The following is a 457,443-nucleotide window of genomic DNA, read 5'->3' as shown; positions in this document are numbered from 1 at the left end:
CAAGACCGAAGATCAAAGGAGGTCACATGAGAATCGCCGTCGCCACCCAGGACCGCCAGCGCGTCGACGCCCATTTCGCCAGCGCCAAGACCTTCATGTTCTACGATGTGGGGCCCGAGGGGCACAGCTTCCTGGAAGCGGTGCAGTTCGACAATGTCTCCGCCGAGGACGGCAATCACAAGGAGGACGGCGAGGACCGCCTGGCCGCCAAGATTTCCGCTCTGAAGGGCGCCGCCCTGCTGTTCTGCCGCGCCATCGGCGGCCCGGCGGCGGCCCGCGTGGTCCGCGTCAACGTCCATCCCATCAAGCTGCCCAATGACGAACCCATCGCCGATGTGATCGAGCGGGTCCGCGTCATGCTCAAGGGCAATCCGCCGCCCTGGCTGCGAAAGGCCATGCGCGACGGCGAGGCCGGAGACGAGCGCTTCGTCGACGACGAAGATTAACCAATAGGAGTCCCGTCATGACCGCCACCGCCACCCAGGACGCCTTCATCAAGAGCCTTTGCATGTTCATCCGCGCCCAGGACCAGTCCGGCGCCTGGGAGTCCATGTCCGACGAAGAGGTTCTTGCCCCCTATATCCTCACCAAGGAACAGCGCCGCGAAATCCCGCTGTTCGGCGATCCCGATCCCGACATCCTGTGGCGGGTGGAGCAGTACTTCAACGCCATCGCCATGGCCATCGAGAACAAGACCGGCCGCGCCATCGCCCCGATCATGAAGATCCACCACGAAGGCTGGGGCCGCATGATCCTGACCGCCGGAAAGCTGGTGGCGGTCAATTCCTATATGCGCGAGTTGCACCGCTTCGGCTTCGACTCCGTCGAGGCCATGAGCGCCAAGGCCCAGAAGATCATCGATGAGGGCATCGCCACCATCGAGAAATACCCCGACGTCGCCGCCGCCTAACCCAAACCCGAGAGAGGGAGAGTTCCATGTCGTTTCGCCAATTCACCACCCGCGACGGGTCTGCCTGGATTCCCAAATACCTGACCAAGATCAGCGCCGAGCTGTGCATCGGCTGTGGCCGCTGCTTCAAGGTCTGCACCCACTCCGTCATGAAGCTGATGGGCGTCAGCGAGGAAGGCGAGTACATCGATCCGGAGGAGGATGACGACGGCGATATCGAAAAGACCGTCATGTCCATCGCCAACGAGGGCAACTGCATCGGCTGTGGCGCCTGTTTCGCCGTCTGCGGCACCAAGGCCCAGACCCACGAGCCGGTCCCGGCGTAAACGAGAGTGTCATCCCGAGCCCTGGCGAGGGATCTCCTCCTGGACCATCGGTTCCGATTCGGACAGAGCGCTCCAGGATGAGGTCCCTCCTCCCGAAGGTCGTCGGGATGACAACTTCCTACCCCAGAAGGACAAAAGCCATGGCCAAGGAGATCTATGCGCGTTTGATGTCCGGCCACGGTGGAGGCGATCCTTTCGACCGCCACCTGTTCGCCTGCGCCATCGCCCTGGTCCTATCGACGTCGGGCGAAAGCCTGACCTCGGGACTTGGCCTTTCCGAGGAAAGTCTGGCGGCGCTGGTGGGACGCAGCTTCCCCCATGCGCCGGGCCTGCTATCCGGTCTGTCGCTTTATGGCCATGGTGACGAACCCCTGACCATCGAGGAGCCCGATCTGCGGGCCTTGCTGTTGGAACACCGGACGCGCGGCCTGATCGAGGAGGAATGGCTGGCCCATGTGGTGGCGCGCCGCTGCCTGGGGGCCAATCATCTGTGGCAGGATCTGGGCCTGACCAGCCGCGCCGACCTGTCGGGTCTGATGCGCCGCCACTTCCTCGGCCTGGCGGAACTCAACAGCCACGACATGAAGTGGAAGAAGTTCTTCTACCGCGAACTGTGCCAGCGCGAGGGCGTCATGATCTGCAAGTCGCCCAATTGCGAGGTCTGCACCGACTACGCCCATTGCTTCGGCGCCGAGGACGGCGTGTCCCTGCTTGTCGCAAAACCGACATTGTCGGATTCCGCTCCGGCAACTTTCTAGTTTTTTCAAAGCACTAGCACTTGGCACCCTTCTTGCTGATCTCTCATCAGGACATTGGATCCGGCAAGGAGGATAAAGTCATGATGAACCTGACCGACAAGGCCATCGACGTCATCCGCGAGGTCTGCAACGGCGAGTACCAGGGTCTTCGGATCATGGTCAACAAGGGCTGTTCCGGCTTTTCCTACAATATGGGTCTGGAAGAGAACGCCGCCGAGGATGATCAGGTCCTGGAGTTCTCCGACGTCAAGGTCTTCATCGATCCCGGTTCGGCTCTTTGGCTGACGGGCGCCACCATGGATTACGTGGATAATTCCTCCATGGGCTCGGGCTTCGTGTTCGACAATCCCAATCAGCCCCCCGCGCCCACCACCAGCGGCGGCGGCTGTTCCTGCTCCATGAAGTCCTGCGGCTAGGAGACCGGACATGCCCGCCCCGGTGGTCATGCCCCCTCTCGTCGTCATGAACGACACCACGTTGCGGGACGGCGAGCAGACCGCCGGAGTCGCCTTCCGTCTCGACGAGAAGCTCGACATCGCCCGGGCGCTCGATATCGCCGGGGTGCCGGAGATCGAGGTGGGTATTCCCGCCATGGGGCCTGAGGAACAGGCCGCCATCCGCAAGGTGGCCTCCCTCGGCCTCAAGGCCCGGCTGATCTCCTGGTGCCGCATGATGGACGAGGATCTGGAGGCCGCAGCCCTGTGCGACGTCTCCACAATCAATCTGTCCATCCCGGTCTCCGACCTGCAGCTTGCCGCCAAGATGGGCCGCGACCGCGCCTGGGCCCTGGATCATATCCGCGTCATGGTGGCAAAGGCCTGCGCCATGGGCTTCGAGGTCCTGGTGGGCGGCGAAGACAGTTCGCGCGCCGATCCGGCCTTCCTGGCCGAAGTGGTACGGGCCTGCGAGGCGACAGGCGCCCAGCGTTTCCGTTTCGCCGACACGCTGGGGATCATGGACCCCTTCGCCGTGCATGACGCCTTTAAGGCCCTGCGCGCCGCCACAAGCATGGAACTGGAAATCCACGCCCATGACGACCTGGGGCTGGCCACCGCCAATTCCCTGGCCGCCGTCCGGGGCGGCGCAACCCATGTCAGCACCACGGTCAACGGACTGGGCGAGCGGGCCGGAAACGCCCCGCTGGAAGAGGTCGTCGTCGCGCTGGGCCATCTCTACGGCCGCGAGACCGGTATCGACAAGCGCCAGTTGGGCCGGGTGTCCAAGCTGGTGGCCGAGGCCTCGGGCCGCCCGGTGCCGGTGGATAAGAGCATCGTGGGCGAGAACATCTTCACCCATGAATCCGGCATCCATGTCAGCGGCCTGCTGCGCGATCCGCGCACCTATCAGGCGCTGGACCCCGCCGAATTGGGCCGGGGCCACCGCCTGGTGCTGGGCAAGCATTCGGGCCTCACCTCGGTGCTGCATGCCTGCCGCGAAATCGGCCTGGAAGTGGATGCCCCGGTCGCCCGCGCCATGCTGGCCCAGGTGCGCCGCCACGCCTCAGCCACCAAGACCATTCCTACCGCCGATGACCTGCGTCGTTTCGCGGGAACCGCCACCGCCATCACCGGAGTCCCGTCATGATCCTCGATACCCTCGCCACCCTGTCCGCCGCCGAGCAGTTCTTCGAGACCCTTGGCGTTCACTTCGAACAATCCGTGCTCAATGTCAGCCGGCTGCACATCCTCAAGCGCTTCCGCGAAGTGCTGCGCAGCACCAATATCGAGGGCCTGGCCGAATACGAGGTGGAAGCGGTGTGTCGCGCCGCCCTGATCGAAGCCTATGAGGATTTCGCCGAGGGCCGCGGCACCAAGACCTTCAAGGTCTTCAAGGACGCCCATCCGGGCTTCGTGGGCTTAAGCGAAATCCGCCCCATGGCGGCCCGCTAGGCTTCGTCCGCCGACGGGACCTTCATGTCATCCTGAGCGAAGCGAAGGATCTCCGTCTGCTCCGACGATGCCAATTCTGAAACGTCGAGCTAGGATGAGATCCCTCGCATTCGCTCGGGATGACACCTCTGACCTGATCGAATACGCTTCCCCCCAAAACGGAGACCGGGCCGCCGCTTGCGCGACGGCCCGATCAGACCGGTACTCCCCGGGGGGGATGGGGGGGAAGAGGAGCACCGGAAAACCCAGAGGACGGGCTTCTAGCACAATTCTGAAAAGCTGCGCCAGAAAATCAGATACAGCATACCGGAATGGCAGCTATGTCCCTCTATACAAGTCGGATATTCACACCTCGTTGCCTGTAAATCTTCCGTTCATGAGCAGACCACCTTCGCCCGCCGTCACGCTCACGCTGTCTCCATCCTTGACCAAACCTTCGAGAATCAGCCCGGCCAGGGGATTTTGCAGGGCACGCTGAATCACCCGCTTCAGGGGGCGGGCGCCATAGGCGGGGTCGTAGCCCTTCTCCGCCAGCCATTCCATGGCGCCCCCGTCCAGGGAGAGTTCGATCTTGCGATCGGCCAGCAAGGCCCTGAGGCGCTTGAGCTGGATATCGACGATCCCGGCCATATCGCCACGTCCCAAACGGTGGAACAGCAAAATCTCGTCCAGACGATTGAGGAATTCGGGGCGGAAGGAGGCGCGCACCACCTCCATGACCTCGGCGCGGACTTCGCCTGAATCGTGTCCCTCCTCCTGATTGGCCAGAATCTCCGAGCCCAGATTGGAGGTCAGCACGATCAAGGTGTTGCGGAAATCCACGGTACGGCCCTGGCCATCGGTCAGGCGGCCGTCGTCGAGAACCTGGAGCAGAACGTTGAAGACATCCGGGTGGGCCTTTTCCACCTCGTCGAACAGAATCACCTGATAGGGGCGGCGCCGCACCGCCTCGGTTAACGCACCGCCTTCCTCATAGCCCACATAGCCCGGCGGCGCGCCGATCAGGCGAGCCACCGAGTGCTTTTCCATATACTCGCTCATATCCATGCGGACCATGGCGGTCTCGTCATCGAACATGAACTCGGCCAGGGCCTTGGTCAGCTCGGTCTTGCCCACCCCGGTGGGACCGAGGAACAGGAAAGAGCCGATGGGCCGGTTGGGGTCTTGCAGCCCGGCGCGGGCCCGGCGCACCGCATTGGAGACCGCCACCAGAGCCTCGGACTGCCCCACCACGCGGGTCTTGAGCCGAGATTCCATGCCCAGCAGCTTGTCGCGCTCGCCCTGGAGCATTTTTTCCACCGGAATGCCGGTCCAGCGCGACACCACCGAGGCGATATGCTCCTCTGTCACCGATTCGGTGAGCATGCGTTGGCCCGTGCCGTCGCCGCCTTCGATGCGCTTTTCCAGTTCGGGAATGACGCCGAATTTCAGTTCACCGGCCCGGCCCCAATTGGCGGCGCGCTCGGCATTGGCCAATTCGATGCGGGCCTCTTCCAGCTGTTCCTTGACCTTGGTGGAATCGGCCAGCTGGCTCTTTTCGGCGCGCCAGCGCTCGGACATGTCAAAGGATTCCCGCTCGAGCTGGGTCAGTTCCACTTCGATCTTGCCCAGCCGGTCCCTCGACCCGGCATCGCTTTCCTTCTTGAGTGCTTCCCGCTCGATCTTCAGTTGGACGATGCGGCGGTCCAACTCGTCCAGGGCCTCGGGCTTGGAATCGATCTGCATGCGCAACCGGGACGCCGCCTCATCCACCAGATCGATGGCCTTGTCGGGCAGGAAGCGGTCGGTGATGTAGCGGTTGGACAGGGTCGCCGCCGAGACTAGGGCGCCGTCGGCGATGCGCACACCGTGGTGCAGCTCGTACTTCTCCTTCAGGCCGCGCAGGATGGAAACGGTGTCCTCCACCCCCGGTTCGGTGACGAAGACCGGCTGGAAGCGCCGCGCCAGGGCGGCGTCCTTTTCCACATGCTTGCGGTATTCGTTGAGCGTGGTGGCGCCGATGCAGTGCAATTCGCCCCGCGCCAAAGCGGGCTTTAAGAGGTTGGAGGCATCCATGGAGCCCTCGGCGGCCCCGGCCCCGATCAGGGTGTGCATCTCGTCGATGAACAAGACGACTTCGCCATTGGCCGCCGTCACTTCGGTCAGCACCGCCTTCAGGCGTTCCTCGAACTCGCCTCGGAACTTGGCGCCCGCCACCAGGGCGCCGAGATCCAAGACCATCAGGCGCTTGTTCTTCAGGGTCTCGGGCACGTCGCCATTGATGATGCGGCTGGCCAATCCTTCCACGATGGCGGTCTTGCCCACGCCGGGCTCGCCGATCAGGACGGGATTGTTCTTGGTGCGGCGCGAAAGCACCTGGATGGTGCGACGAATCTCTTCGTCGCGGCCGATGACCGGGTCAAGCTTGCCGTCGCGGGCCGCCTGGGTCAGGTCGCGGGCGTATTTCTTCAAGGCGTCGTAGCTGTCCTCGGCGGAAGCTGAATTGGCCTTGCGGCCCTTGCGCACATCCTCGATGGCCGCGTTGAGCCCCTGGGGCGTCACGCCCGCCTCCGCCAAAGCCTTGGCCGAGGGCGTGCCGGTGGCCAGGGTCAGCGCCAGCAAAAGGCGCTCTGCGGTGACAAAGGAATCCCCGGCTTTGTCGGCCAGTTGCACCGCCTGATCCAGCAAGCGGGCCAGTTCGGGGCTGAGATGGACGCCGCCGGCGCCGGGGCCTTCCACCTTTGGAAGCTTGTCGAGCAGGGTCTCGACCGCCTTGAGCGCCCGGATAGGATCGCCACCGGCGGCACGGATCAGATTGGCGGCCAGACCTTCCTTATCGGCCAGAAGTACCTGGGCCAGATGCTCGGGCGTCAGACGCTGATGTCCGCTGCGCAGAGCCAGGGTCTGGGCGTTTTGAATGAATCCTTTGCAGCGTTCCGTAAATTTCTCGAAATCCATCTTTGCCCTCATCCTTTGAGCGGCGGCCCGGTCATCCCTTAACAGGCAACGACCTCGGCGGTCCATTTGCTTCGATTGATATGGAGCGATTCAGCAAGGCCGCAAGCCGGATTCAGGAAAAGTCATATGGAAAATATGGTTGAAGCGCCAAACCATCCGACCCACAGTTCTAAAGGCTGTTTTTGATTGGCAAAAAGAAGAAAAAAGACAACCACAGACAAAGTCTGTATAGTTTTCAAATCGCTCACTCTGCAAACAAATTCACCTCATTATGGTAGCTGCCTAGTTTTTCAGCGCAATACATGTTTTTGAGTATTTAATGCCAAGGTATATATTTAACAATTAGACAGAAGCTCACATTTGCGATTGGGATGACCCTTCCACCCGAATGGGGAATGAGCCGTATGGGAGAATTTAAGGCGTGTTGCGGATGCAATGCATGGATCTCTCCCCGGCGAGACCCCATGCGCGAGGTCTTAGGCCACCGCTGCCCGTTTCCCACCCTGGCCACCAAGATCGCGGTGAACAAGGGCCGCCATCTCTATCACCAGGGAGATCTGGTGGAGGGAGCCTATAGCCTGGCCACCGGCCTTGTGGCGCTGGAACGGGTGGATGAGAACGGCGAACTGGTGATCCTCAAGATCCTCCATCGCGGCGCCTTTTTTCCCTGCGCCGATCTTCTGGGCAGCGGTACCCACGAAAGCGCCGGGCGCGCCCTTACCGATGTCACGGGCTGTTTCGTGCCCGCCGAACGCCTCAATGCCGCCCTGCATGAAGACCCCTCCATGGGACTGGCCCTGCTCAAGCTCAGCTCGGCGGAAATCCGCGAGAACGAGGACGCCATCTTCCGACTGTGCAGCACAGATCTGCCCGACCGGGTGCTGTCCACCCTCAACAGCCTGGCCAATGAATCCGGGGAGCGGGCCTCCAATGGCGATTTGTCGCTGACCCTGCCCATTTCCTGGCGCGATCTCGCCGCCATGGTGGGAACCGGGCCGGAGGTCATCTCCCGCCTGCTGCGCCGTTTGGCTGGGTCCGGCCGTCTTTCCTTCCGCGGCCGCCACGTCACCCTTCACGCTGCCAATTCCCGCCAGGGCACGCCCCCGTCCTATTCCTGAGAGCAATGTTCTCGGACAGGACGTGGTAATGGGATATTGCAATCACATTCATGCTTGGTTAGTTTATTTTACCAAGCCGCCACACAAGGTCGTGTAATCACACCAAGGCGGCATTTCGCATGATGGAGCCCCCCATGCGCCCGACTCGGCTTGCGTTACCATGAGCATCGAATTCGACACCCGCTTCGGCCAGGAATTGTGCGAGGTCTTCTCGGCCGAGCTTGGCCTGGTCTGCAGCTTCATGGGCGAAGAGGGCCGCATTGTCGCCTCTGGCATGCCCGAGCGCATCGGCACCACCCACGCCATCGCCGCGCGTATCATGCGGGGCGAGATGGATGAATACGGGGTCACCAAGGAAGAGGCCGCCAAATCTTCGGGCATGCGTGAAGGCGTCAATATGGGCGTCGATTTCGAAGGCCAGCGGCTGATCAATTTCGGTATCGCCGGTCCCTTGGAGACGGTGCGTCCCCTGGCCCGCATCGTGCGCTTTTGCGTCACCTCCCTGCTGCGCATCCGCCAGGAAGAGACCCATATCGTCGCCGCCTTTGCCCGCGAAACCGGCGGGCTTGGCAAGCAGATGATCGAGATTGCCGAGGATATCGACGAGGTCGCCACCAAGGTCGCCGACCAGCATACCTTGCTGACCGAGCTTCAGCACGGCATCCGCGAGTTGTCGCAGGCCAATGAGCGCATCGCCGCCGCCATGGAGGAAACCCTGGCGGGCGCCACTGCCGCCTCGTCCGAGGCCGAGACCTCGCAGCAGCGGGTGCGAAGCTCGCTCGGCGATATCGACGAGATGGCGCGCATGGTCACCGACGGGCGCGGCCTGCTGCTCGACCTGCAAAACGCCATGGGCAATGTGGTGGGCGTGGCCCAGGGAATCGGCCATATCGCGCGCCAGACCAATCTGCTGGCCTTGAACGCCACCATCGAGGCCGCCCGCGCCGGCGAACACGGCAAGGGCTTCGCCGTGGTGGCGGGCGAGGTCAAGGAACTGTCGCGCCGCGCCGGTTCGGCCAGCCTCGAGATCCGCCAGACCCTGGAAGGCCTGACCGGCACCGCGGGAAAGCTGGTGGAACAAGGCGACCACAGCGCCACCAAGGCCAGCGGCCTCACCGCCGAGACCGGCGCCATCGCTGATGCCATGGATCATATCCGCGCCTCCCTTTCGGAAATGGTCGGGCGGGTGACCAATGTGGCGGGCGATGCCACATCCATCCATGACCGCTCGTCGGATCTGTCCACCGAGATCGATCAGGCGGCGTCCGGCCTGGTGGAGTTCAGGACCCGCCTGGACGCAGCCCGTCTCCGCCTTCAGGAACTGCTCAGCGCGGGCGAGCGGCTGGTGGTGCTGACCGCCGAAGCCGGAATTGAGACGCCGGAAACTCCCTTCGTCGCCCTGGCGCGCGAGAAGGCCCGCGAAATCGGCTTCCTGTTCGAGGGGGAGCTGGCCAAGGGCGCCCTGTCAGCCGAAGACCTGTTCGACGAGTCCTATCTGCCCATGGCCGGAACCAATCCGCCCCAGTTCACCGCCCGCTTCACGGCCATGACCGACCGGGTGCTGCCCGCCATCCAGGAGGCGGCGAAATCGGCGAATGAACGTGTCGTGTTCTGTGCCGCCGTGGACCGCAACGGCTATCTGCCCACCCACAACTCCGAATTCTCCAAACCGCAAGGCAGCGATCCGGCCTGGAACGCCGCCCATTGCCGCAACCGCCGCAAATTCGACGACGAGGTGGGTCTGAAGGCGGCGCGCAACACCAATCCCTTCGTGGTGCAAAGCTATCGCCGCGACATGGGGGGCGGCCGCAAGGCCCTGATGCTCGACGTTTCCGCGCCGATCATGGTGAACGGGCGCCACTGGGGGGCATTGCGGCTGGGCTATGTGTAGTGCAATGCGGGCGAGACGCCCGCAAAAGACCGCTAATCCGATTCGTGCTTGTGGTGGTGACCGGAATCTTCCACCTCGGCGACACGCAAGATGTTGGTGGTTCCCGAATGGCCAAAGGGAACACCGGCGGTGATCACCACCCGGTCCCCCACCCGCGCGAAACCTTCGCCCTGGGCGAAGTGAACCGCCTTGGTCACCATTTCGGTAAAGCTGCGCACATCCTTGGCCATGATGGAATGGGCCCCCCAGACCAGGGCCATCTGCCGGGCCACCTCGATATCGGCCGTCACGGAAAGGATGGGCTGTTCGGGCCGCTCGCGGGCGGCGCGCAGCGTGGTGGAGCCCGATGAGGTATAGGTGACGATGGCCGCCGCCCCCAGGGTATGAGCCACCTGACGGGCCGCCGCGCTGATGGCGTCGCGGGTGGTGTGTTCGGGATCGAGGCGCGATGCGTCGGTAATCAGCAGGTAGTTCTTGTCGTGCTCCACCTGCTGGATGATGCGGTCCATCATGGTGACCGCCTCCATAGGATACTCGCCCGAGGCGGTCTCGGCCGACAGCATGACGGCGTCGGAACCGTCATAGACCGCGGTGGCCACGTCCGAAGCCTCGGCACGGGTCGGAGACGGCGAGTGAACCATGGAATCCAGCATCTGGGTGGCGACCACCACCGGCTTGCCCGCCCGGCGACAGGCCTTGATGATGCGCTTTTGCAAGATCGGCACGGTTTCGGGCGGGCATTCCACGCCCAGATCGCCGCGCGCCACCATCACCGCGTCGGACCATTCGATGATGGACGCCAGATGTTCGATGGCCGAGGGCTTTTCCAGCTTGGACAGGATGCGTACCCGCGAGCCCACATAGGCGGCGATCAGCTTCCTGGCTTCTTGCACATCCGATGGCCGCTGCACGAAGGACAGCGCGATCCAGTCGGCGCCCATCTCCACGGCGAATTCCAGATCCCGGCGGTCCTTCTCGGTGAGCGGTGAGATGGGCAGCATCACATTGGGGACGTTGACCCCCTTGTGGTTGGAAATCTCGCCGCCGACCACGACGCGGGTCTCGGCGAAATCAGGGCCGCAGGATTCCACGGCCAGACGCAGCTTGCCGTCATCGATGAGCAATTCGCTGCCGGGCTTTAGGGCCGCGAAGACTTCGGGATGATGGAGCGGCGCACGCAAGGCCGTTCCCAGGGCGTCATCCATGTCCAGGCGGAAGACGGCTCCGGCTTCCAGCCGGGCGCGGCCATCCACAAAATCACCAACGCGGAGCTTTGGCCCCTGCAGATCGGCAAGAATGGCGATGGGCCGCTTCACCTTCTTTTCCAGCTCGCGGATGGTGAAGATGCGGGTCTTGTGATCGTCGTGGCTGCCGTGACTGAAATTCAGCCGAAAGACGTCGGCACCGGCCAGGAACAGATTCTCGATGGCTTCGGGCGTGGAAGACGCCGGACCGAGAGTGGCGATGATCTTCGCTTTGCGTGCGCGTCGCATGTGATAACCCCTTGGTACTTCCCGGCCTCAAGCATAGCAGAGGAGCCACGGGCGGCAACCTCGCCCATGGTTCAAAGTCGTGACGGATTGCCGTAATTACAATTGCTGGCTGGAATAGCGCTCCAGAACGAATTCCAGATGGGTGCGCATGGCCGCCTCGGCCTTCACGGGGTCCTTGGCCTTGATCGCCTCGAAGACTGCCCGGTGTTGGCTCAAAATGACCTGATCATCCTGGCGCGAGGGAAACAGCTCGTAGCGGTGATAATCGACCATCTGGTGAAGAATGCCGCGAATCACCGCCATGATATGAAGATAGATTCCCGATCCCGCCGCCTTGGCGATGGCCAGATGAAAGCAAACATCGTTCTCGCTCTTATGCGCGCCACCGGCCATATCGGCCTCGGTGGCGTCCAGAATGCGGGCCAGTTCGGCCAGATCGGCATCACTGCGGTTGCGCGCCGCGCGCCCCACCGCCCAGGTTTCCAGATTGGCCCGGATCTCCGCCAGATCGTGCAGATTGTCGCGGCTGACGCGGACCAGTTCCAAGATGCCGGGATCCATGGCCGCCGAACTGGCGATCACCCGCGTTCCGCCGCCCTGAACGGCGTCGAGCAGACCCTGGGTCTTCAAAGATTGCAGCGCCGCCCGTATGGAAACGCGGCTGACCCCCATATCCTCGGCCAATTGCCGCTCGCCCGGCAGGCGATGGCCCGGCCCCCATTCCCCCGACGCGATGCGGGCGAGAATCCGGTCGGTGACCTGATCGGATATGCGTGTACCGTTTCCCGACTTGGGCTTGGAGTTCATGATCCACGCCCCCCATTTCTTTGATATGCTCCTGATGGTGCGCCCAGCATAAGACGGCGTCAAGCCGTGGTGGCGCAGTTTTCGGACTTCGCTTTCCGGCAATTCGGTACTACAATACCGACAAAATAAGAAGTGATAAGCCTGGTTGAATCATACGAAGTGGGAGGAACTTCATGAATTGGAAGCATACGGCCGGGGCTGCCCTGGCGGTGATGACCGGTGTTTGCGCGGCGACCGCGGCCATGGCCGCCGACCCCATCAAGATCGGCATGTTCTTGTCGGTCACCGGACAGATGTCGCCCATGGGCGACCCCCAGAAGCGCACCTTCGACTACATGATCGAGAAGATCAACGCCCAGGGCGGCGTCCTGGGCCGCAAGGTGGAAGCCATCATCTATGACGACGGGTCCGAGCCGGAAAAGGCAGCCACCTTCGTCAAGCGCCTGATCGACAACGACAAGGTCGACATCATCATCGGCGGGTCGGGTACGCCCACCTCCATGGCGGTCCTCGGCCTGATCGAACGCGCCGAGATCCCCTATCTATCGCTGGGCGGCGGCACCGCCATCGGCGACCCGGTGCGCAAGTGGACCTTCAAGTTCCCGCAGTCGGACCGTCTGGCCGCCGAGAAGGTGCTGGTCGATTTGAAGAAGCGCGGCCTGACCAAGATCGCCCTTCTGTCCGAGAATGTCGGCTTCGGCAAGTCCGGCCATGACCAGACCGTCAAGCTGGCCCCCCAGCACGGCATCGAAATCCTGATCGACGAGGTCTACTCGCCCAAGGATCCCGACGTCACGCCGCAGCTGACCAAGATCCGCGGCACGGCGGGCGTGCAGGCCCTGTTCATCTTCGGCACCGGCACCGGCCCGGCCGTGGTGACCAAGAATCTGCGCCAGATGGGCCTGACCCTGCCCACCTACCAGTCCCATGGCGTGGCTTCCAAGGAGTTCCTGCGTCTGGTCGGCACCTCCGCCGACGGCATGCGCCTGCCAGCGGGTGCCCAGGCGGTGGCCGAGCAGTTGCCTGCCAACGACCCCCAGAAGGCCGTGACCATGGCGTTCAAGAAGGAATACGAGGAAAAGAACAAGCCGCTGGAAGCCGGTCCCCTGCCTGGTCACGGACTGGACGCCCTGATGATGGCCGTGGACGCTTTCAAGCGGGCCGGAACCACCGACAAGGCCAAGGTCCGCGACACCATCGAGCAGACCAAGGGCTTCGTCGCCACCACCGGCATCTTCACCTACTCGCCCACCGACCACATGGGCCTGGGACTCGACGCCTTCCATATGGTCGATATCAAGAACGGCGATTGGGTCATCGCCGACTGATCCTTTGATTGAAACAGGCGGGCTGCCTTTTGCTGGCGGCCCGCCACCTTCAGGACAAGACCCATGAATGCAGCCGATGAGATTCTCGGCCCCAGCCTCGGCGCGGGTCGCGGGGAGAACCTTGCCATCATCTGCGGCGAGCAGACCCTGACCTATGACCAGTTGAACCGTTTGGCCTGCCGCTTCGGCAATGCCATGCTGGCCGCGGGCGTCACGCGCCAGCAGCCGGTCCTGCTGCTGCTCGATGATGGGCCGGAACTGGTGGCCGCTTATCTGGGCGCCATGAAGGCTGGATTGGTGGCGGTGGCGCTGAATACCCGCCTGGCGGCCAAGGACCTGTCCCACGCCCTGGGCGACAGCGGCGCGCCGCTGCTGTTGGCCGAAAGCGCCCTGGCCGAACTGGCCGCCGAATCCCTGGCCCAGGCCCATGCCTCGGCCCGCATGGTCACCACCGGGGAGTTCGATGCCTTCCTGGAAGGTGCCTCCGACCAACTGGCCTCGGCGGATATGGCGCCCGAAGACATGGCGCTGTGGATGTACACATCGGGCACCACCGGCCAGCCGAAGGGCGCCGTGCATGTCCATGGCTCGATCCCCCTGGGCGAGCGCCATGTGCGCGAAAATCTCGGCCTCGAACCCGGCGACCGCATCTTTTCCACCTCCAAGCTGTTCTTCGCCTATCCCCTGGGCCATTGCCTGATCGGGGCGTTGCGCTGCGGCGGCACCTTGGTGCTCCATCGCGGCTGGCCCGATGCGGCCGCCGCCGCCGAGGTCATTGCCCGCACGAGCCCCAAGGTGGTTCTCTCTGTCCCTTCGCTTTATCGCATCATGCTGAAGGACGGCGTGGCCTCGTCTACCGCCTTCCGGGGCGTGCGCACCTGGGTCTCGGCGGGCGAGAATCTTCCTGCCGATCTGTGTCGCCGCTGGATGGAGGAAACCGGCGGGCTGATGCTCGAAGGCATCGGCGCCACCGAGGCGCTGTTCCTGTTCATCGCCAGCACACCACAGGCCATGAAGCCCGGCGCCTGCGGCCGTCCGCTGCCCTGGGCCGAGGCGCAATTGCGCACCCCTTCGGGCGAGATCATCACCACCCCCGACACGACCGGGGATCTGTGGGTGCGCATGGACTCCCTGTTCCGCCGGTACCACAACCGCCCCGACGTCACCCAGCGGGTGCTGCGGGACGGCTGGTGGAAGACCGGCGACGTGTTCAGCTTCGATACCGAAGGCTGGTGGAGCCCCCAAGGGCGCTCCGACGACATGATCAAGGTCTCGGGCCAATGGGTCAGCCCGTCGGAGGTGGAAGAAGCCGCCCTGTTGGTTCCTGGCGTGGCCGATGCCGTGGCGGTGGGCATTCCCAACGAGGACGGGCTGGTCCGCCTGGTGCTTTACGCTGTCGCCGAGCCGGGCGAGCACGAGCCCATCTTGGAAACCCGCATCGTCGAGACCCTGCGCTCCAAGCTGGCCATCTACAAATGCCCGCGCAATGTCCGCTTCCTGGAATCCATCCCCCGCACCGCCACCGGCAAGGTGCAGAGGTTCAAGCTGCGCGAGGCGGGCGCCTGAGGCCATACGGGGCTCCCGCCCGGTTTCCTCGGCACGATGGGGCCCTGGTTGGAGGCGATGCCTCCAAACCTCCCTTTGATTTATGAATAGAAATGGGGTCCGGGGCGTTGGCCCCGGATGGGTTCGGGCGATAGCCCGATCTATCGGAGTTGCCACCATGAAAGCCATCCTCTGCGACCAACTCGGCGGCCTGGACGTCATGCGGCTTGCCGAGATCCCCATCCCCTCGCCCGGCCCCGGCGAGGTCCTGATCCGCGTCCATGCCGCTGGCGTCAATCCGGTGGACTGGAAGATCATGGAGGGCGGGCTGGCGCGGCTGTTTCCCTGCAAGTTTCCGCTGATTCCCGGCTGGGACGCCGCCGGTACCGTCGCGGCCCTGGGCGATGGCGTGACCAGCCTGTCGCTGGGCGAGCGAGTCTGGTCGTTCTGCCGCAAGCCCGACATCCAATGGGGCACTTACGCCGAATATGTGGTGATGAGCGCCGATGGCGTCGCCCCCATGCCCGCCAATCTCACCTTTGCCCAGGCCTCGACCTTTCCCCTGGCGGCGCTCACCGCCTGGCAGTCTCTATTGGAGGTGGCGCAATTGCGGGCGGGCCAAAGGGTCTTGATCCATGCCGGAGCAGGCGGCGTGGGGGGCTTTGCCGTCCCCCTCGCCAAATGGGCTGGCGCCACCGTGATCGCCACCGCCAAGGCCGGGAACCATGATTACGTCCGCGACCTCGGCGCCGACCACGTCATCGACTACGCGACCGATGATTTCACCGCCGCCACCCGCGCCCTGGCGCCCGAAGGCGTGGACATGGCCTTCGGCACGGTGGGCGGCGAGGTCCTGGCCCGCTCGTACGAGACCGTGCGTCCTGGCGGCATCCTGGTCTCCATCACCGACAAGACCGACAAGGATCGGGCCGAAGGTCTGGGCATCCGCTGCAAATACGTCTTCGTCAAACCCGATGCCGGGCATCTGCGCCGCCTGTCCGCTCTGACCGAACAGGGCGTCCTGCGGGTGCCGGAAATCGTGGAAATGCCGCTGGCCCGAGCGGCCGAGGCGCTGGCACTGTCTCGCACCGGCCATGTGCGCGGCAAGATCGTGCTGAATGTGGGCTAAACCCTACTCGCCCTTGAAATAGCTGCGGTACTGCATGTCCTCGCCCAGGATATGCTCCAGCAGCCAGGCCTTGAGAAAGGCGGTCATCTCGGTGGTCAGGGCGTCGGGGGTCTCCCCGGCCAGATGGCGGTCGCGGAAGGCGATGACCGAGTCCTTGAGGCGGACGTGATCCTGTTCCTGCTTTTCCAGGCGGGGATAGTTGCGCGATTTCAGCGCCATTTCCTCGGCGGCGAAATGGGTATCGGCATAGGCCAGAAGCTCGTCGAACAGCCAGCCCAATTCGGCGATGTCTTCGCCTCCGTGCCAAGCGTCGTAAAGACGGTTGAGCAAGGAAATGAGCTTTTGATGATCGGCATCCATGCGGGCCGAACCGACACTGAAGGACGGATCCCATTCGATCAGAGACATCGTTTGCGCCCTATTCAAACCATCACGGCCGGCAGCCTCAGTCTTAGGTCAAGTCGCGCTCCGCAGCAAGCCTCAAGGGATAGTGATCTTTACGGGTTGCGAAAAGCCTCGTCGCCCACCATGATCCGCCCCCAAAGCAACCCCGGATGGATCAGTCATGCTAGCCATGCTCGAAGCCCTTTTCCTCGGCATCGTCGAGGGTCTTACCGAATTCCTGCCCATTTCCAGCACCGCCCACCTCATGCTGATCGGCGACATGCTGGGATTCGAGGGACCACCCGGCAAGACTTTCGAGATCGTCGTCCAATTGGGCGCCATTCTGGCGGTCTGCGTGGTGTTCTGGCCCCGACTGTGGGGGGTGGTCACCACCATCACCCAACCGCGCTCCTTCGCCTTCGCCCGCAATGTGATGATCGCCTTTCTGCCCGCGGCGGTCATCGGCGCCACCTTATACAAATATATCAAGCAAATGCTGGAATCGCCGCTGATCGCCGCCATCGCCCTGGTGGTGGGCGGAATCGCCATTCTGATCATCGAACGGCTGATCAATCGGGCCCGCATCCACGATATCGAAGACATGTCGCCCGCCTTGGCCCTGGGCGTCGGCTTCTGCCAGGTTCTGGCCATGGTGCCAGGCGTGTCGCGCGCGGGCGCCACCATCATGGGCTCCATGTTGCTGGGCCTCGACCGCCGGGCCGCCGCCGAATTCTCCTTCTTCCTGGCCATTCCCACCATGTGCGGCGCATCGGCCTATTCCCTTTACAAGAACTGGTCCACCCTGTCCTTCGACGGCGCTGGCCTGATCGCCCTGGGCTTCGTGGCCGCCTTCGTCTCGGCCCTGGTGGTGGTCAAGGGCTTCATCGGCTTTGTCGGCCGCCACGGTTTCGCGCCCTTCGCCTGGTACCGCATCATTTTCGGTTCGACGATGGTGGTGCTGATCCTGATGCGCTGAAGGGATTGCCCCCCATAAGGGGCCTGTCCCAAACGTGAAGAAGGGCCGTCCGACCGTGTGAGGTTGGGCGGCCCTTTTGGTGTCAATCTCACTCACCTTGTTGGGCTATCGCCCAAACCCATCCGGGGTGAGCCCCGCCCCCCTTGATTTCATGAGGCGTCATCCCGGCCGCAGCGCAGCGCAGAGCCGGGATCCCGGGTTGGTGCACCGCACATGGACCTCGGATCAAGTCCGGGGTGACGGCGGCTATTTTCGGGTTTTTGGTGCACAGAGTAGTTCGGGGCCTCCCCGATCGGGCGTGGGCGAAATCTTACAATGCGTTGCCCAAAGAAAAGGGCCGCCGGAAAACCGGCGGCCCAGTGTAGGCCTTTATTATTGCTCTCAGCCTTAGTGGCTGGCGGCGCCTTCGGCACCCAGACCGGTCTCGGACCGGATGGACTGGGCTTCGTAAGCGGCGCGTTCGGCATCGGCCGACGGGCTGTTGTCGAGGATGGAGAACAGCCACGAGAAGAAGAAGGCCGCCGGCACCGAGAACAGGGCCGGATAAGCGAACGGGAACAGGGCTTCCTTGAAGCCGAAGCTCTGCACCCACACGGCCTTGGACAGAACCACCATGATCACCGACATCAAGAGGCCGATCATGCCGCCGAGAACGGCGCCACGGGTGGTCAGGCCGCCCCAGAACATGGACAGGACCAGAACCGGGAAGTTGGCCGAAGCCGCGACCGAGAAGGTGAGCGCCACGATGAACGCCACGTTCTGCTTCTCGAAGACCAGACCCAGCAACACGGCGATGACGCCGAGAGCGATGGAGGCGATCTTGGAGACGGTCACTTCCTTACCTTCAGTGGCCTGGCCGTGCATGATGACGCTGGCATACAGGTCGTGCGAAATCGCCGACGCGCCCGCCAGGGTCAAGCCCGACACCACCGCGAGGATGGTGGCGAAGGCCACGGCCGAGATGAAGCCGAGGAACAGGTCGCCGCCGATGGCATGGGCCAGCCACACCGCGGCCATGTTGTTGCCGCCCTTCAGATCCAGAGAGCCGAGGCCCTTGGTCAGATATTCGGGATTGGTGGCCACCATGGTGATGGCGCCAAAGCCGATGATGAAGGTCAGGATGTAGAAGTAGCCGATGAAACCGGTGGCATAAAACACCGACTTACGGGCTTCCTTGGCATCGGGAACGGTGAAGAAGCGCATGAGGATATGGGGCAGACCGGCGGTGCCGAACATCAGGGCCATACCCAGCGAGATGGCATCCACCGGATTGGTGACCAGGGCGCCCGGCGCCATGATCGCCACCTTCTTGGGATGAACCTCGATGGCCTTGACGAACAGCTTCTCGAACGAGAAACCGAACGAGCTCATCACGCCGAACGCGATGAAGGTCGCGCCACCCAACAGCAGGCAGGCCTTGATGATCTGCACCCAGGTGGTGGCAACCATGCCGCCGAAGGTCACGTAAACCATCATCAGCGCGCCGACGATCATGACGGCGTAGATGTAGTCCATACCGAACAGCAGCTTGATCAGCTGGCCGGCACCGACCATCTGACCGATCAGATAGAAGATCACGACGATCAGCGAGCCGGTGGCCGCGAAAGTGCGGATCGGCGTACGGGCAAGACGATAGCCGCACACGTCGGCGAAGGTGTACTTGCCCAGATTGCGCAGACGCTCGGCGATCAGGAACAGGATGATCGGCCAGCCGACCAGCCAGCCCACCGAGAAGATCAGGCCGTCATAGCCCGAGCCATAGACCAGGGCGGAAATACCCAGGAACGAAGCGGCCGACATATAGTCGCCCGCGATGGCCAGACCATTCTGGAAACCGGTGATGCCACCGCCAGCGGCGTAGAAGTCGGCGGCGGTCTTGGTGCGCCCGGCCGCCCAGTAGGTGATGCCCAGCGTCATGCCCACGAAGATCACGAACATAACGATGGCGTGCCAGTTGGTGGCCTGCTTTTCAGCCCCACCCATATCGGCACCGGCCGCCATGGCGGCGGTGGCGAGAAGCGCCGTGCCGCCGAAGGCGAGCGCGGACGCGATTGCGGTCTTGGTCGTCTTCATCAGCGGGATTCCTCGATGATCTGGCGGTTCAGTTCGTCGAACTCGCCATTGGCGCGGTAGACGTAGATGCCGGTCAGCGCGATGGCCGACAGGATGACGCCCACGCCGATGGGGAAGCCGATGGTGGTCACGCCCGCATCACTCAGCAGGGTGCCCAGCCACGCCTTGTTGAAGGCGATGATCACGATGAAGCCGTAATAGATGATCAGCATGATCACCGACAGCGTCCACGCGAAAGCGTTACGCTTGGCGACCAGCTCCTTGAACTTCGGATTGTTCCGAATGTGTTCGGCGCTCGCGAGATTCGCGGCCGAAGGTGCGTTACCATGTGAGCTCACTTTGACCCTCCACTTTGTCATCGCCGCCCCCCGGAACGGGATCGGCGATAGTTGTTTTCAGCTCCCGGTCTTGTTGCCGGATTCAGCAATTTTAAGCGTGCAGGCGCTTGATGGCACCTATGCGTACGCGTCATACGCCCGCAGCTTGCCTGAGGCGACGATCCTCATTAACATCCGCATCCCCTGGCGTCAACACCAACGAAAAGCACCTGATTTATTCGATAGTTTATTCTAATGAGAAATCAGGTATTCGCTTCGAGCCTTTTCACGCTTTTCTGAAGACAACGCCAAATTCCCTTTCAGTTTCTGTTTAGTTTACAAAAAACGTCACTTGCGGGTCCGCCTGCCGCCACGCGAAGCGCGCCAGCCCACCTAGAGTAAACACCTGATCGTGTTCTCGGAAAGAATTGTGCCTCACATTTAGACTTTTCCACCCAGGCCCGTTCCGAGGCTGAAATAGGTTGAAATTTCCAACTCCGCCACTATCGTACACGCGCCATGAACGACATCGCCGCCCTCGCCAAAATCGACAGCTTTCCCTATCGCCACCGCCTGCGGGAGGTGATGAGCGCGCCTGTGCTCACCGCGCTGGCCTCGGTGACCCTCCACGACGCCGTGCATCGCATGTACGAGTCCAGAGTGTCCTCCATCGTGGGCGTCGATGCCGAGGGACGCACGCTGGGCATTTTCACCGAACGCGACCTGTTGCGCATCCTGTCCACCAATGGTCCGGCGGGTCTGGAACAGACCCTGGACCAGACCATGACCAAGCCGGTGGCCACCGTGCCCGCCGATGCCTATGTCTATGTGGCCCTGGCGCGCATGACGCGCCTGGGACTGCGTCATCTGGTGGTGGTCGATGACGACAAGCGGCCGCTGGGGATGATCACCGGCCGCGCCCTGCTCAAGGTCCGGGCCACCGAGGCACTGGTCCTGGGCGATTCGGCCGAAAGCGCCGGTAATCCCGAAGAGATGAAGGCGGTGATGACCAGTCTGCCCAAGCTGGCCAGGGGCCTGCTGGGCGAGGGGGTGACGGCGCGCAACATCGCCTCGGTCATCGCACTGGTGCTGCGCGACCTGACCGCGCGGGCCGCCGAACTGGCCGAACAATCTCTGATGGACGACGGTTGGGGCCCCGCCCCCGCCCGCTATGCCGTTCTGATCCTGGGCTCGGGAGGGCGCGGTGAAAGCCTGCTGGCCTTCGACCAGGACAACGCCATCGTCCATGACGGCAAGCCCACCGACGATCCCTGGTTCGCCGAATTGGGCAAGCGCCTGAACGAGACCCTGAACAAGGCGGGCATCCCATTTTGCGACGGCAATGTCATGGCGCGCGAGCCCAAATGGCGCAAGAGCCTGGAGGAGTGGCGCGACGAGGTCCATGGCTGGGTCTTCTCGGTCGAGAACCAGACCGTCATGTATTGCGACATCTTCTTCGACTTCCAGCCCGTCTGGGGCGACCGCGCCCTGGCCGAGGAATTGCGCCACATGGCCATGGAAAAGGCGGCCCAGTCGGCCTTCTTCCTGCGCTATCTCGCCCAGAATGTAGCGGGGATGGACGGTTCCATCGGCCTGTTCGGCAATTTCGTCACCAAGCAGGGCCGCCTCAACGCCAAGAAGTTCGGCCTGCTGCCCCTGGTCAGCGCGGCGCGCATGCGCGCCATCCGCGCCCATATCCAGGCCACCGGCACCGACGAGCGCTTTGCCGCCCTCAAGGATGCGGGTGTGCTGCACGAGGACGACCTGCGCGACTTCATCGAAGTGCGTGAAATCGTCCTGCGCGTCATGCTCGAACAGCAATTGGCCGATATCGCCCAGCAGATTCCGGCTTCGGCCAAGATCGATCCCAAGCGCTTCGACAAGCGCACCCGCGCCCGCCTGAAATGGGCCTTCCGCCGCATCAAGACGCTGAAATTCGTCTGCGGCGTGGGCGGATGACACCCCGCGACCTCAAGGGCGCAAGCGCCCTTGAGGGTAAACGAGTCAAGCCCGCCGCGACGGGCCGCCCCTAGCAAGGGCTTTCCGTATTTTTCCCGGACGAAAGTACACCGAGCGAAGCGAAGGACCACGCGTAGCGGGGCAGCGCAGCAACTTTCGTCCGAGCTACAACACCCGCTGACGTTCGTGCAGGATCATGGCGATGTCCAGGGTCTTGACCGCCTGATCCAGGGTGTGGATACCCCGGCCCTCAAGGGCCTCGATCTGGCGCAGCAGCACCGCAGCCGTCACCATGGAATCGCCCAGGGCCGTATGGCGGTCGGTGATCTCGATGCCATAGCGCTCGCAGATATCGTCCAGGGAATGCCCGGCCTCCGGCCCGTCCAGGAAGTTGGACAGGATCATGGTGTCCAGGACGGGGCTGTCGAAGCGGACGCCCATCTCCTTCTCCCGCATGCGAAGGAATTTGAGATCGAAGGCGGCGTTATGGGCCACCAGCACCGCATCGGCCACATAGGAGCGGAATTGGGGCAACACCACGCCCGCCGGAGGCTTGTCGATCACCATCTCGTCGGTGATGCCGTGGTAACGGATGGACTCCGCCGGGATGGAACGACCGGGATTGACGATGCGGTTGAAGCTTTCCCCCGACAGAATCCGGCCGTTGACGATGCGCACGCCCGCGATGGACACGATCTGGTCGCCCTGGGAGGGATGAAGACCGGTGGTCTCCGTGTCGAAGACCACGAAGGTCAGGGATTTCAGCGGCTGCGCCCCCATGGCGCCGGTATCGCGGGATTGCTCCAGCAGAGTCATGTCGTAGAATTCGGGGCGACCGGGCAGGACCTGTCGACCATGCCCGTGCTGCTCGACGCCCTTGCGCATGGGAATGCGCAAGGCTCCGCCGCCATCCCGGCGATCCCGGATCAGCTCGGTCCCGGCATGGTGTTCCAGAACGTCGCGGACGGTCATGCCGCCCAGGGCCACCAGCGACTGGGCCAGCCAGCGATCCAGTTGGGCCTGCTCGACCACCTCGCCCTCCCAGGCGAACTCGACCCAGGCTCCGTGATCATCGACGCCGCCCGACAGATCGAACTGGGTCGCGCCGCTGCGGTCGGCCACCCGCCAGATCAGGGATTCGATGGCCATCACCAGGGAATGGGAATCGCCGTGCAGCCAGACCGGCAGGCCCACCACGGTGGCGCCCATCCCCTCGCCCAGCCTTGACGCCACGAAGGACAGCAGTTCGGTGGAATTGATGTCGGCCATGGGCCACCATCCCGCCAGCATGGCGTGATAGCCCTTGGTCACCCGCTTGATGGCGTCGGAAATCACTGTGCATTCCTGGCGGATGCCGGGGGCATCGCCCGCCGACAGCAGCATGCGCCGCAGCGGCATCTCCACACCCTCGGCCACTTCGCGCAGCAGCGCCTCGCGCCCCGCCAGGGCGGCCAATTGCGGACCGGCGTCCACCAGGGTGACCACATAGCCGGTCACCGTCCCCTCTTCGCTGCGGATCAGCGTCATGCGGCCTTGCAGCAGCATCCGGTCATCGACGGTCCCGGCCAGAAAGGGAAGACCACCCTCCGCCACCCCGCTGCGGTTGCCCAGGATGTCCATCATATGCGTCACCGGCTCGTGGGCGATGGTTTCGAACAGCGAACGCCCCAGACCCAACTCCGCCGTCTCGCGCAGCATGTCGAAGGCCACCTGGTTGTAGAGCACCAGCTGATGGCGCTGGTTGCAGACCACGACGCCTTCGTGCAGGTCGTTGAGAATGGCGGCCAGGCGGTTGGAGTTTTCCTCGGACTTGCGGGTGGCGGAACTCATCCCCTCGGACAGTTCGGCGCGGGCCTTGACCATGCGTGAACAGACCTCGTTCACCGCCTCGGGCAAGGGAGCGATCATGAAATAACGTTCGGGATCGACGCGGTCGCGCCCTCCGGTGCCATAGGCGATGGCGCGCACTTCGGCGGCCATTTTCTTGATGGAACGGACCACCAGGAATTCCACGGCCTTCCAGGATACAGCGAACAGGACGGTGGCGCCGGCCAGTGAAACCATCACCAGGGCGGTCAGCTCCTCTTGACCGACCACACCTCGGGACAGGGAATACCCAGCCGTGATGGTTACGGCCACATCGGCGGCAAACGCCGCCGCGAGCCACGGAAACGGGCCACGCCACTTCACCGCCACGGATATTCCTCCTCCACCGTTCCTTATCTTGGTCTTTTGCAATATGACGCCGTGCCCCGAGGCCCGCGTCAACCCCGGATATGGATTTCCGGGCTGCAAAATCACGATAGGTGGCGGAAAGAGGCTGGAATCAGATCCCGGCTGCGGGATAGCGCGCCGCGATCAAGGCCAGGGCGGCGGCAACCGTATAGCCGGAGTAATAGCTTTGCAGCATCAGACGAGGGTCGATCCCCAGGCTGCGCACCGAAGCTCCCAACTGATCCTTCAGGCGGGTCTCCAGGTCAGCGGCCCACAGGGTATAGCCGCTGTCGAACAGGGGGTACGACATTCTCGTTCTCCATGACCGCCCGCCTTCGAGGATCGAAGGGGGCCATGGAGACCATCATACGAGGGGATGATGGCCGTCCTGGGACGGGTTTATGGCCAAAATAAGAAAGGCGATCAGGGACATTTGGGTAAACGGCGCATCTGCTCCAGTGTGGCCGTGGCCGCCACCCGCGAGGCACAGGACGGTGGCGGGGGCGAGACGGCCGCTGGCGCGGACGGCGCCGCCGGAGGAGCCGCGACCACGGGAGCGGCAGCCACCGGACGCGGCGGCGGCGGGGCGGAGGGCGGAACCACGGGCTTGACCACAGGTTTTGCTATCGGTGCCGACGGGGGGGCCGCCACCGGAGGAGTCGCCACGATCACGGGTGCGGGCGCCGGTACGGACGCGGGCGCCTGCTGCGGCTCGGGCGGAGGAGCGACGGGCGGCACAGCCACCTTGACGGGTGTCTGAGGCTGGGCTGGGGGCTCGGTGGGCGGCAGATTGAGATAGGGGGATGGGCTGGAAATGGGCGGTCCGACCAGCACGCCAAGGACATCACCGACTCCGTCGATGATGTCGCCCAGCAGGTTGCTCTTCAAGGGCTCGGTATGGGCGGCCGGATCCTCGGCCTGGGCCGGAAAAACCGAAATCGCCGTCAGACAGAGCGCAACGCGAAAAATGAACCGCCTCACAGCCACCGCCCTCGTCAGTCCACCAGTTCGATGGCGTAATTCTCAATCACGGTATTGGCCAGCAGGCCCTTGCACATCTGCTCCACCGCGTCCTTGGCCTTGGCGCGGTCGGTCTCGGCCAGATCGAGTTCGATATACTTGCCCTGCCGCACGTCATTGACGCCGCCAAAGCCGAGCGAGCCCAGCGCATGCTGCACCGCCTTGCCCTGGGGATCGAGAACGCCGTTCTTGAGGGTGATATGGACTTTGGCTTTCACGTCGGTCTATCCGTTTCTTGACTGGTTGAAACCTTGAAGGCGGGGCCTCGCGGCCCCTACTGCATGAGCGCGGGGCCCTTCAGGTCGCGAGGGCCGCCTTCGGGCAGAATCCCTAAGCGCCGCGCCACTTCCTGATAGGCCTCCTCCACACCGCCCAGATCGCGGCGGAAGCGGTCCTTGTCCATCTTGTCGCCGGTGCGCAGATCCCACAAGCGGCAGGAATCCGGGCTGATCTCGTCGGCCAGAACGATCTGCATGTCGTCGCCGTTGTAGAGGCGGCCGAACTCGATCTTGAAATCCACCAGCCGGATGCCGACGCCGAGGAACAGGCCGCACAGGAAGTCGTTGATGCGAAGCGCCAGCGACATCATCTCGTCCAGGTCCTGGGTGGTGGCCCAGCCGAAGGCGGTGATGTGTTCCTCGGACACCATGGGATCGTCCAGGGCGTCGGATTTGAAATACCACTCGACGATACAGCGCGGCAGCGGCGTGCCCTCGGACAGGCCGAAACGCTGCGCCAGCGAACCGGCGGCAACATTGCGCACCACCACTTCAAGCGGAATGATCTCGACTTCGCGCACCAGCTGCTCGCGCATGTTCAAGCGGCGGACGAAATGGGTGGGCACCCCGATCTCGCCCAAGCGCAGCATCAGATACTCGGAAATGCGGTTGTTCAGGACCCCCTTGCCGGTAATGGTGCCGCGCTTCTTGTTATTGAAGGCCGAGGCATCATCCTTGAAGTACTGGACCAAGGTGCCGGGCTCGGGTCCTTCGAACAGGACCTTGGCCTTGCCCTCGTAAATCTGTCTGCGTCTTGCCATGGAAAAATCCAAATCAATGGCGCCCGCGCCACATCCCCCATGGAGGCCGGATGGAGGAATGCGCGGACGGCGAAGAGGTGGCGGATAAATCCGTCACCTTAGTTTCGAGCTTGGTATAGCAGGCTCGGTAACGGGAAACAACGAAACGAAGTAGAACCGCGTTCCCCCCACCGTCACCCGCCGACGGAAGAATAGGCCACCTGATCCGGCCGCCCGGCGGCGAAGCGCCACACCCGCCCGGTTTCCGTCTCCGACGGCGCAGCAAGGGCGATCAGCGACGCCGAAACCGTGCCGAAACCGTCGGGCCGGAGAAAACACATGGCGGGGGTTTCCTCGCCATCGGGACCGTTTCCCCCGGTATCGGCCATGAGCGCCGCCCAGTCGGCCCAGTCGCCGCCCTCGGAATGGGCGGGATCGGGCTGCGGCGTCTGGGCTGCGGCGAAGCGATCCAGATAGGCGGCGATACGCGGGCTGGTCCGGTCGTCCAGATCGAGAGCGCTGATCATGTGCAATCCGGGGGCGATGGGAAAGGCCTCGACACGCCGTCCATCGGCCCGGATCCAAAACGCGTCGCGGTTATCGGCCACCACCATGTTGAAGGGGCGATAGGCGTTCCCGTCCAGATCGGCAAGGGCCTGAGCGGCGTCCACGGCATCGGCATGATCCAGGGCTTCGAGTACCAGTTCGCCGCGCGACCGCTTGCCCGGCGCCGGGCCCAGCGTTCCGATGCGGTTGAGAATGGCCGCCATGACGCCGGTATCGTTGACACCCAGCCAGGTCCCCCCCGCCAGCTTGTCCAGCCCGGCCATCACTTCGGGGCGGTCGTCCCACCAACGGCCCGGACCATCCCAGGGCCGGGTGTTCATCTCGTCGCGATTGGCGGCGACGATCAGCGGCCATTGGTGGCCCGGGCGGCGAAGCAGAACAAGAGTGCACATTCGCAAAAATCCGTTTCGAGCGGCCTGTCGGCCCGTTATAACACGACTTGCGTCCACCGCTTTCACCCGGTGGGCGCCAAGCATCGCAAAGGGTACGGAACTCGGCTGATCATGACTGCTTTCGACGATCGCGAAAAAGCCTTCGAGGCCAAATACAGGCTGGACCAGGAACAGGAATTCAAGGCCAGAATCCGCCGCGACAAGCTGTTGGGGCTTTGGGCCGCCGAGCAGATGGGGATTTCCGGCGATGCCGCCAAGACTTATGCCCTGAGTGTGGTCGATGTGGAATTCGACGCCACCGACCGCGATGCCGGACACAAGATCGTCCGTGACTTCATCGCCAGCGGCATCACCCTGGACGAGGCGGCCATCCGCCACCAGATGGCGGTCTTACTGGAAATCGCGCGCGAACAGATCGTCACCGAGATGGGACGCCCGTAGGGTTCAGCCGCCTGCCGGAACCTCGGCCAGATCAAGGTCCTCGACCGGCATCGAGTCGGAATAGAAGCAATAGCCGTTGCGGCCCGAATGCTTGACCCGGTACATGGCCACGTCGGCGGCCTTGCTGACCTCTTCCATGGTATTGCCGTCATCGGGGAAGACCGCGATGCCGATGGATGCTCCCACCTGACAGGCATGGTTCTCATAGGCGATGGGCGTTCCCAGGGCTTCGAGGATTTTGCGCGCCACCTGGGCGGCCTCGCCGGGGCGGCCGATCTCTTCGACCACCACCACGAACTCGTCGCCGCCGACTCGCGACACCGTGTCGGAACTGCGCACGCAATGATCCAGGCGCTGCGCCACTTCCCTAAGGACCGCGTCACCGGCTTCATGGCCCAGCGTGTCGTTGATGGGCTTGAACTTGTCCAGATCCACATAAAGCACGGCCATGCGCCCGCCATGGCGCCGGACGCGGGCCAGGGCATGGCTGATGCGGTCGTTGAGCAGATTGCGGTTGGGCAGGCCGGTCAGGGTGTCGTGATGGGCCAGACGCTTGATCCGCTCCTCATTCTCCTTGCGCTCGGAAATATCGCGCAGGATACCGGTGAACAGGCGGCCCTTGCCGTGGCGCAACTCTGAAACCGAAATCTCCAGGGGGAAGCTGCCGCCATCGGCGCGAAAGCCCAGGCTTTCGACGGACCGGCCCATCAGCTTGGCCGAACCGGCCAAATACTGATTGAACAGTTCCTGGTGCTGCTCGCGGCGCTCTGCTCCCATCAACTGGCCGATATGCTGGCCCACCAGCTTTCCCTTCCCATGGCCGAACATGCGCTCGGCCGCCGGATTGGAGCTTTCGATCACGCCGCGTTCGTCGACAGTGATGATGCCTTCCGCCACCGAAGCCAGCACGCCCTGCAACCGTTCCTCGCGCTCGCGCAGGGCCTCGGCCGACCTGACGAATTTGGAGATGTCGCGGGCTTCGAGCAGAAACGATTCCTCGGGGCCGGGAATGAGGCGGACGCGGATTTCCGCCTCGAACATGGTGCCGTCGCGGCGCATCAGCTTGAGAGGCAGAAACTCTTCCTCGGCCAGCAATTCCCAACCGGCCTCCACCAGGAAGCGGTAGTCGGTTTCCACGAATTCGACAAAGGCGGTGCCCAGCGCGTCAAGCTGGGAACCAAGCCCCAGAACCTTGACGCCCGCCTGATTGATGAAGACCACATTGCCCTGGTGCAAAATACAGACGAGCGCCGACACGAGCTCGAGGAGCTCGTGATCCATGACGGCAGTACCAGCCCCGGCGGCAGTGGCGGACGAGGGCACGTTTCCCCCTAAGACAATAGTCATGCGATGGTCGGTCGAATGACGGGGGATGTCAATATCTGCGGCGAGACCTAATGATTTTAATCAACCTTTAGCGTCGAAACCGAGCCGGGCCGACAATTGGGCCAGCCGGACGAAGGGAGAGTCCCCCCGCTCGAGCGACAAATCCCCGGCACGGCGCACGCCCTCGCGGCCGAAGCGTTCGCGGATCGCTTCTTCCAGCCAGGCCTCGGCCTGGGCATGCCGCGCCGCCGCCAGACGCTCCTCGGCCCCCAGCCAGGCGGCATGGCCGTCCATGGCCGCGACCAAGGCCTCCACCCCTTCGCGCCGTGCCGACGACACCATCAGAACCGGCGTTTCCCAGCCTTCCTGACCGCCACCGCCGCCCAGGCCCAGCGCGCCCAGCACATCGGCGCGGGCGCGCACCGCCGCCGCGCCCATATCCGCCTTGGTCACCACCACCACATGGGGGATCTCGGCGATGCCCGCCTTCATGAACTGCAGCGAATCGCCCGAGCCCGGCTGGACGCAGAACAGAACCGTATCGGCGACCCCCACCACGTCGGTCTCGCTCTGGCCGACCCCCACCGTCTCGATCAGAACCACGTCGTAGAGGGCCCGCATCAGCACCATGGCCGAGACGGTCAGCGCCGCCAGACCGCCCAGACGGTCGCGGGCCGCCATGGAGCGCACAAAGATGCCCTGGTCTTCGGGATCGGTAGTCAGCCGGGTGCGGTCGCCCAGCAAGGCGCCGCCAGAGCGCCGCGACGACGGATCGACGGCGATGCAGCCCACCGTGCGGCCACCGGCGCGCCAAGCGGCGATCAACGCATTCATCAAGGTGGACTTGCCCACACCGGGCGGCCCGGTCATGCCCACCACATGGGCACGGGGTTCGGCATAAGCGCGGTCCAAAAGCGCCACGGTTTCGGGCGCGTCGGGAAAGCGTTCCAGTTCCGCCAGGGCGCGGGCCAGGGCGGATTTGCCGCCCGCCCGGATCTCATCGAGGGTCACGGCCTCTCCTTCGTCTTGGGAGGCCGATTGTGGGCGGCGCGGGTTATGATGGTCAAGCTCCGGCATGGCCATTATAGTGCGGTGCAATGAACATCACGACCCGCTCCATCGCCCTTTCGGTGGCCGCCACCTGCCTCGCCGCCCTGGCTTTCGCCCTGGTCGCCCAGTATGGGTTCGGCCTGCGCCCCTGCAATCTCTGCCTGATTCAGAGGGTGCCCTTCGTCCTGGCCGCCCTCTTGGGACTTGCCGCCCTGAAGGCGGACCCGCCCGCCAGTCTCCTGCTGCGCATCGCAGGCCTCTTGCTGCTGATCAATGGCGGCATCGCAATCTACCATGTGGGGGTGGAACAGCATTGGTGGGCGTCTGCGGTCTGCTCCGGCGCCCAAGGCGGAGACATCGCCGTAGCCGACCTGATGGCCGAGATGAGCCGCCCCGCCGAGGCCCAATGCGATACCCCGGCATGGTCGTTCCACGGCATCACCATGGCCGTCCTCAACGTCCCGTTCTCGGCCCTGTTCGGCCTGGGCGTGCTGTGGGCGGTCAAGCGTTCGGAGGCCTCCTCATGAACAGAAAGAAGACCGGCGGCAATGCCATTCCCGGCGACCTCGACCATGCCGGACTGATCGACCGCTTCTTGCGGGTCAATCAGGCGGGCGAACTGGGCGCGGTGCGCATCTATCAGGGGCAAAGGGCCATTCTTGGCCGCAAGGGCGGTCCCGCCGCGCCCCTGCTCAAGCGCATGGCCGAGCAGGAGCAGGAGCATCTAGACACCTTCAACCGCATGATCTCCGAGCGCCGCACCCGACCGACCATCCTGTCTCCACTGTGGCATCTGGCTGGCTTCGCCTTGGGGGCGGGCACCGCCCTGCTGGGCGAGAAGGCGGCCATGGCCTGCACCGTGGCGGTGGAAGAGACCATCGACGAGCATTACGCCCGTCAGGCCGAGCAACTGGGCGAGGACGAGGCGGCGCTTAAGGACACCATCGTCAAATTCCGCCAGGACGAGTTGGAGCACCGCGATATCGGTCTGGAGCACGGTGCCGAACAGGCCCCGGCCTATCCCCTGCTTTCGGCGGCCATCAAGGGTGGCTGCCGCCTGGCCATCTGGCTGTCCGAGCGGGTTTGACCCAGCCCAACGGCTCGATCCGGGTAATCAGGCAGTTGCGCGACGGCATCTCCGGCAGCATGTCCACCGGCCAGCCCAGGTGATAAAGGGCCAGGGAACGCACCACATTGCCATGGGTCACCACCAGAACGTGACCATCCACAGCCAGGGGCAGAATATCCGCCTCGAAGCAAATCACCGACCGCTCCAGGCAGTCCAGCATGGACTCGCCACCCTCGGGGCGATAGGCCACGTCGTAGGCGACACTCCGGCGGATCGGATCGGCGGCCAGGGTCGCAGAATCGTCGGCGTTGCCCTCGAACACCCCGAAATTGCGCTCGTTCAAACGCTCAAGGCGCCTGCGGTTTCCCACCTCCGAACCCGACGCCGCCAGCAGCAGGTCGCAGGTCTCCACAGCCCGTGACAGGCACGAGGTCAGTACATGGGCAAAGCGCAACCCAAGCAGCGACCGCCCGGCCTCGGCCGCCTGGGCGCGCCCCAAGGGGGTCAGCGGATGATCGCTGAGCCCGGAGAACACCACATCGCGATTACCTTCCGATTGGCCATGGCGAACCAGAAAGACGGTCATGGCACCAATCCCCGCAGCCGCGCCATGCAAAAGGCGTTGACGGCATGGGTATCCTCCATCTCGCCCGTCATCACCATTTCGGCGAAACGTTCAGGTGTCACCATGACGATATCGAAGATGCCCTCGGACAATTGCGGCTCGCCCACGCATGACAATTGGGCCAGGAAGTAATCGAGTCCCGCATTGGATAAAGAGGTATCGCAGAACGAACGGCCCAGATGGCTGGCCGTGGTGACATGACCACCGGTTTCCTCGGCGATTTCACGCAGCACGGTTTCCTCCAGCTCGTCCCCCGCCTCCACCGAGCCGCGGGGAATCTCCAGCAGAAAGCGCCCGATGGCGTGGCGGAACACCCGCAGCAGGACGATACGCCCGTCGAGCAGAGGCAACACGCCCACCCCCCTGGCGCCATTGGCGTAGATCACCCGGTTATGGGTGCCCAGCGATCCGTCGGGAAAGCGCACCGCGTCGCGCAGCACCAGGATATAGGCATCCTCGACCAGCACGCCGATGGATGCCGAGGACGCTGGCAGGCCCTTGGCCCGGTTGCGACGGGCCACCAGTTTGGACGCGGCGGCAATATCGCCCTCGTCCAGCAAAATGGCGATCCCGCCTTCGGAGCGGTCGAACAGCCCCGGCCGGGTCTCCACCAATTCGCGGTAGCGACGGTAGTCGGCCTGCCGCCGGGACCCTTTCACCCCCATCAGTGGCACATCAGCACATGCAGCTGCGCATGGGAAATGACATGGCGGGTAACGCCGCCCAGGATCAACTGGCGCAGGCGCGAATGGGTGTAGGCCCCCATCACCAGCAGATCGGCGCCCACTTGGCGGGTCTGGCGCAGCAATTCCTCGCCCGCATGGGAGGAGGATGCCTGAATGATGGTGGTGGTGGCGCAGATCCCGTTCCAGGCCAGATAGGTCTCCAGATCCCCGGCCGGGGCGGGGCCGCCCGCATGCTCGGCCACGGTCAGGATGGTCACCGCAGAGGCGCCTTGCAGGAAGGGCATGGCGAAGGCCACGGCGCGGGCCGCTTCGGCGCTGCCGTTCCAGGCGATGCAGACATTGGTGCCGGGCAGCGGCGCCGGTTCGGCTGGGCAGAGCAGCAGCGGACGGCCGCAGGCCATCAGCGCCGTGTTCAGCGTGATCATGGCGGCCACCTCGGCTTCGCCGCCGGGATGGTTGAACACGACCATATCCGACACCCGGCCGCGCCAGGTGATCACATCCTCCTCGCGCCCGACCACTTCGACCCATTCCGCCGATACCCCATCCACCGGCGGCGTATCGACCAGCGGCGTCCCGTTGCGGGCCAGGGCGGCATCAAAGGCGGCACGGGCCAGTTTGGCCCGTTGGGCGGCCTGGGTTTCGGCGATGCCGATCATCTCCTCGACCATGGCGCCCGACATTCCCTCGCCCACCAGCGGCACGGCGTTGGTGGGATCGGAGCGCACATGCAGGCCGGTCACATGACTGGAAAAGCGCCCAGCCAGACGCAAGGCGGTATCCAGGGGAATGGCGGCGGACATTTCGGCCTCGACCGGAACCAGAATGGATTTGAAGGCGGACATGACGGCTCTCCTTCCTGCGACGACCAATATTATGCGCCCCATTCCCAGGCTTGGAAATCCGCAGACTTCGGGAGGAGCTATACCTGAAGCGCCGCCCTGCCAGCGGCCAGGGTCACATCCTTGGGTGGCGCGGAATCGATCCGGGTCCAGGCGATAGCGCCCAGATCATAGGACAACTGATGCTCCAGCACCTGGGGCGTGGCGTCCGAGACATTGGCCTTGCGCTCGGCGATACGGGCCTTGGACAGCTCGGCGGGCGCCTCCAGCCACAATCCGTCGAAGCGCGCGCCCGCCGCCTTGGCGACGCGCTCGATGGCGACCCGTTGCTCCGGCTTGGCGAAGACAGCGTCGGCCACCGCCGAATGCCCGTCGGCCAGCAAACCGGCGCAGGTGGCGTAGAGACGCTCATAGGTGCGTTCGGTGACCTCGGGGACATAACCCTCGGGGCCCAGCTTCTGGTCGATGGCGACACCCATCAGATGCTTGCGCAAGGAATCGCTGCGCACCACCGCCGCGCCCGGCACCGCCAGAAAGGGCGCCAGTTCGCGGCCCATGCGCGACTTGCCGCTGCCCGACAGCCCACCCACCGCCAGCAGCCGGGGCGGCGGCGGCGACAGATAGGCCCTGGCGGCGGCCAGATAAGAGCGCGCATCGACCACCAATTTATCGCGCCCCTCCCCGCTCGCCCCATGGGCCATGGTGGCGCAGACATGGGCGCGCACCCCGGCGCGGGCCGAAAGATAAAGCGGCATGGGGGCGATCCCAGCGAAATCGCCGGTGAGATCCAGATAGTGGTTCATCACCCAATTGGCCTGTTGCCGCGCGCCGCGATGGTCCAGATCCATGAGCAGGAAGGCCAGATCATAGATCACATCGATACAGGCGATATCCTCGGAGAACTCGATGGCGTCGAACAGGGTGGGCCGTCCCTGCCACAGACAGATATTGCCCAGATGCAGATCGCCATGGCACTGGCGCACCAGTCCGCCCAAACGCCGCTCCTCCATGCGGGGCGCGAATCGCTCCAGGGCGGCAAAGGAACTGTCCGCCAGATCCTCCACCTCATCCACGGGCAGGATGGCGGACTGGGCCAACATGGACAGGCGGTTGGTGGCGATGGTCCAGTCCAGACCGGCCCGCCCGCCCCGATCGCTTCGCACCGGCGCATTGAGGTGAAAGGCGGCGATGGCCTCGGTCAGCGCGTTGCAGCGCGAACGATCCAGTTCGCCCCGCTGCGCCAATCGGTCGAACAGCCCCTCCTGGTCAAAGCGGCGCATTTCCACCGCCCAGTCCACCACCTCGCCCGGTCCGTCCAGTTCCAGCCCGCCACCCGCCTTTCGGGTCAGGCGGCGCAGGCCGAGATAAAGCTCGGGCGAGGCGCGGCGGTTGATTTCAAGCTCCGCCTCGCAGGCTTTCTGGCGCGCCGCCAGACTGGTGAAATCGAGGAATGGCAGGCAGACCGGCTTCTTCAGCTTGAAGACGCGGTCTGCGGCCAGGAACAGGGTGGAGATATGGGTGTCGATCCGCTCCACCGCCGCCCCGCCATGGCTGCGGGGATCGGCCAGAAAGGCCTCGGCCCCGGTCGCGTCAGAGGCGGGGCAGGGTGACACCCTGCTGCCCCTGATATTTGCCCGACCGGTCGGAATAGGAGGTCTCGCACACGGAATCACCTTTCAGGAAGATGAACTGGCAAGCCCCCTCCCCCGCATAGATCTTGGCGGGCAGCGGCGTGGTGTTGGAGAATTCCAAGGTGACGTGGCCTTCCCATTCGGGCTCCAGCGGCGTCACATTGACGATGATGCCGCAGCGGGCATAGGTGGACTTGCCCAGGCAGATGACCAAAACGTCCCTGGGAATGCGGAAATACTCCACCGTGCGGGCCAGGGCGAAGCTGTTGGGCGGAATGACGCAGACATCGGTCTCGCGATCCACCAGGCTATTGGGCGAGAAGGATTTGGGGTCGACCACCGCCGAATCCACATTGGTGAAGATCTTGAACTCGCGGCTGACGCGGGCGTCGTAGCCATAGGAGGAGACGCCGTAGGAGATGACACCGGCGCGTTGCTGCTTTTCGGTGAAGGGCTCGATCATGCCCTTGGTCTTGGCCATCTCGCGGATCCAGCTGTCGGGCATGACGGACATGAGCGCTATTCCTCTTCAAGTCTCGCTGTCTTGTACTCCAGGGCCGGAAGCGGAGCAAGGCTCGCCCCCCGGCGCGGCTTCCGCCTCCCCTTCGGCGCGGGCGCGCCCCTGGGCCTTACGCCGCGCCAGATTGGCCCGCAAAGCCTCGGCCTGACGCTGCTGGCGCCGGGCGGCCTCGGCATGGCCGCGGGCCGAGAATTTCGGGCAGGAATCATCATTCATGGGTGGCAGTTTTGAGCCCTTGTGAAAAGCGCGTCAAGAGCCCAGGAAAGACGCTTGCGTCGGCATATCGAGTGTGGCATAAAGCGCCCCTCTTCACGGGGTGGCCCGCTGCTCCTTGAAATTGCTGCCGTAGCTCAGTCGGTAGAGCATACCCTTGGTAAGGGTAAGGTCGATGGTTCGATTCCATTCGGCAGCACCATGAAAGGCCTCAGGGACACCTGGGGCCTTTCGCCTTTTCCAGTCTCCGTAAACTCGTTGTAACTTGAAGCGCCCCCGATCTTGGAGTACCCCTATTTTAATTGGGAGGATTCAAGATGACCTGGGAAACAGGCTTCGAGACGAAAGCGGAAATCAAGCGACTGGCAACTCAGGTGGTCACCAGTCTCAGCGCCACGGCCAGCAAGGACGAGATCCTGCGCCTTTGCATCGGCATGGCCCTGGCCAAGGATCTGGTCGATAGCGAGATTCTGAGCCTGCTGGCCGAAGTGGGAGCCCGGCTGGGGCTCACCCTGGTGACGTAGCGACACGTCGCGCGGGAATGCCCCCCGCTTGGCGGCGGCTTGTCCGCCAATAGGGGGCGCCCGGTGTCAGACCAGCGGCGAATGCCCGCTTTCCTCTTGGTCGAAGAGACCCTGCACCAGCTTCATTAGCGACACGATCGCCAGTTCAATCATATACATAGCACCCTCCTAAACGCTGATATTGCGTTGCAGCATATTAGGCTGGGTAATTATATTTCGCCCATGCTAATTGGTATGACCACCCATGAGGGGTGGGAATTCAACCACCCGGAAGCAGGGCAACACCTCCAACGGTGGATAGACGCCGTCGGCTTCCCGGTTGCACAAATCGCTCTGTCCAATTACAGAAGATCGGCGGCCCCGATGGCGGGCGCACCAACATCGAGGGGGCTTGAATGAGCATCAGAGGCGGTATGTCCTGCATGGTGAAATCCGTGGGGCTGGTCGTCGGTCTGGGTGGCGCCCTCTATGCCGTGCAAGCCCTGATGGTCAGCGCCGACGCATCCATCGAAGTCTTTCTGTTCGTCATCGCGGGCGGTGGCGCGCTGATCGCCGTACTGGGCGGTTTGATCTATGGATTGGGCGCCCTACTGGGCGGGGCCAAGACCTCCGCCCCTCCGGCTCCGCTGGCCATGCCGTCGGAGCAGCAGCAGTTGCGGGACTCCCAGGACTATCTCCATGGGCTCGGCCAAGAGGACGACACCGCCGCGAAGTCTTAATGCCGCAGAATCCGCGCCAGGAATTGCTGGGCGCGTTCGGTGGCGGGATGGGCGAAGAAGCTTTCCTTGGGCCCATCCTCGACGATGCGGCCCCGATCCATGAACACCACCCGATCGGCCACGGTGCGGGCAAAGCCCATTTCGTGGGTGACCACCATCATGGTCATGCCTTCGCGGGCCAGCTCCACCATGACGTCGAGGACCTCGCCGATCATCTCGGGGTCCAGCGCCGAGGTGGGTTCATCGAACAGCATGCAGACCGGGTCCATGGCCAAGGCACGCGCAATGGCCACGCGCTGCTGCTGCCCGCCCGACATCTGGGCTGGGAACTTCCCGGCATGGGCGGCCAGCCCCACCCGCTCCAGCAGGGCAAGGCCCTTGGCGCGGGCGGCGTCCTGGCTGCGCCCCAGCACCTTGACCGGAGCCAGGCAAAGATTGTCCAGGATGCTCATATGGGGGAACAGCTCGAAATGCTGAAACACCATGCCCACATGGGCGCGCAGTTTGGGCAGATCGGTGGCGGGATCGTTGATGGAGGTGCCCTTGACCGTGATGCTTCCTTGGGAAAACGGCTCCAGGGCGTTGACGCATTTGATCAAGGTGGACTTGCCCGAGCCCGACGGGCCGCAGACCACCACCACCTCGCCCTTGGCCACGGAGGTGGTGCAATCATCTAGCACCTTTACCGCCCCATACCACTTGGAAACGCCCGAGATCTCGATCATATGCGCTTGCCCTTGACGAGGCGCTTCACCACCTGGGACAGGGAGAAGCAGATGGCAAAATACAGACCGGCGGCGAACAGATACATCTCCACCGGCCGGTTATAGTTCTTGCCCGCGATTTCCGCGGCTTTCAGCAGGTCCTTGGCGCCGATGGCGTAGACCAGGGACGAATCTTGGAACAAGACGATGGTCTGGGTCAGCAGCAAGGGCGTCATGGCCCGGAAAGCCTGGGGCAGGACCACGCTGGTCATGGTCTGGACGCGGTTCAGCCCCAAGGCCTGGGCGGCCCAGGTCTGACCCTTGGGCACGCTGTTGATGCCGGCCCGCATGATCTCGGCATAGAAGGCGGCCTCGAACACCGTGAAGGTGATCAGGGCCGAGGTCTCGGCCCCCATGGGCGCTCCGGTCAGCAGCGGGATGGCCAGGAAGAACCACAAGATCACCAGGACCAACGGAATGGAACGCATGACGTTCACATAGGCCGTCGCCGCGCGCGCCAGCCAGTTTGCCCCCGAAAGCCGCGCCAGGGCCAGCAGCGTACCGAGAACAATGCCGCCGCTCATGGCCACCAGGGTAAGCTTGAGGGAGAACAGCAGCCCCACCTGGATGAAGGGCAGGCTGGCGGCAATGACCGAGAAATCGAGATCGGCGAACATCTCTAGCGCGCCTCCCCCAACAGCCCCGGTATGCGGGTGCGCCGCTCCATCAGGGCCATGCCCCGGTTGGCCAAAAAGGCGCAGAGGAAATACAGCAGCGTCACCGCCGCCAGGGTTTCGATGCCCTGCTCCGACTCTTCTTGCATCTGGCGGGCGACGAAGGTCAGCTCCGCCATGCCGATGGCGAAGGCCACCGAGGAGTTCTTGAACACATTCATGAATTCCGAGGTGAGCGGCGGAATCACCACCCGAAGCGCCACCGGCAGGGTCACATGGCGAAACACCTGGGTCTCGGTCAGGCCTAAGGCCAGGGCGGCCATGCGCTGGCCCCGGGGGCGGCTTTCGATACCGGCGCGCACCTGCTCGGCCACCCGCGACGAGGTGAACAGGCCGAGACACAGAAAGGCGATGACGAATTCCTTGGCGGGCATCTCCTGCTTGACCCACAACGCCCAGGAGGACGGCAGGAGTTCAGGCACCACGAAGAACCAAAGGAACATCTGCACCAGGAGCGGGATATTGCGGAACAGCTCCACATAGGCGGTAGCCAGGCCCGCGACCCGGCGGTCAGGCACGGTCCGCAGCGCGCCCGCCACAACGCCAAGGACCAGAGCCAGAGCCCAGGCGGAGAGCGAGATAGCCAGGGTCCAGACCAGCGCCCAGAGCAGCCAGGACAGATAGGTCTCGGTCCCCGACGGCACCGGCTCGAAATAGATCCCCCAGTTCCAGCGATAGCCTGACGTCTCCTTACGGACGAAGGCCTCGGCGGGAATGTCGGCGGGGGACTTGATCAGGGATTTCAACTGCCCGCTCATGGGGAAGGCCATATTGATGCCGCGCGGCGGAATGGGTGACTGGAACCACTTGGCGTAGATCCGCTCCACCTCGCCCGAGGCCATCATGGCCTTGACGGTGTCGTCCACCAGGGCTTTGAACTGGGGATCGTCGCGCCGCAGCATGATGGCGATGGGCTCGACGCTCAGCACCTCGCCGACGATGGCGTAATCGCCGGGCGCCTTGGAGGTGGCGATCAGCCCGGCCAGCAGATTGTCGTCCATGACAAAGGCCACGGCCCGGTCGGTTTCCAGCAGCAGGAAGGAATCGGCGTGATCCTTGCCGTAGATCTCCTTGAAGGCGACGTTCTGGCCCTTCTTGTGGGCGCGGACCAGTTGCACGCTGGTGGTGCCGGTGGTGATGGCCACCGGCTTGCCCGCCAGTTGCGCGATGCTGGTGATGCCCGAAGACTTCTTCACCGCCATGCGTACCTTGGTGACGAAGGTGGTGGGGGCAAAGGCCACCTGCCGGGCGCGGGCCTCGTTATTGGTGGTCGAGCCGCATTCCAGGTCCACGGTGCCGTTCTGCACCAGCGGAATGCGGTTCTGCGAGGTCACCGGCAGGGTTTCCACCTTCAGCGCGGGCAGCGCCAGACGGGTCTTCACCGCCTCGGCCAGGCGGGTGCAGATATCGATGTGATAGCCGATGGGCTTCTGGCCATCGTCCAGATAGGACAGGGGATAGGAGGATTCGCGGATACCCAGCGTCAGGGTGCCGCTATCGCCCACCTTCTTCAGCGTCCCCGCCAGATCCTCGGCCAGGGCCGGAAGGCTGGCGAAGACCACCAATGCGGCCACCAAAACCCTGGTTATCATGGGAAAAGCTCTCATGGCCCTAAAGTAGCGTTTTCAGTGCCTCACCGCAAATGGGCAGGCCGCCATTTAAGACCGGCAGCCATCCATGCTTTAGCCGGGTCAACCTGAACCCGGCATGAACCGCTGATTCCCAATCCATTCAGGTGCGCACCACCAGGATCATCCATCTTTTGTCTCGGAGACGATGCCATGCCCCTGCTCGTATGCCCCAACTGCAATGTGGGAATGACCAATGTCTTGCGATCCGGAGTCGAGATCGACATTTGCCCCCAATGCCGGGGCGTCTGGCTCGATCGCGGGGAATTGGAGAAGCTGCTTCAGCCTCTGAGGGAAGACGAGACGGCCTACGCGGCCCCTCCCCCAACTGCGGGCTTCGGCTCAAGAGCGGCAGCCTCCAATTGGGGCCATGCCGCCCCGGAGGCCCATCAATGGCCCGCCCGTCACGGCGATCATCACGACAAGCACGGACACGACGGCCATTACGGGCATCAGAAGAAGACCGGCATGCGCGGGCTGCTCGATATCTTCGACTGAGCCGGATCACCGATCCCTGTTTTCTCGCCCCACCATCCCGGCGTATATAGTCGCGGCAAGGGCAACCGGGCAGGTGGGGCGAATGCGGATTTTGGTGTGCGGTGCGCAAGGACGGCTCGGCCGCGCCCTGGGTTGCGCCGAGCTTCCGGAAGGGACCGCTCTGACGGGGCTGGGACGGCAACAGCTCGATATCACCGACCCCGATGCGGTGGAGCGGGCCTTGGACCGGGACTCCTGGTCCCTGGTGATCAACGCCGCCGCCTACACCGCCGTGGACCGGGCCGAATCCGAGAGGGACGCGGCCTTTGCCGTCAACGGCACCGGCCCCGCACATCTGGCGCGGGCCTGCGCCACGCGGGGCGTGCCCTTGATCCATATCTCCACCGATTACGTCTTTGACGGAACCGCCCCCGATCCCTACCCGGAAGACCACCCAATGGCCCCGCTATCGGTCTACGGTGCCAGCAAGGCGGCGGGCGAGGAGGCGGTGCGGAGCCTCAACCCCGATCACGCCATCATGCGGGTCTCCTGGCTCTATGGCGGCCAGGGGGGCGATTTCGTCCGCGCCATCGCAGGCGCCATCCGGGCCGGACGCCATTTGCGCGTGGTCAGCGACCAGACCGGGGCCCTGACCCATGCCGATTGCGTGGCCCAGGCCGCCCTGGCCCTCGGCGCCAAGATGGTGAACGAGGGATTGGAGCGGGGCACCTATCATTTCGCCGCTTCGGGCGCCGCCAACTGGCACGAGATCGCCGCCGTGATCCTGGCCGAGATGGTCCAATTGGGCTACAAAAAGGTCCCGCTGGAGGCGATCACCGCCACGGAATATGGCCTTCCGGCGGTCCGCCCCGCCAATTCACGGCTGGATTGCGGCAAGTTCGACCGGTTGGTCGGGTTGCCAAGACCCCACTGGCAGACCATGCTGGTACCGCAATTGCGGCGGATCTTGAGCGAACAGGGGGAACGGATTTGAAGGGGATCATCCTGGCAGGCGGCGCCGGTACGCGGCTGCACCCGTTGACGCGCGGACTGTCCAAGCAGTTGTTGCCGGTCTACGACAAACCCATGATTTACTACCCGCTGACCACGCTGATGCTGGCGGGGATTTCCGAATTCCTGGTGGTGACCACACCCGACGATCTGGCCGGGTTTCAGCGCGTTCTGGGTGACGGTTCAGCCTGGGGCATCTCCATCCGGTTCGCCGTGCAGCCGCGTCCCGAAGGCATCGCCCAGGCCTTCCTGATCGGTGAGGACTTCATCGGCGGTGAGCCTTGCGCCCTGTGCCTGGGCGACAACATCTTCTTCGGCGGCGGACTGGGCGGCTTGCTGCAACAGGCGGCAAACCTGGACAAGGGCGCCAACATCTTCGTCCATGAAGTGGGTGCGCCCGAGCGCTATGGCGTTCTGGAGATGGATGCGCAAGGACTGCCCCTGTCCATCGTGGAAAAGCCCAAGACTCCCCGTTCCCACTGGGCGGTGACCGGCTTGTACTTCTACGATTCCGATGTGGTCGAGATGGTGCGCGATCTGGCGCCTTCGCCGCGCGGCGAATTGGAGATCACCGACGTCAACAGCCTTTACCTGCGCCGGGGCGACCTGAAAGTGACGCGCCTTGGCCGGGGCTTCGGCTGGTTCGATACCGGCACTCATGATTCCCTGATGGAAGCCTCGGAATTCGTGCGCACCATTCAAAAGCGTCAGGGATTGCAGATCGCCTGTCCCGAGGAAATCGCCTTCCGCCAGGGGCTGATCACCCGTGACCAACTGGCCGCGCTGGCCGCCGCCATGCCGGGCAATGATTACGGCGCCTATCTGGCTCGCCTGGCCAAGGAAGCGCCATGAGCCAGGCCCCCACCGTCCTGGTCACCGGCGGCGCCGGGTTCATCGGCTCGGCCGTGGTGCGCCATCTGATCGGCGAGACGGGCTGGAGCGTGGTCAATCTCGACCGCCTCTCCTATGCCGCCTCGCCCGCCGCCCTATTCGAGGTCAAGGAGTCGCCCCGCCACCGCTTTGTCCATGGCGATATCCGCGACCGCGATCTTGTGTCGTCCCTGCTGGCCGAGCATCGCCCATGCGCGGTGCTCCATCTGGCGGCGGAGACCCATGTGGACCGCTCCATCGACGGCCCCGAGGCCTTCATGGAGCACAATCTGATGGGCAGCTTCCATCTGTTGGAAGCGGTGCGCGCCTATTGGAGCAAGTTGTCCGGAGCCGAGGCCGCCCAATTCCGCTATGTCCAGGTCTCCACCGACGAGGTGTTCGGCAGCCTGGGCCCCGATGACGCGGCTTTCAATCTGGACACCCAGTATCAGCCCCGCTCGCCCTATTCGGCCAGCAAGGCGGGCGGCGACCATCTGGCCCGCGCCTGGGCGCATACCTGGGGCCTGCCGGTGATGGTCACCAACTGCACCAATAATTACGGCCCGTATCAGTTTCCCGAAAAGCTCATCCCCCTGATGATTCTGCGCGGCTTGCGCGGCGAGCCCCTGCCCGTCTACGGCACCGGCGCCAACCGCCGCGACTGGCTGCATGTGGAGGATCACGCCCGGGGTCTGTGCCTGGCCCTGGAGCGGGGGCAGCCGGGCGGCACCTATCTGTTCGGGGGCGGAACCGAGTGTTCCAACCTGGAGGTGGTGGACGCCATCTGCCGCATCCTCGACCGCCTGAAACCGGCGGACAGGCCCCGCCGCGACCTCATCCAGATGGTCGCCGACCGGCCCGGCCACGACTTCCGCTATGCCATGGATGCCAGCTCCACCCTGGACGGATTGGGCTGGTCGCCCGCCATCGGCTTTGACGAGGGCATCGCCCGGACCGTCCAATGGTATCTGGATCATTGCGACTGGTGGGAGCCCATTCTGGCATCACGCTATGACGGATCCCGGCTGGGCCTGGGATAACTGGCGCACGAACTCATTCACAGGATACACGGCCCCACGCCTCTCCGTCATGCCCGGCCTTGTGCCGGGTACCCACGTCCATCCGCCGAACTCATTGCTTCGGATGGCATTCTTGAGGAGCCGCGTGGGTGGCCGGGACAAGCCCGGCTATGACGAGGCGGAATGAATGCTGAATATTACCTCTGTATCAAAGCACTAGCGATGGGGCGCATGCCGATTCTGCGTCGTGGTCAGGCAGACATTGCGCAGGGTCTCGGCCACGAAAGGCAGGCTGTCGGGGGCTGGCGCGCCTCCCTGGTGCCAATGGGCCAGCAGCCAGCCTTCCTGACTGACCAGGAACTGGCTGCCCTCGATCCCGTCCTCATTCAGGCCAAGGGTAATGGCCAGGGCCCGGCGGGCCTCAGGGTCACCTACCATGCAGGCCGAAGGAGACGGAGAATTCCCGCCGATGACGAAGGTCGGAGACGTGCCGCCTTCCGCCACGCCCAAAGCCCCGGCGACAATGATATGAATGGGCTTGCCCCGCTGGCCCGACAGGCTTATCCGGCTGCCATCGGCGCAGGTGGCCATCATGTCGGGAACCATGAAGCCGTGGGTCCAAAACCCGGTCCGCGCCTGTTCGGCGGCGGCGGCGTTGGCATGGAGGAAGTCGATCACCTCCCAGCGTTCCGCCTCCGGCAGTTTGTCGGCAAAGCCCGGCATGACGGATCGTCCATTCACGCCCGTCATGCCCTGGCTCACCCACCAGAACAGGTCGCCATCGGGATGGTCCCACAGATGCTCGGCGGTAAGATCCGCGGGAGGAACCGCCAGCCGGGACGCTTCGGGGCCGTCGCCACGCCCTTCGGCGCCGTGGCAGTTGCGGCAATGGCGGGCATAGACCGCCTCGCCCCGCACCACCGATTGCACGGTGAAGCCCGTGGGAGAAGGCCAAAAGCCGGTGGGCGTGGCCGGCACCAGCAACAGATCCAGGCCGGGCGCGGCGGCCAGGAGAATCAGAGCCGTCGCGATGGCCAGCCACCGCCCCATCGAATGAAGCTTCCAACAGGCCGCAAACAAGACCAAGGCCGCCAAGACCACGACCAGGCCCGAGGCAATCTCCGCCCTCAAGCTCGGCTCCGCCCAGGCGACAAGGCTTGGCTTTAGGGCGAATGGCCAAAGTGGTGGCCAGGTCAGACCAAATTGAACGGATAAGATCACGCCTAAATCGTCTCCATCCCCAAGGCATCACCCACAGCGTGCAGGCGATTGCCAGAAGATCACCTTGACAGTATTATGACCGAGCAATCATCTAAAGATACATTGGACATATATGATGTCGGCCAGCGAGCTTATGAGAACTGTCCGTGATTTTAAATCCGGGATCAGCTCTTGCCTATTGGGAAAGCCACAGATTATGAGCCTGAACTCAAAGGTTACGATGTTCTTCGTGGCCATGGCCGTCAGTCTGGTGGTCATGCTGGTGGCCATCAATCTGTACGCCTTCCGATCCTTCTCCATCGCTTCGGCCACGGATCACATCCGCACCGCAGCCGAGATCGTTCGCGTCCATCTGACCGAATCCATGATCAACGGCGTGATCGACAAGCGGGAAAGCTTTCTCAGCCGCCTGATGGATGTACAGGGACTGACATCGGCCCAGGTGGTTCGCTCGTCCATGGTGGAACAGCAGTTCGGCAAGGGTCTGGGCCGCGAATCCCCCAGCGACGATGTGGAACAGCAGGTTCTGCGCGACGGCAAGCCGGTCTACCGCGTGGAAGAAGGCGCCGACGGAACCATTTTCCGCGGCACCATCCCCTTCATCGCCTCGACGCGCGGCTCGCCCAACTGCATGCAATGTCATCAGGTGCCCGAGGGCGCCGTTCTGGGCGCCGTGACCTTGTCCATGTCCATCGCGGAGCTGAAGTCCAAGGCGCTGCTCACCGTCGCCGGAATCGTCGGCACCGTGGTGCTGTTCAGCGCCGCCACCTTCTTCCTGATCCGGCGCGTCATCCAGCCGGTATCGACCACCGCCTACAATGTGGAACTGGCCGTCCAGCGTGCGCTCCGCGGCGATTTCAAAGGTCAGGTCGTTCAACGCACCGATGACGAGGTCGGCCAGATCGCAGGCGATATGAACCGCCTTCTATCCTTCCTCGACAACGGCCTGAACCGCATCGGCGAAAGCGTCGCGCGTCTGACCAACCGGACGCCCAGCCCCGACGAGAACCTGCTGAACGCCACCATCGATCTGGTGGACAGCCTGTCGCGCGCCGCCCGGTTCAAACAGGCCATCGAGGAGGACGAGACCAAGGCCGAAATCCACGACCGTCTGGCCCGCATGCTCGATTCCGAGTTCAATATCAGGACGTTCTCGCTCTACGAGATCGTGCCCAACAAGAATCAGATGACGCCGCTCTTCGTCGATGGCGAATCGAACGGGTCCTGCCGCTGGTGCGATCCTCAGATTCTGGTGCGCAGCGAGGGCTGCCGGGCGCGACGCACCGGCCATATGGTCGATGGCGTCACCAATCCAGCCATCTGTTACGCTTTCCAGCCGGAAAACGACACCGAGACCTACAAGCATATCTGTCTGCCGGTCATCCAGTCCGGTTTGGTCGGCAATGTCTTGCAACTGGTCACCACCGAAGAGCAGCAGCAGGATCTACTGGACAAGATTCCCTTCGTGAACGTCTATCTGCGCGAGGCCGCCCCCGTCCTGGAGACCAAGCGGCTGATGGAGACCTTGCGGGAATCCTCGCTGAGCGACCCCATGACCGGGCTGAACAACCGCCGCTTCCTGGAGGAATACGTCGATACCCTGGTGGCCAATGTCCACCGGCGCAAATCGGCGTTGACGGTGATGATGCTCGATCTCGACCATTTCAAGATGGTCAACGACACCTATGGCCACGATGCGGGCGATGCGGTGCTGAAGGCCTTGTCCAAGGTCCTGCGCCAGGCGGTCCGCGCCTCCGACATGGTGATCCGCTTCGGCGGCGAGGAGTTCCTCATCGTCCTGGTCGACACCCCCTGCACGGAGGCCGATCAGGTCGCCGAAAAGATCCGCGCCATGGTCGAGGCCCTGACGGTGCAGGCCGGAACGGTCACCATCCGCAAGACCATCTCCATCGGCCTGTCCGATTTCCCCACCGACAGCGACACCTTCTGGCAGGCTGTGAAGTTCGCCGATGTCGCCCTGTATCAGGCCAAGGAAAACGGCCGCAACCGGGTGGTGCGCTTCAACGAGTCCATGTGGGAAAACAAGAAGGAATACTGACGCCGGGACCGCGGCCACCCCTTGGCTGATCCCAGGGGTGGTCCGGGTCAGGCCTTTCGCTTCGCGCCTGCGCCACCGGCGGCGGCCGTCCAGAATTTGCGCAGCATGGCCGCGTCTCCCTGGAACAGATTGCGGTCGCATCGCACCACGCCGGAAACACTGCGCGCCCGATGCCCCCGCGGGCCGCCATCCTCGGTATCGCCCGCATATTGCCAGAAATGCCATCCCTTGCCGCGCCAGGCGCTGGGCAACTGGGGCTGGTCCCGGTAATCGGCCAGCCAGAGGGGGCAATTGGCCAAAATGGAATGCTCGCTGATCCTTCCGCCCAGGCGGTGCTGACCGCGCCCCATGGGTTCGCCGTCGGCCCATTTGGCGTTGGTGTAGATCAGGGGGTGACGGCCTGTGGCCGCCAGGACCGATCGCACGAAATCCTCGGCCTGACGCAGGCGCATGGTGTTGGACGGATTCAACTCGTTGAACTCGAGATCCAGGGCCAACAGCGTCGTGGGCCCGGGCCGCGCCGATTTGAGGAACATGGCCGCCTGTTCCGCCCCCGAATATTCACGCGTCCCGAAATGATAGGCGCCCCACAGCAGACCGGCCGCCTCCGCCTCGACGCGTCGGCTGGAATACAGGGGATCGCGCCAATCGCCGCCTTCGCTGGCCTTGTGAATGACCCCCAGGATATTGCTGCGCTGCCGCGCCGCCCGGAAGTCCCTGACCGTCGTCGAATGGCTGATGTCGATCACCGCATCCAGACGGCCATGGGATCGGGCCGCCCAGGCCTCTCCCGACCGACCGCCCACACCCGCCGCCGTCGCCGCAAGGCCGAACAGTCCGGAGAGTACGGTTCTGCGCGTAAACATTTTGGGGCCGTCCCCTCGCCTCAATGGTCGGATGGAAGGCGATCATAGCATGATCGGGGTCTTGGCGGCAAAAGCGCTGCGGCGTTTCCGGCCCAAATTCCCGCAGAAACCCTCTCGATCTGAGGCGGCCCACTACGCCACGATCTCATAGCGATAGCCAATGCCATAAACGGAGTGAATGACATCGACATCCGGCCAGACCGAGGAAATCTTCTTTCGTATGTTCTTGACGTGACTGTCGATGATGCGGTCCGACACGTCCTGGTCGCCATGATAGGCCAGATCGAGAATCTGCGCGCGGGTGTAGATGCGGCCAGGACTGGAGGCCAGCAGCCGCATCAGCCTGAATTCGGTCGGGGTCAGGGGCAGGCGGTTCCCGTTGATGCAAATGCGCAGACCGGCATCGTCGATCTCCAGCTGGGCCGGTCCCGATGCCGGAACCGGATTCCCCCATTCCATGCGGCGGAACAGGCTGGTGATGCGGGCGACGACCTCCCTGGGGCTGAAGGGCTTGCAGATATAGTCGTCGGCGCCCACTTCGAGACCCAAAAGACGGTCGATCTCCTCGACCCTGGCGGTCACCATGATTACCGGAATGGTGGAAAACCGGCGCAGTTCCCGGCAGACCGCCGTCCCATCCATACCGGGCAGCATGATATCGAGGACCACGAGGTCGGGCGGATCGCGGCGGATTTCGTCCAGCGCGACCCGGCCATCGGCCACATGACTGGGCGAATAGCCCGCATGGCGCAGATATTCCACCAGAACATCGGCGATGGCCGGTTCGTCTTCGACCACCAGGATTTTGCGTTCCTGCGTCATCAAGCGCCCTCCTAGCAAGAAAACCTGACCGCGATCCTCAGTCCGCCCAGCGGCGAGGGCATGGCTTCGATGGTGCCGCCATGGGCCTCGATCAGTGTACGGCTGAGCGCAAGCCCCAGGCCCGATCCGCCGCTTTCGCGGCTGCGTGAGACGTCCACGCGGAAAAAGCGATCGAAAAGATGGGCCATGTTGTCCTCGGAAACCCCGGGTGCCGTATCGTCGAAGTGAAACAGCACGCCCGCCCCCTGCCCGCGATGGCTTATCACCAGCCGCCCGCCGGGATCGGTATAGCGCAGGCTGTTCTCCAACAGATTGGAAAACACCTGCCTAAGGCGCACCGCATCGCCCGAGATCACCAGCCCGCCCGCTGAATCGTCGGGCGCCTCCAGCCCCAGCCCTGCCTCGGCGTAACGGCCGCGAAAGGCATGGATCACCCCGTCCAGAACATCGAGAATGTCGATGGGGTCGGAACGGCATTCCAACTGGCCGATATCGGACCGGGCCAGCAGGAACAGATCCTCCACCAGCCGCGTCATGCCCATCACCTCGTGGTGAAGGACTTCGAGGCGGCGGGCATCGGCGGTGAAGACGCCATCCTGGATGGCTTCGATCTGGGCCCGCAGGACCGAAATGGGCGTGCGCAATTCGTGGGAGGAATCGGCCATCCATTGGCGCAGCGCCCCCTCCATGCGCTCCTTCTCGGCCATGCGCAACCGCTCCTCGGCCAGCTTCTGGGCGGTGACCTCGTCCAGGCGGATCATCTTCTGATTGATGTCCATCTGAAGCCGCTCGCCGGTCATCAAAATCATGCCCAGGGTGATGGTCAGGGGCATGGCCAGCCACCAAAGGGCGGTCGGGGTCTGGATACTGTCCACACCCACCGGACCGATCTGCGTGGGATCGATCATGACGGCCACCGTGCGCTGCAAGAAGAAGACGCTGCTGGCCGCATAAAGGGTTGCGGTAATCCGCATGGCCCGCTGACCTTGCCCGGCCGAGAGGAACAGCTCGATCGAAATGATGGCGCAAATCACCCCGGCCACGCTGGTGTTGAGCGCGACCCGAAAGGCCATGCTTCCCTGAATGGCGATCAGCGCCAAAAGCAAGAGGGCCGCACTGCCCAAAAACATGATCATGACCGGCGACAAAGGAGGGCGTCCGGTGAAGCGGCGGAACCCGTCCCAGACCACGGCGTATCCGACGACCACGATCGAGGGGGCGATGGCGAAAGCCATGCGCGAAACGCTGTCTCCCGGCACGGCGATCAGACCGATGACCAAGGCCCCCAGCAACATGGACACGAACCACTGAACAAGCCCAGGAATGGAGGAGTGCTGGAGCCACAACACGAATCTGGCGGCTGCCGAAGCGGCCGAGACCATAAGGACAGCCACCAGAAGGGTTCGAATATCCAGGTTCATGGGCGTTCCAGATCGACAGGCGCCAGATCGGCACCCGCCAGAGCATTGCAGGATATCAATTGAACTTGGAGAAAATATGGATCGGCCCGAGGCCTGCGCCGGACCGCCTGAGCAGCAGCAGACCGGCCATACCGGCCAGATTGAAGGACAAAAGCGGCAACCAGATGCCCAGGCGGTGCGATACGGCCCAGACGGCGACGGCCAGGCCAAGCACGGCAATCAGGCTCCAAAGGCCCCGGAAATGCTGGGGCCGGGCCATCAGCAATCCGGTCATGGCCACCGTTTGAAGGTGAAGATCGAACCAGAGCAGGGATGAGGGACCGGCCAGCAGCACGCCCGTCATCGCCCCCAAAGCCATGAGCGACAGACCGATCATCCCGGCGACCGGCGTCCAGATCAGAACCGTGAGGGCAAGCCCGCCGAGAGCTGCCACCTTCCAGCCCAGGAGTCGGATAAGCTCGGCCCATTCCCTGGAATCCGGGGTCAAGGCGGCGCCATTCAGCAGCAGCATACGCCGCGAATCGGCCAGCCCCCGAAGGGCGGCGGGCGAACTACCCAAGAGGCCCAGGAAGACCATCTCGGCATCCCTATGGCGGCCCGAAGCCAGCAGCGCGCGGCCCAATCCCTCACCGGCCACTGCTGAGCCGCCATCCCGGGCCAAGGCCTCGGAGAAATGCCGGTAAGCCGCCTCAAAGCGGCCTTGGCGAAGTCCGATCCAACCCAGGCCGGTCAGTGGATCGGCCAAGCCGGGCATGGCCGCCTGGGCGCGGGCGAACAACCCTTCCGCCTCGCCGTAACGGCCCTGGGAATAGACCGCCCAGCCCAAGCCGTCCAAGGCCCAGGGGTGGGCGGGATCCAGGGTCAGCGCGGCGTTGAAACTGCGGACCGACGGCCCCACCTCGCCCCTTTGGAACTGGCCCCAGCCCAGACGGCTCCAATCATCCGCCCCTTCCGGCCCCGAGACCGCCGCGGCAGGCTCTGACACCGCCAGGCTTTCCATCACCTTGTAAAGCGGCCGTACCGACACGGTGATCAGGGCGGCCATCACCAGGAAGGGGATGGTCAAAGGCGCCATGGCCAGCGGGGCATCGCCCAGCGGAATCACGATCGCCTCAAGAATCAGCGCCGCCGCCCAGGCCGACAACACGGTCAGAATCACCGCGCCCAGAGGGTCGGCGAAATACCATTCCACCAGGAAACCGCACAGAGCCCCATTGGCGCCGTACCAGCCGGAATTGAGCAGGCGGACATCGCTTTGCCGCACAAACGGCCAGGCCGTCGCCACCGATGCCCCCAGCAGGGCCATGCCGCAGGCCTCGGGCGAAAAGGGAAGAAAGCCCGCGATGATCAGCAGCCCCGCCCGCCAATCGCGGCACAGCGCCAGTTCCGCCATTCCGGCCAGAACGGCCTTGACCAGCAGCCGGGCGTTAGCGGCGAAAGAGTTCGAGCAGCGGGCGTCCATGGCATTCCTCGAAATCGTGGTAACGGCCGCAATCCCTCCAGATGGCGCTGTCCGGACGGGCAAGGGGAAAGCGGACCCGCCAGAGGGGGAAGAACGCCACTGCATCCTCGTCCCCCACATCCCAACCAGGAACCGGATCCGCCTTGTCCCGCCCCGCTCCCAGATCCAGGCCGCCGAAACCGCTGCCATCGGCCAGGGGAAGCTTGCGGCGCCACTGGATGGAAGGCGGCAGCAATCCTTCGGCAGCCTCGCGCAGCGCCAGCTTCGGCATGGGGGTGCCGTCCTTGATCCCGAACTTGGCGGAAAGGGGCAGGTTGACGGCCGCTTCCGCCACCTCGCGGTCCAGGAAGGGCACCCGCAACTCCAGACCATGGGCCATGGTCATGCGGTCCACCCGCTGCAACTCGGTGCGATGCAGATTGCTGAAGCCGTAATCCATGGCCTGGGGCCAGAACCGGCGCGGCACCCGGGACAGATAGTCGTAGCCTGCGAACAATTCGTCGGCCCCATCGCCGCCCAGCACCACCTTGCAATCCTTGGCCGCCATCTTGGACAGCAGATAAAGGGGAACGGCGTTGCGCACCATGATGGGATTGAAGCTTTCCAGCGCCCCGATCACTTCAGGCAGAGCGGCGCGGATATCATCCGCAGTCGCCCGCAGCACCTTGTGCCGGATGCCCAGATGGGCGGCCATCAGGGCGGCGGGCTCCTCATCGGGAGAACCGGGCAGGACCACGCTGTAAGCGACCATATCGGGCCGCGACCGCGCGGCCAAAGCGGCGACCAGAGAGCTGTCCAGCCCCCCGCTGAGAAACACGCCGCAGGGGCCTTCAGGAGGCAGATGGGAGGCCACGGCCCGCTCCAGCAATGCGCGAAGATTGGGGCGCCGGGACAGTCGGAAACGACCGGGAACCCGATACCACCGCCTCAGCCCATGGCGGGTCAGCAGATGGCCCGGCGGCAGGAAGCGCGGCGTGATGCCCATGGCGGCGAAGGCCTTCATCTCCGAGGCAAAGGCAAAGCCGCCGCCGGTCTCGGCGTAATATAGCGGTTTGATGCCGAAGGGATCACGCACCGCCAGGAATTCGCCGCTCTCCATATCGGTCAGCACGAAGGCGAACATGCCGCGCAATCGGTCAAGACCGCCCAGGCCGTGGCGCTTGAGAAGCGGGAACAGCACCTCGGCATCCGATTGACCGGCAAAGGGGTAATCGGGAAAATCCGCCCGCAGGGCTTGGTGATTGTAGATCTCGCCGTTGAAGGCCAGGACCAGACCATCGGCTCCGATCAGCGGGACGGAATCGCCCATGCGCCCGACGATGGCCAGACGATGCATGCCGATGCGGATGTCCCCGCTTTCGCGGATGCCGCTCTCGTCGGGGCCGCGATGGCCGATGGCGCCGAACAGGCTGGTAAAGGCCGTGGCGTCGCTAAGGCCGATGGTGGCGGCGATACCGCACATTACGACGCCCGCGCCACGGGCTGTTCCCACCCTTCGACGCCGGTATCGCTCTTGAAGCCCAGACGGGTCAGCCGGGCCTGAATGGCCATGCCGGGGGCGTCCAGCGAGAAGCCGACGATGCCGCCGCCCTCGGTGATCAGGGCTCCGCTTCGGCACTGCCACACGACCCGCCCGGCCAGGGTTAGGCAATGGGTGCCCGATTGCTGCCAGGCCTGGGTTTCGGCGTCCCAGTCGCGGCGGTAATGGCTCTTGGCGCCGATCAGGCCGGGCAGCAGCCAGCGCATGGCCCGCAACGGCGGCGGCAATGGCAGCAGGCGGGCGGGCGGAGCATCCGACCATTCGGCCTCGATATCGATCAGCGGGGTCAGCCCCGCCGCCAGGACGAAAGCGTCGAACAGCCGGTCGCGCGCGCCGAACCGCTCGTAAAGCGCCAGCAGATTGTCGGTCTCGGCCAGCAGGATGCGGGCGCCGCTGCCCGCCACCAGACCGAAGGTGTTGGTGGGGCCGAGATCGACTTCCAGCACCAGTTCCGTCCCATCGGCGCAGCCATAGGCCAGCCGCTGCCCGATCTGGTAATGCAGCGAGCGCTTCAGGGCCTCGCTGACATGGGGCACCGCCACCTTCTCGCGCTCGGCGGGGATGCCGTCCAGGACGAAGCGGTGATCGATGCAGATGCCGCTGAGATGGAAAGGCCGGGTAGGGCTGCCCAATGCCATGCCCACCTGGACATGCAGATGGATATGCGGCTGGGGCGAACGCCCGGAATTGCCGCACTGGCCGAGAGGGTGGCCGGGGACGAGCGTCTCTCCCAATGCAACGCTGACACTGCCCTGGCGCAGATGGGCGACCAGGACGTAATTGTCATTGCCGATGGCGATCAAAACGTAATTGCCCCAGCAATTGACCGGGTCTACCTCGCCCGGCGCATTGTCGGCAAGATCGGCGCGAAGAGCCACCACCTGCCCCCAGGCGGGCGAGCGGACGATCTGGCCGAAACAGTAGAAGTCGGCAAGCTGCGCCCCATCGCCGCGATAGGCATGACCATCGACCATGCGGTGGAAGTCGAGCGCGTGACGCCAGGGCCCCTGATGGGTATGGGGGCCGTCGAAGCTTTGATAGACATCCCAACGGCCGAAGAACGGTGCGCGCAGGCCGACGCTATGGGGCGACAGGCCCCGCGCCTCGGCCTGACGGGCCCGCTCCAGGCTGCGTTCGGGCAGGGAGGGCGCCAGCCAGTAGCGGTTCCAGGCCGCGCCATGCTCGGGCCGCAGGGTCAGCATCACCAGCCAGGTGACCACCAGGAACGGCAGGGATAGCGGCGGCAGGGCCATGAAGAACAGGGCGTTGTAAAGCGACAAAGCCGCCACGGTGGCGCATAGGGCGGAAAAACCCGCGACACCGGCGGCGCGCGCGCCGGGCGCCGTGAACAATCCGCCGGTCATGATGGCGGCCATGATGGCGGCGCTGGCCGCCGAACTGCCTGCCAGACTGCCTGCGGGAATGCCCAGGCCCAGCAGGGTGATCTGGGCGATGGCATGGGCCATCACCGCCAGCAGCACCAAGGTGCGCGACGACAGGGCCAGCGCGGCCAGGACGAAGGCGCCCCCTTCCACCGTACGGGTGAGATAAATGCCGCCCAGGGCGCGCAGGAACTCGTAGACGGGCGCGGGCATCCACTCCACGGGAACCAGAACCGGCGGCGGCGCGAAAGGCAGGGCCATGGCCCTGCCGACGGCCAGCAAGCCCGCTCCGACCACGACGAAGGACCCCGACAGCAGCGGCAGATTGGCCCGGCGCAGCCCATCGCCCATCCAGGCCGACACCAGCACGGCGAAGGGCCCCGCGCACAGGCCCAGCGCCATGGCCCGCCAGTCGGGTGCGAAGAAATAGCCCACCAGCAGCCCGGCCAGAATGCCGTTGACCACTTCAAGGCCACCCGCGGCGACCAGGGACAGCCCCAGCCAGCGCCGCCACAGCAAGGTGGAGATCCCAGCCAGCATGCCGAGCAATCCCACCCAGGGCCGCATCATGGTGCAGGCCACCAGCAGCAGATTGGCCGAGGGGCGGGTAAAGAACATGAACGAGCCGTAGCCATAGACCAGATCATGCACGAACTTGAACAGCGGCCGTTCGGCCGGTGCCTGACATTTCACCTCGATCGCGGCCCGGCGCTCGGGGTTATCCCCGCGCGGAACGGTCATGATGGCGCGCCTTGGGATTGGGCGTCGAACTCGTCCTTGAAAATGGCCACATAGACCCGGTCGACCCATCCACCCCGGCGCCAGCTATCATCGCGGGCGCAACCTTCTTCCCGAAATCCCGCGCGCTCGTGAATCCGCCGCGACCCCTGATTGGGAGCCATGAAATCGGAAACGATCTTGCGCAGGCCCAGGCCATGGAAGCCATGCTCCAGCACGCGGCGGATCACCGCCTCGCCCAGCCCTCGCCCCCACAGCTTGCGGTCGCCGATGACGATGAAGAAGCGGGCGGTGCCGCGCGCCGGGTCGTAGTCTTCCAGACCGGTCAGTCCGACAAAGGCCCCATCGCATTCGATGGCCCAGCGGCACCAGGCGGGCCCCAGGACGAAGGCCTGGATTTCCGGCAGGGACAGGGGCCGCTGGCAGCGGTCCTCCAGCCAGATATGGACATCCGGGTCGCTCAGAAAGCCGCAATAGGCGGCCACATCCTCGGGCCGGGGGGCGCGCAGGATGAAGGGCGGCGCCGTCATGGCAGATCGACCGGAGACTGCAGATGGGTGGGCAGCCTGTCGTGCCGGTTCATATCCTCGATGGTTTCGGCCTCGCGGATCACCGAATGCTCGCCGTCGGAATGGATCAGCACCACCGCCGGACGGTATTCGATGAATTGCAGCCACTGGGTGTTGTTGTAGGCGCCCACCGGATTGAAGACCAGGCAATCGCCCACCGACAGCGGCGGCAATTGCACGGTATGGCGCATGACGTCGATATTCATGCACATGGGGCCGTAGAGGACGGTATCGGCGGAATCGCCCGCCTTGGGCTTGGTCAGCTTGACCGGATGGTGGTACCACAACGCCGTCAGCATGGAATTGATGCCAGCGTCGAGGACGGCCGCCGCCCGCCCGTCGGGCAGGCGCTTGGTGCCGACCACGGTGGACGCCAGGGACACGGCGTCATCGACCACGGCGCGGCCGCTTTCGATGAACAAGGTAGGATGGGGACCGACCCGGTCGGCCAGACATTCCTCCAGGGCGGAGCACACGGCGGCGCCGTATTCCTCCACCGCCGGGACCGCCTGTTCGGGCGGCAGATAGATGCCTTGCAGCGCATTGCGGGACGGCAGCCCGCCACCGATATCGATGGCATCGATGACGCATTCGCCATCGGCCTCGACCGTCTTCATGAAGTTGCACATGAGGCGCACCTGCTCGGCATAGGCGCGGGTCTCGAGGATGAAGGTGCCGATATGGCTGTGCAGGCCGGTCAGCCTCAGATGGGCGCTGCGCTTGATGCGGGAGGCGGCGCTGTGGGCCTGTCCCGATTCCAGGTTGAAGCCGAAGCGGCTCCACGGATCGGTATAGCCGGTATTGAAGTTGAGCCGCAGCGTCACCGGCACCACCTCGCCCTTTTCTCGCGCGATGCGCTCGATCAGTTCCAGTTCGTCCAGATGGTCCACATGCAGCCGGGCGCCTTCCGCGATGGCGCGTTCCAGAATGGCGCGGGGCTTGTTGGGGCCGTTGAAGATGATGCGGTTGCCGGGAACGCCAAGCGAGCGCGCCTTCTCGTATTCGAAGGCCGAGACCACTTCGGCCCACGAGCCTTCCTGATGCAAAATGCGGCAGATGGCGCTGGTGTAATTGGTCTTGTAGGACCAGCCGTGCACCACCGGGCGGTAATGCCGCTCGAAAGCGCCCCTGACCCGGCGCACATTCTCGCGCAGGCGGCGCTCCGAGGCGATGAACAGCGGCGAACCGTAGCGCGACATCAGGTATTCCACATCGACGCCGTCGATCTGTTCCCAGCAATTGTCGCGCGCCGCGCGGCGGCCGAATTTGGAATTGTCATGGCGGTGCGGCGTGATATAGGGCGGCTCCCAGCCCCGCCGGCTGCCCGTTTCCTTGGACATCAAGCTTATCCGATCAAGCTACGCGGTTCTTGTTGCAAGGTGCGGCCACCACACCCTCGACCATCATGGCCTGGAACTGCTCCAGCGGGACGATCAGCTCCTCCGCATAGCGGATGAACAAGGTCCCGGGACGCGGCCGGGGCAGGTCGGTGGGACGGTCTCCGGCCATCAGGCGCAGCAGGGCCTGGGGCAGATTGCAACCGACCCCGTGACTGAGATAGATCCAGGCGGGAAAGCGCGGATTGACCTCGATCAGGTACAGCTTTCCGTCATCGCCGCGCAGGGCCTCCACTTCCAGCCCTCCGCGCCATTTGGTGCCTGCCATGATGGTGCGGCCCATGGCTTCCAGCTGGTCGTCATCGATGGAGATGCCAGCCCAGGCCTTGCCCTTATCGGTCAGCGCGCGTTTGCGCATCATCACCGGACCGATCATCTCGCCCGATCCGTCGCCAATGGCGGTGAGATTGATCTCGTAGCCGCCGACGAATTGCTGGACCAGCACGGGATAGCCCCATTGGGCGGCAATGCGGTGAAAGGCGGCCTTGGCGTCTTCCGGGGTTTCGGCCACCACCGCGTCGTAATAGATGCCCTTGACCACCAGGGGATAGGTCCAGCCCTCGTCGCGGCAACGCTCGAAGAACCCGGCATCGGAGACCTTTTGGGTCTCTGGCGTATGAATGCCGAGATCGCGGCAAAGCTCGCCCAGATTGTCCTTGGACCGCGCCCGCAATTGCTCCAAGCCCGGCGCCATCATGCGGATACCCGCCGCGCCCAGGGCGACCGCATTATGGGCGAAGGTGGACAACTCGGCATCCAGGCAGGGAATGACGGCGTCGATGCGCTCGGCCTCGTGGATTTCCATCAGCCGCTCAAGCTGGCCCTCGCTGCCCCCCGAAGGATAGGGGATGAGATAGCCCGCATCGAAGATCCCCGAATGATAAAGGCCGGGATCGAGGACCTCGTAGCCCAGGCCGATCAGGCGGCCTGTAAAGCCTAAGGACTCGCGCAGGCAGCGCGCCACCGCCAGCCCCGGTCCGGGATTGTCGGGCTTGGCATTGACGCCGGTAATGGCGATGGTCCAACGGCGCCAGTCGGAAGAGGTCTTGGTCAGGGGGATCATGTCAGATACCGGGCAAGCTGACGGATGAAGACTTCGACGGCCCCGAGAACAACGTCTTCAGGTACGTCGTACTGACGGGCCAACTCGTCAACGGTGGCATCAATGGAATTGTTGGCCAGCAGCAATTCCACGGTGGCGATACCGGTGTGATTGACGGTGAAGCTCTGGCCCGAGCGGGGATCGAAGGCAAAGCCGTTGGCGCTGATGGCCAGGGCCGGCAGGCGGTCCTTGGCGATCAAATCATTCAATATGTCGCGCAGATCCACGGACATTCTCTTCCCTCGCCGCCATTCTTGGCGTCTGTGATGGCTCCCCCCGACCGGAAACCGGCCGGGGGAAATGTCTTAGGTCAGAACTTGTAACGGAACGTGCCCGTCAAGCCGTAGACGGAGGAATGCTCGCGGAATTCCGTCGTCGTCCCTTCCACGGTGAAGGTGCTGTTGGCGCCGATTCCGACACTGGTTCCCGCCCCGAACGTGGTTCCGAACAGGCTGTTGGCGGCCATGGTGCCAGCGGTGTCGATGGGGGTGGCGCCGGTCTTGTTGGCGTCATATTCCAGACGGACCGAGGCGAAGGGATACAGCCAGCCCCAGGAGGTCAGATAGGTGTAGCCCGCCTTGCTGGTGCTGCGGATCTGGCCGGTGCGCGACTTGGTCTCGTTCACCACATAGCCGGTATTGGTGGTGTACATCCGCACCTTTTCGGCCGAATAGAGATAGCCGATATTGGTGCTGAGCGACCAGGAGCCGAACGTCTTGGCGGCATTCAGATTGGCGCCGGTGAAGTAGCGCAGGCCGGTATAGTCGCCCTTCTGGGAATTCGACTGCTCATGATACAGCACTCGGCTGACGCCGCCCGACATATCCACATAGAAGATGTCATTGATGATATAGGCGGCATAGGGTGCCACGGTGCCGGTCTGCCCGGTGATGTCGATATTGGAATAGCGGATCTTGGTGGCCTCGCGGCCGATACCGGCTGACAGACCCAGGATATACTTGCCGTTGATGGTAACGTCGGCGCCGGTCATGGCCGTCTTGATGGTGCCGTAATAGTCGTTGTTGACCTGATCGCCATCCAGCCAGGTCTGTCCGGCGTTGACCCACAGGCCGATGGTGGCGGGAAGGCTACCCGCCGACATGCCGGTCACAGAGGTGTCGGACTCATCAAGACTGGTCTGAGGTCCGCTGCCGACGTTGCCACCACCCGGACCACCGGGGCCACCAGGAGCACCACCACCGGGACCGCCGGGCATGCCAGCGCCGCCGCCCATGGCGCCGCCCACGGCCTGGGCCACACGGCCACCGATCATGCCGCCGACAAGATTACCCATCATGGGAGGCGGACCCTTGCCACCGCCGACCGGGGGCGGGCCGCCATTACAACCGCCACCCTGGGGCGGAGCGCCAGGAGGAGGAGGCGGACAGGGGGGACCGGCAAAGGCAGGCACGCCCGCTAGGCTCAACGCGACGACGGCAACCGCCAAGCTTCCACGAAACAACCAGCCCATACCGAGATCCCCTGCCCTATTGAATTCAACGCGTCTCAAGTCAAGCTAACTGGACAAAGTTTAAAAATCAATACACAGTCAGGAAATCTATTTGATATCATTGAGATAGAGAGCAAATTTCGTCCACTATCAATGAATTTGCGCTCGGATTGTGTGGGGATTGTGGAGATTGGGGCGATATCCTTACAATTGCGAACCGCTCAGTTGCTATTGGAACAGGTGTCGGCTGCCTGTAAATTGCATGCGCCCTCAAGCCCTCAAATGAGACGCGCATCTCTTTTCCGCCGCACCAAGGCCTGGCTCCTGACGGCGACGCTCGTCTGCCTCGGCGGCTGCGCCGGTGACGCTTTCGTCGCGGTCCCGCACAAGGCCGAGTACCTCGCCCATCAGGCGGGCTGGAGCTATGCAATGGTGGAGGCATCACCCTTCTTGCTGGCCGCGGCCGTTTCGCCCGCCACCGGAAGCGGAGCGGCCCTGACCGTCTATCTTGAGGGCGACGGCCTTGCCTTTCTCGGCCCTCACACCGTCTCCGCCGACCCCACCCCCACGGACCCGCTGACCCTGCGTCTGGCCCTGGCCCATCCCGGCGGGCCGGTCGCCTGGCTGGCCAGGCCGTGTCAGTACGGCATGAAGCCCCCCTGCCACCCTGCCTACTGGACCTCGCACCGTTATGCCCCGGAAGTGGTGGCGGGCGTCGGCGCGGCCATCGACCGGATCAAGGCACGGGTGAAGGCCGAGCGGATTGTCCTGGTCGGCTATTCCGGGGGCGGAGCTCTGGCGGTTCTGGTGGCGGCGGCGCGCAGCGATGTCAGCGCCCTGGTCACCGTGGCCGCCAATCTGGACCTCGCCCTGTGGACCAGACTTCAGGGGCTGACACCTCTGACACCCTCCCTCGATCCCGCGGCCATGGCCGGGCGCGTCGCGCATATCCCGCAGGTCCATCTCACGGGCGGGCGCGACGAGGTGGTTCCCGCCGAGGTGGGCCGCGCCTTCGTCTCGCGCGCCAATGCCCAGGGCCGGGCCCGCCTGCTGCCGGTGGAGAAATTCGGGCATGTGTGCTGCTGGGCCGAGGAATGGCCCAATCTGGCCGCGGCCCAGACCCTTGCCGCCCTGCCGGATTGGCGGCAGGGACGCTAAACCGCCTTAATATCCAGAGTTACTTGGGGAAAGGAAAATTTGACATGAACAAGATCCTGACCGGAATCGCGTTGGCCATCCTCGTTTTGGCGCCGACCGTGACAAAGGCCCAATCCGTGCCCAATCCGTCCGTGGGCGCGGAAGTCGGCACCCAGGCGGGACGCGCCACCAGCGACGCCGTCAGCAAAGCGGCGCAGCAGGCCGTCGAGGATACCCGCAAGGATAAGGCCCGCGCCCAGACCGAAGCCGAGCAGAAGGCTCAGGCTGAAGCCGCGAAAAAGGCGATGGAACCGGCCAAGTAGGGCCGGGACTGTCTTTTTCCGTGAAGCGCGCCGTGGACCGTGACGCCATCCGCCAGGCCTTGAGCCGCCATGACCTGTTCGAGGGTCTGGCGGTCGAGGCGCTGGACGAGGTTGCCGCATTGGGCCACATCGTTACCTTGCGGCCGGGGCAGGTCCTGTTCCGCAAGGGAGATCCCGGCGATTTTCTGTTCTGCGTCCTGGAGGGTCAGATTCAGATCGGGGTCGAGACCGCCACGGGCGACGTCCACCACATGAACCTGCTGCCACCAGGCACCGTGTTCGGCGAAATCGCCCTGCTCGACGACCTGCCCCGCAGCGCCGATGCCTACGCCGTCGAGCGGACCTGCGTCTTCACCATCAACCGGAACGACTTCCACGCCCTTCTCCTGGCCGAGCCCCGGCTGCATCAGCCGATCATCCGCCTGTTGTGCGAGCGGGTCCGCTGGACCAGCGCCATGGTCGAGGCCAAGAGCCATATCGAGATGGAACTGCGCAAACTGACCAGCGCCGTCGAACACAGCCCCAATCTCGTCCTGATCACCGATATCGCCGGTCGGATCGAATATGTGAACCGCAAGTTCACCGCCGTCACCGGCTGGCAGCCCGAAGAGGTGATCGGGAAAACCACCAGCCTGTTCAAATCCGGCCTTACGCCACCGTCTACCTACCAGGATTTGTGGCGGACCATTCTGGACGGCGGAGAATGGCACGGCGAATTCTGCAACCGCCGCAAGGATGGTTCCCTCTACTGGGAAAAATGCTCCATCGCGCCGGTGCGCAGCCCCACGGGGCTTCTCACCCATTTCGTGGCCCTGAAGGAAGACGTCACCGAGACCAAGCGGCTGCAGGAGGAACTCACCCGGCTGGCCAGCCAGGATTCCCTGACGGGTATCGCCAATCGCCGCCATTTCCTGGAGCGCGCCCATACCGAGATCATCCGGGCCGGACGGGCGAAGACCCCTCTGGCCGTGCTGATGCTCGACGTGGACCACTTCAAGAAGATCAACGACGAATACGGTCATGCCGCCGGGGACGCCGCCCTCAAGGCGCTGGCCGACACCTGCCGGTCGACCTTGCGCGAAACCGATCTGTTCGGACGTCTGGGCGGCGAGGAATTCGGCATCCTGTTTCCCGGCGACGATCTCAACGCCGCCACCGAGGCCGCCGAAAGGCTGCGCCTGGCCATCGCCGCCACCAAGATCACCATCGGCGGAGCCACGATCGCCATCACCGCCAGCCTGGGGCTGTCCTTGCTTCAAGACGGGGAAAAGTCCATCGACGCGGCGCTGAGCCGGGCCGATCAGGCCCTCTACGTCGCCAAGCAGGCCGGACGCAACCGGCTGGAAATCTCGGGTTAGCGATTCCCCCCCAGAGCGGCCTTCAGCTTGGTGACCTCGTCGGCGCGCTGGCGCAGGCGCCCGGACAGGGTTTCGATGAGCATCAAGGCGACCTTATCCAGCTTGCCCAAACGGGTGCGGAAATTCTCGCCGCGGATGACCAGCAGGCGAGAGGGCTCCAGAACGCGGGCGGACGCCATGCGCGGCAGCTTGTCGATCACCGCCATCTCGCCGATCAGCTGACCGGGACGAGTGAAGTCGAGAAACATCTCGTTGCCCAGGCCATCGGCCTTGACCACCTGCACCAGTCCCTTTTCCAGCACATAGAAGGTATCATCGGAGGAATCGCTCTCCTTGAAGATGAAGTCGCCGGAATCCAAGGTGAGCCGCGCCGCACCGGAACCATCGTCCACGGCCTCTTCCAAGGGACCGTTAATGATCTGCCGGGCGGCGCCGATCCCCATATTCTTGATGGCCAATGCGGCGGTTTCCAAGGTGACGGCCTTGCCACCCGCCCGGCGGCACAGTTCCACCATGCAGTCGAGGACTTGGGAATAGGCGGCGATATCGCTGGCGGTATCCTCGATGGCGCGCCCCTCGGCGCGGGCCAGCAGGCGGCTTTCGGCGATGCTGGCGACGCGGATGCCCTCTTGGGCGACCACGACGGATTTGGGGCCAAAGCCCAGTCCCTTCAGCCCGCTTTTCCAGCAATAGACCATGACATTGCCCAGCACGCGGGCGATATGCAGAGCCCCCTGCTCGGTCAGGCCGGTATCGGCCGCCATGGAATCCAGGCGCACGCCTTTGACCGAGGAGGTCACCAGAAAGGACGGTCCGCTCTTGGAGGCCATATCGAGAAGGGCGGGCAACAGATTGGGATGGCTGGCACGCCCGCCTTCCCTCACATCCTCCACCAGGGAGCCGGGGCGAAAGCCCGCTTGGCCAGCCGAAATTTCGTAAATCCGAACCGCGCGATCGGCAAAGGGATCGAGGCCGGAATAAACCTGTCCCTGGGCAAAGGGCACCGGCTCGCCGAGTATGCGGTACCGGTCGCGAATCCCTTGTGCAACAGCCACGTCCACCCTCCCTTTTCCAGCCGTCTCACAGCTTGACCCAGAGCGGCGCTCCTGGCAATTTCGTATTTGATTTTTATGGGATTTTTGCGCGCCCTCAGGGCGCCGAAAAGGGGAACCGGGATGAGCGAAGGGCAGACGGTTTTCGACGTCCAGACCTTCGGCGAGGACCACTGGATTTCGGCGGAGCAGCGACCCGGCCAGGACGCAGCCAGGGCTGTCGCCGATCGCCTGTTCGCCGATCCTCAATGCATGGGAATCCGCATCGTCAAGGAGACGAAAAAAGCCGACGGCTCCTGCGACGAAACCGTCGTCCATTGCGAAATCCGTGAATCACCTGAAACCAACCTGGAAATCGTCGTCATCGACGACGCCCATTTGTGCACCGATATCTATGATTTTTATGGTGTCGAGACCCGGATGACCATCAGCCGGCTGTGCCGGCGCTATATCGAGCGGGTCTTCCTCACGCCGACCGAATTCCTGCACAATTACCGGGCGCTGCAAAACGTCAAAGCCTACGGCAATCTTCTGGAAGCCGGGGTCGAGCGCGTGGCTGCGCTTCAGGGCGTGCTTCCCGGTCAATCGGCTTCGGCCCGCCGCGACAAGATCTATGACGTCGTCACCAAGATCACCCAGCGCATCCACAATGTGGGCGAAAGCCGGGGACTGCCCGATCTGGTGGGGGCCAAGCTGGACGACGTGCTGGACGCGGTGGTGGGATTGGCGCCCAAGGGCCGCGAGGAGTACCACGCCCTGGTGGTGCTGTGCCGCGATCTGGTGCAGCACCGGTCCTGGTTGGCCAAGTTCGAGCGCCTGGCCCTCATGTGCGGGACCGAGCCCCGCGACGACGTGCTGGCCATGATCGACGGCGTGGTGGCCGATCTGGTTTATATCCCCTCGGCGCTCCACGATATTCTGGGGTTTCAGCGCAATCTCGGCCAGTTGGTCTGCTCCATCGCCGAACTGTGCGACGGCAGTTTCGACGGTTCGGCCTCGGAGGCCGCGGCCCATCTGGCCGTCTTCCTGCCCCTGCTTGCCGCCGGTCGCATGCCTCAGACCCAGACCGCCCTGCTGGACCGCCTCACCCGCCAGATCTGCAGTTCCCAGCCCCTCGACCGCTATGACCCCACCCGCGAGCGGGATTCCTTCAAGGCGGTGGCGTCGAAACTGCGCCAGGGCGATACGGTCTTAGGGGGGAGCCTGGTGGCCGAGGCCCTGGCCAAGCGCGAAATGGCCCTGTTCGGTCCCGGCGGCATGGCCACTGACAGGCCCGCACCCGCCGCGCCCCCCTCGACACCGCGCCAAATCGCCGCCCATCTGGCCGAACTGGCCGCCCAGGGGGCCGAGGTACGAAGCTTCGCGCCGGGCAGCGTCATCTTCCGCGAGGGCGCCGATCCCGACCATGCCTTCCAGGTGGTCTCGGGCCATGTGGAGATCACCACTGTTCACAGAAAGCAACTGGTCATGCTGGCGCGGCTCAACGAGGACGCCTTCTTCGGCGAACTGGCCCTGTTCAGCCCCATGAAGCGCACCGCCACCGCCACCACCATGGGCGGCTGCCAGTTGCGCATCATTAGCATGAAGGAGATGGAAAAGCGGATCGAATCCCTCGATCCCTTCTGCCGCTTCTGGGTCCAATATCTGGTCAGCCGCATCACCGATCTTTCGGCGCGGGTGGTCAAGAGCAGCGCGGGGGGAAAATCATGACGCAGGCCGCTCCCGAATCGCTGGACAAGCAGCTCGACCATCTGGTGTTCGAGGCGGGCCAGATCATCTTCGAAGAGGGCGACAAGTCCGAAACCGCCTTCATCATACGCTCGGGCTCGGTGCGCATCGTCAAGCGCAACCAGACCGGCGACGTGGTGCTGGTCACCCTGACCGCACCCAAGGCCTTCGGCGAATTGTCGCTGATCGACAACACGCCGCGCAGCGCCGCCGCCATCGCCGCCGAGCGCACCGAACTGATGGTCATCACCGCCGACAAGTTCAAGGCCAAGATCGCCGGGTTGGACCCCTTCATGCGCGACTGGGTGCTGTTCCTCAAACACCGCATCCTGGATCTGTCGGCCCGCGTCGAAGATTGAGGCCAGCCGCCCTATGATGTGACCAGTCATCCCGAACGACCATCGGGAGGAGGGATCTCATCCTGGAGCGCCGTTTCGGAAATCGGCACCGCCCTACCAGACGGAGATCCCTCACTTTCGCTCGGGATGACAAGACGAGTCATTTGATAGGGCGACCGGCTATTTATCCTTCATGGTGACCACGTCGGTGGTCTCGCCGCTCTTCAACCGTTCCAGATGGAAGGCGATGCACGGGTCGTCGCCTTCCAGTGCCTGAAAAGCCGCCAGAGCGTCCCCGCCCTGTCCTTCGGCCATCAGGGCATAAGCGGCCAGATAGCCCTGTCCTGCCGGACTGTTAAGCCATTCATCCGAGACTGGTTCGAACACGGCGATGGGATGGGATTTTCCCTTGAGGGTGAAGCGCCCCAGGGGCCGAAGCCCCGCCATGCCCGAGGCGGCGACGCTGGTCTCCGACACGCAGACCGCCGTGCCGAAATACTTGTTCAGCCCCTCGATACGCGCCCCCGTATTCACCGCATCGCCCACCGCCGAATACTTGAAGCGCTTGCCCGAACCGAAATTGCCGATCAGGGCATTGCCCGTGTGAACGCCGATCCGGGTGATGCCCCAGCCCGTGGCGCGGACATGGTCCAGTTCGCGGAAGCTGCGCGAGAATTCCTCGATGCGCCGGGCGCAGATGATGGCGCGCTCGGCATGATCGGGATGGGCAACCGGGGCGCCGAACAGGCAGAACACCGCGTCGCCGATGAAGTCGACCACGGCGCCGCCCTGCTCCATCAAGATGGAGCAAACGCCGTCGAAATACTGGTTGAGCATGGCGCCCAGCACCGCAGGCTCGGTCTGTTCCGACACCGTGGTGAAGCCCGCCACATCGGTGAACAGGAAGGTCATCTCCCGGCGCTCGCCCCCCAAAGTCAGGCGCGACGGGTCCTTGACCAGTTCGTCGACGATGCTGGGCGACATGTAAAGCCCGAAGGCGTTCTTGATGAACTGCTTTTGCTGGCGTTCCTGACGGCCACCCAGGGTTTCGGCCAGCCACATGGCGCTGGCCAGGGCCAGGCTGGGCATCAGGAGAGGAATGTTGAGCCCGGTCCGGGCGAAGGCGAAGAATCCCCCCACCCAAAGGGCGACCAGAAGCAACCCCGCCAACCCGGCCTTGACGCCGACGCCGAAAGGAAGGCGCGACAGCGCCACGGCGGCCAGGGCGATGACGGCGCAAAGCAACAGCTTCATCCGCACATCCAAAGAGTCGCCGCGCCGCCCGTCGAGCAATTGCGCCAAGGCATGGGCGTGGATATCCACACCCGGCATCAAGCGGTTCGGACCGCTTTCCCCCACATAGAACGGCGTGCGGTGACGGTCGGTCAGGCTGAGATCCGAGCCGATCAGCACGATCTTGCCGCGCAGCCAGTCCTTGGGCATGAGCTTGACCGTATGGGCGGGGAAATGGCGGAACGGCGCCAGTTCCGGCCCGGCCTTACCGCGCCACGCCATGGGCTGGGCAAAATAGGTGCCGCCGGGATTGATCCGGGCGGCCAGGGCCAGGGGAAAACCGGGGATGAAGCCGTCGGGAGACTGGCGCCCGGAGAACATCTCACGGACGGTCTGGTCGTAGGCGTCCTTGTGCAAGGAGGCATAGCCCCGCTGTCCCTGGGGCAGGAACTCGTCCAGATATTCCCGCTGATCCTCGTTGAGCCCCTCATCGGCGCCGATATAACTGGCCACCACCGGCGCCTTCATGCGCGCCAGCACGGCGCGCAGTTCCGCATCCTTGGCCGGTTCGGAAGGCTGGTCGAACAAGACGTCCAGCCCCACCGCGCGGACCCCCGCTCCGTCCAGGTCTTCCAGCAGCCCGGCCAGGAAATGGCGATCCACCGGCGAGCGGTAGGGAAACAGTTGCAGCGTGTCCTCGGTGATGGAGACCACCACGATATCGGGATGCTGGGGCTCGGCCGGAGTGAGACTGGCCACCCGGTAATCGGCGGCCCAGTTTTCCACGATCACCAGAAAGGGCAGATACTCACCCAGCAGAAAGGCGAAGACCACCGATACAAGGGCCACCGCGCCTTGGCCGAACCATCGCCTGATCCGCTCCATGTCAGCGCCCTCCAACCGCCAAGGCCTGGGCCTGGGTCTCACACCCCAGTTCCAGCATCCAGGCGACAAGGGCGGCATCGGTCCCCAAACCGGCGGGAACCGCGTGGATGGTGATGGCCACGGGGGCTTTGCCTAAGATCACCTTATAGGCCTTGCCGTCCTGAAGTTTCAGCGATGGCGGAAGCGCCAGCCGGTCCGAATTGCCCGGCCAGGGGGCCTTGGCCAGCCAGGAGCGATCGGCGGGTGAAATCTCGATCTCCTCGTCGCCGCGTCTCTCCGTCCCCCGCCACAGCACCGTCTCGGCGTCTGAAAGCAGGCAGTGGTTGCCGCCATGGCGGACATCCACCAGCCAGGGCTCTGGCAAGGGCGGCCTTTTCTCTGCATTGCTGCGCACCACACCGGCCGAGGTGGTATCGGCGGCCCTGGCCGCCACCAATCCCTTCAAGGACTTGGCCATATCCGCCCCGCCCGCCTGCACCTCGGCGGCGGGCGCGGCTTCCGAAGGCCCCTTGAGCTTGATGGTCCGCCCGTCGCTGGTCACCAGGACCAGCTTCTGCCCCAGGGCCAGAGATATGGGCTTGCCCCCGTCCAGCACCTGACCGGGAGCCAGATCCAGCCCCTTGGCCTCGACCACATAGACCTCGACGGCAAGGGCGGGAAAGCACCAGCCCACCAGGGCAAGGACCAACAGGATTGCGGATCGCGTCATGGCTTCACTCCGCCGATCAGGGAAAAGCCCGCCCAATGGACGGGATGGGCGGTTCCTTCATTGGCCAAAAGAGCCAGTTGCGCCTGCTGCAAGGCCGTGTCCAGTCCCTCGGCCTTGGCATTGATCTCGAACAAACCGGTCATCAGGCGGGTGGTGGACACCGACGGCACCGGCCAGTGGGACGCCAGGACCGAGCGGGCCCCGGCGTGAAAGAAGACATCGGCCAGACTGGACAGAGCCTCGCCGCCGAACCCACCCCCCGCCGAGGCCGTGTTGCAGGCCGACAGCACCACCAGATCGGCATCCAGGCGAAGCGCTGCGATCTCGCTTGCTTCCAGCAATCCGTCCCCGGCCTTGGTCGCGGCCCCTCCGGCAGGCGGGGCCAGGGCAAGACCCGGCTCGGACTGGCAGCGCAATTCCGCCGGAAGCAATCCGTGAGTGGCGAAGTACAGCACGCGGTAGCGGTCCAGGGACTTGGCCCGGAGCGCGGCTTCGGTCGCCCCGCCACCCACGAGGATGTCGTCCCCCGACGCGTTCAGAACCTTGGCCACCGAGCGCAACTCCACCTCGGTGTCGGGCAGCGGCGCCAGCTGGCCCAACAGCCCGGCGGGCAGCGGTCCATCACTGCGGCAGTGCTGAACCAGGGAAGCCGAGCCTTTGGGACCCATTCCTCCGAAACTGGGATTGCCGATGCCGAGCAGGGGAAGGCTGGCCAAGGACTTGCCCGCATGGCGGCGCATGGTGACCAGGGCGCCCACCGACGGCCATTGGCTGAGCGCGCTGTGCCGCGCCAGCCAATCGGCTCGGCCGGGGTCGTTGGACGATGGCGGCGTCACCACCAGGGCCGCCGCCGGCAGACTGGCCAGGGCTCCGGCGGGAATAACCAGCAGATGGCGCAACGCGCCCAAGGGCGGGGACAGGGGAGCGAACAGCTTGGCGTACAAGGCATGGGCGCGGCCAAGATCATAGCGCCCGACCCGGCCATCCTGAACGGTAATCCCCTTGCGCAGTTCCGAAACTTCGGCGGCCAGGTCTTCCCTGGTGATGTCCAGGCGCTTCGCCTCCACCCGATCGGGCGTCACCATGACCGCCAGACCGAAGTCGTCGCCGAAGGCAAAGGCGATCACCCCTTCGCCCGCCCCCAACGCCGAACGCAGCCGGGCGATGGTCACGGGGGCCGGGCTGGACAGATTGGCGTAATCGGGAAAGGCGCTGCGCAACTGGCCATCCAGTTCGGCCATGCGCGCCACCGCGAACCGGTATTCGTCGGCCAGCCAGGCCTCGCGGTCACCGTTTCGCTGGTCGTCCGGAAGAGCTGCCTCGGAGGCGAGCGATAGGCGGATTTCATCGCGTCGGCGCTGGCTGTCCTGGCGTTCGGCCACCATCTTGGCGATGCGCTCGTCGCCGGAGGCGAATTTCAGCGCCGCATGCGAGACCATGTCCGATTGCTGCCCGGCCTGGACCAATTGCAGCACCGAGAAAACCTGATCAAGAAGGACGTCGCGCTCCTCGCCTCCCTGCTCCGCCAGTTCCAGGGCGGTCACGATGAAGGGTGATGCCGCCTCGAATCCCAGCCGCATCCCTTCTGCGCTATGACGGGCCAGCAACGCGAATTCCTGGCGGAAGGCCTGCATGGCCTGGGTGTAGCGCCCCTGCTCGGCGCGAAAACGGCCCAGGGCGGCCCAGGCCAGCACCGTGGGCATGCCGTCGCCGAACAGACGTTGGCTGAGACCGACCGCCTCGTTCAGCAGGGCCTCGCCCTCGGAATAGCGGCCCTGGCGGCCCAGCACCAGCCCCATGGTGGACAGCGCCTGGACCCGCCAGCCGCCTGGCAGATTATTGCTGTCTCCGGTAATGGACAGGGCCTCGGCGGCCGTCACGGCGGCCGAAGCCACATCGTCGAGCCGCAGCGACATGGAGGCTTCGACCAGCAGGCTCTGGGCCAATTCTCCCCGCGCCAGAAAGGCATCCATCAAAACACCCTTGGCAACCTGGCCGCCTCCTTCAGACGCCATCAGGGTTTGGCGGAGCAGGCTGGCCTGATGGGCCAGGGCGCGGGCCTCGGCGAAGCTGTGGCGGTTGGCGGCGTCCAGCGCCTGATAGCTGATCAGCCGGGGCATATCCAATGGCGTGATGGATTTGCGCACCAAGGGCTCGGCCCGGCGGAACAATTCGGCCGCCTCGACGAAGCGTCCCTGGTTGCTGACCTCAAGGGCCAGATGCATCAGCGTGTCGCCCAGTCCGGGATCGTTGTCGCCGAACACCTTGCGCTGCACATCCAAGGCGCGGCGATAGGCCTGCTCGGCCCCGGCATGATTGCCCATGCCGTTGTTGAGCCGCGCCAGTTCGGTCAGGTCGCGATAGCTGGCCGCCAGACTGGAATCATAAAGACCATCGGGCCGGGCGGCGGCTGGCGCCGAGGCGGCGCCGTCGCTCAAGGGGGCGAGATGGGCCATGGCCGCTTCCAGGGCCGGTTGATTGGCGGGCGTTCCCTCGGCCTGGAGCAGCAGCGGACCGCGCAGGGTGGCAAGCGTTATGGCGGGCCAGCCGCCCTCGCGCGACATGCAGGCCGCCACCATTTGCCCGCGCTCGGGCCGGGCCGGTTGGCAGGCCAGCCGCGATGCGGTATCGGCGGCCACCGGGCTGGCGGCCAGGGCCTGCTCGACACTCTCGGCCCCGGCCCAATCGGCGCGGACCCGCCCCCCGGCCAGGGCGGATGGACCGCAATAGACGTCCATGGGCGGTGGCACCCTGGCATCGGGCGAGATGGCCGCTCTGACTTCCCCCCGGCACTCCTGGCCCAGCAGATCCTTGCCCAGGGGCACGCCCTCGGCCAAGGCGGCGAAGGCGGGCAGAAGAAACGCGGCGATGATGGCCAGCCTGATCCCCACCGCAGAACTTATTGATGTGTCATCCCGACGACCACCGGGAGAAGGGATCTCGTTCTGGCACGAATTTTCAGAACCGGCACCAATGGCCCAGGCGGAGATCCCTCGACGTCGCTCGGGATGACACTGGGGGTCAAAGAGCGCCAGCCTTACCACAGCGCGGGATTCCCGAAGCTGGAGTAGCGCTGGCTCACACCCGGAACGCCCTGGTTGCCGCCGGGAGCCGGGGCCACTTCACGCTGAAGCAGGCCGGGGATGACCTGGGCCACCGAGGTCTTGGCCGGAGGCTCGCGGCGCGGCCCCTCGCGGCCACCGCCACCGGGTGGCGGCGCTCCGGCTGGCGCGCCCTCGGCGGCATTCTGGGGGCCGCCCTCGCCTGCGGGTGGCCCGAAGGCGGATTCGCCGCCATTCTCGCCCGCCGGTCCTTGGGCCGCGGGACCGTTGCCCCCCAGCACATCGCCAACGCCCGGCCCCGAACGCGCTCCGGGGCCCGGGCCGCCCCCTGGCCCCATCCCCATCCCGAATCCTGGCCCCGCAGCGCCTGCGCTTCCCCCCCCAAACGGAGAAGGCGGAGGAGGCGGAGGTAACTGAGAACCACCTCCGGAGGGATTGTGCAGCCTAACCCCAACGGCATTGGCGGTGAGCGTCGCTTGATTGGTGATATTGCTGCCGGTGGCGGTCACGTCGATATAGCCGGTGGTCGACGTGATGGTGGTGGCCCCGCCGCCGCCCAGATTCACGCCCGCGCCCGACAGGGTAATGTTGCCGGTCACCGTACCGCCCACGGAATAGCTGAGCTGATTGGCCGCGGTAATGGTCAGGCTGCCGCCGATATTGATGGTCGCCCCCGACTGGCCGTTGAAATCTCCCCCGGAATTGATGGTCAGCGAATTGGCGCTGCCCGAATTGATATGGGCGTTGTTCATCATGGTGATATTGCCGCCCGCCAAGGTCCGCAGCGTCAACGAGCCGCCTCCCAGCAGATTATTGATCTTGCCGTCATTGATGGAGGCGCCGCCAGCGGTGGGCTCCAGCGGTGAGCCGCCCATATTGGTGGGACCGGCATTGGGTCCGGCCGTGATGTTGAAATCCAGCGGATCAAGTAGCAGGCTGCCCGCACGCCCTAAGGCGGCGGTTCGGATCACGTCGCCCTGAAAGTCGAGAGCCCCCCGGCTGGAGACTTCCACCGCGCCGCCGTCGCCGCCCTGCGGCCCGCCCTTGACGCTGATTGTGCCGTAATTGCGCGTGGTGTTCTCGGACCACACCACCACCTGACCACCATTGCCCTTCTCGGTGGCATCCGCCGCCACCACCGATGAGGCGGCGAGATAGGCCACCTGGGATTTGGGCTCGGCGCCCTCGCCATGCCAGTTGCCGCCCACCAGCACGGTGCCACCACCCGCCGCGCCCGAGGCATCGACACGGGCATTGTCCATCACCGCCACGGTCTCGCCCAGCACCTTGACCGTGCCGCCGGTCTCGCCGCTATTGACGCCCTGGGCCTGGACTTGGCCCGTGACCGAGACGATGCCGGTTGCCCCGCCGTCGAAGACGATCTCGCCATTATGGGCCGAGACGGAATTGGCCTCCACCAGCCCGCCCACATTGATCACCTCGCGCGCCACCGAATCGATGGAGCGCGCCGCGATCAGCACTTGACCTCCGGGAACGCTGATGGCCCCCGTATTGGTGGCCACCGCGCCTATCGCCGCCTCGCCCACCTGATAGCGCAGCAATCCGTCGCCGTTGATGTCGACGTTGAAGGTCTTGGCGGCGCCCAGGGCCACCGTGCCTTGGGGCGCCTCGATGCGGCCCGAATTCTCCACCTGGATTGCGGCCAGGATCACCGTGCCACCGGGCAAGGCGCTGATGATGCCAGCATTGGCCACACTGCTGCCCGACGGAGCGGCGGCGAAGACATAGCGCCCAGCCAGGAAGTCCGCATTGGCGATGGAAGACGTGGTGGCGACGAAAGAGCCCGCCGAAATGCGCCCGCTGCTGCCGATCTGGATGCCGTTGGGATTGACGATGAAGACGATGCCATTGGCCAGCAACTGGCCGTTCAGGCTGGAGATGGTGCTGCCGGTGACCCGGTTGAGGATGGAGGCCTGGGCATTGGGCTGGGTGATGCGCACCACTTCCCCAGCCCCGATGGAAAAGCTGTTCCAGTTGATGACCAGGGTCGCGCTTTGCTGGACGATGATCAGGGTATTGCCGCTTTGGGTGATGGTGGCCTTTCCGCTGACCACGGTGCCGCTCTGGGGCGCGGCCAGAGCGGTCTGGAGGGTAGCGAAGGCCAAGATGGTGCTGGCCAGAAGCAAAGTGCGGCGTGTCATGGTGTTCATGGCTAGAACCGTCCCGACAAAGCAACGATGACGCGGGCGAAATGTCCCCCGGCGGTGCTGTCCGCCCCATAGGCGCGATGGGCCAGTTCCAATGTGCCTTCCAGGCTTTCGTTCAAAGCCGAGCGTAGCCCGCCGCCAAACGAGGCCAGGCCCTGCTGTCCGCCCGTGCTGTGCGTCCAGACCAGCCCGGCGTCGTAGAAGGTGTAGGCCATTAACGACCGCACCATGGGCGCCAGGGGCGAGATGTCGTGGCGCAAGGATACGGTGGTTCCAAAACCGTGATCGCCCAGCAGCGCGCTGGGATCGAAACCATGGCCGAAAGTGGTGCCGCCCAGGGCGAATTCCTCACCCGACAGCAAGGTCCGGTCGGCGTATTGCCCGGAGGCGCCCACATAAAGATCCCAGGCGGGCGCCAGATTCTGCAGACGGCTGATGTCGAAGGTGTATTTGGTGAAGCCGGGATCGGCGCCGCCGCGCGACAACAGTTCAACGTCCTTCTGGCTGCCGCCCAATTGCGGCAATCCCCGCGATATCCCGGCGCCCATGCTGTTCACGCCCGACAGCCAGCCGGAATGCAGCCAGGACAGTTTCGCATCGGCCACCCGCCAGCGGTCGAAGCTGACCGGAGCGCCCGACAGATGGCTGTTGGCCATGCGCGCCGTCAGGCCGCCTTCGGCCATGACGGTATGAGCCCGGCTGCGAATCACGGGATAGGCGATCCTACCGCCGAGATTGGAACTGAAGGTGCGGGCATCCTGCTCGGACAAAGTGAAGCCCGGCCGGGACATGGAATAGTCGAAGGCCAAGGAGGCCAGGAGTCCATCCACGCCCAGGGGCTGGGCATAGCCCAGGCGCACGGCCTTCTTCTTGCGGCCATCGGGCGTGCTTGATACGCCCAATGAGACTCGTTCGCCGAAACCGGAGAGCGAATTGAGCCCAAGATCGGAATTGGCGACCCACGGCCCCTCGTAGCGCGACGAACGGTTATCGATGCTGGCGGTCACGTCCACCGCCGCGACCTTGGCCGTCACCACCAGATCGGCGGCGCCGGTCTCCTCCTTGGAGGGCTTCAGCAAGCCCACGGCCTTCATGCCGGGCAGGTCGTTCAACAGCAGCAGGGCCCGTTCCATGGTGGCATTACGCAAGGGCCGCTCGGCCAGCAGGGGCAAAAGCATTCCCCGGGCACGGGCCTCCTCCGCGCCGCTCAGCCCTTCCACGGAAACCGAGCCGATATGGCCTTCGACCACCTGAATGCGGAAGATGCCGTTCCTGGTCCGCTGAGGCGGGACCACGGTGCGGACCAGCAGATAGCCCTCTTCCCGATAACGGGCCTCGATGGCCTCGGCGATGGCGATAATGTCCGACAGCGACGCCTCGCGCCCGATCAGCGGCGCGGTCAGGGCGGACAGGTCATTCCCGCTGAGGACGGTCGAGCCCTCGATGAGGATCTCGCGCACCTGAAAGCGCAGCAGGTCCACGTCCTGGCCCAATGGCGCGCGTTTGGGCGCCGGAATGGTGATGTCGAAATTCCCCTGGGGGGCAAGCGAGGGCGCAGGCCGCTCGCGCCCGGGCTCCACCGTAGAAGGCAGGCGACTTTGCGCGCTGGCGGCACAGGGCAAGAATGCGCCAAGAAACGCCAGACAAGTGCCCAGAACCTTGATTTCAGACGATCCCCACCAGCTTGCCACTGTCCTCATCGTCCTCAGAATCATCGGGCCAAGCGTCCAAAGTGCCGCATGGGGAAGTATAGCCCTGAAAAATGGACATACGATGGATAACACATTCTCTATGCCTGGGGCATTGGTCGCGAACAACGCCGCCAGAACCGGCCGCGCCAAAGGCGCCGGGAAAGAGACCTAGCTGAAATTTCAGTGGCGAGCCGAAAAACACGAAGCCTCCCCAAGGTCTTGCACCCTGGGAAGGCTTATGTCAGTCGCAAGGACTGTCGAGATGGTAGCGGGAGAGGGACTTGAACCCCCGACCCCAGGATTATGATGCCTGTTGTTTAGCTATGTTTTATGCGGGTTACAGCGTTTTTTCTGGGTGTTTTTCTGGAATCCACTTTACGCTCCGGTTTGTTCTGGGACGCTCCGAAAAGGGCCGCTGCAATATCATCGCCTGCGTTGCGTTTTTCGCCCGTGGCCTGGAACAAGTGGGCGTATGTGTTCAGGGTGGTGGATGGAGTCGAGTGTCCCAACAGGTGCTGTACCTCCACAACAGTCCGCCCGTTCGCTATGTGGATCGAAGCATAAAGGTGCCTGAAGTCATGCCACGAAAACCGGGTGTCCTCGTCCTCGCCGATCAGCTTGGCTTGGACCTGAACCGGGTGGACGAACCGGTGATGGAGATTGGACGCCGATTCGACATTCCCGGCACCATTGGGGAAGACCAGATTCTTACCCCGTTCTGCAAGCGGCTGGGCGAGCTTCCAAGCGCGCATGGTGGCCACCAGAGGCTTGCCCATGTCCATGGTCCGCCAGGACGTCTCGGACTTCGGTGAACCGATCTCGCCCCACTCGTTGGCCCGCTCGACCACCTGAAGCTTGCCAGCGTCCAGATCGACGTTAGCCCAGCGCAGCCCCCGCAGCTCTGACAGCCGCAGACCGGTGAGGATTGCGGTGGACAACATGGCGTGCATCTTGCCGGGGTAGTGTTCAGCGGCTGCTTTCTCAAGTGCTTCGATCTCTGGAATGGTCGGGATCCGCATAGCGGCCCCGTTGGTCGGAGCGTGCCGCTTGCTCTTCTTCTTCCGGCGGGCGGCGGCGCAAACATTCGTGGCGACGAAGCCTTTCTCTTGGGCCAGGGAAATGATGGACCGCAGCGACGTGAACACCTTCCCGGCCATGGCAGGCGATCCGATCCGCTTGCCCCCCTCCCCTTCCCATCCGGCGGTCACGTCATCGCGGAAGTTGGAGACGTCGGCCAGGGTCAGCTTTGACAGCTTGGTGGTGCCGAGCTTCGGGTTGATGTAGATGCGAACGTGCCGTTCATATTGCTCCTGTGTGGAGCGTTCCAGCCCGGCCGCCTCTGCGTCTTTCAGCCAGTTCTCGGCGGCCTTCTCCACAGTGATGGAGTCGCGCTCGGCGACATGGACGCCCCGCTTTTTCTCCACCGTGATTTCGGCCAAGAACGACTCGGCCTCCCGCTTGGACACGAAGGTGGACTTGGTCACCCGCTTGCCGTCAGGCGCTTTGTACTCGACGCACCAAATGGGTTTGCCGCTCTTGCGCAGCACAGGCTTGCCGTCGCGTATGAGCTGATAGACTGATCCGTTTGCCATGGGGGGAACCCTTCCAGAAAAAATCCTGTTATCAGTATTTCTGTAAAAATTCCCGTTGTCAAACAAATCGGATCATCACTCCATAACGCGTTACCATGGGCGCGACTCTCAATAACGCGTTACCGACCCTGGCACGGCAAGAACGGCTGGCAGCCCGGCGGCGTCTGGATCGTACGAACCGTCATCCCCTTCTGATCCAGGACGTGCCAGTTCCCCGGACTCAGCTCTCGGATGGTCCCGGTGGTGTTGCCCCGCTGATCCACCGTATAGACCTGTTGGCCAATCACCCGGATGGATGGCGGCGTATCAGCAGCCAGGGCGCTGGTAGCGGTGGACAGGATCAGCACGGCGATGGTGGGGGTGGTGTTCATGCTGGCCATGCTGCCAGCCGAAGATGGCGGTGGTGTGGCGGCCTTGATCAGGCAATTTCATGGCCGCAGAACCGGCAAACTCTGGCTGCCCTCTTAATCGTTTCGGCGCATTTAGGGCAGGCGATAGTGTCATTGTCTGGCCGTGATGTTGCGATTGCTATATCTGCAGCCGCTTCTTTGCTGGTTCCAGTAAATGCCCAAATTATGGAAACCAGCCACCCCAGGCCGGTCCAGCCTAATGCCAAATTGAGGATAAAGATGGCCCTGCGGGATTGGTGTTTCCTCTGCCATGCCACACCAGTGGGGATGAAGTAGGCGACTAGAACACATGCAGCAGCTATACCCGCAACAATAAGCGCCTTTGTTTCTTGGCTCATTTGAGCACCCCACAACCCCTTGGCTTCATCAGTTTACACAAAGGGCTGGCAGAGCCAAGGGCGGGATCGTAATGGCGGGGGCGTACTAGCCCCGCTTCGCGCGCCGGGGCCTCGGCACAGAATGAAATGGCGGCGCCGTGTGCTCGGACATGTACGCCCGGACCCGGTCCATGGTGGACAAGGAAACATTGGCCCCGCAGGTCAGGCGCTCCCAATACAGCTTGCCGCAGCCAGCCAGGGCGCAGACCTGGGCGGGTTGCAGACCATGGAGCTGGGCATAGCTCCGCACGGCCCGGATCAGGGCTTGCCGGGGGGTATCAGGCGACGGCACGGGCCTCGTCCTCGGTCTGGGTCTGGGTGCGGCGCTGGCGTCGGGCTTCCTGGCGCCGGGCCAGCTCTTCCAACACCAGCTTTTCGACAGGCAGAAGGTCGGGGTCATTAAGATCGACGGTCAGGATCATTTCTTTTCGCTCTCCGTAAGGGACTTCATCCAGTCGGCCGCAGCTCGGCTGGCCTCGGCTTTCGCCTGGAGCGCCTCCACCTCGGCGGCCTGGATTGCGGTAGCGGGATTGACCGCCTTGGCGATATGCCAATTGGCCTGATAGATGGCGTTCAGCAGGTCTTTGACAACACCGTCAAACTCGGTGAAAGCCTTCTCTCGGGCGGCAGTACCCTTGGTCTCTGCCTCCATATAGATGGCACTCATGACCACCCCAATCAGCGCCTCGAACACGGCTACGGAGTGCGTCCAAACCGGATCATCAGCCATGATCGGCCTCGGGATTGCAGAAGACGGCGCGGAGGATGCCCAGGCGCATGGTCTCGATTGCATGGCCCAGGGCCTGTTCCGACTGGCGCACCTGGGCGGCGATGGCGGTCTGATCCTGCCCGGCGACGGATGCGGCGCCCATGGTCAGGGTGTCGGTGACCACGGTGGTCAGCGCCTTCACTACGGCGGCTGTATGGGCATTGATCACGGGCTTTAGTTCTTCGGCTGTCAACATGATGGGGATTCCTTCGAAGAGGGAACCCCCGGCGGTCCCCAAGGAGACTTTGACCGCCGGGAGCTTGCAGACGGGGAGTGAGACCCGTCGTCTGCCGGGGGGACGCGACTCCCCCCGGCCCCATGGGTTAAGCCAGACCGATTTTCTGGATCTGACAGAAGTGGGCAGGACGCAGAACGGCAACGTCCATCCAGCACATGGCGCGCAGCCAGATCTGCCCGGAGGTCCAGGCGCTGGCGCTGGCGTCACCCGCTTCGCGGCTCATCTCCAACACGATGTTCTGCGCGATGCCGCAGACGATGGAATCAAACTTGCCCATCAGGCCCCAGGACGTATTCGGCGTGCCGGTGGCCACCGGGATTTGATTTGTGACCATGCGCGGGATCGATTCCATGTAGGGCGGCGGCACGATGGAGCGGCCCAGGGTGTCCACCAGCCGGTCTTGTGCGGTGGCGATGCCGGGGGAGACCAGCAGCGACAACGAATCGCTCGTCTCGTCCAGGTTCCGCGCCCGGAGCTGGCCCAGGGCGGCGCCAAAGGGATCCCAGCCATAGCCAGTGTCGGTCAGATAGTGATTGGCGCAGTCCTGCGTCAGGATGCCCGGCTGGTTGATGATGCCCAGCGGCTCCCGGCCAATACCAGAACCGGACAGGATGGCGGCATCCATCGCCAGGGCCATGGCCTCGGAGATGGAGTGCATTAAGGCATCGCTGGCGTTGCTGGCGAAGCTGGCCAGTTCGAGCGACATCTTGACGTTCACCGCCAGCGACTTGGCCGAGAGCTGGACGGCGCCGAAAGCGGCGTCGGAATTGGCGATGGTCTGATTCTCACCACGCCAAGCGGGAGTGACGTCCGAGTCCAAGCGGGCCAGGGTCAGGTTACCGGCAGGCATCGGCAGCGTCATCACGCCAGCCTGGAAGCAACGGGCCTTATTGCGGACCAAGTCCACGATCTGGGCCGAGGTCTCCTGCCCGATCAGGAGGCCACCACTGATCCCGGTGCCAGCGGACATTGACTTCGCCTGGGCGGGCAGCCCACGCCAGTCATTGGTGCACATCGCCTTGACGAGGCCAGCCAGTGGGACTTCGTCCGCTTCGCTGCGCTCTGCCAGGGCGGCGAACGGCTGGCCCTTACGCAGGACCGGGATGTTATGGCCATTGGCGTCTTTCAACTGCATATGGCCTTCGGTGCCATACGGCACGGCTTCACGAGATTTCATAGCTTCGTCCTTTTTCAGGGTCTCGATCTGGGCATCCAACACCCTGATCTCGGCGATATGAGAGTCGACGACCTTGCACTCGGCGGCGGTCAGGTCGCGGCCATGGACCTTGTCCATGATGGCCTTGGCCTCATCGAATGCCTTCCAGCGGCGCCGGGTCAGGTCGCGGTGGTTAAGCCTGGGCATCGGTCGACTCCTCGTCCTTGGCCTGGGCCAGCGCCAGATCGGCTTGGAGCTGATCGGCGCGGCGGAGCACAGGGCCGATGATCTCCGAGAGCTGCACCACGTCCCAGCGGACCACGCCGGACAGGTCGGGGGACCGGGCCAGCAGGTGCTGATACGCGCCCTGGGCATCGCGCCAGATCAACAGCATGGGGGCCTTGCCACGCAGCTCATGAGCGGGCGCATGAAGCAGCTCGATCATGACGTTCGGCTGGGTGGAGAGCTGATCGATCACCTTGGTGGCCATGTCCCCGAAGGTGGCGGCAGGGATGCCAGCGGCCGACAGCTCCTTGGCCAACCGCAGGATCAGCACCTGCCGGGCGGTATGGGCGCCGGGCTTGAACTCGGTCAGGGGGCCTTGAGTGCGCCAGCCGCGCAGCGTCGCAGGATTGACGCCTGCGGCCAGCGTGGCGATGGATTCAGGATAAGACTGGGAGAGCATTTTGCGCCTCGTGTTGCTGTATCTGTGGCGATACCAACACAAGGAAACGCCTAGAGTCAAGCAATTGACTCTAGGCGTTTTGATTATGCTAAGTATAGTTTAGGCTTTTACCTACACTGTCAACGTCTATTATTGGCGCATTCCAGCCAAAAATACCGAAACACGTTCGAGTAATTTTTGCTGAACTTCGTTCAGGTCCGAGGTTTCGGTGATGAAGGTCAATGCGTCCATGCGGTACAGCTTCTTACGCCCAATTTGGACGCAGGGGAGCGGCAGCCGCTCGACCGTTTTCGGATGGAGGCCAAGCGCCTTAGCGACTGCCACCTTATCCAGGTAGCCGGGGAGCAATTCAGGGTCATGGGGGAGCGAGCGAGACATTAGCGGGGGCCTTTCAGTGCGTTACGACTGGAAGGGAGCATATCGGATTCGTGTTGCCGCTACAACTGTGGATATATCCTACACAAATACCATTTCCCGTTGTTGGATATATCCTACAAATTTGAATGGCTCTAAACTTGCGTCAGGTTTTCTGGAAACCGTTCTGGAAATGACTTTTCGGAGCGTGGTGGAGCATCCAGAGAAATCCGGGTAAGTTACGGAAATTGCTGGATAATCTGTAAGAATCTATTCTGGTGGTTTCCAGAACGATTTTGCCATGAAAAAACCCCGGCTTTCGTTAGAAAACCGAGGTTTTTCAAGGACTTTCGATGGTAGCGGGAGAGGGACTTGAACCCCCGACCCCAGGATTATGATTCCCGTGCTCTAACCAGCTGAGCTACCCCGCCATCGCGTCGAGAGCGGTTCGTATAATGGTCCGGGCGATTGCTGTCAAGCCTCTCGCACGCGGGAAATCCAGCCTCCGCCCAGGACCCGTTCCCCCTGGTAGAAGACGCAGGCCTGGCCGGGGGCGACGCCTTGTTCCGGGTGGTCGAGAATCACCTCGGCTCGGCCATTGGGCAGACGGCGCAGCAGGGCCGGTGCCGCTGGGCGGGTGGAGCGCACCTTGACGGCGACGCGCAGTTCCGTCTCGTCGCCGCCCAGCCAGTTGACCGCCTCCACAGGAACCACCGGACAGTCCAGGTCCTGGCGTCCGCCCACCACCACCCGGTCGGTTTCGGGTTCCAACGCCACCACATAAAGCGGTGGGCCGCCGCCCAGGCCCAGACCCCGCCGCTGGCCGATCGTGTAGTGGATCAGACCCTCGTGGCGGCCCAGCACCTTGCCAGAACTGTCGACGATCTCGCCCGGCCGTGCGGCTTCGGGGTGCAGGCGGGTGACCAGGGCGGCGTAATCGCCATCGGGCACGAAACAGATGTCCTGGCTATCGCGCTTGGCGGCCACGGGCAGGTGGTGGCGCGCCGCGATGGCCCGCGTCTCCTCCTTGCCCGACATGTCGCCGAGGGGAAAGCGCAGAAAGTCCAGTTGCGCCCGCGTGGTGGCGTACAGGAAATAGCTTTGGTCCCGGCCCGGATCGCGCCCGGCCCACATCTCCGGCCCCTGGGGACCGGAGCGGCGCCGCACGTAATGGCCGGTGGCCAGGGCGTCGGCGCCGAGATCCTTGGCCACGCCCAGAAGATCGCGGAACTTGACCGTGCGGTTGCACTCGATGCAAGGCACCGGCGTCTTCGCCTCCAGATAGGTCTGGGCGAAGCGCTCGACCACGTCACGACGGAAGGTTTCCTCGAAATCCAGCACATAATGGGGAATGCCAAGCGCATCGGCCACGGCGCGGGCGTCATGGATGTCCTTGCCCGCGCAGCAGGTATTGGGGCGGCAGGCGCCGGGTTCGATACCGCTGGTCGCCAGATCGTAAAGCTGAAGCGTGACGCCCACCACGTCGTAGCCCTGTTCCTTCAGCAGGGCGGCGACGGCCGAGGAATCCACGCCACCCGACATGGCGACCACCACGCGGGTGGCCGAAGCGGGCTTATCGATGTCGAGACTGTTCATGCCTTCCCTTGTAGAAGATGGGCGGGGCGCGTTGCAACGAAGCCGTGGTGCCTGTAGAACAGGACCGTCATTTATCCCCTTGTCTGGACCAGTCCCATGGCTGCGAAAAAGAAGTCGGCTTCCTCGCGCAAACTCAATCTCGGCTGTGGCCGCGATATCCGCGAAGGTTGGATCAACCTGGATTCCATGGCCCTGCCCGGCGTCGATGTGGTGGCCGATCTGTCGCTGTGCGCCACCACTCCCCTGCCCTTCGAGGACAGCAGCATCGACGAGTTCCTGCTGTCGCATCTGATCGAGCACATCCCCGATCCCCTTCCCCTGATGCAGGAATTGTGGCGCATCGCCAAGCCCGGCGCCAAGATGCAGATCCGCGTCCCCCACGGCGCCCATGACGACGCCTGGACCAACCCCACCCATGTGAAGCCCTATTTCGCCAGAAGCTTCGGCTATTTCTCCCAGCCCTGGTACTGGCGGGCCGATTACGGCTATCGCGGCGACTGGCAGCCGGAACTGGTCACCTATTCCGTCCCCCGGCGGCGCTTCGCCGGCCAAATGCCCGCCCAGATCCTGGAACAGATCGACGCCCTCAGAAACGTGGTCCAGGAGATGATCGTCGATCTGGTAGCCGTCAAGCCCTTGCGCCAGCCCAAGAAGGACCTGATGCAGGCGGCCAATATCAAGATTGCGCTGATGGAGTAGATGGGCTTGGGCGAGTGCCCAATCAGCCCGGCGGCACCGCCGCATTCAGTGCCCGCAGGGTCTTGGACCTGAATTCCCGGCGATAGAGCACCGCCACCACCACGGTGGTGGCGGCCACCATGGCCCCGGCATGGATGAACCATGTCATCAGGGCCAGGGCGAAGTAATAAGCCCTCAGTCCCCGATTGAAGCTGTGCGCGGCCAGGGCGTTGAGCCGGGCGGCATTCTCGGCATAGACGTCCTTGACCGAGGCCGCCGCATCGGCCAGCGGGGCGGCGCCCAGCAGGACACAGCAGTAATTGAACTGCCGCAGCGACCAGGTGATCTGGAAAAAGGCGTAGACGAAGACCCCGGCCAGCAAGACCACCTTGGTCTCGAACACGCCCTTGGGCGATTCGGCGACCAGGGGCAGGTCCTGGATCACGGCATAGGCCCGCTCTCCCGCGCCCAGCAGGGCCACCAGTCCACCCAGGATCAGGATGGAGGCCGAGGCGAAGAACGACACGCTGCGCATCAGATTGCCCAGCAGGGCACTGTCGGCCACCCGGACCTCCCGGTCGCACATATTGCGCATCCAGGTCAGGCGAAGACGCGCCGTCGCCGCCAGCAGGGTGTGACCATCCGCTGTCAGACGGTCGGCCATGATCGTATATCCGGTCCACAGCACCAGAAAGGCCGCGAAGGCCGCCAGATCGACAGCGGGCAGAAGGGCGAAGGGATTCATGGAGGGAAGTCTGCGCTAATCCCGCTCGTCGATCCAGGCCATCTGAATGGCTTCGAGAATTTTCTCGTTGGACTTGGCAGGATCGTCGGCGAAGCCGGGCAAGGCGCAGACCCAGTGATGCAGGTCGGTGAAGCGCAAATTGACGTTATCGGCGTCAGGATGCGCTTCTTCCAGGGCGATGGCGATGTCGAGGGTATCGGTCCACTTCATCGCCGGCCGTTCCCTACTTCTTGTCGACCATCATGTTGCGGGTGGCGGCAGGCAGGGTGACCACCAGGCCGTCCAACTCCTTGCTCATGATGATCTGACAGCCCAGCCGGGAAGTGGCGGTCAGGCCGAAGGCCAGATCCAGCATGTCTTCCTCGTCCTCGGTGGCGGGCGACAGCTTGTCGTACCATTCCTTGGCCACCACGATATGGCAGGTGGAACAGGCCAGCGAGCCCTCGCAGGCGCCTTCCAACTCGATCTTGGCGTGGTGCGCCACTTCCAGCACCGACAATCCCTCGGGGGCGTCGACTTCCTGGCGGGTTCCATCGGGGGCGATGAACGTCATCTTGGGCATGAACCGGCTTTCCCTATCTAATCGCCGCTAAGGGCGTCATCGAGCTTATCCACCGCCATGCCAGCCAGGGCGGCGCGGATGCCACGGTCCATCCGCCGTTCGGCGAAAGTCTTGGTGGCGGCCTCCAGGCCTTCCGACGCGGCCGTCACGGCGTCGCGGTCGCCGGAGGCGATGGCAGCATCCACACCGGCGATAGCTGCATCGATATCCTGTCGCTCGGTTTCAGACAAGAGGTCAGAATCGGCACCCAAGGCCGCCTGCACCGCCAGCACAGAGCGGCGGGCCTCGACGGCAGTCTCGGCGAACAGGCGCGATTCCATGTCATCCTTGGCGTTGACCAGGGAATCGCGCAGCATATTGGCCATTTCGTCCTCGGTCAGGCCATAGGACGGCTTGACCGCCACTTGCTGCTCCACGCCCGTGGTCGCCTCGCTGGCCGAGACGGTCAGCAACCCGTCGGCATCCACCGTGAAGGTGACGCGGATGCGGGCCGCACCGGCGGCCATATTGGGAATGCCGCGCAGAACGAAACGGGCCAGGGAGCGATTCTGGTCCACCATCTCGCGCTCGCCCTGAAGCACATGGATGGCCATGGCGGTCTGGCCGTCCTGATAGGTGGTGAATTCCTGGGCCATGGCCACGGGGATGGGGGTATTGCGCGGAATGACCTTTTCCACGATGCCGCCCATGGTCTCGATACCCAGCGACAGCGGTGTGACGTCCAGCAGCAGGGTGTCGGACCCGATGGTCAGGGCCTCGGCCTGGAGCGCGGCGCCCACGGCCACCACTTCGTCGGGGTTGATGTCGGCCAGGGGCTCGCGGCCGAACAGTTCGGCCACCTTGCGGCGCACCAGGGGCATGCGGGTCGAGCCGCCCACCAGCACCACGCCCTGAATCTCGGCGACTTCGATGCCCGCATCCTCGATCACCGAGCGGCAGATGGACATGGTCTTGTCCACCCAGGGAGCGGCCAGGGCTTCCAACGCGTCACGGGTCATGGAGTGGCGGGACGGCTTGCCGTCCACCTCGATCATCCAATCGCCGGAGGCGCGCCCCGACAGGCATTCCTTGGCCACGCGGGCGGCGGCCAGGGCCTGCTTGGCCTCGCCCGCCGTGATAGTCTCGGCGCCATGCTCGCCATGGCGTTCGGCCAGGAAGCGCTCGGCGATGGCGTGGTCGATGTCGTCGCCGCCCAGAGCGGCGTCGCCGCCGGTGGACTTGACCTGAAAGACGCCCTTTTCCATGCGCAGGATGGAGATGTCGAAGGTGCCCCCGCCCAGATCATAGACGGCGTAGAGTCCCTCCGCGGCATTGTCCAAGCCATAGGCCAGGGCGGCGGCCGTGGGCTCGTTGACCAGGCGCAGCACTTCCAGACCGGCCAGACGGGCGGCGTCCTTGGTGGCGGTGCGGGCGGCGTCGTCGAAATAGGCGGGAACGGTGACCACGGCGCGGTCAACACTCTTGCCCTGGGCCTCCTCGGCGCGGGCCTTGACGGCGCGCAGAATGTCGGCGGAGACCTCCACCGGGGTGAGCGTCTTTCCCGCCACCTTGAGGCGCACCATGCCGCCATCGGCGGCCACGTCCAGGGTATAGGGCAGCGTCCCGGCCAGGGTCTTCAGATCCTCGGTGCCGCGGCCCATCAGGCGCTTGACCGAACTGACCACATGGTCGGGGGATTCCAGGATCATGCGCCGCGCATCCGAGCCCACGACGATCTCGCCGTCATCGGCGTAATAGACCACAGACGGGATCAGCCCCTTGCCCTCGGCATCGCGCAGGACCTCGGTCTCGCCATCCCTGGCCAGGGCCACCACCGAATTGGTGGTTCCCAGGTCGATGCCGACCGCCAGACCGCGTTCGGATTCGTGAGGCGCCGGGCTCTCGCCGGGTTCATGGAGCTGCAGAAGCATGCTTAGGGCAACCTTAGGGCACGGGTTTTCTTGGCGCGGGCCTCTTCGGCCAGCTTGGCGAGATATTTCAGGCGGATGGTCAGATGCCCCGCCTCTTCCAGATGGTCGGCGTTGATGGCCGCCGAGATGTGGCACTGACAGGCGATCACCTCGGATTCCGCCTGCATGGCCAGCTTGGCGATCTGCTCGGGCGAGGAGGCCTCGGCCAGGGCTTCGCGCTTTTCCATCTGTTCCATCAGCAGTTCACGGTCATTGATGGTGCCGCAGGCAGTGAGGTCCACCGGATGGCCCAGATGGTTCAGCAGATAGGCGGCGCGCTTCAAGGGGTCCTTCAGGGTCTCGTAGGCCTCGTTGAGCGCCGTCGCCTGGGACTGAGACAGCGCCCGCTCCTTGGGCGATTTGGAAGCGAAACGGTCGGGATGCAGCCGCTTCTGGAAGCCGAAATACTGGCGCTGCAAGGCGTCCAGATCCAGATCGAAGGAGGGCGCGATGCCGAGACGCGAGAAGTGGTCGATGGTGCCCGGCCCCTGCACGGCGCCGCACACCGAACAGAACAGGGCGCGCGTCGCCACCGGCCCCTTGCAGGACCAACAGGAAACGATCTGGGGGGCGGCGGGGGCGTTCATCGTCCTCTCCGGTTCCTTTTATGTCTCGGGTGACCTGGGCTCAGACGTGGAAGGATTCGCCGCAGCCGCACCGGCCTTTTTCATTGGGATTCTTGAAGACGAAGCCCGACTGCATCTTGTCCTCGACGAAATCCATCTCGGTTCCCAGGATGAACATGGTCGCCTTGGGATCGATCAGGACGGTGACGCCCTTGTCTTCCAGGATCTCGTCGAACTGGGTCTTCTCGTCGGCATATTCCAGGGTATAGGACATGCCCGAACAGCCCTTGGAGCGCACGCCGATACGGATGCCCACGCTGGGCTTGCCGCGCTTTTCCAGCAGAACCTTGACCCGCTCGGCGGCGGCGTCGGTGATGGTCATGGGTGCAGGTGCCATGGTCTTCCCCTTCTCTCGTCTAACCCAAGCGGCCGATCAGCCGGACTTCTTCTTATAGTCGGCGATGGCGGCCTTGATAGCATCCTCGGCCAGAACCGAACAATGGATCTTGACCGGCGGCAAAGCCAGTTCCTGAGCGATATCGGTGTTCTTGATGCTGGCCGCCTCGTCCAGGGTCTTGCCCTTGACCCATTCGGTCACCAAAGAGCTGGAGGCGATGGCCGAGCCGCAACCAAACGTCTTGAACTTGGCGTCCTCGATGATGCCCTCGGCGCTGACCTTGATCTGCAGCTTCATCACGTCGCCGCAGGCAGGCGCGCCCACCAGACCGGTGCCGACCGCGGAATCGTCCTTGTCCAGAGCGCCCACATTGCGGGGATGCTCGTAGTGGTCGATAACCTTGTCGCTGTAAGCCATAACGTCCTCCAGATATCCGCCCGAGCCTTAGCTCGGAATCATTCTAAGGCATTTCGGTACCGATTTGCCCATCTATTTCCTCAATGCTCGGCCCATTCGATGGACTTGAGATCGACGCCTTCCAGATGCATGTCCCACAGGGGGCTCATGGCGCGCAGATGCTCGACCGCCTCGACGATATGGTCGATGGCGAAGTCGATATCCTCGTCAGTGGTAAAGCGCCCCAATCCGAAGCGGAGCGAGGTATGGGCCATCTCCACGTCGACGCCCAGCGCGCGCAGCACATAGGACGGTTCCAGCGAGGCCGAGGTACAGGCCGAACCCGACGACACCGCCAGATCCTTGACGCCCATCATCAGCCCCTCGCCCTCGACGAAGGCAAACGAGATGTTGAGATTGCCGGGGATGCGATGATCCAGGTCGCCATTGACGTAGATTTCCGGCAGACGCTGCTTCAGGCCTCCCAACAGGCGGTTGCGCAGGCCCATCAGGCGCTCGTTCTCGGCCCCCATTTCGGCCTTGGCGATGGCGCAGGCCTCGCCGAAGCCGACACAGAGCGGGGTGGACAGCGTGCCCGAACGCATGCCGCGCTCCTGACCGCCGCCGGTGATCAGCGGCACCAGACGCACGCGCGGGCGGCGGCGGACGTAAAGGGCGCCGATGCCCTTGGGGCCATAAAGCTTGTGACCCGAAATGCTCATCAGGTCGATATTCATGGCATTGACGTCGAGCGGGATCTTGCCCACCGCTTGGGCACAGTCGGTATGAAAGAAGGCACCCTTCTTGCGGCACAGCGCGCCGATCTCGGCCAGAGGCTGGATCACGCCGATCTCGTTGTTGACCGCCATGACCGAGACGATGACCGTCTGGTCGGTAATAGCCGCCTCCAGCTCCGCCATATCGATCAACCCGTCGGTCTTCACGGGAAGATAGGTCACCGAAAAGCCTTCCTGTTCCAGGTAGCGGCAGGTGTCGAGAACGCATTTGTGCTCGGTCACCACGGTGACGATATGGTTCTTCTTTTCCTTGTAGAAGTGGGCGACGCCCTTGATGGCCAGATTGTTGGACTCGGTGGCGCCCGAGGTGAAGATCACCTCCTTGGCATCGGCGCCGATGATGTCGGCCACCTGTTCGCGGGCCTTTTCCACCGCTTCCTCGGCTTCCCAGCCATAGCGGTGATTGCGCGAATGGGGATTGCCGAACTTTTCGGTGAACCAGGGCAGCATGGCCTCGACCACGCGGGGATCACAAGGCGTCGTCGCCTGATAGTCCAGGTAGACCGGCGCCCCCGGAGCGCGGGGCAGGATGGGGCGGGTCGTCTTGCCGAGAGCTGTCATTTGCGAAGATCCCTTACCTTTTGTCGTTTTTGATCAGACGGCGCGTCAGGCCGCCTCCGAAACCTTCAGTCCCTTGTGCCGGGCCAGACCGGCCCAGGCGGCAAGGAACGCATCCACATCCTCCATCCTCGAGGACCAGCCCAGGCTGACCCGGATGGCCGATCCCTTGATCCGCTCCTCCAGGCCCATGGCCGCCAGCACATGGCTGGGAGCCACCTTGCCCGAGGAGCAGGCCGCACCGGCGCTGACGGCCACTCCGGCCAGATCCAGCGCCATCACCTGGGTCCGTCCCTCCACCCCCGGCAGAACCAGGCAGGAGGTATTGGGCAGGCGGGGCATGCCGCCCCCGATCACCGTCGCGTCAGGAACCAGGCGCAGGGCGTCTTGCTCCAACCGGTCGCGCAGGGCACGTACACCAGATGTGGTGTCGATACCCGCCAAATCATCCCCCGCCAATTGGGCGGCCATTCCAAGCCCGACAATCCCGGCCACGTTCTCGGTCCCGGCCCGGCGACGGCGTTCCTGGCCTCCTCCCAGCAAGATCGGTGCCAGTGTCCGACCGGATTCGGCCAGAATCAAAGCCCCCGCCCCGGCTGGCCCACCCATCTTGTGGCCGGAAATGGTGAGGATATCCGCCCCCAATTCGCTCAAGGAGACGGGAATACGCCCCACAGCCTGGGCGGCATCGCAATGAAGCCATGCGCCATGCGCATGAATGACGCGGGCCGCTTCGGCCACCGGCTGGACGATGCCGGTCTCGTTATTGGCCAGCATAAGGGAGACCACAGCCGGACGCGTACTGGCGCGAAGCAAGGCCTCCAGGGCGCCGAAATCGACGATCCCATCCTTTGTAACGGGGATCCGTTCGGCCTCGGCGGCCGCATCCAGGATGGACGGGTGTTCGATGGCCGAGACCAGGAGACGCGAGCGCCCACATCCCCGGAGGGCCAGGGCATTGGCCTCGGTCCCGCCCGAGGTGAAGACGATCCCGGCGGGATCGGCGCCCACCAGCCCGGCCAATTGCCGCCGCGCCGCCTCGACCCTGGCGCGGGCCGCGCGGCCAAAAGCGTGGACCGAGGACGGATTGCCGGGCTCGGCCAGGGATTCCACCATGGCGGCCGCCACCTCGGGGCGCACGGGGGCGCCGGAATTGTAATCGAGGTAGACGGCCCTGGTCACTTTACCCTTCCTTTCCGTACTGTCTGGCGCGCAGAACCGGCCCTATTGGGCCGCCACGGCGCCGGTCGGCGCAGCGGTTCCATGGAACATGCCCGAACTGCCCAGCAGGCGGCGCTCGCATACATCGGCCAGGGACACCGAGCTGAGATAGAGATAGATCTGGTTGCCCAGCTCTTCCCACAGATCGTGGGTGAGACAGCGGCCCTTGTTGTTGTGACAGCCCGCGGGCGAGCCCGGCGAACAGCGGGTTGTCTGGATCGGCTCGTCCACCGCCAGGATAATGTCGGATATGCGCGTCTGTTGTGGGATTCGCGACAATAGATAGCCGCCACCCGGCCCGCGCACGCTTTTCACCAGCCCGCCCTTTCGAAGCTTGCCGAACAGCTGCTCGAGATAGGACAGCGAAATCTCCTGGCGCTCGGCGATGTCGGCCAAAGCCACCGGGCTTCCCTCGGAATGGCTGGCCAGATCGACCATGGCCATCACGGCATAGCGTCCCTTGGTGCTGAGTTTCACGATATGCTCTCCCGTTCCAAAGTCCGGCCACTTGTCCCGACGGCCGGGTTGCTTACTGCTTCCACATGAATGCCCGGATCAGCCGCATCCGGCTGGGAAAGCCGCGCGCAGGCCTGAGTAGGATGGCCATGCAGCTCGGTCTCCAGTTCCTTGATCCGCTCCATCAAGGTCGATACCTGCGAACGCACGCTGTCGATGGCGCGGGCCACCGGGTCGGGCAGATCCTCCACCGGCAGGCCATAGGCGCAAAAATCGGCGTCCTGGCGCCGCATCACCATGCGGGCGGGAATGCCCACCATGGTCACGCCTGGCGGAACATCGGTCAGCACAACGGCATTGGCGCCGATGCGCGCGCCCTTGCCCACCGTGATGGGGCCCAGAACCTGGGCGCCCGAGCCGACGATCACCCCATCTTCCAAGGTGGGGTGGCGCTTGCCCTTGTGCAGCGATGTGCCGCCCAGGGTCACACCGTGATACAGCGTCACATCGGCCCCGATCACCGCAGTCTCGCCGATCACCACGCCCGTGCCGTGATCGATGAAGAAGCGCGGCCCCAGCTGCGCCGCCGGATGGATCTCGATGCCGGTGAGGATCTTCCCCACATGGGAGATGAAGCGTCCCAGCACCCTCATTCCCCGGTTCCAGCACCAGTTGGACAGGCGGTGAAACATCAGCGCGTGCAGTCCCGGATAGCACAGGACCACTTCCAGCCATGAATGGGCGGCGGGGTCGCGTCGTCGAATGGACGCAATATCTTCTCGAAGGCTCTTGAAAATCATAGCTCGCAATATGCTAAAGTGCGTCGCGACGGCCTTCTACGGCCGCCAGGGGGCCGCCCTTGCGGGCGCTGTCATAGTGAAGGTGAATATAAGATGCCCGACAAGGCCAGTCAAGATTGACCGGCCAAAATCCAATTTGTCGTTGTATTTTCCCCGACACCACCACTCAGGTTTGAGCGGGTGCCGGGCAAGGGAGACTGTACGCAAGCCATGCCTGAAGTGATTTTCAATGGACCCGACGGCCGCCTTGAAGGCCGCTACCATCACGGCAAGTCGCCAAACGCCCCGCTGGCCCTTCTGCTTCATCCCCATCCGCAGCACGGCGGGACCATGAACAACAAGGTGGTCTACGCCCTGTATCATGCCTTCGTGCGGCGCGGCTTTTCCACGCTGCGCTTCAATTTCCGCGGGGTGGGACGCAGCCAGGGCAAGTTCGACAACGGCCAGGGCGAACTGTCCGACGCGGCTTCCGCGCTGGACTGGATGCAGTCTTTCAACGCCAACGCCTCGGCCTGCTGGGTGGGCGGCTTCTCGTTCGGCGCCTGGATCGGCATGCAATTGCTGATGCGCCGCCCCGAGATCGATGGTTTCGTCTCGGTGGCCCCGCCCGCCAATGTCTTCGACTTCTCGTTCCTGGCGCCCTGCCCGTCATCGGGCCTGATCGTCCACGGCACCAACGACGATCTGGTGCCCGAGCCGACCGTGGCCAAGCTGGCGGCCAAGCTGGCCACCCAGCGCAACATCAAGGTCCGCTACGAGACCATCGAAGGCGCCAACCACTTCTTTGGCACCCATCTGGATGCCCTGGACGGCCTGGTGGATTCCTATCTGGGCGAATCCATCGTCGCCCGCGCTCCGGCCCCGCCGCCAGCGCCCGAACCGGAACTGGCCGTCGCCCTCAGTTAAGGAACAGCCCCCGTGAAAGCGGGGGTTTTTCGTTAAACTCAGTTGATGGCGGCGCAGTTGACCTGGGCCAGACGCTTCCACTGGGGGGGCTTGGCGCCCTTGCCCACCGAGGTCATGTCGATGACATGGGCCTGGAAGACGCGGGCCTGATGGGGCCGCACCAGACGGCACATCCCCGCCCCATAGGCCTCCCAGGCGATGGTGGTCTCGTTCTTGACCACCACATAAAGATTGCCGCGGTCGTCGATGGAGGCGTCCAGCACCTTGGGCTGGGCGCGCACTGCGGCCAGGGCGCTGACCTGATCGGCCAGGGCCGGGCCCGCCGCCAGAACCAGGCACAGGGCGGCGAGGATGGAACGCATGGCGGTTCTCCTGTCAGGGAACATGGCGGCGGCCCCCGGTCTGGGGCGAGGACACGCCGGTAGTCTCGGGATAGGTCAGCATCAGCCCGGCCAGGGAGCGCACCGCCAGAAAGGCGAAGGCCTGGGCCTCCAGGGCGTCGCCGTTCCAGCCCACCGCCTCCACCGGCTCCACCGGGGCCGACAGGCCACGGGAAAGGGCGCTCATCATCTCGGGATTGCGCCGCCCGCCCCCGGTCACCAGCCAGCGCTTCACCGGGCGGGGAAAGCTGTAGGCGGCCAGGGCCACCGAAGCGGCGGTAAAAGCGGTCAGCGTCGCCGCCCCATCCTCGGCCGAGCATCCCTTGACCAGTTCCCAGGCCAGGGCGTGAAACTCGTCGCGATCCACAGATTTGGGCGGCTGGCGGTCGAAATAGGTGTGGTGCAGGAAGGCCTCCACCGCGTCGCGCCGCACCCGGCCCGCGGCGGACAGTGCTCCGTCCACATCCACCGGACGGCCGGTATGGGCCATGGCCCAATCATCGAGAAGCGCGTTGCCCGGCCCGGTGTCGAAGGCCAGCAGGGAACCGTCCTCGGAAATCCAGGTCACATTGCCAACACCACCCAGATTGAGGATGGCCAGCGGCCCTTCCAGGCGCGCGGCCAATGCCCGGTGATAGACGGGAACCAGCGGCGCGCCCTGCCCGCCCGCCGCCACATCGGCCGAACGGAAGTCGTTGACGACGGCAATGCCGATCTCAGAGGCCAGCAAGGCGCCGTCGCCGATCTGCCAGGTGCGTCGTTCGGCGGGGGCGTGCAAAATGGTGTGGCCGTGAAAGCCCGCCACCCCCACCTTGGCCGCATCGATCCCGTGTTCGGCCAGAAAGTCGCGGACCACCTGGGCATGGAACAAGGTGAAGTCCCGCTCCACCTGCTCCACCGCCCCCTTCCCCCCTAAGATCTCCATCAGGGCGAGCCTCTGCTCCGCGCTATAGGGAACGGTCGCGGCAGGCCCAAAACTGGCCACAGTCTCGCCATCGGTATCGACCAGGGCGATATCCACGCCATCCAGCGACGTCCCGCTCATCAGCCCCAGCGCCAGCATTGCGTCCCCCCGATTGTGGCATTCACCCATTTGTGATAAACGAGCGGCCTCTTCCCAGCAAGCCGAACGGGCGCCCCATGACCAGTCTCAAGTCCGATTTCCTGCGCATCGTCACCGAGCGCGGCTACATGCACCAGTGTACCGACCTGGAGGCGCTGGACAAGCGCCTGACCGAGGGGTGCCAGGCCGCCTATATCGGCTTCGACTGCACCGCCACCTCCTTGCATGTGGGCGGGCTGATGCAGATCATGCTGCTGCGCTGGTGGCAAAAGACCGGCCACAAGCCCATCGTGCTGATGGGCGGCGGCACCACCCGTATCGGCGACCCCACCGGCAAGGACGAATCGCGCAAGATGCTGACCGACGAGGTCATCGCCACCAACATGGCGGGCATCAAGACGGTGTTCACCAAATACCTGACCTTCGGCGACGGCCAGACGGACGCCCTGATGGTCAACAACGCCGATTGGCTGGACAAGCTGAACTACATCGATTTCCTGCGCGATTACGGCCACCACTTCACCATCAACCGCATGCTGACCTTCGATTCGGTCAAGCTGCGGCTCGAGCGCGAACAGCCGCTGACCTTCCTCGAATTCAACTACATGCTGCTTCAGGGTTACGACTTCGTCGAACTCTACCGCCGCAACAAATGCATCCTGCAAATGGGCGGCTCGGATCAGTGGGGCAATATCATCAACGGCGTTGAACTGGGCCGCCGCGCCGATCAGGCCGAACTGTTCGGCTTGACCAGCCCGCTGCTGACCACCTCATCGGGCGCCAAGATGGGCAAGACCGTCAACGGCGCCGTCTGGCTGAACGACGACATGCTGAGCGCCTGGGAGTTCTGGCAGTACTGGCGCAATACCGAGGATGCCGATGTGGGCCGCTTCCTCAAGCTCTATACCGAACTGCCCTTGGACGAGATCGCCCGGCTGGAAAAGCTGGAAGGCGCCGAGATCAACGAGGCCAAGAAGATCCTGGCCAATGAGGTTACCCGTCTATGCCACGGCGAAGCCGCCGCGATCCAGGCCGCCGAAACGGCCCGCAAGACCTTCGAGGAGGGCATGGCCGCCACCGACCTGCCCACCATCGAAATTCCGGCCGCCGAACTGGCGGCGGGCATCCCCGCCTTCGCCCTCTTCGTGCGCGCCGGTCTGGCCGCCTCCAATGGCGAGGCCCGGCGCCTGTTGAAGGGCGGCGGCGGCAAGGTCAATGATCAGGCGGTGGACGAGGCCCGGCCCGTGGGCTCGGCCGACCTCAAGGACGGCGCCGTCAAGCTCACCGCTGGCAAGAAGCGCCATATTCTGGTGAAGGCGGTCTAAACCGCCACGCCGATCTCGGCCCGCAACATCCCCAACAGTTCCAGTTGGGCGTTGCGGGTCGAAATCCACTGTTCCCCGTTCCAGCCGAAATGATGGGCGCCGCTCTTGGGCGACGAGACCCAAATCTCGCGGTTGGGCGAATGCTTGTTGATGACATACTGGCCGATCCCCGGCAGGGTCAGGGTGAGGATGCCCGCATGCAATTCGGCGTCGGCATCGTCCATGGCATCCTCGACGGCATCTCCGATCCTTTCCAGCAGGGGATCGGCAAGACTGGCAAAACGGCTTTCATCGAGACTCATGGGGCTTCTCCTCCGATCGGGGGAGGGGATGCTAACCCGAATTCGACGCCGGGGTGAAGGACCGCTTGCGCAGCGCCCTGGTTTTGGCTATATACGCGCCTTCGATTTGCGGAGCTTCAGGCTATGAAGGACAACATTCATCCCGACTACCACGAGATCAACGTGGTGATGACGGACGGCACCGAGTACAAGACCCGGTCCACCCTGGGTAAGGCTGGCGACACCCTGCGCCTGGACATCGACCCCAAGTCGCACCCGGCCTGGACCGGCGTGCACCGTATGGTCGATACGGCCGGTCAGCTTGCCAAGTTCAAGAAGCGCTTCGACGGTTTCGGCATCAAGTCCGACAATTCCTAAGTGGGATTGGGGATGCCGGGTTAGTTTCGTCCCTCGGCATCCTCCTGCGCTAAATTATCAGACTGCATGATCGGCCAGCGTTTTCGCTGGCCGAAAGTGTTTGCTGTGGACTTCTTGCCATCCAGCAGGTAGAGCAATTTTTTAATAAGGGGGCTGCCATACTCCCCCTGCCGATTTGTTTTCGAAGCCAAACGGTGATTGGGCGGACATGATCATCGTTCATATCTGATTCCCTTACTGAAGCGTAAAACATACCCTAAACCCAGGCTGGAGGCCGCTCCTAGCTTGGGTTTTTTGTTTCTAGGGACGCTTACGGTAGCGGAAATGATTGGCAATCGTAGGCACAGTTATGGTGCACTACTCCACACCCCGTAGCGACTAAGGAGGTGACATCATGGATCTGGTGAGAGAACAGAGATACCTAGAGGAACAGATGCGAGGCTTAGGTGTCTCTAGGTTATATAGAGCTAACGATAAGGCTAACCAAAGAGGTGATCTATCTAGTACATTACCTATGGTTCAATTAACCAAAGGGTATCTAGTACCATATGCTAAAGCTATCTCTGAGTTCACAAGATATGCTCTTAGTGGGAAGATTGGAAAAAGAAGCTGTTCAGCCGTAGCACTCTCTGAGCTAGAGCCTGAGGTAGCCGCCTTCCTATTCCTTAAGGCTATCTTCAATAAGGTCCCTACCCTGTACCAAGGCAAGCCTTGTACCTTTGTTGGTCTTGCTATTTACGGTGCAGGCTTGATCCACGATGAGTTACGTATTCGGTACTTCCATGCAAACTGGAGGAACCTTGCTCGTAAGATGTGGTCAGACTTTGAGACACGAGAGCTGCCCCGCCATAAACGTAAAGAGCATGTGCAACGTAAGTTCAATGATCTCCAGATTGATTGGAGCCAGTGGGATACAGGAAACTCCCTGGCGCGTTAACAAGCGTGTAGGTACGACCAGCCAACGAAGTGATGAACAAGTCACATATCAATGAAGCCTTGGACTACTTCGGAAGGGCAAGCCTACTATCATCAATCGACACTGCTTCTGTTCAGAAGTGGGTTGATGTCCTAAAAAAGAAGGGTAACGCAAACAGCACGATCAATCGTAAGCTCTCAGCGTTATCTGTTCTACTTAATCACGCCGTTAAGTGCGAGTATCTTCAGAAGGCACCTAGCATCCCTCGACAGAAGGAAGGGCAAGGACGCATTCGCTTCATCACAGACGCTGAGGAAGCATCGCTCCTTACCCTGTTCTCCCGTTGGGGACGTGACGATCTGGTGGCTTACATACAGTTCCTCCTGTACACCGGCTGCCGCCCTGGAGAAGCCTTAGCAATCGAATGGCGTGATGTGGTCAACGGGAAGGTTACCTTCTGGAAGACCAAGACAGACGTACCCAGAACCATACCGCTGACCTCCAAGGCAAAGGATGCCCTGGCCTATGGAGAGAGTGAAGGTTGGGAAAAGCCCTTCAGCGGTATCAATTACAAATCGTTCGTTCTCAGCTGGGGACGCGCCAGGAACCTCCTTGGCTTCGCTGACGACCCACACTTCGTACCGTATGCACTGAGGCACACTTGTGCTTCACGCTTGGTTCAACGTGGTGTAGATCTTCGAAGGGTGAAGGAGTGGATGGGACACGCTAACATCACAATGACGATGCGCTATGCCCACCTAGCTGTTGATGACCTGGCAGTAGCTATGAACGCCCTGGAAGGTAAGCCCAGGGTGGTTGCAATCTCCTCGTGATGTGTGCCAAAAGTGTGCCAAACGGCGGCACACGGTAGTCACACAGTGCCTTAACCTAAAAAATACCCTTGGTATATCAACAGGTTAACAGCACGATTATGATCATCGTTCATTTTGAAGTTTACGTCATGGAAGGCCGGGGGTGGATGCTGCACGCACGCTTCCCGCGGCTGGAGCGTGACGAGGCTGTCCGCGAGGCCAAGGAGTTGGAGACCACCCTTGGCGTGCGCACCAAGGTCCTGCGCGAAACCTACAACACCGATACCAACGTCTTCGACGAGGTCGAGGTCTATCTGTCCGGCCACAACATCCAGGCCAAGAAAAGCGTCGCCAGCGGCGGTGGTGGCGGTGGCGGTGGCGGTGGCGGTGGCGGTGGCGGCAAGGGAAACGGCAAGGACAAGGATTCGGGCAAGGGCGGCGCCAAGAATTCCGGGGCCAAGAAGGCGGCGGCGCCCGCGAGGGCGCGGAGCGGTGGCCCCAGTATCGGCGCGGGGGCGGCGGTTCTGCGGTTGACCGTCATCTTGCTGGTGGCGGCGGGCGTGGGATTGGGGGTCCTGCGTCTGGTCCCGTCGATCATCGTCTTCCTCTATGATTTCGGTTTCCGCATTACCCCCGATGAATACGGCCAGATGCTGATCATCGTCTTCGGCCTGGTCTTCCTGATGACCGCCGTGCCGCTGGGGCTGCGCTTCATGCCGCGCAACGCCAACCTCCAGTTCAGGTCTGCCGCCGCAGCTGGAGCCGCGCCACGGCCACAACCCTCGGAAGCGGTGAAGAAGTCGCTGAACAAGCTGGCCAGGAAGGCCGAGTCCGAGATGATTCCCGAAAGCTGGGGCGACGATCCCGAGCCCGATCCCGAGCCAGAACCTCCCCCGCAGCCCGAAGAGGCTCCGCCGCCCCCCACCCCGGCGGAAGAGCCTTCGGCGGCGGCGGCGGCCGTGGATGCCATTCCCTCGACTCCGGCCTTCGAATCCACCAGGAAGGTGACCGACCGCTTCGTGGACAAATCCATGCAGATCGTGCGTCAGGTGGCGCCCAGCACGGACAAATACACCACATTCGGACTCAACCTGTTCATGGCCGGCGCGGTCCAGTCCATCGCGCGGGCCCAGAAGCTGGATTCCGGCGGACAGCGCAAATTGCTGAAGACCATCATCGAGAAGCTGGGCACGCCGGGCGATCAGGCCGCCGCCTTCTACGACAAGATCCCCGAATATATGGGTGAACAGCGCTATTCCGGCATGTTCGAGGCGGGCAAATCCGCCATGGAATCCTGGGTGGAGGGCGACGAGGGCACGCCCATGATCAAGCTCCAGACCTCGCTGAAGGACTGGAACAAGCCCGCCACGGTCAAGAAGCAGTCCTCGCTCATGACCGTGATGTTCACCGATATGGTGGGCTCCACCGATCTGACCCAGGCGCGCGGCGATCAGGCCGCCCAGGAGATCGTGCGCAAGCACAACGCCATCGTGCGCACCGCTCTCACCCAATTCGCCGGGCGCGAGGTCAAGCATACGGGCGACGGCATCATGGCCTCCTTCGCCTCGGCCGCCAATGCGGTGGAGGCCACGATCCAGATTCAGCGCCAGGTCACCGCCCATAACGAGAAGCAGCCCAATCTGCCGCTGCATCTGCGCATCGGGCTCAATGCGGGCGAGCCCATTCAGGAAGAGGACGACCTGTTCGGCTCCACCGTCCAGTTGGCGGCTCGCGTCTGCGCCGCCACTGATTCGGACCAGACCCTGTGCACCCAGTCGGTGAAGGACCTCTCCGCAGGCGTAGGGGTCTTCCAGGACGGTGGCATGCACGCGCTCAAAGGCTTCCGCGACAAGTTCCAGCTTTGGGAAGTGGTCTGGCGCTAGAGCATCGAGCCTCAAATATGAGGCGCGGTGCTTCTGCGCCCATTGAGGGCGCGGCCAAGCGCGGAGGCGCGCGCCCGGCGAGGGGCAACGAATAAACTGAGAGAGCGTGATGCACATTTTGGGCATCACGCTCTAAACGTCAGCGCCCCGGAATCTCCGGGAACGCATAAAACTCCACCGCCTCCACCCGGCCCTTGACCGCCACCTGATGCCGCGGCGCGTCGGGAAAGCTCAATCCCCCCGCTTGGGCCGCCGCCGCAGACAGGACCAGAAGGCAATCATGGTCCTTGGTCAGGCCTTCCAGCCGGGCGGCGGTGTTGACCGTGTCGCCGATGGCGCTGACGATCTGCGCGCCTGGCGGGCCCATGGTGCCCACGATGGCTTGGCCGTAATGGATGCCGATTCCCATGCGCAGCGGCAGATCCAGCTCCATGGCCAGTTCAGCGTTGAGCTTGTCCAGCCCGGTGACCATCTCGCGGGCGCCCTCCATGGCCGCCGCCACCGCCTTGGCCGGGTCATTGCCCTTCAACCCGTAAAGGGCCATGAGGCCGTCGCCGGTGAAATTGGAATAGTGCCCGCCGGTCGCCGCCAGGGCCCTGGTCATCTGCTGGAAAAACCGGTGCAGGATGAACAGCATGTCATAGGGCATCTTGGCCTCGCCCAGCGTGGTCGAGCCGCGCAGATCGATGAATACCACCACCACATGGCGTTCGCGCCCGTCCAGGCCGCCATGCAGACGCCCATCGGCGGCAACGGCGTCAGACGGCAGCAAAGGCAGAATGGCCAGGTCATGGTCGGGGCGCAGCTGACAGGCCAGACGGACCTCGGGTGGCGCCTCGATGCGCCCCAGGGCGGTCGCTTCAAGAGACTCGGGAACCGGCAGGAACTCGTGTCCGGCACGCACCCGGACCCGGCAGGTGGTGCATCGCCCCTTGCCGCCGCAGGCCGAAGCATGGGCGATGGCGTGATCCTGCAGTGCCTCCAGCACGGTGGAGCCCGGCATCATGCGGATGACGCGCCCGCTGGAATGGGTGAGCTGCGGCCGCTTGCCGCCCCCCAGACGGCGCAGCAACCGGCCCGTGAACGGCGTGATGATCAGAAGAAGATGCAGCCCTACCCCCATGAGGATCAGGCGAAGCGTGTCATAGGGCGTCGTCGGGCCCATATGCGCCTCGGCCAGGACTTTTGCCGTCCAGGCGGGGTCGGCCGCCGAGCGAATGACGGAGGTGCCGCCGGAAATCCAGCCAGCCAGGGAGAGGGTGGGAACGGCCACGGCCAGGGCCAGAAGCCAGGGCTTGGCCCGCTCATAGCCGTCACGGCCCGAATAGCGCAGATGCAGCCCGGAACAGGCATGCCCCCAAACCACCAGGACCAGGATGCCCTGGATTGCCCCTTTCCAGGGACTCACCACCCACTGGCTGAGCAGGACGGATGGGTAGCTGGGATCCAGGCCCAGGACCTCCTCGCCCAGCTTGGTGCCCGAAAGATGCACCACCATCAGAAAAGGGATGGTCAGTCCCAGGGCCAATTGCCACATCTCGGCCCCGCCCATGCGCAATGTGCGGCGCTCATACACGGCCCACAAGGCGTTGGCGTAGTGGGTCAACCCCGCGGTCAGCAGCAGGCCGGAACCGATGGCGCTTTCCCAGGGCTCCATCAGCACCTCGTGACCGGCCATGGCGGCGTCCAGGGACACCAGGACCAGCATGTGGTTGACCAGATGACAGATGACGAAGGCCAGAAGAACCAACGCCCCGGCCAGACGCAGATCGGCGCGAATCCCCAACGCTACCATGCCGCTCAAAACCCCAGATTAGCGCGGGGTCAGTGCAGGACCCGCTGGACCAGCATCTCTTCGAGCCGGGCCACCCTGACATAAAGGCGGAAGGACCGGTCCATCAGACTGCGCAAATGATTGGGCAGAGTCTCGTCGCCGCTGAAGGTTTCGTCCAGACATACTTCCGTCCCTGACAGGCGGCATTCGTCGCGCAGGGCGTCTTCGACCTCGATCTCACCCTCCTGCACGGCGCGCTGAAGCATCAGCCAGGCCATGACCTGGGTCAGGCGCGAGGTCACCCGCATGGCCTCGCAGCTCATGCGCAAACCGATCATGCCGCCCAGGCGGTCGCGTTCACGACGTTCGGAATAGGTAAGGTAATTGCGGGCCTCGACCATCAGGGTCATGGTCTCGTCATAGGTCCTGCGAAAAAAAGCGGGCTGGGACATGCGCTTTTCTCCGAACCGATCTTCGCCTGCCGCGACAATGACGGCACCCAGCGAACCCGGCCCACGCATACTAAGGTGACACTTCCCTGCTCCGACTTCAACCGTTGCCTTGCCGAAATTACTTTCCGTCACACAAGATTCCCACCATATACATATGGTTAACACCCATTATCTCTGTAAATTTATAGGATAAATTTACGTAAAATTTTATATGTGAAGAAGTTCACGGTTATTATTGAAATATGATCATAGGATAATGCCAGTTATTAACTTGATACATGGCTGGTCATCATGCGCTACGTCATCCAAGAGTCATTCGATAAGAGCGAAATCAACCGTTGTTTCGACGCAGACATCTGCCCGATCATCGGCAAGGCCCTCAGAACGCGAAGCGGAAAGTGGTACAGGATCAAGGACGTCGCCTGGTACAGCGACCCCTTCGACCATCATCCCAACATCCGTGTTTTGCTGAAACGCATCCAGTAGAACGCTGGAGCCGAGAGGGCGGCATCCCCGGCCAGCCACGGGGATACCGCCCTTTTTGTTTTACCGGATCACAGCCCCGGCGGCCTGACCTTGGGCCCCGCATTGGCGAAGAACAGCGGCGTTCCGTATTCGGCCTGCCCAAATCCGGCGATCAGTCCTTGCGCCTCGTCGCTCACCAGCCAGTCGGCGAAGCGCTGGGCTCCAGCGGCATTGGCCTTGGCGAAGCGCTCGGGATTGATGCGGATGATCGAAATGAAGTTGAACAGGTCGGGATGGCCCTCCACCAGCAAGGCCAGGGACAGCTTCGCCTTGAGAACCACCCAGGTGGCCCGGTCCATCATCACATAAGCGCCGCGCTCATCGGCATGGCGAAGAGTGGGCCCATTGCCGCTGGAACCCTTTTCGAACACCTCGTACCAGCCGCCCTGGGGCGAGATCCCGGCCTTGTCCCACAGGGCCTTTTCCGCCACATGGGTGCCGGAATTGTCGCCCCTGGTCACGAAACGGGCCTGGGCCCCGGCAATACGCCGCAGCGCCGCCTTGGGGTCGTCCATCCCCTTGATTCCGGCAGGGTCGGCGGCGGGGCCCAGAAGAACGAAGTCGTTATACATGACGTCGCGGCGATCGAGCCCAAAGCCCTCGGCCAGGAACTTCTTTTCCAGGGACAGGGCATGGACCATGACCAGATCGAACTCGCCCCGCTTGGACATCTCCAGGGTGGCGCCCGTCCCCGCCCCGACAAAGCGCACCACAACGCCGGTGCGGGCATGGAAGGCATTGGCCAGGGCGGGCACGATGCCCGCGTCGATGGGGCCGATGGTACTGGCCAGCAGCACCACTTCCGACGGCTCGGCCGCCAGGGCGATGGAGGCGGCACCGACCGTCCCCAGCGCGCCGCCGAGAAAGGCTCTGCGGTTCATGAGCTTATCCCCCGCTACTTGGCATCGCCGAAGAAGAGTTGCTCGCCGCCGATCTTGAACCCGGCGATGGCCGCCTGGCCCTTGGGGCCGGTCAGCCACAGATGCCAGACCTTGGCGTCGTCGGCCTTGACGCCCTTATGCTTTTCGGGATTGACCAGGATCGAGCCGTAGGGATTGAACAGGGCGCGGTCGCCTTCCACCAGGACCTCCAGGGACTGGCGGTTCTTGAAGCTGGCCCAGGTGCCGCGATCGGCCAGGGCGTAGGCGTTCATGCCAGCCGCCGTGTTGAGCGTCGGCCCCATCCCGGCGCCCAGTTCGCGGTACCATCCGCCGCCCGTCTTCACATCCACGCTGGCCTTCTTCCACAGGCGAAGCTCGCTGCGATGGGTGCCGGAATCGTCACCGCGCGACGCGAAGGGCGCGGAGGCAGCGGCGATCTTGGCGAAGGCGGCGGCGGCGTCCTTGCCGCCTTTGATCCCGGCCGGATCAGCGGCCGGCCCCACCAGCACGAAGTCGTTGTACATGACGTCGCGGCGATCGAGCCCAAAGCCCTCGGCCACGAATTTGTCCTCGCCCGCCCGGTCATGGACCAGCAGGGCGTCGGCGTCGCCGCGCTCGCCCAGTTTCAGCGCCTGCCCGGTGCCCACCGCCACCACCCGCACCTCGATGCCGGTCTCGGCCTTGAACAGCGGCAGCAGATGGCCGAACAGCCCCGACTGTTCGGTGGATGTGGTGGACGCCAGCGTAATGAAGCGCTCCTCGGCTCCCACGGGCGAAACAGCCGTCGACACCAAAGCCAAGACGGCAAGCAGCAGACGTTTCATGATAAAAGCCCTCCTCAATACACCAGTTCGCCAGCCAGAAAGGCCCGTGCCTGAGCCGATCGCGGCTCCTTGAAGAATTCCGCCGCCGGGGCATGCTCCACCAGACGGCCTTGGAACAGGAACACCACCTCGTCGGCCAGACGGCGGGCTTGACCCAGATCGTGGGTGGTCATGACGATCTTGGTACCCGAGGCATGGAACTCCCGCACGGCCATCTCCACCGACAGGGCCGCCGCCGGGTCCAGCGACGAGGTGGGCTCGTCCAGGAACAAAATATCGGGCCGGGACGCCCAGGCCCGCGCCAGGGCCAGACGCTGCTGCTCGCCGCCCGACAGGACGCGGGCCGGGCGCAGGGCCAGACTGCCCAGTCCGAAGCGTTCCAGCGCCTCCATGGCCTGGGCGCCGCGCTTGTGCCAGGGCACGCCGCGCAGCGCCAGGACGTAGCGGATATTGGCCAGGGCGGAACGGCGCAGCAGGACCGGACGCTGAAACACCATGGCCTGACGGCGGCGCACCTTTTCGCCCTCCTCCGCGCCCACCCATTTTACCCGGCCAATGCTGGGCTCCAGCAGGCCGTGGCACAGACGCAGCAGCAGGCTCTTGCCCGCGCCGTTGGGGCCGAGGATCACCGTGCGCAGCCCCGCTTCCAGACGCAAGCTGATGCCGTCCAGCAGGCTCCGCTCGCCCACGGCAAAACCGACCCGGTCCAGGTCCAGGGGCAAAATGGTGTCGGGCGCCCTCATCCGGTCCTCCTTCTGGCCCACTGGCCCAGAAGGAACACCACCGCATTGACCGAGGTCACCAGGGCGATAAGGATCAATCCCAGTCCCAGGGCCAGAGGAAGATCGCCCTTGCTGGTTTCCAGGGCGATGGTGGTGGTCATGGTGCGCGTCACCCCCTTGATATTGCCGCCGACGATCATCACCGCCCCCACCTCGGCCGCCGCGCGGCCGAACCCGGCCAGGATGGCCGTGGCCAGGCTGAACCGCCCATCCCACAGCAAGGTGGCCATGCGCCCGCCCCCGGACACGTCCAGGGAGCGCAACTGCTCGCCGTATTCCTCCCACAGATCGGCGACCACCTGACGCGACAGGGCGGCGATGATGGGCAGAACCAGGAGAGTCTGGGCGATCACCATGGCGGTGGGCGTGAACAAAAGCCCGGCCTCGCCCAGCGGTCCCGCCCGCGACAAAAGCAGATAGACGCCCAGTCCGATCACCACTGGCGGCAGGCCCATGAAGGCGTTGAGAATCACCACCAGAGCGCCGCGCCCCGGAAAGCCGACCAGGGCCAGCAAGGCCCCCAGCGGCAGGCCGATCAGACCGGCCAACAGCACCGCCGAGCCCGAGACCAGCACCGACAGCCGCACGATGCCCAGCATCTGCGGATCAAGACGAACCACAAGGTCGAGGGCCAGAGAGAGGGCCTGGGACAGATCGGACATTTCGCGCCTTTCCTGTCCCATTGTGCATTCTTTACACATCGATGTTAAGGAAAGGATGTTTTAGACAAAGGTCGTAAGGGTTCACGCCAAACGGCCTCCGGCGCAAAGCTTGCTTTTCGCCACCGATATCCGCTAAGTCACCGCCATTCCTGGCAGCAAGCGCGGTTATCCTCATGTCTTTGACCCAACCCAAGGTCGGTATCGTCAGCCTCGGCTGTTCCAAGGCTTTGGTGGATTCCGAACGCATCCTGACCAAGCTCCGGGCCGAGGGCTATGACATCTCCGGCTCTTACGACGGTGCCGATGTGGTCATCGTCAATACCTGCGGCTTCCTCGATTCCGCCCGCGCCGAGTCGCTTGAGGCCATCGGCGAGGCCCTGGCCGAGAACGGCAAGGTCATCGTCACCGGCTGCATGGGCGGCGACGAGAAGGCCATTCGCGGCGCCCATCCCTCGGTGCTGGCGGTCAGCGGCCCGCACCAGTATCAGGCGGTGGTCGAGGCGGTGCATGCCGCCATCCCGCCGCTGCACGATCCCAAGCTGTCCCTGGTGCCCCCCGAAGGCCTGCACCTGACGCCGCACCACTACGCCTACCTGAAGATTTCCGAGGGCTGCAACAACAGCTGCTCGTTTTGCATCATCCCCGATATCCGGGGCCCCCTGGTCAGCCGCAGCGCCGCCGACGTGCTGGGCGAGGCCGAGCGTCTGGCCGAATCGGGCGTGCGCGAACTGCTGGTCATTTCCCAAGACACCAGCGCCTATGGCCTGGACCTGCGCCATGCCGAAAGCTCCTGGCGCGGCAGGCCGGTCAGGGCCCATCTCACCGATCTGGCCCGGGCGCTCGGCGAATTGGGCATCTGGATTCGCATGCACTACGTCTATCCCTATCCCCATGTGGACGAGATCATCCCCCTGATGGCCGAGGGCAAGATCCTTCCCTATCTGGACATCCCCTTCCAGCATGCCAGCCCCAATGTGCTCAAGGCCATGCGCCGCCCGGCCAACCAGGAGAAGGTGCTGGGCCGCATCCGTTCGTGGCGCGAGACCTGCCCCGATCTGACATTGCGCTCCACCTTCATCGTCGGCTTCCCCGGCGAGACCGATGATGACTTCGAGTCGCTGCTTGAGTGGATGGACGAGGCCCAGTTGGACCGGGTCGGCTGTTTCAAATACGAAGACGTCAAGGGCGCGCCGTCCAACGCCTTCGCCGATCAGGTGGATGAGGACGTCAAGGAAGAGCGTCACCAGCGCTTCATGGAGGCCGCCCGCCAGATCGCCGATGAACGCGGCGCGGCCAAGGAAGGCACCCGCGTCGAGGTCATCATCGACGAAGTGGACGAGGAAGGCGCCATCGGCCGTTCCAAGGCCGACAGCCCCGAAGTGGACGGTGCCGTCTTCATGAATGGCGAGACCGATCTGGAACCCGGCGATCTGGTGATCGTCGAGGTGGAGGCGGCGGAGGATTACGACCTGTGGGGCGATGTGGTCGAACGCCTGCCTCCGCCCCGCCCGCGCCGCTGATCACCCAGGCCCAAATAATACCTTATTCACTTTGGCGAAGATTTCGCCCCATGCGATAATCGGGGGTTGCCATATAGGGACCCCTGATTTTGCAGCACAGCCCGCGCAGCAGTTTCGCCAATTCGCCCCGCGCCCTGGCGGTTCTCGGGCCCGACGGCATGCTTTGCCATGTGGGCGAGACATTGTGCCGGGCCTTGGGCATGGCGGAGCCCCGGCTGATCGGCACCCGGCCGGGCTGGGTGGACGGCCCCGATTCCTGCCACACCCCCCTTCCCGGCAACCAGATTCTGGTTGAGCTGGCACCCGAGGCCGAGGCCCGCCTGCGCGACAGCTTGCGGGTCAATCTGGAAATGCGGGCCATCATCGAGAACACGTTCGAATTCATCGGCCTCTTGTCCCCCGACGGGCGGCTGCTCGACGCCAACCGCACCGCCTTGTCCTTCATCGGCCTCGAAAGCATCGAGCCGATCCTGGGCGTCCATTTCGCGGAAACGCCCTGGTGGGAACACTCCCCCAAGGAACGCGCCATGCTGAAGGACGGCATCACCCGCGCCTCGGCGGGCGAGTTCGTGCGGTTCGAAACCACCCATATTGATGCCCATGGCGGCATCGCCTATGTGGATTTTTCGGTCAAGCCCGTCCCTGACCGCGACGGCAATATCCAGTTCCTGGTACCCGAGGGCCGTGACATCACCCAGCGCAAGCGGGCCGAAGCCGCCCTGGTCTCCGCCAAGCAGGAGGCCGAGGCCGCCAACCGGGCCAAGTCTCAGTTCCTGGCTACCATGAGCCACGAATTGCGCACCCCGCTCAATGCGGTGATCGGCTTTTCCGAGGCCATCCTGGCCGGGGCCGCGGGCCCCGCCAGCCTGGAACGCTGCGTCGAATACATGGAGCTCATCCACTCGGCGGGCCAGCATCTGCGCGCCCTCATCGAAGACATTCTTGACGTCTCGCGCATCGAGGCCGGGCGCACCGAACTGGACGAGGAAGACTGCGACCCCACCGAACTGGTCCGCGCCGCCGCACGCCTTCTGGAGCACAAATCCGTGGTCAGCGGCGTGGATTTCACGGTGGTGATCGCCCCTGGACTGCCGCGCATGCGCCTGGACCCGCGCCGCATCCGCCAGATCCTGCTCAATCTGGCGGGCAATGCCTTGAAATTCACCCCGACGGGCGGCAAGGTCGGCATCTGTGCCACCCTAGTGCCCGATGGGCTGGCCCTTGTGGTGAGCGACACCGGCATCGGCATCGCGCCGGAGCATCACGCCAAAATCTGGCAGGCCTTCTATCAGGCGGATTCGTCGCTGTCGCGCCGCCATCAGGGCTCCGGCCTGGGGCTGGCCATCGTGCGCCATTTCGTCGAGGCCCATGGCGGAACCGTGTCCCTGGACAGCGCGCCGGGCCAGGGCACCCGCATCACGGTGCTGCTGCCCACCTCGCGCATCATCGCCTGACCGGCTTGGTCACACAGGCATGTACATCCAGCGGCCGAAAGCGTAACCGACGCAGCCGCCCAGCAGAATCAGCATGACGGCCACGCCGATCTTCCAGCGCAGGTCGGACACTTCGGGAATGACGTCCACCGTCTCGGCCAGTTGCTCGTCCCAGTTGGGACCGGGAGCCGGGCCCGGCTCCATGGGAGGAGACTGCCGGATGGGGGGGAGTTCCTCCTCGTCCTCGGCCGCGATCTGCCCCGCTTTGGCGGCATTGGCGACATAGGCCGCATGCGGCTCCAACATATGAGAATCGACGAAATCCGCCAGAAGGCTGTAGGCCTTGGCCGCCGGGCTTTCCGGATCGAGAACCACCAGGGGCAGGTCGCGGGCCGCCGCCTCCACCACCTTCATGTCGCGCGGTACCCGGACGGGAAGCACCCTTCCGCCGAACGACGCGGACACCGAATCAGAGATGCGGTGCATGACGTCGCTGTCCTCGGTCATGGTGAACAGGATGCCCATGGAATCAAGATCGCGGTTGAAGTGGGTGCGCACCCGCTGGATGTTCCACCACGCTTTGTGCAGACCGTCCAGCGCCAGCGGAGCCGGAACCACCGGCAGGATCACCACATCGGCGGCCACCGCCGCGTTGACCGACAAAATGCCGAAGGCGGGCGGACAATCGACCACCACCACATCCACATCGGCGGGCGTGGTTTCCAGAGCGAGTTCCAGCACGTATTGCGGCTCGGGCTTGACGGCGATTTCCACATCGGCCCAGGACAGATCGTCGGACCCCGCCACCAGACGCAGATTGGGGTAGGGCGTGGCGCGCGAGGCATGGGCCACATCCACCTCGCCGCGCAGCAGCTGATAGGCCCCCGTCGCCGCCGGAGAGGTCAAACCGACACTGGTCGAGGCGTTGCTTTGGGCATCCAGGTCGATAAGAACGACCTTGCGCCCCAGTTCGGCCAGACAGACCGCCAGATTGACGCTGGTGGTGGTCTTGCCGATTCCGCCCTTCTGGTTGAACACCACCACGATTTTCGGCTTGGCGCTCACCTTCGATCCTCCAGAAAAATTCACAAGGGACAATACCCGCCCCAGGCGTCCCGCCGCAACCTTGCCCCTGTAATAGGTTGTTGTCGAGGCAAAGGAATGCCCCTATACTCCGCCCCCGTGAGCCAGCCATACTTCGACATAATTCGCTTGATCGAGCGCCTGCACAGACATTTCCTCGATGTCTTGCGCACGGAGTTGCGCCGCCTCAACATCGAAGACATCAATGCCGTCCAGGCCTTGCTTCTCTACAATATCGGAGCTAACGAGGTCGTCATTCGCGACCTCAAGGACCGCGGCTATTATCAGGGCTCCAACGCTTCCTACAACATCAAGGCGCTGACCGAATGCGGTTACTTGATGCAGGAGCGTTCCACCCATGACCGCCGCTCGGTCCGTCTCAAGCTGACCGACAAGGGCCTCAATCTGTGCAATTCCATCCGCAAGCTGCAGGACGACCTGTCCGGCGTGCTGGGCGGTGACGAAAAGACCGCCGCCCAGTTGGACACCACGCTGGAGACCATGCAGCGCCTGGAACGCACCTGGACCGACTTCGTCCATTACGGCCGCATCCGCGGCCTTTAATCTGAAGCCTCTTCGTGCTATCTCCGCCTCCTTGCGTTGTTAAGGAGGCTAGGCCGCCATGATCCCCCGCTATTCCCGCGCTGAGATGACCAAGATCTGGGAGCCGGAAAACCGCTTCCGCATCTGGTTCGAGATCGAGGCCCATGCCTGTGACGCCCTGGCCGAGATCGGGGTGATCCCCAAGGAATCCGCCCGCATCATCTGGGCCAAGGGCGATATTCCCTATACCCCGGCCCGGTCGGCGCGCATCGACGAGATCGAGGCCGAGACCAAGCACGACGTCATCGCCTTCCTCACCGAACTGGCCGAGCATATCGGTCCGGAATCCCGCTTCGTGCATCAGGGCATGACCTCGTCCGACGTGCTCGACACCTGCCTCAATGTGCAGCTGACCCAGGCCGCCGACATTCTGCTGGCCGATCTGGACCGGGTGCTGACCGCTTTGGAAAAGCGGGCCTTCGAGTTGAAGGACATGGTCTGCATGGGACGCTCTCACGGCATTCATGCCGAGCCGGTGACCATGGGCCTGAAATTCGCCACCTTCCATGCCGAGTTCCAGCGCAACCGCCGCCGCCTGAAGTCGGCGCGCGAAGACATCGCCACCTGCGCCATCTCGGGCGCGGTCGGCACTTTCGCCAATATCGATCCGCGCGTCGAGGAGCATGTGGCCGCCAAGCTGGGCCTCAAGCCCGAGCCGGTCTCCACCCAGGTGATCCCGCGCGACCGCCACGCCCAGTTCTTCGCCACGCTGGGCGTCATCGCCAGTTCGGTCGAGCATCTGGCCATGGAGATCCGCCACCTGCAGCGCACCGAAGTCCGCGAGGCCGAGGAATATTTCTCGCCCGGCCAGAAGGGCAGTTCGGCCATGCCCCACAAGCGCAACCCGGTTCTGACCGAGAACCTCACCGGTCTGGCCCGTATCGTGCGCGGCATGGTGATCCCGGCCCTGGAGAACGTGGCGCTGTGGCACGAGCGCGACATCTCCCACTCCTCGGTGGAGCGCATGATCGGCCCCGACGCCACCGTCACCTTGGACTTCGCCCTGAACCGTCTGGCTGGCGTGGTGGAAAAGCTGGTGGTCTATCCCGAGGCCGTCTCCCGGAACCTCAATCAGCTGGGCGGCCTGGTCTTCTCCCAGCGCGTCCTGCTGGCGCTGACCCAGGCGGGAATGAGCCGCGAGGATTCCTACAAGGCGGTGCAGCGCAACGCCATGAAGGTGTGGCTGGAATCGGCCAACTTCCTCGACCTGCTCAAGGCCGACGCGGAAGTGGCTGCCAAGATCCCCGCGCGTACCTTGGAAGAGCTGTTCGATCTCGGCTACCACACCAAGCATGTGGACACCATTTTCAAGCGGGTGTTCGGCCGCGCATGACGCCAGCGGACCATGCCGCCCCGTCACTCCGGGGCGGCATGGCCGGGACGCAAGGCACGCTTGAGATTTTCGCCTCCGTCACCCCCATGGACAGAGTGCGGCCTCTGGGTAATAATCCAGGTAGTATTCAAGGGATTCAAACGGCATCCGCCGCCACCGCTCCACCTCACCCGCTCACCCCTGACGCTCCCGCGTGGGCGATGGGTTGCGTCGTGAGGGAGGGCAGGCTTCGACGGTTAGCCGCTCCCTGCAACTCGTTACGGGTACCTCGCGCATCATGCGTCTTTCCGGCTTCGTGGTTCTGCTTCTGATCGTTCTGGGCAATATCGGCTTCTGGGCGGTGATGAACCGCCCGCAGAACGCCGCCCTGCCTTGGGCTGGCACCCTCAATTCCGTCTCGTTCAGTCCGGGGCGCGCCGATGACGACCCCACCATCGTGCGCAAGCTGCCTTATATGGACGAGTGGCTGCTGCCGACCAGAGCCGAGATGGACGAGGATCTGGCCATGCTGGCTGGCAAGGTTCATCAGGTCCGTACCTATTCCACCCTGGAAGGCCTGGATCAGGTCCCGGAACTGGCCGCCAAATATGGGTTGAAGGCCCTGCCCGGTGCCTGGCTGGACGAACGCCTGGGCCGCAACGAGGTGGAAATCGCCAACATCATCCGCATCGCGCGCGACAATCCCAATGTGGACCGGGTGATCGTCGGCAACGAAAATCTGACCCTGCACCGCCTGTCGCCCGATCAGATGATCCGCTATCTGCGCCGGGTGCGCGCCGCGCTCCCCGACCGGGTCAAGATCAGCACCGCCGAGGCCTGGGCCATCTGGCTGGATTATCCCGAACTGACCCGCGAGGTGGATTTCATCACCATCCACACCCTGCCCTTCTGGGAACCGGGCGGCGTGCGCATCGACGACGCGCTGGACTTCACCAAGCGCATGGTCAGGGACGTGAAGGCCGCCTATCCCGAAAAGCCCATCTTCATCGGTGAAGTTGGCTGGCCGTCGGCGGGGCGCAATTACGGCGTTTCCGAGCCGTCCCTGGTCAATCAGGCCATGTTCTTGCGCAACTTCGTCAACTGGGCCCACGAGGAGAAGCTCGACTACAACATCGTCGAAGCCTTCGACCAGCCGTGGAAAGTGAACCTGGACAACACCGCGTCGGAAAAGCATTGGGGCATCTACACCGTCGAGCGCCAGCCCAAGTTCAGCTGGATCGGCCCGGTTCTGGAATTCGAGGAATGGCCGACCCAGGCCATCACCGCCACCCTGATCGCCCTGCTGCCCGTGGTGTGGTTCCTGGGCAAGTGGAAGACGCTGCGCCTGCCGGGCAAGATCTTCTTCGCCCTGCTGGTGCAGTTCGCCTCCACGCTGCTGATCTGGACCATGTCCACGCCGGTCATCCGCGACGTGTCGCCCGGTACGGGGCTGATGCTGGGACTCATGCTGCCCGCCCAGTTGCTCTTGCTGGTGGTGGTGCTGATCGCGGGTATCGAGGTCACCGAGCTGACCTGGGCCAGCAAGTTCAAGCGGCGTTTCGCGGCACTGCCCCCCGATCAGATCAAGCGCTTCCCCAAGGTCTCCATCCACCTGCCGTGCTATAACGAGCCTCCGGCCATGGTGAAGCTGACCATCGATTCCCTTATGGCGCTGGATTATCCCGATTTCGAGATCATCGTTCTCGACAACAACACCAAGGATCCCAAGGTCTGGGAGCCGGTGAAGGAATATTGCGAGTCCCTGGGCGAACGCGTGAAGTTCTATCACCTCGCCCCCTGGCCGGGCGCCAAGGCGGGCGCGCTGAATTTCGGACTGACCGTCACCGACCCGGACGCCGAGATCATCGGCGTGGTGGATTCCGACTATATCGTGGACAAGAACTGGCTGCGCGGCTTGGTCCCCTATTTCGAGAATCCCAAGGTGGGCCACGTCCAGGCCCCCCAGGATCACCGTGAATGGGAACACGACCTGTTCAAGGAAATGATCAACTGGGAATATGCCGGGTTCTTCGACATCGGCATGGTGTTCCGCAACGAGGCCGACGCCATCATCCAGCACGGCACCATGACCATGGTGCGCAAGAAGACCCTGGAAGACGCCGGACGCTGGGGCGAATGGTGCATCGTCGAGGACGCCGAACTGGGCCTGCGCATGATGAAGGCGGGCTATCAGTCGGTCTATGTCCAGGACCGCCTGGGCCACGGACTGGTCCCTGATTCCTTCATGGCCTACAAGAAGCAGCGCTTCCGCTGGGCCTATGGCGCGGTGCAGATCCTCAAGGCTCACTGGCGCTCGCTGATCCCCTTCAAGGAGACCGGCCTGACCACGGGCCAGAAGTATCACTTCGTGGCGGGCTGGCTGCCCTGGTTCGCCGACGCCTTCTATCTGCTGTTCGCCGCGGCCTCCCTGGCCTGGTCGCTGGGCATGATCGTGGCGCCCCGATATTTCAGCACGCCCCTGCCCTTCTTCACCCTGCCCACCGTGGGCGTGTTCGTGGCGAAGATTTTCCACCACTTCTTCCTCTACACAACGCGGGTGGATTGCGGATTGAAGCGCCGGTCCCTGGCGGCCATCGCCGGAATGGGGTTGACCTATTCCATCGCCTGGGCCATGTGGCAGGGCATCTTCACCAAGTCCACGCCCTTCATGCGCACGCCCAAGATGGCCAACAAGGCGGCCTTCACCCAGGGCTTCCTGATGGCCTCGGAGGAGGCCACCCTGGCCCTGCTCCACTATATCGCAGCCATTGCCGTGCTGATCCCCAGGAACAACTTCACCGATCCGGATGTGCGTATCTGGTCGCTGACCCTGGTGGTTCAGGCCATGCCCTTCCTGGCGGCGCTGGTGGCTTCGCTGATCAGCGTCATGCCGTCGGACGGCCCCGTTCAGCCCGAACACAGCCACAGCAACGCCAAGCCGGAAGCTGCGGAATAGCGCTTTTTCCAGATCCCGATGATCGGTTGCGATCATCGGGATCTGGCATTCCCAAACTCCGCCGTCATACCGACGCTCATTGATCGGAACCGATCAATGAGCCCCTCAATCTGCCTCAGCGCGCCCTCCGGGTCGCTTGGCCTCCGCGCCATAAGGCGCGCGGCCCCTTGGGCCTAACCACGGCTCAATGAGTCAAGCTCATCGAGCCGTGGCATCAGATCAAGGCCCGCACATGTCTGCGGGCCTTTTTCTACTTTGCATCACATTTTGCAACACAGGGTCGCATTTCATTGACTAGCGTTGCAGTGCACCATCGTGATACTTATACGTAGTGTTGCGGACAACAACTAATTTGGGGGGGATCACCATGTTCGGCCACCGTATCGCTACTCTGGGAATCGTCCCCAAAATCATGGCCCTGGCCGTGTCGGGCGTTCTTCTGCTGGGCCTGAGCGTCACCCTGCTTAGCCGGTCGCTGCTGCACGCCAGCGCCGCCGACACCGCGCGCGAGCGGGTCGAGACCAATATGAAAGTGGCCTGGGACGTTCTGAAGTCCAAGGGAACGGTTTTCACCGTGGCCGATGGCAAGATCCTGGCGGGCGACCACGTGCTGAACGGCAATTTCGAGGTGGTGGACAAGGTCAAGGCTCTGGTCGGCGGCTCGGCCACGGTCTTCATGGGCGATACCCGCGTCACCACCAATGTGATCAAGCCCGATGGCAACCGGGCGGTGGGCACCCAATTGGCCAAGACCGCCGCCTATGAGTCGGTCTTCACCCGCAAGGCGCCCTTCCGTGGCGAGGTGGAAATCCTGGGCGAGCCCTATATGACCGCCTACGACCCCATCTTGGACAGCGCGGGCAATGTCATCGGCGTGCTGTATGTGGGAATCAAGAAGGCCGATTTCCTGACCGCCGCCGAACGGACGCTGCAGTTGATGGTGGGGGTTACCGTTGTGGTGGGCGCGCTCACCATCCTGGTCAGCTGGACCATCGCCAAGCGCAACCTGGCTGCGCCGCTCAAGCGCAGCATCTCCGCCATGCGCGATCTGGCCGACGGCAATCTCGAAGTGGAGATTCCCCATACCGAGCGCAAGGACGAGATCGGCGAGATGATTCGGGCGTTGGAAATCTTCAAGGGGAACGGCCAGGCCCGCCACCGTCTCGAAGCGGCCCAGGCCGCCGAGCAGGCGGCCCGCAACCGCCGCCAGGAATCCATCGAGCGCCTGACCGCCGACTTCAACGCCAGCGTCTTCGCGGTGCTGAAGGGCGTCACGGATTCGGCCCATCATCTGCGCGATTCCGCCCAGTCCATGACCTCGGTGGCCGAGGACACGTCGCGCCAGTCCACTGTGGTGGCCGCCGCCGCCGAGCAGGCCTCGGTCAATGTGGAGACCGTGGCCGCCGCAGCCGAGCAACTGGCCGCCTCGGAACACGAGATCGCCCGCCAGGTCGCCAATTCCAGCGAAATCTCGCACCGGGCCTCCGAGGAGGCCGAGCGGGTCAACGACATCGTCTTGTCCCTGTCCGAAGCCACCAGCCGCATCGGTCAGGTGGTGACCCTGATCAACGACATCGCCGCCCAGACCAATCTTCTGGCCTTGAACGCCACCATCGAGGCGGCCAGGGCCGGTGAGGCCGGAAAAGGCTTCGCCGTGGTCGCCAACGAGGTGAAGCATCTGGCCACCCAGACGGCGCGGGCGACGGAAGACATCGTCATCCAGATCAACTCGGTCCAGGCCGTGACCCGCGATGCCGTCAGCGCCATCGGCGGCATCGGCCACACCATTTCCAGCATTTCGGAAAGCGCCGCGGCCATCGCCTCGGCGGTGGAAGAGCAGACCGCCGCCACCGCCGAGATCGCCCGCAATGTCCAGGAAGCCTCAAGCGGAACCCGCGAGGTCACCTCCTCCATCACCCTGGTCAACCAGGGGGCGGCCACCACTGGCAGCGCGGCGCATCAGTTGTTGGGCACCGCCGACGAACTGTCGCAGCAATCCGAGCAACTGGCTTCGGAAGTCTCTGGCTTCCTGGCCGCCATCAAGGCGGCCTGACCATCGCGGAAGAGGCGCCGCCAAAGGCCGTGCGGCGCCCCAGATACACGCAACGCGCTAATATGTTAATTTGCGCGTTTTTTACGGAACCTCCCTGAAGCTTCCGTAAAAGCCGCGTTATACCTTTCGTCAATACCCCTCGCACGCCCCATGTGATAAGTTATCTCCGGTTGTAAATAATGGGAAACGGCAGGGGCACCCAGGCTCGGCGGCATGCGCTTGCCAGGGATCGTCGGCCTGCCCCAATCCTACCGCGCGCTCCGACCGGGGCGCGCCCCGGAGGGGAGTCCTGGGATGCAGAAATCATTGCTGATTCAGCCCGCCAAGTGCACCGGCTGCCGCCAGTGCGAGATGGCGTGTTCGTTCGAGAAGGACAAAAGCTTCAATCCGTCCAAGTCACGCATCCGCGTCTTCGACATCCATTCCGAGGCCCGCTTCGTCCCCTATACCTGCACCCAATGCGCCCAGGCCTGGTGCCTGCAGGCCTGTCCGGTGGACGCCATCAAGATCGACGGCGGCACCAAGGCCAAGGTGGTGAACGACAATATCTGCGTGGGCTGCAAGGTCTGCACCATCGCATGCCCCTTCGGCACCATCAATTACGTGGCCGACAGCGGCAAGGTGGCCAAGTGCGACCTGTGCGGCGGCGATCCCGCCTGCGCCAAGGCCTGCCCCACCGGGGCGATCACCTATGTGGATGCCGAACAGACCGGCTACGACAAGATGCGGCAATGGGCGGTCAAGACCGATACCCAGTCGCACACCCACGCTTGATTGAAGGGGCCACGTCATGAGCTGGACTGGCAAGTTTCTCCGCATCGATCTCACCACGGGCACCGTCAAGACCGAGGACCTGAACCGCGACTGGGCGCGGCAGTATCTGGGGCAACGCGGCTTGGCCACCAAATATTTCGCCGAGGAAGTCGACCCCAAGGTCGATGCCCTGTCGCCCGCCAACAAGATGATCTTCACCACCGGACCGCTGACCGGAACCGCCGCCTCCACCGGTGGACGCTATTCCGTGGTGACCAAGGGGCCGCTGACCAATTGCATCGCCTGTTCCAATTCCGGGGGCTTCTTCGGCAATGAGCTGAAGAATGCCGGGTGGGACATGATCATCGTCGAAGGCAAGTCGCCCAAGCCCGTCTACCTGTCCATCGAGAACGAAACCGTCGAGATCAGGGACGCCGCCGAATACTGGGGCAAGACGGTGTGGGAGACCGAGAATGGCCTGAAGGCCAAGCACCAGGACCCCATGCTGCGCGTCGCCACCATCGGCGCAGCCGGGGAAAAGGGCGCGCTCTACGCCTGCATCGTCAATGATCTGCACCGCGCCGCTGGGCGGTCCGGCGTGGGCGCGGTGATGGGCTCCAAGAATCTCAAGGCCATCGCGGTGCGCGGCACCAGGGGTGTGACGGTCAAGGACCCCGAGCGCTTCATCGCAGCCACCATCGAGCACAAGAAGGTCTTGGCCGATAACGCCGTCACCGGCCAGGGACTGCCCAAATACGGCACCCAGGTTCTGATGAACGTCATCAACGAGATCGGGGCCATGCCGACCCGGAACTTCAAGGAGGTCCAGTTCGAGGGCGCCCACAAGATCTCGGCCGAGGCCATGCACGAGCCGCGCCCCACCGACGGCAAGACCAATCTGGCCACCAACGGCGCCTGTTTCGGCTGCACCATCGCCTGCGGCCGCATCTCGCGCATGGACCCTGGCCACTTCTCCATCGCGTCGCGGCCCCAGTACAAGGAACCTTCGGGCGGCGTGGAATACGAGGCGGCCTGGGCCCTGGGCTCGGATTGCGGCGTCGATGACCTCGAGGCCTGCACCTTCGCCAATTTCATGTGCAACGAGCACGGCATCGATCCCATCTCCTTCGGCTCGACCCTGGCGGCGGCCATGGAACTCTATGAGATGGGCGTCATCACGTCGGCCGAGACCGGCGGCATCGAACTGAAGTTCGGCTCGGCCGAGGCCCTGGTGAAGATGGCGGAACTGACCGGCAAGGGCGAGGGTTTCGGCCTGGAACTGGGCATGGGCTCCAAGCGCTTGACCGCCAAATACGGCCACCCCGAGTTGTCCATGTCGGTCAAGGGCCAGGAATTCCCGGCTTACGACCCGCGCGGCATCCAAGGCATGGGCCTGACCTATGCCACGTCCAACCGGGGCGCCTGTCACCTGCGCTCTTATACCGTGGCCTCGGAAGTTCTGGGGATCCCCTTCAAGAGCGATCCCCTGGCCACCGAGGGCAAGGCCGGTCTGGTCAAGGCCTTCCAGGACGCCACGGCGGCTTTCGACGCCTCGGGGGTGTGCATCTTCACCACCTTCGCCTGGAGCCTGGAGAATCTGGCGCCCCAGCTGGACGCCGCTTGCGAGGGCGAGTGGACGCCCGAATACCTCCTCGAAGTGGGCGAGCGCATCTGGACCCTGGAACGCCAGTTCAATCTGGCGGCAGGCATGACGGCGGCGGACGACACCTTGCCCAAACGCCTCATGAAGGACGCGGCCAAGACCGGCCCGGCCAAGGGGCTGACCTCGGGTCTGGACAAGATGCTGCCCGAATACTACCAGCTGCGCGGCTGGACCACGGACGGCATACCCACCGCCGAGACCTTGAAGCGCCTGCATCTGGCCTGAAGCGAAAAGGGACCGCCCCAAACGGGCGGCCCCTCCTTCATTTCTAAGAGGAACGATCCGGTGCATCACCTCATCGTCGGAGCTGGCCCTGCGGGCGTGACGGCCGCGGAAATCATCCGCGAGCTGGAACCCGAGGCTACCATCACCCTGGTGGGTGACGAGCCCGAGCCCCCCTATTCCCGCATGGCCATTCCCTACATGCTGGTCGGCAAGGTGGGCGAGGACGGCACCTATCTGCGCAAGGGCCCCAATCATTACGACCGCCTCGGCATCACCTTGATGCCCGGCAGGCGCATGACCGGCCTGGACCCGGCCGCCAAGCGCATCGCGCTGGATGGCGGCGAGAGCCTGGCCTATGACCGGCTGCTTCTGGCCCTGGGCGCCCGGCCCATGCGCCCGCCCATTGAAGGCCTCGACCTGCCCGGCGTCCATACCTGCTGGACCCTGGCCGATGCCCGCAAGATCGCCGAGGAGGCCATTCCCGGCTCCCATGTGGTGCTGATGGGCGCGGGCTTCGTCGGCACCATCGTGCTCGAAGCCCTGGCGCTGCGTCAGGTCAGCCTCACCGTGGTGGAGATGGGCGACCGCATGGTGCCGCGCATGATGGACGAGGTGGCGGGCGGCATGCTCAAGCGCTGGTGCGAGGCCAAGGGCGTTCGTGTCCTGACCGGCACCGGCATCCGCCGCATCACCCAGGCCGAGAGCGCCGCCGACACCCGCGATAGCCTAGTGGTCGAACTCTCCGACGGCGCCACCCTGCCTGCCCATCTGGTGGTGGTTTCGGCGGGCGTTCGCTCCAACACCGAAGCGGTGGCCGCCTCGGGCATCGCTTTGGGCAACGGCATTCTGGTGGACGACCACATGCGCACCAGTCTGCCCCACGTCTTTGCCGCTGGCGACGTGGCCCAGGGCCGCGACTTCATGAGCGGTGAGGCCCATGTCCACGCCATCCAGATCACGGCGGCCGCCCATGGCCGCATCGCCGCCTATAACATGACCGGCAATGATCAGGCCTATCACGGCTCGCTCAACATGAATGTGCTGGACACGCTGGGGCTGATCACCTGCTCCTTCGGGTCCTGGCAGGGCAATGGCGGCCATTGCGCCCGTCTGGTGGACGAGGCGGGATTCCGCTATCTCCGCCTGGAATTCGACGGGACCAGTGATGTGGTGATCGGCGCCCAGGCGGTGGGCACCACCGACCATGTGGGCGCGCTGCGCGGCCTGATCCAGTCCAAGCGCCGCCTGGGTCCGGCGGTCAAAGAGCAGATGATGGCCGATCCGACCCGCTTCATGAACGGATTCGTCCAGACGCTGCATCGTTAAGACCGGCGCAAGCCGGTTAGGCCCAAGGGGCCGCGCGCCTTATGGCGCGGAAGGAAAGGGGGAAACGCCATGGCTCGTCGCTACGTCGTCGTCGGAGGCGGTCCGGCCGGAGTGGTCTGCGCCGAAACCCTGCGCCGACAGGATGCGGAAGGCTCCATCACCCTGGTCTGTGCCGAGCCCGGCCCGCCCTATTCCCGCATGGCCATCCCCTATGCCATGTCGGGCAAGATCGATGAATCCGGCACCTGGCTGCGCAAGGATTGGGGGCACTACGAAGCCTTGGGCATCGCCTTGCTGCACGACCGGGTGACCGGGGTTGATTCCGGCGCCCGTCAGGTGCGTCTGGAAAGCGGCGCACCGCTTTCCTATGACGCCCTGTTGATCGCCACCGGCTCGTCACCGGCCCGGCCGCGCGTTCCCGGACTGGATCTGCCGGGGGTTCATTCGTGCTGGACCCTGGAAGATCTGCGGCGCATCGACCCGTTGTTGAAGCCCGGACGCCGGGTTCTGCTGCTGGGCGCGGGCTTCGTGTCTTGCATCATCTTGCAATCCCTGGTGCAGCGCGGCGCCAAGGTGACGGTCAGTTGCGGTTCCTCGGGCCGCATGGTGCGCTCCATGATGGACGAGACGGCGGGCGGCATGATCATGCGCTGGTGCCGGGCCAAGGGCGTCGAGGTTCTGACCGCCGGACGGCCCACCGCCATCGAGCAGCGGGACTCCGGCCTGCTGGTGACGCTGGATTCGGGCAAGAGCGCCGAGGCCGATCTGGTTATCGTCGGCACCGGGGTGAAGACCAATACCGCTTTCCTCGAAGGGAGCGGCATCGCGATCGAAGACGGCATTATCGTCGACCAGTATCTGGGCACCAATGTGCCGGGCATCTGGGCGGCAGGCGACGTGGCCCAGGGCTTCAACTGCTGCACCGGCCTCACCGAAGTGCACGCCATCCAGCCCACGGCGGTCGAGCATGGGCGTGTCGCCGCCATGAATATGAGCGGCCACCCGACGCCTTTCGGCGGGTCGCTGTCCATGAACACGCTGGAGACGCTGGGCCTGATCTCGTGTTCCTTCGGCCAGTGGATGGGGGCGGAGGGCGGAAAACAGGTGCGCATGGTAGACGAGGAGCATTTCCGCTATCTTCGCCTGGAATTCCAGGGCGACCGTCTGGTGGGAGCCAATACGGTGGGCATGACCAACGAGATCGGCATCATCCGCGGCCTAATCCAGACCAAGCTGCGGCTGGGCGAGTGGCTGGAGCGCCTCACGCAAGATCCGTCGCGCCTTGCCGAGGCCTATGTGGCCTGTGCGCAGGGAGTCTAGGGTTTGGCCAAGGTGACGCTGAAACTGTTCGCCCTACTGGGCCGTCATCTGCCGCCCGGTTCCGTGGCCAATGCCACCGAGGTGGACATGGCCGAGGAGAGTGATATCGGCGCCCTGATCGCCCACTTTGGCCTGTCGGACAAGGATTGCCATCTGGTGCTGCTCAACGGCGCGTTCGTGCCCCCCGATGCCCGCACCTCCACCCGCCTGTCCCCCGGCGATACGGTCAGCATCTGGCCGCCCATCGGCGGCGGATGAGCATTCGGGCCGAACGCATCTCCTCCATGGGTCTGGAGGAGTTCAGACGCCATATTCCCCTGGCCTTGCGCGGGTTCGACTATCGCTGGATCGACGGGCATTGCCTGGAGGTCGGCGCCATCACCATCACGGTGGAGGAACTGCCGCCGCTCTCCCTCTCGCGCCTGCTGAGCCTGCCCCGTCTGCGCATCGCCTTCACCTTCGGCGAAGGCGACGGCGCGGCGTTTCTGGCCCATTGGGACCGGGCCTTTCAGCGGGGCGGCGGATAAGCCCGGCCCGTCAGGGCCATGGAATCAGGGCAGAACGGCCTGAGGCAACCCTCTCACCGCCTGATCGCGGGCCATCAGCACGAAGGCCCGCATCAAACGCCGGGCAGAGCGGCCGTCGCCCGCGCCCATGGCCCGGACCGCCTCGTCCTGCCCCCGTTCGCCGAAACCGGGCCATTGGTCGGCGGAGGCGCCCAGCATCCGCCAATAGGGCAGCAGGCGGCAGCGGATGGCCCGGCCCGTCTCAGCCAGAAGGCGATTGCCGCATTGGTCGAACAGAACCGTGAAAAGGTCTTGTTCCCCTCCGGTGCCAGCGGGCGCGGCCACATTGCGCCGCCAGTCATGATCGACCCAGATCTTGCGCAGGCTATCCGGACGCGATGCGCTGAGCCCGGCACAGGCGGCGGCGATTTCCGCCAGGGCTTCGAAGAGTTCCAGCATCATGGCGCGTTCAAGCCGCACCACATTGCCTCCACGGTTCTTCTCGAAAATGGCCAGGCCCATGGCGCCCAGATGGCGAAAGGCCTCCCGCACCGGGGTGCGCGAACAGCCCAGCCGTGTCGCGATCTTCACTTCGCACAGCTTCTCGCCGGGACGCAGCCGCCCGGCCACGATGTCGTCGATCAATTGCTGCCGGACCCATTCCGCCGCGGATAATTCCGTCGGATCCTTGGGTCTGCGCGCCCGATTCGTCCCAGTCGTGCTCAATCCGGCCCTCACGCAAAACACGCATTACGCGCCTTAGTCAGCGGCAATAATCAACGCAGCGGATGCGTAAGGACAGATTGCATTCTGAGATTGTATACATCAAGGACTTTACGCGCTAAATACGCAGCAATGCCGAAGACACGGGGGCTTTGGACGGACGCCCCTGGATCAGGGGGATGCGGATTGCGCCACCAGGGCGCGCAGGCTCTGAGCCACACGGGCGATGGGCGCATCCCACCCCCCTTGGGGCTTGCGCCGGAACAGGCGGAAGGCGGGATACCACTCGGAGGTATCGCCCTCCATGCGCCACCGGAAATCCGGCACACTGGGCAGCAGCAGCCATACGGGCTTGCCCAGCGCACCGGCCAGATGGACCACGGCGGTATCGACGGAGATGATCAGGTCCAAGCCGCTCAGCATGGCGGCGGTATCGCAGAAATCGGCGCAGAGATCGGCGGCCTCCACCAGCCGCTCCGCGGGCGGGCGTCCCAGCCGGGGCGCCACGGCGCCGCGTTGCAGCGAATAGAAGCTCACCCCGGAAACATCGAGAATGGGATCGAGCATCCCGGCGGGGATGGAGCGGTTCCAGTCATCGCCATGGGTGGGCCGTCCTGCCCAGGCCAGGCCGACCTTCAGCGTCCCGGCCGGGGCGACGGGCAGGGCCATGCGCACGCCCTTGGGGACCGAGAGATAAGGAATCCCGGCAGGGGCCGCATGACCGGCCAGAACCCCCGGCAGCGACAGCAAGGTCAGGGCCTTGTCGAAGGGCGGCAGAGGCCCGGTCTCTCCCACCACCTCGTCCAGACCCGGCGCGGTCTCCATCAGACGGATCAGTTCCGGCTGGCAGGCCAGCACCACTCGGCTGACGCCGCGTTCCTTCAGCATCGGCACATAGCGAACGAACTGAAGGGTATCGCCATAGCCCTGCTCGGCCTGCAGCAAGAGGGTTCCGCCCGCTGGCAGATCGGGCGGCAAGGCTTCGCCTGTCCACACGCGGTCGCTCAGATAGGGCGGCAGGTTGGGATGGCCGCGCCAACGCCATTCGTATTCCCGCCACCCCTCCTCCATCCGTCCAGAAAGCAGAAGATTGAGGGCGAGATTGGTATGAAACTTTGGGCCTTCGGGATTGATCTGGATGGCGCGGCGATAGGCGGCATCGGCTTCGTCCAGCCGTCCCTGGCGATGCAGGGCATTGCCCAGATTGCTCCAGGTTTCGGCTCCTTTGGCACCCAGGGCCAGGGCCCGCCTGTGGCAGGCCTCCGCCTCCTCGGCCCGCGCGGTGCCGAGCAGGGCATTGCCCAGATTGTCTTGAATGGCCGCAGAATCCGGACGGATGAGCGATGCGGCGCGGATCACGGGAACCGCCTCGTCACGCCTTTCCAGACGTTCCAGCGCCACCCCCATATTGTTCAGCATATCGGCAAGATTGGGCTCGCTCGCCAGGGCCGTGGCGGCGCGATAGGCGCCGATGGCGTCGTCATAGCGCTGATACCCCATCAGCGCCCCGGCCAGGGCGTTGAGGGGACGGGGATCGCGCGGCATCAGGCCCGAAGCGCGGCGCAGGGCATCCACCGCCGCCTGAGCCTGATCGGGCAGGACCGACAGGACCTCGCCCAGATGCATCCAGGCCATTCCCAATCCAGGGTTCAGCTTGACGGCACGCTCCAGGCTGGCACGGGCTTCGGGAAACTGCCTGGTCTTGCTCAGCACCAGACCGAGGGCCGCATGGGCTTCGGCCAGGCCCGGCGCCAGTTCAACGGCCCGTTCGGCGACGGCCTTCGCCCCGTCCAGGGCGCCGAGGCGCACCCGCATCACGGCGAGGCGCGCCAGGACTTCGGCGTCGCCGGGCATACGCTCGGCCAGGCGGGTCAAAAAGCGTTCGTCCTCGACATCCATCCCCGACATGTCACTCACCCAAAATAGATAGACCTTAACGCTTTAGCCGATTCACAAACCCGATGATCCGGTGTATATCAGAGCCGTACATTAGGGGCTAGCTGCGTGCATATCTTGGGGATTTCAAGCATCCTGGACCACAAGCCTAAGCACTGGGCCATGGTCGCAGCCTGTGTGGCTGCGTGCTGGGCGCCTGCTGTGGCTGGCACGCTAGAAGACGAGATGCGCGACCTTGTCGCCAGCCATCCCCAAATTCAGGCAAAGCTGAAGGGCATCAGTTCCGCCGATGAGGGCATTCGTAGCGCCCGTGCCGGCTATATGCCAACGGTCAAGCTGACCGGCGACCAGGGCCACGAATATATCGACAGCCCCGACCGGCGGGCCACCCAGGCCAAGCCCTTTATGGACAAGCGCAATACTGGCGGCCTGACCGTCACCCAGAAGATTTTCGACGGTTTCGCCACTGATTCCACGGTGGACTCGGCCAAGACCTCCCGGCGCATTTCCGAATCCGATCTGCGCGCCACCCGCCAGGCCACCTTGCTGGAAGGCGCCATCGCCTATCTCGACATCATGCGCACCACCAAGCTGGTGGCGCTGTCGCGCGAGAACGAGCGCAAGATCGCCGAGCAGGAGAATCTGGAGGACGAGCGCGTCCGCAAGGGCTCGGGCATCGCCACCGACGTGTTGCAGGCCAAACAGCGCCTGCAGGTGGCCAAGGAACGCCGCGTCAATTACGAGGGCCAGTTCCACGCCGCCGTCGCCAAATACACCCAGGTCTTCGGCCATGCCCCCGATGTGGCCTCCCTGTCCGATCCGCCGCTGCCCTTGGATCTGATCCCTGAGACCCTGGACCAATCGCTGGAAGCCTCCGAGAAGGACAACCCGTCCCTGGAATCGGCCACCGGCGCCATCGACCTTTCGGGCGACAAGCGCAATATCGCCGAGGCTGGCTACTATCCGACCCTCGATCTGGTGGGCAAGGCCGATTACGAGCATGGCAAGAACGCCACGGTCGGCGTGCGCCGCGACTGGTCGCTGATGCTGGTGGCCAGTTGGGAACTGTTCTCCGGCTTCAAGACCGACGCCACCGTCGCCCAGGCCTCCTGGGACCATGGCGCCAGCAAGGACAACCGTTTCCATACCAGCCGCAAGATCGCGGAGCAGACCCGCACCGCTTGGCATAAGTTGCAGACTGCCCGCCAACGCCTGGATCTGCTGGAAAATGCCGCCATCCTGGCCGAGGAAGTGTGGGAAGCCACCAAGAAGAAGCTCGACGCTGGCAAGGCCACCGTCACCGAGGTGCTGGACGAAGCAACCCGCATCAACGACGCCCGGATCAACTATACCGGCGCCTATTACGACATGTATCAGTCGTCCTACGAATTGCTGGCCGCCATGGGCCGCCTGGAAGTGGACAATCTCAGCCGTGCCAAGCCCGCCGTTTCGCTGGACGTCACGCCGCTCAAATCCGTCGAATACACCTATCCCAGGGATCAGGCGCCCAAGCCCCAGATAGCCAAGACCGCTCCGCAGGCCGCCAAACCGGCCCCGACGGTTACCGCGGCCGCTCCGATGCCCTCCAAGGAGCAGGCCGCTCCCAGGGATCAGGCGACCAATGCCGCGGTCATGGAACGGGTCCGCGATCTGGTCGCCACCCAGCAACCCGCCGACAATTCGTCCTTCTGGACCGTCCGCTGATCCCCGTCATCGGATGACATTGTCCGGTAGGCGGGCAAGACGCCCGCGCTCCGGGATGAGAAACGGCCGGTGGAAGCGCGGCCGTCGCGGCCGCATCCCAGGTCCAGACGCCTACAACGCCCCCCAGATTTCCCTGGCATACTCGGCCACCGTGCGGTCGGACGAGAATTTTCCCATGCGCGCCACATTGAGGATGGCCTTGCGCGTCCAGTCCTCGGGATCGCGATAGGTCTGATCCACCCGCTCTTGCGCCGCCATGTAAAGCGGGAAGTCAGCCGACAGCAGATAGTGGTCGCCGCCGGTGGTCAGGATATCCACCAATTGCTGATAGCGATCGGGCTGGTCGGACGAGAAGAATCCGGTGCCGATCATCTCCAGCGCCCAGGACAGGTCGGGATCGGCCTTCACCGCGGCACGGGCGTCGTAGCCATCCACGCGGCGGCGCGCCACATCCTGTGCAGAGAGACCGAACAGGAACATGTTTTCCTCGCCCACCTCTTCGCAGATTTCCACATTGGCGCCGTCCCAGGTGCCGATGGTCAGGGCCCCGTTCATGCTCATCTTCATGTTGCCGGTGCCCGAGGCCTCGGTTCCCGCCGTGGAAATCTGTTCGGACAGATCGGCTGCGGGCATGACCAGTTCGGCGGTCGAGACATTGTAATTGGGGATGAAGATCAGCTTCAGCTTGCCGCCCACCAGGGGATCGTTGTTGATCACCTCGGCCACATCGTTGACCAGCTTGATGATCAGCTTGGCGATGTGATAGCCGGGCGCCGCCTTGCCGCCGATGATCACGGTGCGCGGCACCGGGTGGATCAGCGGATTGGAACGGATGCGGCCATAGCGGGTGATGACGTGCAGCACGTTCAGAAGCTGGCGTTTGTATTCGTGGATACGCTTGACCTGAACGTCGAAGAGGGAGTCCACGTCCACCTCGACGCCGAGGCGCTGAGACAGCATGACGGCCAGGCGCTCCTTGTTGCCCCGCTTCACGGCGGCAAACTGCTTGCGGAAGGCGGGGTCGTCGGCCAGGGGCTCCAGCCTGTGCAGCTTGTCGAGATCGGTGATCCAGCCGTCGCCGATCTGGGAAGTGATCAGCGCGGCCAAGGCCGGATTGGCCGCCAGCAGCCAACGCCTCGGCGTCACGCCGTTGGTCTTGTTGGTGATCTTGCCGGGGCTCAAATGCTCGAAGTCGGAAAAGATGGTGCTTTTCATCAGGCCGGTATGAATGGCCGCGACGCCGTTGACCTTGTGGCTGCCGATCACCGCCAGATGGCCCATGCGCACCCGGCGTTCGTCGCCTTCGGCGATCAGCGAGACACGGCGCAGCAGTTCGGAATCGCCCGGATGGCGATAGCGGACGCCTTGCAGGAATTCGTGATTGAGCGCGAAGACGATTTCCAGATGGCGCGGCAATACCCGCTCAAACAGGTCGATGGACCAGGTTTCCAGCGCCTCGGGCAGCAAGGTGTGGTTGGTATAGGCACAGCAGCCCCGCACCAGATCCCAGGCCTGGGACCACTCGATCTGATGCTCGTCCACCAGGACCCGCATCAGTTCGGCCACCACCAGGGCGGGGTGGGTATCGTTGAGCTGGATGGCCACCTTGTCGGGCAGCCGGTTCCAGTCGGAATGGCTTTTCCTGAAGCGGGCCAGGATGTCCTGGATGGAGGCGGCGACAAAGAAATATTCCTGCTTGAAGCGCAGTTCCTTGCCCCGGTCGGTCATGTCCGAGGGGTAAAGCACCTTGGACAGGGTCTCGGATTCATTCTTGTCGCGAACGGCCTCGATGTAATTGCCGGCGTTGAAGTATTTCAGGTCGAATTCGCGGGTCGACTTGGCCGACCACAGGCGCAGATTGTTGACCACCTTGCCGCCATAGCCGGGAACCGGAACGTCGAAGGCCATGGCCATCACTTCCTCGGCATCCACCCATTGCGACCGGGTATGGCCCAAGACATCGCGGAAATGAATGACGCGCCCACCGAAACGCACGGGGAAGATCACGCCCGGACGCGGGAACTCCCAGGGATTGCCATAGCGCAGCCAGTTTTCCGGGCTTTCCACCTGCCAGCCGTTATCCACATGCTGGGTGAACATGCCGTAATCATAGCGGATGCCGTAACCAAAGCCGGGCACGCCGATGGTCGCCATGGAATCCAGCAGGCAGGCGGCAAGGCGGCCCAGACCGCCATTGCCCAGCGCCGCTTCCACTTCCCAGGCCGCCACTTCGTCGAAATCCTGGCCCAGTTCGGAAATGGCCTGACGCACCGTGTCATAGAGCCCCAGATTGATCAGACTGTTGACCAGGGTGCGGCCGATCAGGAACTCCATGGACAGGTAATAGACCCGTTTGGAATCCTCGCGGTAATAGCGGTTGAGAGTCGGCATCCAGTGTTCGGTGACCCGATCACGCACCGTATGGGCAGCGGCCATGAACCAGTCGCGCGCCGTGGCGTTGATCGGTTCCTTGCCCACCGTGTAGAGCAGATGGCTGCCGATGGCTTCCTTGATGCTTGCCACATCATCGCTCAGCAACCTCACCACCGGAGGCTTCGCCTTTTTCATACCGGGTTTCCCGCCTGTTCCATCCACCGCCATTCCGCCATGAAACAGCGGCGTGGGCAAGGCCGGTCATACCAGGGGAAGGGGCAATCTCCGTGAATCTTATGTCTCAAGCCTCACCGCCCCCCAGCCTTCAGCCCCTCCGCCGTCGACACAATCCGAGCGTCAGCCAGGATAGCGGCGGTCTCGGCTTTGTAGCGCAAACGCCAATTGGGGTGCTGGGTGGTGGTGCCGGGCAGGTTCATCTGAATCTCCTGGCCCAGCACATCTTCCATCTGCACCATCATCAGCTTCGACGCCGAGCGGCCGAGAGTGGCGTGAACCGCCGCCGACAGGGCCACCGCCTGATCATCGGACAGGGCGGGCCCCACCGGGAAATCGACCGCCAGCAGACCCTGGCCCGCCAAGGCCGCAACCATGGCGGCGCGATCGGCGGCGCGTGCGGCGCGCTCTTCCGCCGCCTGCCCCTCACGGGGGTAGAGATCCAGCTTTTCGCGCCGGTCGATATCCTTGGCCGCCCACCAGCCGCGCAAACTGGGCAGATCATGGGTGGCGGCGATGGCCAGGGCCTGGGTGTCGAAGTCTTCCGGCGCGCGGAAGGCCCCGTCCTTGGTCTTCTCGAACACCATGACGCGATAGGCGAAGATGCCCATGCGGTCCATGCGTTCGCGGAAGCCCTCGGGCACGGTGCCCAGATCCTCGCCGATCACCAGGCAGCGGTTGCGGCGGCTTTCCAGCGCCACCAGCCGGAACAGATCCTCGGCGGGATAGCGCACATAGGCGCCCTGGTCGGCGGGCTGGCCGGGCGGCACCCAATACAGCCGGGCCAGACTCATGGCGTGGTCCAGGCGCAGCGCCCCGGCATGGCGCATATTGGCGGCCATCACCTCGATGAAGGGGGCGTAGAAGTTCTCGCGCAGCGTGATGGGATTGAAGGGCACCAGCCCCCAATCCTGGCCCTTCAACGCCAGCGGGTCCGGCGGCGCGCCCACCGAAACGCCCAGCGCCAGGGAATCCTGCTGCGCCCAAGCCTCGGCTCCGTCGCCAGCAATGCCGACAGCCAGATCACGATACAGGCCGATGGCGGCGCCCGCCGCCTTGCCCCTGGCTTGGGCCTCGGCCAATTGCTCGTCGGCGATGAACTGAAGCCACTGGAAGAACTCCACCGTCTCCACATGTTCCAGGACGAAATCGGCCAATGCGGCGGAATCGGGGCGGCGGTATTGCTCCGGCCAGTGCCGCCAATAAGGCGTGCCGTCGCGGGTGAATTGGTCGTGCAGCGCCTCGAACACCGCAAAGCGCTGCCCCGACACGCCCTGCTCGGCCTGAAAGGTGCGGAACGCCTGGCCGCGCGGATTATCGTCTCCCATAGAGGTGCGGCGGAACCAGCGGTACAGCACCTCCAGCATGGGCCGCGACAGGCGCATGACGTCAGGATATTCGATCAGCGCATAGCCGCGCAGCCGCGCCAGGGTCGCCTGATAACCGGGCGAGGCGAACATGCGCCGGGCTTCCAGGCAGTCTTGGAATTCAGGGATGGCCTCCACATCGATATAGGCGATGTTGAGGAAACGCCGCGAAGACGGCGAATAGGGGCTGAAGCGCTCGGGATCGGCGGGAAACAGGGCGTGCAGCGGATTGATGCCCACGCAGGCGGCGCCCAACTTGGCCGCGCCTTCCGCCAGATCACCCAGATTGCCGTAGGTGCCCACCCCCCAGTCGCGCTCGGAGCGCAGGGAATAGATCTGGGTGGCGATGCCCCAGGCCCCCGCCCCGCTTTCCACCTGCTCGGGCACGAAGGCGCTGGGCGGGGTGACGATCATCGCCATCTCGCCCAGGACGCCCTTGGGACCCGACAGGATAAGGCGATGATAGCCGCAGGGCGGAAGCGCGGGCAGATCCAGCCAATGCCGGTGGATCAGATGACCGTCGAGCTGATACTCCTCGCTCCAGCGCAGTTCACCGGGACGGAAGCTGCCCTGATGGCGGATGCCCAGTTCCTCCTCCAGCACCCAGGAATGCACGGCCTCGTCGGCCTCGGCGGGGAGGGTAATGGCGATGGAGGGCGGAGTCCCGTGTTCCTCGGCCAGCATCACCGGCTCGAGAGCCCGGCGCCAGGACCGGCTTTCCAGATCCTTGAGGCTGGCCCAGACCTGCTCGTCACTGTCGGCGGGCAGACCCATGGCGCCCAGGAAAACCCGCTTGGTCTCGGGCGGGACCACCCGCCACTCGCCGAAGAAGTCCCACCAGCCGTCTTCGATCCCCGCCAGACGCGCCAAACGGTCCAGAGCGTCGGTTCCGCTCATTCCACATTCCCTTCAGTTTCATCCTGCGGCACGCCGCCTGGGCTAACGCTTGCGTCGCGCGGCCCGTTACGCAGACCGCCCGAGCGGCGCAAGACCGCCAAAGATCGGCTTCCCAGCGGATAAGTGATGCCCGCCATCCATTGGGTTCCCGCCTGCTTTCCCGCCGGGTCGTTGGTGTCGAGCACCAGTTCCCACGACCGGCCCAGATGGGGCGGTGGCAGAACATAGGGCACCGCCTCGTGATAGGCGTTCAACAGCACCAGGAAGGTGTCGTCCATCTCCTCGCGGCCCGTGAGATTGTCCACGGCGCAGGATTCACCGCCCAGCACAAAGCCCAGCGTGCGGGCGAACGGCGTGGTCCAGTCACCCTGGCCCATCTCGCGCCCCTCAGGCGTGATCCAGACGATGTCCTTTAAGGGAGAATTGGGCAGACGCTTGCCTTCGAAGAAGCGCGGGCGGCGGAACACCGGATGGGATTTACGCAAGCCAATCAGCATCTGGACGAAGGCCAGCAGGTCCTCGTCCACCTGAGACCAGTCAACCCAGCCCAGTTCGTTGTCCTGGCAATAGGCGTTGTTGTTGCCCTTTTGCGAGCGCCCCATCTCGTCGCCGGCCAGCAGCATGGGCACGCCCTGGGACAGCAGCAAGGTGGCCAGCAGATTGCGGCTCTGACGCGCCCGAAGCGCGGTGATTTCGGGGTAGGGCGACGGGCCCTCATGGCCGCAATTCCAGGCGTAATTGGCGTCCGAGCCGTCCTTGTTGGCTTCCAGATTGGCTTCGTTGTGCTTGCGCTCGTAAGTGACCAGATCGGCCAGGGTGAAACCGTCGTGGCAGGTGACGAAGTTCAGGCTGGCCCAGGGCCTGCGCCCGCCCCAGCCAAAAATGTCCGATGAGCCGGTCAGGCGCGAGGCCAGATCGCCGATCACGCCCCCCTCGCCGGTCCAGAAGCGCCGCACCGTGTCGCGGTAACGACCGTTCCACTCGGACCAGCCGGGGGGAAAACGTCCAACGCGATAGCCGTCTCCGCCTAAGTCCCAAGGCTCGGCGATCAGCTTCAGCTTGGACAGAACCGGGTCCTGGCGCACCGCGTCGAGAAAGCCGGATGTATGGTCAAAGCCCCCCTTGCCGCGCACCAGCGACGCCGCCAGATCAAAGCGGAAGCCGTCCACATGCATGTCCTCGGCCCAATAGCGCAAGCTGTCCATCACCATCTGCAGCACGCGGGGATGGGCCAGATTCAGCGTATTGCCGCAACCGGAATAGTTCTCGTACCAGCGCTTGCCGTCGGGTCCCAGGCGGTAATAGCTGAGATTGTCGATGCCCCGGTAAGACAGGGTCGGCCCCAGATGATTGCCCTCGGCGGTGTGGTTGTAGACCACGTCGAGAATCACCTCGATGCCCACATCGTGAAGCCGCGCCACCATGGTCTTGAAATCGCCATGGGGACTGGCCGAGTAGTAGCGCGCATCGGAGGCGAAGAAGCCGATGGAGTTATAGCCCCAGAAATTGCGCATGCCCTTATCTGCCAGATGCTTCTCGTCGATCATGGCGTGGATGGGCAGCAATTGCAGGGTGGTGACGCCTAAGCGCCGCAAATGGTCGATGATTCCCGGCTGGGTCAGGCCCAGGAAGGTGCCGCGCATGCCGTTCGTCACGCCGGGATGCTTCATGCTCATGCCGCGCACATGGGCCTCGTAGACGATGGTCTCGGGCCAGGGAACATTGGGGCGGCGATCATCGCCCCAGGTGAAGGCGGTATCCAGAACCCGGCATTTGGGCATGAAACGGGCGTTATCGCGCTTGTCGGCGATAAGGTCCTGTTTGGGCGTGCCGGGCTTGAAGCCGAAATGGGTGTCCGACCACTCGAAGCTTCCGGCATGGGCCTTGGCATAGGGGTCGAGCAGCAGCTTGTGGGCGTTGAACCGGTGCCCCTCATTGGGGTCGTAGGGGCCGTGGACGCGATAGCCGTAAAGCTGGCCGGGACGGCAATCAGGCAGATAGCCGTGCCAGACCTCGTCGGTATATTCGGGCAAGGTGATGCGCTCGACCTCGCGCAGGCCGCGCCGATCGAACAGGCACAGTTCCACCTTCTCGGCATGGGCCGAGAACAGGGCGAAATTGACCCCGTTGCCATCCCAGGTCGCCCCCAAGGGATTGGCCGAACCGGGAAGAATGCGGCGGCGCGGGCTCATGCGGTCCTCAAACGGATATTGCCCTTCGTTTGTACCGCATTACCGCTCCCGCTTGAACACACAGGTGGCGAGAGGCGGAAGGCGAAGACAGATGGACCAGCCATGGCCGTGCCACGGCACCTCCTCGGACTGGACGCCGCCGCCGTTATGGATGTTGGCGCCGCCATACCATTCGGAATCGGTGTTGAGCAATTCGCGGTACCAGCCGGGCTCGGGCACGCCGATTCGGTAGGACTCGCGCACCATGGGGGTGTAATTGCCCGCCACCACCAGGAAATCGCTGGGGTCGAAGCCTTTGCGCAGCCAGGTCAGCACCGAATTGTCGCGGTCGAGACAGTCGATCCAGGCGAAGCCCGCCTGCTCGTTGTCCAACTGGTGCAGTGCGGGCTCGGTGCGGTAGAGGCGGTTGAGGTCGCGGATGAGCCGCCGCACACCTTCATTGCGCCCGTCGGCCAATAGGTGCCAGTCCAGGCTGGCATCCTCATTCCATTCCCGCTCCTGGGCGAATTCGGAGCCCATGAATAGCAACTTCTTGCCCGGCTGGGTCCACATGAAGGCGTAGTACGCCCTCAGATTCGCAAAACGCTGCCAGGGATCGCCCGGCATGCGGCCGAAGATGGAGCCCTTGCCGTGCACCACTTCGTCGTGACTGAGCGGCAGAACGAAGTTCTCGTGATAGGCATAAAGCTGGGCAAAGGTCAGGCTGTCGTGGTGATAGCGGCGGTGGATGGGGTCCTTGGCAAAATAGCGCAGCGTGTCGTGCATCCAGCCCATGTTCCACTTGTAGCCAAAGCCCAGCCCGCCCAGATGGACAGGCCGCGACACCATGGGCCAGGCTGTGGATTCCTCGGCGATGGTCATGGCGCCGGGATGTTCGGCATAGACCAGCATGTTCATGCGGCGCAGGAACTCGATGGCTTCGAGGTTCTCGTTGCCGCCATGGCGGTTGGCGATCCACTCGCCCGGCTCGCGCGAGTAATCCAGGTACAGCATGGAGGCCACCGCATCCACCCGAAGGCCGTCCACATGGTACTGCTCCATCCAGTACAGCGCGTTGGCGTAGAGATAGTTCACAACTTCGCCGCGGCCGTAATTATAGATCAGCGTGTTCCAGTCCTTGTGGATGCCTAAGCGCGGATCCTCGTGCTCGTAAAGATGGGTCCCGTCGAACTGGTGCAGGCCGTGCGGGTCGTTGGGGAAGTGCCCGGCCACCCAGTCGATGATCACCCCGATGCCCTTTAGGTGCAGACGCTCCACCAGGGTGCGGAACTCGTCGGGCGTGCCATAGCGCGAGGTGGGCGCGAACAGCCCCACCGGCTGATAGCCCCAGGACCCGCCGAAGGGATGTTCGTGAACGGGCAGGAACTCCACATGGGTAAAGCCCAGATCGGCCACGTAATCGCCCAGTTGGTCGGCCATCTCAAGATAGGAGAGCGGCCGGTTGGAATCCTCGGGCACGCGCCGCCACGAGCCCAGATGCACCTCGTAGATGCTGACCGGGGCGTGGCGGTCGTTGCGCGCCTTTTGCGCCGCCATCCAATCATCGTCGGCCCAGTCGCGGCGGCCCAGTTCCCACACCACCGAGGCGGTCTTGGGCGGCACTTCGGCGAAATGGCCGTAGGGGTCGGCCTTCAAGGGCAGCAACCGTCCGTCGGAGGCCACGATCTCGTATTTGTAGATACACCCCTGCCCCAAGCCGGGGATGAAGATCTCCCACACCCCCGCTTGGTGGCGAAGACGCATGGGATGGCGCCGCCCGTCCCAGCCGTTGAAATCGCCGACCACCGAGACGCGGGACGCATTGGGCGCCCAAAGGGCGAATTCAACACCCCCCACTCCGTCCACGGTGCGGACCTGGGCGCCCAGTTTCTCGAAGGTGCGCAGATGGGTGCCCTCGGCCAGAAGATGCACGTCAAGGTCACCCAGAACCGGCGGAAAGCGGTAGGGATCGTCCAAGTCCTCGGTGCCGCCGTCATGGCGGTTCACCCGCAGCCGGTAGGCGGGCGAGCCCTTCACCTTGACGGCGAACAGCCCGTCGGGATGGACGCGGGTCATCTCGGTCTCGCCGTTGGCAGCCAATACAAAGACGCTTTGAGCCTGGGGCTGGAACGTGCGAATTACCGTGCCGCCCTTGACCCCATGAGGCCCCAGGACCGCGAAAGGGTCGCCGTGACGTCCCCGCGCGATGGCATCGGCATCGCTGGACCGGATCAATTTTGCCGCTTCGGGCATCAGTTCCCTCCTGCCGGTCGAAGGCCGTAAGTGTCACCGCCTTTGGCCGGAAAGACAAAGGGCGATTTCACAACCGAGCTTTTCCGCCCCTGTTTTCCGGTTGCTTTGATTGGACCTTCCGCAAAGCCCCTAAATCTGGTAGTAGATCATCCTTGAGGGGATCGGCCTGTCTGGGCCGATTAGACAATTCGTGCGGCCCGTCGGGGGCGGCACTGCAAATTCATGGAGCGTGTTATGGGCGTCCTTCCGAAGGTTCTGGGTCTTACCGTTGCCGGTGTTACGGTTATCGCTCTGTATCTGGCCGTGCCCGTTCTCGGCGCCTTGTTCGGCGGCGTCGCCGATCCCAGCCCGGCCCACAGCCCGCTGGGCATCACGGTCTATCTGGGTCTGGCGCTGACCGCCGTGTTCACCAGCATCGTGATGTATCTGGCCTCGACCGGCGGCTCCTCGCAGAGCTGATCTGGTTCGATACGGACTTCGAAGCGCCCCGGCCCCTGTGGCCGGGGCGTTTTCGTTTGCCCCCTGACTTTCGGTCACCTCGACGGCACCACCACCCCTTGGTAGCATCGCCCAATAGTGGAGTGCGCCTTTGATTGGAGGGAAGAGATGTTGGGACGTTTCCTGGCCGTGTTCGGCCTGTTGTTTCTTGTCACCGGTTGCAGCACCGCCCCCACCCCGCCCCACCGCTATCCCATGGTGGAAATCCCCGACGCCAAGACGGCGGATGTTGCGCTGTTCTTCGCCAATTCGTTTCGAACGCTCATATTGTCTGAACAGCAGGCGAAGGAGAAGCCCACCCGGGTTCACGAGATCCTATCCGCCGACGCGAACAAAGTTGTCGTTAAGGCCAATGAGATTAACGGATTCCGCTACCCGGTTTCTTACATCATCAACATCACCCCGACACAAACCGCGTCAGCCGTTGTCGTTGATAGCCGCATGAGTGTTATCCAAAACGCCGGAAGCAGTTACGAGCGTCTGACGGATCTCTACGATGCGGGTGAAGTGGATCAAAAGATCGCCGTCGGCATCTACCAGCGAATGTTCCAGGCCATCGCCGCCAATTTCAACGCGGCACGCGGCCGCGCCGCCCAGATGCCTCCGGCCGGGCAGTTTGTCCGTCCCCTGGCCTTTGAATGGGAGGGCCACCTGGGATTGTTGGCTGGCACCGTCACCTACAGTCTGGAGAGCACCAACATCGCCGTGACCCTTCCCAATGGCCAAGGTGGGTGCACCGGATTCGCTGGCAAGACTCCTACGGGCGATTGGTCATTGTCCTGCACTAACGGCCTCACTGCCGCTGGAACCTATACCGCCAATGCCGACGGCAAGGGCTCGACCGGCTCCGGCCTCGACAACCAGGGACGCAAGATCAAGTTCAGCGTCGGCGGAAGCGACATACCGCAATATATGGGGAACGATCTCTCCATGATCCTGAAGGATCGGATTGGGAAAAATTTCCGCTGGCCCGCAGTCATCGACCGCCGTCCGCGCTTGGTTTCCCTGGCCATGTTGGTCACTTTGAACAATGACGGTTATGTGGTCGATCTGAAGGAAGATGCCCACACAAGCGAATTGGACCAGGATCCCGACTACCGCGCGCTGGCCGCCAATGCCCGCCAAGCTATCCAGGCGGCCAGCCCCATTCCGGTTCCCAAGGGGGAATTTACGGGAACACGAACCTTCCGCTATGAGTTCAACAACAACATCAAGTAGCCGAACGCCGCGCCCTGGCCCCTGTGGCCGGGGCGTTTTGCTTTTCGTCCCACCCTACTGACAGACCTTGTAATCGTCGATGACCTGATTGCGCACGGTCTTGGACAGTTTGGAGAAGGCGGCGAAGCCACGCTTTTCGATGGTCTGGAGGATTTCGTCGATATTGTCGCAGAAGCCCTCGGTCACGGGGATGTTGCGGGCGTAGGTGACCAGGCGACCGTCGGCATAGTTGATCTTGTACTTCCAGTCGTCGGGAAATTCCCGCTCCCAGGCCTTGTGGCGCTTGTCCACGGAAGAGCGGAACTTGGTGCCGTTGGCCGCCTCGATCTTCTGCCAGCGATCCTTGGCGCCGGGCAATAGCCGGTCGTTGCAGCGCCCCGCCGCCTCGCGCAGAAAGATGCCCTGGCGCACCTCCTGCTCCGCCTTGATCTCGGGCAGGGAGAAGCACTTCTTGGGTGCGGCCGCCGCCCAGGCGGCGGCAGGGCTTAAAGCGATGGCGAGGAAGATTGCGGCGCGGAACATGCTGGGGCCTTGGCGGTGGATCCGATCCCATTATGCCGTAGGCGCGCGACCAGGCGCCAGCCGAGAAGCAAGGCCAGAATGGCGGCGTGGATGGCGGGCTCGGTGATGTCCTTTTTGACCATCAGCCAGTGATGGGCCACGCCCAAGGGCGCGATCACATAGACCAACCGGTGCAGGGCCTGCCAGCGCTTAGCCCCCAATCGCTTGACCATGGCATTGGTGGAGGTCACCGCCAGGGGGATCAGCAGCAGCACCGCCAGCATGCCCAGCGTGATATAGCGCCGCTTGACGATCTCGCGCCCGATGGCAGACCAGTCGAAGAACTGGTCGAGGCCCACATAGGAGCTGAAATGCAGCACCACATAGGCGAAGGCGAACAGGCCCAGCATGCGCCGCCAGCGGGCCAAACCGCTCCAGCCCGTCAACTGCCGCAACGGCGTCACCGCCAGGGCGATCAGCAGAAAGCGTAAAGCCCAGTCACCAAGAAAGCGGTTGCAGGCCTCGATGGGATTGGCGCCCAGCCCACCGCTCAAGCCACGCCAGACCAGCAGGCCCAGTGGGATCAGGCACAGCGCGAACAAGACAGGCTTCACCCAGGCTTTACGCAGCAGCTTGTCCATCAGAAATTCGCCGCCAGATCCATGCCGGTATAAAGCGCGGCCACCTGCTCGGCATAGCCGTTGAAGGGCAGAGTGGCGCGGCGCCGGAACTCGCCGATACGCCGCTCGGAGCCCTGACTCCAGCGCGGATGGTCCACCGCCGGATTGACGTTGGCGTAAAAGCCGTATTCGCGGGGCGCCGCCTTCATCCAGGCGGTCTTGGACGGCGTCTCGGCGAATCGGATGCGGACGATGGATTTGATGGATTTGAAGCCATACTTCCACGGAACCACCAGGCGGATGGGCGCGCCGCTTTGGGGCAACAATTCCTCGCCATAAAGGCCCACCGCCAGCAGGGTCAGCGGATGCATGGCCTCGTCGATGCGCAAGCCTTCCACATAGGGCCAGTCGATGACGGCGCGGCGCTGGCCGGGCAGGCGTTCGGGGTCTTGCAGCGTGGTGAACTCGACGAATTTGGCCCGCGAATTGGGCTCGAAGCGCTTCAAGACATCGGCCAGCGGGATGCCCACCCAGGGAATGACCATGGACCACGCCTCGACGCAGCGCAGGCGGTAGATGCGGTCTTCCAACTTGTGGGGTTTGATCAGGTCCTCATAGCCCACCGTACCCGGCTTGGCGCATTCGCCGTCGATGGCGACGCTCCACGGCTTGGTCTTGGTGAAATAGCTGGGCGCCAGTTGGGCGGGGTCGGATTTGTCCACGCCCAATTCGTAGAAGTTGTTGTAGGTGGTGACGTCCTTGCGCGGCGTCAGCGGCTCGTCGGTGGAGAACGGTCCCTTGATGGTGGACAGTCCCGCCTCGGCCGGAAGGCCGGACAGCGCCAGGGCGCCCGCTGCCCCCAGCGCCAGGAAGCGCCGACGATCCAGCCACAGTGCCTTATCGGTCACCTCGGATTCGCGGATGAAGCTTCCGGCCCTGATCAGCATCGTCGTCTCTCCACTGGTCCCATACGCCCGACTTCGTCGCCCAGGCGTCGGAAGTTACATGGGGATCATGGCGATTTTTTGGAACAGACCTTTTTCACCGCCTGCCAATCGGCATCGGAGAGGGCAGGCAGACGGGGCGCGGGCAATCGCCGGGCCTCGACAGCCGCCGCTCGGCTGGCGGAATCGGGATGGGTGCCTAGCCAGGCCAGCATCTGGCCCTGGCGCTCCTCCATGGTGGCGAGGCGGCGGAAGAACAGGGCCAGGCCGTCCGAGCCGATTCCCGCCGCCTCCAGCAAATCGAGCGCGCCCATATCGGCGGCGCTCTCATCTTCGCGGGTATAGGCCCCGGCCAGGGCGGCGCCCAGGCCGCTGGCCACCAGTCCCGAAGCATCGCCGGTGATCATGGTGGCGAAGAGACCGACGCCGAGCGCGCGGATCATGGCGGCGCTCACATGGCGTTCGCCGATATGGGTCAGTTCATGGGCCAGAACCCCGGCCAGTTCATCGGGCCCCTCGGCCTTGCTGATCAGGCCGGAGAACAAAATGATCTCGCCACCGGGAAGCGCCAGGGCGTTGACGTCCTTGGACTTCAGAACATGAACGCGCACGCCGCGCCGGTCGGCGGGCAGCGGCTCGGCCAGCCTTTGGGCCAGTGCGTCCAGAACCCGCAGCCCGTCGCGGCCCTCGCAGGGCTTCATCTGCCCTTCCAATCCGGTGGCGATGGATTGGCCCCATTGCCGCTCGAGGCCTGCCGGAACCAGATGAGCCAGCAGCTTGGAGACCGGCGCCAGCCCAACCATCAGCCCCACCAGCACCGCTGCGCCCAGCAGACAGGCCAGGACCAGACCGGTGTGACGGCTTTTGCGGCGGAGGGGTGGTTTGGGCAGAGTTTCGCGGATGACGAAGGCATCCTCGACCGCCAATCTGGCATCGGGTTCGGAGGCGCAGCGCAGCCGGATGCCGCGCTTTTCCGGCCACTCGCCATCGGCCAGCAGGTCATCGGTCTTCCACACCGCGATGAGGAAGCCGTCCTCGCCCCGGATTTCCAGACCAGAGGGCAGCACCCGCACCACCACCTTGCGCGACGCGGCGCTGCGCCCGTCGCTGAACCGTCCGGGACGCTGGGGCTCGGACAGGGTCAAAACTCTCCGGCTCCGTCCAGCACCGCCACCAGCCCCTCGCCGGTGCTGGGGCCTGTATCCTCGGCCCGAAGAACCTTGGCGAAATCGGGTTCGCCCTCCACGCCGATCACCGAACAGCCGTAACGGAAAGTGCGCAAACTCGCCATGGGCCGCAAGACCCCTAAGCTGAACAGCGAGATCAGCATATTGCCAGCGACCAGACCGATCAGCCCCCAGGCACGGATATCGACGGAAAAGCGGCTGCCCTCGAACTCGGTGCCCGCCGCCAGATTGCGGTAAAAGCCCGCCCGGTACCACGCCGAGGGCAAAGCCATGGTCAGCACCGCCAACGGCACCAGAACCAGGGCGAAGGCGACCGCCGCGGTGGTCTCGTCCATCTCGCCCTGCTCGACCAGGGATGCCGCCCCAACAGCCAGGATTCCCGCCGCCACGACGAAGATCAGTCCGCTGAACCACACCAGGGTAAAGCGGCCATAGAGACCCGAGGCGGTGGCGTCGCACTTGAAATGACGGTCGCCGAACGTGGTGTTGTTGAAGCGGTAATTGGCCAGCCACATCTCGCCCCACGGCCAGGCCCAGCCCAAACTCAGCGGCACGGCGATCCACACCACCAGAGTGCGAAGGGCATAGCTCCAGCCCGAGCCGGTCTGGCCGCCCCGGATGCCGCGCCAAACAGTGCGGCTCATCTGATAGCGCCGCGCCCGGTAAAGTCCCACCGAGACCAGCATCACGGTCAGCAGGTAAAGCCCGGACAGCAGCAATGCGCCCAAGGGATTGCCAGAGACCAGCATCACCTGCGCCCAGGCGAATCCGCCCACCAGGGGCAGATAGATGGCGAACAGCACGATCAAAAAGCCGATGAACAGCTCCTTGCCGGTGCCGGTATATTCCAGCGGATCGCCCCAGGCGCGGACAGCGCCCCACAACTGACGGCGCACATTGGTCTTGCCCCAGAAGCGATAGATGGACAGGGTCAGAACCGACAGAAGCATGTTGAGCAGCGATGTGCTGAACATGTTTCCCATATCCCCGGCACAGGCAAGGGGACGCTGACTGGTTGTGGTATCGCTCACGGCTTTCTCCCGCCCGGTTCGCGCAAGAAGGTAACCGGCAGCCGTAATCTTGTCGATGAGAGACGGCGCCATGGCTGCTACACTGGCGGCGCAATGCTCCATCCCCGAGGAGGCGAAGATGCACGACTTTCCCGCCCTGATGCTCGACGAGGCCGACGGCAAGGTGACCGCCTCCATCCGCCGCCTGACCGAATCCGACCTGCCCGAGGGCGAGGTCCTGGTCAAGGTCGAGTACAGCACCCTGAACTACAAGGACGGCATGATCCTCAACGGGTTGGGGCGGCTGGTGCGCAAATACCCCCATGTGCCGGGCGTCGACTTCGCCGGTACCGTGGAGACCTCCGCCTCGCCCGAGTTCAAGCCGGGCGACAAGGTGATCCTGACGGGTTGGCGGGTGGGCGAGACCCATTGGGGCGGCTATGGCGCCAAGGCCCGCGTCAAGGCCGAATGGCTGGTCCCCCTGCCCCATGGCCTCTCCACCCGTCAGGCCATGGCGGTGGGTACCGCCGGTTTCACCGCCATGCTGGCGGTGATGGCCCTCGAGGATCACGGTCTGCGCACCTCCGACGAAGGCGAGGTGCTGGTCACCGGCGCGGCGGGCGGGCTGGGCAGCATCGCCGTCCTGCTGCTGTCCAAGCTGGGCTACCGGGTGGCGGCCTCGACGGGGCGCGACAGCCTGGGCGACTATCTGCGCTCGCTGGGCGCCACATCCATCATCGACCGCGCCGAAGTGGGCTTGGCCCCGGCCAAACCCCTGTTGTCCGAGCGCTGGGCGGCGGCGGTGGACTCGGTGGGCGGCGCGACGCTGGCCAATACCGTGGCAAGCTTGCGCATGCGGGGCGCCGTGGCCTCTTGCGGCAATGCGGGGGGTATCGAGTTCAACCTTACCGTCCTGCCCTTCCTGCTGCGCGGCGCCTGCATCCTGGGCATCGATTCGGTGATGGCGCCCAAGCCCCAGCGCCTGATCGCCTGGAAGCGCCTGGCCGAGTTGCTGCCCCTGGACAAGCTGGATTCGCTCACCACCGAAATTCGCCTTGTCGACCTGCCGGAAGCCGCCGCCAAGATCCTCAAGGGCGATATCAAGGGCCGCGTGGTGGTCGACCCTAACCGGTAACCACCCGGCGACGCCGCCTCACCGCGACGATGAAGGCGATGGCGGTCAGATTCATGACGAAGGCGTAGACGATGCTGGGCACCATCATGGCGGGGCTGCCCAGCAGCGTCACCGCCACGAAGATGCCCAGCGCCCCGTTCTGTAGCCCATTCTCCATGACCACGGCGATGCGGTCGGCCCAATCCAGCCGGGCAAGCGTGCCCAAAACCCATGCCCCGGTCATGGCGGCCAGATTGAGCAGCAAAGCGGCAGGCACCACATCGCCCACATGATCCATCAGCGACTGACGCTGGCTGACGAAGGCTCCCACCACGATCAGGGCGAACAGCAAGGTGGCCACTGGCCGGGCGACGCGGCCCAGACGCTCCGCCACTCTCGGCCGCAAACGCTGCAGGCCCAATCCAAGGGCCAGGGGCACCGTATCCACCAGGAAAATACCCAGCGTCATTTTGGCCACGGGAATCTCTACCGACCGGTCATATCCAGCGAACAGGCCCAGCCCCAGATTGACCAGCAAGGGCACCGTCAGTGTGGCGGCCAGGGAAGTGAGCGCGGTGATGGTGGCGGCGAGCGCGATGCGCCCGCCCGCGTGATGGGTGAGCAGGGCCGAGGTCACCCCCGCCGGGCAAGCCGCCAGCAGGATCATGCCCACGGCGAAGTCGGGTTCCGGCCTCCAGACCAGGACCAGGGCGAGAGCCAGGACGGGCAACACGACCAGCTTGGCCGCCAATCCCACCACCATGGCCTTGGGGGCAGCGAAGACCCGCCTGAAATCGCCCGCATCCAGGGTCAGGCCCATGGCGAACATGATAAAGGCCAAGGCCAGCGGCAAGGCGGCCTGGGTGATCACAGCAAAATGCCGAGACCAACCAGCCCCGCCAGCAGCAGTTGGAATTGCGCCGTGGCGGCTAAGATGGCGTTGAAAGCCGGTCCCCGCGCCCGCGTGGCAAAGCGCAGGATCAGCCATAGGGCCATGGGCAAGGCCACGAGGCAGAGCCAGCCGCCCTTCGGTCCCAGGGGCGAGGCTAGCAGCGCGATGGGTGACAGCAGCAACATGCCGTAGACCGCCTTGGACGCCTCGGCTCCGATACGGATGGCCAGGGTGCGGCGCCCGGCCAGACGGTCGGGCTCCATATCGCGGTAGTTATTGGCCAGCAGCACCGCCGCCGCCACGGCGCCGAGGGCCGCGCCGACCATAATAGACTGACCGGTCAGATGAAGCGTCTGGAGGTAATAGGTCCCCCCCACCGCGCCGATGCCGAAGAAGGCGATGACGAAGGCCTCGCCGGTGGGCGTGTAGGCGATGGGCCTTGGCCCCCCCGAATAGGCCCAGCCCGCCGCCAGCGAGGCCAGCCCTAAGGCGATGATGGGCCAGCCCCCCCGCCAGGCCAGATAAAGCCCGACCAGGGCGGCCAGGGCGAAGCAGGCCAGGGCGGCGCGCTTGACCCTTTCGGGCGAGGCCCAGCCAAGCGCGGTGACGCGCGGCGGTCCCTGGCGCAGCGGCTGGTCGCCGCCTCGCAGCGCATCGCCCACATCGTTATAGAGATTGGTTCCCGCCTGGATGGCCAGGGCGCCCAGTAGCGAGGCGGCGAAGGGACGCAGGTCGAGAGTATGGCCGTCACCCCAGGCCAGGGCGGTTCCGGCCACGACGGGGGCCACCGAAATGGACAGGGTCTTGGGCCGGATGGCAAGCCACCACAGCCGCCACCCGTCCGGGGGCTGATCCACCCGGCTGGCATGGGGGCCGCTGATGACGTGTGATGGCGGCTCGGCCTGACCGGGATCAAGCTTCATGACGCGGGCTTCACGGCCGAATGCAGGCAGGCGATGCCCGCCGACAGATTGCGCCAAGCGATGCGCTCAAACCCGGCATCGCCCATCAGACCGGCCAATTGGCGCTGATCGGGGAAGCGGCGGATGGATTCCACCAGATAGGCATAGGCCGCAGGCTCACGCGCGATCCAGGCGCCCAGGCGCGGAATCACATGGAAGGAATAGAAATCGTAGAACGGGCGGATCAGCGCCCAGGGCCGGGAGAATTCCAGGCAGACGTACCAGCCGCCCGGCTTCAACACCCGAAAGATCTCGGCCAGGGCGGCTTCCGGGCTGGTGGCGTTGCGAAGGCCAAAGGCCATGGTCAGGGTATCGACCGAATTGCTCTCGAAGGGCATGGCCTCGGCGCTTCCCTCCACGAACTGAATGCCGAGGCCCCGAGAGCGCGCCTCTCCCACCGCCATCATCTCCGGCGAGGGATCGCAAACCATCACCCGGCGATCACGCCCGGCCAGCAGGCGGGCCACATCGCCGGTGCCGCCAGCCAGATCGACCAGGACCTGGCCAGAGGCTGGACGGGCGGCCTTGACCATGGCGCGCTTCCACAGACGATGGATGCCAAAGCTCATCACGTCGTTCATCAGGTCGTAGCGCGGCGCCACGGCGTTGAATACGGCGCGGATGCGCTTTTCACGCTCCTCCGGGCTCACCGACTGGAAACCGAAGGTACCGGACAGGGATGAAGTCAAGGAAGGTCACCTCGCCGGAACAGGACATAGCCGACCCCGGCGCAAATTGTGCCCAGCGCCACTGGATAAGCAAGTGCGAATGTAAGATATCCGCTGCGGCCCAGCGCGTCGAGGATGACATAAGAACTTGGCCCCAACACCACCATCTGCGGATCGAACAGCAATATGGCGGCGGTGCGGAAGCTTTGCAGCGGATTGGCCAGGGCGATGCCGACGATCAGCTCCAAGGGCAGCCTTTCGCGGATCATCAGGCCCAGCAGGATCAGATCCAGGAACAGCAGCAGCACCAGCCAGGTGAGAAAAGCTCCGGTCTGAGCCACGTCGGGTGAGCGCGCCAGGGTGGAGATCAGCATGCCGATGCCGAGGAACGCCCAGGCCAGGGCCACCAGCAGCGCGGTGTAAAGGATGAACAGGCTCCAATCCACGCCGATACCGCGCAGCACGGCGTAAAGCGCGGCTACGGCCATGGCGCCGAACACGGGCAGGAACACCACCACAAAGCGGCCGATCATCTTGCCCCAGAACCAGGCATGAAGCGGTACCGGCAGGGACAGCATGTACTCGAACACCCCAGCGTCGCGGTCGCCCGCCACCGATCTCACCGTGGTGATCAGGATGAACACCGGCAAAATGGCGACGCAGAGCTGGATATAGGTGACCAGCAGCCGCGACAGACCCGTGAATCCCAGAATGCGCGATTCGGTCAGGCCAAAGACGAACAGCAACACCACGATGCCGCCGAAGACGATGGAGTAGAACATGAACCAGCGCGACCGCAGCGACTCCGCCATGTCCAGCCGGGCGGTGAGGTAAAGGGCGTTCATCAGCCGTCTCGCGTCGTGGTGTTGGGGGCAGTCTCAGACGGCTCACAGCGGCTGGTGGAGCCCTTGGTCATCACCGCCTTCTTCATGGCGGCATAGTCCAAGGCACCGCTCCGCCCTTCCATGACGGCGCCGAAGCCATGGGCCATGGGCGTGTGCTGTCCGTCGATGTAAAGCGCCTTTCGCCCATCCGTCCACTGGCCGCTTTCCAGGCCGCCCACCCAGAACTCGGTGACGGCATCCTCGGCCCAGCCCTGCTTGGCCATCCACAATACCGCATCGCCAAGATCGTCGAATTTGTGCACCTTGCGGTCGGGCCCCCGCACTTGGGCGGCAAAGTGGGGATCATCGATGATCATGCCGCAATATTCGCAGGTCTCGCGGCCCCACTTGATCTCGGCCGGACCGGTGGAGGACTGGCCGCAGGCCGAGACGGCCACCACCATGCCCGGCACCAGGGCTAGGAAGCGGCGGCGGTTAAGCCCGTGATGCTGGCACATGATCTCGCCTCCTATGTCATCTCGATACCGGCCACCAGACCGGCATAGCGGGCCAACACCCCTAAGAACCGCAACCGGTCGGGGCCGTTGACCACGCCCCGCCAGGACAGGCCCTCGTCCTCGGCCCGGAATTGCCAGTCGCCCATGGCCTTGGCAAAGGCGGGCTCGGCCCGGGTCAGGCGCACCACGCAATCCAGGCGCGCCGTCATGGCCACGTCATCGGCGACGCGGTCGTCCAGGGCGACCTTGCCCTGATCCATCTCCACCACCCGGTTGACCAGGGCCGCCACCTCGTCCAAGCGATGGCTGGTGATCAGCATCACCGCGTTGTCCTTGCGCTCGTGCAGCAGGCGGAAAAAGATGTGGCGCGCCTCGGGGTCCAGATTGGCGGCTGGCTCGTCCATGATCAGCAGATCGGCGTCACGGCCCAACGCGATGCCGATCAGCATCTTCTGCTTCATGCCGCCCGACAGCTTCACGAAGGGCCGCCCGCGCACCATGTCCCAGTCCAGACCCAGTTCACGCACCATACTGATGATGCGCTCGGGGTCGGAATCACAGACGGCGGCCGAGAAGTTGACCAGTTCCCCCACCGGCATCTTCAAGGGCGGCGGAATCTGGGGCACGAAGCCCACATGGGCCAGCACGGTCTTGCGGTTGCCGCGAGGCGCCATGCCGTTGACTGTAACCACGCCCTCGTGCAGATACTCGCCCAGCAAACAGCGGATCAGGGTGGTCTTGCCCGCGCCGTTGGAGCCCACCAAAGCCACCCGCTCACCCTTGTCGATGGACAGGCTGACCCCGTCCAGCACCCGGTGGCGCTTGAAGGTCTTGGAGACGTTTTCAAAAACGATCATCTGGTTTCGGCCCTCACCATTCCTCGCAGCCTATAGCAGCCTATTCAGACCCTTGACCTCGTATTTCAGCGATCCCGTCGGGCAGGCGTCGATGCACAGCCCGCAGCGGGTGCAGTCGGAGCCGATGGCCACCTTGATGTCGTCGGCATAGGTCTTCTTGGTGCAGTCCAGTACATGGGGCACCAGGCAGACCTTGCGGCAATCGCCCTCGTGCAGGCAGTTCTCCATGGAATAGCTGACCCGCAGCGGCGAGACCGCGCCGACAAAGCCATAGGTCAGGCCGATGGGGCAGATGTAGCGGCACCACATGCGGCGAATGAAGATGATCTCGTAGGCCAGCAGGCCCAGAACCCAGACCATGGCCAGACCCGGCCCGTAGATCAGGGCGCGGCTGACGATGCCAGTGGGCGAGATGGATTCGAACACCGTATAGCCGCTGATGAAGGCCAGCGCCGCGAAGACCACGTAAAGCACGGTGCGCGATCCGCGGTGAAGCGGGTAATCCACCACCATCTTGCGCTTGGCCAGCGCCAGATGAATCTTCTCGGCGATCTCGGCCAGCAGGTGATAGGGGCAGGTCCAAGAGCAGAAGGTGCGCCCCCCCAGCAGCCACCACATGAACAGCACGGTGCCAGTGCCGATCACCAGATTGATCAGGATGACCTTGTAGGCCAGCATCACCTGAATGGCCGAATTCAAATCGGCGAAGTGAAAGCCGATGACGCGCGACGCGGTCAGGGCCCCTTCCACCAGCTGCACGTCGAAGCGGTAGGACAGCACGAAGATCAGGTTGACCGCGATCAGCGTCGCCCAGCGGATATTGCGCCATTTGTGGGAATGCTTCTCGGCGTGGGCCGCCTTGATCTGGCGGGCCTTTTCCGGCCCCTTGACCAGCCGCTTGGCCTCCATCATGGCCTGGGCTTCGGGGGTGTATTCGGTGGGCCGCTGGGGCGCGGCGCCCAGCATGACCTTGAGCGAGGAGAAGAGCTTCATCATGCATCTCCCCATTTGCGCCGGATATCGATGACGATGGAGGCCGGCTCGGTCGGGCAGATCATCTCGCACATGCCGCAGCCGACGCAGGCCTGATGCACCACGGGGGTACGGCGCTTATCCGCCGGATCACCGCTCAGGGGCTCCAGAGTGATGGCATTGGGCACCGGGCATTCGCGCACGCACAGATCGCACAGAGCCAGGTCGTATTTGTACTCGGCCAGCTTCACCGGCTTCCAGCGGTCGATCTCAGGGTATCGGTGCACGCCCTTGAACGGCGCGGGGCGGGCCACGCCCTTGAAGCCCTCGCCCTTCCTGGCCAGGCAGGCATTGGGGCGGTCCAGACGGGCAAGGCCCATGCGGACCTCTTCCTTCTTGCTGATCTTGTGGCTGAGCGCGCCGGTCGGGCAGGCCAGCACGCATTGCACCGCGTCACAGGAAAAGTCGCAGGCCTGGGCACGGGCCGGAACATAGGGCACGCCGACCCCGAAGCCCTCGTCCAGATCGCCCAGCTCGATGGCCTTGACGGGGCAGACCTGCACGCACTGGCCGCATTTGATGCAGGCCGCCAGGAAGTCGGTCTCGTCGATGGCGCCAGGCGGCCGCAGACGCGGCGTCCATTTGCGCAACACGGGAAAGAAGCCGAACAGCGAGGCGCCCACCACGGCGCCGCCCATGGCGATGGAGCGCATCACCATCCGCCGCGTCTTGGTATTGGCGTGAAGGACCGGCGCGGCCTTGGGCGGCGCGTCGTGCTCAGTCATGATTGCTGCTCCCGAAAGTGCCGCGCCCGCCCGCCTTGTCATGGGCCTGCGGCGTTTCCCCCGCCGGTTTGGGCCGGTCGGCGTTGCGGCCCAACTCCTCGGTGGCGTCCAGAGTGGAACCCGCCCGCACCTTGGCGTCGGAGGCCACCAGGGGATGCTTGTCTTCGAGCATCAGCACCGGCTCGGAAAAGGGCGCCAGCCGGTCGAGAAAGTCGAGAACCTCCAAGAGCGGCGTGCCCTTGAAAAAGCGGGTATTGGGCTTGTCCATCCACACCCGTCCGGCATAGTTGAACAGCCGGTGCGGCGTGTCGCCGACGCCGTCGCCATCGCGGTCAAAGCCCTGGTAATCCTCCCAGCGATTGCCGTCCCAGACATTGCGCTTGGCGCTGCCGCCGCCATAGACCGCCACTTCGGTGATGTTGCCCGAAAACAGATTTCCGGTGAACGCGTTGTCCTTCCAGTCATTGAGGAAGGCCACGCCGATATCGTTATAGGCGATGCGGTTGGCGCGGATGGTGTTCTTGCTGTCGGGTTCGTAGGGCGCCACGTCGATGGAAATGCCCTGGGAGCAATAGAGGATGTCGTTGTTCTCGATGACCACGTCGCTGCTTTCCTTCAGCGAGATGCACACGCCCTGTGCCCCCACCGCCTTGGCGATGACGTTGTTTCTGAGCTCGTCCCCGGTGTCGTACATCATGGAAATGCCGGTGGAATTGTCGAAGAAGTAGTTGTTCTCGGCGATGTTGTACTGGGCCTGCATGAGGTGCAGGCCATAGCGCCCGCCGCTCTGGCGGTTTCCCACAAAGCGGTTGTGGGTCGAGTACCAGAACACGATGTCGCGGCCATTGATGAACTGGTTGGCCTCGATCAGGTTATGGTGCGAATACCACAGCTTGATGCCGTCGCCGCGCCGCCCCAGGCTGACCTTCTTGCCCTCCACCACATTGCGCCGCACGGTGTTGCGCTCGGACTGTTCCAGGCTGAAGCCGAACAGCACGTCGTCCATGCGGTTGTCTTCGATCACATTGTCGTTGCCGCGCACCTGGATGCCCGCATCCTGCTCCGAGTGATTGGGGCCGGAATTGGTGAAGCGCAGATTGCGGATGGTGGCGCCGCTGGTCTTGACCCACAGCACCGAGCCCCTGCCCTCGCCGTCCAGGGTCACCTGATTCCTGCCGTCGAGGACGATGGGCTTGGAGACCACCAGATGGGACTTGTAGCGCCCCGGGGGCGGCGAGATTACCTGCCCCGGCTGGGCGATGTCGATCAGCGCCTGCAGCAGGCTGGAATCCAGCAAGGGCTCCTCGGCCACCCCTTGCGGCGTGGCCCCCGCGCTGGACAGGCCAGTGGCGAAGACCACGACCAGGGCACCCAGTCTAGACTTGGAAAAGGTCTTGATGAGCATGCCCATGGGGTTCGTCTCCGCTCTTTCCTCGCGCGCGGGAAGCTAGTCCGACTTAAGCGCCTTGCGCTGCAGCAACGCCGCCAGAACCAGGCACAGGGACGCCGCCATCAACAGGCCGAAACCGTAATGGGGATAGGAATAGGTGGAGAACTGCGCCACCTTGCCCTCGCCGAACACGGTGGGCATGAAGGGCTTGACCGAGAAGGCCGCCCAGGACCGCAGATTGTGCCCGAACCACCACAGCCAGGCCGAGTAATCCACCACGAAAGCCACGGGGATGACGATGCCCGACATGGGCAGAACCCACCAGAACGGCCCGGCATAGACCAGAAAGGCCACCAGCATCACGGCCACCAGCGAGAACAGGTAAGGCGCCGCCTTGATCTCGTATTTGGCGCCCACCTCGATGGGCTCCATGCCGATGAAATGGTTGATGACATTCATTTCCTCGACGCAGTCGAGACCGCCTTCCTCATCGCCCCAGGCCGACTTCTTGGCCGCCTGGGCATCCTTGGCCTTCTCCTGGCTTTTGCAGCCGTTGAACACGCCGTTCATGTGGAAGTGAATGCGGATGCCGTCTGGGAAGGTCTCTGCCGGATAGTTGGGCGCCTTCAGCGCCACCCACCAGATGGGGGAAAAATAGGCGCCGCCGATGAGCAACATGGCGATGACGGTAAAGGCCCGCACCAGCCCCGGCTTGGTCTTGCTGTTCTTGGCCATGGTATTCCACCTTGTTGGCTGGCAAGGAGGACGGCATCCAGGCGCCCCTGGATGCCGCCCCATATCTTTCCCGGCTACTGGAAGTCGGGATTTTTCCAGCCCTTGGGCGCGGTCAGATTGGCCGGGGGCTTCAGACGGGAAACATAGTCCAGCACCGCCTTGGTATCACGATCGGTGAAGGACTGGATTTGCTTCATCATGTCGGGATTGGCGTTGCGGCGCTTGCCTTCCTTGATCCACTGATACTGGCGCAGCAGGTAGTTGTAATGCTGGGCCTGAATGCGGGGATAGAACTTGTCGTTGTCGCCCGCGCCGTCTTCGCCATGGCAGCGGGTGCAGTTCTCGGCGTAGAGCTTCTTGCCGTGTTCCAGATCCTTGCCGTCGCCATGGCCGGGATCGGGGTTCATCTTCAGCTTCTGCATATAAGCGGCCACATCGGCAATGGCCTGGGGCCCACCGATCTGGGACGGCAGGGCGAAGGGATACATGGTGGGGTTGTCGCGGTTGAGCGCACGGATATCGGCCAACTGCTTGATCACCACCTTGGGATGCTGACCGGCCAGCTGCGGGAAGGTGCCGTCGGTCAGGCCCCAGCCTTCCGGCTGGTGGCAGGCGGAACACACTTCATAGACTTCCTTGCCATTGGCCGGATCGGGCTTCAGGTGAAGGGCCTCGTCTTCCTCGCCGCCACCGGAATGCCACTGATAGCCTTCCTCGCCCAGGGACTTGCCCTTTTGGGGGGTGGGGCCACCGCCAGCGGCGATGGCGGCGCCACCGACCAGGAGGGCGGAAACAGCGGCCATGGCGGCCAGGCTGTGCTTGAACTTCAACATCGTCATATCTCCACGTTCCTACGAACTGGGGGCTACAGTAACGTGGCCCCGGATCGCCTTACTTGACTGTGGACAAGTAATCGGCAATCTGGCCGATCTCATCGTCATTGACCAAATGCATCACCGGCTGCATGGCGTTGGCCTTGCCATTGGCGCGCGCGCCCGACTTGATGTCCTTGGTCTGGGCCAGGATATAGGCCTTGTCCTGACCGCCGATCATGGGATAGCCCGGCAGCGGCTTCTTGCCTTCCTTGCCGTGGCAGGCCACGCAGGTCTTGGTCAGGAACAGGGTCTTGCCCGGATGGGGCGCCCCGGCGGCCGGCGCGGCGGCGGCGGCGGCGGGCGCCTCCTTCAGGCTGAACAGATAATCGGCGATGGCCTTCGCATCGGCCTCGGCCAGGTCTTCCACGATGGGCTTCATGGTATCGACGGTCTGGCCGTTCTTGCGGGCGCCGGACTTGATGTCCTTGATCTGGTTGGCGATGTATTCGGCGCTTTGGCCCGCCAGCTTGGGGAAGCCTTCCTGCAAGGGGGTCTTGGCATCCTCGCCGTGGCAGGCGGCACAGCCCTTGTCGGCATAAAGCGCCTTGCCGTCGGCGGCAAACGCCGGGGACAGGGTCACCGCGCCGAAGGCCGCGGCCAGGGCGAAAGCGGGGATCTGCCGCGTGATGGTCTTGAGCATGGGGGGAACCTCTTCGGGGGGGAAAGAGAGGTAGGGGGAGTTGAGATGGAAACCGAGGGGAGTCGCCTCCCCCCGGTTCCTTATCGTCTAGCAGGTCCGTGGTCCCGGCTTACTTGGCCGGAGCCGCCTCCACCTTCTTGGCGCCGTTCTGCTCCAGGAAGGTCTTGGCACGCAGGCCGATATCGGCGGCCTTGACCTGATACTGGAACCACTGCTCGGCCCACAGGAAGGCGCTGTTGTAGTCGCCCTTGGCGGCGAACTCTTCAGACTTCTTCTTGTTCTGCTCGGCATAGCCCAGCTGTTCGGTGGCGTCCTCAACCATGGCGACCACGGCGGGGAAGTCCTTGAAGTTGACGCTGGTGATGTAGCCCACGACGGAGTTGATCACGCCCTGGGTTTCCACATTGGCCTTGACGCGGGCGTCGTAGTCCTTCTGGCCATAAACCTGGCCTTCCTTGCCCTTGGCACCCGAGGCCTTGTAGTTGGCGGGCTGAACCAGCAGGTAGCCTTCCATCTCAAGGTGCAGCGCCGAGCAGAACTCGGTGCAGTAGTAGGGGTACACGCCAGCCTTGTTGGCCTTGACGGTCAGCGAGGCGGTCTTGCCGGGCTCGATGGACAGGTTGCCGTTGTGCTTGGAAATGGCGAAACCATGGGTCTCGTCCTGGGCACGTTCGAGGTTGGTCAGGTGGACGGTGATTTCGTCACCCTCATTGGCCTCGATGATTTCCGGCGTGATGTGCGAGCGGATCACGGTGCCGAACACCTCGACCTTACCCGGCTTCTTCTCGGTACGCTCCTGACCGGGGCGGACGGCGAAGGGCGACTTCTTCTCGGTACGGGAATCGGTGCCGAAGGGATAGCGGACATTGGTCTTCAGCTTGTCCACCGCGATGGACACGGCATAGTGGGGCTCGCCCAGAGGCAGCGGCATATCGTAGAGCAGCTGCATCTTGTCGCCGGAGATATCGATCAGCTGGTGGTTCTGCGGATGCAGGGGGCCCACCGGCGCGAAACGATCGATGGCCAGCTTGTTCAGAGCGATCAGATACTTGCCCTTGGGCTTGGCGGTGTCGCCTTCCATGGCCATCAGATGGCCGATGTTGTAGTGCACCGACAGCTTGTCCAGCACCTTGCCTTCACAATAGTCCCACTTGGCCACCATGGAGTCCACGTAGAGCGAGGTATACGCGACGCAGGGCTTGGAGTCGTACTGGGTGTGAAGCGGGCCGAGGCCCAGCGCCACCTGCTTGTGGGCGACGGTTTCCAGCGCGATGACCGGAATGCCGTATTCGTCCTTGCCGGAATAATTCCCGGCCTTGATGGCGGCTTCGATCTTGGCGATGTCGTAGACGGTGGTGTGGCTGTCCAGCTTGCCCGACACGATCACATATTTGCCGTCCGGGGTGACGTCGGCGCCGTGGGGGCTCTTGGGCTCGGGGACGAGCACCAGAATGCCTTCCTTGACGGCGGTGTCGATGGACAGCACGTTGTGGCCGTTGATCTTCTTGGCCTTGCCAGCCTTGACCAGCTCGGCGGCCTTCTTCCAGTTGATCACATGCAGATAGTCGTGATCCTTGGCCGAGCAGCCCGCTTCGAAGGGCGGACGACCGCGCTCGATGCCGCCGACATAACGCTCGGTACAGAACGAGTTGACGAAAGCCCAGCCGTCGCTCGGGCCCTTGCCGAAATCGGACAGATCCTGGCTGTAGGGCGGCAGTTCGAGGGAGAAGGAGTTCTCGGGCTCGATGCGGCCTGCTTCGCGGTTGAACTTCCAATAGGTCACCGCGCCGCGATACTTCTCGTTGAACTGCTCCAGCGGAGCGAATTCACCGCCCAGGGGGGCGGGGTACTGGGCGGGTTCCATCAGATAGTCGGTGTTCGGGCTGACGAAGGCACCGCCATGCTCGGACTGCAGGATCGGGTTCTGGACGATCTGCTTGGTCTCGAAGTCGCGCAGATCGACCACCGCGATACGGGGCGTGTTCTTGTCGTTGATGAACAGCCACTGGCCGTCGGTCTCACCATTGGTTTCGGAGATGGCCGGGTGGTGGGTGTCGCCCCACAGAACCTGACGGCCCGAAACTTCCGAGCCCTGCTTCAGCACGGCCTTGGATTCGTCGTCATAGCCGTAGCCCTGCCAGGGCTCGGGGGTGAAGACGCCGATATACTTCAAGATGCGCATGGAGGGCACGCCATACACGATCACCTGACCGCTTTGGCCGCCCGAGCTGAACACCATGAATTCGTCGATCTTGCCCGTCGGATTGTAGGTTTTCGCGGCGGCAAGCATATCATTTTCCGTCAGACCACGGCGCGCCATGACCTCCTGCAGTGTCTCTGCCGAGGCGGCTCCGGCCACAAGGGCGCCAAAGCTGACAGTAGCGAGCAGAGTCGCCAGTTTGCGGCTTCTCGTCATCTTCCCCACCTTTTGAATTGTTGAAACTGGAAAGAGCTTTACCCAACCTTCGCCGAAGACGATGGGACCGGGACGGGGCAAGGGCCTTAACTTTCGTCAAGAAAGCACCTTTAAATTCCACGCGCCCAGGGCATGGCCGCCGGGCTATCATGGCGCTTCCCAAAGGGCGCCATCGGCGGCATCAAGGTCGGCCTGGATGGATGAAGGAAACGACGGATATGCGGCGGCTGTTGCTGATACTTCTGATCTGCCTGACGGCAATTCCGGCAGCCCACGCCCAGGAGGAAGCCAGGGTTACCGGGCATTTCATCCTCAGCGACATGAATGGGCGGCTGGTCTCGGACGAGAGTTACAGGGGCAAGGTCCGGCTGGTCACCTTTGGCTATACCTTCTGCCCCGACATCTGCCCCACCACCCTCAACACCCTGTCGGCGACGCTGGATCTGTTGGGCGCCGATCGCGCCAAGGTGGCTGTGCTGTTCGTCTCGGTTGATCCCGAGCGCGACACCCCGGCCCATCTCAAGGAATATCTGAACGCCTTCCCCGACATCACCGGCCTGTCCGGCACGACCGAGCAGGTGGCCGCCGCGGCGCGCAACTTCAAGGTCCGCTTTGAGCGCCAGAAGCCCGAGGGAGCCGACCCCAACGTCTATTCCGTGGATCACAGCGCCAATATCTACATCATGGATCGCGAGGGCAATTTCCTGGCCCGCCTGCCCCATCTCGCCGCCCCCGACCGGGTGGCCGAACGGGTGCGGTCCTATCTGACGCCACGCAAGGCGGAGAATTAGACATGAAGCGCCGGGCCTTCCTTCTGTCCTCGGCCCTGCTGGCCACCCTTCCCGCCTGGGCGGCGCCCAAGGGGCTGCGCGGCCTGATCATCCATGATCAGCCCAGGCCGGTCCCCGCCATGGACATCCGCGACGCGGACTCCCGGCCCGCCGGACTGGACCTGTTGAAGGGAAAGCCGGTTCTGCTGAATCTGTGGGCCAGTTGGTGCATGCCCTGCGTGGCGGAACTGCCCGCCCTGGACCGGCTGAAACCCGTCCTCGAATCCAAGGGCGTCGCGCTGGTGGCGTTGTCGCTGGACCGCGGCGGCAAGGTGGCGGTGGTCAACACCTTCGCCCGGCTGGGCATCAAGAATCTGGACATCCGCACCGACGAGAATCGCGTGGCGGCGGAAAAGCTGGACGCGGCGGCCTTGCCGGTCACATTGCTGATCGACGCCCAGGGGCGCGAGATCGCCCGCTATATCGGCGCCGCCGAATGGGACGGAGCCCAGGCCGCCCGCCTGATGGACGCGCTGGCGGCGGGAAAGCGCCTCTCGGCCGATATGGAGCCGCCCCCGGTCAGGCTGGGGACGGCTCCGTAAGAGGAAGCCCCGATAATGGGCCAGGGAAACCCTCGAAATTCCACCGTCATTCCCGCGAAAGCGGGAATCCATGCGTCAGCCTGCGCAGCCTGTGATGTCTGGCGACAGACTTCGCCTCAACATGGACCCCCGCCTGCGCGGGGGTGACGATGAAAGACGATGAAAAAGGTGGTTGGGAAAAAGGTGGTTGGGAAAAAGGTGGTTGGGAGAGTTTTCCCGCTGTCCTAATTATGCCCGTGATGCTGCATCATGCCGCCCGGCATGGCGCCGCCGGGGGCCATGGCGCCGGGCGACTGCACCGGCACCTGCACCACCACCTTGCCCGCCTTCTCGAAGGTCAGGGTCAAGGCCACGGTGGAGCCTTCCTTCACCGGGGCATTGAGACCGATGAACATGATGTGGTCGCCGCCCGGCTTCAGCTCGGCGGAACCATGTTCAGGCAGGGCCAGGGCCTCGACCTTGCGCATGCGGTAGATGTCGCCGTCCTTCACATGGGTATGCAGTTCGACGCTCTTGGAGATCTCGGCCTGGGCCGAGACCAGTCGGTCGGCGGCGCCGTGATTGTGGATGGTCATGAAGGCGGCCCCCGTGCCGCCGGTCATGGGAGCCGCCCGCATGAACGGATTGGCCACCTCGATATCGGCGGCGACGGCTTGGCCGGCGAGGCCCAGAAAAAGGGCGGCGGCAATGGCAATGGACTTCATAACGGCAATCTCCGGTCGGAATAACGGACGCCACCGCCCCCACTTTGAACATGGGGCGGAACGTGAAGACAGAGTATCTGGATGTGGCCGAAAAGGCGACGTCAGGCCGCAATGGCCGGAGGTCCCCGGGCGAAATGGTGGCGGGATGCCTGCCCGTCGATGCGTGACGAAGCGGTCGCGGCGATGCGAAGCCCTGCCGTACCTGCGGTGGGTACTGTGAAGGTCGGGGACGGCAAAGCCCCTTTCGCCTGCGACGCAGCCTGACACACCAGGCAGCATCCGTCGTTTTCCGACTGCCCCTCGTCGCCCATGGGAGAGGGAACCGCGCGACGCTCGGTTCCGCCCGCATTGGGCGCGTGGCAGATTCCGGTCCGCGCCGCCAGGGTGACCAGAAGAGTCCCCCCCTTGAGCGCCAGATCGAGACCGGGAAGCAGACCCTGGAAGACAAAGCCCGCCGCAACCAAAGCCACCGCCAGCAACCGCGCCACAAAGCGGCGGCCGATGGGAAGGGGAAGCAATATGGCGCGGGCAGAACGCAAGGCGGTCCTCCTGGGGCGTGTGCACAGGAAGGCACAGCCGCCAAGGTAGGACATTGACGCAGATCAAGTTAAAGGCAAAGCGATTATCAGCGGCGCGCGGCCCCGGCCGCCCGGCGCACCGGGGCCGCGAAATTACGGGCATAGGGCGCCAGCTTGGTGTCTTCGCCAAGAATGTGCACCCTCACCCACCTGTCCATCAGGTTGCGGACGGCGCCGACGAAATCCTCGTGCTTGCCGCCCCCCATCAGGGGCGACAACAACACCCGGCGCAGGCCGGAGGCCATCTCGGCATGCATCGCCGTATGCCGGACCCGATCGGGATAGCCGCACTGAAGCATGAACTGCTCCTCGCGGGCGAAGTGTTCGGCCGCCTCGGACATCAGAACCGCGGCAGCCGTCTTGGCCGCGTCCAGCGTCCGGCTGGCTTCCAGTTCACGCCAAGCCGCGATCATGCGATCATGGTCGTCGTCGAGAGCCGGTTGCCCGATGGAATAAGTGGCCGCCATGGACGTTCCCCCACTAAACAAAATACAATTCAATAATGCACCACCCCCCTTGCACAAACAAACGCCAGTCTGTGACGCTTTTGACCGGTTTTATGACAATTCAAAGTCAAATATACGAAAGCATAAGCCCATGTCGCCTTACCTATTCTATTCCGCCATGCTCCGATTCGTCGCAACCAAAACGGAAACCGCGGCACCGGACGCGCGAACGGCGGACATGGCCGCGATACTGCGCCGTGTCGCGGATTTCGCCGAACAGGGCTCCGAGATCGAGGTGGCCGCCGATCGCCTGGAGCTGAGCGCCAGGGCCATGGCCGGTTTCGCCGCCTTTTTGCAAAAAAGCATCCTTCCCGAAGCGGTGGCTCACGGTAATCGGGCGGGCGAGACCCAGATTCGCTGGTCGGTGGATGCCGCCATGGACGCGGTCAACACCTTGCTGGCGCGGGCGGCCTTGCAGGAAGGTCAGGCGGTGCGCATCACCCTGCCCCCTCCTCCAGCTGAACCTTGCCCCTAACCGTAGAGGCATGGTTCACTATCCTTGAGTTTACTTGAGGCTTTTGGGGGCGGAAAAAAGGATGCTGACCAGGGATGTGGCGGCGGGCGAAGTGATCTTTCACCAAGGTGACGCCGCCGATATGGCCTATCTGATCGAGGCGGGCACCGTCCAGATCCGCCACGATAGCGACAAAGATCCCCGTCCCATTGCCCGGCTGGGTCCGGGCGAAGTGTTCGGCGAGCTGGGCGTCATCGACGGCGAACCCCGCTCGGCCACGGCGGTGGCTGAAACCCCCGCTCGTCTGGTCACGGTGCGGGGTGAAAAGATCCGGCAATCCATCGCGCGCTCAGCCCCTTTCTTCGCCGAGTTGATGCGCAAGCTGGTGGGACGGTTGCGGCATTCCCAGTCCCCGGATGATTCCGAGGTCATGGCCGCCCTGCAAAGCTCGGATTTCGGCCCCGGCTTCGAAGAGATCCTGCGCGAACGCGATATCGCCGAAGGCATCATCCGGGGCGAAATCGAACCCTTTCTCCAGCCTGTCGTCGATCTGGGGACCGGAGAGGTCAGGGGCTACGAGACTCTGGCGCGATGGCGGTCAGAGAAATTCGGGCTGATGACGCCCTGCGCCTTCCTGCCCCTGGCCCGGCGCACCGGCCTGATCCGCCGCATAGACCTGACCATGGCTGACCGAGCGCTGAACATCTGTGCCGGGTTGGGAGCCGGCGAGGATGCTCCCTTCGTGGCCATCAACGTCTCGGCCTGGCATCTGCGCGACCGCACCCTGGTGGACACCTTGAAGCGCATGCTGGCCCAGCACCGCCTGCCGCCGCGCCGCGTCTGCGTCGAGATCACCGAGACCATGCTGATCGACGAAACCTCCGACGCCCACTCCCTTTTGGCCGAACTGCGCGAAAGCGGCATCCGGGTGGCGTTGGACGATTTTGGCACCGGCTTCTCGCCCCTGGCCTTTCTCTATCGCCTGCCCATTGACATCTTGAAGATCGACGGCAGCATGGTGGAAGGCATCGAATCCTCGCCCCGCCAGCGGAGCGTGCTGGAAGGTCTGCGGGAATTGTGCGCCCGTCTGGGCATCGAGGTCATCGTCGAGGGCATCGAGACCGCGGAAACAACGGGTGTTTTGCGTGATCTAGGCTTTACCCTCGGCCAGGGCACCCTCTTCGCCGCCCCCGGCGCCGTGAACGACACTCTGGGGCGGCCCGCATCATGACCGCCCCCGAAGCACCAGGAGGAATTGAAATGATCAATCGCAGGAATCTTCTCGCCGCCGCCAGTGCGGCTGTCACCCTCGCCGCAACGGCCTCGACCGCCGCCGCCGCCGATCACGATCACGACCATCACCACGGTCCGGCCACGGCCAATGCCAAGATCGCCGCCACCGCGCTCGACTGCGTGCGCACAGGCGACGCCTGTCTGGCCCATTGCCTGGACAGCTTCATCGCCAACGACACCACCCTGGCGGTCTGCGCCAAGAAAGTGAATGAACTGATTTCCGCCTGCGCCACCCTGGCCAAACTGGCGGCCAATGGCTCTCCCCATCTGGCCGCCTATGCCAAGACCGCCACGGCCATCTGTAAGGACTGCGAGAAGGAATGCCGCAAGCATGCCGACAAGCACGCCACCTGCAAGGCCTGTGCGGATTCCTGCGCCGCCTGCGCCGAGGAATGCTCCAAGCTGGGGTGACCCGCAGGGGGGCAGCCATGGCGGTTGGCCCGAACAGACCATTGATGTATGCTTAGGCGAAAAGTCATAGGCGGGGCCCTTATCGGCGGGGGAACATGGCTGGCTTGATCAAGGTGGATGTGGCGGCCGGGCTGGCCTGGGTCGAGGTGCCCGAACAAGATCTTCGCGTCTTGTGCGGATGCCCCGCCGATTCGGTCAAGCACATGATGTTGCGCGGGCTGATCCGCCCGACCAAAGTGGGCGGCGTGGCGTGCGAGACCGGCCCCACCGCCATCTTGCTTTCCGACGTGATGATTCAGAACGGCGCCTTTTGCAATCTGGGCGAGTTTCCCGTCCTTCAGATGTTCTATCGCCAGGGCATGCTGCTGCCGGGCCATCCCAACAACACCGGCCGACGTCCCCTGCTGATCGGCCGGAACGAACAGCTTCAGGCCCAATTCCAGTACATCTATCGCGGCAATTACGGCCTGATCTCGGTCGAAGAGTTGATGGAAGCCGGGCTGGACGAGGCCCATGCCCACGAGATGATGCGGCTCAAACTGCGTTTTGCCTTCGGCCGCATCCAGCACCCGCGCGAACTGCTCGACACCAAGGCGCTGGACGACGCGCCCATCGAGATCGCCGACGGTGTCAGCCTTCGCCGCATCGCGCTCAACGTCTTCGAATTCGGCTATCAGGACGAACGGGTCCAGGTCGATATCAACCTACCGCCCTTTGAAGTCCACGAATGCCCCTATACCCTGGGATTTCACCAGATCCCGCGCGAGTATTTCGCCGTCATCCATTCGGGGGACGGCGACGGCTGGGATATCCGGCGGCCCAGCATGGGCGCCATCCTGGTCTTCCAGGGGCGCATCTTCCTCATCGATGCCGGCCCCAACCTGATCTACTCCCTCACCTCGCTGGGAATCGGCATCAATGAGGTGGAAGGCATCTTCCACACCCATTCCCATGACGACCATTTTGCCGGACTGACCACGCTGATCCGTGCCGACCGGCGCATCAAATATTTCGCCACCCCCATGGTGCGCGCCGCGGTGACCAAGAAGCTGGCCGCCCTGCTGTCCATCGAGGAAGAGGATTTCTCGGACTATTTCGAAGTCCATGATCTGGTCCTGGGCCAGTGGAACGATGTGGGCGGGCTGGAAGTGCGTCCCATCTTCTCGCCCCATCCGGTGGAAACCACGCCCTTCTACTTCCGTGTCCTGGCCGAGGGCGGCTATCGCACCTACGCCCATCTTGCCGATATCGCCGGGCTGGACATCCTCCAGGGCATGATCTCCGAGGATCCGGCCAAACCGGGCCTGTCCCTGGCCCGGATGGAGCAGGTCGTCGCCGACTATTTCGAACCCGCCGACGTCAAGAAGGTGGATATCGGCGGCGGGCTGATCCACGGCGAGGCCAAGGACTTCGCCGAGGACACCTCGCGCAAGATCATCTTGTCCCACACCGCGCTGAAATTGACCGACGCGCAAAAGCGCATCGGCTCGGGCGCGTCCTTCGGCACGGTCGATGTTCTGGTCCGCAGCTACCGCGATTTCGCGCGGCGATCCGCCTGGGAGCATCTGGCCAGCTATCTCCCCGGAATCGGAGACGCCCATCTGCAGGTGCTGCTCAATTGCCCCCTGGAAACCTTCAATCCTGAAACCATCCTGATCCGCGAAGGCGCCGTCGGAAACGACATCTATCTGGTCCTGACCGGACAGGTGGAAATGCTGGCCTCCGACAGCCAGGTCCGTTCCCTGCTGTCGGCCGGGGCCCTGCTGGGCGAGTTGGCCGGGCTTCACGGCCTGCCCTCCATGGAGACCTACCGCGCCACGTCTTATGTGCAGGCCCTGCGGCTGTCGGCGGATTTTTACCTGGAATTCGTCAAACGCAACGACCTGTTCGCCGACATTTCCCGCCTGATGGAGATCCGCGAATTCCTCAGCCGCACCTGGCTGTTCGGCGAAGTGGTGTCCACGGGCACGCTGAACCGCATCGCCAACCAGATGCGCCCCATGACCGCCGATACGGGAAAGGTTCTGTCGCCGGGCGAACAAAATGTGGCGCTGATCCGGCGAGGCGACGCCCTGCGGCTGGTGGGGGATCAGGAACTGGAGACTCTGACACCCGGCGACTTCTTCGGGGAAGAAACGGCAATGTTCGAGACGCCAAGCCTGTCGCGCGTGGTCTCGTCTGGCCCGATGGAACTCTACGTGGTTCCCGCCCAGACCCTGAAGAACATTCCCTGCGTGCGTTGGAAGCTGTTCGAAACCTTCCACCGCCGCAGCCGTGCCTGTACCGAAGCCCAGGTGGTATCTGGTGGCGATCTGATCTGGCGGGAGGAATACTCGGTCAATATCCAGCGCATCGACAATCACCACCGACGCCTGTTCGAGATGTCCAACCGCCTGATCGCGGCCGTACGCCTGGGCAAGGGCACCGCCGAAATGTCCGAGGCACTTGATTTCCTCAAGGGCTACGCCACCTACCATTTCTCAGAGGAAGAGACGCTGCTGGAGCGTTACGGCTATCCCGAGGAGGCTGGACACGCGGCCAAGCACCGGCGCCTGCTGGCCCAGCTCCACGAATTGACGGAAAGGCTGGCGACGACCACCGTTACCGCTGGCGACGTGGCGACCTTCCTGCAAGACTGGATCGTCAATCACATTCTGATCGAGGACCGGCGCTACGCCCCCTTCATCAATGCCAAAGGCGTCTATTGACGGAATAAGTAGCTCCCCGCCCTAAATCGCTTATCATTGCCGAAAAATGATAATCCGCCGGGAGGCAAGGTTATGATGGGTGACAGCCAAAACGGCGCACCTTCCGGTCATGACATTCAAATGACCATGATGCAGGGCGTGCTCGATCACCTTGATCAGGGCATTTCCGTCTTTTCCGCCGACCTGCGGCTGGTTTTGTGGAACCGGCGTTTCGCCGACCTGCATGAATTTCCCGATGGCTTCCTGACCCACGACCTCGCCTTCGAAGACATCATCCGTTTCAATGCCCAAAGAGGCGAATACGGCGGCCATTACGATGTGGAGGACATGGTCCGCCACCGGGTGGATTCGGCGCGGGAATTTCGGCCCCACCGCTTCGAGCGGACCAGGCCCAACGGCACCATTCTGGAAATCATCGGCAATCCTCTGCCGGGCGGAGGCTTCGTCACCACTTACAGTGATGTCACGGTCAACCGCCAGATCGCTGAGAATCTGCGCGGTTCCAACGACCGGCTCGACCAGATGGTGGAGCGCCGCACCCGCGCCCTGCAAGACAGCGAGGAGCGGCACCGCGCCTATGGCGAATTCCTGGAAGCCACCGTCCAGCATATGCCCCAGGGGGTCTGCTTGTTCGACAACGCCCTCAATCTGGTGGTCGCCAACAAGATCTTCTTCGATCTGACCCAGATTCCCGACAGCTTCAACGTCAAGGGGATCAACTTCTACGAGTTCATGCTCTACAACGCCCAGCGCGGCGAATATGGTCCCGGCGACCCGGAGGAACTGGCCCGTCAGAGGCAGGAGATCGCCGCCAGGATGGAGCCCCACGCCTTCGACCGCACCCGGCCCGACGGCACGGTCATCGAGGTGCGCGGCAACCCCATTCCGGGACGCGGCTTCATCAGCACCTTCACCGATATCACCGAACGCGCCAAGGCCGAGGAGGCGCTGCGCGAGGCGGCCACCATGGCCCGCGCCATGCTGGAGGCCCCCGGCCTCCTGGTCCTGCTGATCCGCATGGACGGAACCATCGTCGACCTCAATGAGGAAGCGGCCGTCGGTCTGGGCTCCCACAAGGATGCCATGATCGGCACCAATATCTTCAACGCCATGCCGACCAAAGTGGCCGAACGGCGTTTCGCCCTTGCCCAACAGGCAATTCTCGAAGCTCGCGCCATCTATTTCGAGGATGAACGCGACGGCCGTTGGTTCGAGACCACCATGACCCCCTACCCCATGGACCAGGACGGCATCCCGCGTGTCATGGTCATCGCCCACGACGTGACCCACCGCCATCACGCCGAGCAGCGCCTGCGCGAGGCCACCGCCATGGCCCAGGCCGCCAACCGGACCAAGACCGATTTCCTGGCCGCCATGAGCCATGAATTGCGCACGCCCTTGAACGCCATCCTAGGGTTCTCGGAAATCATCTCGCGCGAGATGTTCGGCCCCGTGGGCGAGCGCTACCGGACCTATGGTCAGGACATCAACGCCGCCGGTCAGCACCTCTTGGCCATGATCAACGATATCTTGGACATCTCGCGCATCGAGATCGGCGCCTTCACCTTGTGCATCGAGCCGGTCGATCCCCACGAACTGGCCTATTCCTGCCTGAGGCTGGTCGGCAGCCGGGCCGAAGCCGGAAATGTCGATCTGAGCGAGGACATGCCCGAATCCCTGCCCCATCTGATGATCGATTCGCGGCGCACCAAGCAGATCCTCATCAACCTGCTGGGCAATGCGGTGAAATTCACGCCGCCGGGGGGCAAGGTCACCCTCCGGGGAGAAACACGGGATTCGGGCGGCATCGCGTTCCATGTGATCGACACGGGCATCGGCATGAGCGAAGCGGATATGGCCGTCGCCCTGTCGCCCTTCGGTCAGGTGGATACGGGACTGGACCGCCGGTTCGAAGGGGCCGGGCTGGGCCTGCCCCTGGCCAAGTCCCTGGCCGAACTGCACGGCGGCAGCCTGGAAATCACCTCGATCCCCGGCAAAGGCACCACGGTCAGCGTCTATTTCCCCGCGTCGTGTGTCGCGGGTTAGAAGACGGCGGCATCCCCCCTCTTGGCACAAGCTGGTGGTTTCCCGGCCCGATCAAATCGGCGCGGCCCATCTTCTGGAGCGCCTCGCGCAGGATGGGCCAGTTCTCCGGGTCGTGCCAGCGCAGGAAGGCCTTATGCAGGCGGCGCTGGCGCAGGCCCTTGCCGCTGAACACCTCCTCGCCCGCGCGCCGCACTGGCCGGATGGGATCGCGGCCGCTGTGATACATGGCGGTAGCGAGCGACATGGGCGTGGGCAGGAAGGTCTGGACCTGATCCAGCCGAAATCCATTCCGTTTCAGCCATAGGGCCAGATTCAGCATGTCCTGATCACTGGTTCCGGGATGGGCGGCGATGAAATAGGGGATGAGGTAAAGCTTCTTGCCCGCCTTGGCCGCAGCCCTTTCGAACATCTCCTTGAAACGCTCGTAGGAGCCGATGCCCGGCTTCATCATCTTGGCGAGCGGCCCGTCCTCGGTATGCTCGGGGGCGATCTTGAGATAGCCGCCCACATGATGGCGGACCAGTTCCTCCACATAAGGAGGGCTGGTTACCGCCAGATCATAGCGCACGCCCGAGCCGATATTGACCCGCTTCACGCCCTTCACCCCCCGCGCCGCGCGGTAAAGGCGGATCAACGGATCATGGTCGGTGCCCAGCGTCTTGCAGATATCGGGATAGACGCAAGACAGCCGACGGCAGACCTTCTGCACCTCCGGCTCGCGGCAACCCAGCCGCCACATATTGGCGGTGGGCCCGCCCAGGTCGGAGATGGTGCCGGTAAAGCCCTTGGTCTTGTCCCGGATCTCCTCGATCTCGCGCAGGATCGAGGCTTCGGAGCGGCTTTGGATGATGCGGCCCTCATGCTCGGTGATGGAGCAAAAGGAACAGCCGCCGAAACAGCCGCGCACGATATTGATGGAAAAGCGGATCATCTCCCAGGCGGGAATCTTGGCATCCCCATAGGACGGATGGGGCGCCCGCGCATAGGGCAAGTCGTAGACCCCATCAAGTTCCGGCGTGGTCAGTGGAATGGGCGGCTCGCTCACCCACACATCCTTGTCGCCATGGCGCTGGACCAGGGGCCGGGCGTTCAAGGGGTTGCTTTCCTGGTGCAGCACCCTCGATGCCTGGGCATAGAGCACCGGATCGGCCTGCACCTGCTCGAAAGAAGGCAGGCGCACCACCACACGCTCGCCCTTGAGAGCGGGCTGGGCATGGTCGATGTCGGAGGCATCCATCACCCGCCAATCCGCAGGGACCGCATCCCTGACGAAGACCGTGCCGCGGATGTCGTGCATGGCCTTGGGGGCCTGGCCCTCGGCGGCGCGCCGGGCGATATCGACGATGGCCCGCTCGGCATTGCCGAAGACCAGCAGATCGGCCTTGGAATCCATCAATACCGAACGGCGCAGCTTTTCCGACCAGATGTCGAAATGGGCGATGCGGCGCAAGGACGCCTCGATACCGCCCAGCACCACGGGCACGTCCTTGAAGGCCTCGCGGCAACGCTGGGCATAGACGATGACGGCGCGGTCGGGACGCTTGCCCCCCTCGCCGCCCGGCGTATAGCTGTCATCGCTGCGCAGGCGGCGGTCCGAGGTGTAACGGTTGACCATGGAATCCATGTTTCCCGCCGTAACGCCGAAGAACAGCCGGGGACGGCCCAACGCCCGAAAGGGCTCGGGCCCGCTCCAATCGGGCTGGGCGATGATGCCCACCCGAAACCCCTGGGATTCCAGCAGGCGGCCAACGATGGCCATACCGAAGCTGGGATGGTCCACATAGGCGTCGCCGGTAACCAGCACCACGTCGCACTGGTCCCAGCCCAGGAACTCCATCTCGGCCCGGCTCATGGGCAGAAAAGGCGCGGCACCGGTACAGGGAAAGGAAAGAGGGGGGATCATGGCGTCTGCTTCCCGCTTCTCGACACAGCCGCTTTCTAGCATCGTCATCCCGGAAGCGCGAAGCGCTATCCGGGATCCAGGGGGCCAGACTCCAGAGGAAGCGACTCCTGGGTCCCGGCTCTCACGTTGTTCGGCCGGGATGACGCAAGTGCAAGGCGTCAAATGCCGTCGCCGTCGGCGAACCCCTTGTCATCCTCTCCTTTGCCATTCAGATGCAAGACCCATTTCGCCAGCGGACGCCGTGCCGCCAGGCTGGACGCAGCCACGAAGGCAACCACGGTGAGCATCAAAATGGCCAGTTCCCGCCACCATTCCAACAAGGCGGCGTCCTCGGGCAGGCCGACGGAGATCAGGATGGGATAGCCCTCGATGGTCCGGAACACCCCGATTTCCGGACTGTCGTCGGTGGGATCGGGAATGCGCCCGGCCAGTTCCCGCTTCTCGGCGGCCCAGCGGCGAAACAGGCGGGTGTCCAAGAAATTCCGCCCGGCCAGGGAATAATCGCGGGGATGATTGACCAAAAGCCGACCGGAATCGTCGAAGATGCGCACCCCCGCTCCGGCAATGAGATTGAGATCGGCGATGCGCGAAAAGATCTGTTCGGTGTCCAGTTGCACCAGCAGCATGCCCACAAAGCGGCCATCCAGGTCCCGCAGCCGCTGGCTTATCATCAAACGCCAGCGGGCCGGGCCGGTCTCCGCCACGGTGAGGGAGGAGTCGCCAACGAAAATTGCGCTCTCCAGCCCCTGATCCCGGTGACGCTGGAAAAAATGACCCCCGGAAATATCGCTAAAAGGGCGGAGCGTCGGCACCGAGGCGGCGACGGCGCGCCCCGAGGCGTCGAACACCACCACCGCCGCCACCTGGGGCAGACGCTGGGCGGTAAGCTGGAAAACCCGCTGCAATTGCGGCCGCGATGCCGGAGAGGCAAGAAGGCGGGTCGCCGCCGGACGCAGGTGATCGGTGATGTGAATGTCCACCGGCCCCAAAGTGGCGACAAGGGTGCGTGAAACCTCGCGCGACAGGGACTGGACCTGGACCTGGGCCTCCTCAAAGGCCTTGTCGTGCTCGATCCACAGACCTGCGAATTCCCAGGTGTTGAACAGCAGGGCCAGGAGAGCGGGCGGCGCCAACAGCAGCGGCAGCCACCGTTTGACCCAAGCTTTCAGCGTCCTGTGCACCCGTTTCACCATTGCCGCCCTCACCGAAATGCTGCAGCGCAACATGGACGGTAGCGCGTTTGCCCGGCAAAGCCAATGACTCTTGCTATGCATTGGCCGAGGAGGCACATTCCCCCCTTGCTTTCGGTTCAGCGGGAAAGCCCGGAAAACGATGATCAGGATAGTGGCGGTTCGACTTGTTGACTGGTGCTGGCGCCATGCCTGGGCCGTGGTGATCGCCTCCCTGGTCGCCACCGTCCTGCTGGGCTGGTTCGCCGCCACCCATCTGTCGCTGGACACCGATGAAAGCAAGCTGATCTCGCAGGATCTGCCGTTCCGCAAGGTGGAGCGGCAAATCGATCAGGCCTTTCCCAGCACCAGCGAGCGCATCGCGGTGATCATCGACGGCCCCACCACCGAACTGGCCGAAGACGCGGTCGAGAAACTGGCTCAGCTTCTGCCCGCTGCCCATAAAGGCCTGATCCACGACGCGTCGCGCCCCGCCGAGGAAATGTTCTTCCGCAAGAACGGCCTGTTGTTCATGTCTCTGGCCGAGTTGGAACAGATCGTCGAGCGCATGGTCCAGGCCCAGCCCCTGCTGGGTTCCGTGGCCAAGGACCCCAGTTTGCGCGGCTTGCTGACCTCGGTGGATCTGGTGCTCCAAGGCATTGCCCATGGTCAGGCCCAGCCGAAAGACATCGAGCCGCTGATCACCCAGTTGGACAAGCCCGCCGCCGCCATCGCCGCCGGACGCCGCGCCCAGCCGGTGGACTGGCAGAGCCTGATGTCGGGCGGTCCCTCCAAGGACGCGCCCAGACGCTTTTTGATGGTCCACGGCACCCTCGATTACGGCGATCTGGAGCCTGCCTCCAAGGCCATCGACGCCATTCGCGCCACGGCACGCGACATCGGACTGGTGCCCGAAAACGGCTTCAAGGTGAGCATCACCGGCAATCTGGCCCTGTCGGACGCCAATTTCGCCACCGTGGCCGAGGGCGTGGAGATTTCGGCGCCGCTATCCTTCGTGGCGGTGCTGGTTCTGCTGTTCTGGGGCGTGCGCTCGGGCCGGGTGGTGGGTGCCATCGTCATCAGTCTGATCGTCGGTCTGGTTGCGACCGCCGCCTTCGCCGCCGCCACGGTGGGCAGCCTCAATCCCATTTCCGTGGCCTTCGCGGTGATGTTCGTGGGAATCGCCGTGGATTTCGCCATCCAGTTCGTCACCGCGTTCCGCAACGAACGCTTCCTCAAGGGCGAGCCGGAGGCGGCGGTTCTGTCCTCGGCACGCATCATGGCCGCGCCGCTGTCGCTGGCCGCCATCGCCACCGCCGTGGGCTTCCTCTCCTTCCTGCCCACCGCCTATACCGGCGTGTCGCAACTGGGCCTGATCGCGGGCGGCGGCATGATCATCGCCCTGGTGGTGGACTTCACCTTGCTGCCCGCCCTGCTGGCCCTGCTCAAGCCCCTGCCCGAGAAGGAGCCGGTGGGCCTGAAGCTGCAAAGGGCCGACGGCTTCCTGCGCCAGCATGCCAAGGGCGTTGTCGGAGCGGGCCTCGCCGTCGGGCTGGTGGGCGCTGTCTTGTTGCCCATCATGCCACTGGACTTCGATCCTCTGCATCTGCAAGACCCCAAGGCCGAGGCGGTGTCGGCCTTCTTCGAACTGGCCCAAAATCCCGATAACGGCGTCTATGCGGTCGAGACGCTGGCGCCATCTGTGGATGCGGCCCGCGCGCTGACCGACAAGTTCGAGGCGGTGCCCGAGGTCCACCGGGTGATGACCGTGCTGACCTTCATTCCCGAGGGCCAGGACGACAAGCTGGCCATGATCTCCGACGTGGCCATGGTGCTGGGGCCCACGCTCAGTCCGGCCAAAGTGCTGCCCGCCCCTAGCGCCGAGGAACTGCTGGACGCCCTGTCCAAGCTGGCGGCGCAACTGGACGCCGTGGCCCCCGATCACAAGCCCTCCCAATCCCTGGCCGCGCACATCAAGGCCATCATCGCCAAGGGTCCAAAAGCCGCCGGGGAATATCAGACCGCCGCCGCCGCCGGACTGCCCAGCCTGCTGTCGGGCCTGCGCCGCTCGCTGGAGGCCGAAAAGGTCACCCTGGACACCATTCCCGCCGATCTGAAGCGGGAATGGGTCTCCGCCGACGGCCGTGCCCGCGTCCAGGTCCTGCCCAAGATCGACATGCAGAACCAAGAGGCGCGCAATCGCTTCAACGCAGCCGTCACCGCCGTCACGCCCCTCATGGCTGGCGCGCCCATCTCCATGGAGCAGTCGGGACATGTGGTGATCGGTGCCTTCGCCGTGGCCGGTGTGGGCGCCCTGGCCGCCATCGGATTGCTGCTGGGCCTGATGCTGCGCCGCTGGCTGGACTCGGCCCTAGTGCTGGCGCCGCTGGTGCTGGGCGCCCTGGCCACCGTCATCGCGGCAAGACTGGCGGGAATCGCGCTGAACTTCGCCAATGTCATCGCCCTGCCCCTGCTGCTGGGCATCGGCGTGGCCTTCAACATCTATTTCGTGGTCAATTGGCGCAATGGCGTGGTCGATCATCTGTCGTCGCCCACCACGCGGGCCGTGTTGTTCTCGGCGCTGACCACCGGTTCGGCCTTCGGCAGTCTGGCGGTCTCGCCCCATCTGGGCACCGCCTCCATGGGGCTGCTGCTGTTTCTGTCCTTAGGGCTGTCGGTGGCCGCCACTTTCATCGTCCTGCCGTCCCTGTTCCACCTGATCGGCAAAGCCAAGTGACCAAGCGACTGATCGTCACCGCCGATGATTTCGGGCGCTCGGTCGAGATCAACCGCGCGGTGGAGGATGGCCACGCCAACGGCATCCTGAGCGCCGCCAGCCTGATGGTCACCGAAGGCGCCGTGGACGACGCGGTCGAGCGCGCCCGGCGCCTTCCCGGCCTGGGCGTCGGCCTGCATGTGACCTTGGTGGACGGCATCCCGGCCCTGGCGCCCGCGCAAATTCCCGATCTGGTGAACGAGCGGGGGCTGTTCACCCTGGATCTGGTGCGGCTTGGCACCCGCATCTTCCTGTCCAAGGATGCGCAGCGCCAGGTCAAGGCCGAGATGCGCGCCCAGTTCGAACTGTTCAAGGCCACCGGCCTGAAACTGGCCCATGTGGACTTCCACCACCATTACCATCAGCATCCCACGGTCTTTGCCCTGGTGCTGGATCTGGCGGTGGAATACGGCGCGCCGGGCATCCGTATCCCGTGGGAACCGCCATTGCTGTCCTACCGGGCGCGGGGCGACCGGCTGGGGACAAGGCTGTTCAACGGCATTTTTCACTGGCGGCGCAACCACGCCATGGCGGCCAAGGCCAAAGCAAGGGGGCTGGTGGTCAACGAGCGGGCTTTCGGCCTCAATGATTCCGGCCAGATGGACGCCGCCAAGGTGAATTCCTTCCTGGATGTGCTGCCCGACGGACTGTCGGAGATCTACTGCCACCCCGCCACCGCCCATTGGACCGCGCCGCGCCCCATGCCACCCCATTACCGCATCGACGAGGAATACAAGGCGCTGATCGCGCCCGAAAACCGGGCCAAGATCGCCGATCTGGGCATTTTGCTCACCACCTTCGCGCAAGAGGCGGCCAGACGATGAGGGCCAATCTGCTGCGTCTGGCGCTCATCATCGCCATCATCGCCGTGGCCTGGGTCATGCGCGACGGCTTTGGCGATGTGGGCGGCGCTCTTCACACCGCCGGATGGACGGGCGTAGCGCTGATGGCCTTGACCCATGCGCTGCCCGTCGCCCTGTGCGGAATCGCCTGGGGCTTGCTGCAAGACAAGGTGCCCACCTGGAAATTCTCGGTGGCCCGCTGGATCAAGGACGGGGTCGGCGAATTGGCGGGAATCCTGCCGCTTTCGGCCGAGATGGCGGGCATCCGCCTGATGACCCGCTACGGCTTCAGAGTGGCCGATGCCAGCGCCATCGTCATGGTGGACCTCACCGCCGAGGCCATCGCCCAGTTCTTCTTCAGCATCCTGGGCGTCGCCTTGTGGCTGCATCTCTACCCCGAAGCCGAAGTCACCCGCTGGGCGCTGATCGCGCTGGGCGTCAGCATTCCGGGGCTGGCCATCTTCGTGGCGTTGCAGCGCTCGGTGGTGATGCGTTTTCTCGAGACTCTGCCGTCCAAGATCCTGCCCCATGCCTGGGACGCGCCCGATGCCGATGCCGGTGTGCACGCCGCCGTCAACGCGCTGTATTCCGATCATGGCCGCGTCGCCCGATCGGTGTTCTGGCACATCCTGGCCTGGGCGGCGGGCGCCATCGAGGCCTGGGTGGCGCTGCGCCTGCTGGGCCACCCCATGGGGATCGACGAGATTCTGGCCCTGGAAAGCATCATCTACGCCATCCGCTCGGTGGCCTTCGTGGTACCGGGCGCCATCGGCCTGCAAGAAGGCGGCTATATGCTGGTGGGCGCCGCCCTCGGCCTGCCCACCGAAATCGCCCTGGCGGTGTCCCTGCTCAAACGCGGCCGCGAATTGCTGATGGGCCTGCCCGCGCTGTTCGTGTGGCATTACATCGAGCACCGGACGGCCAAGGACAAGGCCGCGAAACTTTCCTCTGTACCCGCCCCTCCCCCGCCGGTAGGGTCCGCCCATGAGTGAAGTTCAGACCATGACCGTCGCCGAGGAAGAATCCGAGATTCGCCTCGACCGCTGGTTCAAGCGCCATTTCCCCACCGTCGGCCACGGGCTGCTGGAAAAGTGGCTGCGCGCTGGCAATGTCCGCGTGGACGGCAAGCGCGCCAAGTCCAACCAGCGTCTCGAAGCGGGTCAGGCCATCCGCGTCCCGCCGCTGCCCGCCGACGAGGCGCCTGTGCGCGAGGCCAAGCCCGTCGTGGTGGACGAAAAGATCGCCCGCATGCTGCGCGATGCGGTGCTTTACATGGACGACGATGTCATCGCACTGAACAAGCCGCCGGGACTGGCGGTCCAGGGCGGCACCGGCATGGCCGACAAGCATCTGGACGCCTGGCTTGACGCGCTGTGCTTCGGGGCCGGGCGGCCCAAGCTGGTCCATCGCCTGGACAAGGACACGTCGGGTGTTCTGCTGCTGGGCCGCACCGCCAATGCCGCCTCCAAGCTTGCCGCCGCTTTCAAAAGCCGCTCGGCCCGCAAATGCTATTGGGCCCTGGTGGCCGGTGTGCCCCGCTATCCCCAAGGCCGCATCGACGCGCCGCTGGCCAAACTGCCCGGCAAGGCGGGCGAGAAAATGGCCGTGGACAAGGAAGAGGGCAAGCACGCTGTCACCTATTACCGCGTGGTTGATTCCACCTTGAAGCGGGCCGCCTGGCTGGAAATGGAGCCGCGCACGGGCCGTACCCACCAATTGCGCGCCCATTGCCTGCTGCTGGGCACACCCATCATGGGCGATGGCAAATATGGCGGCCAGGATGCCCTGATCGAGGGGACCGGCGTATCGCGCAAGCTGCACCTGCACGCCCGCGCCGTGCGCCTGCCCCATCCCCGCACCGGCAAGATGCTGGAGGTGGCGGCACCGCTGCCCCCCCATATCAAGGCCAGCTTTGACTTCTTCGGCTTCACCGAAAGCCGTTCGGGCCCGCCCTTCGTGTCCTTCGACGAAGACTGATCCCAAATCCCGATGCGTTGCACTCATCGGGATATGGATAGGCCCAAAGGGCCGCGCGGCTTATGCCGCGGGAGGCAAGCGACCCGGAGGGCGCGCCCGCCGTTTGAGGGCGATCCCGATGCGTTGCACACATCGGGATATGGAATAAGAAACGTCATCGTCCGGCCCCATTCCGGCGGTTGGTTGTGACCGCCCGATGGGGTAAGATGACCCCACGAAAAATGTAAGCAGCGCCCCGGAGCCCGATGTCCCATCTGCGCCTTGCCGTCTTCGATGTGGACGGCACCCTGGTGGACAGCCAGCACAATATCGTTTCGGCCATGACCGAGGCGTGGAGCAACTTGAATCTGGGCATTCCCCGCCCCGAACAGGTGCGCCGCATCATCGGCCTGTCCCTGGTGGATGCCTGCGCCGTGCTGTTGCCCTGGGCGACGCCGACCACGCATCGCGCCGTGGCCGACGCCTATAAGGAGGCCTTCCGCGCCATGCGCCTCCTGCCCGACACGATGGAGCCGCTGTTTCCCGGCGTGAGGGAGGCTCTGGATCGTCTGGAACGTGAAGGCTGGCTTTTGGGCCTGGCCACCGGTAAGTCCCGGCGCGGCGTGGATTCCATGCTGCAGGCTCACGAGCTTGAAGGGCGCTTCGTCACCATCCAGACCGCCGACGACAATCCCAGCAAGCCCAATCCGTCCATGCTGCGCCGTGCCGCCGCCGATTGCGGGCTGGAGCTGAACGAGATCGTCATGATCGGCGACACCGCCTATGACATGGCCATGGCCGCCGCCGCCCGCAGCGCCGCCGTCGGCGTGTCCTGGGGCTATCACTCCCTGGATGAGTTGCAGCGCGCCGGTGCCCAGGTGGTGCTGGATACCTTCGACAACCTGACCGAAGTGCTGGACGCCGTCACCGGAGAGAAGGCCGGAGACGCCCAATGAGGCCGAGTACCATTGCCAAGATCGCTGCCGCCCTGCTGCTCGCTCTGGTGGTCGCGGTCATCGCCGCGGGCAAATCCCTGAACTCGGAAACCTACAACCACTTCCTGGCCGAAAGGGTGAAGGCCGCCACCGGACTCGACCTCACCTTCGCTGGCGCCACCAAGTTGAAGCTGGGACCGTCGCCGGTGCTGAGCTTCACCGGCGTCACCCTGACGGCTGGCAAGGGAGGCCCGCTCCTCTATATCGACCGGGTCGAGGCCCGCGTGGCCCTGGTGCCTCTGGCCTTGCGGCAATTGCGGCTCGAAAGCCTCACCCTGCTGCGCCCTGTCCTTCATACGCAGAAGCTGAGCGCGCTGCCCCAGATCAAACCCCTAGACCTGGGGGGGGCTTCCGATGGAACGCCGCGAACCCAACTTGCCCTTTCCGGGCTGCGGGTAGAGGACGCCGACATCCGGTTGAGCAATGGCACGATCCAAGTGTCCAAGGCGCAGTTCACCCCCGAAACCGAAGCTGGCGGGCCGTTGTCGCTGCAAGTGGATGGACGCTGGCGGGATGCTCCACTCAGCCTGTCGGGCGTCATCGCCCCCCTCACCGCTTTAGGGGGGGCCAAGCCGTATCCGGTGCAGATCAAGGGCAGCGTGGGGACGGCCAATCTGACCTTGCGCGGAACCATCACCCAGCCCCTGGCTGGCAAGGGACTGGACCTGGAACTGCACGCCCAGGGCGAGGAAATGTCGGATCTTCTCCGCCTGCGCCCCGGTAAGGCTCCGATCCCGGCCCTCGGGCCGTTCAAGCTGGCGGCCCGCCTCACCGATAGCGCCGGTCCCCTGGCGGCGTCCGACATCGACGCGGTCATCGGACGGCGCGATTCCCAGCTGATCACCGTCAAAGGCCAGATGGCCGATATTTCGGAGCAGCGGGGCGTGGACATGGCGCTCACCCTGGAGGCCGAGTCCCTGACGGGGGTCATGCGGTTGCTGGCCCTTGACCTGCCCAATGCCGGTCAGGTCAAGCTGTCCGGGCATTTAAGCGATATCGACAACGGCTGGCGCCTGACGGGACTGAAAAGCAACCTGGGCAAGAGCGATCTGGCTGGCGAACTGTCCCTGGTTCAGACGCCACATCCGCGCCTTTACGGCCGTCTTTCCGCGTCTCAACTGCAGCTTGGAGATTTCTCGCTGCCCCCGCCCCGCAGCAATGGTTCCGGCCAGCCTTCCCAGCCTCAGCATCCGGCCATTCCCATCGATGACGGCCGTATTCTCCCTATCGATGCCCTGGCGCTGGATCTGGTCAGGGACTTGGACGTGGACCTGTCGCTAAGCGCCGCCCGCCTGCAGATGGGCCCGGCCCATGTGAGCGATGCCACCGCGGAACTCCGGGTCGCGGCGGGCCGTCTCTCCTTGGAAAATTTCACCGCCCGATCGGGTGAAGGCCGCCTCGGCGGCGAATTGCGGCTCGATACCATGGCCAAGGCCCCCGCCCTGTCCTTGCGACTGGCGGGCAACGGCCTCGACCCCGCTCCCCTGACCGGGGGGAGCCTCAAAGGCGCCAAGGCCGACCTCGCCTTCGACCTCAAGGCCCAGGGCTCCAATCTCAGGATCATGGCCGGAAGCGCCGAAGGCAATCTGGCCCTTACCTTGGGCGAAACGGTGATGGGGAAGGACTGGGGGGGAGATTTTCCCGCCCGGCTGTCCCGTGACCTGGCCGGAGCCCAAGGTCCCGAGGGGCTGCGCCTGCGGTGCCTGGTGGCCCGCCTGCCGGTCAAGGCCGGTCTGGTCAGCCTGGACAGGGGACTGGCGGCCGAAACGGCAAGCTCCGCCGCCCTGGCCTCGGGCTCCATCGATCTTCGCAGCGAGGTCCTGGACATCAGCGTTGCCGGGCGCACCACGCCGCCTCTGCGGATCAAGGGCGTATTGGGCGCCCCGATCCTCTCGACCGAGGGCGGCGGCAAGCCCCTGTCCGATGCGGCGCCGTGCCGCACCGCCCAGGCCCGCCGCCTCGCCCGCTGAACTCAGTTCCACCCCAGAAGGCTTTTTTCCCCGTGTCGTTCAAATCCATCAAGCGCTTCTATAAGGATTCATCCGCCGAGCCCCGTGACGGCGGATACGCCATCTTTTTGGACGGCAAGGCCATCAAGACCCCCGGCGGGCGCCCCCTTTCCGTGCCCTCGGCCCGACTGGCCGACGCCATTGCCGGAGAATGGCGCGAGCAGGGCGAACAGATCCTGCCCTCCACCATGCCCTTGACCCAATTGGCCAGCACGGCCCTGGACCGCGTCGGTCCCGAACGCCCGCATATCACCGCCCAGTTGATGAACTATGCCGGGACCGATCTGCTGTGCTATCGCGCCGATTGTCCCGCCGATCTGGTGGCACGCCAAAGTGCGGCCTGGCAACCCTTGCTGGATTGGGCGGCCCAAAGCCTGGATGCGCCACTGGCCACCACAACCAGCCTGACCGCCGTGGCGCAATCCCCGTCCTCTCTGACCGCCCTCCAGCGGCATATCGAAACCCTCGACCTTTGGCGGCTGACTTCGCTGCAATCGGCCACCGCCGCCATGGGCTCGCTCATCCTGGGCCTTGGCCTGATCGAAGGCCGCCTCGATGCCGAAGCCGCCTTTCAGGCCTCGCAACTGGACGAGACCTATCAGATCGAGCTTTGGGGCGAGGACTGGGAAGCCGCCGACCGCCGCGCCGAACTGAAAGCCGATATCGAAGCGGCAGCCCGTTTCCTGAGCCTGCTCAAGCCTTCCTGAAAGCGCACCAGAATCCCGGTGGGCCCCGGTGACGGTCGATCTCCATGGCCACTTCCTTGAAGCCGGATTCCACTGCCAGACGGCGGAGATAGGCGCGGCTGTGGGCGTATTCCCCCGGTCCCGTGATCGCCACTTCGCGCGGATCGGACAGGGGATCGACGGAAAACAAGAAGACCCCACCCGCCCCCAACAGGCGGGCGGCCTGGGTGAAAAATGGCCTGAGATCGGCAAAGTAATACAGAACACACGATGACAAGATGGTCTCGAAGGGACCTTCCACCATATCCAAGACCCCAGGCAGATCGCCTTCGATCAAAGGAGCGTAAACCCCGCGCCGCCGCGCCTGGGCCGCCATGGCCGTCGAGCGTTCGATCCCGGTGACCGAAAGAGCCGAGCCCGACAATCTTGAGGCCAGAAGGCCGGTCCCCGTCCCCAGTTCCAAAACCCGCTGCATGGACCGAGCGGGAAAGTGATCCCGGTACAGCTGAAGCAGACGAATGCTGAACCAGTTGTGCAATTCGTTCTGGTCATAGCCTTCGGCTATTGCGTCGAGGCGCTGTAGGGGCGTCGGAATGACGTCCCCGCCATCCCAGTCGCGAAGCAGTTGGGAGAAGCAATCGACGGCCTCCTCCCGCTGTCCGAGGAACAAGAGCGCCGTCGACAGGTTATGGCGAATGTAGAAATCCTCGGGCATGACCTCACGGGCGCGGCGCAAGGTCGCCACCGCCTCCCGGTAAAGGCCAACATAGATCTGGGCCAATCCGAGAAACGGCAGGAAACGCACATCACCGTCGATGAGAGGGGCGAAGTCGCGGCACAAGGCAACGGCATCGCCATAGGCCTTCATATGGGCCAGGCCCCAGAAGATATCGAAGACGGTATCCACATTGGGATGCAGGCTCACCGCGCCCTTCAGGAAGTCCACCCCTTGCGCATAGCGCCCCATCTTCAGGCAGGTCCTGCCCATAAGCCCAAGGACTACGGGATTGCCCGGCGCGGCCTGATTGATCTGGGCGAACAGCGCCAAACCACCCTCGAAATCATCCTTGGCGATCAGAGCCATGGCCGACCGGACGGCTTCATCAAGACTCATCAGGCCATCTCCCGTCGAGACATTTGCCTTTGGCGCGTCACAAACAAAAGAGGCCGCCCCTTGCGGAACGGCCCCTCTTGATCTCAAAGACGTCCGAGGACCGGAGGATCACTCCTCGTCGGCATCGGCCTTCTTGTCGGCGGTCGGGCCGGAATCGGTGCCCTTGGCGGTGGGATCGCGATCGACCAGCTCGATGATGGCCATGGGGGCGCAATCGCCGTAACGGAAACCGGCCTTCAGCACGCGGGTGTAGCCGCCATTGCGGGTCTTGTAGCGCTCGCCGATCACGGCGAACAGCTTGGCGACCACCTTGTCGTCGCGCAGGAAGGCATAGGCCTGACGGCGGGCGTGCAGGTCGCCGCGCTTGCCCAGCGTGATCAGCTTCTCGACCACGGGACGCAGGTCCTTGGCCTTGGGCAGGGTGGTCTTGATCTGCTCGTGCTTCAACAGGGCGTTGGACAAGCTGACGAACAGGGCCTTACGGGCCGACTTGTCGCGGTTCAGCTTACGGCCGGACATACCATGACGCATAACAACTCTCCTCGTCGCTTGGGCCTCGCCGGGCGAAGCCGATTGTACTGCCGCATCGCCACCATCAGCGGAGAACGAGCGGGTGGACCGGTGTGGTCCTAAAAAAGCTTACGGCGCGACATTGGGGCCGGAAGGGCGGGCCAATGTCGCGCCGGAAACAAGTCAGTAAGGCTCTTCCAGCTTCTTGGCCAGCTCTTCGATATTCTCCGGCGGCCAATTGGCGATTTCCATGCCCAGATGAAGACCCATCTGCGCCAGCACTTCCTTGATCTCGTTCAGCGACTTGCGGCCGAAATTGGGAGTGCGCAGCATCTCGGCCTCGGTCTTTTGGACCAGATCGCCGATATAGATGATGTTGTCGTTCTTCAGGCAGTTGGCCGAACGGACCGAAAGCTCCAGCTCGTCGACCTTGCGCAGCAGGTTCTTGTTGAAGGGCAGTTCGTCCTTCTTCTCTTCCTCGACGACCGCGGTGGGCTCCTCGAAGTTGATGAACAGCTGCAGCTGGTCTTGAAGGATACGCGCGGCCAGGGCCACGGCGTCGTCAGGGGTGACCGCGCCGTTGGTCTCGACGGTCATGTTCAGCTTGTCATAGTCGGTGACCTGGCCCACGCGGGTGTTTTCCACCTTGTAGGCCACCTTGCGCACCGGCGAGAAGATGGCGTCGATCGGAATGAGACCGATCGGCGAATCCTCGGGGCGGTTCTGCGAGGCGGGGACATAGCCCTTGCCGGTCTCGACCGTGAACTCGATGTTCAGCTTGGCGCCCTCGTCCAGGGTGCACAGCACCAGTTCGGGGTCCATGATCTCGATGTCGTGACCGACCTCGATCAAGCCGGCGGTGACTTCGCCGGGGCCGACGGCCCGCAGATGCATCCGCTTGGGCCCCTCGCCATGCATGCGCAGGCCGAGGGTCTTGATGTTGAGGATGATGTCGGTGACGTCTTCGCGCACACCGGGGATCGACGAGAATTCGTGCAGAACCCCATCGATCTGGATAGCGGTGACGGCCGCGCCCTGCAAGGAGGACAGCAGCACACGGCGCAAGCTGTTGCCGAGAGTCATACCAAAGCCGCGTTCCAGCGGTTCGGCGACGACGGTGGCGCTACGCTGCGCATCGGCCCCGGGCTCCACATGGAGCTTGTTGGGCTTAATCAGTTCCTGCCAGTTCTTCTGAATCACGAGCGTGACCTCATCCTGAACAAAGGAAAACGAAAACGGGCGCGCCGCCGAACCTCCTCAATGCGAGGAGGCCGGCGGCATCCCATTCCAAGGAAACCCGATCAGACGCGACGGCGCTTGCGCGGCCGGCACCCGTTGTGCGGGATCGGCGTGACGTCGCGGATCGAGGTGATCTGGAAGCCAACGGCCTGCAGAGCGCGCAGAGCGGACTCGCGGCCAGCGCCAGGACCCTTCACCTCGACCTCGAGGGTGCGCATGCCGTGCTCGGAGGCCTTGCGGCCCGCGTCCTCGGCGGCCACCTGGGCCGCGTACGGAGTCGACTTGCGCGAGCCCTTGAAGCCCTGCATACCAGCCGAAGACCAGGAAATAGTGTTACCCTGGGCATCGGTGATGGTGATCATGGTGTTGTTGAACGTGGCGTTAACATGCGCCACGCCCGAGGTGATGTTCTTGCGCTCGCGGCGACGAGGACGCGCGGCAGCAGCAGGCTTAGCCATCGGAGGTGTTCCTTACTTCGTAACTTTCTTCTTGCCGGCAATCGGCTTGGCCGGACCCTTGCGGGTACGGGCATTCGTGTGGGTCCGCTGACCGTGAACCGGCAGGCCACGGCGATGGCGAAGGCCGCGATAGCAGCCCAGATCCATCAGACGCTTGATGTTCATGGCCACCGAGCGACGCAGGTCACCCTCGACCTGGAAGTCGCGGTCGATGAGCTCACGAATCTTGAGCACTTCGTCGTCAGTCAGCTGATTGACGCGGCGTTCGGCGGGGATACCCAGCGAGGTGGTGATCTCCGTCGCCTTGGCGCGACCGATGCCATGAATGTAGGTCAGCGCGATCAGAACGCGCTTATTCGTCGGAATATTGACGCCAGCGATACGAGCCAAAGCTGGTTACTCCTTCACCAAAAAAAGACCGCGCCACAAAGGGACCCGGAGCCGTTAACCAAAAACGCGCCCCTGGCCTCGCCCATGACGGGGGAAACCGAAGGTGCGGGATTATAGGGCGATTCGATCAAGAGTCAACCGTCTCGCCCCATAGAATCACATTACTTCGCCGCGTCCAAAATCCCTTCCAGGGCCTTGGTCACGTCGGCAATGTCCATGGTGCCGTCGACCAGCTTCAGCGCGCCCTTCTTGTCGTAATAGGGCAGCAGCGGAGCGGTCTGGGCGTGATAGGCGTCGAGCCGCTTGGTCACGGTCTCGACATTGTCGTCGGGACGGCGCGCGAACTCGGTGCCGCCACAGGAATCGCACTTGCCTGCGACCTTGGGCAGCTGAAACTTGTCGTGATAGCCAGCGCCGCACTTGGCGCAGGTATAGCGGCCGGTAATGCGCTCGACGATATAGGCGTCGGGAACCTGGATCTCGATGGCGAATTCCAGCTTCTTTCCCTTACGGGCCATCATGGCGTCCAGCGCCTCGGCCTGGGCAACGGTCCGGGGAAAACCATCGAAGATGGCGCCCTTGGCCACATCGGGCTGGTCCAGGCGCTCATCGATGATGGCGATGACGATCTCGTCGGACACCAGCTGACCGGCATCCATCACGGCCTTGGCCTTCTTGCCAACGTCCGAACCGGCGGCCACGGCGGCGCGCAGCATGTCGCCGGTGGAGAGCTGTACCAGGCCATACTTCTCTTGAAGACGCTTGGCCTGGGTTCCCTTGCCGCCACCGGGCGGGCCCAACAGAACGAGATTCATCGGATGTCCCCTTTTTCTTGGCAGTTAACGCCGCCCGCGCAGCCGGGACTTCTTGATGAGCCCCTCATACTGGTGCGCAAGCAGATGCGACTGGACCTGAGCCACGGTGTCCATGGTCACCGAAACCACGATCAGCAGCGAGGTACCGCCGAAATAGAACGGCACGGACAGCTTGCTGATCAGGATTTCCGGCAGGACGGACAAGGCCGACAGATAGGCGGCGCCCACCACGGTCAAGCGGGTCAGAACATAGTCGAGATAATCGGAGGTGTTCTTGCCCGGACGGATGCCCGGAATGAACCCGCCGTACTTCTTCAGATTCTCCGCCGTATCCGCCGGATTGAACACCACGGCGGTATAGAAGAAGGAGAAGAACACGATCAGGCCGAGATACAGCGCCAGATAGAGCGGCTGACCCCTGCCCATCAGGGCGGTAAACGTGGTCAGCCATTCTGGCCCGCCAGCGGCGGAGAACTGGGCGATGGTCACCGGCATCAGCAGGATCGAGCTGGCGAAGATCGGCGGAATCACGCCCGAGGTGTTGACCTTGAGCGGAAGATGCGAGGACTCGCCGCCGAACATCTTGTTGCCGACCTGGCGCTTGGGATACTGGACGATGATCCGGCGCTGGGCGCGTTCCATGAACACGATGAAGGCGATCACCGCGATGCTCATCACCAGGATCAGAATGATCACGGAAGGATGCAAAGCACCGGTCCGGCCCAGTTCCAGGGTATTCTTGATGGCGGCGGGCAGTTCGGCAACGATGCCAGCCATGATGATCAGCGAGGTGCCCTGGCCGATGCCGCGCGCGGTGATCTGCTCACCCAGCCACATCAGGAACAAAGTACCGCCGGTCAGCGTCACCACGGTCGAGAAGCGGAACAGCAGATGGCTTTCCATCATCACCGCGCTGCCGCGCGAGCTGGTCATGCTCTCGAGACCGACGGCGATGCCATAGGCCTGCATCACCGCGATGACCACGGTGAGATAGCGGGTGTACTGGTTGATCTTCTTGCGGCCCGACTCGCCTTCCTTCTTCACCGCTTCCAGCGACGGGATGACCGTGGTCATCAGCTGGAGGATAATGGAGGCCGAGATATAGGGCATGATGTTCAGCGCGAAGATGGTCATACGGTGCAGAGCACCGCCGGCCAGCATGTCGAACATGCCGAGCATGCCGCCACCCGACTGCTTGAACAGATCGCCCAGCACATGCGGATCGACACCCGGCATGGGGATCCAGGTGCCCAGGCGATAGACGACGAGCGCCAACAGGGTGAACCAGATTCGCTTCTTGAGATCGGTGGCCTTGGCGAGAACGCCAAAGTTCAGATTCGCGGCGAGCTGCTCGGCAGCGGAGGCCATGCCTTACTCCGGGGTTCGGTGGCGCGGGGCGGGCTTGCCCCACAATGAGAGGCCGTACCGCACCACAAATCCTTGATACAGCCCTTGACCCGGGTCAATAGACCCGGGTCTGGGATTCGACGCTTGAAGCGTTGGCAGGAGCCCGAAGGCTCCGCAACACCTCAGCCCTCGGCGACGGCCTTGGGCGCAGCCACGGTCACCGAGCCGCCAGCCTTTTCGACGGCGGCGATCGCCGCGGCCGAGGCACCGGTCACCTCGATGGACACCTTGGCCTTGATCTCGCCATGGCCCAGAAGGCGGACGCCGTCCAGCACCTTGCCGATCAGACCGGCAGCCGACAGGATCTCGGCGGTGATGGGCTTCTTGGCGTCGATGCGCTTCTCGTCGATGGCCTTCTGCAGGCGACCGAGATTGATCACGGCGAAGTGCTTGGCGTTGGGGTTGTGAAACCCGCGCTTGGGCAGACGACGGTAGATGGGCATCTGACCGCCTTCGAAGCCGTTGATCGCCACGCCGGAACGCGAGGTCTGACCCTTCACGCCCTTGCCCGAAGTCTTGCCCTTGCCGGAGCCGATGCCACGGCCGAGACGCTTCGACTGGTAGCGCGCGCCCTCGTTGTCGCGAAGTTCGTTGAGCTTCATTTCTTTTCGTCCTCGTCACGGTCGACCGGAGCTCCTAGAAGCCCCGGCCCCCGGATGTTCTATTCTTCCACGCGGACCAGATGACGGACCTTGGTGATCATGCCACGCACGGCCGGAGTATCCTCCAGCTCGCGGGTGCGGTGCATCTTGCCAAGGCCCAGGCCGATCAGAGTGGCACCCTGGTCGGCCGGACGGCCGATGGGGCTGCCGATCTGAGTGACCTTGACGGTCGACTTGGCGGCGGTCTTCTTCTTGGCGGCCATGTTCAATGCCCTCCCGATCAAACGCCGGCGGCAGCCGCGGCGGCAGCACCGTCGCGACGACCAATGATCTCGCCCACCTTCTTGCCGCGCTTGGCGGCAACATGGCGGGGAGAAGCCAGGTTGATCAGGGCGTCGAAAGTCGCCTTGATCATGTTGTGGGGATTGGAGGTGCCGAGGCACTTGGCCACGACGTCCTGGACACCCATGGTCTCGAACACGGCGCGCATCGGGCCACCGGCGATGATGCCGGTACCTGCCGGGGCGGCCCGCAGGATGACGCGGCCGGCACCGAAGTGACCGTAGGCGTCATGATGCAGGGTGCGACCCTCGCGCAGAGCGATCTTGATCATGTTGCGCTTGGCCTGTTCGGTGGCCTTGCGGATGGCTTCCGGAACTTCGCGGGCCTTGCCCGAACCGCAGCCAACGCGGCCCTTGGCGTCACCGACCACGACCAGGGCGGCGAAGGCGAAGCGACGGCCACCCTTCACCACCTTGGCGACGCGGTTGATGTGAACCAGCTTGTCGACGAATTCAGATTCCTCACGCTCGCGCGGGGTCTGCTCGGCGCCGCCGCGACCGCGGTTCGGCCGGTCGCCGCGTTCGCCGCCGCGGCCCCGCTCGGGACGATCAGAAGAGGGAGTACGTGCCATTGCTCATCATCCTCAGAAAGACAGGCCGCCTTCGCGGGCCGCATCGGCCAGGGCCTTGACCCGACCGTGGTAGATGTAGCCGCCGCGGTCGAACACCACCTCGGTGATGCCGGCCGCCTTGGCCCGCTCGGCGATCAGCTTGCCGACGGCGGCCGCAGCCGCCTTGTCGGCGCCGGTCTTCAAATTGCCCTTCAGCTCCTTGTCGAGCGTCGAGGCAGCGGCCAGGGTGACGCCCTTGAGGTCGTCGATCACCTGGACATAGATATTCTTGCCAGAGCGGAAGACAGACAGACGGACACGGCCGTTGCCCTTTTCCTTGATGCTCTGACGGGCGCGCCGCTTGCGGCGCTCGAAAAGATTCTTCGGCGTCATCATGGCGGAGCCCCTTACTTCTTCTTACCTTCCTTGCGGAGGATAGTCTCGGTTTCATACTTGATACCCTTGCCCTTGTAGGGCTCGGGACCACGGAAGGCGCGGATTTCCGCCGCGATCTGGCCGACCTGACGCTTGTCGCGGCCGGAAATCGAGATGGCGGTCGGCTTCTCGCACTTCATGGTGACATCGGCCGGAATGGGATATTCGATGTCGTGCGAATAGCCGAGTTGCAGCTTCAGCGACTTCCCTTCGACCGCGGCACGGTAACCGACGCCGTTGATCTCGAGGTTGACGGTGAAACCCTCGGACACACCCTTGACCATGTTGTTCAGATGGGCACGGGTGGTGCCCCACATCATGCGGGCATGCTTGGTTTCGTTCTTGGGCTTCACCCAGATCAGGTTGCCGTCGAGGGTGACCTCGACGTTGTCCCTGAGAGTGAGCTTGGATTCACCAAGCTTGCCCTTGACGGTGACTTCGGGTCCGGTGATCTGAACGGTAACGCCCGACGGCACCGAGACGGGATATTTGCCGACTCGCGACATGTTGCGGCCCTCCGTTAGAACACTTCGCAGAGGACTTCGCCGCCGACATTCTGAGTACGAGCCTCAGTGTCGGACATCACGCCGCGCGGGGTGGAGAGGATGGTGATCCCCAGCCCGTTGGCGACGCGGCGAAGGTCGGCAATCTTGGAATACACGCGGCGGCCAGGAGTGGACACGCGCGAGATTTCCCGGATAACCGGCTGACCCTCGTGATATTTCAGTTCGATGCTGAGCTGGGCAACGCCCGGACGCAGCTCACTCCGCGAATAACCGCGGATGTAGCCTTCACGCTTCAGCACCTCGAGGACGTTGGCGCGCAGGCTGGACGCCGGCGAGACAACGGTGGACTTGTTGGCCCGCTGCCCGTTGCGAATACGGGTCAGCAGATCGCCGAGAGGATCGGTCATGGACATGAATCGTCCTCCCTTACCAGCTGGACTTGACCATGCCGGGAATCTGGCCCTGCGAGGCGAGCTCGCGAAGCTTATTCCGGCACAGCTTGAACTTGCGATAGTTACCGCGCGAACGGCCCGTGACCTCGCAGCGCAGACGCACGCGGATCTTGGACGAGTTGCGGGGCAGCTCCGCCAGCTTGAGGGAGGCTTCGAAGCGCTCCTCCGGGCTGGCTTCACGGTTGTTGGCGATCGCCTTCAACTTGGCGCGGCGGGCGGCGAACTGGGCCGCCATACGCTCACGCTTCTTGTTGCGCTCGACCGAGCTGATCTTAGCCATTGCCTAAATCTCCAATCAGGCCACGAACGGCATGTCGAAGCCCTTGAGGAGCGCCTTGGCTTCCTCATTGGACTTGGCCGTGGTGACGAAGATGATGTCCATGCCCCGGATGGTCTCGACCTTGTCGTAGTCGATTTCGGGGAAGACGATCTGCTCTTTCAGGCCCAGCGAGTAATTGCCGCGGCCATCGAAGCTCTTGCTCGGGACGCCGCGGAAATCACGGACGCGGGGCAAGGCGATGTTGATCAGGCGGTCGAGGAATTCGTACATCCGCTCGGCCCGCAGGGTGACCTTGCAGCCCACGACCTGACCTTCGCGCAGCTTGAACTGGGCGATGGACATCTTGGCCTTGGTGCTGACCGGCTTCTGACCGGAGATCAGGGTCATTTCGGCGAGGGCCGACTCGATCTTCTTGGAATCCTGGGCGGCTTCACCGACGCCCATGTTGATCACGATCTTTTCCAGCTTCGGCACCTGCATGGGGTTCGCGTAGTTGAACTCCTTCTGCAGGGCGGGCTTGACGACCGTATCGTAGTGCTTACGCAGACGTGCCATCTGTCTGTTCCTTCGGCTTACCGGTCGATGACTTCGCCGGAACGACGCGCAACGCGCACCTTCCGACCGTCTTCGAGGATCTTGTGACCGATGCGGGTCGCCTTGCCATCCTTGGGGTCTTCGTGGGCGACGTTGGAGACGTGAATGGACGCCTCCTTCTCCACGATGCCGCCCTGAGTGGTGGCAGAGGCGCGGGTGTGACGCTTGACCAGGTTCACGCCCTGGACGATGACGCGCTGCTCGGACGGCATGGAGGCGATGACTTCGCCCTTCTTGCCCTTGTCCTTGCCGGCGAGGACGACAACCCGGTCACCCTTCTTCACATTCATGGAAGCCATGATTAGAGGACCTCCGGAGCCAGAGAGATGATCTTCATGAACTTCTTACCGCGAAGCTCACGAGTGACGGGCCCAAAAATACGGGTGCCGATCGGCTCGCCCTGCTTGTTGATCAGGACGGCTGCATTGGTGTCGAACCGGATCGCGGAACCGTCGGCGCGACGGATTTCCTTGGCGGTGCGGACGATGACGGCGCGATGCACGTCACCCTTCTTCACACGGCCGCGTGCAATCGCCTCCTTGATGGAAACGACGATGACGTCGCCCACCGTGGCGATGGTGCGATGCGAGCCGCCCAACACCTTGATGCACTGCACCCGGCGGGCACCCGAATTATCGGCGACGTCCAGGTTGGTTTGCATCTGGATCATGATGTCTCTTCCTTATTCCCAGTTCGCGACCGTCAAGCCTGCGGCTCGACAATCACTTCCCAGCACTTGGTCTTGGAGATCGGCGCGCATTCGCGGATGCGGATGGTCTCGCCGGTCTTGAAGACGTTGTTCTCGTCGTGGGCGTGGTACTTCTTGGAACGACGGATGAACTTCTTGTAGATCGGGTGCATCACGCGCCGTTCGACGCTGACCACCACGGTCTTTTCCATCTTGTCGCTCACCACGACGCCCTGAAGAATGCGCTTCGGCATTTGAATGGGCCTCCTTAGGACGCGCTTTTGGCGCGTTCGCCGAGCAGCGTCTTGATGGTCGCGATCTCGCGACGCACAGCACGCACCCGGGCGGTATTCTCCAACTGGCCGGAAGCCCGCTGGAAGCGAAGATTGAACTGCTCCTTCTTGAGCGCGATGACCTGCTCTTTCAGCTGGTCAACACTCTTCTGGCGCAGATCGGCAGCCTTGGTCGCCATGGCTAGATATCCCCGATCCGAGAAATGAACTTGGTCTTGATCGGCATCTTGGCAGCGGCCAGGGCAAAACCGTGACGGGCGATTTCCTCGGCGACGCCATCCACTTCGAAGAGGATGCGACCGGGGGCCACGCGGGCGGTCCAGAATTCCGGAGCACCCTTACCGGAGCCCATGCGGACTTCGGCAGGCTTGGACGAAACCGGCAGATCCGGGAAAATGCGGATCCACACGCGGCCTTGACGCTTCATGTGACGGGTCAGGGCACGACGGGCGGCCTCGATCTGGCGGGCGGTGATCCGCTCGGGCTCCAGAGCCTTGAGGCCATAGGCACCGAAATTCAAGGCGGAGCCACCCTTGGTCACTCCCTTGATCCGGCCCTTATGAGCCTTGCGGTATTTAGTGCGCTTGGGCGAAAGCATCTCTCAAACCCTTCTCGATCAACGGCCAGCCGGGGCGGTTTCGCCCGCAGCCCGCTTGTCCTGGGCCATGGGGTCATGAGCGAGGATCTCGCCCTTGAACACCCAAACCTTGACGCCGCAGCTGCCGTAGGTGGTGTGGGCGGTGCCCACGCCATAATCAACGTCAGCGCGCAGCGTGTGCAGCGGAACGCGGCCTTCGCGGTACCACTCCATGCGGGCGATTTCAGCGCCACCCAGACGGCCGGAGCAGTTGATACGAATGCCCTGGGCGCCCAGACGCATGGCCGACTGCACGGCGCGCTTCATGGCGCGACGGAAGGCGACACGGCGCTCGAGCTGCTGGGCGATGGACTCGGCCACCAGCTGGGCATCCAGTTCCGGCTTGCGGATCTCGACGATGTTGAGGTGAACCTCACCACCGGTCATCTTCGAGAGCTCCTTGCGCAGCACCTCGATATCCGCGCCCTTCTTGCCGATCACCACGCCCGGACGGGCGGTATGGATGGTGATGCGGGCCTTCTTGGCGGGACGCTCGATGACCACACGCGACACACCGGCCTGGGCCAGCTTGTCGCGCAGATACTTGCGCAGCTTCAGGTCCTGGTGCAGCAGCTTGGCGTAGTTCTCATCCGCGAACCACCGGGAGTCCCAGGTGCGGTTGATACCGACGCGCAGGCCGATCGGATTGACTTTCTGACCCATCTGCTTACTCCCCCGCCGCTTCGGCGCGTTCGCGCACGATGACGGTCAGATTGCTGAACGGCTTTTCGATGCGGCCGACGCGGCCACGGGCGCGCGCCTTCCAACGCTTCATCACCATGGCCTTGCCCACGAAGGCTTCGGCCACATAGAGGCGATCCACGTCCAGCTGGTGGTTGTTCTCGGCATTGGCGATGGCGGACTGCAGCACCGACCGCACCACGACGGCGATACGCCGCTTGGAGAAGGTCAGCGCGTTGAGCGCCACGTCGGCCTTGAGACCACGGATGCTTTCGGCAACCAGGTTGAGCTTGCGCGGGCTGGTGCGGATGGTGGCCAGGAAAGCCTTGGCCTCGGTCTCCGACAGGACCCTGTCTGCGGGTTTCTTGCCCATGGCTTACTTCCTCTTCGCCTTCTTGTCGACCGCGTGGCCGTAGAACGTGCGGGTGGGCGAGAATTCACCGAACTTGTGGCCGATCATGTTCTCGGTCACCAGCACGGGAATGAACTTCTGGCCATTGTAGACGCCAAAGGTCAGCCCAACGAACTGCGGCAGGATGGTCGAACGACGCGACCAGATCTTGATGACCTCGTTGCGGCCGCTGGCGCGGGCCTTGTCGGCCTTTCCCAGCATGTAGCCGTCGAGGAAGGGGCCTTTCCAAACGGAACGAGCCATTTTTCAGCCCCTCCTACTGAGTCTGACGGCGGCGCATGATGAGCCGGTCCGTCTTCTTGTTGCTGCGAGTCTTCTTGCCCTTGGTGGGCTTGCCCCAGGGGGTGACCGGATGACGGCCGCCCGAGGTACGGCCTTCGCCGCCGCCATGCGGGTGGTCGATCGGGTTCATGGCCACACCGCGGACGGAGGGGCGACGGCCCATCCACACGGCGCGACCGGCCTTGCCCAGGGAGACGTTCTGCTGGTCCGGGTTGGACACGGCACCGATGGTGGCCATGCACTCGCCGCGCACCATGCGCAGTTCGCCAGAGGCGAGACGGAGCTGGGCATAGCCCTGATCCTTACCCACCAGCTGAACATAGGTGCCGGCCGAACGGGCCAGCTGGCCACCCTTGCCCACCTTGAGCTCCACGTTGTGCACGATGGTGCCGACGGGGATGTTCTTCAGCGGCATGGCGTTGCCGGGCTTGATGTCCGCCTTCTCGGAGGCGATCACCTGGTCACCGACGGCCAGACGCTGAGGGGCGATGATGTAGGCCTTCTCACCGTCGGTGTAGGACACCAGGGCGATGAAAGCGGTACGATTGGGATCGTACTCCAGGCGCTCGACCGTGGCGGCCACGTCGAACTTGTTGCGCTTGAAGTCGATGATGCGGTAACGGCGCTTGTGCCCGCCGCCACGCCACCGGACGGTCACCCGACCGGTGTTGTTGCGGCCGCCCTTGGAGCGCAGACCTTCGGTCAGGCTCTTCTCGGGCTTACCCTTCCAGAGTTCCGAACGATCGACCAGGACGAGCTGGCGACGGCCCGGAGTCGTGGGCTTGAATGTCTTCAGTGCCATGGTGTCAGACTCCCGTGGTCACGTCGATGGAGTGGCCCTCGGCCAGCGTAACGATCGCCTTCTTGACGTCGGAACGCACGCCGGGACGGCCGCGGAAGCGCTTGACCTTGCCCTTGGCGATCAGGGTGTTCACGGCGGTGACCTTCACCCCGAAAATCCCCTCGACAGCGGCCTTGATCTCCGGCTTGGTCGCATCCAGCGGCACCTTGAAGGTGACCTGGCGGAACTCGGAGCCCATGGTCGCCTTTTCGGTGATCACGGGGGCGCGGACGACGTCGTACATCCGCTCCTTGCTGATGACGAGCTTGCTCATTTCAGGCGAGCCTCCAGGGCGGCGACCGCGTCCTTGGTCAGAACCAGGGTTTCGCGACGCAGGATGTCATAGACGTTGGCACCCTGCTGCGGCAGCACATCCACGTAAGGAATGTTGCGGCTGGCCAGAGCGAAGTTGCCGTCCACGGCGGCGCCGTCGATGAACAACACCGAGCTCAGGCCCAGCTTGCCGAGACGGGCGGCCAGGTCCTTGGTCTTGGGCGATCCGGCCGTGGCGTTGTCCACCACGATCAGCTTGCCATCGGCCACCTTGGCCGACAGAGCGGTCTTCAGAGCCAGCTTGCGGACCTTCTTGGGCAGGTCGTGAGCGTGAGAGCGCACGACGGGGCCGAAAATGGTCGAGCCGCCGCGGAACTGAGCGGAGCGCAGCGAACCCTGACGGGCACGACCGCCACCCTTCTGAGCGAAGGGCTTCTTGGTGGTGCCGGAGATTTCGCTGATGGTCTTGGTCTTGTGGTTGCCCGACTGGCGCTTGGCCAGCTGCCAGTTGACGGCGCGGAACAGGATGTCCCCGCGGACCGGCAGACCGAAGATCTCGTCGGCCAGTTCGATCTCGCCGACGGTCTGGTTGTCCAGGCTGATTACATTCGTCTTCATCGCCTTGATCCTTTACTCGGCCGAGGCCGCGGCCTTGACGCCGGCCGGGAACGGCACGCCATCAGGCAGCTTGCGCTTCACCGCGTCGCGGACGAGCACCCAAGACCCCTCGTGACCGGGAACCGAACCCTTAACCAGGATCAGGCCGCGATCGGCGTCGGTGGACACCACGGTGAGGTTCTGAGTGGTCACCTGCTCATCGCCCATGTGACCGGCCATCTTCTTGCCTTTGAACACCTTGCCGGGGTCCTGGCGCTGGCCGGTGGAGCCGTGAGAGCGGTGCGACACCGAAACGCCGTGCGTGGCTTCGAGGCCACGGAAGTTCCAGCGCTTCATACCGCCGGCAAAGCCCTTGCCGATGGTGGTGCCGGTCACGTCCACGTACTGACCGGGGATGAAATGGGCGGCGGAGAGTTCGGTGCCGACCTCGAGAAGGTTCTCGGGGGCAACGCGGAATTCCACCAGCTTCTTCTTGGGCTCGACCTTGGCCTTGGCGAAGTTGGCGCGAGCAGGCTTGCTCACATTCTTCACCTTGGCGGTACCGGCACCAAGCTGAACGGCAACGTAGCCGTCCTTTTCCACAGAGCGGGTCGAGACCACCTGACAGGTGTCGACCTTCAGCACGGTGACGGGCACATGGGTGCCGTCCTCGGTGAAGATCCTCGTCATGCCGACCTTCTGGGCGATGAGACCAGAGCGCATTGTTAGGTTCCTTAGAGCTTAATCTCGACGTCGACGCCAGCAGCCAGGTCGAGCTTCATCAGCGCGTCCACGGTCTGCGGAGTCGGATCGACGATGTCCAGAAGACGCTTGTGAGTCCGAATCTCGAACTGCTCGCGCGACTTCTTGTCGATGTGCGGGCTACGGTTCACGGTGAACTTCTCGATCCGGCTGGGCAGCGGGATCGGACCGCGCACCTGCGCCCCGGTCCTCTTGGCGGTGTTGACGATCTCGCGGGTGGACTGGTCCAGCACGCGGTGATCAAACGCCTTGAGGCGGATGCGGATGTTTTGGCTTTCCATATTCAAGTCATCCGTCAAATCGGATCGGCGCCCCGTCGGGGCGCCGATCGGTGAAAACAGTCAATTCAAAGAGCCTCCCGCAGTCAGCCGCTAAGCCAGTGGCAAAGCCGCTCTTACGGAATGAGGCCGAAGCCGAAGGCAGCCTTATACAGAGAGTCATAGGGCTTGGCAACAGGACTCTTCCGCTTGCCTCACGGTTATTGAGGCGGGCCGGAAATCGGCCTATGCTGCGGCATAGGCTAGGAGTTGCCCATGAACCATGAACGCCATGTCCGCCTGTTCCGCAACGGCCGCAACCAGGCCGTCCGCATCCCGCGCGAATTCGAACTGCCGGGCGAGGACGCCGTCCTGCGCAAGGAGGGCGACCGGTTGATCCTGGAGCCAATGCGAAAGCGGTCATTGCTGACATTGCTGGCAACGCTCGAGCCTTTGGAAGAGGATTTTCCCGAGATCGACGATCCGCCGCCCGAACCTGCGGATCTGTGAATGCGCTACCTTCTGGACACCAACATTCTGTCCGATATGTTGAGGCATCCCCAGGGGCCTGCGGCACACCGTCTTGCCGAGGTCGGCGAGGATCACGTCTGCACCAGCATTATCTGCGCCGGTGAACTGCGATTTGGGGCCATCCGCAAGGGCTCCGCGCGGCTCGCAGCGCTGGTGGCGGCATTGCTGGATACCATCGAGGTTCTGCCCTTGGAGGACCCCACCAGTTCGGTCTACGGCGAGATAAGAACTGCTCTGGAGCAAGAGGGGCGCCCCATCGGCGGCAACGACCTGTGGATCGCCGCTCATGCCTTGGCACTGGGCGTCACCCTGGTCACCGCCAACGAAGGCGAGTTCCGACGGGTGGACGGGTTGCGGGTGGAGAATTGGGGGAGGTGAATACTAGCACGCACAGAAAGGCGGAAAACTGGGTCTTTAGTGGAACGGTCCATCCGGAGCGCGCTGCATTCTCTTATGACAGACCAATTAACCTCACCGTTGCCAATTCAGACATCGGCATCACAATCGATTTAACAGTAAATATATTCGCAAACAAGGTGTCAATATTGGTAGCGTCAGATTGCTGCTTTTCCGACATACACACAGTACGAAATATTGTTTCTGACGCAGCAAATCATGTTGTTGAAATCACCGGCATGGTTACAGCGATGGCTCATGCCGTAGAGATTACATCCGCAATTGACATTAACAGTGGAAATGGCATTACTTTTGGCATTGACATGCCTGCTGCTCTGACAACACAGGCAATTCCAGACTTGGCAAAGATTGCCCACCTCTCTGGCGCCAATGCTTTTGTTAGGCACGCCATTGCCGATCTTATCAACGCGATGCGTCGTCCTGCTGACACAGGCTTCCTGTGCTATAGGGCGTTTGAATCTATTCTTCAAGACATCAGGCATTTGAACGAATGCGATAAGAAGAAGGCCATATTGATGCTTAAGGAGAAGCTCGGCGTTAGGGATAGCGACATGGACTTTCTTAGAGAAATTTCCAACGATAGCCGTCACGGCAAGCCTGTCTGGATAAGTGGGGATGACCGTATCCGGGCCATTAAAGTCACCCGCTCACTAATTCTGGCCTATATTGAAGGGCTATCATCTGGGGTTTGGGGCCCCTGGCCCCAAGCGGGCGTGGGCGGCAGCCCACAATAGCCCTCCTCAAACGAAAACGCCCCCGGAGGTTTCCCTTCGGGGGCGTCTCGTTTTAAGCAAGTGGTCTCGAAAGACTACTTGATGATCTTGGCCACCACGCCGGCGCCGACGGTACGGCCGCCTTCGCGGATGGCGAAGCGCAGGCCCTGGTCCATGGCGATGGGGGCGATCAGGGTCACGATCATCTTCACGTTGTCGCCCGGCATCACCATCTCGGTGCCTTCCGGCAGAGCAACCACACCGGTCACGTCGGTGGTGCGGAAGTAGAACTGCGGACGGTAGTTGGTGAAGAACGGGGTATGACGGCCGCCTTCTTCCTTGTTCAGGATGTAGGCTTCGGCCTCGAAGTCGGTGTGGGGCGTGATGGAGCCCGGAGCCGCCAGAACCTGACCGCGCTCCACGTCCTCGCGCTTGGTGCCGCGCAGCAGGGCGCCGATATTGTCGCCAGCCTCACCCTGATCGAGCAGCTTGCGGAACATTTCCACGCCGGTGCAGGTGGTCTTGACGGTCGCCTTGATGCCGACGATCTCGACTTCCTCGCCCACCTTCACGACGCCACGCTCGACACGGCCGGTCACCACGGTGCCGCGGCCCGAGATGGAGAACACGTCTTCGATGGGCATCAGGAACGGCTTGTCCTTGGGACGCTCCGGCTGCGGGATGTACTTGTCCACTTCGGCCATCAGCGACAGGATCGCCTCGCGGCCGATTTCCGGCTGCTTGTCTTCCAGGGCGCACAGGGCCGAGCCGCGCACGATCGGAATGTCGTCGCCGGGGAAGTCATACGAGCTCAGCAGCTCGCGCACTTCCAGCTCGACCAGATCCAGCAGCTCGGGATCATCGACCATGTCGCACTTGTTCATGAACACCACCAGGGCGGGCACGCCCACCTGACGGGCCAGCAGGATGTGCTCGCGGGTCTGGGGCATGGGGCCGTCGGCGGCCGACACGACCAGGATGGCGCCGTCCATCTGCGCCGCGCCGGTGATCATGTTCTTCACATAGTCGGCGTGGCCGGGGCAGTCCACATGGGCGTAGTGGCGGTTGGTGGTCTCGTACTCGACGTGAGCGGTCGAGATGGTGATGCCACGGGCCTTCTCTTCCGGCGCCTTGTCGATCTGGTCGTAGGCGGTGAAGGTGGCGCCGCCGGTCTCGGCCAGGATCTTGGTGATCGCCGCGGTCAGCGAGGTCTTGCCATGGTCAACGTGACCGATGGTGCCGATATTGCAGTGAGGCTTGTTGCGCTCAAATTTAGCCTTAGCCATCGTTTCTTACTCCGTCCTCGATAGATGTCAGATTAGCCAGCCAGCTTCGCGCGGATCTCGTCCGACACGTTCTGGGGCACTTCCGAATAGTGGTCAAAGGTCATGCTGTACTGCGCCCGGCCCTGGGACATGGAACGCAGGGTATTCACGTAACCGAACATGTTGGCCAGCGGGACCATGGCGGTGATCACGCGGGCATTGCCGCGCTGATCCATGTCGCTGACCTGGCCGCGACGGCTGTTCAGATCGCCGATCACATCGCCCAGGTAATCCTCGGGCGTCACGACCTCGACCTTCATCATCGGCTCGAGCAGCTTCGGACCGGCCTTGGCGATGCCCTCACGGAAGGCGGCGCGCGACGCGATTTCGAAGGCGAGAACCGAGGAGTCGACGTCGTGATAGGCGCCGTCCACCAGGGTGGCCTTGAAGTCGATCAGCGGGAAGCCGGCGATGACGCCGTTATCCTTGGCCGACTTGATGCCCTTGTCGACGCCGGGCACGTATTCCTTGGGAACCGAACCGCCGATGACCTTGTTCTCGAAGACATAGCCCGAACCGGTCTCGCCCGGCTCGAACTTGATCTTGACGCGGGCGAACTGGCCCGAGCCACCGGTCTGCTTCTTGTGGGTGTAGTCGACTTCGTAGGTCTTGGAGATGGTCTCGCGATAGGCCACCTGGGGGGCGCCCACATTGGCTTCCACCTTGAACTCGCGCTTCATGCGGTCCACGAGGATTTCCAGATGCAGTTCGCCCATGCCCTTGATGACGGTCTGGCCGGATTCCACATCGGAGGTGACGCGGAACGAGGGATCCTCGGCGGCCAGACGCGCCAGGGCGACGCCCATCTTCTCCTGGTCGGCCTTGGACTTGGGCTCCACGGCCACTTCGATCACCGGCTCGGGGAATTCCATGCGCTCCAGGATCACCAGCGAGCTGGGGGTCGGGTCGCACAGGGTGTCACCGGTGGTGGTGTCCTTCAGACCGGCAAAGGCGACGATATCGCCAGCGCGGGCTTCCTTGATTTCCTCACGCGAATTGGCGTGCATCAGCAGCATGCGGCCGACGCGCTCGCGCTTGTCCTTGACCGTGTTCTGGATGTAGCTGCCCGATTCCACGACGCCCGCATAGACGCGCACGAAGGTGAGCGAGCCCACGAAGGGGTCGTTCATGATCTTGAAGGCGAGACCGGCGAAGGGCTCGTCATCGGTGGCGTGCTTGGCGATCTCGTCCTCGGTGCCGTACTTCACGCCCTTGATGGCGGGAATGTCGACGGGGGCCGGGAGATAGTCGATGACGGCGTCGAGCAGGGGCTGCACGCCCTTGTTCTTGAACGCCGAGCCGCACAGCACCGGCACGAAGGTGCGCGAGATGGTGCCCTTGCGGATACAGGCCTGCAGCACCTCGAAGGACGGCTCTTCGCCTCCCAGGTACATTTCCATGGCGTCGTCGTCCATCTCGACCGCGGTCTCGATGAGCTGGGCGCGGTACTGGGCGGCCTTCTCAACCAGATCGGCGGGGATGGGCTGGTCCTCGAACTCGGCGCCCAGGCTTTCGTCCTTCCAGATCACCGCGCAATTGCGCAGCAGATCCACCAGGCCGATATAGCCGCTTTCCTCGCCGATGGGCAGATGCATGACCAGCGGGCGGGCGCCCAGACGGTCGACGATCATGTCCACGCAGCGATAGAAGTTGGCGCCGATGCGGTCCATCTTGTTCACGAAACAGATGCGCGGCACGCCGTACTTGTCGGCCTGACGCCACACCGTCTCGGACTGGGGCTCCACGCCCGCCACCGAGTCGAACACGGTCACCGCACCGTCGAGCACGCGGAGCGAACGCTCCACCTCGATGGTGAAGTCCACGTGGCCGGGGGTGTCGATGATGTTGACGCGGTGATCGCGCCAGAACGCGGTGGTCGCGGCGGAAGTGATGGTGATGCCGCGCTCCTGCTCCTGCTCCATCCAGTCCATGGTGGCGGTGCCTTCGTGCACTTCGCCGATCTTATAGGACTTGCCGGTGTAGTAGAGGATGCGTTCGGTGGTCGTGGTCTTACCGGCATCGATGTGGGCCATGATGCCGATATTGCGGTACCGCTCGAGGGGCGTCGTCCGGGCCATGATGGTCTCGTTCTCCAGTTACCAGCGGTAATGGGAGAAGGCCTTGTTGGCCTCCGCCATACGGTGGGTGTCTTCGCGCTTCTTGACGGCGGCGCCACGATTGTTGGCGGCGTCGAGAAGCTCACCCGACAGGCGGTCGATCATGGTGGTCTCGGAACGCTTGCGCGAGTAATCGATCAGCCAGCGGATGGCCAGGGCCTGACGGCGATCGGTCCGCACTTCGACGGGCACCTGATAGGTGGCACCGCCGACGCGGCGCGAGCGGACTTCGAGAGCCGGCTTCACGTTGTCGAGAGCCTCATGGAACACCTTCAGCGGGTCCTGGCCGGTCTTGGCCTGGATCTTGTCCAGGGCGCCATAAACGATGGCTTCGGCGGCGGACTTCTTGCCGTCGAGCATCAGGCAGTTCATGAACTTGGCGACGACATAGTCGTGAAACTTGGCGTCGGGGGTGATTTCGCGCTTTTCAGCGGCGTGACGACGAGACATCTGATGAACTCCTTACTTCGGACGCTTCGCGCCGTACTTCGAACGACGCTGACGGCGATCCTTGACGCCCTGGGTATCGAGCGTGCCGCGGATGATGTGGTAGCGGACACCCGGCAAGTCCTTCACACGACCGCCGCGGATCATCACCACCGAGTGTTCCTGAAGGTTGTGACCTTCGCCCGGAATGTACGAGGTAACCTCGAAACCGTTGGTCAGGCGCACGCGGGCGACCTTACGAAGCGCCGAGTTCGGCTTCTTCGGAGTGGTCGTGTACACGCGAGTGCAAACGCCGCGCTTCTGCGGGCAGGCCTCCATGGCGGGGACCTTGTTGCGCGCCGCCACAGGCTGGCGCGGCTTACGGATCAATTGATTGATCGTGGGCATTCAGTCACTTTCCCTTCACACAGGTCCCTGGACGCAAAACCAGAAAAAAAACCCGCCTGCGGTTCCCCGCCGGGGTTTTCTTACGATCTCGGTCGCCGACCCGTTCGGCGTTGTCATCAGTGTTTCGCAAGCCTCGGGACAACGAAAACCGTCCAGGCGGACAGATACCGGTCCCCCGAGAAGCGCGCATCCTATTTATCCGCCCGCCCCCCGTCAAGCGAAAGAGTCGGGACATTTCGACGGCCCGCGCGCGGCTCTCCGATTCGATTCCAGCGAGTCGATTCTTGGTAACCTTTCCATGCTATAGTGTGCGTGGTTTCGAATCCGAGGTTCGCCATGCAGACCCCGACCGCCGATATCACCGGTTCATCCCCCATCGACACGACCCGGCCCGGACATGTGCTTTCCGGAATCCGCGAAGCCGCGGACAGCACCGGCGTTTCCTTCGGCTATCTCCTGGCCCAGGCCACCCAGGAAAGCGGCCTCGACCCACAGGCCCGCAACACCAAATCCTCGGCCTCGGGACTGTTCCAGTTCACCGCGGGCACCTGGCTGGACATGGTCAAGCGTCACGGGGCCGAACATGGTTTGGGCGATGCCGCCGAGGCCATCACCAAGGGGGCCGACGGCCGTCTGGACGTTTCCGACAAGGCCATGAAGAAGGCCATCCTGGATCTGCGCAAGGACCCCAAGCTGTCCTCCCTGATGGCCGCCGAATTCGCCAAGGACAATGCCAAGACCCTGGAAAAGCGTCTGGGCCGCGAGGCCACGGCCTCGGATCTTTACCTCGCCCATTTCCTGGGAGCATCCGGCGCCGCCCGAGTGATCGAGGGCATGGAAGACAACCCCAAACATTCCGCCCGTCATCTGCTGCCTGACGCGGCGCGGGCCAATCCAGAAGTCTTCGGCAAGGCCCGCACCGTCGCCGGTCTTTATAAGAGTGTGCAGGCCCGCTTCAAGAGCGCGCTGGGTGATGACGCCGCCTCGGCCCACCAGCCAGCCGTGGACACCAGCAACCCGCAGCTTGCCGCCCTTCGCCCCATGGCCCGGCCCGAGGCCCCGCTCCCATCGACCCCCACCGAGACCGCATTGACCCAGGTGGTGCAGGCGGTGGCGCCCGTCACCCAGGCGTCAGTGCGCAGCGTCTCGGCCTCCGACTTCGCCAATGCGCTTGCGCCGGAAAGTCCCTTCTTCCCCGCCCCCATCCCCTCGGCCCCCACGGGCAAGGCACCGCAAACCGTGTCCTTGCGCGACATCGTCGAGTCCATCAAGGCGGGCGGCGAGGTTTAGGTGAGAAGGTCTGGAAGCATCGCCTCCAGCCGGAGGCGCGGGGCGGGAGCCCCATAGCGCTAACTTAACTCTTTTCTTCGTCATCCCGGCTCTTTAAGCCGGGATCCAGGAGTCGCGGAAAGGCTGGAGGTGCACCCCCCTGGATCCCGGATCGTGCTTCGGCTGTCCGGGATGCCGCCATGCCCTAACGGAAGAAATCCTCGGCCGCGATGGCGAAGTTGAGGCCGTCGGCGTCGCGGATGTGAAAGGTGGTGATCCCCACCAGATTGCCCGCCGCGTCGAACAGCCCGCCACCCGACGATCCGGGCGAGATGGGGGCCGAGGTCTGGACATAGTGCAATGTCTTGATGGGCCGCAATCCCGAGATCAGCCCCTGACCCAAGGTCGCCTCCAGCCCCTTGGGCGCACCAATGGAATAGACCGTCTCGCCCACCCGCAGATCGTCCCAGGGCCGGATGCCCGGAACCGCCGACAGCCGCCCGGGCGAGACGCTCATCAGGCAGCGGTCGGTGGCGGGGTCGCCGCCCGACGGCGTGGCCCTCAGGGTCTGTGATCCCTGACGCAGCAGAATCACCGCCATCTCGTCGATGACATGGCAATTGGTCACCAATGTCCGCTCATCCATGGCCACGGCCGAACCGAAACGACCGTTCCTGGCCTTCAGATCCTCCTCGGTGCGGGCGGCGATCACCACATAGACCGAGCGGCCCACCTGGGCGAAGACATCCTCCGCTCCCAGACGCGCGCGGCTGGGCGGACGCTGCAACGAAGCGGCCAGCGGCCGCCATTCGGGCATGCGGGGGGCGGCCCCAGAGCCCAGACCGACCGGTGCCACGCCAATGGCGGGCGGCGCCTCCACCGGGCCTTGCCGTTCGGGGATGCGTCCCGGTTTCCAGGCCGCCGCGGATTCCTCCACCCGGCCGCGCAGATCGGCGGCCAGACCGCGCCCCAATTCCTCGCGCAGGAAATAGGCCTCGCTGGTGCAGTCACGATAGTGAAAGCGGTTATCGAACAGGGGGTGGTCTTCGGGCGCTGGCTGGCTCCGTCCCGAGATGCCCGCCACACTGGCCCAATAAAAGGCCTGATTACGGTTCTTCTCCACCCAGCCGCCCCGGTCATGGCCATGGGCTAGACGCAATTGGGCCAGACAATTGCCCTCGGCGGCCAGACCGTTATAGAGATCGGCGGCCAGGGAGGGCTCCTCGCCCTCGGCCAGAACGGCGCGCGCCAGGCGAGCCCATTGGGCACCGGCGGCCACAGCCTTGGCCAGATAGGTCCGGGCCTTGGCCGGGTCCTTGGGGGTTCCGCGCCCATACCAGTGGGCGTCAAACAGGCGGCGCAAAGCCAATCCATCGCCCGTGGCGGCGGCTTGTTCCCACCAGGCTAAGGCCGTGGCTGGATCATAATGACGCTGGGTCGGATCACCCATCACATCGCCCAGAAGCCGGGCGGCGATGCCGTCACCCGAGGCGGCGGCGGTGGAACATTGGGCCAGTTCGGTGGTGGAAGACGGGCGCGCCAGACAGGCGGCCTGGACGGGCAAAGCACCGCCCATGGCGATCACTATCGCCACCGTCTGGACCCACCGCGAGCTCATGGCTTCTCCCTTGATGCTCTACCCGGGATTTGGCGCCCCGGGATTTCGTCCCATGATGATAGCGCCTCGAAGGCGTAAGGTCCCCACCCTATTTCATGACGTCAAAAAAAGTCATCCCCGCCTCCTTGGCAGGAGGCGGGGATGCGGTCTTGACCCAATGAGGGAGCAGACTATTCGGCGGGCGGAGCCTCGGGGGCAGCCCCCTCGGCCACCGGCGGAATGGCCGGAACCTCGGAGCCGTCGTCGACCTGCATGTCCTTGTCGCGCTGGGCGGCAATGACGCGCAGACGGTTCATCACCGCGCCGGTACCGGCGGGGATCAGACGGCCGACGATGACGTTTTCCTTCAGGCCCTGCAGGCTGTCCACCTTGCCGGAAACGGCCGCTTCGGTCAGAACGCGGGTGGTTTCCTGGAAGGAAGCCGCCGAGATGAAGGAGTGGGTCTGCAAAGACGCCTTGGTGATGCCCTGCAGCACCGGCGTGCCCGAGGCCGGACGACCCTGCTCGCGGATGGCCTTCGAGTTCTCGATATCGAACTCGACACGGTCCACCTGCTCGCCCACCAGAAGGGTGGTGTCGCCCGGATCGGTGATCTCGACCTTCTGCAGCATCTGGCGAACGATCACCTCGATGTGCTTGTCGTTGATCTTCACGCCCTGCAGACGATAGACCTCCTGAATCTCGTTGATGAGATACTGGGCCAGGGCTTCCACGCCCAGGACCTTCAGGATGTCGTGCGGCACGGGATTGCCGTCCATCAGCGGATCGCCGCGGCGGACATAATCGCCTTCCTGCACCGAGATGTGCTTGCCCTTGGGGATCAGATACTCGATGGCATCGCCCTCTTCCGGGACCACCAGGATGCGGCGCTTGGACTTGTAGTCCTTGCCGAACTCTACGCGGCCGTCGCAATCGGAGATGATGGCGTGGTCCTTGGGCTTGCGGGCCTCGAACAATTCCGCCACACGCGGCAGACCGCCGGTGATGTCGCGGGTCTTGGACGATTCACGCGGAATGCGCGCCAGCACGTCGCCAGCGTTGACCTTGGTACCGTTTTCCACCGACAGGATGGCGTCCACGCTCATGAAGTAGCGGGCCTCCAGACCGTTGGCGAGCAACAGCTCCTCGCCCTTCTCGTCACGGAGCGTGACGCGCGGACGCAGTTCGGCGCCACGGGGCTGCTGCTTCCAGTCGACGACCACCTTGCTGGCGATGCCGGTGGCTTCGTCGACCACCTCGCGCATGGACAGGCCTTCGGTCAGATCGACGTAATGGGCCACACCCGCACGCTCGGTGATGATCGGCAGGGTGTAGGGGTCCCATTCGGCCAGCTTGGTGCCCTTGGCGACCTTCTGAGCCTCGTCCACCAGCAGCTTGGCGCCGTAGGGGACGCGGTGACGGGCGCGTTCGCGGTTGTTGATGTCGAGCAGAGCCACTTCGCAGTTGCGGCTCATGACGATGCTGTTGCCCGACGAGTTGACCACCACGTTGCGGTTGATCACCTGGACGGTGCCGTCGAAGGTCGCCTCGATGGAGGACTGCTCGGCACCACGCTGGGCCGCGCCACCGATATGGAAGGTACGCATGGTCAGCTGGGTGCCGGGCTCGCCGATGGACTGGGCGGCGATGACGCCGACCGCTTCACCCACATTGACGCGGGTGCCGCGAGCCAGATCGCGGCCGTAGCACGAGCCGCAAACGCCCTCTTCCGAGTCGCAGGTCAGCACCGAACGGATCACCACGGTCTCGATCCCGGCGGCGTCGATGGCCTCGACCTCGGTCTCCTGGATCATCTGGGCCGCCTTGACGATGACTTCGCCGGTCAGCGGATTGACGATGTCGCGGGCCGCCGAGCGGCCGAGGATACGTTCGGCCAGCGAAGCGATGACTTCGCCGCCTTCGATCACCGGAGACACGGTCAGGCCGTTGGTGGTACCGCAATCTTCTTCGCAGATGATGGCGTCCTGGGCCACGTCCACCAGACGACGGGTCAGGTAACCCGAATTGGCGGTCTTCAAGGCGGTATCGGCCAGACCCTTACGGGCGCCGTGGGTGGAGTTGAAGTACTCCAGCACGGTAAGGCCTTCCTTGAAGTTGGAAATGATCGGCGTCTCGATGATCTCGCCCGAGGGCTTGGCCATCAGGCCGCGCATGCCAGCCAGCTGCTTCATCTGGGCGGCGGAACCACGGGCGCCGGAGTGCGCCATCATATAGATGGAGTTGATCTGCTTGCCCGGAACCAGGCTGGAGATCTGCTTCATCATGGCGTCGGCAACGTCGTCGGTGCACTTGGACCAGGCGTCGACCACCTTGTTGTACTTTTCGCCCTGAGTGATCAGACCGTCCTGGTACTGCTGCTCGTATTCCTTGGCCTTCTCTTCGGTCTCGGAGACCAGGGTCTCCTTTTCCGGCGGGATGACCAGATCGTCCTTGCCGAACGAGATGCCCGCCTTGAAGGCGTTGGAATAGCCCAGGCCCATGACGCGGTCGGCGAAGATCACCGTCTCTTTCTGACCGCAATGGCGATAGACCACGTCGATGACGTTCTGGATTTCCTTCTTGGTCAACAGACGGTTGATCAGGGAGAAGGGCACGTTCTTGTTCTTGGGCAGAATCACCGAGAGCATCATGCGGCCCGGCGTGGTGTCCACGATCTGGGTCACCGGAGTGCCTTCGGAATCCACGGTATCGAAACGGGCGCGGATCTTGGTGTGCAACGTGACCGTCTTTTCGGTCAGGGCTTCCTCGATCTCGGCCATGTTCACGAAGACCGGAACCTTGAACAGGATGGCCTTGCCGTCCTTGATGGCCTTCTCGGCGTCGTTCACATCGGCGAAGACCAGCGGGACGCCGGGCTTTTCCACATTGAACAGACGCAGATGGCCACCCTTGAGGCCAGCTTCCAGCGCGTCCTTGGAAGACGGGTTGACGCGGCGGTGTGCCGTGACATTGCGGCTGGCCAGACGGTCCAGCAGGGTGTCCAGATCCTTGGTGTCGATCTTGGTATTGGGATCGGTCGGGCAGTAGAACAGGATCGAGTTGTTGGCGATGGCGCCCTTCAGCTCGTCCATGGACCGGATCTTCAGCACCTGGCCGGGCATCTCGTCCCGTTCCATGGTGATGTAATAAATGCCCAGCACGATATCTTGCGACGGCACGATGATCGGCTTGCCGTTGGCGGGCGACAGGATGTTGTTGGTGGACATCATCAGCACGCGGGCTTCCAGCTGGGCCTCAAGGCTCAGCGGGACGTGCACGGCCATCTGATCGCCGTCGAAATCGGCGTTGAAGGCGGTGCAGACCAGCGGATGCAGCTGGATGGCCTTACCCTCGATCAGGACCGGCTCGAAGGCCTGGATGCCCAGACGGTGCAGCGTCGGCGCGCGGTTCAGCATCACGGGATGCTCGCGGATGACCTCTTCCAGAATGTCCCACACCTCGGGACGTTCCTTTTCCACCATGCGCTTGGCGGCCTTGATGGTGGTGGCCATGCCGTAGAGTTCGAGCTTCGAGTAAACGAAGGGCTTGAACAGCTCCAGCGCCATCTTCTTGGGGAGGCCGCACTGGTGCAGCTTCAGCTCAGGACCCACCACGATGACCGAACGGCCGGAATAATCGACGCGCTTGCCCAGCAGGTTCTGACGGAAGCGGCCCTGCTTGCCCTTGAGCATGTCGGACAGCGACTTCAGCGGACGCTTGTTGGCGCCTGTGATGGCGCGGCCACGGCGGCCGTTGTCGAACAGGGCGTCAACGGCTTCCTGCAGCATGCGCTTTTCGTTGCGCACGATGATCTCGGGCGCGCGCAGCTCGATGAGGCGCTTCAGACGGTTGTTGCGGTTGATGACGCGACGATAGAGGTCGTTCAGATCCGAGGTCGCGAAACGGCCGCCATCCAGGGGAACCAGCGGACGCAGTTCCGGCGGAATCACCGGAATGACTTCCAGGATCATCCATTCCGGGCGCGAGCCGGATTCCATGAAGGCCTCGACCAGCTTCATGCGCTTGACCAGCTTCTTGCGCTTGGCCTCGGACGTGGTCTCCTTGAGGTCGACCTTAAGCTGGGCCTTCTCGGTCTCCAGATCGATGACCGTCAGCATGTCGCGGATGGCCTCGGCGCCGATCTTGGCGGTGAAGGCATCCTCGCCATACTCATCGACGGCGCGCATATACTGCTCTTCGGTCAGCAGTTCGCGGATCTTCAAGGGCGTGAGGCCGGGCTCGACCACCACGTAATTCTCGAAATAGAGAATCCGCTCCAGATCCTTCAGCGTCATGTCGCACAGCAGACCGATGCGCGAAGGCAGCGACTTCAGGAACCAGATATGGGCCACGGGAGAGGCCAACTCGATATGGCCCATGCGCTCGCGCCGGACCTTGGCCAGGGTGACTTCCACGCCGCACTTCTCGCAGATGATGCCGCGATACTTCATGCGCTTATACTTGCCGCACAGGCACTCGTAGTCCTTGATCGGCCCGAAGATGCGGGCGCAGAACAGGCCGTCGCGCTCGGGCTTGAAGGTGCGGTAGTTGATGGTCTCCGGCTTCTTGATCTCACCGTACGACCAGGAGCGGATACGCTCCGGCGAGGCGATGGAGATGCGGATCTGGTCGAACGACTGAGTGCCGCTCACCTGGCCGAAGATCTTCATAAGTTCGTTCATCGACAAACTCCCGTGTGACCTTTGAGGGCTGCGGGGGAGGAGAAGCCTCCCCCGCGCCGGGTCCGTAAAATGCTTAGTAGTTCCGCTGGGTCAGTTCGACGTTCAGGCCGAGAGAGCGAAGCTCCTTGACCAGCACGTTGAACGACTCGGGGATACCGGCCTCGAAGGTGTCGTCGCCGCGCACGATGGCCTCATAGACCTTGGTGCGGCCGGAAACGTCGTCCGACTTGACCGTCAGCATTTCCTGCAGCGTGTAGGCGGCACCATAAGCTTCCAGCGCCCACACTTCCATTTCACCGAAGCGCTGACCACCGAACTGCGCCTTACCGCCCAGCGGCTGCTGGGTGACCAGCGAGTACGGGCCGATGGAACGGGCGTGGATCTTGTCGTCCACTAGGTGGTGCAGCTTCAGCATATAGATGTAGCCCACCGTCACCTTACGGTCGAAGGGCTCGCCGGTGCGGCCGTCCACCAGGGTCACCTGGCCCGACGAGGACCGGTTGGCCTTGGTCAGCATCTCGACGATGTCGCTTTCGCGGGCGCCGTCGAACACCGGGGTGGCGATCGGCACGCCCGGAGTGAGGTTATGAGCCAGTTCGGTGATCTCGTGATCAGCCAGACCGGCAATCTCGTCCTCATAGATGGCGTCGCCGTAGACGTCCTTCAACTTGGACTTCAGGTCGATCATGGTCGCGGCGTTGCGCTTGTACTTGTCGAGCATGCCGCCGATCTGCTGGCCCAGGCCCGCGCAGGCCCAGCCCAGATGGGTCTCGAGAATCTGACCCACATTCATGCGGCTCGGCACGCCCAGCGGGTTCAGCACGATATCCACCTGCTGGCCGTCTTCCAGATAGGGCATGTCTTCCAGCGGAACGATGCGCGAGATGACGCCCTTGTTGCCGTGACGTCCGGCCATCTTGTCGCCCGGCTGCAGCTTGCGCTTCACCGCCACGAACACCTTGACCATTTTCATCACGCCGGGCGGCAGTTCGTCACCGCGCTGCAGCTTCTCGACCTTGTTCTCGAAACGCTCCTGCAGCTTGTCGACCTGCTGGTCGAAAGCGCGCTTCAGCGCCTCGGAATCGGCCATCACAGCATCGTCATCGATGGCGATGTTGCGCCAGGTGCTGGGATGCAGTTCGTCCATATTGGCGTCGGTAAGAACGGTACCGGCCTTGATGCCCTTGGGACCCGAGACGACCTTCTTGCCGAGGATCAGCGCCTTGAGACGGGCGAAGAACGACCGCTCCAGGATGTGACGCTCGTCGTCGCGGTCCTTGGCCAGACGCTCGATTTCCGCCCGCTCGATGGCGAGCGCGCGCTCGTCCTTCTCCACGCCACGGCGCGAGAAGACACGGACTTCGACGATGGTGCCCGACACGCCCGGAGGCAGACGAAGCGAGGTATCGCGGACATCCGAAGCCTTTTCGCCGAAGATGGCGCGCAGCAGCTTCTCTTCCGGGGTCATGGGGGATTCGCCCTTCGGCGTCACCTTGCCCACCAGAATGTCGCCCGGCTTGACCTCGGCACCGATGTAAACGATGCCAGCCTCGTCCAGGTTCTTGAGAGCCTCTTCACCCACATTGGGGATATCGCGGGTGATTTCTTCCTGGCCCAGCTTGGTATCGCGGGCCATGACTTCGAATTCCTCGATATGGATCGAGGTGAAGACGTCGTCGCGGACGATACGCTCGGAGATCAGGATCGAATCTTCGAAGTTGTAGCCGTTCCAGGGCATGAACGCGACCAGCACGTTGCGGCCCAGAGCCAGCTCGCCCAACTGGGTCGAGGGGCCGTCGGCGATGATGTCGCCCTTGGCGATCAGATCGCCCACCTTCACCAGCGGACGCTGGGTGATGCAGGTGTTCTGGTTGGAACGCTGGAACTTCAGCAGGTTGTAGATGTCCACACCCGAAGCCGAGGCCTGAGTCTCCTCGGTGGCGCGGATAACCACGCGGGTGGCGTCCACCTGATCGACCACGCCGGTACGCTTGGCGGTGATCGCCGCGCCCGAGTCGCGGGCCACCGCCTGCTCCATGCCGGTGCCCACCAGGGGGGCCTCGGCGCGGATCAGCGGAACGGCCTGACGCTGCATGTTCGAACCCATCAGGGCGCGGTTGGCGTCGTCGTTCTCCAGGAACGGGATCAGCGCGGCGGCGACCGAAACCAGCTGCTTCGGCGACACGTCGATCATGTTGATCTCGTTGGCGGGCACCATGACGAAGTCACCGGCCCGGCGGCACGACACCAGATCCTCGGTGAAACGGCCATCGGCATCCAGGATGGAATTGGCCTGCGCCACGGTGTAGCGCCCCTCTTCCATGGCCGAGAGATAGACCACGTCGCTGGTCACCCGGCCGTCGAACACCTTGCGGTACGGCGCCTCGATGAAGCCGTACTGGTTGACGCGGGCATAGGTGGCCAGGCTGTTGATCAGACCGATATTCGGGCCTTCCGGCGTCTCAATCGGGCAGATGCGGCCGTAATGGGTCGGGTGCACGTCGCGCACCTCGAAACCGGCGCGCTCGCGGGTCAGACCACCCGGCCCGAGAGCCGAGAGACGACGCTTGTGGGTGATTTCCGACAGCGGGTTGGTCTGATCCATGAACTGCGACAGCTGCGAGGAGCCGAAGAATTCACGCACCGCGGCAGCCGCGGGCTTGGCGTTGATCAGGTCATGAGGCATGACCGAATCGATGTCCACCGACGACATGCGCTCGCGGATGGCGCGCTCCATGCGCAGCAGGCCGACGCGGTACTGATTCTCCATCAGCTCGCCCACCGAGCGGACGCGGCGGTTGCCCAGGTGATCGATGTCGTCGATCTCGCCCTTGCCGTCCTTGAGCTCGACCAGAACCTTGATGACGCCCAGGATGTCTTCCTTGCGCAGGACGCGCACGGTATCGGCCACCTCGGGGGTGTTGAGGCGCGAGTTCATCTTGACGCGGCCCACGGCCGACAGGTCGTAACGCTCGGAGTCGAAGAACAGGCCCTGGAACAGGGCTTCGGCGGTCTCCAGCGTCGGGGGCTCGCCCGGACGCATCACGCGGTAGATGTCGATCAAGGCCTCTTCACGCGAAGAGTTCTTGTCGATGGCCAGCGTGTTGCGCATATACGGGCCGACATTGATATGGTCGATGGCCAGCACCGGCAGTTCGCTGATACCCGCCTTTTCCAGCTCGGCCACCAGGGCGGCGGTCAGTTCGTCACCGGCTTCGGTGAAGATCTCGCCGGTCTGCTCGTTGATGATGTCCTCGGCCACATACTGGCCGACCATGTCCTCGGTGAAGATCTGGATGTCGGTGAGACCGGCTTCCTTGAGCTTCTTGCCCAGACGCGGAGTCATCTTGGCGCCAGCATCGGCAACCTTCTCGCCGGTCTTGGCGTCGATCAGGTCGGAGACCAGCTTGACGCCCTTCAGGCGCTCGGCGTCGAACGGGGTCTTCCAGCCCTTGGGGCCACGGGTATAGACCACCTTGCCGTAGAAATAAGACAGGATCTCTTCCGAGGTCATGCCCTTGATCTCGCTCTGCTCCAGGCCACGGCCCTCGGCGGCGCGGGCGACGCGCAGCTGGGCGGTGTTCAGGCCGTCCAGCGCATAGAGCAGCGTGGTGACGGGCAGCTTGCGGCGGCGGTCGATGCGCACATAGACCAGATCCTTGGCGTCGAACTCGAAATCCAGCCAGGAACCGCGATAGGGAATGACGCGCGCCGCGAACAGATACTTGCCCGAGGAATGGGTCTTGCCCTTGTCGTGATCGAAGAACACGCCCGGGCTGCGGTGCATCTGGGAGACGATGACGCGCTCGGTGCCGTTGATGACGAAAGTGCCGTTGGACGTCATGAGCGGCATGTCGCCCATGTAGACGTCCTGCTCCTTGATGTCGCGGATGGAGCGCGAGCCGGTGTCCTCGTCGATATCCCACACCACCAGGCGCAACGTCACCTTGAGGGGGGCGGCGAAGGTCATGCCGCGCTGCTGGCATTCCTCGACGTCGTATTTGGGCTGCTCCAGCTCATAGCGCACGAACTCCAGGGTTCCGCGCTCGGAGAAGTCCTTGATCGGGAAAACGGACTTGAAGACTTCCTGCAGGCCGACATTGCCGCGGGCTTCAGGGGCCGTGTCCATCTGCAGGAAATGATCATAGGAGCTCTTTTGCACCTCGATCAGGTTCGGCATCGGCGCAACGGTCGGAATCCGCCCGAAGCTTTTGCGCACACGCTTGCGACCCGTATAGGATTTAGCCATTGCCGCTCCTCGTCCTCTTCGTGGGGTTTAACCCAACAAATCTCGTCGTGCCCGGGGACCGCCCGGGATGCCCCCTGCGGGGCCCCACCCTATATGGGTAGGTTTTGACCACCCGCAAGGATGATCGGTAAAGCGCCAGAAGGCCGGGATGCGAGAAACCCGCATCCCGGCCCCTGGATAAACACCAGAAGGCGTTCTTACTTGACCTGCACCTTGGCGCCGGCCTCTTCCAGAACCTTCTTGATCTTCTCGGCTTCGTCCTTGCTGACGCCGTCCTTGACGGACTTCGGAGCAGCCTCGACCAGATCCTTGGCTTCCTTCAGGCCCAGGCCGGTGATGGCGCGGACTTCCTTGATGACGTTGATCTTCTTCTCACCGGCATCGGTGAGGATCACGTCGAACTCGGTCTGCTCTTCGGCAGCCGGGGCAGCGGCGCCAGCACCGGCAACGGCGGCGACGGCCACCGGAGCGGCGGCGGAAACGCCCCACTTCTCTTCCAGCAGCTTCGAGAGCTCGGCGGCCTCGAGAACGGTCAGGGCGGACAGGTCGTCAACCAACTTGGCAAGATCAGCCATTTAAAACACTCCTAGTAAAAGCTTGAAGCTTGGGATTGGGTCAAAAATCTCACGCGGCGTCCTTGTCCGCCTTCGCCTTCAGGACGCGAGCCAACTGGCCCGCGGGCGCCTGAAGAACGCCGGCGATACGGGTGGCCGGGGTCGAAATCATGCCGAGGAGCTTGGCACGCAGTTCGTCGAGCGACGGCAGCGTAGCGAGCGCCTTCACACCGTTCACGTCCAGACGCAGCTTGCCCAGCGATCCACCGAGGATCTTGAGCTTGTCGTTGGTCTTGGCGTAATCGGCGATAACCTTGGCGGCGGCGACCGGATCGCGCGAAACGGCGATGGCGGTCGGACCGACGAAAAGGTCGGCGATGGACTCGAACTCGGTCCCCACAAGGGCGAGCTTGGTGAGACGATTCTTGGTCACTTTGAAGCTGGCACCGGCCGCACGCATCTTGCCGCGCAGATCCGTCATCTCGGCAACCGTCAGACCCATGTAATGGGTGACGACCACCAGCCCGACGTCTCCGAGCGTTCCATGCAGCGAGCCGACCCACTCTGTCTTCTGTGTCCGGTCCACTTTCGTCTCCAAACATAGAGCCGAAACATCCCCGCCATCATGGCGGCTGGTCTCGGTCCATTGCCCATGGCCCTGATCGGGCGGCGAACCGCCCGGCAAGGCCGGTGGCCTGTCCCAGAAGCTTCAAGCCGTGCCGAGCCCTTTTGGGGAGCGGCGAACGTCTTATTGACCTCTGTCTGCGCAGGCGGGAAATCCCATCAAGCCCTTGTTGAAGGGGCACCTACGGTCTCGGACAGGATGGAAGCCCCCTTAAAGGAGACTTCCGCCTTCTCCCCTCCCCTTTTGACGGGGGACGGGAAACTCTTGCTTCCCCGTCCGTTAGGACAGGGTGGCGACGTCGAGCTTGACGCCCGGTCCCATGGTCGAGCTGATGGACACCTTCTTGAGGTAGGTGCCCTTGGCGCCCTGGGGCTTCGCCTTGGTGATGGCATCGACGAACGCCTTAACGTTCTCGGCCAGTTTCTCTTCCGAGAACGAGGCCTTGCCGATGCCAGCATGAACGATACCAGCCTTCTCGACGCGGAACTGAACCTGACCGGCCTTGGCGGCGCGGACGGCTTCGGTCACGTTGGCGGTCACGGTGCCCAGCTTCGGGTTGGGCATCAGGCCGCGCGGGCCCAGCACCTTTCCGAGACGGCCCACCAGACCCATCAGGTCGGGGGTGGCGATGACGCGGTCGAAATCCATGTTGCCAGCATTGCAGGCGTCGAACAGGTCCTGTTCGCCGACGATGTCGGCGCCGGCCTTGCGGGCTTCCTCGGCCTTGTCGCCCTTGGCGAACACGGCGACGCGCACGGTCTTGCCAGTGCCGTGGGGCAGCTCGACAACGCCACGGACCATCTGGTCGGCGTGACGGGGATCGACACCCAGGTTGAGGGCGATTTCGATGGTCTCATCGAACTTGGCGACGGCGCGGGTCTTGATGGCCTTCACCGCATCGGCGAGGCTATAGAACTTGTCGCGGTCGATATCGGCATAGGCCGACTTCAGGCGCTTTCCTTCGCGAGCCATGTGCTTACTCCACCACCTTGAGGCCCATGGAACGGGCGGAACCGACGATCATCGTGGACGCGGCTTCGACGTCATTGGCGTTGAGGTCGACCATCTTCTTTTCCGCGATTTCGCGGATCTGAGTCATGGTGACTTCGCCGACGGTGCCACCCTTGCCGGGCGTGGTCGAACCCTTGGACACCGCGGCGGCCTTCTTCAGGAAGTAGCTGACCGGCGGGGTCTTGGTCACGAAGGTGAAGGTACGGTCGGAATAAGCGGTGATCACCACCGGAATCGGCATGCCGGGCTCGAGAGCCTGGGTCTGGGCGTTGAACGCCTTGCAGAATTCCATGATGTTCAGGCCGCGCTGACCCAGGGCCGGGCCGATGGGCGGCGACGGATTGGCCTTACCGGCCGGAACCTGGAGCTTAACATAGCCCACGATCTTCTTTGCCATTTCACAATCCTCTCTCTGTCACCAGAGTTGGCGGTACGGCGTTGGCGCGCCTCCCGCCCTCCAAACCGCTCCCGGACATCCGGGATGCGGAAAACAAAAAGCACCGGTGCCGCCCGCGCCATTTCGGCGGGGCGGCTTCCGGTCACGTCCCTCAGATCTTTTCGACCTGAGAGTATTCCAGTTCGACCGGCGTGGAGCGACCGAAGATCGACACCGCCACCTTGAGGCGGGCCTTCTCTTCGTCGACTTCCTCGACCATGCCGTTGAACGAGGTGAAGGGACCGTCCGAGACCCGCACCTGCTCTCCCACCTCGAAGGTGATGGAGGGCTTGGGGCGCTCGACGCCTTCCTGCACCTGCTTGATGATGCGTTCGGCTTCCCGCTCGGTGATCGGCACGGGGCGGCCCTTGCCGCCCAGAAAGCCGGTGACCTTGGGAGTGTTCTTGACCAGATGCCAGGTATCGTCGGTCAGGTTCATCTTCACCAGGACATAGCCCGGAAAGAATTTACGCTCGGCGTTCACCTTGGTGCCGCGGCGGACCTCGACGACCTCTTCGGTCGGAACCAGAATCTGCTCGAAAGCCTCGGCCATGCCCTTCTGCTCCGCTTGCTCGCGGATGGACTGGGCGACCTTCTTCTCGAAGCCGGAATAGACGTGAATCACGTACCAGCGGGCGGTAGCCATCTCGTCCTCAGCCTCCCAGACCGAACAGGAGCTTTACGCTCGCGGCGAAAATCTGGTCCACGACCAGAAAGAAGACAGCAGCGATCACAACCATCACAAACACCATGCCGGTGGAGACGGTGGTTTCGCGCCGGGTAGGCCAAGTCACCTTGGCGACTTCCTGGCGGACCTGCTTAAAGAAAAGGGCCGGAGACGTTTTTGCCATATCTCTACAGTCGAAAGTTGGCAGGAGTGGAGGGGCTCGAACCCCCAACCCCCGGTTTTGGAGACCGGTGCTCTACCAGTTGAGCTACACTCCTGCAGCCTTCACCGGCCCTTGTTGCCAAGGACCAGGATCAGACCCGGCGCGACCGGAGCCACGCCTTATACAGACACTCGGCGGCCTTGGCAACACCGCCGAAACGGTGTGGCCAAGGCCGGGATCGAGTGAATCTTACTTGATGATCTTGGCCACCACGCCGGCGCCGACGGTACGGCCGCCTTCGCGGATGGCGAAGCGCAGGCCCTGGTCCATGGCGATGGGGGCGATCAGGGTCACGATCATCTTCACGTTGTCGCCCGGCATCACCATCTCGGTGCCTTCCGGCAGAGCAACCACACCGGTCACGTCGGTGGTGCGGAAGTAGAACTGCGGACGGTAGTTGGTGAAGAACGGGGTATGACGGCCGCCTTCTTCCTTGTTCAGGATGTAGGCTTCGGCCTCGAAGTCGGTGTGGGGCGTGATGGAGCCCGGAGCCGCCAGAACCTGACCGCGCTCCACGTCCTCGCGCTTGGTGCCGCGCAGCAGGGCGCCGATATTGTCGCCAGCCTCACCCTGATCGAGCAGCTTGCGGAACATTTCCACGCCGGTGCAGGTGGTCTTGACGGTCGCCTTGATGCCGACGATCTCGACTTCCTCGCCCACCTTCACGACGCCACGCTCGACACGGCCGGTCACCACGGTGCCGCGGCCCGAGATGGAGAACACGTCTTCGATGGGCATCAGGAACGGCTTGTCCTTGGGACGCTCCGGCTGCGGGATGTACTTGTCCACTTCGGCCATCAGCGACAGGATCGCCTCGCGGCCGATTTCCGGCTGCTTGTCTTCCAGGGCGCACAGGGCCGAGCCGCGCACGATCGGAATGTCGTCGCCGGGGAAGTCATACGAGCTCAGCAGCTCGCGCACTTCCAGCTCGACCAGATCCAGCAGCTCGGGATCATCGACCATGTCGCACTTGTTCATGAACACCACCAGGGCGGGCACGCCCACCTGACGGGCCAGCAGGATGTGCTCGCGGGTCTGGGGCATGGGGCCGTCGGCGGCCGACACGACCAGGATGGCGCCGTCCATCTGCGCCGCGCCGGTAATCATGTTCTTCACATAGTCGGCGTGGCCGGGGCAGTCCACATGGGCGTAGTGGCGGTTGGTGGTCTCGTACTCGACGTGAGCGGTCGAGATGGTGATGCCACGGGCCTTCTCTTCCGGCGCCTTGTCGATCTGGTCGTAGGCGGTGAAGGTGGCGCCGCCGGTCTCGGCCAGGATCTTGGTGATCGCCGCGGTCAGCGAGGTCTTGCCATGGTCAACGTGACCGATGGTCCCGATGTTGCAGTGAGGCTTGTTGCGCTCGAATTTAGCCTTGGCCATTTTTCAACCCGTCCGATCGCGGCGCTGCCGCTTGTGTCAACCCATGGTCCCGGTCGTTGCGGCGGGCGAGATATGGAGCGGGTGAGGGGAATCGAACCCCCGTCATCAGCTTGGAAGGCTGTTGCTCTACCATTGAGCTACACCAGCCAGATCGTCCCGCACGGCCGCACCGCCTGGTGCTCGACCTGAAGAAACCGTTCCCCGTCATCCGGCCCATACCGGTGCACCCGGTCCTTTTGGGAGGATAATTGGTGGAGGGGGGAGGATTCGAACCTCCGTACTCATAAGAGGGCAGATTTACAGTCTGCTGCCATTAACCGCTCGGCCACCCCTCCACACCGTCATCCAGCTTTTAGGCCGGGGCGACGGGAGGGCTGTACTTATGGGAATTTCACGGAGCTTGTCAATCCGAAAAGAGAGGGTTAAATCCCAAGCCAACAGGAGAGCCCCATGAAAAAGAGAGACGACCGCCGCGCCCCCCTCCCCCACGGCAAGGGGCGGCCCCAGAATGCACCGCGCGCAAGCGGCGGCGGCGGGGGCGGAGGCTCCTCCATCTGGCTTTACGGCATCCATGCGGTGAGCGCGGCCCTAGCCAATCCCGAACGGCGCATCCGCCGTCTGGTGGCGACCACCGAGGCCGCCAAGTCCTTGCCCGCCACCAAGATTCCGGTCGAGACCATGGAACGCGCCGAGATCGACCGGCTCTTGGCGCCCGGCTCGGTGCATCAGGGAATCGCCCTGCTGGTGGAGCCCCTGCCCGCCATCACCATGGAAGACATCATCCGCATGGCCGATTCGGCCTCGTCGGCCCTAGTCCTGGTCCTCGATCAGGTCACCGACCCCCATAACGTCGGAGCCATCCTTCGCTCGGCGGCGGCCTTCGGCGCCCTGGCCGTGGTGGCGCCCGACCGTCACGCCCCCGATGAGACCGGCACCCTGGCCAAGTCGGCCTCGGGCGCCCTGGAGCGCATGCCCCTGGTGCGCGTCACCAATGTGGTCCGCGCCCTGGAAGATATGAAGAAGGGTGGCTTCTGGACGGCTGGCCTTGCCGCCGACGCGCCCAAGACCCTGGCCGAGGCCGAGCTGTCGGGCAAGGTCGTCCTGGTGCTGGGCGCCGAGGGCGAGGGCATGCGCCGCCTGACGCGCGAGCATTGCGACCATCTGGTCCGCCTGCCCATGTGCGGCGAGATGGAAAGCCTTAACGTCTCCAACGCCGCCGCCGTCGCGCTCTACGAGATTCGGCGCGAAGGATGATCGCCGCCTGGCAAACCGCCTTCGCCTTCGCCGCCATGGGGCTGGTCGGCCGTCTGGCCCTGGGCGGACGGCACGGCCCCGGCCTACAGGCCGTGGCGGGTTGGGGCATCCTTTGCCTGGCCCTGACCCTGTGGGGCGTGCTGACACCGTGGTCGCTGCGCATTCCCGCAGGGCTTTTCCTGTTGGCCGCGCTGGCCTCCATCGCCCTGACGCGCAGGCAGCCCTGGCGCGATGACATGGCGGAAATGGGGCGCCTGCTGGTCATCGCCCTGCCGTTGCTGGTGGTCATGGCCCCCATGGAGCCGTCCCAGTTGGACGTCTTCGCCCTGATCCTGCCCAACAGCGCCTATCTGTTCGACCACGGGATCTTTCCCACGGCGCTGAGCGCCGCCGCCCATTCGGATTCCCCCGTCGCTCCCTATAATACCGAGATCGTACCCTTGCTCGGCTCCCTGGGCGGCGGTGGCTTCGCGCCGTCTGGCATCGCCCAGTTCACTGTCTGGCTGCACCTGCCCGCCGCCCTGCTGCTGGGCCGGGCCTTGAGCGGTGGCATTCGTCCCGGCTGGGGCATGGCGGCCTTCGGGCTTTTGCTGGCCACGGCCATCAATCCCGGCTTCGTGCCGCGCGTGTCCTTTGCTGGCTATGGCGAGGCGCCGCTGGCCATCACCTTGATGTTCGCCCTGTGGCTGGGGGCGCGGTTCATGGGGGAGAAATCCGAGGCCGGAACCCTCACCGCCCTTGCCCTGGTGCTGGCCGCCCTGATCAATGTGAAGCAACAGGGCATCGGCCTGTTTCTGGCGCTCGGCGCCGCAGGAGCGATCACCCTCCTGTCTCTGCCCCGGCAAGAGCGCTGGCCGAGGCTGCGGGGCCTTTTGCTGGCCGCCCTTCCCGCCTTGCTTCTCTACGTCGCTTGGCGGGCCCATGTGGTCCTGCGCTTTCCCGAGGGCGAGCAGATCACCTATATGGACCGGGCCTGGAAGGATGCCCGCCTGTCGGAGATCCTCAGCGACATGGCCTGGGTCGCCAAGAACAAGGCCTTCCAGTTCGGCCTGTACGCCCTGGTGCTGGGCCTGGGAATCCGCGCCCCCGCCGCCGCCTCGCCCGTCACCCGCGCCATGCTGCGCCTTTGCGCCCTGACCATTGTCTTTTTCAATGTGTTCCTGGTGGCCACCTTCCTGCTGCATTTCGGGCGCGAACATTCCTATTTCCGCTACAACACCCAACTCTCCCTGGCCGCCGTCCTGGCCCTGGTCCTGCTGGGGGCTGATATGGCAAAGGGCCGCAAAGCCCCAAGCCTCATGGTTCGAAGGAGTCTGGCGGGCATTTCCCTTGCCACCATGTTGGCGGTTCCCGTAGCGGCCCAGATTCTGTTGCGCTTCGACCGGGACCAGCCCCAGCCGCAGTTGCGCTTCCTGGCGTCCAGCCTGGCCGCCGAAATCGAGCCCGACGCCCATATCGCCCTGATCCTGCCCAAGGACAATTCCACCAGCGGCATGGCTCTGGAATCCCTGCTGCGCCATACCCATCCCCGCCGCGCCGCGCTGACCGTGACCCATATCCAGAACCCCGTTGACCGGACCTTGTCTGATATGGCGGAAAAGGGATTCTCCCTCGCCCTGGTGTCATGCACCGATTCGGCTGGCCCCATGAAGATCGGCCTCGACCTGCCCGCCCACGCCGCCATCCTGCTGCGGCTGGAGGCCGGGCGGTGGATTCCCGTGCGAAGCTGGACCTATCCCGAAACGGGCAAGCGCGGCAAATGGGGCTGGACCAACTTCATCGCCGAGGAACCGTTCTGCATGGGACTGGATTGAACCGATCCCCCTTGCGGCCAGCCAAATTCGTCTCTAATTTCCACGCCAAGCCGGTTTAGCTCAGCTGGTAGAGCACCTGATTTGTAATCAGGGGGTCGCGGGTTCGAACCCTGCAACCGGCACCACTCCCACCCAAGGCTCCATCACTGGTTCCAAGGTCCTGACCGCTGACAAATTTTGTCACAACCAGATATTTGGCTTACCCGAGTTATTCCCTATTATGGGTCATCGGGGGCGAAGTCGAGCGGGGAGCGTGGGTTATGGAAGATATCATGGCGGACCTGAAGATCGCCATTTACGAGGCCGGTGCCATTAGTGACCGGGAAATCCAGTGGATGAAGGATTGTCTCGATCGTTATGGCATTAACGACGTGACCGCCCGCTTCCTTCTCGACATCAACAATCTTCTGTCGGGCACGGTGCCGGAGGCTTTTGCCGAACTGTTCCGTTCGACGCTCAGCACCTTCGTTCTGGGCAATGACCGGATCATTTCCGACGAGATGTGGACTTGGTTGAAGGAAAATCTGTTGAAGGACGACATCATCGACGGGCTGGAGCGCCAGTTGCTTGATGAGCTCCGGCAAGCCGCGGCCAAGATGCCAGCGGAGATGACGACCTTCGCCGTTTGAAAGTCCGTTGGATCATGTCCAGGTTTTTCGCAATTCTGGCCGTCCTTGCGGCCGTCCTTGTGGCCGCGCTTCCCTTGGCAGATGCCTGGGCCGCCGACGGCGACGCCTCCGTGCCCAAGACCGGCGAAGTGGTCCGCGTGGCCACCCGCGTCCTGCCGCCTTTCGTCATGGACGAGCGGGGCAAGCTCAACGGCTTCAGCATCGAGCTGTGGGAACGCATCGCCGAGCGCATCGGAGTCACCACCGAATACGTGGTCCGTCCCAATGTGACCGAACTTCTGAGTACGGTGAGGGACGGAAAGGCCGATCTGGCCATCTCGGCCATTTCCATCACCGCCCAGCGCGAGGCGCAGTTCGACTTTTCCCATCCCATGTACGATTCCGGCCTGGCCATTCTGGTCCAGGTCGGAGCGCAGCATCAGTCCTTCATGGACATCGTGATCCAGTGGTCGACGCAATTGCTGCCAGCCATGGGATTGGGCTTTATCCTGGTGATGATCCCCGCCCATCTCATCTGGTTCATCGAACGCCGGGGCGAAAGCGACCTGCCCGTGCACCGCTCGTACTATCCCGGAATCGTTCTCGCCGCCTATTGGGTGGCGACCCTGATGGGCGGCCAGGCCGATCCCATGCCCACGCGGCGGGCCAGCCGTGTGGTGGCCGTGATCGGGATCTATGTGGGTCTGGTCTTCGTCGCCTACTTCACCGCCTATGCCACCTCCATGCTGACGGTTCAGCAGTTGAAGAGCGGCATCTCGTCACCCTCGGACCTCATCGGCAAGACCGTCGCCTCGGTGGAAGGCAGCACGGCCGCCAAGTATCTGGCGACCCTGCGGGTCGATACCCTGGTCTTCCCCACGGTGGCGGAAGCCATCGCTTCGACCGAATCGGGAAAGACGTCGGCGGTGGTCTATGACAGCCCCGTTCTGCGCTATTTCGCCTCTCACGATGGCCGCGGCCGCATGAAACTGGCGGGTCCCACCTTCCGCGAGGAAAAATACGGCATCGCCTTCAAGCAGAACAGCACGCTGCGCAAGCGGGTCAACGAGGAACTGCTGCGCCTGAGGGAAGACGGCACCTATGGCGACATGCAGGTCCGCTGGTTTGGCACCGAGGACAATTCCTGATCCAAGCCTAGCCTCAATTGGAATGGGGGCTGACCTCGCGGTCAGCCCCCACATTTTTCCAAAGACCGGCAAGCCGCCCTTATTTCTTGGGCTCGACGAACTCCACGGCGCTGGGCTTGACCGTGTCGGCCTTCGGCGCGATGCCAGCCTGCCCTTCGGCCGCTGCGGCGGGGGCGGCGTCAGTCGTGGTAGCTGCCGGGGTGGGCGCCGTCGCGGCCTGTCCCGGAACCGGAGCGCGGGTATCCTTCTGACCGTTGAGCGACGCATTGACGGCGCCGGTTCGGAACTGACGGTAGAGGCTGCGGATGGCGGCATACTCGTCGATGGAGGTGCGCTTGATTTCCTTCAAGGTATCAAGATGCTCGGTCCTGGTGTCGAGAACATCGACACCGGTATTGACGTCGTTGATCACCCCCAGGCCCCGGCCCGAGAAGACCCGGCCCATGGGGTCGGCGAAATAATCGGCCACGCGGGCCGAGCCATCGCGCAAATTGGAGGGCCCAAAGAACGGCAGCATCAGATAGGGGCCTTCATCGACCCCCCAGACAGCCAAGGTGATGCCCAGATCGGTGGAGTGACGCCTGGCCCCGCCACTCTCGGCGACCACGTCCTGGGTCCCCAGCAAGCCGAAGGTGGAATTGATGAAGAATCGGCCCAGCGCATCCGCAGCCGCCGCCGGATTGCCTTGCAGCAGATCGTTACCGGCGGTGTAGGGCTCTTGCATATTGGCCAGAAGATTATGGATCGCCTGGCGCAGCCAATCCGGCGCTACGTCCCGATAGGTCTGGGCCACCGGTTCAGCCAGATTGGAGTCGAAGAACATGTTGACGTCGTAGATGGCCCGATTGGCGGGCTCGACGGGATCGTTGACGGCCAGCGCCTCGGCGCGCTCCTCGGGATCCTCGGGCAGCGTGGCGCAGGCCGAGACCATCGAAACGGTCATGGCCGCCGCCACGGAAAGCAGACGACGCCTCATAGTACAAAACCTCCAACCCGTGGAATCCCGGCCCGGGTGATCAAGCCGCTCCCGGCGCGCATAATATCCACTGCTGCGAGGAGGTCAAACACCATGTGACGGCGGCAATTGGGCGGTAAACACCGAGCCCCGTCCGAAGACGGAGCGGACGGTGACGGTAACCCCCAGAATTCCGGCAATTCTATCGACGATGGCCAGGCCAAGACCCAACCCTTCATCGGCACGGCGGGTCGGGTTGTTCAACTGGTAGAGTTCCTCGAAGATAAGGGGCAGGTTTTCCTCGGCAATGCCGATCCCGCTGTCCCAGACCTCGATGCGGATGCGGCCCTTATGACGGCGGCACCCCACCACGACTCCGCCCTTTTCGGTATAGCGCACGGCATTGGACACCAGATTGCCCAACAGGCGCTCCAGCAAGGTAGCATCGCTTTCGCAAACCAGCGCGGTTTTGATCACGCGAAGCTTCAGTCCCTTTTCCTCGGCGGTGGGACGGCTGGCCGCCGCCACCTGGTCGAGCAGTTCTCCCAGATTGATGCGCCCGCGGGTCACGGTCATTCCCCCGGTATCCAGGCGCGACATGCTGAGCAATGCCTTGAGCTGTCGCGAGAGCTGATTGGCGCATTGCTTGGCCTTGATGCCCGGTTCCGGTTGACGGTCGGCCAGGATGGCGCAGTACATCTGCAAGGCCTGCATGGGCTGGCTGAGGTCGTGACTGGCGGCGGCCAGGAAGCGCGATTTGGAGGCCGAGGCCTTTTCCGCGATTTCCTTGGCCAGACGCAGTTCCATCTCGGTCTGCTTACGCTCGGTGATGTCGATGGCGGCGCAGATCAGCCCTACGGTTTCGCCCCGCGCGTCATAGAGCCGCCGGACGATGAGGTCGAAATATTGCAGCCTGCTCATGCCCAGGCTTTGCACCTGCACGTCGCGCCGTACCGAGACACCGGTCTCGATCACGCTGCGATAGATGGCGCACAGCATGTCGGCTGTTTCCCGCGAGAAGATCTCGTATTCGGTCTTGCCGATCAGATCCGCATCGCCAAAGCCAATCTGACAGGAATGAGCCCAGGTATAGCGCAGGTCCAGATCCAGGGTGAAGGCCACCGAGGTGCCCAGTTCCATGGCCAGACGAAACCGCTGCTCGGTCTCGGCCTGGCTTTCCAGCGATACGTCCAACTGACGTCCCAGGAATTCCGCCAGGCGTTCGTTGAGGGATCGTCGGGCGGCATGGGCCTGCTCCAGGCTCCATAACGCCTCCTCCAGGCGGACCTTGGAGTCGATCAGGTCGGAAATCTCGGTGAAAGTGACCAGCGCCGCATCGAAATGCCCCGGCTCCATGGCAATGGGTTGGGCCTGCAGCCGCAGCCATACCCGTTCGCCTCGCCGGAGGATGCCCATCACCATGGGGCCCGCGGGCTTGCGGGTCCGCAGCGCTACGGCGGCCGGGTGATCCTCGCCGAGCAAAAGCGTGCCGTCGGAATGGGTGGCGTCCCAATCCTCCACATTGCAGGTCTTGCCGATCAGATCTTCCGGGCTTTGGCCAAGAATGGCCGAAGCGGCGGCGTTGGCATAGACGATGCGATGGCCTGAATCCTGGACGATCACCCCTTCGGCCATGGTCGAGAGCAGAGTCTGATAGAGATCGCTGGAGATGGGTGTCGACAGCACGATGGCCTCGGAAAAACGATGACTGGCGGGAACTCGCCCGGCCCGAATTAGGGAGCCTCGGGGCGGTATGCGTCAAGCGCCGTCACCGCGTAACGGCACTGTCCGTTGCCAGGAAACAATCTGTTGAAGACTCCGGGGATTGTCGCCTCGGCCACTGGGGATAGACTGAGCTTCGTTTCGCGCGACACCCGAATTTCGGCATCTGGCAGCCGGTCGGAGACCGCACCATATGCAAGACCTGCGGTACGGCCGCCCCTGTCTTCCTGCTCTGTCCCTTTGACTCCATCGACGAGGTCTCCCATGAAGCTCGCAACCGCTGTTCTGTTTGCCGCCGCCATCGCCATTGCCGCCCCTGCCAGGGCTGAAATCAGCTCCGATCCGGCCAAGCTCGAGGGCGGCCAGTTCATGGTCGACAAGAGCCACGCCAAGATCATTTTCTCGTTTTCCCATTTTGGCCTGTCCACCTCCTATGGCCAGTTCACCGATTTCGACGCCAAGCTGAATTTCGACCCCAAGACTCCGGCCCACAGCGCCGTCGATGTGACCATCAACATGGACGGCATCCACGCCAATGTTCCGAAATTCGAAACCCATCTGAAGTCGCCCGATTTCTTCGATGTGGCCACCTTCCCCACCGCTACGTTCAAAAGCACCTCGGTGGAAGTGACCGGCCCCACCACCGGCAAGATCACCGGCAATCTGACCGTGCACGGAATCACCCGCCCGGTGGTTCTCGACACCACCTTCAATGCCGGTGGTGTGCATCCCATGAATCAGAAATACGTGGTGGGCTTCAGCGCCAAAGGTCTGATCAAGCGCAGTGATTTCGGCGTCGGCCGCTACGCCCCCAATGTGGGCGACGAGGTGACGCTGACCATCAGTGCCGAATTCATCCGGCAGTAGGCGTGGTTTCGCCGTGACGTCGCGCGACCGCTATGACGGTGTCGCCATGGGCCTGCACTGGCTCATGGCGGCGGCCATCATCGTCCTTCTCGTCCTTGGCTTTGTCATGATTGGGCAAAGGCCGGGCTCGCCCGAGCAATTCAAGCTCTACCAACTGCACAAATCGGTGGGCGTGCTGGTCTTCGGTCTGGCGGTGCTGCGCCTGGGCTGGCGCCTGGGCCATCGCCCGCCGCCCTTGCCCGACACGATGGGAAAGGCCGAGCGTCTGGTGGCCCATGCCGGGCATTGGGCGCTCTATGGTCTGATGCTGGGCCTGCCCCTGGCGGGCTGGGTGGTTGTGTCCACCTCGCCCTACAACATTCCCACCGTGATCTTCGGCATGGTGGGACTGCCCCATCTGCCCCTGCCGCGCGATCTCAACACCTTGGCCAAGGGAACCCATCTGGTCGGCGCCTGGGTCCTGATCGCCACCCTGGTGGGCCATGTGACCGCCGCCTTGCGCCATCATTTCGTGCTGCGCGATCAGGTTCTCGCCCGCATGCTGCCCCGTTTTGGGAGAGAAAAATGAAACGATACGCCTGCGTCTGCCTGATGGCCGCCGCCTTGTGGAGCAATTGTGCCGCCGCCGCCGAATGGAACGTCGACACCGGCAAAAGCCGTCTCGGCTTCATCGGCAGCCAGGGCGGCAGCCCCTTCGAGGGCAAGTTCACCCGCTGGAGCGCCAAGATCGACTTCGATCCGGCCAATCCGGCCAGCGCCAAGGTCGCCGTCGAGATCGACATGTCCAGCGCCCAGACCGGCGACGCCCAGAAGGACCAGTCGCTGCCCGGAGCCGACTGGTTCGACGCCAAGACCTTCCCCAAGGCCCGCTTCGAGGCTTCCGGCTTCAAGCCCAAGGGGGCCAACGCCTTCGAGGCGCCCGGCACCCTGACCATCCGGGGCATGGGCAAAAGCGTGACCCTCCCCTTCTCCCTCGACATCAAGGGGGGCCTGGCTCACGCCAAGGGACGCCTTGACCTGATCCGCACCGATTTCGGAGTGGGCCAAGGCGAGTGGAAGTCTGGCGACATGGTGGCGCTGCAGGTTGCTGTGGTGTTCGAACTGGAAGCCGCGGCCAAACCGTAATCACTGCGATATCCCATCGCGAAACGGTCACGAGGCCGTCACGCTACCGTCGCCATCCGGCGCTATTCTCCGACCGCCACAGGACAGGAGACCGGCATGTCGGGAGAAAAGCCCCAGCGGCGCGAATGCCGCGATTGCAGCTATTGGACCGGCCGGGCCTGCGCCGTCGCCGATGTGCGGCCCGAAAAAAAAGAATGCCGCGGATGCGATTTCTTCATCCGCGACAGTCTGCGTTACGCCTTCTTCACGAAGGTCTGATGCTGCATAGGGGCCCGCCGAGAGCGGAAGCCCAAGTCACATGCCTGAGAGTTACATACCTTGGGCATATAGTCAATGGCCTAAAGATCCAGAACCCGTCCCACCGCCGCCAGGGATCGCGTCCACAGATCGGCCAATTCCTCGGCCTGGGCATCGGTTCTTGGATCATCGGCCCGTGTCGCATCCTCCACCGCCCGGCATTTGGCGGCCAGAGGCCCCAGATGAAGGCTGGATGCGGCGCTGGCCATGCGGTGCGCCAATTGCCCCGCCTCAGCCAGCCGCCCGGCCTTGGCATGGGTCCGAAGCGCCGCCAGATCGGCCGAAGACGACGAGCGGAACAATTCCACCAGCCCAACCATGCGGTCACGCCCCAGATCGCCCAAGTCGGACAGCAGTCCCGCCACCTCCACCAGATCGGGATCGGGAGAGGCTGGCGGGCGGTTCTCTTCTCCAAGCCCTGCCAGCAACCGGCCGATATGTTCGAACCGGAACGGCTTGGCGAGGCAGCCGAGAATGCCAGCCTCGCGCCAGCGGGCTTCGTCCTCTTTCACCGGATTGGCGGTCAGCAGGTAAATGGGCACCTTGGCCGCCGCGCCAGGCAGGGCGCGAATGGCCCGCGCGGTCTCGATGCCGTCCATGCCCGGCATGCGCATATCCAGCAAGATCAGGTCGAATCCGCCCCGGGCCGCCGCCGCCACCCCTTCCAGGCCGTCTCGCGCGCAGACCACCTGATGGCCGCGCCGTTCCAGCAATCCTGCCGCCACCTCGCGATTGACCTCGTTGTCGTCCACCAGCAGGACGCGGCAGGGCCGTTCCACCCCCTTACCCGGTTCCGCCGAAGGCGCTTCGGAAGGCGGCAACGGAAGGTCGACGCGAAAGGTGGTTCCCTGGCCCGGCAGGCTGTCATAGCCGATCTCACCACCCATGAGATCGGTCAGGCGCTTGCAGATGGCCAGCCCCAGACCGGCACCGTCGAAGCGCCGCGCCGCGCCGCTGTCGCCTTGCCAGAACTCGGTAAAGAGACGGGCCCCGATTTCCGGCCCGATGCCGATGCCGGTATCCTTGATCAGGAAGCGCAGAACCTGCCCCCGCTCGACGGCCAGGGGCTCGACGGAGATCTCGATTCCTCCGTGGTCGGTGAACTTGATGGCATTGCCCACCAGATTGAACAGGATCTGCCGCAGGCGCAGCCGGTCGCCCGCCACCACACGGCGGACTCCTGTTCCGAAACGGGTGGTAAGCGTCAGATCCTTTTCGGCCACGCGCGAGGTGAGAACGAGGCGAACCTCCTCGACGGTATCAAGCACATCGAAGGGCTCGACCGCCAAAGTCATGCCTTCCGCGTCCAGACGCGAAAAGTCCAGGATGTCGTTGACCAGACCCAGCAGCAATTCCCCCGACGACACCAGGGTTTCGGTGAACGATTTCTGCCGCGGGTCCAGATCCGTCTCCAGCAGCAGTCGCGCCATGCCCAAAACCCCGTTCAGGGGCGTGCGGATCTCGTGACCCATCATGGCCAGGAACACCGATTTGGCGCGCGCCGCCTGTTCGGCGCTGTCGCGGGCCTCGCGCAGCACCTCCTCGCCCATCTTGCGCTCGATGGCATAGCGCACCACCCGCGACAGGATGAAGGCATCGCCCAGACCCTTGACCAGATAGTCCTGGGCGCCGCGCTTCAAGGCCTCCAGCGCGATCGTATCGTCGTCATTGCCGGTCAGCACCACCACCGGCAGACGGGGCGCCGCTTGGGTAAGCGCATTCAGGGTGCCGATACCGGAAGAATCGGGAACGCCCAGATCGGCCAGAACCACGTCGAAATGCTGAGTCTCGTCCGACAGGCGCTCCAGCGCCTGGGCCAGCCGTCCGGCCACCGTCACTTCGAAGGGTGTGGTCTTGACCCGGCGCAGCATCTGGCCGACCAGACGGGCGTCGGCCGGATCGTCCTCGAGCAGCAGGACCCGGATGGGAACGACACTCATGGCGGCAGTTGCGCCGTGCCGAACCAGAAATCCTCGATGGAATGGATGGCGGCGGTAAAGGCCTCAACATCCATCGGCTTGGACACATAACTGCTGGCGCCAAGGGCGTAGGCCTTCCTGACGTCGCGTTCCGCCCCCGAAGTGGAGAGCATCACCACGGGAATGGAACACAAGGCGGTATCGGCCCGGATATCTTCGAGGATTTCGTGGCCATTGCGTCCGGGCAGGTTGAGATCGAGCAGAATCAAGTCGGGGCGCGGCGCCTGAGCGTGTCCCTTGCCCTGGCGCAGGAATTCCATGGCCTCGCCGCCATCCTTGACGTGATGGAGGCGGCAGACATGGCGCGAACGCCGGAGCGCTATGCGGACCAGACCCGCATCGCCCAGATCGTCTTCCACCAGCAAGATGTCGTGAATTTCCTTGGACGCCACGTCACCGCCCTAATGATAAAACCCCGCGACAAAGCCTGTCTTAATTCAACCCTTGGCGCAAGTCTCAGCCTTCGGCCTCGCCCTGGCGCGGCCCCTTGGGCCAGTTGAAAGCCAAAACGGTTCCGGGGCCATCCTGGGGCTCCACCCGGGCACTGCCGCCATGGCGATCGACGATCTTCTTCACGATGGCCAGACCGACTCCGGTTCCCTCGTATTCATCGCGGGCATGCAGGCGCTGAAAGATGCCGAACACCCGCTCGGCATGTTCGGGCGGAATACCGATGCCATTGTCGCGAACCCGAAACAGCCACTCGCCTCCCAAATCCTCGCATTCCACCGAGACACGGGGGGCCTCGTCGGGACGGCGGTATTTCAGGGCATTGCCGATGAGATTGCCAAACAGCCTCTCCATCTCGCCCCGGTCCCCGTAAAGGGTGGGCAGGGTTGAGGTCACGCTGACCACGGCGCCGGAATCCTCGATTTCGATCTGGAGGTCTGAAAGGGCGGATTCCACCGCCTCCGCCACGGGAAAAGGAGCGTCTCCGCCCACGCGCCCCACCCGCGAATAGGCCAGAAGATCGGTGATCAGCCGGTCCATGCGCCGCACGCCGTCGCGGACGAAGCCCATATATTCCAGGGACTCGCCGCCCAGGCTGCCCACCAGTTCCTCTTCCAGCAGCGAGACATAGCTGCCCACAACACGCAGGGGCTGGCGCAAATCATGGGAGGCCACATAGGCGAACTGCTCCAACTCCTCGTTGGATCGCCAGAGTTCGCGGATCAGCCCGTCCAGCTCGTTTTCCAGATGCTTGCGCTCGGTGATGTCCTGGATGGTGGAATCCGCCCTCACAGGCCGTCCCGCCGCATCGCAGGACACCATCATGCTGCCGTGCAGCATGCGAATCTCGCCATCGGAACGCAGGATGCGGAAATCGGCCTCGCGCCGCCCGCCCTCGGCGCAGACCGCCCGCAAGATCTCATCGACCTCGGCGCGGTCTCCGGGGTGAACCACTTCGAGAAAGGCCGCATGACTGGGCACGCAGCCGCCCGGCGTCAGGCCGAGAATGGCGTGGAATTCGTCGGACCAAATGCCGGTATCCGTGGTCAGGTCGCGCTCTGCCAACCCCAACTGGGCCACGCGTTCCACATCGGCGATCAGGGACCGGCCGCGCTGCTCCACCTCACGCACAGTGCTTTGAAACTGCCCCAGCAGATCGGCAAGGGCGCCATCAAGCCCGAGAGGATCGTTCCACCACTCACCGCCACCCGCAGGCCGCGGGCCGTCGAGGCGGGCCAGACGGCGATCCACCCCCTGACCGATGGCCATGCCGAGCCCGAAGGACAGGCCGACGAGCAGCGGCACCAGACCGGCAAGAAGCCAGCCAATGCTGCGGTCGCCCCCGTCAGGCCACAGGCTCCATACGGCGAGGGCCATGATGGCGGCGAGACAGGCGGCCAGCGCGGCAAAAAGCAATCCCATCCGCACGGCGATGCGCTCGCGCGGCTTGGAAATCATACCGGCTGTAAGGCCCGGTGACCGCAAGATGGCCAACCCCATGAAAACCCCGTCGGCCCACTTGACCACAACAAACATTCAAGGCGTTCATACTAGGACCGCCTTACATCGGTGGCAAGCCGTCCGGTCGTGACATGGACGCCAGTCGGCCATGACAAAAAGAGAGGTTTCATGCCGCGAGAATACCCCATCCACCCCCTGCCCGGCGTCCTGGCCCTGGTGGAACGCCAGGGCCGCCTGCTGATGGTCAAGCGGGCCAAGGAGCCCGATCGCGGCAAATGGGGCTTTCCCGGCGGATTGGTGGAGGTGGGCGAAACCCTGGCCGCCGCCGCGCTGCGCGAACTGGCGGAGGAAACCGGACTGGCGGCCGAGGCCCAGGGCGTCGTCGATGTGTTCGAAGTCATCAGCCCCGACCATGAGGGCCGCATCCGCTATCACTACGTCTTGAACGTGGTGCGCTGTCTGGCGCCCGAGGGCGAAGCCGTGGCCGCCGACGATGCCGAGGCCGTCGGCTGGTTCACCCTGGCCGAGATCCAAGGCGGCGAATTGCCGGTCAGCGTCAACGCGCCGCGTCTGGCGAAGATGGTGTTGGAATAGCGATTCCCCACCTCGTCATCCCGGAAGCGCGCAAGCGCTATCCGGGATCCAGGGGACACGACTCCTGGGTCCCGGCTCAAGGCCGGGACGACGATGCAGGATAAGAACTATCCCCGAGCGGAGGCGCTACGGCCACCGCCAGGCATGCCCTTGAAGCCGCCCTGGGGACGGGCGCCACCGGGCTTGCCCGCCGGACGGCCCGAGGAGGGCTTGCCCGAAGACGGCTTGCCCGCATGGGTGTGCTTGGCGCCATCACGGCCCTTGGCCGGGTGAGTTCCATGCTCGCCATGGGGATTGCCGCCACGGCTCAGCTGGGGATGGCCGCTCTTGCCGCCGCCGCCGCGATGGGACTGCGGCGGCTTGGTGGCGCGAGGACCGCCGGGCAGGCCACGGGTGGCGATATGGGCGGCATGGTAGGGCTGCTCGTAATCCACGGGGATCGCCTGACGGATGGTCTTTTCGATGTCGCGCAGATAAGCGACCTCGTCACCGTCGCACAGAGACAGCGCGATGCCCGAAGCCCCGGCGCGCGCGGTGCGGCCGATGCGGTGGACATAGCTTTCCGGCTCGTTGGGCAGCTCGAAATTGATCACGTGAGTGATGCCGTCCACATCGATGCCGCGCGCCGCGATATCGGTGGCGACCAGCGCCTTGATCTTGCCGTCGCGGAAGTCGGACAGAGCCTTCTGGCGGGCGCCCTGGCTCTTGTTGCCGTGGATGGCGTCGGCATCGATACCGGCCTTCTCCAGCAGTTCGACCACGCGGTTGGCGCCGTGCTTGGTGCGGGTGAAGACCAGGGCGCGGACCACATCGGCACCGCCCAGGATATCGGTCAGCAAGGTGCGCTTATGCTCGCGGTCGACGAACAGAACCTTCTGGTCGATCTTGTCCACGGTGGAGGAGACCGGGGTCACCTCGACACGCACCGGCGTGTGCAGCACGGAATTGGCCAGGCCGACGATGGAATCGGGCATGGTGGCCGAGAACAGAACGGTCTGGCGCTGCTTGGGCACCATGGCGACGATCTTGCGGATGGGCTGGATGAAGCCCATGTCGAGCATGCGGTCGGCCTCGTCGAGGACCAGCGCCTCGACCGAATCCAGGCGGATGGCGCCCTGGTCGATCAGGTCGAGCAGTCGGCCGGGCGTGGCCACCAGCACATCGACGCCGCCCGCCATGGTCTTGATCTGCGGCACCATGCCGACGCCGCCGAACACCAAAGCGTGGCGCAGACGGTAATGGCAGCCATAGGTCTTGAAGCTCTGACCCACCTGCACCGCCAGTTCGCGGGTGGGGGTGAGCACCAGGATGCGGCAGCTCTTGGGCATGGCGCGCTTCTTGAACTGGTCCAGGCGCTGGAGCAGCGGCAGGGCGAAGCTGGCGGTCTTGCCGGTGCCGGTCTGGGCCAGGCCCAGAACGTCGCTACCCTGCAGCAGATGGGGAATGCTTTGTTCCTGAATGGGGGTCGGCGTGGTGTAGCCTTCGGCCTCAAGCGCCTTCAACAGGGGTTCGGCCAGGCCGAGTTCGGAAAACAGAACGGTCATCAGGTCTCTTTCATCAACGAACCGTCATCCCGCGCACCCACACTGGGCGGGGACGGACGGCGGGACGGAAAGGACGCGGGATGCGGCTTTTCCGTCGGGCTCCTCCCGGACGCGCGGCCAGGAAGCTATGGGCAAGGAAAAGAAGGCTCGGGGCGAAAGGCGATCCATCAAAGGGACCAGCCGTTTGCGCGCAGCCCGCGAGCAAGCCGGACGCGAATCGTCCGGACCGGCGGACCCTGCGCTTTCGCACTGCACAAGTCAAATTAAATCGGCCAGAAGGTCAGGATCAGCAAGGTTCCCGAGACTAAGACGATGACGCTGAGAGGCAAACCCAGCCGCCAGTAATCGCCGAAACGATAGCCTCCCACGCCCATCACCAGCGTGTTGCACTGATGCCCGATGGGGGTGAGGAAGTCGCTGGCCGCCCCCAGGGCCACCGCCATCAGGAAGGGGTCGACGGCCAGGCCCATCTTGACCGCCATCCCCGCCGCCACCGGCCCCATGAGCAACACGGTGGCCGCATGGTGCAGAAAGGGCGCCAGCAGCATGGAGGCCAGCAGCACCAGCCCCAGCGCCATGGGCACCGGCACCTGCGCCGCCGCCAGGGCCAGCCATCCGGCCAGCAGATCGGACGCCCCCGTACTCTTCATGGAATCGCTGATGGGGATCAGAGCGCCCAGCAAGATGATGATAGGCCAGTGAATGGCCTCGTAAGCGTCGCGCAGGGGCAGACATCCCGAGAGGACCATAGCCACCGCCGCCAGAAAGAAGGCGGGCGCCACCGGCATCACGCCGACGGCCACCGACATCATGGCGGCAAAGGCGATTCCCACCGGCAGCCATGCCCGCTTGCGGGCAATGGGCATGGCCTTTTGCCCCAAGGGCAGACAGCCCAGTTGCGCCAATGTGCCGGGCATGGCCTCGCCATTGCCTTCCACCACCAGCACGTCGCCCGCCATGAACTCGGTCTGGCGCAGCCGCTCGATCATGTGGCGTCCGCCCCGGCTGATGGCCAGCAGGGCGATGCCATAACGCCGCCGCATGGCACTTTTGGCCGCCGTGCTGCCGACCAAGGCGGAATTGGGCATCACCACCGCCTCCATCACCGTGGTGTCCTCGCCGCCCAGGCCGCCGCCGCCCATCAGCACCAATCCGGCTGAATCCAGCAGCGGCTTCAAGGCCATGGGATCGCCTTCCAGTACCAGGACGTCGCTTTGCGAGAACTCCCAATGCCCGCCGGGAACATAGCGGTGGCCCTGGTCGCGGATGATGGCCGCCACCGTCACGGCGCCGCCCGAGAACAATTGCTCGAGATCGGTCACCGTAGCGCCGATCAGCGGCGAATGGGCCTCGATGCGCACCTCGGCCAGATAATCCTCGATGCGAAAGCCCTTGCCGCTGGAACTGCCCTGGCGATCGCGGGGCAGGACCCGCCAGGCGAAGGTCAGGAAGCCGATGCCCGCCAGACAGATGCCCAGACCGACGGGGGTGAAATCGAACATGGTGAAGGCCTTGCCCGTCAGGTCCATCCGCACCCTGGACACGATGATGTTGGGCGAGGTGCCGATCAGGGTCATCACGCCGCCCAGCAGCGAGGCGAAGCTGAGCGGCATCAGGATCTGCGAGACCGGAATGCCGCTCGACCGCGCCAGCCGGATGGACAGCGGAATGAAGATGGCCAGGGCGCCGATATTCTTCATGAAGGCCGACAGGACCATGACCAGCGCCACCAGGGCGCAGATCAGGGCATCGGGGGATTTCAACGCCGAGAGTGGCTTCATCAGAAGCTCGATGATGCCGGAACGCTCGATTCCGGCGCTGACCACCAGGGCGGCGGCCACCACCACCACCACCGGATCGGAAAAGCCGTGAAAGGCCCGATCGGGCGGCACAAGGCCCACCAGAATACCCGCCGACAACGACAGCAGCGCCACCAGATCGTAACGCAGCTTGTCGAGCGCGAACATCACGATGGTGGCGCCCAGAATGGTGAAAGCCAGGCCCTGTTCCAGGGTCATGGTGGCGAATTCCTCGTGACTGCGGCTCGAACCGCCCGAGGTCAAAACCTACACCACGCGGCAGGTCCCGGCCATCCCTCTCCAGCCAGCCGCAGGATGTGGTTATGGAAATATCATTTTCCGCGCCCATCCGTGGCGGCGAATCGGCATCCCCGCCCCTCGTTGGTCCTTGATCGGCTTCATGCCGCCTGGTGGCCTGAACACCTAAAATTTCTGTTGTCATTATAGTTGCGACTGATTATCATAATCGTACTCTTCTCCACTCAGGAGGCACCCGATGTATGTCTGTCTCTGCCACGGCTTCACCGACCGTCAGGTCCGCGCCGCCGTCGTCGAGGGAGCTGGCAGCCCGCAGGCAGTCTTCCGCCATTTCGACTCCAAACCGCGTTGCGGCAAGTGCGTCTCCACGGTTCGCGAACTGGTGGATGAGAGCAAGGGCGGCTGTGGCGGCGGATCGGGCGGATGCCCCTGCGGCAAGCGGGGCTAGATCGTTTCGCGTCGATACGCGAACGGTCTAGCTAGGCCTGAGGCGGAAAAAGCTCCGCTTTTTCTGGGTTCAAACGCCGCTCGGGCTCAACAGCATGCTTCAATGTGATTGCATCATGCTCTAAACCCCAGGCCTGAAAACGGAACGGGGCCTTTCGGCCCCGCTTTTTCGCTCACTCGTCGTCGTAACGCCCCGGGCAGGGCGGCAGGGTATTGAGGATATCCCCGCTATCCGGTTCCCCCACGGCCTTGGCCTTGAGCACCCGGCGCATGATCTTTCCCGAATTGGTCTTGGGCAGTTCCTCGACAAAATGGATTTCGCGGGGCGCCATGCTCGCGCCGAGTTCCTGGCGGGCATAGGACAGAAGTTCGGCACGCAGCGCGTCACCCGCCTCGAAGCCCGGATTGACCGAGATGAACGCCACCGGCACTTCGCGCACCAGCATGTCGGGCTTGCCCACCACACCGATCTCGGCCACCGCCGGATGGTCCATCAGGCTGCTTTCCACCTCGAAGGGGCCGATCTGCAATCCGCCGCATTTGATCATGTCGTCGGCCCGGCCCACGAACCAGATAAATCCGTCCTTGTCGCGCTTGACCAGATCGCCGGTGAAATACCAGCCTTCACGGAAGGAATCGCCGTAGCGGGTCTCTTCGCCCAGCGCGCCCGAGAACATGGAAGGCCAACAGGTACGGATCGCCAGTTCGCCCACCGCCTCGGCGCCGTCCACCGGCTTGGCCGCGCCGCCCTCGCAGCGCATGATCGAGACGTCCACCCCCGGCAGGGGACGGCCCATGCTGCCCGGCCGCCGACCGGTGCCGGGACCGTTGGCGATGGTGATGGCCCCGGTCTCTGTCTGCCACCAGGTATCGAGGAAAGGCACGCCCAGCGCCTTCTGCCCCCACATGACGGCTTCGGCATTGAGGGGCTCGCCCACACTGGCCGCGACGCGCAATGCATTCTCGCGGTAGGAGCGGGCCAGGGCGGCGCCATAGCGCATCATGGTGCGGATGGCGGTCGGCGTGGTGTACCAGGCGGTCACCTTCTCGTCATGCAAGATGCCGTACCAGCGCCGGGGATCCAGTTCCGCCTCGTCGGCGATCAGGGTGGCCCCGCAGGTCAGCGGAGCGATGATGCCGTAGGATGTGCTGGTCACCCAGCCCGGATCGGCGGTGCACCAGAACACGTCGGATTCGCTCAGGCCGAACACCTTGCGTCCGGTGACCAGATGGGCCAGCACCGCCCGATGGGGGTGCAGCACGCCTTTGGGCGTCCCGGTGGTTCCGCTGGTGAAATGCAGGAAGGCCGGAGCCTCGGGGGCGGTGGCGGCCGCCGCCATGGGCTGGGCCGCATCCAGCAGGTCGCGCAGTACAGCGCATCCGTCTCCGGCGGAACCGCTTTCGCCGACCAGCAGGACTTGGCGCAATTGCGGCAGGCCCGAGCGCGACGCGGCGACCTTGCGGGCGTAAAGCTCGTCTGAGGTGACGAGGATCGCAGCCTTGCCCAATTCCAGTCGGGCCTTGATGGGACCGGGACCGAAAGCGGCGAAAAGCGGACAATAGACTCCACCCGCCTTCCAGATGCCCAATGCGGCGGAGAAAAGCTCGGGAACGCGGCCCAGAAGCACGGCCACGGTCTCGCCCGGTTGCAGCCCCAGATCGGCCAGGACGCGGGCGAACCGCCCGGATTGCTCGGCCAATTCGCCATAGGTGACGTCACGCCGTTCGAGACGGCGGCCCAGCCAGCGGACGGCCACATTCCCGCCCCGACCGAGCGCGACCTGACGGTCGGCGCAGATGGAGCCGATATTCAAGGAGCCATCCGGCGCCCCCGTCAGTTCGGTCTGCGCCTCGTCCCAACGGAAAGCGGTGTCGTCCCACGCACCGGCCGTCCCCGCGGATACCGTTGCAGCATTGCCCGGCTTAGCCGAAACCATGCGTCCTCCCAGACCTTGTTCTTGTTTGACGCCCCCTCGGAACGATCCCGCGTCCCGAGGCTCCCGCCCCAATGATTGGCCGTATTTTGTCCGCCTGGGGCGGCCCGTGCAACAAAAGGAATCGCAGACCACCGATGCGCCTGCGCCATGAATTATGTTGCGGATACACCGCGCCGCGAAAACCTACCCAGGGTTATGCCCTTCGATCATGGACGGGAAGGCAGCGTTCCGCTTTCGCCCAGCACGGCGGCGATCCTGTCGCCGATCCCCTTGTTGAAGGCCGGGGAATAGTGCACCGCGTCGATATAGGCATTGCCGTCCACGGGCTCCAGTTCGGCCAGCCACAACACGCCCTTGTCCCACAACTGCCCCGCCGCCCTCATCTCGGCCAGACGCGGATAACCGCGCGCGGCGTTCATGTGATAGCCCATGGCTTCTTCCTTCACGGGGAAGGGGCGCTTGCGGTTGTCATAGGCATAGGTGGGAACCGGCTGCTGCACGAACAGAACCTTGAACCCCATCCGTTCGGCCATGGCGTCGATCAGGCGGCGGTTGGTGTCGAGACGGCGGATCACCGCATCGACCTCGGCGTCATTCTCGCAGAACCGGCCCCATTCGCGCACCAGAACCGATTTGTCCCCCGCCAGATGGCGGATCAGTTCCAGCACATGGGAACGGGCGGAAAGCTCGCGCCATAAGGGCTGGCGTGAACGCAGCCGGGTCAGTTGGGACAGGCGCTCGTTCCAGGCGCTGCTGTCGGGAATGGCGCAGTGATAGAAATCGGCATCGCCGTCGATGAACACCGCCACATCGGGCTTGATCCCCTGGGTCAGTAGCCGCTCCAGGGCAATGCGTTCCTGGGTGGAGTGGTAAGAGACGGTACCGAAATTGAATACCTTAACCTCGCCCCGGCCGGACGCCGCCAGCGCCTTTTCCATATAGGCGGGTATGGTTTCCTCATCGCCGACCCCAGCGCCCAGGGTGGTCGAGCCGCCGAACACGAAGACCTTGGGGCCTTCGGACCTGGGATCGGGCTGTCCGGGACCATTGGCCCGGATGCCGTCTTCGGTGATGTTCAGATATTTCCCCTCGGACGCAGCCGTGCGGTATTCCACGAAGGGGGTGTAGACCGTGTCGAACTGGCGCCAGCTATCCTCGATGATCTGGCGATAGGGCGCCACATCCTCGGAATTATAGAGCTTCTTCAGATCGTCGTCGGACAGATTGGCGGCAAAGGCCGGGCGCTTGTGGTGGATCATCTTCACCACCCAACCGGCCACCAGTTCCAGACCACCGACCCCCACCACCAGGGCAAGCAGCAGCAGGCCCAAACTGACGAACAGAGTGTGGATCGGATTGGTCCGATTGCGGCGCATGGGAAATGACCCTTTCGAAAGCGGCGCTTCCTGATACCTTGAACACCACACCCGACGCAACGTGAAGAAGCCCGCGATGTTCGAACTGAGCCCCAGAATCGCCGCCGACACCATTGAAGTGACCCAATGGCCGCTATGCAGCGTCCTACTGATGAAAGACGGCACTTATCCGTGGCTGCTGCTGGTGCCCCGGCGGGCCGGTGTGGTGGAGATCACCGACCTGTCGCTCGAGGACGGCCATGCCCTGCTCGAAGAGATCAAGCGGGCCTCGACGGCGCTGCGCGGACTGGTGTCGCCCCACCGCATCAATATCGCCGCGCTGGGCAATGTGGTGGCCCAGTTGCACGTCCATGTCATCGCGCGCAATACCGACGATCCCGCCTGGCCCAAGCCGGTCTGGGGCGCGGTTCCTCCGACACCCTATACGCCAGAGGCGCTGGAAAGGCGTCTGGCGGAACTACGTGCGGTGCTGGGATAAAGGCTGGTTTTTCACCACAAAGGCACAAAGCAACAGAAGAGGAAAAGAAGGGGGGGCAATCCTTTTTCGTGATCCTTCGCGCCTTCGCGCCTTCGTGGTGAAGCAAGCAACTTAATCATGAATGCATGGTCCGACAATGGCCCGATCCGCATCACCTCCCAAACGAAAACGGCGCCGGATCACTCCGGCGCCGCTTTTGTTTGATCGTCCGGCCAAGCCTATTCCAGGCGGCCCAGGGAGCGGGCCAGAACCAGATACAGCTTGCCCACCTCGGACGAGGTGAAGGTGCCAGTCAACACGTCCTGGTGATCGGAATTGCGGGCCTGATTGAGCAGGGCCTCGAACTCCGCCAGATAGCGGGTGACGTATTCGCGGAAGTCGCCGTCGTCCTCGAACTTGTTCTTGATGGACGCCATCTGGTGCTTGTCGAGATTCTTGAGAATCTTGCGCACGAAGATGCTTTGATCCCCGGCATGGAACTCGCGCCAGGCCTTCTCGTCGATATTGGCGTTGAAGATGCGGCCGATATCCACCGACAGGGATTGCAGCTTCTCGACGATAAAGGCGGCGTTCTGCAGGAAATGCTCCACCGAAAGCTGGGCACGCTTTTCCTCCAGCTGGCTGCCGCGGATTTCGGCCAGCTTGGAGGCGTTGACCAGTTCCTCCACCTGACGCGAGAAGCTGTTGGAGAAGCTTTCGGCCTGCTGGGAGAGACGGTCGCCGGTGATGCCCAGATCGTTGGACTTGGTGCGCACCATCTCGAAGGCGGCTTCCAGCTTGGCGCCGGTCCGTTCGGTGGTTTCCTGCATCTCGCTGGCGTGACGGCGCAGACCGTCGCCGGCCGAGCGCACCTGGGCGGTGATCCGCTCCGCCGAGGCGGTGAGTTCGCGGATACCGGCGCGGAGCATGTCGCCGGCGGCGGTGACCTGGGCGGCGGTCTTGTTGGAGGCCTCCTCGAAGTCGCGGCTGATGGAGCGCAGCGCGTCGCCCGCCGTCTGAGACTGGGCAAAGACCTGCTGGGCGGCCTCGCCCAATTGCACGGCGTTTTGCTGGATGGACGAACCAAAGGCCTTCAGCACATCGCTGGAATCGTCGGCGACGCGGGCCAGGGCCTGGGCCTGGACGCGCAGCGTCTCGCCCACGGCGCTGACCGAGGCTTCGGCCTGATCGGCGGTGGCCACCACCTGTTCGGTCTGCTTGCGCAGCACCTCGGTGGCGGCGCGAACGCGCGAGCCCAGCTGGTCGGAGACGGTCTGGAGCTGTTCGGAACGCTTTTCCAGCAATTCGGCGACACCGCCGGAATCGGTGATGGCCTTGACCGCGGCGGCGGAGACGTCGGTGGTGCGCTGGCGCAGCGTCTCGCCCACCGCATCCAGTTCGACGCCCACCTTGGACGAGGTGGCGATCAGGTCGTTGGTGCCCTGACGCAGCGTATCGGCGATGGTCTTGACCTTGGCCATCACCTGATCCGAGGTGGCGATCAGATGGCGCGACTGCTGGTTCAGCGAGGCTTCGGACAGCTTGGACTGGGTCGAGACCACATTGGCGGCATCGGCCAGTTCATCGGCCTGCTTCCGGAGCGTGGTGCGGATATTCTCGGCCTGGGCGGCGGACTTCTCGGCGCCCTTGTTGAGGTCTTCGATGTAAAGACGCAGCGTCTCGGAAACCTCGCGGCCACGCGCCGTCATCTGGTCCGACGCGGCGGCGACGGCGCGGGTCTGGCTCTGGAAGGCCTCGCCCACCTCGCGCACCCGGGCCATGGCCCGTTCGGCGGCGGCATCCACATCGTCGCGGCGCTGGACGAAGACTTCGCCCACCGCGCCCAACTGGCTGGAGGCATCGTCGGCGGCGACACGCAGATTCTCGGTGTGACGGCCCAGCGTCTCCTCGATCTCGCGGAAGCGGCCCATGGCCTGATCGGAGGCCGAGCCCAGTTCGCGCGACTGCACGCCCAGCGCCTCCTCGACGATCTTGACGCGCGACAGGACGCGCTCGGTGATCTGGTCGAGGCCGGTGGCCTGTTGCTGCAGCGAAGCCGAGATGCGGCTGGTCTGCTCGGCCAGGCGCTCGGCGGCCTGATCGAGATCTGTGTTCTGGCGGGTGAACAGGCTTTCCAGCGCGGTCACGCGTTCCGCCAGGGAATTGGCGACCACTTCGGTGCGGGTGGTGGCCTGTTCGGCCGAGCTGCCCAACTGGCTGCTCTGGCGTTCGAACATGGCGACCACCTGCTCGGCGCGGGCAACGGCTGCCTGGGAAACGTGATCGAGAGATTCCGCCTGGGCGCGCACCTGCTCGGCCACCGTATCGGCGCGCGATGCGGCGCGGGCCGAGGTGCTGTCGATGGATTCGATCTGGCCGCGCAGCAATTCGCCGAATTCGCGGATGCGATGGGCCGAGGTATCGGTGACGGTGGTCAGATCCTGGGTCTGCATGCGCAGCAGGGTCTCCACCTCACGGGCCCGCGCGGTGGCGCTGTCGGCGGCCTGGGTCAGGCGGTCGACCTCCTTGCGCAGCGCCTCCACGGCGGTGGAGGCCTCGTCATTGACGCGGCCGACCACGCCGGTCATGGCTTCGATCTGCGACGCCATCATATCGCGCACGGCCTCGCCCTTGGTGGCGGCCTCGGCCGAGGCATGGCTGAGATCACGGGCCTGGGCGCGCAGCGATTCGGCGATGCGCGACACCTGGGTCTCGGCGCCGTCGGCGGGGTAGGTCAGGCGCGACAACTGCTCGCGCATTTCGGAAGACAAGGAGCGCAGTTCGCGGCCCCGGTCGAAATAAGCGACCAGCAACCACAGAAAGGCCAAGGGCAGGAAGGCGGCGCCGACCATGCCGCCGATCTCCTGGGGCTGCATGAACAGCAGATTGCCCCAGCCGATGGAGGTATTGGCCCAATAGGCGCTCAGGCCCACCCAGGCGATGGTGGCCGCCAGGGCCAGAAGCTGTACCGGCCTGCCTCCCGTGGACCCGGTCTCGGCGCCGTAGGGACGCGGATCGGGGCGAAGCTCTGCCAGTGGCGGCGCCACACGGGCTGCCGGTTCCCTTGCCTCGGCATCGACGGCACCCATCCCCTGTGCCGCTGCTTCGGTCTCGCCTCTGGTCATGTTTGTGTCGCCCATGAGTCCGCCCTGACCTTCATGATTATTCACCACTCGCCATCCGTCCGAACCGCCAGCCACCACCCGGGGTATGGCCGGAATTCAGCAAAAAAACGGATCAGCCCCCTGGGCTGCCTTCCGCATCGTCCTCCCAGACTTGGACGGGTCTCGCCCCCTCCCCCCCCGGACCTTGGACAGCGCAAGGCGAGGATGCCCTGTTCACAAGGGAAAATCAAACACTCCCTACCCCTGTCCAAGGCGCTAGACGCGTGTCCGTTTGGGCACGGCCCTGCCTTTACGAATCCCGATGGAAGCCTTGAGTTCGGGGCGGAGCCGCAGCGGCTTGTCGGCCTTGGCCGGTTTCGGGGGCCCGGCATGCAGGCGTTCCCTGCTTTGAGGGTCGTGATAACGGATCTGATCCTCGGCAAGCCCCCGCAGCATCTCGGCGATATATGGCGATGGTGCGGCCGCCTTGCGGCGCTCTGCCGCGAAAGACAGAACCAGCCAGCGCTTGGCCCTGGTAGCGGCCACATACATCAGGCGGCGTTCCTCTTCCAGATCGGGCGAGGATTCGTGGGGCATCAGATCGGCCTCGCAGCCCGCGACCACCACCGCCGACCATTCCAGCCCCTTGGCGCCGTGAATGGTGGACAGGACCACCGCATCCCCACCGCTTTCGGCGCGGCGCAACGAACGGCGCTGCTCCTCCATCAAGGCGGTGAAAGCAGCGGCACCCTCGCATTCGGCGGCCAGATCGGCGGCGGTGAAGGCCAAGTCGCGCCATTGCAGCCCCTCTTCCCCCGGCGGCCTGGCCGTGGCCGAGACCAGACGCCCCACCTGACGGCAAAGCGCGGGCCAGGGCACGTCCGTATCGATCTTCTCGGGCGCCTGGCTCAGCAGTTTGTCCACGCGCTTGCCATGGCCCAGCACGGCCCGCGCGTCCATATCCTGGGGGTCGGCAAGCAAACGGGCCAGACCGGCGACGAGGCGAACCGGCCCCAATTGCCAGAACTCGCCCGAGCCGCGCACCACCAGGGGCACACCGGCCTCGGCCAGCCGGATCTGAATGCGCGAACCCACATGACCGGCGCGATAGAGCACCGCCATCTCATGCCAGGGCATGCCGCGCCCGGCCAGCCCCTGGACCACGCGCAATACATAATCGGCCTCGGCCTCGTCGTCATCCAGCCCGGCGATGGTGAGCGCCAGCCGCGAGGCGCTGTGGGGCACCTGATCCTTGGCGTGGCGGCGGCGATTGGCGCCGATCAGGGCGCTGGCGGCTTCGACGATGGTCGCCGTGCTGCGGTAATTGCGCGACAGACGATACAGGGCGGGGTTGGGCCATGCCGTCTCGAACCCTAGGATGAAGGCGGGATCGGCAGAGCGCCAGGCGTAAAGGCACTGGTCGTCGTCGCCCACCGCCCACAGCCGCGCCCCTTGCGCCCGCAGCAGACGCAGCATGCGCTCCTGGGCGGGGTTGATATCCTGGTACTCATCGATGAGCAGATGGTCGAAAAATCCGGAGATGCGCGCCCGGTAATCCTCGTCCTCCTCCATCCCCCGCACCAGTTCCATGATCAGATCGCCGAAGTCGAACCCGCCCTCTCCGGCCAGGGCTTGCTGATAGCGGCCATAGGCCTCGGCCGCTTCCAGCAGATCGGAATCGTTCTTGGCCTTGGCTTCGGCCAGGGCCGCCGCCGGGCTCAACAGCCGGTCCTTATAGGCGCCGAACACATCGGTCGGCTTTCGCGTGTCGTCGGACAGGTAAAGCCGGTGGTGGGCGATGACGCGCGCACAGGCCTGCTCGTCGAAGACCCGAAAGCGCGGACAGCCGGGCGGCGGATGGCGTTGCAGCAGCCGTAGCGCCATGCCGTGCAAGGTGCCGATGGGCATGCGGCCAAAGCGCTCCGGCTCCACATCCCGGCCAAGCCCCGCCAGACGCGCTCCGATACGGCCGCGTAGTTCCAGGGCGGCCCGCGATGTGAAGGTGGAGACGAAAATGCGCGGGGCCAATGCCCCCAGATCCAGCAGATGGATATAGCGCCCGACCAGGGTGGTGGTCTTGCCGGTACCCGGACCGGCCAGGACCAGCACGGATTCCGCCCCGGCCTCGGCGGCAAGGCGCTGTTCGGCATCGAGAGGAGATTCGGCAGCCAGCAGGGCGGGTTCGCTCATGGCCGGCACAGTAGCGGCGCGGCATCCCCGTTACAACGGGTCAGAGCTACCTTGTGGGTTCCAGCACCCGCCGCGTCACGGCCCATCGGCCCAGGGGACGGTCACAGCCCTGGGTATGCTCGGCCACCCAATGGGTAATATAGTCGTGAACCTTGGCCGCGTCCTTCTCGGCGCAGACCTGGGCATGAAGCATCACCCCCAGATGATCGAGCAGCCCGGCATGGTCATCCAGATGGCGGCGCGCATCGGGATAATCAAATTCGGTCATCACCTGTTCCTGATGGGCGAAATTACGCCCCACATAGCGCATGATGGCCTCGATGCGGGTGCAGCGGCTGAAATCGCACTCTCCGCGTCCGCCGACTCCGCGCCGGCACTCGACACCCGGCTGGAAGACCCTTCCGAGCAGGAAGCGCAGCCCCTCGTTGCCAGCATCGATGCCAGCAACACCGGTCTCATGCTCCTGAATCAGGGGCACCATCGGACCCTCCTCGTCTTCCCTGTAATATTTCTACTTTTATTTTACGGAAAGCATAGCAGGCACATCCCTCAAATATCAATCAAAGGGATATATGCAAATATATTTTTGCAGGTGCGAAACGATACTTTCGGCCAGGATCTCTACTGACCGCCGGTCATGAACGGACGGTATTCGAAATCCTCGATCTCGATGTGGTGCACCAGCCAACCCGCCAGGAAGTCGTGAAGTTCCCGGACCACCCGCTCCACATTGGCGACGGAAAGGGTGGCGGACATTTCGGCAACCCGCATGGCGATGGTCTGGTGGGAATGGCGGTGAAGATCCAGGAAGGGAAAGCCCGCGCGCTCCATCATCGCCTCCTCCTCGGAGAAGTGATAGGCGATATAGTTGTTCAATTCGTCGAAGACGGAACGGACATCATCCTGGGCCAGCCCAGCTTCGGCCAGACCGTCGATCCGATCCAGGAGATGGAAAAGATGACGATGATGCTCATCAAGCTTCGGAACACCGACGCTCAGACTTTCCGTCCACTCGGCCACGTTTTCACCCTTAAACCTTGGTTAGCCTTCATTACGGCCAGTCCGGGTGAAATTCAACATGCAAGTCGTGACGGTTTCGGCGGCTTGCGGCGCGGGCCGCCCGTCAGCCGCCAGCGGCGGGGGGCGTTCCATTCCCGAAGAACAGCAATCCGTTCCGCCATTGGGTCACCGCCGTCGCCCAGGGCGCCCTGGCGCCCTGGTGACGGGGCGAGGGGCGCATGGGCTTGCCGAAATAATAGCCTTGGCCATAGCGGACATTGTAGACGCGCAACAGATTGGCGGTCGCCTCGTCCTCGATATGCTCGGCGATGGTGGCCACGCGCAGTTCGCGGCACAGTTGGGTGATGGCCCGCAGGAAAGGCAGCGACTCGCCCTTGCCCGCCGCATCGCGCACATAGGACCCGTCAATCTTGACGTGATCGACCTTGAGGCCGCGCAGATAATGGAAGGCCGCCGCCCCGGCCCCGAAATCGTCGATTCCCACCGGATGGCCGCGGCCCCGAATCTCCTGAATGACGGCATTGGCCGCCACCAGATCGGAAATGGCCGAGCTTTCCGTCAGTTCGAACAGCAAGCGCCCACGCAGATCGGCGGCGCCGTGAATCAGTTGCAGCAGGCGCGCCGCCATGCTGGGACTGGACAGAGAGCGGCCCGACAGATTGACGGCGAAGCGCAAGGAGGGTTCGGCGCCCACGCCTTCGCGCATGAAAGCGATGGCGCGCGCACAGATGGCCAAGTCCAGTTCCCCCACCAGTCCGGTGTCTTCGGCGAAAACCACGGTGCTATAGGGCGAATTGCCGCTATCGCCGAAACGCACCAGGCATTCGAAGTGATGGACCGCGTTGCTCCACAGATCGACGATGGGCTGGAAATAGAGCTGGAACTCCCCCTTGCCGATGGTCTCCTTGACTTCCCGCATCTTGGACACGGTCTGGGACAGGGTCGGCCGCGCCATGGCCGACAGTTCGTGGATGGTGGCGTTGCTGTCGGTGGTGAAGCGGTTGAGGGTGTAGATCAGGGCGCTTGTGGCTTCCTGGGCCGAAATGCCGCCGCCGTCGATGGCCACCGAAGTGGAGCCCGAATTGAGGGGCGAGCCCATGACCTGTTGGGCCAGCCCGCTAATGGCGCCCTCGATCTCGCTCGCACTGACCTCGGGTCCATGGATCAGGCCGTATTTGCTGCCTCCCAGATCGGCGGCGGCGCCTCCGCCCACCGAACACTGCTTCAGGTAATCGGTGAAGCGCGCAATGAAGTCGGCGGTGGCCTCGGCCCCCACCTTGCTGCGCAGTTCCGCCAGTTCCGGCAGATCCAGCAAGGTCATGCGATAGGATTCGTCGCCGTCCTTGGCGCTTTCCTTGATCAGGTCTCCCGCCAGGGCCTCGAACCCCTCGCGGCCCAGCAATCCGGTTTCCTTGTGGCGGACCGTCGGCGACATCAGCGTGCCCGAATGGGTCAGCACCAGCAGGAGCCGCCCCTGGTGATCGGGATGGGGATAGCCCGACAGCGCCACCGGTGTGCTGCCGCCCGCCGGAAGATGGACATGCAGCAGCACATGGCGGACCCGGTCGCCCTTGGACATGCGCTTGAGGGCGTTTTTGGCGCGCGACTGGTCCTCGGGACGGATCAGATCGGGAAGGGTCATGCTTGCCAGCAGACGGGCCGGACGCCCCACCAGGGACATGGAGGCGCCGATGGCGAAGATGATGCGGCCCGAATGATCGGCCTCCATCAACAGATCGGCGGCAGCGAAGGCGAAGGCGACATAGGCCTCCTGCGGCTGGCCTAATCCCGAGCCGCCCTTGCCTTTGCGGCGGCGCGGAACATCATCCGCGTCCTCTTCGCCGCCAACGCCGTCAACCATGTCCGTCATTCGTCCCCACGAAACACCCCCATCCACCCCATGATGGATGTGCAGATTGACCAATTCCTGACCAAAGTAAAAGAAACTATTTATTTCGAAGTCTTGGGGCTACAACCATTTGATCCATTTCAAGATCAGATAGGTGATGGGCATCATACCCAACACCACGCCGCAAAGGACCAAGAAGGCCAGGGGTTCCTGCGATCCGGGAATGCCGCCGATATTGGTTCCCATCATGCCCGCCAGCAGGCTGGGCGGCAAGACCATGGCGGCCAGGGCGGTCAGGCGGTTGGACGACTGGGCGGCGCGCTCGGCCACCAGATTGGTGAAGTCTTCGTGCAGAATGGTGGCGCGCTGACGCATTTCGTCCAGATCCTCGATATGGCGGATCAGACGGTCATTGACCTCGCGCAGCCGCATCTTGGCTTCGGGGTCGAGCCAACTGGCATCGTCGTGGCGCAGACGGTAGAGCGCATCGCGCTGCGGCGCCAGGTAACGGCGCAGCTGCACGACCTTTCGCCGGGCCGAGGCGATATCCTCGCGCAGATCGGTACCGGCCAGACCCTCGCCGATGCGGTCTTCCAGATCGGAAATGCTGTCCTCGATCTCGTCGGTCAGAATGCCCAGATGGTCCACCACTTTCTCGGCGATACGGGCCAGCAGGGCTCCGGCGGTGCGCGGCCCCTTGCCGATCATCATGGCCAGCCGCAGATCGCGCAGCGCGTTGAGGGAATGAGCCTTGTCGCGCAGCGAAATGCAGCGCTCGGCCTCGATCCAGATATGGATGGGGACCAGTTCGGTCTCGGCGCCCCCCTCGCCATCGCCCTGACGCGTCTTGTTGACGCCGCGCAGCACCACCATCAGCGAATCGCCCACATCCTCGACCCGCGGGCGGGATTCCTCGGCGGTCAGCGCCATGGCCACCAGGGGATCGACGCCGGAATGCTCGCACAGCCAAGTCTTGGCCATGAGCTCGTCCCGTTCCAGATGGACCCACAAAAAGCCGTCGCCAGGCTTCCACGTCTCGACCTCGGACCACCGCAGATCCCGGACGCCGCCATCAGGGGCGATCAGCATGGCGAAACGCAAGCCCGGCTCCAGCCCGGCATGAAGATCCCGGTCCATGGACATGCCGCCCCTCCTGACTTGCGATTCCCTAGGCGAAAGGATAGGCCGGGCGAGAGGAGAAGACCACGCCAAAGGTGATTTAAAGGATGGAGTACCTACCGCATTGAGAAGCCCAGGACTTTCGGTTAGGATGACAGGAATGGGGAATGGATGGGGTGAGGACGGCTAATGACCGCGGGCGGGCCTTCTCGACTCATCGCCGGACTGTTACTCCTTTTCGCCGCGACATCGGACGCGGCGGCCGCAGAGCCCCGCATTCTCGAATATTCCTATCCGGACCAGTCCGTGTGGACGACCCGCCTGGACTCCAGGGGCGAGCCCGACAATCCGTTGCTTCGTCTGGCCGTGCCGCTGTTCCAGCGGGCGGGCGTGACGTGGCGGGCGCGGGGCTTGCCTGCGGCCCGTCTGTTCGAATACCTGCGCGACGGACAGACCGACTTTTCCATTCTGGTGAGAGGAGTTTCACTCGATAAATGCTGTCTGATCAGCAAGCGGCCCGTGGCGGGAACTGAATTGCGGGTCTATCGCCGCAAGGACCTGCGCCCCATTACCGGCAAGGAAGGGTTGATCGGCAAGGATGTAATCACCATCCATGGCTACACTTATGGCGGCCTCCTCGCCTTCATCAAGGATCCGGCCAACCGCATCGCCAATAACGGAACCGTCAGCCACGAATCGGCATTCGCCATGCTGGAACGCGGACGCGCCGACTATCTTCTCGATTACGCCGGACCGGCTCAGGAGGTCCTGGCCGACCACCCGATCCGGGATGTCGAATTCGACGTTCTCGACCGGCTCGACGCCCATCTTGTCCTCAACCGGTCCTATCCTGACGCCGAAGCCTTGATGGCCAAGCTGGAAGCCATCGCCAGTGAACTGAAGATCGAAGGATTTTCTCAACCGAGTCTAAAGTAGAAAATGAGAATGTTTAGCGCTCGTATCCACGAGGCGATAAGGCTAGGCTGCCTGCCATCATGATGATGATGATGATGTTGCGTAAGAAGGGTCGCGAAAACAGGATCGGCCGCCGCCTGATCTTGCTCATCGTCGCGTTCAGCTCTTTTCTCGCACTTCTGGCGACAGCCTACCAGCTCTTCAACGAATACCAGCAGCAACGCGCCGATATGGACGACCAGTTGGAGCAGGTCAGGATCTTCCTGCCGCCCATCACCGGCAGCGTCTGGACCTTCGACGAACGGCAGATCACCCTGGCGCTGGACGCCCTGACCCGGCTGTCCCATGTGGAACATGCGGTGATCAACACGTCGGATGGACGCAACACATGGTCGTCGGGCTCCATCAAGTCCAAACGGCTGCTCAATCGCCAATTCATTCTGGCCCGCGAAGTCCGGGGCGAGATGCGCCCCATCGCCACCCTGGACGTGGCGGCCAGCCTGGACGGCATCTATGGCCGCCTGCTCAGCCAGGCCGTCACCATCTTGGTGACCAACACGCTAAAGACCTTCCTGGTCGCCGCCTTCATGTATGTGATCTTCAGCCGCATCGTCACCCGCCGAGTGGAGGATCTGGCCCGCAATGTGGGCAGCCTGATGCCGGAATCCCTGATGTCACAGGCCTCGATGTTCGACGACAAGCTGGGCTTTCCCGAAAATGGCGACGAGATTGACCGCCTGCGCTGGGCCTATGACAACATCGCCCGCCAGCTCAAACTCGCCGTGCAGGACCTGCACGACCGCCATGACGAGTTGCAGCACGAAATCCATGAGCGCACCCGCGCGGAAAGCGATCTGCAACAGGTGATCGCCGAACTGTCGCGCACCAATGCCGAACTGGAGCGTTTCGCCTATGTGGCGGCCCATGATCTGCAAGAGCCGGTGCGCGGGCTGGTCAGCTTCTCGCAACTGCTCGAGCGCAAATACGCCGAGAATCTGGGAAGCGAGGGCAACGACTATCTGCGCTTCATCATCAATGAGGCGCTGCGCATGTCCAATCTGGTGCGCGACCTGCTGGAATACAGCCGGGCGGGCGGCACCCATCTCAACTTGGGCGATGTGGACTGTCGGGAGCTTGTCCATACCGTCGTCCAGAGCCTGCGCCCGAATGTCGAACAGAAAAATGCGGTCCTGGAAATCGGCGATTTGCCGGGTCTGATCGCCGACCAGGGACAGCTCTATCAGGTTTTCCACAATCTGCTGGGCAATGCCCTCAAATACAGCGACGAGGGAAACTCGCCGCGCATCCGGATCAATGCCGAGCGCGACGGCAATTCCTGGCGCTTCGAAGTGGCCGACAACGGTATCGGCATCGAGGCGCAGTACCACGACTACGTCTTCGAGGTCTTCCGCCGCCTGCATACCGGAACGGCCTATTCCGGCACCGGCATCGGTCTGGCCATCTGCAAACGCATCGTCGAAAGCCATGGCGGGCGCATGTGGCTGACCTCCACCCCCGGCCAGGGATCGACCTTCTTCTTCACCATTCCCGATCAGGCCGCCAAGGCGGATGCGGCGTTGTCGGGAAACGGCGTCCAGCCGCCCCCCGACCCCATCGCCTAGAGCTCCGAGCCTCAAATATGAGGCGCGGTGCTGATGCGAGCATTGAGCGAGCGGCCAAGGGCGCGGAGGCGCCCGCTAAGGCAGAGGGCAAAACAAATGAAGCTGAAGCGTGATGCATATTAAGGCATCACGCTTCAGAACAGGCTCTTGAGCTTGTCGAAGGCCTTGCCAACCCTAGTTTAAAGGGTGTTGGCATATCGCTGGCGATAGCCTGACGTCAGCGGCCTGTGCCATGGTGAGCCATGACATACCGCTTCTTTTCGAGCGCCCTGGCGCTACTATTGACACTCCTTGCCCCACCGGCTTTGGCGGAACAGCGCCTGATCCTCTATACTATCGGCCCCGATGCCCCCGGCGAGGTGCCGCCGGTGATAGCCCGTTTTCGCAGGGACGGCTGGGACATCCGCGTCAACCGCATCCCCCTGGACTTTCCCCACGAGCACGATCTGGGCAAAGCCCTGTTCACCCAGGCCCGCGCGGCGCGCGATGAGGGCTATTCCCGCGTGGTGCTGGCCGGGAGGGCCTTCGGCGCCTGGGTTTCGCTGATCGCCAATTCCTCATGGTCGACGCCTGTGGATGGCGGCGACATTCATGCGGTCATCGCCCTAGATCCCACGATCAGCGGCGAGACCTCACGGATCGGCCGACAATGGCACGACTACAAGTTCATGGATGTGATCAAGACCCAGGACCCCACCCGTCTGGCCGTGGTGGTCCTAGATAGCGACCATGAAGAGGGCCAGACGCGGGAATTCGAGATCCGCCGCACCATCCGGCGTCCCAACATTCCCCATGTGGTGATCTATGAGCCCTCGCCTCCCGCCCTGGACGGCGAAGCCTTCGCCCGGCGATGGGGGGACTGCCTCGCCACCGTGGCAGGCGACGAGATTCCGTCGCCGCCCGCTAATGGCTGGTGCCGCTTGAATAATTGATCTTGTTGAAGACGTTGTACTTGCCCACCGGCCGTTTCATGGGCATGCGGGTCACCACCTCGAAACTTTGGGCGTCGAAGACGATCAACTCGCCCTCGGCCTCCATGACCGAGATCAGCACATGCCGACCCGACCGGTCGAATTCGGCGTGCGCCGTGGTGCGGCCCGCTGCCGGGCGCAGCGTCCTGGTGATCTCCATGGCATCCAGGTCGATGATCTGGATGGCGTCCTTTTCCTTGCCCATGGAAACGTCGATCCAGGCATAGCCGGTGTTCTCGTGGCTCCGCATGAAGAAGCCCGGCCCCAGGGTGGGGATGCGCTTCACCGTCTTCCAGCTTGTCATGTCGATGATGCTGATCACCGCCTCTTTCAGATGCGGCGTCGCCATGAAATCGCGGCCATCCTTCTTGAAGATGATCCCCGAGCCCAGATGAGGCATGCCAGGCAGGTCGATCTCGGCCACCTTGCGCTTGATATCGAGATCCACCACCAGACCCTTGGTGCCGTCGCGCGACGCCCCCATCACCCGCTCATAGCTGCGGTCGAAGAAGAAGTCGTCGAGAAAGTCGGGAATGCGGATGCGGATGGCCTGAAAGCGGCCGCCGGGGCTGATGCCTTCCTCGTGCCCCTTCTCGTAGGAATGGACGAAGCCGTTCATCACCGGCCCGGCATCGTCGGCATAGGGAATCTCCCAGACTTCGGCGATATCCTTCAAGGCCACCACGAAACTGGCGCGCGGCGGCGCGGTATAGACCGCCGAGACCCGCGACGTGGCGCCCGCGTCGCCCATCACTGGGATCACCTGCAATGGCGTCAGGTCGCGGGCGTCCAGCGCCACCAAAGTGTGGGGCAGCATGTTGCCCACCATCAAAAAGCGCCCGTCATGGGAGACGGCCACGTTGCGGGTGTTCACCCCGGCTCGGATCTCGGCGACGATCTGCAAGGAATAGAGATCGTATTTGGTGATCCAGCCATCACGGGACGCCAGATAGACGAAGCGGCCATCGGGCGAATACTTGGCCCCGCCATGCAGCGCGAAACGGCTTTGAAACCGCGCCAGCGGCTTGAAGCTATCGCCGTCCAGAATGGTGACGTGATGATCGCCGGTCTCCACCACCGTGAACAGGTTCAAGGGATCGGCATCCCATTGCGGCCTGGACGGCAATTGGTCCGGGTCCACATTGACCACGCGCGATGCCCGGATCTCCTCCATACCCCAGACGGGCACCGCCGCCAGCGGGGTAAAGACATACTCGGCCAGAGCCTTGATCTGCTCTGGCGTCAGCTTGTCGCCATGGGCGGGCATCTGGGTGGCGGCGCGGCCCCTAGCGATGACCGTTTCGGCCTCGGCCTTCCTGAGACGCCCCAGATTCTCCGGCAGCAAAGCCGGGCCGATGGCCCCCAGCCTGTCGCCGCCATGGCAGGCGGCGCAATGCTCGGCATAAAGACGCGGCGCGTCTTCGACCGCCTGGGCGGGGGTGGCGAGAACTGTCATCCCGACGACCATCGGGAGGAGGGATCCCAGCCTGGCACGCCTCAGCAGAACTCGCGCAACAGAGCGGGCGGAGATCCCTCGCAAGGCTCGGGATGACAGGTCGGAAATGCTCATGCCAGCCCGATCTCCCCGTCGCTCAAATAGCAGCCCGGATCTTCGGCCCAAGGGTTGCCGGTCACCCGTTCGGCCCGCACCCGCGTATTGCCGTTGCAGATGGAAAGATGGGCACAGGCGGCACAGCGCCCCTCCACCGGACGGGGCCGGGCCTTGAGCCCCGCCATCAGCGGGTCGGAGGTATCGGGCCAGATGGCTGAAAAGGGCCGCTGGCGCACATTGCCCAGTTTGTGGTGCCACCACATGGTGTCGGGATGGACCTCTCCCAGATTGTCGATATTGGCCACATTGACGCCCGAGGCATTGCCGCCCCACTGCACCAGCTTGGCGGCGATGTGCCCGGCCTTGTCCGGGTGATGGCGCTTCACCCAGGAGAGGAAATAAGGGCCGTCGGCATCGTTATTGCCGGTGACGAACTCCCGTTGGCGCCCGGCGGCGGCATGGGCCCAGGCGATGTCGAACAGAAAGTCCATGGCATGACGCGTCACCTGGATGGTGGCGTCGTCCAGGCGGTTCTTGTTGCCGCGCCCGGCATAGTTCAGATGGGAGAAGTAGAACTTACCCACTCCCTCGCTTTCCATCAGGTCCACCACCTGGGGCAGTTCGGCGGCGTTATCCATGGTCATGGTGAAGCGCAGGCCCACCTTGACGCCCCGCGTCACGCAACGGCGGATGCCGCCCAGGGAGTCGGCGAAGGCCCCGTCGCGCGCCCGGAAGCGGTCATGGGTGGCGCCCATTCCGTCGATGCTGATGCCCACATAATCGAAACCGGTCAGGGCGATGTGATCGGCAGCGGCCTCGTCGATCAGGGTGCCATTGGTGGACAGCGCGGTGTAAAAGCCCATCTCCTTGGCGCGGGCGGCGATGTCGAAGATATCGGGCCGCAGCAAAGGCTCGCCGCCCGACAGGATCAGGACCGGCACGCGAAAGACCTTCAGGTCGCTCATCACCTCCAACACCTCGGCGGTGGAAAGCTCGCCCGCGAAATCCTTGTCGGTGGAAATGGAATAGCAGTGCTTGCAGGCAAGATTGCAGCGGCGGATCAGATTCCAGATCACCACCGGGCCGGGCGGATCGCGGCGCGGCCCCACCGGAGTGGGAGAGACAAGCTCGTGCATGAACTGGGATACGCGGAACAAGGCGATCTCCTAAAGCCGAAGGCCCGTCTTCTTGAGGATGCGCGAGGAGAACAGCACCAGATGGCCGCGCGACAGATCGCCTAGAACGCAGGCGATGCGCTCGGCCAGGGAATCGGCTTGGGCCTTTTCCTTGGCGTGGATCATGGCGAACAGCGAATAGGGCCAGTCGGGAAGATGGCGCGGCCGGTGGTAGCAATGGCTGACGAAATCCAGATCGCCCACCCGTTTCCCGGCCTCGGCAATATGCTCGTCGGCCACATCCCACACGGTCATGCCGTTAAAGCGATAGCCCAGCGCATAGTGGTTGGGCACCACCCCGATACGGCGGATGGCTCCCTCATGCAGCAGGCGATCCATGCGGTTCATCACCTCGTCGGGAGAGATACCCACCTGACGCGCCACCTCATGATAAGGGCGGTCCACCAGGGGCAGTCCGTCCTGGGTGGCAACCACGATGGCGCGGTCGATGGCGTCGAGGGCGGCGGTCATGCCTCGAACCTCAGACCCACGAAGAACTCTTGTATCTTGGGCATGTCGTGAACGGGAATGCCGGTCCCGGCCTCGATCCCGGCCAGGACCTCGGCCTTGCGGCCCGGCTTTTCGGTTGCCACCACGAACCACATGTTCAAGGCATGCTCGCGGGCATAATTCTGCGAGACCTCGGGATGGGAATTGACGATCCCGGCCACTTCGTCAAAGCGTTCTTGCGGCACCTTCATGGCGGCCAGGGTCAGTTCGCCGCCCATCCTTTCCGCATGCCACATGGGGCCAAAGCGCGAGATGATGCCGTCGGCCTTCAGCTTGATGATGCGGGCCAGCAACTGGGCTGCGGTCAGGCCCAGCGGCTCGGCCATGGCGGCGAAGGGCTGGTCGCAGATGGGAAAGCCGCCTTGCAGCGTGTTGATGATGGCGCGGTCGATCTCGTCCATACCCGCCCTCCTATTCCGCCGCCGCGGCCTGATGGATGGGACGGCCATAGCGCGCCCCGGTCTGCTTGAAGCGCCGGGTCGAGAACAGCACCGCATGGGGATAGGCGCCCAACACGAAACGGCGGTTCAACGCGCCGATGGTCTCTTCCACCTCCGCCCGGTCGCGCCCGTGGATCATGCAGAACAGATTATAGGGCCACAGGGGAAGCCGGGGCGGACGGCGATAGCACAAGGTCACCTCGGGCGCATCGCCCAGCAGACGCCCCACCTTGCCTACTTCCTCGTCGGGGATGCTCCATACCGACATGGCGTTGGCCTTAAAGCCCAGCTCATGATGGCGGACGATGATTCCAAAACGGCGGATCACCCCGCTATCGCGCATGGCCTGGATCCGCGCCATCACCTGGGCCTCGTCCAGCCCCAATTGCGCGCCCACCGCCCGATAGGGATGGGAGACCATGGGCAAGCCCTGGGCCAGAACCGAGACCAGGGCGAGATCGGTGTCGCTCAAGTCCATTTGAGATCAAACCCCAGATCGATGTGGAAATGCTCCAGCAAGGGCAGGTCGAGGACCTGAAGTCCGGCGCGGGCCGAAATCTCGGCCAGCACCTCGGCCACCCGCTGCTGGCTGGTCGCCGTGACCACGAACCACAGGTTCAGACGGTGCTCGCGCTGGTAATTGTGGTTGACCTCGGAAAAGGAACTGACCAGATCGGCCACCTCGTCGAGCCGGTCCTCGGGCACCGCCATGGCGGCCAGGGTGGACCCGCCCACCGCATGGGGCTTGAACACCGCGCCCACCCGGCTGATGGAGCCGCCGCGCGAAAGCCGGGCGAGGCGATCCATCACCTCGTCCTCGCCCAGGCCCAGACGCTCGCCCAGAACGGCATAGGGACGCGTCGCCAGGGGGAAGTCCTGCTGGAACTCATTCAAAAGACGCTGATCGAGTTGATCCATGGCTACAGCCCCGTCTTGTGAGCGCGGTTGGTGAAAAAGATGCCGCTGGGCTTGGCGGCGGGCAGTTCCGCCACCGGCTCCAGGGTCTCGGTGTCGTAGACCACCACCTTGTCGGAGTCGCGCGCCGACAGCCAAACCCGCTCGCCCTTCGGCGTGAATTCCATGTGCAGGATGGCCAGACCCGGTTCCAGGGTCTTGATCACCGTTTTGGTCTGGGTGTCGATCACCTGGACCTTAGAGTAATCGGGCAGGGCGAAGTTCACCCAGACCTGGCGGCCATCGGGCCGCGCCATGGCGAAGACCGGCTGGCCCGCCACGTCGATACGGGTTTTTTCCGTCCAGGTGCCCTTGTCCACCACCAGCACCTGATGATGGCCGATGGCGGGCAGCCAGATTTCGTCGCCAGCCGCCGCCCAGCCGCGCAGATGGGGCATCTTGTAGACCGGGAGAGCCTCTTTACCCTTGCCGTAATGATCGAGGATGCGCCGCACGCCCTTGCCCGGATTCCACAGATCGAGAAGCGCGATGCCGTCCTCGCCAAACAGCCCGGCCAGATACCAGCGCCCATCGCCGGTGATCAGCGCGTCATAGGGCAGCCTGCCGATATTGGTGTACTTGGTGAGCCTTGGCGATTTGAGATCGGCCAGATCGGCGATCCAGATCTCGCCCGCGTCATAGAGGGTATAGATGAAGCGCTTGCCCGAAAGGTCAGCGATGCCGATCACCTTGCTGGGCTTGCCGTCGGCGCCCATGGCGGGAATATCGGCCACCTGTTCCAGGGTTCCGCTGTCAAACACCTTGATGCCGCCCGGCGTGTAATTGGCCACCGCCACCAGGGTTCCGTCCTGGGAGATGGCCCCGCCGATGGAATTGCCTGATTGCATGACCCGGCCAGCTATGGAGCCGGTCAGCACATCCACCTTGGTCAATCCGCCGTCGCGGCCAAAGACGAAGGCGAAGCGCTGGTCGCGGGAATAGACCAAAGCGGCGTGGGACAGATCACCCAGCCCGGAAACCGAGGCCAGCTTGGTATTGCCGGTCGTCTCCACCACCATCAGGCGGCCATCGGCGCGTTCCACCACCAGCCCCAGATCGCCGGTGCCGCGAAGCGCGGGCGTACACCCGGCCAGCAGGGCAAGGGTCAGACAGACCGCAAACACGCGCGTCATTTCACCTCTCCCATCAGATAGGCGGCGATCCAGGCGGCATCGTCACGGCTCAGCATGGTCTTCCACGGCGGCATGGGGGTGCCGGGGCGGCCTTCCAGAATGGTATGGACCACCGATTCCGCCGACAGCTTGACCATGTCGTCTTGCAGCAGGGGCGAGCCCAGCCCACCCTGGCGGGTCATGCCGTGGCACGATCCGCAATCCTGGGCGACCATATCCCTCAGCCGGGCCTGACGCTCGGGCGCGAGCTCTGCTCCGGCTGGCCAGGCCGCCAGCACCACCGCACCGGTTATCGCGCCAAGCACCCGCATTCTCGAGCTCTCCCCCAGGCTGGCCGAGAAATAGCACTCCCCGCTTCGCAGTGGCTTGACGTTGAGCAAGAGAATGGCCCGTGGTCATTCGTCATGGGGCCACCTCGATGATCCCGACCATCTCGGGATGCGGTCCGCAGCGATAGGGGTAGGAGCCCGGCTTGTCGAAGGTCCGTTTCCAGCTTTCTCCCGGAAACAGCCTCTGGGACTCGGCCAGCTTTTCGCTTTCGAAGAACACCGAATGGCTGGTGCGCTTTTCGTCGTTGACCCATTCCACCGTGGCGCCCGGCTTGACGCGGAGCAGCTTGGGCGTGAACAGGTTCTTGTCCATGCTGACCCGGTGGCTCTCGTCCGCCGCCGCCAAAGCGGCGACGGCGAACGACAGGACGGCGAGGAATAACGCGATTGGGCGCATGAGACCTCCCCTCGGCTTAAGGCAGCTTGACTGCCTTGATTTCCCCTTCGGCGTCCAGACCCAGCTTCAGATCCACCGAGACGTGATGGAAACGGCCATTGGTGAAATCGTCATGGATGGCGAAGCCAACGCCATAGGCCTGACCAGGGGTCAGATTGACCTGTCCCGGCTGGTTCGCCTTGAGACGCCGGACCATGGTAACCACCCAGTTGTCGCCTTCCTTCTTGCCGGTATAGGCCACATCGTTGGCGGGCTTGAGCACACGTTCGGCCAGGACATAGCCCTGTTCCGAGGCGCCTGAAGACTTCCAGCGGGTAAGGTCGAGGAAGGTGCCCGCGGCCAGCAGGGCATCCAGCTCGGCCTGGGGCTTCACCTTGTCCCAGTTGTCGCGCTTGGTGGTGTCGAACTGAGTGCGGCTTTCCGGCACATATTTGGTGACATAGCCGTGGGAGGTGTCGATGCCCTTGGCGCCAGCCAGCGCCCCGGCCGCCGGAGCGGTCGGCATGTCGCGGGCATCGGAATGGCAGGTGGTCCAGCAGCCCGAGCGGCCCGCCATGTCCACCTTGCCGTTGTCGATCATCATGGCCACCTTGACCTCGTTTTCGGGATCAAGCTTGCCGCCCTTGGCGAAGGGGACGTCGTTGTGAGGACCGGCGGGGAATTCCAGGCGCAGATAGAGGTTGTCCGCGTCATAGGCCGCCTTGACGGACAGCGGAATGGCGGGGCGTTTGCCGGGAATGGGGGTCTTTTCCGCCTTGGAGCCGGACGCCATCTTGGCGCCCATATCGGCGGTCTCGTTGCTGTGGCACTCGAAGCAGCGGTCGCCCTTCTTGAAGGCGCGGGTGCCGCCGTGATCGGTGCCTGTCAAAATCCACTCCATGGCGGTCTGGCCGGGATAGAACAGCACTGACTTGGTTTCGGCCACCTTGCTCCAGTCCACGGCCTTGGCCGTAACGGGCGGCAGCGCGGCGCCACCGGCAACCGGGGCGGCGGTCGGAGCCGCTGCGGCAGAGGCCGGAGCCGGAGCGGCAGCCGGAGCGGCGGCCTTCTTCTTGGCCTCCTCGGCGGCCTTTTGCTCTTCCTCCTGCTCGAGAAGTTGATGGACGGGCTTGTGGGCGATGCCCTTGTGGCAGTCGATGCAGGTACCGCCCTCGGCCTGGGCGTTCTCGTGCTGCTTTCTGGCGCGCTGCTTCTGCATGGCCGGATTCATCTGGTCGAAGGCATGGCAGTTACGGCATTCGCGCGAATCCGTGCTCTTCATGGTGGCCCAGACGCGCTTTGCCAGTTGGAAACGCTTGGCGTCGAACTTCTCCGGCGTGTTGACCGAGCCCATCAGCCAATGGAAGACCTCGCCGCTGGCCTGAATCTTTCGGACGAATTTGTGAACCCAGTCCTTGGGAACGTGGCAGTCCGAGCATGCCGCCCGCACACCAGAGCGATTGGTGTAGTGGATGGTTTTGACATACTCCTGATAGACGTTGTCCTTCATCTCGTGGCAGTTGATGCAAAAGCCAAGCGTGTTGGTGGCTTCCATCGCCGTGTTGAAGGCGCCCCAGAACATGATGCCGCCGACAAAAATCACCGCCGCGCCGAAGACGGAGGCGCCCAGGATTTTCATTCTCAGCAGTTTCCCGAGAAAGGATTCAGTAGCCATTGCGCTCCCCAGCGTCCCGGACGTTCCAATCCGGTCTGGCCCGCGCGCGCTCCAGCCCGCACTCGGCGGGCACCCTCCCGAAGGCCTGCGCGGGCTCCGGAATGTGGAACAGAGTAATCAGCGGCCACGGTCATCGACGTGATTTTGATCAATTTACCCAGGATTCACTGGTACCTAAAAACCATAGCTATACTTAAGTCTATTACTTCAAAACCAAGCCCATCACGCCCCGCTCACTTAACCAAGGTCAAGTCGCGCCCAATCATATTGGAGCGATGATAAGGAAGCTTGGGGACGATCGGGGCGAGGCTCCGCAGGCTGCGGGAGGGGCGATGCAATCCGAAAACTTGTGCGCACTAAGGCGAAGCCGGTTGTTCTCGGCGGTTCCCGCCGCAGATGCCGCCACCTTGCTGGAAGGCCATCTGGCGCAGGTCCTGCCCGACGGCGCCGAAGTGTTCGCCGAGGGCGCGGCTGCCGAGTTTCTGTTCCTGTTGCTGGAAGGCGAAATCCTCATCCAGCCGCCCGGCGCCTCGCCTCAGTTCCGGCTGACGGCCGGAGATACGGTGGGCGAGGAAGCGGTGCTGACCGGAATGCCCCATGCGGCGACAGCACGCGCCGCCGGATCGGTGAGTCTGATCGCCCTGCCCGCGGGCAAACTGATGGCCTATCTGGAAAGCCATTTCGAGGTCGCCATCGTCATGATCTCGGCCATGGCGGGCCATCTGCGCGAACAGGTGCGCGAAATCACCGAATTGAAGATGCAATCCACCGCCGAACGCCTGGCCAGCTATCTGCTGGCCCTGGCCGGTGACGCCACGGGCCGGGCGGTGGTCCGGCTGCCTTATGAAAAACGGCATCTGGCCGATCATTTAGGCATGGACCCGGCAACCCTGTCGCGGGCCTTCGCCAAACTGCGGGACAAGGGTGTGGTGGCCAGCCGCACCGACAAGGTCGAAATCGCCGATGTGACGGAGTTGAGGATCTATGGCGACTGCGCTGCGTTCACCGCCTAGCGGATCACAGGACCCTAAGGGATCGGGCGGGCCGGTTTCGTGCCCATGCCGCCCGTCCTGCGAAGGTCCGACAGCGGATTGCGACCGCACCTTGTCCACGCCGCAGCGGATCTTCAAGGGCTCGCGCGAGGCCCAGGACGTGGTGGCGGCTTTGCCGCTGTTCGACGGCATCCTGCCCCAGGTGCTGAACCGCCTCTTGGCCGATTCGGCCACCATCTTGCGCCGCCGCAGCACCTTGCTGTTCGGCGCCGGTGACGAGGCCGACTGCTTCTATATCGTACTCGACGGCGCGGTGAAGCTGTTCGCCCTGACCCAGGATGGGCGGGAAAGCATCGTGGAAATCTTTGGACCCGGCACCTCCTTCGCCGAGGCCGCCATGCTGTCCACCGGACGTTTTCCGCTGCATGCCGAGGTCATCGAGGACGCCACCCTGATCCGGGTGGGACGGCGCGCCTTTCTCTATACCCTGCACTCGGACCACGCCCTGGCCTATCGCATGTTGGCCGCCCTGGTGAAGTGGAACCGCCGCCTGGCCGCCGAGATTTCCGACCTGAAGGAACTGACGCCCTGGCAAAGGGTGGCTGAATTCCTCCTGGCTCAGACTCCGGCCACCCAGGGCCGGGTCGATGTGCAATTGCCCTTCAACAAGGAAGTCCTGGCCAGCCGGGTGGGAATCCGCAGGGAAAGCCTGTCGCGCGTCCTGGGACGGCTGCGGGTGCTGGGCGTGCATACCACCGGCAATTCCATCCGCATCGACGACGTGAACCGGTTGCGCCGCGCCTGCATCGAAGCGGCTACCAATCGTAATGGATAGTCCTTTGGCAGGGCCTCGGGACTTTCCATGACGGAATTTGACGAAGGTCACATCCCGCCCCGCACGCCAGAGCCATTCTCCCCCGACATTTCGTGCTCTGGCCACCGTCCGACGGGTTTTTGGCCAAGGGTGTAGTTTGACGTAAGGGAGGGTTGTGGCATGTGGAAGGGAGTTCGGAACGCATTGTTGCTGACGGCATTGCCGTTTGCGATGGGGGGTGCCGCGTTCGCCCAGGAAGCGACGTTGAGCAAGGACGCCAAGGAGGCCAGCGCCAAGATTTATTTCGAGCGCTGCGCGGGCTGCCATGGCGTGCTGCGCAAGGGCGCCACTGGCAAGAATCTCGAACCGGCCAATACCACCAAGCTGGGTCAGGCCCGCCTCGAGAAGATTCTCACCAACGGCACCGACGGCGGCATGGTCAACTTCGACGACATCCTGACCAAGGATGAGATCAAGAACATGGCCACCTATATCCAGATGACCCCCGACGTTCCGCCGGAATGGGGCATCAAGGAAATGACCGCGTCTTGGAAGGTCGTGGTGAAGCCGGAAGACCGTCCCAAGAAGCAGTTGAACAAGGTCAACCTGAAGAACGTCTTCTCGGTGACCTTGCGCGACTCGGGCGAGATCGCCCTGATCGACGGCGACACCAAGAAGATCTGGACCATCATCAAGACCGGCTATGCCGTGCACATCTCGCGCCTGTCGGCGTCGGGCCGCTTCGTCTATGTCATCGGCCGCGACGGCAAGCTGGACATGATTGATCTGTGGATGGAGACCCCCGCCGTGGTCGCCACCATCAAGATCGGCATGGATGCCCGCTCGGTGGAAACCTCCAAGTTCAAGGGCTTCGAGGATAAATACGCGGTGGCGGGCTCCTACTGGCCGCCGCAATACGTGATCATGGACGGCGCCGACCTGAAGCCGCTCAAGATCGTCTCGACCCGCGGCATCACCGTGGACGGCGAATACCACCCGGAACCCCGCGTGGCCTCCATCGTCGCCTCGATGATCAAGCCCGAATGGGTGATCAACATCAAGGAAACCGGCCTGATCAAGCTGGTGGATTACTCCGACATCAAGAATCTGAAGGAGACCACCATCGAATCGGCCAAGTTCCTCCACGACGGTGGCTGGGACGCGTCCAAGCGCTATTTCCTGGTGGCCGCCAACGCCTCCAACAAGGTGGCCGTGGTCGATACCAAGGACGGCAAACTGGCCGGCCTGGTCGATACCAAGTCAAAGCCCCATCCGGGCCGTGGCGCCAACTTCGTTCATCCCAAGTTCGGTCCTGTCTGGGCCACCTCCCATCTGGGCGCCGACGTGATCACCCTGATCGGCACCGATCCAGCCAAGCATAAGGACCAGGCCTGGAAGGTGGTCGCCGAACTGAAGAACCATGGCGCCGGTTCGCTGTTCGTCAAGACACACCCCAAGTCCAACAATCTGTGGGCCGACGCTCCGCTGTTCCCCGAAAAGGACATGGCCGAATCCGTCACCGTCTACGACATCAAGAACCTGGACAAGGGACCCGAGGTCATCAACATCGCCAAGCTGGCCGACCTGCCCGAGACCAAGGCGGTCAAGCGCGCGGTGCAGGCCGAATACAACGAGAAGGGCGATGAGGTCTGGTTCTCCATCTGGGCCGGAAAGACCGATCCCTCGGCCATCGTGGTCATGGACGACAAGACCCGCAAGGTGAAGGCGGTGATCAAAGACCCCAAGCTGATCACGCCCACCGGCAAGTTCAACGTCTACAACACCCAGCACGACATCTACTAAGAGACCCCTTCAAACTCCACCCTACGCCCCGGGAATCGCATGGTTCCCGGGGATTTTTTTCGACTAAGTGTGATCGCTGACGATTATTGAATGGTGGGCCGCCCCAGCGGCAATTGCCCCTCGGCCACCAGTGCCCGGCAGGCGTCCACCACCTCGGCGTCGAAGCTGCTGCCCCGGTGCGTGATGATCTCGCGCATGGCGGCCTCCAGGCCCAGGGCCGCGCGATAGGGACGGTCGGAGGCAATGGCCTCGACCACGTCGGCCACGGCCAGGATACGGGCTTCGAGAAGGATTTGGTCCCCCTTCAGCCCGTCGGGATAGCCGCTGCCGTCCATGCGCTCGTGGTGATGACGCACCATGTCGGCGATGGGCCAGGGAAAATCCACGCCGTTGAGAATCTCGCAGCCATCGGCGGAATGATTGCGGATGATATCGAATTCGATGGGTGACAGACGGCCCGGACGGGTCAGCATCTCGGCGGGAACTCCGATCTTGCCGATGTCGTGAATGGTCCCGGCCACCCTCAGTCCCTTGAGCTGCTCCTCGGACAGTCCCATTCTCCGGCCGATGGCCACGGCGATCTCGGCGACCCGGCGCTGATGGCCAGCGGTATAGGGATCACGCACCTCGATGGTGGAGGCCACCGCCTCGATGGTCCCCTCCAGGGCGCGTTCCAGCGCCAGCTGCGCCAGTTCGCCGCTCTTGATCTGCCGTTTGAGATCGCCGGTATGGACCAGCATCCGCCCGGTCAGCGGCCGCAGGATCAGCACGAAACCGGCGATGCCGAAACCGACCAGCACCAGGGCGCCCAGAACCACGGACAGGACCAACTGGTCGATATTACTGTGCAATTCGGCCAATTCCTGGCGCACGACCACGATCCAGTCGGTACCGGGCAGGCGCTGGGCCAAGACCACGTCCGGGACACCGCCGGGCCGTGTCAGATACAAAGGCTCGGGGTCGGCCCCGGCCTTGGAGAAGGCCTCCGTCACCTCTTCGTCGACGGATGCCGCGCCGTCTCGGCGGGGAAAGAACACTTCGGCCCCGGCCGTGCCCATGCGCCCCAGAATGATTTCACCGGTGCGGCCCAGCGTCTCGACATCCGCCACACTGGCGCGCAAGCCCTGGGCATCGAACAGCAGCAGGTCATGACCTTCACGCACGCCATCGCGACCCATGATCGGAGCCGAGGCCAACATCATCCAGCGCCCATCGATCAGCCTGGGGGCGCCCAGGGCCGGAGGCTCGCCCTTTTCCGGCGACCACAGAACTGGCGGAATGGCCTTGCCCACAAAGACCAGGGGCTGATAATCGCGGCCGACACGCAATATGCCCTGCATGTCACGCGACAGCTTCATGGAATCGGCCAGCTTGTCGGCGCTAAAGGCCTGAAGCTTGTCCAGGCCCATGGCGCCACGGTTATAATTGGCCAGGGCATCGCGGATGACGCTGCGGCTGGTCACCTGCCGGGCCATGTCGCCCATGCGGTCCAGGGACTCGCGCATGGCGGCGACCTGAAGATCCAGGCCGTGCTCCAAAGCCAGATCCGCCGAGCGGACCATCTGGCGATGCAGCGGAATGATGGAGGCCGTGGCCACCCCCAATCCCACGACGGCCATGGCCAACACTGCGTACAAGATGATGTTGCGCTGCAGTTTGACCGCGTCGATGACCTGCACGGATAATCGCCCTCAGAAATTGACCAAAGTCAATCTACAGCCAGCAAATACGAATAACTACAGGAAAGACCCGATGGCAGACATGAATGCAGACGGATTGTCGGCGTGAACCCAGTGCCCGGCGCCGGGAATCTCCACGCTTTCGGCCTTGGGAAAGAATTGCGCGATCACGTCCTCATGGGCGGGACGGATATAATCCGAGGTCTCACCGGCCACGAACAGGGTGGGCCCTTGAAACGCGGTATCGTCGGGGAAATGCGGAAAGGCCAGAATATCGTCCATATGGGCGCCGAGGACCGCCAGATTGGGCCGCCAGCGATAGCCGCCCGCCCCACCTTCCAGATTCTGCATCAGGAAGGCCCTGACGCCCTTGTCGGGAATGGCCCCGGCCAGGGCGGCCTCCACCTCGCCGCGTGACGAGACCTCGCCCAGGGGCACGCCCCGCATGGCCTTGATATAGGGGGCGAAAGTGTGGCTGTACGACACCGGGGCGATATCGACCACCACCAGCCTCTCCACCAGTTCGGGCCGGGAAAGCGCCAGGGTCATGGCCGCCTTGCCCCCCATGGAATGTCCCATGATCGCCGCTCTTCCGCCCAGATGCTCGATCACGGAGGCCAATTCGCGGGCCATGAAGGGGTAATCCATGATCTCGGTCCAAGGGCTGGAACCATGATTGGGCAGATCCAGCGCCAGAACCCGGCGGCTTTCGCCCAAGGCCTTGACCACCGCGCCCCAATTGCGGGCCGAGCCCAGCAATCCGTGCAGAATCAGCAGCGGCACCCTGTCCGCGGCGGCGCTTCCGGCCTCGATAGCATTCAGTTTCATCAGTGCCGGAACAGATGGGACCGGCCGACCAGCAGGCGGCCGATATGGCGGCCCACCACCTTCATCAGCGAGAAGGTGGGACGGACGAATTCCACCGCCACCCAATCGGGCCCCAGGGCGCGCACCATGGCCACGCCCCTGGCCAGAGGGTTGGGGTCCTCATAGGCCGAACGCAGTTCGAAGGAAAAGCGATAGCCATGGGCGAGCAAGCCGGGCGGCCTGCGGAATTTCAGCCCGCCGATGGAGATATCGACGACCTCGACCAGGATACCGTCGAACAGCATGAACAGGCCCTCGCCCTCGTGGCGATCATCAACGCGGCGGTCATTGCTGGAGCTCACGGTCATTTCCCTCACGGATGGACGAGGCTCCACTCTAACAGGGCAAACCGTCCGGCGCATCCATCGTATTGCGCCGCGGCGTCACATCGCGTGCCGCCGCTTACACTCCAGGGGAAGGCTCCTCAATGCCCATATCCGACACTGTCCGGCCGATCCACGCGCGCGAGAATGGCGCGCCCTGCTGGGCTCGAACCAGCGACCTGCCGCTTAGAAGGCGGCTGCTCTATCCAACTGAGCTAAGGGCGCCCAAAGCCGCCTGGGCCCGGCGGAGCCTGGGCGCGATCAGAAGCGGCCGAATTCCAGCTTGTCGTAGCGGAAATTGTCGGCGTAGTTCTTGGGCTTTTGCAGACGGGGGTTTTCGGCGGCGACGGAATAGTCCAGGCCCTTCTTCTTGGCGAAGGCCACGGCCTCTTCCTTGGTGGCGAACTTGACCCGCACCTGCGAGGTGGTGTCGGTCGAGCCGACCCAGCCCATCAGATTATCCGGCTGCTTGGGAGCCGCCGGCTCGTATTCCAGGACCCAGGACTTGGCGTTGCCGCTCCGGCCGGATTGCATGGCGGTCTTGGCCGGGCGATAGATGCGGACCTGCATCAATGTCTCTCCTGCTCGTCGAAAGTCCTGACACGGGCGGGACCGAGACAAATCAAGGGGTTGAAGTCCCCTGCCCGATCCAGCCCGCAAGGTATAATCGACGCTTCGGGAATCCGCAAGAACCTACAGCTTGAACACCGTCCGAAGGCCCAGCACCGTGGCGTCCGGAATGGTCTTCCTTGAGTTTTCCGGCAAGGTGGTGGTGCCACCCGGATGGACCACATATTGGGCGTCGGGCACCAGGGTCATCCAAGGCGTTACCTGATAGCGGTAGGTCAGTTCAATGGCCGCCTCGTAATCGTGATCGGGCGCGGTGGCGGTGCCGAAGCGACGGGCATCGGCGTCGCGCGCCGCCAGGGCCGAACTCATTTTGCCGAAGGCGAAGCCGATGGCGGCCACATCGTCGTCACGGCCTTCCAATGGCCCTTTGTAGCTGAGGCCGGAGTCGAAATAGAACGGCATCTGGTTGCGGTCGTCGGGCAGACCGGTGACGCGCAGGAAGGCGGAAAGCCCCAGATCCTCGGTCCCCGCCTCCTTGTACAGCATGCCGTCGAATATGCCGTAAGCCGCCCAATTGCCGCGAACGGTCCGGGCGGAGCCCGCCGCATTGCTGCCGAGGGAGACGCCTGCGATATCATAGCGCTGGTCGGTGGCGCGGCCGTTGTAGTACCAGCCGCCCAATTTGAACATCTTGGGCAGGCCCGCCGCACCCTTTTCCTGGTTGATGCCGTACTGCATCTCGGAGAACCACACGGGCGCCTGGTCCACCGTATAATCGACGCCGCTGCGGTTGCGCTTCTGGGCATCGTTGCCGGCATTGGTGCCGGGCGCCACATTGCCGGTGAACACGCCGCCCAGCACGGCCACCTCTTCCGTGGCCTGAACCTTGATCCGGGTGCCGAGATTGGAAACGGGATAGCCGCCGCCGCCGCTCTGCATATTGGCGGCGAAGGCGCCGGGCCAGCCGAAAGCCGAATTGATCAGATTGGTGGCGACCACGCTGGTGAAGAATTCCTCCTGCATGGGAATCTGACCAAAGCGCAGCGACACTTTGTCGTCCAGCATGCTTTGCTGCAGCCACAGGGAAAACAGCCGGGTCGAGGGCGCGGCCTCGATATCGCGCACGGGGATCAGGTTGCCGATGAAATTGGCCGAAAGCTGGCGTCCCTGGATATTCAGTCCGGTCACATGAAAGGCGCCGCCCTTCCAACCTATGGCCTGTTCCAGATCGGCATCCACATCCACCTGCAAGAGCGCGTCGGCCACGGCGCGGCGTTTGATGCCGCCCGAGACATTGCCCAACACTTCCGAGGTATAGGCGGCATTGACCTTGATGCCCTTCTCGGCCAGATCGGTGCGCAATCCGCCCCAATCGCCGGTCAGGGTATCGCGTTCCCAGAACCCTTTGGGGGCGGCTTCGGCCTCCTCGGCGCGCAGGCTGGTGGAAGTCAGGCACAGGCTGGCGGCCACGGCCAAACCAGCAAAGGCTTTTCCGGTCATCATCGTCAATATCCACCCTCAAGAAATTAAACTGGAGCTTTCCACGGAATAATTAAAATTTGATCAAGGGGTTCGATTGTACCCTGGGCACGGCTTAGGTTAAATTCCGCCTTAAGCGGGGTGCATGGAACGCGCGGCGGACGAACATGGACGTTACGAATTTGCATATGCCACCGCCACCCACGGCTGAGGAAGAGGTGCCGCCGCCCGCCACCGGAGGGGGGTGGCTGACCGTCGCCGAGACCAGCGGTGTTCCGGCATCCCAGGCGGGCGGAGTCCTGGCGCCCTTGCGCCGGGGTCTGGGCCGCATCGCGGCTGGCTGGCGCTATCTGGCCGATCCGGCCGAGCGTCACGCCCTGATGCAACAGGCGCGCGGGGAATTGTCGCGCATGATGCAGTCCTTACAGCGCCCGGCCATGACCGGCAGCCTGGTGACGGCTCCGCCGCCCGCGCCGCCGCCCACGGACATGGCCGAACCCGATGCTGCGGCGCCCTTCGACCCGGAAGCGGCCCTGGCCCGCCTGCGCTCGGCCTTGCGGCAATTGCCCGACAAGGGCGAGGTGATCGTACCTGGCAATCTTCAATCCCTGGACCGGCTGCTGGCGGAGCCGCCCCCTTCCCAGGATTTCGAGGCCGCCGATCTCCTGCACGATTGCTTTCCGCGCGGAACGCGGCATTCGGGCAACCGGGTTCTGCTGGCGGTGGCCCGCAACCTGACCCGCAATTTCGGCCGCCCCGGCCGCCTGCCCATGACCAGCGGCAAGTCCTGGACCATGCTCAATCCGGCCATCTTCACCGATCAGCTGGCCGCCCAACTGTCCGAGATCTGCGATTTCATTCTGAACTGGCAGGCCCAGGAAAAAAACTTCCTGATTTTGGAATTCGCCGAGGTGGAACTGATCGAATATCTGTTCGAGCATCTTCATCCCCGGCGTCACGGCGCCTTGCTGATCAAGGTGATGGACTTCAAGGTCCTGTCCACCCGCCGGGCCGGATTGTTGCGGCGCATCCCCGCGCGGGTGCGCCGCTTCGTCCAGCACACCACAGGCGCTGATCCGGCGGTTCCCCAGGCCTATGCCAAGGACACGGCCGCATTGCTGGAGCTCATGGAAAAGCGGGTGGCGTTCCGGCCGGTCGTGGATGCCGCCGCCGCCGCGCGGGCCGAAGTGGACAAGATCATCGAGCGCCTGGTGCCGCAGCAACAGGAGCTAGGAACCCAGCTGCTGGGCGCGCTGGCACCGGACGACAGTCTGGCCGCGTCCCAGCCCCGTCTGGGCCCGATCATGCAGGCCCTGGGCCCATCCGCCGCCCCCGCCCCGCAAAATGCCGTTCCGCCGGGACTCATTTCTGCAGCGCCCATGCCGCCACCCACGCCGCCGCAGTCGGTTTCCGTGTCCGCGCCGCCGCGCCCCGCCGGATTGCCGGTGCCGGTCGTTCCCCAGCGCAAGCGTTTCGCCAATATCCAGAAGACCGAGGCGGTCATGCGGGTGTTGGCCGGAGAGAACCGCGAACAGGTCGCCGCCGCCCTGGGCGCCACACCGGATCTGGTGGAGCGCTGGCTGGATTCCTTCCTGAACGGCGGGGCGGCGGCCCTGGCGCCCCGGTCGAAAGCCAAGACGCCCCGGACCAAGACATCCAAGGCGCGCGGCAAGAGCGCGGCACCCGTTGACAGCGCCTCCATCGACGACCTCAAGGCCAAGCTGCAGGCGCTGTTGCAGACCGTCGAGGTGCTGAGCACCCAGATTCAATCCCGGCCCGCCGAAACCCGATCCAGCCCGCCTGCCGCCCTCCCCGCTCCCGAGCCTGCTCCCGAGCCCGAGATCGAGCAAGAGCCCACGTCCCAGCGGAGCGAGGAGGTCTTGCAACTCCCGGCTACGCCGCCTCAGGGGTTTCCGACGGAAGACCTGAATCCCCCTCCACGGCTGAAACGCAGCCGGACACCAAGGCGCCGATGACCGACCGGCTGCGATGAATTTCCCCCGGCGAACGCAGAGATCGTCACTTTTATGAATATTCACTCCGATAGTGAGACCACATATTCGCCAACCACAATTCAGGACCGATGTCGCGCGACGATAAGGGCACGCCGCCAATGCGCGGAAAAGCCTTGGTTCTTTGGAATAATTCCCACAATCCCCATATGCCTTACGGTTATGCCAAACGGGCCGGTAACGAAACATGACGCGGGCCATGCCCCAGCAAAGCGGCCCCAGGCCTTGATTCCACCGTGATAGGCCAGTTTACCGTCCCCTCCGCAGGAACACCTCGTCACATAGTGCGACGACTTGTTATTGTACGTAACTCGGTGTTTATGATTTTCCTGTCGCAATGATTTTCGGAGGTTTCAACCCAATGGCGCGGATCGCGGTAGTCGAGGACGAGGCTCCTCTTCGGGCGGATCTGGTCGAATACCTCTCGGCGTGCGGGCACGATGTCATCGGCTGCGGCGACGGGAAGGAGCTTGACCGCGCTCTGGATGAACGTTCCGTCGAGATCATCATTCTCGACATCAATCTGCCGGGAGAGGGCGGTTTTTCCATCGCCGGACGGCTGCGGTCCCATTCCGACGTGGGCATCATCATGCTGACGGCGCGGGGCTTGAACGTCGACCGGGTGGTCGGCCTGGAAGTCGGCGCCGATGTCTACATGGTCAAGCCGGTGGAACTGCGCGAACTGGAAGCCCAGGTCCGCACCCTGGCCCGGCGCATGCGCGTCTCGCAGCCCGCTCCGAGTCAGGCGGAACCCCGTATGTCCGACGAGACCCCGGCCCAGCCCTCCGCGGCTTCGCCGGTTCCCACCGAATGGATCTACGACCAGTTGACCTGGACGCTGATCGCGCCCGACGGCAAGTCCATCAAGCTGACCGGCAATGAGCGGGTCTTCGTCTCGCTGCTGGTCTCGCGTCCGGGCGAGCCGGTGTCGCGGGACGAAATCTTTCGGGCCTTGGGCAAACGCGGTTGGGACCCGGCCGACCGGTCGGTGGATTCCATGGTCCGGCGCCTGCGGGCCAAGGGAGACGAGACATTCGGCCATCCCCTGCCCATCGAATCGGTTCACAGCGTCGGTTACGCCTTCGCGGCGCCCGTCGGCCTGCGATAGCCGATGGCGGAGCCGCGCAAACTCTCGTTAAAGCCACGCGGCGACGCTTCCGCCCACGCCCCCGCTGCTCCGCCATGGCCGGTGCTGATCGTCGATGACGACGAACAGGTCCACCAGATGACCAGGGTCGTTCTGCGCGATCTGTCCTATATGGGCCGCCCGTTCAAATGCATCGAGGCCACCTCGGCCGCCGAGGCCGCCGCCATCCTCGACCTCCAGCCGGAAATTCCGGTGGTGTTGCTGGACGTGGTGATGGAGACCCCCGATGCCGGTCTGCGTCTGGTCCGCCATATCCGCGAGGAATTGGGCAACCGCCGCATCCGCATCATCTTGCGCACCGGCCAACCCGGTGACGCGCCCGAGCGCGACGTGGTGCTGGGCTATGACATCAATGACTACAAGAGCAAGTCGGAACTGACCGCCCAGAAGATGTTCACCGCCCTGGTGGGCGCGCTTCGGGCCTGGAACGACATCACCACCATCGAAAGGCTCAATGCCGAACTGGCCGGGCTCAACAATGCGCTGGAGCGCAAGGTGGAGGAACGCACCGCCGAACTGCGCGAAAGCAATCTGGCGCTCGACCGCTCCAAAACCCGCGCCGAGACCGCGCTGCTGCGCGAAACCGAGGCCAAGGGCCAGTTGCGCCAGTTCCTGTCCATGGTCAGCCACGAATTCCGCACACCGCTGGCCATCATCGATTCCTCGGCCCAGATGCTGCGCATCCGCGTGGAGAAGAGCGATCCCGGCGGCGTCGCCCGCCTGGACACCATCCGGGGCGGCGTGCAGCGCCTCTTGGGCCTGATCGACACCTGTCTGGCCGACGAACAGTTGGAAAGCGGCCGCATCGTCTTACACGAAAAGTCCTTCGATATCGGTCCCATGATCGAAGTGGCGCTGTCCCATTACCGGGTGGCCTCGCCGACCCATCGCTATTGCGCCCAATTCACGCCAGGCCTGGCCGTCTGGGGCGATCCCGGTATGATCGCCCTGGTGATCAACAATCTGGTGGGCAATGCGGTGAAGTACTCCCCCGCGGGCTCCGACATCTTCGTGGCCGCCGCCGCCGATGGCGGCGATGTGGCCATCAGCGTCACCGACCAGGGCATGGGCATTCCCGAGGAAGATCAGGACAATATTTTCGAACGCTTCCACCGCGCCGCCAATTCCAAGGGCATCCCCGGCTCCGGCATCGGTCTGCACATGGTCCGCCAGATTGTCGAAATGCATGGCGGCACCGTCACGGTGCAAAGCCAGTTGCAGCGGGGCTCTTGCTTCACGGTGCGGCTGCGTCCGTCTCCCGGCCCGGGCGCCGAGGGCATCGATCCGGTGCAAGACGGCTTGAGCGCCCCCGTCCCCGATGATACCGTCCTTGATCTCGGCGAAGGCAACAGGTAGCCAGCATGCTTGCGAAGCAATACAGGTCGTTCAAACACGATCTCGACCAGCGCGGCATCATCTTCTCGTTCTCGGGCTATCTGTCCGAGGAGATCTTGTATTCCCTGGGCAATGCCCTTCGCCAGAAGATGACCTTGGAAGACGCCAACATCACCACGGTGAAGAAGGTGTTCTCCGTCTTCGTGGAGCAGGCCCAGAACATCATCCGCTATTCCGCCGAAAAGCTGTCCGGCGACGCGGGCCAAACCATCGAATTGTCGTCGGGCATGGTGACCATCGGCACCGAGAACGACCGTTTCTTCATCGTCTGCGCCAATGTGGTGCTGGCCACCGACGAGCCCCGGCTGCGCCAAAGGCTGGAACTGCTGCGCTCCATGGACCGGGACGCCATCAAGGCCTATTACAAGGAGCAGCTCCGCGAGGCGCCGGAAGAGCAGAGCAAGGGCGCCACCATCGGACTGATCGAGATCGCCCGGCGCGCCAGCGAACCCATCGAATTCGATTTCGACCCCATCGACGATCAGAAGTTCTTCTTCTGTATGAAGGTCTCCATCTGAGGTGCTTATGGATAACTTGACGATCGCGGCTACGGAACGCTCGCCTGCGGTGGATTTCGATTTCGCCGCCGGGCGTCTCAGCCTTAAGGGCGAATCCTATCCCGAAGACGCATCGGCGGTGTTCGGCCCCATCTTCTCGGCCCTGGAGACCTTTTTCGCCGCGACCGAGGGCCGCGAGGTGACCTTCGATTTCGACATGGCCTATTTCAACAGTTCCAGCGCCAAGGCGCTCATGAACATGTTTCAGATGCTCGATCAGGCCGCGGCCTCCGGCTGCCGGCTCACCGTCAACTGGTTCTTTGCCGCCGACGACGACACCATGAAGGAGTTCGGCGAGGATTTCAGCGAGGATCTGGATCACGTCACCTTCAATCTGGTGGCGGTCGAGTAGTCCCCTTGAGCGGCTTCAACCTCTTCGACGCCGAGGAGAAAAGCCTGGAGCAGGCCGAAGACCTGCGCCGCCAATTGGACAGTGCCCCCGAACCCGTCCGCGAGGGTATTGCCTCCCTGGTGGAGGCATACCGCCGCAGCGTGCGCGAACAACGCCGCCTCGTGCGGGTGTCCGACCGCCTTCAGGCCCAGTTGGCCTCGGTCAACCAGGAGTTGGGCAAGCGCAAGGCCGAGGCCGAAGGTGCCCTGGAAGATCTGAAAGCCGCTCAGGAATCCCTGGTTCAGGCGGAAAAGCTGGCCTCGCTCGGCGCCCTGGTGGGCGGTGTCGCCCATGAGATCAACACGCCCGTGGGAATCGCCTTGTCCTGCGCCTCCCATCTGGCCGATTCCACCGGGTCCATGCGCAAACTGTTCGAAGCCGATGATATCTCGGTGGACGACTTCGAGCGCTTCATGGACACGGTGAAGGATACGACATCTCTGATCCTGTCCAATGTGGAACGCGCCGCCGAACTGATCCGCAGTTTCAAGCAGGTGGCGGTGGACCGCACCTCGTCGGAACGGCGCCGCTTCGATCTGGCCACCTATATCCGCGAGACCCTGTTCAGTCTGGGCCCCCATCTGCGGCAAGCGGGCCATTCTGTGTGCCTGGACTGCCCCGAAGGCGTGATCATGGACAGCTATCCCGGCGCCCTATCCCAGGTGCTGGGCAATTTCGTCATGAACTCCCTGGTCCATGGCTTCGAACCGGGGGAACTGGGCACTTTGTCCATCCGGGTGGAGCGCCAGGGGACTGGCGGCGTGCGGCTGATCTATGCCGATGACGGCAAGGGAATTCCAGAAGACAATCTGGGGCGCATCTTCGATCCCTTCTTCACGACCAAGCGGGGCAGCGGCGGGTCGGGCCTTGGGCTTCACATCGTATACAATCTGGTGACAGGCCCGCTGGGCGGCAGCGTCAGCGCCGAATCCCCGAAGGAGGGCGGCACCGTTTTCACCATGACCATGCCGCTCAGCCCCTAAAGCGTGATGCCTTAAATATGCATCACGCTTTGGCTTCATTTATTTTGCCCTCTGCCTTAGCGGGCGCCTCCGCGCCCTTGGCCGCTCGCTCAATGCTCTCATCAGCACCGCGCCTCATATTTGAGGCTCGGTGCTCTAATCCTTCGTCACACTCCGGTTCAATGCGGGGGTGGCTTGGCTCAACTCAGGGGTAGAGCATAAGCCCATGAGCAAAAGCGCGGACGACAAGGTCAAACTTACCCTGCGTCGGGCGGAAAGCCGCCCCGAGGCCGACGGAAATGCCACTTGGCCTGTCCTGGTTGTGGATGACGACCCCGACGTTCATTCCATGACGCGGGTTCTGCTGCGCGATTTCAGTTTCCAGGGCAAAGGGTTCGAGGTGATCAGCGCCATGTCGGGCGCCGAGGCCCGCACCGTGCTGAGCACGCGCGACGACATTCCGGTGATGCTGCTGGATGTGGTGATGGAGACGCCCGATGCCGGGTTGTCTCTGATCCGCCATGTGCGCGACGATCTTGGCAACCGCCGCCTCGCCATCGTCCTGCGCACCGGCCAGCCGGGCGAAGCGCCCGAGCGTGACGTCATGCTGGCCTATGACATCAACGACTACCGCTCCAAGACCGAACTGACCGCCCAGAAGCTGTTCACCTCGCTGATCGGCGGGCTGCGTTCCTGGATTCACCTCTCGACCATCGAGGCGATGGCGTCCAATCTGGAACGCCGGGTGGAGGAGCGCACCTGCCAGTTGGACGAGGCGCGGCGCTTCGCCGAAAGCCTGGTGGAAACCCTGCCCAATCCCCTGTGGTTCACCGATCCCGACGGCTCGCTGCGACTTTACAACCGCGCCTTCCGCGAGATGTTCGCCGTGGACGGCACGGACTGGCACGGCCAGCCCGCACATTCGGTCCTGCCCCAGCCCCTGGCCGGGCTGGACCAGTTGGCCGATATGAGCCTTAAAGCGGGCGGGCCGGGTGGGCTGGCCTTCGAGGCGTCCCTCGACCGGCCGGGCGATCCGCGCACCCTGGTGGTCAACAAGGCAATGGTGATCAGCGATTGCCGCGGCATGCCGGACGAACCCATGGGCACTATCGGCATCGTCACCGACATCACCGAACGCAAGCGCATGGAAAGCCAGTTGCGCCATCTGGCCACCACCGACGAACTGACCGGCTGCCTCAACCGCCGTGCCTTCTTCGTCGTGGCTGAACAGGAGCTTGAACGGGCCAGCCGCTATGGCGGCTCCGTCTCGGTGCTGATGATCGATATCGACCATTTCAAGCAGGTCAACGACCGCCACGGGCACGCGGTGGGGGACAGGGCGCTGAAAGCCGCCACCGCCGCCATCCGCGCCAATCTGCGCGAAATCGATTCCTTCGGCCGTTTGGGGGGCGAGGAATTCGCCGCCATGCTGCCGGAAACGCCCCTGGCCGGAGCCCTGCTGGTCGCGGAACGCCTGCGCGAAGCCGTGGCGGCCATCGTCTTGCCCTTGGGCGAGAATGAGGCACCGCTTCGCCTCACCACCAGCCTGGGCGTCGCCGAACGCAGGGCGGAGGAGACATCCCTGGATCAGATCCTGGCCCGCGCCGATACGGCGCTGTACCGTGCCAAGGCCGAAGGCCGCAACCGCGTCCTGGCCTGATCCCCTCACCCCTTCCACGCATCTTCCCCCCTTCCCCATCCCACCTCCATAGGGCATAGTACGCGAGTTGTGACCTAATGTAGCGAAGGGGATGGCCGATGCTGAGAGCGGCTCTCATCATCTTGAGCTTGATGTCGGCCCTGCCTGCCTGGGCCGCACAGATCGTCAAGGTGGGGGGATACGAGTTCGCCCCCTTCGTGGAGGCCGGCGCCCAGGGCAAACCCGAGGGTCTGGCCCTGGGACTGATCGAGGCCATGAACGCCCATCAGGACCGCTACGTCTTCCAGTTCGTGCCCACCTCGCCCAACCGCCGCTACAAGGATTTCGAGGCGGGCCAGTTCGACGTCATCTTGTTCGAAAGCCCCGATTGGGGCTGGACCGAGCGCAAGCTGCCGATTCAGCCCTCGCGGGTCTATCTGGACGGCGGCGAGTTGTACATCGCCCAGGCCAAGCCGGAGAGAGGACAGGAGTACTTCGCCGACCTGACGGGCAAGCGCATGGTGGGCATCCTGGGCTATCACTACGGTTTCGCTGGATTCGAGGCCGACCCGGCCGTGCTGGCGTCCCGTTTTCGCATGATTCTGGTCAAGGACAATGCCGCCAGCATCGAAATGATCCTCAAGGAGAGGGGCGACGTGGCGGTGGTCACCGACGCCTATCTCAAGCGCTGGCAGCGGACTCATCCCGATGCCGCCCCCCGGTTGCTGGTCTCCGAACGCTTTGACCAGCGCTATGCCCACCGTGCCCTGGTGCGGACCAACGGACCGATCTCCACCGACGAGATCGACCGCCTGCTGACCCATATGGACCTGGACGGAACCCTGACCCGGTTGTGGCGCAAGTTCGGCATCAGGGACTGATCACAGCCTGTCTTGGGTTTCGGCCCGTGGCGGGCCGGTCAGGCCAGGAAATCCTCGATCACCCCGATCTGCTCGGGCACATTGAGGGACGGGGCGTGGCCGCAGCCCGCAACCGTCACCAGCCTTGCCTTGGGACCGCGCCGGGTCATCTCCTGGGCCACCTCGGGCAGCAAGAGATCGGATTCGGCGCCACGCAGCACCAGTGTCGGACATGTAATCAGGTCGTATTCGCCCCAGGCCTCGTAATCGCCCGCCGTTTCGGCGAAGACCCGCATGACCGCGGGATCGTAATGGGGGGTGATGCGCCCGTCGCCGCGCCGCCTTGCCGAAGTCTCGGTCATGCGCCGCCACTCCAGGTCGGTCTGAAAACCGTAAGGCCGGTAGACCTGACGCAGATAGGCCTCGAACTCGGTCATGGTGCGGAAGCTGGGATGCTGGGCGAGGTAGTTGCGGATGCGCTCCACCGCCACGGGATTGAGGGTGGGGCCGATATCGTTCATCACCAGCCGGTCCATGCGCCCGGCCAAGGGACCCGCCGCCAGCAGCATGCCCAACGCGCCCCCCATGGAGGTGCCGATCCATGTCACGCGGTCGATGCCCAACAGACCGAGCAGTTCCAAGGCATGCTTCATATAGGCGGCCAGGGTGTAGTCCCGCCGGGGCACCCGAGACCAGCCCGACAGGCCGCGTCCCAATGTGTCGGGGCAGACCACCCGGTAGCGGTCGCAGAAATGGGCCGCCAGGGTGTCGAAATCCCGTCCGGTCCGGGCCAGGCCGTGCCACATGACCAGGGCGGGCGCGGCCTCATCCCCCCATTCGGTGACATGAAGTTCCCGCCCCATGACGGAAAGATAGCGGGAGCGGGACGACGTCATGGCGGCTGTCTTTAGGTGATGTTGAACCGCGCCAGGGTTTCGGCCAGATCGTCGCCGAACTTAGCCCCCTTGCGGATCAGCGACGCCCTGGGCGGCAGGCCCTTCAGCTTGGGATTGCCCCATTCATAGCTGGTGAACAGGGCGAAGGGAATGCTCTCGGTCACCGGCATGGCGCCTAGCGCACAGCCCAGATCGACGCCCGACAGCAGGCCCAGTTCCACCGAGGCGATCACCATGTCTGGGCGGGTCCGCACCACGGTCTCCATGGCGGAAAAGCCGTCGCGGATGGTGGATGTGCGATAGCCGCAGGCCGCCAGTTCGCGCTCGACGATGCGCGACATGGCCTTCTCCGGCACCACCAGCAAAATCTCGACGTTCTTTTTCTCGATCTTGCCGAAATCGATGTCGGCGGTGCGCTTGGCGGGCAGGGAACGCACCACGGCGGGGGCATCGGCCTCGGAGATCTGCTCGCCATCGGCCAGCTTCTCGATCTTGTCGACGAAAACCTGGATTTCATCCAGTTCGGCCGATCCAGCTTCCTTCAGCTCGCCCACATATTCGTCGAAACGGTGGGTGACCAGCTTGATCATGGGCAGGGACAGGCCCTGGGCGGTGCTGCGCAGATTGCTGGCCTCGCGCTTCAGGGTGGCCAGACCATCGGCCGGAGTGATGCTTTTAGACCGCATATTGCCGACCAGCACCTGAAGCTGGCTGGCGGTGTCGCGCAGCTCTTCCAGGAACTCGTTGATGACCCGAAGCTCGTTCTCGTTGTCGGCGTTATCAAAGGCGGCCATTTTCCCCTCCCCCCCAAAGCTCTATGACGGCAAAGGGATACACCAGATGCAGCAAAGTGAAAACCCATCCGTAGGATAATGCCCAGGCCATCGGATGAAGGAACCCCGTCCTTACCCGTCTTCATCATTCCCGCTCTCACGGGGATGGCAGCCCTGAGCAAGGAAACAGTGCCCGGATTATCCAGAGGCTGGGATTATTCCGCCGCCTGGCGCTCGTTATCGAGCATGTCTGCCAGGGTATAACCGTCCAGAACCTTGAAGAAGGCCGACAGACCCGACGACAGCGCGTCACGGGCGATACATCCGGCATTCAGGCGGCATTCGTCGGGAGAGTCGCAGCGCATGCAGCGGACCAGCGCGAAATCGTCCTCGGTCTCGCGGATGAACTGGCCCAGCTTCACATCCTCGGGCTGGCGCAGCAGGCGGACACCGCCATACTTGCCCCGCACAGTCTCCAGATATCCCGAGCGCCCCAGCTGGTGCACAACCTTGGTCAGGTGGTTCTTGGAAATGCCGTAGCGCTCGGCGATCTCGTTGATGGTGACCAGATCGCCATTCTGCCGCCCCACATGGACGAGAACACGCAGGGCATAATCCGTATGCAGGGTGAGACGCATGGCAGGGAATATCCACATTAAAATTGGGTGAACTCAGAACATGCTGGGGTAATCTTTGATTTCGGTCAAGCCAGCCTGAAGGCATGGGGCCCATGCCGAACTGAAATCGTCAGCTTTTTAAGTGGTTTGGCGGCTACCGCCCTTCCCCCGCCCCCCCTCCGCTTGTACCATGGGTCGAGGTGACCAAGGATGGGACCCGCCGGTCATGGCGTATGCGCGCTTCGTTGGTTGGATCAGAGTATTGCCCATCGCCTGGCGTATTCCGCTGGTGGTGGCTCTCAATGTTTGCGTGGCCCTGGCGGTGGGCGGCCTGGGCTGGCACGCCGCCTCGGTCATGGATTCCGACCTGGACGAGTTGCGGACCGTCCAGCACCGCACCAGCGCCCTGGCCGAGATCGACATCCGCGCCTCGCGCCTCCAGGGCATGATCCGCCAGTATCTGGCCAATCCCACCGACGACCTTTTGAAGGACGCCATGCGCCGCTCGGAAGAGCTGTTCGTGGCCATGGGCGACGCCACCGCCCATGAAAAGCCGCTGTCCGAGGATGCCAGCGCCATGCATCAGGCGGCGCGGCGCTTCGTGTCGGGTTTCCAGACGCTGAAGGCCATCAACGCCGACATCTTGCGCCTATATGAAAGCGACGTGCTGCAATCGACCAGCGAGATGTCCGGCCTTTACGCCATTCTCAACTCCACCGCCCGTTCACGTGGCAACGACCCCTTGAGCCCGGCCCTGGTCAAATCCCACGAGAATTTCGTCGAAGCCCTGATTTCCATCAACGCCTTCTACTTCAACGGCGTGGGGGCGGGCGCCATCAACGCCCATGCCAGCCTGCAACGGGTGACCGATACCGTCCCCGCCCTGACCCAACTGGCCAGCAGCGACCTGCAGCGCGACGCCCTGGCGGTGATCGGCACAAGGGCGCGCACCCTGTCGGCAGCCATCGACGCCATCGCGCGCGGCTTTGACGAGCGCTCGCGCATCCTCACCGATGAGGTGGACGCCAGTCAGGCGGTCATGTCGGCGGCCATCGACCGGCTGACCATCCAGGGCCGTGACCGCGAGGAAAAGCTGCAGCGCCGTTCGCGGCATCAGTTGCTGCGCCTCGCCGTGGCGGGAGCCGGGGCCGCGCTGGTCCTGCTGCTGGTCGGCGCCTGGGTCAGCTGGATGATCGGGCAATCCATCCGCTCGCCGCTCCAGCGCCTGCGCGAGACCATGGAGGCCGGGGCGGGCGGCGACTGGTCGCGCGAGGTGGAAGGCCGCGAGCTGCAGGACGAACTGGCGGCCATGGCCCGTACCGTCGAGGTGTTCAAGCGCAACTCCATGGAAAAGCAACGCCTCGAGGCCGAACGGGCCGAGGCCGGACGCCGCGCCGAGGAGGCCAACCGCAGCACCCTTCAAGACCTGCTGGCCCAGATGGAGGCCCACGAACACTCCTCCTCCTTCGCCCAGCCGGTGGCCGCCGCCCCGGAGACCGAGGCCGCCGAGATCGCCGCCGCCTTCAATCGTGTCCTGGCCAAGTTCCACGAGGCCAATCGCGGCCGCGATTCGGCCATCCAGGCCCTGACCATCGCCAAGGAAAGCGCCGAAGCGGCCAATGTGGCCAAATCGGCCTTTCTCGCCGCCATGAGCCACGAAATACGCACCCCCATGAATGGGGTGATCGGCATGATCGAACTTCTGGACCACACCGAACTGGACAGTGATCAGCGCGATCTGGTCTCCACCACCCGCGATTCCGGGTTGGCGCTGCTGCGTATTCTTGACGATGTGCTGGATTTCTCGAAGATCGAGGCCGGACGCCTGGAACTGGAACAAGAACCCGTCCGTCTCGACCGCATGGTCGATAGCGTCGTCCAGACCATCAGCCCTGCGGCGGCGGCCAAGTCGCTTTCCATCTCAACCTTCGTCGATCCTGGCCTGCCGCCCCTGGTGCTGGCCGATCCGGTGCGGCTGCGCCAGATTCTGTTCAACCTGGCTGGCAATGCGGTGAAGTTCACCGCCCAGGGGCTGGTCGCCATCCATGTGGGCCGGTGCGGCACGGACGAACAGGGCCGGGTCATGGTTTCCATTCGGGTGGTCGATACCGGTATCGGCATCGAAGATGCCCTGCGCGACCGCCTGTTCCAGCCCTTTACCCAGGCGGAAAGCTCGACCACAAGGCGCTTCGGCGGGACAGGGCTGGGCCTGTCCATTACCCGGCGTCTGGTGGACCTGATGGATGGAACAGCTGGCTTCGAATCCGAACCGAATGTGGGCTCGTCCTTCTGGTGCCGCCTGCCCCTGCCCACCGCCGAGGATGCCGCGCCCGACAATCTCGCCGAGCAAACAGAGGCCGCCTTCATGGGGCTGCGCATTCTGATCGTCGATCCCGATACCGAGGAGCGGACCCTGGCCGCCCTGGTCACCGAGCAAGGCGGCGCCGCCGTGGTCCGCGTTCCCGGCCCCAGGGAGGCCGAAGCCGCCTCCGCCAAGGCCACCGCCACCCAGGCGCCCTTCGACCTCGCCCTGATCGCCGCCGATTCGCTCTCGCCCGGCCAATTGGCTCCCATGGGCACGACCCCCTTGCTGTTCATCGGGGGACGGGATGGAGCGGAACGGTTTCAATTGGAACGACTGCCCAACTGCCTGGGATTCCTCGGCCGTCCGCTCAGCCGCGCCCAGATCGTCGCGGCGGTGACACGGGTGGTGGGGCCATCGGCTCAGCCGCGTCCCGCCAGCCCCCCGCAGCCGCCTCCGGCTCCGCGCCCCACCTCCTGGACCGGCGCCCCCATCCTGGTGGCCGAGGACCACCCGGTGAACCAGCAGGTGATCCGCCGCCAGTTGCATCTGCTGGGTTTCGCCGCCGAGGTTTTTCCCGACGGTTCGGCGGCCCTGGCCGCCTGGCGGGCCAGGCCCTATTCCTTGGTCCTCACCGACTGCCACATGCCCATCATGGACGGGTTTCAGCTCACCGCCGCCATCCGGGCCGAAGAGGAGGGAAAAGGCCGCCATACGCCCATCCTGGCGCTCACCGCCAACGCCTTAGCGGGCGAGGCTGAACGCTGCCTTGAGGCCGGAATGGACTCCTATCTGTCCAAGCCGGTGGAACTCCCCCAATTGCAGGAAGCCCTGACAAACCTCCTTTCGGACTATGCGAAAGGATAAAGTATTAAGCCTATTCAATAGCATAGCGCTACAAAGAACCATAATTTGTGCTTTGCAGCACAGGTAAAGTCCCGATAACCTAAAACTGGCGTCGGATTTCCTGCCGCCAGGGGCAGATGTAAATGCCACGGGACGATATCAGTGTGAAAAGGACTGCAGGAGCCGCCGCAAAGCTGCCCCACAGCCACAATGATGCCGTCCGCGTCATCAACGATACGCTGAAAGGCCGCGTGGCCGAGGTCTTCCGCGCGCTGATCCCCGCCTTCGAAGGCACTTCGGGGGAAGAGTTCTACGATCTGGTCATGGCCAATTCCGAGATGCTGCACGGCTGTATCTCCATCTTCCGCCGCAACCGCTCGGCCTTCCGCAATCTGCTGGTGGATGCGCGCGGGCGGCCGGTCAATGACGACTTCGTGGCGCTGCGCTGCGGCCGGTCGGTGCACGACGTCATCGCCATGATCGTGCGCACCCATGCCAAGCGCCACTTCAAGGCCACCCTGGGCGGCGACCCCAACGATCCCAAGTCGAAGGCGGGCGCCATGTACAAGGCCATCAACGAATATCTGATCCATGACTGGCAGGTGCCGCTGGTTCCCCATTACGCCCCGCTGCCCTTGGCCAAGGTGCAGGAGATGGGCCCGCGCCTGCTTGACATCCGCGAGGCGGAAATCCTGGATTCCATCACCGCCGCCGCCGCGGCGCCCTCCCTGATCCCCCTCCACGCCCCGCGCCCGCCGTCGCAGCCCGACCTGCCTCAGCGCGAACAGCTCTGGTGGACGGCTCTGAACGATACCGCCGTGATCAAGGTGCTGGGCACCCGCCCCGAATCCGAGACCCGCGAACTGGTCGCCGCCCTGGGCGAAATCAACGATCTGGTCCATGCCGACCTGTTCGCCCGCCTGAACCTCAGCACCTTCCAGGCGGCCATCGCCATGGTCACCGCCTACAAGCTGCTGGGCCGGGCCGGTTTCCGCACCCAGTTCGGCATTCCCGGCAAGCCCGCCGTGGTCGCCGCCATCGCCTTGCGCCTGGACAAGCGCGAGGTCGGCTCCCACACCGACCTCAAAGCCATGCCCCAGTTGATGGAAGCGGCCTTGCGGGGGTAAGGCCACGAAGCGCTCGCTTAAGCTTCCCATCGTCATCCCGGCCTTGAGCCGGGATCCAGGGAGTGCACCTCCAGCCGTTTTCGCGACTCCTGGGCCCCGGCTCGAGGCCGGGGTGACGGATCTGTGAGATTAGGTTGGAACCTATGGACCGTCTGCCGTTCCCTACTCCGCCGTGAAGACCGGCTTGCGCTTGGCGCGGAAGGCGGCAAGGCCCTCGGCGTAATCCTTGGTGTCCAAGAATCGATAGCACTCGTCCAGTTCCGCCTCGGAGACCGGAGTCGGATCGTCCAGGCGCGCGATGAAGGCCTTGTGCCAGCGATTGGCCAGCGGCGCGCCAGCCGCGATGCGCTTGGCGGTGGCGGCCAGTTCAGCCTCCAGCGCCTCGTCGTCGACCACCCGGTTGACCAGACGCTTGGAAAGCGCCTCCTCGGCCTCCATGATCCGGCCTTCCAGTAAGATCTCCAAGGCGGCGGCCGGACCGGCCACCCGGCGGATCTGGGCCAGTTCAGGATAGGCCATCACCACCGAGATCTTGTTGATGGGAACACCGAACTTGCCCGATTTGGCCGACAGCCGGATGTCGCAGCAGCACGCCAGTTCCAGCCCGCCGCCGACGCAGGGCCCCCAGATGGCGGCGATCACCGGCTGGGGACAGGCGCGCACCGTATCCAACGCCTTGCGCATGACCAGATCATAGGCCTTGGCCTGATCGGGGGTGGCGCGCAGCGTGTCGAATTCCTCGATATCGGCACCGGGCGCGAAGGCCTTGGTTCCGGCGCCCCGCAAGATGACCACATGGATGGACTTGTCCGCCGAAATGGCCTCGAAAGCCTCGGCCAAACCGCGCCACATGGGCAGGTTCAGGGCGTTCATGCGGTCGGGGCGGTTCAGGGTCACGGTGGCGATGGCGCCGTCTCGGACCAGCTGGATCACGTCGGACATTTCATTTCCCTATTCTGTCTTCTTGCAGGAAGGCGCGATTGTGCCTATAGAGCCCCTTATCGGCAAGGCAAGAGGGCTCCTCACATGGCAACCACCGTTTCGCGTACCCCGGAACAGAAGCAGGCGGCGCTGACCACCGCGCGCATCCTGCTGGAGATCAAGGCGATCAATTTCCGCCCGGAAGAGCCCTATATCCTGACCTCGGGCTGGGCCAGCCCGGTCTATGTGGATTGCCGCAAGGTGATCTCGTTCCCACGTGCGCGGACCAAGATCTGCGAACTGATGACCAAGGCCATCATGCGCGAAGTGGGCTATGAATCCACCGAGGCCATCGCTGGCGGCGAGACGGCGGGCATTCCCTACGCGGCCTGGATTTCCGACCGCATGGGCCTTCCCATGCTCTACATCCGCAAGAAGCCCAAGGGTTTCGGTCGTAACGCCCAGATCGAGGGCGATTTCAAGGACGGCGACCGGGTGGTGCTGGTCGAAGATCTGGCCTCCGACGGCGCCTCCAAGGTCAATTTCGTCAATGCGCTGCGCGAGGCGGGCGCCAAGGTCGACCACTCCTTCGTGGTGTTCTTCTACGGCGTCTTCCCCGGCGCCATGAAGAGCCTGGAGGAGATCGGCGTCGATCTCGGCTATCTGTGCAATTGGTGGGACGTTTTGGAAGTGGTCGAGGAAGAAGGCCAGTTCGACAAGAAGGCCGTCGAGGCCGTGCGCTCCTTCCTCCACGATCCCGTGGGCTGGTCCGGCCTGCACGGCGGCCGTAACGCCTGATACAGGCCCCTCAATCGCCGGGCGCGGGCCTCCGCCCGCCTGGCTCCCGCGCCATAAGGCGCGCGGCCCCTTGGGCCTAGCCAAGCCTCGACATCATCGAGGCTTGGCGGTGAGCGAATCATACCGGGCAAACATTCAAACGGGGGGCTTGTCGCCCTCCGTTTCCTTACCCATGTTGCGAAGCTTGACCACCAGGATGGTTCCGGCCAGGGCCAGGGTCGGCAGATTGGACGCCACGATGGGCCAGGCTCCCAGCAACAGGCCGTAGACCGTCCACAACGCCACACCGGCGACGAAGCAAATCCACATGGCCAGGGATATATCCCTGGTCTGACGGCTACGCAGGGTCTTGACCACCTGGGGCACGAAGGAGATGGTCGTAAGGATCCCCGCGATGCTACCTAGCAGGTCGGTGGGTGAAAGCCAGTCCATTGGGTGCAGCCTGAAAGGAAACGGATCGTGCTTCCCTATATCACGGTTCTACTGCTCTGCCAGCTTGCCGGTGAAGTGCTGGTCCGCCTTTCCGGCTGGCCCCTGCCCGGCCCGGTGGTGGGCATGGTCTTGCTGTTCACCGGCCTGGTGATCCGGGGCCGGATTCCGTCCGGCCTGGATCTGGCGGTCAAGGCCATCCTGTCCAACTTCGCCTTGCTGTTCATTCCGGCCAGCGTCGGCGTCATGGTCCACCTGAAGCTGATCGCCGAGGAGGCGCTGCCCATCGCGGCGGCGGTGCTGGGCAGCACGTTTGCCACCATCGTGGTGTCCGGGCTGCTGATGCAGGCCCTGACCAAGCGGCCCAAGACGGGGGGCGAGCCATGAATGGCGACCTCGCCAGCATCTGGGTCTACCTTTCCACCTCGCCGCTATTGGGACTGACCTCGACGCTGATCGCCTATCAGGCGGCCATGTGGCTGTTCGAGAAGGGCGGGCGGTCGCCGATGCTCAATCCCATCCTGGTCTCGGTGGCGATCATCGTGGGCTTTCTGATGGCCACGGGGACCGAGTACCGCACCTATTTCGACGGCGCCCAGTTCGTCCATTTCCTGCTGGGTCCGGCCACCGTCGCTCTGGCGGTGCCGCTTTACAACCAGATGCCCATTCTGCGCCGGGCCTGGCCCGCCATCTTGCTGGTGATCGGCGTGGGCGCGGTCATGGCGGGGGCAAGCGCCGTGGTCCTGGCCTGGGCGCTGGGCGGATCGGAAAAGGTGCTGCTGTCGCTGGCCTCAAAATCGGTGACCATCCCCATCGCCATGGGCATCACCGAGCGGATTGGCGGCATTCCTTCGCTGACCGCCGTCATGGTCATGCTGACCGGTATTTTCGGAGCGGTGTGCGGCGGCTGGATCCTCGATCTGTTCCGCATCAAGGATCAGGCGGCGCGCGGCCTGGCCTTGGGCATCGCGTCCCACGGCATCGGCACGGTGCGCGCCCTTCAGATGAGCGAAACGGCGGGCGCCTTCGGCGGCCTAGCCATCGGACTGACCGGTCTGGTCACGGCAATCCTGGTTCCGCTTCTGGTGGGGTTACTGCGGTAGGGCCTTCTTGATCCCGGCCAGGTTCCAGCCCTTGGCGGCCTCGCTCAGCACGTCGGCGCTGCCCAGATTGTCGCCTTCGATCTGCAGCAGGATGCGCGGGCCCGGCACCAGCAGAACTTCACCGTTGCGGCCCTGGGAATCCCAGCGCAGCACCGCGTCCTCGCCGCCGACCTTCACCTTGCGGGTATTGGGCTGGGCCGAGTTGGCCAGTTGGGCCGCCGCCGCGGCCACCGCCGGGCTATCGATGATCAGCGAAACATTCAGCGTGTTGTCGTCGCGGGCATAGGCCCGCGTCACCGCCAGACCTCCGCCGCTGCCCGACAGGGACTGGATTTCCACCGGCTCGGCCTGCCAGCCAGTGGGGGGCGGCGGCAGGAAGTCGCCCAGCATCTTGCCCAGACGGCTTTGCAATTCGGCCACCGCCGCCTCCAACTCAATGGCGGCGCGGGCCAGATCGCCCTTGGCATGGGCGGCGCGGGCGGCATCGAGGCGGACAGGAACGGTATCGGCGGCCAGGGCGGGACAGACCCACAGGGCGGCAAGGCCGAGAAGAAGCGCGGCACGGCGCATGATGGACGATGTCTCCCGCATGTTTCTTCTGATGCTTTACAACGGGAAAGGGCGGGCGGCAAGGATGCGCGGCGCCCCGGCTTCTGATAGATTCTTGCGCAATTGGGGGGAAGTGCCTGTTGAACGCCGTATTCCTGATCCTGGTGCTAGTGTCGTTTCTGGTGGCCGCCTTCACCGAACTATCGGGAGGAGCGGGCGCCATGGAGGCGCTGTCGGCCGGACTGGTGGATGCGGTGGCGGGCGCCGTGCCCCTGGCCCTGGGACTTGTCGGCATCATGGCGCTGTTTCTCGGCCTGATGAAGGTGGCCGAGGCGGGCGGCCTTCTCGACGCCATGGCCCGTCTGCTGGAACCCCTGCTGCGACGCCTGTTTCCCGAGATTCCTCCCGGCCATCCGGCCATGGGCGCCATGGTGATGAATGTGGCGGCCAATCTGCTGGGCCTGGGCAATGCCGCCACGCCGTTCGGCATCCGCGCCATGGAGCATCTGGAGAGCCTTAACCGCGACAAGGGCACCGCCAGCAATGCCCAGGTGCTGTTCCTGGGCCTCAACACCGCCGGTCTGACCCTGCTGCCCACCAAGGTCATCGCGCTGCGCGCCGCCACCGGCTCGGCCGAGCCCGCCGCCATCGTCGCCCCCACCCTGGTCGCCGGTCTGGTGGCCGCCCTGGTGGGCGTGCTGGCGGCGCGCGGTCTGCAAGGGGTATGGCAACCCCGCCTGATCGAGGCGGAGCCGGATCATGCCGCTCCCGGCCCCTTGTGGCCCTGCCTTCTCGCCCTGGCTGGGCTGCTGGCGGCGTCCGCCGCTCTGCTGGTCTGGGGCAAGATTTTGGGGCCGTGGATTCTGCCCGGCCTGGTGGTGGGGCTGCTGCTGTTCGGCGCGGTGCGGGGCGTGCGCCTTTACGAAAGCTTTGTCGAAGGCGCCAGGGAAGGCTTTCAGGTGGCGGTGCGCATCATCCCCTATCTGGTGGCCATTCTGGCGGCCATCGGCATGGTGCGGGCCTCTGGCGCCATGGATCTCCTGATCCGCCCGTTGGGACGGCTGACCGAGGGCCTGGGCCTGCCCGCCGAGGCGCTGATGATGGCGGTCATGCGCACGCTTTCGGGTTCAGGCTCCTACGGCATGCTGGCCGTTAGCCTGAAGGACCCGGCCATCGGCCCGGATTCCTATCTGGGCGTGTTGCTATCGACCCTTTACGGCTCGACCGAAACCACCTTTTATGTGTTGGCCGTCTATTTCGGGGCGGTGCAGGTGCGCCGCATCCGCCATGCCCTGGCGGTGGGGCTGCTGGCCGATCTGGCCGCCCTGGTTACCGCAATCGTGGTCTGCCGCCTTCTGTTTGGAGGAGCCTGATGGATTTCGCGTCCGAACTGACCGCATTGGCCTCGGTGGTCGCCATCGACATCACCCTGGCGGGCGACAATGCCGTGGTGATCGGCATCGCCGCCGCAGGCCTGGCGCCCGAGCAGCGGCGCAAGGCCATTTTGTGGGGCATCACGGCGGCGGCCTGTCTGCGCATCCTGTTCTCGGTCTTCGCCGTCCAGCTTCTGGGCGTCATCGGCCTGCTGTTCGCCGGTGGATTGCTGCTGCTATGGGTGTCGTGGAAGCTGTGGCGCGAGTTGCGCGACGCATGCCATGACGACGAGGCAACCACCGAGGACGCCTCGCCCCAGCCCAAGAAATTCTCCGAGGCGGTCAAGCAGATCGTGCTGGCCGACGTCTCCATGTCCTTGGACAACGTGCTGGCGGTGGCGGGAGCGGCGCGCGAGCATGTGTGGATCATGGTGGCGGGGCTGGCTCTGTCCGTGGCGCTGACCGGAGCGGCGGCCGAAACGGTGGCGCGCGTCCTCAAGCGCTGGCACTGGATCGCCTATGTGGGCCTCGGCATCATCGTGATCGTGGCGCTGCGCATGATCTGGGACGGCGCCCAGCCGCTGCTGGTCCTGGCCGGTAATATCTAAAAACCTAGCCCAGCCATTTGGCGCGAAGCGCGTCCTTTTCCATGATCAGCCACTGAATGGCCAGAACCGCCATGGCGTTGTTGATGCGCCCGTCGCGGCACATGGCCAGAGCCTCGGCCGGATCGATGACGAACACCCGGATATCCTCGCCCTCGTGAACCAGGCCGTGGGTGCCGCCCATGGCCGAGGAATCCACGCGGGCGCAATAGAGTTTGCAGGTTTCCGACGACCCGCCCGCGGTCACCAGATAGTCGCCCACATGGACCATGTCGGAGGGCTCCGAACCCGCCTCCTCGCGGGTTTCGCGCCGAGCGACGTCGTCGGGATGCTCGCCCTCCTCGATCATGCCCGCCACGCATTCGATCAGCCAGGGATGCCAGCCCGCGGCATAGGCGCCGGGGCGGAACTGCTCGATCATGGCGATCTTGTCGCGGTCGGGATCATACAGCAGAACCACCACCGCATGACCGCGCTCGAACACTTCGCGCACCATTTCCTCGGTCCAGCCGCCAGCGAAGGTGCGGTGGCGCAGACGATAGCGGTCCACCTGGAAAAAGCCCTTGAAGACCGTCTCCTTGGAAAGGATCTCGACGTCCTTGTCCTTATCCATCTCTCTCAGGCTCCGAGCAGGGAGCCAGCGACGCCCACCACGATGCTGATCATGCCAAGGATCAGGTTGACGGTGACGATATGGCGGATGCGGATCTGATACTCCGCCGCCTTGGGATAGTCCTCGGCGGCGAAGGCCCGCTTGAAACCCTGCCAGGGGCCGAAGAACAGCTGAAAATAAAGGGCCATCATCACCAGCCCGATGAGCTGCATGATGTCCACATGGCTGGGTCCGCCGGTGAAGCCCGCCTTGAAGCCCAGCAGCAAGGTGGAATAGCCGGTGACCAAAAGGACCAGAATGCTGATCCACACCCAGAAGAAGAAACGGGGAAAAACCTCGCGCCACACGGCAAGGCGCTCGGGCGCCTGACGCTCGGCCAGGACGGGACGCAAGATCAGATGGGCGAAGAACATGCCGCCCACCCAGACCACCGCCGCCAGAGTGTGCAGCGCCATGGCAATGGCATAGGCGTGGTCGAAGAACATCTCCATAATCTTAGTCCAGCCCCAGGATGGCGGCGATTTCCGCGGCCAACGCATTGATTTCCTTGGTAGCGGTGTGGCGGGGATTGCTTTCCACCACGCCCTTGCCCTCCATCATGGAGGCGGCGAAGGCCACCCGGTTGCCCAGCACGGTCTGAGCCACGGGTACCTCTGAGTCCTTGATCTTCTTGCGCACCGCGTCCACCAGCTTGCCCCGAGACGGCGTGCGGTTGAACACCATCAGAGCGGGCGACTTTTCCTTGCGCGCCATGTCCAGCGTCGGCCCGGTGGCCCACAGATCCATGGGCGAGGGCTGCATGGGCACCAAGATCAGGTCGGCGGCGCGCACCGCGATGCGCACTTCGGTCTCGGCATGGGGCGGGGAATCGATCAGCACCACGTCGACATCGCGCTTCAGGCGGTCCAGTTCCGTGGACAGGCGCCAGCCGGAGGCCTGGACGAAGGTGATGCCGCCGCCCTCTTCCTCGACCAGGGCCTTGCGGATATCGTACCAGGCCGCCAGCGAGCCTTGCGGATCGATGTCGAGCAGGCCGACGCGCAAGCCGCCCTTGGCAAAGGCCACGGCCAGTTGCGCGGCGATGGTGGTTTTTCCGGCGCCACCCTTTTGCTGGGCGATGGTTACGGCCTTGGCCGCCATGATGTCCCCCTCGTCAGATTGCTGAGCAGAAGGCTATCCCTTTGGCCTCATTTTGCAAGAGGGGTTGATACAAGCTCGCCATGAGAGCGTCTCATGGAGAGCTTGTTAGGCCCAAGGGGCCGCGCGCCTTATGGCGTGGAAGCCTAGGGTTTCGGAGAAACCCGCCCGGCGCTTGAGGGGCTCATCGACTGATTTACCCCAACGGAATTCACCGCTCCGCCATCACAGCGGATTCCGAATGTGTAGATGGTCTCCTCCCCCACTTCGCAGACTTCATCGGGCTTGAACGTCCCCAGGGCCTTGCCCGCCCAGATGGGCAGGTTGTTGGCCTGATTGCCGCGAAACACCGTGCAGGGATAGGCGGCCACCACCTCAGCGACCACCATGGGCTTGTTCCATTGCATGAAGCCCGCATGCCACCACGAATGCTCATTGATGAACCAGGTGTAGTGATCCTTTGGCATGAACTCGGCCAGCTTGGGCGAATAGCGGCCCTGGGAGTTCATGTCGCCGCGCTGAAGCGCATAGGGAAGCGTCGAGGCGGAATCGAAGTCGATCTTGGCGCAGGCCTTGAACCGGCCCATGTCGAAGGCCTGCGCCTCATGGGTCCAGCGGGCCAGCTCGGCATATTGCTTCCACGACGCCTGGGCGCTGAGTACCACCAGGGCCAGCCCCAGCACGCTCCACGCCCTGAGATGGGAATGGGGCGCGAAGACCTTGGCCGACAGCACGAAAAGAATGGCGAGGCTGGGCCCGGTCAGCAGCAAGGCGGGCACCAGATAATGGGCGGCGGGCTGCTTGGCCACGGCCAGGATGGTGAAGACTTCGGCGGCCACCAGACCGGCCAGCAGCCCGGCCAGCCTGTCCGCCGCGATCAGGCCCCGGCGGCGCAGGCGCACATAACCGGCCAGAGCGAAAAGCGACAGCACCACACCGATGGTGAAGATGATCTTGGAGCCGAACAGGCCGATGATCGCCTTGGGGTACCGGCCCGGCTGCACCACGGCTACCTCGCCCTGGCCATAGGCCCCGCTATGAGTCAGCACTTTGACCCACCAGCCCAGGAAGATGTCGAGCGACGGCAAAGCGGGCGAGAAGAAGACGAAGAACCCCGCCACGGTGGCCAGCGGCAACACCAGGAACAGGCGGCGGCGGTCCAGAATGAACAACGGGATCAGGCCAAGGGCCACGAACTGGATCTTGCAGGCGATGCCGAAGCCGAGCGCCAGACCCAGCCACCCCACCTGCCGGTCGGTCAAGGTCTCGGTCCGCACGATGCGCAGCGCCGCGATCAGCACCCAGGCCACGGCGATGATCAAAAAGCCCTCCGGCTTGGGATGCAGGCCGAATTTGGGGATAATCATGGACAGGAACGGCGCGCCCTGAGCCAGCATAGCGGGCGCCAGCCGCCCGGTGGTCGTCAGGAAGGCGCGGCCCAAAGCCACCAGGGACAGGCCGATCAGTGGATACATCACCCAGGTGACGACCCTCAGATGATGCTCAGGCTCGCGCAGGACCGCATCGACAATGGCCCCGGTGGGCTCGCCCAGATGCATCAGCCGGTAGACGACGGCGATGAACACATGAACCGGCGTGCCGGGATGGCCCATATCGGTGGGCGCCAAGCCTTCCACCAGCAGCAGGCCGTTGGTCAGGTAATAGTAATCGGGGTCCAGGTTGAACACCTGCCAGAACGGCTGGGACGCCGCGCCCATGGCGAACAGCAGGGCGGTGAACAGGGCCGGAAGAATGAGAAGGATAAGGTTACGCTTCACGGCTTCACCTGCAGGACGGCATAGAGATTGGCCGCCCAGATCTCAGGCGGATTGAGCAGGGCCCAGGACAAGAATCTGCCCACCAGGGCGTCGGTGATACGCCGCCGCGCCGAACCCTGACGCTGGCCATAGAGCAAGGGCGGAGCAAAGCCGGCGGCATCGGCCAACTGGCGCACCGAGATGGGCGCGAAGGCGGTGCGGTGGGTGAGATCGCCATACTGGTAGGGAAGGCCCCAGGGCGATCCGGCATTGGGCACCTTGATCACCACACGCCCACCCTCGGCCAGACGCCCGCGCAGGGATTGCAGCAGACGCAGCGCGTCCGAGGCCTCGAAATGCTCCAGCACGTCCAGCAAGACGATGCGGTCGAAACGCCCCAGGGATTCGTCAGAGGCGACCTCCCACACGTCGCGGCAGACGAAATCGTGGCGCGCCGTATCGGGAATGACCGAGGCCAGGGCCGAATCGTGATCGATGCCCAACAGCCGCGTCACCCCCTTCTTGCGCAGATAGCCGAGAAAGGCGCCGGTGCCGCAGCCGATCTCGAGAAAGGAATGGGACGGACTGCACTGGGCGGGCTCCCATATCTCGGCGTCGAAGCGCGCCATCTGCTTATGCCCCAATTGCGGCGTGGCATAGCCCTTATGGCTGGCATAGGTGCCGTAGAATCCCGGCGCGCGCTGGTTCAAACCGGCCTCCCCTGTTGATGCTTTGGGTGTAGCGGATCAAGGCGGCCTTGGGCAAGCGGGCGATTTCCCCTTATACTGCCCAACCCATAACGCGCGAGGCCCCCAATGCCCGGAAAACCCGCGTCCCCCCGGAAACTCTCCCTCACCGTCAACGGCACCCTGCGCCAGGCGCTTCCCGCCGATGGCGACATGCCCCTGATCTTCTGGCTGCGCGACGATCTGGGCCTTGCCGGGACCCATCTGGGCTGCGGCAAGGGCGAATGCGGGGCCTGTACAGTGCTGGTGGACGGCCAGCCCGTCCGCTCCTGCCAGACCACTTTGGCCGAGGCGGCGGGAAAGGAGATCACCACCATCGAGGGCCTGGGCAGCCCCGAAGCCCCCCATCCGGTGCAGGCGGCCTTCGTGGCGGAACAGGCGGCCCAATGCGGCTTTTGCACGCCCGGCATGGTGGTGGAAAGCGCCGCCCTGCTGGCCCGCAACGCCCAGCCCGACCGGGACGAGGTCAAGACGGCGCTGGACGGCCATCTGTGCCGCTGCGGCAGCCATCACCGGGTCCTGCGCGCCGTGATGAGCCTGGGCGGGAGGGACAAGTCATGAGCCTTCACCTTTCCCGTCGCGCTCTTCTGGGCTCCATGGCGGCGCTTTCCGTGGCCTTCGCCTTGCCCCGCGCGGCCCGATCCGCCCCCCGGACCAATGATCCCGCCGAGGTGGACGGCTTCATCGCCATCGGCGCCGATGGCCGGGTCACCATCTATTGCGGCAAGGTGGATCTGGGCCAGGGCCTGCGCATCGCCATCCGCCAGATGGCCGCCGAGGAACTGGGCATCGCCGCCGAATCCATCACGCTGATCGAGGGCGATACCGCCCTTACCCCCGATCAAGGCCCTACAGCCGGTTCTACCGGTGTCGCCAAGGGTGGGATGCAGATCCGTCAGGCCGCCGCCACGGCGCGCCAGGCCCTGATCAGTCTCGCCGCGCCCCGGTTGGAGCTTGCCCCCGAGGAACTGGACCTGCTTGACGGCGCGGTGGTGTCCAAGACCGGCGGGCGCTCCATCGCCCTGGGCGACCTGATTGGCGAAAGCGGATTTTCCCTGAAGCTGGACCCCAAGGCCCCCTTGCGCCGCCCGGCCGAATACCGGGTGGTGGGCAAGCCGCTGCCACGTCCCGACATTCCGGCCAAGGTTTGCGGCACCCATGTCTATGTCCATGACTTCAAGCTGCCGGGCATGCTGCATGGCCGCGTCATCCGCCCGCCCAGCGTCGGCGCTCATCTTCTTCGGGTGGACGAATCCTCCATCCGCGCCGTCAAGTCCGCCCGCGTGATCCGCATCAAGAATTTCCTGGCGGTGGTGGCGGGCCGGGAATGGGATGCGGTCCGCGCCGCCCGCCTGTTGAAGGCCGAATGGTCGGAGTCCACCAATCTTATCGGTCATCAGACAGTGCGCGACTGGCTGAAGATCCCGCCCTTCGTGTCCGAAGAGGTGCTGAAGACCAGGGGCGACGCCAGTGCCCGCCTGTCCGGTGCGCCACCCGCCGTGGAATATTACTGGCCGGTGCAGTCCCACGGCTCGCTGGGGCCAAGCTGCGCCGTGGCCCAGGTCAAGGATGGCGCCGCCACCATCTGGACCGCGTCCCAGGCCACCCACAAATTCCGCCCCGCTTTCGCCGCCCTGTTGGGCCTGCCCGCCGACAAGGTGCGGCTGATCTATCTGGACGGTTCAGGCTGCTATGGCATGAACGGCCATGACGACGCGGCGGCCGACGCCGCCTTGCTGGCCAAGGTCCTGGGCAAGCCGGTGCGCGTCGCCTGGAGCCGCGACGACGAACTGGGCTGGGACCCCAAGGGACCGCCGCAATTGCTGTCCATCCGGGGCGCCATGGCGTCGTCGGGCCTGCTGACCGGCTGGAGCACCGAGATGTGGGTGCCCAAGGCCACCGCCAATCTGGTCAATGTGCCGCTCCTGGCCCCCGAGGCGGCAGGGATCGATCAGCCCCAGGGCCTGATCACCGGCCTGATTTCCCAGAACGGCGACCCGCCCTATGCCGTCGCCGATCTGGAGGTCAAGGTCCACTGGCAGGCCGAATCCCCCCTTCGCCCCAGCAATATCCGCGCGCCCGGCAAGATCGCCAATGTCTTCGCCGTGGAAAGCTATTTCGATGAATTATGCGCGGGCCAGAATCTGGACCCGCTGGTCACCCGCCTGATCGGCCTGCGGGATTTCCGGGGCATCGCCGTTCTGACCAAGGCGGCCTCCATGATGGCCTGGGCGCCGCGCCCCAGCCCCAATCCCAAAGGTGACGGCACCGGGCGCGGCATCGCCTATGTGCATTACAAGCACTCGGAAACCTATGTGGCCATGGCCATGGAGGTCGCGGTCGAGCGCGAGACCGGGCGCATCGTCGTCAAACGGGTGACCTGCGCCCATGATTGCGGGCAGGTGATCAACCCGGACGCTCTGAAAATGCAGATCGAAGGCTGTATCCTTCAAACCCTGTCGCGCACCTTGCTCGAGGAAGTGACCTTCGATAGCGAGCGCGTCACCTCGACCGACCAGTCGACCTACCCCATCTTGGGCTTCGGCGCCGTGCCCGACCTCACCATCGAGCTTCTGGACCGCCCCGATCAGCCCCCCATGGGCGGCGGCGAGGCGGCCTGCACCCCGGTCCCCGCCGCCTTGGCCAATGCGGTGTTCGATGCGGTGGGAGTGCGGCTGCGGACGGTTCCCTTCACGCCAGAGCGGGTCAAGGAGGCTTTACAAGCCTTGTAGTCCCCGATCCGACTAGCTACATTATTCAAATGGTAATTAGACGGAAACTACACCAACCATGACGGACATTCGCGACGGCTTCCTCGACTCCATCGGCAACACCCCCCTGATTCGCCTGAAGCGGGCGTCGGAGGAAACCGGCTGTACCATCCTGGGCAAGGCCGAGTTCCTCAATCCCGGCGGATCGGTCAAGGACCGCGCCGCCCTGGCCATCATCCAGGATGCGGAGAAGAAGGGCCTGTTGAAACCCGGCGGCGTGATCGTCGAGGGCACGGCGGGCAATACCGGCATCGGTCTGGCCCTGGTGGCCAATGCGCTCGGCTACAAGACCGTCATCGTCATGCCCGAGACCCAGAGCCAGGAAAAGAAGGATATGCTGCGCCTGGTCGGCGCCGATCTGCGCCTGGTGCCTGCCGTTCCTTACGCCAATCCCGGCAATTACGTGCGCTATTCCGAGACCCTGGCCAACGAGCTGGCCAAGACCGAACCCAATGGCGTGCTGTGGGCCAACCAGTTCGACAACACCGCCAACCGCATGGGCCATTTCAACACCACCGGCCAGGAGATCTGGCGCCAGACCGACGGCACGGTGGACGCTTTCACCTGCGCGGTGGGCACGGGCGGCACCTTGGCCGGGACCGGCATGGCGCTGAAGGAGCACAACAAGAATATCAAGGTGGTTCTGGCCGATCCCCTGGGCTCGGCCCTCTACAATTACTATGCCCATGGCGAGCTGAAGGCCGAGGGCACCTCCATCACCGAAGGCATCGGCCAGGGCCGCATCACCAAGAACCTGGAGGACGCCCCCATCGACGATCAGGTCCAGGTCACCGACCACGAGGCCCTGCCGCTGATTTTCGATCTGGTGAAGCAGGAAGGATTGGTGTTGGGAGGATCGAGTGGAATCAATGTGATGGCCGCCATCAAGGTGGCGCGCATATTAGGACCCGGACACACAGTGGTGACAGTGCTCTGCGATTATGGTACCCGCTATCAAAGCAAGCTGTTCAATCCGGCCTTCCTGAAGGAACGCGATCTGCCGGTGCCTCATTGGCTGGAGTGAACGGCGACCCAACAAAAGCAAACCCGCAAGGGGGGACATAGAGCATGAATCATCCCAATTCGGACGCCCTCGTCAGCACCGAGTGGCTGGCTTCCCACCTCAGCGCGCCCGATGTGCGCGTCGTGGATGCCAGCTGGTATACTCCGGGCCAGAACCGCAATGCGCGGGAGGAATACGACGCCGAACATATCCCCGGCGCCGTTTTCTTCGACATCGACGAGATCGCCGATACGGACTCCACCCTGCCGCACATGCTGCCCCCGGCGGAGAAGTTCTCCAGCAAGGTGCGCAAGCTGGGCCTGGGCAACGGCAACAAGGTCGTGGTCTATGATGGATCGGGCTTTACCAGCGCCGCCGCACGGGTCTGGTGGATGTTCCGCACCTTCGGCCACCGCGACGTCTCGGTGCTGGACGGCGGCTTCCCCAAGTGGCTGCGCGAAGGCCTTCCCGTCGAGGACCTGCCCCCGGTGCCCCGCACGCGGCATTTCATCAGCCACTATAACCACCTGCTGGTCCGCGATCTGGACCACATGAAGGCCAATCTGGAGAGCAAGCGCGAATTGGTGATCGACGCCCGCGCCCCCGCCCGCTTCAAGGGCGAGGCGGCCGAGCCCCGCCCCACCAAGCATCAGGGCCACATTCCCGGTTCCATCAACGTGCCCTTCGCCGATCTGATCGACGACCGCACCCGCTGTATGCTGCCCACCGACCAGCTCAAGGCCCGTTTCGACGCCGCTGGCATCGATAGCAAGCAGCCGGTGGCCATCTCCTGCGGTTCGGGCGTCACCGCCTGTACCGTGGCCCTGGCCCTGCATCTGGTGGGCCACGAGAATGTGGCGATCTACGACGGTTCCTGGGCCGAATGGGGCAATCGGGACGACACGCCCATCGAGAAGTAAGCCCTTCGCGGCGACGATGCGAACCATGCCCCCGCCCTCACCGGCGGGGGTTTTTCGTTCAGGAAACCGTGGCCTCGGAGGAGTTGCCCGCCAGGCTGACACCGTTGCGGCCCTTCTGTTTGCGGCGGTACATGGCGCCGTCCGCGGCCGAGGTCAGTTGCTCGGGCGAGGTACCGTGATGGGGATAAAGGGCGATTCCGATGCTGGCCCCGATACGGGCCTGCACACCGCCGACCGCGAAGGGCTCCGACAGGCGCGAAACGATCTTCTCGGCGATATGCTGCGCATCCGCCTCGCGGTGCAGTTTGGGAATCACCACGGCAAACTCGTCACCGCCCATCCTGGCCACCAGATCGTCGGACCGCACCACCTGCTGCAAACGCTTGGCCACCGCAGCCAGAACGCTATCGCCCGCCGCATGGCCCAGGCTGTCGTTGATCTCCTTGAAGCCGTCCAGATCGATGAACAGGAGACCGAGATCGTCATCGTTCTCGCGGGCCTGGGACAGGGCCACAGCCAAGGCGGTCTCGAAATAAGGTCGGTTGGCCAAGCCGGTCAGGGCATCGTGCTCCGCCTGCCAGCGCATGCGGGTTTCGCTGCGCTTGCGCTCGGCGATATTGCTGAAGGTCGCCACATAGCCGTGGGTCTCGCCGCCGCGGTCGCGGATGGCGGTGATGGACAGCCATTCGGGATAAACCTCCCCGCTCTTGGCCCGGTTCCAGATTTCGCCGCTCCAGTTCCCCTCCGAAGTCAATCGCGCCCACATGCCCCCATAAAACGATTCGTCATGGCGTCCCGAGGACAGGATGGACGGCGATCGGCCGATCACCTCGTCGGGACCAAAGCCCGTGATCCGCGAGAAAGCCGGATTGACCAGTTTGATGTGATTGCGGGCATCGGTGACCATCACCGCGTCGGTGATCAGATTGAAGACAGTCGCCGCCTCGCGCAAAACCGCGTCGTGCGCCTCGCTGAATTGCTTCTTCTCCGTCAGATGCCGTTTGAAACTGCCCATGGCCCGCATCAGGTCGCCCAGTTCGTCGCCGCGCGCGTATTCGGGCACCATTACATCCTCGCCCGCCGCAAGCCGCGTCATGCAGCGGGTGATCTGGCCCAGCGGACGGGTGATGCCCAGCGCCACCAGCCCCACCACCAAGGCGCTGGCCAGACCGGCCAACAGGGCGAACAAGCCGAAGCGCCGGGCCACGTCCTCATAGGCGGCGTCGATATCGTCCACATAGACGCCAGAGCCGACCGTCCACTCCCAAGGCGCAAACCCCTCCACATAGGAAATCTTCAGATGGGGGACATCGTCGTTCATACGCGGCCAACGGTAACTGAGCGTACCATTGCCGCTGCCCGCGCTGATTCGGAGGAATTCACGGAAAAGGGGCCGCCCGTCCGCGTCGATGATGTCGTCCACATTCCGGCCGATCATGGCCGCGATGGGGTGAGACAATACGACGGGGCGCGAGTCATTGACCCAGACATACTGATCCGGACCATAGCGCAACGTGTCCACGGCCTGCAGAGCCATCTTCTGCGCCGCCTCGCGCGTCACGCGTCCATCTTGTTCCATGGTATGGAACCGGGCGATCTGGGCCAGGGCGCCCTGGACCATGATCCGGCTCTGGCTTTGCCGTTCGGCCAGCAGGCGGCCCTTGATCTCGTGCAAGGCGTAAACCGAAACCCCCGCCAGCGCCGCCAGCAAGATGACGACGATCAGGGAGAGACGGACACCGATGCGCAAATCGAAAAACATACAGATGCCCCGGAAATGCATCTCCTTGAATGGTTGCAACAATACACATCGATTTCATAAATGGCAGTGTTTTTACATCAAACACGCCTAGACAAACGGCATCATATTAGAAAAGCGTGCTATGTCTCAAGTAGGCAACACCAATCGCATTGTATTGATTTATATCATGTTTTTATCAACCACACGGCGTTCGCAGGCCACGGGCTATCATCAACCCTGGGTTTTGCCGATTGAAATAGGCGATAACTTATAGGCGATATAATCCATCCAGTCATAATATTATGACCGGCGTTAAAATCATGGGATGAGTCTGGTCCGTCAACGACAGTAGTGGTCAGACCAGCTACATTGACAACTTGCTCAAAGCGGATTGGGTGGCCACGGCCTTCTCCCGCGCCTTGACGCCGTCAGATTCGGCGGCTCCCTCCCTGGCCATCTTCAGCGCTGCCTGCAGGGCCGGGATTTTGTCCATGGGGGCGTCCTGAATGGCTCCAAAGCCCTGATCCTTGCAGGGATTGGCCTGGGCGGCATCGAACCCTTCACCCGCCGGCCCCACCAGACAATTGACCACATGCTGGAGATGGCCCCGCACCATCTTGTCATCGGCGGCGGCGGCGGCCATGCCGGCATGGGCGGCGGCCGTGGCGACTTGCTGCCGGGCATCGCCAGCCATGACGGGAGATACGCCGACCAACACCATCACGGCGGCGATGAACGCTGCCGACAGAACATGAATCCGGATCATTTCAAGTCTCCCACGAAGAGGAGCGGCCCCAACCGACTATAACTTAGGTCATGTCACCACCCCATTCAACCAGCCTATACCATGGCATAGACCCATCGGGGATGGCCGCGACAATTGCCTGCCGATCACGTATTGATGCCGAGAAGAAACACGTCCATATTTGAAGAGTAGGAAGAAGAGGAGAGGTTCCATGCGTAACCGTAAGGCCCGTGCCCGCGTTGCCGCCCAGGACAATTCCGGCTTCATCCTCGCCGCCGCCGCCGCCCTTGTGGTGCTTGCCGCCGCCGCCATCTTCTCGTTCTGACGCGCAAAAGTCCTTGGCGTAACGGCCCTGGCCGGGGCACCATGCCCGGCCTGAAACTGCTGTCCAGGGCGCCATGAAGAAATCCACCCGCATCCTCCATGCCGGTCGCAAGCCGGAACAGTTCCACGGCGCGGTCAATCCGCCGGTCTACCATGCCTCGACCATTCTCCACCCATCGGTGGAGGCCATGGAGAAAAGCGGCCGAAATCCGTTCGAGGGCGTGCGCTACGGCCGCTTTGGCACGCCGACCACCTTCGCCCTGGAAGAGGCGGTGGCCGAGTTGGAAGGCGGGCACCGCACCGTCGCCACCTCGTCGGGACTGGCCGCCATCACCGGCGCGCTGCTGGCCTTCCTCAAGGCGGGCGACCATCTGCTGATGGTCGATACCGCCTATTTCCCCACGCGGAAGTTCTGCGACACGGTCCTCAGCGGTCTGGGCATCGAGATTACCTATTATGACCCGCTGGCAGGCGCCGGAATCAAGGCGCTGATGCGGCCCAACACCAAGGTGGTGTTCACCGAAAGCCCCGGCTCGCTGACCTTCGAGGTCCAGGACATCCCGGCCATCGCCGAGGCCGCCCACGCGGCTGGCGCCATCGTCATGATGGACAACACCTGGGGCGTGCTGCATTTCCAGCCCTTCACCAAGGGCGTGGACGTCTCCATTCAGGCCGCCACCAAGTATATCGTCGGCCATGCCGACGCCATGTTGGGCACCATCACCGCCGCCACGCCGGAACTGTGGCTCAAGGTCAAGACCTCCCTGGCCGCCTTCGGCGCCTCGCCGGGGACGGAGGAGATGTATCTGGGCCTGCGCGGCCTGCGCACCCTGGCCGTCCGCCTGCGCCAGCATGCCGAGACGGCGCTGCGCCTGACCCAATGGCTGGAGACCCGGCCCGAGGTTGAGAGCATTCTGTATCCGCCGCTGGCCTCCGATCCCGGCCATGCCCTGTGGAAGCGGGACTTCACAGGCGGCTGCGGCCTGTTCGGGGTGATCCTCAAACCCGCGTCCAAGGCGGCGGTGGATGCCATGCTGGACGGCTATTCCCATTTCAAGCTGGGCTTTTCCTGGGGTGGCTTCGAGAGCCTGGTGATCCCTACTTCGGGCCATTCCATCATCCGCACCGCTACCTCCTGGGCGCCCAAAGGGCCCTCGCTCCGGTTCCATGCGGGTCTCGAGGATGCCGACGACCTGATGGAGGATCTGGAGCGCGGCTTCGGGCGGCTGGCATGCGCCGGTTCCTGACCGCCCTTTTCCTGATCCTGCCCATCCCGGCCCTGGCCCATCCCCATGTGCTGGTGGATGTCCATGCGCTGGTGGAGTTCAAGGACGGCAAGATCGTCAGCCTGTTCATGGGCTGGAAGTTCGATCCCGTCTTCAGCGCTTCGCTGCTCAACGATTTCGACAAGAACAAGAACCATCGCCTGGATCCCGACGAGATGAAGGATCTGGAGCGCGAAGCCTTCCGCGACACCAAGGAGCAGGCTCATTTCACCTACGCCCGTATAGGGGCGGAGCCTGTCGTTTGGAAGGACGCCACCGACTTCAAGGTGATCGCCGTCAAGGACACGCTGATGTACGCTTTCCGCCTGCCCCTGCCCCGTCCGGTGGACCCGCGCAAGGAAGCGTTCAGCTTCACCACCTATGAAGAGACCTTCTATATCGACATGGACTTTCCCACCGGCAACGCCGTCACCCTCAATGGCGAGGGCTCGGCCGGGTGCAAGGCGAGTATCGCGCCCGATACCGGCAACACCATCTTCGGGGGCGCGGTGACGCCCAAACGGGCCACCATCACATGCGAGTAGGGCCTATGCGAGTGACCCTCATGAATTCGTCACCCAGGACGAGCATCGCGAGATCCGGGGGCCAGGAGGGCCAAAATCCGGGGGGAGCGGCTCCTGGATCCTGGCTCAAGGCCGGGATGACGGCATTGTGGCTGATGCTGCCCGGATCGGCCTGGGCCGCCCTGGTTCCAGGCGGAGGAAGCCCCACCCCCGGCACCGATCTGCCCGAGCCGTTGCGCAGCATCGCCGCCTGGGGCTTCGCCCTGCAAAGGCAGCTGACCGGGCAGTTGCGCGAACAATTGGCGGTGATGAAAGAGACCGGCTCGTGGGAGCCCGCCGCCGCCATCATCCTGGCCGCCTTCCTCTATGGCGTGTTTCATGCCGTGGGGCCGGGCCATGGCAAGGTGGTGATCGGCGGATGGTTCGCCACGCGCCGCGCCCGCATCACCCACGGTCTGGCCGCCAGTCTGATCGCAGCCATGGTCCAGGCGGGCTCGGCCATCGCCGCGGTTGGGCTGCTGGCTGGCCTCCTCAGTCTGGCACCGCGCGACATCACCGCGGGCGCCGCCTGGCTGGAACTGGGCTCATTCGCCATGATTGCCGTCATCGGCGCGCTGATGACCTGGAGGACGCTGACCGGCAGGGGCTGCGGCCACGATCACGGACACCACCATCATGAGGGCGAGTGCTGCGGCCATCACGACCACCATGATCATCATCACGCCCATGAAAAGACCGAACGCAACGCCCTGTTCACCATGGCCGCCGCCGTGGGTTTCCGCCCCTGCTCGGGCGCCATCCTGGTGCTGCTGTTCTGCTTCGCCAATGGCATGATCCTGATCGGCGTTCTGGCCACCTTGGCCATGGGGATCGGCGTGGCGGTGACGGTGGCGGGTATCGGCCTCGGGGCCCTGGGCCTCAACCGGCTGGTGGAAAAGGGAATGGGCAATTCCAGTCTGGCCGGACGCCTGCGCACCGGCATGGCCTTGGCGGGCTCGCTCTCCATCACGATCCTGGGTTTGGTGATGCTGATCGGCGCACTTGTCAACGGTCCGACACCAACCGGCTAGAATTTCCAGATTTCGTCAAAATCGACATAAATCATTCACGGAACCGCCGCCCGCAAATAAGAGCAGCCTTATATTTATTGAATTTCAATGCGCTATTATTATTGATTCTTTTTCCTTATATCTTTTGATCCGTCAATCGGATACCTTTGCCTTGGAGATATCCCATTGGGACTAAGGGGGGCGCCTGATTGTTTAGCGCCCGATCCCCAGCCTAGAATCACCTCCATCGCACCAGGGTTCACTTGCGATTGGAGACGGCCATGGCCCCCTTGGATTGCACGATGGATCAAGCATCGAAGCAGAACCTGAAGAAGATCGCCTACCGCTTCTTCTCCGGGGCTCAGGCGCCCCTGGCCATCGACCTGCATTTCGACCGCAAGACCTTCCGGCTCGATATTCCGCCCGAAGCGCCCAAGCCCGAATGGGCCAAGCTCAGCCATCGCCAATGCCCCAACTGCACCCTGTCCGATGATTGCGCCTATTGCCCGGCCGCGCTCGGCATCGCCATGTTCCTGCCCCACTTCAAGGATTCCGTCTCCCATGCCAAGGCGGTGGTCGAGGTGGATACGGACAACCGCACCATCGTCGCCAAGACCACCATGCAATCGGGCCTGGGCTCGCTGATCGGTCTGGTCTGCGCCACGTCGGGCTGCCCCTTGACCCGTTTCTTGCGGCCCATGGCCCGCTTCCACCTGCCCTTCGCCGACGAGCAGGAGACCCTGTTCCGGTCGTTCTCGTCCTGGCTGCTCTCGGCCATCGTGCAGCAGCGCATGACCGGGGCGGAAACGCCGGTCACCTTGGACGGGCTGAAAGAGCATTATCAGAATCTATCGGTGATGAATTCCCATCTGGCCGAGCGCATGCGCAACTCGGTCAGCCGCGACGCCCTGCTCAACGCGGTGATCATCCTGGATCTCTTCGCCCAGATCGCGCCTGACAATATCGACGGCGGCTTCGAAGACATCATGGACGCCTTCACGGTGGAAGAGGATTGAGCTAGGCCTCGAAGAAAATGGACAGGCGGCAGGTCTGCCCGGCGGCCAGTTTCTCCCGCTTGCGAATCTCGGCCTTCACCGGAAGCACGAAGCTTGCGCTTTGCTTATCGGGAAAGACCGACGTCCTCCATCGGCTGGCGCCGATGCACGCCTCCACCCGGACCGAGCCCCACCCCGCACCGCGCCGCGGACAGAAGAACCGGATTTCCTCGGCGATTTCGCGGGGAAGTGTGATGAAGTGCCAAGCCGCATCACCGGGATAGAGCCACAATTGGGCCTCGAACTCGAAGGTCATCTCGCCCACGACGCCCCCCCTACCGCTGATCGAACCTGATCTCGATGCGGCGGTTCTTGGCGTAGGCGGCCTCATTGTCGGCCGGGTCCACCGGCTGGAACTCGCCGAAGCCCGCCGCCGCCAGCCGGTCCTTTGGCACCCCGTTGGCGGCCAGGGTGCGCAGCACGGTAATGGCGCGCGCCGTGGAAAGCTCCCAGTTCGAGGGATAGCGGCCTGAAACCATGGGCCGCCGGTCGGTATGGCCGTCGATGCGCAGCACCCAGTTGACGCCCTTGGGCATGGTCTTGGCGATATCCTTGAGCGTGGCGGCCAGACGGCCCACCTGCTCGACGCCCTCCGGCCCCAGATCGGCCGAGCCGGTGGCGAACAGCAATTCCGACTGAAATATGAAGCGGTCGCCCTCGATTCGGATGCCGGGATGGTCGCCCAGCACCTTGCGCAGGCGACCGAAGAATTCAGAACGGTATTTCTGAAGCTCCTCCACCTTGCCCGCCAGGGCGACGTTGAGGCGCTTGCCCAGATCGGCGATCTGGGCCTTCTGTTCCTTATCGCGGGCCTCGGAGGCGTCCAGAGCGGCGGTGACGCGGGCCAATTCCTCGCGCATGGCCGCAATCTGCTGGTTAAGCAGAGCGAGTTGCGCGCGGCCCTCGTCGGAAATCTTCTTCTCGGCGGCCAGTTCCGCCTCTTTCTCATCCTTCAAGGCCAGCAGCGCCGCCATGTCCTGATGTACGCCCGCCGCCCAGGCCTCCATCTTTTCCTTTTCCGCCCGGCTGCTCATCAGTTCGGCTTCCAGGGCGGCATTGGCCTTGGTCTGAAGATTGAGCTTCTCGGCCAGCGCCGCCATCTCGCGGCCCAGATCGTCCAGGGCCTTTTGGCGGCCCGACAGGGCCTGGCCCAGAAAGAACTGGGCCAGCACGAAGATCATCAGCAGGAAAACCACCACCATGATCAGGGTAGCCAGGGCATCGACGAAGCCGGGCCAGATATCGATGGAACGGCGGGCGCGGCGCAGGGCCATGGATCAGCGCTCCAGTGGTTCCTCGGCGATGGCGGCGATGGTGCGCGCCAGCAGCCGGATTTCCGAGCGCAGTTCCGTCGTCAGTTGGTCGCGGCTGGCCACCGTCTCGTCCACCAGACGCTTCATGGTGCCGTCCAGGCTGCGCAGATGGTTGCGGCTGGCGTCGTCCATGCCGCCGCCGGTGCCGCCTTCCACCATGCGGGCCATCAAGGCGCGGGTTTCAAGCTGCCCCTCGCCCAGTTTGAGCAGCAAGGATTGCTCCACCTTCATGTGGTCGGTGAGCGTCGACAGCTTCTCGGTCAACTGGGTCAGCGAGGCATTGACGCTGCCCCGGTTATCCTCGCCCCTGGCAATGACCCGCTGGAGATTGTCCAGGCTGTCGGCGGTCTGTTCCAGCAGGGCCTGGATATAGGCGGGCACCGATTGTCCCGCGCCGCCATCCTCGGCCGAGGTCAGCGGCCCGCCGGTGCCCAGCCGGGTCTGCCCGGCCAGCCATTCCTCAAGCTCGTTGTAAAAGGCGTTCTGCGCCTGGCCCGCATTGAGGTCGAGAAAGCCCAGCGCCAGCGAACCGGCCAGACCGAACAGCGAGGTGGAAAAGGCGGTGCCCATTCCGGCCAGGGGCTTTGCCATGCCAGCCTTGAGGCCTTCGAAGGCGGCGGCCGGATCGGCGCCCCCCATGGCCAGGGAGGCGATCACCTCACCCACCGAGCCCACGGTCTGGGACAGGCCCCAGAAGGTGCCCAACAGGCCCAGGAAGATCATCAGGCCCACCACATAGCGCGACAGGTCGCGCTGTTCCTCCAACCGGGCCGCGATGGAATCCAGCACCGAGCGCAGCGCCATGGCCGACAGGCTGACCCGTCCCTGGCGCTCGCCCAGCATGCCCGCCATGGGGGCCAGCAGGCGCAAGCGCCCGGACAGGGTCGGCTGGCCCTTGCGCCAGTTGTCCAGCCACTCCACTTCGGGGGTCAGCAGCATCACCTGGCGGAAATTGAGCACGATCCCGGCCACGAAGACGCCCAGCAGCAATCCGTTGAGAGCCGGATTGTGGGAAAAGGCCGCCACCAGCCCCTCATTCAGCAGCGCCGCCAGGGCAGCCACCAGCACCAGGAAGGCGGCCATGCGCAAGAGATAGCGGGTGGGACGGATCATGGGCGGCACTCGATCACACTGCGGGCGGCGAAACGCGCGCACCATTTATCCTGGCGCGCGATCATGTCCGAAATAGGGCGAGCGCCCCAAGAGCCTCAGCGCGCCACCAACATGGCGTCGACGCGATCGGGCGAGCCGCTTTCCACCTTGTTGCCAAGGGCGCGGACCTCGATGCGGGTGGAGCGGACGCCCATCTCCATCAGGTATTTGCGCACTTCCAACGCCCGCGACAGCGACAGGCGCCGCGCCTTGCTGGCATTGGCCTCGTCACCGGCGGCATAGGCCAGAAGCTGGAGATTCAGGTTCTCGTCCTTGTCCATGCGCTGGGCCAGACGGTCCAGTTCCATGCGCACCGTGTCGGGCAGATGGGAGCTGTCGGTGGCAAACGGCACCGTCAGATTGTCGCCCTTGCGCACGGGCGCGGCAACCGGGGCGGGCGCGGGGGCAATCGGGGCCACGGCGGCGATCTGGGGCGCCGGTGCGGGCGCGACCACAGGCGGCGGCGCCACCGGCAGAGGCGGAGCTACCGGAGGAGCGGCGACCACGGGAGCCGGGGCCACGGGAGTCGGGGCCACGGGAGTCGGGGCGGCAGGCGGAGGTGCCTTGACGAACTGAACGGCGGAAGGCGGTTCGGGGGCCTTGGGCGCCTCGACCACCTTGGGCGGTTCGGGGATCTTGACGGGTTCGGGAGCCTTGGGCGCCTCGACCACCTTGGGCGGCTCGACCACCTTGGGCGGCTCGACCACCTTGGGCGGCTCTGGCGCTTTGACCGGCTCGGCCACCTTGACCGGCTCGGGGGCCTTGGGGGTTTCATTGGCCTTGGCGGGGGCCTTGGGAGGCTCGACCTTGGCCGGAACGGGAACCTCGGCAGCGATATCAGGCTTGGACGGCTTGGAGACCGGGGCCGAAGCCTTGACCGGCTCGGGAGCCGCGACGGGCTCGGGGGCCTTGGGCGGTTCGGCGGCGGGGATGTCCACCTTGGGAGCGGCGGCCACCTTCTCCGGCCTGGGCTTGGCCGCGACCTTGGGGGCCGCGGGCGCCTCGGCATAGGGCTTGAAACCCGAGGATTTGGGCGTTACGGGCCGCGCCACCGGACGCGGGGCGGCGGGCGTGGCGGCCGAGGGCGGGCGGGTGATCAGGCCGGGCAGGGTCGGTTCCGGCCCAAGCCGGTCCAACACGTCCCAGTTGACGTCGACGCTGGAGCGATATTCCCCCACCACCACCTGGGCGGATGCGGGCTGGGCCGCGACGGCGACGAGCGCTCCCAGCGCCAGTAACGCGACCTTTCTCCCCCTGCTCATCACGCCCTCTCCCGGCTGAATTCCCTCGGTATTCTTGTGGTCAAGAATCTAGCCGAACGGATGTCCGGCCACAACCCTATCCCCGCGCCGTCCGCAGCAGTTTCAACAACGGCTGATGCAGATGGTCATTGGCAGCCAGAATTTCGCCATTGTCCAGCATCTTGGAGCCGCCCTGGAAATCGGTGACATAGCCGCCCGCTTCCTTGACCAGCACGATGCCCGCGGCGATATCCCACGGCTTGATCCCGGTTTCCCAATAGCCGTCGCAGCGCCCCGCCGCCACATAAGCCAGATCGAGGGCCGCCGAGCCGAAACGGCGGATGCCCGCCACTTGGGGCATCACGGCGGCCAATTCCTTCAAGAAGGTCTCGTGGCCCGGCCGCCCGATGAAGGGAATGCCGGTGGCGATCAGGGTGTCTTCCAGCTTGCGCCGGGCCGAGACGCGCAGACGCCGCTCGTTCAAGAACGCTCCGGCGCCCTTTTCCGCATGGAACATCTCGTCGCCCAGCGGCTGGTAGACCACACCGGCGATCAGCTCGCCATCACGCTCCAGCGCGATGGAGATGCAGAAATTGGGGATGCCGTGCAGGAAGTTGGTGGTGCCGTCGATGGGGTCGATGATCCAGCGATGGCTGGTGTCGTCGCCCGCGATCTCGCCACCTTCTTCCAGCAGGAAGCCGAAACCGGGCCGGGCCTTCTTCAGCTCGGCCCGCAGGGCCTTCTCGGTCTTGAGATCGGCCGAAGAGACGAAATCGGCGGGGCCCTTCTTGGACACCTGCAGATGTTCGACCTCGCCGTAATCACGCACAAGGTTGCGCGACGCCTTGCGGGCCGCCCCCATCATGACATTCAGAAGTGCGGAGCGAATGATCACCGGCTAGCCCTTGAACCGCTCGACATACGAGCAATCGGTGGTGTTGACGATGATCACCTCACCCTCTTCCAGGAAGGGGGGAACCAGGATCTTCATGCCGTTTTCCAGCTTGGCGGGCTTGTAGGACGACGACGCGGTCTGTCCCTTCACCACCGGATCGGCCTCGACCACCTTCATCACCACCTTTTCCGGCAGCGTGATGGAGACTGGCGAACCCTCGACGAAGTCAACCTCGACCACCATGCCGTCCTGCAGGAAGCCGATCGTGTCACCCAACGTGTCGTTGGGCATGGTGAACTGCTCGAAGCTTTCCGAGTCCATGAAGGTCATGTTGGAGTCGTCCTTGAACAGGAACGTGCACTCCTTGGCCTCCACGTTGCACTTCTCGATGGTATCGGCGGTGCGCCAACGCTCGTTGGTCTTGTTGCCGGTGCGGATGTCGCGCATCTCGACGGTGATGAAGGCGCCGCCCTTGCCGGGCTGGACGATCTGAGTCTTCAGCACCGCATACTGGCGGCCATTGTGTTCCAGGATGTTGCCGGGACGAATCAGGTTGGCATTGATCTTCATGGGAGTTCCAACAGGGCTTAAGGAAATTTGGCGCGGACCCTATCAGGTCGCCTTGGGGAAGGCAACAATTGCCGTCCCGATCGAGAGCCTTGCCCATTGACCTGGACGGCAAAGGACCCAATCTACTCGCCATGGTCCGGCCCGATATCATACAAGACGATCCGTCAGCCCCTACCCTGGACTATTACGACAGCCGGGCGGAACAGTTCTGGCAGGGCACCCGCGACCACGACGTCACTCAGAACATCGATGCGCTTCTGACCCGGCTATCGGGGCCGCCGCCCTTCACCATCTTGGATTTCGGCTGCGGGCCGGGGCGCGATCTCAAGGCCTTCGCCCAGCGCGGCCACAAGCCCATCGGCCTGGACGGCGCGGCCAATTTCGTGCGAATGGCGGCGGAGTACAGCGGCTGTCCGGTCTGGCACCAGAACTTCCTGGATCTCGATTTGCCGCAGAGCCATTTCGACGGCATCTTCGCCAATGCCTCGCTGTTCCATGTGCCGGTCAAGGCCCTGCCCCAGGTCCTCGGCATCCTGCGCGACAGCCTCAAGCCGTGCGGCGTGCTGTTCAGTTCCAATCCCCATGGCCGCGATCAGGAAGGTTACAGCGGCGGGCGGTTCGGCGCCTATCACACGCCGGAACGCTGGGCCGAACTGGTCACCCAGGCCGGGTTTTGCGAAATCCACCGCTATTTCCGGCCCAAAGGGTTGCCGCGAGAGCAACAGCCCTGGCTGGCCACCCTTTGGCGGCGGGATTAGGGATAAGAGTGTTCCGCGTCATTGGGATCGATGACCACCCCCTCCTCCCCATCCCAATAGCCCGGCCCCACCGGCACCTTGCCCGCGCCGCCGGGGATGTCGAGCACATAGGTGGGCTGTGCAATGCCGGACAGACGGCCGCGCAAGACCCGCATCAGGGCCTGGCCCTCCTTGATGCTGGGGCGGAAATGGCTGGTGCCAGGGGCCAGATCGGGGTGGTGCAGGTAATAGGGCCGCACCCGGTTGCGGATCAGGGCGCGGAACAGGTCATCGAGCACATCGGCCCGGTCATTGACCCCCTTCAGCAGCACGGTCTGGGAGAGAAGCGGCACACCGGCGCGGGCCAGCATACTCAGCCCCGCCGAAGCCAGGGGCGACACCTCGCGCGGATGATTGACATGCACCGCCAGCCAGACCGGCTTATCGCCTCCGCCCAGAACGGTGGCGAGATCGGGGGTGATGCGGCCGGGATCGCTGACCGGCACGCGCGAATGGATGCGGATCAGCTCCACATGGCCGATGGCGCCGATACGGTCCAGCAGCGCGCCCAGCCGTGGCGCGGGCAGCATCAGCGGATCGCCGCCGGTCAGGATCACCTCGCGGATGTCGGGGCGACAGGCCACATAGGCCAGCGCGGCCTCGATCTCCGCCTCGGTCATGGTGGCCTCGCCATCGCCCACCCTGGCACGGCGAAAGCAGAAGCGGCAATAGACCGGGCAGACCAGCAAGGGCGTCAACAGCACCCGGTCGGGGTAGCGGTGAACGAGGCCCTTCACCGGGCTGTAGGCTGCGTCACCGATGGGGTCGGCGCGTTCCTCCGCCGTGGTGGTCAGCTCCTCGGGCGACGGGACATATTGCCGGGCGATGGGATCGGCGGGGTCGGCGGGGTCGATCAGATCCACCACGGCAGGCGTCAGGCCCACGGCATAGGTGCGCGCGACCTGCTCCACCGCCGCCGCGTCGCGGATCAGTCCGGCGTCAAGCAGGTCTTGGGCGGTGCGAAGGGTGTGGCGGCGGACAGCGGTCATGAGGCGGATTCACCACGAAGGCGCGAAGACACGAAGGACCACGAAGATTTCAAGAATCCTTCTTTTCTCTTCGTGTCTTCGTGCCTTCGTGGTTAACCAAAGGCCGACGCACACGACGAGATGCCGGTTCTAAAGGAAAAGGCCATGGCAGGTAAAGAATGGTGGCGGCCCGAAGTGTTCGCGGCGCGCCGGGCGAATCTGGATCTGCGCTCGCGGGCGGTCAACGCCACCCGCGCCTTCTTCGCCGCGCGCGGTTTCGCCGAGGTGGAAACCCCCTGCCTTCAGGTGTCGCCCGGCCTCGAACCCCATCTCAAGGCCTTCGCCACCGCACTCACCGATCCCTATGGCGGTCCCGACCGTCCGCTTTATCTCCATACCAGCCCCGAATTCGCCATGAAGAAGCTGCTGGTGGCGGGCATGCCGCGCCTTTATCAGTTGGCCAAGGTCTTCCGCAACGCCGAGCGCTCGGCCACCCATCACCCGGAATTCACCATGCTGGAATGGTATCGGGCCGGGGCCTCTCTGGATGATCTGATGGACGATACCGAGGCCCTGGTCCAAGAATGCGCCCGCGCCGCGGGGACCAAGCTGTTGCGGCGTGAAGACAAGGACTGCGATCCCTTCGTCCCCTGGCGGCGTCTCTCGGTGGCCGAGGCCTTCGGCGAATATGCCCATATGGACGTGCTGGCGACCGCCCCCGATCCAACTTCGCCCGACCGGTCGGCATTGGCCGCCGAGGCCACGCGCATCGGCATTTCCGTCAGCCCTTCGGACACATGGGAGGATATTTTCTTCAAGGTGATGCTCGACCGTATCGAGCCCCATCTGGGCTTCGACCGACCGGTCATCCTTCATTCCTATCCCGTCTCCATGGCCGCCCTGTCGCGGCCCAGCCCCGCCGATCCAAGGGTGGCCGAGCGCTTCGAGGCCTATGCCCTGGGGGTGGAATTGTGCAACGCCTTCGGGGAACTGACCGATGCGGCCGAGCAGCGCCGCCGCTTCACCGCTGACATGGATCTGAAGGAACGGCTCTATGGCGAGCGCTATCCCCTGGACGAGGACTTTCTGGCCGCCCTGGACCTCGGCATGCCGGATTCGGCGGGCATCGCCTTGGGCTTCGACCGGCTGGTCATGCTGCTGGCCGGGGCCCAGAGCATCGACGAGATTCTGTGGGCGCCGGTGGCGCAATGAAAAAGCCCCCGGCCGATTGACCGGGGGCTTTCTCCGTTTCGACGGAATGATGAGGATCAACCGCCCTGCTTGGCGGCGGAGCGGCGCGCCGCATCCATCAGCTGCTTCAAGGTCGGCTGGTCCAGGGCGCTGGAGATGATGCGGTCGCCGACGATGAAGGTGGGCGTGCCGCCGATATCCAGGGCGCGGGCCAGATCCATGTTCTTCTTCAGCTGCTTCTCGATCTCAGGCGCGTTGATGTCCTTCTTCAACTGCTCCACGTTCAGGCCCTGATCGGCGGCGATCTTGTAGATGGCCTTTTCGTCCAGACGGCCGCGGAACTTCATGAAGGCGCGGTGAACGTCGTCATACTTGGCCTGGCTCTGGGCCTTGGCCACCAGGGCGATGCGGGACGCCAGCACCGAATCGGGGCCGAGGATCGGGTATTCCTTGATCACCACCCGGACCTTGCCGTCGGCCTTGACCGCTTCCCACAAAGGCTCGAAGGCCTGCTTGCAGAAGCCGCAATTGTAATCCATGAACTCGACCACGGTGAGATCGCCCTTGAGATTGCCGCCCTGGGGATCATCGGGGTTCTTCAAGATCTCGTCCTTGCGGGCTTCGAGCATCTTGTGGGCGTCGGCCTCGGCCTGGGCGCGCATCTTCTCGCGCAGCGCCTCCAGGGCCTCGCCCAGCACCTCGGGATGCTCCATCAGATAGTCGCGCACCACCTTCTTGACCGCCTCGGCCTGCTTGGGGGTCAGCGGAGCCTCCTGGGCGGCGGCGGGCAGGGAAGCGAGGGCAAGGCCGGACACCATCAGGGCGGCGGCGAAAGTCTTGGCGATCATCGGCGAAACTACCTCAAGAGGCGGAAATGATGGCGGCATATTGGCGGAAGCGGCAGCCCGTAGCAAGGGCTTGCCACGCTACCACCACTTGCGGGAGCGGTCGCGGTCGGCCTTGACCTGCGAAGCCCTCTCCTTGATGTCTTGGATGCGTAGCCACACCGATCCCTGCTTGCCCAGCAACTGCTCCGCCTTGTTGGCGTGGAACAGGGCCTCGGAGAGCTTGCCGACCAGCATGTAGTGCTCGGCCAGGGCATAGGAGGCCATGCCCTCCTTATCGTCACGGGCAAAGGCGATGGACAGTTGCTGCCAGGCGAAAACATCCTCGGGCTCGCGGTTGACGGCGGCGGTCAGATGGGTTTCGGCCTCGGCCAGCAGGGCCGGGTCTTCCGCCTCGATCAGCACCTGGCCCAGGGCGATGCGCAGCAGGGCGCTGTCGGGCAGCAGCTTGACCGCCTTGCGATAAGGTTCGATGGCTTCGGCGCCACGGGCGTTCTCGAACAGCATCTGACCTTTGAGTTCCCAGAAATAGGGATCGTTGGGCCGTTCTTTCAGCAGGCCGTCGATCAGCCCCAGCGCCATGGGAATGTCCGGCTTGCGATAGGCGGCCACGGCGCGCGCATAGCGCCCCTCGATGCTGGTGTCGGCTTCCTTGTAGCGCTGAAAAGTGCGGATGGGCGGCTCGATGAAGGCGAACAGCTTGGCCTTCATACGCTTGTGCATCTCGACCCATTCAGCGGGCCAAGGGGTCTTGCTCCAGGGCGAGGCCTCGACCTGGGTGCGGACGAAGGCCACGCGGTCACGGGTGAGGGGGTGGGTGCGCACATAGGGGTCCTGGCGCGACGAGACCAGCGCCTCCTGATCTCCCAGGATATCGAAGAATTCCAGGAGTCCCCTGCCTGACTGATGAGTGGTGTCGAGAAAGCGCATGGCCATCTGATCGGCCTGGCTCTCCTGACTGCGCGAGAAGGCCAGCAGATTGCGCATGGCCAGTTCGGTGCCGCCCAGGGCTCCGGCCATGGCCACGTCGCCCCGGCCAGTGGCCGCCCCCGCCGCCGCGGCCAGCAAGGTGGCGATGATGGCCTCGGTAGAGGCATTGGCCATGGCGTCGTTGCCGCGAATCAAATGGCCACCGGCGATGTGGCCGGTTTCGTGCGCCATCACGCCGATCAGCTGTCCGGGATGCTCGGAACGGATCAGCAGGCCGGTGTGGAAGAAAATGTTCTGGCCGCCCGCCACGAAGGCGTTCAAGGTCGGATCGATGATCAGATTGATGCGCACCGCCGCCGGATCCAGACCCGCCGCCTGAAAAATTGGCGTCCCGAAAGTCCGGATGGTATTTTCCACTTCCGCATCACGGATGAACTGCCGTTTCGGCTGAGCCTGCGCCCAAGCCTGCGGCATCGAAGCGACCAACAGGAACGTCACCAGAAGGATAATGCGCGTGAGCAAGGATCTCTCCTCATCGGTCAATTCGTTGCGCGGCTACAAATCCGCACTTGCCGCCGCCACCGGGACGGCGCTGCTGGTACTTTCGGCCTGCGGCGATCCCGCCCGGCCCGTCGGCCAGATCGGCCACATCACCGGCTTTGGCGGCATGGTCGCCGTCGACGAGCCCCGCGCCGCAATTCTGGGCCGCGACGTGCTGTCGGCGGGCGGCACCGCCGCCGATGCGGCCGCCGCCATCTATTTCACCCTGGCGGTGACCTATCCGTCCACCGCCAGCCTGGGCGGCGGTGGCACCTGCATAGTACACGATAGCGGCAAAAAGAAGACGGAAGTCATCGATTTCCCCGCCATCGCCTCGAACATGTCGGGTCCGGCGCCTTCGGCGGTGCCCGCCAATCCGCGCGGCTTCTATGCTCTGCACGCCAAATACGGCCGTCTGCGCTGGGAAAGCCTGCTGGTCGAGCCCGAGCGCCTGGCCCGCGAGGGCGCGCCCGTGTCGCGCGCCCTGGCCAATGATCTGGCCCGCAGCCTGCCCATCATCGGCCGCGATCCGGTGGCCCGCGCCGTCTTCATGCGGCCCGACGGTTCGGTGCCGCGCGAAGGCGACCTGATAGCGCAGCCCCAACTGGCCGCAATGATCTCGACGCTGCGCCACCAGACGGGAAATTTCTACACCGGCCCCCAGGCCCGTGATCTGATCAAGGGGGTGCAGGCGGCAGGCGGCACCTTGTCGCTGGAGGATCTGCGCGACATCCGCCCCGTCTGGCGCGACGCCATCACGGTAAAGACCGATTTCGAGACCGCCGCCTTTTCCCCCCCGCCTTCGGTGGGCAGCGCCATGACGGCGCAGCTGGTGGCCGCCTTGTGGCCGCGCTGGAGCAGCGCGGACGAGGCCGAACGGCCCCATCTGCTGGCCGAGACCTCGGCACGGGCCTTCGCCGAACGCGCCCGCTGGATGCGCCCCACCGGCTGGACCGACGAAGCCCCCGACTCCCTGGTCAGCGATGCGCGCATCAACGCCATGATGGCCGGCTATGCCGCCGACCGCCACCAGCCGGTAAGCGGCGTCACCTCGCCGCCCACCGAAAGCCAGTCGGGAACCGGCTTTGCCGTTCTGGATTCCAGTGGCCTGGGCGTGGCCTGCGCCGTTACCAGCCACGGCCTGTTCGGCAATGGCCGCATGGCGCCCGGCACCGGCATCATGCTGTCGGGCGTTCCTGGCCCCAACGGCCCGCCGTCGACCGCCGTCATGGTCACCTATAACAACCACAACGCAGCCGTCCATTTCATCGGCGCCGCCTCGGGCGGCGGCACCGCCGCCATGGGCCTGACCCAAAGCTTCCTGGCCGCCGTCAAGGACAACAAGCCGCTGTCGGAAGCCCTGGCTCAGCCTCGTCTGGTCCAGGCGGGCAAACCCGACGCCGTCTTCGTCGAAACCGGCGCCATCACCTTGGACCCCGCATCTCTGGCCAGCCGTGGACATCAGATCAGCGCCACCCCCATGCCCAGCCGGGTGGAAGCCATCTACTGCCCGCTCGGCTACAAGGCCGAAGAGGGTTGCGACATGGCCACCGATCCGCGCGGCTTCGGCTTGGCCGCCGTGGCGGGTAAGAAGTAATGAGCGAGGCGCCTGAGGGGCTGCAAATATGAGCTTCAAGGCGGCCGAACGCGGCGCCATCGCCCCCTTCATCGTCATGGACGTGATGCGGGCGGCCGCCGCGCGCGAGGCCCAGGGCGCCGACATCATCCATCTGGAAGTGGGCCAGCCCTCGGGTCAGGCTCCGTCCGGGGTTCGGGAAGCGGCGGCCCGCGCCGTCGGGGCCGAGCCTTTGGGCTATACCCTGGCTCTGGGCCGTGATTCCTTGCGCGAGGCCATCGCCCGGCATTACCGGCAGGCCTATGGCAGGTCGGTGGCGCCCGAGCGCATCTGCGTCACCACCGGGTCTTCGGCGGGCTTCCTGTTGGCCTTCCTGGCCGCCTTCGCGCCCGGCGACCGGGTGGCGGTGGCCGCGCCCGGCTATCCCGCCTATCGCAACATCCTTCAGGCCTTGGGCGTGGACTGCGTTCTGGTGCCGGTGGGCCCCGACAGCCGCTGGCAGATTACCGCCCAAGTGCTGGCACGGATCGAGGGCAAACTGGACGGCGTGGTGGTGGCGTCACCTTCCAATCCCACCGGCTCCATGCTGTCGGCGGCGGAAGTGGCGGAACTGGCGGCGTGGTGCGAGTCGAACGGCGTGCGGTTGATCTCCGACGAGATCTATCACGGCATCACCTATGGCCGCGCCGCCGCCACCGTGGCCGGAATGGCCACCAGCCCCCACGCCGTGGTGATCAACAGTTTTTCCAAATACTACGCCATGACCGGCTGGCGCCTGGGCTGGATGGTGCTGCCCGAGGATCTGGCCCGTTCGGTGGAATGCCTGGCCCAGAATCTCTATATCTCGCCCCCCACCCTGTCCCAGGTGGCGGCCGAGGCGGTGTTCGACTGCCTGGACGAATTGGAGGCCAGGGTCGCCGCCTACCGCGCCAACCGCGACATTCTGCTGAACGCGTTGCCGGAAGCGGGCTTCGATCGGCTGGCGCCCTCGGACGGCGCTTTCTATCTTTACGCCGATGTGTCGGAACGGACCGAGGACAGCCGCGAGTTCTGCGCCCGCATGCTGGCCGAAACCGGGGTGGCCTGCACGCCCGGCGTGGATTTCGACCCCCTGGAGGGACGCCGCACGCTGCGCTTTTCCTATGCCGGATCGGCCGAACACATGGCCGAGGCGGCCAAACGGCTTAAGGCGTGGAAGACGTGATATCCAATCAGGTGATCAGATCACGCACCGTCTGCGTCATCTCGTCGGCGGTCTTGAAGACATTGGCGTTGGTGGAATAGGCCTTCTGGGTGACGATCATCTTTGAGAACTGATCCTCCAGTGCCACGTTGGAGGCTTCCAGCGATGACGCGACGATGCTCGCACCGCTGCCCTGGGCGGAAATGGCGGCGATGGTGATGTCGCCCGCCTGTTCGGTGGCGCGGAACACCGTGCCGGAAATGGGATCCAACTGGTCCGCCGAAACAAAGGTCGCCACGGGAATCTGGAAGATGGTGCGGCTCTTGCCATTGTCGAAATGGGCAACCACCTTTCCCGCCGTGTCGATCTCCACCTGATCCATGGTGCCGCTGGCATAACCGTCCTGGTCGATGTTCTTGACGCTCATCTTCGTGGAGGTATCGCCGGAAAACTGGGTAAGTTTCGCCAAATCCAGGGAGATGGTGCTCGACCCGGCATTGGCCGCCGTCCAGCCCACGGTGAATGAGGCCTTGGCAGGCGTCAGTATCTTTCCCGCGCCGTCGAACGTAATGGGAATGGATGAGGTATAATTGGTGCCGTCCGCCATCAAAGCGGTGACCGTGCCCTCGGCGGCGACCGGCTTCATCCGCAGATACCATTGGCCGTTGGAGGCATGCTCGAAACTCAGGCCCAGATTATGGGAGTTATAGGCGTTGTCATAGACCGCGATGGTCTCATCCACCGTGCTCAGGGTCGGCTTGTTGGAACTGAGATTGATGCTGGCTGTGGATTGCGCCGTGGGGCCAGCCGACCAGTCCACGGTCAGATCCGCAAATCCGGTGCCCGAGGCCGAGGTGGTGGGCGCGGTGATAGCCCCGTTGGCGTCCATGGTTACCGTCACCGGCGACCCGGTAATGGTGCCGACGCTGCCGCTGGCCGGGTTGGCTGGCAATGAGAAATCCACTTGCCATGTATCGCCGCCCGTCCTCGTCCAGTTCATGGTCAGGGTCTGGGTCGTGCCGAAGCCGTCGGTAATGCTGCTGGTATCGGTAAAAGTCTGCGTCGAACCGGTTTGGGTCGCGTTGGACGGCACATTGGCGACCGTCTGGATGGAGGTCGTGGCATTGCCGTTCACGGTCTGACCGATATTGGCGTAGACCGGCGTCAACGTGGAGGTGGCGGAGATGACGCCCTTGCTGTCGGCGGCCCATCCCATGAGGTAGTTGCCATCAGCGGTGGTAAAATAGTTGTTGCCGTTCACCGCCCTCTGGGTGAAGTCGCCAGCACGGGTATACAGCGTGCCGGATGTCCCCCCGGCCCCGGGCGCGCCGGTACTGTCGGGCTGGGTCACGATAAAGAAGCCACGGCCATTGATGGCCATATCGCTCCAGGTCGTGGACGAGGTGATGGTGCCCGACTTGGTGATCAGGTTGCGATCCACCGCGCGCACGCCGAAAATGTCCAGGCCGGTGGTGGCGGTGTTCTTGTTCGGCGAGTTCTGCGTACTGGCCGGAGCGGTGTGGGACTCCGACAGCACCGTCTTGAAAAGGGTGTCCTTTTCCTTGTATCCGGTCGTATTGACGTTGGCGATGTTCTGCGAGATCGAGCCCATGGCCCAATCCATCGACTGCATCGCTTGGACAGAATTCGCAAAAGCACCCCAGAGCATCGTCGCCTCCGTTCACGACGGGCATTGATCCGCTAAAGGATCTGCAAGGAGGGTGCCACTTGCGATACACATAAATTTCAATGCATTAGTTACAGTATGCGCGGCAGAACCTGCCGGATCGGGGGCGCAAAAAAGCCCGCCCGGCAGAACTTGCCGGGCGGGCCCTGGCCTTCCATCCTCGAAGAGGAGAGGCCTAGATGAAGTAGGCCTTCAAGGGCTCGAAGCCGTTGAAGTTCACCGCCGAGTAGGAGGTGGTGTAGGCCCCGGTGGAGAGAATCCGCACCTTGTCGCCCACCTTGAGGCTGACCGGCATCTCGTATCCGGCCTTCTCATAGAGGATGTCGGCGGAATCGCAAGTAGGACCAGCCAGGATCACCGGCGCGGTATCCTCGCCGTCGCGGCCGGTGACGATGCGGTACTTGATGGCCTCGTCCATGGTCTCGGCCAGACCGCCGAACTTGCCCACGTCCAGATAGACCCAACGCGTGTCGTCCTCATAGCCCTTGCGGCTGATCAGCACCACCTCGGTCTCCAAGATACCGGCATCGCCCACCAGGGAGCGGCCGGGCTCGATGATCATGGCGGGGATATTGTTGCCGAAATGCTTGGTCATGGCGTCCATGACCGCCTCGGCATAGCGCTCGATGCCGTCCACTTCCTTGCGGTAGCGGGCCGGGAAGCCGCCGCCCAGATTGACCATGCGCAGATCGATGCCAGCGGCGTCCAGCGCCGAGAACAGCATGGCGGCCTTGCCCACCGCGATGTCCCACTGCTTCAGATCGGTCTGCTGGCTGCCCACATGGAAGGACACGCCGTAGGGGTCGAGCCCCAGGTCGCGGGCCTTGACCAGCAGGTCCTTGGCCATGTCGATCTCGCAGCCGAACTTGCGCGACAGCGGCCATTCGGCGCCGTCGCAGGTCATCAGGATGCGGCAGAACACGCGCGAGCCGGGCGCGGCCAGGGCCAGCTTCTCCAGCTCGGCCTCGGAATCGAAGGCATATAGCCGGACGCCCTTGGCATAGGCATAGGCAATGTCCGACTGCTTCTTGATGGTGTTGCCGAACGAGATGCGCTCGGCCGGGGTGCCGTTGGACAGGCACAGATCGATTTCGCCGCGCGACGCCACGTCGAAGCGCGAGCCTTCCTCGGTCAGCATACGCACGATCTCGGGCGCCGGATTGGCCTTGACCGCGTAATAGACCTCGGCCAGCGGCAGCCAACGTCGCAGGCTGTGATAATTGTCGCGCACCACGTCAAGATCGACCACCACGCAGGGGGTCTGGGGGCGGACTTCCTCAAGGAAACGGGCGATCTTCGCGGTCATCGCGAAATCCTCTCGAACGGCCGGGTCATGGAAAAGACCCGAAAACTCTCTCTGTTCGGCCCACCGCATTCAAACGGCGAGACGACGTTTCAGTGACGGCAATTCGGGAAGCCGTCAGATCCGCCGGGAGGTACTTCGCGTATCGACCCACAGCAGGGCCCATGCCTGCCGGGGACGGAAACCGCTTTCCGCGAAGAGGGGATGCGAGTCAATCGACAGCGAGTGCCGAGTCACCACGTTCATAGCTACTTCCTCCAAGCACCGGGGGCTTTCACCCCGCTTGCACCCAGAAGACGCCTTGGACGTCGTTACTTAAACCCCCTTGGGGGCCAGAGGCACGTGCGCTGTACGTCTCACCTGAAACCGCTATATACGCCGTTTTCGGTCGATGAAAAGGGAAAAATATCCCTCCTGCGAAATTTTCATATTCGTCCAGAGCTTAATTGTGTGAATTCAGCACCTTAGCATGGGAACGGGAGACCGTTTCCCCAGGCCTCTTTCCCCACCTATAGCGCAAGAAGCCACAGGGCCCGCACCATCATTTGATCAGGGCGGAGAGTTCCTTGAATTCCGGCGTCCCCGCCCGGTGCAGCCATTCGAAAATGACCATCTCCACCGTGACGATTTCGATGCCCTTGGCCGCCAGACGTGCCATGGCCGCCTGATAATTGGCGGGATCGCGCGAGGCACAGGCATCGGCCACCACTACCGGCCTGAACCCCGCCTCCTTGAAGCCCAGCGCGCTTTGCAAAACGCAGACATGGGATTCAATGCCCGCGAGGACGATCTGATCGCGCCCCGTCTCCTTGAACCGTGCCAGGATCGCCTCGTCGGCGGCACAGGAAAAATGCAGCTTTTCCATGACAGCCCCATCGGGTGCCCATTCCATCACCTCGCCGACCGTGGCGCCCAGGCCTTTGGGATACTGCTCGCTGATCACCACCGGCAGACCCAGGCGGGTGGCGGCGCGCAGCAGCAAGATACAGCCGCGATACACCCGGCGGGGATCGCTGGTCACTGGCGCCAGACCTTGTTGCACATCGACGATCAACAGACTGGAACGGGGGGCTTCCAACAGCATGGCGACACTACTCCGATGGCCGGAATCAAGCGTAATACCGCCTTAATGAGCGTTACAATGGGGAAACCGTGTTCCGTCATTGACTTAAGGCCGGGAAACCATAATTATCCGCCCCCACATGACGACCCATCAAGACATCGGCCGCGAAGACGGCCCGGAAACCACGGAGACCACCTTCGAAGACCTCGGCCTTGGGCCGGAGATCCTGAAGGCGCTCGCCGAATCGGGGTATACCCACCCCACCCCCATCCAGGCCCAGGCGATCCCTGTGGTGCTCATGGGCCGCGACGTTTTGGGCTGCGCCCAGACCGGCACCGGCAAGACGGCGTCCTTCACGCTGCCCATGATCGAGATCCTGGCAGCCGGACGCGCCAAGGCGCGCATGCCGCGCTCGCTGATCCTGGCACCCACCCGCGAACTGGCCGCCCAGGTGGCGGAGAACTTCGACAAATACGGCAAGTACCATCCGCTCAAGAAGGCGCTGATCATCGGCGGCGAATCCATGAGCGATCAGGTCGCCCTGCTGGACCGCGGCGTCGACGTGCTGATCGCCACGCCGGGCCGCCTGCTCGACATGTTCGAGCGCGGCCGCATCCTCTTGAACGACGTCAAGGTGCTGGTCATCGACGAAGCCGACCGCATGCTGGACATGGGCTTCATCCCCGACGTGGAAAAGATCGTCGGCCTGCTGCCCAAGATCCGCCAGACCCTGTTCTTCTCGGCCACCATGGGGCCTGAGATCCGCCGCCTGGCCGACGCCTTCCTGATGAACCCCAAGGAAGTGAAGGTCTCCACCGGCGCGTCCGCCGCCACCACCGTGGTCCAGGCCATGGCCGTGGTCGAGGAAATCGACAAGCGCGAGACGCTGCGCCACCTGATCCGCGTCGAGGAAGTGAAGAACGCCTTCATCTTCTGCAACAGGAAGCGCGACGTGGACGTGCTGTTCCGCTCGTTGAAGAAGCACGGCTTCGACGTGGTGCAGCTGCATGGCGACATGGCGCAAAGCGCACGCGGCGAGACCCTGGAGAAGTTCAAGAAGGGCGAAGCCCGCCTGATGGTCTGCTCCGACGTGGCGGCGCGCGGCATCGACATCTCGGCGGTCAGCCACGTCTTCAATTTCGACGTTCCCATCCATGCCGAGGACTACGTCCACCGCATCGGCCGCACTGGCCGCGCTGGCATGGAAGGCCACGCCTTCACCATCGCAAGCCCCGATGACGGCCGCTTTGTCGGCGCCATCGAGGCGATGATCGGCACCACCATTCCCCGCATCGAGGTCGAGGGCGTCCCCGCCCTGGAACTGGACATGACGGCGCGCAAGGGCCGTGGTGGCCGCAGCAGCGGCGGCGCCAAGGATGGCAAGCGCCCGGCCAGGGCCAAGGAAGAAGGCCGCGACGAGGCCCGTCCGCGCCGCGAGCGCCGCCCGCGCCGCGACGAGACTCCCGCTCCCTCCGAGGTCGAGGCCCTTCCGGTCGAAGCCGTAGCCGTGGAAGCCATCGAACAGCCGCGCGAGGAGCGTCCCGAACGCGCCGAGCGTCCGCGTGGACGCGGCCGCGACCGTGACCGTGACGAGCCCCGGCGCGATGCCGCCCCCCGCGAAGACCGCCGCCCGTCGCGCGGCCGGGATGATCGCGGTGGCCGCCGCCGTGGCCGCATCGACGAATTGGGCATCGGCGAGATGCTGCATCCCGACGGCGTGATCGGCTTTGGCGATCATATGCCCGACTTCATCGCAGCCGCCGTGCCGCTGCCGGTCAAGTCGGCCAAATCCGCCGAGGACAGCGACAGCGACGCGGATTTGGATTCCGATTCCGAAGAGTGACGGGAGACCTCCCATGCAGACCATCTTCGTCCAGGTGAAGTGCGAGCTGGGGCTGGCCTATCAGGTCGCCGATTCCGCCGTCGATATCGAGCAGGTCTCGGAGGTTCATTCCATCTCCGGCCAGTACGACCTGATGCTGAAATGCTTTCTCGACGATTCCGCCGATATCGGTCAGTTCGTCGTCGATACCATCCAGCGTCTGGACGGCGTCAAGGACACCTTCACCCTGATCGCCTTCAAGGCGTTTTCCTGACTCATTCGAATGCCTGACGAAAGCGGCAAATCCTGACCAGGATCTGCCGCTTTTCGTCCATCTGGCGCATGCGGCCCTGCGTCCCAGGCATGCATGGGGCCGTGCAAACTCTGCATTTCGCCTTATCCCGCTCTTCCGTCCATTACCGATCTACGGAATGCGTCATTAAGACGCGGCATGGGATAAGGAAACGGGCATGTATCGGGACAGAATCGGACTGACCTCCCTGTGGGGCAAGGTGGTGGGCGCCGAAGAGGCGGCCATGCATATCAAGGACGGCATGGTGGTGGGCATGAGCGGCTTCACCCGCGCCGGAGACGCCAAGGTAGTGCCCATGGCCCTGGCCGAGCGGGCCACCGAGGAAAAGCTGAAGATCACCCTGATGACCGGCGCAAGCCTGGGCAGCGACATCGACCGCACCCTGGCCCAGGCGGGCTGCCTGTCGCGCCGCATCCCCTTCCAGGCCGATCCCACCTTGCGCAAATCCATCAATGCGGGCGAGGTGATGTTCGTCGACCAGCATCTGTCCGAGACGGTGGAGATGCTGCGCTCGCGCCAGATGGCACCCATCGACGTGGCGGTGATCGAGGCGGTGGCCATCACCCCGGAAGGCGGCATCATCCCCACCACCTCCATCGGCAATTCGGCCTCCTTCGCCATCCTGGCCGAAAAGATCATCGTCGAGATCAACCTGCATCAGAGCCTGGACCTGATCGGCCTGCACGACGTCTATATCCCGACGCGGCGGCCGCACCGCGAGGCCATCCCCATCACCTCGCCCAGCGATCGGGTGGGGCTGCCCTATATTCCGGTGGACCCGTCCAAGATCGCCGCCATCGTCATCACCGAGAAGCTGGACAGCTCGGCCAATATCGCGCCGCCCGATGCCGAGACCTCGGCCATCGCCGATCATCTCGTGCAGTTCTTCCGGGGCGAGGTGAGGAAGGGCCGCATCGGCACCTCGCTCCTGCCGCTTCAGGCGGGTATCGGCTCCATCGCCAATGCCGTGCTGCACGGCTTCATCGACTCGCCCTTCCACGACCTCACCATGTATTCCGAGGTCTTGCAGGATTCCACCTTCGAGCTGTTCGACGCCGATAAGCTGGCCTTCGCCTCGGGTTCGTCCATGACGCTCTCGGGTCCCAAGGGCAAGGAGGTGTTCGCCGACATCAACCGCTACAAGGACCGGCTGGTTCTGCGGCCCCAGGAGATCAGCAACCACCCCGAAGTCATCCGCCGCCTCGGCATCATCGCCATCAACACAGCGCTGGAAGCCGATATCTACGGCAACGTCAACTCCACCCATGTGAATGCCTCCATGATGATGAACGGCATCGGCGGTTCGGGCGACTTCGCCCGCAACGCCTATCTGTCGGTGTTCGTCACCAAGTCGGTGGCCAAGGACGGCCGCATCTCCTCCATCGTCCCCATGGTCACCCATGTGGATCACTGCGAACACGACGTGGACATCATCGTCACCGAACGCGGCCTGGCCGATCTGCGCGGCCTGGCGCCCCGCGAACGGGCCCATCTGGTCATTAACCACTGCATGCATCCCGACTATCAGGACCTGGCCAGGGACTACCTCAAGGACGCCTTGGCGCGCGGCGGCCACACGCCCCACGTCATGGAGCGCGCCTTTGAATGGCATCTGGCCTTCCAGCAAAGCGGCTCCATGCTGCCCCTGGCCAAGGCGGCGGAATAACGACCACAATCGTCATCCCGGCCCCGAGCCGGGATCCAGGAGGAGCAACATCAGGCGTTACCGCTTGCGACTCCTGGGTCCCGGGTCGAGCCCGGGACGACGAGGCACATTGGTTAGCCTTAAGGCGGACAGACTCTAAAGCGCAGGGGTGACGAATCCGATTTCCAAACACCCCGCCCTCCCCCCACCCCTTCGGACGGCGGAGCACCTATCCACAAGATTTTTACGGAAGGCCCCGAACGGGTGTTCCTTTGCTTGACCTGCCCCCCCACTATCGGCCAAAACACGTCCCACTGAACCAGGGGATCTTTGGGGAGGGTCACAGGGCATGTCCGAGCGTTCCAAGACCGTCGGAGCCTACGAACTGCGCCGCGCCACCGAGGCAGCGGCACGGGCCGCCTATGCCTGGATCGGACGCGGCGACAAGGCCCTGGCCGACGATGCCGCCGTGGCGGCCATGCAGACCGAACTGGACGGCCTCGACCTCAACGGGCTGATGCTCATCGGCGAAGGCCCCAAGGACGAGATCGGCATGCTCTATCACGGCCAGCGCTTCGGCGCGGCGACGGCAGAGCCCGCCTGGGATCTGGTGGTCGATCCGCTGGAAGGCACCTCCTTCCTGGCCAAGGGCATGACCAATGCCATGGCGGTGGTGGCCATGGCGCCCCACGGCACCCTGTTCGACCCGGCGCCTGCCCGCTATATGGAAAAACTGGCCGCGCCGCCCGCCGCCAAAGGCAAAATCGATCCCAAGGCCCCGGTGGCCGAGCGCTTGGCGCAATTGTCCGCCGCCCTGAACAAGCCCATCGAGGACATCACCGTCTATGTCATCGAGAAGCCCCGCCACAAGGCCCTGGTCAACGCCATCCACAATGCCGGAGCCCGTGTCGCCCTCTATCCGGCGGGTGATGTGGCGGGCGCCTTGATGGCGGCCATCCCCGGTTCCGGCATCGACGCATTGATGGGCACCGGCGGCACGCCCGAAGGCCTGCTCTCGGCCATGGCCATCCGCGCCATGGGCGGCGAGTTCCTGGGCCGCATCGACCCGCAGCTGGCCACCGAGGCCGCCGCCGTGGAAGAGGCCGGGATGGACCTGAACCACTGGTACCAGTTGGACGAGATGGTGCGCTCGGACAAGGTGGTGTTCTGCGCCACCGGCATCACCACCGGCCTGTTGCTGGACGGGGTGGAACGCACCCGCGACCAGGAAAAGACTCAGACATTGATGATCGGCGGGGCCGCCGGGCCGCGCCAGATGTTGACCTCGTGGCACCGCCGCGCCTGATTTGAACCCTTCACCCTTGAGGTTTGCTCGATGACCACCCACGCCGCAATGGCCAATGCCATCCGCTTTCTCACCATGGACGCCATCGAGAAGTCCAAGTCGGGCCATCCGGGAATGCCCATGGGCATGGCCGATGTGGCCACCGTGCTGTTCACCCGCTTCCTCAAATACGATGCCAAGGCCCCCAAATGGGCCGACCGCGACCGCTTCATCCTCTCGGCCGGTCACGGCTCCATGCTGCTTTACGCGCTGGGCTATCTGACCGGGTTCGAAGATCTTTCCGATATCGAGCAGATCAAGAACTTCCGCCAGATGGGCTACCGCACCGCCGGTCACCCGGAATTCGGCCATGTCGCCATCGCCGAGACCACCACCGGCCCCCTGGGTCAGGGCATCGCCAATGCGGTGGGCTTCGCTTTGGGCGAAAAGATGGCCGCCGCCCGCCACGGTGCGGAGATCGTCGACCACTACACCTATGTCATCGCCGGTGACGGCTGCCTGATGGAGGGCATCAGCCAGGAGGCCATTTCCCTGGCCGGGGTGTGGAACCTGTCCAAGCTGATCGTGCTGTGGGACGACAACCATATCTGCATCGACGGCGACACCGCCATTTCCACCTCCGACGACCAGTTGGCCCGCTTCCAGGCGTCCAACTGGGATGTGTGCCGCGTCGACGGCCATGACCCCGAGACCATCGCCACCGCCATCGCGGCGGCGCAAAAGTCCGGCCAGCCCAGCCTGATCGCCTGCAAGACCACCATCGGCTATGGCGCGCCCACCAAGGCGGGCAGCGAGAAGACCCACGGCGCCCCCCTGGGCGCCGAAGAAATCGCCGGGGCACGCGCCAAGCTGAACTGGCCGCATGCGCCTTTCGAGATTCCCGCCGACGTGCTGAGCGCCTGGCGCGCCGCTGGGAGCAAAGGCTCGGAAGCCCGCGCCACCTGGGAAAAGCGCTTCGCCGCCTATGGCAACAAGGCAGAGTTCGAGAGCACCAATGCCGGTATCCTGCCCGCCGTCTGGAAGCAGGCGGTGTCGGATTTCAAGAAGAAGGTCTCGGCCGAACAGCCCAAATGGGCCACCCGCAAGGCCAGCCAGGAAGTGCTCGAGGCCCTGACTCCCGTCATCCCCGCCATGATCGGCGGCTCGGCCGACCTGACGCATTCCAACCTCACCATCACCAAGGCCACCAAGCCGGTCACCCCCCGTGACTTCTCGGGCCGCTACATCCATTACGGCGTGCGCGAGCACGGCATGGCCGCCATCATGAACGGCCTCAGCTTGCATGGCGGCTTCATCCCCTATGGCGGCACCTTTCTGATTTTCGCCAACTATCTTTGGCCGGCGCTGCGCATGAGCGCCATGATGGACCAGCGGGTGCTTTACGTGCTGACCCACGATTCCATCGGCCTGGGCGAGGACGGCCCTACCCACCAGCCCATCGAGACCCTGTCCGCTCTGCGCGCCACCCCCAATGTGCTGGTGTTCCGCCCCGCCGATCCGGTGGAGACCATGGAGGCCTACGAGGCCGCGCTCGACAACGCCACGGGGCCCTCGGTCTTCGCCCTGTCGCGCCAGAACCTGCCGACGCTGCGCACCACCCACACGGACGAGAACCTGACGGCCAAGGGCGCTTATGTCCTGGCCGAGGCGGAAGGAAAGAAGCGTCAGGTCACCCTGATCGCCACCGGCTCCGAGGTCAGCCTGGCCATGGAGGCGAGGAAGCTGCTGGCCGACAAGGGTATCGCCGCATGCGTGGTATCCATGCCCTGCTGGGAACTGTTCGAACGCCAGCCGAAGGAGTATCGTAGCAAGGTGCTGGGTGAGGGCACCGTGCGGGTCGCCGTCGAGGCGCTGGGCACCTTCGGGTGGGAGCGCTGGGTCGGCGAGAACGGCGCCGTCATCGGCATGAACGGATTCGGAGCCTCGGCCCCCGCCGAGAAGCTCTACGAGCATTTCGGCATCACCGCTGAGAAGGTTGCCGAAGCGGCCATGGTTCGCCTTTAAGACGGACCGGACCGGAAAAACGCCAGGAAGGAGATGAAGTAGATGTCCCTTGTTTCCATGCGCCAGCTCCTCGACCACGCTGCCGAGAACGGCTATGGCATCCCCGCCTTCAACGTGAACAACATGGAGCAGGTCAAGGCGATCATGGAGGCGGCGTCGGCCTGTGACGCCCCCGTCATCCTCCAGGCCTCGGCGGGCGCGCGCAAATATGCCGGCGAAGCCTTCCTGCGCCACCTGATCCTGGCCGCCATCGAGACCTATCCCCAGATCCCGGTCTGCATGCACCAGGATCACGGCACCAGCCCGGCCATCAATGTGCGCGCCATCCAGTCCGGCTTCTCGTCGGTCATGATGGACGGATCGCTCAAGGAAGACGGCAAGACCCCGTCCGATTGGGATTACAACGTGGCCGTCACCAAGCAGGTGGTCGATATCGCCCATGCCTGCGGCGTCTCGGTCGAAGGTGAGCTGGGCTGTCTCGGCTCGCTGGAAACCGGCACCGCCGGCAAGGAAGACGGCGTCGGCGCCGAGGGCAAGCTGGACCATTCCCAGCTGCTGACCGACCCGGACGAGGCCGCCGAATTCGTCAAGGCCACCAAGGTGGACGCCCTGGCCATCGCCATTGGCACCAGCCACGGCGCCTATAAGTTCACCCGTCCCCCGACGGGCGAAGTGCTGGCCATCAAGCGCATCAAGGAAATCCACGCCCGCATCCCCAACACCCATCTGGTGATGCACGGCTCCTCCTCGGTGCCCCAGGATCTGCTGAAGATCGTCAACGATTACGGCGGCGCTTTGGGCCAGACCTACGGCGTGCCGGTCGAGGAAATCGTCGAAGGCATCAAGCACGGCGTGCGCAAGGTCAATATCGACACCGATCTGCGTCTGGCCGTCACCGGCTGCATCCGCAAATACTTCCACGACAACCCCAAGAAGTTCGATCCGCGCGACTACCTGAAGCCCTCCATCGCCGCCATGGTCGAGGTCTGCAAGAGCCGCTACGACGCCTTCGGCACCGCCGGTCAGGCCTCCAAGATCAAGGTCATTGGTCTTGAGGACATGAGCGCGCTCTATGCCAAGGGCGCCCTGGCGCCCAAGGTGAACTGAGGCCTAGTCTGCCCACCCTCCCGCGTCAGCGGGAACGGCATCCACCGATGAACCACGAAGGCGCGAAGGCGGGAAGGAACACGAAGATTTCTTCCCTAACCTTCGTGTCTTCGTGCCTTCGTGGTGAACCCTACGACCGAGAGCAGAAGACATGACCGTCAAGATCGCACCAAGCATCCTCTCCGCCGATTTCGCCCGCCTGGGCGAAGAGGTCAAGGCCATCGACGAGGCCGGTTGCGACTGGGTGCATATCGACGTCATGGACGGCCATTTCGTGCCGAACCTCACCTTCGGCCCGGCGATCATCAAGGCCATCCGGCCCTATACCACCAAGGTCTTCGACGTCCATCTGATGATCGACCCGGCCCAGCCCTATATCGAGGACTACGCCAAGGCCGGGGCCGATATCATCGTGGTCCATGCCGAGGCCGACAAGCATCTGGACCGCTCGCTCCAACTCATCCGCTCTTTGGGCAAAAAGGCGGGCGTGTCGCTCAATCCGGCCACCCCGGAAAGCGTCATCGAATACGTGATGGACAAGCTGGACCTCGTCTTGGTGATGAGCGTCAATCCCGGCTTCGGCGGCCAAAGCTTCATCGAAGCCCAGTTGGACAAGATCACCCGCATCAAGAAGATGATCGGCCACCGCATGATCGACCTGGAAGTGGACGGCGGCGTCACCGCCGACAACGCCCACCGCGTGGCAGCCGCAGGCGCCAACGTCCTGGTGGCCGGTTCGGCGGTGTTCAAGACCAAGGACTATGCTGCTAATATCGCGGCGTTGCGGCGTTAGGGCCCCCTACTCCGCCACCGGCTTGCCCCTAATCATCCTCACCGGCACCACCCCCGCCCAGACTGGCCAGGACAAGTCCGCCTCGTCATCCACTGGCGGGCCGGAGCGCATTTTGGCCGAGCCTTCGGTCATGGACAGCGCCAGGAGTTTGGTCGCCGCCAGCTCCTTATCCGTAGGCGGTCGCACCTGCGAATAGCGTCCGGGCGACAGCTTCTCGATCAGGGCGGCGAAGGCGGCTGCCTTCTCGACCGGGTCGGTGACTTCCACCGCCTGACCAAACAATATGACCGACCGGTAATTCATAGAATGGTGAAAGGCCGATCGGGCCAGCACCAAACCATCCACCAGGGTCACGGTCACGCAGAGTTCAGCCCCCGCCGCCATCACCTTTGCAAGGCGCGAACCCTGGCCGCCGTGGAACAGCACTTGGCCGCCCATGCGCCAATGTGTGGTTGGGATACTGACCGGTCTACCTTCATCCACGAAGGAGATCGTACAGGCCAGGGCCTCGTCGAGAATGGCGGCCATGGCCTCGAAATCATGGCTGCCCCGGTGGGGCCGTTGGCGCAACGTGGTACGGTCGGTCTTGGTCAGCATGATGGGCTCTCCTGATCCCCGCCATACTGTCCAACAAGCGGTTCCATAGTAAGGCCCAGTTTTTATATAGTGATAGAGCCACTTTGCGAGACCGCCATGCCCCTGACCCTGGCTCTGCCCGACGGTGATCATCCCTTGCATCGCAGGCTTTACCTCGGCTTGCGCGACGCCATCCTGGACGGGCGGCTGGGCGAAGGTTCGGCCCTGCCGTCGTCGCGCGCCCTGGCTCTGCATCTGGGGCTAGCGCGCAACACCGTTTTGGCCGCCTATGACCAACTGGCCGCCGAGGGCTTTACCGAAGCGCGCCGGGGTTCGGCCACCAGGGTGTCGGCCCGGCAAAGGCCGGTGGGAGCCCCCTCTGCGGATGCTGCCGCCCCGCCCTCTGCCCTGCCTTCCCGCACCGTGGAGTGGAGCGCTGCCCCACCGCCGACCCAGGGGCGCGACCCGTCGCGGCCCTTCGCCCCCGGCGTGCCCGATCTGGCGGCCTTTCCCCATGCCGAGTGGCGCAGGGTCCTGGGCCGGTTGTGGCGGCGCGCGCCGGTGGAGCTGATGTGCGGCATCGATCCTCTGGGCTATCTGCCGCTGCGCCGGGCCATTGCCGCCCATCTGGGCCGCCACCGGGCGGTACGCTGCACCGCCGATCAGGTGATGATCGTCGGAGGTTCGCAGCAGGCCCTGGATCTGGTGGCCCGCGTCCTGCTGGAACCGGGCGACCGGGTCTTGGTGGAAGATCCCTGCTATGGCGGGCAGGCCGGTGTGCTGCGTGCCGCCGGAGCGGTGGGCATCCCGGTGGCCGTCGATGCCGAGGGCTTCGATCCGGAACGGGCGGAGCGAATCTGCCCCCAGTCCAAAATGGCTTTCGTCACGCCGTCGCACCAATTTCCCACCGGTGCCACCATGCCGCTGCCGCGCCGACTTGCCCTGATTGATTGGGCCGCGCGCAAAGGCGGCTGGATCATCGAGGACGATTACGACAGCGATTTCCGCCATGCCGGGCCGCCCACCGCTTCGTTGCAGGGGCTGGACCGGGCGGGACGCACTGTGTATCTCGGCACCTTCTCCAAGAGCATGTTTCCCGGCCTGCGCCTGGGCTGGCTGGTCCTGCCGCCCCCCTTGATCCCCGCCTTCGTCACGGCCCGGCGCGTCGCCGACATGGCGCCCGCTGGGCTGACCCAGGCCGCCATGGCCGCCTTCATGGAGGAAGGGCATTTCGGCGCCCATCTGCGGCGCATGCGCGCCGTTTACGGTAAGCGGCGGCGCGATCTGCTGGCGGCGGCGGCCCGCATCCTGGGCCCCCATCTGCCCGTCACCGCCGGTGAGGCGGGTCTGCACGCCATCCTCTGGCTGCCCGAGGGAACCGACGACATCAGGGCTGCGGAGGCCGCCCGCGCCCAGGGACTGGCCCCCACGCCGCTCAGCGTCCATTGTGTCACAAAAGGACCTCCGGGCCTGATTCTGGGCTATGGAAACCTGGCCGGATGGAGTCTGATTGAGGCCCTCACGCGCCTCGAATCAGCCATTATCCCCTTGATTCAGCACGCTTAATATTTCCGTCACAAAAGCTTCACGCATGTGTCTCGGGGTTGTAACAAAGCGCCGATAGGATGCCGGCCGTGGGAGCCTTGCCTCCCGCTCCCGATTGCACTCCCCTCGGAGGTTTCATGTCCACCAAGACCCTGGCCGTCGCCGCAGCCGCCCTGGCCGTCATCGCCACCGCCGGTGCCGCGCAGGCCCGCGATCAGATCCGCATCGTCGGGTCCTCCACCGTCTATCCCTTCTCCACCGCCGTGGCCGAAGCCTTCGGCAAGACCGGCAAGTTCAAGACCCCGGTGGTCGAGAGCACCGGCACCGGCGGCGGCATGCGCCTGTTCTGTTCGGGCGTGGGCGAGACCTTCCCCGACATCACCAACGCGTCTCGCCGCATCGAGCCGTCCGAGGTTGAGTTCTGCACCAAGAACGGCGTCACCGGCATCACCGAAGTGGTGATCGGCTATGACGGCATCGTGTTCATGAATTCCAAGGCCGGTCCCGACTTCGCGCTGACCCGCGAGCAGATGTACAAGGCCACCGCCAAGGACGTGGTGGTGGGCGGCAAGCTGGTGCCCAATCCTTACAAGAACTGGAGCGACATCGATCCGTCGCTGCCCAAGGAGCCGATCCTGGTCTATGGCCCGGCCCCGAACCACGGCACCCGCGACGCCTATGTGGAACTGGTCCTCGACCCCGCCTGCGGCAAGCAGCCCGAGATCAAGGCCATGGACAAGGACGCGGGCAAGAAAGCCTGCCGCACCGTTCGCGAAGACGGCGCCTGGGTCGAGGTGTCGGAGAACTACACCGTCATCCAGCAGAAGGTGACCTCGAACCCGGCCGCGCTGGGCGTCATCACCTTCAGCTATCTGGACCAGAACCGCGACAAGGTGAAGGCCGCCCCGGTGGACGGCGTGATCGCCACCTATGACGCCATCGCCACCAACAAATATCCGGTGTCGCGTCCGCTGTTCTTCTACATCAAGAAGCAGCATGTGGGCATGATCCCCGGCGTCAAGGAATACGTGGCCGAGTTCACCTCGGACAAGGCCTGGGGCAAGGAAGGCTATCTGGCCGACAAGGGCCTGATCGCGTCTCCCGACGCCTCCCGCAAGGAGCAGGCCGCCAACGCCCGCAATCTGGGCGACCTGAAGATGTAGTGACCCCCGGGGGAGGCCCAAGCGGCCTCCCCCACTTACCTTTCTCGGGCCGCCCGATCCATGCAGACCGTCATCCTCGCCACCATTTTGCTGCTGCTGTCCTCCTTGGCCTTCCAGCTGGGGCGCAAGCGCGCTCTCGCCGTCGCCTCGGGCCATCCCGGCACCCTTCATTCGCTGCCCGGTTATTACGGCTGGTGGGTGGCTCTGTGGTGCGGCCTGCCCGCCTTCGCCGTCCTGGCCCTGTGGGTGAGCTTCGAGCCCGGCCTGATCCGCGCCCTGGTCATCAATGACCTGCCCGCCGCCCTGCAAGGCCTTCCCACCGAGCAGATCGACGTCATCCTCAACGAAGTGCGCAATGCCGCCCAGGGCCATGCCACCGCCAATGCCGACTTCGCCGCCGCCGCCGAACACTATCTCCGGCTGCAGCAGACCGGCTATGCGGCCTCGGTCGCCGTGACCGTGTCCCTGGCCCTGGCCGGTGCCGCCTTCGCGCTCCGCCGCATCCATGCCCAGCTGCGCGCCCGCCCCAGGGTCGAGCGCACCATCAACATCTTCCTGGTGGCCAGTTCCACCGTGGCCATCTTCACCACCGTGGGCATCGTGCTCTCGCTACTGTTCGAGGCGCTGCGCTTCTTCCAGATGGTGGATTTCCTGGACTTCCTGTTCGGGCTCAACTGGAGCCCGCAAATGTCCACCCGCTCCGATCAGGTGGGCAGCACGGGCGCCTTCGGCATGGTGCCGCTGTTCACCGGCACCTTGCTGATCAGCGCCATCTCCATGATCGTCGCCCTGCCCTTGGGCCTGTTCTCGGCCATCTACATGTCGGAATACGCCCAGCCGCGCATCCGCGCCGTGGCAAAGCCCGCGCTGGAGATCCTGGCGGGCATTCCCACCGTGGTCTTCGGCTTCTTCGCCGTGGTGACGGTGGCGCCTGCCATCCGCGCCGTTGGCGCGGCCTTCGGCCTCAACGTGGCGGCGGAAAGCGCCCTGGCGGCCGGTTTCGTCATGGGCATCACCCTGATCCCCCTGATTTCCTCGCTCTCTGACGACGTCATCACCGCCGTGCCCCAGTCCTTGCGCGAAGGCGCTTTCGGCCTGGGCGCCACGCGGTCGGAGACCATCCTTCAGGTGGTGCTGCCCGCCGCCTTGCCCGGCATCGTCGGCGGCGTGCTGCTGGCCGTATCTCGGGCCATCGGCGAGACCATGATCGTGGTCATGGCCGCCGGTCTGTCCGCCAAGCTGACCGCCAATCCCCTGGAAGCAGTGACCACCGTCACCGTCCAGATCGTCACCCTGCTGGTGGGCGACACCGAATTCGACAGCCCAAAGACCCTGGCCGCCTTCGCCCTTGGCCTGATGTTGTTCGCCATTACCCTGGGGCTGAACGTGGTGGCGCTTCACATCGTGCAGAAGTATCGGGAAAAGTATGACTGAGATGGCTCAAGCTTCCGTGGCGGCCCGCACCGCCGAAACCGTGGCCGCCCGTCTGGGCCGCCGCTATGCCGCCGAGCGGCGCTTCCGTCTCCTGGGCCTTGCCTCGATCCTGATCTCGGCCGGGTTCCTGGTTTTGCTGCTGGGCACCGTGGTGGCCAAGGGCTGGACCGGTTTCTTCCAGACCCAGATCGCCATGGAGGTCAGCTTTGACGCCGACGTCATCGATCCCGACGGCAACCGCGATCCGGCTATTCTCGATGCCGCCGATTATCCCGCTTTGGTGCGTAACGCCCTGGCCGCCCGTCTGGTCCCCGATGGCGACAGGAGCGCGCGGCGCGACCTCTCCGCTCTGGTCAGCACCATGGGCGCCGAGCAGCTGCGTCGCATGGTCGCCCAGGATCCCGGCCTGATCGGGGCCAAGGCCAATGTCTGGCTGCTGGCATCGGACAAGTTGGACATGGTCAACAAGGGACAGGCCACAGATACCCTCAACGAGCGTCAGTTGGGTTGGCTGGCCGAGTTGAACAAGGCCGGTCTGATCCGCAAGGCCTTCAACGCCCAGTTCTTCACCGGCGGCGATTCGCGGGCGCCGGAACAGGCGGGCATCTGGGGCGCGGTGGTCGGCTCGTTCTTCTCGCTGCTGGTCACCCTGGCCGTCAGCTTCCCCCTTGGCGTGGCGACCGCCGTCTATCTCGAGGAATTCGCGCCCAAGAACCGCTGGACCGATCTGATCGAGGTCAACATCAACAATCTGGCCGCCGTGCCCTCCGTGGTGTTCGGCCTGCTGGGCCTGGCGGTGTTCCTCAACGTCTTCCACCTGCCGCGCTCGTCGCCGGTGGCGGGCGGTCTGGTCCTGGCGCTGATCTGCCTGCCCACCATCATCATCGCGGGCCGAGCCGCGTTGAAGGCCGTGCCGCCCTCCATCCGCCAGGCCGCCGCCGGTCTGGGAGCCTCGCCCTTGCAGATCGTCGCCCATCACGTCCTGCCGCTGGCCATGCCGGGCATGCTGACCGGCACCATCCTCGGCATGGCGCGTGCCCTTGGCGAGACGGCGCCGCTCTTGATGATCGGCATGGTGGCCTTCATCGTCGATATCCCCAAGAGCCCGCTGGACCCTTCGGCAGTGCTGCCGGTGCAGATCTATCTGTGGGCGGGAAGCTCGGAACGCGCCTTCGTGGAAAAGACCTCGGCGGCCATCATGGTGCTGCTGCTGTTCCTGGTGGTCATGAACATGGCGGCCATCTGGCTGCGCAACAAATTCGAACGCCGGTGGTAGAACAATCATGAACCAGTTCATTCCCCGTGGCACTTCCAAGATCTCGGCGCGCGGCCTCAACGTCCATTACGGCGAGAAGCAGGCGCTCCATGATATCGACCTGGACATCCCGGCTGGCGAGGTCACCGCTCTGATCGGCCCGTCGGGCTGCGGCAAGTCCACCTTCCTGCGCTGCATCAACCGCATGAACGACATGGTGGAAGGCGCCAAGGTCACCGGCAGCCTTACCCTCGATGGCAGCGATGTCTATGACCGCGAATTGGACGTGGTGCAGTTGCGCGCCCGCGTGGGCATGGTGTTCCAAAAGCCCAATCCCTTCCCCAAATCCATCTACGACAACGTGGCCTATGGGCCACGCATTCACGGCCTGGCCCGCGATCAGGCGGAGTTGGACGAGATCGTCATGAACAGCCTGGAAAAGGCCGGTCTGCTGGCCGAGGTGGAAAGCCGCCTGTCGGAATCGGGCACCGGCCTGTCGGGCGGCCAGCAGCAGCGCCTGTGCATCGCGCGCGCCATCGCCGTGGCCCCCGAAGTGATCCTGATGGACGAGCCCTGTTCGGCGCTGGACCCCATCGCCACCGCCAAGGTGGAAGAGCTGATCGACGAACTGCGCGACAACTTCACCATCGTCATCGTCACCCATTCCATGCAGCAGGCGGCCCGCGTCTCTCAGCGCACCGCCTTCTTCCATCTGGGCAAGCTGATCGAGGTGGGCGGCACCGAGGAGATCTTCACCAATCCCAAGGAGCCCTTGACCCAGGGCTACATCACCGGGCGGTTCGGCTGATATGACTGATCACACCGTTAAATCCTACGACGACGAACTGGCGCATCTGTCGGGCATGATCGCCCAGATGGGTGGCTTGGCCGAGGCCCAGTTGGGCGCGGCGCTTCAGTCGCTGTCGCGCCGCGACGACGAACTGGCCCACAAGGTGGTGGACGGCGATTGCCGCATCGACGAACTGGATGCCGAGGTGGACAGCTTCGCGGTGCGCCTGCTGGCTCTGCGCCAGCCCATGGCTGGCGATCTCCGCCACATCGTAGCGGCGCTGAACATCTCGGGCGAGATCGAGCGCATCGGCGATTACGCCGCCAATCTGTCCAAGCGCGCCCTGGTCCTCAACCATCTTCCCGCCACGGCCCAGACCGCGGGCGTGGTGCGCCTGGGGGAACTGGTCCTGGCCTTGCTGAAGGATATTCTCGACGCCTATGTGGACAAGGACCTGGACAAGGCCATCGGTGTCTGGGCACGCGACGAGGACGTGGATTCCCTTTATAATACCGTCTTCCGTGACCTGATCAGCCAGATGAACGAGGATTCCGGCACCATCACCGCATCGACCCATCTGCTGTTCATCGCCAAGAACATGGAACGCATCGGCGATCACGCCACCAATATCGCCGAGACCCTGCACTTCCAGATTCTCGGCACCCAGCCCAAGGGCCTCCGGCCCAAGGGCGCTTCCCTCGGAGCCCAGGAATGAACGCCCGCGAGTCCGCCAATACTTCCAAGCCCCTGGTCCTGGTCGTCGAGGACGAGGCGGCGTTGGCCACCATGCTGCGTTATAACCTTGAAAAGGAAGGCTATCGCGTCGCCGAGGCAGGCGATGGCGAGGAGGCGTTGACCGTCCTGTCCGAGCGCAAACCCGATCTGGTGCTGCTGGACTGGATGCTGCCCTCGCTGTCTGGCATCGAGATCTGCCGCCAGATCCGCCGTAAGCCCGCTACCCGCGAACTGCCCATCATCATGCTGACCGCCCGGGGCGAGGAAGGCGACAAGATCAGAGGCCTCAATACCGGCGCCGACGACTATCTCACCAAGCCCTTCTCCCTGCCCGAACTGATGGCCCGCGTCCGCGCCCTGCTGCGCCGCGCTCAGCCGGTCAGCCAGAAAGGCCAGATCGGCTGGGGCGACATCGCCATGGATCTGGCATCGCATCGGGTGACGCGGGGCGGCAAGCCCATCCATCTCGGCCCCACCGAGTTCCGCCTGCTGCAGTTCTTCCTGCAGCACCCGGGACAGGTCTTCTCGCGCGAGGAATTGCTGGATGCCGTCTGGGGGCCCGACATCTATGTGGAGCCGCGAACCGTGGACGTACATATCCGCCGCCTCAGGAAGGCGTTGAACTGCGACACCGAAGCCGACATCATCCGCACGGTGCGCGCGGCGGGCTATGCGCTGGACAGCGAGGATGCGGCGTAAATAACGAACCATCGTCATCCCGGAAGCGCGCAGCGCTATCCGGGACCCAGGGGGGAGCGACTCCTGGATCCCGGCTCAAGGCCGGGATGACAGCCGGGCACGGTGCCCCCCGCATAATGCCCCTACACCTTCAACTGTTGAAACTTTCCGGGCCACGCCTGTATGATCCGCCCGCTCCCAGCCATGAGAGCGTTTTCGAGGCAACATCAGAGTTCAGCCCGTGGCCGTCCCCCTGCACCAGTCGCTGCGCATCGGTTCCTATATCGTCAAGCAGCACCTTTCCGGCAATAAGCGCTATCCGCTGGTGCTGATGATGGAGCCGCTGTTCCGTTGTAACCTGACCTGCAACGGCTGCGGCAAGATCGATTATCCCGACGCCATTTTGAATTCCCGCATCTCGGTGGCCGATGCCCTGGCCTCCATCGACGAGTGCCCGGCCCCCGTGGTGGTGCTGGCGGGCGGCGAGCCGCTGCTGCACCGCGAGATAGACCAGATCGTCGAGGGCGCTTTGGCCAAGGGCAAGATCGTCTTCGTCTGCACCAATGCCCTGCTGCTGGAAAAGAAGCTCGATTCCTTCAAGCCGCACAAGAACTTCACCTGGACCGTCCACCTGGACGGCAACCGCGATGACCACGACCGCGCCGTGTCGCGCGAAGGCACCTTCGATCAGGCCGTCTCGGCCATCAAGGCGGCCAAGGCCAAGGGCTTCCAGGTCAATATCAACTGCACCTTGTTCAACAACGCCGATGCCGAGCGCATGGCCGCGTTCTTCGACTACACCAAGTCCATCGGCGTGGGCGGCATCACGCTGTCGCCCGGCTATGCCTATGAGCGCGCGCCCGATACCGAGCACTTCCTCAACCGCCGCGCCACCAAGGAACTGTTCCGCAAGCTGTTCCGCCTGGGCCGGGGCAAGAAGTGGGAATTCACCCAGTCGTCGCTGTTCATGGACTTCCTGGCGGGCAACCAGACCTATCAGTGCACGCCCTGGGGCAATCCGACCCGCAACGTCTTCGGCTGGCAGCGCCCCTGCTACCTGCTGGGCGAGGGCTATGCCAAGACCTACAAGGAACTGATGGAGGAGACCGATTGGGACTCCTACGGCACCGGCAAATACGAGAAGTGCGCCGATTGCATGGTCCATTCGGGCTATGAGGCCACCGCCGTGGTGGACACCATCAGCCATCCGCTGAAGGCCGCCATGGTGGCCTTGCGCGGCCCCCGTACCGAAGGCCCCTTCGCCCCCGATCTGCCGCTGGATAACCAGCGCCCGGCCATCGACAATTACGACGAACTGATGGCCAAGAACCTGGAAATGCTACATGCCGAGGGTCGGGCCAACAATCTTCACCGCGTCTCGCAGGGCTGACAGGGCGGCCTGAGAATCCAGGCCGACCCGAATCACCCCGGGCAATTCCCATGGGCGGCGCAACAGCGCCCCCATGACGGCCAAGGGCCGGGGCGAGCCGTCAGGCGACAGCCCCACGAAGACCGATTTCGGGATTCCCCTGAGGGCCGGATCGGCCACGGCGCGCAGCACGGCGAAGGGCTTGCCCGCCTGGGCGCACACACGGGCCATGGCCCCGCTTTCCATGTCCACCGCCGTCGCGCCGCCCTGATACAGGGCGCGCTTCGCCTCCGGCGTCGCCGCGATGCGCGAGACCGCCGCGATGTTGCCCTTGCGGGCATCGGGAATGGAACTCAGCAGACGCGCCGCCCAGGCCGGGTTGGCGACATAGGTCTCGCCTTCCCACTGAACGGCATTGCCCACCACCAGATCACCCGATTGAAACGTCGGATCAAGACCTCCGGCGATGCCGAAGCTCATCAGCCCCTCGGCGCCTTCGGCCAGCAGACGTTCGGCCAGTTCCGTCACCCGCCGCGTCACGCCGCCCGCCGCGCCCACGGGGATACCGGGGGGCAGCAGCGCCGCTTCGCTGTTCATGCCGACGATGACGGCGATTTTCATGGTGCCCCAAAAACGCTGAATTCCGGAATCCGACTTTCAGGTCCGTCATCCCGGCCTTGAGCCGGGATCCAGGAGGAGCGGATAAGAATGCCGGGATCCCTCCTGGGCCCCGGCTCAAGGCCGGGGTGACGAGTCTAATTGCCTAACCCTAAAGCGCGTGCATCACCGGCCCGGCATTGCCGGTGGTGAGGTTGCGGTAGCGGGCCAGGGCCCAGACGGGGAAGAACTGGCGATAGCCGTGGTAGCGCAGATAGAACACGCGGGGGAAGCCCACCGCCGTGTAATGCTCCTCGTCCCACAGACCTTCGGCGTTGCGGGTGCGGATCAGGTAGTCGATGCCCTTGGCCACCGCCTGGCTGTTGGTCTCGCCCGCCGCCATCAGGCCCAGCACCGCCCAGGCGGTCTGGGACGGCGTGGAAGGCCCGCCCATGCCCCTCGGCTGGTCGTCCCAGTAGGACCGGCCGCATTCGCCCCAGCCGCCGTCTTCGCGCTGCTTGGATTCCAGCCACTTGACCGCCTTCCTGAAGGCGGGATGGTCATGGGGCAGACCGGCGGCGTTGAGCGCGCACAAGCTTGACCATGTGCCATAGACGTAATTGGTTCCCCAGCGACCGAACCACGACCCGTCACTCTCCTGCTCGCGCAGCAGGTAATCCACGCCTTCGTGGGCCACCTTGTCCTTGCCCCGCTCGCCCAGCACCGACAACACCGAGACGCAGCGCGCCGACACATCGGCGGTGGGCGGATCAAGCAGCGCGCCGTGATCGGCGAAGGGAATATGGTTCAGGTAGTACGAGGTGTTCTCGGCGTCGAAAGCACCCCAGCCGCCGCCTTCCGACTGCATACCCTGGACCCAGACCCGCCCCTTCTCGATGGGCTCGGCATATTTCACCGGGTCGATGCGGTCCAAGGCCGCCATCACCACGGCGGTGTCGTCCACATCGGGGTAATGGGGATTGTTGTACTGGAAGGCCCAGCCGCCAGGAGCCAGATCGGGGCGGCGCACCGCCCAGTCGCCCACCACATCGGTGATCTGGCGCGCCACCATCCAGTCGGCGGCCTTGCGCGCGGCCGCGTCGGCCTCGGGCGTGCCCACTTCGAGGATGGCATGGGTGGCCAGGGCCGTATCCCAGATGGGCGACAGGCAAGGCTGGACCCAGGCGCGGTCGCCCTCTTCCACTACCAGATTGCGGATGGACTGCTTGGCGATGACCACGCGGGGGTCATCCTTGGGAACGCCCAGAACGTCATACATCCACACCGCATTGACCATGGCCGGGAAGATGGCGCCCAGCCCATCCTCGCCGTTGAGGCGCTCGTCGACGAAGGCCACGGCCTTCTCGATGGCCTTGTCCTGCACCGACTTGGGGAAGAAGCGGTAGACCTTCTGCAAAACCATGTCGATGGCCCGAAACAGATAGGCCCAGTTGGAGCGCACCGGCTCGAGATACCAGTTGGTGACCTTCTCGGGCGCGGTGGTGAACAGTTCCTGGATATGGATGCCCAGCGGATTGCGCGCCTTGGGGCGCTTGGTCATCAGCACGGTCAGCGGCGCGATGACGGTGCGCGACCAGTAGCTGACCTTGTCCATATGGAACGGGAACCAGCGGGGCAGCAGCATGATCTCCACGGGCATGATGGGCACGCCCTTCCACGGAATCTGCCCGAACAGCGCCAGCAGGGTGCGGGTGAAGACATTGGCCGTGGCCGCGCCGCCATGGGCCAGGATGGCTTCGCGCGCCTTTTTCATATGCGGCGCGTCGATGTCGTCGCCGATGGCTTTGAGCGCGAAATAGGCCTTCACCGAAGCGCTGATATTCAGATCGCCGCGATGGAACAGCGGCCAGCCGCCATGCTCTTCCTGGATATCGCGCAAGTAGACGCCGATGCGCTTCTCCAATTCGGGATCGCGCTCGTCCAGATAGTGCAGATACAGCACGTATTCGGCCGGAATGGTGGCGTCGGCTTCAAGCTTGAACACCCAGTGGCCGTCTTCACGCTGCTGTTTCAGCAGGGCCTCGGCGGATTCGTTGACGGCGCGCTCCAGCGGATCGCGGAACGCGGCGGAGGTGAAGTCACGGGGATTGATTTCGCTGGGAGACACTGTTCGACCTCGGGAAGATGACTCAGAGCAAACCGTGGCGGAGAATACACCACAGCTTGAAGGCTTTCGAGACCTTGACCGGCGGATCCCTGGGCACGAAACCCTCGGCCTCCAGCCGTTTGAATATTTCGCGGTACATTTCCTTCATCAGGGTGGCCGGGCGCATGTCGGCGCGCGAACACTCGGCCTGGGCGGCGTCGGAGGCCTGGAAATAGCCCCGCGCCGTCTCGCCCAGTTCGCGGCACACCGCCACCAGATTGGGATGATTGATCACCGCCATGGGATCGCGGCTGGCGATGCCGTGCTTGGCCAGCAATTCATCGGGCAGGTAAAGCCGCCCGATCTTGGCGTCCACCACAACGTCGCGCAGGATATTGGTCAACTGCAGCGCCATGCCGGTGGCGTTGGCGGTCTCGATGGATTTGGGCCGAAGGCTTCCGAACACGCGGACCGACAGGCGGCCCACGGCGCAGGCCACCCGGTCGCAGTAAAGCTCCAACTCGGCCATGCTAAGGCCCGTCACCTCGGGCTGGGCATCGCTTTCGCAGCCAGCGATCACCGCCAGGAAGTCCTCCTTGGGCAGGTTGTACTGGATGACCGGCCCATGCAGCGCCTTGGCGATGGCATGGGTGGGAGCGCCAGCGTAAAGCCGGTCCAGTTCGACACGCCATTCGGCCAGTTGCGCCCGCTTGACCTCGGGCTCGCCCGGTTCGTCGGCGATGTCGTCCACCTCGCGGCAGAAGGCGTAGACGGCGTACATGGCATAGCGGCGCTGACGGTCCAGCAAACGCATGCCCCAATAGAACGATGAGCCCGACGCGCGCACGATTCCCGCCACCAGATCATACTGGGCCGGATCGATGACGAAGGCGGTCGGGCTCATGGCGTTCACGGAGCGGCTCCCTGGCCGTAGGTGTCTTGCATCCGGCCCTTCCACTCGCCGCCCTGGCCGCCATAATACTTCCAGGCGGAATGGAGCGTGGCGCCCAGATAGAACAGGGACACCACCGGCAAGGCCAGCGCCCAGGCCGGGAACAGACGGTAATAGCGGACCATGGGATAATAGGCGATGGTCATGGCCGCCCAGGTCAGGGCGCCGGTGGAGGCGCCGCCGCCATTGCGCATGGCCAGCAGGGGCGGAGCCACGAAGACCAGCAGCATGGCGAAGACCGTGCCGAGCAACAGCAGCGGCGAATGGCACAACTGGGTATAGGCCGAGCGGGAAATCATCCGCCACAGCCCTTCCGGCCCGTCATAGTGCCGGGTGCTGACGGTTTCCTCGGCCAGATCCAGGGTCAGGCGCCCGTGATGCTCCTTCACGCAGGCCGCCAGGGTGCAATCGTCGATCAGGGCGTCCTTGATGGCCTTGATGCCGCCGATCTTCTCCAGCATCACCGGACGGATCACCACATAACCACCAGCGGCTGCGGATGTGGTGGACCGCGAATCCTTCACCCAGGCGAAGGGATAGAGCATGCGGAAGAAAAAGACGAAGGCGGGAACGATGGCCTTTTCCCACAGGCTTTGGGTGGACAGGCGCACCATCAGCGAGGCCATGTCCAACCCCTCGGCCAGCATGCGCGACACGGTGCGGCGCAATTCGCCCGCCCCATGACGGATATCGGCGTCCGACAGCAGCAGAAGCTCGGCCTCGGGGAACCTGGCCCGCGCCACGGCCACACCGTGATTTTGCGCCCACATCTTGCCGGTCCAGCCTCGGGGCAGATCGGGGGCCTCGACCACGATCATCTTGGCGGACTGTCCCATCGCTTCGGCGGCCTGGCGCGCGGCCTCGGCGGTACCGTCCGAGGAATGGTCATCCACCAGCACCACCGAGAACTCGCCAGGGTAATTCTGCGACAAAAGGGATTCGATGGTGGCGCCGATGACATCGGCCTCGTCGCGGGCGGGAATGACCGCCACCACCTGGGGCCAGTTTTCCGGCACCACGGCTTGCGGAGCGTCCTCGATCCGCCAGAATGACCCCCGCATGGTCAACAGCCAGGCCCAGGCCCCGACCCCGGCCAGACCGGCAAGCGATGCCAGACTCATGGAACCTCCCCGATGCTCTTGAACCACTCCACCGCCGCGTCCAGCGCCTCGTCGGCCGAACGGTGACGATACCCCAGTTCCCGCTCGGCCTTGGCCGAGGAGAAGAACATATGAATCCGCGACATCTTGAGCCCGTCCATGGTGACGAAGGGCTCGCCGCCGAACAGCCGCGCCCAGGTCTCGGCGCCCAGCGCCAGGGGATAAAGCGGCCAGCGCGGCAGCTTCATCAGGGGCGGACGTCCCCCGGTAATCTTGGCGATGCGGATCAGAATATCGGCGAGCGTCAGATTGTCGCCACCCAGAATGTAGCGCTCGCCCACCCGGCCCTTGTCCAGGGCCAGAAGATGGCCCTCGGCCACGTCATCCACATGGACGATGTTGAGGCCGGTATCCACATAGGCCGGCATGCGGCCCGAAGCCGCCTCGACGATCATGCGGCCCGTGGGCGTCGGCTTGACGTCGCCCGGCCCAACGGGCGTGGACGGGTTGCAGATCACCGCGGGCAGGCCCTGTTCGGCCACCATGCGGCGGACCACCTCCTCGGCCAGGAACTTGGACTGCTTGTAGGGGCCGACCTTGTCGGAAATGCCGCTGGGCGTGTCCTCGTCGGCCAGACCGCCATCCACATGGCCCAGGGTCGCCACAGAAGAGGTGTAGACCACCCGCTCCACCTTTTCCGCCAGGGCGGCTTCCATCAACGCCCGCGTGCCTTCCACATTGGCGGCCATCATGGCCGCCGGGTCGGGAACCCAGATGCGGTAATCGGCGGCGGTATGAATCAGCACCCGGCACCCGGCCATGGCCTTGCGTAACGAGGCGGCGTCTTCCAGGCGGCCCTCGACCACGTCCACATGCAGATTGGCGACGTTGCGCCGATCCGAGCTGGGGCGCGCCAGGACGCGCACGGCCTCGCCGCGCGCCAGCAGGGCGCGGACGATGGCGGCGCCGACAAATCCGGTCGCCCCGGTGACGAGAACAGGTCCAGCCATTTCCCCAAGCCTCATCGCGACCGGGCGTGATCGCGCGGCCGAAGGCCGCTAGTTACAACGATTGTGTGGGTTTCCGCCAGTGATTCTTTGGGGGCGCCACGTATCCTCACTTGTCATCCCGAGCCTTGGCGAGGGATCTCATCCTGGACCGACTTTTCCAAGCAGGGCACCGTATGCCAAGCGGAGATCCCTCCGCCTGTGGCGTCGGGATGACAGATGGGGGTGCCCGCACCTATCAAACCCCCATCCCTCAGCCGAATCCGCATTCCACCAGCAGGCGGTGGAAGTCGCGCAGATGCTTCTCGCCCTGGCTGGGATCGGGCATGGAGGCGACGAACTTCTCCTCGAACTGCTTTTGGCGCAGATGCTCGACCACGCGGGCCTTGGCCATATTGAGCGATTTGCCCTCGATCAGCACGCCCGAGCCGCAGAACTTGACCAGCCGGATGGCGCGCATGGCGAGCGGGTCGTCGGGCTTGTCCACCTTCTCGATGATCTCCTCGGCGGTGAGATAGCGGACCATCACGTCGTCGATGCGGTCGGCCAGCTCCTTGCGGAACGTATCGACCAGATGGGGGCAGGAGCGCAGCAGCTTGTTGGCGTTGTTGAGCGCCGCCATGCGCGCCGGAGGGGCGAGGCGCACCGGCGCCCACAGATCGATATGGTTGGAGCGCCGCACATGGGCGTCCAGCATCTCGGTGAGAACCTCTCCCATGCTGCGCCCCAGATTGGACCCCGCCAGGGTGAGAAGGAACTGCAACCGCACGCAGCCATCGGGCAGGGCGCCCAACAGAAGTTGCAGCGCCTGGGGGGCCGAAACGCTGGCACCGCCTGAATTGAGCACACGGGCGCCGCGCTGCAACAGCGCCTCGGCCATGGGCGAGCCGCCCACCACCCGGTCCTTGTCCACCAGCCGGGTCAGCAGCTTGTGGAACATCTCGTATTCCTGGGAGGAATCGTTGCGCGACAGAGGATTGGTTCCGCCCGCCTCACGGATGACGCGGCCCATCAGCACATCGCGGCTTTGGGGCAGCGCCCCTTCGGCGAACAGCTTGTTCAGATCGGTGAAGGTCTGGGGGGCGAATTTGGCGGCCTCGGCGCCCCCTTCGGTCAGGCTGACGATGGTGCACAGCGCCGCCGACAGATTGGACTGAAAGCCCAGCAGATCCTGAATCACCTGGGCGGGCACGGTGAGATCGGCGATCACCGCATCGATCTCCACCATATTGCCCTTGGCCTCGGGCTCGGCCGCCCAGGCCACCAGCAGGTCCAGCTTGCCGAACCACGAGCGTTTTTCCAGCAATGCCAGGGTCATATGGGAGCGAAGCGCGAAAGTATCGCCCTTGGAGAACGCCACCGCCTCGGCGAAACTGGCGGGAGTCTTGGGCTTCTTGGCGGCGAAGTCGCGGGCCCTTTTCCCCATCTCCTCCCAGCTCTTGTCCAGGAAGTCCTTGCGGACCTTGGACTCTTCGCCCGAGACCTTGGCCTGCAGCCCCGCCACCCGGTCGATGGCCGAGAACAGCAGATTGCCCTTGTCTCCGAACCGCTTCATCTCCTTGGCGTCGTGCAGCAGTTCGAAGGGCGTCACCAGCGCCTCGTCCAGATATTTGCGCAACAGCTTGCCCATGGTGGTGCGCGACGGCTGGAGGTAGAAATCCTCCAGGTCCGAGCAGAGCGGCGCCTCGGTGATGGTGGTGAGCTGGGGATCGCCAGCCGCTTTCTCGGCGGCCTTCTTCTCCATCAGAACGGTTTCGGAATGGGTGCCGTCGATGCGCTCGTGATCCTTGACCACCCGCACCGCCGCATGGTTGCCCGCCTGCAGCAGATTCTCGGCGAAGGCCTTGGCCTTGGCCTCGTCGGGCGCCATTTCGGCGATCACCCAGTTCTTATCGGCCAGAACCTGGACCTCGTAAGAGACCTTGGGGCCGCTCATGACACGGTCTCCGCCGCGTGCCGCTTTTCCAGGGCCGCCGCCTGGGTCTCGGCGCGCGGATCACCGGATTTGGCGGCCCGGCGGAACCAGCGGATGGCTGCCTCCTCGTCCTTGTCCACCCCCAGGCCCAGGGCCAGCATCGCGGCGTAATTATACTGGGCCTCGGCCAGCCCCTGTTCGGCGGCGCGGCGGCACATCATGGCCGCCTCGGTGGGATCGGCATCGGTGCCGCGCCCTTGGCGCAGCATGTTGGAGAGGTTGTGGAGCGCCAGCGCCAGTCCCTGATCGGCGGCCTGACGATACAGTTCCACCGCCTGGGTCTCGTCGCGCTCGACCCCGCTTCCCGCCTCGTAAAGGGCGCCGAGTGCGAAGATGGCCCCGGCATCGCCCTGCTCGGCCGCCTGTTTGAACCATTTGGCCGCCACTTCCGCGCTGGATTCCACGCCGCGGCCCTGCTGGATCATGTTGCCCAGATTGAACTGAGCCTGCGGATCGCCCTGCTTGGCCGCCTCGCGGTACCATTTCAGGGCATGGGCGTTGCTTTGCGCCACCCCCAGGCCCAGGTCGTACATCACGCCCAGGGAGAACTGGCCGCGCGCATCATTGGCCTTGGCCGCCAGGGTATAGAGCCGGACCGCCTCGGCCAGATCGGGAGCGACACCCTTGCCCTCGCGATAGGCATTGCCCAGCGCCACCATGCAAGCCGGATCGCCCTTGTCCACCCCGGCCCGCAATAGGGCCGGATCATCCATGCTTTCGCCGATGCGCAAGGGATCGGTCTCCACCTCGATCTCGGGCAGGGCGATGATTTTGGGGCCCTTTGGGACGGGAGGAGGTTCGGGGATGGGCTCGGCGACGACGGGCGGCCTGGCCTCCGCGGCGGCGGGCGTGCCGTAATCGGGACGTTCGACGGGTTGGCGCTTGCCCGGCAGGTCGTCCACGCGTCGGCGCACATCCACGCCTTCGGCCGCCATCTTCTTCAACAGGGCCATGGCCTCGGCATTGCCCTGGCGCGCCGAGCGCACCAGCCAGACCACCGCCTCGTCCAGATCGCGCTTGACCTGATAGCCCAGGCGATAAAGATCACCGAGCTTGAACTGAGCGACCGGATCGTTTTCCAGCGCCAGCGTACGATAACGGGTGACGATCTCTGGTTCGCGCGCCATTCTGGCCATCCACCCAAAGGAAACCGCCCACCAGAATGCCGCATTAGGACGGCGGAGTCGATGCGATTGGACACAGTACCATTGGATGGGATGACCTGGCTGCATACCGGCCTCGCCCAATCGGCCGAGGCGCGGTCGCGCCTGCTTTTCCGCCACCTGTCCCAAGCGCTGGACCGCCCCGAAACCGAGATCGCCATTACCAGGGATTCCTTTGGCAAGCCCATGCTGAGCGATCCCGGTCCGGGCTATTGGTTCAACTGCTCATCCTGTAACGGGCTGATGCTGATCGCCGGATCACGCAACGGGCCGGTGGGGGCCGATATCGAGACGGTGGAGCGCTGCCGCCCGGTCTGGGAGGATGCCGCGCGCCAATTCGCCCCCGCCGAGCGGGCGCGTCTGGCCGCCATGGCCCCCGATGATCAGCCTTTGGCCTTCGCCCGGCTGTGGACGGCCAAGGAAGCGGTCCTGAAGGCCCGCGGCACCGGCATCGTCCTTGGGCTGACCGAACCGGATCTGTCCTCCGTCGCGGATCTGGCGGCTCCGCCGCCCTGGAAACGCATAAAAATCAACGTGGGGGGTGACCGCTTTGCCGTGACTTGGTATACCCTCCCCTTGGACGCGGCACTGGTTATCGCCGCGCGCGCCGATGCGGCGCCAAACCTGGAAACGACGTGACACAATCCCTGCTTTCCGCCCTGTTCGGGCCCCGTGATTCCGCCCTGATCCGTGACGAGACCCTGTGGGAGATCTTCTCTTCCAGCGTCCGCGCCTTTCCCCACGCCGCCGCCGCCACCTTCGGCGACGTCACCCTGACCTATGCCCAGTTGTCGGAGCGCGCCCAGACCGTGGCCCGCGCCCTGGCGGCGCGCGGGATCGGACGGGGCGATTTCGTCGGGCTGTGGATGAGCCGATCCCTGGATCTGCACGTGGCCCTGCTGGGCATTCTGGCCTCGGGCGCCGCCTATATCCCCTTCGACACCGAGGCCCCCGCCGACCGGGTGGCCGAGTGCCTGGACGATTGCGCCGCCAAGGCGCTGATCGTCGATGCCTTCACCATGGGCGGCATCACCGGCACCATGCCGGCCCATACCCTGATCCTGCCGAGTCTGGAGCAGGGCGCGCCAACGGGCGCCTCGCCCGATCCGCGCACCCAGGGCGCCAGCAGCGCCGATCCCGCCTATGCCATCTACACGTCGGGCTCCACCGGCAAGCCCAAAGCCATCGTCATCAGCCATTCCAACATCTGCCATTACCTGCGCGCCGCCAATTCCATCTACGGGCTGCGGGCCGACGACGTGGTGTTCCAGGGCGCTTCGGTGGCCTTTGACCTGTCGCTGGAAGAGATCTTCGTGCCCTATCTGGTGGGCGCGCGCCTGTGGATCGCCGGACGCCGCACCCTGGCCGAGGCCGACCAGTTGCCCGACGTGCTGGCCCAGGCCGGAATCACCGTTCTCGACACGGTGCCGACCCTCTTGGGCCTGCTGCCCGGCGATATCCCGGGCCTGCGCGTCATCATTCTGGGCGGCGAGGCCTGCCCCCCCGCTTTGGCCGAGCGCTGGTGCCGTCCGGGGCGGCGCATCTTCAATTCCTATGGCCCCACCGAGGCCACGGTGGTGGCCACCATCGCCGAGGTCGAGCCAGGCAAGCCGGTGACCATCGGGCGGCCCATTCCCAATTACGTCTGCTTCGTGGCCGACGACCTCATCCAGCCCGTCGCGCCGGGCATGACCGGTGAGTTGCTGATCGGCGGGCCGGGCGTGGCCGCCGGATATCTCGGCCGCCCCGATCTCACCGCCGAGAAATTTATCGCCAATCCATGGGACACGGACGGTTCCGCCCCGGTGCTCTATCGTTCGGGCGATGCGGTGGCCATCGACGAAAACGGCGACATCACCTTTCACGGCCGTATCGACGATCAGGTCAAGATCAGAGGCTTTCGCGTCGAACTGGGCGAGATCGAGGCACGCCTCGCCGCGCTTCCCGGCGTTCATCAGGCGGCGGTATCCTTGCGCACCGATGACGGCATCGAGCGTCTGGTGGCGACCATCGTGCCGGAGACAGGGGCCACCATCGAAGGCGGCACCCTTAAGGAAGGCCTGCGCGGCCAGCTTCCCGCCTATATGGTTCCGTCCCATTATCTGGTGGTGGACGAACTGCCCCGGCTGATTTCGGGCAAGCTGAACCGCAAGGCGTTGAAGGACTTTCCGCTGGACCTCTCGGTCGGCGGCGGCGAGCAGGAAGAGCCCGCCACCCGCACCGAGGCCGCCCTCTTAGAAGCGGCGCGCCGCGTCTTCCCTGGCCAGGCCATTCCTTTTGAGGCCGACTTTTTCCTGGATTTGGGCGGCCATTCGCTGCTGGCCGCCAAATTCGTCTCGGCGGTGCGCGAGACCCCGGAACTGGCCAGCCTGACTCTCAACGAGATCTACAACGCCCGAACCCTGCGCGCCATGGGAGCGTTGCTCGACGCCCGCGCGCCCGCGCCGGGCGCCAAGCCCGCCGATCTGTCCTTCGATCCGCCCACCTTGCTGCGCCGGTTCCTGTGCGGACTGGCCCAGGCGGTGGCCATGCCCTTCATCCTGGCGCTGACCACGGCGCCATGGCTGGGCGTGTTCGTCTCCTACATGCTGCTGTCGGGCGAAGATGCCAGCTTCTTCACCGAGATGGGGACCCTGATGGTCACCTATGCGGTGATCAATGTGGGCACCATCGCCTCGTCCATCGCGCTGAAATGGCTGATCCTGGGACGGACCCGGCCCGGTCGCCACAAGCTGTGGGGCGTTTATTATTTCCGCTGGTGGCTGGCCCAGCGGGTGGTCAGCGTCGCCCATATCAAGTGGTTCCAGGGCACGCCCATCATGAGCATCTATCTGCGCCTGCTGGGCGCCAAGGTGGGCAGTGACTGCGTGCTGGCCGAGATGGAAGCGGGCGCCTTCGATCTGGTGAGCATCGGCAACGGCGTGGCCATCGGCGGCAAGACCCGTCTGGCCAATGCGGAAGCCGTGGGCGACGAACTGGTGATCGGTACCATCGAGATCGGCGACGACGTCTATATGGGCAGTTCGTGCATGATCGCCGATGGCGTGGTGATCGAGACGGGCGGCGAGATCGGCGACCTCACCTCCATCACCACGGGGACCAGGGTGGGCCGCTATGAGCATTGGGACGGCTCGCCCGGCCGCAAGGTGGGCATGGTGGACGAGGCCGCCCTGCCCGAACATGCCCAGGCCAGTTTCGGCCGCAAATTGGGCCTGACCCTGCTTTACGGCCTGATGCTGGTGGTCTTGCCGCCCATCAGCCTGCTGCCCATCTTCCCGGCCTTCTCCATCTTCGAGCGCCTGAGCGACGTTCTGGCGGGCGGCGAATACGCCACCATCCTGCCGCTGCTGGCCTGGCCCACCGCCATGGCGCTGATCTTCGTTACCGTGCTGCTCATCGCCCTGGTGCGCTGGACGGTGCTGCCTGTGGTCACCGCGGGAAGCTACTCCATCTACGGCAGTCTCTACGTCCGCAAATGGATCGTGGCTCTGGCCACCGAACTGATGCTCGAAACCCTGTCGTCGCTGTACGCCACCGTCTATATGCGCATGTGGTACCGGCTGATGGGGGCCAAGATCGGCAAGGACGCCGAGATCTCGTGCAATCTGGCCGGACGCTATGACCTGACCGATATCGGTCCGGGTTGTTTCATCGCCGACGAGGTGGTGCTGGGCGACGAATGCGTGCGGCGCGGCTGGATGGTCCTGGAACCGGTCAAGACCGAGGCCCGCGTCTTCGTCGGCAACGACGCCGTGGTACCGCCCGGCGCGGTGATTCCCACCGGCACCCTGATCGGCATCAAGTCGCGGCCACCCGCCAATGACCAGATGCAAGCCTGCGACACCTGGTTCGGCAATCCGCCCTTCAAGCTGCCGGTGCGCCAGCGCTTCGACAGCGTGGGCTCGGACTGGACCTTCACGCCGCCCCTGTGGCGCCGGGCCTGGCGCGCCGTGTTCGAGGCCTTCGCCGTCTCGTTGCCCACCATGCTGTTCATCACCTTCGGCATCCTGACCGTGGACCTGCTGGCGCCCAGCATTCTGGCGCGGGAATACGCCACCGTCCTGCCGCTGTTCGTGGCCGCCTCGGTGGCCATCTCCTTCTCGCTGGCCCTGTCCTCGGTGGCGGTGAAGTGGCTGATGATGTGGATCTACCGCCCCACCGCCAAGCCCATGTGGTCGTGGTGGGCGCTGCGCACCGAAGCGGTCGCGGTCATGTATTGGGGCCTGGCGGGAAAAGTGCTGCTGGACCATCTGCGCGGCACGCCCTTCCTGCCCTGGTTCCTGTGGCTGTACGGCTGCCGCTTCGGCCAGGGCGTGTTCATGGACACCACCGACATCACCGAATTCGACTGCATCGAGGTGGGCGATTTCTGCGCGATCAACTCGTTGTCGGCCTTGCAGACCCATCTTTACGAGGACCGGGTCATGAAGGTGGGCCGCGTCAAGCTGGGCAAGGGCGTGAGCGTGGGTTCGGGCTCCACCGTGCTCTACGACACCGATGTGGGCGACTTCGCCCGGATCGGCATGCTGACCATCGTCATGAAGGGTGAAGGTATTCCGGCCCACTCCCAGTGGGAGGGCGCCCCCGCCCAGACGGTTATCGTCAGGTGATCAGCGGCATGCCGGTCAAGCGCTCGGTCAAGATCGCCGGTCACGCCACCAGCGTCACGCTGGAGCCCGAGTTCTGGGACTGTCTGAAGGATATGGCGACCGCGCGGGGGCTGTCGGTCAATCAGATGGTGGCGGAAATCGACAGCGCGCGCGGCGCCAATCTGTCCTCGGCCATCCGGGTGTTCGTGCTGAACGAACTCAAAAAGCTAGCCGCCGGTTGAAATCCCGGCGGCCGCCTTGCACGAAACCCTATTTCCGGCTCAGAACGAACCAGGCGAGCCCGCCGGTCACCGCCAGAATAAATCCCAGGAAAGTCAAGGCAATAACGGCCGTATTGTCGATAACCATTTGTGTCCTCCCCCTCGGAAAACATCAGTTGATGCCACCCAAGGGTAGCAGGGGCCTTATCGCCAAGCTTTGATATATATCAGTGCACAAACTGTCATACAGCCATCACTTCTGCGGCATTGAATCCCCCTGCCATTCGCCCTAGGATTATCCATGAAAAAAATGGACAATCCGGCAATCGGGAGGGACCCGATGGCAAGCCTGCATCCCGAAAAGCTGACTTTGGCGGAAACCGGCGCCCTGGCCCTGGATGAGGCAGCCCAGGAACTGGACAAGGCCTGCGACACGACCAGCTTCCTCAAGGCGTTGGAGCGCAATCAGCGCGTCTGGCGGACCTTGGCCCACATCGCCGCCGCGCGGGCCTGGCAGTTTCCGAACCAGCGTCAGGTGGCCTATGCCCTTTCGACGGATGAACACGGCAACGGCGCCAGTGACGCGCGCGTCAACGCCCTGATCGACATCAACCGGGAAGTCTCGGACATTCTGGCCCATGGCGATGATATCGCCCGCATCCGCGAGCGGGCCTATGCCATCTGGGAAAGCCGCGGCCGCCCCCAGGAACAGGACCTCGAGCACTGGCTGCTGGCCGAGATGGAATTGTCCAGCGGTTGACGCCCTTTGCCATCACCCCGGCCGATCGGGTGAACAGGTCACGGGCAGATAGTCCTGCGCCTCCTCGACCGAAACCGGTCGGGCGAAGAAGAACCCTTGGGCGAAGTCGCAGCCGTTATCGCTCAGAAACGAACTCTGCGCCTCGGTTTCCACCCCTTCGGCGACCACGTCCAGGGAAAGAGCCTTGGCCATGTTGATAATGGCCAGACAGATGGCCTCCCCTTCGGGGTCTCCCGGCAGATCGGTGACGAAGGACTTGTCGATTTTCAGCACATCCACCGGAAAGCGCTTCAAATAGCTGAGACTGGAATAGCCAGTCCCGAAGTCGTCGATGCTGAGCTTGATTCCCAGATCCTTGAGACGGAATAAGATGGCGCGGACCTGATCCGCGTCGCCCATCAGCATGCTTTCCGTCAGTTCCAGTTCCAGCACTGTGGGCGGCAGACCGAATTCGCGCAGCAAGGAGTCGATCTCCCCGGCCAGGCCGGGATTGCCCAACTGCCCCGCCGACAGATTGACGGCCACCGGCAAGAGTACCCGCCCATGGGCCCGCCAACCGGCCAATGTCTCCATGGTCAGGCGCAGGACCAGCTCGCCGATGCCGCCAATCAGGCCGCATTCCTCGGCCACCGGAATGAAGCGGCTGGGCGGCACCATCCCATGGTCGGGGCTCTGCCAGCGGGCCAGGGCCTCAAAGCCGGTGACGCGGCCCTCGGCCAGCCGGACCTTGGGTTGCAGATGGATGAAAACATCTCCGTCGCGCAGGCCGCGGCGCAGCGACTTTTCCAACTGGCGGCGCTCGGCCATCTGGCGATCCATGGCGCCGGTGAAAAACTGGAAGCCCAGCCGTCCCTTCTCCTTGGCTTTGTACATGGCGATATCGGCCTTGCGGATCAGGGTTTCGGCCTTGTCACCGTCATCGGGCGCCATACTGATGCCGATTGAGCATCCGACCTCGATGGCCTGGGCGTCGATGGCGAAGGAATCGCTCATCACCGCCAGAACCCGCTCGGCCAATTCCGCCGCCTTTTCCCGGCTTTGAATGTCAGGCGCCAGCAAAATGAATTCATCACCGCCATGGCGGCAAACGATATTGCGTCCGCCCTCGATGGAGCGCAGGCGCCCCGCCACCTCCACCAGCAGGCGGTCGCCGAAGCTGTGCCCCAGGATGTCGTTGACCACCTTGAAATTGTCCAGATCGATGAACAGCAGGCAGTGCAGCTGACGCGCCCCGGTCTCGGGCAGGATCTCTTCGAGCTTTTCCCTTAGCACCACCCGGTTGGCCAGGCCGGTCAGGGCGTCGTGACGGGCCAGGAAGCGGATATTGGATTCCGCCTCCTTGCGCGCCGAGATATCGCGCATGATTCCGGAAAAGTACCGCTGCCCCTTGAACGAAAATCCGGCCAGGGTGACCTCCACCGGAAACAGGGTGCCGTCCTTGCGCTGGGCGGGCTGTTCGCGCGGCTCGGTCTGGAGACGACCGTCGGTCTCGGTCCTGAGGTGAGCCAGGACATCGTCATGACGTCCACGCAAATGACTGGGCATCAGGAGTCCCACATTGCGCCCGATCACCTCGGCGGCCTGATAGCCGAACATGCGGGTCGCGGCGCGGTTCCAGGTGGTGATGCAGCCCTGGGCGTCGATCACCACCAGGGCGTCGCTGGCGCTTTCCATCACCAGCCGGAACTTCTCCTCGGAATCGCCCAGGTCGTTCAACAGATCGGCGACCCGGCCGGTCATGGAATTGAACGCCATGGCCAAGGCCCCGATCTCGTCGGAGGACCGCACCGGGGCGCGGCGGCTCATGTCGCCGGCCTCAACATCGCGCACCGCATCGGCCAGGGCGTCGATGGGCGCCAGAATGGCGTGGCGCGAATAGCGCATCAGAAACCAGGCGCCGATCCCTGCGAACAACAAAACCAGGGCCACGATCAAGGCCGCGCCCGCGGGCAGTTTGAGGGCGCTGAACAGGGGCTGTTCCACGACCATCAGAAAACGGCGGCCGCCGACCACAAAAGCCTCGCTGGTGCTGAACACCCAATCCCCGTCGAGCCCCCGGACAATTCCATCGGTCAAGGGCAGGCTGCGCGCGGCATGGGCCAGAACCACCGACGGATTGCGGTGGGCGATAACCTGACCGCCGCGATCGAGAATATAGCTGTTCAATTGCTCCAATCCGGGCGCTGGCTGCGTGAATTCCCAAATCTTGCGGAAACGGGCCTGGGCTAGAATGAACCCCTCGGGCCGACCAGTCCGGGGATCCATGGAAGGCACGACGAGGCCGATCATCGGCTCGTTTGTCGGAACGTAATGCCGGATGTCTCCGATGGCCGTGGCGCCGTCGATCATGGCCGCCGCCACCTCGGGCAGATGGCCGAGTCCGGCCACGCCCTGCGCGATCACCGGTTCATAGCGGCTGGCCCGCGTCAGGACGGCCCCCTGGGCATCGAGCAAGGCCACTTCGATGAACATGGGCTCGAAGGCGATCAGTCCGTCGGCCAAGGATTGGCGACTGGCCGCATCGCGTCGGCCCATGCCCTGGCGGCGCAGCGGCTCCTCCAGTTCAAGGATCAGATTCCCCAGATAATGGCGGAATTCGGAAATGATGCTATGGCCGACCTGACGCTGAATGGCCTCGGTCTGGCGGTCCTGAAGACGATAGGCCCCCACCGAGAGGGCAAGGCCCGCCACCACAAGCGGTCCCAGGGCCAGCACCAAGAAGGCCAGCACCAATTTGCGGTGGAGGGAGAGTTCAGCTTCCATCGCCCCCCCGCCTGGCTCGAATCAGATCCGCCTGCCGCAGGATCTGATCGGGAAGGGAAATACCTAGCCGCTCCATGGTCTCCACATTGATCGTCAGGCGGAACTCCGCCGTCTCGACCGGAAGGTCGCCTGCGGGAACGCCGCCCAGGACCTGGGCCGCCAGCCGCGCCCCTTGGGCGCCCAGCGACCTCATATCCAAGCCATAGGACATGAAGGCACCTTCCACCACGCCGCCGCGCTGGGGCGTGGTCAGGGGTACATTCCGTCCCAGCGTGGCCACGAGGATACGCGGCACCTGGGACGCAACATAGGCATCCACCGGAACGAACACCGCCCCCACATCGGGCGCCATGGCCGCCAGGGCCGCGTCCAGTTCGGCCCCGCTGCGCACATATGCCAGATCGAGACGGATCCCCAGACCGTCGGCGACCGGCCGGATCTTTTCCAGCGATGCCTGTGGCGACGGATCATCGGGATTGAAAGGCACCAGAACCGCCGTCAGGCCGGGCAGCATGGTCTTCAGCCATTGCAGACGGACTGGCTCCTGGATGCCGAAGGTGACACCGGTGGCGTTGCGCCCCGGCCGCCCCAGGCTCTCTGCCAGACCGATGGCGATGGGATCGCTGGCCGGAGCGAAGATCAGGGGAATGCCCGCCGCCTTGGCGACCCGGAAGGCCGCCTTGGCCGCCGGAGTGGACAGGGTCAGAAACAGATCCGGCTTCAACGCCGCCAGCCGCTCGGCCTCGGATTCCAGAACGGAACCGCCGAGCGGGCCCCGGTAGTAATAGGTGGCCTGTCCGCCTTCCACATAGCCATGGCTGGCAAGACCGGCCTTGAAGCCCTCAAGGGCCTCCTCGGCGACGATGGCATGGTTGAGAACGCCCACCACCACTTTGCGGTCGTCAAAAACCCCGCCCCAGCGAAGCAGCATGAACACGGCCAGCAGCGCGCAACCCATCATTGCCACCATGCCACCGCGCAAATGCATCTCTCCCCCCATACCAAGGGCCCCATACCGATGTAAGGGGGAGATGGGGATGGCAGCCTCCGCCCGCAACCCTATCCAGCGATAGCCTCAAGAATCTATATTGCCTTTTTGTTCTTTTTCTTTTAGCGTTTTGTTCTCTTGGAGGTGCCGATGGAAGAACACTGGACCAGCGCGGCCAATGAGATGGTCGCCTATTTCGGGCGGGAAGCGGTCAGCGTCGCTACCCGCCGTGCCGAGGACCTGGCCCGCCGCGGCGACTGGCGGGCGGCGGACCGCGCCATGCTGCTGCTCAGCCGGGTGGAACGGCTGAACCGGGAAAGGGGAATGGGTCATGCGTGACGCCCGCATCCCGCCAGTCTCGGCCGAGATCACCGCGCTGCGGGCTTTGGCCTGGGTGGTGACCGACCAGGATCGGGCCATGCGTTTCCTGGCGGCGACCGGCTGCGACTCCCAGACCTTGCGCCAGCGTGCCGGCGAGGCGGAGGTTCTGGGCGCCGTTCTGGATTTCCTTCTGGACGACGAGGCGTCCTTGCTGGCCTTCGCCGATGAACAGGATCTTCCGGCCCAGTCGGTCGCCCTGGCCCGCTTCGCCCTACCCGGCGCGTTTCGGCGCTGAGGCGCTTCCCACCGATCCGAACAGCCAGCGGCGCAGGACTCGGGTGGCCTGGGGCATGAAGACATAGGTCATCAGCGTCACCTGGGCCGACACCATGATCAGCGCCCTCAACCAGACAGGCAGACCGGAAATATGGGGGCCGATGGTAAAGGTCAGTCCCATGACCACCCCATAGGCCACAAAGGTAACCACCAGGGCCATCTTGTGGGGCGAGGGACGAAGCTGGGCGGGGACTTCCGGCAAATCGAACCAGAATTCCAGCCCGGTGACCTTCTTGATCTCCGCCTCGCTCTCCACCATGCCGTCCAGTTCCAATAGCAGGCGTGCCCGCTCCTCCGATTTCTCGAAGGCGTGGCATTGTTCCCAGGTGGAAAAGCGGTAGATGGTGACATAGGCGTAATCGGTGGCCGCCGCGGGCCGCAGAACGTTGACCCCCTGATAGCCCGGCCAGTGGCAGACCTCGGCGGTAACCCTGGATATCCACGCCTCGTAATCGGCCTCGCGCCCCGGCACCGCCTTGCGCGCGATACTGACGGTCACCGGACCGGTCTGCCCTTCCATCATCAAAACCCTTTCACAGTCTCAGTGCCCATCTTTATCTGGGTGTTGAAAACTTGCCTGCACAGGGACCACAATGCCGCCATTCTCCTCGGACGGACAGAATCGGATTTCCCACCATGCAATTCCGGTCAATGGCGGCGGTGATTGTGGGATGTCTCCTTGCCCCCGTGGCGGGAGCGGCTGAATCCCCAGCGGCGGCCACAGGCCTTCCCGGCGCCCCTCTGGTGGCAAGCGTGGCGGTGGAGAATTTCGCCCTGGTGGACAGGGCGCCGGTCGCCAATGGCTTTGGCCTGTTCACCATCGAAGCCACCCAGTTACTGCCCGCCCCGCGCAAGCGGGAAAGCTTCACCCCCACCGAGGACGAGCATTTCTACACCCTGCGGCGCACGGTGGAGCGTTTCCTGCAACGCAAGGAGATCCCACGCGGCTGGAACCAATCCAACGAGGCCACCTTCTCCTTCAAGAACGAACTGGCCCGTTTCCCCAAGGCCGACGGCATCGCCTATGCCGTGGAAGGCGAACTGGCCCTGCACGGCAACAAGCCCATACCGGTGGGCGTCACCCTGTTGGCCCCGCCCGACGGCATGATCTTGCGCTATTCCATCGGCATTATGGCCGCAAACCAGACCCTGATGATGAAGGAAGGGGTCATCGAAGGCCCCAACCGCAAGGTGGCATGGATGCTGTCGCTGCGCCCCAGCGGCCCCGACGCGGCCATTCCGGTCCGCGCCGTCTTCGCCGTGCGGGCCGAGGGCGGCGACGAAGCGGCGCAGCGGGCATCCCTGGAAGGGGTTTCGGCCACCCTCAACGCATCGAGCGATGGCCGCGCCGCCGTGGCGGAACGGGCCAACGATGCCTCGGAATGGCTGAAACCCATGCAGGTCTTCTTGCGCCCCGACCAGGTGACGGGCAAGGGCGGCGCCAAGGAAGGCAAGGAAGGCAAGGAAGAGAAAAAGGAAAAGAAGGGCGGGCACTGACCGTCATGGAAGCTCCGCGCCCTTCCCGCAACGGAAAAGCCCGCGCCACCCGAAGCGAACCGCCCGACGACTGTCCGGTCAAGGACCGCTGTCACCGGGCCCGCAATCAACTCTGCCTGGATTGCGGGGCCGCTCAAAAACAGCGCAAGGAACGGCGCGCCGGCCTCAATCCGCCCCGGACACCGAATCAAGCTGGCCGACGATGAATCCCACGACGATCAGAATGAAGGGCAGCAGGAAAAGGCACCACACCAGGGTATGGACCATCCGGTCGCGGGCGGAATGATCCTCGGCCGGCCCCTCGACGGCTGCCATGGGCTGGACGGTCAGCGGCGCGGCGGCCAGAATCCGGGGCCGCAAGACCAGCCAATAGATCAGTCCGAGACCGGCGCAGGCCAGGGCGGTCACCCCCACGATGCGCGAGCCGATGGCCGCCGCCACATCCAGGCGCATGCCCATGACCATCAGCCAGACCGGCGCGGTCAGACCGGCTCCGGCGGGAACCAGCACGGCGCAAATGATCAGGAAAATTCCAAGCGGCGAAGTGGGGAGGCGCATGTCCGACTTTCATAAATGGTAAGGCGCGCGCAGCCTAGCATATGAGCCTGACGATTGCGTGACATCCCGAGCAGCCTATATTGGATATTCTCGACTCCAACCCGATCAGGCCCATGCCCTCTCAAAATCCCCGCCGTAATCCTTACCTCTCCGCCCTCCTGGTCCCGCCCGCCGTCGTGCTGCTGCTGGTCGAAGAGGTTATCTGGGCCGGATTGAAGGCATTGATGGCCCGGCTGGGCCGTCTACCAGCCGTCGCCCGGCTGGAAGCCCACATCCAGACGCTGCCGCCCTGGGGCGCCGCGCTGTTGTTCCTGGCGCCCGGCGCCGCCATGCTGCCGTTCAAGCTGATGGCGCTGTGGGCCATGGCCCAGGGGCATTTCCTGTGGGGATTGCTGGTGCTGCTGGCCGCGAAACTGACCGCCACCGCCCTGTTCGCCCGCATCTACACCCTGTGCAAGCCGACCCTGATGACGGTGCCCTGGTTCGTGCGCCTGCACGACTGGATCAACGGCCTCAAGGCCTGGGCCCATGCGCGACTGAACGGATGGCGGCTGTGGCGGTTTTCCCGCCGGATCATCGGCAGGATGCGCGCCTGGGTGACAAGCGTACTCGCCTGACTACTCGATCAGCCCGCGCCGGATGGCATAGGCCGCCAGTTCGGCGGAGTTATGCAGGTCAAGCTTCTGCATGATCTTGGTGCGGTGGGTTTCCACCGTCTTGATGGCGATGCCCAGTTCGTCGGCGATCTCGCGGTTCTTGTTGCCGCGGGCGATCAGCTGCAGCACTTCACGCTCGCGCGCGGTCAAGGCGCCGCCGCCCAGATCCGAGCCTTCCAGGTATTCCTTGACCAGATCCTCGGACAGGCCGGGGCCCAGATAGGTCTTGCCGGCACAGACCGCGTTGATGGCCGCCATCAACTCTCCGTGTCCCAGCTTCTTGAGGGCGTAACCATCGGCCCCCGCCGTCAGGGCCTCGGCCACGCGGCGCTCGCAATTGGCCACGGTGAGAACCAGAACCCGCACATGGGGGGCCACCTGCTTGATACGCCGCGTCGCCTCGACACCATCCAATTCGGGCATGGACAGATCCATCAACACCACATCGGGTGTCAATGTACGCGCCATTTCAATGGCGACCTTGCCATCCTCGGCCTCACCCACGATGGTGACATCGTCAACCGCCAGAAGAGCAACCAGGCCCTGACGAACCAGTTGTTGATCCTCGGCTATCAGAATGCGTACCGTCACAGTCGTTCTCCTCCGCCTGCCGGATAATCGCCGAGTTCAGGCCTCACATCAAGGGAATGCGCATGGAAATACGTATTATCCCCCAGGATTACCGTAGTGATCGATCCTCATCGTCATGTCTGTGAAGTGCGCCACATTAGGGAAAATTAGCCATGAAAATCGCCGTCGCCGTCGATTCCAGCTACGCCAAGGTATCCGGCCACGCCGGACGCGCCAGACATTGGCTGGTTTATGAGACGGACAGAGCTTCGTCTTCCGTCCGCGTCGAATTGGAGGCCGCCCAGGTGTTTCATCATTACGAGGGTGACGGCCCCCACCCCCTGGACGGTATCGAGACGGTCATCGCCATCTCGGCGGGCGAGGGATTCATGAGGCGCATGCAAGCCCGCGGCATCGACGCCCGCCAGACCGCCGAGACCAACCCGGACAAGGCCGTGGCCGACTATCTGGCCGAGTGCTTGTCAGCCCCCAAGCCGCGCCCCATCGGCGCCCTGCTGTGCAAGACGCTAGACCTGTTTTCCAAGCATAAGTAGGGAGACCCTGCGTTTAATCCGACGTTTCGTGTCACCCCGAGCCTCGGCGCACTGCTGTCTGGTTTAATTTAAGATGGCAGAGGTGGAGTCATGAGACACGGATGACACGGATGCGGTGCTTCGCACCGCTCGCGGATGGACACGGAAACTCTCTCGTTTCAGCCCGTTTCCTCGAGCTTGCCCCCAGAAAGAGGATGTTGGATTTTCATTCTCCGTGATCATCCGTGGCCGCGAAGCGGCATCCGTGTCAATCCGTGTTCCATGACCAGATGAAACCCGTATTGGCTTTGCCATTCGGGTCTCTCATGAAAATTTAAGCCGGACAGCAATAGCCTCAGTGACGGATAAATCAGCCGTCCTTGTCCGCATAGGGATTCTTACCGCCGCGCACATAGAGGCGGATCGGCACGCCCGGCAGGTCGAAGGCCTCGCGCAAGCCGTTGACCAGATAGCGCGAATAGGATTCCGGCAGCTGTTCCGGCCGGGTGGCGAACAAGACAAAGGTCGGTGGCCGGGCCTTGGCCTGAGTCATGTAGCGGATCTTGTAGCGCCGCCCACCGGGCAGCGCGGGCGGCGGATGACGTTCGATCATGTCTTCCAGCCAGCGGTTGAGCTGGGCGGTGGGAATGCGGCGGTTCCAATTGGTCCAGGTGTCCAGCACCCCATCCATCAGCCGCTCGATCCCCTTGCCGGTCAGCGCCGACAGGGTCACGGTGGTGACCCCCTTGGCCTGGGGCAGCGAGGTTTCCAGACGATCCTTGAGGCGCTTGAGCGCCGTCTGGGGGTCGTCGACCACATCCCATTTATTGATGGCCAGCACCAGGGCGCGGCCCTCTTCCACCACCATGCGGGCGATGGTCAGGTCCTGCTTGTCCAAAATGGCGGCGGCGTCCATCACCAGGACCACCACCTCGGACATGCGGATGGTCTCGATGGTGTTGCCCACCGACAGCTTCTCGATGGCGTCGTAAATCTGAGCCTTCTTGCGCAGACCGGCGGTGTCCACCAGCTTCATGCGCCGCCCCCGGTGTTCCCACTCCACGGCGATGGCGTCGCGGGTCAGACCAGCCTCGGGACCGGTCAGCAGACGGTCTTGGCCCAGCAACTGATTGCCCAGCGTCGACTTGCCCACATTGGGGCGGCCGACGATGGCCATGGTCAGGGGGCGGGTGGGATCTGGCTCGCCGTCCTCGCCCTCGAACGTTTCCTCGGGCTCGGGATCGTCACCGTCGGGGGTCAGCGCGCCAGCCTTGATGGCGTGATCGCGTAGCGCCTCGAACAACTCGTACATGCCCTCGCCATGCTCGGCCGAAACCGCCACCGGCTCACCCATACCCAGGCCGTAGGACTCGTAAAGGCCCGGCATGCCTGCCTTGCCCTCGCATTTATTGGCCACCAGGATCACCGGCGTCGGCAGACGGCGCAGATGATCGGCGAAGTGGCGGTCCAGAGGCGTCACACCGGCGCGGGCATCGATCAGCAGCAAGGCCACATCGGCCTCGGACACCGCCATATCGGTCTGATGACGCATGCGCGCCTCGATGGAATCGCCGGTATCGTCTTCGAATCCGGCGGTATCGACCACCTGGAATTCCATGCCCAGCAGGCTGGCGCGGCCCTCGCGGCGGTCGCGGGTGACGCCCGGCAGGTCGTGAACGATGGCCAGACGCTTGCCCACCAGACGATTGAACAGGGTGGACTTGCCCACATTGGGGCGTCCGATAATGGCCACGGTAAAGGGCATGAAATGGACTCTAGCGGTAGGCGACGAGATCGGCGTCGTCGGTCAGGAAATACAAGGTCTCATTGGCGATGATGGGGGCGATGCTGATGGCGGCGGGGGCCTCCTCCCATCCCAGCATGTCGCCGGTATAGGGCGACAGAGAGACCAGCTTGCCGTCGGATGAGGCCACGATCAGCCGGTCCGAGGCCAGGACGGGACCGACCCAGACGATACGGCCCTCGCGATCCTTGGGGTTTTCCCAATTCTGCATCTCGGTGACCCAGACGATACGGCCGGTCTTGGCTTCCAGCGCCAGAACCTCGTTATTGTTGGTCAGCACATAGAGATAGTCACCGGCAATCCACGGGCTTTGAACGCCGCCGATTTCCTTTTCCCAGATGCGCCGTCCGCTGCGCTGTTCCAGGCAGACCAGCATGTCGGCATTGCTGATGGCATAGACCCGGTTGCGGTCGATGGCCGGGCGGCCGCGGATATCCATCAGCGCGCCCACATTCTCGGTGCGGCGCACGGTGGACAGCGAATCCTGCCAGATCATCGAGCCGTTCTCGACACGCAGCGCGAACAACTCGCCGGAGGTATAGGGAACCACCACCATATTGCCGTCTACGGCGGGGGAGTTGCCCGCCAACAGACCGGCTGCCTCGGTGATACCGGCATGGGTCCACAGCAGCGAGCCATCCTCGGCCGACAGGGCATGGGTCTGGTTGTCCACCGTCACGGCGAAAACCCGGCCGCCGCGCACGGTGGGAGAGCCGCGCAGCGGCCCCGATACGGATTGGCGCCAGTCGATCTTGCCGCTACGGGAATCAAGCGCAACCACCTGGGCAAAGCCGGTGGCGGCGAAGACCTGGCCGTCCTCGTAGGCAAGACCGCCGCTGGTATAGACCTCGGAGGTGTCATCGGGAGTCAGTTCGGTCCGCCACAGGCGCTTGCCGGTATTGGCGTCGAAGGCGCTGACCATGGACGAAGCGTCGACGGTGAAGATCTTGCCCTCGGCGATGATGGGCTGCCCCAAAAGACGGCGGCGCTTGCCTGCGCCGGTGCCCGCATCGCTTTTCCAGATGCGCTGCAGGGCGTCGCCCACCAGCATGTGGTGCATGGCATGGTTGGAATAGCCGCCAGCCTGGGGCCAATCCTCATTGTCCTCGGGCGGCGGCAGGACGATCTTGGCCAGGGCCCCGCCGATATCGGGCTCGACCATCTTTTCGCGGCTCAGCACCGAGATGCGCTTGCCCGGCAGGGGCGGAGCCTTATTCTCGCCCAGCCAGCTGTCGCAACCGCCCAAAGCAAGCACGGCGATCAAAACACCGGCGATCCTGCGCGTCATGACGGTCATTCCCATGAATTAGCTCCTGGCGCGCTGCCCGGTGGCGGCGAGCATTTCGGCGGCGCGGGTCCGCAAGCCCTGGGGCGCGGCGGCATCTTCCGCGATCTTTGCGAACAGTTCGGCGGCGCGCGGCGTCTCGCCACGCTTCAAGGCGGCCAGGGCCAGGATCTCGCGGGCGGAGTGCCTCCACGGACTGGCTTCCGCCGCCAGGGGCTCCACCGATTTCTCCATGGTGGCGAAATCGCCGCCATCCAGTGTCAGATAGGCGGCACGGATGACCGCCATGTCGCGATAGACCTTGTCCACCGAGGTGTCGGCGGCCACCTTGCCGTAAAGGGCGGCGGCACCGGCGGCATCCCCCGCCTGCAGCGCCATGTCCGCCCGGCGCAGATCGGCCAGCAGGCGATAGCCCTTCGGCCCCTCGGCCGACAGCTTGCCAAGCACTTCGGCGGCTTCGTCTTTCTTGCCCTGCTCGATCAAGCTGGAGGTCTCGAGATAGCGCGCCGAGGCTGCCTGCCGCTGCTTGGCATCCCAACCCTGCCAGGCCTGCCAGCCCGCCACGGCCAGGACCAGCGCCACGGCGGCAAGGCTCAGCAGGCCGCCATGCTTCTTCCAAAGCCTGTTAAGCTCTTCCTGCCGCAAATCCTCGTCCACCTCCTTGATCAGGAGATCGGTGGCGGCATCCTCGTGCTTGTCGGTCAAGGAACTCTACTCCATGCGGGCGGTCATGCTCCAAGCCTCGTGTCCTGGAGCAGCGCCGTAACATAGTCCGCCCCGGCCCCCTTGGCAAATACTGCCGTCGTGCAAGGGGCTTAAACCAAATCCCGACGAGTCTTGCTCATCGGGATTTGGTCAAGGGTCCCGCCATTTTATGGAACAGCCCATGCTGGCCACCTGATGGGCGGGGCCCCGCCCCGTCCGCGCCACCATGCGCATGGCGTCGAGCAATTCCCGACGCGCGTCCGGGGCGGCGGGAAGGCGCCCTGATTCATCCAGGCGGCCGCGATAACGCAAATGGTCCCCGCGATCCAGCCCGAAAAAATCCGGCGTGCACACCGCGCCATAGGCCCGCGCCACCGACTGGCTCTCGTCGAACAGATAGGGAAAGCCCAGACCGTGCGTGCCAGCGAAGACTTTCATGTTGTCAAAGGAATCCTCGGGATATTGCAGGGGGTCGTTGGCATTGATGCCCACCACGCCGAAGCCCTCGTCCTGTAACACCTGGGCATCGCGGGCCAGACGGTCGATGATGGCCACCACATAGGGGCAGTGATTGCAGATGAAGGCGACCAGCGTCCCCCTCTCGCCCCTGATATCGCCCAGATTCCAGATTCGCCCATCGATCCCAGGAAGCGCGAAGTCGGGCGCGGCCCAGTCCTCGGCGCAAACGGGTGTCGTTACGGCCATGTGTCGCCCCCGGCAGAATCTGCCCATTGATTCGGTTTCGGCACGGCCTCAGAATATAGCGCAATAGGTTAGCAGGATCATAGAAATGATCGGGCGTATTACAGCATCAAACTGGGTGATGATCGGTCTACTGGCCATCAGCGGCTGCGCCTGGATCGGCGAGCGCGGCACCATCAACCCATCCCCCCGGCCGCTGCCGAGCATCTTCACCTTCACGCAGTTGGAGGCGCTGAGCCTGATCAACACCCACAAGACCATGGGGGACCATGTGATCGGCTGGATCACCGGCAAGGATTGCTCCAGCCCACGGGCCGAACGGGGCGAGGGCTATTGCCGTGACTGGCCCGACCGGCCAAGCCCACCGCCGCAGGTCTATTGCTACAGCACACTGGCGCGCCCCACCTGCTATTCCCAGCCCTATAACGAGGGGAACGATCGGCTGATCGGATTCGTTCCCGCCTCCACCCCCGTCCGTTAACGGGCCGCGCTTATCTAAACTCTCGACACGATCACGTCCCTGCGCGACAGTATTTCCGTGTAAAGCCGGTGGGGTGGCCGATGGCGACATTGATCCGGATGTCGGAATACCGGGATCAGCCTGGATTTGTTCATTTCGAACGGGGCGAAATCACGCAACTGCTCACGCTCTATGCCATGCGTGTGGCCAGCGGCGAATGGCGCGACTATGCCATCGACGTCCGCCCGGACGGGGCCGTGTTCAGCGTTTTTCGCCATGCCTTCGAACGCCCCCTTTACACGGTCACCAAATCTGCGTCCGGGCCCAGGGGATCGACCTGGAGCATCGCGCGATCGGACCGCATCGTGTCGCGTTTTGCCTGCCTTGCGGGCGTCCTGGCCGCACTGAACCGGGCGCCCCGCCCGCTCGCCCCTTAAGGAGTGACCCTATGCGCCGTGTGCTCGCCTCACTGATGGTGGCCGTTTTGATGGGCTGCGTGACTCCGCCGCCGCCGCCGCCGGAAATGAGCGCCGAGGAGCGCGAGGAATTCCGCCAGGACATGCTTTCCGATGTGGAGAAGGTGGAGACCTTTTTGCAAAAGACCCGGCGCGGCATCAACCTCACCGAGATCACCCTGGGCTGGTTCGTGATGATCCTGCTCAACGAGTTGAGCGGCCATGACGCGGGGCTTTATGCCCATATCCACAACGACGACGCCAATGCCGAGCAATATCTGCGCACCAATTTCCAGACGGATCCGGCTGCCGAAATCGCGGCCTTGACCGAGATGGCGCGTGAGGGGGAATTCGAAATCCGCATGGCAGCGCGGGAAGCGCTGATCTGCCTGACCACCATTCCCAATCCCAAGGGTACCGCGGCCGAGCAGAGCGACGCCCGAGGGGAACTGACCATCGCGCTGCTGAAACTGAAACGCCATCTGAACCAGATCGCGGCCGCCCACCTTCCGGCCCGCGCCGAACTTCCCGGCACCGGCACCAGCAACTGAAACCAGCCGTCCGATCGAATTGTCATCCCGGCCATTGGACACTGTTGTCCGTTTTAAAGCCTTTTGCGTCGAATGTGACGCAAAAGGCTTTAATCTTATGTATGCCCTCGCCGGGCGCAAACCTACGGTTTGCTTGGCCGCTCGCTCAATGCTCGCCAAAGCGGTTTGCGCCAGATATGGCGCAAACCGCTTTAATTTGAGACGGCTGGCGTGGAGTCACGAGACGCGGATAACACGGATGCGGTGCTTCGCACCTTTCACGGATATACACGGAACTGTGCTCTTTTCCGGCTCCCCACCCGAGCTTGCCCCAAGATGACGACACGGAATTTTTCTTATCCGTGATCATCCGTGGCCGCGAAGCGGCATCCGTGTCTATCCGTGTCCATGAACAGTTGGAGCCCGCATTGGCTCTGCCATTCGGGCTCCTCGTTGAAATTTAAGCCCGACAGCAGTGGCCATTGGAAGGGCATGACATGACACGTCACGTCAAATGCCAGGGGCATGAAATGAAGGAGAGGGAGCGTTTGGGGACCGCTCCCTCTCCAAGCCCCCTCGCGGCCTTGGGGTTCGGGGATGGCCGCGAAGGAACGTTCCTTGAATTTCCGGCGGCTGCGAGGAGGGGGCGTTGGGGGCACCCCCTCCTCTTACGATCCTGCCCGCGGCCTTGGGGTTCGGGGATTGCCGCAAGCTGACCGTGCCGCCGAGGAAGCATTACCCTAAGGCTTTGCCCCCCCTTTTTCCGCCGCCATTCAGGCGGCCCTGTTCTCGTCCTCCCGCGGCGACGGAGCGCTGCCCAGCCGCAGGCTGAAACCGAACGAACTTCCGATTCCGTCTTCCGACTCGACCCAGACGGCGCCGCCCAGGCGCTCGACCAGCCTGCGAACAACGGCCAGACCGGTACCGATGCCGGGAGCCAAACGCCCGTCACCGCCGTGGGGCCGGTAGAAAATCTCGAACATGCGCACGACCCGCGCCGGATCGATGCCGACACCGTTGTCACAGACCAAGATCTTGGCCATGTCGCCGTCACGGACCACCGAAACGTGGATCACCGGACGGCGTTCGGACGAGCGATAACGCACCGCATTGTCCAGCAACTGGACGAAAATCTCGACCAGAGAGGCCGGATCGGCCTCGACCTCGGGCAGGGGATCGACCACCAGGGTCGCCCCGGCTTCGGCCAAAACGTCGTCCAGCCGCTGCCGGGCCACAGCCATGGCGACCCAGGCGGAACTCACCTCGCCGGTGCGGGGAAGCGAATCCACCGCCACGAATTCCTGAAGACCGCTCACCAGAGCGCGCATGCGCCGAGCGCCGTCGACCACATGGCCGACATAATCCCTGACGTCATCGTCGCAGCCCGTCTTGTCGTGGCTGGCCAGAAGCTGGGAATAGGACACCATGCGGCGCAGGGGCTCTTGCAAATCGTGGGCGGCCACGTCGGCGATGCGCTCCAGATCCGCCACATAGCGGCGAAGCCTGTCGCGCTGTTCGGCCAGTTCGGATTCCCGTAGACGCAGCCGTTGGGCCGTCCGCCGCTGCCAAAGCACCGCCTGCATCAGCATCAGGAACAACCCGCCGCCGCCCAGCAAGACCAGGGCAGCAATGATCGAGCCCCCAATCCGCCCCCCATCGGCGGCCTGAGGTCCAGCAGGGATCTCGAAGGGCCGGCCCACGCCGGAATCGAAGCCGAGGCTCAGCCAAAACAGCACGACCACCATGGCGCCGACCACGGCGGAAGCCCGGCCAAAGCCGTTTCCGTCATCCAGGCGCCCTATCAGTGGAATATGCCGCGACAACACCCTGCCTGCCCCCATTTGCGCCCCGCCAGCCCCGGGCGGGAAATCCAGTGGAGCTTTTATAGGCCCAACTTCACAACGGAATTACGGCAGTGATTGAATTGCGCGCCAATACCCTGTAAACGAGTGATGAATACTTGAAAGGCCGTCGGCCGGAGAATGCAGTGTCGACAAAAGCACACGTCTTAATCGTCGAGGATGAACCCGTCACCCGCGCAAAGCTCGCGGCCTATCTGACGGGTGAGGGCTTCCAGGTCAGCGAGGCCGCCGACGCCAAGGATATGAAGGCAATCGTGTCGCGCACGGTGCCCGATGTGGTGCTGCTCGACATCAACCTTCCCGATGAGAGCGGCCTGATCCTGGCGCGCGAACTGCGGGCCAAATCCTCGGTGGGCATCATCCTGGTGACTGCGCGCCAAGACGAGACCGACCGCATCGTCGGGCTGGAGATTGGCGCCGACGACTATATCACCAAGCCGTTCAATCCCCGTGAACTGGCGGTGCGCGTGCGCAACCTGCAACGCCGCGTCGCCCCCACCATGGCCGCCGAACGCTCCGCCACGGGAATCCACAGCTTCGCCGGATGGCGCCTGGATTGCGATGCCCGCCAATTGGCCTCACCGACGGGCGAGCAGGTCCGCCTCACCCGCGGCGAATTCGACGTGCTGGCCGCCCTGGCCCGCAATGCTGGCCGGGCGCTGACCCGCGACCAGCTTCTCGATCTGACCCAGCATGATGGCGAGGCGGTCATCGATCGCACCATCGACGTGCTGGTGGGACGCCTACGCCGCAAGATCGAGGCGGATTCGCGCCATCCCGCCATCATCCTCACCGTGCACGGCGTGGGCTATCGCCTGGTGGCCAACTGAAATCTTCTTAATGACCCTCAATCGCCGGGCGCAAGCATCGGCATGAGCGGCGCAGCCCTTTGGGCCCAACCCGGTCTCGGCGAGACCGGGTGTTTTCCTTAACCATGGCGCTCCACGTCGCCCTGGACCTCGTCGCCCTTCAGCCCGTGCGCCCACATCAGGCCCAGCACCGCGCCCTTCATGCGGGGCAGCAGGCGCCAGATCAGCAGTCCCAGCCCTCCCAGCGCCACCACCATCTGGACCTCCAGCGGCGGATGCCAGGCCTGTTCGGCGGCCAGAATCAGCGGCACCGTCACATGACCGGCGATCAGCACCGTGAAATAGGCCGGACCGTCATCGGCCTTGATATGGCCCAGCCGTTCGCCGCAAAAGGCGCAGGCGACCGGGATGGCCAGATAGCCTTCCAGGCACTCCCCCACCCCGCACCGGGGGCACCGCCGCCGCAGGCCGCGCCAGATGGACAAGGCGATGGGGCGGCGATGGCCGTCATCGGCCGGAATATTGGCGGGCGGCGGGGCGGGCTTGCAGACGGGAACGCGCAGGCGGTCAGGCATGGAGACGCTCTTTTGCGACTAAGACGCAGTCGATGAAGAGTGAGCCTCAGCGCGTCCGTTTGCCAGAGGAAAGACTCGGCCTTTTTGGCTTCTTCGGCTTGCGGGTCCTTAGCGCCGCGTCGAAGGCGGCGCGGCTCCAGGCGCACAACTGGGCGGCCTCTTCCATGACATCGGCGGGGACCTCCCAATAGGGCATGACCATGGGCTTGTCCTCCCAGGGCTTGAACGGCGCTGAACCCGCCTCCTCGAACATGGCGCTGTTGCGGTCATCGGCCTTGAGATACAGCGTGTCCCAGGCGATCAGGGCGAACATCAAGCCGTCGAGATAGATGCCGAAACCGCCGAACATGGCGCTCGCCGTCACCTCGCCTAAGGGCGAAAGCATATCGCAAACGTGATCGGCAAATTGGCGCGACATGGTTTTCGGCTCAGCCCGCCTTCCAGCCGCCGCCCAGGGCCTTGTACAGGCCGACGATGGCCTGAAGCTGGGACAGCCGCGCCTGGGCCAGGCTGTCCTGGGCGGTGAACAGGGTCTTTTGGGTATTGAGCACGGTGGTCACATCGACGATGCCGCCGGCCATCTGGGCCTGAGCGATCTCGAAGGCGCGGCGCGAGGTGGCCTCGGCGACCCGCTGGGCCTCCACCTCTTCCACCGCCTTCTCCACCGCGATCAAGGCGTTCTCCACGTCGGAGAAGGAGGACGCCACCGCCTTGCGGTAGGTCTGGGACAGTTCCTCGAAGCGGGCGCGCTTCTGCTCGACGGTGCCCGCGATCTTGCCACCATCGAAGATCACCTGGGTGGCCGAGGACGCCACCGACCACAGCAGGCTTTGCGCCGTCATCATCTTCATCAGGTCAAGACTCTGAAAGCCGCCCGTGCCGGTCAGCGATATGGCGGGGAACCACGCGGCGCGGGCGGCGGCGATATCGGCATTGGCGGCGCGCAAGCTCGCCTCGGCCGATTGCACGTCGGGACGCCGCGCCAACAGTTCCGACGGCAGCCCCGCGCCCACCACGGGAACGCGCAGATCCGCCAGAGTCTCGGGAACCAGTCCGAACTCCTCGGGCATGCGCCCCGTCAGGATGGCCAGGGCGTTATAGTCCTGGCGCATCTGGCGTTCCATGGGCGCCAGGGTCGCCCTTTGGGTCGCCAGCACGCTTTCCTGCTGGGCCACGTCCAGCGAGGTGGCGGTTCCCGCCCGCTGGCGGTCGCGGAACACCGCCAGGATGCCCTCGGAATTGGTGATGGATTCGCGCACCAGACGGATGCGCTCGGCCAATCCCAGGATCTCGAAATAGGTGGTCGCCACCCCCGACTGGGCGGTCAGCGTCGCGGTCTGAAGATCGAAGCGCGAGGCCTCGGCCGCCGCCTGGGCCGCATCCACGGCGGCCGCGTTCTTGCCCCAGAAATCGATCTCGTAGCTGGCCGTCAGCGTGGCGCTGGAGGTGGTGGTGTGACGCGCCTTGGAAACGGAGCTGGTACTGGCCGCCTGTGAGCCCCGCGCCCGCGTCTCGCTGGCCGAAGCCGACACCGACGGCAAGAGCGAAGCCCCGGCGATGCCCAGTTGGGCATCCGCCTGCCGGACCCGTGCCGTAGCGGCGGCCAGATCGAAATTGGCGGCGCGCGCCCTGGCCATCAACTCGTCCAGACGGGCCGAGCCGAATTGCCGCCACCAATCAGCGCCGGGCCAGACATTGCCCTGGGCCGCATTCTTCCACCCGGCGGGCGGCGGCGTGGCGGGCCTGACATATTCGTCACCCATGGAACAAGCCGACAGCAGCACGAGGGCAAGGGCGGAAACGGCGATTCTGGTCACGGCGGGAACTCCTGGCAGCCCTGCGCAGCACTGTTGATGTTACGATAACGAAAGCGTCGTGTCCCGCTTACAAGGCGTTCACGACTTCCCTGCATAATTATACTGTAAAATCCAAAATCCTGATCTTTCAGCCGATCGCATGACAGAAAGGCGGCCCCATACCCGTCCGCCGCATCGTGCGAAATTACCGAGTTTATCCTGTGGGCAGCTTCCGCGGAGGGGCATACGTTCTTGGTATCGCCAGCCCTGCGGAGGCACCACGAAAGGATCGGTCCAGCCGATACCCGAGGGTCTTGACGATTCAACCGCCAGGCCTTGTTGATCAAATTGAAACAAAACCCGCCGAGGGCTTTCACACCCCATTCACAGCCTCCCTGCGAAATATAGCTGCGAAACTCTGGATGACGCGGCTTGCCTTGCCGATACATGGCAGCACAAATATGACCCGCCAGACACATGCCCTGCGAAAAGACCGTGCGAAACATGTGGACAGACTGAGGAAAGCGGCTACCATCCCGCTTCTGCGACAGGAAAGCGGTTGAATCATGATCGTCGGCTATTTCCGCAAGATCGATGGCGGCGAAGAGGCGGCCCCCACCGCCGTGCTGCGGGCCGAGCGCTGCCTGCGCATCGAAACGGACGAGGTGGGACGCTACATGGCCCGCACCCAGCTGCTTAGCACTTTGGCCAATGGCGATGTGCTGGTGTCGCCGTCCATCGCCCATCTGGCCCCTTCGGTGAGCGAGGTGCTGCGCGTGTCGCGCCATGTGCATGCGCGCGGCGCCACCTTGCGGCTGGTGCTCGAGAAGATCGACACCTCCATCCCGGCGGCGCGCAATGTGCTGGCCGCCTTCGCCGAGTTCGAAAGCCGCGTTCTCGCCGAACGGCGCAATGCGGGACTTTACGAAGCCGCCCTGTCGGGGGCGAGGCCCGGCCGCCCGCGCAAGCTGGACCCGGCCCGCATCAGCCTGATCGCCAGCGAACTGGCGTCGGGCCGCACGGCGGCCTCCATCGCCCGCGAATTGGGGGTGCATCCCACCACGGTGACACGGCTGGCCCGGCTGGCCGCAACCGGCGAGGACGATCTGTAACCCAGACCTCATGCCGCCACCCTCCCCTTGCGCCACGCCGCCAGCCGCGCCAGCCAGAGATAGACCACCGGCGTGGTGTAAAGGGTCAGCAGTTGCGACAGCACCAGACCGCCGACGATGGCGATGCCCAGCGGGCGGCGCAGCGCTCCACCCGGCCCCGAGGCCAGGGCCAGGGGCACGGCGCCCAAAAGCGCGGTCAGCGTGGTCATGATGATGGGGCGAAAGCGGGTACGGCAGGCGTCCAGAATGGCGTCCAGAGGCTTGGCGCCCCGGCGTTCGGCCTCGATGGCGAAGTCCACCATCAGAATGCCGTTCTTTTTGACGATGCCCATCAGCAGGAAGACGCCGATGACACTGATCAGCGTCAGTTCGGTATTGGTCCCCATCAGAGCCAACAGCGCTCCGATTCCCGCCGAGGGCAGGGTGGAGATGATGGTGATGGGGTGCAAAAGGCTCTCATACAGCACACCCAGCACGATATAGATGGCCAGCAGGGCCGCCAGGATCAGCACGGGCTGGTCCTTCAATGACTCGGCGAAGACCTTGGCATTGCCCGCGAACTCCCAACGAACGCCCGCAGGCAAGCCGATCTCGCGCGCAGCACTCTGCAGCCGCAACGCCGCATCGCCCAGCGGCACGCCCGGCGCCAGATTGAAGGTGAGCGTCGCTGCGGGAAACTGACCCTGATGGGCCACCGACACTGGTGCGGTGGTGGTCTCGAAATGGGCGAGCGAATCCAGCGGCACCTGCCCGCCATCCTTGGACTTGACCCACAGCAGATGGAGCGAGGACGGGTCCTCCTGGAAGCGGGGGTCCAGTTCCAGCACCACCTTGTACTGGTTGCGCTGGGTATAGATGGTCGAGACCTGCCGTTGGGCGAAAGCGTTCTGCAGCACCTGATCCACGTCGTTCATGGACACGCCCATGCGCGCGGCGGCGTCGCGGTCCACCACCACCTGCATCTGGGGAATGGCCGCATCCTGATCCGAGGAGACATCGACCAGCCCCGGCTCTGATTTCAGGCGCGCCAACAGTTTAGGCGTCCATTCGCGCAACTCTTCCAGGGATTCGCTGAACAGCACGAACTGGAACTGGGCCTTGCCCATGCGCCCGCCGATACGGATATCCTGACCCGCCATCAGGAAGACCGCGACGCCCTCGACCCGGCCCAGCTTGGGCCGCAGGCGGTTGATGACGTCCTGGGCGGATTCCTTGCGTTCGCCCAGTGGCTTCAGGTCGACGAACATGCGCCCTGTGTTGCCCGCGCCACCCGGACCGCCCGAGCCGACGAAGGACCCCACTCCCTCCACCGCCGGGTCGGAGAGTACCACCTCGGCCACTTTCTGCTGACGCTCGGCGATGGTGCGAAACGATACGTCGACCCGGCCTTCGACGCTGACCAAGATCATCCCGGTATCTTGGGGCGGAAAGAAGCCCTTGGCCACCTGACCATAGAGGAACACAGTCAGACCCACTGTACCGAGCGTCACGCCCAGCATCACCATGCGATGGGCCAGGGCGCGGGCCAGGCTGCGCTCATAGGCGGCCTCCAGCCAGGCCATGGCCGCGTCGCCCAGCTTGGCCAGACCGGACAGGGGTCGGGGCTTGGCGTGCACCATCAGATGGCCGAACAAAGTGGGCGTCACGGTCAGCGACACGATGGCCGAGACGACGATGGCCACAGAGAGCGTCACGGCGAATTCCCGGAACAAACGGCCCAGGATGCCGCCCATGAACAGCAGCGGGATGAACACCGCCACCAGGGACATGGTGATGGAGACCACCGTGAAGACGATCTCCTTCGAGCCCTTGATGGCGGCTTCCAGCGGCCCTTCGCCCTTTTCCATGTGGCGCGTGATGTTCTCGATCATGACGATGGCGTCATCGACCACGAACCCCACCGAGATGGTCACCGCCATCAGCGAAATGTTGTTCAAGCTGTAGCCCACCAGCCACATGAAGGCGAAGGTTGCGGCCAGGGATAACGGCACCGTTACCGAGGCGGCAAGGGTCGGCGTCATGCGCCCCAGCGTCAGATAGACCACCATCACCACCAGCCCGATGGAAATGGCCAGCGTGGTCTCCACATCGTCCAGATTGCCGCGGATATTGACGGTGCGGTCCGAAACCACCGACACCTTGGTGCCCGCCGGCATCCAGCGCCGCAATTGGGGCAGGATCTCCCGGATACGGTCCACCGTCTCGACCACATTGGCGCCCGGCTGCTTGCTGATGATGATCAGCACGGCCTTGTCGCGGTTGAACCAGCCGCCCAGGCGGGTGTTCTCCACCGAATCCACCACCGAGGCCACCGCCGAAAGGCGCACGATGGCGCCATTGGAGGATTTGATGATCAAGGGCGCATAGGCGCTTGCCGTGAAAAGCTGGTCGTTGGCGCCGATGCTCATGGCCTCGAAGGCCCCATCCAGGCTGCCCTTGGGGATGTTGACATTGGCGTTGGCCAGGGCCGTGCGCACATCTTCGAGCCCGACGCCCATGGCGGCCAGTTGGCCGGGATTGACGCGGACCCTGACGGCGGGCTTTTCGGCACCGCTCAAGGACACCTGCGCCACGCCCTCCACCTGGGAGATGCGGCTGGCCATGATGGCGTCGGCGGCATCGAAGACCTTGGCCGATGTCAGCGAATCCGAGGTCACCGCCAGGATCATGATGGGCGCTTCCGCCGGATTGATCTTGCGGTAGGTGGGGGGCGACGGCAGATCGATGGCCAGATCCGAGGCGGCGGCGTTGATGGCCGCCTGCACGTCGTGGGCGGCGCCGTTGATGGACCGGTCCAGATCGAACTGCACGGTGATGGAGGTTGAGCCTTGCGTGCTGGTGGACGTCATCTCCGAGACGCCGGGAATTTCCCCCAGACGGCGCTCCAGCGGCGCCGCCACCGTGGCGGCCATGGTGGCGGGGTCCGCTCCCGGCAGCCGGGCCGAGACCGAGATGGTGGGAAAGTCCACCTTGGGCAGCGGCGCCACGGGCAACCGGTCGAAGGCCACCATGCCGGTGAGGAACAGCCCCACCGCCAGCAACATTGTCGCCACCGGGCGGCGGATGAAGATGGCGGAGAAGCCGCCGCCGTTCATGGGACCGTGTCCTTCGTCACCCCGGGCGAGCAACGCGAGACCCGGGGCCCAGGAGTCGCCCCCTCTGGATCCCGGCTCTCCGCTCCGCTACGGCCGGGATGACGGAGAGCTGCCCTCATGGCGCCTGCTCCAGGGCCTTGGGCGCGAATCGCCGCTTCAGCCGTTCGAAGGCGAGATAGATCACCGGGGTGGTGTAAAGGGTGATCATCTGGCTGAGCACCAGACCGCCGACGATGGAAATGCCCAGCGGACGCCGTAGCTCGGCCCCGGTTCCGCTGTCGATGGCCAGCGGAAGGGCGCCCAGCAGGGCCGCCATGGTGGTCATCATGATGGGGCGGAACCGCAGCAGGCTGGCGCTGACGATGGCTTCCCTGGGGCTTTTGCCATGGTGGCGCTCGGCCTCGATGGCAAAGTCGATCATCATGATGGCGTTCTTCTTGACGATACCCATCAACAGCACGATGCCGATCAGCCCCACCAGGGACAGATCGTGCCCGCTGGCGGCCAAGGCCAGCAGCGCCCCAATCCCCGCCGATGGCAGGGTGGACATGATGGTCACCGGGTGGATGGTGCTTTCATACAGCACGCCCAAAACGATGTAGATCACCACCATGGCTGCGGCGATCAGCCAGGGCTGGCTTTCCAGCGAGCGGCGGAACTCGGCGGCGTCGCCGGAATAATCGCCGGTGATGGTCTCGGGCAGGCCCATCTCCTGCTGCAGACCATCGATGGCAGCCGTGGCGGCGCCCAGCGACACACCCGGTGCCAGATTGAAGCTGATGGTCACCGCCGGGAACTGGCCCTGATGGGTGATGACCAGCGGCACCCGTGCCCGGCTCACCGAGGAGACCGCCGATAGCGGCACCAGGGCGCCGTTGGACGAGCGCACATAGAGCGAGCCCAGGGCCTCCGGCCCGCCCTGGTATTCCGGCGTCACTTCCAGCACCACCTTGTACTGGTTGACCTGGGAATAGATGGTGGAGATCTGACGTTGGCCGTAAGAATCGTACAAGATGTCGTCGATGGCCTGGGGCAGCACGCCCAGGCGCGCCGCCTTGTCGCGGTCGATGCGGATCTCGGCCTGTAGCCCCCCTTCCTGGGAATCGGTGGCCACATCCATCAGCAAGGGCGAAGCTTTCAGCCGCTCCACCATCTGGGGCACCCATTGGGCCAGTTCGGCGGCGTCGATATCGGTCAGCGTATACTGATACTGGGTGCGGCTGGTGCGGTGGCTGATCTGGATATCCTGGGCAGGGCGGAAATGCGTCTCCATCCCGGCCACCGGCGCCACCAGCTCGGCCAGCCGGGCGATCACCTGCTCGGCGGAAGCCGAACGTTGCTTCCTGGGCTTCAAGACGATGGTCATCTGGCCGGTATTGGCGGTGGGATTGATGGGTCCCGCCCCGATGAAGGAGGCCACCGCCGTCACATCGGGGTCGGTGCGCACCAGATCGGACACCCGGCGCTGCATGTCCATCATGGTGGCAAACGACACATCGGCGCGGGCATCGGTGGTCGCCACGATCACCCCGGTATCCTGGGTGGGCAAAAAGCCCTTGGGCATGAAGACGTAAAGCCCGATGGTCAGGACCAGGGTGGCGAAGGCCACCCACAGGGTCGCCACCTGTCGGCCCAGCACCCAGTCCAGCGACCGGGCATAGGCATCACGAAGGGCATCGAAAAAGCGGCCCGACTTGGCCTCTTCGTGGCCGCCCTTCAGCAGATGGGCGCACATCATGGGAGTGAGCGTCAGCGACACCACCGCCGAGACCACCACCGCCACGGCCAGCGTCAGGGCGAATTCGCGGAACAGCCGCCCGACGATGCCGGTCATGAACAGCAAGGGAATGAACACCGCCACCAGCGAAACGGTCAGCGACACGATGGTGAAGCCGATTTCCTGGGCACCAGCCAGGGCGGCCTCGAAGGGCTTCATGCCCTTCTCGATATAGCGCACGATGTTCTCGATCATCACGATGGCGTCGTCGACCACGAAACCGGCCGAGATGGTCAGCGCCATCAGGGACAGGTTGTCCAGGCTGAACCCGGCCAGGGCCATCACGCCGAAAGTGCCAATCAGGGACAAAGGCAGGGCGACGGCGGGAATGAGCGTGGCGCGCACCGACCGCAGAAAGGCCCAGATCACCCCGATCACCAAGATAACGGTCAGCACCAGGGTGAATTCCACATCGGCCACCGAGGCGCGGATGGTCTCGGTGCGATCGGCCAGAACCGAAAGCTTGATGCCCGTCGGCACGCCCCGCTTCAACTCGGGCAGCTTGGCCTGCAGGCGATCCACCGTGGCGACGATATTGGCGCCCGGTTGGCGCTGGATGTTGAGGATCACCGCGGGCTTGCCGTCGAACCAGCCCGCCACGCGGGAATTCTCGACGCCTTCCACCACATCGCCCAGATCGGAGATGCGCACCGGAGCATTGTTCTTCCAGGCCACCACCTGGGCGGGATAGGCCAGGGGGTCGGAAATCTGGTCGTTGGCGCCGATGGAAAGGGCCTGGGCCACGCCATCGAAGCTGCCCTTGGGCATGTCCACATTGGCCTTGGACAAAGCCGAGCGCACGTCTTCCAGGGACAGGCCATAGGCGGCAAGGCGGGCCGGATCCATGCGCACGCGCACCGCTGGGCGCTGGCCGCCCTCGATCAGCACGCGGCCCACGCCGCCGATCTGGCTGAGCTTCTGGGCCAGCAAGGTGTCGGCCACGTCGTTCAAGCGCGTAATGGGCAAGCTGTCCGAGGTCAGCGCCAGGGTCATGATGGGCGGATCGGCGGGATTGACCTTGGAATAGACCGGGGGATAGGGCAGTTGGGTGGGCAGAACGCCCCTGGCCGCGTCGATGGCCGCCTGCACTTCTTCCGACGCCACGTCGATGCTTTTGGAAAGATCGAATTGCAGGGTCAGCGCGCTGGTGCCCTGGGACGAGGTGGAGGTCATCACGGCAAGGCCCGGAATCAGGCCGAACTGACGCTCGAGCGGCGTGGTGATCAGGGTGGCGACGGTCTCGGCGCTGGCGCCCGGCAGTTGGGTGGTCACCTGGATGGTGGGAAAGTCCACCTGGGGCAGAGCCGAGACCGGCAACATGCGAAAGCCAAGCACACCGGCCAGCACCACCGCGAAGGCCAAGAGCCAGGTGGCGACGGGACGGCGGATGAAGGGCGCCGAGACGTTCATGGCTTCGCTGCCTTACCCGATTTCGTCATCCCGGCCTTGAGCCGGGATCCAGGAGTCGCTCCCCCTGGATCCCGGGTCTTCGCTTCGCTTCGCCCGGGATGACGAAAATAGAAACCCTGTTCGCGGCAATTCATGGCTGCTTGTCCGGGCGTCCCTTCCGCTGGCCGCCGCCCTTACCTTCGCCGCCTTGGCCCTCTGCCCCCTTCTCGCCCGTGCTGATGCGCGAGCCGGGCTGCAGCTTGGCGGTGCCCTCCACCACCACGGTATCGCCCTCGGTCAGGCCATCGTCGAGCAGGGCCTGACCCGCCTCGACGGTGGTCACCTTGACCGAGCGCATCTCAACGCTGCGGTCCTCCTTGACCGCGAAGACATAGGTGCCCTGGGGGCCCCGCTGCACCGCCTGGGCCGGGACCACCAGCCCGTCCTTGCGCACCGACAACAGCAGCCGCACATTGACGAAACCGCCCGGCCACAGCTTGCGCTCGGCATTGGGCATCACCGCCTTCAGCTTGATGGTGCCGGTGGTCTGGTCGATCTGGTTGTCCACCAGTTCCAGCTCTCCCGTATCGGCCAGGGCGCGGGTCTCGGGCTGCAGGGCCTGGACGGAAAGCTTGCCGTCCTGGCGCAATCGCTCGTTGACCGCGCCTAAGGATTGCTGCGGCAGGGTGAAGACCACCGAGATGGGCTGCACCTGGGTCAGCGTCACCAGACCGGTGGCGTCCGACGCCCGCACGATATTGCCCCTGTCCACCAGTCGCATGCCGGTGCGCCCGTCGATGGGCGCGGCGATGACGGTGTAAGACAGCATGGTCTTGGCATTGGAGGCCGAGGCTTCGTCGGCACGCACCGAGGCTTCCAACTGACGCACCAGGGCGCGCTGGGTATCGACGCTTTGCCCTGAAACGCGGTCGCCCAGGCTGACATAGCGGGCCAGATCGCGCCGCGCCGCTTCCAACTGGGCGGAATCCTTGTCGCGGGTGGCCAGGGCCTGCTCGTATTGCGCCCGGTAGGTCCGGGGATCGATCTGGGCCAGCACATCGCCCGCGCGGACATCCTGGCCTTCCTTGAACAGCACCTCCACCAGTTCGCCATCGACGCGCGAGCGCACGGTGACGGTGTTATAGGCCTGAACCGTGCCGATGGCGTCGAGATAGATTGGCATGTCGCGACGGGCGGCGGCGGCCACCGTGACGGCCACTGGCCGCCCGTCGGGGCCACCCGGCCGCCCATTGGTCTTGGAGGGCTGCGGCGAAGGCCACAACGCGAAAGCCAGACCGGCGACCACGATCAGGCCTCCGGCCTGGGCCGCGCGCTTGCGCCACACGGGATTTTTCAAGTCAAAGGAAGGCAAGGCCCACTCCTGGGAAGTCCACTGGCCTGGAGTATGACCGCAGCCGACCGGCCTGTCAGTAACAGAGGGTAACGCAACGCTAACCCGCCAGGAACCGCCGACACGGCTCGCCATTGTCACCCGGTTAATGAGAAAGTTATATTCCGTTCCTATTCTCTCGTTAGAATACGAAATATTTCACGGGAGCCGGGGAGGGAAATTCCATGTGGATCGAGCAGCGGCTATGGACGCCCGAGGGCGGCTGGACGGTTACCGAAACAAGCCCAGGCAAGGCTTCTTTGGTGCTTTACTTCGCGGCGCCCGGCGCCTTGACGCCCGAATCCATCCTGGCCGACCTTCGCGTCGCCTATGGCAACGCCCCCATCCTGGGCTGCACCACGGGCGGTGAAATCCTCGGCCCCGAGGTTCTCGACGATTCGATCGTGGTCTCGGCCCTGGGCTTTGACAAGGCCTCGGTACGGATGGCCAGCCGCGATCTTTCCGATGTATCGCAATCGCGCGAAACCGGCGCCGCCCTGGCCCGCGAATTGGCGGGCGAGGATTTGAGGGCCATCTTCATCCTGTCCGACGGCACCAAGGTCAACGGCGACTCCCTGGTGGCCGGATGCCTGTCGGCGGTGACTTCCGATGTGGTGGTGACCGGCGGATTGGCCGGAGACGGCGCCCGCTTCCAGACCACGGCGGTGGGCTGTAGCGACGCCATGCGTCCCGGCAGAGTGGCGGCGGTGGGGTTCTACGGCGACTCGCTTGCCATCGGCCATGGCAGCTTCGGCGGCTGGGACGAGTTCGGTCCGCCACGGACCATCACCCGTTCGGCAGCCAATGTGCTCTACGAGTTGGACGGCGAACCGGCGCTGGACCTCTACAAGCGTTATCTGGGGGAGGAGGCTCAAGGATTGCCGGGCAGCGCCCTGCTGTTCCCCCTGTCCATCCGCCCATCGGGTGACGATGCCGGGGCCGAGGTGGTGCGTACCATCGTCGGCATCGACGAAGAGGCAAAGTCCATGATCTTCGCCGGTGATGTGCCCACCGGACATCTGGCCCGGCTGATGCGGGGCAATTTCGACAATCTGGTGGATGGCGCCGGACGAGCCGCCGAGGCCGCCGCCGCCATCAAGGGACCCAGCCTGGGCCTGCTGGTCAGTTGCATCGGCCGCAAGCTGCTGATGGGACAACGCATCGCCGAGGAAGTGGAAATCGTCTCCGACGTGCTGGGCAAGGAGGCCAGCCTGATGGGCTTCTACTCCTACGGCGAGATTTCGCCCCACGGCTTCACCGGCAAGTGCGAATTGCACAACCAGACCATGACCATCACCACCATCTCCGAGCGCTGATTGACCACGCCCGCCCCCCTTCACCGCCTGTTGCAGCGCCAGCTGGCCCGTGCCTCACGGGGCCGGGAGGGCGGTGCGCCCGATTTCGAAACCCTGCTGCGCCTGATCAGCGATTCCTACGAGGAACACGACAAGGAGCGGCGGCTGTCCGACCGCTCCGCCCGGCTGATGGAAGAGGAACTGCGCGCCGCCAACCAGGAATCGCGGCGTCAGGCCAAGGCCCATCTCCAGGCCATCTTGAACACGGTCGGCGAAGGCATCGTCATCGCCGACCAGACCGGCACCGTGGTCAGCGTCAATCCCGCCCTGCTGTCCATCTTCGGCTATGAGCGCGACGAGGTGATCGGCAACAATATCGACATGCTCATTCCCCTGGCCGCCCTCAAGGCGGCGGGGTCCAGCGGCATGGAGCGCATATTCGATCTGGGCCGCGAAAGCATGGCGTTGCGCCGGGGCGGCACCTCCTTTCCCATCGAATTGGCGGCGGGCGACCTGACCCCCACGGGATCGGCGCAATTCGTGGTGATCATGCGCGACATCTCGGAGAGAAAACGCATCGAGCGCGAGATGGCCGAAAGCGAGGAACGCTTCCGCGACTTTGCCCAGTCCACCTCGGACTGGTTCTGGGAGATGGGGCCCGATCTGCGCTTTACCGGCTTTTCCGGCCAGTTCACCGAGCACACCCGCGCCTTGCCCAGCCACTATGTGGGCCATACCCGCGACGAGATGATCTCCGATGACACCCCCATGGAGGCCCGCCTGCAGAATCTGGCGGACATGGAGGCCAGACGCCCGTTCCGCGATTTCGTCTATCACACCAAGAATATGGACGGGCCCGGCCGCTTTTTGCGCGTCAACGGCAAGCCGGTCTTCGATCCGTCTGGCGAGTTCAAGGGCTACCGCGGCACCGCGTCCGACATCACCGAGGAAATCGAGGCCGCCGACCGGCTCAAGGCCAGTCAGGCCGAAATCGAACGCCTGGCCGAGCGCAACAATTCCATTCTGGAAAGCGTCGATGACGGCATCGTCGGCATCGACCTCAACGGACGGGCCACCTTCGTCAACCGCGCCGCCGCCAAGCTGCTGGATTTCGAGCCCGCCGAACTGGTGGGCAGCGACATCTTGCCGCTCATGGCCCTGGATATGGAAACCGCCGAGAGCCTGTATCAGATCCTGCTGCGCCTGGCCGATTCCATCAGAGACGACACGGCCAGCTTCAAGCGCCGCGACGGATCGCCCCTGCCGGTGGAGTACATCGCCTCGCCGGTCATGGACAAGGGCAATCAGGTGGGCGTGGTGCTGGGCTTTCGCGACATCACCCAGCGCCGCCTGGTGGAGCGCCAATTGCGCGAGGCCAAGGAAGCCGCCGAGGCGGGCAACCGCACCAAGTCAGAGTTCCTGGCCACAATGAGCCACGAGATCCGCACCCCCATGAACGGGGTGATCGGCATGACCGGCCTGCTGCTCGACACCAAGCTGACCGAGGAACAGCGCCACTTCGCCGAGACCATCCGCGATTCGGGCGAATCCCTGCTGACCGTCATCAACGACATCTTGGACTTCTCCAAGATGGAGGCGGGCAAGCTGGATCTGGACTATACCGAGTTCGAACTGGTCCCCCTGGTGGAAAGCGTCGTCGATATCCTGGCGCCGCGCGCCCATGCCAAGGGCATCGAGATCGCCAGTCTGATCGATCCCCGCCTGCGCATGCTGGTGCGCTCGGACCCCGGCCGCCTGCGTCAGGTCCTGATGAATCTGGGCGGCAATGCCGTCAAGTTCACGGAAAAAGGCGGCGTATCCATCGAGGTCACCCTGTTAGAGCGCCCCGGCGCCCAGCCCATGGTGCATTTCGACGTGCGCGACACCGGCATCGGCATTCCGCCCGAGGCCCAGGGCCGCCTGTTCTCCATGTTCATGCAGGTGGATGCCTCCACTGCACGGCGTTACGGCGGCACCGGCCTGGGCCTGGCCATCTGTCGGCGGCTGGCCGAGCTCATGGGCGGCGAGGTGGGACTGGAAAGCCAGCCGGGCAAGGGCTCGCGCTTCTGGATGAGCGTTCCCATGGAACTGCTGGCGCCGCAATCGGCCGCGCCTCCCGACCTTACCGGACACCGCGTGCTGGTGGTCGATGACAACCCGGTCAATTGCGACGTCATCGAGCGCCAGTTGCGGGCTTTCGGTGTGGAGGTTCATGCCTGCCTCGACGCCGGGTCGGGCATGGGAGAACTGACCCGCGCGGCGGCCATGGGCACGCCTTGGGAAGTTGCGGTGATCGATTCCCAGATGCCGGTGGTGACCGGTTCGGAGATGGTGCGCATGATGCGCGCCATTCCCATGCTGGGCGGCAGCCGCATCATCGTCACCTCGTCCCAGGGAATGCCCGCCGAGCAGCAGGACGGGCAACCGGCCATCGACGCCTTCCTGCACAAACCGCTGCGCCAGTCGACCCTGCTCGACACCATCGGCCGGGTGCTGGGCCTTTCCGGCCCGGAAGAACAGCCCGCTGCCCCGGCCGAGGAGCACAACGCCCCCGACTCCACTGCCAAGCGGCTGCGCATCCTGGTGGCCGAGGACAATCCCGTAAACCAACAGGTGGCGTTGGGCCTGCTGCGCAAGCTGGGCCATACGGTGGATGTGGTGGGCGACGGCGCCGAAGCGCTGGAGGCGGTGCGCCTGCTGCCCTATGACGTGGTGCTGATGGATGTGCAGATGCCCGAGATGGACGGGCTGGAGGCCACACGGGCCATCCGGTCGCTGGCGTCTGCCGCCGCCCGGATTCCCATCGTCGCCATGACCGCCAACGCCATGCGCGGCGACGACCAGATGTGCTTCGACGCAGGCATGGACGGCTATATCTCCAAGCCCATCGACCGGCACAAACTGGCCGAGGCGCTGGCCAAGTACTCGGGCGCCCCCGAACCCAAGCCCGCCGAACCGACGAGCGCGCAGGATTCCAAGGCGGTGGATCTGGACGTACTGGATGCCCTGGCCGCCGATATCGAGGCCGATACCGTGGTCGAGATCCTGGTGAAGTTCATGGAGGACGCCCGCACCCGCCATGCGAACGCCGCGGTGGCAGCGCCCGAAGGCGATCTGGAAAAGGTCCGGCGCGAGGCCCATACCATCAAGGGCGCCGCCGCCAGTTTGGGCCTGATGGCCGTGCGAGACGCCTGCCTCGCCCTGGAACAGGCCGCCCGTGCCGGCGAGGGGGTCGCCCCCCTGGTGGTCCAGCTTCACGACCGCATCGAGGCCCTGCCGGGACAGTTGTCCACCACCGCTTACGCCCTGCCGCCTTCTTAAGGACGCGCCATGATCGCCCTGCTCATCGACGACAATCCCACCAATTTGATGCTGCTCAAGCACCGGCTGATCAAGATCGAGGGCTGCGAGGTGGTCTGCATGGAATCGGCCTTTGACGCCCTGGCCTGGTGCGAGACCAATACCCCCGACATCATCCTCACCGATTATATGATGCCGGGCATGGACGGACTGGACTTCATCCGCCAGGTCCGCCAGCGCGACGCGATGCAAGACGTTCCGGTGGTGGTGGTGACCACGTCGGATGTCAGGGAAATCCGTCAGCAGGCCCTGGATCTGGGCGCCGCCGACTTCCTGACCAAGCCCGTTGACGGGCCGGAACTGATGGCGCGCACCCGCAACCTCCTGGCCCTTCGGAAATCGCGTCTGGCGCTCCACGACCGCGCCGCCGAGGAACTGGTGATGCGCCTGTCCAAGGCGGCGGAATACCGCGACCCGGAAACCGGCGCCCATATCGAGCGCATGGCCCGCTATTCCTCCCTGATCGCCCGGCGCATGGGCATGAATCCCGAAGATGTGGAACGCCTGGAACTGGCGGCACCCATGCATGACGTGGGCAAGGTGGGGATTCCGGACATGATCTTGCTCAAGCCCGACCGCTTGACCGAGACCGAATTCACCGTCATGAAGCAGCACGCCATGTATGGCTGGGAAATCCTCAAGGATTCCTCATCGCAACTGGTGCGTCTGGCCGCCCTGATCGCCCGGACCCACCACGAGAAATTCGACGGCAGCGGATATCCCGAAGGCCTGAAGGGCGACCAGATCCCCCTGGAAGGGCGAATCGTGGCCGTGGCCGACGTGTTCGACGCCCTGACCTCGACCCGGCCCTACAAGACTCCCTGGCCGGTGGATAAGGCGGTGGCTTTCCTGACGGAGCAGAAGGGACGCCATTTTGACCCCGCCTGCATCGATGCCTTCCTTGGCGATCTGACCGAGGTCCTGCGCATCAAGGCGCAGTTTCTCGATCACGGGGAAGAAACGCCGTCCCATCCCCTGGCTAATTACTAAGCGGTCAGCCGCCTTAGATCACATCCGCCAGCGACTTGCCGTCGAACACCGCCAGAAAGGCGGCCAGGGCATTATCGACCAGCCCGCGCAGGCGGCAGTCGTCGATAGGGCAACCGTCGCAAGGCTCGTGACAGGGCAGCAGGGCGAGGTTCTCCTGCTGGCGGAACAAGCGGCCGATATCGATGTCTCGCGGCTCGCGCGCCAGACGCAGGCCCCCATGCTTGCCCCGCACGGTCTGGAGATGGCCCAGATCGGCTAGGGAGCGGACGATCTTTTTCAGATGCTCGGCTGAAATTCCATAGTACTCAGCCACTTCACGCACCGTCACAACCCTGTCGCGATGACGCGACAGATAGATGAGCAGACGGATGGAAAAGTCTGTGAACTGCGTGATTTTCATGATGTGTCCGCCCTGGGTCCGGGCCCATGGTGCTACAGGCGGCCGACCCGTTCAACGACCTTGGCGACCAGACGGGTGATTTCGCCGCTGTCGCCCTGGGGCGCCAGGCTTTCCAGATCGCCCAGCAACGAATAAAGCACCTCTTCCCCGAACATGCCGCACTTGCCGCGCATGGCATGGGCGTGATCGGCCAGTGCCGCGCGGTCGCGCCCCTCGGCCAGACTGCGCAGGGTCTGCTGATCCTTCAGCATCTCGGCCATGAAGGCGGGCAACAGATGCTCCAGCCCGGTGGGAATGTTGATGCCCGCCACCAATCCCGCATCGGCCGGAGCCGAGTCGGTATTGGCGGGCGGCAGCATTTCTGCCATGGCGGCCAGCAGATCGGAACGGGCAATGGGCTTGGTCAGAAAGCGGTCGAAACCCGCCTGGCGCGCCCGGTCGCGGCTGTCTTCGGAATTGTCCACGGTCAGCGCGATCAGCGGCACCGGGTCCAGCCCGTTGTCGGCCTCGAACCGGCGGATGGCCCGCGCGGCCTCGAACCCGTCGGTTCCGGGCATGCACAAATCCAGGACCATCAGCTGATGGCGGTTGCCGCCATCCTTGCGCACGGCGCAGGCCTTGGCGATGGCCTCGGCCCCGTCGGCGGCCTCGTCGATGAGACAGCCGGTGCCTTCGAGAAAATCGCGGAACACCAGCCGCGCCAGTTCCACGTCGTCGGCGAACAGCACCCGGACACCGTGGGGCGCCACGGCGACACTTCCCTCTGGCTCGGAAATGCCCTGGCGCTCGAGTACGAATTCGCGGAACCGCGCCGCGCTCAAGGGCGGCGAGAAGAAATAGCCCTGGGCCACGTCACAGCCCAGATTCGTGATGAAATCCATCTGATGCTGGGTCTCGACGCCCTCGGCCACCACTTCCAGATGCAGCGAATGGCCGAGCGCGATGATGGCTTCGACCATGGTGGCGTCGTCGCTGTGTTCGCCCATATCGGCGATGAACGAACGGTCGATCTTCAGCACATCGACGGGAAAGCTCTTGAGATACGACAGCGAGGAATAGCCGGTCCCGAAATCATCCACCGACAGGCTGACGCCCAGAGCGCGGATGGTTTCCATCTTGGCCAGAATCTCCTCGCCATTGGACAGCAGCAGGCCCTCGGTAATCTCGATGGTCAACAGCCAGGGCGGCAGGCGGGTCTCTTCCAGGGCGCGCCGGATGATGCCGACGATATCGCCTTGCTGGAACTGACGGGGAGAGATGTTGACGGCGATATTGATCTCGCCCAGCCCCATGCCCTGCCAGACCAGCGCCTCGCGGCAGGCCGCCGTCAGCAGCCATTCGCCGATGGGGCGGATCAGGCCGATCTCCTCAGCCAAAGGCACGAACTGGTCGGGGCTGACCACGCCGAGATAGCGGTTGTGCCAACGCAACAGCGCCTCGGCCGCGTTCACCTTGCCCGTCTTCACATCCACAAGAGGCTGGAAGACCAGATGGAACTCGCCCTGGGCCAAGGCGCTGGACAATTCATCGGCCAGACGCGAGCGGGCCTGGGCGCGGGCATCCATGGCCGGGGTGAAGAAGCGGAAGGTATTGCGCCCGGCCTGCTTGGCCTGCTGCAGCGCCGCCGTGGCGTTGCGCATCAGGGCCTCCACGTCCTCGCCGTCGCCGGGCCACAGGCAGACGCCGATGGAACACGAAATCAGGATATGGTGATGCTCGACCGTGAACGGTTCCTGCAGCACCTCCAGCACCGAACGGATCACGGCTTCCACCTCGGCGGTGGCCCGGATGCCGGACAGGACCACGGTGAACTCATCGCCGCCGAAGCGCGCCGCAGTGTCGCCCTGGCGCAGGCAATTCTGGAAGCGGCGAGACGCCTCCTGCAGCACCTTGTCGCCGATCCAATGGCCCAGCGAATCGTTGATGTTCTTGAAGCCGTCCAGCCCGATGAACAGCATGGCCGCCTTGGACCCCTCGCGCCCGGCCAGGACCAGGGCCTGCAACAGGCGGTCGAGGAACAGGTTGCGGTTGGGCAGTTCGGTCAGGGGATCGAAATTACTGCGCTGCCAAAGCTGTTCCGCCGTCTCGCGCGCCTCGGTGACGTCGCGGAACACGGCGATGCGGCGCGCCGTCTTGCCCTCGGCATCGCGCTGCGAGCTGATGGACAGCCACAGGCGCACCGGCCGACCATCCTTGTGGCGGTCGATGACCTCGCCCTGCCACAAGCCGGTGGACGAGAGCTTGGCCCACATTTCCTCGTAGAAGGCCCGGTCGTGGAACCCGGAACTCAGCATATGGGGGTCGTTGCCCACCGCCTCCTCGGCCGTATAGCCAGTGATGGCGGTAAAAGCAGGATTTACGGCGATGATGCGGTTGTCGCAATCCGTGGCGAACATGCCCTCGAAAGCATTGTCGAACACGGCCTGATAGAGCGAAAGACGCTCCACCTGCTGCGACAGTTCCTCTATCCGCCGCTGCGACGACTGACCTTTACCCTCGACCACGGTGCCCCCAACAAATCGGCTTCAAAGAGCATGGTCCCGAACATCTTTCAACGCAAGAGGGCTACCCCAAAAGCAAATGGGATAGTTCCCGGAAATCGTCGATGACCCAGTCGGCGCCAAGCTCCGCCACGGGCCCGTGGCAATAGCCGAAGGACAGCGCCACGCTCCTCACCCCAGCGGCCCGCGCCGACAAGATGTCATTGGCGGAATCGCCCACCATCACGGCCCTTGCGGCGGGCACGCCCAAGCGGTCGAGGATGCAGGTGACATGGGCCGGATCGGGCTTGATGGCCGGGGCGTCGTCGGCGCCCACCACCAGATCGAACCAGCGCTCCAGGTCCAGCGCGGCCAGGATCTCGTCGGTGGCGCGCGAGGGCTTGTTGGTGCACACCGCAAGCTTCAACCCGGCCTCCTTCAGCCGGGCCAGGGTCTCGGGCACGCCGGGCCAAGGCCGGGTACTTTCCGCCGAGCGCGGCTCGTAATCGGCCAGAAAGCGCTCGAGATAGGGCCCCACCTCCGGCCCCGGCATGCCGCCGGTGGCCTTGAAAGCCCTGCTCACCAAAGTCCCCGCCCCATCGCCCACGAAAGACATCACCGTCCGGTCGTCGAGAGGCTGACGGCTCTCGGACTCCAGCAGGCGGTTGACCGCCGCCACCAGATCGGGAAGCGAGTGAATCAGGGTGCCGTCCAGATCGAACAGCACCGCCAGCAAACCCATGCCCATTGAAACCTTCCGCAACAAAGATTGACTTGGCCGAACCGGGCCTTTTGTGGCACCTTCCGGCCACAACCGCAACAGATTGGGTCCAGCCCGCATCATGGCTTCTGCCAAGCTCGCCGTCATCGTCCTTGCCGCCGGCATGGGAACGCGTATGAAGTCGTCCCTGCCCAAGGTCATGCATCCTCTGGCGGGCCGTCCCATGGTGAGCCATCTGCTCGACACCGTCTCAGGCCTGGCGCCCGATCGCATGGTGGTGGTGGTCGGCCCCGACATGGAGGTGGTGAGCAAGACCGTCGCCCCCCATCCCACCGTCATCCAGGCCGACCGTCTTGGCACCGGCCATGCCGTCCTTCAGGCCAAATCGGCCCTGGGCGAGTTCGATGGCGATGTGCTGGTGCTGTACGGCGACACGCCGCTGATCACCCAGGCCACCTTGGAGCGCATGCTGGCCGAGCGCCGGGGTCCGCGCGACCCGGCGGTGGTGGTGCTGGGCTTCAAGCCCGACGACCCCGGCCATTACGGGCGTCTGGTGGTGGGCGCGGAAGGGCTCAAGGCCATCGTCGAATACCGCGACGCCACCCCGGACCAGCGCGAGAATCCCCTGTGCAATTCCGGCGTCATGGCCATCGATGGCAACCGGCTGTGGAGCCTGATCGAGCGGGTCGATAACAAGAATTCCAAGGGCGAATACTACCTGACCGACATCGTCGCCCTGGCGCGAGCCGACGGCGCCACCTGCACCCATGTGGAGGGCGAGCCCTCCGAACTGCTGGGCGTCAATGCCCGCTCGGAACTGGCGGTGGCGGAATCCCTGGTCCAGGCCCGGCTGCGTCTGGCGGCCATGGATAACGGCGCCACCCTGATCGACCCCTCTACCGTCTGGTTCTCGTGGGATACCAGGATCGGCCGCGACGTCACCATCTGGCCCCATGTGGTGTTCGGCCCCGGCGTCACCGTGGGCGACAATGTGGAGATCAAGGGCTTTTGCCATTTCGAGGGCTGCACCGTGGAGGCGGGTGTGGCCGCCGGTCCCTTCTCGCGCTTGCGCCCCGGCGCCGAGATCGGCGAAGGCGCCCATATCGGCAATTTCGTCGAGGTCAAGAAAGCCACGGTGGAGGCGGGCGCCAAGATCAACCATCTGGCCTATGTGGGCGACGCCCGCGTGGGCGCTGGCGCCAATGTGGGCGCGGGCACCATCACCTGCAATTATGACGGCTTCAACAAGTCGTTCACCGATATCGGCGCAGGCGCCTTCATCGGCTCCAACACCTCGCTGGTGGCGCCCGTCAAGGTGGGCGACGGCGCGGTGGTCGGCGCCGGTTCGGTGATCACCAAGGAAGTGACGCCGGGCGCCCTGGCCGTGGCGCGCGGCTCGCAGATGGAACTGAAGGGCTGGGCCGAGCGCTTCCGCGCCCAGCAGGCCGCCAAGAAAGCGAAGAAGGACTAGACCTCCATGTGCGGCATCGTCGGCATCATCGGCAAGGTGGAAGTGGCCCCTCTCCTGGTGGAGGGATTGCGGCGCCTGGAATATCGCGGATATGACTCGGCTGGCATCGCCACCTTGGTCAATGGCGAGATCGAACGCCGCCGCGCCGAGGGCAAGCTGGCCAATCTGGAAAGCCTCCTGAAGACCCGGCCCATGGGCGGATTGATCGGCATCGGCCATACCCGCTGGGCCACCCATGGCGTGCCCAACGAACGCAACGCCCATCCCCACGCCACCAAACGGGTGGCGGTGGTCCATAACGGCATCATCGAGAATTTCCACGAGCTGAAGGCCGAACTGTCGGCCAAGGGCCAGGTGTTCGAAAGCGACACCGACACCGAGGCCGTGGCCCAGCTCATCGACTACCATCTGGCCCAGGGCATGGGGGCGGAAGAGGCCACCGCCAAGGCTCTCGAGCGTCTGCAGGGCGCCTTCGCTCTCGGCATCATCTTCGCCGGACGGCCCGATATGATGATCGCGGCCCGCCAGGGCTCGCCCTTGGCCATCGGCTATGGCGCGGGCGAGATGTATCTGGGCTCGGACGCCCTGGCGCTGGCGCCGCTGACCCAGAAGATCGCCTATCTCAACGACGGCGACTGGGCGGTGCTGACCGCCGAAAGCGTGGTCATCCGCGACCGCACCGGCGCCAACGTCACCCGCGAGGTGCGCCAGACCCAGTTCTCGGGCGCCATGATCGGCAAGGGCGAGCACCGTCACTTCATGCTCAAGGAAATCTTCGAGCAGCCCGAAGTGGTGAGCAATGCGCTCAACACCATGTTGAACCCCGCCGACCGCACCATCACGCTGCCCAAGTTGCCCTTCGATCTGGCCTCCATCAAGCGGGTGCGCATCATCGCCTGCGGCACCTCCTACTACGCCGGTTCGGTGGCCAAGTACTGGATCGAGAAACTTGCCCGCCTGCCGGTGGAAGTGGATATCGCGTCCGAGTTCCGCTACCGCTGCCCGCCCATGGAGGCCGACGGCCTGGCCATCATGATCTCGCAGTCGGGCGAGACCGCCGACACCTTAGCGGCGCTGCGCTATTGCCGCGAACACGGCCAGCGCACCCTGTCCCTGGTCAATGTGCCGGAAAGCACCATCGCCCGCGAATCCGAAGGCGTGCTGCAGACCATGGCCGGGCCCGAGATCGGCGTGGCGTCCACCAAGGCCTTCACCACCCAGTTGACCGTGCTGGCCTGTCTGGCCATCGGCATGGGCCGCGCCACGGGCGCGCTGTCCGCCGACCAGGAAGCCGATATCTGCCGCTCGCTGTCCGAGATCCCGGCCCGTATCGCCGAGGTGCTGCGCCATGACGACGAGATCCGCATCATCGCCCAAGGCATCGCCGAGGCCCGCGACGTCCTCTATCTGGGGCGCGGCACCAGCTATCCCATCGCGCTGGAAGGCGCGTTGAAGCTGAAGGAAATCAGCTATATCCACGCCGAGGCCTATGCCGCGGGCGAACTCAAGCACGGCCCCATCGCCCTGATCGACGATTCGGTTCCCGTGATCGTCATCTGCCCGACCGACGAGCTATATGAAAAGACCGCGTCCAACGTCCAGGAAGTGGTGGCGCGCGGCGGCCGCGTGGTGTTCTTCTCCGATGCCGAGGGCATCCGGCGGGTCTCCACCAAGCTGTTCTCCTCCATGGCCCTGCCCTGCGTCGATCCGGTGGTGGCGCCCATCCTTTACGCCATTCCGGTGCAATTGCTGGCCTATCATGTGGCCGTGGCCAAGGGCACCGACGTGGACCAGCCTCGCAATCTGGCGAAAAGCGTCACGGTGGAATGAGCGCGCCGCAGGCCCCCAAATGGCTGAAGCCCGCCGTGGATTTCGGTCCGCTGGCGGTGTTTCTGGGGCTTTACTGGCTTAAGGGCCTGTTGCCCGCCACCGCGGCGCTGATGGCGGCCACGGCGGTGGCTTTGGTCCTGTCCTATGTCTTCACCCGCAAGGTCGCCTTGATGCCGCTGGTCACCGCCTTGGTGGTGGGCGTGTTCGGCGGGCTGACCCTGTGGCTGAATGACGAAACCTTCATCATGATGAAGCCGACCATCGTCTATGCCCTCTTCGCCCTGGTGCTGGGCGGCGGGCTGGCCCTGAACCGTCCCACGGTCAAGGTGGTGCTGGGCGAGGCGCTGCATCTGGACGATGACGGCTGGCGGGTCTTGTCGCTGCGCTTTTGCCTGTTCTTTCTGGCCATGGCCGGGCTCAACGAGGTGGTGCGCAGAGTGGCGTCGCTCGACACCTGGGTCTTGTGGAAGGTGCCGGGCAGCATGGCCTTGACCTTCATCTTCATGATGTTCCAGATGCCGCTGATCCGCCGCCACATGCCCGACGAGAAGGCCCCGACCGGGCAATAAGCACCCGGCAAAATCTGCACGGGGCAAAATTTGCCGGGACGGATTCCCCGTTCATCCCTATAAGGAATAGAGGAATTACCTCGGCCCGCCTTACAAGAAAGGTTCGGCATGTTTCTTGCGTTGCCACGCGAAGTCAGGTCAGGCATCGCCGCGATCGTTTAGGGTCCGGTCGGAGAAGCACCCATGGTCTCGTCCATATCGTCGCTGAATGAGGCGCAGATCGCTCAACTGAGCGGCGCGGCCATTCGGGACCTGACCGCCTCGGACATCCGCGAACTCAGCACCTTCCAGATCGCCGCCTTCAGCGTCTCCCAGATCCAGGAGATGAGCAGCACCCAGCTCTCATCCCTCACCGTCACCCAGATGACGGGGCTGACGGAAACGCAGATCGGGGCGCTTTCGCCGTCGCAGGTGGCGTTCAGCGGCGACCAGCTTTCGGTTCTTCTCGACGCCCAGTTCGACGCCTTCGGCGTGGACGTCATTTCCTCGCTCTCCACCTTGCAGATCAAGGGCCTGACTGCCACCGACCTGGGAGAGATGACGGTCACCCAGTTCCGCGCCCTGGCGCCCACCCAGCTATCGGTACTCTCCATCACCCAGGTCAAAGGACTGACCTCCACCGAGACTGGGGCGCTGACCCCCACCCAGATGACGGGTATCGCGTCCAGCCAGATCGCCGCCATGAACGGCACCCAGGTGAGCGGACTGGGCAACGAGGCGCTGGCCTCGCTGAACCTCAGCCAGTTGAGCGGTCTCACCATCACTGGCATTCTGGCGCTGTCCTCCACCCAGATTCCGGCCTTCGCTCCCACCCAGGTGGCGGCCTTGTCGACCACCCAGGCGCGCGGCCTGACCCAGACGGCCACCGGCGCGCTCAGCGCCGATCAGGTCGCGGCGCTCAGCAGCAGCCAGATGGCCGCGCTCAGCGCCTTCGGCATCCAGGGTTTCGACGTGACCCAGGTGGGGGTGCTTTCCCAGACCCAACTGGCCGCGGTGGGGGCCTCCCAGTTCCAGTTCTTCTCCACCTCGGCCATCGCCACCTTGAATTCCACCCAGATGGCCGGGTTGAGTTCCACCCAGTTGGCCGCCCTGACCGCCAAACAGGTGGCGGGGCTGAGTGATTCCCAACTGACCGGCCTCAGCGCGGCCCAGATTTCCAATCTGGCCGCCCGTGGCGTGGCCGGACTGGACGCCGAACAGATCGATCTGCTCTCCTCCAATCAAGTGGCGGCGTTCAGCACCACCCAGATCGGCGCCCTGTCCACCAGCGCGGTGGAATCCCTGGACGCCACCCAGATCGGCGGATTGTCGGCGGCCCAGATCGGGGCGCTGAGCACCAGCCAGTTCAGCACCTTCTCCACCGCCGAGATCGCAGGCCTGTCGGCAACCCAGGTCCGTGGCCTGTCGGCCACCGGAATCGGCTGGCTATCCGAGGATCAGGTGGCGGCGCTCACCTCGTCCCAGGTGGGCGCGTTCAGCACCGCCCAGATCAAGGCACTGTCCGCCACCGAAATCGGATCGCTGTCCCTCGACCAGATGGGCGCGCTGAGCGGCGCCCAGATCGCCGCCCTGTCGCTGACCGCCATGGCCGGTCTGACCCAGAGTCAGATTCAGGCAATGACCTCGACCCAGATCAACGCCTTGTCGGCGGCGCAGATCGGCGTGCTGAACGCTGATCAGATGCACGGCTTCGACGCCACCCAGATTTCCGCGCTGAACCAATATCAGGTGAAGGGTTTCGGCATCCGGGCCCTGACCCAATTCGACGAGACCCAACTGGCCGCCCTGGGAACCTCCCAGATGGCGGCGTTATCCATCACGGCGCTGCGCGGCCTGAACGAGTTTCAGATGGCGCAGTTGAGCGGGGCTCAATTGGGGGCGCTCAACCAGACCCAGTTGGCCGCGCTGGCCTCCACCCAGATCGCCGCCATGAGCCCCACCCAGGTGGCGACCCTGACCGCCACCCAACTGACCGGGTTCAGCATCACCCAGATGGCCGGGCTGGCCGACGACCAGATCGGCGCCATGAGCCCCACCCAGTTGGGCGCGCTCAGTCTTGCCCAGCTTCGCGGCCTTTCACCCACCCAGATTTCGGACCTCACACCGACCCAGATCGCCGGGCTCAGCACCACCCAGGTGGCCTCGCTCACGCCCACCCAGATCAGAAGCCTGTCGGTCGAGGCCATCGAGACCCTGTCCGATTCCCGGATCGCGGCCCTGACCTCGGCCCAGATGGGCGGCCTGTCCATCGAGCAGTTGGCGGCGTTGACCGAGACCACCTTGGACCGGCTCAGCACCACCCAGTTGGGCGGCCTGACCGCTGGCCATATCCGGGGACTGACCGACGAGCAGTTCTTGTCCCTGGACGCCACCCAGTTCAGCGCCCTGTCCACCACCGGATTGCTGGGCCTTAGCCATGACCGGGTTTCACTGCTAAAGGAAGACCAGATCGAGGCTTTGACCGTCACCCAATTGGGCGGATTGGGGGCCAATCCCCTGTCGGCGTTCAGCGCCGATCAACTGAGCCATTTGTCCAGTCTCCAGTTGAAGGGGTTGCAGGACACCCAGATGGCGGCCCTGTCCGTGGACGCCCTGTCCGGTCTCTCGGCAACCACGTTGGCCAGCCTGTCCACCACCCAGGTCGCCGGGCTTTCCGCCACCCAGATGGGCCAGTTGAGCCAGGATCAGCTGACGGCGCTGTCCCAGACCCAGTGGGCGGCCCTGCGCACCACGCAACTGGCCGGTCTCAGCCTGACCCAATTGGGCGACATGTCGGCGACCCAGGTGCGCGCCCTGACCGCCACCCAGATTTCCTCCCTGGCCGATACGGCGGTCGCCGCCCTGTCGCCCACGGCCGTCGCGGCGCTCAACAGCGCCCAGATCCGGGCCCTGTCCGCCACCAATGTGGGACTGCTGACCGATACCCAGCTGGCCTCCCTGACGCCGTCGCAGGTGGCGGCCTTGAGCGTCGGCACCCTGCGCGCCATAGCAGAGACCCAGGTCGCCCTGCTCAGCCCCACCCAGATGGGGGCTTTGACCGTCACCCAGATGGCCGGACTGACCGAGACCCAGATGGGCGCCATGGGCGTCGAGCAGGTGGCCGAGCTTTCCATCACCCAGCTCCGCGCCCTGTCGGCCACCCAATTGGGCGCCTTGAATGCGACCCAGGTGCAAAGCCTGACGGGAACCGAGGTCGCGGCGCTGACCGCCACCCAGATTCGCGGCCTGGGGGCCGATACGCTGGGCGAGTTGTCCACCTCCCAGATCGGCCTGTTGAGCTTCACCCAGTTGCTGGCGCTGTCGACCACCGGCGTCACCGGCCTGTCTTCCACCCAGATCGAATCCCTGGCCACCAGCCAGATCCGGATTCTGTCCACCACCCAGATCGGCAATCTCAGCGCCGATCAGGTTTCCAACCTGTCGGCCAGCGTTCTGTCGGCCCTGACCCGCACCCAGATGGGCGGCATGACCGCCACCCAGGTGGGGTCCATGACCCTGACCCAGATCGAGTCCCTGACCACGACGGGGGTGGCGGGTCTGTCCGCCGACGGCATCGCGGGCCTGAGCGAGACCCAGGTCGCGGCGTTCAACGTCACTCAGCTTTCGGCGCTGACCCCCACCCAGATGGCGGGTTTGTCCGCCGCCCAGTTGTCCGGGATGGATTCCACCGAGATTGGCGGTCTCTCGGTCACCCAGGTGCGGGGATTGAGCGCGGCCCAACTGGCCAGCCTGAGCGTCACCCAGGTTAACGGGCTGAACCAGACCCAGCTTTCGGCGCTGACCCCCACCCAGATCGGCGGCCTGGGCGCCACCCAGCTGGAAGCCCTGGGACCGTCGCAGATGGGACTGCTGTCGGCCACCCAGGTCACCGGGCTCAGCCTCTCGGCCCTGGCGGGCCTGTCCAGCGTCACGGTGGCCGGGCTGGGCACCACGCAATTGCGGGCCCTGGCGTCCACCCAGATCAGCGCCCTGTCAGAAGACGGGCTGGACGGCCTTGACCTGGACGAGCTGAGCTTCCTGTCGGTGTCACAGGTCCGCGGCCTGACCGCCACCCAGATGTCGAAGCTCGACACCAGTCAGTTGGCGGCGCTGTCCACCACCCAACTGAGCGGCCTGTCCAATGGGGCCATCGGCGGGCTGACCACCACCGGCATCGCCGGGCTGAATCCGACGCAGCTGGCGGCGCTGTCTTCCACCCAGATCCACGCGCTCAGCGCCGATCAGATGGGCGGACTGGACACGTCGGTGATCGCCGGACTGACCAATACCCAGATCCGCGCTCTCAGCCAGTCGCAGATCGCGGCGCTGGACGCCAGCCGGCTTGCCGCCTTCAGCCCCACCCAGCTGGCGGCGCTGTCCACCAGCCAGATGCAGGGGCTGACCGGCGACACCATCGTCAATATGGATGCGACCCAGTTCAGCGCCACCCAGATCGCCGCCCTGTCGGCGGCGGGAATCGGCGGCCTGACGCGCGATCAGATCACCGGGCTGTCCTCGGTCCAGCTGCATGCGCTCAGCGCCACCCAAGTCGGATGGATGTCCGCCGATCAAGTGGGCGGCTTGACTTCGTCCGAACTCTCCGCCCTCAGCATCACCCAGTTGGCGGGCCTGAATGCCGCCCAGATGGGCGCGCTCAGCACCACCACCCTGGATGGACTGACCGCCACCCAGATGGGAGCGCTGTCGGGCGCCGCCATGAGCGGCCTGACCGAGACCCAGATCGCCACGCTGGGCACCACCCGCCTCCGGGCGCTGTCCACCTTCCAGGTGGCGGGCTTGAGCGATGCCCAGGCCCAGGCCCTGACCACGTCGCAATTGGCCGCCCTGGCGCCCAGCCAGGTGGCCAGCCTGAACACCATAGCCCTGGGCGCGCTGAGCGCCGACCAGATCGATGCCTTGAGCAGCGCCCAACTCTCCGCCCTGTCGGCCACCCAGCTTTCCGCCCTGTCGGAAGTGGGATTGGACGGATTGTCCACGGCGGATGTGGTGGGGCTGTCCACAACCCAGCTGCGCGGCCTGACCGCCACACAGATGGAATCCCTCTCCACCACCCAGGTGGGGGCGCTGAGCAATACCCAGATCGCCAACCTGACCGGCGCGGCGCTGGGCGGGATGACCAATACCCAGATCGCCGGATTGGGCAGCGCCCAGGTTCAGTCTCTGACCCCCACCCAGATCGCCGCCCTCAGCCTGGATCAGATTGCCGGGCTGAACACCGCCACCCTGGGCGCGCTCTCCGTCACCCAGTTGCGCGGGCTGGCCACCGCCCAGTTGGCGGCTCTGAATGGCGCCCAGCTTGGCGGCTTGACCAATACCCAACTGGCGGGATTGTCGCAGACCCAGATGCAGGCCATGGGCGCCGACACCATCGGCAGCCTGTCGACCGCCCAATTGGCCGCCTTCAGCGCGACCCAGATGGCGGCGCTGTCGGCCTCGGGCATCGGCGGTCTTTCGGCCACCCAGATCGAGTCCCTGTCCACCATCCAGTTGCGCGCCTGGAGCGCCTCTCAGGTGGCGGCACTGACCCCGGATCAGGTCTCGGGCCTGTCGGCCACCGATCTGGGAGCGCTGTCCACCACCCAGCTTGGGGGCCTTACCGCCAATCAGGTGGCATCGCTGTCCACCACCACGCTCACCGGCATGACCGCCATCCAGATGGGCGCGCTGTCGGCCGGTGCGGTGGGCGGCCTGGCCCCCACCCAGATGGCGGTGTTCAACGAGACCCGCATCCGGGCCATGACCACCACCCAGATCGGCGGCTTGAGCGACGCGCAGATCGGCGCCATGGCCACCACCCAGCTGACCGCCTTGGGCGCGACCCAGATCGCCGCCATCGCCGCGGGCGCCATGGATGGATTGTCGGCCGAGCAGATGGCCAGCCTGGGCACCACCCAGTTGCACGCGCTCTCGGCCACCCAGATCGCCGCCCTGTCCGAGACCGGCATCGACGGCCTGTCGGCCACCCAGATGGCGTCCCTGTCCACCACCCAGGTCGGCGGCCTGTCCGGCACCCTGGTCAGCGGATTGAGCAGCACGCAACTGGCCGCCCTGTCGGCCACCCAGGTGCGGACCTTGAGCACGGCCCAGTTGACCGCGCTGGATTCGGTCCAGTTCTCCGGCCTGTCCACCAGCGGCCTGGCGGCCCTGACCATCACCCAGGTTGCGGCGCTGGCTGGCACCCAGTTGGCCTCGCTCGGCCTCACCCAGATGGACAGCCTCTCGGCCACCCAAATCCATGCCCTGTCCAGCAGCGGCGTGTCCGGCCTGTCCACCACCGGATTGGGGCATCTGTCGGTCACCCAGCTTTCGGCCCTGACCGTGACCCAACTGGGAGCCCTGACCACCACCCAGACCGGCAGCCTGCCCACCGCCACCCTGGCCGCCCTGACCGCCACCCAGCTGTCCGGCATGAAGGCGGCCCAGGTGCAATCCCTGTCCACGGCGCAACTGTCTGCCCTGTCGGTGACCCAGACCCGCGCCCTGTCGGTCTCCGCGCTGGGCGGTCTGGCCGATACCCAGACCAGCGGCCTGACGCTCACCCAGGTGGCGGCGCTGTCGACCACCCAGGTGGCGGGGCTCAGCCTGACGGCGCTTTCGGGTCTGTCGGCCAGCCAGATATCGGCCCTTTCCAATGCCCAACTTCGGGTCCTGACCAATGCCCAGATGGGCGGCCTGACCGCGACCCAGGTGGCGGGGCTCAGCCAGACCGCTTTCTCCTCGCTGTCCACCACCCAGCTTTCCGGCCTGGGCGCCACCCAGACGGCGGCGCTGACCACCACCCAGGTCTCGGGGCTCACCGCGACCCAGCTTGCCGCGCTCTCGGCGGGCGGAATCACGGGCCTGACCGGCACCCAGATCCATGCCATGTCCACCACCCAGTTGCGCGGCCTGTCAGCCACCCAGGTGGGCGAATTGTCCCAAGATGCGGTGGGCGAGCTGACCACCTCCGATATGGGCGCCCTGACCATCACCCAGATTCGGGGATTGCTGGCCGATCAGGTGGACGAACTGGACGAGACCCAGATCGGCGCCATGAGCGCCACCCAGATCGCCGCCCTGTCGGTCTCCGCCGTGGCCGGTCTGGCCGCCACCCAGATCGACGGCCTGTCCACCACCCAGATGACCGGCCTTTCGGTCAGCCATCTGGCGGCGCTCAACACCACGGCCCTGGCCAGCCTGTCGGCCACCCAGATGGACGCCCTGTCCATCACCCAGCTGCGCGGCTTCACCCCGGCCCAGATGGCGGCCATGGGCAGCGATCAGATCCAAGGCCTGTCCACCGCCGATCTGGCGGGGCTTGCCACCACCCAGTTGGCGGGGCTGAGTTCGACCGGCCTGGGCGCCCTGTCGGCGACCCAGTTGGGCGGATTGTCCACCACCTCGCTGACCGCCTTCTCCAATGCCGGGCTAATGGGGCTCAGCGCGACGCAGATTTCCGGCCTGTCGCTGACCCAGACCCGCGCCCTGGCCGCCAGCCAACTGGCGGCGCTGACCACCACGTCGGTGACCGGACTGACCGCGACCCAGATGGGGGCGCTGTCGACCACCCAGTTGCGGGGCTTGAGCGGAGCGCAGATGGGGGCGCTTTCGGCCACCCAGATCAACGGTCTGGCCACCACCCAGGTGGCGTCCCTGGCCGCGGCCCAACTGGCGGGAATGACATCGACCGGCATCGGTTCGCTGTCCACCACCCAGTTGGTGGCGCTGACCACCACCCAGATCACCTCGCTGTCGGCCACCGGCATCGGCGGCTTGACCGCCGCCCAGTTGGGCGCGCTGTCCACCACCCAGTTGCAGGCGGTGACCACCACCCAGATCGGATCGCTGACCACCACCCAGGTGGCCGGGCTAAACGCCACCGAGATCAACTCCCTGACCACCACCCAATTGGGCGGATTGTCGGCCAGTGGCATCGGATCGCTCAGCACCACCCAGATCACGGCGCTGACCACCAAGCAGATATCCTCGCTGTCGCAGATCGGCATCTGGGGCATGACCGCCACCGCTTTGGCGGCCTTGTCCACCACCCAGATCGGGGCGCTGTCGCCGTCCCAGGTCAACGCCCTGTCGCCCACCGGCATCGTCGGCCTCAGCACCGAACAGTTGGGCAGCCTGGACGCCACCCAGTTCTACGCCCTGGCGGGAGAGCAGATCGCCGCCCTGACGCCCGCCGAGATCAGCGGCCTGACCACGTCTCAGATCGCCCAGATGGACAGCGAGCAATTGGGAGCGCTGACCCGCGTGCAGATCCGCGCCCTGACCACCACTCAGGTTCAGGCCCTGTCCATCACCCAGGTCCAGTCGCTGTCGACCCAGCAGGTGACCAATCTGACCGGCAGCCAGTTGCAGGCGCTGTCGGCGGGCCAGTTGGCGGCCCTGTCAGCCACCCAGATGGGAGCGCTGACCCCCACCCAGGTCAGCAATTTCAGCACCACCGAGATGGCGGCCCTGTCTCCCAACCAGTTGGGCGGCCTGACCACCACCCAGGTCGCGGGCCTGTCGACCACCAATGTGGGAGCGCTGTCGGCCACCCAGATCGAGGCGCTGAACGCCGTCCAGATCGACGCCTTCACCACCACCCAGATCGCCGCCATGACGCCCGACCAGATCGCCGCCATGCGCTCGGCGGTGGCTTAGCGTATCCGTGTCGTCGTCCCGGCCCCGAGCCGGGACCCAGGAGTCGCCCCCCCTGGATCCCGGATCTCGCATTGCTCGTCCGGGATGACGAAAACAGGGAGGGGTTACTCGCCTCCCTCGACCTTTTCCGCCAGCACCAGATACAGGCCGTCGGCGTCGATCACCGCTTCGCGGCTGCCATCGACCACCGCCGATTGCTCGACGATGGCGGCAGAATCCGACAGCCGCGCCTTGGCCTCGTCCAGGGATGACACATAGATATAGGGCGTGGTGTGATCCAGCAGCACGGCCACGGTCCAGGGGCTGAACCGGCGTTCCATGAAAGCCTTGGAAGCCAGGATCTGGTGGCTGTGTCCGGCCCGCAATCCGACCCAGCCCGGATTCCCGCTATCGACCACCTCGAAGCCCAGGGCCTGATACAGCCGGACCGCCTCGGCGATATCGGCCGAGACGGTCAGCGGCGTCACCCGGCGTGACAGATCCTGCACCAGCTCACTCACTTTCGGGAAACACCGCCCATTTGGGCTTTGCGGCGTCCAGACGTGCCGTGCCGACGGTGAACCCCATGCCCCCCGAGGCGCGCCACTGGTCCAGCCGGATCAGGGCCAGACCCGCATGACCGCAGGCCGAGCGCATCTCGCCCGCCTCGGCTTCCCCCAGATGGATGACCGTTCCCGGCGCTGGCATGGGTCCGTTGACCTCCACCGGCATCAGGCGCTTCTTGACCAGCCCGCGATACTTGGTGCGCGCCGTCAGTTCCTGGCCCATATAGCAGCCCTTGTTGAAGTCGACGCCGTTCAGCTCCTCGAAGCCGTTTTCCAGCAGCAGAGCCTTGTCCACCTCCAGATCGCGCGAACCGTCGGGCAGGCCCAGGCGGATGCGGGCCTCGTCCCAGGAATGGAAGGGCGCGGGCTTGAAGTCGTTGGCTTCGAGAACGCGGGGGCCGCCATCGACGGGCAGCAGGGCACGCAGGCCCCCTTCGGCCAGACGGGGATCGACGAAGACGCTGCCGCCCGCGAATTCCGTGGCGGCTCCGGCTTGCGGCTCCAGGTCGAAAGCAGCCGCGACGCCTTCGCCCATCAGGCCGAACACCGCCATATTGGAGGCCACGGCGATGGTCACCTTTGAGCGCAGCTTGTACATGGACAGCTTCTTGCGCAGATCCTCCAGGCGCGCCGCCTCCGCCTCGATCAGGAAGACATCGCCCAATTCGACCACGAACAGATCGTAGAGGAACTTGCCCTGGGGGGTGAGCAGGCCAGTGAACACCGCCCGATCCCCGGCCACCTTGTTCATGTCGTTGGAGACCAGGCCTTGAAGGAAGGCGCGGCGGTCCTCGCCCCCCACTTCCAGCACGGCACGCTGTTCCAGATGCACAAAGACCTTGTCGCTCATGGGCCAAATCCTCTTCGGCAACCCTTCCGAACAGAGGGTGGGTCAAACCAGCCGGGATGACAAGCCCCCCTTGCCGCCTTATAAGATTCCTACCATGCATATCACCCTCGTGGACGATTCCATTCCCTTCGACGGCTATTCCGCCTCGTCGCGCCCCTTGGGCGGGGCGGAGAAGGCTTTTGCCTCGCTGCCCGGCGCCCTGGCGCGGCTGGGCCATACGGTGCAGGTGTTCAACCGCTGCCGCTGGGGCATGTATATCGAAAGCGCCCAGTGGGAGACCTTCGAGGGCAAAAAGCCGCTGCGCACCGATGTGCTGATCGCGTTCCGCAAACCCGCCTTGCTGGAATTCGTCCGCCATGCGGGCAAGCGGGTATTCTGGCACACCGGGCCGGGGCGTCTGCTGGACCGCCCGGCGACGCGGGCCATGATCGACACCCATAAGCCGCTGCTGCTGCTGGTGGCCGAGGCCCAGGCCCGCGATTTCCAGGCCAAGGGACTGGCCGCTGGCTTGCTGCCCATGGCGGTGCGCTCGGACTATCTTGGCGCGGAGCCCAGGCCCCAGGAGCCGCCGCGCGCCGTGGTCACCACCCATCCCGCCCACGGCCTGGACTGGCTGGTGGATCTGTGGATCGGCAAGATCAGGCCCAAGGCCCCCGATGCGGAACTGCACATCCATTCCATGATGCTGGCCTCGGCCATGGACGGGGCCGAGATCGACGAGGCGCTGCGCCCCCTGGCCGCCAAGGTCAAGGCCGCCGCCCGCCATGGCGTGGTGGTCTGCCGTCCCCAGGGGGACCATCTGATGGCCGAGGCGTTGCGCGAAGCCCGCGTCCACCTCTATCCCGGCCATGCCGATGACATGGGCTGCTTTACCCTGATGGAAAGTCAGGCGGCGGGCTGCCCGGCGGTGATCCGCCCCTTGGGCGCCGCCCCCGAGCGCATCAAGGATGGGATCACCGGCTATGCGTCCCCCGATGACGACGCCTTCGCCAATCTGGCCGCCATGCTGTTAACCGACCGGTCGGTACAACAAACCATGAGCGCCGAAGCCCGCACCGCCTGGAAGGGCCGGACCTGGGACGGCGCCGCCGCCACGCTGGAAGGCTGGTTGAAATGACCCGGCTGCTCCAGGCCATGGCCGGAGCCCCCCATGGCGGGGCGGAGGCCTTTTTCGAGCGCCTGGCTCCGGCTCTGGGGCGGGCTGGCATCACCCAGCGCGTGCTGATCCGCGACAATCCAAAGCGCGCCGCCCTGCTGCGCGGCCAGGGCGTCGATGTGGTGGAAGCGCCGTTCGGCGGAGCCCTCGACCTCGTCACCCATTGGCGCTTTCGCCGCGAGGTCAAGGCGTTCAAGCCTGACATCGTACTGACCTGGATGAACCGGGCGTCGCGCTTTGTCCCTAAGGGCCCCCATGTGACGGTGGGCCGCCTGGGCGGCTATTACGATCTCAAATATTACCGCCAGTGCGACCACCTGATCGGCAACACGCCTGATATCCGCGACTGGATCATCGCCCAGGGTCGACCGAGTGGTCAGGTTCATTACGTTCCCAATTTCGTGGCCGACAGCCAAGGCGTCCCGCCGCTGTCGCGCGCCGGCCTCGACACACCGCCCGGCGCAAAGCTGATCGTCGCCATGGGCCGCCTGCATCCCAACAAGGCCTTCGACGTTCTGCTGAAGGCGGTGGAGCAGGTGCACGACTGCTATCTGTGGATCGCCGGAGAAGGCCCCCAGCGCGCCGAACTGGAAGCCCTGGCCGCCCATCTGTCGGTCAGGCCCAGGGTGCGCTTTCTCGGCTGGCGCGACGATGTGGCGGCGCTTTACGCCACCGGCGACCTGTTCGTCTGCCCGTCCCGCCACGAGCCTCTGGGCAATGTGGTGATCGAAGCCTGGGCCGCCGCGCGCCCCGTCATCGCCGCCGCGTCGCAAGGGCCAAAGCAACTGATCACCGAGGGCGTCGATGGCCTGCTGGTGCCCGTGGATGACGATCAGGCACTGGCCCAGGCCATCCGCCGCCTGCTGACCGAGCCCGACACCGCCAGCACCCTGGCCCAAGGGGGCCGAAGCGCCTATGAACGCCAGTTCACCGAAGCCGCCGTGGTGGCGCGCTATCTGGACTTCTTCGAGAAGGTGAAGCGCTGATGTGCGGCATCGCCGGACTCATGACCCCAGGCGGCCCGCCCGATGAAACAGTGTTGGACAAGCTGGCCGATGCCCTGGCCCATCGCGGCCCCGACGGGCGCGGCCGCCATGTGCAGGGCAATGTGGGCCTGGTGCAGAACCGTCTGTCCATCATCGATCTGGAAGGGGGCCGTCAGCCCATCCTGGACGGTCAGGGCAACGCCATCGTCGCCAATGGCGAGGTCTACAACTACCTGGAACTGAAGTCTGACATGGCGGGCCAAGCCTTCGCCACGGGATCGGACTGCGAGCCGCCGCTGCATCTTTACCGCCACCAGGGCCCGGCCTTCGCTCGAAGCCTGCGCGGCATGTACGCCCTGGCCATTCACGACGGCAAGGCGGAGAAGCTGATCCTTTGCCGCGACCCGTTCGGCATCAAGCCGCTATATCTGGCCGAAGGCAGTCCCGGTCTGGCCTTCGCCTCCGAGCCCCAGGCCCTGCTGGCCGCCGGACTGGTCAAGCCGGAGTTGGACCCCGTCGCCCTGGCCGAATTGCTGCAATTGCAGTTCACCACCGGGACCCGGACCATCTTCAAGGGCATCCGCCGTCTTGCCCCCGGCGAGACCGTGGTGGCCGAGGAAGGCTGCGTCGCCGAAAGCCGCCGCCTGCCCGCCCTGCCCGCTGGCGGGCCCAACGAGGGCGGCCTGGACCAGTTGCTGGACCAGTTGGACGACACGCTGACCGAATCGGTGGAACTGCACCAACGCTCGGACGTGCCCTATGGCATGTTCCTGTCGGGCGGCATCGATTCCTCGGTGGTTCTGGCCCTGATGGCGAGGCTGAACCCCAGGGGCATACTGGCCTTCACCGCTGGCTTCCCCGGCACCAAGGTGCACGACGAGCGCGAGCATGCCCGCGATCTGGCCCGTGCCGTGGGCGCGCGGCATGTGGAGGTGGAGTTCACGCAAAGCGACTTCTGGGCTTTGCTGCCCCAGGTCGCCGCCGCCATGGACGACCCGGCCGCCGATTATGCCTGCCTGCCCACCTTCAAGCTGGCCCAAGAGGCGAGAAAGGAGGTCAAGGTCATCTTGTCGGGCGAGGGCGGCGACGAGTTGTTCGGCGGCTATGGCCGTTACCGCCACGCCATGCGCCCCTGGCCGCTGACCAAATCCATGCGCAGGAAGGGCACCTTCGACGGGCTGGATGTGCTGAGAGACGGCATCCTCAGCCACTGGCGCCACGGCATGAAGCTGGCCGAGCGGGTCGAGGCCATGCCCGGTCGCACCCGCCTGCAGGTGGCCCAGGCGGTGGATTGCGCCGACTGGCTACCCAACGACTTGCTCGCCAAGGCCGACCGTTGCCTGATGGCCAACGGCATCGAGGGCCGGGTGCCCTTCCTTGATCCCGTCGTCGCCGCCTTCGCCTTCCGCCTGCCCGACCATCTCAAGGTCCGCAAAGGCTTGGGCAAGTGGATCTTGCGCCGCTGGCTGGAAACCGCGCTGCCCGCCTCGCGGCCCTTCGAGAAGAAGCGCGGCTTCACCGTGCCGGTCGCCGAGTGGATCGCGGCACGCCCCGAGATCGGGCACTTGGTGGCTCATCAGCCCGGAATCGAGGAGATCTGCCATCCCGGCAAGGTGAAGCGCCTGTTCAAGGATTGCACCAAGGACACCGGTTTCGCCTGTTGGACCCTGCTGTTCTACGCCCTGTGGCATCAAAGGCATGTGCTGGGCAAGATTCCCGACGGAGATGCCTTTTCCGCTTTGGCGGAGCGGATATAATCACCATCTGAATTCTTTGGAGAACCGCCATGGCCCAGTCCTTCGACCTGATCCTGCGCAATGGCACGGTGGTGACGCCCAACGGCACCGGACGCGCCGATATCGCGGTCAGTGACGGCCGCATCCGGGCTTTGGGCGATCTGCTGGGCGCTTCGGCCGCCGACGAGGTGGATCTGCGCGGGCTGACCGTGCTGCCCGGCGTCATCGACACCCAGGTGCATTTCCGCGAGCCGGGCCTCGAGCATAAGGAAGACCTGGAAAGCGGCACGCGCGCCGCCGCCCAGGGCGGCGTGGTCGCCATCTTCGAGATGCCCAACACCAAGCCCTCCACCACCACCGCCGACGCTATTCTAGACAAGCTGGCCCGCGCGAAGGGCCGCGCCTGGGTGGATCACGCCTTCTTCATCGGCGCGGCGTCGGACAATGTGGACCATCTGGCCCAGTGGGAGCGCATTCCCGGCTGTGCCGGCATCAAGGTGTTCATGGGGTCTTCCACTGGCAACCTTTTGGTGGCCGACGACGAGACTCTGGGCAGGGTCCTGGCCCAGGGCTTTCGCCGCGTCGCCGTCCATTGCGAGGATGAGGGCCGCCTGATCGAGCGCAAACATGTGGCCGAGGAAGGGGCGCATCCCCGCGTCCACCACCTGTGGCGCGACGAGGAAACCGCCCTGATGGCCAGCAAGCGCCTGATCGCCCTGGCCGAGACGGCACGGCGCCGCGTCCATGTGCTGCACGTCACCACCGCCGAGGAAATGGAGTTCCTGGCCGGTCACAAGGATGTGGCCACGGTGGAGACCACGCCCCAGCACCTGACCCTGGCCGCCCCGGAATGCTATGAGCGGCTGGGCACCTATGCCCAGATGAATCCGCCCATTCGCGGCACCCGCCACCGCGACGCCCTTTGGAAGGCCATCGCCGACGGAACCGTGGACGTGCTGGGCTCGGACCATGCGCCCCATACCCGCGAGGAGAAGGACAAGCCCTATCCCCAAAGTCCGTCGGGCATGACCGGGGTCCAGACCCTGGTCCCTCTCATGCTCGACCACGTCAACCAGGGCCGCCTCAGCCTGGAGCGGCTGGTGGACCTGACCAGCGCGGGTCCCGCCCGCATCTACAATATCGCGGGCAAGGGGCGCATCGCGGTGGGCTATGACGCCGACTTCACCATCGTGGACATGAAGGCCGAGCGCATCATCACCAACGACTGGATCGAAAGCCGCTGCGGCTGGACCCCCTTCGACGGGCGCAAGGTCACGGGCTGGCCGGTGGCCACCATCGTGCGCGGAAGCACCGTCATGCGCGATGGCCAACTGTTGGGCCAGGCCTCGGGCGAGCCGGTTCGCTTTCAGGAGTGCCCATAGGCGTGCCGGTCGAACTCCACACATCGAACCGCCGCATCATGGTTGGATTGCTGGGAGCCATGCTCCTGGTGCTGTGGGGCTTTGTCGCTTATTGGTCCTGGTCCCAGCGCAAGAGCATCATCGCGTCCAACACCGTCGTCCTCGAGCAATTGACCACGGCCGCCGAGGAACAGACCCTGCGCCTGTTCCGCCATGCCGAAACCTCGCTGATGGCCAGCAATTTCTGGATGGCGGACCATCCCCAGACCGATCCGGGCGACAGCCCGTCCTTCATCGCCCTAGTGGACCGTCTGCGCCAGATGTCGGACGGCATGCTCGATATCCGCATGGTGACAAGCGGCGGCGGCCTGCACTACATCCCCCGGCGCGGCCCCAAGCCCCTGGCCAATGTCGCCGACCGCGACTATGTCAGAGCCCAGGCCCAGATGCAGACGCGGGGCTTTTTCATCGGCAATCCGGTGGTCAGCCGGGTCACCGGAAAGTGGGGTATTCCGGTCTCCATTCCGGTGGACAAGAGCGGCGGCGACGTCTCGATTCTGTTTGCCGCCATCGAACTGGACCGTATCGCCAAAACCTTCGAGGCCGAGCGCATCAAGCCGCTGGGCTCCATCGCCATTCTCAGGGCCGACGGCACCTTCTTGTTCCGCGTTCCCATCGAGGACCATGTGATCGGTATCAACATCGCCGACACCCCGTCCTTCAAGGAGAACTACGCCCTGTCGACCAAGGGCGTGTTCATATCGTCCAGCCAGTTCATCGACGGCAAGGAACGGATGGTCTCCTACCAGCGGCTGCGCGACTATCCCCTGATCGTCATCGTCACCGCCGGTATCGACGACCTGCTGACTCCTTGGCGCCGCGAGACGGCCACCTTGGTGAGCATCGCAGGACTGGTCAGTCTGGCCATAATCCTGCTCAGCCTGATCTTGATCCGCGCCATGAAGGCCGAGGAAAAGGCCCAAAAGGACATCGAACAGGCCAGACGTGAGGCCGAACTGATCCTCAGCACCGCGGGCGAGGGCATCTGCGGAACCGATACGGGCGGGCGGATCACCTTCATGAATCCGGCAGCCCGCATCATGCTCGGCTGGGAGCATGAGGACCCCATCGGCCAGGATCTGCATGCCAACAATCATCATACCCATTCCGATGGCAGCCCCTATGCCGCCGAGGACTGCCCCGTGGGCCGCACGCTCGACGACGGCGAAACCCGCGAGGCCCTGGGCGAGACGTTCTGGCGGACCAACGGGCCCAGCTTTCCTGTGGACTTCATCGTTACCGCCATCCGCGAGAACGGAAAGATCAAGGGTGCCGTTCTGGTGTTTCGCGACATCAGCGAACGCCTGGCTTCGGAACAGGCCCTGACGGCGCAGGCCACCGAACTGTCGCGCTCCAATGCCGACCTGGAACAGTTCGCCTATGTGGCCAGCCACGACCTGCGCGAGCCGTTGCGTCAGGTGGCCAGTTTCGTCTCCCTGCTGGAGCGGCGTTATGCCCCCACCTTGGACGACGATGCGCGCGACTACATCGCCTATGCCCGCGAAGGCGCCAAGCGCATGGACCGGCTGATCATCGACCTGCTGGAATTCTCGCGCATCGGCCACCGCTCCTTGCCGGTGGAAAAGGTCGATCTGGCAGGTGTCATTGATGAGGCCGTCGCCAATCTGAACACGGTCATCGTCGAATCCGGCGCCCAGGTGAACCGCACCCCCGACTTGCCGGTTCTGCCCGTGATCCGGGACGACATGGTCCGCCTGTTCCAGAACCTGATCGGCAATGCCGTCAAATACCGCCACCCCGAACGGACCCCCATCGTCCGTATCTCGGCGAAGGAAGGGGCGGACGGGTGGATCGTCTCCATCACCGATAACGGCCTGGGCATCGATCCGCAGTTTTCCGAGCGCATCTTCGGTATCTTCCAGCGCCTGCACACCCGCGACAAATTCGAGGGCACGGGAATCGGACTGGCCATCGCCAAGAAGATCGTCGAGCGGGCTGGCGGCAAGATCTGGGTGGAACCCGCTGAAGGCGGCGGGAGCATCTTTCAGGTTCAACTGCCAGCTTGACCTCCGTCATGCTCCACTCAAGGCCGGGGGGCTAGGCTGTTTCCGTCACAGATGGAACGAAGCCCATGCTCACCGAAGACCACGTCCGCGAAGCGCTCCGTCAGGTCATCGACCCCGATATCGGCGTCAATATCGTCGATCTGGGGCTGGTGGAGGCGATCCGCATCGCCCCCGAGGGCATCTATGTGGATCTCATCATGACCACCCCGGCCTGCCCGCAAAGCACCTATCTCAGCGATGAATCCGAACGTGTGGTGCGCGGCGCCGCCAACGGTGACGCCAGGGTCAGCGTCACGGTTCTGGACTCGCCCTTTTGGGAGCCCGCCCGCATGTCGGCCGCGGCCAAGACCATCATGGGCTGGCCGGGATGATAAGCGTCACGCTTCGCCGCCTGCCGCTGCTCATGGCCGGGGCGCTGTCCCTGATGACGGGCATTATCGCCGGTGAGGGCCGGATCGGCTGGCCGGTGGGCAATGCCGATCTGGCGCTGCTGCACGGGCCGCTGATGATCTGCGGCTTTTTCGGCACGGTGATTGGGCTGGAACGGGCCGTGGCGCTCGGCAAAGCCTGGGGTTTCGGCGCGCCGCTCTTCACCGCCCTGGGCGGCGCGGCCCTGATCGCCGGGCATCCCCAGGCCGGAGCCCTGGCCTTGTCGGCGGGCAGCCTGGTCTTTACTGCCATGAGTCTGGCCGTCATCCTCCGCCAGCGCGAAGTGTTCACCGCCATCCTCGGCCTGGGCGGTCTGGCCTGGGCGGCGGGAAATCTGGTCTGGATCTTCGGCGGCGACGCGGCCCCTTCCGTTCCCTTCTGGGCCGCTTTCCTGGTGCTGACCATCGCGGGCGAGCGGTTGGAACTGTCGCGTTTCCTGCCGCCCTGGCGCTGGCGCACTCCCACCTTGTTTCCGCCGCTTGCTCTGCTGCTGGCCGGTCTGGGGCTGGGGTCCTGGCCCCTGTTCGGATTGGGCCTTGCCTTGCTGACCCTGTGGTCGCTGATCAACGATGTGGTAAGGCGCACCATCCGTCAGGCGGGCCTGACCCGCTATGTGGCGATCTGCCTGCTGTCGGGCTATGCCTGGGCCTTGGGCGCCGGGCTGCTGATGACGGGACTGGTTCCGGGCGAGACTGGAGCATTCTACGACGCCGCTCTGCATGCCTTGTTCGTGGGCTTCGTCTTCTCCATGGTCTACGGCCACGCCCCGGTGATCCTGCCCGCAATCCTACGGGTGGCGGTGCCCTACAGGCTGGTCTTCTACCTGCCGCTGGCGGTGCTGCATGCCTCCTTGGGGCTGCGCGTCGCGGGCGACCTGCTGGACATCCACGCCGTCCGCCAGTGGGGCGGCCTGGGAAATGCGGCGGCCATCGCCTTGTTCATCGTCACCCTGCTGGCGACGGTGGTGAGTGCGAGGAAGCGGTAATCACTTTCTCGGCTTGGTCCGCGCCGTGGGTTCGGCCTGCATGGGGTCGTCGGGCCACCAGTGCTTGGGATACTGGCCCTTGAGGTCGGCCTTGACCTGGCGATAGGCATTGGCCCAGAAGCTGGCCAGGTCGCGGGTCACCTGCATGGGCCGCCGGGCGGGAGACAACAGGTGCAGCAGCAGCGCCACCTTGCCTGCGCCGATGCGGGGCGTCTCGGCGCAGCCGAACATCTCCTGCAAGCGGACCGCCAGAACCGGCACCTCGCCGGAATAATCGATGGGAATGCGTGAGCCCGACGGCACCTCCACATGGGTGGGGGCCAGATCGTCCAGGCGCTTCTTGCCGTCCCAGGACAGCAAGCCCGACAGCGCCGCGCCCAGATCGAGCCGCGCCAGATGGGCGCGCCGCGTGACGCCGCCCAGATAGGGCACCAACCATTCCTCCAGCCCGGCCAGCAGCGCTGCGGCGGACAGATCGGGCCATCCGGCCTCGGGCTCCAGCCCGGCCACGAAGGCCACCCGGCGGCACAGGCGTTCCAAGTCCGGAGTCCAGGGCAGGCAGGACAGACCCATGCGCCGCACACCCTCGGCCATGGCGCACGCCAGCGCATCCGGATCGGCCGATTTCAGCGGCTTGTCGTCGAGGATCAGGGACCACAGGACACGCCGCGCGCGGGCCTGCACCACCTCGTCGCGCTCGTCCCAGCGGCAGATGGTCTCGGCGCGGATGGCGCCATCGAAATGCTCCTCGATCCCGGCCAGGGTCAGGGGCGCGGCCAGATAGATGCGGGCCTCGCGCCGGTCTCCGTCGGTCTCGGCCAGGGCCAGCCATTCCTCGGCGGCCAGGGGTTCGGGCGAGGCGAAGACCGCACCCCCGCCCCCGGTCATGGCATAGCGCGCTTCGCCCCCAGGACGGCGCCGTGCAATGCGGTCGGGATAGGCGAAGGCCAGCAGCAGTCCCGCGTCACGCCCATCGCCCGCCTGCTCACTCGCCTTGAGCCCCAGGCGTCGCCGCGCCTCGCGGGCGGATTGGCGGGCGCGGGCCAGAGCGCCCTTGTCCACGGCCAATCCCCGCTCCTGCCCCCGCAGAGCGTCGAGCCGGAGGCGGATATCGCAATCGCGCGCCTCGCGCCCCATGCGCAGCACGTCGCGCTCTTCCAACAGGGCGGCCAGATCGGCGGCCAACCCGCCCAGCCCCAGATCACGCCCTTTCAGCACCATATGGGCCAGACGCGGATGCAGGCCGAGCCGTGCCATGGCCTTGCCGTGATCGGTAATGCGAGAGGCATGGTCAAGCGCGCCCAGCTCGATCAGAAGCTCTCTCGCCTGGGCCAGATGGGCGGCGGGCGGCGGGTCGAGCCAGGCCAGGCTTGCGGCATCGCTCACCCCCCATTGGGCAAGATCCAGGGCCAAGGGCGCCAGATCGGCCTCGGTCATCTCGGGCGCCGTCCAGGGCAGCAGGGCACGGTCATCGGCCTCGGACCACAAGCGATAGCATACGCCCGGCCCCAGACGCCCGGCGCGGCCCCGGCGCTGTTCGGCTCCAGCCCGCGACACCGGCAAGGTGACCAGCCGGGTCATGCCCGAACCGGGATCGAAGCGCGCCACCCGCATGCGCCCGCCATCCACCACCACCCGCACGCCCTCGATGGTCAGCGAGGTCTCGGCGATGCCGGTGGCCAGAACCACCTTGCGTCCGCCGTCGCCGCGCGGGCGGATGGCTTCATCCTGGGCTTCCTGCGCCAGGTCGCCGTAGAGCGGCGCGATCAGCACGCCGCGCGCGGCCCTGTGCTCGGTGAGCAAGGCTTCCACCCGGCGGATCTCGCCCGCGCCGGGCAGAAAGACCAGCACGTCGCCCGTTTCCTCGTCCAGGGCGCGAGCCACGGCGCCAGCCACCGCGTCCACGAAAGCGCGAGGCTCGGGCCGGGTGAGGAAGCGGGTCTCCACCGGATAGGCCCGGCCCTGGCTGGTCACCACTGGCACGCCGCCCATCAGCCGCGCCACCGGTTCGCCGTCCAACGTCGCCGACATGACCACCAGTTTCAGGTCATCGCGAAAGGCCTGGCGGCATTCCAGGGCCAGGGCCAGGCCGAGATCGGCGAACAGCGAGCGTTCATGAAACTCGTCGAAGATCACCAACCCCACGCCGTCCAGGGAAGGATCGTCCTGAATCATGCGGGCCAGGATGCCCTCGGTCACCACCTCGATGCGGGTCTTGGGGCCGATGCGGGAGTCGAAGCGGATGCGCCAGCCCACCGTCTCGCCCGGTTCCTCGCCCAAACTGGCGGCCATGCGCCGGGCCGCGGCCCTTGCTGCCAGCCGCCGGGGTTCCAGCATCACGATGCGTTGCCCGGCCAGCCAGGGCGCGTCCAGCAGGGCCAGGGGCACGCGGGTGGTCTTGCCCGCCCCCGGCGGAGCCTGAAGCACCAAGCCATGGGATCGGGACAAGGCCTCACGGATTTCGGGAATCACGGAGTCTATGGGTAAATCATGCATTCTTCGGACTTATACCAACGCCCCACCGGGCCTTAGACCAATTAATGCCCTCAGCCTCTTGAAATCGACACAATCCTAGGGGATAAGTGACGCATCGCGCCACTCATCCATATTTGCGCAATTGGAGATTCTGATGCTCAACACCAAGAAGCTGGGCCTCGTCCTCGGAGCCGCCCTCCTCGCTGCCCCGTTCGCCGCCTCTGCCGCCGATGCCCCGGCCGCTTTCAACCAGTGCAAGGCCTGTCATAAGGTCGAAGCCGGCAAGCACGGCGTCGGCCCCAGCCTGTTCGGCGTTTTCGGCGCCAAGGCCGGTCATGCCGAGGGCTACAAGTATTCCGACAACCATGTGAAGTCGGGCCTGGTCTGGGACGAAGCCAACCTGTCCAAGTATCTGGCCGATCCCAAGGCCACCGTTCCCGGCAACAAGATGGCCTTCGCTGGCCTGAAGAAGCCCGAGGACGTGAAGGCCGTGGTCGATTATCTGAAGACCGTGAAGTAAGACTTCCCGGTTCGAAGGTTTGGCGCCGCCGCCCTGGCAACGGGGCGGCGGCGTTGCTTTTTAGCCCCCCAATTGCGCCAGATCGGCGGCCGGGTCGATGGTGCGCGTCGAGGTGATTTCCAGACGTTCGTCATTGAACACGTCGCGCCCCGGATGGGTCATGCGCCAAGCCTCCACCGCGCGATCGCGCTCGTCGATCAGCACCTCGATCAGCGGACGGTAAAAGGCGACCAGCCCCGCCAGCCATTGGGATACGGCCAGCCACGGCCCCGGTGGCGCCAGCCGCAGACCGGCGACCATGGTTTTCACCGCCTCGGCCGGGTACCAAGCCTCGCCGGTCACCCAGCGGTTGGTGGTGAACAGTTCCACCGCCTCGCCCCAGGGGCCCAATCCCACGCCGATCAGATGGCAGGGCGCATCGGCCTCCTTGGGCGGGGTCACCGGCGCCAATCCCCGCGCCATGCCGCGCGGGCGCTGAAACAGATGGATATGGCCGAACTCTCCGTCCCGATGGCTGTGATAATAATACTGGGCGTGGGACGTAAGATCATAGACATCACCGGCGGGATAGTGGCGGAAGGCTTCCACGCCTTGCTCCTGCGTCAGCAATACCGCCGGGTCGCTGTCCAGGGCCTTGCTCAGGGCCATCAGGCGCTCGCCCGCCGCCCTGGCCGCCAACAAGTCGCCGCGGTCGGAAAGACACGCCGCCAATCCGCCCGCGCCGCCGGTCACGCTCCTAGCGCTCCGCCGCCGCGGCCTCGACCCCGTCATGCATACGGATGGGAATACCGTCGCTTTTGGACTCGGCCTTGGACAATCCCCTCAAGGCGGGATGCAGACGGGTGAACGCCCCGAAATTGGCCCAGACCGTCCTGGCCACCGCCCCCACCTCCTCGGCGGACAGCTTTGTCGTGACCAGCAGGGTCTTCAGCCCGATGGCCGCCACATCCTCTTTCTGGCCGTCATAGGTGCCGCCCCTGACGGCGAAGCGTGCCGCCCATGGCGTTTTCTTGAAGAAGGAGTCCATGGACTTGGAGCGGATCTGCACCAGGGACGCGCCGCATTCCTCCACCGCCATCTGCACCTCGGGCATGGGATGAATGCCGGTGAAAATGGCCGCGTCGATATTGCCCTGGCACAATTCGGCGGCCTGTTCCGTCAAGTCCAGCTCCACCAGAACCGACAGGTCTCCCTGGGACAGGCCGGAGGCGTCGATCACCATTTCGGCCATGCTCCGCTGGAACGAGCCCGGCTTGCCGAGATTGACCCGCTTGCCCTTGAGATCGCCCAGGGTCTCGATGCCCGATCCCGGACGCGCCACCACCACCGCCACCTCGCCATGCAGCGCCATGATGGCCCGAAGATCGCTCATGGGGCCGGATTCCTTGAAGCCCTCCGCCCCTATGAAGGCCATCTGGGCGGCGCGCGACTGCACCAGGGCCAGATCGGCATCGCCGGATTTCAGGGCCGCCAGATTGGCCGCCGAGCCGGAACTGGGCATCACGGCACAGCCCAATCCCAGGGGATGATCCTTGTTGATCACCCGGCACAAGGCTCCGGCCACGGGAAAGTAATAACCCGTGACTTCGCCACCGGCGATGACCAGAGTCCGGCGTTCCGCCGCCCCCGCCGCCTGGGCCAGGGCCAATCCGGCCAGCAAGGCCGGGATCAGTATGCGTTTCAATCGCTCGTCCTCCAGGTTCCACCCGGATCATAGCCAAGCATGGCGAACACCGAAAGCCCCACTGGCCTTAGCACAAACTTTCGGCAATATGAGAATTAGTACGAATATTTTGCATAAATTTGTGTGAAACAGGTTGCCATCGGCTTTTCACATAGCCACAATCGGCTTCGCCAATAACCGGAGGGAGGGAAACCGGTGCGGAATGCGATCATCCTGCTTGCTGCGGCGCTGTTTCTAGCCTTGCCGTTCGAAGCCAGCGCCACTTTGCAATGCGTGACCTACGCCCGCGAAGTGACCGGACTCAATCTCAAGGGCGATGCGTGGAAGTGGTGGGAAGCCGCCGAGGGCGTCTATGAGCGCGGCCGGATTCCCAAGGTCGGCTCCGTCCTGGTCTTCAAGCGCCAGGGCTCCATGTCCCATGGCCATGTGGCCGTCGTGCAGGGCGCCGCCAACAGCCGCCTGCTGTTCGTTGATCACGCCAATTGGGCGCCACACCGCACCGCTGGCCGCGGCAAGGTGACCAAGTCCGTCCCGGTGATGGACGTGTCGGCCAACAATGATTGGAGCGAGGTCCGCGTCTGGTACCAGCCCACCCGCGAATACGGCAGCAAGACCTACAAGACCCAGGGCTTCGTCTACCGCCCGGGCAATTCCGTCATTCCCGCCGCCCTGCGGACCGAGGCGCCCAGCACCATGGCAGCCGCCCCCGTGGAGATGCCGGAGGAATCGGTTGCAGCCGCCATGGCCGAAACCGCCGCCCCTGCCGCCATCGAGGCGCCCAAGGCCGAGATCGCCGTTCAGCCCAAGGCCGAGACCGTGGCCCAGCCCAAGGCCATCCAGGCCCCCAAGGTCATCGAAGCCCCCAAGGTCATCGAAGCCAGGATGCCCGCCGCTCCCGCCATCCCGTCGGCCGCGCAGCCCGCCGCTGACAGCGACCTGGGCAAGTTCGACGCCCGCGCCTGGGCCGAACAGGCCTAGGCCCGTTCATTTCCATAAGGCCGGCGTCCTTCCATGAGGCCGCCGGCCTTTTTATTTGGCGGATCAGGGAGCAAGGTCAGAAGGGCGGCAGGATAGCCCTCGCCCCCCGCCGTGGTGTAGGAAAAGTGTGGGTAACTCTCGATCAAGGTTTGCGGTTTTACGCACAAACGGTAAGATCACGGCCTCAGGTGGGCGGGGTCTATGGCTCGACCTAGGAGCTGAACCTAGGGACTTCTGGGGGGAAGGATCAGGATCAATGGCCGTGCAGCAGAGCCGACCAATCACCATTGTCATTGCCGAGAAAAATCCGCTGCTTCAAAGCAGCCTGATCAAGATTTTCTCGGGTGATGAGCGCTTCACCGTCGCGGCGGTGACCAGCGATGGCGAACGCTTCATCGAAGCCGTCGAGAAAACGCCGTTCGATGTCGGGGTCATCGGGTGGGAGATGCCCTACCTGGACGGCCGCGGCGTCCTTCAGACCCTGCGCTCACGCGTGGATGCCCCCCGGCTGATCGTCTATACCGGCAGCCCCAATCCCGATGTGCCGCGCCAGGCCATGACGCTGGGTGCCGCCGGGTTCTGCTCCAAGCGCGAACCGCCGGAGCAACTGCTCGACACCATTATCGCCGTGGCCGCTGGCCGCATGGTGTTTCCCTTCATCGACGTTTCCTCCCTGGCCAGCGACCCTCTGGCAGGCCTCACCCCGCGTGAGCGTGAGCTTCTGGCCGCCCTGGCCGGGGGCCTGACCAACCAGCAGATGGCCGGACAGCTGGATATTTCGCTCAACACCGTGAAGTTCCACCTGAAGAACCTCTACGACAAGCTGGGCGTCGGCAACCGCGCCCAGGCCGTGGCCTTCTATCTCAAGGGCCGCGAATCCCGCTGATCCATCTGCCTCTTTCGGTCATGTCCCCACCTGCGGAAGGGGCATGGCCGAGAGGAAAATCCTGGGGCATACTGTCGGTATCGGCCGAGGCGCCGCCGCCACCCGTTGCCTCGGATCAAGCAGGAGGATACTGCTCATGACCACAAAGGTAGCTCTGTTCCTGGCCCATGCCTTGGCCATGGAAAACGAGGCGGCGGATCGTTATGACGAACTGGCCGATTCCATGGAGGTCCATAACAACCAGGACGTGGCCGACCTCTTCCGCCAGATGTCCAAATTCTCGCGGCTGCACGGCGCATCGGTCGCCGAGCGGGCGTCGAAATACGACCTGCCCAAACTGAAGTCGTGGCAATACCGCTGGAACACGCCCGAGCCGCCCGAAGTTGGGACGCCCGGCGCGGCCCATTACATGATGACCGCCTGGCATGCCCTGGACTTCGCCCTGGAAAACGAGAAACGGGGCCATCGCTTCTATGCCGACGAAGCCGCAGGCAGCGATGATAAGGACGTCCGCGCCCTGGCCGCCGAGATGGCCGAGGAAGAACAAGAGCATGTGGCGGAACTGGAAAAATGGATTGCCCGCACGCCCAAGCCAGAGAACGACTGGGCCGACGACCCGGACGACGCCCTGGTCGCCGATTGACGCGAGGTCTGTCATTCCGAGCACATGCGAGGAATCTCCGCCTGGAACAGCGCATCCCAACCGGATCAATCGCTCCAGGCGGAGCCCCCTCCTCCCGATGGTCGTCGGGATGACGCCTTCTCATTCCGAGCTTCCCCTATGACCGCCGAGCACCGCCGGGGCGTGTTCTTCGCCCTGGCCTGCTACGGCACATGGGGGTTTTTTCCCGTCTTCTGGAAACTGCTTTCCGCCATCCCGCCCGCCGAGGTCCTGGCCTATCGGGTGGTCTGGTCCTTGCTGGCCGTGGCCGTGATGCTGAGCTGGACGGGACGCTGGGCCGAGGTTCTCGTCCTGCTCGCCTCGCGCCGCCGCCTGGCCGTACTGGCGGCTTCGACCCTGTGCATTTCCATCAACTGGCTGATTTTCATTAGCGTGGTGAGCGAAGGCAACGTGCTGGAAGCCAGCATGGGCTATTTCCTGAACCCGCTGGTCAATGTGGCCCTGGGCGTCATCATCCTCAAGGAAAGGCTGCGCCCCCTGCAATGGGTGGCGGTAGGCCTCGCCCTTGCGGGAATCGTCGAATTGGCGGTCGTCACAGGCACACCGCCCTGGTCCGCGCTGTGCCTGGCCGGAACCTTCGGAATCTATGGCCTGCTGCGCAAGAGGCTGCCGGTGTCGCCGCTGACCGGGCTGGCGGTTGAAACGGGGCTGATGTTTCCGGTGGCCCTGGCCTATCTTGCGTGGAGATTGGCCGAGGGTGCGCCGCTTCTGGGCGGCACTCCCGCCCTGGCCACCGCCCTGGTAGCCAGCGGGCCGGTCACCGCCCTGCCGCTGCTGTGGTTCGCCGCCGCCGCCGGACGGCTACGCTATGCCACACTGGGCTTTTTCCAGTATCTGGCCCCTACCGGGCATTTCCTGCTGGCGGTTCTGGTCTATGGCGAGAGTCCCGGCCCCGCCCATATGATCACATTTGCCTGCATCTGGGCGGCCATCGGGCTGTATCTGGCCGATAGTCTCAAGCCATCGGCAAGGTAAAGCAAAAGCGCGAGCCCTGGCCCGGCTCAGATTCCACCCAGATCCGCCCGCCATGGGCGTCGACGATGCGCCGGGCCACGGCCAGGCCGATCCCCGCGCCGGGATAGCGATCCGGGCCGTGCAGCCTGCGGAAAATGCCGAAGATGTCGTCTTGATATTCCGATGCGATGCCGATGCCGTTGTCTTCCACCGTAAGGCACCATTCGCCCTCGCGGTTCTCACACCCGACCCGCACGCGTGGCAAGGCGCCCTCGGCATGGAATTTGAGGCCGTTGCCCACCAGATTGACCAGCAACTGGCGCAATTGGGCGGGATCGCCGCGCACCACCGGCAAGGGACCGACCTCGACGGCCCCGCCCCTTGTCCTGATGGCATCGCCCAGATCCGAGATCACGTCGTGCAGCACTTCGGCCAGATCGATGTCCACCATCTGGGCCGCCGCCATCCCCGCGCGGGAATAGCCGAGAACGCCCTGGATCAGTTCGCGCATGCGCTGGGCGCCGCCCACCAGGAAGCCCAGATATTCCCGCCCCTCTCCGTCCAGGACCGCGCCGAATTTACGCTCCAGAATCTGGGCGAAGGAGCAGATGGTGCGGCAGGGTTCCAATAGATCATGGGCCGCCACATAGGCGAAGCGCTCCAGTTCCATGTTGGAGCGCTCCAATTCCTCGGCGGTGCGCCGCAACAGCATCTCGTCGGCCTTGCGCGCGCTGATGTCGCGGGCGACGAAGATCAGGCTGGGCTGGCCGCTCAGATCCACCACCTCCAGGGAGATCAGGGCGGTGAACACCTCGCCCGATTTGCGCCGGAAGCGCACTTCGAAATTCTCCAGCCGGGCGGCCGTCCCCAGGGCGGCCAGCATGCGGTCGCGCTCGGCCAGGCTTTCCCAGGTATCCAATTCCCCGGATGTACGTCCGACGACCTCCGGCTTGGTCCAGCCCATGATGCGCTCGAAGGCGTCGTTGACCTCGATGAAGCGCCCCGTGGCGCGGTCGGTGATGGCGATGAGATCGGGGCAGGCGCGAAAGACGGTGGAAAACTTGGCCTCCGTCCGGCGCAGCGTCGCGGCGATGCCCGACGCCCGGCGGCTCTTGTCCGCTACGGGCTTCTTGTGCTTGTCCATACCCGGTCCCTAACCAACACCAGAAGCAGAATACCTCGTTTGGCTCTTCGCCCAAAGTAACGGATGAAAGTATCCTCAGCCCAGGAAGGAATCCTGCTCCGGTCCGGTATCGGAACATTCGGCGATGAATTTCACCAGCCGGTAAGTGGCCGGATCGAACCGCAGGGCCACGAAAGACTCATCGGCGCGAACCACGCGGCAGGTCCCGCCGATACCGTGGTTGATATCCAACTTGCCGTTGTCGCTGGGATAAAGGGTGAAACGAAGAGCGTCGTCCGACAGTTTGAACCCCGCCTCCAGGGTCATACCGCCAGCCGAAATCTCGGCGACCCGCACCAGCTTGTTGCCGATATTGGCCATCAGGTGCAATCCATGAAAGCGGGGATAGCGCCGCCTTTCGCTTCCTTGCTTGTCGGGCATGCCGTCAATCCAGAGCAGTTCGAAGGACTCCACTCTAACATGGATCGCCCGTACCCAAATATCCAACGCCATGTGCCCGACGATGGAAACTACGTACCGGATCACTTGCCTGGCCCCCCCATCTTCCCGCATAGTGGCGTCATGCGTAACGTTCTCTCCTGCCTGCTGAGACTGAGCCTGCCCGCATTGCTGGTGCTGGCTGTGGCGGCGTGGAGTGGCGCAGCCCAGGCGGACGAAACCGCGCATCACCCCGCCGGTGCCCATGCCGATCATTCCATGCCGTGCCATCCAGACGGGGCTCCGGCCCCCAAGGCCAAGGCTGGCGAGAAGGGATGCTGCCTGTTTTCGGGTTGCGCCGCCGCTTCCATCGCCCTGCCGGGCATGACCGAGGCGTCGCCCGTCGATTTTACCGTGGTCGCGCCCGTGACCGCCCATCCCCAACGTCTGGTGACCCAGGCGCAGAGCGGTCCACCCGCCGAACCTCCCAGAACGTAGAGTCCCACAGCCGAGCTCTGTCCGGATTCACCGTTTCGGGGATGATCTCCCATGTTTGCACGCTTCCTGGCGCTGGCCCTTTGGGCCGCGCTCGTTCCGTCCGTCCTTGCGGCTCAGCCGGTCACCCCTGGCTTGGGGACCGAGGGTGATGCCTTCCAAGTGGTGCTGGCCCCCGGTCTTGACGGCCGCACCCTGGTCTATCTCGCTGATCTGGAGAGCAACGCCCCCATCAATGACGCCAGCATCGACGCCGAGGCCGAAGGCTGGAGCGGCAAGGCCGTGCCCGCCGAGGGACCGGGAGCCTATGTCCTGAATTGGATGCCGCCGCTCGCTGGGATCGACCTCACTTTGATGGTCAGCGCTCAGGGCCGCGATGATTTGCTGCTGGCCCGGGGCGTTGCGCCCTTACCCCTGCCACCCGCGCCGCCCGCTCCGGTGGAGCATTGGCGCCACTGGGCGGGCGGTGCCGCCATCGGCGCCGTGCTGGTGGTGGGCGCCTGGTGGCTGGGCCGTCACCGGGCGGGCGCCGCAGTGATCCTGCTGCTTCTGGCCATCCCGGCAGCCCGCGCCCATGAGGGCCACGATCACGGCGCTCCCGCCGCCGAAGCTCCTGCCGCCCAGCCGGGCGCCCTGCTGGTCATGGCCAAGCCCACCCAGTTCCTGCTGGGCATCCGCACCCAGAAGGTGCAATCCGCCGAAGCCGCCGAGACGGTGCGCGTGGTGGGCCGCGTGGTGCCCGATCCAGCAGGCTTCGCCCGCGTCCAGCCGTCCCAGCCCGCACGCATTGTCTCTGACCCCGAATTCCCCCTGCCCGTCCCCGGCCAGAGTGTGAAGCGTGGTCAGGTGATCGGCGTGCTGGAACCCACCCTGTCCACCCTGGAACGCTCGGACAAGCGGGCCAGCCTCTACCGGGTGGAAAGCGAGATCGCCATCACCGAGCGCGAATCCGCCCGCCAGGAGGCGCTGAAAGGTTTGGTCGCCACCAAACTGGTGGAAGACACCCGCACCCGCCTGGACCAGTTGCGCAGGGAGCGCGGCCAGTTGCTGGGCACTGCCCTGGGCCGCGACCTGATGCGCGCGCCCATCGACGGCGTGGTCACCGACGTGCATGTGGTTCCCGGCGAGGTAGTGCCGGTGGACAAGGCCATGATCGAGATCGTCGACCCCGTCCGCGTCCGCGTCGAGGCAGTGATCCACGATCTGGCGCTGGCGACCCGCATCGGGGCGGCCACCGCCGCCACCAAACTGCTGCCCGACGAGGCGGTGACGCTCTCCCTGCTGGGGGTAAGCCCCAGGGTCGATGCCCTGGACCAGGGCGTCCACGCCATCTTCGCCGTGCCCGAGGCCCAGGCGCGCAATCTGCGCATCGGCATGCCGGTGGACGTCTTCCTGGCCACCGGGGCGACACGACTGCGCATGGCGGTGCCGCGCTCGGCCATCGCCGAATCGGGCGGGCGTCAGGTGGTCTTCGTGCGCACCAATCCCGAGACCTTCGAGGCGCGGCCCATCCGCGTGGAGCGGGTGGTCGGCCCCTTAGCCGAGATCGAAGGGGTCAAGGCCGGTGAAAAAGTGGTGATCCAGGGCGTCGAGCAACTGAAAGCGCTGAGGTAGCGGCCATGTTCGACACCATCATCTCGCTCAGCCTGCGTCACCGGATGTTCGTCCTGGCTTGCGCCCTGGCGCTCACCGTCTATGGCGGCCTGGTCCTGTCGCGGCTTCCCATCGATATCTTTCCCGATCTCAACCGTCCCACCGTCACCATCATGACCGAGGCCTTGGGCCTGGCGCCCGAGGAAGCGGAAAGCCTGGTCACGCGGCCCATCGAGACCGCCATGAACGGCGCGCCCGGCGTGGTGCGGGTGCGCTCCAATTCGGGCGTCGGCCTGTCCATCGTCTTCGTCGAGTTCGACTGGGGCACCGATATCTACCGCAACCGGCAACTGGTGGCCGAGCGGCTGGCCTCGACCCGCGACCTGCTGCCCACCGGGATCAGCCCCGTCATGGGACCGGTCAGTTCCATCATGGGCGAGATCATGCTGGTCGGCGTGCGCTCCAAGGGCGGCGCCACATCCCCCATGGAATTGCGCTCCCTGGCCGATTGGGTGCTTCGCCCCCGCCTGCTCTCCATTCCCGGCATCGCCCAGGTGATCCCCATCGGCGGCGAAGTGCGCCAGATTCAGGTGCTGGTCTCGCCGTCCAAGATGTCGGCCTTAGGATTGGGCTATGCCGATGTGGAAAAGGCCCTGGCCGGGTTTGCCCGCAATACCACTGGCGGCTTTCTCGAACAGCGCTCGGCCGAGTTTCTGATCCGCAATATGGGCCAGACCACCGATCTGGACGATCTCAGGAATACCGTGGTGGCCTGGCGCAACAACGCCCCCGTCACCGTGGATCAGGTGGCCGAGGTCCGAAACGGGGCGGGGGCGAAGCGCGGCGATGCCGCCATCGACGCCCATCCGGCGGTGATCCTGGCGGTGTCCAAGCAGCCAGGCGCCGATACGGTGGCGCTGACCATCAAGGTCGAGGCCGCCCTGGCCGAGATCAGCCGCACGCTTCCCCCCGATATGGAAGCCGACCGGGTGCTGTTCCGCCAGGCCGACTTCATCCGTCGCGCGGTCAGCAACGTGGCCGAGGCTTTGCGCGACGGCGCCGTGCTGGTAGCCATCGTGCTGTTCGCCTTCTTGATGAACATGCGCACCACCTTCATCAGCCTGACCGCCATTCCGCTGTCCATGGTGGTCGCCGTCCTGGTGTTCCAGGCGCTGAATCTCTCCATCAACACCATGACGCTGGGCGGTCTTGCCGTGGCCATCGGCGAGTTGGTGGACGATGCCGTGGTGGATGTGGAAAACATCCTGCGCCGTCTGCGGGAGAATGCCGCCCAGGCCCAGCCGCGCCCCACTCTTGCCGTGGTGCGCGAGGCGTCGAGCGAAGTGCGCAACTCCATCGTCTACGCCACCATGGTGGTGGTGCTGGCCTTCCTGCCGCTGTTCGCCCTGTCGGGCATCGAGGGCAGACTGTTCGCGCCCTTAGGCATTGCCTATGTGGTGTCGATCCTGGCCTCGCTGGTGGTGTCGCTGACCGTCACCCCCGCTCTGTCCATGCTACTGCTGCCCAAGGCCAAGGTGGTGGGACACGGCGATAGCGCCCTGGTCCGCCGTCTCAAGGCCTGGGACCAAAGCCTGCTGGACTGGTCATTCGCCAATCCGAGGGCGGTGATCATCCCCGCTCTGGCGCTGATGATCACGGCCGCCGCCTCGGTGCCCTTCCTGGGCCGCACCTTCCTGCCCAGCTTCAACGAAGGCACCGTCACGGTGACAGTGGTGCTGCCCCCCGGCACCTCGCTTTCGGAATCCAACCGCATCGGCACCATCGCCGAAACCCTGATCCGTCAGGTCCCCGAAGCCGCCTCCACCGGACGGAGGACGGGGCGGGCCGAGTTGGACGAGCATGCCGAGGGCGTCCACTATTCCGAGATCGACGTGGACCTGCACCCGTCCAAGCGCCCGCGCGACGCCATCCTGGGCGATCTGCGCGCAGGGCTGGCCCAGATCCCCGGCATCAGCGTCAATATCGGCCAGCCCATCTCGCACCGCCTCGACCATCTGCTGTCGGGGGTGCGCGCCGAGATCGCCGTCAAGATCTTCGGCGACGACTTGGATACGCTGCGCTCTCTGGCCGCCGAGGCCAGGACCCGCATGCAAGGAATCAAGGGCGTCGCCGACCTTCAGATCGAGAAACTGGTCCTCATTCCCCAGGTGCAGATCCGGCTGGACCGGGCCGAAGCGCGCAAATACGGCCTCGGCCTCGGCCAGTTGACCGAGACCCTGGAAGCCGCCCTTCAGGGCAAGGTGGTGTCCCAGGTGAGGGACGGCGAGCGCAACACCAATCTGGTCCTGCGTCTGGCCGAGGACTGGCGGGCCCAGACCTCGGACTTCCGCCAGATCCTGGTGGATACCCCGGCGGGCAAGGTGCCGCTGGCCCTGGTAGCCGAGGTGGTGGAGACCCAGGGCCCCAATCTGATCAACCGCGACAATATGCGCCGCCGGGTGGTGGTCTTCGCCAATTCCCAGGGCCGGGATCTCGGCACCATCATGGGAGAGATTCAGGCGGAACTTGGGGGGATGAGTCTGCCGCCCGGCTATGCCATCGCCTATGAGGGCCAGTTCCAAAGCCGCCAAGACGCCACCCGCCTGATCGGCCTGCTGGCCCTGGTGTCCCTGGGCGCCATCTTCGCCCTGCTTCATGCCCATTTCCGCTCGAGCGTCCTGGCCCTGATCATCATGGCCAATATCCCCATGGCCCTGGTGGGCAGCGTGGTCGCGCTGTGGCTGTCGGGACTGCCGCTTTCGGTGGCGGGCATGGTGGGCTTCGTCACCCTGGCGGGCATCGCGTCCCGGAACGGCATCATGAAGATCACCCATTACCTCCACCTGATGCGCCACGAAGGCGAGGCCTTCGGCTCCGCCATGATCATCAGGGGCTCGCTGGAACGCCTGACGCCGGTGCTGATGACCGCCCTGGTGGCCGCCCTGGCCCTTCTTCCCCTGGTCCTGGCGGGCGGAGAACCGGGCAAGGAGATCCTTCATCCGGTGGCGGTGGTGATCTTCGGCGGCCTGATGTCGTCGACCTTACTCGACACCCTGGTCACCCCGGTGGTGGTCCTGCTGATCGGCCGCAAGGCCTTTAGCCAACCCGAGACAGAGGTGCGGATATGAGCGGCTTACCCTTTTTCTTCGTCACCCCGGAAGCGCATCGCGCTATCCGGGGCCCAGGGGGAGCGGCTCCTGGATCCCGGCTCGAGGCCGGGATGACGGCAACCTTCGGAAAGACCCTGCGAAAGATGAATGCCATGAAGACACGCCTTCTTACCCTCGCCCTCCTGCTGGCGGTGCCCTCGGCCCTGGCCCACGGCACCATGGTGGCCTTCTTCGGCGGCCAAATCGCCGAAAGCGGCGAGTACCGCGCCGAATTCGCGGTGCGTGACGGAAGCATCCGCGTCTGGCTCAGGGATCACGACGACAAGCCGGTCAAGGCCACTGGCAAGGCCACCTTGCTGCTGGGCGGCCAAAAGTTGGAGGCCGACCTGACCCCCAAGGGCGACGGATTGATCGCTTCCGTGCCGGTCAAGGCGAAGGACAAGCTGACCGCCGTGCTGGGCCTGAACGTGGACTCAAAGCCCGTGTCGCTGCGCTTCCAACAGGCGGAAGTGGTGATGCCCGCCGTCTCCGGCGCGGCGGAGGCGGGGCGTGTGGCCTTCGAGGCGGTCTGCGCCACCTGTCATGGCAGTGCGCTGCGCGGTACCGATGGCGGTCCGCCCCTGCTGCATGAGTTCTACGCCCTGGGCTCGGCCCATGGCGACGACGTGATCCTGGCGGCCATGAACGAGGGCGCCAAGTCGCATATGTGGAAATTCGGCGACATGCCCAAGCCCCAGGGCCTCAAAGACGGTCAGGACAAGGAGGTGCTGGCCTATATCCGCGCCGTGCAGACGGCCAACGGGCTGGGCGGAAGCCCTGCCGATGCCCATTCCGGGCACGGGCATCATTGAGGGCTGGCGGAGACCTACTCCGCCTGCTTCCTCAAATCCCGGACCCGCACCGCTTTGCCCTGCGAACGCGGCAATTCGCCGGGCAGGCGCACGATCACTTCCGCCGTGATCCCCACCAGGGACTTGAGGTGGTGGCGGACCTGACGGGCCAGATGGGCGCGGTCGTCCTCGCCCCGGCTGTCGTCGGTCTCCACCTCCACGGTGAGGTGATCCAGCGAGCCCTGACGGGTCAGCGTCAGCAGGTAATGGGGCGCCACGCCGGAAAAGCCCACCAGCGCCGCCTCGATCTGGCTGGGATAGACGTTGACGCCTCTGATGATCATCATATCGTCGTTGCGGCCCGTGACGCGCAGGATGCGCAAATGGGTGCGGCCACAGGCGCAAGGCTCGTCGGTCAGGCGCGTGATGTCGCGGGTGCGGTAGCGCACCATGGGCAGGGCCTGCTTGGTCAGCGTGGTGATGACCAACTCGCCCTCGGCCCCCATGGGCAGCGGGGCAAGCGTCTCGGGATCGATGACCTCGAACAGGAAGTGATCCTCCCAGCCGTGCAGCCCCACCCGATGCTCGCATTCGATGGCCACGCCCGGCCCCATGATCTCGGACAAGCCATACATGTCACAGGCCTGGATGCCGAGACGCCGGTCCAGTTCGGCACGCATGGACTCGCTCCACGGCTCGGCGCCGAACACGCCCACCGCCAGGGAGGATTCAGCCAGGCTGACTCCCATCTGCTCGGCCACCTCGGCGATGTTGAGCGCATAGGACGGCGTGGCGGCCAGGGCGCGGGCGCCAAAATCCATGATCAGGCCGATCTGCTTTTCCGTATTGCCCCCCGACATGGGCACCACGGAACAGCCCAGGCGCTCGGCCCCGTAATGAAAGCCCAGCCCCCCGGTGAACAGCCCATAGCCATAGGCGTTGTGCACCAGATCGCCCGGCCGCACCCCGGTGGCCGCCAGGGAGCGGGCCATCAGATCGGCCCAGGTGTCGATATCGGCCTGGGTATAGCCCACCACGGTGGGCCGCCCGGTGGTGCCGGAACTGGCGTGGATGCGCACCGCCTTTTCCCTGGGCACCGCGAACAGGCCGAAGGGGTAGTTGTCGCGCAGATCGGTCTTCACCGTGAAGGGAAAGCGGGCCAGATCTTCCAGATGGCGCAGATCGTCCGGCACCACCCCGGCTGCGTCGAAACCGGCGCGGTAATGAGCGACATTGGCATAGGCATGGGCCAGAAGGGCCTTGAGCCGCTGCAACTGCAGAGCCTTCAAGGCCGCACGGTCCAGACGCTCCGCCTCGGGGGCAAACATATAGGTCCCGCTCATGCCGATCCCTCCCATCCCGCGTGAGGGCCTTTATCTATCCCGCGGACAGGGCGGCGGCAAGCCCCCCTCCCCATAGACGCCAACTTAATCTCAGAGGCCCTGTTTTTCCTCGTCATCCCGGCCTTGAGCCGGGATCCAGGAGTCGTGGAAAGACGGGAGGTGCCCCCCCCTGGATCCCGGATCGCGCTTCGCTTGTCCGGGATGACGAAGGCTTAAATTAGGGGCCTTAAGCCTTTAGCGCCGCGGCGTAAAGCCGGGCCTCCACATAGCGGGCCAGCGCCTTGGTGCCGCGCATGCAATTACGGAAGACGCAGACGCCCTTGTCCATCAGACCACCGGCCATGGCGTCGTAAAGCGGCCCGCCGTCGACGATGGCGATGATGGGCTTTTGGTTGCGCTCGACGATGGGCGGGAAGAGGTGAAGGCTGCTCTTGGGATTATGGATATCCCAGCCGGGACGCAGCTTGCTGCTTTCAAGCGCCATCACCGACGGCGCGGTGGGGTCCATGCCCACCACCACGGCATCGATATTGGGGTCCTGGGCAAAGGCCTCGGTGATCAGCAGATGGCATTCGTCATCGGCGCCCGGATTGATGTCGATGGAATTCCTGACGGTCACCAGGGAGTCCAGCTTCTTGGCCACCAGGATCTCCTGGACCTTGGCAACGGTGTCGGGCGCCAGTTGCCCCATCTCCAGGCGGAAAGTCTCGGTCACCGTGGAATCGGCAATGCCCACCGCCTCGAACCCGGCGCCCGAGATGCCACCCAGCCGATTGCCCGTGATGGTCTTATGGTGGAAGGCGCCCGCGATATAGAACAGGTCGTCAAAGGTATCCACGTCCTCGGCCACCATGGCGCCCGCCTGACGCACCACGGATTCGAACAATACGGGATCCCCGGCCACCGAAGCCGTATGGCCCATGACGCCAGCCGCCCCGGCCCTTGTCCGGCCCGACTTGTAGACCACCACCTGCTTGCCCGAAGTGACGGCCTTGCGCACGGCGCGCACAAAGTCCAACCCGTCGCCGTCCTTGAAGCCCTCCACATAGAGGCCGATGGTCTCGATATCGTCGCGGGCGGCGAAATAGGTCAGCATGTCGCCATGGGTGAGATCGGTCTGATTGCCCAGCGCCAGCATATAGGCGGGGTCCAGCCAGGGATTGCGGCTGATTCGGCTGATCATGAAGGCGCCAGATTGGCTCAGCAGCACGGAATTGCGCTTGGCTTTCTTGGCGGGCTTGGGCAGGCGTTCCAAGGGGATGAACCAGGAATCATAGCCGCCGGGATGGCTGACCACGCCAAGGCAATTGGCACCCAGGAAGACCGGGCCGCCATCGCCATGGCCGTGGGCGGCGTTGATGCGGGCCGCCAGGGCGGCGGCAGGTTCCACACTGGCCTCGGTCTCCCCCAATCCACCGGGGATCAGCATCACCGAATGGACTTTGTCGGTGGCGATGATCTCGTCGACCAGGGGATAGACGGCTCCCGACGGCACCGCGACGATCAAGAGGTCCAACTTGGCGGGCAGATCGGCGAGGCTGGCGACGCATTTCACCCCGTCGATCTCGCTTTCCTCGGGGCGGATGATCACGAGGCGCTCAGGGGGACAGCCGCTGCCCATCAGATTCTTCAAGATGATGCGGCCGAAATTCATGCCGCTGGCCGACACGCCGATGATGCCGATCTTTTGGGGGTGGATCAGCTTATCGATCTTGGCAATGGGACGGGCCAGACGCTTTTGCGCAGGCACGCAAGGCTTGGACGCCACCGAACCGCGCAAGGCCCCGTTGTCGACGGCGAGATCGAGGGAGACTTCCACCGCCCCGGAGCGGCCCAGATCGATCAGGGCGGTAAAGCAGCGCTCCAGCGCCGCATCGGGGGCCGCGCCGCGTGCCGCCAGCCGCTGATAGGCGAAGGTCCGCTTGAAACGCTCCAGGAAAGCGGGGCCGTCGGTCAGTTCCACCGAGGCATGGACGGCGGCGCGGTCCTTGGCGAACACGCCTTCGGCCAGGGCGGCGTCACGCGCTCCCAATCCGGCGGAAATGACCATGCCGAATTCGCGGGTGTTGACCAGCCCGACCCGCAGGTCGTCGCCGCTTTCGCCCACCGCGACGCCCAGCGCCGCGCCGTCCACTGTCTTGACCATCAAAGCCTCTCCTCGCGTTTTTTCGCTCTCGGATCGGCATTCACCATCCGGGCGATTTTATGTCCGCCCGGACGCTGATGTGACGGGGCTCCCGCCCCGGCCCCGGTTGGAGACGATGCCTTCCAAACCTCCCTTATTTTTGAAATCAAAGGGGGTTTGGGGCCTGGCCCCAACTGGGTTCGGGCGAGAGCCCGATAAAGGTCACATCACTGACCGTTCGGTCTTAATCCTTGTCCTTCGGCACTTCGCGCCAGCCCGGCTTGAAACCGGGACCGGATTCCCCGCCGCCACGGGCGGGGGAATGGTTGATGGCGAAGCCCTGGTTCTGGGCCGCCTTGGTGACGATGACGATCTTCAAGGCCCAACCGCCCGCCATGGCGGCCAGTCCGGCGGCGGCCAGGGCGGCGGCGCGGATATCGGGCTGAATGCCACCCAGCACCAGGAAGGCGATGGGAATGACGTTACCGCCCAAGGTAAAGGGCATGGAAAAGCGGATCAGCACGGCCGCCGCCTCGACGGGGGCCTCGCCCCCCACCATGCGGCGACGATAGAACATCCAGACGAAGATGCGGGCCGCGATGGTCGCCACCAGGGTTCCGGCCACCCATTCGGGGGCTCCGCCATCCAGGACCAAAGTGCCCAGCAGCAGCAGTATGCCAGCGCCCTCGGCCAGACCGCTGGCGATGGTCAGCGGCAGGATCAGGGGCGAGCGCCAGGTGGGAATGCCCTTGGCGGCCTCGAGAATCCGGGCCTGGCAATAGAGATAGGCGGCAGCCGGAATCCACACCAGCTTGGCCAGATCGGGCCAGATCAGCGCGGCGAGTCCCAGCGGGAACAGCACGGCGGCCACAAAGGCCTCGCGCGTCATCCAACTGCGCTTGGCCCCCAGCAGCACATTCAAGGCGCGCAACGGGCGACCGATTTCGAGAAACACCGAGAACAGGCCAAGCCCCACCAGGGCCAGACCGGCGAGCAGCAGCACGGGGCTGTAAAGCCCCTTGAAGGCCCCCAGCGAGGCGATGATCAGCAGGCCGGTGCCCGAGCCACCGCCGATAAAGTTACCGGCGGCGCGCAGATCCCAGGCGGTCTGCAGCCACGGCGACAGGCCCAAATGGCGCATGCCGGGGGCGTCTTCGAATTCCTCGCTCATTCGTCCTCGGTCTCCCACAAATAGTGAATGTTGGGACCGGTCCCGAGTTCCTCGTGCATGCGGAACGATTTGTACCGCTTCAGCAGCTTGCTGACGTTGCTGTCAGGATTATCGGTGTCGCCGAACGTCAACGCCTTGGACAGACAGGAATTGACGCAGGCGGGAGTCGCTTCCGGTGCCACGCCGGGGGTCAACCCGTTGGCCAGCCCGTAATCGACCCGGTCGACGCAGAAGGTGCACTTCTGCGCGACGCCAAGCAAGCGTTCGTCGAAGCGCGCCCGCTCATTTTGCGTCTCTTGATCCTTGAAGGCGAAGGTGGGCTTGGAAACCTTGTAGCGGGCCTGATAGGGGCAGGCGACGATGCAATAGCCGCAGCCGATGCAGATATCGTAGTCGATCATCACCATGCCATCGGCGCGCTTGGTGGTCGCCGTGGTGGGACAGACGTCGCGGCACGGCGGCTCGTCGCAATGCATGCAGCCGACGGGAACGAAGACGCGGCGCACATCGGGGAAGGTGCCCACCTCCATGTCCAGCACCTTGCGGTACTGCACGCCGGGCGGCGTGGCATTGGCGTGACGGCACGCCGTGGTGCAGGTCTGGCAGCCGACGCAGCGGCCCAGATCGGCGACGATGGCCCATTTGGTCATGCCCGCCTCCCCTTCTCACCACTTCTCCCCTGTTCATCGGGACGCGCCTTGCGGATGGCGACACGGGTCAGATCGGCGGCCGATCCGGTGGCATCGGTCAACTGCATGGTCATTGCGGTGAGCCGGTTCATGCTGGGAACGTCGAAATCCTTGGCGATCGGCGTGGCCCAGTGGTCGAACTGGCTCATCATCAAGATAGTGTCGGGACGGATGCCCTGGGAGAGCACCACACGGCCCGCCACGCTCTTGCCCGTGGGCGCGGTGACCACGATGCGCTCGCCTTCCTTGACGCCCACTTTGCGGGCGGCTTCGGGGTTCATCACCACGCCGTCATGGCCCTTGATATGGCCCGACACTTCGCGCATCAGCGGGATGTGCATATTGGAGCCCCAGGCGTATTGCATGCTTCGCGCGGTCACCACCCAGAAGGGGAAGTCGGCGACCTTGCCGCCATGCTCGATGACGCTTTGCTCCCAATAACCGGGGAAGTCGTGCCATTCCATCAGCGGCCGGTATTCGGTCAGCTGATGATCCCACCAAGTGATCCCCGCCTCTTTCAGGCGGTTGGCCAACTGGCGGCCGATGCGGGTCAGCCGCTCCTGATAGGGCAGTTCATAGCGCAGACCCTTGGCCTTGAGCGCGGGCGTCAGGAACCAGTTGGTCTCGGAGAAGGCGACGGTGCGGAAACCGTTCTGCTTCCACCAGTCCAGTCCCTGGGACTCGGCGCCGTCGGTCAGTTCAGCCGAGGCCGAGCGGCAGGACGCGTCCCACACCTCTTCCAGGCTCGGCGCCTTGTCGAGCGGAATGCTGAAATCCCAGTTGGGGCCTTTCAGCGGCACACCGTGGGAGCCCCGATTGATGGCGGCATTGTACTTTTCCAGCAGGCCGGTGCGCACCGCCAGATCGGTGGCGATATCGGTGAAGTCGCGGGCCTCGCCCTGGGGCTTGACGCTGGGCTGGCGCAGGGCAAAGCCCTGGGTCTTCCAGAACTGCTCTTGGAACTTGGTGCCGCCGATACGGATGAGCTGGGTGCCTTCCAGATCGGTGGCGTCGGGCAGCAGAATATCGGCGAAGTGATTGGTCTCGTCGCGGGTATGGGCAAAGCACACCACGAAGGGCATGCGCGACACCACGCTGGCCACCCGGTCGGTGTCCCAGAACGAGATCACCGGATTGGTGCGGTAGACCAGCAGGAATTCCGGGAAAGTGGCGCGCGGAATCTGGTCCTGGGGCTCGTCGAGGAACATATAGGAGAACTGGGTCGGCCCCAGGGCCGGGCTCCAGGACGAATTGCCCACCAGCGGCACCAGCATCTTATAGGCGTTACGGATGACCGGATTGGCCTTCCAGCTGTCCTTGTCGGTGGGATTGAAGGGGTAGTGCATGAAGCCGTCGAGGGTGCCCTCGAAGCTTTCCAGCCGGTTGGCGGCCGGGCGGTTGATGCGGATGGTGGTCCCCACCGTGCCGCCGGGCACTTCCAGCGCGCCGACCAGCACGGCCAACATGGTGCGCGCCCAGCAACATTCGGCGCCGCCCCAGCCGTTGTTGACGGTCTTGCCCAGCACCACCGCCACCGGGCGGTAGGGCATCACTTGGCCGTCGATCTCGATGGTCTGGCCGACGCAGGCATGGTCCAGATAGTCATTGGCGATCTTGCGGATACGGCCTTCGGGCACGTCGCAGACCTTGGCGCCCCAGGCGGGGGTGTAGTCCTTCACGTGGTCGACGAACTTAGTGAAGGCGGTGACGCCCTCCACATCCCGATGTTCCCAGCGGTCCTCATCGGCCCCCAGGGTGATCGCATGAGAAACGGTGAAGCGGCCCTCCAGGGCGGGAACCGCGCCGGGCGTGTCGTGAGGCACGGCGCTGTTGGTCTTCTCGTCCCACAGCAGCGGCTTGTTGGTCTCGGGATCACGCAGATACCAGCCGTCAGGGCCGACCAGATAGGGGCTGGACGTGGTGGTCTTGAGGAAGTCCAGGTCCAGACGCTCACGCGGGGCCTCGTGGACCAGCACGTTCAACAGCGTCATCAGGAAGGCGGCATCGGTCTTGGGCCGGACGGGCAGCCACTCGGCCGAACAGGCTCCGGTCACCGACAGATGGGGCTCCACCTGGACGCGGATGGCGCCCTGCGCGCGGGCCTCGGCGTGGCGATAGACGCCGCAGACGCCCGAGGAGGCCTCGGTATTGGTGCCGCAGGAAATGATGTATTTGGCGCGCGGCGTATCGGGCGTGATCACATAGCCGCGATGCCAGAACTCGCCATAGAGATGCTCGGAGTGATAACACTTGACGCCCTGGCCCGAGCCGAAGCCGAAATCGATGGGCCCCCAGGCGGACAGGAAGGCGGTGAGCGAGCCCATATACTGGGTGGGCGTTCCCGCGCCCCCGAAGGAGGCTGCGAATTTGGGATAGCCCTGGGCGTCCAGCAGGCCTTCGGCGCGGATGGTCTTCAGCCGCTCCGCGATGGTGCTCATGGCCTCGTCCCACGAGATGGGCACGAAACCGGGGTCCTGGTCCTTGCCCTTCTTGGGGTTGGTCCGCTTCATGGGGGTCAGGATGCGGTGCGGCGTATAGGACTTCTGAATCAGCCCGAACGCCTTGACGCAAACCTTGCCCTCGGCCGGGTGGGTGTCGGCCGCCTTGAAATTGGGCTCGATCTCGGTGGCGACACCGTCGACCACCTTCACGGTCATGAGGTCAGGCCCCGCCACACACTGGTAGCAGTACGTCTGGACCTTCTCGACCTTGCTTCCCCCACCCCCGACCGGGGCGGCGCTCATGATGCCGCCTTGGCCTTCTCGGCCTTGGCCAGCAGGCGAGCCTTGGTGGCGTCCACACCGACCACGAAGCGCTTGTGCACGCCCTTGCCGATATTGTCGAGAGAGTCACGGGCCGTGAAGGAGAAGGTCACGCCGGGACCCTTGACCTCTTCCACGGTGACGGTGATCTCCACCCACTGGCCCAGCAGGGTCGGCGCCAGATGGTCGACCTCGACACGGGTGCCCACCGAGTCCTCACCGGCATCGGAGTGCTCCAGCAGCAGATCACGGGCGGTGACCTCCATGTCGTAGATCAGCGCCGGGGTGTTGTAGACCCGCGCCTCGTCACCCATGAAGCCGATGGTGCGGCCCTTGTCGACCTCGTAACGGCGGGTGGCGGTGAGACCGGCGGCCAGCGTGCTCTTCATAAGGAAATCCTCCCGGATGCTTGGGCGGTGCGGCCTGTTTCGGCGCCCCTTGATTTCCTCCGTTATAATACAGCTATGACGTTTGTGTCAAAAGTTTTGTATCAGATATTGCCGCAGACCACACTTCCAGACCCGGCCAATATCCCTGAAATAACCACAAAATCCTTATTTCGTATCGCAGGGCAGGAACACACCCATATCGCATCGCACAACAAGGGTGGCGCAACATGAATCCGGAAAGCATCACTTTTTAGCGGACAATGTTCAGGCGCGAACACCACGGCGCCGCAAGCGGCGCCCGCCCGGCGACCAGGATTTATGTATTCCGGTACTGCTTTGCTTATTTATGACAAGGCATGTCCGACAGAGCGACGCGGGCCCGGCTCAGGAGACCGAGCGCAGGCCCATGACGATTTTGTCGAGGCCGCGGAAGGCGGCGGCCAGTTCCACATGGGCTTCGCGCATGATGCCCGCATCGGGGCAGGGATGACCGCCGATGCGGTTGGCCTGGAGCATGCGCAGACCGGCGGCGAAGGACTGGCCCTTGATGAACTTGGCCACATGATGGACGGCGGCGTAATGCACCGCCAGATGCCCGGCCAACCGCTCGGGCAGCAGGTAAAGCGCGCCTTGGGCCGCCTTCCAGCCGTAATCCAGATCGGCCAGGGCGACCAGGGCGGAGACGAAGGACACTCCGGCATCGGCATTGGGCGGAACCGGCACCGCCTCGAAGGCCTGGATGCGGGCTTCCAGTTCGATGACCAGGGTGGCGGCGGCGGATTTGCGGCGGATGGCTTCCTCGCGGCGGCGGGCGGCACCGGCCGTGGCATTGCCCACCAACCCGGCCACCAGGGCGCCGATGGCGATCATCAGGGCCGCCGCGCCGCCTTGAACCAGCAGGGCGGGCAGGCCGGACTCGGGCGATGACATGGTGGGCGCAGGCGCGACAGGCGCTGGCTGGGCGACGGGGGCGAGGGGCGGCGGCATGGGAGCCGGGGCGACGACCGGAGCCGGAGGGGCGACGGGGGCCGGAGCTTCGGCTCCGGGCAGCGGACGCACCGCCTGGAAGCCGGGCGTTTCCTCGGCCGGAGCCTGACTGGGCGGCGGGACGGGCTGGACCAGGGGCATGGGCGCGGGCCCTTCGTCGGCGGCCAAAACCGGCACAGCGCAAACGAGGGAAAGGGCGAATGCGGCAACAGCCATTCTCAGCATCTGGAAACAACCTTCGAAACGACGGCGAACCCCTTTAAGCGGCGCACCATAGACCATGCGGAGCCGAGCGGGAAGAGATGTGAAAAGCCCCACTTCGTCCTTGCTTTTTGCGCAGTGCGGCAGAAACTCGATCCCATGAGCATTCACAACCTTTCCTTTTTGTTCGAGCCCACCTCGGTGGCGGTGATCGGCGCTTCGGACCGGCCCCGCTCGGCGGGGTCCGTGGTGATGCGCAACCTGCTGGCCGCCGGGTTCAAGGGCCCCATCATGCCAGTCCATCCCAGCCATCGCGCCGTGGCCGGAGTACTGGCCTATAGGGATGTGGCCTCCATGCCGCTCACGCCCGATCTGGCGGTGCTGTGCACGCCAGGCGAGACGGTGCCGAAGATGCTGGACGATCTGGGCCGAAGGGGAACCAAGGCCGCCGTGGTCATCGCGGGCGATGTGGACAAGGATGCCATGCTGGCCGCCGCCCGGCCTTGGGGCTTGCGCATCCTGGGCGGTGGAGCGCTGGGCCTTCTGGTGCCGCGCATCCGCCTGGACGCAAGCTTCTCCCACGTCCCCGCGCTTCCGGGCAAAGTGGCCTTCGTGTCGCAATCGGGCGCCTTGTCCACCGCCGTACTGGACTGGGCCCGGCCGCGCGGCATCGGGTTCTCTCACTTCATCAGCCTGGGCGACGCCCATGACATCGACTTCGCCGATGTCATGGATTATCTGGCCAATGACGATCAGACGCGGGCCATCCTGCTTTACATCGAATCCATCGGCGCCCGGCGCAACTTCATCCCCGCCGCCCGCGCCGCCGCCCGCAACAAGCCCGTCTTGCTGGTCCGCGCCGTGCCCCAGGCCGACGATCATCCCATGGGCAAGTTCCTGGCCGAATCCCTGGCCCGGCCCGAGGATGCCTTCGACGCCGCCATCCGCCGGGCGGGCGCGCTGCGCGTGAACGATATCGACGAGTTGTTCGGAGCCGTTGAGACCCTGGCGCGGGCCAAGCCCATGAAGGGGCAGCGTCTCGCTGTTCTGTCCAATGGCGGCGGCACCGCCATGATGGCCCTGGCCGAGATGGGCGGCCCTGGCGGCGGGCAGATGGCCGACTTGTCCGATGAGACGCTGCGCAAGCTGTCCGCCCTGATGCCGCGCGGCTGGAAGGCGGCCAATCCGGTGGATCTGGGCGTCGATGCCACGGGCAAGCGCTATGCCGACATGGCCCGCGTCCTGATCGAGGCCGAGGAGGTGGACGCCACCTTGGTGATCCACGCCCCCAACGCCATGGCCGATGGGCTGGAAGCCGCCCAGGCGGTGATTGACGTGCAAAAGCGCCATGGCGGCGCGATCCTGACCTCATGGGTGGGCGAGGAGGCCGCGGCACCTGCCCGCAAGCTGTTTGGCGAGGCGGCATTGCCCACCTACGACACGCCGGGCCGGGCCGTGCGCGCTTTCCGCCATCTGGTGAACTATCAGCGCAACCAGGACATGCTGATGGAGACGCCGCCCTCGCAACTGGGCGGCTTCGCGGCAGCCAAGGGCACGGCGCGGCTTATCGTGGCGCGCGGCCTTGCCAATGGCGACGGCAATCTCACCGAGCCCGACGCCAAGGCCCTGCTTTCGGCCTATGGCATCAAGACTCAGGACACCCGCCTGGCCTCCGATGTGAACAGCGCCGTGGCTGCCGCCGACGCGGTGGGCTATCCCGTAGCCTTGACCATTGCGTCGCCCGATGTGGCGCGCAAATGGGATGTGGGCGGCGTGGCGCTGAACCTGGAAGACGCGGCCGCCGTGCGCTCGGCGGCCGAGGGCATCCTGCGCCGCGTGGCGGAAAGCCGCCCCGATATCCGCGTCGACGGCTTCACCATCCAGCGCATGGCCTTCCGCCCCAATGCCCGCCAGTTGATCGTCGGCGTGGCTTGCGACGCCCTTTTCGGCCCCGTCCTGGTCTTTGGCGAGGGCGGGCGCGCCGTCGAAGTCATCCGCGACCACACCGTGGGCCTGCCCCCCGTCAACCTGCCCCTGGCGCGCGGCATGATCGGGCGGACCAGGGTATCGCGCCTGCTCCAGGCCCATGGGCGGCGCCCCGCCGTGGACGAGGATGCGGTGGCCGAGGTTCTGGTCCGGGTGTCGCGCATGCTGGCCGACAATCCCGAGATCGTCGCCTGCGACATCAATCCGCTTTTCGCAGATGAGGCGGGCGCCCTGGCGGTGGATGCCCGTATCCGGGTGGCCCCGTGGGAGGACACCGACACCCGCCACTTCTCCATCCTGCCCTACCCCGCCGAGTTGGAGGAAACCGCGAAGCTGCACGACGGTTCGCCCGTCAGCCTTCGCCCCATCCGGCCCGAGGACACCGTCGCCCATTCCGAGATGATGAGCCGCATGACACCCCAGGATCTGCGGCTGCGCTTCTTCGGCCAGGTGCGCCAGATCCATCATCACCAGATGGCGCGGCTCACCCAGATCGATTACGAGCGCGAAATGGCCTTCATCGCCACCCGGACAACCAAGGACGGTGTCCCTGAGACCCTGGGCGTGGTGCGCACCGTCACCGATCCCGACAACCAGCGGGCCGAACTGGCGGTTCTGGTGCGGTCCGACATGAAGGGCACCGGGCTGGGCAGCATGCTGATGGACAAGATCGTCCGCTATCAGAGGGCGCGCAAGACCAGGGCCATCTACGCCCAGATCATGATCGAGAATGACGCCATGATCCGCCTGGCCGCCAAGGCGGGCTTCGCCAAGCACCCGTCGGACGAGGATCCCGACGTGGTGGAGATGGTGCTGGAACTGGGTTAGGGATTGTCGCCCTTCTGGGCCGCCTCTTCCGCCAAGGCCTCGTTCTCGGCCCGGATGGAAATCCGGCGCTGCCCGGCAAAGCGCTGGTCGAGGCGCACCGCGCCGACCATGGCGGTGAACAGGGCCAGCCAGACCACCCGGTTCTGATAGCGGTCATGGGGATTGGACAGCGCGCCGCAGACGATGGCATTGCCGATGATGGCCGCCACCACGATGATGGCCAACCCGGTGGTGGTGCGGTCACGGCGCCGCCAGGCCACCACCAGCAGAATGGGAGTCAGAAGCTCGGCCCCCCAGTTGATGGGAATCTGGAAGGAATTGAGGGTGAAGAAGTCGATGGCTGGGCGCCGCTGCTGGCGGGCGAAGCGGAACTGCTTGAACTCGTCGGGATAGCGCCGCAGCTGGGTGCGCACGAAGTGCCAGGTCATGGGCACCAGATCCTCGCCGCTTTCGATGGAGTTCAACTGCTCCCAGGTATTGGCGGCGGCCGCGTTCAGCATATCGGCGGGAAACAGCCGGATGGCCCCCGAGACGATCTGGCCCGCCTCGTCATGCAGGGCCTTCCATCCGCCCATTTCGTCGAAGGGGGAATCGCCCCACAGGAATTCATCGGCGGTGTGGGGCAGTTCGTCCTTATGCTCGCACATCTCCAGATCGGCGCCCTTGGGGCAGACCTCGTCGAGATATTTCTTGGCCATGCCGTTCTGAACCAATAGGGCCAGTTGCAGCACTTGGCCCGATTCGGAAAAGACGAAACGGCCCATGACGAAATAGTGGGTCACCGGCACCAGCAGGATGCCCGTCACGATGGCCAGAACCGGCGCCAACAGGCGCGGCCGGGGCATGCGCAGCATGAAGCGCGAGCCCAGCCACACCACCGCCAGAACCAGCAGCAGACCGGCGGCCACCGCCACATGGCTCATATGGACGCAGATGGAAATGGCGGTGATCACCACCACGGCGAAGCGGCGCCAGGGCTGCAACCCCTCGCCGAAGGCCAGGGTGGCGATGCCCAGAATGGCAACTCCGGCGAAGACGTCGGCCAGGACCTGCGACGACACCCAGGGCAGGCCGGTGAACAGGGCCAGCGCCAGCCCGACCCCTAAGAACACCATATGACGCCAGCGGCCGATGAAGCCCATCACCGCCTCGTGCAAAATCCAGGTGGTGAGGATGGCATGCACCAGGGGCATGGCCCACAGCGTCCCGAAGAAGCGGGCGATGGAGCAGAACATGCCGTAGGTCATGATCCGCCAGATGATCGGCTGGTAGGAAAACGCCATCTCGACGTAATCCTCGCTGTCGAAATAGATCAGCGGATAGCCGTTCCACAGGGCAGGCATCATGAGCAGAAGCACCACCAACACGAAGGTGAGCGCGTGATATGCCAGCTTTTTGCCCCTGAGCGGCACCCTGGCCATGAAGTTCAGCCCCGCTTCCAGGTGGTGCCGCCAGCCCCGTCTTCCAGGACCACGCCCTTGGCGGCCAGATCCTGGCGGATGCGGTCGGCCTCGGCGAAGTTCTTGGCCTTGCGGGCCTCGGTACGGGCGATGATGGCCGCCTCGATTTCGGCATCCGCGGGGCCGTCCGCCGCGCCGGTTCCCTTGAACCACGCCTCGGGGTCCTGATACAGCAGGCCGAGCAGATGGCCCGAAGCCAGCAGGGCGCCCTTGCGGCGCGCCTTGTCCTCCAGACCGGTGGCCTTGTTCAGCGCGCCAGCCAGTTCGTGCAGATGGCTGATGGCCAGCGGCGTGTTAAGGTCGTCCTTCAGCGCCGCCAGCATCTCCAGTGGCACTTCGGCTTCATAGCCGCTGGCATCCACATCGGCGGCTCCGCGCAAGGCGGTATAGAGGCGGTCCAGCGTCGCCTTGGCCTGTTTCAACCCGTCGGACGTCCAGTCGAAGGGCTGATGGTAGTGAGTGGCGAGCATGGCCAGCCGGATGGCTTCGCCGGGAGCCTGGCCGAGAAGGTCGCGCACGGTGAAGAAGTTGCCCAGCGACTTGGACATCTTCTCGCCTTCCACCATCAGCCAGCCGTTATGCAGCCAGAAGCGGGCGAAGGGCTTGCCGTTGGCGCAGGTGCTCTGCGCGATCTCGTTTTCATGGTGGGGGAAGACCAGATCCTGACCGCCGCCGTGAATGTCAAAAGTCTCGCCCAGATGCTGCAGGCTCATGGCCGAGCATTCGATATGCCAACCGGGACGCCCGCGCCCCCAAGGCGAATCCCAGCCCGGCAGATCGTCCGAGGACGGCTTCCACAGCACGAAGTCGCCGGGGTCCTTCTTGTAGGGCGCCACCTCGACGCGGGCGCCAGCGATCATCTCGTCGGAGGACCGCCGCGACAGTGCGCCGTAATCGGCCATGGCGCCCACCGCGAACAGCACATGGCCCTCGGCGGCATAGGCGAAGCCCTTTTCGATCAGCCTCTCGATCATGGCGATCATCTGGCCGATATGGGCGGTGGCGCGCGGCTCCACATCGGGCATCAGGCAGTTCAGGGCGCCGATATCCTCGTGGAACAGGGCGGTGGTGCGCTCGGTGATGACCGAGATGGGCTCGCCCGTCGCCTTGGCCTTGGCGTTGATCTTGTCGTCCACGTCGGTGACGTTGCGCACATAGCGCACCGACGGATAGAGCGTCTTCAAGAGGCGATAGAGCACATCGAAAACGATCACCGGCCGCGCATTGCCGATATGGGCGCGGTCATAGACGGTGGGGCCGCAGACATACATGCCCACATGGCCGGGAACCAGCGGCTCGAACACATCCTTGGTCCGGGTCAGGGTATTGTAAAGAACCAGCGGCACAGAACACTCTCCTTAAACCCATGCCCTCAAGCGCCAGGCGCGGACCTCCGTCCGCTTGGCTTCCGCGCCATAAGGCGCGCGGCCCCTTGGGCCTATCCAGGTCTCGATGAGACCTGCCCCTAGGCCGTCTCGCCCATCAACCGCGCCCTCGCCCGATCATGACCGATGAGAGGTAGCAGAGTCTTCAACTCGGGTCCATTCTCGCGCCCCGTCAAAGCCAGACGCAAGGGATGGAACAGCATCTTGCCCTTGCGGCCGGTGACCTGCTTCACCGCGTCGGTCCAGGCGCCCCAGGTGGCGTGGTCCCAGGGTTCGGGCGGCAGCAAGGCGGCGGCGGCCTTGGTGAAGTCTGCATCCTCGATCACCGGGGCCAGAATCTGGCGGCAGATGGCCCACCACGCTTCGGCCTCGGCCAGATGGGCGAGGTTGCCCCTTACCGCCAGCCAGAACTCCTCGTCGGCACCGTTAATGCCCAAGCGATCCTTCACCTCGGCGAAGGAGGCGGTATGCATCAGCTTCGCGTCCAGGCGCTCCAGCTCGGCCGAATCGAATTTCGGCGTGCCGCGCCCGAACTTGTCCCAGGAGAACTCGGATTCCAGTTCGGCCAAAGTGTGGCGGATGTCGATGGCGTCGGAACTGCCCAGCTTGGCCAGCAGGGAATTGAGCGCCATGGGATGAATGCCGGTGGCGCGCAGATCCTTAAGCGACCCGCTCCCCAAGCGCTTGGACAGCCCCTCGCCCGTCGCCCCCGTCAGCAGCGGCAGATGGGCGAAAGCGGGCGGCACGGCGCCCAAGGCCTGGAACAACTGGATCTGCGGCGCGGAATTGGTGACATGGTCCTCGCCCCGGATGATGTGGGTCACGCCGAATTCGATATCGTCGACCACGCTGGGCAGGGTGTAGAGGAAGGAGCCGTCGCCTCTGATCAGCACCGGGTCGGACAGATTGGCGCCGTGGTAATGGCTGGGGCCGCGCACGCAATCGTCCCAGCGCACATCATCCAGGTCCAGTTTGAAGCGCCAGTGGGGCTTGCGCCCCTCGGCCTCGAAGTGGGCCACGTCATCGGCGGTAAGTTTCAGTGCCGCGCGGTCGTAGACGGGGGGCAGGCCGCGCCCCAACTGCACCTTGCGGCGCAGGTCCAACTCGTCCGGCGTCTCGTAGCAGGGGTAAAGCCGCCCCGAAGCCTTGAGGCGAAGGGCGGCGGCCTCATAGCGGTCCAGCCGGGCCGACTGGCGCTCCAACCGGTCCCAGTCCAGGCCCAGCCAGCGCAGATCGTCCAAAATGGCCTCGGCGAATTCGGGGCGTGAGCGCTCGATATCCGTGTCGTCCAGGCGCAGGATGAAGACGCCGCCATTGGCCTTGGCGAACAGCCGGTTGAGCAAGGCCACGCGGGCATTGCCCACATGCAGCAGGCCGGTGGGGCTGGGTGCAAAGCGAACGACGGGAAAGGTCATGTCAATCCATTGATGAAGTGTGAGCCTCAGTCACCCCGCCAATGCAGGGCAGAATTTCCACTGTGATATGGCTGAGTTCGTGCACCGAGGCCAGCAGAAGCTTGTAATGATCCGGCGGTCGCGGCAGGTCGGTGACCAACGAGACGATGGCCGCCCAATGGCCGGTTCCGATCCGCCACAGATGAAGATCGGCCAGCCGGTTGTCGGCATCGCCCTCGATGGCGGCGCGGACCTCTTCCTCCAGCTCCGCATCACCGTTGTGGTCCAGCAGCATGGCCCCGGTCTCGGCCATCAGCCCCCAGGACCACTTGGCGATCACCGCCGCCCCCACCAGCCCCATCATGGGGTCCATCCACCACCAGCCGAGATATTTGCCAAACAGCAAGGCGGCGATGGCCAGGACCGAGGTCACCGCGTCGGCCACCACATGGATATAGGCGGCGCGCAGATTGTGGTCCTGGTGATGATCGTGGTCATGCCCATGCTCATGCTCGTGATGATGGCCGTGATCGTGGCCGTGACCGCCCAGGATCAGGGCGCTGACCAGATTGACCACCAGGCCGATCACCGCCACCCACAGGGCTTCGTCGAAGCCGATGGTCTGGACCTCTCTCAGGCGCGACACCGATTCCCACACCATGATCAGCGCCACCATGCCGAGAATGATGGCGCTGGTGAAACCGCCCAGCACGCCCACCTTGCCGGTGCCAAAAGTGAAACGGCCGTTTTGCGCATGGCGCCGGGCAAAACCATAGGCAAATGCGGCGATGCCCAGCGCGCCCGCATGGGTGGACATATGCCAGCCATCGGCCAGCAGGGCCATGGAATTGAACATGGTCCCGGCCATGATCTCGGCCACCATCATCAGCACGGTCAGGGCGACGACGATCAGGGTCCGTTTTTCCGCAGCCTCTTCGTTACCGCTGAAATACTGGTGGGCGTGACGCCAGGGCGTCATGTCATGAACATGACCTGTCATATCAGCGCCGTGAACGCATTGGTGATGGGATAGCGCCGGTCCTTACCGAACGAACGCGACGAGATCTTGACGCCGGGCGGGGCCTGACGGCGCTTGTATTCGGCGCGGTCCAGCATGCGCCAGACGCGGCGCACCACCGCCTCCTCGAACCCCTTGGCGACGATCTCGGAAACGCTCTTTTCCTCCTCGATCATGGCTTCGAGCATGGCATCCAGCTCGTCATAGGGCGGCAGGGTGTCCTGGTCCTTCTGATCGGGCTTCAATTCCGCCGAGGGCGGCTTGGTGATGACACGCTCGGGCATGACCGCGCCCACAGGGCCCAGGCAGCCCGGCGGACGGTGGCCATTGCGCCAGGAGGACAGGGCGAAGACCGTGGTCTTGTAGACATCCTTCAAGACCGCATAGCCGCCGCACATGTCGCCATAGAGGGTGGCATAGCCGCAGCTCATCTCGCTCTTATTGCCGGTGGACAGCACCATGGGGCCGAATTTGTTGGACAGGCCCATCAGGGTCAGCCCGCGCGAGCGCGATTGCAGGTTTTCCTCGGTGATATCGGAGTCCCGGCCCTCGAAGATCGGCGCCAGCATGGAACCAAAGGCCGCCATGGCCGGGCCGATATTGACGGTGTCGAGCCGCACCCCCAGCATTTGGGCGCACAGGGCGGCATCCTCCAGGCTTTCCTCCGAGGTGTAGGGCGAGGGCATCATCACGCACCACACCTTGTCTGGGCCCAACGCATCGGCGGCGATGGCGGCGCAGATGGCGCTGTCGATGCCGCCCGACAGGCCCAGCACCACGCCGGGAAAGCGGTTCTTGCCCACATAGTCGCGCAAACCGGTGACCAGAGCCTGATAGACACCCTCCAGCCGGGATGCGGGCGGCGCCTTGGGCCCCTCGCAGCGCCAGCCGTCGGATTCGCGCGTCCAGGTGGTGAGAACCACCTGGCTTTGCCAGGGCGCGATGGAAGCGGCGATCTTCGCGTCGCCGCCCAGCACGAAGGAGGCGCCGTCGAATACCAGTTCATCCTGGCCGCCCACCTGATTGACGTAAACCAGCGGCAGGCCGGTCTCCTCCACCCGCGCGCGGGCGTGATCGAGACGCTTGGTGGGCTTGTCCATCTCGAAGGGCGAACCGTTGGGCACCACCAGGATCTCGGCGCCGCTTTCGCCCAGTGTCTCGGCCACGTCGGCGTACCACATATCCTCGCAGATCAGCACGCCCAGGCGCACGCCGCGAAACGACACAGGCCCCGGCAATGGACCGGGCTGGAACACGCGAACCTCATCGAACACGCCGTAATTGGGCAGATGATGCTTCAGCCGCGTGGCGGCGATGCGGCCGTGATCGAGCAGCAGGGCGGCGTTGTGCAGCTTGTCCTTGACCCGCCAGGGCGCGCCCACCAGCAGGGCCGGGCCGTCCGCGGTCTCGGCCGCCAGTTCGTTCACCGCCGCCTCGCAGGCATCGAGGAAAGCACCCTTCAGCACCAGATCCTCTGGCGGATAGCCGCACAGCGTCAGTTCACCGAACACCACCAGATCGGCACCCAGAGCCTTGGCCTCGGCACGGGCGGCACGGATGAGGCCCATGTTTCCGACGATGTCGCCGACCACGGGATTGATCTGGGCAAGGGCGATGGCAAGCATGTCTGACATTTGGCGTTTCGGCCCTTTGTGAACAATATCTAGGCACACTAGGGAGGCGATTTGGCCCTGTCAACGCACCGCTGCCGCCGCCTTCAGCCGTTTTGCCGCCATGGTGTAACCGCCGTCGCCGCCATCCATGAAGTGAACATGGCGCCCCTCGGCCAGGTTCCCCACCAGACAGACCATCAGAGCCACGTCGGAAACCTGCAAGCCGTAGCGCAATTCACCCCTTGCCTCGCGCTCGTCCAGATAGGCCCGCAGCCCTTCGACCCGCTCGGAGGGGCAGTCGAAGACCACCGCCAGGGTATCGTCATGCTTGACGAAGGCGGTATTGGTAATCACCTCCCCGTGGTAGCGCCGAGGGTCGAAGCCCCCCATGGAAACGCCCAGCTTGCACAGAATCTTGACCAGAAGGGTCTGGGCCGCCACATCCAGCCAGCGCCGCCAGACCCCGCCCCATCCCCGCCCCCGTCCCAGGCGGGCCTCGATCATCGTGGACTCGCCCGGCCAGCCGGGATTGAGATTCTCGTGCGAGGCGATCTTGAGCCCCTCAGCTTCGCTGTCGGACAGGCGGCACAGATCCCGATAGAGACGGCAATGGTCCTTGTCGCCGACCACCAGCAGGGCGATGACCGCCCCACGCTGGGTGCCCAGCGGTTCCCAACGGCAGGACAACCCGGTCAGGTCGGGAAACGCACCATCGTCCAATGCCTCGGGGATCAGCGACAGCGCCGCCAGATCGGGATCGCCGCGCTCCTTGACCGCCTCTTCCAGCAAGCCCATGCCTCCGCCTGAGAACATGCCAAAGGGATTGCCGGGCGAGGGCTCGTAGCGCCCCACCAGAATGGTGCCGCCCGCCTTGGCCACCGCCGCCACCGGCACGGCGCCCACCCGCAGTGATATGCCGAATTCCCGCCGGGCGAAGCCGCGGGCGCGGGCCAGTTCGACCCTGGCCCTTTCGGCATATTGGGGGGGAACCAAGGCCATGGCCCCATCTCCGCCGAACTGAAACGGCAGGTCCATGGGGGCGCAGAGATTGCGCAGAGCCGCGATGGCCGAGGCTCCGATAAAGTTGACCGTTTTTTGCTTTCCCGCCTCGACCGCCACTGTCGAGCCTTGCACATCGGTCGCCACCGCCAGCCAGTCCTCCGGCGCTGGCCGGTAGTATTCGGCCTCGAAAACGTTGACCACGCGGGTCATGGATTTCAGCCGGTCGAACATGATGGGGACACCTCCACGGGACAGGGGCCCATTTGATCACCTTGCCCGGTCGAGAGCGAGAGTCGGTTCACTGTCGGGTTGGGGCGCGCTATGCTTGCCCCATGTCCGCCCGACGACCGCCACACGACGAGACACAGGCCGAGACCGAGCCCCGATGCTGCCAGGGCGTCGGCACCACCATGATCGGCCATTTCGCCACCCGGCTGGAGGTGGAGGCGGCCAAGGCGGGCGGCAGCCTGACCGCCGCCCAGATCCGTGCCCTGGCCCAGCGCTTCGTCGAGGCGGAACAGCCCCGCTTCAAGGCCTATTACCGGCGGGCCTGGGATGACTGCACAAGAAGCCGCGCCTCCCTGCAATGGGAAGCGTCGCGCGATCAGCCTTTCGAGCGGATTCTGATCCGCCGCTTCGCCCATCTCTTTCCGCCGCGCAGTGGCGACGATGGCGGCGAGGGAATCCTGTCGCGCCGCATGATCCCCGGCTTCCACATGGCCGTGGACAAGATGATCGGCCCCACCTTGTTCGAAGAATGCCGCCAGCGCTCCGCCGCCATCGTCGAGCGCCATCCGGCCAGCGGCGGAGGTCACGACTGGGAGGCCATCCACGCCGATTCCGAGTCGGGGCGGCTGATCGACGATGTCCTGATGGTGGTGGCCCAGACCTTCACCGATTTCAGAAAGCGCCGGGTCTGGTTCCTGAATCTGGTCAATTCCCACCTGACCCCGGCCCGCGCAGGCGCCAGGGACGAGCATTGGCAATTAAGCGAAAGCGCCTTCGCCACCCTGATGCGCGCCCTTTACCAGGATCTCGGCACCCTGGCCCATGCCGATCCCGCCCGCGCCAAGGCCCGCTGGGGCAATGGGGCGTTCGAAGCCCTGTCCCGCTTCGTCCTGCACCTTGAACGGCCCATGCGTTAGACGGTTCAGTGCCGCGCCCCATCCTCCATGCGCTCGGCGATGCGATGCATGGTCTGGGCGCAGCCGGGGTGACGCGAGGCCACGGTCAGGGCCAGGTTCCGAGCCTGCTGACGGTCGAAGTGATGGCCGTTGATCTCGGCCTCGAGGATATCGCGCAGCTGATTGAATTCGTCCCAGCGATACTTCATGACCCGAACTCCTGCCTGGAAAATCTCCATGCCGGAAACATGTCATGGAAGGGGGCTCATCCTGATGACGGAGTCTTGAATGTTGCGTTGCAACATTCTTAATTCAAATGCCCGCGCCCGCCTCGATGATGCCGGTCTGGCGCTCCACCTCCACCAGCAGGGCATGCAGTTCGGCCTCGGCCAGACCGTCGCTTTCCAGCTGGCGGATGGTGTTGATCAGATAGTCGCGGTTCAGCCCGCCCTGGCCTTCGGCATCCATGATGATGGCCGCCGCCCGTTCCAGCGGCAGTTGTCCGGCGTAATGGTGGTGCCCGGTATCGGCCACGAAGGTATAGGCCTCGACCACGCGACCATCGTCACATCGGATGGGAAGAAAGCGTGCCACATAGGCATAGCCGACCAATTCGCGTTCGTTGAGGTATTCGATCACATCCCCCGCCCGCCGGGCGCAAACCCGAAAGGCCAACCCCCGGCACGAACCGCCTTCGTCCAGGCCCAGGACCAGGCCGGGCCGTTCGGGCGTGCCGCGCCAGTGGCGGGAATAGACGCAGAAGTCGCGATGCCAGCCGTCAAGCACGGCCCGGCAGACTTCATCTGCGTCGAATCCCGGCCGCCACATCAGCGAGCCGTAACCGAATACCCAGAGATCACAATCCTTGGTCATGAAAGATCCTGGCCTTGGTCATGCAAGATCCTGGCGCTAAAGTGACCCCCGCCCCGGCTGGGGCGAGAAAAGGGAGCGAAGAATGACAGATCAGGCCGCCGCCATCCAGGGCGACGACTCACTGAGCGAGGCGGATCGTCTGGGCCTTTACCGGGTGCTGCTGTCGCGGCGTGACGTGCGCGGCCAGTTCCTGCCCGATCCCATTCCCGACGAGGTGCTGGCCCGCATTCTGGTAGCCGCCCACCACGCCCCCTCGGTGGGCTTCATGCAGCCTTGGAGCTTCATCCTGGTGCGCTCGCCCGAGGTCAGGGAGCGCATCAAGAACGCCTTCGCCAAGGCCAATGACGAGGCCGCCCGGATGTTCGAAGGCGAGGCCCAATCCACCTATCGCTCCTTGAAGCTGGAAGGCATCCTGGAATCGCCCATCAATATCTGCGTCACCTGCGACCGCGACCGGGCGGGACCCGTGGTCCTGGGGCGCACCCATATTCCCACCATGGATCTCTACTCCACCGTCTGCGCCGTGGAGAATCTGTGGCTGGCCGCCCGCGCCGAAGGCCTGGGCCTGGGATGGGTCTCCATCATCTCCGAGCCCGCGTTGAAAGAGATTCTGGGCCTGCCCGACCATGTGGTGCCGGTGGCCTATCTCTGCCTGGGACGGGTCAGCCACTTTTTCGCCCAGCCCGAACTGGAAACAAAAGGCTGGCGCAAACGCCTGCCCCTGGCCGATCTGGTCAGCCTCGACCGCTGGGAGGGGCCCAGGGATGAAGACCTGGGAAAGGCGCTGACCGAGGCGCAGGACAAGGCCGAACGGGGCGAAATCGTCTAAATCGATTACAAACCACCTGTATGCACCGCAGCAAAAGGCACTATAACTTTAGCTTCGCGGCAACAGGATCGGGGGAGACTGCGTTGCAACCGGAAGGATTCCGCATTCGTCTGCGGGTCGGCATTACCGTCATGTTCCTCAGCGTCATGCTGCCGCTGACGGCGCTGATGACGACCATCCTCTATAACCAGAACTCCCGGCTGGCCATCCAGTTGGCGGAACACGCCATGGACAGCGCCACGGCAGACGTGGTCTCCGGAGTGGCTTCGCTGCTGGGGCCCATGGGAAGGGTGGCCGATCTGTCGGTGGCCTTCGCCAAGGCCGAGGGCGATTCCGTCCGCCGGGTGGAGGGACTGCGCCCGCTGGTCGAGATCTTGGACAAATTCCCCGACATCTACGCCCTGTTCTTCGGCTTTGCCCGCGACGGCGCCTTTTACGAGGTGATCCGCGTGCCGCCTCCCGGCTCCGGCACCACGCTCAAGGGCCGCAATCCCCCGCAAGGCGCCAAATACGCCCTGCGCGTCATCGACACGGTGGATGGCGAGCGGGTGGACAGTTGGATCTACATCACCCATTGGGGCGAGGTGGTGGGGCTAGAACGCGCCGACAAGGCCACCTACGACCCCCGCGACCGGCCCTGGTATCTGGCCGCCCTCAAGACCAGTGAAATCGCCACCTCCAGCCTTCACGTCTTCAGCAGTATCGGACGCCCGGGACTGACCCTGTCGCGCCAATTGGCCACCGATGACGGTCAGGTCATCGCGGTGTTCGGCGCCGATCTGTCCATCGAAACCCTGTCCAAGGTTCTGGCCGACCATAAGATCGGCGAGAATGGTCAGGTCTTCATCCTGGACGAGGAACAGCGCCTGCTGGGCCATCCCGATCCCCAGCGCGTCCTGATCCAGGACGGCAGCCATGTGGAGATCGCCAAGGCCGAGGATTTTTCCGACCCGGTCCTGTCGGGCGCGGTCAAGATGCGCGCCGCCGGTGCCGGAGACCGCTTCCGCGCCGCCTTGGGGCCCGACGGCAATGAATATTTCGCGGCCTTCTCGCGCTTTCCCGAAAGCTTCGGCAAGGACTGGACCATCGGCGTCATTGCCGCCGAGGCCGATTTCGTCGGTCCCCTGCGCCGCGCCAGCGGCATGATTCTGGTGATCGGCGCCATCTTCCTGCTGCTGTCCAGCGTTGCCGTGGTCTGGGCGTCACGCCTGCTGACCCAGCCCATCCGGGCTCTGACCGAAGAGACCGACCGCATCCGCAATCTGGAACTGGACCACGACATCAGCGTGCGAAGCCCGGTGGTGGAGGTCCAGAGCCTATCGGCGGGATTGGCCACCATGAAGACCGCCCTGCGCAGCTTCGGGGCCTATGTGCCCAAGAGCATCCTACGGGGCATCATCGAATCGGGCATCGGCACGGAAATCGGCGGCGAACGGCGGGAACTGACCATCTTGTTCACCGACATCGCAGGCTTTACCCGCACCAGCGAATCCATGGCGCCCGAGGATGTGCTCCACCACCTGTCGGTCTATCTGGAAGGCATGTCGGGCGCCATCGCCGCCCATAACGGCACCGTGGACAAGTTCATCGGCGACGCGGTCATGGCGCTGTGGAACGCGCCTCAGCACGACCCCGACCACGTGGTCCATGCCTGCCGCGCCATGCTGGCCTGCCGCGCCGCCACGGCGGGGCTTAACGAAGAGCTGATCGCCAACAATTATCCGCCCATGCCCACCCGCTACGGGCTGCATACGGGAATGGCGGTGGCTGGCAATGTGGGCTGCCGCGACCGCATGCAGTACACCGCCCTGGGCGCGGCGGTGAATTTGGCCTCGCGCGTGGAATCGCTGAACAAGCATTTCGGCACCGAGATGCTGGTCACCGGCGAGGTCGAGGACGTCATCCGCGACCGCTTCGTCCTGCGTCCCCTTGGGCCGGTTGTCGCGTCGGGCACCAGCATTCCCATCTTGCTGTTCGAACTGGTCGGCGCCCTTGAGGGCGAGCCCCACGCGGCAAATCCCGAGGACGTGGCACGGGTGGAGAACTGGCGGGACGCCTTCTCCGCCTATGTGGACGGCGACTGGGCGGGGGCGGCGGCGCGTTTCGGCGACTATGTCGCCCGCTATTCCGGGGACAAGGCCGGGCACTTGCTGCAGGCTCGCGCCAAGGCCAATGCCGCCGATCCCGACCACGCCGAATTCGCCCTTCAGTTCGCCGAGAAATAGGCCATGTTCCACCGCATCCTTGCCGCCCTCCTCCTCCTGGCACTTTTCGCCGCCCCGCCGGGATTGGCTCAGACAAGCATCCATCTGGCCCATGGCCAGCCCCAGGATTCGTCCGTCGACCCGGCGGCGGCGGCGGCCTCCCAGTTCCGCCGCAGTCTGGACGAGTTGAGCGGCGGGACCCTGAAGGCCGCCATCTTTCCCGACGGCCAGTTGGGCGGAAACCGCGACATGGCCGGACTGGTGGCCAAGGGCGTGCTTCACTCGGCCCTGGTGACGGTGGGCGGGCTGGCGCCGCTTTATCCGCTGGCGGCGGTGACGGGAATGCCCTTTGCCCTGGACAGGCCCCAGGCGGCCTACGCCCTGTATGACGGCGAGTTCGGCCGGATGCTGGCCGCCGATATCGAAGCGCGGACCGGTCTGGTGGTGCTGGGCTTCGCCGATGCCGGGGGCATGCATGTGCTGACCAATTCCCGCCGTCCCATCCGCGAGCCCGCCGACATGGTCGGCTTGAAGATTCGCACCATCCCCGGCTACGAGGCCTTGGATGCCATGATCAGGGCATTGGGCGCCCAACCGGTCAAGGTCTCCTCGCGCGAGGAGTTCCAGGCCCTGGAAATGGGCGTCATCGATGGACAGATGAATCCGCCCTCCGTGGTGTTGGGTCGGCGCTATCACCATGTTCAGAGCTATGCCACCCTGACCAGTCACCTGTATTCCCCCTATGTGTGGATCTACAACCGCGCCGCCTTCGAGAAGCTGTCGCCCGCCGAACAGCAAGCCGTGCGCGACGCGGCGCGACGCGCGGTGGCTGCCGGGCGCGATCTGACCGGGCAGTTGGATCATTCGGAACGGGGCAGCGACGGTCTTTCGCGGCGTCTTACCGTTCAGCCCCTCACCGTCGAGGCAAGGCAGGCCTTCAAGGCGGCCACCCAGGACAAGGTCGCCGAAGTCCTGACCACCCGCCTGGGCGAGGACGGAACCCGCATGCTGGCCGAGTTCATGCGGGCCGCGGCCAAGGCCAATGCGGATTCCGCCCCCTGATCCTCAGGCGGCCCCGGCCCTGAAGAACACGCTGCCGGGCGTGGCCACCTGAACCTCGGTGATACTGGCATAGGGCAGGCCGACCCGGTCATGGGCGCGGCGCACCGCCTCGGCATCGCGGGCCATGGTGAGGCAGAAGGCTCGACCGGCGTCCAGCCCCACATCCACCTTCAGCAAGACCACGCCTTCGGCCAGGCAGGCCTCCTGATACCCGGCAAAGAAGCCAGCGAATTGCTCCGCCGTCAGGCCCGCGGGAAAGGTTCCGTCGGCGCGGTCATGGGTGTCCATGAAGATATTCATCTTTTCCATCTGGGGTCTCCGTTGCTCGAAACGATGCCTGGAGCCTAGGAAGAGACCCGGTCCGCATCTGTAGCCGGGTAATCCCCCCTGGAAATAGAGGGATCGGAACGTAGAATTTTCTCGGTTCACGGAACGAGGAGATTCGAATGAAGAAGAGCCGATTTACGGATGCCCAGATCATGGCGATCCTGCGCCAGGCGGAGGACGGCATTCCGGTGCTGAACCTGTGCCGCGAGCACCAGATGAGCAGCGCGACCTTTTACAAATGGCGGGCCAAGTACGGAGGCATGGACGCGTCCATGATCTCGGAGATGAAGGGCCTTGAGGATGAGAACCGGCGGCTGAAGAAGATGTTCGCCGAGCTCAGCCTGCAAAACGAGCTGCTGCGTGAGGCCCTGGGAAAAAAATGAGCCGGCCATCCCAGCGCCGGGAGATGGCCGAGACAGCGGTGGCGCGACGGGGCATCAGCATTGCTTTGGCATGCCGGACCTTCGGGCTGAGCGAGACGTGCTATCGCTACAGTCCCAAGCTCCGCCCCGAGAACGAGGAGATCGCCGATCTGTTGGTCGGACTGACAACGTCCCGCAGGACGTGGGGCTTCGGGCTGTGCTTCTTGTACCTGCGCAACGTCCGGGGCCATGGCTGGAACCACAAGCGGGTCTACCGGATCTATCGGGAGTTGGAATTGAACCTGCGCATCAAACCCCGCAAGCGGCTCAAGCGCGACAAGCCCGAGGAACTGACGGTGCCCGATGTCCCCAACCAGGTGTGGTCCATGGATTTCATGGCTGACCGGCTGGAGGACGGGAGGGCCTTCAGGCTGCTCAACGTGCTCGACGACTTCAACCGCGAAGGGCT

At 64.4% G+C, this 457,443-nt stretch carries 421 protein-coding genes, 7 tRNA genes and 2 pseudogenes; 176 read left to right on the top strand and 254 right to left on the bottom strand.

Translation table 11 applies throughout. The features are described 5' to 3' along the window. Window positions 1-26 precede the first annotated feature (26 nt). From nifX to nifW, 7 genes are all read left to right on the top strand, one after another. Window positions 27-446 carry a nitrogen fixation protein NifX gene (gene nifX, locus CCC_RS04620; protein ID WP_009869025.1) on the top strand — a complete coding sequence of 140 codons (420 nt, stop codon included), beginning with the start codon at window positions 27-29 and terminating at the stop codon, window positions 444-446. Window positions 447-463: 17 nt separating this feature from the next. Then, window positions 464-910, top strand: coding sequence for a NifX-associated nitrogen fixation protein (locus CCC_RS04615; protein WP_009869024.1), 447 nt, complete (start codon window positions 464-466; stop codon window positions 908-910). Window positions 911-936: 26 nt separating this feature from the next. Further along, window positions 937-1,236, top strand: coding sequence for a ferredoxin III, nif-specific (fdxB, locus tag CCC_RS04610; protein WP_009869023.1), 300 nt, complete (start codon window positions 937-939; stop codon window positions 1,234-1,236). Between the two features lie 140 nt (window positions 1,237-1,376). After that, on the top strand, window positions 1,377-1,994 hold the full coding sequence (locus CCC_RS04605; protein ID WP_009869022.1) for a nitrogen fixation protein NifQ: 618 nt from the start codon (window positions 1,377-1,379) through the stop codon (window positions 1,992-1,994). An 80-nt stretch (window positions 1,995-2,074) separates the two neighbouring features. Further along, window positions 2,075-2,410 (top strand): HesB/IscA family protein, encoded by a 336-nt coding sequence (locus CCC_RS04600; RefSeq protein ID WP_009869021.1) that lies wholly within the window; start codon window positions 2,075-2,077, stop codon window positions 2,408-2,410. A gap of 10 nt (window positions 2,411-2,420) precedes the next feature. Then, window positions 2,421-3,578 (top strand): homocitrate synthase, encoded by a 1,158-nt coding sequence (nifV, locus tag CCC_RS04595; RefSeq protein ID WP_009869020.1) that lies wholly within the window; start codon window positions 2,421-2,423, stop codon window positions 3,576-3,578. Then, on the top strand, window positions 3,575-3,883 hold the full coding sequence (gene nifW, locus CCC_RS04590; RefSeq protein WP_009869019.1) for a nitrogenase-stabilizing/protective protein NifW: 309 nt from the start codon (window positions 3,575-3,577) through the stop codon (window positions 3,881-3,883). The genes nifV and nifW overlap by 4 nt, the downstream gene beginning before the upstream one ends. A 345-nt stretch (window positions 3,884-4,228) precedes the next feature. On the opposite strand, the gene clpB is transcribed toward nifW, so the two are convergent. Continuing rightward, window positions 4,229-6,820 carry an ATP-dependent chaperone ClpB gene (gene clpB / locus CCC_RS04585; protein WP_041039940.1) on the bottom strand — a complete coding sequence of 864 codons (2,592 nt, stop codon included), beginning with the start codon at window positions 6,818-6,820 and terminating at the stop codon, window positions 4,229-4,231. 464 nt (window positions 6,821-7,284) lie between these two features. On the opposite strand from clpB, the gene CCC_RS04580 reads away from it, so the two are divergent. Both CCC_RS04580 and CCC_RS04575 read left to right on the top strand, forming a co-directional pair. After that, the gene (locus tag CCC_RS04580; protein ID WP_009867513.1) at window positions 7,285-7,938 is read left to right on the top strand and encodes a Crp/Fnr family transcriptional regulator; all 654 of its coding nucleotides are present in this window, start codon (window positions 7,285-7,287) and stop codon (window positions 7,936-7,938) included. A gap of 160 nt (window positions 7,939-8,098) precedes the next feature. Next, entirely contained in the window at window positions 8,099-9,829 is a 1,731-nt protein-coding gene (locus CCC_RS04575) for a methyl-accepting chemotaxis protein (RefSeq protein ID WP_009867512.1), read from the top strand. A 32-nt stretch (window positions 9,830-9,861) separates the two neighbouring features. Here CCC_RS04575 and pyk read toward each other — a convergent pair whose 3' ends face one another. Together pyk and CCC_RS04565 are read right to left on the bottom strand one after the other, a co-directional pair. Next, on the bottom strand, window positions 9,862-11,322 hold the full coding sequence (gene pyk / locus CCC_RS04570) for a pyruvate kinase (RefSeq protein WP_041039936.1): 1,461 nt from the start codon (window positions 11,320-11,322) through the stop codon (window positions 9,862-9,864). 192 nt (window positions 11,323-11,514) lie between these two features. After that, window positions 11,515-12,129, bottom strand: a pseudogene (locus tag CCC_RS04565) (FadR/GntR family transcriptional regulator); the annotation flags it as partial. A 173-nt stretch (window positions 12,130-12,302) separates the two neighbouring features. Between CCC_RS04565 and CCC_RS04560 the strand changes: the two are divergent. From CCC_RS04560 to CCC_RS04550, 3 genes are all read left to right on the top strand, one after another. Continuing rightward, entirely contained in the window at window positions 12,303-13,457 is a 1,155-nt protein-coding gene (locus CCC_RS04560) for an ABC transporter substrate-binding protein (RefSeq protein ID WP_009866331.1), read from the top strand. 63 nt (window positions 13,458-13,520) lie between these two features. Beyond that, on the top strand, window positions 13,521-15,023 hold the full coding sequence (locus CCC_RS04555; RefSeq protein WP_041039931.1) for an AMP-binding protein: 1,503 nt from the start codon (window positions 13,521-13,523) through the stop codon (window positions 15,021-15,023). A gap of 157 nt (window positions 15,024-15,180) precedes the next feature. After that, entirely contained in the window at window positions 15,181-16,131 is a 951-nt protein-coding gene (locus CCC_RS04550) for an NADP-dependent oxidoreductase (protein ID WP_041039929.1), read from the top strand. Window positions 16,132-16,134: 3 nt separating this feature from the next. On the opposite strand, the gene CCC_RS04545 is transcribed toward CCC_RS04550, so the two are convergent. After that, window positions 16,135-16,539, bottom strand: a complete 405-nt coding sequence (locus CCC_RS04545) for a bacteriohemerythrin (protein WP_009865709.1) — start codon at window positions 16,537-16,539, stop codon at window positions 16,135-16,137. 157 nt (window positions 16,540-16,696) lie between these two features. Between CCC_RS04545 and CCC_RS04540 the strand changes: the two genes are divergently transcribed. Then, window positions 16,697-17,491 carry an undecaprenyl-diphosphate phosphatase gene (locus tag CCC_RS04540; RefSeq protein WP_041039925.1) on the top strand — a complete coding sequence of 265 codons (795 nt, stop codon included), beginning with the start codon at window positions 16,697-16,699 and terminating at the stop codon, window positions 17,489-17,491. A 387-nt stretch (window positions 17,492-17,878) separates the two neighbouring features. Here the strand turns inward: CCC_RS04540 and CCC_RS04535 are convergent, their stop codons facing one another. Next, a complete protein-coding gene (locus tag CCC_RS04535; RefSeq protein WP_041039923.1) occupies window positions 17,879-19,564 on the bottom strand; it encodes a cation acetate symporter in 1,686 nt (561 codons plus the stop codon). After that, the gene (locus CCC_RS04530; RefSeq protein ID WP_236686308.1) at window positions 19,564-19,821 is read right to left on the bottom strand and encodes a DUF485 domain-containing protein; all 258 of its coding nucleotides are present in this window, start codon (window positions 19,819-19,821) and stop codon (window positions 19,564-19,566) included. Before CCC_RS04530 ends, CCC_RS04535 begins: the two co-directional genes overlap by 1 nt. Here CCC_RS04530 and CCC_RS22715 point away from each other — a divergent pair. Both CCC_RS22715 and CCC_RS04525 read left to right on the top strand, forming a co-directional pair. After that, window positions 19,775-20,137 carry a hypothetical protein gene (locus CCC_RS22715; RefSeq protein WP_236686310.1) on the top strand — a complete coding sequence of 121 codons (363 nt, stop codon included), beginning with the start codon at window positions 19,775-19,777 and terminating at the stop codon, window positions 20,135-20,137. The two genes, CCC_RS04530 and CCC_RS22715, sit on opposite strands and share 47 nt — an antisense overlap. Window positions 20,138-20,400: 263 nt before the next feature. Further along, window positions 20,401-21,840 carry a DUF294 nucleotidyltransferase-like domain-containing protein gene (locus CCC_RS04525; RefSeq protein ID WP_009867429.1) on the top strand — a complete coding sequence of 480 codons (1,440 nt, stop codon included), beginning with the start codon at window positions 20,401-20,403 and terminating at the stop codon, window positions 21,838-21,840. A gap of 165 nt (window positions 21,841-22,005) precedes the next feature. Here the strand turns inward: CCC_RS04525 and CCC_RS22710 are convergent, their stop codons facing one another. The 6 genes from CCC_RS22710 to CCC_RS04495 form a co-directional block, all read right to left on the bottom strand. Further along, the gene (locus tag CCC_RS22710; protein WP_236686304.1) at window positions 22,006-24,036 is read right to left on the bottom strand and encodes a 3'-5' exonuclease; all 2,031 of its coding nucleotides are present in this window, start codon (window positions 24,034-24,036) and stop codon (window positions 22,006-22,008) included. 130 nt (window positions 24,037-24,166) lie between these two features. Then, on the bottom strand, window positions 24,167-24,364 hold the full coding sequence (locus CCC_RS04515) for a hypothetical protein (protein WP_009868386.1): 198 nt from the start codon (window positions 24,362-24,364) through the stop codon (window positions 24,167-24,169). Window positions 24,365-24,477: 113 nt separating this feature from the next. Then, window positions 24,478-25,035: a hypothetical protein gene (locus CCC_RS22080; RefSeq protein WP_152619692.1), complete on the bottom strand. Its 558-nt coding sequence runs from the start codon at window positions 25,033-25,035 to the stop codon at window positions 24,478-24,480. A gap of 14 nt (window positions 25,036-25,049) precedes the next feature. After that, entirely contained in the window at window positions 25,050-25,292 is a 243-nt protein-coding gene (gene purS / locus CCC_RS04505; RefSeq protein WP_008619816.1) for a phosphoribosylformylglycinamidine synthase subunit PurS, read from the bottom strand. Window positions 25,293-25,348: 56 nt separating this feature from the next. Next, entirely contained in the window at window positions 25,349-26,113 is a 765-nt protein-coding gene (gene purC / locus CCC_RS04500) for a phosphoribosylaminoimidazolesuccinocarboxamide synthase (protein ID WP_009868388.1), read from the bottom strand. Between the two features lie 173 nt (window positions 26,114-26,286). Continuing rightward, window positions 26,287-27,051 (bottom strand): NRDE family protein, encoded by a 765-nt coding sequence (locus CCC_RS04495; RefSeq protein ID WP_009868389.1) that lies wholly within the window; start codon window positions 27,049-27,051, stop codon window positions 26,287-26,289. Between the two features lie 111 nt (window positions 27,052-27,162). Here CCC_RS04495 and CCC_RS04490 point away from each other — a divergent pair, with 111 nt between their 5' ends. After that, complete coding sequence (locus CCC_RS04490) at window positions 27,163-27,492, top strand: DUF1476 domain-containing protein (protein WP_041039918.1); 330 nt, start codon at window positions 27,163-27,165, stop codon at window positions 27,490-27,492. Between the two features lie 3 nt (window positions 27,493-27,495). Here CCC_RS04490 and CCC_RS04485 read toward each other — a convergent pair whose 3' ends face one another. Together CCC_RS04485 and CCC_RS04480 are read right to left on the bottom strand one after the other, a co-directional pair. Then, complete coding sequence (locus CCC_RS04485) at window positions 27,496-28,815, bottom strand: diguanylate cyclase domain-containing protein (protein WP_041039916.1); 1,320 nt, start codon at window positions 28,813-28,815, stop codon at window positions 27,496-27,498. 84 nt (window positions 28,816-28,899) lie between these two features. After that, window positions 28,900-29,829 carry an ArgK/MeaB family GTPase gene (locus CCC_RS04480; RefSeq protein WP_041040100.1) on the bottom strand — a complete coding sequence of 310 codons (930 nt, stop codon included), beginning with the start codon at window positions 29,827-29,829 and terminating at the stop codon, window positions 28,900-28,902. Window positions 29,830-29,915: 86 nt separating this feature from the next. On the opposite strand from CCC_RS04480, the gene CCC_RS04475 reads away from it, so the two are divergent. Then, entirely contained in the window at window positions 29,916-30,395 is a 480-nt protein-coding gene (locus CCC_RS04475; RefSeq protein ID WP_009868393.1) for a disulfide bond formation protein B, read from the top strand. Then, window positions 30,392-30,955 (top strand): demethoxyubiquinone hydroxylase family protein, encoded by a 564-nt coding sequence (locus tag CCC_RS04470; RefSeq protein ID WP_009868394.1) that lies wholly within the window; start codon window positions 30,392-30,394, stop codon window positions 30,953-30,955. The genes CCC_RS04475 and CCC_RS04470 overlap by 4 nt, the downstream gene beginning before the upstream one ends. Here the strand turns inward: CCC_RS04470 and CCC_RS04465 are convergent. The 6 genes from CCC_RS04465 to CCC_RS04440 form a co-directional block, all read right to left on the bottom strand. After that, window positions 30,909-31,523: a histidine phosphatase family protein gene (locus CCC_RS04465; protein ID WP_009868395.1), complete on the bottom strand. Its 615-nt coding sequence runs from the start codon at window positions 31,521-31,523 to the stop codon at window positions 30,909-30,911. The two genes, CCC_RS04470 and CCC_RS04465, sit on opposite strands and share 47 nt — an antisense overlap. Continuing rightward, on the bottom strand, window positions 31,520-32,227 hold the full coding sequence (locus CCC_RS04460) for an NUDIX hydrolase (RefSeq protein WP_009868396.1): 708 nt from the start codon (window positions 32,225-32,227) through the stop codon (window positions 31,520-31,522). Before CCC_RS04460 ends, CCC_RS04465 begins: the two co-directional genes overlap by 4 nt. Beyond that, window positions 32,227-33,093, bottom strand: a complete 867-nt coding sequence (locus CCC_RS04455) for a universal stress protein (RefSeq protein ID WP_009868397.1) — start codon at window positions 33,091-33,093, stop codon at window positions 32,227-32,229. The genes CCC_RS04460 and CCC_RS04455 overlap by 1 nt, the downstream gene beginning before the upstream one ends. 77 nt (window positions 33,094-33,170) lie before the next feature. Further along, window positions 33,171-34,703 (bottom strand): bifunctional aminoglycoside phosphotransferase/ATP-binding protein, encoded by a 1,533-nt coding sequence (locus CCC_RS04450; protein ID WP_041039914.1) that lies wholly within the window; start codon window positions 34,701-34,703, stop codon window positions 33,171-33,173. Further along, window positions 34,681-35,235, bottom strand: a complete 555-nt coding sequence (dcd, locus tag CCC_RS04445) for a dCTP deaminase (RefSeq protein WP_009868304.1) — start codon at window positions 35,233-35,235, stop codon at window positions 34,681-34,683. Before dcd ends, CCC_RS04450 begins: the two co-directional genes overlap by 23 nt. 15 nt (window positions 35,236-35,250) lie before the next feature. After that, window positions 35,251-35,457: a hypothetical protein gene (locus tag CCC_RS04440; protein WP_041039912.1), complete on the bottom strand. Its 207-nt coding sequence runs from the start codon at window positions 35,455-35,457 to the stop codon at window positions 35,251-35,253. Between the two features lie 123 nt (window positions 35,458-35,580). On the opposite strand from CCC_RS04440, the gene CCC_RS04435 reads away from it, so the two are divergent. The 3 genes from CCC_RS04435 (at window position 35,581) to CCC_RS04425 (ending at window position 36,697) form a co-directional block, all read left to right on the top strand. Further along, a tRNA-Thr gene (locus CCC_RS04435) sits at window positions 35,581-35,656 on the top strand. A gap of 115 nt (window positions 35,657-35,771) precedes the next feature. Beyond that, window positions 35,772-35,978 (top strand): hypothetical protein, encoded by a 207-nt coding sequence (locus CCC_RS04430; protein WP_009868303.1) that lies wholly within the window; start codon window positions 35,772-35,774, stop codon window positions 35,976-35,978. Window positions 35,979-36,373: 395 nt separating this feature from the next. After that, window positions 36,374-36,697 (top strand): hypothetical protein, encoded by a 324-nt coding sequence (locus tag CCC_RS04425; RefSeq protein ID WP_152619691.1) that lies wholly within the window; start codon window positions 36,374-36,376, stop codon window positions 36,695-36,697. On the opposite strand, the gene CCC_RS04420 is transcribed toward CCC_RS04425, so the two are convergent. The 3 genes from CCC_RS04420 to CCC_RS22705 are packed head-to-tail and all read right to left on the bottom strand — an operon-like array spanning window position 36,694 to window position 39,727. Next, window positions 36,694-37,422: an amino acid ABC transporter ATP-binding protein gene (locus CCC_RS04420; RefSeq protein WP_009868301.1), complete on the bottom strand. Its 729-nt coding sequence runs from the start codon at window positions 37,420-37,422 to the stop codon at window positions 36,694-36,696. The two genes, CCC_RS04425 and CCC_RS04420, sit on opposite strands and share 4 nt — an antisense overlap. Next, window positions 37,419-38,078 (bottom strand): amino acid ABC transporter permease, encoded by a 660-nt coding sequence (locus CCC_RS04415; protein WP_009868300.1) that lies wholly within the window; start codon window positions 38,076-38,078, stop codon window positions 37,419-37,421. The genes CCC_RS04420 and CCC_RS04415 overlap by 4 nt, the downstream gene beginning before the upstream one ends. A 2-nt stretch (window positions 38,079-38,080) precedes the next feature. Further along, window positions 38,081-39,727 (bottom strand): ABC transporter permease subunit, encoded by a 1,647-nt coding sequence (locus tag CCC_RS22705; protein ID WP_236686303.1) that lies wholly within the window; start codon window positions 39,725-39,727, stop codon window positions 38,081-38,083. Window positions 39,728-39,916: 189 nt separating this feature from the next. Between CCC_RS22705 and CCC_RS04405 the strand changes: the two genes are divergently transcribed. The 4 genes from CCC_RS04405 (at window position 39,917) to rfbB (ending at window position 43,161) form a co-directional block, all read left to right on the top strand. Then, a complete protein-coding gene (locus CCC_RS04405; protein WP_009868298.1) occupies window positions 39,917-40,261 on the top strand; it encodes a TFIIB-type zinc ribbon-containing protein in 345 nt (114 codons plus the stop codon). An 82-nt stretch (window positions 40,262-40,343) separates the two neighbouring features. Continuing rightward, window positions 40,344-41,234, top strand: coding sequence for a dTDP-4-dehydrorhamnose reductase (rfbD, locus tag CCC_RS04400; RefSeq protein WP_041039910.1), 891 nt, complete (start codon window positions 40,344-40,346; stop codon window positions 41,232-41,234). Then, complete coding sequence (rfbA, locus tag CCC_RS04395) at window positions 41,231-42,103, top strand: glucose-1-phosphate thymidylyltransferase RfbA (protein WP_009868296.1); 873 nt, start codon at window positions 41,231-41,233, stop codon at window positions 42,101-42,103. Before rfbD ends, rfbA begins: the two co-directional genes overlap by 4 nt. Beyond that, the gene (gene rfbB, locus CCC_RS04390) at window positions 42,100-43,161 is read left to right on the top strand and encodes a dTDP-glucose 4,6-dehydratase (protein WP_009868295.1); all 1,062 of its coding nucleotides are present in this window, start codon (window positions 42,100-42,102) and stop codon (window positions 43,159-43,161) included. Before rfbA ends, rfbB begins: the two co-directional genes overlap by 4 nt. Before the next feature lie 195 nt (window positions 43,162-43,356). Here the strand turns inward: rfbB and CCC_RS21045 are convergent, their stop codons facing one another. Further along, window positions 43,357-44,271, bottom strand: coding sequence for a c-type cytochrome (locus CCC_RS21045; protein WP_052472934.1), 915 nt, complete (start codon window positions 44,269-44,271; stop codon window positions 43,357-43,359). Between the two features lie 286 nt (window positions 44,272-44,557). Here CCC_RS21045 and CCC_RS04380 point away from each other — a divergent pair, with 286 nt between their 5' ends. Then, complete coding sequence (locus CCC_RS04380) at window positions 44,558-46,420, top strand: GGDEF domain-containing protein (protein ID WP_041039908.1); 1,863 nt, start codon at window positions 44,558-44,560, stop codon at window positions 46,418-46,420. A 47-nt stretch (window positions 46,421-46,467) separates the two neighbouring features. Here CCC_RS04380 and CCC_RS04375 read toward each other — a convergent pair whose 3' ends face one another. From CCC_RS04375 to CCC_RS22070, 11 genes are all read right to left on the bottom strand, one after another. Continuing rightward, window positions 46,468-47,286 carry a glycoside hydrolase family 25 protein gene (locus CCC_RS04375; RefSeq protein ID WP_041039906.1) on the bottom strand — a complete coding sequence of 273 codons (819 nt, stop codon included), beginning with the start codon at window positions 47,284-47,286 and terminating at the stop codon, window positions 46,468-46,470. A gap of 132 nt (window positions 47,287-47,418) precedes the next feature. Continuing rightward, the gene (locus tag CCC_RS04370) at window positions 47,419-48,108 is read right to left on the bottom strand and encodes a response regulator (RefSeq protein WP_009868740.1); all 690 of its coding nucleotides are present in this window, start codon (window positions 48,106-48,108) and stop codon (window positions 47,419-47,421) included. An 11-nt stretch (window positions 48,109-48,119) separates the two neighbouring features. Continuing rightward, window positions 48,120-49,529, bottom strand: coding sequence for an ATP-binding protein (locus CCC_RS21040; RefSeq protein ID WP_052472933.1), 1,410 nt, complete (start codon window positions 49,527-49,529; stop codon window positions 48,120-48,122). Between the two features lie 55 nt (window positions 49,530-49,584). Beyond that, window positions 49,585-50,991, bottom strand: a complete 1,407-nt coding sequence (locus CCC_RS04360; protein ID WP_009868738.1) for an urea transporter — start codon at window positions 50,989-50,991, stop codon at window positions 49,585-49,587. Then, window positions 50,957-52,453, bottom strand: coding sequence for an asparagine synthetase B family protein (locus CCC_RS04355; RefSeq protein WP_009868737.1), 1,497 nt, complete (start codon window positions 52,451-52,453; stop codon window positions 50,957-50,959). The genes CCC_RS04360 and CCC_RS04355 overlap by 35 nt, the downstream gene beginning before the upstream one ends. Next, window positions 52,453-54,654, bottom strand: coding sequence for an urea transporter (locus CCC_RS04350; RefSeq protein ID WP_009868736.1), 2,202 nt, complete (start codon window positions 54,652-54,654; stop codon window positions 52,453-52,455). Before CCC_RS04350 ends, CCC_RS04355 begins: the two co-directional genes overlap by 1 nt. Continuing rightward, the gene (locus CCC_RS21035) at window positions 54,651-55,181 is read right to left on the bottom strand and encodes a GNAT family N-acetyltransferase (protein WP_009868735.1); all 531 of its coding nucleotides are present in this window, start codon (window positions 55,179-55,181) and stop codon (window positions 54,651-54,653) included. The genes CCC_RS04350 and CCC_RS21035 overlap by 4 nt, the downstream gene beginning before the upstream one ends. Then, entirely contained in the window at window positions 55,178-56,560 is a 1,383-nt protein-coding gene (locus CCC_RS04340; protein WP_009868734.1) for an alanine racemase, read from the bottom strand. The genes CCC_RS21035 and CCC_RS04340 overlap by 4 nt, the downstream gene beginning before the upstream one ends. A 13-nt stretch (window positions 56,561-56,573) precedes the next feature. Beyond that, the gene (locus tag CCC_RS04335) at window positions 56,574-57,680 is read right to left on the bottom strand and encodes an ATP-grasp domain-containing protein (protein WP_009868733.1); all 1,107 of its coding nucleotides are present in this window, start codon (window positions 57,678-57,680) and stop codon (window positions 56,574-56,576) included. Further along, window positions 57,677-57,952, bottom strand: coding sequence for a PqqD family protein (locus CCC_RS04330; protein ID WP_009868732.1), 276 nt, complete (start codon window positions 57,950-57,952; stop codon window positions 57,677-57,679). The genes CCC_RS04335 and CCC_RS04330 overlap by 4 nt, the downstream gene beginning before the upstream one ends. A 77-nt stretch (window positions 57,953-58,029) precedes the next feature. Then, window positions 58,030-59,016 carry an autotransporter outer membrane beta-barrel domain-containing protein gene (locus tag CCC_RS22070; protein WP_009868731.1) on the bottom strand — a complete coding sequence of 329 codons (987 nt, stop codon included), beginning with the start codon at window positions 59,014-59,016 and terminating at the stop codon, window positions 58,030-58,032. Between the two features lie 435 nt (window positions 59,017-59,451). On the opposite strand from CCC_RS22070, the gene CCC_RS04320 reads away from it, so the two are divergent. Genes CCC_RS04320 through CCC_RS04310 form a run of 3 tightly spaced genes read left to right on the top strand, consistent with a single transcriptional unit; the run spans window position 59,452 to window position 61,987 of the window. Beyond that, window positions 59,452-60,327: an alpha/beta hydrolase gene (locus tag CCC_RS04320; protein WP_009868730.1), complete on the top strand. Its 876-nt coding sequence runs from the start codon at window positions 59,452-59,454 to the stop codon at window positions 60,325-60,327. 44 nt (window positions 60,328-60,371) lie between these two features. Further along, window positions 60,372-60,629, top strand: a complete 258-nt coding sequence (locus CCC_RS04315) for a hypothetical protein (RefSeq protein WP_009868729.1) — start codon at window positions 60,372-60,374, stop codon at window positions 60,627-60,629. A gap of 20 nt (window positions 60,630-60,649) precedes the next feature. Further along, window positions 60,650-61,987 carry a sensor domain-containing diguanylate cyclase gene (locus CCC_RS04310; protein WP_009868728.1) on the top strand — a complete coding sequence of 446 codons (1,338 nt, stop codon included), beginning with the start codon at window positions 60,650-60,652 and terminating at the stop codon, window positions 61,985-61,987. Here CCC_RS04310 and CCC_RS04305 read toward each other — a convergent pair. Then, window positions 61,984-63,042: a Crp/Fnr family transcriptional regulator gene (locus tag CCC_RS04305; RefSeq protein WP_160295510.1), complete on the bottom strand. Its 1,059-nt coding sequence runs from the start codon at window positions 63,040-63,042 to the stop codon at window positions 61,984-61,986. The genes CCC_RS04310 and CCC_RS04305 overlap by 4 nt on opposite strands. 120 nt (window positions 63,043-63,162) lie before the next feature. Here CCC_RS04305 and CCC_RS04300 point away from each other — a divergent pair, with 120 nt between their 5' ends. Continuing rightward, on the top strand, window positions 63,163-64,749 hold the full coding sequence (locus CCC_RS04300; RefSeq protein WP_009866959.1) for a Crp/Fnr family transcriptional regulator: 1,587 nt from the start codon (window positions 63,163-63,165) through the stop codon (window positions 64,747-64,749). Then, entirely contained in the window at window positions 64,746-65,126 is a 381-nt protein-coding gene (locus tag CCC_RS04295; protein ID WP_009866960.1) for a cyclic nucleotide-binding domain-containing protein, read from the top strand. The genes CCC_RS04300 and CCC_RS04295 overlap by 4 nt, the downstream gene beginning before the upstream one ends. A gap of 159 nt (window positions 65,127-65,285) precedes the next feature. Here CCC_RS04295 and CCC_RS04290 read toward each other — a convergent pair whose 3' ends face one another. The 17 genes from CCC_RS04290 to mnmA form a co-directional block, all read right to left on the bottom strand. Beyond that, window positions 65,286-67,223, bottom strand: coding sequence for an adenylate/guanylate cyclase domain-containing protein (locus tag CCC_RS04290; RefSeq protein WP_041039901.1), 1,938 nt, complete (start codon window positions 67,221-67,223; stop codon window positions 65,286-65,288). A gap of 1 nt (window position 67,224) precedes the next feature. Continuing rightward, window positions 67,225-67,932 carry a hypothetical protein gene (locus CCC_RS04285; RefSeq protein ID WP_009868317.1) on the bottom strand — a complete coding sequence of 236 codons (708 nt, stop codon included), beginning with the start codon at window positions 67,930-67,932 and terminating at the stop codon, window positions 67,225-67,227. Continuing rightward, entirely contained in the window at window positions 67,929-70,823 is a 2,895-nt protein-coding gene (locus CCC_RS04280; RefSeq protein WP_041039899.1) for a CHAT domain-containing tetratricopeptide repeat protein, read from the bottom strand. The genes CCC_RS04285 and CCC_RS04280 overlap by 4 nt, the downstream gene beginning before the upstream one ends. 146 nt (window positions 70,824-70,969) lie before the next feature. Next, a complete protein-coding gene (locus CCC_RS22905; protein ID WP_052472932.1) occupies window positions 70,970-73,165 on the bottom strand; it encodes a two-partner secretion domain-containing protein in 2,196 nt (731 codons plus the stop codon). Between the two features lie 2 nt (window positions 73,166-73,167). Beyond that, window positions 73,168-74,784 (bottom strand): ShlB/FhaC/HecB family hemolysin secretion/activation protein, encoded by a 1,617-nt coding sequence (locus CCC_RS04270; protein WP_160295509.1) that lies wholly within the window; start codon window positions 74,782-74,784, stop codon window positions 73,168-73,170. 386 nt (window positions 74,785-75,170) lie between these two features. Further along, a complete protein-coding gene (locus tag CCC_RS04265) occupies window positions 75,171-76,445 on the bottom strand; it encodes a tyrosine-type recombinase/integrase (protein ID WP_052472931.1) in 1,275 nt (424 codons plus the stop codon). A 119-nt stretch (window positions 76,446-76,564) separates the two neighbouring features. Beyond that, window positions 76,565-76,816, bottom strand: coding sequence for a hypothetical protein (locus CCC_RS04260; protein WP_152619688.1), 252 nt, complete (start codon window positions 76,814-76,816; stop codon window positions 76,565-76,567). A 47-nt stretch (window positions 76,817-76,863) separates the two neighbouring features. Next, entirely contained in the window at window positions 76,864-77,193 is a 330-nt protein-coding gene (locus tag CCC_RS21630; RefSeq protein WP_041039895.1) for a superinfection immunity protein, read from the bottom strand. 85 nt (window positions 77,194-77,278) lie between these two features. After that, window positions 77,279-77,524, bottom strand: coding sequence for a hypothetical protein (locus CCC_RS22065; RefSeq protein ID WP_009868309.1), 246 nt, complete (start codon window positions 77,522-77,524; stop codon window positions 77,279-77,281). Then, entirely contained in the window at window positions 77,511-77,654 is a 144-nt protein-coding gene (locus tag CCC_RS22395; protein WP_160295508.1) for a hypothetical protein, read from the bottom strand. Before CCC_RS22395 ends, CCC_RS22065 begins: the two co-directional genes overlap by 14 nt. Beyond that, a complete protein-coding gene (locus CCC_RS04250) occupies window positions 77,651-77,962 on the bottom strand; it encodes a hypothetical protein (protein ID WP_152619687.1) in 312 nt (103 codons plus the stop codon). Before CCC_RS04250 ends, CCC_RS22395 begins: the two co-directional genes overlap by 4 nt. Continuing rightward, window positions 77,955-78,197 carry a hypothetical protein gene (locus CCC_RS04245; RefSeq protein WP_041039893.1) on the bottom strand — a complete coding sequence of 81 codons (243 nt, stop codon included), beginning with the start codon at window positions 78,195-78,197 and terminating at the stop codon, window positions 77,955-77,957. Before CCC_RS04245 ends, CCC_RS04250 begins: the two co-directional genes overlap by 8 nt. A 127-nt stretch (window positions 78,198-78,324) precedes the next feature. Continuing rightward, on the bottom strand, window positions 78,325-79,602 hold the full coding sequence (locus CCC_RS21025) for a phage major capsid protein (RefSeq protein ID WP_052472929.1): 1,278 nt from the start codon (window positions 79,600-79,602) through the stop codon (window positions 78,325-78,327). Beyond that, window positions 79,589-80,080 carry a helix-turn-helix domain-containing protein gene (locus tag CCC_RS22390; protein WP_009867481.1) on the bottom strand — a complete coding sequence of 164 codons (492 nt, stop codon included), beginning with the start codon at window positions 80,078-80,080 and terminating at the stop codon, window positions 79,589-79,591. The genes CCC_RS21025 and CCC_RS22390 overlap by 14 nt, the downstream gene beginning before the upstream one ends. A 129-nt stretch (window positions 80,081-80,209) precedes the next feature. Further along, window positions 80,210-80,458 carry a hypothetical protein gene (locus CCC_RS04230; RefSeq protein ID WP_152619686.1) on the bottom strand — a complete coding sequence of 83 codons (249 nt, stop codon included), beginning with the start codon at window positions 80,456-80,458 and terminating at the stop codon, window positions 80,210-80,212. A gap of 330 nt (window positions 80,459-80,788) precedes the next feature. Further along, window positions 80,789-80,865: transfer RNA gene (locus CCC_RS04225), tRNA-Met, on the bottom strand. 43 nt (window positions 80,866-80,908) lie between these two features. Next, a complete protein-coding gene (gene mnmA, locus CCC_RS04220) occupies window positions 80,909-82,030 on the bottom strand; it encodes a tRNA 2-thiouridine(34) synthase MnmA (RefSeq protein WP_009867482.1) in 1,122 nt (373 codons plus the stop codon). 96 nt (window positions 82,031-82,126) lie between these two features. On the opposite strand from mnmA, the gene CCC_RS04215 reads away from it, so the two are divergent. Further along, a complete protein-coding gene (locus CCC_RS04215; protein ID WP_009867483.1) occupies window positions 82,127-82,729 on the top strand; it encodes a class I SAM-dependent methyltransferase in 603 nt (200 codons plus the stop codon). Between the two features lie 22 nt (window positions 82,730-82,751). Here the strand turns inward: CCC_RS04215 and CCC_RS04210 are convergent, their stop codons facing one another. From CCC_RS04210 to cysE, 11 genes are all read right to left on the bottom strand, one after another. Continuing rightward, on the bottom strand, window positions 82,752-83,453 hold the full coding sequence (locus CCC_RS04210; protein ID WP_009867484.1) for a DUF599 domain-containing protein: 702 nt from the start codon (window positions 83,451-83,453) through the stop codon (window positions 82,752-82,754). Between the two features lie 15 nt (window positions 83,454-83,468). Further along, window positions 83,469-83,663: a Fe-S cluster assembly protein IscX gene (gene iscX, locus CCC_RS04205; protein ID WP_009867485.1), complete on the bottom strand. Its 195-nt coding sequence runs from the start codon at window positions 83,661-83,663 to the stop codon at window positions 83,469-83,471. A 13-nt stretch (window positions 83,664-83,676) separates the two neighbouring features. Further along, window positions 83,677-84,015: a ferredoxin family 2Fe-2S iron-sulfur cluster binding protein gene (locus tag CCC_RS04200; protein ID WP_009867486.1), complete on the bottom strand. Its 339-nt coding sequence runs from the start codon at window positions 84,013-84,015 to the stop codon at window positions 83,677-83,679. A gap of 17 nt (window positions 84,016-84,032) precedes the next feature. Continuing rightward, the gene (gene hscA / locus CCC_RS04195; protein ID WP_041039889.1) at window positions 84,033-85,925 is read right to left on the bottom strand and encodes a Fe-S protein assembly chaperone HscA; all 1,893 of its coding nucleotides are present in this window, start codon (window positions 85,923-85,925) and stop codon (window positions 84,033-84,035) included. A 2-nt stretch (window positions 85,926-85,927) separates the two neighbouring features. Continuing rightward, window positions 85,928-86,551 carry a Fe-S protein assembly co-chaperone HscB gene (gene hscB, locus CCC_RS04190; protein ID WP_009867412.1) on the bottom strand — a complete coding sequence of 208 codons (624 nt, stop codon included), beginning with the start codon at window positions 86,549-86,551 and terminating at the stop codon, window positions 85,928-85,930. Between the two features lie 40 nt (window positions 86,552-86,591). Further along, window positions 86,592-86,927: a HesB/IscA family protein gene (locus tag CCC_RS04185; RefSeq protein WP_011385402.1), complete on the bottom strand. Its 336-nt coding sequence runs from the start codon at window positions 86,925-86,927 to the stop codon at window positions 86,592-86,594. Between the two features lie 36 nt (window positions 86,928-86,963). Further along, window positions 86,964-87,344 carry a Fe-S cluster assembly scaffold IscU gene (gene iscU / locus CCC_RS04180; RefSeq protein ID WP_009867410.1) on the bottom strand — a complete coding sequence of 127 codons (381 nt, stop codon included), beginning with the start codon at window positions 87,342-87,344 and terminating at the stop codon, window positions 86,964-86,966. 80 nt (window positions 87,345-87,424) lie between these two features. Then, complete coding sequence (locus tag CCC_RS04175) at window positions 87,425-88,681, bottom strand: IscS subfamily cysteine desulfurase (RefSeq protein WP_009867409.1); 1,257 nt, start codon at window positions 88,679-88,681, stop codon at window positions 87,425-87,427. Between the two features lie 45 nt (window positions 88,682-88,726). Further along, the gene (locus CCC_RS04170; RefSeq protein WP_041039884.1) at window positions 88,727-89,860 is read right to left on the bottom strand and encodes a cysteine desulfurase family protein; all 1,134 of its coding nucleotides are present in this window, start codon (window positions 89,858-89,860) and stop codon (window positions 88,727-88,729) included. Between the two features lie 42 nt (window positions 89,861-89,902). Next, a complete protein-coding gene (locus CCC_RS04165) occupies window positions 89,903-90,376 on the bottom strand; it encodes an Rrf2 family transcriptional regulator (RefSeq protein ID WP_041039882.1) in 474 nt (157 codons plus the stop codon). Then, on the bottom strand, window positions 90,373-91,155 hold the full coding sequence (gene cysE / locus CCC_RS04160) for a serine O-acetyltransferase (protein ID WP_041039880.1): 783 nt from the start codon (window positions 91,153-91,155) through the stop codon (window positions 90,373-90,375). Before cysE ends, CCC_RS04165 begins: the two co-directional genes overlap by 4 nt. A gap of 210 nt (window positions 91,156-91,365) precedes the next feature. Between cysE and CCC_RS04155 the strand changes: the two genes are divergently transcribed. Then, the gene (locus CCC_RS04155) at window positions 91,366-92,061 is read left to right on the top strand and encodes an alpha/beta hydrolase (protein WP_041039878.1); all 696 of its coding nucleotides are present in this window, start codon (window positions 91,366-91,368) and stop codon (window positions 92,059-92,061) included. A gap of 38 nt (window positions 92,062-92,099) precedes the next feature. On the opposite strand, the gene CCC_RS04150 is transcribed toward CCC_RS04155, so the two are convergent. Both CCC_RS04150 and CCC_RS04145 read right to left on the bottom strand, forming a co-directional pair. Next, a complete protein-coding gene (locus CCC_RS04150; RefSeq protein WP_236686302.1) occupies window positions 92,100-92,423 on the bottom strand; it encodes a hypothetical protein in 324 nt (107 codons plus the stop codon). Between the two features lie 13 nt (window positions 92,424-92,436). After that, window positions 92,437-93,504, bottom strand: coding sequence for an anhydro-N-acetylmuramic acid kinase (locus CCC_RS04145; RefSeq protein WP_082036482.1), 1,068 nt, complete (start codon window positions 93,502-93,504; stop codon window positions 92,437-92,439). Between the two features lie 77 nt (window positions 93,505-93,581). On the opposite strand from CCC_RS04145, the gene tyrS reads away from it, so the two are divergent. After that, complete coding sequence (gene tyrS / locus CCC_RS04140) at window positions 93,582-94,829, top strand: tyrosine--tRNA ligase (protein ID WP_009867437.1); 1,248 nt, start codon at window positions 93,582-93,584, stop codon at window positions 94,827-94,829. Here tyrS and cyaY read toward each other — a convergent pair. Further along, a complete protein-coding gene (cyaY, locus tag CCC_RS04135; RefSeq protein WP_009867438.1) occupies window positions 94,826-95,131 on the bottom strand; it encodes an iron donor protein CyaY in 306 nt (101 codons plus the stop codon). The two genes, tyrS and cyaY, sit on opposite strands and share 4 nt — an antisense overlap. A 123-nt stretch (window positions 95,132-95,254) precedes the next feature. On the opposite strand from cyaY, the gene rpmE reads away from it, so the two are divergent. The 4 genes from rpmE to CCC_RS04120 all read left to right on the top strand — a co-directional run bounded on the left by rpmE (window position 95,255) and on the right by CCC_RS04120 (window position 99,099). Beyond that, on the top strand, window positions 95,255-95,488 hold the full coding sequence (rpmE, locus tag CCC_RS04130) for a 50S ribosomal protein L31 (protein ID WP_009867439.1): 234 nt from the start codon (window positions 95,255-95,257) through the stop codon (window positions 95,486-95,488). Window positions 95,489-95,882: 394 nt separating this feature from the next. Next, entirely contained in the window at window positions 95,883-96,425 is a 543-nt protein-coding gene (locus CCC_RS22060) for a hypothetical protein (RefSeq protein WP_152619685.1), read from the top strand. A 32-nt stretch (window positions 96,426-96,457) separates the two neighbouring features. Then, complete coding sequence (locus CCC_RS04125; RefSeq protein ID WP_082036481.1) at window positions 96,458-97,237, top strand: tyrosine-type recombinase/integrase; 780 nt, start codon at window positions 96,458-96,460, stop codon at window positions 97,235-97,237. Between the two features lie 146 nt (window positions 97,238-97,383). Continuing rightward, window positions 97,384-99,099, top strand: a complete 1,716-nt coding sequence (locus CCC_RS04120) for an adenylate/guanylate cyclase domain-containing protein (protein WP_236686301.1) — start codon at window positions 97,384-97,386, stop codon at window positions 99,097-99,099. Window positions 99,100-99,238: 139 nt separating this feature from the next. Here CCC_RS04120 and CCC_RS04115 read toward each other — a convergent pair whose 3' ends face one another. Both CCC_RS04115 and CCC_RS04110 read right to left on the bottom strand, forming a co-directional pair. Then, window positions 99,239-100,894 carry an adenylate/guanylate cyclase domain-containing protein gene (locus tag CCC_RS04115; protein ID WP_041039870.1) on the bottom strand — a complete coding sequence of 552 codons (1,656 nt, stop codon included), beginning with the start codon at window positions 100,892-100,894 and terminating at the stop codon, window positions 99,239-99,241. Between the two features lie 29 nt (window positions 100,895-100,923). Then, window positions 100,924-101,325, bottom strand: coding sequence for a DUF1465 family protein (locus tag CCC_RS04110; protein WP_041040065.1), 402 nt, complete (start codon window positions 101,323-101,325; stop codon window positions 100,924-100,926). A gap of 291 nt (window positions 101,326-101,616) precedes the next feature. Between CCC_RS04110 and CCC_RS04105 the strand changes: the two genes are divergently transcribed. Continuing rightward, entirely contained in the window at window positions 101,617-101,811 is a 195-nt protein-coding gene (locus tag CCC_RS04105; protein WP_009868146.1) for a hypothetical protein, read from the top strand. Window positions 101,812-101,879: 68 nt separating this feature from the next. Here CCC_RS04105 and CCC_RS04100 read toward each other — a convergent pair whose 3' ends face one another. The 4 genes from CCC_RS04100 to CCC_RS04085 are packed head-to-tail and all read right to left on the bottom strand — an operon-like array spanning window position 101,880 to window position 104,999. Then, window positions 101,880-102,731, bottom strand: coding sequence for a substrate-binding domain-containing protein (locus CCC_RS04100; RefSeq protein WP_009868147.1), 852 nt, complete (start codon window positions 102,729-102,731; stop codon window positions 101,880-101,882). A 14-nt stretch (window positions 102,732-102,745) separates the two neighbouring features. Beyond that, on the bottom strand, window positions 102,746-103,555 hold the full coding sequence (locus CCC_RS04095; protein WP_009868148.1) for a substrate-binding domain-containing protein: 810 nt from the start codon (window positions 103,553-103,555) through the stop codon (window positions 102,746-102,748). Window positions 103,556-103,569: 14 nt separating this feature from the next. Further along, the gene (locus CCC_RS04090) at window positions 103,570-104,298 is read right to left on the bottom strand and encodes an ATP-binding cassette domain-containing protein (RefSeq protein ID WP_041039868.1); all 729 of its coding nucleotides are present in this window, start codon (window positions 104,296-104,298) and stop codon (window positions 103,570-103,572) included. Continuing rightward, window positions 104,295-104,999, bottom strand: coding sequence for an ABC transporter permease (locus CCC_RS04085; RefSeq protein WP_009868150.1), 705 nt, complete (start codon window positions 104,997-104,999; stop codon window positions 104,295-104,297). The genes CCC_RS04090 and CCC_RS04085 overlap by 4 nt, the downstream gene beginning before the upstream one ends. 173 nt (window positions 105,000-105,172) lie before the next feature. Here CCC_RS04085 and rimO point away from each other — a divergent pair, with 173 nt between their 5' ends. Together rimO and CCC_RS04075 are read left to right on the top strand one after the other, a co-directional pair. After that, window positions 105,173-106,519 carry a 30S ribosomal protein S12 methylthiotransferase RimO gene (rimO, locus tag CCC_RS04080; protein WP_009868151.1) on the top strand — a complete coding sequence of 449 codons (1,347 nt, stop codon included), beginning with the start codon at window positions 105,173-105,175 and terminating at the stop codon, window positions 106,517-106,519. A gap of 89 nt (window positions 106,520-106,608) precedes the next feature. Beyond that, window positions 106,609-107,973, top strand: coding sequence for a sensor histidine kinase (locus CCC_RS04075; RefSeq protein WP_009868152.1), 1,365 nt, complete (start codon window positions 106,609-106,611; stop codon window positions 107,971-107,973). A gap of 9 nt (window positions 107,974-107,982) precedes the next feature. Here the strand turns inward: CCC_RS04075 and CCC_RS04070 are convergent, their stop codons facing one another. Continuing rightward, a complete protein-coding gene (locus tag CCC_RS04070; RefSeq protein ID WP_009868153.1) occupies window positions 107,983-109,017 on the bottom strand; it encodes a ParA family protein in 1,035 nt (344 codons plus the stop codon). 96 nt (window positions 109,018-109,113) lie between these two features. Here CCC_RS04070 and CCC_RS04065 point away from each other — a divergent pair, with 96 nt between their 5' ends. The 10 genes from CCC_RS04065 (at window position 109,114) to CCC_RS04020 (ending at window position 121,773) form a co-directional block, all read left to right on the top strand. Continuing rightward, window positions 109,114-109,599, top strand: coding sequence for a helix-turn-helix domain-containing protein (locus CCC_RS04065; RefSeq protein ID WP_041039866.1), 486 nt, complete (start codon window positions 109,114-109,116; stop codon window positions 109,597-109,599). A 58-nt stretch (window positions 109,600-109,657) separates the two neighbouring features. Continuing rightward, window positions 109,658-110,971 carry an adenylosuccinate lyase gene (gene purB / locus CCC_RS04060; RefSeq protein WP_041039864.1) on the top strand — a complete coding sequence of 438 codons (1,314 nt, stop codon included), beginning with the start codon at window positions 109,658-109,660 and terminating at the stop codon, window positions 110,969-110,971. A gap of 277 nt (window positions 110,972-111,248) precedes the next feature. Beyond that, window positions 111,249-113,906, top strand: a complete 2,658-nt coding sequence (locus tag CCC_RS04055) for a glycosyltransferase (protein ID WP_041039862.1) — start codon at window positions 111,249-111,251, stop codon at window positions 113,904-113,906. A 367-nt stretch (window positions 113,907-114,273) separates the two neighbouring features. Beyond that, entirely contained in the window at window positions 114,274-115,959 is a 1,686-nt protein-coding gene (locus CCC_RS04050) for a methyl-accepting chemotaxis protein (protein WP_009869841.1), read from the top strand. A 294-nt stretch (window positions 115,960-116,253) separates the two neighbouring features. Further along, complete coding sequence (locus CCC_RS04045; RefSeq protein ID WP_009869842.1) at window positions 116,254-116,733, top strand: 4Fe-4S dicluster domain-containing protein; 480 nt, start codon at window positions 116,254-116,256, stop codon at window positions 116,731-116,733. A gap of 16 nt (window positions 116,734-116,749) precedes the next feature. Further along, complete coding sequence (locus CCC_RS04040) at window positions 116,750-118,600, top strand: aldehyde ferredoxin oxidoreductase family protein (protein ID WP_009869843.1); 1,851 nt, start codon at window positions 116,750-116,752, stop codon at window positions 118,598-118,600. 60 nt (window positions 118,601-118,660) lie between these two features. After that, complete coding sequence (locus CCC_RS04035; protein ID WP_009869844.1) at window positions 118,661-119,926, top strand: NAD(P)/FAD-dependent oxidoreductase; 1,266 nt, start codon at window positions 118,661-118,663, stop codon at window positions 119,924-119,926. 69 nt (window positions 119,927-119,995) lie between these two features. Further along, complete coding sequence (locus CCC_RS04030; protein ID WP_009869845.1) at window positions 119,996-121,246, top strand: NAD(P)/FAD-dependent oxidoreductase; 1,251 nt, start codon at window positions 119,996-119,998, stop codon at window positions 121,244-121,246. A 12-nt stretch (window positions 121,247-121,258) separates the two neighbouring features. Further along, the gene (thiS, locus tag CCC_RS04025; protein ID WP_236686307.1) at window positions 121,259-121,504 is read left to right on the top strand and encodes a sulfur carrier protein ThiS; all 246 of its coding nucleotides are present in this window, start codon (window positions 121,259-121,261) and stop codon (window positions 121,502-121,504) included. Next, on the top strand, window positions 121,501-121,773 hold the full coding sequence (locus tag CCC_RS04020) for a hypothetical protein (RefSeq protein WP_009869847.1): 273 nt from the start codon (window positions 121,501-121,503) through the stop codon (window positions 121,771-121,773). Before thiS ends, CCC_RS04020 begins: the two co-directional genes overlap by 4 nt. 24 nt (window positions 121,774-121,797) lie before the next feature. Here CCC_RS04020 and CCC_RS04015 read toward each other — a convergent pair whose 3' ends face one another. Together CCC_RS04015 and CCC_RS04010 are read right to left on the bottom strand one after the other, a co-directional pair. Next, window positions 121,798-122,490, bottom strand: coding sequence for a GntR family transcriptional regulator (locus tag CCC_RS04015; protein WP_152619684.1), 693 nt, complete (start codon window positions 122,488-122,490; stop codon window positions 121,798-121,800). Window positions 122,491-122,646: 156 nt separating this feature from the next. After that, window positions 122,647-124,383: a tetratricopeptide repeat protein gene (locus CCC_RS04010; RefSeq protein WP_041039858.1), complete on the bottom strand. Its 1,737-nt coding sequence runs from the start codon at window positions 124,381-124,383 to the stop codon at window positions 122,647-122,649. Between the two features lie 150 nt (window positions 124,384-124,533). Between CCC_RS04010 and CCC_RS04005 the strand changes: the two genes are divergently transcribed. Next, window positions 124,534-126,075 (top strand): TolC family outer membrane protein, encoded by a 1,542-nt coding sequence (locus CCC_RS04005; RefSeq protein ID WP_041040063.1) that lies wholly within the window; start codon window positions 124,534-124,536, stop codon window positions 126,073-126,075. A gap of 111 nt (window positions 126,076-126,186) precedes the next feature. Here CCC_RS04005 and CCC_RS04000 read toward each other — a convergent pair whose 3' ends face one another. The 4 genes from CCC_RS04000 to glgB all read right to left on the bottom strand — a co-directional run bounded on the left by CCC_RS04000 (window position 126,187) and on the right by glgB (window position 135,370). Then, complete coding sequence (locus tag CCC_RS04000; protein WP_009869851.1) at window positions 126,187-128,643, bottom strand: glycogen/starch/alpha-glucan phosphorylase; 2,457 nt, start codon at window positions 128,641-128,643, stop codon at window positions 126,187-126,189. A gap of 113 nt (window positions 128,644-128,756) precedes the next feature. Then, on the bottom strand, window positions 128,757-130,946 hold the full coding sequence (malQ, locus tag CCC_RS03995; RefSeq protein ID WP_041039855.1) for a 4-alpha-glucanotransferase: 2,190 nt from the start codon (window positions 130,944-130,946) through the stop codon (window positions 128,757-128,759). Next, entirely contained in the window at window positions 130,943-133,138 is a 2,196-nt protein-coding gene (gene glgX, locus CCC_RS03990) for a glycogen debranching protein GlgX (protein WP_009869854.1), read from the bottom strand. The genes malQ and glgX overlap by 4 nt, the downstream gene beginning before the upstream one ends. Before the next feature lie 39 nt (window positions 133,139-133,177). Further along, a complete protein-coding gene (gene glgB / locus CCC_RS03985; protein WP_052472925.1) occupies window positions 133,178-135,370 on the bottom strand; it encodes a 1,4-alpha-glucan branching protein GlgB in 2,193 nt (730 codons plus the stop codon). A gap of 234 nt (window positions 135,371-135,604) precedes the next feature. On the opposite strand from glgB, the gene CCC_RS03980 reads away from it, so the two are divergent. Both CCC_RS03980 and CCC_RS03975 read left to right on the top strand, forming a co-directional pair. Beyond that, the gene (locus tag CCC_RS03980) at window positions 135,605-135,829 is read left to right on the top strand and encodes a hypothetical protein (protein WP_041039854.1); all 225 of its coding nucleotides are present in this window, start codon (window positions 135,605-135,607) and stop codon (window positions 135,827-135,829) included. A 147-nt stretch (window positions 135,830-135,976) separates the two neighbouring features. Next, the gene (locus CCC_RS03975; RefSeq protein ID WP_009869856.1) at window positions 135,977-137,086 is read left to right on the top strand and encodes an energy transducer TonB; all 1,110 of its coding nucleotides are present in this window, start codon (window positions 135,977-135,979) and stop codon (window positions 137,084-137,086) included. A 54-nt stretch (window positions 137,087-137,140) separates the two neighbouring features. Here CCC_RS03975 and CCC_RS03970 read toward each other — a convergent pair whose 3' ends face one another. The 5 genes from CCC_RS03970 to CCC_RS03950 all read right to left on the bottom strand — a co-directional run bounded on the left by CCC_RS03970 (window position 137,141) and on the right by CCC_RS03950 (window position 141,369). Continuing rightward, window positions 137,141-137,608: a hypothetical protein gene (locus tag CCC_RS03970; protein ID WP_009869857.1), complete on the bottom strand. Its 468-nt coding sequence runs from the start codon at window positions 137,606-137,608 to the stop codon at window positions 137,141-137,143. Beyond that, window positions 137,572-138,228: a protein-methionine-sulfoxide reductase heme-binding subunit MsrQ gene (locus tag CCC_RS03965; RefSeq protein WP_009869858.1), complete on the bottom strand. Its 657-nt coding sequence runs from the start codon at window positions 138,226-138,228 to the stop codon at window positions 137,572-137,574. Before CCC_RS03965 ends, CCC_RS03970 begins: the two co-directional genes overlap by 37 nt. After that, the gene (msrP, locus tag CCC_RS03960; protein ID WP_009869859.1) at window positions 138,228-139,154 is read right to left on the bottom strand and encodes a protein-methionine-sulfoxide reductase catalytic subunit MsrP; all 927 of its coding nucleotides are present in this window, start codon (window positions 139,152-139,154) and stop codon (window positions 138,228-138,230) included. Before msrP ends, CCC_RS03965 begins: the two co-directional genes overlap by 1 nt. A gap of 65 nt (window positions 139,155-139,219) precedes the next feature. Further along, the gene (locus CCC_RS21020) at window positions 139,220-140,296 is read right to left on the bottom strand and encodes a M48 family metallopeptidase (protein WP_009869860.1); all 1,077 of its coding nucleotides are present in this window, start codon (window positions 140,294-140,296) and stop codon (window positions 139,220-139,222) included. Next, window positions 140,293-141,369 carry a YjgN family protein gene (locus tag CCC_RS03950; RefSeq protein ID WP_152619683.1) on the bottom strand — a complete coding sequence of 359 codons (1,077 nt, stop codon included), beginning with the start codon at window positions 141,367-141,369 and terminating at the stop codon, window positions 140,293-140,295. The genes CCC_RS21020 and CCC_RS03950 overlap by 4 nt, the downstream gene beginning before the upstream one ends. Window positions 141,370-141,439: 70 nt before the next feature. Between CCC_RS03950 and CCC_RS03945 the strand changes: the two genes are divergently transcribed. Continuing rightward, complete coding sequence (locus CCC_RS03945; RefSeq protein ID WP_009869862.1) at window positions 141,440-142,483, top strand: MDR family oxidoreductase; 1,044 nt, start codon at window positions 141,440-141,442, stop codon at window positions 142,481-142,483. Here the strand turns inward: CCC_RS03945 and CCC_RS03940 are convergent. The 13 genes from CCC_RS03940 to nosZ form a co-directional block, all read right to left on the bottom strand. Further along, entirely contained in the window at window positions 142,473-143,333 is an 861-nt protein-coding gene (locus CCC_RS03940; protein WP_009869863.1) for a bile acid:sodium symporter family protein, read from the bottom strand. The two genes, CCC_RS03945 and CCC_RS03940, sit on opposite strands and share 11 nt — an antisense overlap. Beyond that, a complete protein-coding gene (gene menA / locus CCC_RS22695) occupies window positions 143,330-144,277 on the bottom strand; it encodes a 1,4-dihydroxy-2-naphthoate octaprenyltransferase (RefSeq protein WP_009869864.1) in 948 nt (315 codons plus the stop codon). Before menA ends, CCC_RS03940 begins: the two co-directional genes overlap by 4 nt. Next, entirely contained in the window at window positions 144,274-145,005 is a 732-nt protein-coding gene (gene ubiE, locus CCC_RS03930; protein ID WP_041039850.1) for a bifunctional demethylmenaquinone methyltransferase/2-methoxy-6-polyprenyl-1,4-benzoquinol methylase UbiE, read from the bottom strand. Before ubiE ends, menA begins: the two co-directional genes overlap by 4 nt. After that, complete coding sequence (locus tag CCC_RS03925) at window positions 145,002-145,829, bottom strand: ABC transporter permease (protein ID WP_009869866.1); 828 nt, start codon at window positions 145,827-145,829, stop codon at window positions 145,002-145,004. The genes ubiE and CCC_RS03925 overlap by 4 nt, the downstream gene beginning before the upstream one ends. Continuing rightward, window positions 145,829-146,326 (bottom strand): hypothetical protein, encoded by a 498-nt coding sequence (locus CCC_RS03920; protein WP_009869867.1) that lies wholly within the window; start codon window positions 146,324-146,326, stop codon window positions 145,829-145,831. The genes CCC_RS03925 and CCC_RS03920 overlap by 1 nt, the downstream gene beginning before the upstream one ends. A gap of 11 nt (window positions 146,327-146,337) precedes the next feature. After that, window positions 146,338-147,183: an ABC transporter ATP-binding protein gene (locus tag CCC_RS03915; protein WP_009869868.1), complete on the bottom strand. Its 846-nt coding sequence runs from the start codon at window positions 147,181-147,183 to the stop codon at window positions 146,338-146,340. Window positions 147,184-147,213: 30 nt separating this feature from the next. Beyond that, entirely contained in the window at window positions 147,214-148,179 is a 966-nt protein-coding gene (locus CCC_RS03910) for a NapH/MauN family ferredoxin-type protein (protein WP_236686299.1), read from the bottom strand. Further along, entirely contained in the window at window positions 148,176-148,940 is a 765-nt protein-coding gene (locus CCC_RS03905; RefSeq protein ID WP_009869870.1) for a 4Fe-4S dicluster domain-containing protein, read from the bottom strand. The genes CCC_RS03910 and CCC_RS03905 overlap by 4 nt, the downstream gene beginning before the upstream one ends. After that, entirely contained in the window at window positions 148,933-150,351 is a 1,419-nt protein-coding gene (gene nosD, locus CCC_RS03900; protein ID WP_009869871.1) for a nitrous oxide reductase family maturation protein NosD, read from the bottom strand. The genes CCC_RS03905 and nosD overlap by 8 nt, the downstream gene beginning before the upstream one ends. Before the next feature lie 36 nt (window positions 150,352-150,387). Beyond that, complete coding sequence (locus tag CCC_RS03895; protein WP_009869872.1) at window positions 150,388-151,065, bottom strand: hypothetical protein; 678 nt, start codon at window positions 151,063-151,065, stop codon at window positions 150,388-150,390. 74 nt (window positions 151,066-151,139) lie between these two features. After that, window positions 151,140-151,898, bottom strand: a complete 759-nt coding sequence (locus CCC_RS03890) for a c-type cytochrome (RefSeq protein ID WP_041040049.1) — start codon at window positions 151,896-151,898, stop codon at window positions 151,140-151,142. Window positions 151,899-151,956: 58 nt separating this feature from the next. Then, window positions 151,957-152,580 (bottom strand): c-type cytochrome, encoded by a 624-nt coding sequence (locus CCC_RS03885; protein WP_009867201.1) that lies wholly within the window; start codon window positions 152,578-152,580, stop codon window positions 151,957-151,959. A gap of 109 nt (window positions 152,581-152,689) precedes the next feature. After that, window positions 152,690-154,996 carry a Sec-dependent nitrous-oxide reductase gene (nosZ, locus tag CCC_RS03880; RefSeq protein ID WP_041039847.1) on the bottom strand — a complete coding sequence of 769 codons (2,307 nt, stop codon included), beginning with the start codon at window positions 154,994-154,996 and terminating at the stop codon, window positions 152,690-152,692. Window positions 154,997-155,214: 218 nt separating this feature from the next. On the opposite strand from nosZ, the gene CCC_RS03875 reads away from it, so the two are divergent. Beyond that, a complete protein-coding gene (locus CCC_RS03875; protein WP_009868966.1) occupies window positions 155,215-155,787 on the top strand; it encodes an SCO family protein in 573 nt (190 codons plus the stop codon). Between the two features lie 2 nt (window positions 155,788-155,789). Next, a complete protein-coding gene (locus CCC_RS03870; RefSeq protein WP_009868967.1) occupies window positions 155,790-156,368 on the top strand; it encodes a TlpA disulfide reductase family protein in 579 nt (192 codons plus the stop codon). Between the two features lie 224 nt (window positions 156,369-156,592). Here the strand turns inward: CCC_RS03870 and CCC_RS03865 are convergent, their stop codons facing one another. The 3 genes from CCC_RS03865 to CCC_RS03855 form a co-directional block, all read right to left on the bottom strand. Beyond that, the gene (locus tag CCC_RS03865) at window positions 156,593-157,072 is read right to left on the bottom strand and encodes a copper chaperone PCu(A)C (RefSeq protein WP_009868968.1); all 480 of its coding nucleotides are present in this window, start codon (window positions 157,070-157,072) and stop codon (window positions 156,593-156,595) included. 101 nt (window positions 157,073-157,173) lie between these two features. Further along, entirely contained in the window at window positions 157,174-157,611 is a 438-nt protein-coding gene (locus tag CCC_RS03860) for a hypothetical protein (RefSeq protein ID WP_236686296.1), read from the bottom strand. 86 nt (window positions 157,612-157,697) lie between these two features. Next, entirely contained in the window at window positions 157,698-158,117 is a 420-nt protein-coding gene (locus tag CCC_RS03855; RefSeq protein WP_009868969.1) for a bacteriohemerythrin, read from the bottom strand. A 217-nt stretch (window positions 158,118-158,334) separates the two neighbouring features. Here CCC_RS03855 and CCC_RS03850 point away from each other — a divergent pair, with 217 nt between their 5' ends. The 5 genes from CCC_RS03850 (at window position 158,335) to CCC_RS03830 (ending at window position 165,068) form a co-directional block, all read left to right on the top strand. After that, window positions 158,335-158,631, top strand: coding sequence for a hypothetical protein (locus CCC_RS03850; RefSeq protein WP_009868970.1), 297 nt, complete (start codon window positions 158,335-158,337; stop codon window positions 158,629-158,631). Window positions 158,632-158,692: 61 nt separating this feature from the next. Continuing rightward, window positions 158,693-159,841 carry an EAL domain-containing protein gene (locus CCC_RS03845; protein WP_009868971.1) on the top strand — a complete coding sequence of 383 codons (1,149 nt, stop codon included), beginning with the start codon at window positions 158,693-158,695 and terminating at the stop codon, window positions 159,839-159,841. A 29-nt stretch (window positions 159,842-159,870) separates the two neighbouring features. After that, entirely contained in the window at window positions 159,871-160,314 is a 444-nt protein-coding gene (locus CCC_RS03840) for a Csp1 family four helix bundle copper storage protein (protein WP_009868972.1), read from the top strand. Window positions 160,315-160,409: 95 nt separating this feature from the next. Next, on the top strand, window positions 160,410-163,022 hold the full coding sequence (locus CCC_RS03835) for a bacteriohemerythrin (RefSeq protein WP_009868973.1): 2,613 nt from the start codon (window positions 160,410-160,412) through the stop codon (window positions 163,020-163,022). Between the two features lie 120 nt (window positions 163,023-163,142). Then, window positions 163,143-165,068 (top strand): PAS-domain containing protein, encoded by a 1,926-nt coding sequence (locus CCC_RS03830; RefSeq protein WP_009868974.1) that lies wholly within the window; start codon window positions 163,143-163,145, stop codon window positions 165,066-165,068. On the opposite strand, the gene CCC_RS03825 is transcribed toward CCC_RS03830, so the two are convergent. Together CCC_RS03825 and CCC_RS03820 are read right to left on the bottom strand one after the other, a co-directional pair. Next, on the bottom strand, window positions 165,031-166,971 hold the full coding sequence (locus tag CCC_RS03825) for a YgiQ family radical SAM protein (protein WP_041039837.1): 1,941 nt from the start codon (window positions 166,969-166,971) through the stop codon (window positions 165,031-165,033). The two genes, CCC_RS03830 and CCC_RS03825, sit on opposite strands and share 38 nt — an antisense overlap. 158 nt (window positions 166,972-167,129) lie before the next feature. Further along, window positions 167,130-168,164: a cache domain-containing protein gene (locus CCC_RS03820; protein ID WP_041039835.1), complete on the bottom strand. Its 1,035-nt coding sequence runs from the start codon at window positions 168,162-168,164 to the stop codon at window positions 167,130-167,132. A 151-nt stretch (window positions 168,165-168,315) separates the two neighbouring features. Between CCC_RS03820 and CCC_RS03815 the strand changes: the two genes are divergently transcribed. The 7 genes from CCC_RS03815 to CCC_RS03785 all read left to right on the top strand — a co-directional run bounded on the left by CCC_RS03815 (window position 168,316) and on the right by CCC_RS03785 (window position 177,425). Continuing rightward, entirely contained in the window at window positions 168,316-170,877 is a 2,562-nt protein-coding gene (locus CCC_RS03815; RefSeq protein WP_236686295.1) for an MMPL family transporter, read from the top strand. After that, entirely contained in the window at window positions 170,874-171,740 is an 867-nt protein-coding gene (gene hpnK, locus CCC_RS03810; RefSeq protein ID WP_009868978.1) for a hopanoid biosynthesis-associated protein HpnK, read from the top strand. Before CCC_RS03815 ends, hpnK begins: the two co-directional genes overlap by 4 nt. Then, window positions 171,737-172,750 (top strand): HpnL family protein, encoded by a 1,014-nt coding sequence (locus tag CCC_RS03805; protein ID WP_009868979.1) that lies wholly within the window; start codon window positions 171,737-171,739, stop codon window positions 172,748-172,750. Before hpnK ends, CCC_RS03805 begins: the two co-directional genes overlap by 4 nt. After that, on the top strand, window positions 172,743-173,735 hold the full coding sequence (locus CCC_RS03800) for an RluA family pseudouridine synthase (protein ID WP_041039831.1): 993 nt from the start codon (window positions 172,743-172,745) through the stop codon (window positions 173,733-173,735). Before CCC_RS03805 ends, CCC_RS03800 begins: the two co-directional genes overlap by 8 nt. Before the next feature lie 245 nt (window positions 173,736-173,980). Next, the gene (locus CCC_RS03795) at window positions 173,981-174,670 is read left to right on the top strand and encodes an HAD family hydrolase (RefSeq protein WP_009868981.1); all 690 of its coding nucleotides are present in this window, start codon (window positions 173,981-173,983) and stop codon (window positions 174,668-174,670) included. Then, on the top strand, window positions 174,667-176,679 hold the full coding sequence (locus tag CCC_RS03790) for an AsmA family protein (RefSeq protein ID WP_041039829.1): 2,013 nt from the start codon (window positions 174,667-174,669) through the stop codon (window positions 176,677-176,679). Before CCC_RS03795 ends, CCC_RS03790 begins: the two co-directional genes overlap by 4 nt. A gap of 32 nt (window positions 176,680-176,711) precedes the next feature. Then, a complete protein-coding gene (locus CCC_RS03785; protein WP_009867559.1) occupies window positions 176,712-177,425 on the top strand; it encodes an ATP12 family chaperone protein in 714 nt (237 codons plus the stop codon). Here the strand turns inward: CCC_RS03785 and CCC_RS03780 are convergent. The 28 genes from CCC_RS03780 to rpsJ all read right to left on the bottom strand — a co-directional run bounded on the left by CCC_RS03780 (window position 177,412) and on the right by rpsJ (window position 192,845). Further along, on the bottom strand, window positions 177,412-178,518 hold the full coding sequence (locus CCC_RS03780; protein WP_041039828.1) for a tetratricopeptide repeat protein: 1,107 nt from the start codon (window positions 178,516-178,518) through the stop codon (window positions 177,412-177,414). The genes CCC_RS03785 and CCC_RS03780 overlap by 14 nt on opposite strands. Window positions 178,519-178,626: 108 nt before the next feature. Next, window positions 178,627-179,049: a 50S ribosomal protein L17 gene (gene rplQ, locus CCC_RS03775; protein ID WP_041039827.1), complete on the bottom strand. Its 423-nt coding sequence runs from the start codon at window positions 179,047-179,049 to the stop codon at window positions 178,627-178,629. Window positions 179,050-179,211: 162 nt separating this feature from the next. Then, window positions 179,212-180,228, bottom strand: coding sequence for a DNA-directed RNA polymerase subunit alpha (locus tag CCC_RS03770; protein WP_041039826.1), 1,017 nt, complete (start codon window positions 180,226-180,228; stop codon window positions 179,212-179,214). Window positions 180,229-180,329: 101 nt separating this feature from the next. Further along, on the bottom strand, window positions 180,330-180,725 hold the full coding sequence (rpsK, locus tag CCC_RS03765) for a 30S ribosomal protein S11 (protein ID WP_002725469.1): 396 nt from the start codon (window positions 180,723-180,725) through the stop codon (window positions 180,330-180,332). 12 nt (window positions 180,726-180,737) lie between these two features. Then, window positions 180,738-181,115, bottom strand: coding sequence for a 30S ribosomal protein S13 (rpsM, locus tag CCC_RS03760; RefSeq protein ID WP_009866851.1), 378 nt, complete (start codon window positions 181,113-181,115; stop codon window positions 180,738-180,740). 161 nt (window positions 181,116-181,276) lie between these two features. Beyond that, window positions 181,277-181,930 carry an adenylate kinase gene (locus CCC_RS03755; protein WP_009866850.1) on the bottom strand — a complete coding sequence of 218 codons (654 nt, stop codon included), beginning with the start codon at window positions 181,928-181,930 and terminating at the stop codon, window positions 181,277-181,279. A gap of 24 nt (window positions 181,931-181,954) precedes the next feature. Further along, window positions 181,955-183,298, bottom strand: a complete 1,344-nt coding sequence (gene secY / locus CCC_RS03750) for a preprotein translocase subunit SecY (RefSeq protein WP_041039825.1) — start codon at window positions 183,296-183,298, stop codon at window positions 181,955-181,957. A gap of 161 nt (window positions 183,299-183,459) precedes the next feature. After that, the gene (rplO, locus tag CCC_RS03745) at window positions 183,460-183,939 is read right to left on the bottom strand and encodes a 50S ribosomal protein L15 (RefSeq protein WP_009868548.1); all 480 of its coding nucleotides are present in this window, start codon (window positions 183,937-183,939) and stop codon (window positions 183,460-183,462) included. Between the two features lie 59 nt (window positions 183,940-183,998). Continuing rightward, entirely contained in the window at window positions 183,999-184,202 is a 204-nt protein-coding gene (rpmD, locus tag CCC_RS03740; protein ID WP_009868549.1) for a 50S ribosomal protein L30, read from the bottom strand. A gap of 17 nt (window positions 184,203-184,219) precedes the next feature. Beyond that, window positions 184,220-184,852, bottom strand: coding sequence for a 30S ribosomal protein S5 (gene rpsE, locus CCC_RS03735; protein ID WP_009868550.1), 633 nt, complete (start codon window positions 184,850-184,852; stop codon window positions 184,220-184,222). Between the two features lie 12 nt (window positions 184,853-184,864). Further along, a complete protein-coding gene (rplR, locus tag CCC_RS03730) occupies window positions 184,865-185,227 on the bottom strand; it encodes a 50S ribosomal protein L18 (protein ID WP_009868551.1) in 363 nt (120 codons plus the stop codon). An 11-nt stretch (window positions 185,228-185,238) separates the two neighbouring features. Next, window positions 185,239-185,772: a 50S ribosomal protein L6 gene (rplF, locus tag CCC_RS03725; protein WP_009868552.1), complete on the bottom strand. Its 534-nt coding sequence runs from the start codon at window positions 185,770-185,772 to the stop codon at window positions 185,239-185,241. 14 nt (window positions 185,773-185,786) lie between these two features. Next, window positions 185,787-186,185, bottom strand: coding sequence for a 30S ribosomal protein S8 (gene rpsH, locus CCC_RS03720; RefSeq protein WP_009868553.1), 399 nt, complete (start codon window positions 186,183-186,185; stop codon window positions 185,787-185,789). Window positions 186,186-186,198: 13 nt separating this feature from the next. Next, on the bottom strand, window positions 186,199-186,504 hold the full coding sequence (gene rpsN, locus CCC_RS03715; protein WP_009868554.1) for a 30S ribosomal protein S14: 306 nt from the start codon (window positions 186,502-186,504) through the stop codon (window positions 186,199-186,201). A gap of 15 nt (window positions 186,505-186,519) precedes the next feature. Continuing rightward, window positions 186,520-187,059 carry a 50S ribosomal protein L5 gene (gene rplE / locus CCC_RS03710; protein WP_009868555.1) on the bottom strand — a complete coding sequence of 180 codons (540 nt, stop codon included), beginning with the start codon at window positions 187,057-187,059 and terminating at the stop codon, window positions 186,520-186,522. Between the two features lie 17 nt (window positions 187,060-187,076). Next, window positions 187,077-187,397: a 50S ribosomal protein L24 gene (rplX, locus tag CCC_RS03705; RefSeq protein ID WP_041039824.1), complete on the bottom strand. Its 321-nt coding sequence runs from the start codon at window positions 187,395-187,397 to the stop codon at window positions 187,077-187,079. 2 nt (window positions 187,398-187,399) lie between these two features. Beyond that, the gene (gene rplN, locus CCC_RS03700) at window positions 187,400-187,768 is read right to left on the bottom strand and encodes a 50S ribosomal protein L14 (protein WP_009868557.1); all 369 of its coding nucleotides are present in this window, start codon (window positions 187,766-187,768) and stop codon (window positions 187,400-187,402) included. 32 nt (window positions 187,769-187,800) lie between these two features. After that, window positions 187,801-188,040 carry a 30S ribosomal protein S17 gene (gene rpsQ / locus CCC_RS03695; RefSeq protein ID WP_009868558.1) on the bottom strand — a complete coding sequence of 80 codons (240 nt, stop codon included), beginning with the start codon at window positions 188,038-188,040 and terminating at the stop codon, window positions 187,801-187,803. Window positions 188,041-188,054: 14 nt separating this feature from the next. Further along, on the bottom strand, window positions 188,055-188,258 hold the full coding sequence (gene rpmC / locus CCC_RS03690) for a 50S ribosomal protein L29 (protein WP_008615442.1): 204 nt from the start codon (window positions 188,256-188,258) through the stop codon (window positions 188,055-188,057). A gap of 2 nt (window positions 188,259-188,260) precedes the next feature. Further along, window positions 188,261-188,677 (bottom strand): 50S ribosomal protein L16, encoded by a 417-nt coding sequence (gene rplP, locus CCC_RS03685; protein WP_041039823.1) that lies wholly within the window; start codon window positions 188,675-188,677, stop codon window positions 188,261-188,263. A gap of 18 nt (window positions 188,678-188,695) precedes the next feature. Beyond that, entirely contained in the window at window positions 188,696-189,379 is a 684-nt protein-coding gene (gene rpsC / locus CCC_RS03680) for a 30S ribosomal protein S3 (protein WP_009868560.1), read from the bottom strand. Between the two features lie 4 nt (window positions 189,380-189,383). After that, on the bottom strand, window positions 189,384-189,770 hold the full coding sequence (rplV, locus tag CCC_RS03675) for a 50S ribosomal protein L22 (RefSeq protein WP_009868561.1): 387 nt from the start codon (window positions 189,768-189,770) through the stop codon (window positions 189,384-189,386). A 3-nt stretch (window positions 189,771-189,773) separates the two neighbouring features. Beyond that, window positions 189,774-190,052, bottom strand: a complete 279-nt coding sequence (gene rpsS / locus CCC_RS03670; RefSeq protein ID WP_008615453.1) for a 30S ribosomal protein S19 — start codon at window positions 190,050-190,052, stop codon at window positions 189,774-189,776. A gap of 13 nt (window positions 190,053-190,065) precedes the next feature. Further along, complete coding sequence (gene rplB / locus CCC_RS03665) at window positions 190,066-190,893, bottom strand: 50S ribosomal protein L2 (RefSeq protein ID WP_009868563.1); 828 nt, start codon at window positions 190,891-190,893, stop codon at window positions 190,066-190,068. Window positions 190,894-190,897: 4 nt separating this feature from the next. Then, window positions 190,898-191,206: a 50S ribosomal protein L23 gene (locus CCC_RS03660; RefSeq protein ID WP_009868564.1), complete on the bottom strand. Its 309-nt coding sequence runs from the start codon at window positions 191,204-191,206 to the stop codon at window positions 190,898-190,900. Then, window positions 191,203-191,823, bottom strand: a complete 621-nt coding sequence (gene rplD / locus CCC_RS03655; RefSeq protein ID WP_009868565.1) for a 50S ribosomal protein L4 — start codon at window positions 191,821-191,823, stop codon at window positions 191,203-191,205. The genes CCC_RS03660 and rplD overlap by 4 nt, the downstream gene beginning before the upstream one ends. Window positions 191,824-191,835: 12 nt before the next feature. Then, window positions 191,836-192,525 (bottom strand): 50S ribosomal protein L3, encoded by a 690-nt coding sequence (rplC, locus tag CCC_RS03650; RefSeq protein WP_009868566.1) that lies wholly within the window; start codon window positions 192,523-192,525, stop codon window positions 191,836-191,838. An 11-nt stretch (window positions 192,526-192,536) separates the two neighbouring features. Then, window positions 192,537-192,845, bottom strand: a complete 309-nt coding sequence (gene rpsJ / locus CCC_RS03645) for a 30S ribosomal protein S10 (protein ID WP_002725423.1) — start codon at window positions 192,843-192,845, stop codon at window positions 192,537-192,539. A 252-nt stretch (window positions 192,846-193,097) separates the two neighbouring features. Between rpsJ and CCC_RS03640 the strand changes: the two genes are divergently transcribed. The 3 genes from CCC_RS03640 to CCC_RS22055 are packed head-to-tail and all read left to right on the top strand — an operon-like array spanning window position 193,098 to window position 194,503. Next, window positions 193,098-193,331, top strand: a complete 234-nt coding sequence (locus tag CCC_RS03640; RefSeq protein ID WP_009868567.1) for an antitoxin — start codon at window positions 193,098-193,100, stop codon at window positions 193,329-193,331. After that, window positions 193,332-193,730: a type II toxin-antitoxin system VapC family toxin gene (locus CCC_RS03635; RefSeq protein ID WP_009868568.1), complete on the top strand. Its 399-nt coding sequence runs from the start codon at window positions 193,332-193,334 to the stop codon at window positions 193,728-193,730. Next, window positions 193,727-194,503 carry a hypothetical protein gene (locus CCC_RS22055; RefSeq protein WP_152619682.1) on the top strand — a complete coding sequence of 259 codons (777 nt, stop codon included), beginning with the start codon at window positions 193,727-193,729 and terminating at the stop codon, window positions 194,501-194,503. Before CCC_RS03635 ends, CCC_RS22055 begins: the two co-directional genes overlap by 4 nt. Before the next feature lie 74 nt (window positions 194,504-194,577). On the opposite strand, the gene tuf (CCC_RS03625) is transcribed toward CCC_RS22055, so the two are convergent. Genes tuf (CCC_RS03625) through rpsL form a run of 4 tightly spaced genes read right to left on the bottom strand, consistent with a single transcriptional unit; the run spans window position 194,578 to window position 198,758 of the window. After that, on the bottom strand, window positions 194,578-195,768 hold the full coding sequence (tuf, locus tag CCC_RS03625) for an elongation factor Tu (RefSeq protein WP_009868569.1): 1,191 nt from the start codon (window positions 195,766-195,768) through the stop codon (window positions 194,578-194,580). A gap of 32 nt (window positions 195,769-195,800) precedes the next feature. Next, entirely contained in the window at window positions 195,801-197,885 is a 2,085-nt protein-coding gene (gene fusA, locus CCC_RS03620; protein ID WP_009868227.1) for an elongation factor G, read from the bottom strand. Between the two features lie 18 nt (window positions 197,886-197,903). Further along, window positions 197,904-198,374: a 30S ribosomal protein S7 gene (gene rpsG, locus CCC_RS03615; protein WP_008620997.1), complete on the bottom strand. Its 471-nt coding sequence runs from the start codon at window positions 198,372-198,374 to the stop codon at window positions 197,904-197,906. A 12-nt stretch (window positions 198,375-198,386) separates the two neighbouring features. Continuing rightward, window positions 198,387-198,758, bottom strand: coding sequence for a 30S ribosomal protein S12 (rpsL, locus tag CCC_RS03610; RefSeq protein ID WP_008620996.1), 372 nt, complete (start codon window positions 198,756-198,758; stop codon window positions 198,387-198,389). Window positions 198,759-199,094: 336 nt separating this feature from the next. On the opposite strand from rpsL, the gene CCC_RS03605 reads away from it, so the two are divergent. After that, window positions 199,095-200,048 (top strand): transglycosylase SLT domain-containing protein, encoded by a 954-nt coding sequence (locus CCC_RS03605; protein WP_009868225.1) that lies wholly within the window; start codon window positions 199,095-199,097, stop codon window positions 200,046-200,048. Window positions 200,049-200,232: 184 nt separating this feature from the next. Here the strand turns inward: CCC_RS03605 and CCC_RS03600 are convergent, their stop codons facing one another. The 13 genes from CCC_RS03600 to CCC_RS03540 all read right to left on the bottom strand — a co-directional run bounded on the left by CCC_RS03600 (window position 200,233) and on the right by CCC_RS03540 (window position 215,786). Continuing rightward, a complete protein-coding gene (locus CCC_RS03600; protein ID WP_236686293.1) occupies window positions 200,233-201,645 on the bottom strand; it encodes a trypsin-like peptidase domain-containing protein in 1,413 nt (470 codons plus the stop codon). Between the two features lie 170 nt (window positions 201,646-201,815). Then, entirely contained in the window at window positions 201,816-206,306 is a 4,491-nt protein-coding gene (locus tag CCC_RS03595) for a DNA-directed RNA polymerase subunit beta' (protein ID WP_041039821.1), read from the bottom strand. Window positions 206,307-206,379: 73 nt separating this feature from the next. Then, the gene (rpoB, locus tag CCC_RS03590; RefSeq protein WP_041039820.1) at window positions 206,380-210,555 is read right to left on the bottom strand and encodes a DNA-directed RNA polymerase subunit beta; all 4,176 of its coding nucleotides are present in this window, start codon (window positions 210,553-210,555) and stop codon (window positions 206,380-206,382) included. 197 nt (window positions 210,556-210,752) lie between these two features. After that, window positions 210,753-211,130, bottom strand: coding sequence for a 50S ribosomal protein L7/L12 (gene rplL, locus CCC_RS03585; RefSeq protein ID WP_041039819.1), 378 nt, complete (start codon window positions 211,128-211,130; stop codon window positions 210,753-210,755). 49 nt (window positions 211,131-211,179) lie between these two features. Continuing rightward, window positions 211,180-211,695 (bottom strand): 50S ribosomal protein L10, encoded by a 516-nt coding sequence (gene rplJ, locus CCC_RS03580; RefSeq protein WP_009866967.1) that lies wholly within the window; start codon window positions 211,693-211,695, stop codon window positions 211,180-211,182. 318 nt (window positions 211,696-212,013) lie between these two features. Continuing rightward, window positions 212,014-212,706, bottom strand: coding sequence for a 50S ribosomal protein L1 (rplA, locus tag CCC_RS03575; protein ID WP_041039817.1), 693 nt, complete (start codon window positions 212,704-212,706; stop codon window positions 212,014-212,016). A gap of 4 nt (window positions 212,707-212,710) precedes the next feature. Continuing rightward, complete coding sequence (gene rplK, locus CCC_RS03570; RefSeq protein ID WP_041039815.1) at window positions 212,711-213,142, bottom strand: 50S ribosomal protein L11; 432 nt, start codon at window positions 213,140-213,142, stop codon at window positions 212,711-212,713. Window positions 213,143-213,293: 151 nt separating this feature from the next. After that, window positions 213,294-213,827, bottom strand: coding sequence for a transcription termination/antitermination protein NusG (gene nusG / locus CCC_RS03565; protein WP_041039813.1), 534 nt, complete (start codon window positions 213,825-213,827; stop codon window positions 213,294-213,296). Window positions 213,828-213,834: 7 nt separating this feature from the next. After that, entirely contained in the window at window positions 213,835-214,032 is a 198-nt protein-coding gene (gene secE / locus CCC_RS03560) for a preprotein translocase subunit SecE (RefSeq protein WP_009866874.1), read from the bottom strand. Between the two features lie 18 nt (window positions 214,033-214,050). Beyond that, window positions 214,051-214,126, bottom strand: a tRNA-Trp gene (locus CCC_RS03555). Window positions 214,127-214,260: 134 nt separating this feature from the next. Continuing rightward, a complete protein-coding gene (tuf, locus tag CCC_RS03550) occupies window positions 214,261-215,451 on the bottom strand; it encodes an elongation factor Tu (protein ID WP_009868569.1) in 1,191 nt (396 codons plus the stop codon). Window positions 215,452-215,524: 73 nt separating this feature from the next. Next, window positions 215,525-215,598, bottom strand: a tRNA-Gly gene (locus CCC_RS03545). 102 nt (window positions 215,599-215,700) lie between these two features. Further along, window positions 215,701-215,786, bottom strand: a tRNA-Tyr gene (locus CCC_RS03540). Between the two features lie 115 nt (window positions 215,787-215,901). Between CCC_RS03540 and rlmB the strand changes: the two genes are divergently transcribed. The 5 genes from rlmB (at window position 215,902) to CCC_RS03515 (ending at window position 220,275) form a co-directional block, all read left to right on the top strand. Further along, complete coding sequence (gene rlmB, locus CCC_RS03535; protein ID WP_009868570.1) at window positions 215,902-216,705, top strand: 23S rRNA (guanosine(2251)-2'-O)-methyltransferase RlmB; 804 nt, start codon at window positions 215,902-215,904, stop codon at window positions 216,703-216,705. Beyond that, window positions 216,702-218,519 carry a hypothetical protein gene (locus CCC_RS03530; protein ID WP_009868571.1) on the top strand — a complete coding sequence of 606 codons (1,818 nt, stop codon included), beginning with the start codon at window positions 216,702-216,704 and terminating at the stop codon, window positions 218,517-218,519. Before rlmB ends, CCC_RS03530 begins: the two co-directional genes overlap by 4 nt. A 49-nt stretch (window positions 218,520-218,568) precedes the next feature. Continuing rightward, window positions 218,569-218,644, top strand: a tRNA-Thr gene (locus CCC_RS03525). A gap of 147 nt (window positions 218,645-218,791) precedes the next feature. Beyond that, window positions 218,792-219,148, top strand: coding sequence for a hypothetical protein (locus tag CCC_RS03520; protein WP_152619681.1), 357 nt, complete (start codon window positions 218,792-218,794; stop codon window positions 219,146-219,148). A 14-nt stretch (window positions 219,149-219,162) separates the two neighbouring features. Beyond that, window positions 219,163-220,275: a transporter substrate-binding domain-containing protein gene (locus CCC_RS03515; RefSeq protein WP_041039810.1), complete on the top strand. Its 1,113-nt coding sequence runs from the start codon at window positions 219,163-219,165 to the stop codon at window positions 220,273-220,275. 79 nt (window positions 220,276-220,354) lie between these two features. Here CCC_RS03515 and CCC_RS03510 read toward each other — a convergent pair whose 3' ends face one another. Next, window positions 220,355-221,251: an MlaA family lipoprotein gene (locus CCC_RS03510; RefSeq protein WP_041039808.1), complete on the bottom strand. Its 897-nt coding sequence runs from the start codon at window positions 221,249-221,251 to the stop codon at window positions 220,355-220,357. An 84-nt stretch (window positions 221,252-221,335) separates the two neighbouring features. Beyond that, window positions 221,336-222,916, bottom strand: a complete 1,581-nt coding sequence (locus CCC_RS03505) for a PAS domain-containing sensor histidine kinase (protein ID WP_009867210.1) — start codon at window positions 222,914-222,916, stop codon at window positions 221,336-221,338. A 300-nt stretch (window positions 222,917-223,216) separates the two neighbouring features. On the opposite strand from CCC_RS03505, the gene CCC_RS03500 reads away from it, so the two are divergent. From CCC_RS03500 to CCC_RS22385, 4 genes are all read left to right on the top strand, one after another. Continuing rightward, window positions 223,217-223,819, top strand: coding sequence for a YceI family protein (locus CCC_RS03500; RefSeq protein WP_009867211.1), 603 nt, complete (start codon window positions 223,217-223,219; stop codon window positions 223,817-223,819). Window positions 223,820-223,832: 13 nt separating this feature from the next. Continuing rightward, window positions 223,833-224,387, top strand: coding sequence for a cytochrome b (locus tag CCC_RS03495; protein ID WP_009867212.1), 555 nt, complete (start codon window positions 223,833-223,835; stop codon window positions 224,385-224,387). Beyond that, complete coding sequence (locus CCC_RS03490) at window positions 224,384-224,944, top strand: YceI family protein (RefSeq protein WP_052472924.1); 561 nt, start codon at window positions 224,384-224,386, stop codon at window positions 224,942-224,944. Before CCC_RS03495 ends, CCC_RS03490 begins: the two co-directional genes overlap by 4 nt. A 96-nt stretch (window positions 224,945-225,040) precedes the next feature. After that, window positions 225,041-225,202 carry a hypothetical protein gene (locus CCC_RS22385; protein WP_160295507.1) on the top strand — a complete coding sequence of 54 codons (162 nt, stop codon included), beginning with the start codon at window positions 225,041-225,043 and terminating at the stop codon, window positions 225,200-225,202. An 80-nt stretch (window positions 225,203-225,282) separates the two neighbouring features. Here the strand turns inward: CCC_RS22385 and CCC_RS03485 are convergent, their stop codons facing one another. The 3 genes from CCC_RS03485 to CCC_RS03475 form a co-directional block, all read right to left on the bottom strand. Beyond that, window positions 225,283-227,181 (bottom strand): hybrid sensor histidine kinase/response regulator, encoded by a 1,899-nt coding sequence (locus CCC_RS03485; RefSeq protein WP_041039806.1) that lies wholly within the window; start codon window positions 227,179-227,181, stop codon window positions 225,283-225,285. Beyond that, complete coding sequence (locus CCC_RS03480) at window positions 227,178-227,612, bottom strand: response regulator (RefSeq protein ID WP_009867340.1); 435 nt, start codon at window positions 227,610-227,612, stop codon at window positions 227,178-227,180. Before CCC_RS03480 ends, CCC_RS03485 begins: the two co-directional genes overlap by 4 nt. Window positions 227,613-227,676: 64 nt before the next feature. Then, the gene (locus tag CCC_RS03475) at window positions 227,677-229,206 is read right to left on the bottom strand and encodes a sensor histidine kinase (RefSeq protein WP_236686291.1); all 1,530 of its coding nucleotides are present in this window, start codon (window positions 229,204-229,206) and stop codon (window positions 227,677-227,679) included. A 93-nt stretch (window positions 229,207-229,299) separates the two neighbouring features. Between CCC_RS03475 and CCC_RS03470 the strand changes: the two genes are divergently transcribed. Next, window positions 229,300-229,725 (top strand): NUDIX hydrolase, encoded by a 426-nt coding sequence (locus CCC_RS03470; RefSeq protein WP_041039804.1) that lies wholly within the window; start codon window positions 229,300-229,302, stop codon window positions 229,723-229,725. A 107-nt stretch (window positions 229,726-229,832) separates the two neighbouring features. Here the strand turns inward: CCC_RS03470 and CCC_RS03465 are convergent, their stop codons facing one another. Continuing rightward, a complete protein-coding gene (locus CCC_RS03465) occupies window positions 229,833-231,269 on the bottom strand; it encodes a DEAD/DEAH box helicase (RefSeq protein ID WP_041039802.1) in 1,437 nt (478 codons plus the stop codon). A 263-nt stretch (window positions 231,270-231,532) separates the two neighbouring features. Further along, window positions 231,533-233,287 carry an SLC13 family permease gene (locus tag CCC_RS03460; protein ID WP_041040032.1) on the bottom strand — a complete coding sequence of 585 codons (1,755 nt, stop codon included), beginning with the start codon at window positions 233,285-233,287 and terminating at the stop codon, window positions 231,533-231,535. A gap of 277 nt (window positions 233,288-233,564) precedes the next feature. On the opposite strand from CCC_RS03460, the gene CCC_RS03455 reads away from it, so the two are divergent. Beyond that, window positions 233,565-233,774, top strand: a complete 210-nt coding sequence (locus tag CCC_RS03455; protein WP_009868084.1) for a (2Fe-2S)-binding protein — start codon at window positions 233,565-233,567, stop codon at window positions 233,772-233,774. A 172-nt stretch (window positions 233,775-233,946) separates the two neighbouring features. Here CCC_RS03455 and CCC_RS03450 read toward each other — a convergent pair whose 3' ends face one another. After that, a complete protein-coding gene (locus CCC_RS03450; protein ID WP_009868085.1) occupies window positions 233,947-235,710 on the bottom strand; it encodes an AMP-binding protein in 1,764 nt (587 codons plus the stop codon). A gap of 206 nt (window positions 235,711-235,916) precedes the next feature. Beyond that, window positions 235,917-237,086 (bottom strand): SGNH/GDSL hydrolase family protein, encoded by a 1,170-nt coding sequence (locus CCC_RS03445; protein WP_041039800.1) that lies wholly within the window; start codon window positions 237,084-237,086, stop codon window positions 235,917-235,919. 76 nt (window positions 237,087-237,162) lie between these two features. On the opposite strand from CCC_RS03445, the gene CCC_RS03440 reads away from it, so the two are divergent. Beyond that, window positions 237,163-237,564, top strand: coding sequence for an HIT family protein (locus tag CCC_RS03440; protein ID WP_041039798.1), 402 nt, complete (start codon window positions 237,163-237,165; stop codon window positions 237,562-237,564). A 218-nt stretch (window positions 237,565-237,782) separates the two neighbouring features. Here the strand turns inward: CCC_RS03440 and CCC_RS03435 are convergent, their stop codons facing one another. From CCC_RS03435 to CCC_RS03410, 6 genes are all read right to left on the bottom strand, one after another. Next, window positions 237,783-240,683, bottom strand: coding sequence for a coiled-coil domain-containing protein (locus tag CCC_RS03435; RefSeq protein WP_041039796.1), 2,901 nt, complete (start codon window positions 240,681-240,683; stop codon window positions 237,783-237,785). 240 nt (window positions 240,684-240,923) lie between these two features. After that, complete coding sequence (locus CCC_RS03430; RefSeq protein WP_041039793.1) at window positions 240,924-242,837, bottom strand: ATP-dependent helicase; 1,914 nt, start codon at window positions 242,835-242,837, stop codon at window positions 240,924-240,926. Between the two features lie 46 nt (window positions 242,838-242,883). Continuing rightward, window positions 242,884-243,318, bottom strand: coding sequence for a bacteriohemerythrin (locus tag CCC_RS03425; RefSeq protein WP_041039791.1), 435 nt, complete (start codon window positions 243,316-243,318; stop codon window positions 242,884-242,886). Between the two features lie 140 nt (window positions 243,319-243,458). Then, window positions 243,459-243,857, bottom strand: coding sequence for a bacteriohemerythrin (locus CCC_RS03420; RefSeq protein ID WP_009868378.1), 399 nt, complete (start codon window positions 243,855-243,857; stop codon window positions 243,459-243,461). Between the two features lie 103 nt (window positions 243,858-243,960). Continuing rightward, on the bottom strand, window positions 243,961-245,727 hold the full coding sequence (locus tag CCC_RS03415) for an EAL domain-containing protein (RefSeq protein ID WP_009868379.1): 1,767 nt from the start codon (window positions 245,725-245,727) through the stop codon (window positions 243,961-243,963). A 99-nt stretch (window positions 245,728-245,826) separates the two neighbouring features. After that, complete coding sequence (locus tag CCC_RS03410; protein WP_009868380.1) at window positions 245,827-246,849, bottom strand: CorA family divalent cation transporter; 1,023 nt, start codon at window positions 246,847-246,849, stop codon at window positions 245,827-245,829. 282 nt (window positions 246,850-247,131) lie between these two features. Between CCC_RS03410 and CCC_RS03405 the strand changes: the two genes are divergently transcribed. From CCC_RS03405 to CCC_RS03395, 3 genes are all read left to right on the top strand, one after another. Continuing rightward, window positions 247,132-247,761, top strand: coding sequence for a substrate-binding periplasmic protein (locus tag CCC_RS03405; RefSeq protein WP_236686290.1), 630 nt, complete (start codon window positions 247,132-247,134; stop codon window positions 247,759-247,761). A 59-nt stretch (window positions 247,762-247,820) separates the two neighbouring features. Next, window positions 247,821-249,362 (top strand): sensor histidine kinase, encoded by a 1,542-nt coding sequence (locus CCC_RS21015; RefSeq protein ID WP_009868382.1) that lies wholly within the window; start codon window positions 247,821-247,823, stop codon window positions 249,360-249,362. A 242-nt stretch (window positions 249,363-249,604) separates the two neighbouring features. After that, window positions 249,605-250,294, top strand: a complete 690-nt coding sequence (locus CCC_RS03395) for a hypothetical protein (RefSeq protein WP_152619680.1) — start codon at window positions 249,605-249,607, stop codon at window positions 250,292-250,294. Here the strand turns inward: CCC_RS03395 and CCC_RS03390 are convergent. The 10 genes from CCC_RS03390 to CCC_RS03345 all read right to left on the bottom strand — a co-directional run bounded on the left by CCC_RS03390 (window position 250,266) and on the right by CCC_RS03345 (window position 258,441). Next, the gene (locus CCC_RS03390) at window positions 250,266-251,789 is read right to left on the bottom strand and encodes a nitrite reductase (protein ID WP_236686289.1); all 1,524 of its coding nucleotides are present in this window, start codon (window positions 251,787-251,789) and stop codon (window positions 250,266-250,268) included. The two genes, CCC_RS03395 and CCC_RS03390, sit on opposite strands and share 29 nt — an antisense overlap. Before the next feature lie 110 nt (window positions 251,790-251,899). Beyond that, window positions 251,900-253,042: a heme d1 biosynthesis radical SAM protein NirJ gene (nirJ, locus tag CCC_RS03385; protein ID WP_041039788.1), complete on the bottom strand. Its 1,143-nt coding sequence runs from the start codon at window positions 253,040-253,042 to the stop codon at window positions 251,900-251,902. 9 nt (window positions 253,043-253,051) lie between these two features. Next, on the bottom strand, window positions 253,052-253,531 hold the full coding sequence (gene ahbB, locus CCC_RS03380; protein WP_009868494.1) for a siroheme decarboxylase subunit beta: 480 nt from the start codon (window positions 253,529-253,531) through the stop codon (window positions 253,052-253,054). After that, a complete protein-coding gene (locus CCC_RS03375) occupies window positions 253,528-253,971 on the bottom strand; it encodes an Lrp/AsnC family transcriptional regulator (RefSeq protein ID WP_009868493.1) in 444 nt (147 codons plus the stop codon). Before CCC_RS03375 ends, ahbB (CCC_RS03380) begins: the two co-directional genes overlap by 4 nt. A 10-nt stretch (window positions 253,972-253,981) precedes the next feature. Further along, window positions 253,982-254,488, bottom strand: coding sequence for a siroheme decarboxylase subunit beta (ahbB, locus tag CCC_RS03370; RefSeq protein ID WP_009868492.1), 507 nt, complete (start codon window positions 254,486-254,488; stop codon window positions 253,982-253,984). After that, entirely contained in the window at window positions 254,479-254,928 is a 450-nt protein-coding gene (locus CCC_RS03365; protein ID WP_009868491.1) for an AsnC family transcriptional regulator, read from the bottom strand. The genes ahbB (CCC_RS03370) and CCC_RS03365 overlap by 10 nt, the downstream gene beginning before the upstream one ends. Window positions 254,929-254,930: 2 nt before the next feature. Then, a complete protein-coding gene (locus CCC_RS03360; protein WP_009868490.1) occupies window positions 254,931-256,097 on the bottom strand; it encodes a cytochrome D1 domain-containing protein in 1,167 nt (388 codons plus the stop codon). Continuing rightward, window positions 256,094-256,408, bottom strand: a complete 315-nt coding sequence (locus CCC_RS03355; protein WP_041039786.1) for a c-type cytochrome — start codon at window positions 256,406-256,408, stop codon at window positions 256,094-256,096. Before CCC_RS03355 ends, CCC_RS03360 begins: the two co-directional genes overlap by 4 nt. Before the next feature lie 91 nt (window positions 256,409-256,499). Continuing rightward, complete coding sequence (locus CCC_RS03350) at window positions 256,500-256,823, bottom strand: cupredoxin domain-containing protein (RefSeq protein ID WP_009868488.1); 324 nt, start codon at window positions 256,821-256,823, stop codon at window positions 256,500-256,502. A gap of 16 nt (window positions 256,824-256,839) precedes the next feature. After that, window positions 256,840-258,441, bottom strand: coding sequence for a NapC/NirT family cytochrome c (locus CCC_RS03345; protein WP_009868487.1), 1,602 nt, complete (start codon window positions 258,439-258,441; stop codon window positions 256,840-256,842). A gap of 368 nt (window positions 258,442-258,809) precedes the next feature. Between CCC_RS03345 and CCC_RS03340 the strand changes: the two genes are divergently transcribed. The 3 genes from CCC_RS03340 (at window position 258,810) to CCC_RS03330 (ending at window position 262,086) form a co-directional block, all read left to right on the top strand. After that, entirely contained in the window at window positions 258,810-259,490 is a 681-nt protein-coding gene (locus CCC_RS03340) for a Crp/Fnr family transcriptional regulator (protein ID WP_041039782.1), read from the top strand. A gap of 91 nt (window positions 259,491-259,581) precedes the next feature. Next, window positions 259,582-260,304 (top strand): Crp/Fnr family transcriptional regulator, encoded by a 723-nt coding sequence (locus tag CCC_RS03335; protein WP_009868485.1) that lies wholly within the window; start codon window positions 259,582-259,584, stop codon window positions 260,302-260,304. A 243-nt stretch (window positions 260,305-260,547) separates the two neighbouring features. Beyond that, complete coding sequence (locus CCC_RS03330) at window positions 260,548-262,086, top strand: nitrite reductase (protein WP_456095275.1); 1,539 nt, start codon at window positions 260,548-260,550, stop codon at window positions 262,084-262,086. Between the two features lie 83 nt (window positions 262,087-262,169). Here the strand turns inward: CCC_RS03330 and CCC_RS21010 are convergent, their stop codons facing one another. The 6 genes from CCC_RS21010 to CCC_RS03300 form a co-directional block, all read right to left on the bottom strand. Further along, window positions 262,170-263,765, bottom strand: coding sequence for an HD domain-containing phosphohydrolase (locus tag CCC_RS21010; protein WP_009868483.1), 1,596 nt, complete (start codon window positions 263,763-263,765; stop codon window positions 262,170-262,172). Window positions 263,766-263,822: 57 nt separating this feature from the next. Beyond that, window positions 263,823-264,593 (bottom strand): alpha/beta fold hydrolase, encoded by a 771-nt coding sequence (locus tag CCC_RS03320; RefSeq protein ID WP_009868482.1) that lies wholly within the window; start codon window positions 264,591-264,593, stop codon window positions 263,823-263,825. Beyond that, complete coding sequence (locus tag CCC_RS03315) at window positions 264,593-264,940, bottom strand: hypothetical protein (protein ID WP_009868481.1); 348 nt, start codon at window positions 264,938-264,940, stop codon at window positions 264,593-264,595. Before CCC_RS03315 ends, CCC_RS03320 begins: the two co-directional genes overlap by 1 nt. 163 nt (window positions 264,941-265,103) lie before the next feature. Further along, window positions 265,104-265,180 (bottom strand) — tRNA-Arg (locus tag CCC_RS03310). 36 nt (window positions 265,181-265,216) lie between these two features. Beyond that, window positions 265,217-265,525, bottom strand: coding sequence for an ETC complex I subunit (locus tag CCC_RS03305; RefSeq protein WP_009868480.1), 309 nt, complete (start codon window positions 265,523-265,525; stop codon window positions 265,217-265,219). Window positions 265,526-265,648: 123 nt separating this feature from the next. Beyond that, entirely contained in the window at window positions 265,649-267,028 is a 1,380-nt protein-coding gene (locus CCC_RS03300) for a carbohydrate porin (protein ID WP_052472922.1), read from the bottom strand. Between the two features lie 143 nt (window positions 267,029-267,171). Here CCC_RS03300 and CCC_RS03295 point away from each other — a divergent pair, with 143 nt between their 5' ends. The 8 genes from CCC_RS03295 (at window position 267,172) to CCC_RS03260 (ending at window position 275,988) form a co-directional block, all read left to right on the top strand. Next, window positions 267,172-268,980 (top strand): helix-turn-helix domain-containing protein, encoded by a 1,809-nt coding sequence (locus CCC_RS03295; protein WP_041039776.1) that lies wholly within the window; start codon window positions 267,172-267,174, stop codon window positions 268,978-268,980. A 397-nt stretch (window positions 268,981-269,377) separates the two neighbouring features. Beyond that, on the top strand, window positions 269,378-270,124 hold the full coding sequence (locus CCC_RS03290) for a response regulator transcription factor (RefSeq protein ID WP_009869273.1): 747 nt from the start codon (window positions 269,378-269,380) through the stop codon (window positions 270,122-270,124). A 3-nt stretch (window positions 270,125-270,127) separates the two neighbouring features. Next, a complete protein-coding gene (locus CCC_RS03285) occupies window positions 270,128-271,519 on the top strand; it encodes an ATP-binding response regulator (RefSeq protein WP_041039774.1) in 1,392 nt (463 codons plus the stop codon). Window positions 271,520-271,524: 5 nt separating this feature from the next. Then, the gene (locus CCC_RS03280; protein WP_009869275.1) at window positions 271,525-272,076 is read left to right on the top strand and encodes a SiaB family protein kinase; all 552 of its coding nucleotides are present in this window, start codon (window positions 271,525-271,527) and stop codon (window positions 272,074-272,076) included. A gap of 7 nt (window positions 272,077-272,083) precedes the next feature. Beyond that, window positions 272,084-272,467 (top strand): DUF1987 domain-containing protein, encoded by a 384-nt coding sequence (locus CCC_RS03275; RefSeq protein ID WP_009869276.1) that lies wholly within the window; start codon window positions 272,084-272,086, stop codon window positions 272,465-272,467. A 5-nt stretch (window positions 272,468-272,472) separates the two neighbouring features. Then, a complete protein-coding gene (locus CCC_RS03270) occupies window positions 272,473-273,489 on the top strand; it encodes a sensor histidine kinase (protein ID WP_009869277.1) in 1,017 nt (338 codons plus the stop codon). 205 nt (window positions 273,490-273,694) lie between these two features. Beyond that, window positions 273,695-275,128 carry a sensor domain-containing diguanylate cyclase gene (locus tag CCC_RS03265; protein WP_009869278.1) on the top strand — a complete coding sequence of 478 codons (1,434 nt, stop codon included), beginning with the start codon at window positions 273,695-273,697 and terminating at the stop codon, window positions 275,126-275,128. 98 nt (window positions 275,129-275,226) lie between these two features. Further along, window positions 275,227-275,988, top strand: coding sequence for a substrate-binding periplasmic protein (locus CCC_RS03260; RefSeq protein ID WP_009869279.1), 762 nt, complete (start codon window positions 275,227-275,229; stop codon window positions 275,986-275,988). Between the two features lie 38 nt (window positions 275,989-276,026). On the opposite strand, the gene CCC_RS03255 is transcribed toward CCC_RS03260, so the two are convergent. The 3 genes from CCC_RS03255 to CCC_RS03245 all read right to left on the bottom strand — a co-directional run bounded on the left by CCC_RS03255 (window position 276,027) and on the right by CCC_RS03245 (window position 278,274). Beyond that, window positions 276,027-276,863: an alpha/beta fold hydrolase gene (locus CCC_RS03255; protein ID WP_009869280.1), complete on the bottom strand. Its 837-nt coding sequence runs from the start codon at window positions 276,861-276,863 to the stop codon at window positions 276,027-276,029. Between the two features lie 11 nt (window positions 276,864-276,874). After that, window positions 276,875-277,657, bottom strand: coding sequence for a PleD family two-component system response regulator (locus CCC_RS03250; protein WP_009869281.1), 783 nt, complete (start codon window positions 277,655-277,657; stop codon window positions 276,875-276,877). A 194-nt stretch (window positions 277,658-277,851) separates the two neighbouring features. Then, window positions 277,852-278,274: an RrF2 family transcriptional regulator gene (locus CCC_RS03245; RefSeq protein WP_009869282.1), complete on the bottom strand. Its 423-nt coding sequence runs from the start codon at window positions 278,272-278,274 to the stop codon at window positions 277,852-277,854. Window positions 278,275-278,479: 205 nt separating this feature from the next. On the opposite strand from CCC_RS03245, the gene CCC_RS21005 reads away from it, so the two are divergent. Both CCC_RS21005 and CCC_RS03235 read left to right on the top strand, forming a co-directional pair. Continuing rightward, the gene (locus CCC_RS21005) at window positions 278,480-281,422 is read left to right on the top strand and encodes an ATP-binding protein (RefSeq protein ID WP_052472921.1); all 2,943 of its coding nucleotides are present in this window, start codon (window positions 278,480-278,482) and stop codon (window positions 281,420-281,422) included. 143 nt (window positions 281,423-281,565) lie between these two features. Further along, entirely contained in the window at window positions 281,566-282,528 is a 963-nt protein-coding gene (locus tag CCC_RS03235; RefSeq protein WP_236686288.1) for a hypothetical protein, read from the top strand. Window positions 282,529-282,690: 162 nt separating this feature from the next. Here the strand turns inward: CCC_RS03235 and CCC_RS03230 are convergent, their stop codons facing one another. After that, window positions 282,691-283,470 (bottom strand): enoyl-CoA hydratase/isomerase family protein, encoded by a 780-nt coding sequence (locus tag CCC_RS03230; protein ID WP_009869285.1) that lies wholly within the window; start codon window positions 283,468-283,470, stop codon window positions 282,691-282,693. An 84-nt stretch (window positions 283,471-283,554) separates the two neighbouring features. On the opposite strand from CCC_RS03230, the gene CCC_RS03225 reads away from it, so the two are divergent. Then, complete coding sequence (locus tag CCC_RS03225; protein ID WP_009869286.1) at window positions 283,555-284,247, top strand: orotate phosphoribosyltransferase; 693 nt, start codon at window positions 283,555-283,557, stop codon at window positions 284,245-284,247. A gap of 135 nt (window positions 284,248-284,382) precedes the next feature. On the opposite strand, the gene CCC_RS03220 is transcribed toward CCC_RS03225, so the two are convergent. Further along, a complete protein-coding gene (locus CCC_RS03220; RefSeq protein ID WP_009869287.1) occupies window positions 284,383-284,679 on the bottom strand; it encodes a SemiSWEET family sugar transporter in 297 nt (98 codons plus the stop codon). Window positions 284,680-284,706: 27 nt separating this feature from the next. Here CCC_RS03220 and CCC_RS03215 point away from each other — a divergent pair, with 27 nt between their 5' ends. Both CCC_RS03215 and CCC_RS03210 read left to right on the top strand, forming a co-directional pair. Further along, window positions 284,707-285,063, top strand: a complete 357-nt coding sequence (locus tag CCC_RS03215; protein WP_009869288.1) for a CidA/LrgA family protein — start codon at window positions 284,707-284,709, stop codon at window positions 285,061-285,063. Then, on the top strand, window positions 285,060-285,779 hold the full coding sequence (locus CCC_RS03210) for an LrgB family protein (RefSeq protein ID WP_009869289.1): 720 nt from the start codon (window positions 285,060-285,062) through the stop codon (window positions 285,777-285,779). The genes CCC_RS03215 and CCC_RS03210 overlap by 4 nt, the downstream gene beginning before the upstream one ends. On the opposite strand, the gene CCC_RS03205 is transcribed toward CCC_RS03210, so the two are convergent. After that, window positions 285,768-286,370 carry a hypothetical protein gene (locus tag CCC_RS03205; RefSeq protein ID WP_009869290.1) on the bottom strand — a complete coding sequence of 201 codons (603 nt, stop codon included), beginning with the start codon at window positions 286,368-286,370 and terminating at the stop codon, window positions 285,768-285,770. The genes CCC_RS03210 and CCC_RS03205 overlap by 12 nt on opposite strands. A gap of 98 nt (window positions 286,371-286,468) precedes the next feature. On the opposite strand from CCC_RS03205, the gene CCC_RS03200 reads away from it, so the two are divergent. Next, window positions 286,469-287,701: a nucleoside recognition domain-containing protein gene (locus CCC_RS03200; protein ID WP_041039770.1), complete on the top strand. Its 1,233-nt coding sequence runs from the start codon at window positions 286,469-286,471 to the stop codon at window positions 287,699-287,701. Next, window positions 287,701-288,309 carry a YjbE family putative metal transport protein gene (locus tag CCC_RS03195; RefSeq protein WP_041039768.1) on the top strand — a complete coding sequence of 203 codons (609 nt, stop codon included), beginning with the start codon at window positions 287,701-287,703 and terminating at the stop codon, window positions 288,307-288,309. Before CCC_RS03200 ends, CCC_RS03195 begins: the two co-directional genes overlap by 1 nt. 4 nt (window positions 288,310-288,313) lie before the next feature. Here the strand turns inward: CCC_RS03195 and CCC_RS03190 are convergent, their stop codons facing one another. From CCC_RS03190 to CCC_RS03170, 5 genes are all read right to left on the bottom strand, one after another. Further along, window positions 288,314-288,919: an NUDIX domain-containing protein gene (locus tag CCC_RS03190; protein WP_009869293.1), complete on the bottom strand. Its 606-nt coding sequence runs from the start codon at window positions 288,917-288,919 to the stop codon at window positions 288,314-288,316. A 5-nt stretch (window positions 288,920-288,924) separates the two neighbouring features. Further along, window positions 288,925-289,404, bottom strand: coding sequence for a DUF4149 domain-containing protein (locus CCC_RS03185; RefSeq protein WP_041040017.1), 480 nt, complete (start codon window positions 289,402-289,404; stop codon window positions 288,925-288,927). A 10-nt stretch (window positions 289,405-289,414) separates the two neighbouring features. After that, complete coding sequence (gene parA, locus CCC_RS03180) at window positions 289,415-290,059, bottom strand: ParA family partition ATPase (RefSeq protein ID WP_009869295.1); 645 nt, start codon at window positions 290,057-290,059, stop codon at window positions 289,415-289,417. Between the two features lie 143 nt (window positions 290,060-290,202). Beyond that, window positions 290,203-291,834, bottom strand: a complete 1,632-nt coding sequence (locus CCC_RS03175; protein WP_009869296.1) for a hypothetical protein — start codon at window positions 291,832-291,834, stop codon at window positions 290,203-290,205. After that, the gene (locus tag CCC_RS03170) at window positions 291,831-292,523 is read right to left on the bottom strand and encodes a class I SAM-dependent methyltransferase (RefSeq protein WP_009869297.1); all 693 of its coding nucleotides are present in this window, start codon (window positions 292,521-292,523) and stop codon (window positions 291,831-291,833) included. The genes CCC_RS03175 and CCC_RS03170 overlap by 4 nt, the downstream gene beginning before the upstream one ends. A gap of 105 nt (window positions 292,524-292,628) precedes the next feature. Between CCC_RS03170 and CCC_RS03165 the strand changes: the two genes are divergently transcribed. Genes CCC_RS03165 through sseA form a run of 4 tightly spaced genes read left to right on the top strand, consistent with a single transcriptional unit; the run spans window position 292,629 to window position 297,253 of the window. Beyond that, a complete protein-coding gene (locus CCC_RS03165; protein ID WP_009869298.1) occupies window positions 292,629-293,120 on the top strand; it encodes a (2Fe-2S)-binding protein in 492 nt (163 codons plus the stop codon). Next, window positions 293,117-295,291, top strand: coding sequence for a xanthine dehydrogenase family protein molybdopterin-binding subunit (locus CCC_RS03160; RefSeq protein ID WP_041039766.1), 2,175 nt, complete (start codon window positions 293,117-293,119; stop codon window positions 295,289-295,291). Before CCC_RS03165 ends, CCC_RS03160 begins: the two co-directional genes overlap by 4 nt. Before the next feature lie 58 nt (window positions 295,292-295,349). Next, window positions 295,350-296,354: a cysteine synthase A gene (locus CCC_RS03155; protein ID WP_041039764.1), complete on the top strand. Its 1,005-nt coding sequence runs from the start codon at window positions 295,350-295,352 to the stop codon at window positions 296,352-296,354. Window positions 296,355-296,398: 44 nt separating this feature from the next. Next, a complete protein-coding gene (gene sseA, locus CCC_RS03150) occupies window positions 296,399-297,253 on the top strand; it encodes a 3-mercaptopyruvate sulfurtransferase (protein WP_041039761.1) in 855 nt (284 codons plus the stop codon). Between the two features lie 58 nt (window positions 297,254-297,311). On the opposite strand, the gene CCC_RS03145 is transcribed toward sseA, so the two are convergent. Further along, window positions 297,312-299,015, bottom strand: coding sequence for a diguanylate cyclase domain-containing protein (locus tag CCC_RS03145; RefSeq protein ID WP_009867104.1), 1,704 nt, complete (start codon window positions 299,013-299,015; stop codon window positions 297,312-297,314). Window positions 299,016-299,358: 343 nt separating this feature from the next. Continuing rightward, window positions 299,359-299,760, bottom strand: coding sequence for a hypothetical protein (locus tag CCC_RS03140; RefSeq protein WP_009867105.1), 402 nt, complete (start codon window positions 299,758-299,760; stop codon window positions 299,359-299,361). Window positions 299,761-300,137: 377 nt separating this feature from the next. On the opposite strand from CCC_RS03140, the gene metC reads away from it, so the two are divergent. From metC to CCC_RS03120, 4 genes are all read left to right on the top strand, one after another. Beyond that, the gene (metC, locus tag CCC_RS03135; RefSeq protein WP_009868530.1) at window positions 300,138-301,310 is read left to right on the top strand and encodes a cystathionine beta-lyase; all 1,173 of its coding nucleotides are present in this window, start codon (window positions 300,138-300,140) and stop codon (window positions 301,308-301,310) included. After that, window positions 301,295-301,873: a DUF1007 family protein gene (locus CCC_RS03130; protein WP_009868531.1), complete on the top strand. Its 579-nt coding sequence runs from the start codon at window positions 301,295-301,297 to the stop codon at window positions 301,871-301,873. The genes metC and CCC_RS03130 overlap by 16 nt, the downstream gene beginning before the upstream one ends. A 116-nt stretch (window positions 301,874-301,989) precedes the next feature. Beyond that, a complete protein-coding gene (locus CCC_RS03125) occupies window positions 301,990-302,922 on the top strand; it encodes a nickel/cobalt transporter (protein ID WP_041039759.1) in 933 nt (310 codons plus the stop codon). Between the two features lie 281 nt (window positions 302,923-303,203). Next, window positions 303,204-303,917, top strand: a complete 714-nt coding sequence (locus CCC_RS03120) for a DUF6901 family protein (protein ID WP_236686287.1) — start codon at window positions 303,204-303,206, stop codon at window positions 303,915-303,917. A gap of 1 nt (window position 303,918) precedes the next feature. Here the strand turns inward: CCC_RS03120 and CCC_RS03115 are convergent, their stop codons facing one another. From CCC_RS03115 to efp, 6 genes are all read right to left on the bottom strand, one after another. Further along, window positions 303,919-304,212 (bottom strand): DUF1905 domain-containing protein, encoded by a 294-nt coding sequence (locus CCC_RS03115; protein ID WP_041040014.1) that lies wholly within the window; start codon window positions 304,210-304,212, stop codon window positions 303,919-303,921. A 19-nt stretch (window positions 304,213-304,231) separates the two neighbouring features. Then, window positions 304,232-305,230 (bottom strand): peptidoglycan -binding protein, encoded by a 999-nt coding sequence (locus CCC_RS03110; protein ID WP_041039755.1) that lies wholly within the window; start codon window positions 305,228-305,230, stop codon window positions 304,232-304,234. 3 nt (window positions 305,231-305,233) lie between these two features. Beyond that, a complete protein-coding gene (locus tag CCC_RS03105) occupies window positions 305,234-306,382 on the bottom strand; it encodes a hypothetical protein (protein ID WP_041040013.1) in 1,149 nt (382 codons plus the stop codon). A 95-nt stretch (window positions 306,383-306,477) separates the two neighbouring features. Further along, the gene (locus tag CCC_RS03100; RefSeq protein ID WP_009868538.1) at window positions 306,478-307,683 is read right to left on the bottom strand and encodes an OmpA family protein; all 1,206 of its coding nucleotides are present in this window, start codon (window positions 307,681-307,683) and stop codon (window positions 306,478-306,480) included. Window positions 307,684-307,759: 76 nt separating this feature from the next. Next, a complete protein-coding gene (locus tag CCC_RS03095) occupies window positions 307,760-308,557 on the bottom strand; it encodes an inositol monophosphatase family protein (protein ID WP_041039751.1) in 798 nt (265 codons plus the stop codon). A gap of 3 nt (window positions 308,558-308,560) precedes the next feature. After that, window positions 308,561-309,127 carry an elongation factor P gene (gene efp, locus CCC_RS03090; RefSeq protein WP_009868540.1) on the bottom strand — a complete coding sequence of 189 codons (567 nt, stop codon included), beginning with the start codon at window positions 309,125-309,127 and terminating at the stop codon, window positions 308,561-308,563. Window positions 309,128-309,216: 89 nt separating this feature from the next. On the opposite strand from efp, the gene CCC_RS03085 reads away from it, so the two are divergent. Beyond that, on the top strand, window positions 309,217-309,885 hold the full coding sequence (locus CCC_RS03085) for a class I SAM-dependent DNA methyltransferase (protein WP_201773278.1): 669 nt from the start codon (window positions 309,217-309,219) through the stop codon (window positions 309,883-309,885). Here the strand turns inward: CCC_RS03085 and CCC_RS03080 are convergent. Next, window positions 309,882-310,913, bottom strand: a complete 1,032-nt coding sequence (locus CCC_RS03080; protein WP_009868542.1) for a lysine-2,3-aminomutase-like protein — start codon at window positions 310,911-310,913, stop codon at window positions 309,882-309,884. The genes CCC_RS03085 and CCC_RS03080 overlap by 4 nt on opposite strands. A gap of 144 nt (window positions 310,914-311,057) precedes the next feature. On the opposite strand from CCC_RS03080, the gene epmA reads away from it, so the two are divergent. After that, complete coding sequence (gene epmA, locus CCC_RS03075; protein WP_041039748.1) at window positions 311,058-312,104, top strand: EF-P lysine aminoacylase EpmA; 1,047 nt, start codon at window positions 311,058-311,060, stop codon at window positions 312,102-312,104. A gap of 56 nt (window positions 312,105-312,160) precedes the next feature. Here epmA and CCC_RS03070 read toward each other — a convergent pair whose 3' ends face one another. Together CCC_RS03070 and CCC_RS03065 are read right to left on the bottom strand one after the other, a co-directional pair. Further along, window positions 312,161-312,931: a DsbA family protein gene (locus CCC_RS03070; RefSeq protein WP_009868544.1), complete on the bottom strand. Its 771-nt coding sequence runs from the start codon at window positions 312,929-312,931 to the stop codon at window positions 312,161-312,163. Between the two features lie 78 nt (window positions 312,932-313,009). Continuing rightward, entirely contained in the window at window positions 313,010-314,380 is a 1,371-nt protein-coding gene (locus tag CCC_RS03065) for a M48 family metalloprotease (protein ID WP_041039744.1), read from the bottom strand. Here CCC_RS03065 and CCC_RS03060 point away from each other — a divergent pair. Together CCC_RS03060 and CCC_RS03055 are read left to right on the top strand one after the other, a co-directional pair. After that, on the top strand, window positions 314,367-315,995 hold the full coding sequence (locus CCC_RS03060) for a gamma-glutamyltransferase (RefSeq protein WP_009867541.1): 1,629 nt from the start codon (window positions 314,367-314,369) through the stop codon (window positions 315,993-315,995). The two genes, CCC_RS03065 and CCC_RS03060, sit on opposite strands and share 14 nt — an antisense overlap. Window positions 315,996-316,023: 28 nt before the next feature. Then, window positions 316,024-317,178: a pyridoxal phosphate-dependent aminotransferase gene (locus CCC_RS03055; RefSeq protein WP_009867542.1), complete on the top strand. Its 1,155-nt coding sequence runs from the start codon at window positions 316,024-316,026 to the stop codon at window positions 317,176-317,178. 7 nt (window positions 317,179-317,185) lie between these two features. Here CCC_RS03055 and CCC_RS03050 read toward each other — a convergent pair whose 3' ends face one another. The 3 genes from CCC_RS03050 to CCC_RS03040 all read right to left on the bottom strand — a co-directional run bounded on the left by CCC_RS03050 (window position 317,186) and on the right by CCC_RS03040 (window position 321,231). Next, the gene (locus CCC_RS03050; RefSeq protein WP_041039742.1) at window positions 317,186-318,826 is read right to left on the bottom strand and encodes a flagellar hook-basal body complex protein; all 1,641 of its coding nucleotides are present in this window, start codon (window positions 318,824-318,826) and stop codon (window positions 317,186-317,188) included. Window positions 318,827-319,019: 193 nt separating this feature from the next. Continuing rightward, entirely contained in the window at window positions 319,020-320,150 is a 1,131-nt protein-coding gene (locus tag CCC_RS03045; RefSeq protein WP_009867935.1) for a type III PLP-dependent enzyme, read from the bottom strand. 538 nt (window positions 320,151-320,688) lie between these two features. After that, complete coding sequence (locus CCC_RS03040) at window positions 320,689-321,231, bottom strand: hydrolase (RefSeq protein WP_009867933.1); 543 nt, start codon at window positions 321,229-321,231, stop codon at window positions 320,689-320,691. Between the two features lie 118 nt (window positions 321,232-321,349). Here CCC_RS03040 and CCC_RS03035 point away from each other — a divergent pair, with 118 nt between their 5' ends. The 7 genes from CCC_RS03035 to rpe all read left to right on the top strand — a co-directional run bounded on the left by CCC_RS03035 (window position 321,350) and on the right by rpe (window position 330,200). Next, on the top strand, window positions 321,350-323,053 hold the full coding sequence (locus tag CCC_RS03035; RefSeq protein WP_052472920.1) for a DEAD/DEAH box helicase: 1,704 nt from the start codon (window positions 321,350-321,352) through the stop codon (window positions 323,051-323,053). Window positions 323,054-323,066: 13 nt separating this feature from the next. Next, the gene (locus CCC_RS03030; RefSeq protein ID WP_009867926.1) at window positions 323,067-323,306 is read left to right on the top strand and encodes an Lrp/AsnC family transcriptional regulator; all 240 of its coding nucleotides are present in this window, start codon (window positions 323,067-323,069) and stop codon (window positions 323,304-323,306) included. A 196-nt stretch (window positions 323,307-323,502) separates the two neighbouring features. Beyond that, on the top strand, window positions 323,503-325,011 hold the full coding sequence (locus CCC_RS03025) for an acetyl-CoA hydrolase/transferase family protein (protein ID WP_009867924.1): 1,509 nt from the start codon (window positions 323,503-323,505) through the stop codon (window positions 325,009-325,011). A gap of 328 nt (window positions 325,012-325,339) precedes the next feature. Beyond that, window positions 325,340-326,296 carry a class II fructose-bisphosphatase gene (gene glpX / locus CCC_RS03020; RefSeq protein ID WP_009867922.1) on the top strand — a complete coding sequence of 319 codons (957 nt, stop codon included), beginning with the start codon at window positions 325,340-325,342 and terminating at the stop codon, window positions 326,294-326,296. A gap of 30 nt (window positions 326,297-326,326) precedes the next feature. Next, window positions 326,327-328,300, top strand: coding sequence for a transketolase (tkt, locus tag CCC_RS03015; protein WP_041039739.1), 1,974 nt, complete (start codon window positions 326,327-326,329; stop codon window positions 328,298-328,300). A 42-nt stretch (window positions 328,301-328,342) separates the two neighbouring features. Continuing rightward, window positions 328,343-329,407, top strand: a complete 1,065-nt coding sequence (gene fba, locus CCC_RS03010) for a class II fructose-bisphosphate aldolase (protein WP_041039737.1) — start codon at window positions 328,343-328,345, stop codon at window positions 329,405-329,407. 151 nt (window positions 329,408-329,558) lie between these two features. Next, a complete protein-coding gene (rpe, locus tag CCC_RS03005; RefSeq protein ID WP_009868401.1) occupies window positions 329,559-330,200 on the top strand; it encodes a ribulose-phosphate 3-epimerase in 642 nt (213 codons plus the stop codon). Window positions 330,201-330,206: 6 nt separating this feature from the next. Here rpe and CCC_RS03000 read toward each other — a convergent pair whose 3' ends face one another. Beyond that, window positions 330,207-330,797, bottom strand: a complete 591-nt coding sequence (locus tag CCC_RS03000; RefSeq protein WP_009868402.1) for a pyridoxamine 5'-phosphate oxidase family protein — start codon at window positions 330,795-330,797, stop codon at window positions 330,207-330,209. A gap of 96 nt (window positions 330,798-330,893) precedes the next feature. Here CCC_RS03000 and pdxR point away from each other — a divergent pair, with 96 nt between their 5' ends. The 8 genes from pdxR (at window position 330,894) to hpnH (ending at window position 339,766) form a co-directional block, all read left to right on the top strand. Then, window positions 330,894-332,342 (top strand): MocR-like pyridoxine biosynthesis transcription factor PdxR, encoded by a 1,449-nt coding sequence (pdxR, locus tag CCC_RS02995; protein WP_009868403.1) that lies wholly within the window; start codon window positions 330,894-330,896, stop codon window positions 332,340-332,342. 116 nt (window positions 332,343-332,458) lie between these two features. Then, complete coding sequence (locus tag CCC_RS02990) at window positions 332,459-333,484, top strand: substrate-binding domain-containing protein (protein ID WP_009868404.1); 1,026 nt, start codon at window positions 332,459-332,461, stop codon at window positions 333,482-333,484. A 60-nt stretch (window positions 333,485-333,544) separates the two neighbouring features. Then, a complete protein-coding gene (gene pstC, locus CCC_RS02985; protein WP_009868405.1) occupies window positions 333,545-334,918 on the top strand; it encodes a phosphate ABC transporter permease subunit PstC in 1,374 nt (457 codons plus the stop codon). A gap of 1 nt (window position 334,919) precedes the next feature. Further along, a complete protein-coding gene (gene pstA, locus CCC_RS02980; RefSeq protein WP_041039735.1) occupies window positions 334,920-336,194 on the top strand; it encodes a phosphate ABC transporter permease PstA in 1,275 nt (424 codons plus the stop codon). A gap of 7 nt (window positions 336,195-336,201) precedes the next feature. Then, window positions 336,202-336,981: a phosphate ABC transporter ATP-binding protein PstB gene (pstB, locus tag CCC_RS02975; protein WP_009868407.1), complete on the top strand. Its 780-nt coding sequence runs from the start codon at window positions 336,202-336,204 to the stop codon at window positions 336,979-336,981. Window position 336,982: 1 nt separating this feature from the next. Continuing rightward, window positions 336,983-337,678 carry a phosphate signaling complex protein PhoU gene (gene phoU, locus CCC_RS02970; RefSeq protein ID WP_009868408.1) on the top strand — a complete coding sequence of 232 codons (696 nt, stop codon included), beginning with the start codon at window positions 336,983-336,985 and terminating at the stop codon, window positions 337,676-337,678. Then, the gene (phoB, locus tag CCC_RS02965; protein WP_041039733.1) at window positions 337,675-338,397 is read left to right on the top strand and encodes a phosphate regulon transcriptional regulator PhoB; all 723 of its coding nucleotides are present in this window, start codon (window positions 337,675-337,677) and stop codon (window positions 338,395-338,397) included. The genes phoU and phoB overlap by 4 nt, the downstream gene beginning before the upstream one ends. 220 nt (window positions 338,398-338,617) lie before the next feature. Next, window positions 338,618-339,766 carry an adenosyl-hopene transferase HpnH gene (gene hpnH / locus CCC_RS02960; RefSeq protein ID WP_009867160.1) on the top strand — a complete coding sequence of 383 codons (1,149 nt, stop codon included), beginning with the start codon at window positions 338,618-338,620 and terminating at the stop codon, window positions 339,764-339,766. On the opposite strand, the gene CCC_RS02955 is transcribed toward hpnH, so the two are convergent. The 7 genes from CCC_RS02955 to CCC_RS02925 form a co-directional block, all read right to left on the bottom strand. Further along, complete coding sequence (locus tag CCC_RS02955; protein WP_009867159.1) at window positions 339,716-340,366, bottom strand: phosphorylase family protein; 651 nt, start codon at window positions 340,364-340,366, stop codon at window positions 339,716-339,718. The two genes, hpnH and CCC_RS02955, sit on opposite strands and share 51 nt — an antisense overlap. 148 nt (window positions 340,367-340,514) lie before the next feature. Further along, window positions 340,515-342,470, bottom strand: a complete 1,956-nt coding sequence (gene shc / locus CCC_RS02950; RefSeq protein WP_041039731.1) for a squalene--hopene cyclase — start codon at window positions 342,468-342,470, stop codon at window positions 340,515-340,517. Between the two features lie 22 nt (window positions 342,471-342,492). Then, window positions 342,493-343,353 (bottom strand): presqualene diphosphate synthase HpnD, encoded by an 861-nt coding sequence (hpnD, locus tag CCC_RS02945; protein ID WP_052472937.1) that lies wholly within the window; start codon window positions 343,351-343,353, stop codon window positions 342,493-342,495. 5 nt (window positions 343,354-343,358) lie between these two features. Next, complete coding sequence (locus CCC_RS02940) at window positions 343,359-344,522, bottom strand: glycosyltransferase (RefSeq protein WP_009869774.1); 1,164 nt, start codon at window positions 344,520-344,522, stop codon at window positions 343,359-343,361. Beyond that, window positions 344,519-345,511: a hopanoid-associated sugar epimerase gene (hpnA, locus tag CCC_RS02935; protein WP_041039729.1), complete on the bottom strand. Its 993-nt coding sequence runs from the start codon at window positions 345,509-345,511 to the stop codon at window positions 344,519-344,521. The genes CCC_RS02940 and hpnA overlap by 4 nt, the downstream gene beginning before the upstream one ends. A 250-nt stretch (window positions 345,512-345,761) precedes the next feature. Then, the gene (locus tag CCC_RS02930) at window positions 345,762-347,444 is read right to left on the bottom strand and encodes a hypothetical protein (RefSeq protein WP_009869776.1); all 1,683 of its coding nucleotides are present in this window, start codon (window positions 347,442-347,444) and stop codon (window positions 345,762-345,764) included. After that, entirely contained in the window at window positions 347,441-348,610 is a 1,170-nt protein-coding gene (locus tag CCC_RS02925) for an SEL1-like repeat protein (protein WP_009869777.1), read from the bottom strand. The genes CCC_RS02930 and CCC_RS02925 overlap by 4 nt, the downstream gene beginning before the upstream one ends. Window positions 348,611-348,700: 90 nt before the next feature. Between CCC_RS02925 and CCC_RS02920 the strand changes: the two genes are divergently transcribed. The 4 genes from CCC_RS02920 to CCC_RS02905 all read left to right on the top strand — a co-directional run bounded on the left by CCC_RS02920 (window position 348,701) and on the right by CCC_RS02905 (window position 354,216). Then, window positions 348,701-349,285 carry a 4'-phosphopantetheinyl transferase family protein gene (locus CCC_RS02920; protein WP_009869778.1) on the top strand — a complete coding sequence of 195 codons (585 nt, stop codon included), beginning with the start codon at window positions 348,701-348,703 and terminating at the stop codon, window positions 349,283-349,285. Continuing rightward, window positions 349,282-353,256, top strand: coding sequence for a Pls/PosA family non-ribosomal peptide synthetase (locus CCC_RS02915; protein WP_009869779.1), 3,975 nt, complete (start codon window positions 349,282-349,284; stop codon window positions 353,254-353,256). The genes CCC_RS02920 and CCC_RS02915 overlap by 4 nt, the downstream gene beginning before the upstream one ends. Window positions 353,257-353,264: 8 nt before the next feature. Next, window positions 353,265-353,477, top strand: coding sequence for a ribbon-helix-helix domain-containing protein (locus tag CCC_RS02910; protein WP_041040005.1), 213 nt, complete (start codon window positions 353,265-353,267; stop codon window positions 353,475-353,477). 319 nt (window positions 353,478-353,796) lie between these two features. Next, window positions 353,797-354,216, top strand: coding sequence for a DUF2934 domain-containing protein (locus CCC_RS02905; RefSeq protein WP_041039725.1), 420 nt, complete (start codon window positions 353,797-353,799; stop codon window positions 354,214-354,216). Window positions 354,217-354,228: 12 nt separating this feature from the next. On the opposite strand, the gene CCC_RS02900 is transcribed toward CCC_RS02905, so the two are convergent. Beyond that, entirely contained in the window at window positions 354,229-356,979 is a 2,751-nt protein-coding gene (locus CCC_RS02900) for a bifunctional diguanylate cyclase/phosphodiesterase (protein WP_009869782.1), read from the bottom strand. Continuing rightward, window positions 356,969-357,967 (bottom strand): ABC transporter substrate-binding protein, encoded by a 999-nt coding sequence (locus tag CCC_RS02895; protein ID WP_236686285.1) that lies wholly within the window; start codon window positions 357,965-357,967, stop codon window positions 356,969-356,971. The genes CCC_RS02900 and CCC_RS02895 overlap by 11 nt, the downstream gene beginning before the upstream one ends. Window positions 357,968-358,117: 150 nt before the next feature. On the opposite strand from CCC_RS02895, the gene CCC_RS02890 reads away from it, so the two are divergent. Continuing rightward, window positions 358,118-358,306: a hypothetical protein gene (locus CCC_RS02890; protein ID WP_041039723.1), complete on the top strand. Its 189-nt coding sequence runs from the start codon at window positions 358,118-358,120 to the stop codon at window positions 358,304-358,306. Beyond that, window positions 358,299-358,583: a DUF3572 domain-containing protein gene (locus tag CCC_RS02885; protein ID WP_009869785.1), complete on the top strand. Its 285-nt coding sequence runs from the start codon at window positions 358,299-358,301 to the stop codon at window positions 358,581-358,583. Before CCC_RS02890 ends, CCC_RS02885 begins: the two co-directional genes overlap by 8 nt. Here CCC_RS02885 and CCC_RS02880 read toward each other — a convergent pair. Beyond that, window positions 358,560-359,147, bottom strand: coding sequence for a hypothetical protein (locus CCC_RS02880; RefSeq protein ID WP_009869786.1), 588 nt, complete (start codon window positions 359,145-359,147; stop codon window positions 358,560-358,562). The genes CCC_RS02885 and CCC_RS02880 overlap by 24 nt on opposite strands. Window positions 359,148-359,260: 113 nt before the next feature. Between CCC_RS02880 and CCC_RS02875 the strand changes: the two genes are divergently transcribed. Further along, a complete protein-coding gene (locus tag CCC_RS02875) occupies window positions 359,261-360,121 on the top strand; it encodes a hypothetical protein (protein ID WP_041039720.1) in 861 nt (286 codons plus the stop codon). Between the two features lie 165 nt (window positions 360,122-360,286). On the opposite strand, the gene CCC_RS02870 is transcribed toward CCC_RS02875, so the two are convergent. Then, window positions 360,287-360,679 carry a hypothetical protein gene (locus CCC_RS02870; RefSeq protein WP_041039718.1) on the bottom strand — a complete coding sequence of 131 codons (393 nt, stop codon included), beginning with the start codon at window positions 360,677-360,679 and terminating at the stop codon, window positions 360,287-360,289. Between the two features lie 113 nt (window positions 360,680-360,792). Between CCC_RS02870 and CCC_RS02865 the strand changes: the two genes are divergently transcribed. Then, entirely contained in the window at window positions 360,793-361,296 is a 504-nt protein-coding gene (locus CCC_RS02865; RefSeq protein WP_009869789.1) for a hypothetical protein, read from the top strand. Here CCC_RS02865 and CCC_RS02860 read toward each other — a convergent pair whose 3' ends face one another. Beyond that, window positions 361,297-361,926: a response regulator gene (locus CCC_RS02860; protein WP_009869790.1), complete on the bottom strand. Its 630-nt coding sequence runs from the start codon at window positions 361,924-361,926 to the stop codon at window positions 361,297-361,299. A gap of 152 nt (window positions 361,927-362,078) precedes the next feature. On the opposite strand from CCC_RS02860, the gene CCC_RS02855 reads away from it, so the two are divergent. Next, window positions 362,079-362,459 (top strand): NifB/NifX family molybdenum-iron cluster-binding protein, encoded by a 381-nt coding sequence (locus tag CCC_RS02855; protein ID WP_009869791.1) that lies wholly within the window; start codon window positions 362,079-362,081, stop codon window positions 362,457-362,459. Between the two features lie 349 nt (window positions 362,460-362,808). On the opposite strand, the gene der is transcribed toward CCC_RS02855, so the two are convergent. The 4 genes from der to CCC_RS02835 form a co-directional block, all read right to left on the bottom strand. After that, entirely contained in the window at window positions 362,809-364,203 is a 1,395-nt protein-coding gene (gene der / locus CCC_RS02850; protein ID WP_009869792.1) for a ribosome biogenesis GTPase Der, read from the bottom strand. Window positions 364,204-364,213: 10 nt separating this feature from the next. Next, entirely contained in the window at window positions 364,214-365,545 is a 1,332-nt protein-coding gene (locus CCC_RS02845; protein ID WP_041039716.1) for a PQQ-binding-like beta-propeller repeat protein, read from the bottom strand. Window positions 365,546-365,548: 3 nt separating this feature from the next. Beyond that, on the bottom strand, window positions 365,549-366,232 hold the full coding sequence (locus CCC_RS02840; protein WP_009869794.1) for a tetratricopeptide repeat protein: 684 nt from the start codon (window positions 366,230-366,232) through the stop codon (window positions 365,549-365,551). A 150-nt stretch (window positions 366,233-366,382) separates the two neighbouring features. Then, window positions 366,383-366,937 (bottom strand): thioredoxin family protein, encoded by a 555-nt coding sequence (locus tag CCC_RS02835; RefSeq protein WP_009869795.1) that lies wholly within the window; start codon window positions 366,935-366,937, stop codon window positions 366,383-366,385. Between the two features lie 85 nt (window positions 366,938-367,022). On the opposite strand from CCC_RS02835, the gene CCC_RS02830 reads away from it, so the two are divergent. The 3 genes from CCC_RS02830 (at window position 367,023) to CCC_RS02820 (ending at window position 368,400) form a co-directional block, all read left to right on the top strand. Next, the gene (locus CCC_RS02830; protein WP_041039714.1) at window positions 367,023-367,415 is read left to right on the top strand and encodes a hypothetical protein; all 393 of its coding nucleotides are present in this window, start codon (window positions 367,023-367,025) and stop codon (window positions 367,413-367,415) included. Window positions 367,416-367,495: 80 nt separating this feature from the next. Next, window positions 367,496-367,831 carry a DUF2794 domain-containing protein gene (locus tag CCC_RS02825; protein ID WP_041039712.1) on the top strand — a complete coding sequence of 112 codons (336 nt, stop codon included), beginning with the start codon at window positions 367,496-367,498 and terminating at the stop codon, window positions 367,829-367,831. A gap of 11 nt (window positions 367,832-367,842) precedes the next feature. Beyond that, window positions 367,843-368,400 carry a hypothetical protein gene (locus CCC_RS02820; protein WP_009869798.1) on the top strand — a complete coding sequence of 186 codons (558 nt, stop codon included), beginning with the start codon at window positions 367,843-367,845 and terminating at the stop codon, window positions 368,398-368,400. Between the two features lie 752 nt (window positions 368,401-369,152). Here CCC_RS02820 and CCC_RS02815 read toward each other — a convergent pair. Further along, window positions 369,153-370,220 (bottom strand): sensor histidine kinase, encoded by a 1,068-nt coding sequence (locus CCC_RS02815; protein WP_236686284.1) that lies wholly within the window; start codon window positions 370,218-370,220, stop codon window positions 369,153-369,155. Window positions 370,221-370,366: 146 nt separating this feature from the next. On the opposite strand from CCC_RS02815, the gene CCC_RS02810 reads away from it, so the two are divergent. Then, window positions 370,367-371,071 carry a response regulator gene (locus CCC_RS02810; protein ID WP_009869800.1) on the top strand — a complete coding sequence of 235 codons (705 nt, stop codon included), beginning with the start codon at window positions 370,367-370,369 and terminating at the stop codon, window positions 371,069-371,071. A gap of 98 nt (window positions 371,072-371,169) precedes the next feature. Here the strand turns inward: CCC_RS02810 and CCC_RS02805 are convergent, their stop codons facing one another. The 3 genes from CCC_RS02805 to CCC_RS02795 are packed head-to-tail and all read right to left on the bottom strand — an operon-like array spanning window position 371,170 to window position 373,442. Further along, complete coding sequence (locus tag CCC_RS02805; RefSeq protein WP_009869801.1) at window positions 371,170-371,625, bottom strand: DUF983 domain-containing protein; 456 nt, start codon at window positions 371,623-371,625, stop codon at window positions 371,170-371,172. Window positions 371,626-371,671: 46 nt separating this feature from the next. After that, window positions 371,672-372,043 (bottom strand): TfoX/Sxy family protein, encoded by a 372-nt coding sequence (locus CCC_RS02800; RefSeq protein WP_041039708.1) that lies wholly within the window; start codon window positions 372,041-372,043, stop codon window positions 371,672-371,674. 10 nt (window positions 372,044-372,053) lie between these two features. Next, complete coding sequence (locus CCC_RS02795) at window positions 372,054-373,442, bottom strand: efflux transporter outer membrane subunit (protein ID WP_041039706.1); 1,389 nt, start codon at window positions 373,440-373,442, stop codon at window positions 372,054-372,056. 545 nt (window positions 373,443-373,987) lie between these two features. On the opposite strand from CCC_RS02795, the gene CCC_RS02790 reads away from it, so the two are divergent. After that, complete coding sequence (locus CCC_RS02790; RefSeq protein WP_009869804.1) at window positions 373,988-374,533, top strand: recombinase family protein; 546 nt, start codon at window positions 373,988-373,990, stop codon at window positions 374,531-374,533. Window positions 374,534-374,541: 8 nt separating this feature from the next. On the opposite strand, the gene CCC_RS02785 is transcribed toward CCC_RS02790, so the two are convergent. From CCC_RS02785 to CCC_RS02775, 3 genes are all read right to left on the bottom strand, one after another. Next, on the bottom strand, window positions 374,542-377,628 hold the full coding sequence (locus CCC_RS02785) for an efflux RND transporter permease subunit (RefSeq protein WP_041039703.1): 3,087 nt from the start codon (window positions 377,626-377,628) through the stop codon (window positions 374,542-374,544). A 115-nt stretch (window positions 377,629-377,743) separates the two neighbouring features. Then, window positions 377,744-380,815 carry a multidrug efflux RND transporter permease subunit gene (locus CCC_RS02780; protein ID WP_041039701.1) on the bottom strand — a complete coding sequence of 1,024 codons (3,072 nt, stop codon included), beginning with the start codon at window positions 380,813-380,815 and terminating at the stop codon, window positions 377,744-377,746. A 130-nt stretch (window positions 380,816-380,945) separates the two neighbouring features. Beyond that, window positions 380,946-382,166, bottom strand: a complete 1,221-nt coding sequence (locus CCC_RS02775) for an efflux RND transporter periplasmic adaptor subunit (RefSeq protein ID WP_041039699.1) — start codon at window positions 382,164-382,166, stop codon at window positions 380,946-380,948. 203 nt (window positions 382,167-382,369) lie between these two features. Here CCC_RS02775 and CCC_RS02770 point away from each other — a divergent pair, with 203 nt between their 5' ends. From CCC_RS02770 to CCC_RS02760, 3 genes are read left to right on the top strand one after another with little or no spacing between them, the layout of a single operon-like run. After that, window positions 382,370-383,500 carry an FIST signal transduction protein gene (locus CCC_RS02770; RefSeq protein ID WP_041039697.1) on the top strand — a complete coding sequence of 377 codons (1,131 nt, stop codon included), beginning with the start codon at window positions 382,370-382,372 and terminating at the stop codon, window positions 383,498-383,500. Then, window positions 383,501-386,800 carry a PAS domain S-box protein gene (locus CCC_RS21000; RefSeq protein ID WP_009869537.1) on the top strand — a complete coding sequence of 1,100 codons (3,300 nt, stop codon included), beginning with the start codon at window positions 383,501-383,503 and terminating at the stop codon, window positions 386,798-386,800. Between the two features lie 9 nt (window positions 386,801-386,809). Then, the gene (locus tag CCC_RS02760; RefSeq protein ID WP_009869536.1) at window positions 386,810-387,829 is read left to right on the top strand and encodes an HD domain-containing phosphohydrolase; all 1,020 of its coding nucleotides are present in this window, start codon (window positions 386,810-386,812) and stop codon (window positions 387,827-387,829) included. 13 nt (window positions 387,830-387,842) lie between these two features. On the opposite strand, the gene CCC_RS02755 is transcribed toward CCC_RS02760, so the two are convergent. The 3 genes from CCC_RS02755 to gph all read right to left on the bottom strand — a co-directional run bounded on the left by CCC_RS02755 (window position 387,843) and on the right by gph (window position 391,457). Continuing rightward, window positions 387,843-388,229, bottom strand: coding sequence for an RrF2 family transcriptional regulator (locus tag CCC_RS02755; RefSeq protein WP_009869535.1), 387 nt, complete (start codon window positions 388,227-388,229; stop codon window positions 387,843-387,845). Between the two features lie 32 nt (window positions 388,230-388,261). Then, window positions 388,262-390,733, bottom strand: coding sequence for an EAL domain-containing protein (locus CCC_RS02750; protein WP_041039695.1), 2,472 nt, complete (start codon window positions 390,731-390,733; stop codon window positions 388,262-388,264). Between the two features lie 61 nt (window positions 390,734-390,794). After that, entirely contained in the window at window positions 390,795-391,457 is a 663-nt protein-coding gene (gene gph / locus CCC_RS02745; RefSeq protein WP_009869533.1) for a phosphoglycolate phosphatase, read from the bottom strand. Between the two features lie 94 nt (window positions 391,458-391,551). Between gph and glmU the strand changes: the two genes are divergently transcribed. From glmU to CCC_RS02725, 4 genes are all read left to right on the top strand, one after another. After that, a complete protein-coding gene (glmU, locus tag CCC_RS02740; RefSeq protein ID WP_009869532.1) occupies window positions 391,552-392,901 on the top strand; it encodes a bifunctional UDP-N-acetylglucosamine diphosphorylase/glucosamine-1-phosphate N-acetyltransferase GlmU in 1,350 nt (449 codons plus the stop codon). A gap of 6 nt (window positions 392,902-392,907) precedes the next feature. Beyond that, window positions 392,908-394,731, top strand: a complete 1,824-nt coding sequence (gene glmS / locus CCC_RS02735) for a glutamine--fructose-6-phosphate transaminase (isomerizing) (protein WP_009869531.1) — start codon at window positions 392,908-392,910, stop codon at window positions 394,729-394,731. Continuing rightward, window positions 394,728-395,300, top strand: a complete 573-nt coding sequence (locus tag CCC_RS02730) for a septation protein A (protein WP_009869530.1) — start codon at window positions 394,728-394,730, stop codon at window positions 395,298-395,300. The genes glmS and CCC_RS02730 overlap by 4 nt, the downstream gene beginning before the upstream one ends. A 183-nt stretch (window positions 395,301-395,483) precedes the next feature. Further along, window positions 395,484-403,937 carry a beta strand repeat-containing protein gene (locus CCC_RS02725; protein ID WP_009869529.1) on the top strand — a complete coding sequence of 2,818 codons (8,454 nt, stop codon included), beginning with the start codon at window positions 395,484-395,486 and terminating at the stop codon, window positions 403,935-403,937. Between the two features lie 104 nt (window positions 403,938-404,041). Here the strand turns inward: CCC_RS02725 and CCC_RS02720 are convergent, their stop codons facing one another. Beyond that, window positions 404,042-404,437: a propionate catabolism protein gene (locus CCC_RS02720; protein ID WP_009869528.1), complete on the bottom strand. Its 396-nt coding sequence runs from the start codon at window positions 404,435-404,437 to the stop codon at window positions 404,042-404,044. Then, window positions 404,430-405,332 carry a CAF17-like 4Fe-4S cluster assembly/insertion protein YgfZ gene (gene ygfZ / locus CCC_RS02715; protein WP_009869527.1) on the bottom strand — a complete coding sequence of 301 codons (903 nt, stop codon included), beginning with the start codon at window positions 405,330-405,332 and terminating at the stop codon, window positions 404,430-404,432. Before ygfZ ends, CCC_RS02720 begins: the two co-directional genes overlap by 8 nt. Before the next feature lie 94 nt (window positions 405,333-405,426). Here ygfZ and CCC_RS02710 point away from each other — a divergent pair, with 94 nt between their 5' ends. The 7 genes from CCC_RS02710 to CCC_RS02680 all read left to right on the top strand — a co-directional run bounded on the left by CCC_RS02710 (window position 405,427) and on the right by CCC_RS02680 (window position 414,072). Continuing rightward, on the top strand, window positions 405,427-406,449 hold the full coding sequence (locus CCC_RS02710; protein ID WP_009869526.1) for a glycosyltransferase: 1,023 nt from the start codon (window positions 405,427-405,429) through the stop codon (window positions 406,447-406,449). Continuing rightward, window positions 406,446-407,474 (top strand): glycosyltransferase, encoded by a 1,029-nt coding sequence (locus CCC_RS02705; protein WP_009869525.1) that lies wholly within the window; start codon window positions 406,446-406,448, stop codon window positions 407,472-407,474. Before CCC_RS02710 ends, CCC_RS02705 begins: the two co-directional genes overlap by 4 nt. Further along, entirely contained in the window at window positions 407,474-409,231 is a 1,758-nt protein-coding gene (gene asnB, locus CCC_RS02700; RefSeq protein ID WP_009869524.1) for an asparagine synthase (glutamine-hydrolyzing), read from the top strand. Before CCC_RS02705 ends, asnB begins: the two co-directional genes overlap by 1 nt. Before the next feature lie 29 nt (window positions 409,232-409,260). Next, window positions 409,261-410,592 carry a dihydroorotase gene (locus CCC_RS02695; RefSeq protein WP_041039691.1) on the top strand — a complete coding sequence of 444 codons (1,332 nt, stop codon included), beginning with the start codon at window positions 409,261-409,263 and terminating at the stop codon, window positions 410,590-410,592. Window positions 410,593-410,594: 2 nt separating this feature from the next. After that, entirely contained in the window at window positions 410,595-412,658 is a 2,064-nt protein-coding gene (locus CCC_RS02690) for an ATP-binding protein (RefSeq protein WP_236686283.1), read from the top strand. Between the two features lie 65 nt (window positions 412,659-412,723). Further along, window positions 412,724-413,029, top strand: coding sequence for a metal-sulfur cluster assembly factor (locus CCC_RS02685; RefSeq protein ID WP_009868668.1), 306 nt, complete (start codon window positions 412,724-412,726; stop codon window positions 413,027-413,029). Next, window positions 413,026-414,072, top strand: a complete 1,047-nt coding sequence (locus CCC_RS02680; protein WP_009868667.1) for a hypothetical protein — start codon at window positions 413,026-413,028, stop codon at window positions 414,070-414,072. Before CCC_RS02685 ends, CCC_RS02680 begins: the two co-directional genes overlap by 4 nt. On the opposite strand, the gene hrpB is transcribed toward CCC_RS02680, so the two are convergent. Continuing rightward, window positions 414,073-416,568: an ATP-dependent helicase HrpB gene (hrpB, locus tag CCC_RS02675; RefSeq protein ID WP_041039690.1), complete on the bottom strand. Its 2,496-nt coding sequence runs from the start codon at window positions 416,566-416,568 to the stop codon at window positions 414,073-414,075. Between the two features lie 133 nt (window positions 416,569-416,701). Here hrpB and CCC_RS02670 point away from each other — a divergent pair, with 133 nt between their 5' ends. Beyond that, the gene (locus tag CCC_RS02670) at window positions 416,702-417,067 is read left to right on the top strand and encodes a c-type cytochrome (RefSeq protein WP_041039995.1); all 366 of its coding nucleotides are present in this window, start codon (window positions 416,702-416,704) and stop codon (window positions 417,065-417,067) included. Between the two features lie 60 nt (window positions 417,068-417,127). Here CCC_RS02670 and CCC_RS02665 read toward each other — a convergent pair whose 3' ends face one another. After that, on the bottom strand, window positions 417,128-417,799 hold the full coding sequence (locus CCC_RS02665; RefSeq protein ID WP_009868663.1) for a DUF6969 family protein: 672 nt from the start codon (window positions 417,797-417,799) through the stop codon (window positions 417,128-417,130). Between the two features lie 4 nt (window positions 417,800-417,803). After that, window positions 417,804-418,751 (bottom strand): TAXI family TRAP transporter solute-binding subunit, encoded by a 948-nt coding sequence (locus CCC_RS02660; protein WP_041039688.1) that lies wholly within the window; start codon window positions 418,749-418,751, stop codon window positions 417,804-417,806. Window positions 418,752-418,946: 195 nt separating this feature from the next. Between CCC_RS02660 and CCC_RS02655 the strand changes: the two genes are divergently transcribed. The 4 genes from CCC_RS02655 (at window position 418,947) to rarD (ending at window position 422,272) form a co-directional block, all read left to right on the top strand. After that, entirely contained in the window at window positions 418,947-419,729 is a 783-nt protein-coding gene (locus CCC_RS02655) for a CHAP domain-containing protein (RefSeq protein ID WP_009868661.1), read from the top strand. A 256-nt stretch (window positions 419,730-419,985) separates the two neighbouring features. Next, complete coding sequence (locus tag CCC_RS02650) at window positions 419,986-420,615, top strand: LuxR C-terminal-related transcriptional regulator (protein WP_009868660.1); 630 nt, start codon at window positions 419,986-419,988, stop codon at window positions 420,613-420,615. Between the two features lie 136 nt (window positions 420,616-420,751). Then, entirely contained in the window at window positions 420,752-421,258 is a 507-nt protein-coding gene (locus CCC_RS02645; protein WP_009868659.1) for a ferritin-like domain-containing protein, read from the top strand. Window positions 421,259-421,396: 138 nt separating this feature from the next. Further along, window positions 421,397-422,272, top strand: a complete 876-nt coding sequence (gene rarD / locus CCC_RS02640) for an EamA family transporter RarD (protein WP_009868658.1) — start codon at window positions 421,397-421,399, stop codon at window positions 422,270-422,272. Here rarD and CCC_RS02635 read toward each other — a convergent pair. Both CCC_RS02635 and CCC_RS02630 read right to left on the bottom strand, forming a co-directional pair. After that, complete coding sequence (locus CCC_RS02635; protein ID WP_009868657.1) at window positions 422,253-423,395, bottom strand: sensor histidine kinase; 1,143 nt, start codon at window positions 423,393-423,395, stop codon at window positions 422,253-422,255. The genes rarD and CCC_RS02635 overlap by 20 nt on opposite strands. A gap of 75 nt (window positions 423,396-423,470) precedes the next feature. After that, a complete protein-coding gene (locus tag CCC_RS02630) occupies window positions 423,471-423,920 on the bottom strand; it encodes a PilZ domain-containing protein (RefSeq protein ID WP_236686282.1) in 450 nt (149 codons plus the stop codon). 36 nt (window positions 423,921-423,956) lie between these two features. Here CCC_RS02630 and CCC_RS02625 point away from each other — a divergent pair, with 36 nt between their 5' ends. From CCC_RS02625 to CCC_RS02610, 4 genes are all read left to right on the top strand, one after another. Then, window positions 423,957-424,310 carry a hypothetical protein gene (locus tag CCC_RS02625; protein WP_152619678.1) on the top strand — a complete coding sequence of 118 codons (354 nt, stop codon included), beginning with the start codon at window positions 423,957-423,959 and terminating at the stop codon, window positions 424,308-424,310. 51 nt (window positions 424,311-424,361) lie between these two features. Continuing rightward, entirely contained in the window at window positions 424,362-425,921 is a 1,560-nt protein-coding gene (locus tag CCC_RS02620) for an efflux RND transporter periplasmic adaptor subunit (protein ID WP_041039681.1), read from the top strand. Between the two features lie 5 nt (window positions 425,922-425,926). Beyond that, window positions 425,927-429,028: an efflux RND transporter permease subunit gene (locus tag CCC_RS02615; protein ID WP_041039679.1), complete on the top strand. Its 3,102-nt coding sequence runs from the start codon at window positions 425,927-425,929 to the stop codon at window positions 429,026-429,028. Between the two features lie 134 nt (window positions 429,029-429,162). Next, window positions 429,163-429,861, top strand: coding sequence for a c-type cytochrome (locus CCC_RS02610; RefSeq protein ID WP_236686281.1), 699 nt, complete (start codon window positions 429,163-429,165; stop codon window positions 429,859-429,861). A 14-nt stretch (window positions 429,862-429,875) separates the two neighbouring features. Here the strand turns inward: CCC_RS02610 and CCC_RS02605 are convergent, their stop codons facing one another. From CCC_RS02605 to CCC_RS02575, 7 genes are all read right to left on the bottom strand, one after another. Beyond that, the gene (locus CCC_RS02605) at window positions 429,876-431,183 is read right to left on the bottom strand and encodes a phenylacetate--CoA ligase (protein WP_041039675.1); all 1,308 of its coding nucleotides are present in this window, start codon (window positions 431,181-431,183) and stop codon (window positions 429,876-429,878) included. A gap of 226 nt (window positions 431,184-431,409) precedes the next feature. Next, the gene (locus CCC_RS02600) at window positions 431,410-433,329 is read right to left on the bottom strand and encodes a CoA-binding protein (RefSeq protein ID WP_041039673.1); all 1,920 of its coding nucleotides are present in this window, start codon (window positions 433,327-433,329) and stop codon (window positions 431,410-431,412) included. Window positions 433,330-433,552: 223 nt separating this feature from the next. After that, window positions 433,553-434,479 carry a DmsC/YnfH family molybdoenzyme membrane anchor subunit gene (locus CCC_RS02595; protein WP_009867847.1) on the bottom strand — a complete coding sequence of 309 codons (927 nt, stop codon included), beginning with the start codon at window positions 434,477-434,479 and terminating at the stop codon, window positions 433,553-433,555. After that, window positions 434,476-435,129: a 4Fe-4S dicluster domain-containing protein gene (locus CCC_RS02590; protein ID WP_009867848.1), complete on the bottom strand. Its 654-nt coding sequence runs from the start codon at window positions 435,127-435,129 to the stop codon at window positions 434,476-434,478. Before CCC_RS02590 ends, CCC_RS02595 begins: the two co-directional genes overlap by 4 nt. After that, window positions 435,126-437,912: a molybdopterin-dependent oxidoreductase gene (locus CCC_RS02585; RefSeq protein WP_041039671.1), complete on the bottom strand. Its 2,787-nt coding sequence runs from the start codon at window positions 437,910-437,912 to the stop codon at window positions 435,126-435,128. The genes CCC_RS02590 and CCC_RS02585 overlap by 4 nt, the downstream gene beginning before the upstream one ends. After that, the gene (locus CCC_RS02580) at window positions 437,909-438,319 is read right to left on the bottom strand and encodes a thioesterase family protein (RefSeq protein WP_009867854.1); all 411 of its coding nucleotides are present in this window, start codon (window positions 438,317-438,319) and stop codon (window positions 437,909-437,911) included. The genes CCC_RS02585 and CCC_RS02580 overlap by 4 nt, the downstream gene beginning before the upstream one ends. A gap of 384 nt (window positions 438,320-438,703) precedes the next feature. After that, window positions 438,704-439,522: a hypothetical protein gene (locus CCC_RS02575; RefSeq protein WP_236686280.1), complete on the bottom strand. Its 819-nt coding sequence runs from the start codon at window positions 439,520-439,522 to the stop codon at window positions 438,704-438,706. Window positions 439,523-439,666: 144 nt separating this feature from the next. Between CCC_RS02575 and CCC_RS02570 the strand changes: the two genes are divergently transcribed. Then, a complete protein-coding gene (locus CCC_RS02570) occupies window positions 439,667-442,321 on the top strand; it encodes a bifunctional acetate--CoA ligase family protein/GNAT family N-acetyltransferase (RefSeq protein WP_041039667.1) in 2,655 nt (884 codons plus the stop codon). On the opposite strand, the gene CCC_RS02565 is transcribed toward CCC_RS02570, so the two are convergent. From CCC_RS02565 to CCC_RS02540, 6 genes are all read right to left on the bottom strand, one after another. Continuing rightward, window positions 442,318-443,742 (bottom strand): hypothetical protein, encoded by a 1,425-nt coding sequence (locus CCC_RS02565; protein ID WP_009869667.1) that lies wholly within the window; start codon window positions 443,740-443,742, stop codon window positions 442,318-442,320. The genes CCC_RS02570 and CCC_RS02565 overlap by 4 nt on opposite strands. A gap of 5 nt (window positions 443,743-443,747) precedes the next feature. Then, entirely contained in the window at window positions 443,748-445,127 is a 1,380-nt protein-coding gene (gene cysS, locus CCC_RS02560; RefSeq protein ID WP_041039664.1) for a cysteine--tRNA ligase, read from the bottom strand. Window positions 445,128-445,246: 119 nt separating this feature from the next. Then, window positions 445,247-446,581, bottom strand: a complete 1,335-nt coding sequence (locus CCC_RS02555; RefSeq protein ID WP_009869665.1) for a glutamate--tRNA ligase — start codon at window positions 446,579-446,581, stop codon at window positions 445,247-445,249. A 1-nt stretch (window position 446,582) separates the two neighbouring features. Then, window positions 446,583-447,539: a CDF family Co(II)/Ni(II) efflux transporter DmeF gene (dmeF, locus tag CCC_RS02550; RefSeq protein ID WP_236686279.1), complete on the bottom strand. Its 957-nt coding sequence runs from the start codon at window positions 447,537-447,539 to the stop codon at window positions 446,583-446,585. Window positions 447,540-447,556: 17 nt separating this feature from the next. Further along, on the bottom strand, window positions 447,557-449,212 hold the full coding sequence (locus tag CCC_RS02545) for an NAD+ synthase (protein ID WP_041039660.1): 1,656 nt from the start codon (window positions 449,210-449,212) through the stop codon (window positions 447,557-447,559). Between the two features lie 60 nt (window positions 449,213-449,272). Then, window positions 449,273-450,424, bottom strand: coding sequence for a DUF3095 family protein (locus CCC_RS02540; protein ID WP_009869662.1), 1,152 nt, complete (start codon window positions 450,422-450,424; stop codon window positions 449,273-449,275). A 101-nt stretch (window positions 450,425-450,525) separates the two neighbouring features. Between CCC_RS02540 and CCC_RS02535 the strand changes: the two genes are divergently transcribed. Next, window positions 450,526-451,338 carry a hypothetical protein gene (locus CCC_RS02535; RefSeq protein WP_009869661.1) on the top strand — a complete coding sequence of 271 codons (813 nt, stop codon included), beginning with the start codon at window positions 450,526-450,528 and terminating at the stop codon, window positions 451,336-451,338. Window positions 451,339-451,343: 5 nt separating this feature from the next. Here CCC_RS02535 and CCC_RS02530 read toward each other — a convergent pair whose 3' ends face one another. Together CCC_RS02530 and CCC_RS02525 are read right to left on the bottom strand one after the other, a co-directional pair. After that, the gene (locus tag CCC_RS02530) at window positions 451,344-451,526 is read right to left on the bottom strand and encodes a hypothetical protein (RefSeq protein WP_009869660.1); all 183 of its coding nucleotides are present in this window, start codon (window positions 451,524-451,526) and stop codon (window positions 451,344-451,346) included. A gap of 103 nt (window positions 451,527-451,629) precedes the next feature. Beyond that, window positions 451,630-452,190: a gamma-glutamylcyclotransferase gene (locus CCC_RS02525; protein WP_009869659.1), complete on the bottom strand. Its 561-nt coding sequence runs from the start codon at window positions 452,188-452,190 to the stop codon at window positions 451,630-451,632. Window positions 452,191-452,272: 82 nt separating this feature from the next. Between CCC_RS02525 and bluB the strand changes: the two genes are divergently transcribed. The 3 genes from bluB to dctP all read left to right on the top strand — a co-directional run bounded on the left by bluB (window position 452,273) and on the right by dctP (window position 456,285). Continuing rightward, on the top strand, window positions 452,273-453,019 hold the full coding sequence (gene bluB, locus CCC_RS02520) for a 5,6-dimethylbenzimidazole synthase (protein ID WP_009869658.1): 747 nt from the start codon (window positions 452,273-452,275) through the stop codon (window positions 453,017-453,019). A gap of 83 nt (window positions 453,020-453,102) precedes the next feature. Next, a complete protein-coding gene (locus CCC_RS02515; protein WP_041039656.1) occupies window positions 453,103-455,244 on the top strand; it encodes a cache domain-containing protein in 2,142 nt (713 codons plus the stop codon). A gap of 3 nt (window positions 455,245-455,247) precedes the next feature. Continuing rightward, a complete protein-coding gene (dctP, locus tag CCC_RS02510; RefSeq protein WP_009869656.1) occupies window positions 455,248-456,285 on the top strand; it encodes a TRAP transporter substrate-binding protein DctP in 1,038 nt (345 codons plus the stop codon). A gap of 3 nt (window positions 456,286-456,288) precedes the next feature. Here dctP and CCC_RS02505 read toward each other — a convergent pair whose 3' ends face one another. Then, a complete protein-coding gene (locus CCC_RS02505) occupies window positions 456,289-456,594 on the bottom strand; it encodes a DUF4242 domain-containing protein (protein ID WP_009869655.1) in 306 nt (101 codons plus the stop codon). Between the two features lie 137 nt (window positions 456,595-456,731). Between CCC_RS02505 and CCC_RS21625 the strand changes: the two are divergent. Further along, window positions 456,732-457,443, top strand: a pseudogene (locus CCC_RS21625) (transposase); the annotation flags it as partial.

It is taken from the genome of Paramagnetospirillum magnetotacticum MS-1 (assembly GCF_000829825.1).
Lineage (GTDB): Bacteria > Pseudomonadota > Alphaproteobacteria > Rhodospirillales > Magnetospirillaceae > Phaeospirillum > Phaeospirillum magnetotacticum.
The sequence above is the reverse complement of the archived record's forward strand: the minus strand, read 5'-3'. Positions and strand labels throughout refer to the sequence as shown.

Excerpts from the sequence above, each read along its gene's own strand:
- CCC_RS03500 (WP_009867211.1), top strand. The coding sequence starts at position 223,217 with ATGAAGCTCGCAACCGCTGTTCTGTTTGCCGCCGCCATCGCCATTGCC.
- clpB (WP_041039940.1), bottom strand. The coding sequence starts at position 6,820 with ATGGATTTCGAGAAATTTACGGAACGCTGCAAAGGATTCATTCAAAAC.
- CCC_RS03920 (WP_009869867.1), bottom strand. The coding sequence starts at position 146,326 with ATGTGCCAGCATCACGGGCTTAACCGCCGCCGCTTCCTAGCCCTGGTG.
- CCC_RS02855 (WP_009869791.1), top strand. The coding sequence starts at position 362,079 with ATGAAAATCGCCGTCGCCGTCGATTCCAGCTACGCCAAGGTATCCGGC.
- rplN (WP_009868557.1), bottom strand. The coding sequence starts at position 187,768 with ATGATCCAGATGCAAACCAACCTGGACGTCGCCGATAATTCGGGTGCC.
- CCC_RS03205 (WP_009869290.1), bottom strand. The coding sequence starts at position 286,370 with ATGCGGGAGACATCGTCCATCATGCGCCGTGCCGCGCTTCTTCTCGGC.
- CCC_RS03915 (WP_009869868.1), bottom strand. The coding sequence starts at position 147,183 with ATGATCGTTTTTGAAAACGTCTCCAAGACCTTCAAGCGCCACCGGGTG.
- CCC_RS03165 (WP_009869298.1), top strand. The coding sequence starts at position 292,629 with ATGCCCGGAAAACCCGCGTCCCCCCGGAAACTCTCCCTCACCGTCAAC.
- CCC_RS03975 (WP_009869856.1), top strand. The coding sequence starts at position 135,977 with ATGTTGGGACGTTTCCTGGCCGTGTTCGGCCTGTTGTTTCTTGTCACC.
- CCC_RS04555 (WP_041039931.1), top strand. The coding sequence starts at position 13,521 with ATGAATGCAGCCGATGAGATTCTCGGCCCCAGCCTCGGCGCGGGTCGC.
- CCC_RS03980 (WP_041039854.1), top strand. The coding sequence starts at position 135,605 with ATGGGCGTCCTTCCGAAGGTTCTGGGTCTTACCGTTGCCGGTGTTACG.
- CCC_RS03070 (WP_009868544.1), bottom strand. The coding sequence starts at position 312,931 with ATGATCGCCAAGACTTTCGCCGCCGCCCTGATGGTGTCCGGCCTTGCC.
- CCC_RS21015 (WP_009868382.1), top strand. The coding sequence starts at position 247,821 with ATGATGATGATGATGATGTTGCGTAAGAAGGGTCGCGAAAACAGGATC.
- CCC_RS02645 (WP_009868659.1), top strand. The coding sequence starts at position 420,752 with ATGACCACAAAGGTAGCTCTGTTCCTGGCCCATGCCTTGGCCATGGAA.
- CCC_RS03875 (WP_009868966.1), top strand. The coding sequence starts at position 155,215 with ATGCGGCGGCTGTTGCTGATACTTCTGATCTGCCTGACGGCAATTCCG.
- CCC_RS03605 (WP_009868225.1), top strand. The coding sequence starts at position 199,095 with ATGCAGACCCCGACCGCCGATATCACCGGTTCATCCCCCATCGACACG.
- CCC_RS03460 (WP_041040032.1), bottom strand. The coding sequence starts at position 233,287 with ATGACCCTGGAACAGGGCCTGGCTTTCACCATTCTGGGCGCCACCATC.
- CCC_RS03210 (WP_009869289.1), top strand. The coding sequence starts at position 285,060 with ATGAATGGCGACCTCGCCAGCATCTGGGTCTACCTTTCCACCTCGCCG.
- rplV (WP_009868561.1), bottom strand. The coding sequence starts at position 189,770 with ATGGGCAAGAAACCCGCAGACAGGGTCCTGTCGGAGACCGAGGCCAAG.
- CCC_RS21040 (WP_052472933.1), bottom strand. The coding sequence starts at position 49,529 with ATGAACCTGGATATTCGAACCCTTCTGGTGGCTGTCCTTATGGTCTCG.
- CCC_RS03035 (WP_052472920.1), top strand. The coding sequence starts at position 321,350 with ATGACGACCCATCAAGACATCGGCCGCGAAGACGGCCCGGAAACCACG.
- CCC_RS03845 (WP_009868971.1), top strand. The coding sequence starts at position 158,693 with ATGCTGACCAGGGATGTGGCGGCGGGCGAAGTGATCTTTCACCAAGGT.
- CCC_RS04010 (WP_041039858.1), bottom strand. The coding sequence starts at position 124,383 with ATGTCGGGGATGGATGTCGAGGACGAACGCTTTTTGACCCGCCTGGCC.
- CCC_RS04330 (WP_009868732.1), bottom strand. The coding sequence starts at position 57,952 with ATGTCCGTGGATCTGCGCGACATATTGAATGATTTGATCGCCAAGGAC.
- CCC_RS03865 (WP_009868968.1), bottom strand. The coding sequence starts at position 157,072 with ATGAAGTCCATTGCCATTGCCGCCGCCCTTTTTCTGGGCCTCGCCGGC.
- CCC_RS03160 (WP_041039766.1), top strand. The coding sequence starts at position 293,117 with ATGAGCCTTCACCTTTCCCGTCGCGCTCTTCTGGGCTCCATGGCGGCG.
- CCC_RS03515 (WP_041039810.1), top strand. The coding sequence starts at position 219,163 with ATGTCCAGGTTTTTCGCAATTCTGGCCGTCCTTGCGGCCGTCCTTGTG.
- CCC_RS04470 (WP_009868394.1), top strand. The coding sequence starts at position 30,392 with ATGAACAGAAAGAAGACCGGCGGCAATGCCATTCCCGGCGACCTCGAC.
- CCC_RS02770 (WP_041039697.1), top strand. The coding sequence starts at position 382,370 with ATGTGGATCGAGCAGCGGCTATGGACGCCCGAGGGCGGCTGGACGGTT.
- pdxR (WP_009868403.1), top strand. The coding sequence starts at position 330,894 with ATGCCCCTGACCCTGGCTCTGCCCGACGGTGATCATCCCTTGCATCGC.
- CCC_RS03945 (WP_009869862.1), top strand. The coding sequence starts at position 141,440 with ATGGCTGCTACACTGGCGGCGCAATGCTCCATCCCCGAGGAGGCGAAG.
- CCC_RS02885 (WP_009869785.1), top strand. The coding sequence starts at position 358,299 with ATGCGTGACGCCCGCATCCCGCCAGTCTCGGCCGAGATCACCGCGCTG.
- purB (WP_041039864.1), top strand. The coding sequence starts at position 109,658 with ATGATCCCCCGCTATTCCCGCGCTGAGATGACCAAGATCTGGGAGCCG.
- CCC_RS03250 (WP_009869281.1), bottom strand. The coding sequence starts at position 277,657 with ATGGCCGCCTTTGATAACGCCGACAACGAGAACGAGCTTCGGGTCATC.
- CCC_RS02925 (WP_009869777.1), bottom strand. The coding sequence starts at position 348,610 with ATGGCGCGCGAACCAGAGATCGTCACCCGTTATCGTACGCTGGCGCTG.
- CCC_RS03060 (WP_009867541.1), top strand. The coding sequence starts at position 314,367 with ATGCGCGTGAGCAAGGATCTCTCCTCATCGGTCAATTCGTTGCGCGGC.
- CCC_RS03140 (WP_009867105.1), bottom strand. The coding sequence starts at position 299,760 with ATGATCCGGATTCATGTTCTGTCGGCAGCGTTCATCGCCGCCGTGATG.
- CCC_RS02845 (WP_041039716.1), bottom strand. The coding sequence starts at position 365,545 with ATGGGAATGACCGTCATGACGCGCAGGATCGCCGGTGTTTTGATCGCC.
- CCC_RS04455 (WP_009868397.1), bottom strand. The coding sequence starts at position 33,093 with ATGTCCGCCTTCAAATCCATTCTGGTTCCGGTCGAGGCCGAAATGTCC.
- CCC_RS04050 (WP_009869841.1), top strand. The coding sequence starts at position 114,274 with ATGTTCGGCCACCGTATCGCTACTCTGGGAATCGTCCCCAAAATCATG.
- CCC_RS02705 (WP_009869525.1), top strand. The coding sequence starts at position 406,446 with ATGACCCGGCTGCTCCAGGCCATGGCCGGAGCCCCCCATGGCGGGGCG.
- CCC_RS04540 (WP_041039925.1), top strand. The coding sequence starts at position 16,697 with ATGCTAGCCATGCTCGAAGCCCTTTTCCTCGGCATCGTCGAGGGTCTT.
- CCC_RS03280 (WP_009869275.1), top strand. The coding sequence starts at position 271,525 with ATGCTTGCGAAGCAATACAGGTCGTTCAAACACGATCTCGACCAGCGC.
- CCC_RS04265 (WP_052472931.1), bottom strand. The coding sequence starts at position 76,445 with ATGGCAAACGGATCAGTCTATCAGCTCATACGCGACGGCAAGCCTGTG.
- glgX (WP_009869854.1), bottom strand. The coding sequence starts at position 133,138 with ATGAGCCCGCGCCGCCGCATTCTTCCCGGTTCGGCCAATCCCTTGGGG.
- pstB (WP_009868407.1), top strand. The coding sequence starts at position 336,202 with ATGAACCAGTTCATTCCCCGTGGCACTTCCAAGATCTCGGCGCGCGGC.
- CCC_RS03530 (WP_009868571.1), top strand. The coding sequence starts at position 216,702 with ATGATCGCCGCCTGGCAAACCGCCTTCGCCTTCGCCGCCATGGGGCTG.
- CCC_RS03905 (WP_009869870.1), bottom strand. The coding sequence starts at position 148,940 with ATGACTGAGCACGACGCGCCGCCCAAGGCCGCGCCGGTCCTTCACGCC.
- CCC_RS02505 (WP_009869655.1), bottom strand. The coding sequence starts at position 456,594 with ATGGAAAAGATGAATATCTTCATGGACACCCATGACCGCGCCGACGGA.
- rimO (WP_009868151.1), top strand. The coding sequence starts at position 105,173 with ATGTCTTTGACCCAACCCAAGGTCGGTATCGTCAGCCTCGGCTGTTCC.
- CCC_RS02615 (WP_041039679.1), top strand. The coding sequence starts at position 425,927 with ATGTTCGACACCATCATCTCGCTCAGCCTGCGTCACCGGATGTTCGTC.
- CCC_RS02820 (WP_009869798.1), top strand. The coding sequence starts at position 367,843 with ATGCGCCGTGTGCTCGCCTCACTGATGGTGGCCGTTTTGATGGGCTGC.
- CCC_RS04535 (WP_041039923.1), bottom strand. The coding sequence starts at position 19,564 with ATGAAGACGACCAAGACCGCAATCGCGTCCGCGCTCGCCTTCGGCGGC.
- CCC_RS04495 (WP_009868389.1), bottom strand. The coding sequence starts at position 27,051 with ATGTGCACTCTTGTTCTGCTTCGCCGCCCGGGCCACCAATGGCCGCTG.
- CCC_RS04230 (WP_152619686.1), bottom strand. The coding sequence starts at position 80,458 with ATGTCTCGCTCGCTCCCCCATGACCCTGAATTGCTCCCCGGCTACCTG.
- CCC_RS04030 (WP_009869845.1), top strand. The coding sequence starts at position 119,996 with ATGGCTCGTCGCTACGTCGTCGTCGGAGGCGGTCCGGCCGGAGTGGTC.
- pstA (WP_041039735.1), top strand. The coding sequence starts at position 334,920 with ATGGCTCAAGCTTCCGTGGCGGCCCGCACCGCCGAAACCGTGGCCGCC.
- CCC_RS03390 (WP_236686289.1), bottom strand. The coding sequence starts at position 251,789 with ATGACAGTTCTCGCCACCCCCGCCCAGGCGGTCGAAGACGCGCCGCGT.
- CCC_RS21035 (WP_009868735.1), bottom strand. The coding sequence starts at position 55,181 with ATGACGGCGCCGCCCTTCATCCTGCGCGCCCCCCGGCCCGAGGATGTG.
- CCC_RS04175 (WP_009867409.1), bottom strand. The coding sequence starts at position 88,681 with ATGACAGCTCTCGGCAAGACGACCCGCCCCATCCTGCCCCGCGCTCCG.
- CCC_RS03190 (WP_009869293.1), bottom strand. The coding sequence starts at position 288,919 with ATGGATAAGGACAAGGACGTCGAGATCCTTTCCAAGGAGACGGTCTTC.
- CCC_RS02910 (WP_041040005.1), top strand. The coding sequence starts at position 353,265 with ATGCCGGTCAAGCGCTCGGTCAAGATCGCCGGTCACGCCACCAGCGTC.
- hrpB (WP_041039690.1), bottom strand. The coding sequence starts at position 416,568 with ATGCATGATTTACCCATAGACTCCGTGATTCCCGAAATCCGTGAGGCC.
- CCC_RS04090 (WP_041039868.1), bottom strand. The coding sequence starts at position 104,298 with ATGAGGGCGCCCGACACCATTTTGCCCCTGGACCTGGACCGGGTCGGT.
- CCC_RS04315 (WP_009868729.1), top strand. The coding sequence starts at position 60,372 with ATGAACAAGATCCTGACCGGAATCGCGTTGGCCATCCTCGTTTTGGCG.
- secY (WP_041039825.1), bottom strand. The coding sequence starts at position 183,298 with ATGGCCTCCGCTGCCGAGCAGCTCGCCGCGAATCTGAACTTTGGCGTT.
- CCC_RS03155 (WP_041039764.1), top strand. The coding sequence starts at position 295,350 with ATGACGGACATTCGCGACGGCTTCCTCGACTCCATCGGCAACACCCCC.
- rpsE (WP_009868550.1), bottom strand. The coding sequence starts at position 184,852 with ATGGCACGTACTCCCTCTTCTGATCGTCCCGAGCGGGGCCGCGGCGGC.
- rfbD (WP_041039910.1), top strand. The coding sequence starts at position 40,344 with ATGCGGATTTTGGTGTGCGGTGCGCAAGGACGGCTCGGCCGCGCCCTG.
- CCC_RS04425 (WP_152619691.1), top strand. The coding sequence starts at position 36,374 with ATGAGCATCAGAGGCGGTATGTCCTGCATGGTGAAATCCGTGGGGCTG.
- CCC_RS02940 (WP_009869774.1), bottom strand. The coding sequence starts at position 344,522 with ATGAGTCTGGCATCGCTTGCCGGTCTGGCCGGGGTCGGGGCCTGGGCC.
- hpnD (WP_052472937.1), bottom strand. The coding sequence starts at position 343,353 with ATGAGCCCGACCGCCTTCGTCATCGATCCGGCCCAGTATGATCTGGTG.
- rpsG (WP_008620997.1), bottom strand. The coding sequence starts at position 198,374 with ATGTCTCGTCGTCACGCCGCTGAAAAGCGCGAAATCACCCCCGACGCC.
- CCC_RS03045 (WP_009867935.1), bottom strand. The coding sequence starts at position 320,150 with ATGACCGCGAAGATCGCCCGTTTCCTTGAGGAAGTCCGCCCCCAGACC.
- CCC_RS04560 (WP_009866331.1), top strand. The coding sequence starts at position 12,303 with ATGAATTGGAAGCATACGGCCGGGGCTGCCCTGGCGGTGATGACCGGT.
- CCC_RS03225 (WP_009869286.1), top strand. The coding sequence starts at position 283,555 with ATGGCAACCACCGTTTCGCGTACCCCGGAACAGAAGCAGGCGGCGCTG.
- CCC_RS04415 (WP_009868300.1), bottom strand. The coding sequence starts at position 38,078 with ATGTTCGCCGATCTCGATTTCTCGGTCATTGCCGCCAGCCTGCCCTTC.
- parA (WP_009869295.1), bottom strand. The coding sequence starts at position 290,059 with ATGGCGGCCAAGGCCGTAACCATCGCCCAGCAAAAGGGTGGCGCCGGA.
- CCC_RS04040 (WP_009869843.1), top strand. The coding sequence starts at position 116,750 with ATGAGCTGGACTGGCAAGTTTCTCCGCATCGATCTCACCACGGGCACC.
- CCC_RS04475 (WP_009868393.1), top strand. The coding sequence starts at position 29,916 with ATGAACATCACGACCCGCTCCATCGCCCTTTCGGTGGCCGCCACCTGC.
- CCC_RS04065 (WP_041039866.1), top strand. The coding sequence starts at position 109,114 with ATGCCCCTATACTCCGCCCCCGTGAGCCAGCCATACTTCGACATAATT.
- CCC_RS04375 (WP_041039906.1), bottom strand. The coding sequence starts at position 47,286 with ATGTTTACGCGCAGAACCGTACTCTCCGGACTGTTCGGCCTTGCGGCG.
- glmU (WP_009869532.1), top strand. The coding sequence starts at position 391,552 with ATGGCTTCTGCCAAGCTCGCCGTCATCGTCCTTGCCGCCGGCATGGGA.
- rpsJ (WP_002725423.1), bottom strand. The coding sequence starts at position 192,845 with ATGGAAAGCCAAAACATCCGCATCCGCCTCAAGGCGTTTGATCACCGC.
- rplC (WP_009868566.1), bottom strand. The coding sequence starts at position 192,525 with ATGCGCTCTGGTCTCATCGCCCAGAAGGTCGGCATGACGAGGATCTTC.
- CCC_RS03425 (WP_041039791.1), bottom strand. The coding sequence starts at position 243,318 with ATGGTGCCCCTGATTCAGGAGCATGAGACCGGTGTTGCTGGCATCGAT.
- CCC_RS03105 (WP_041040013.1), bottom strand. The coding sequence starts at position 306,382 with ATGATCCGTCCCACCCGCTATCTCTTGCGCATGGCCGCCTTCCTGGTG.
- cysE (WP_041039880.1), bottom strand. The coding sequence starts at position 91,155 with ATGATTTTCAAGAGCCTTCGAGAAGATATTGCGTCCATTCGACGACGC.
- CCC_RS03520 (WP_152619681.1), top strand. The coding sequence starts at position 218,792 with ATGGCGGACCTGAAGATCGCCATTTACGAGGCCGGTGCCATTAGTGAC.
- rplF (WP_009868552.1), bottom strand. The coding sequence starts at position 185,772 with ATGTCGCGAGTCGGCAAATATCCCGTCTCGGTGCCGTCGGGCGTTACC.
- tyrS (WP_009867437.1), top strand. The coding sequence starts at position 93,582 with ATGACCAGTCTCAAGTCCGATTTCCTGCGCATCGTCACCGAGCGCGGC.
- glgB (WP_052472925.1), bottom strand. The coding sequence starts at position 135,370 with ATGCCCGAAGCGGCAAAATTGATCCGGTCCAGCGATGCCGATGCCATC.
- msrP (WP_009869859.1), bottom strand. The coding sequence starts at position 139,154 with ATGCTGATCAGGGCCGGAAGCTTCATCCGCGAATCCGAGGTGACCGAT.
- rlmB (WP_009868570.1), top strand. The coding sequence starts at position 215,902 with ATGAAAAAGAGAGACGACCGCCGCGCCCCCCTCCCCCACGGCAAGGGG.
- CCC_RS04320 (WP_009868730.1), top strand. The coding sequence starts at position 59,452 with ATGAGACGCGCATCTCTTTTCCGCCGCACCAAGGCCTGGCTCCTGACG.
- CCC_RS03910 (WP_236686299.1), bottom strand. The coding sequence starts at position 148,179 with ATGATGAAGCTCTTCTCCTCGCTCAAGGTCATGCTGGGCGCCGCGCCC.
- iscX (WP_009867485.1), bottom strand. The coding sequence starts at position 83,663 with ATGAAGTGGACCGATACCCTCGACATCGCCATCGCCCTGGAAGAAGCG.
- CCC_RS03100 (WP_009868538.1), bottom strand. The coding sequence starts at position 307,683 with ATGAGCAGGGGGAGAAAGGTCGCGTTACTGGCGCTGGGAGCGCTCGTC.
- CCC_RS21025 (WP_052472929.1), bottom strand. The coding sequence starts at position 79,602 with ATGCCCAGGCTTAACCACCGCGACCTGACCCGGCGCCGCTGGAAGGCA.
- mnmA (WP_009867482.1), bottom strand. The coding sequence starts at position 82,030 with ATGAACAGTCTCGACATCGATAAGCCCGCTTCGGCCACCCGCGTGGTG.
- CCC_RS03040 (WP_009867933.1), bottom strand. The coding sequence starts at position 321,231 with ATGCTGTTGGAAGCCCCCCGTTCCAGTCTGTTGATCGTCGATGTGCAA.
- CCC_RS03890 (WP_041040049.1), bottom strand. The coding sequence starts at position 151,898 with ATGTTGAAGTTCAAGCACAGCCTGGCCGCCATGGCCGCTGTTTCCGCC.
- CCC_RS04405 (WP_009868298.1), top strand. The coding sequence starts at position 39,917 with ATGCCCCTGCTCGTATGCCCCAACTGCAATGTGGGAATGACCAATGTC.
- CCC_RS03640 (WP_009868567.1), top strand. The coding sequence starts at position 193,098 with ATGAACCATGAACGCCATGTCCGCCTGTTCCGCAACGGCCGCAACCAG.
- CCC_RS02695 (WP_041039691.1), top strand. The coding sequence starts at position 409,261 with ATGGCCCAGTCCTTCGACCTGATCCTGCGCAATGGCACGGTGGTGACG.
- CCC_RS04490 (WP_041039918.1), top strand. The coding sequence starts at position 27,163 with ATGACTGCTTTCGACGATCGCGAAAAAGCCTTCGAGGCCAAATACAGG.
- CCC_RS03440 (WP_041039798.1), top strand. The coding sequence starts at position 237,163 with ATGTTCGAACTGAGCCCCAGAATCGCCGCCGACACCATTGAAGTGACC.
- CCC_RS02890 (WP_041039723.1), top strand. The coding sequence starts at position 358,118 with ATGGAAGAACACTGGACCAGCGCGGCCAATGAGATGGTCGCCTATTTC.
- tuf (WP_009868569.1), bottom strand. The coding sequence starts at position 215,451 with ATGGCCAAGGCTAAATTCGAGCGCAACAAGCCTCACTGCAACATCGGG.
- CCC_RS03780 (WP_041039828.1), bottom strand. The coding sequence starts at position 178,518 with ATGAGTCTTGATGAAGCCGTCCGGTCGGCCATGGCTCTGATCGCCAAG.
- CCC_RS02600 (WP_041039673.1), bottom strand. The coding sequence starts at position 433,329 with ATGGTCAAGACAGTGGACGGCGCGGCGCTGGGCGTCGCGGTGGGCGAA.
- CCC_RS03510 (WP_041039808.1), bottom strand. The coding sequence starts at position 221,251 with ATGAGGCGTCGTCTGCTTTCCGTGGCGGCGGCCATGACCGTTTCGATG.
- dcd (WP_009868304.1), bottom strand. The coding sequence starts at position 35,235 with ATGTCCGTCATGCCCGACAGCTGGATCCGCGAGATGGCCAAGACCAAG.
- CCC_RS04615 (WP_009869024.1), top strand. The coding sequence starts at position 464 with ATGACCGCCACCGCCACCCAGGACGCCTTCATCAAGAGCCTTTGCATG.
- CCC_RS22705 (WP_236686303.1), bottom strand. The coding sequence starts at position 39,727 with ATGATAACCAGGGTTTTGGTGGCCGCATTGGTGGTCTTCGCCAGCCTT.
- CCC_RS22905 (WP_052472932.1), bottom strand. The coding sequence starts at position 73,165 with ATGAACACCATGACACGCCGCACTTTGCTTCTGGCCAGCACCATCTTG.
- CCC_RS02780 (WP_041039701.1), bottom strand. The coding sequence starts at position 380,815 with ATGAACGTCTCGGCGCCCTTCATCCGCCGTCCCGTCGCCACCTGGCTC.
- CCC_RS03340 (WP_041039782.1), top strand. The coding sequence starts at position 258,810 with ATGCAATCCGAAAACTTGTGCGCACTAAGGCGAAGCCGGTTGTTCTCG.
- CCC_RS03635 (WP_009868568.1), top strand. The coding sequence starts at position 193,332 with ATGCGCTACCTTCTGGACACCAACATTCTGTCCGATATGTTGAGGCAT.
- CCC_RS04215 (WP_009867483.1), top strand. The coding sequence starts at position 82,127 with ATGGCTGCGAAAAAGAAGTCGGCTTCCTCGCGCAAACTCAATCTCGGC.
- CCC_RS02610 (WP_236686281.1), top strand. The coding sequence starts at position 429,163 with ATGAAGACACGCCTTCTTACCCTCGCCCTCCTGCTGGCGGTGCCCTCG.
- CCC_RS02920 (WP_009869778.1), top strand. The coding sequence starts at position 348,701 with ATGACCTGGCTGCATACCGGCCTCGCCCAATCGGCCGAGGCGCGGTCG.
- pyk (WP_041039936.1), bottom strand. The coding sequence starts at position 11,322 with ATGCGACGCGCACGCAAAGCGAAGATCATCGCCACTCTCGGTCCGGCG.
- CCC_RS02830 (WP_041039714.1), top strand. The coding sequence starts at position 367,023 with ATGATCGGGCGTATTACAGCATCAAACTGGGTGATGATCGGTCTACTG.
- efp (WP_009868540.1), bottom strand. The coding sequence starts at position 309,127 with ATGAAGATCAATGCCAACCTGATTCGTCCCGGCAACATCCTGGAACAC.
- CCC_RS04355 (WP_009868737.1), bottom strand. The coding sequence starts at position 52,453 with ATGTGCGGTATCGCCGCCACCATCGGCCTTAGCGACGCCACGGCCTTT.
- asnB (WP_009869524.1), top strand. The coding sequence starts at position 407,474 with ATGTGCGGCATCGCCGGACTCATGACCCCAGGCGGCCCGCCCGATGAA.
- CCC_RS03360 (WP_009868490.1), bottom strand. The coding sequence starts at position 256,097 with ATGACGCGCGTGTTTGCGGTCTGTCTGACCCTTGCCCTGCTGGCCGGG.
- CCC_RS04580 (WP_009867513.1), top strand. The coding sequence starts at position 7,285 with ATGCGCGAGGTCTTAGGCCACCGCTGCCCGTTTCCCACCCTGGCCACC.
- rfbB (WP_009868295.1), top strand. The coding sequence starts at position 42,100 with ATGAGCCAGGCCCCCACCGTCCTGGTCACCGGCGGCGCCGGGTTCATC.
- CCC_RS04045 (WP_009869842.1), top strand. The coding sequence starts at position 116,254 with ATGCAGAAATCATTGCTGATTCAGCCCGCCAAGTGCACCGGCTGCCGC.
- rpsK (WP_002725469.1), bottom strand. The coding sequence starts at position 180,725 with ATGGCTAAGCCTGCTGCTGCCGCGCGTCCTCGTCGCCGCGAGCGCAAG.
- CCC_RS02730 (WP_009869530.1), top strand. The coding sequence starts at position 394,728 with ATGAGCGCGCCGCAGGCCCCCAAATGGCTGAAGCCCGCCGTGGATTTC.
- CCC_RS04575 (WP_009867512.1), top strand. The coding sequence starts at position 8,099 with ATGAGCATCGAATTCGACACCCGCTTCGGCCAGGAATTGTGCGAGGTC.
- CCC_RS02930 (WP_009869776.1), bottom strand. The coding sequence starts at position 347,444 with ATGAGCGGCCCCAAGGTCTCTTACGAGGTCCAGGTTCTGGCCGATAAG.
- rplR (WP_009868551.1), bottom strand. The coding sequence starts at position 185,227 with ATGATGACGCCGAAGAATCTTTTCGAGCGCCGCAAGCGGCGCGCCCGT.
- CCC_RS03220 (WP_009869287.1), bottom strand. The coding sequence starts at position 284,679 with ATGGACTGGCTTTCACCCACCGACCTGCTAGGTAGCATCGCGGGGATC.
- CCC_RS02755 (WP_009869535.1), bottom strand. The coding sequence starts at position 388,229 with ATGAAAATCACGCAGTTCACAGACTTTTCCATCCGTCTGCTCATCTAT.
- CCC_RS02895 (WP_236686285.1), bottom strand. The coding sequence starts at position 357,967 with ATGCATTTGCGCGGTGGCATGGTGGCAATGATGGGTTGCGCGCTGCTG.
- CCC_RS22385 (WP_160295507.1), top strand. The coding sequence starts at position 225,041 with ATGTCGGGAGAAAAGCCCCAGCGGCGCGAATGCCGCGATTGCAGCTAT.
- nosD (WP_009869871.1), bottom strand. The coding sequence starts at position 150,351 with ATGGGCATGCTCATCAAGACCTTTTCCAAGTCTAGACTGGGTGCCCTG.
- CCC_RS02540 (WP_009869662.1), bottom strand. The coding sequence starts at position 450,424 with ATGTTCGACCGGCTGAAATCCATGACCCGCGTGGTCAACGTTTTCGAG.
- rplL (WP_041039819.1), bottom strand. The coding sequence starts at position 211,130 with ATGGCTGATCTTGCCAAGTTGGTTGACGACCTGTCCGCCCTGACCGTT.
- phoB (WP_041039733.1), top strand. The coding sequence starts at position 337,675 with ATGAACGCCCGCGAGTCCGCCAATACTTCCAAGCCCCTGGTCCTGGTC.
- rpmC (WP_008615442.1), bottom strand. The coding sequence starts at position 188,258 with ATGGCGACCAAGGCTGCCGATCTGCGCCAGAAGAGTGTTGACCAGCTG.
- CCC_RS04430 (WP_009868303.1), top strand. The coding sequence starts at position 35,772 with ATGACCTGGGAAACAGGCTTCGAGACGAAAGCGGAAATCAAGCGACTG.
- CCC_RS04335 (WP_009868733.1), bottom strand. The coding sequence starts at position 57,680 with ATGATCCCCCTGACCAAGACCTCTTCCGACTGGCGCCGTTGGACCATC.
- CCC_RS02575 (WP_236686280.1), bottom strand. The coding sequence starts at position 439,522 with ATGGCTGTTGCCGCATTCGCCCTTTCCCTCGTTTGCGCTGTGCCGGTT.
- CCC_RS03025 (WP_009867924.1), top strand. The coding sequence starts at position 323,503 with ATGTATCGGGACAGAATCGGACTGACCTCCCTGTGGGGCAAGGTGGTG.
- CCC_RS02785 (WP_041039703.1), bottom strand. The coding sequence starts at position 377,628 with ATGAACGGCGGCGGCTTCTCCGCCATCTTCATCCGCCGCCCGGTGGCG.
- rpmD (WP_009868549.1), bottom strand. The coding sequence starts at position 184,202 with ATGGCCGCCAAGAAGAAGACCGCCGCCAAGTCGACCGTCAAGGTCACT.
- CCC_RS03660 (WP_009868564.1), bottom strand. The coding sequence starts at position 191,206 with ATGAGCAAGCTCGTCATCAGCAAGGAGCGGATGTACGACGTCGTCCGC.
- CCC_RS03315 (WP_009868481.1), bottom strand. The coding sequence starts at position 264,940 with ATGACCGTGAGCTCCAGCAATGACCGCCGCGTTGATGATCGCCACGAG.
- CCC_RS02555 (WP_009869665.1), bottom strand. The coding sequence starts at position 446,581 with ATGACCTTTCCCGTCGTTCGCTTTGCACCCAGCCCCACCGGCCTGCTG.
- CCC_RS04460 (WP_009868396.1), bottom strand. The coding sequence starts at position 32,227 with ATGGGGGTGAAAGGGTCCCGGCGGCAGGCCGACTACCGTCGCTACCGC.
- CCC_RS03820 (WP_041039835.1), bottom strand. The coding sequence starts at position 168,164 with ATGGTGAAACGGGTGCACAGGACGCTGAAAGCTTGGGTCAAACGGTGG.
- der (WP_009869792.1), bottom strand. The coding sequence starts at position 364,203 with ATGCCCTTTACCGTGGCCATTATCGGACGCCCCAATGTGGGCAAGTCC.
- CCC_RS03455 (WP_009868084.1), top strand. The coding sequence starts at position 233,565 with ATGTATGTCTGTCTCTGCCACGGCTTCACCGACCGTCAGGTCCGCGCC.
- CCC_RS03965 (WP_009869858.1), bottom strand. The coding sequence starts at position 138,228 with ATGGACAAGCTGCTGCGTAAAGCCTGGGTGAAGCCTGTCTTGTTCGCG.
- CCC_RS02535 (WP_009869661.1), top strand. The coding sequence starts at position 450,526 with ATGTCCGCCCGACGACCGCCACACGACGAGACACAGGCCGAGACCGAG.
- CCC_RS02825 (WP_041039712.1), top strand. The coding sequence starts at position 367,496 with ATGGCGACATTGATCCGGATGTCGGAATACCGGGATCAGCCTGGATTT.
- CCC_RS04550 (WP_041039929.1), top strand. The coding sequence starts at position 15,181 with ATGAAAGCCATCCTCTGCGACCAACTCGGCGGCCTGGACGTCATGCGG.
- iscU (WP_009867410.1), bottom strand. The coding sequence starts at position 87,344 with ATGGCTTACAGCGACAAGGTTATCGACCACTACGAGCATCCCCGCAAT.
- CCC_RS02590 (WP_009867848.1), bottom strand. The coding sequence starts at position 435,129 with ATGACCAAATGGGCCATCGTCGCCGATCTGGGCCGCTGCGTCGGCTGC.
- cyaY (WP_009867438.1), bottom strand. The coding sequence starts at position 95,131 with ATGAGTCTCGATGAAAGCCGTTTTGCCAGTCTTGCCGATCCCCTGCTG.
- hscA (WP_041039889.1), bottom strand. The coding sequence starts at position 85,925 with ATGCTTCTGCAGCTCCATGAACCCGGCGAGAGCCCGGCGCCTCACGAA.
- nusG (WP_041039813.1), bottom strand. The coding sequence starts at position 213,827 with ATGGCTACCGCCCGCTGGTACGTGATTCACGTCTATTCCGGCTTCGAG.
- CCC_RS02900 (WP_009869782.1), bottom strand. The coding sequence starts at position 356,979 with ATGGAAGCTGAACTCTCCCTCCACCGCAAATTGGTGCTGGCCTTCTTG.
- CCC_RS04145 (WP_082036482.1), bottom strand. The coding sequence starts at position 93,504 with ATGCTGGCGCTGGGGCTGATGAGCGGGACGTCGCTGGATGGCGTGGAT.
- CCC_RS03395 (WP_152619680.1), top strand. The coding sequence starts at position 249,605 with ATGACATACCGCTTCTTTTCGAGCGCCCTGGCGCTACTATTGACACTC.
- CCC_RS02670 (WP_041039995.1), top strand. The coding sequence starts at position 416,702 with ATGCTCAACACCAAGAAGCTGGGCCTCGTCCTCGGAGCCGCCCTCCTC.
- CCC_RS03055 (WP_009867542.1), top strand. The coding sequence starts at position 316,024 with ATGAGCTTCAAGGCGGCCGAACGCGGCGCCATCGCCCCCTTCATCGTC.
- CCC_RS04155 (WP_041039878.1), top strand. The coding sequence starts at position 91,366 with ATGCCTGAAGTGATTTTCAATGGACCCGACGGCCGCCTTGAAGGCCGC.
- CCC_RS02990 (WP_009868404.1), top strand. The coding sequence starts at position 332,459 with ATGTCCACCAAGACCCTGGCCGTCGCCGCAGCCGCCCTGGCCGTCATC.
- CCC_RS04055 (WP_041039862.1), top strand. The coding sequence starts at position 111,249 with ATGCGTCTTTCCGGCTTCGTGGTTCTGCTTCTGATCGTTCTGGGCAAT.
- CCC_RS03080 (WP_009868542.1), bottom strand. The coding sequence starts at position 310,913 with ATGACCGCTGTCCGCCGCCACACCCTTCGCACCGCCCAAGACCTGCTT.
- rpsQ (WP_009868558.1), bottom strand. The coding sequence starts at position 188,040 with ATGCCGAAGCGCATTCTTCAGGGCGTCGTGGTGAGCGACAAGATGGAA.
- CCC_RS03285 (WP_041039774.1), top strand. The coding sequence starts at position 270,128 with ATGGCGGAGCCGCGCAAACTCTCGTTAAAGCCACGCGGCGACGCTTCC.
- CCC_RS02625 (WP_152619678.1), top strand. The coding sequence starts at position 423,957 with ATGCGTAACGTTCTCTCCTGCCTGCTGAGACTGAGCCTGCCCGCATTG.
- CCC_RS02545 (WP_041039660.1), bottom strand. The coding sequence starts at position 449,212 with ATGTCAGACATGCTTGCCATCGCCCTTGCCCAGATCAATCCCGTGGTC.
- CCC_RS03870 (WP_009868967.1), top strand. The coding sequence starts at position 155,790 with ATGAAGCGCCGGGCCTTCCTTCTGTCCTCGGCCCTGCTGGCCACCCTT.
- fdxB (WP_009869023.1), top strand. The coding sequence starts at position 937 with ATGTCGTTTCGCCAATTCACCACCCGCGACGGGTCTGCCTGGATTCCC.
- CCC_RS03435 (WP_041039796.1), bottom strand. The coding sequence starts at position 240,683 with ATGGGCGACACAAACATGACCAGAGGCGAGACCGAAGCAGCGGCACAG.
- CCC_RS02605 (WP_041039675.1), bottom strand. The coding sequence starts at position 431,183 with ATGAGCGGGACCTATATGTTTGCCCCCGAGGCGGAGCGTCTGGACCGT.
- CCC_RS02835 (WP_009869795.1), bottom strand. The coding sequence starts at position 366,937 with ATGGCCGTAACGACACCCGTTTGCGCCGAGGACTGGGCCGCGCCCGAC.
- hpnA (WP_041039729.1), bottom strand. The coding sequence starts at position 345,511 with ATGGCTGGACCTGTTCTCGTCACCGGGGCGACCGGATTTGTCGGCGCC.
- CCC_RS02875 (WP_041039720.1), top strand. The coding sequence starts at position 359,261 with ATGCAATTCCGGTCAATGGCGGCGGTGATTGTGGGATGTCTCCTTGCC.
- CCC_RS02620 (WP_041039681.1), top strand. The coding sequence starts at position 424,362 with ATGTTTGCACGCTTCCTGGCGCTGGCCCTTTGGGCCGCGCTCGTTCCG.
- CCC_RS03110 (WP_041039755.1), bottom strand. The coding sequence starts at position 305,230 with ATGGCCCTGCGCCGCGCCCGCCGTTCCATCGATATCTGGCCCGGCTTC.
- malQ (WP_041039855.1), bottom strand. The coding sequence starts at position 130,946 with ATGAGCGGAACCGACGCTCTGGACCGTTTGGCGCGTCTGGCGGGGATC.
- CCC_RS02865 (WP_009869789.1), top strand. The coding sequence starts at position 360,793 with ATGCCCTCTCAAAATCCCCGCCGTAATCCTTACCTCTCCGCCCTCCTG.
- CCC_RS02870 (WP_041039718.1), bottom strand. The coding sequence starts at position 360,679 with ATGCGCCTCCCCACTTCGCCGCTTGGAATTTTCCTGATCATTTGCGCC.
- CCC_RS03120 (WP_236686287.1), top strand. The coding sequence starts at position 303,204 with ATGGATCAAGCATCGAAGCAGAACCTGAAGAAGATCGCCTACCGCTTC.
- CCC_RS02570 (WP_041039667.1), top strand. The coding sequence starts at position 439,667 with ATGAGCATTCACAACCTTTCCTTTTTGTTCGAGCCCACCTCGGTGGCG.
- CCC_RS03345 (WP_009868487.1), bottom strand. The coding sequence starts at position 258,441 with ATGAAAATCCTGGGCGCCTCCGTCTTCGGCGCGGCGGTGATTTTTGTC.
- rplP (WP_041039823.1), bottom strand. The coding sequence starts at position 188,677 with ATGCTTTCGCCCAAGCGCACTAAATACCGCAAGGCTCATAAGGGCCGG.
- CCC_RS03295 (WP_041039776.1), top strand. The coding sequence starts at position 267,172 with ATGGACGTTACGAATTTGCATATGCCACCGCCACCCACGGCTGAGGAA.
- CCC_RS02650 (WP_009868660.1), top strand. The coding sequence starts at position 419,986 with ATGGCCGTGCAGCAGAGCCGACCAATCACCATTGTCATTGCCGAGAAA.
- glmS (WP_009869531.1), top strand. The coding sequence starts at position 392,908 with ATGTGCGGCATCGTCGGCATCATCGGCAAGGTGGAAGTGGCCCCTCTC.
- tuf (WP_009868569.1), bottom strand. The coding sequence starts at position 195,768 with ATGGCTAAGGCTAAATTTGAGCGCAACAAGCCTCACTGCAATATCGGC.
- secE (WP_009866874.1), bottom strand. The coding sequence starts at position 214,032 with ATGGCAAAAACGTCTCCGGCCCTTTTCTTTAAGCAGGTCCGCCAGGAA.
- CCC_RS03855 (WP_009868969.1), bottom strand. The coding sequence starts at position 158,117 with ATGGCGGCCACTTATTCCATCGGGCAACCGGCTCTCGACGACGACCAT.
- CCC_RS03755 (WP_009866850.1), bottom strand. The coding sequence starts at position 181,930 with ATGAATCTCGTTCTGTTGGGCCCGCCCGGTGGCGGCAAGGGAACCCAG.
- CCC_RS04245 (WP_041039893.1), bottom strand. The coding sequence starts at position 78,197 with ATGTTGACAGCCGAAGAACTAAAGCCCGTGATCAATGCCCATACAGCC.
- CCC_RS03115 (WP_041040014.1), bottom strand. The coding sequence starts at position 304,212 with ATGACCTTCGAGTTCGAGGCCCAATTGTGGCTCTATCCCGGTGATGCG.
- CCC_RS02815 (WP_236686284.1), bottom strand. The coding sequence starts at position 370,220 with ATGGGGGCAGGCAGGGTGTTGTCGCGGCATATTCCACTGATAGGGCGC.
- CCC_RS03245 (WP_009869282.1), bottom strand. The coding sequence starts at position 278,274 with ATGCGTCTCACCCTGCATACGGATTATGCCCTGCGTGTTCTCGTCCAT.
- CCC_RS02790 (WP_009869804.1), top strand. The coding sequence starts at position 373,988 with ATGATCGTCGGCTATTTCCGCAAGATCGATGGCGGCGAAGAGGCGGCC.
- rplE (WP_009868555.1), bottom strand. The coding sequence starts at position 187,059 with ATGGCACGTCTGCGTAAGCACTACGATACGGTCGTCAAGCCCGCCCTG.
- CCC_RS03445 (WP_041039800.1), bottom strand. The coding sequence starts at position 237,086 with ATGCGCCGCAATCGGACCAATCCGATCCACACTCTGTTCGTCAGTTTG.
- CCC_RS04000 (WP_009869851.1), bottom strand. The coding sequence starts at position 128,643 with ATGAAAAAGGCGAAGCCTCCGGTGGTGAGGTTGCTGAGCGATGATGTG.
- CCC_RS04340 (WP_009868734.1), bottom strand. The coding sequence starts at position 56,560 with ATGTCCAAGGAAACGGGCAGCCGGCGGGGCTGGGAGCCGCCCTATATC.
- CCC_RS03595 (WP_041039821.1), bottom strand. The coding sequence starts at position 206,306 with ATGAACGAACTTATGAAGATCTTCGGCCAGGTGAGCGGCACTCAGTCG.
- CCC_RS04210 (WP_009867484.1), bottom strand. The coding sequence starts at position 83,453 with ATGAATCCCTTCGCCCTTCTGCCCGCTGTCGATCTGGCGGCCTTCGCG.
- CCC_RS03470 (WP_041039804.1), top strand. The coding sequence starts at position 229,300 with ATGCCGCGAGAATACCCCATCCACCCCCTGCCCGGCGTCCTGGCCCTG.
- CCC_RS03835 (WP_009868973.1), top strand. The coding sequence starts at position 160,410 with ATGGCTGGCTTGATCAAGGTGGATGTGGCGGCCGGGCTGGCCTGGGTC.
- pstC (WP_009868405.1), top strand. The coding sequence starts at position 333,545 with ATGCAGACCGTCATCCTCGCCACCATTTTGCTGCTGCTGTCCTCCTTG.
- CCC_RS03600 (WP_236686293.1), bottom strand. The coding sequence starts at position 201,645 with ATGAGCTCGCGGTGGGTCCAGACGGTGGCGATAGTGATCGCCATGGGC.
- metC (WP_009868530.1), top strand. The coding sequence starts at position 300,138 with ATGAAGAAATCCACCCGCATCCTCCATGCCGGTCGCAAGCCGGAACAG.
- CCC_RS21630 (WP_041039895.1), bottom strand. The coding sequence starts at position 77,193 with ATGAGCCAAGAAACAAAGGCGCTTATTGTTGCGGGTATAGCTGCTGCA.
- fusA (WP_009868227.1), bottom strand. The coding sequence starts at position 197,885 with ATGGCCCGGACGACGCCCCTCGAGCGGTACCGCAATATCGGCATCATG.
- CCC_RS04085 (WP_009868150.1), bottom strand. The coding sequence starts at position 104,999 with ATGTCCGATCTGTCCCAGGCCCTCTCTCTGGCCCTCGACCTTGTGGTT.
- CCC_RS03790 (WP_041039829.1), top strand. The coding sequence starts at position 174,667 with ATGAGGCCGAGTACCATTGCCAAGATCGCTGCCGCCCTGCTGCTCGCT.
- CCC_RS02905 (WP_041039725.1), top strand. The coding sequence starts at position 353,797 with ATGGCAAGCCTGCATCCCGAAAAGCTGACTTTGGCGGAAACCGGCGCC.
- CCC_RS22715 (WP_236686310.1), top strand. The coding sequence starts at position 19,775 with ATGATCACCGACAGCGTCCACGCGAAAGCGTTACGCTTGGCGACCAGC.
- CCC_RS04465 (WP_009868395.1), bottom strand. The coding sequence starts at position 31,523 with ATGACCGTCTTTCTGGTTCGCCATGGCCAATCGGAAGGTAATCGCGAT.
- CCC_RS02805 (WP_009869801.1), bottom strand. The coding sequence starts at position 371,625 with ATGCCTGACCGCCTGCGCGTTCCCGTCTGCAAGCCCGCCCCGCCGCCC.
- CCC_RS02525 (WP_009869659.1), bottom strand. The coding sequence starts at position 452,190 with ATGACCAAGGATTGTGATCTCTGGGTATTCGGTTACGGCTCGCTGATG.
- CCC_RS04260 (WP_152619688.1), bottom strand. The coding sequence starts at position 76,816 with ATGAACACCACCCCCACCATCGCCGTGCTGATCCTGTCCACCGCTACC.
- CCC_RS02710 (WP_009869526.1), top strand. The coding sequence starts at position 405,427 with ATGCATATCACCCTCGTGGACGATTCCATTCCCTTCGACGGCTATTCC.
- CCC_RS03260 (WP_009869279.1), top strand. The coding sequence starts at position 275,227 with ATGCTGAGAGCGGCTCTCATCATCTTGAGCTTGATGTCGGCCCTGCCT.
- CCC_RS04250 (WP_152619687.1), bottom strand. The coding sequence starts at position 77,962 with ATGGCTGATGATCCGGTTTGGACGCACTCCGTAGCCGTGTTCGAGGCG.
- epmA (WP_041039748.1), top strand. The coding sequence starts at position 311,058 with ATGGCAGGTAAAGAATGGTGGCGGCCCGAAGTGTTCGCGGCGCGCCGG.
- CCC_RS02760 (WP_009869536.1), top strand. The coding sequence starts at position 386,810 with ATGATCGCCCTGCTCATCGACGACAATCCCACCAATTTGATGCTGCTC.
- CCC_RS04120 (WP_236686301.1), top strand. The coding sequence starts at position 97,384 with ATGCTGCACGCACGCTTCCCGCGGCTGGAGCGTGACGAGGCTGTCCGC.
- glpX (WP_009867922.1), top strand. The coding sequence starts at position 325,340 with ATGTCCGAGCGTTCCAAGACCGTCGGAGCCTACGAACTGCGCCGCGCC.
- CCC_RS03300 (WP_052472922.1), bottom strand. The coding sequence starts at position 267,028 with ATGATGACCGGAAAAGCCTTTGCTGGTTTGGCCGTGGCCGCCAGCCTG.
- CCC_RS04440 (WP_041039912.1), bottom strand. The coding sequence starts at position 35,457 with ATGAATGATGATTCCTGCCCGAAATTCTCGGCCCGCGGCCATGCCGAG.
- CCC_RS03895 (WP_009869872.1), bottom strand. The coding sequence starts at position 151,065 with ATGGCCAAGAACAGCAAGACCAAGCCGGGGCTGGTGCGGGCCTTTACC.
- ahbB (WP_009868492.1), bottom strand. The coding sequence starts at position 254,488 with ATGGACTTGAGCGACACCGATCTCGCCCTGGTCTCGGTTCTGGCCCAG.
- rpsS (WP_008615453.1), bottom strand. The coding sequence starts at position 190,052 with ATGGCTCGTTCCGTTTGGAAAGGCCCCTTCCTCGACGGCTACATGCTG.
- CCC_RS03410 (WP_009868380.1), bottom strand. The coding sequence starts at position 246,849 with ATGTCCATGGACCGGGATCTTCATGCCGGGCTGGAGCCGGGCTTGCGT.
- CCC_RS02595 (WP_009867847.1), bottom strand. The coding sequence starts at position 434,479 with ATGAGCGAGGAATTCGAAGACGCCCCCGGCATGCGCCATTTGGGCCTG.
- CCC_RS03450 (WP_009868085.1), bottom strand. The coding sequence starts at position 235,710 with ATGGTTTCGGCTAAGCCGGGCAATGCTGCAACGGTATCCGCGGGGACG.
- CCC_RS04150 (WP_236686302.1), bottom strand. The coding sequence starts at position 92,423 with ATGCGTTCCATCCTCGCCGCCCTGTGCCTGGTTCTGGCGGCGGGCCCG.
- CCC_RS03475 (WP_236686291.1), bottom strand. The coding sequence starts at position 229,206 with ATGTTTGTTGTGGTCAAGTGGGCCGACGGGGTTTTCATGGGGTTGGCC.
- CCC_RS04125 (WP_082036481.1), top strand. The coding sequence starts at position 96,458 with ATGAACAAGTCACATATCAATGAAGCCTTGGACTACTTCGGAAGGGCA.
- CCC_RS03320 (WP_009868482.1), bottom strand. The coding sequence starts at position 264,593 with ATGAAACTGAATGCTATCGAGGCCGGAAGCGCCGCCGCGGACAGGGTG.
- CCC_RS03805 (WP_009868979.1), top strand. The coding sequence starts at position 171,737 with ATGAGGGCCAATCTGCTGCGTCTGGCGCTCATCATCGCCATCATCGCC.
- rplA (WP_041039817.1), bottom strand. The coding sequence starts at position 212,706 with ATGGCTCGCGAAGGAAAGCGCCTGAAGTCGGCCTATGCCGATATCGAC.
- CCC_RS03375 (WP_009868493.1), bottom strand. The coding sequence starts at position 253,971 with ATGGACGAGATCGACCGCGCCATCATCAACACGCTGCAAGGCGGCTTT.
- CCC_RS03230 (WP_009869285.1), bottom strand. The coding sequence starts at position 283,470 with ATGTCCGACGTGATCCAGCTGGTCCGAGACGGCGCCATCGCCACCGTG.
- CCC_RS03430 (WP_041039793.1), bottom strand. The coding sequence starts at position 242,837 with ATGAGCGAACCCGCCCTGCTGGCTGCCGAATCTCCTCTCGATGCCGAA.
- nifW (WP_009869019.1), top strand. The coding sequence starts at position 3,575 with ATGATCCTCGATACCCTCGCCACCCTGTCCGCCGCCGAGCAGTTCTTC.
- rpsN (WP_009868554.1), bottom strand. The coding sequence starts at position 186,504 with ATGGCTAAGATCAGCTCGGTCGAGCGCAACAAGAAGCGTGAGCGTATG.
- CCC_RS03000 (WP_009868402.1), bottom strand. The coding sequence starts at position 330,797 with ATGCTGACCAAGACCGACCGTACCACGTTGCGCCAACGGCCCCACCGG.
- CCC_RS02685 (WP_009868668.1), top strand. The coding sequence starts at position 412,724 with ATGCTCACCGAAGACCACGTCCGCGAAGCGCTCCGTCAGGTCATCGAC.
- CCC_RS03195 (WP_041039768.1), top strand. The coding sequence starts at position 287,701 with ATGGATTTCGCGTCCGAACTGACCGCATTGGCCTCGGTGGTCGCCATC.
- CCC_RS04525 (WP_009867429.1), top strand. The coding sequence starts at position 20,401 with ATGAACGACATCGCCGCCCTCGCCAAAATCGACAGCTTTCCCTATCGC.
- CCC_RS03265 (WP_009869278.1), top strand. The coding sequence starts at position 273,695 with ATGAGCAAAAGCGCGGACGACAAGGTCAAACTTACCCTGCGTCGGGCG.
- CCC_RS03925 (WP_009869866.1), bottom strand. The coding sequence starts at position 145,829 with ATGAACGCCCTTTACCTCACCGCCCGGCTGGACATGGCGGAGTCGCTG.
- rplD (WP_009868565.1), bottom strand. The coding sequence starts at position 191,823 with ATGAAGACGAATGTAATCAGCCTGGACAACCAGACCGTCGGCGAGATC.
- CCC_RS22070 (WP_009868731.1), bottom strand. The coding sequence starts at position 59,016 with ATGATGGGTAATCTTGTCGGCGGCATGATCGGTGGCCGTGTGGCCCAG.
- CCC_RS03825 (WP_041039837.1), bottom strand. The coding sequence starts at position 166,971 with ATGATCCCCCCTCTTTCCTTTCCCTGTACCGGTGCCGCGCCTTTTCTG.
- menA (WP_009869864.1), bottom strand. The coding sequence starts at position 144,277 with ATGAAGCTTGATCCCGGTCAGGCCGAGCCGCCATCACACGTCATCAGC.
- CCC_RS03490 (WP_052472924.1), top strand. The coding sequence starts at position 224,384 with ATGAAACGATACGCCTGCGTCTGCCTGATGGCCGCCGCCTTGTGGAGC.
- CCC_RS04115 (WP_041039870.1), bottom strand. The coding sequence starts at position 100,894 with ATGGTAGCGTTGGGGATTCGCGCCGATCTGCGTCTGGCCGGGGCGTTG.
- CCC_RS04300 (WP_009866959.1), top strand. The coding sequence starts at position 63,163 with ATGAGCGAAGGGCAGACGGTTTTCGACGTCCAGACCTTCGGCGAGGAC.
- CCC_RS03365 (WP_009868491.1), bottom strand. The coding sequence starts at position 254,928 with ATGGATCAACTCGATCAGCGTCTTTTGAATGAGTTCCAGCAGGACTTC.
- CCC_RS03970 (WP_009869857.1), bottom strand. The coding sequence starts at position 137,608 with ATGTTCCGCGCCGCAATCTTCCTCGCCATCGCTTTAAGCCCTGCCGCC.
- CCC_RS03275 (WP_009869276.1), top strand. The coding sequence starts at position 272,084 with ATGGATAACTTGACGATCGCGGCTACGGAACGCTCGCCTGCGGTGGAT.
- CCC_RS03030 (WP_009867926.1), top strand. The coding sequence starts at position 323,067 with ATGCAGACCATCTTCGTCCAGGTGAAGTGCGAGCTGGGGCTGGCCTAT.
- CCC_RS04185 (WP_011385402.1), bottom strand. The coding sequence starts at position 86,927 with ATGGCACCTGCACCCATGACCATCACCGACGCCGCCGCCGAGCGGGTC.
- fba (WP_041039737.1), top strand. The coding sequence starts at position 328,343 with ATGTCCCTTGTTTCCATGCGCCAGCTCCTCGACCACGCTGCCGAGAAC.
- CCC_RS03485 (WP_041039806.1), bottom strand. The coding sequence starts at position 227,181 with ATGAGTGTCGTTCCCATCCGGGTCCTGCTGCTCGAGGACGATCCGGCC.
- CCC_RS03465 (WP_041039802.1), bottom strand. The coding sequence starts at position 231,269 with ATGACCGTTCTGTTTTCCGAACTCGGCCTGGCCGAACCCCTGTTGAAG.
- CCC_RS04095 (WP_009868148.1), bottom strand. The coding sequence starts at position 103,555 with ATGAAACGTCTGCTGCTTGCCGTCTTGGCTTTGGTGTCGACGGCTGTT.
- CCC_RS02955 (WP_009867159.1), bottom strand. The coding sequence starts at position 340,366 with ATGAAAATCGCCGTCATCGTCGGCATGAACAGCGAAGCGGCGCTGCTG.
- sseA (WP_041039761.1), top strand. The coding sequence starts at position 296,399 with ATGAATCATCCCAATTCGGACGCCCTCGTCAGCACCGAGTGGCTGGCT.
- CCC_RS02580 (WP_009867854.1), bottom strand. The coding sequence starts at position 438,319 with ATGAAGAGCACGCTGGCCGCCGGTCTCACCGCCACCCGCCGTTACGAG.
- CCC_RS03185 (WP_041040017.1), bottom strand. The coding sequence starts at position 289,404 with ATGTTCTTCGACCACGCCTATGCCATTGCCATGGCGCTGCACACTCTG.
- rpe (WP_009868401.1), top strand. The coding sequence starts at position 329,559 with ATGACCGTCAAGATCGCACCAAGCATCCTCTCCGCCGATTTCGCCCGC.
- CCC_RS03355 (WP_041039786.1), bottom strand. The coding sequence starts at position 256,408 with ATGCGGGTGCTTGGCGCGATAACCGGTGCGGTGGTGCTGGCGGCCTGG.
- CCC_RS02800 (WP_041039708.1), bottom strand. The coding sequence starts at position 372,043 with ATGTCGCGCCAATTTGCCGATCACGTTTGCGATATGCTTTCGCCCTTA.
- rplO (WP_009868548.1), bottom strand. The coding sequence starts at position 183,939 with ATGAAGCTCAACGAACTTCGCGACAACGAGGGCGCGCGCTACCAGTCG.
- rplX (WP_041039824.1), bottom strand. The coding sequence starts at position 187,397 with ATGGCTTCCATGAATGTGAAGAAGGGTGACCGGGTTGTCGTCCTCGCC.
- tkt (WP_041039739.1), top strand. The coding sequence starts at position 326,327 with ATGACCACCCACGCCGCAATGGCCAATGCCATCCGCTTTCTCACCATG.
- CCC_RS03840 (WP_009868972.1), top strand. The coding sequence starts at position 159,871 with ATGATCAATCGCAGGAATCTTCTCGCCGCCGCCAGTGCGGCTGTCACC.
- CCC_RS22060 (WP_152619685.1), top strand. The coding sequence starts at position 95,883 with ATGGATCTGGTGAGAGAACAGAGATACCTAGAGGAACAGATGCGAGGC.
- CCC_RS04370 (WP_009868740.1), bottom strand. The coding sequence starts at position 48,108 with ATGACGCAGGAACGCAAAATCCTGGTGGTCGAAGACGAACCGGCCATC.
- CCC_RS04020 (WP_009869847.1), top strand. The coding sequence starts at position 121,501 with ATGAGCATTCGGGCCGAACGCATCTCCTCCATGGGTCTGGAGGAGTTC.
- CCC_RS03125 (WP_041039759.1), top strand. The coding sequence starts at position 301,990 with ATGACGGCATTGTGGCTGATGCTGCCCGGATCGGCCTGGGCCGCCCTG.
- CCC_RS04600 (WP_009869021.1), top strand. The coding sequence starts at position 2,075 with ATGATGAACCTGACCGACAAGGCCATCGACGTCATCCGCGAGGTCTGC.
- rpsC (WP_009868560.1), bottom strand. The coding sequence starts at position 189,379 with ATGGGTCAGAAAGTCAATCCGATCGGCCTGCGCGTCGGTATCAACCGC.
- CCC_RS02635 (WP_009868657.1), bottom strand. The coding sequence starts at position 423,395 with ATGGACAAGCACAAGAAGCCCGTAGCGGACAAGAGCCGCCGGGCGTCG.
- CCC_RS03795 (WP_009868981.1), top strand. The coding sequence starts at position 173,981 with ATGTCCCATCTGCGCCTTGCCGTCTTCGATGTGGACGGCACCCTGGTG.
- purC (WP_009868388.1), bottom strand. The coding sequence starts at position 26,113 with ATGGCAAGACGCAGACAGATTTACGAGGGCAAGGCCAAGGTCCTGTTC.
- CCC_RS04515 (WP_009868386.1), bottom strand. The coding sequence starts at position 24,364 with ATGTCGTACCCCCTGTTCGACAGCGGCTATACCCTGTGGGCCGCTGAC.
- rplK (WP_041039815.1), bottom strand. The coding sequence starts at position 213,142 with ATGGCAAAGAAGATCGTGGGCTATGTTAAGCTCCAGGTTCCGGCCGGT.
- CCC_RS03830 (WP_009868974.1), top strand. The coding sequence starts at position 163,143 with ATGACCATGATGCAGGGCGTGCTCGATCACCTTGATCAGGGCATTTCC.
- CCC_RS04545 (WP_009865709.1), bottom strand. The coding sequence starts at position 16,539 with ATGTCTCTGATCGAATGGGATCCGTCCTTCAGTGTCGGTTCGGCCCGC.
- CCC_RS04380 (WP_041039908.1), top strand. The coding sequence starts at position 44,558 with ATGAGCCTGAACTCAAAGGTTACGATGTTCTTCGTGGCCATGGCCGTC.
- CCC_RS04200 (WP_009867486.1), bottom strand. The coding sequence starts at position 84,015 with ATGCCCAAGATGACGTTCATCGCCCCCGATGGAACCCGCCAGGAAGTC.
- rpsL (WP_008620996.1), bottom strand. The coding sequence starts at position 198,758 with ATGCCCACGATCAATCAATTGATCCGTAAGCCGCGCCAGCCTGTGGCG.
- CCC_RS04420 (WP_009868301.1), bottom strand. The coding sequence starts at position 37,422 with ATGATCGAGATCTCGGGCGTTTCCAAGTGGTATGGGGCGGTAAAGGTG.
- CCC_RS03130 (WP_009868531.1), top strand. The coding sequence starts at position 301,295 with ATGCGCCGGTTCCTGACCGCCCTTTTCCTGATCCTGCCCATCCCGGCC.
- CCC_RS04350 (WP_009868736.1), bottom strand. The coding sequence starts at position 54,654 with ATGACCGTTCCGCGCGGGGATAACCCCGAGCGCCGGGCCGCGATCGAG.
- CCC_RS04360 (WP_009868738.1), bottom strand. The coding sequence starts at position 50,991 with ATGGACGCCCGCTGCTCGAACTCTTTCGCCGCTAACGCCCGGCTGCTG.
- CCC_RS22395 (WP_160295508.1), bottom strand. The coding sequence starts at position 77,654 with ATGATCCTGACCGTCGATCTTAATGACCCCGACCTTCTGCCTGTCGAA.
- nifX (WP_009869025.1), top strand. The coding sequence starts at position 27 with ATGAGAATCGCCGTCGCCACCCAGGACCGCCAGCGCGTCGACGCCCAT.
- CCC_RS04295 (WP_009866960.1), top strand. The coding sequence starts at position 64,746 with ATGACGCAGGCCGCTCCCGAATCGCTGGACAAGCAGCTCGACCATCTG.
- rplB (WP_009868563.1), bottom strand. The coding sequence starts at position 190,893 with ATGGCACTGAAGACATTCAAGCCCACGACTCCGGGCCGTCGCCAGCTC.
- rpsH (WP_009868553.1), bottom strand. The coding sequence starts at position 186,185 with ATGTCCATGACCGATCCTCTCGGCGATCTGCTGACCCGTATTCGCAAC.
- CCC_RS03415 (WP_009868379.1), bottom strand. The coding sequence starts at position 245,727 with ATGACGGACATGGTTGACGGCGTTGGCGGCGAAGAGGACGCGGATGAT.
- hscB (WP_009867412.1), bottom strand. The coding sequence starts at position 86,551 with ATGAACGCCCCCGCCGCCCCCCAGATCGTTTCCTGTTGGTCCTGCAAG.
- dmeF (WP_236686279.1), bottom strand. The coding sequence starts at position 447,539 with ATGACGCCCTGGCGTCACGCCCACCAGTATTTCAGCGGTAACGAAGAG.
- ygfZ (WP_009869527.1), bottom strand. The coding sequence starts at position 405,332 with ATGAGCGACAAGGTCTTTGTGCATCTGGAACAGCGTGCCGTGCTGGAA.
- rpoB (WP_041039820.1), bottom strand. The coding sequence starts at position 210,555 with ATGGCTAAATCCTATACGGGTCGCAAGCGTGTGCGCAAAAGCTTCGGG.
- CCC_RS03255 (WP_009869280.1), bottom strand. The coding sequence starts at position 276,863 with ATGACGTCGTCCCGCTCCCGCTATCTTTCCGTCATGGGGCGGGAACTT.
- CCC_RS02725 (WP_009869529.1), top strand. The coding sequence starts at position 395,484 with ATGGTCTCGTCCATATCGTCGCTGAATGAGGCGCAGATCGCTCAACTG.
- CCC_RS03305 (WP_009868480.1), bottom strand. The coding sequence starts at position 265,525 with ATGCAGGTCCGCATCTATCGCCCGGCCAAGACCGCCATGCAATCCGGC.
- CCC_RS02880 (WP_009869786.1), bottom strand. The coding sequence starts at position 359,147 with ATGATGGAAGGGCAGACCGGTCCGGTGACCGTCAGTATCGCGCGCAAG.
- CCC_RS04105 (WP_009868146.1), top strand. The coding sequence starts at position 101,617 with ATGCGCTACGTCATCCAAGAGTCATTCGATAAGAGCGAAATCAACCGT.
- CCC_RS04285 (WP_009868317.1), bottom strand. The coding sequence starts at position 67,932 with ATGACGCGATCCGCAATCCTGTTGGTCCTTGCCCTGGTGGGCTGGTGC.
- gph (WP_009869533.1), bottom strand. The coding sequence starts at position 391,457 with ATGGGCATGGGTTTGCTGGCGGTGCTGTTCGATCTGGACGGCACCCTG.
- CCC_RS03350 (WP_009868488.1), bottom strand. The coding sequence starts at position 256,823 with ATGCGCCCAATCGCGTTATTCCTCGCCGTCCTGTCGTTCGCCGTCGCC.
- CCC_RS03850 (WP_009868970.1), top strand. The coding sequence starts at position 158,335 with ATGGCCGCGATACTGCGCCGTGTCGCGGATTTCGCCGAACAGGGCTCC.
- nosZ (WP_041039847.1), bottom strand. The coding sequence starts at position 154,996 with ATGACGAGAAGCCGCAAACTGGCGACTCTGCTCGCTACTGTCAGCTTT.
- CCC_RS03885 (WP_009867201.1), bottom strand. The coding sequence starts at position 152,580 with ATGCTCAAGACCATCACGCGGCAGATCCCCGCTTTCGCCCTGGCCGCG.
- CCC_RS02585 (WP_041039671.1), bottom strand. The coding sequence starts at position 437,912 with ATGAGCGCCGCCCCGGTCGGGGGTGGGGGAAGCAAGGTCGAGAAGGTC.
- CCC_RS03145 (WP_009867104.1), bottom strand. The coding sequence starts at position 299,015 with ATGTTTTTCGATTTGCGCATCGGTGTCCGTCTCTCCCTGATCGTCGTC.
- CCC_RS04100 (WP_009868147.1), bottom strand. The coding sequence starts at position 102,731 with ATGAACCGCAGAGCCTTTCTCGGCGGCGCGCTGGGGACGGTCGGTGCC.
- phoU (WP_009868408.1), top strand. The coding sequence starts at position 336,983 with ATGACTGATCACACCGTTAAATCCTACGACGACGAACTGGCGCATCTG.
- CCC_RS02530 (WP_009869660.1), bottom strand. The coding sequence starts at position 451,526 with ATGAAGTATCGCTGGGACGAATTCAATCAGCTGCGCGATATCCTCGAG.
- CCC_RS02680 (WP_009868667.1), top strand. The coding sequence starts at position 413,026 with ATGATAAGCGTCACGCTTCGCCGCCTGCCGCTGCTCATGGCCGGGGCG.
- CCC_RS04605 (WP_009869022.1), top strand. The coding sequence starts at position 1,377 with ATGGCCAAGGAGATCTATGCGCGTTTGATGTCCGGCCACGGTGGAGGC.
- nifV (WP_009869020.1), top strand. The coding sequence starts at position 2,421 with ATGCCCGCCCCGGTGGTCATGCCCCCTCTCGTCGTCATGAACGACACC.
- CCC_RS04290 (WP_041039901.1), bottom strand. The coding sequence starts at position 67,223 with ATGGAGCGGATCAGGCGATGGTTCGGCCAAGGCGCGGTGGCCCTTGTA.
- rplQ (WP_041039827.1), bottom strand. The coding sequence starts at position 179,049 with ATGCGTCATGGTATGTCCGGCCGTAAGCTGAACCGCGACAAGTCGGCC.
- rpmE (WP_009867439.1), top strand. The coding sequence starts at position 95,255 with ATGAAGGACAACATTCATCCCGACTACCACGAGATCAACGTGGTGATG.
- bluB (WP_009869658.1), top strand. The coding sequence starts at position 452,273 with ATGACAGATCAGGCCGCCGCCATCCAGGGCGACGACTCACTGAGCGAG.
- rarD (WP_009868658.1), top strand. The coding sequence starts at position 421,397 with ATGACCGCCGAGCACCGCCGGGGCGTGTTCTTCGCCCTGGCCTGCTAC.
- CCC_RS03290 (WP_009869273.1), top strand. The coding sequence starts at position 269,378 with ATGGCGCGGATCGCGGTAGTCGAGGACGAGGCTCCTCTTCGGGCGGAT.
- CCC_RS04110 (WP_041040065.1), bottom strand. The coding sequence starts at position 101,325 with ATGTCCCAGCCCGCTTTTTTTCGCAGGACCTATGACGAGACCATGACC.
- CCC_RS02565 (WP_009869667.1), bottom strand. The coding sequence starts at position 443,742 with ATGGCCAGGGTGCCGCTCAGGGGCAAAAAGCTGGCATATCACGCGCTC.
- CCC_RS21005 (WP_052472921.1), top strand. The coding sequence starts at position 278,480 with ATGGCGTATGCGCGCTTCGTTGGTTGGATCAGAGTATTGCCCATCGCC.
- CCC_RS03800 (WP_041039831.1), top strand. The coding sequence starts at position 172,743 with ATGAGTGAAGTTCAGACCATGACCGTCGCCGAGGAAGAATCCGAGATT.
- ahbB (WP_009868494.1), bottom strand. The coding sequence starts at position 253,531 with ATGACCGCCGCCCTCGACGCCATCGACCGCGCCATCGTGGTTGCCACC.
- CCC_RS03050 (WP_041039742.1), bottom strand. The coding sequence starts at position 318,826 with ATGCTCTGGGGTGCTTTTGCGAATTCTGTCCAAGCGATGCAGTCGATG.
- CCC_RS22390 (WP_009867481.1), bottom strand. The coding sequence starts at position 80,080 with ATGCTCTCCCAGTCTTATCCTGAATCCATCGCCACGCTGGCCGCAGGC.
- dctP (WP_009869656.1), top strand. The coding sequence starts at position 455,248 with ATGTTCCACCGCATCCTTGCCGCCCTCCTCCTCCTGGCACTTTTCGCC.
- CCC_RS04005 (WP_041040063.1), top strand. The coding sequence starts at position 124,534 with ATGGTCGCAGCCTGTGTGGCTGCGTGCTGGGCGCCTGCTGTGGCTGGC.